This window comes from Arthrobacter sp. JDC6 (genome assembly GCF_056484025.1).
In genome coordinates, this window is record NZ_CM151278.1 from 3,018,319 (window position 1) to 3,479,691 (window position 461,373).

General features: G+C 65.8%; 404 protein-coding genes, 2 tRNA genes, 3 rRNA genes, 3 pseudogenes and 1 riboswitch (1 of these 413 only partly in view). Of the genes and pseudogenes, 174 read left to right on the forward strand and 238 right to left on the reverse strand.

Going from position 1 to position 461,373, the window contains the following annotated elements:
* The 15 genes and pseudogenes from ACV095_RS14065 to ACV095_RS14135 form a co-directional block, all read right to left on the reverse strand.
* Positions 1-555, reverse strand: the 5' portion of a protein-coding gene (locus tag ACV095_RS14065) for a hypothetical protein (RefSeq protein WP_018771884.1). It extends 150 nt beyond the left edge of the window; only the first 555 of its 705 coding nucleotides appear in the window; the start codon lies at positions 553-555; its stop codon lies off the left edge, out of view.
* Positions 556-633: 78 nt separating this feature from the next.
* Positions 634-2,415, reverse strand: coding sequence for a serine/threonine-protein kinase (locus tag ACV095_RS14070; RefSeq protein WP_478222106.1), 1,782 nt, complete (start codon positions 2,413-2,415; stop codon positions 634-636).
* On the reverse strand, positions 2,412-4,418 hold the full coding sequence (locus tag ACV095_RS14075) for an FHA domain-containing protein (protein WP_478222107.1): 2,007 nt from the start codon (positions 4,416-4,418) through the stop codon (positions 2,412-2,414). The genes ACV095_RS14070 and ACV095_RS14075 overlap by 4 nt, the downstream gene beginning before the upstream one ends.
* Complete coding sequence (locus ACV095_RS14080) at positions 4,405-5,337, reverse strand: PP2C family protein-serine/threonine phosphatase (protein WP_018771881.1); 933 nt, start codon at positions 5,335-5,337, stop codon at positions 4,405-4,407. Before ACV095_RS14080 ends, ACV095_RS14075 begins: the two co-directional genes overlap by 14 nt.
* The gene (locus ACV095_RS14085) at positions 5,334-6,623 is read right to left on the reverse strand and encodes an RDD family protein (RefSeq protein ID WP_478223457.1); all 1,290 of its coding nucleotides are present in this window, start codon (positions 6,621-6,623) and stop codon (positions 5,334-5,336) included. Before ACV095_RS14085 ends, ACV095_RS14080 begins: the two co-directional genes overlap by 4 nt.
* A 285-nt stretch (positions 6,624-6,908) precedes the next feature.
* Positions 6,909-6,965 (reverse strand): annotated as a pseudogene (locus ACV095_RS14090) (hypothetical protein); the annotation flags it as partial.
* Positions 6,962-9,580, reverse strand: coding sequence for a transglutaminaseTgpA domain-containing protein (locus ACV095_RS14095; RefSeq protein ID WP_478222108.1), 2,619 nt, complete (start codon positions 9,578-9,580; stop codon positions 6,962-6,964). The pseudogene ACV095_RS14090 and the gene ACV095_RS14095, both read right to left, overlap by 4 nt.
* On the reverse strand, positions 9,577-10,920 hold the full coding sequence (locus tag ACV095_RS14100) for a DUF58 domain-containing protein (protein ID WP_478222109.1): 1,344 nt from the start codon (positions 10,918-10,920) through the stop codon (positions 9,577-9,579). Before ACV095_RS14100 ends, ACV095_RS14095 begins: the two co-directional genes overlap by 4 nt.
* A gap of 73 nt (positions 10,921-10,993) precedes the next feature.
* Entirely contained in the window at positions 10,994-11,965 is a 972-nt protein-coding gene (locus tag ACV095_RS14105) for an AAA family ATPase (protein WP_223994548.1), read from the reverse strand.
* A gap of 66 nt (positions 11,966-12,031) precedes the next feature.
* A complete protein-coding gene (locus tag ACV095_RS14110) occupies positions 12,032-18,142 on the reverse strand; it encodes an Ig-like domain-containing protein (RefSeq protein ID WP_478222110.1) in 6,111 nt (2,036 codons plus the stop codon).
* 145 nt (positions 18,143-18,287) lie between these two features.
* Complete coding sequence (locus tag ACV095_RS14115; RefSeq protein ID WP_478222111.1) at positions 18,288-24,461, reverse strand: Ig-like domain-containing protein; 6,174 nt, start codon at positions 24,459-24,461, stop codon at positions 18,288-18,290.
* Positions 24,462-24,595: 134 nt separating this feature from the next.
* Positions 24,596-25,675: an adenylate/guanylate cyclase domain-containing protein gene (locus tag ACV095_RS14120; protein WP_478223458.1), complete on the reverse strand. Its 1,080-nt coding sequence runs from the start codon at positions 25,673-25,675 to the stop codon at positions 24,596-24,598.
* A 145-nt stretch (positions 25,676-25,820) separates the two neighbouring features.
* The gene (locus ACV095_RS14125; protein ID WP_018770088.1) at positions 25,821-26,417 is read right to left on the reverse strand and encodes a PH domain-containing protein; all 597 of its coding nucleotides are present in this window, start codon (positions 26,415-26,417) and stop codon (positions 25,821-25,823) included.
* Complete coding sequence (locus tag ACV095_RS14130) at positions 26,410-27,318, reverse strand: biotin--[acetyl-CoA-carboxylase] ligase (protein ID WP_142073951.1); 909 nt, start codon at positions 27,316-27,318, stop codon at positions 26,410-26,412. The genes ACV095_RS14125 and ACV095_RS14130 overlap by 8 nt, the downstream gene beginning before the upstream one ends.
* 85 nt (positions 27,319-27,403) lie before the next feature.
* Complete coding sequence (locus ACV095_RS14135; RefSeq protein WP_224084385.1) at positions 27,404-28,291, reverse strand: SDR family oxidoreductase; 888 nt, start codon at positions 28,289-28,291, stop codon at positions 27,404-27,406.
* Positions 28,292-28,507: 216 nt separating this feature from the next.
* On the opposite strand from ACV095_RS14135, the gene ACV095_RS14140 reads away from it, so the two are divergent.
* The 4 genes from ACV095_RS14140 (at position 28,508) to ACV095_RS14155 (ending at position 33,729) form a co-directional block, all read left to right on the forward strand.
* Positions 28,508-30,091, forward strand: a complete 1,584-nt coding sequence (locus ACV095_RS14140) for an acyl-CoA carboxylase subunit beta (protein WP_018770091.1) — start codon at positions 28,508-28,510, stop codon at positions 30,089-30,091.
* Complete coding sequence (locus ACV095_RS14145; protein ID WP_018770092.1) at positions 30,091-30,342, forward strand: acyl-CoA carboxylase subunit epsilon; 252 nt, start codon at positions 30,091-30,093, stop codon at positions 30,340-30,342. Before ACV095_RS14140 ends, ACV095_RS14145 begins: the two co-directional genes overlap by 1 nt.
* Positions 30,343-30,410: 68 nt before the next feature.
* Entirely contained in the window at positions 30,411-32,096 is a 1,686-nt protein-coding gene (locus tag ACV095_RS14150) for a DUF885 domain-containing protein (protein WP_478222112.1), read from the forward strand.
* Positions 32,097-32,280: 184 nt separating this feature from the next.
* Positions 32,281-33,729 carry a dicarboxylate/amino acid:cation symporter gene (locus tag ACV095_RS14155; RefSeq protein WP_478222113.1) on the forward strand — a complete coding sequence of 483 codons (1,449 nt, stop codon included), beginning with the start codon at positions 32,281-32,283 and terminating at the stop codon, positions 33,727-33,729.
* Between the two features lie 93 nt (positions 33,730-33,822).
* Here ACV095_RS14155 and ACV095_RS14160 read toward each other — a convergent pair whose 3' ends face one another.
* Positions 33,823-34,383: a hypothetical protein gene (locus ACV095_RS14160; RefSeq protein WP_223994523.1), complete on the reverse strand. Its 561-nt coding sequence runs from the start codon at positions 34,381-34,383 to the stop codon at positions 33,823-33,825.
* A gap of 163 nt (positions 34,384-34,546) precedes the next feature.
* Between ACV095_RS14160 and ACV095_RS14165 the strand changes: the two genes are divergently transcribed.
* From ACV095_RS14165 to ACV095_RS14190, 6 genes are all read left to right on the forward strand, one after another.
* Positions 34,547-35,221, forward strand: a complete 675-nt coding sequence (locus tag ACV095_RS14165; protein ID WP_056393552.1) for a TetR/AcrR family transcriptional regulator — start codon at positions 34,547-34,549, stop codon at positions 35,219-35,221.
* Between the two features lie 18 nt (positions 35,222-35,239).
* The gene (locus ACV095_RS14170; RefSeq protein ID WP_478222114.1) at positions 35,240-37,762 is read left to right on the forward strand and encodes an MMPL family transporter; all 2,523 of its coding nucleotides are present in this window, start codon (positions 35,240-35,242) and stop codon (positions 37,760-37,762) included.
* Between the two features lie 9 nt (positions 37,763-37,771).
* Positions 37,772-38,416, forward strand: a complete 645-nt coding sequence (locus ACV095_RS14175; RefSeq protein ID WP_018770098.1) for a Maf family protein — start codon at positions 37,772-37,774, stop codon at positions 38,414-38,416.
* 129 nt (positions 38,417-38,545) lie between these two features.
* On the forward strand, positions 38,546-40,357 hold the full coding sequence (locus ACV095_RS14180; RefSeq protein ID WP_478222115.1) for an acetyl/propionyl/methylcrotonyl-CoA carboxylase subunit alpha: 1,812 nt from the start codon (positions 38,546-38,548) through the stop codon (positions 40,355-40,357).
* 18 nt (positions 40,358-40,375) lie between these two features.
* On the forward strand, positions 40,376-40,813 hold the full coding sequence (locus tag ACV095_RS14185; protein ID WP_018770100.1) for a YybH family protein: 438 nt from the start codon (positions 40,376-40,378) through the stop codon (positions 40,811-40,813).
* A 43-nt stretch (positions 40,814-40,856) separates the two neighbouring features.
* Positions 40,857-41,588, forward strand: a complete 732-nt coding sequence (locus ACV095_RS14190; RefSeq protein WP_478222116.1) for a glutamine amidotransferase — start codon at positions 40,857-40,859, stop codon at positions 41,586-41,588.
* A gap of 58 nt (positions 41,589-41,646) precedes the next feature.
* Here ACV095_RS14190 and ACV095_RS14195 read toward each other — a convergent pair whose 3' ends face one another.
* Positions 41,647-43,056, reverse strand: a complete 1,410-nt coding sequence (locus ACV095_RS14195; protein WP_223994514.1) for an MFS transporter — start codon at positions 43,054-43,056, stop codon at positions 41,647-41,649.
* Positions 43,057-43,332: 276 nt separating this feature from the next.
* Between ACV095_RS14195 and ACV095_RS14200 the strand changes: the two genes are divergently transcribed.
* From ACV095_RS14200 to ACV095_RS14210, 3 genes are read left to right on the forward strand one after another with little or no spacing between them, the layout of a single operon-like run.
* The gene (locus ACV095_RS14200; RefSeq protein ID WP_018770103.1) at positions 43,333-44,745 is read left to right on the forward strand and encodes an MFS transporter; all 1,413 of its coding nucleotides are present in this window, start codon (positions 43,333-43,335) and stop codon (positions 44,743-44,745) included.
* Position 44,746: 1 nt separating this feature from the next.
* Complete coding sequence (locus ACV095_RS14205) at positions 44,747-46,954, forward strand: molybdopterin oxidoreductase family protein (RefSeq protein ID WP_018770104.1); 2,208 nt, start codon at positions 44,747-44,749, stop codon at positions 46,952-46,954.
* The gene (locus ACV095_RS14210; RefSeq protein WP_478222117.1) at positions 46,951-48,510 is read left to right on the forward strand and encodes an FAD-dependent oxidoreductase; all 1,560 of its coding nucleotides are present in this window, start codon (positions 46,951-46,953) and stop codon (positions 48,508-48,510) included. Before ACV095_RS14205 ends, ACV095_RS14210 begins: the two co-directional genes overlap by 4 nt.
* Positions 48,511-48,531: 21 nt before the next feature.
* Here the strand turns inward: ACV095_RS14210 and ACV095_RS14215 are convergent, their stop codons facing one another.
* From ACV095_RS14215 to ACV095_RS14240, 6 genes are read right to left on the reverse strand one after another with little or no spacing between them, the layout of a single operon-like run.
* The gene (locus ACV095_RS14215) at positions 48,532-48,918 is read right to left on the reverse strand and encodes a hypothetical protein (RefSeq protein WP_478222118.1); all 387 of its coding nucleotides are present in this window, start codon (positions 48,916-48,918) and stop codon (positions 48,532-48,534) included.
* A gap of 6 nt (positions 48,919-48,924) precedes the next feature.
* Positions 48,925-50,511, reverse strand: coding sequence for a radical SAM protein (locus tag ACV095_RS14220; protein WP_478222119.1), 1,587 nt, complete (start codon positions 50,509-50,511; stop codon positions 48,925-48,927).
* Between the two features lie 16 nt (positions 50,512-50,527).
* Entirely contained in the window at positions 50,528-50,887 is a 360-nt protein-coding gene (locus tag ACV095_RS14225) for a hypothetical protein (protein ID WP_043425075.1), read from the reverse strand.
* A 1-nt stretch (position 50,888) separates the two neighbouring features.
* Positions 50,889-51,236 (reverse strand): hypothetical protein, encoded by a 348-nt coding sequence (locus ACV095_RS14230; RefSeq protein WP_478222120.1) that lies wholly within the window; start codon positions 51,234-51,236, stop codon positions 50,889-50,891.
* On the reverse strand, positions 51,233-51,991 hold the full coding sequence (locus ACV095_RS14235) for a prolipoprotein diacylglyceryl transferase (RefSeq protein WP_478222121.1): 759 nt from the start codon (positions 51,989-51,991) through the stop codon (positions 51,233-51,235). Before ACV095_RS14235 ends, ACV095_RS14230 begins: the two co-directional genes overlap by 4 nt.
* Before the next feature lie 49 nt (positions 51,992-52,040).
* Positions 52,041-53,456: an NAD(P)H-quinone dehydrogenase gene (locus tag ACV095_RS14240; protein WP_134164529.1), complete on the reverse strand. Its 1,416-nt coding sequence runs from the start codon at positions 53,454-53,456 to the stop codon at positions 52,041-52,043.
* A gap of 103 nt (positions 53,457-53,559) precedes the next feature.
* Between ACV095_RS14240 and ACV095_RS14245 the strand changes: the two genes are divergently transcribed.
* Together ACV095_RS14245 and ACV095_RS14250 are read left to right on the forward strand one after the other, a co-directional pair.
* Complete coding sequence (locus ACV095_RS14245) at positions 53,560-54,378, forward strand: purine-nucleoside phosphorylase (protein ID WP_056393537.1); 819 nt, start codon at positions 53,560-53,562, stop codon at positions 54,376-54,378.
* A 57-nt stretch (positions 54,379-54,435) separates the two neighbouring features.
* A complete protein-coding gene (locus tag ACV095_RS14250; protein ID WP_134164530.1) occupies positions 54,436-56,184 on the forward strand; it encodes a phospho-sugar mutase in 1,749 nt (582 codons plus the stop codon).
* Between the two features lie 70 nt (positions 56,185-56,254).
* On the opposite strand, the gene nirD is transcribed toward ACV095_RS14250, so the two are convergent.
* The gene (nirD, locus tag ACV095_RS14255) at positions 56,255-56,635 is read right to left on the reverse strand and encodes a nitrite reductase small subunit NirD (RefSeq protein ID WP_018770113.1); all 381 of its coding nucleotides are present in this window, start codon (positions 56,633-56,635) and stop codon (positions 56,255-56,257) included.
* Positions 56,636-56,907: 272 nt separating this feature from the next.
* Between nirD and nirB the strand changes: the two genes are divergently transcribed.
* The 6 genes from nirB (at position 56,908) to ACV095_RS14285 (ending at position 63,988) form a co-directional block, all read left to right on the forward strand.
* The gene (gene nirB, locus ACV095_RS14260; protein WP_018770114.1) at positions 56,908-59,550 is read left to right on the forward strand and encodes a nitrite reductase large subunit NirB; all 2,643 of its coding nucleotides are present in this window, start codon (positions 56,908-56,910) and stop codon (positions 59,548-59,550) included.
* A gap of 2 nt (positions 59,551-59,552) precedes the next feature.
* Entirely contained in the window at positions 59,553-60,584 is a 1,032-nt protein-coding gene (cobA, locus tag ACV095_RS14265) for a uroporphyrinogen-III C-methyltransferase (RefSeq protein WP_018770115.1), read from the forward strand.
* Positions 60,585-60,598: 14 nt separating this feature from the next.
* On the forward strand, positions 60,599-61,765 hold the full coding sequence (locus ACV095_RS14270; protein WP_018770116.1) for a uroporphyrinogen-III synthase: 1,167 nt from the start codon (positions 60,599-60,601) through the stop codon (positions 61,763-61,765).
* A gap of 225 nt (positions 61,766-61,990) precedes the next feature.
* Positions 61,991-62,863: an FAD-dependent oxidoreductase gene (locus ACV095_RS14275; protein WP_026265906.1), complete on the forward strand. Its 873-nt coding sequence runs from the start codon at positions 61,991-61,993 to the stop codon at positions 62,861-62,863.
* 89 nt (positions 62,864-62,952) lie between these two features.
* A complete protein-coding gene (gene deoC, locus ACV095_RS14280) occupies positions 62,953-63,672 on the forward strand; it encodes a deoxyribose-phosphate aldolase (RefSeq protein WP_018770118.1) in 720 nt (239 codons plus the stop codon).
* Positions 63,673-63,724: 52 nt separating this feature from the next.
* Positions 63,725-63,988, forward strand: a complete 264-nt coding sequence (locus ACV095_RS14285; protein WP_018770119.1) for a hypothetical protein — start codon at positions 63,725-63,727, stop codon at positions 63,986-63,988.
* Positions 63,989-64,069: 81 nt separating this feature from the next.
* Here ACV095_RS14285 and ACV095_RS14290 read toward each other — a convergent pair whose 3' ends face one another.
* Complete coding sequence (locus ACV095_RS14290) at positions 64,070-64,882, reverse strand: metal-dependent hydrolase (protein ID WP_018770120.1); 813 nt, start codon at positions 64,880-64,882, stop codon at positions 64,070-64,072.
* Between the two features lie 6 nt (positions 64,883-64,888).
* Positions 64,889-68,653, reverse strand: a complete 3,765-nt coding sequence (gene mfd, locus ACV095_RS14295) for a transcription-repair coupling factor (protein WP_478222122.1) — start codon at positions 68,651-68,653, stop codon at positions 64,889-64,891.
* Between the two features lie 311 nt (positions 68,654-68,964).
* Between mfd and ACV095_RS14300 the strand changes: the two genes are divergently transcribed.
* From ACV095_RS14300 to ACV095_RS14310, 3 genes are read left to right on the forward strand one after another with little or no spacing between them, the layout of a single operon-like run.
* Positions 68,965-70,470 (forward strand): SDR family oxidoreductase, encoded by a 1,506-nt coding sequence (locus ACV095_RS14300; RefSeq protein WP_478222123.1) that lies wholly within the window; start codon positions 68,965-68,967, stop codon positions 70,468-70,470.
* A 44-nt stretch (positions 70,471-70,514) separates the two neighbouring features.
* Complete coding sequence (locus tag ACV095_RS14305; RefSeq protein WP_018770123.1) at positions 70,515-71,012, forward strand: DUF2505 domain-containing protein; 498 nt, start codon at positions 70,515-70,517, stop codon at positions 71,010-71,012.
* 3 nt (positions 71,013-71,015) lie between these two features.
* Entirely contained in the window at positions 71,016-71,237 is a 222-nt protein-coding gene (locus ACV095_RS14310; protein ID WP_056393524.1) for an SCO4848 family membrane protein, read from the forward strand.
* A 90-nt stretch (positions 71,238-71,327) separates the two neighbouring features.
* On the opposite strand, the gene sufU is transcribed toward ACV095_RS14310, so the two are convergent.
* The 9 genes from sufU to ACV095_RS14355 form a co-directional block, all read right to left on the reverse strand.
* Positions 71,328-71,777: a Fe-S cluster assembly sulfur transfer protein SufU gene (gene sufU, locus ACV095_RS14315; RefSeq protein ID WP_018770125.1), complete on the reverse strand. Its 450-nt coding sequence runs from the start codon at positions 71,775-71,777 to the stop codon at positions 71,328-71,330.
* A gap of 23 nt (positions 71,778-71,800) precedes the next feature.
* A complete protein-coding gene (locus tag ACV095_RS14320; RefSeq protein WP_026265910.1) occupies positions 71,801-73,126 on the reverse strand; it encodes a SufS family cysteine desulfurase in 1,326 nt (441 codons plus the stop codon).
* Between the two features lie 542 nt (positions 73,127-73,668).
* Positions 73,669-76,242, reverse strand: coding sequence for a LuxR C-terminal-related transcriptional regulator (locus ACV095_RS14325; RefSeq protein WP_478222124.1), 2,574 nt, complete (start codon positions 76,240-76,242; stop codon positions 73,669-73,671).
* 70 nt (positions 76,243-76,312) lie between these two features.
* Positions 76,313-78,949 (reverse strand): helix-turn-helix transcriptional regulator, encoded by a 2,637-nt coding sequence (locus ACV095_RS14330; RefSeq protein ID WP_082581843.1) that lies wholly within the window; start codon positions 78,947-78,949, stop codon positions 76,313-76,315.
* A 208-nt stretch (positions 78,950-79,157) separates the two neighbouring features.
* A complete protein-coding gene (gene pth, locus ACV095_RS14335) occupies positions 79,158-79,763 on the reverse strand; it encodes an aminoacyl-tRNA hydrolase (protein WP_018770129.1) in 606 nt (201 codons plus the stop codon).
* Between the two features lie 108 nt (positions 79,764-79,871).
* On the reverse strand, positions 79,872-80,486 hold the full coding sequence (locus tag ACV095_RS14340) for a 50S ribosomal protein L25/general stress protein Ctc (protein WP_018770130.1): 615 nt from the start codon (positions 80,484-80,486) through the stop codon (positions 79,872-79,874).
* A gap of 225 nt (positions 80,487-80,711) precedes the next feature.
* On the reverse strand, positions 80,712-81,692 hold the full coding sequence (locus ACV095_RS14345) for a ribose-phosphate diphosphokinase (RefSeq protein WP_018770131.1): 981 nt from the start codon (positions 81,690-81,692) through the stop codon (positions 80,712-80,714).
* A gap of 2 nt (positions 81,693-81,694) precedes the next feature.
* Positions 81,695-83,173: a bifunctional UDP-N-acetylglucosamine diphosphorylase/glucosamine-1-phosphate N-acetyltransferase GlmU gene (gene glmU / locus ACV095_RS14350; RefSeq protein ID WP_142067958.1), complete on the reverse strand. Its 1,479-nt coding sequence runs from the start codon at positions 83,171-83,173 to the stop codon at positions 81,695-81,697.
* A 104-nt stretch (positions 83,174-83,277) separates the two neighbouring features.
* Positions 83,278-83,349 (reverse strand) — tRNA-Gln (locus ACV095_RS14355).
* Positions 83,350-83,481: 132 nt separating this feature from the next.
* On the opposite strand from ACV095_RS14355, the gene ACV095_RS14360 reads away from it, so the two are divergent.
* On the forward strand, positions 83,482-84,108 hold the full coding sequence (locus tag ACV095_RS14360) for a TetR/AcrR family transcriptional regulator (RefSeq protein ID WP_018770133.1): 627 nt from the start codon (positions 83,482-83,484) through the stop codon (positions 84,106-84,108).
* Positions 84,109-84,216: 108 nt separating this feature from the next.
* Here ACV095_RS14360 and ACV095_RS14365 read toward each other — a convergent pair whose 3' ends face one another.
* The 5 genes from ACV095_RS14365 to ACV095_RS14385 form a co-directional block, all read right to left on the reverse strand.
* Complete coding sequence (locus ACV095_RS14365; protein WP_018770134.1) at positions 84,217-86,040, reverse strand: ABC-F family ATP-binding cassette domain-containing protein; 1,824 nt, start codon at positions 86,038-86,040, stop codon at positions 84,217-84,219.
* A 37-nt stretch (positions 86,041-86,077) separates the two neighbouring features.
* A complete protein-coding gene (locus ACV095_RS14370) occupies positions 86,078-87,055 on the reverse strand; it encodes a 4-(cytidine 5'-diphospho)-2-C-methyl-D-erythritol kinase (RefSeq protein ID WP_056393518.1) in 978 nt (325 codons plus the stop codon).
* A complete protein-coding gene (rsmA, locus tag ACV095_RS14375; RefSeq protein WP_144600456.1) occupies positions 87,052-87,924 on the reverse strand; it encodes a 16S rRNA (adenine(1518)-N(6)/adenine(1519)-N(6))-dimethyltransferase RsmA in 873 nt (290 codons plus the stop codon). The genes ACV095_RS14370 and rsmA overlap by 4 nt, the downstream gene beginning before the upstream one ends.
* A gap of 113 nt (positions 87,925-88,037) precedes the next feature.
* The gene (locus ACV095_RS14380) at positions 88,038-89,207 is read right to left on the reverse strand and encodes a resuscitation-promoting factor (protein ID WP_018770137.1); all 1,170 of its coding nucleotides are present in this window, start codon (positions 89,205-89,207) and stop codon (positions 88,038-88,040) included.
* 281 nt (positions 89,208-89,488) lie between these two features.
* A complete protein-coding gene (locus tag ACV095_RS14385; RefSeq protein WP_478222125.1) occupies positions 89,489-90,394 on the reverse strand; it encodes a TatD family hydrolase in 906 nt (301 codons plus the stop codon).
* Positions 90,395-90,558: 164 nt separating this feature from the next.
* Between ACV095_RS14385 and ACV095_RS14390 the strand changes: the two genes are divergently transcribed.
* From ACV095_RS14390 to ACV095_RS14400, 3 genes are read left to right on the forward strand one after another with little or no spacing between them, the layout of a single operon-like run.
* Positions 90,559-91,659: an AAA family ATPase gene (locus tag ACV095_RS14390; RefSeq protein ID WP_018770139.1), complete on the forward strand. Its 1,101-nt coding sequence runs from the start codon at positions 90,559-90,561 to the stop codon at positions 91,657-91,659.
* A gap of 9 nt (positions 91,660-91,668) precedes the next feature.
* Positions 91,669-93,180: a DUF58 domain-containing protein gene (locus tag ACV095_RS14395; RefSeq protein ID WP_478222126.1), complete on the forward strand. Its 1,512-nt coding sequence runs from the start codon at positions 91,669-91,671 to the stop codon at positions 93,178-93,180.
* Complete coding sequence (locus ACV095_RS14400; protein ID WP_478222127.1) at positions 93,177-95,705, forward strand: transglutaminase TgpA family protein; 2,529 nt, start codon at positions 93,177-93,179, stop codon at positions 95,703-95,705. The genes ACV095_RS14395 and ACV095_RS14400 overlap by 4 nt, the downstream gene beginning before the upstream one ends.
* Before the next feature lie 60 nt (positions 95,706-95,765).
* Here the strand turns inward: ACV095_RS14400 and ACV095_RS14405 are convergent, their stop codons facing one another.
* Positions 95,766-97,265 carry an NAD-dependent succinate-semialdehyde dehydrogenase gene (locus tag ACV095_RS14405; RefSeq protein WP_478222128.1) on the reverse strand — a complete coding sequence of 500 codons (1,500 nt, stop codon included), beginning with the start codon at positions 97,263-97,265 and terminating at the stop codon, positions 95,766-95,768.
* Between the two features lie 181 nt (positions 97,266-97,446).
* Entirely contained in the window at positions 97,447-98,322 is an 876-nt protein-coding gene (rsmI, locus tag ACV095_RS14410; protein WP_478222129.1) for a 16S rRNA (cytidine(1402)-2'-O)-methyltransferase, read from the reverse strand.
* Between the two features lie 46 nt (positions 98,323-98,368).
* On the opposite strand from rsmI, the gene ACV095_RS14415 reads away from it, so the two are divergent.
* Positions 98,369-100,096 carry a dolichyl-phosphate-mannose--protein mannosyltransferase gene (locus tag ACV095_RS14415; protein ID WP_478222130.1) on the forward strand — a complete coding sequence of 576 codons (1,728 nt, stop codon included), beginning with the start codon at positions 98,369-98,371 and terminating at the stop codon, positions 100,094-100,096.
* 67 nt (positions 100,097-100,163) lie between these two features.
* The gene (locus ACV095_RS14420; RefSeq protein WP_478222131.1) at positions 100,164-101,993 is read left to right on the forward strand and encodes an AMP-dependent synthetase/ligase; all 1,830 of its coding nucleotides are present in this window, start codon (positions 100,164-100,166) and stop codon (positions 101,991-101,993) included.
* Here ACV095_RS14420 and ACV095_RS14425 read toward each other — a convergent pair.
* Both ACV095_RS14425 and ACV095_RS14430 read right to left on the reverse strand, forming a co-directional pair.
* Entirely contained in the window at positions 101,984-103,273 is a 1,290-nt protein-coding gene (locus ACV095_RS14425; protein ID WP_478222132.1) for a TIGR01906 family membrane protein, read from the reverse strand. The two genes, ACV095_RS14420 and ACV095_RS14425, sit on opposite strands and share 10 nt — an antisense overlap.
* 124 nt (positions 103,274-103,397) lie before the next feature.
* Positions 103,398-104,390 carry a stage II sporulation protein M gene (locus tag ACV095_RS14430; protein ID WP_478222133.1) on the reverse strand — a complete coding sequence of 331 codons (993 nt, stop codon included), beginning with the start codon at positions 104,388-104,390 and terminating at the stop codon, positions 103,398-103,400.
* Positions 104,391-104,478: 88 nt separating this feature from the next.
* Here ACV095_RS14430 and ACV095_RS14435 point away from each other — a divergent pair, with 88 nt between their 5' ends.
* Positions 104,479-105,279, forward strand: coding sequence for an RDD family protein (locus ACV095_RS14435; protein ID WP_478222134.1), 801 nt, complete (start codon positions 104,479-104,481; stop codon positions 105,277-105,279).
* Between the two features lies 1 nt (position 105,280).
* On the opposite strand, the gene ACV095_RS14440 is transcribed toward ACV095_RS14435, so the two are convergent.
* The 4 genes from ACV095_RS14440 to ACV095_RS14455 all read right to left on the reverse strand — a co-directional run bounded on the left by ACV095_RS14440 (position 105,281) and on the right by ACV095_RS14455 (position 108,817).
* Positions 105,281-106,519 carry a L,D-transpeptidase gene (locus ACV095_RS14440; RefSeq protein ID WP_134164538.1) on the reverse strand — a complete coding sequence of 413 codons (1,239 nt, stop codon included), beginning with the start codon at positions 106,517-106,519 and terminating at the stop codon, positions 105,281-105,283.
* Between the two features lie 63 nt (positions 106,520-106,582).
* Entirely contained in the window at positions 106,583-108,049 is a 1,467-nt protein-coding gene (gene ahcY, locus ACV095_RS14445; protein WP_056393496.1) for an adenosylhomocysteinase, read from the reverse strand.
* A 75-nt stretch (positions 108,050-108,124) separates the two neighbouring features.
* Positions 108,125-108,352, reverse strand: coding sequence for a Trm112 family protein (locus ACV095_RS14450; RefSeq protein ID WP_018770151.1), 228 nt, complete (start codon positions 108,350-108,352; stop codon positions 108,125-108,127).
* A gap of 78 nt (positions 108,353-108,430) precedes the next feature.
* The gene (locus tag ACV095_RS14455) at positions 108,431-108,817 is read right to left on the reverse strand and encodes a DUF3499 domain-containing protein (RefSeq protein ID WP_478222135.1); all 387 of its coding nucleotides are present in this window, start codon (positions 108,815-108,817) and stop codon (positions 108,431-108,433) included.
* Between the two features lie 117 nt (positions 108,818-108,934).
* Between ACV095_RS14455 and ACV095_RS14460 the strand changes: the two genes are divergently transcribed.
* Positions 108,935-109,447 carry a metallopeptidase family protein gene (locus ACV095_RS14460; protein ID WP_478222136.1) on the forward strand — a complete coding sequence of 171 codons (513 nt, stop codon included), beginning with the start codon at positions 108,935-108,937 and terminating at the stop codon, positions 109,445-109,447.
* A gap of 19 nt (positions 109,448-109,466) precedes the next feature.
* On the opposite strand, the gene ACV095_RS14465 is transcribed toward ACV095_RS14460, so the two are convergent.
* From ACV095_RS14465 to ACV095_RS14475, 3 genes are read right to left on the reverse strand one after another with little or no spacing between them, the layout of a single operon-like run.
* Positions 109,467-111,191, reverse strand: a complete 1,725-nt coding sequence (locus ACV095_RS14465; RefSeq protein WP_478222137.1) for a DUF5719 family protein — start codon at positions 111,189-111,191, stop codon at positions 109,467-109,469.
* Entirely contained in the window at positions 111,184-114,552 is a 3,369-nt protein-coding gene (locus tag ACV095_RS14470; protein WP_478222138.1) for a glycosyltransferase family 2 protein, read from the reverse strand. Before ACV095_RS14470 ends, ACV095_RS14465 begins: the two co-directional genes overlap by 8 nt.
* Before the next feature lie 29 nt (positions 114,553-114,581).
* Positions 114,582-115,115, reverse strand: coding sequence for a WhiB family transcriptional regulator (locus ACV095_RS14475; protein ID WP_018770156.1), 534 nt, complete (start codon positions 115,113-115,115; stop codon positions 114,582-114,584).
* Between the two features lie 391 nt (positions 115,116-115,506).
* On the opposite strand from ACV095_RS14475, the gene ACV095_RS14480 reads away from it, so the two are divergent.
* Positions 115,507-116,208 (forward strand): TIGR03089 family protein, encoded by a 702-nt coding sequence (locus ACV095_RS14480; RefSeq protein WP_268002811.1) that lies wholly within the window; start codon positions 115,507-115,509, stop codon positions 116,206-116,208.
* Positions 116,209-116,222: 14 nt separating this feature from the next.
* On the opposite strand, the gene ACV095_RS14485 is transcribed toward ACV095_RS14480, so the two are convergent.
* A complete protein-coding gene (locus ACV095_RS14485; protein ID WP_134164543.1) occupies positions 116,223-116,783 on the reverse strand; it encodes a GtrA family protein in 561 nt (186 codons plus the stop codon).
* 222 nt (positions 116,784-117,005) lie between these two features.
* Between ACV095_RS14485 and ACV095_RS14490 the strand changes: the two genes are divergently transcribed.
* The 4 genes from ACV095_RS14490 to manA all read left to right on the forward strand — a co-directional run bounded on the left by ACV095_RS14490 (position 117,006) and on the right by manA (position 121,721).
* Positions 117,006-118,154, forward strand: a complete 1,149-nt coding sequence (locus tag ACV095_RS14490; protein ID WP_478223459.1) for a 5-(carboxyamino)imidazole ribonucleotide synthase — start codon at positions 117,006-117,008, stop codon at positions 118,152-118,154.
* Entirely contained in the window at positions 118,151-118,735 is a 585-nt protein-coding gene (gene purE / locus ACV095_RS14495) for a 5-(carboxyamino)imidazole ribonucleotide mutase (RefSeq protein ID WP_018770160.1), read from the forward strand. Before ACV095_RS14490 ends, purE begins: the two co-directional genes overlap by 4 nt.
* A gap of 10 nt (positions 118,736-118,745) precedes the next feature.
* The gene (locus ACV095_RS14500) at positions 118,746-120,395 is read left to right on the forward strand and encodes an LCP family protein (RefSeq protein ID WP_478222139.1); all 1,650 of its coding nucleotides are present in this window, start codon (positions 118,746-118,748) and stop codon (positions 120,393-120,395) included.
* Positions 120,396-120,476: 81 nt separating this feature from the next.
* Positions 120,477-121,721 carry a mannose-6-phosphate isomerase, class I gene (gene manA / locus ACV095_RS14505; RefSeq protein WP_268002810.1) on the forward strand — a complete coding sequence of 415 codons (1,245 nt, stop codon included), beginning with the start codon at positions 120,477-120,479 and terminating at the stop codon, positions 121,719-121,721.
* A gap of 77 nt (positions 121,722-121,798) precedes the next feature.
* Here the strand turns inward: manA and ACV095_RS14510 are convergent, their stop codons facing one another.
* Complete coding sequence (locus ACV095_RS14510; protein ID WP_018770163.1) at positions 121,799-122,854, reverse strand: lipid II:glycine glycyltransferase FemX; 1,056 nt, start codon at positions 122,852-122,854, stop codon at positions 121,799-121,801.
* 88 nt (positions 122,855-122,942) lie between these two features.
* Positions 122,943-123,965, reverse strand: a complete 1,023-nt coding sequence (glpX, locus tag ACV095_RS14515; RefSeq protein ID WP_018770164.1) for a class II fructose-bisphosphatase — start codon at positions 123,963-123,965, stop codon at positions 122,943-122,945.
* 197 nt (positions 123,966-124,162) lie between these two features.
* Here glpX and ACV095_RS14520 point away from each other — a divergent pair, with 197 nt between their 5' ends.
* The 5 genes from ACV095_RS14520 (at position 124,163) to ACV095_RS14540 (ending at position 129,525) form a co-directional block, all read left to right on the forward strand.
* Positions 124,163-124,870, forward strand: coding sequence for a DUF4245 domain-containing protein (locus ACV095_RS14520; RefSeq protein ID WP_043425094.1), 708 nt, complete (start codon positions 124,163-124,165; stop codon positions 124,868-124,870).
* Between the two features lie 9 nt (positions 124,871-124,879).
* The gene (locus ACV095_RS14525) at positions 124,880-125,494 is read left to right on the forward strand and encodes a carbonic anhydrase (RefSeq protein ID WP_018770166.1); all 615 of its coding nucleotides are present in this window, start codon (positions 124,880-124,882) and stop codon (positions 125,492-125,494) included.
* Positions 125,495-125,581: 87 nt separating this feature from the next.
* On the forward strand, positions 125,582-127,009 hold the full coding sequence (locus tag ACV095_RS14530; RefSeq protein WP_018770167.1) for a class II fumarate hydratase: 1,428 nt from the start codon (positions 125,582-125,584) through the stop codon (positions 127,007-127,009).
* Between the two features lie 129 nt (positions 127,010-127,138).
* The gene (locus ACV095_RS14535; RefSeq protein WP_056393489.1) at positions 127,139-127,807 is read left to right on the forward strand and encodes a TetR/AcrR family transcriptional regulator; all 669 of its coding nucleotides are present in this window, start codon (positions 127,139-127,141) and stop codon (positions 127,805-127,807) included.
* The gene (locus ACV095_RS14540) at positions 127,804-129,525 is read left to right on the forward strand and encodes an MDR family MFS transporter (RefSeq protein WP_478222140.1); all 1,722 of its coding nucleotides are present in this window, start codon (positions 127,804-127,806) and stop codon (positions 129,523-129,525) included. Before ACV095_RS14535 ends, ACV095_RS14540 begins: the two co-directional genes overlap by 4 nt.
* Before the next feature lie 22 nt (positions 129,526-129,547).
* Here ACV095_RS14540 and ACV095_RS14545 read toward each other — a convergent pair whose 3' ends face one another.
* A complete protein-coding gene (locus ACV095_RS14545; RefSeq protein WP_018770170.1) occupies positions 129,548-130,018 on the reverse strand; it encodes an NUDIX hydrolase in 471 nt (156 codons plus the stop codon).
* A 42-nt stretch (positions 130,019-130,060) separates the two neighbouring features.
* Positions 130,061-130,606 (reverse strand): prepilin peptidase, encoded by a 546-nt coding sequence (locus ACV095_RS14550; protein ID WP_478222141.1) that lies wholly within the window; start codon positions 130,604-130,606, stop codon positions 130,061-130,063.
* Positions 130,607-130,665: 59 nt separating this feature from the next.
* Here ACV095_RS14550 and ACV095_RS14555 point away from each other — a divergent pair, with 59 nt between their 5' ends.
* Positions 130,666-131,466 (forward strand): hypothetical protein, encoded by an 801-nt coding sequence (locus ACV095_RS14555; RefSeq protein WP_026265915.1) that lies wholly within the window; start codon positions 130,666-130,668, stop codon positions 131,464-131,466.
* A 36-nt stretch (positions 131,467-131,502) separates the two neighbouring features.
* Positions 131,503-132,150, forward strand: a complete 648-nt coding sequence (locus ACV095_RS14560; RefSeq protein ID WP_478222142.1) for a GNAT family N-acetyltransferase — start codon at positions 131,503-131,505, stop codon at positions 132,148-132,150.
* A 356-nt stretch (positions 132,151-132,506) separates the two neighbouring features.
* On the opposite strand, the gene ACV095_RS14565 is transcribed toward ACV095_RS14560, so the two are convergent.
* Positions 132,507-133,925, reverse strand: coding sequence for a PhoH family protein (locus tag ACV095_RS14565; RefSeq protein ID WP_018770175.1), 1,419 nt, complete (start codon positions 133,923-133,925; stop codon positions 132,507-132,509).
* 239 nt (positions 133,926-134,164) lie between these two features.
* Positions 134,165-134,926, reverse strand: coding sequence for an isoprenyl transferase (locus ACV095_RS14570; RefSeq protein ID WP_018770176.1), 762 nt, complete (start codon positions 134,924-134,926; stop codon positions 134,165-134,167).
* Between the two features lie 148 nt (positions 134,927-135,074).
* Here ACV095_RS14570 and trhA point away from each other — a divergent pair, with 148 nt between their 5' ends.
* On the forward strand, positions 135,075-135,818 hold the full coding sequence (gene trhA, locus ACV095_RS14575) for a PAQR family membrane homeostasis protein TrhA (RefSeq protein ID WP_018770177.1): 744 nt from the start codon (positions 135,075-135,077) through the stop codon (positions 135,816-135,818).
* 41 nt (positions 135,819-135,859) lie between these two features.
* Here trhA and ACV095_RS14580 read toward each other — a convergent pair whose 3' ends face one another.
* Together ACV095_RS14580 and mca are read right to left on the reverse strand one after the other, a co-directional pair.
* A complete protein-coding gene (locus tag ACV095_RS14580) occupies positions 135,860-136,201 on the reverse strand; it encodes a hypothetical protein (protein WP_056393479.1) in 342 nt (113 codons plus the stop codon).
* Between the two features lie 98 nt (positions 136,202-136,299).
* Positions 136,300-137,205, reverse strand: coding sequence for a mycothiol conjugate amidase Mca (gene mca / locus ACV095_RS14585; RefSeq protein ID WP_018770179.1), 906 nt, complete (start codon positions 137,203-137,205; stop codon positions 136,300-136,302).
* A 128-nt stretch (positions 137,206-137,333) separates the two neighbouring features.
* On the opposite strand from mca, the gene ACV095_RS14590 reads away from it, so the two are divergent.
* Together ACV095_RS14590 and greA are read left to right on the forward strand one after the other, a co-directional pair.
* On the forward strand, positions 137,334-137,792 hold the full coding sequence (locus tag ACV095_RS14590) for a DUF4307 domain-containing protein (protein ID WP_134164548.1): 459 nt from the start codon (positions 137,334-137,336) through the stop codon (positions 137,790-137,792).
* A gap of 152 nt (positions 137,793-137,944) precedes the next feature.
* Complete coding sequence (gene greA, locus ACV095_RS14595; RefSeq protein ID WP_018770181.1) at positions 137,945-138,439, forward strand: transcription elongation factor GreA; 495 nt, start codon at positions 137,945-137,947, stop codon at positions 138,437-138,439.
* Positions 138,440-138,572: 133 nt separating this feature from the next.
* Here the strand turns inward: greA and ACV095_RS14600 are convergent, their stop codons facing one another.
* Genes ACV095_RS14600 through ACV095_RS14615 form a run of 4 tightly spaced genes read right to left on the reverse strand, consistent with a single transcriptional unit; the run spans position 138,573 to position 142,772 of the window.
* The gene (locus tag ACV095_RS14600) at positions 138,573-139,190 is read right to left on the reverse strand and encodes a rhomboid family intramembrane serine protease (RefSeq protein WP_134164549.1); all 618 of its coding nucleotides are present in this window, start codon (positions 139,188-139,190) and stop codon (positions 138,573-138,575) included.
* Positions 139,191-139,199: 9 nt separating this feature from the next.
* Entirely contained in the window at positions 139,200-140,438 is a 1,239-nt protein-coding gene (ilvA, locus tag ACV095_RS14605; protein ID WP_018770183.1) for a threonine ammonia-lyase, read from the reverse strand.
* 3 nt (positions 140,439-140,441) lie between these two features.
* Positions 140,442-141,773, reverse strand: a complete 1,332-nt coding sequence (locus ACV095_RS14610) for an AI-2E family transporter (protein ID WP_208324252.1) — start codon at positions 141,771-141,773, stop codon at positions 140,442-140,444.
* Between the two features lie 36 nt (positions 141,774-141,809).
* Positions 141,810-142,772, reverse strand: a complete 963-nt coding sequence (locus ACV095_RS14615) for an aldose 1-epimerase family protein (protein ID WP_478222143.1) — start codon at positions 142,770-142,772, stop codon at positions 141,810-141,812.
* A 98-nt stretch (positions 142,773-142,870) separates the two neighbouring features.
* Between ACV095_RS14615 and galT the strand changes: the two genes are divergently transcribed.
* Both galT and galK read left to right on the forward strand, forming a co-directional pair.
* Positions 142,871-144,028 carry a galactose-1-phosphate uridylyltransferase gene (gene galT / locus ACV095_RS14620; protein WP_478222144.1) on the forward strand — a complete coding sequence of 386 codons (1,158 nt, stop codon included), beginning with the start codon at positions 142,871-142,873 and terminating at the stop codon, positions 144,026-144,028.
* Positions 144,025-145,215: a galactokinase gene (gene galK, locus ACV095_RS14625; protein WP_478222145.1), complete on the forward strand. Its 1,191-nt coding sequence runs from the start codon at positions 144,025-144,027 to the stop codon at positions 145,213-145,215. Before galT ends, galK begins: the two co-directional genes overlap by 4 nt.
* A gap of 106 nt (positions 145,216-145,321) precedes the next feature.
* Here the strand turns inward: galK and ACV095_RS14630 are convergent, their stop codons facing one another.
* The 28 genes from ACV095_RS14630 to ACV095_RS14765 form a co-directional block, all read right to left on the reverse strand.
* Entirely contained in the window at positions 145,322-146,239 is a 918-nt protein-coding gene (locus tag ACV095_RS14630; RefSeq protein ID WP_056393472.1) for a Bax inhibitor-1/YccA family protein, read from the reverse strand.
* A gap of 151 nt (positions 146,240-146,390) precedes the next feature.
* Complete coding sequence (locus ACV095_RS14635; RefSeq protein WP_018770189.1) at positions 146,391-147,104, reverse strand: ABC transporter ATP-binding protein; 714 nt, start codon at positions 147,102-147,104, stop codon at positions 146,391-146,393.
* Positions 147,091-148,038: an ATP-binding cassette domain-containing protein gene (locus ACV095_RS14640; protein WP_018770190.1), complete on the reverse strand. Its 948-nt coding sequence runs from the start codon at positions 148,036-148,038 to the stop codon at positions 147,091-147,093. Before ACV095_RS14640 ends, ACV095_RS14635 begins: the two co-directional genes overlap by 14 nt.
* Positions 148,035-149,282: a branched-chain amino acid ABC transporter permease gene (locus tag ACV095_RS14645; protein WP_018770191.1), complete on the reverse strand. Its 1,248-nt coding sequence runs from the start codon at positions 149,280-149,282 to the stop codon at positions 148,035-148,037. Before ACV095_RS14645 ends, ACV095_RS14640 begins: the two co-directional genes overlap by 4 nt.
* Positions 149,279-150,286: a branched-chain amino acid ABC transporter permease gene (locus tag ACV095_RS14650; protein ID WP_018770192.1), complete on the reverse strand. Its 1,008-nt coding sequence runs from the start codon at positions 150,284-150,286 to the stop codon at positions 149,279-149,281. Before ACV095_RS14650 ends, ACV095_RS14645 begins: the two co-directional genes overlap by 4 nt.
* A gap of 156 nt (positions 150,287-150,442) precedes the next feature.
* A complete protein-coding gene (locus ACV095_RS14655; protein ID WP_056393470.1) occupies positions 150,443-151,675 on the reverse strand; it encodes a branched-chain amino acid ABC transporter substrate-binding protein in 1,233 nt (410 codons plus the stop codon).
* 242 nt (positions 151,676-151,917) lie between these two features.
* Positions 151,918-151,991: transfer RNA gene (locus ACV095_RS14660), tRNA-Leu, on the reverse strand.
* A 110-nt stretch (positions 151,992-152,101) separates the two neighbouring features.
* Positions 152,102-153,568 carry an NAD(P)/FAD-dependent oxidoreductase gene (locus ACV095_RS14665; protein WP_134164553.1) on the reverse strand — a complete coding sequence of 489 codons (1,467 nt, stop codon included), beginning with the start codon at positions 153,566-153,568 and terminating at the stop codon, positions 152,102-152,104.
* A gap of 34 nt (positions 153,569-153,602) precedes the next feature.
* Positions 153,603-155,012 (reverse strand): S8 family serine peptidase, encoded by a 1,410-nt coding sequence (locus ACV095_RS14670; protein WP_018770195.1) that lies wholly within the window; start codon positions 155,010-155,012, stop codon positions 153,603-153,605.
* Positions 155,013-155,015: 3 nt separating this feature from the next.
* Positions 155,016-155,963 carry a Ppx/GppA phosphatase family protein gene (locus ACV095_RS14675; protein ID WP_134164555.1) on the reverse strand — a complete coding sequence of 316 codons (948 nt, stop codon included), beginning with the start codon at positions 155,961-155,963 and terminating at the stop codon, positions 155,016-155,018.
* Positions 155,960-156,631 (reverse strand): DUF501 domain-containing protein, encoded by a 672-nt coding sequence (locus ACV095_RS14680; RefSeq protein ID WP_478222146.1) that lies wholly within the window; start codon positions 156,629-156,631, stop codon positions 155,960-155,962. Before ACV095_RS14680 ends, ACV095_RS14675 begins: the two co-directional genes overlap by 4 nt.
* A gap of 27 nt (positions 156,632-156,658) precedes the next feature.
* A complete protein-coding gene (locus ACV095_RS14685) occupies positions 156,659-157,339 on the reverse strand; it encodes an FtsB family cell division protein (RefSeq protein WP_268002805.1) in 681 nt (226 codons plus the stop codon).
* A 137-nt stretch (positions 157,340-157,476) separates the two neighbouring features.
* On the reverse strand, positions 157,477-158,757 hold the full coding sequence (eno, locus tag ACV095_RS14690; protein WP_018770199.1) for a phosphopyruvate hydratase: 1,281 nt from the start codon (positions 158,755-158,757) through the stop codon (positions 157,477-157,479).
* A gap of 118 nt (positions 158,758-158,875) precedes the next feature.
* Positions 158,876-159,448 (reverse strand): MazG nucleotide pyrophosphohydrolase domain-containing protein, encoded by a 573-nt coding sequence (locus tag ACV095_RS14695; protein ID WP_018770200.1) that lies wholly within the window; start codon positions 159,446-159,448, stop codon positions 158,876-158,878.
* A 61-nt stretch (positions 159,449-159,509) separates the two neighbouring features.
* Positions 159,510-160,646 carry an adenosine deaminase gene (locus tag ACV095_RS14700; RefSeq protein WP_478222147.1) on the reverse strand — a complete coding sequence of 379 codons (1,137 nt, stop codon included), beginning with the start codon at positions 160,644-160,646 and terminating at the stop codon, positions 159,510-159,512.
* 53 nt (positions 160,647-160,699) lie between these two features.
* On the reverse strand, positions 160,700-161,425 hold the full coding sequence (locus ACV095_RS14705) for a DedA family protein (RefSeq protein ID WP_018770202.1): 726 nt from the start codon (positions 161,423-161,425) through the stop codon (positions 160,700-160,702).
* 134 nt (positions 161,426-161,559) lie between these two features.
* The gene (locus ACV095_RS14710; RefSeq protein ID WP_478222148.1) at positions 161,560-162,189 is read right to left on the reverse strand and encodes a DedA family protein; all 630 of its coding nucleotides are present in this window, start codon (positions 162,187-162,189) and stop codon (positions 161,560-161,562) included.
* A 6-nt stretch (positions 162,190-162,195) separates the two neighbouring features.
* Positions 162,196-163,512: a thymidine phosphorylase gene (locus ACV095_RS14715; protein ID WP_478222149.1), complete on the reverse strand. Its 1,317-nt coding sequence runs from the start codon at positions 163,510-163,512 to the stop codon at positions 162,196-162,198.
* Entirely contained in the window at positions 163,509-163,916 is a 408-nt protein-coding gene (locus ACV095_RS14720) for a cytidine deaminase (protein WP_018770205.1), read from the reverse strand. The genes ACV095_RS14715 and ACV095_RS14720 overlap by 4 nt, the downstream gene beginning before the upstream one ends.
* 5 nt (positions 163,917-163,921) lie before the next feature.
* On the reverse strand, positions 163,922-165,247 hold the full coding sequence (locus tag ACV095_RS14725; RefSeq protein ID WP_018770206.1) for an ABC transporter permease: 1,326 nt from the start codon (positions 165,245-165,247) through the stop codon (positions 163,922-163,924).
* On the reverse strand, positions 165,244-166,638 hold the full coding sequence (locus ACV095_RS14730; RefSeq protein ID WP_144600476.1) for an ABC transporter permease: 1,395 nt from the start codon (positions 166,636-166,638) through the stop codon (positions 165,244-165,246). Before ACV095_RS14730 ends, ACV095_RS14725 begins: the two co-directional genes overlap by 4 nt.
* Complete coding sequence (locus tag ACV095_RS14735) at positions 166,631-168,202, reverse strand: ABC transporter ATP-binding protein (RefSeq protein WP_144600478.1); 1,572 nt, start codon at positions 168,200-168,202, stop codon at positions 166,631-166,633. Before ACV095_RS14735 ends, ACV095_RS14730 begins: the two co-directional genes overlap by 8 nt.
* Before the next feature lie 179 nt (positions 168,203-168,381).
* Positions 168,382-169,491: a BMP family lipoprotein gene (locus ACV095_RS14740; protein ID WP_018770209.1), complete on the reverse strand. Its 1,110-nt coding sequence runs from the start codon at positions 169,489-169,491 to the stop codon at positions 168,382-168,384.
* Between the two features lie 254 nt (positions 169,492-169,745).
* Positions 169,746-170,762 carry an NADP-dependent oxidoreductase gene (locus ACV095_RS14745; protein ID WP_478222150.1) on the reverse strand — a complete coding sequence of 339 codons (1,017 nt, stop codon included), beginning with the start codon at positions 170,760-170,762 and terminating at the stop codon, positions 169,746-169,748.
* Positions 170,759-171,190, reverse strand: coding sequence for an organic hydroperoxide resistance protein (locus tag ACV095_RS14750; protein WP_134164562.1), 432 nt, complete (start codon positions 171,188-171,190; stop codon positions 170,759-170,761). Before ACV095_RS14750 ends, ACV095_RS14745 begins: the two co-directional genes overlap by 4 nt.
* Positions 171,191-171,232: 42 nt before the next feature.
* Entirely contained in the window at positions 171,233-171,667 is a 435-nt protein-coding gene (locus ACV095_RS14755; protein ID WP_018770212.1) for a MarR family winged helix-turn-helix transcriptional regulator, read from the reverse strand.
* A gap of 144 nt (positions 171,668-171,811) precedes the next feature.
* The gene (locus ACV095_RS14760) at positions 171,812-173,029 is read right to left on the reverse strand and encodes an amidohydrolase (RefSeq protein ID WP_018770213.1); all 1,218 of its coding nucleotides are present in this window, start codon (positions 173,027-173,029) and stop codon (positions 171,812-171,814) included.
* A gap of 99 nt (positions 173,030-173,128) precedes the next feature.
* On the reverse strand, positions 173,129-174,262 hold the full coding sequence (locus tag ACV095_RS14765) for a mannose-1-phosphate guanylyltransferase (protein ID WP_478222151.1): 1,134 nt from the start codon (positions 174,260-174,262) through the stop codon (positions 173,129-173,131).
* 321 nt (positions 174,263-174,583) lie between these two features.
* Between ACV095_RS14765 and sdhC the strand changes: the two genes are divergently transcribed.
* From sdhC to ACV095_RS14790, 5 genes are all read left to right on the forward strand, one after another.
* Entirely contained in the window at positions 174,584-174,919 is a 336-nt protein-coding gene (sdhC, locus tag ACV095_RS14770; protein WP_026265921.1) for a succinate dehydrogenase, cytochrome b556 subunit, read from the forward strand.
* A 3-nt stretch (positions 174,920-174,922) separates the two neighbouring features.
* Entirely contained in the window at positions 174,923-175,384 is a 462-nt protein-coding gene (locus ACV095_RS14775) for a succinate dehydrogenase hydrophobic membrane anchor subunit (protein ID WP_018770216.1), read from the forward strand.
* A 108-nt stretch (positions 175,385-175,492) separates the two neighbouring features.
* Entirely contained in the window at positions 175,493-177,292 is a 1,800-nt protein-coding gene (gene sdhA / locus ACV095_RS14780) for a succinate dehydrogenase flavoprotein subunit (protein ID WP_018770217.1), read from the forward strand.
* Between the two features lies 1 nt (position 177,293).
* Entirely contained in the window at positions 177,294-178,076 is a 783-nt protein-coding gene (locus ACV095_RS14785) for a succinate dehydrogenase iron-sulfur subunit (protein ID WP_134164564.1), read from the forward strand.
* Between the two features lie 90 nt (positions 178,077-178,166).
* Positions 178,167-178,940, forward strand: a complete 774-nt coding sequence (locus ACV095_RS14790) for an alpha/beta hydrolase family protein (RefSeq protein ID WP_018770219.1) — start codon at positions 178,167-178,169, stop codon at positions 178,938-178,940.
* Between the two features lie 25 nt (positions 178,941-178,965).
* On the opposite strand, the gene ACV095_RS14795 is transcribed toward ACV095_RS14790, so the two are convergent.
* Complete coding sequence (locus tag ACV095_RS14795) at positions 178,966-180,267, reverse strand: ABC transporter substrate-binding protein (protein WP_134164565.1); 1,302 nt, start codon at positions 180,265-180,267, stop codon at positions 178,966-178,968.
* Between the two features lie 100 nt (positions 180,268-180,367).
* Here ACV095_RS14795 and ACV095_RS14800 point away from each other — a divergent pair, with 100 nt between their 5' ends.
* On the forward strand, positions 180,368-180,556 hold the full coding sequence (locus ACV095_RS14800) for a hypothetical protein (RefSeq protein WP_056393454.1): 189 nt from the start codon (positions 180,368-180,370) through the stop codon (positions 180,554-180,556).
* Positions 180,557-180,570: 14 nt separating this feature from the next.
* Positions 180,571-182,859, forward strand: a complete 2,289-nt coding sequence (locus ACV095_RS14805; RefSeq protein ID WP_478222152.1) for a hypothetical protein — start codon at positions 180,571-180,573, stop codon at positions 182,857-182,859.
* 45 nt (positions 182,860-182,904) lie between these two features.
* Here ACV095_RS14805 and ACV095_RS14810 read toward each other — a convergent pair whose 3' ends face one another.
* From ACV095_RS14810 to glyA, 10 genes are all read right to left on the reverse strand, one after another.
* Positions 182,905-183,876 (reverse strand): YihY/virulence factor BrkB family protein, encoded by a 972-nt coding sequence (locus ACV095_RS14810; protein ID WP_186447786.1) that lies wholly within the window; start codon positions 183,874-183,876, stop codon positions 182,905-182,907.
* 58 nt (positions 183,877-183,934) lie between these two features.
* The gene (locus ACV095_RS14815) at positions 183,935-184,639 is read right to left on the reverse strand and encodes a 2'-5' RNA ligase family protein (protein WP_235509878.1); all 705 of its coding nucleotides are present in this window, start codon (positions 184,637-184,639) and stop codon (positions 183,935-183,937) included.
* Between the two features lie 4 nt (positions 184,640-184,643).
* Entirely contained in the window at positions 184,644-185,687 is a 1,044-nt protein-coding gene (gene trpS, locus ACV095_RS14820) for a tryptophan--tRNA ligase (protein WP_018770224.1), read from the reverse strand.
* Positions 185,688-185,702: 15 nt separating this feature from the next.
* A complete protein-coding gene (locus ACV095_RS14825) occupies positions 185,703-186,536 on the reverse strand; it encodes an exodeoxyribonuclease III (protein ID WP_134164566.1) in 834 nt (277 codons plus the stop codon).
* A 10-nt stretch (positions 186,537-186,546) separates the two neighbouring features.
* The gene (locus ACV095_RS14830; RefSeq protein ID WP_134164567.1) at positions 186,547-187,110 is read right to left on the reverse strand and encodes a hypothetical protein; all 564 of its coding nucleotides are present in this window, start codon (positions 187,108-187,110) and stop codon (positions 186,547-186,549) included.
* A gap of 77 nt (positions 187,111-187,187) precedes the next feature.
* A complete protein-coding gene (locus ACV095_RS14835; RefSeq protein WP_478222153.1) occupies positions 187,188-188,033 on the reverse strand; it encodes an ABC transporter permease in 846 nt (281 codons plus the stop codon).
* Positions 188,030-188,914, reverse strand: a complete 885-nt coding sequence (locus tag ACV095_RS14840) for an ABC transporter permease (protein WP_082581840.1) — start codon at positions 188,912-188,914, stop codon at positions 188,030-188,032. Before ACV095_RS14840 ends, ACV095_RS14835 begins: the two co-directional genes overlap by 4 nt.
* Positions 188,907-189,881 (reverse strand): ABC transporter ATP-binding protein, encoded by a 975-nt coding sequence (locus ACV095_RS14845; RefSeq protein WP_056393446.1) that lies wholly within the window; start codon positions 189,879-189,881, stop codon positions 188,907-188,909. The genes ACV095_RS14840 and ACV095_RS14845 overlap by 8 nt, the downstream gene beginning before the upstream one ends.
* Positions 189,882-190,009: 128 nt before the next feature.
* Entirely contained in the window at positions 190,010-190,912 is a 903-nt protein-coding gene (locus tag ACV095_RS14850) for a bifunctional methylenetetrahydrofolate dehydrogenase/methenyltetrahydrofolate cyclohydrolase (protein ID WP_018770230.1), read from the reverse strand.
* A 3-nt stretch (positions 190,913-190,915) separates the two neighbouring features.
* Positions 190,916-192,214, reverse strand: a complete 1,299-nt coding sequence (gene glyA, locus ACV095_RS14855) for a serine hydroxymethyltransferase (RefSeq protein ID WP_018770231.1) — start codon at positions 192,212-192,214, stop codon at positions 190,916-190,918.
* Positions 192,215-192,360: 146 nt separating this feature from the next.
* A riboswitch (ZMP/ZTP riboswitch) is annotated at positions 192,361-192,446 on the reverse strand.
* Positions 192,447-192,489: 43 nt separating this feature from the next.
* On the opposite strand from glyA, the gene purU reads away from it, so the two are divergent.
* Together purU and ACV095_RS14865 are read left to right on the forward strand one after the other, a co-directional pair.
* A complete protein-coding gene (gene purU / locus ACV095_RS14860; RefSeq protein WP_142068086.1) occupies positions 192,490-193,350 on the forward strand; it encodes a formyltetrahydrofolate deformylase in 861 nt (286 codons plus the stop codon).
* 98 nt (positions 193,351-193,448) lie between these two features.
* Entirely contained in the window at positions 193,449-193,967 is a 519-nt protein-coding gene (locus ACV095_RS14865) for a gamma carbonic anhydrase family protein (protein WP_018770233.1), read from the forward strand.
* 16 nt (positions 193,968-193,983) lie between these two features.
* Here ACV095_RS14865 and ACV095_RS14870 read toward each other — a convergent pair whose 3' ends face one another.
* Complete coding sequence (locus tag ACV095_RS14870) at positions 193,984-195,720, reverse strand: flavin monoamine oxidase family protein (protein ID WP_478222154.1); 1,737 nt, start codon at positions 195,718-195,720, stop codon at positions 193,984-193,986.
* Entirely contained in the window at positions 195,717-197,147 is a 1,431-nt protein-coding gene (locus ACV095_RS14875; protein WP_315898342.1) for an amino acid permease, read from the reverse strand. Before ACV095_RS14875 ends, ACV095_RS14870 begins: the two co-directional genes overlap by 4 nt.
* Positions 197,148-197,361: 214 nt before the next feature.
* On the opposite strand from ACV095_RS14875, the gene ACV095_RS14880 reads away from it, so the two are divergent.
* Positions 197,362-198,981, forward strand: a complete 1,620-nt coding sequence (locus ACV095_RS14880; RefSeq protein WP_134164626.1) for a PucR family transcriptional regulator — start codon at positions 197,362-197,364, stop codon at positions 198,979-198,981.
* 6 nt (positions 198,982-198,987) lie between these two features.
* Here ACV095_RS14880 and ACV095_RS14885 read toward each other — a convergent pair whose 3' ends face one another.
* Positions 198,988-199,845 carry a nitrilase-related carbon-nitrogen hydrolase gene (locus tag ACV095_RS14885; RefSeq protein ID WP_478222155.1) on the reverse strand — a complete coding sequence of 286 codons (858 nt, stop codon included), beginning with the start codon at positions 199,843-199,845 and terminating at the stop codon, positions 198,988-198,990.
* Positions 199,846-200,084: 239 nt separating this feature from the next.
* On the opposite strand from ACV095_RS14885, the gene ACV095_RS14890 reads away from it, so the two are divergent.
* The 4 genes from ACV095_RS14890 to ACV095_RS14905 all read left to right on the forward strand — a co-directional run bounded on the left by ACV095_RS14890 (position 200,085) and on the right by ACV095_RS14905 (position 205,445).
* Positions 200,085-201,275, forward strand: a complete 1,191-nt coding sequence (locus ACV095_RS14890; RefSeq protein WP_018770238.1) for an ROK family transcriptional regulator — start codon at positions 200,085-200,087, stop codon at positions 201,273-201,275.
* A gap of 131 nt (positions 201,276-201,406) precedes the next feature.
* A complete protein-coding gene (mmsA, locus tag ACV095_RS14895) occupies positions 201,407-202,966 on the forward strand; it encodes a multiple monosaccharide ABC transporter ATP-binding protein (RefSeq protein ID WP_056393438.1) in 1,560 nt (519 codons plus the stop codon).
* Between the two features lie 45 nt (positions 202,967-203,011).
* Positions 203,012-204,295, forward strand: coding sequence for a multiple monosaccharide ABC transporter permease (gene mmsB / locus ACV095_RS14900; protein WP_056393436.1), 1,284 nt, complete (start codon positions 203,012-203,014; stop codon positions 204,293-204,295).
* Positions 204,296-204,341: 46 nt separating this feature from the next.
* Positions 204,342-205,445, forward strand: a complete 1,104-nt coding sequence (locus ACV095_RS14905; RefSeq protein WP_056332472.1) for a substrate-binding domain-containing protein — start codon at positions 204,342-204,344, stop codon at positions 205,443-205,445.
* A 174-nt stretch (positions 205,446-205,619) separates the two neighbouring features.
* Here the strand turns inward: ACV095_RS14905 and ACV095_RS14910 are convergent, their stop codons facing one another.
* Positions 205,620-206,654, reverse strand: coding sequence for an AAA family ATPase (locus ACV095_RS14910; RefSeq protein ID WP_056393433.1), 1,035 nt, complete (start codon positions 206,652-206,654; stop codon positions 205,620-205,622).
* A gap of 145 nt (positions 206,655-206,799) precedes the next feature.
* On the opposite strand from ACV095_RS14910, the gene ACV095_RS14915 reads away from it, so the two are divergent.
* The 7 genes from ACV095_RS14915 (at position 206,800) to ACV095_RS14945 (ending at position 215,028) form a co-directional block, all read left to right on the forward strand.
* A complete protein-coding gene (locus tag ACV095_RS14915; RefSeq protein WP_134164572.1) occupies positions 206,800-208,260 on the forward strand; it encodes an ABC transporter permease in 1,461 nt (486 codons plus the stop codon).
* A 2-nt stretch (positions 208,261-208,262) separates the two neighbouring features.
* Positions 208,263-208,970 carry an ABC transporter ATP-binding protein gene (locus tag ACV095_RS14920; protein WP_018770244.1) on the forward strand — a complete coding sequence of 236 codons (708 nt, stop codon included), beginning with the start codon at positions 208,263-208,265 and terminating at the stop codon, positions 208,968-208,970.
* A 120-nt stretch (positions 208,971-209,090) separates the two neighbouring features.
* Entirely contained in the window at positions 209,091-210,161 is a 1,071-nt protein-coding gene (locus ACV095_RS14925; protein ID WP_478222156.1) for a Gfo/Idh/MocA family protein, read from the forward strand.
* Between the two features lie 208 nt (positions 210,162-210,369).
* The gene (locus tag ACV095_RS14930) at positions 210,370-211,338 is read left to right on the forward strand and encodes a hypothetical protein (protein WP_478222157.1); all 969 of its coding nucleotides are present in this window, start codon (positions 210,370-210,372) and stop codon (positions 211,336-211,338) included.
* An 88-nt stretch (positions 211,339-211,426) separates the two neighbouring features.
* Positions 211,427-212,953, forward strand: coding sequence for a hypothetical protein (locus ACV095_RS14935; RefSeq protein ID WP_478222158.1), 1,527 nt, complete (start codon positions 211,427-211,429; stop codon positions 212,951-212,953).
* Positions 212,954-213,235: 282 nt separating this feature from the next.
* Complete coding sequence (locus ACV095_RS14940) at positions 213,236-214,519, forward strand: serine/threonine-protein kinase (RefSeq protein ID WP_026266154.1); 1,284 nt, start codon at positions 213,236-213,238, stop codon at positions 214,517-214,519.
* On the forward strand, positions 214,516-215,028 hold the full coding sequence (locus ACV095_RS14945) for a hypothetical protein (RefSeq protein WP_478222159.1): 513 nt from the start codon (positions 214,516-214,518) through the stop codon (positions 215,026-215,028). Before ACV095_RS14940 ends, ACV095_RS14945 begins: the two co-directional genes overlap by 4 nt.
* Positions 215,029-215,121: 93 nt before the next feature.
* Here ACV095_RS14945 and ACV095_RS14950 read toward each other — a convergent pair whose 3' ends face one another.
* Complete coding sequence (locus tag ACV095_RS14950; RefSeq protein ID WP_144600502.1) at positions 215,122-217,341, reverse strand: NADP-dependent isocitrate dehydrogenase; 2,220 nt, start codon at positions 217,339-217,341, stop codon at positions 215,122-215,124.
* Positions 217,342-217,669: 328 nt separating this feature from the next.
* Here ACV095_RS14950 and ACV095_RS14955 point away from each other — a divergent pair, with 328 nt between their 5' ends.
* Together ACV095_RS14955 and ACV095_RS14960 are read left to right on the forward strand one after the other, a co-directional pair.
* Positions 217,670-218,635, forward strand: coding sequence for a trypsin-like serine peptidase (locus ACV095_RS14955; RefSeq protein WP_018771793.1), 966 nt, complete (start codon positions 217,670-217,672; stop codon positions 218,633-218,635).
* Positions 218,619-218,792 (forward strand): hypothetical protein, encoded by a 174-nt coding sequence (locus ACV095_RS14960; protein ID WP_478222160.1) that lies wholly within the window; start codon positions 218,619-218,621, stop codon positions 218,790-218,792. Before ACV095_RS14955 ends, ACV095_RS14960 begins: the two co-directional genes overlap by 17 nt.
* Positions 218,793-218,853: 61 nt before the next feature.
* On the opposite strand, the gene purH is transcribed toward ACV095_RS14960, so the two are convergent.
* Positions 218,854-220,539, reverse strand: coding sequence for a bifunctional phosphoribosylaminoimidazolecarboxamide formyltransferase/IMP cyclohydrolase (gene purH / locus ACV095_RS14965; RefSeq protein WP_478222161.1), 1,686 nt, complete (start codon positions 220,537-220,539; stop codon positions 218,854-218,856).
* Positions 220,540-220,682: 143 nt separating this feature from the next.
* On the opposite strand from purH, the gene ACV095_RS14970 reads away from it, so the two are divergent.
* A complete protein-coding gene (locus ACV095_RS14970; RefSeq protein WP_018771795.1) occupies positions 220,683-222,035 on the forward strand; it encodes an MFS transporter in 1,353 nt (450 codons plus the stop codon).
* 63 nt (positions 222,036-222,098) lie between these two features.
* Here ACV095_RS14970 and ACV095_RS14975 read toward each other — a convergent pair whose 3' ends face one another.
* Positions 222,099-223,049 (reverse strand): hypothetical protein, encoded by a 951-nt coding sequence (locus ACV095_RS14975; RefSeq protein ID WP_478222162.1) that lies wholly within the window; start codon positions 223,047-223,049, stop codon positions 222,099-222,101.
* A 120-nt stretch (positions 223,050-223,169) separates the two neighbouring features.
* Positions 223,170-223,763, reverse strand: a complete 594-nt coding sequence (purN, locus tag ACV095_RS14980) for a phosphoribosylglycinamide formyltransferase (protein ID WP_134164577.1) — start codon at positions 223,761-223,763, stop codon at positions 223,170-223,172.
* 39 nt (positions 223,764-223,802) lie between these two features.
* On the opposite strand from purN, the gene ACV095_RS14985 reads away from it, so the two are divergent.
* Entirely contained in the window at positions 223,803-224,234 is a 432-nt protein-coding gene (locus ACV095_RS14985) for a hypothetical protein (RefSeq protein ID WP_056393416.1), read from the forward strand.
* A 14-nt stretch (positions 224,235-224,248) separates the two neighbouring features.
* On the opposite strand, the gene ACV095_RS14990 is transcribed toward ACV095_RS14985, so the two are convergent.
* Positions 224,249-225,565 carry a cell division protein PerM gene (locus ACV095_RS14990; protein ID WP_478222163.1) on the reverse strand — a complete coding sequence of 439 codons (1,317 nt, stop codon included), beginning with the start codon at positions 225,563-225,565 and terminating at the stop codon, positions 224,249-224,251.
* A gap of 119 nt (positions 225,566-225,684) precedes the next feature.
* Between ACV095_RS14990 and ACV095_RS14995 the strand changes: the two genes are divergently transcribed.
* Positions 225,685-225,810 carry a hypothetical protein gene (locus ACV095_RS14995; protein ID WP_018771800.1) on the forward strand — a complete coding sequence of 42 codons (126 nt, stop codon included), beginning with the start codon at positions 225,685-225,687 and terminating at the stop codon, positions 225,808-225,810.
* 191 nt (positions 225,811-226,001) lie between these two features.
* Here the strand turns inward: ACV095_RS14995 and ACV095_RS15000 are convergent, their stop codons facing one another.
* Positions 226,002-226,856 carry a PRC and DUF2382 domain-containing protein gene (locus ACV095_RS15000; RefSeq protein ID WP_223994406.1) on the reverse strand — a complete coding sequence of 285 codons (855 nt, stop codon included), beginning with the start codon at positions 226,854-226,856 and terminating at the stop codon, positions 226,002-226,004.
* A gap of 258 nt (positions 226,857-227,114) precedes the next feature.
* On the opposite strand from ACV095_RS15000, the gene ACV095_RS15005 reads away from it, so the two are divergent.
* Both ACV095_RS15005 and ACV095_RS15010 read left to right on the forward strand, forming a co-directional pair.
* Positions 227,115-228,272: a glycosyltransferase family 4 protein gene (locus ACV095_RS15005; protein WP_478222164.1), complete on the forward strand. Its 1,158-nt coding sequence runs from the start codon at positions 227,115-227,117 to the stop codon at positions 228,270-228,272.
* Entirely contained in the window at positions 228,269-229,639 is a 1,371-nt protein-coding gene (locus tag ACV095_RS15010) for a UDP-glucose dehydrogenase family protein (protein WP_478222165.1), read from the forward strand. The genes ACV095_RS15005 and ACV095_RS15010 overlap by 4 nt, the downstream gene beginning before the upstream one ends.
* A gap of 18 nt (positions 229,640-229,657) precedes the next feature.
* Here the strand turns inward: ACV095_RS15010 and ACV095_RS15015 are convergent, their stop codons facing one another.
* Entirely contained in the window at positions 229,658-230,521 is an 864-nt protein-coding gene (locus ACV095_RS15015; RefSeq protein ID WP_478222166.1) for an HAD hydrolase family protein, read from the reverse strand.
* 275 nt (positions 230,522-230,796) lie between these two features.
* Between ACV095_RS15015 and ACV095_RS15020 the strand changes: the two genes are divergently transcribed.
* From ACV095_RS15020 to ACV095_RS15035, 4 genes are all read left to right on the forward strand, one after another.
* Positions 230,797-231,066 carry a GlsB/YeaQ/YmgE family stress response membrane protein gene (locus ACV095_RS15020; protein ID WP_018771805.1) on the forward strand — a complete coding sequence of 90 codons (270 nt, stop codon included), beginning with the start codon at positions 230,797-230,799 and terminating at the stop codon, positions 231,064-231,066.
* 204 nt (positions 231,067-231,270) lie between these two features.
* Positions 231,271-233,403: a putative bifunctional diguanylate cyclase/phosphodiesterase gene (locus tag ACV095_RS15025; protein ID WP_478223460.1), complete on the forward strand. Its 2,133-nt coding sequence runs from the start codon at positions 231,271-231,273 to the stop codon at positions 233,401-233,403.
* Positions 233,404-233,537: 134 nt separating this feature from the next.
* Positions 233,538-236,540 (forward strand): response regulator, encoded by a 3,003-nt coding sequence (locus tag ACV095_RS15030; protein WP_478222167.1) that lies wholly within the window; start codon positions 233,538-233,540, stop codon positions 236,538-236,540.
* Complete coding sequence (locus ACV095_RS15035; RefSeq protein ID WP_478222168.1) at positions 236,537-237,445, forward strand: GGDEF domain-containing response regulator; 909 nt, start codon at positions 236,537-236,539, stop codon at positions 237,443-237,445. The genes ACV095_RS15030 and ACV095_RS15035 overlap by 4 nt, the downstream gene beginning before the upstream one ends.
* Before the next feature lie 3 nt (positions 237,446-237,448).
* Here ACV095_RS15035 and ACV095_RS15040 read toward each other — a convergent pair whose 3' ends face one another.
* Entirely contained in the window at positions 237,449-237,853 is a 405-nt protein-coding gene (locus tag ACV095_RS15040; protein ID WP_144600522.1) for a hypothetical protein, read from the reverse strand.
* Between the two features lie 222 nt (positions 237,854-238,075).
* On the opposite strand from ACV095_RS15040, the gene ACV095_RS15045 reads away from it, so the two are divergent.
* Positions 238,076-238,627, forward strand: a complete 552-nt coding sequence (locus ACV095_RS15045) for a dihydrofolate reductase family protein (protein WP_018771810.1) — start codon at positions 238,076-238,078, stop codon at positions 238,625-238,627.
* Positions 238,628-238,629: 2 nt separating this feature from the next.
* Here the strand turns inward: ACV095_RS15045 and ACV095_RS15050 are convergent, their stop codons facing one another.
* Positions 238,630-238,980 (reverse strand): DUF3846 domain-containing protein, encoded by a 351-nt coding sequence (locus ACV095_RS15050; protein ID WP_018771811.1) that lies wholly within the window; start codon positions 238,978-238,980, stop codon positions 238,630-238,632.
* A 54-nt stretch (positions 238,981-239,034) separates the two neighbouring features.
* Positions 239,035-239,979 (reverse strand): homocysteine S-methyltransferase, encoded by a 945-nt coding sequence (gene mmuM / locus ACV095_RS15055; RefSeq protein WP_478222169.1) that lies wholly within the window; start codon positions 239,977-239,979, stop codon positions 239,035-239,037.
* A 117-nt stretch (positions 239,980-240,096) separates the two neighbouring features.
* On the opposite strand from mmuM, the gene ACV095_RS15060 reads away from it, so the two are divergent.
* From ACV095_RS15060 to ACV095_RS15070, 3 genes are read left to right on the forward strand one after another with little or no spacing between them, the layout of a single operon-like run.
* Positions 240,097-240,546: a hypothetical protein gene (locus ACV095_RS15060; RefSeq protein ID WP_018771813.1), complete on the forward strand. Its 450-nt coding sequence runs from the start codon at positions 240,097-240,099 to the stop codon at positions 240,544-240,546.
* Positions 240,543-241,292, forward strand: coding sequence for a cyclase family protein (locus ACV095_RS15065; RefSeq protein ID WP_056393397.1), 750 nt, complete (start codon positions 240,543-240,545; stop codon positions 241,290-241,292). The genes ACV095_RS15060 and ACV095_RS15065 overlap by 4 nt, the downstream gene beginning before the upstream one ends.
* A gap of 30 nt (positions 241,293-241,322) precedes the next feature.
* Positions 241,323-242,099, forward strand: coding sequence for an IclR family transcriptional regulator (locus ACV095_RS15070; RefSeq protein ID WP_478222170.1), 777 nt, complete (start codon positions 241,323-241,325; stop codon positions 242,097-242,099).
* Between the two features lie 7 nt (positions 242,100-242,106).
* Here the strand turns inward: ACV095_RS15070 and ACV095_RS15075 are convergent, their stop codons facing one another.
* Both ACV095_RS15075 and ACV095_RS15080 read right to left on the reverse strand, forming a co-directional pair.
* Positions 242,107-242,880, reverse strand: a complete 774-nt coding sequence (locus tag ACV095_RS15075) for an IclR family transcriptional regulator (RefSeq protein ID WP_018771816.1) — start codon at positions 242,878-242,880, stop codon at positions 242,107-242,109.
* A gap of 152 nt (positions 242,881-243,032) precedes the next feature.
* Complete coding sequence (locus ACV095_RS15080; protein WP_478222171.1) at positions 243,033-244,478, reverse strand: amino acid permease; 1,446 nt, start codon at positions 244,476-244,478, stop codon at positions 243,033-243,035.
* Positions 244,479-244,763: 285 nt separating this feature from the next.
* On the opposite strand from ACV095_RS15080, the gene ACV095_RS15085 reads away from it, so the two are divergent.
* Together ACV095_RS15085 and ACV095_RS15090 are read left to right on the forward strand one after the other, a co-directional pair.
* Positions 244,764-245,816, forward strand: coding sequence for a homoserine dehydrogenase (locus tag ACV095_RS15085; RefSeq protein ID WP_478222172.1), 1,053 nt, complete (start codon positions 244,764-244,766; stop codon positions 245,814-245,816).
* On the forward strand, positions 245,809-247,227 hold the full coding sequence (locus tag ACV095_RS15090) for an aldehyde dehydrogenase family protein (protein WP_478222173.1): 1,419 nt from the start codon (positions 245,809-245,811) through the stop codon (positions 247,225-247,227). Before ACV095_RS15085 ends, ACV095_RS15090 begins: the two co-directional genes overlap by 8 nt.
* Here the strand turns inward: ACV095_RS15090 and ACV095_RS15095 are convergent.
* Positions 247,211-247,726: an Lrp/AsnC family transcriptional regulator gene (locus ACV095_RS15095; RefSeq protein WP_478222174.1), complete on the reverse strand. Its 516-nt coding sequence runs from the start codon at positions 247,724-247,726 to the stop codon at positions 247,211-247,213. The genes ACV095_RS15090 and ACV095_RS15095 overlap by 17 nt on opposite strands.
* 125 nt (positions 247,727-247,851) lie before the next feature.
* Between ACV095_RS15095 and ACV095_RS15100 the strand changes: the two genes are divergently transcribed.
* Positions 247,852-248,487: an HAD hydrolase-like protein gene (locus ACV095_RS15100; RefSeq protein WP_478222175.1), complete on the forward strand. Its 636-nt coding sequence runs from the start codon at positions 247,852-247,854 to the stop codon at positions 248,485-248,487.
* A 100-nt stretch (positions 248,488-248,587) separates the two neighbouring features.
* Positions 248,588-249,715, forward strand: coding sequence for a 23S rRNA (uracil(747)-C(5))-methyltransferase RlmC (gene rlmC, locus ACV095_RS15105; RefSeq protein WP_478222176.1), 1,128 nt, complete (start codon positions 248,588-248,590; stop codon positions 249,713-249,715).
* 12 nt (positions 249,716-249,727) lie between these two features.
* Here the strand turns inward: rlmC and ACV095_RS15110 are convergent, their stop codons facing one another.
* Together ACV095_RS15110 and ACV095_RS15115 are read right to left on the reverse strand one after the other, a co-directional pair.
* Positions 249,728-250,351, reverse strand: a complete 624-nt coding sequence (locus tag ACV095_RS15110; RefSeq protein ID WP_478222177.1) for an FMN-binding negative transcriptional regulator — start codon at positions 250,349-250,351, stop codon at positions 249,728-249,730.
* A gap of 19 nt (positions 250,352-250,370) precedes the next feature.
* On the reverse strand, positions 250,371-251,297 hold the full coding sequence (locus tag ACV095_RS15115) for a DMT family transporter (protein WP_056393382.1): 927 nt from the start codon (positions 251,295-251,297) through the stop codon (positions 250,371-250,373).
* Here ACV095_RS15115 and ACV095_RS15120 point away from each other — a divergent pair.
* Positions 251,296-252,705 carry an aminotransferase-like domain-containing protein gene (locus ACV095_RS15120; RefSeq protein ID WP_478222178.1) on the forward strand — a complete coding sequence of 470 codons (1,410 nt, stop codon included), beginning with the start codon at positions 251,296-251,298 and terminating at the stop codon, positions 252,703-252,705. The genes ACV095_RS15115 and ACV095_RS15120 overlap by 2 nt on opposite strands.
* A 131-nt stretch (positions 252,706-252,836) precedes the next feature.
* The gene (locus ACV095_RS15125; RefSeq protein WP_478222179.1) at positions 252,837-253,601 is read left to right on the forward strand and encodes a hypothetical protein; all 765 of its coding nucleotides are present in this window, start codon (positions 252,837-252,839) and stop codon (positions 253,599-253,601) included.
* Here the strand turns inward: ACV095_RS15125 and ACV095_RS15130 are convergent.
* The 3 genes from ACV095_RS15130 to ACV095_RS15140 all read right to left on the reverse strand — a co-directional run bounded on the left by ACV095_RS15130 (position 253,598) and on the right by ACV095_RS15140 (position 256,527).
* Positions 253,598-254,428, reverse strand: coding sequence for an SDR family NAD(P)-dependent oxidoreductase (locus ACV095_RS15130; protein ID WP_478222180.1), 831 nt, complete (start codon positions 254,426-254,428; stop codon positions 253,598-253,600). The genes ACV095_RS15125 and ACV095_RS15130 overlap by 4 nt on opposite strands.
* 114 nt (positions 254,429-254,542) lie before the next feature.
* Entirely contained in the window at positions 254,543-255,946 is a 1,404-nt protein-coding gene (locus ACV095_RS15135) for a GntP family permease (RefSeq protein ID WP_018771829.1), read from the reverse strand.
* A gap of 35 nt (positions 255,947-255,981) precedes the next feature.
* The gene (locus ACV095_RS15140; protein ID WP_056393373.1) at positions 255,982-256,527 is read right to left on the reverse strand and encodes a gluconokinase; all 546 of its coding nucleotides are present in this window, start codon (positions 256,525-256,527) and stop codon (positions 255,982-255,984) included.
* Positions 256,528-256,719: 192 nt separating this feature from the next.
* Here ACV095_RS15140 and ACV095_RS15145 point away from each other — a divergent pair, with 192 nt between their 5' ends.
* Entirely contained in the window at positions 256,720-257,454 is a 735-nt protein-coding gene (locus ACV095_RS15145) for a FadR/GntR family transcriptional regulator (RefSeq protein ID WP_478222181.1), read from the forward strand.
* A gap of 57 nt (positions 257,455-257,511) precedes the next feature.
* Here ACV095_RS15145 and ACV095_RS15150 read toward each other — a convergent pair whose 3' ends face one another.
* From ACV095_RS15150 to ACV095_RS15175, 6 genes are all read right to left on the reverse strand, one after another.
* Entirely contained in the window at positions 257,512-258,468 is a 957-nt protein-coding gene (locus tag ACV095_RS15150) for a plastocyanin/azurin family copper-binding protein (protein WP_134164598.1), read from the reverse strand.
* Positions 258,469-258,907: 439 nt separating this feature from the next.
* A complete protein-coding gene (locus tag ACV095_RS15155) occupies positions 258,908-259,111 on the reverse strand; it encodes a cold-shock protein (RefSeq protein WP_009372930.1) in 204 nt (67 codons plus the stop codon).
* 201 nt (positions 259,112-259,312) lie between these two features.
* Positions 259,313-259,660, reverse strand: a complete 348-nt coding sequence (locus ACV095_RS15160) for a PRC-barrel domain-containing protein (RefSeq protein WP_018770411.1) — start codon at positions 259,658-259,660, stop codon at positions 259,313-259,315.
* Complete coding sequence (locus ACV095_RS15165; protein WP_134164599.1) at positions 259,647-260,057, reverse strand: hypothetical protein; 411 nt, start codon at positions 260,055-260,057, stop codon at positions 259,647-259,649. The genes ACV095_RS15160 and ACV095_RS15165 overlap by 14 nt, the downstream gene beginning before the upstream one ends.
* A complete protein-coding gene (locus ACV095_RS15170; RefSeq protein WP_478222182.1) occupies positions 260,054-261,280 on the reverse strand; it encodes an Nramp family divalent metal transporter in 1,227 nt (408 codons plus the stop codon). Before ACV095_RS15170 ends, ACV095_RS15165 begins: the two co-directional genes overlap by 4 nt.
* Before the next feature lie 10 nt (positions 261,281-261,290).
* Entirely contained in the window at positions 261,291-261,830 is a 540-nt protein-coding gene (locus ACV095_RS15175; RefSeq protein WP_478222183.1) for a hypothetical protein, read from the reverse strand.
* Positions 261,831-262,022: 192 nt separating this feature from the next.
* On the opposite strand from ACV095_RS15175, the gene ACV095_RS15180 reads away from it, so the two are divergent.
* The 3 genes from ACV095_RS15180 to ACV095_RS15190 are packed head-to-tail and all read left to right on the forward strand — an operon-like array spanning position 262,023 to position 264,481.
* Positions 262,023-262,424, forward strand: a complete 402-nt coding sequence (locus ACV095_RS15180) for a TfoX/Sxy family protein (protein ID WP_478222184.1) — start codon at positions 262,023-262,025, stop codon at positions 262,422-262,424.
* Positions 262,425-262,426: 2 nt separating this feature from the next.
* Positions 262,427-263,692, forward strand: coding sequence for a flavin-containing monooxygenase (locus tag ACV095_RS15185; RefSeq protein ID WP_478222185.1), 1,266 nt, complete (start codon positions 262,427-262,429; stop codon positions 263,690-263,692).
* A 24-nt stretch (positions 263,693-263,716) separates the two neighbouring features.
* On the forward strand, positions 263,717-264,481 hold the full coding sequence (locus ACV095_RS15190) for an alpha/beta fold hydrolase (RefSeq protein ID WP_478222186.1): 765 nt from the start codon (positions 263,717-263,719) through the stop codon (positions 264,479-264,481).
* 46 nt (positions 264,482-264,527) lie between these two features.
* On the opposite strand, the gene ACV095_RS15195 is transcribed toward ACV095_RS15190, so the two are convergent.
* Positions 264,528-265,235, reverse strand: coding sequence for a hypothetical protein (locus ACV095_RS15195; RefSeq protein ID WP_056393356.1), 708 nt, complete (start codon positions 265,233-265,235; stop codon positions 264,528-264,530).
* A 405-nt stretch (positions 265,236-265,640) separates the two neighbouring features.
* Here ACV095_RS15195 and ACV095_RS15200 point away from each other — a divergent pair, with 405 nt between their 5' ends.
* The 3 genes from ACV095_RS15200 to ACV095_RS15210 all read left to right on the forward strand — a co-directional run bounded on the left by ACV095_RS15200 (position 265,641) and on the right by ACV095_RS15210 (position 267,362).
* On the forward strand, positions 265,641-266,201 hold the full coding sequence (locus ACV095_RS15200) for a hypothetical protein (protein ID WP_478222187.1): 561 nt from the start codon (positions 265,641-265,643) through the stop codon (positions 266,199-266,201).
* Between the two features lie 13 nt (positions 266,202-266,214).
* Complete coding sequence (locus tag ACV095_RS15205; protein ID WP_134164607.1) at positions 266,215-266,541, forward strand: hypothetical protein; 327 nt, start codon at positions 266,215-266,217, stop codon at positions 266,539-266,541.
* Positions 266,542-266,675: 134 nt separating this feature from the next.
* A complete protein-coding gene (locus tag ACV095_RS15210) occupies positions 266,676-267,362 on the forward strand; it encodes a response regulator (protein ID WP_478222188.1) in 687 nt (228 codons plus the stop codon).
* A gap of 15 nt (positions 267,363-267,377) precedes the next feature.
* Here ACV095_RS15210 and ACV095_RS15215 read toward each other — a convergent pair whose 3' ends face one another.
* The 5 genes from ACV095_RS15215 to ACV095_RS15235 all read right to left on the reverse strand — a co-directional run bounded on the left by ACV095_RS15215 (position 267,378) and on the right by ACV095_RS15235 (position 274,443).
* Positions 267,378-269,057 (reverse strand): GAF domain-containing sensor histidine kinase, encoded by a 1,680-nt coding sequence (locus tag ACV095_RS15215; protein WP_478222189.1) that lies wholly within the window; start codon positions 269,055-269,057, stop codon positions 267,378-267,380.
* 123 nt (positions 269,058-269,180) lie between these two features.
* A complete protein-coding gene (gene mgtA / locus ACV095_RS15220; RefSeq protein WP_478222190.1) occupies positions 269,181-271,904 on the reverse strand; it encodes a magnesium-translocating P-type ATPase in 2,724 nt (907 codons plus the stop codon).
* 155 nt (positions 271,905-272,059) lie between these two features.
* The gene (locus tag ACV095_RS15225; protein WP_134164611.1) at positions 272,060-272,740 is read right to left on the reverse strand and encodes a class I SAM-dependent methyltransferase; all 681 of its coding nucleotides are present in this window, start codon (positions 272,738-272,740) and stop codon (positions 272,060-272,062) included.
* An 88-nt stretch (positions 272,741-272,828) separates the two neighbouring features.
* On the reverse strand, positions 272,829-273,677 hold the full coding sequence (locus ACV095_RS15230) for an esterase/lipase family protein (RefSeq protein ID WP_223994365.1): 849 nt from the start codon (positions 273,675-273,677) through the stop codon (positions 272,829-272,831).
* A 361-nt stretch (positions 273,678-274,038) separates the two neighbouring features.
* Complete coding sequence (locus ACV095_RS15235; RefSeq protein WP_478222191.1) at positions 274,039-274,443, reverse strand: hypothetical protein; 405 nt, start codon at positions 274,441-274,443, stop codon at positions 274,039-274,041.
* Between ACV095_RS15235 and ACV095_RS15240 the strand changes: the two genes are divergently transcribed.
* Positions 274,427-274,765 carry a hypothetical protein gene (locus tag ACV095_RS15240; RefSeq protein ID WP_223994356.1) on the forward strand — a complete coding sequence of 113 codons (339 nt, stop codon included), beginning with the start codon at positions 274,427-274,429 and terminating at the stop codon, positions 274,763-274,765. The genes ACV095_RS15235 and ACV095_RS15240 overlap by 17 nt on opposite strands.
* 88 nt (positions 274,766-274,853) lie before the next feature.
* Here ACV095_RS15240 and ACV095_RS15245 read toward each other — a convergent pair whose 3' ends face one another.
* On the reverse strand, positions 274,854-275,636 hold the full coding sequence (locus ACV095_RS15245; RefSeq protein ID WP_018770428.1) for an SDR family oxidoreductase: 783 nt from the start codon (positions 275,634-275,636) through the stop codon (positions 274,854-274,856).
* 202 nt (positions 275,637-275,838) lie between these two features.
* On the opposite strand from ACV095_RS15245, the gene ACV095_RS15250 reads away from it, so the two are divergent.
* Positions 275,839-277,428: an alkaline phosphatase D family protein gene (locus ACV095_RS15250; protein ID WP_478222192.1), complete on the forward strand. Its 1,590-nt coding sequence runs from the start codon at positions 275,839-275,841 to the stop codon at positions 277,426-277,428.
* Between the two features lie 97 nt (positions 277,429-277,525).
* Entirely contained in the window at positions 277,526-278,251 is a 726-nt protein-coding gene (locus ACV095_RS15255; RefSeq protein WP_478222193.1) for an SRPBCC family protein, read from the forward strand.
* On the opposite strand, the gene ACV095_RS15260 is transcribed toward ACV095_RS15255, so the two are convergent.
* On the reverse strand, positions 278,229-279,119 hold the full coding sequence (locus tag ACV095_RS15260) for an alpha/beta fold hydrolase (RefSeq protein ID WP_478222194.1): 891 nt from the start codon (positions 279,117-279,119) through the stop codon (positions 278,229-278,231). The two genes, ACV095_RS15255 and ACV095_RS15260, sit on opposite strands and share 23 nt — an antisense overlap.
* Positions 279,120-279,318: 199 nt before the next feature.
* On the opposite strand from ACV095_RS15260, the gene ACV095_RS15265 reads away from it, so the two are divergent.
* From ACV095_RS15265 to ACV095_RS15280, 4 genes are all read left to right on the forward strand, one after another.
* Entirely contained in the window at positions 279,319-280,044 is a 726-nt protein-coding gene (locus ACV095_RS15265) for a hemerythrin domain-containing protein (protein ID WP_134165589.1), read from the forward strand.
* Between the two features lie 8 nt (positions 280,045-280,052).
* Positions 280,053-280,406, forward strand: coding sequence for a hypothetical protein (locus tag ACV095_RS15270; protein ID WP_478222195.1), 354 nt, complete (start codon positions 280,053-280,055; stop codon positions 280,404-280,406).
* 96 nt (positions 280,407-280,502) lie between these two features.
* A complete protein-coding gene (locus tag ACV095_RS15275) occupies positions 280,503-280,769 on the forward strand; it encodes a PfkB family carbohydrate kinase (protein WP_018770434.1) in 267 nt (88 codons plus the stop codon).
* On the forward strand, positions 280,766-281,140 hold the full coding sequence (locus ACV095_RS15280; protein WP_478222196.1) for a GNAT family N-acetyltransferase: 375 nt from the start codon (positions 280,766-280,768) through the stop codon (positions 281,138-281,140). Before ACV095_RS15275 ends, ACV095_RS15280 begins: the two co-directional genes overlap by 4 nt.
* 9 nt (positions 281,141-281,149) lie before the next feature.
* On the opposite strand, the gene ACV095_RS15285 is transcribed toward ACV095_RS15280, so the two are convergent.
* Both ACV095_RS15285 and ACV095_RS15290 read right to left on the reverse strand, forming a co-directional pair.
* The gene (locus ACV095_RS15285; RefSeq protein ID WP_056393334.1) at positions 281,150-281,608 is read right to left on the reverse strand and encodes a nuclear transport factor 2 family protein; all 459 of its coding nucleotides are present in this window, start codon (positions 281,606-281,608) and stop codon (positions 281,150-281,152) included.
* A gap of 13 nt (positions 281,609-281,621) precedes the next feature.
* On the reverse strand, positions 281,622-282,062 hold the full coding sequence (locus ACV095_RS15290; protein WP_134165586.1) for a nuclear transport factor 2 family protein: 441 nt from the start codon (positions 282,060-282,062) through the stop codon (positions 281,622-281,624).
* Positions 282,063-282,113: 51 nt separating this feature from the next.
* Here ACV095_RS15290 and ACV095_RS15295 point away from each other — a divergent pair, with 51 nt between their 5' ends.
* Positions 282,114-282,755 carry a TetR/AcrR family transcriptional regulator gene (locus ACV095_RS15295; protein ID WP_478222197.1) on the forward strand — a complete coding sequence of 214 codons (642 nt, stop codon included), beginning with the start codon at positions 282,114-282,116 and terminating at the stop codon, positions 282,753-282,755.
* An 11-nt stretch (positions 282,756-282,766) separates the two neighbouring features.
* On the opposite strand, the gene ACV095_RS15300 is transcribed toward ACV095_RS15295, so the two are convergent.
* The 4 genes from ACV095_RS15300 to ACV095_RS15315 all read right to left on the reverse strand — a co-directional run bounded on the left by ACV095_RS15300 (position 282,767) and on the right by ACV095_RS15315 (position 285,021).
* On the reverse strand, positions 282,767-283,099 hold the full coding sequence (locus ACV095_RS15300) for a hypothetical protein (protein WP_018770439.1): 333 nt from the start codon (positions 283,097-283,099) through the stop codon (positions 282,767-282,769).
* A 107-nt stretch (positions 283,100-283,206) separates the two neighbouring features.
* On the reverse strand, positions 283,207-284,202 hold the full coding sequence (locus ACV095_RS15305; RefSeq protein ID WP_478222198.1) for a metallophosphoesterase family protein: 996 nt from the start codon (positions 284,200-284,202) through the stop codon (positions 283,207-283,209).
* A 162-nt stretch (positions 284,203-284,364) separates the two neighbouring features.
* Complete coding sequence (locus tag ACV095_RS15310; protein WP_478222199.1) at positions 284,365-284,769, reverse strand: hypothetical protein; 405 nt, start codon at positions 284,767-284,769, stop codon at positions 284,365-284,367.
* A gap of 45 nt (positions 284,770-284,814) precedes the next feature.
* Complete coding sequence (locus ACV095_RS15315; protein WP_018770442.1) at positions 284,815-285,021, reverse strand: DUF4177 domain-containing protein; 207 nt, start codon at positions 285,019-285,021, stop codon at positions 284,815-284,817.
* A 208-nt stretch (positions 285,022-285,229) separates the two neighbouring features.
* Between ACV095_RS15315 and ACV095_RS15320 the strand changes: the two genes are divergently transcribed.
* The 6 genes from ACV095_RS15320 to ACV095_RS15345 all read left to right on the forward strand — a co-directional run bounded on the left by ACV095_RS15320 (position 285,230) and on the right by ACV095_RS15345 (position 290,033).
* A complete protein-coding gene (locus tag ACV095_RS15320; RefSeq protein WP_018770443.1) occupies positions 285,230-286,219 on the forward strand; it encodes a 2-keto-3-deoxygluconate permease in 990 nt (329 codons plus the stop codon).
* A complete protein-coding gene (locus ACV095_RS15325) occupies positions 286,216-287,418 on the forward strand; it encodes a four-carbon acid sugar kinase family protein (protein WP_478222200.1) in 1,203 nt (400 codons plus the stop codon). Before ACV095_RS15320 ends, ACV095_RS15325 begins: the two co-directional genes overlap by 4 nt.
* The gene (gene pdxA / locus ACV095_RS15330; protein ID WP_018770445.1) at positions 287,418-288,422 is read left to right on the forward strand and encodes a 4-hydroxythreonine-4-phosphate dehydrogenase PdxA; all 1,005 of its coding nucleotides are present in this window, start codon (positions 287,418-287,420) and stop codon (positions 288,420-288,422) included. Before ACV095_RS15325 ends, pdxA begins: the two co-directional genes overlap by 1 nt.
* Before the next feature lie 135 nt (positions 288,423-288,557).
* Entirely contained in the window at positions 288,558-289,331 is a 774-nt protein-coding gene (locus ACV095_RS15335) for a DeoR/GlpR family DNA-binding transcription regulator (RefSeq protein ID WP_268002749.1), read from the forward strand.
* A 46-nt stretch (positions 289,332-289,377) separates the two neighbouring features.
* The gene (locus tag ACV095_RS15340) at positions 289,378-289,644 is read left to right on the forward strand and encodes a type II toxin-antitoxin system Phd/YefM family antitoxin (RefSeq protein ID WP_026265951.1); all 267 of its coding nucleotides are present in this window, start codon (positions 289,378-289,380) and stop codon (positions 289,642-289,644) included.
* Positions 289,641-290,033: a type II toxin-antitoxin system VapC family toxin gene (locus tag ACV095_RS15345; protein WP_478222201.1), complete on the forward strand. Its 393-nt coding sequence runs from the start codon at positions 289,641-289,643 to the stop codon at positions 290,031-290,033. The genes ACV095_RS15340 and ACV095_RS15345 overlap by 4 nt, the downstream gene beginning before the upstream one ends.
* Before the next feature lie 17 nt (positions 290,034-290,050).
* On the opposite strand, the gene ACV095_RS15350 is transcribed toward ACV095_RS15345, so the two are convergent.
* From ACV095_RS15350 to ACV095_RS15360, 3 genes are read right to left on the reverse strand one after another with little or no spacing between them, the layout of a single operon-like run.
* Positions 290,051-290,530: a nucleoside deaminase gene (locus ACV095_RS15350; protein WP_478222202.1), complete on the reverse strand. Its 480-nt coding sequence runs from the start codon at positions 290,528-290,530 to the stop codon at positions 290,051-290,053.
* 20 nt (positions 290,531-290,550) lie between these two features.
* Positions 290,551-291,441 (reverse strand): NAD(P)H-binding protein, encoded by an 891-nt coding sequence (locus ACV095_RS15355; protein WP_134165577.1) that lies wholly within the window; start codon positions 291,439-291,441, stop codon positions 290,551-290,553.
* Positions 291,438-291,887, reverse strand: coding sequence for a nuclear transport factor 2 family protein (locus tag ACV095_RS15360; protein WP_134165576.1), 450 nt, complete (start codon positions 291,885-291,887; stop codon positions 291,438-291,440). The genes ACV095_RS15355 and ACV095_RS15360 overlap by 4 nt, the downstream gene beginning before the upstream one ends.
* Positions 291,888-291,985: 98 nt before the next feature.
* On the opposite strand from ACV095_RS15360, the gene ACV095_RS15365 reads away from it, so the two are divergent.
* A complete protein-coding gene (locus ACV095_RS15365; protein ID WP_134165575.1) occupies positions 291,986-292,648 on the forward strand; it encodes a TetR/AcrR family transcriptional regulator in 663 nt (220 codons plus the stop codon).
* Between the two features lie 24 nt (positions 292,649-292,672).
* Here ACV095_RS15365 and ACV095_RS15370 read toward each other — a convergent pair whose 3' ends face one another.
* Both ACV095_RS15370 and ACV095_RS15375 read right to left on the reverse strand, forming a co-directional pair.
* The gene (locus ACV095_RS15370) at positions 292,673-293,767 is read right to left on the reverse strand and encodes a HoxN/HupN/NixA family nickel/cobalt transporter (protein WP_478222203.1); all 1,095 of its coding nucleotides are present in this window, start codon (positions 293,765-293,767) and stop codon (positions 292,673-292,675) included.
* A 10-nt stretch (positions 293,768-293,777) separates the two neighbouring features.
* Entirely contained in the window at positions 293,778-294,293 is a 516-nt protein-coding gene (locus ACV095_RS15375; RefSeq protein ID WP_026265952.1) for a cupin domain-containing protein, read from the reverse strand.
* A 77-nt stretch (positions 294,294-294,370) separates the two neighbouring features.
* On the opposite strand from ACV095_RS15375, the gene ACV095_RS15380 reads away from it, so the two are divergent.
* A complete protein-coding gene (locus ACV095_RS15380; protein WP_478222204.1) occupies positions 294,371-295,009 on the forward strand; it encodes a TetR/AcrR family transcriptional regulator in 639 nt (212 codons plus the stop codon).
* 78 nt (positions 295,010-295,087) lie between these two features.
* On the opposite strand, the gene ACV095_RS15385 is transcribed toward ACV095_RS15380, so the two are convergent.
* On the reverse strand, positions 295,088-296,341 hold the full coding sequence (locus ACV095_RS15385; protein WP_478222205.1) for a M20 family metallo-hydrolase: 1,254 nt from the start codon (positions 296,339-296,341) through the stop codon (positions 295,088-295,090).
* Entirely contained in the window at positions 296,338-298,032 is a 1,695-nt protein-coding gene (locus ACV095_RS15390; RefSeq protein ID WP_478222206.1) for an amidohydrolase, read from the reverse strand. Before ACV095_RS15390 ends, ACV095_RS15385 begins: the two co-directional genes overlap by 4 nt.
* 157 nt (positions 298,033-298,189) lie before the next feature.
* Here ACV095_RS15390 and ACV095_RS15395 point away from each other — a divergent pair, with 157 nt between their 5' ends.
* The 6 genes from ACV095_RS15395 (at position 298,190) to ACV095_RS15420 (ending at position 305,739) form a co-directional block, all read left to right on the forward strand.
* Positions 298,190-299,383: a helix-turn-helix domain-containing protein gene (locus ACV095_RS15395; RefSeq protein ID WP_478222207.1), complete on the forward strand. Its 1,194-nt coding sequence runs from the start codon at positions 298,190-298,192 to the stop codon at positions 299,381-299,383.
* A 171-nt stretch (positions 299,384-299,554) separates the two neighbouring features.
* Complete coding sequence (locus ACV095_RS15400) at positions 299,555-300,886, forward strand: MFS transporter (RefSeq protein ID WP_018770459.1); 1,332 nt, start codon at positions 299,555-299,557, stop codon at positions 300,884-300,886.
* Positions 300,887-300,991: 105 nt separating this feature from the next.
* A complete protein-coding gene (locus tag ACV095_RS15405; protein ID WP_144600607.1) occupies positions 300,992-302,284 on the forward strand; it encodes an ArgE/DapE family deacylase in 1,293 nt (430 codons plus the stop codon).
* A 68-nt stretch (positions 302,285-302,352) separates the two neighbouring features.
* On the forward strand, positions 302,353-302,655 hold the full coding sequence (locus ACV095_RS15410) for a YciI-like protein (protein ID WP_478222208.1): 303 nt from the start codon (positions 302,353-302,355) through the stop codon (positions 302,653-302,655).
* Positions 302,656-302,771: 116 nt separating this feature from the next.
* On the forward strand, positions 302,772-304,466 hold the full coding sequence (locus ACV095_RS15415) for an amidohydrolase (RefSeq protein ID WP_478222209.1): 1,695 nt from the start codon (positions 302,772-302,774) through the stop codon (positions 304,464-304,466).
* Between the two features lie 109 nt (positions 304,467-304,575).
* Entirely contained in the window at positions 304,576-305,739 is a 1,164-nt protein-coding gene (locus tag ACV095_RS15420; protein WP_144600611.1) for an MFS transporter, read from the forward strand.
* Between the two features lie 333 nt (positions 305,740-306,072).
* Here ACV095_RS15420 and ACV095_RS15425 read toward each other — a convergent pair whose 3' ends face one another.
* The 5 genes from ACV095_RS15425 to ACV095_RS15445 form a co-directional block, all read right to left on the reverse strand.
* Positions 306,073-306,921, reverse strand: coding sequence for a class I SAM-dependent methyltransferase (locus ACV095_RS15425; protein ID WP_478222210.1), 849 nt, complete (start codon positions 306,919-306,921; stop codon positions 306,073-306,075).
* Between the two features lie 38 nt (positions 306,922-306,959).
* Positions 306,960-308,213 carry a S8 family serine peptidase gene (locus tag ACV095_RS15430; protein ID WP_478222211.1) on the reverse strand — a complete coding sequence of 418 codons (1,254 nt, stop codon included), beginning with the start codon at positions 308,211-308,213 and terminating at the stop codon, positions 306,960-306,962.
* A gap of 196 nt (positions 308,214-308,409) precedes the next feature.
* Positions 308,410-309,651: a beta-propeller fold lactonase family protein gene (locus ACV095_RS15435; RefSeq protein WP_478223461.1), complete on the reverse strand. Its 1,242-nt coding sequence runs from the start codon at positions 309,649-309,651 to the stop codon at positions 308,410-308,412.
* Between the two features lie 371 nt (positions 309,652-310,022).
* The gene (locus tag ACV095_RS15440; protein WP_478222212.1) at positions 310,023-311,078 is read right to left on the reverse strand and encodes a 2,3-butanediol dehydrogenase; all 1,056 of its coding nucleotides are present in this window, start codon (positions 311,076-311,078) and stop codon (positions 310,023-310,025) included.
* A 14-nt stretch (positions 311,079-311,092) separates the two neighbouring features.
* Positions 311,093-312,892: an NAD(P)/FAD-dependent oxidoreductase gene (locus ACV095_RS15445; protein ID WP_478222213.1), complete on the reverse strand. Its 1,800-nt coding sequence runs from the start codon at positions 312,890-312,892 to the stop codon at positions 311,093-311,095.
* Between the two features lie 171 nt (positions 312,893-313,063).
* Between ACV095_RS15445 and ACV095_RS15450 the strand changes: the two genes are divergently transcribed.
* Positions 313,064-314,344, forward strand: coding sequence for a GAF domain-containing protein (locus tag ACV095_RS15450; protein ID WP_478223462.1), 1,281 nt, complete (start codon positions 313,064-313,066; stop codon positions 314,342-314,344).
* A 348-nt stretch (positions 314,345-314,692) separates the two neighbouring features.
* Here ACV095_RS15450 and ACV095_RS15455 read toward each other — a convergent pair.
* A pseudogene (locus ACV095_RS15455) lies at positions 314,693-315,370 on the reverse strand (MFS transporter); the annotation flags it as partial.
* 44 nt (positions 315,371-315,414) lie between these two features.
* Between ACV095_RS15455 and ACV095_RS15460 the strand changes: the two are divergent.
* Positions 315,415-316,284, forward strand: coding sequence for a PfkB family carbohydrate kinase (locus tag ACV095_RS15460; RefSeq protein WP_478222214.1), 870 nt, complete (start codon positions 315,415-315,417; stop codon positions 316,282-316,284).
* Positions 316,281-316,775 (forward strand): GNAT family N-acetyltransferase, encoded by a 495-nt coding sequence (locus ACV095_RS15465; RefSeq protein ID WP_478222215.1) that lies wholly within the window; start codon positions 316,281-316,283, stop codon positions 316,773-316,775. The genes ACV095_RS15460 and ACV095_RS15465 overlap by 4 nt, the downstream gene beginning before the upstream one ends.
* 533 nt (positions 316,776-317,308) lie before the next feature.
* Here ACV095_RS15465 and ACV095_RS15470 read toward each other — a convergent pair.
* A complete protein-coding gene (locus tag ACV095_RS15470; protein WP_478222216.1) occupies positions 317,309-318,007 on the reverse strand; it encodes a hypothetical protein in 699 nt (232 codons plus the stop codon).
* Positions 318,008-318,260: 253 nt separating this feature from the next.
* Here ACV095_RS15470 and ACV095_RS15475 point away from each other — a divergent pair, with 253 nt between their 5' ends.
* Complete coding sequence (locus ACV095_RS15475) at positions 318,261-320,456, forward strand: DEAD/DEAH box helicase (RefSeq protein ID WP_478222217.1); 2,196 nt, start codon at positions 318,261-318,263, stop codon at positions 320,454-320,456.
* Positions 320,434-321,135, forward strand: a complete 702-nt coding sequence (locus tag ACV095_RS15480; protein WP_478222218.1) for a DUF2290 domain-containing protein — start codon at positions 320,434-320,436, stop codon at positions 321,133-321,135. The genes ACV095_RS15475 and ACV095_RS15480 overlap by 23 nt, the downstream gene beginning before the upstream one ends.
* 210 nt (positions 321,136-321,345) lie before the next feature.
* On the opposite strand, the gene ACV095_RS15485 is transcribed toward ACV095_RS15480, so the two are convergent.
* From ACV095_RS15485 to ACV095_RS15505, 5 genes are all read right to left on the reverse strand, one after another.
* On the reverse strand, positions 321,346-321,714 hold the full coding sequence (locus ACV095_RS15485; RefSeq protein ID WP_478222219.1) for a very short patch repair endonuclease: 369 nt from the start codon (positions 321,712-321,714) through the stop codon (positions 321,346-321,348).
* Between the two features lie 130 nt (positions 321,715-321,844).
* A complete protein-coding gene (locus ACV095_RS15490; RefSeq protein ID WP_478222220.1) occupies positions 321,845-323,242 on the reverse strand; it encodes a DNA cytosine methyltransferase in 1,398 nt (465 codons plus the stop codon).
* A gap of 69 nt (positions 323,243-323,311) precedes the next feature.
* Entirely contained in the window at positions 323,312-328,720 is a 5,409-nt protein-coding gene (locus ACV095_RS15495) for an ATP-binding protein (RefSeq protein WP_478222221.1), read from the reverse strand.
* A gap of 170 nt (positions 328,721-328,890) precedes the next feature.
* Complete coding sequence (locus tag ACV095_RS15500; protein WP_478222222.1) at positions 328,891-330,105, reverse strand: hypothetical protein; 1,215 nt, start codon at positions 330,103-330,105, stop codon at positions 328,891-328,893.
* 200 nt (positions 330,106-330,305) lie between these two features.
* Positions 330,306-332,783 (reverse strand): hypothetical protein, encoded by a 2,478-nt coding sequence (locus tag ACV095_RS15505; RefSeq protein WP_478222223.1) that lies wholly within the window; start codon positions 332,781-332,783, stop codon positions 330,306-330,308.
* Between the two features lie 837 nt (positions 332,784-333,620).
* On the opposite strand from ACV095_RS15505, the gene ACV095_RS15510 reads away from it, so the two are divergent.
* On the forward strand, positions 333,621-333,875 hold the full coding sequence (locus ACV095_RS15510) for a helix-turn-helix domain-containing protein (RefSeq protein WP_478222224.1): 255 nt from the start codon (positions 333,621-333,623) through the stop codon (positions 333,873-333,875).
* 86 nt (positions 333,876-333,961) lie between these two features.
* Here the strand turns inward: ACV095_RS15510 and ACV095_RS15515 are convergent.
* Positions 333,962-334,987, reverse strand: a pseudogene (locus ACV095_RS15515) (amino acid permease); the annotation flags it as partial.
* A gap of 20 nt (positions 334,988-335,007) precedes the next feature.
* On the opposite strand from ACV095_RS15515, the gene ACV095_RS15520 reads away from it, so the two are divergent.
* Positions 335,008-335,556: an 8-oxoguanine DNA glycosylase OGG fold protein gene (locus tag ACV095_RS15520; protein WP_478222225.1), complete on the forward strand. Its 549-nt coding sequence runs from the start codon at positions 335,008-335,010 to the stop codon at positions 335,554-335,556.
* A gap of 208 nt (positions 335,557-335,764) precedes the next feature.
* Here ACV095_RS15520 and ACV095_RS15525 read toward each other — a convergent pair whose 3' ends face one another.
* From ACV095_RS15525 to ACV095_RS15535, 3 genes are all read right to left on the reverse strand, one after another.
* Positions 335,765-336,436: a hypothetical protein gene (locus ACV095_RS15525; protein WP_478222226.1), complete on the reverse strand. Its 672-nt coding sequence runs from the start codon at positions 336,434-336,436 to the stop codon at positions 335,765-335,767.
* Positions 336,437-336,588: 152 nt separating this feature from the next.
* Entirely contained in the window at positions 336,589-337,368 is a 780-nt protein-coding gene (locus ACV095_RS15530) for a carbon-nitrogen hydrolase family protein (RefSeq protein WP_478222227.1), read from the reverse strand.
* A 48-nt stretch (positions 337,369-337,416) separates the two neighbouring features.
* Entirely contained in the window at positions 337,417-338,172 is a 756-nt protein-coding gene (locus ACV095_RS15535) for an APC family permease (RefSeq protein WP_478222228.1), read from the reverse strand.
* A 122-nt stretch (positions 338,173-338,294) separates the two neighbouring features.
* Between ACV095_RS15535 and ACV095_RS15540 the strand changes: the two genes are divergently transcribed.
* Complete coding sequence (locus ACV095_RS15540; RefSeq protein WP_478222229.1) at positions 338,295-338,858, forward strand: hypothetical protein; 564 nt, start codon at positions 338,295-338,297, stop codon at positions 338,856-338,858.
* Positions 338,859-339,025: 167 nt separating this feature from the next.
* Here the strand turns inward: ACV095_RS15540 and ACV095_RS15545 are convergent, their stop codons facing one another.
* Entirely contained in the window at positions 339,026-340,438 is a 1,413-nt protein-coding gene (locus ACV095_RS15545) for an amino acid permease (protein ID WP_478222230.1), read from the reverse strand.
* A gap of 42 nt (positions 340,439-340,480) precedes the next feature.
* Positions 340,481-341,572, reverse strand: a complete 1,092-nt coding sequence (gene hisC, locus ACV095_RS15550; RefSeq protein WP_478222231.1) for a histidinol-phosphate transaminase — start codon at positions 341,570-341,572, stop codon at positions 340,481-340,483.
* A gap of 93 nt (positions 341,573-341,665) precedes the next feature.
* Here hisC and ACV095_RS15555 point away from each other — a divergent pair, with 93 nt between their 5' ends.
* Entirely contained in the window at positions 341,666-342,169 is a 504-nt protein-coding gene (locus tag ACV095_RS15555; RefSeq protein ID WP_478222232.1) for an Lrp/AsnC family transcriptional regulator, read from the forward strand.
* A gap of 234 nt (positions 342,170-342,403) precedes the next feature.
* Here ACV095_RS15555 and ACV095_RS15560 read toward each other — a convergent pair whose 3' ends face one another.
* On the reverse strand, positions 342,404-343,468 hold the full coding sequence (locus tag ACV095_RS15560; protein ID WP_478222233.1) for a hypothetical protein: 1,065 nt from the start codon (positions 343,466-343,468) through the stop codon (positions 342,404-342,406).
* A gap of 307 nt (positions 343,469-343,775) precedes the next feature.
* Here ACV095_RS15560 and ACV095_RS15565 point away from each other — a divergent pair, with 307 nt between their 5' ends.
* From ACV095_RS15565 to ACV095_RS15585, 5 genes are all read left to right on the forward strand, one after another.
* Positions 343,776-345,434, forward strand: a complete 1,659-nt coding sequence (locus ACV095_RS15565) for a thiamine pyrophosphate-binding protein (RefSeq protein ID WP_478222234.1) — start codon at positions 343,776-343,778, stop codon at positions 345,432-345,434.
* A gap of 733 nt (positions 345,435-346,167) precedes the next feature.
* Positions 346,168-346,917, forward strand: coding sequence for an SDR family oxidoreductase (locus ACV095_RS15570; RefSeq protein ID WP_478222235.1), 750 nt, complete (start codon positions 346,168-346,170; stop codon positions 346,915-346,917).
* Positions 346,918-347,187: 270 nt separating this feature from the next.
* A complete protein-coding gene (locus ACV095_RS15575; RefSeq protein ID WP_478222236.1) occupies positions 347,188-348,354 on the forward strand; it encodes a hypothetical protein in 1,167 nt (388 codons plus the stop codon).
* 80 nt (positions 348,355-348,434) lie between these two features.
* Positions 348,435-349,190, forward strand: a complete 756-nt coding sequence (locus ACV095_RS15580) for a hypothetical protein (protein WP_478222237.1) — start codon at positions 348,435-348,437, stop codon at positions 349,188-349,190.
* A gap of 58 nt (positions 349,191-349,248) precedes the next feature.
* The gene (locus ACV095_RS15585) at positions 349,249-350,808 is read left to right on the forward strand and encodes an HD domain-containing phosphohydrolase (RefSeq protein ID WP_478223463.1); all 1,560 of its coding nucleotides are present in this window, start codon (positions 349,249-349,251) and stop codon (positions 350,806-350,808) included.
* Between the two features lie 509 nt (positions 350,809-351,317).
* Here ACV095_RS15585 and ACV095_RS15590 read toward each other — a convergent pair.
* Both ACV095_RS15590 and ACV095_RS15595 read right to left on the reverse strand, forming a co-directional pair.
* Positions 351,318-352,049 (reverse strand): hypothetical protein, encoded by a 732-nt coding sequence (locus tag ACV095_RS15590; RefSeq protein WP_478222238.1) that lies wholly within the window; start codon positions 352,047-352,049, stop codon positions 351,318-351,320.
* 443 nt (positions 352,050-352,492) lie between these two features.
* Positions 352,493-353,566, reverse strand: a complete 1,074-nt coding sequence (locus ACV095_RS15595; RefSeq protein ID WP_478223464.1) for a methyltransferase — start codon at positions 353,564-353,566, stop codon at positions 352,493-352,495.
* Positions 353,567-353,918: 352 nt separating this feature from the next.
* On the opposite strand from ACV095_RS15595, the gene ACV095_RS15600 reads away from it, so the two are divergent.
* Both ACV095_RS15600 and ACV095_RS15605 read left to right on the forward strand, forming a co-directional pair.
* Positions 353,919-354,335, forward strand: coding sequence for an SRPBCC family protein (locus tag ACV095_RS15600; RefSeq protein WP_478222239.1), 417 nt, complete (start codon positions 353,919-353,921; stop codon positions 354,333-354,335).
* Positions 354,335-354,826, forward strand: a complete 492-nt coding sequence (locus tag ACV095_RS15605; RefSeq protein WP_478222240.1) for a MarR family winged helix-turn-helix transcriptional regulator — start codon at positions 354,335-354,337, stop codon at positions 354,824-354,826. Before ACV095_RS15600 ends, ACV095_RS15605 begins: the two co-directional genes overlap by 1 nt.
* Here ACV095_RS15605 and ACV095_RS15610 read toward each other — a convergent pair.
* The 9 genes from ACV095_RS15610 to ACV095_RS15650 all read right to left on the reverse strand — a co-directional run bounded on the left by ACV095_RS15610 (position 354,819) and on the right by ACV095_RS15650 (position 365,180).
* Positions 354,819-356,255 carry an MmgE/PrpD family protein gene (locus ACV095_RS15610; RefSeq protein WP_478222241.1) on the reverse strand — a complete coding sequence of 479 codons (1,437 nt, stop codon included), beginning with the start codon at positions 356,253-356,255 and terminating at the stop codon, positions 354,819-354,821. The genes ACV095_RS15605 and ACV095_RS15610 overlap by 8 nt on opposite strands.
* Positions 356,252-357,160: a polysaccharide deacetylase family protein gene (locus tag ACV095_RS15615; RefSeq protein WP_478222242.1), complete on the reverse strand. Its 909-nt coding sequence runs from the start codon at positions 357,158-357,160 to the stop codon at positions 356,252-356,254. Before ACV095_RS15615 ends, ACV095_RS15610 begins: the two co-directional genes overlap by 4 nt.
* On the reverse strand, positions 357,157-358,014 hold the full coding sequence (locus ACV095_RS15620) for a polysaccharide deacetylase family protein (protein ID WP_478222243.1): 858 nt from the start codon (positions 358,012-358,014) through the stop codon (positions 357,157-357,159). Before ACV095_RS15620 ends, ACV095_RS15615 begins: the two co-directional genes overlap by 4 nt.
* Positions 358,011-358,883, reverse strand: a complete 873-nt coding sequence (locus ACV095_RS15625) for an ABC transporter substrate-binding protein (protein ID WP_478222244.1) — start codon at positions 358,881-358,883, stop codon at positions 358,011-358,013. Before ACV095_RS15625 ends, ACV095_RS15620 begins: the two co-directional genes overlap by 4 nt.
* A gap of 30 nt (positions 358,884-358,913) precedes the next feature.
* Entirely contained in the window at positions 358,914-359,681 is a 768-nt protein-coding gene (locus ACV095_RS15630; protein WP_478222245.1) for an amino acid ABC transporter ATP-binding protein, read from the reverse strand.
* Complete coding sequence (locus ACV095_RS15635) at positions 359,678-360,595, reverse strand: amino acid ABC transporter permease (RefSeq protein WP_478222246.1); 918 nt, start codon at positions 360,593-360,595, stop codon at positions 359,678-359,680. Before ACV095_RS15635 ends, ACV095_RS15630 begins: the two co-directional genes overlap by 4 nt.
* A 66-nt stretch (positions 360,596-360,661) precedes the next feature.
* Entirely contained in the window at positions 360,662-362,104 is a 1,443-nt protein-coding gene (gene argH, locus ACV095_RS15640; RefSeq protein ID WP_478222247.1) for an argininosuccinate lyase, read from the reverse strand.
* 320 nt (positions 362,105-362,424) lie between these two features.
* Positions 362,425-363,486, reverse strand: coding sequence for a LacI family DNA-binding transcriptional regulator (locus ACV095_RS15645; RefSeq protein ID WP_478222248.1), 1,062 nt, complete (start codon positions 363,484-363,486; stop codon positions 362,425-362,427).
* A 428-nt stretch (positions 363,487-363,914) separates the two neighbouring features.
* The gene (locus ACV095_RS15650; RefSeq protein WP_478222249.1) at positions 363,915-365,180 is read right to left on the reverse strand and encodes a Vgb family protein; all 1,266 of its coding nucleotides are present in this window, start codon (positions 365,178-365,180) and stop codon (positions 363,915-363,917) included.
* 170 nt (positions 365,181-365,350) lie between these two features.
* Here ACV095_RS15650 and ACV095_RS15655 point away from each other — a divergent pair, with 170 nt between their 5' ends.
* On the forward strand, positions 365,351-365,818 hold the full coding sequence (locus tag ACV095_RS15655) for a hypothetical protein (RefSeq protein ID WP_478222250.1): 468 nt from the start codon (positions 365,351-365,353) through the stop codon (positions 365,816-365,818).
* 86 nt (positions 365,819-365,904) lie between these two features.
* On the opposite strand, the gene ACV095_RS15660 is transcribed toward ACV095_RS15655, so the two are convergent.
* A complete protein-coding gene (locus ACV095_RS15660; protein WP_018770522.1) occupies positions 365,905-366,225 on the reverse strand; it encodes a GYD domain-containing protein in 321 nt (106 codons plus the stop codon).
* A gap of 311 nt (positions 366,226-366,536) precedes the next feature.
* Between ACV095_RS15660 and ACV095_RS15665 the strand changes: the two genes are divergently transcribed.
* A complete protein-coding gene (locus ACV095_RS15665) occupies positions 366,537-369,182 on the forward strand; it encodes a PEP/pyruvate-binding domain-containing protein (protein ID WP_478222251.1) in 2,646 nt (881 codons plus the stop codon).
* A 209-nt stretch (positions 369,183-369,391) separates the two neighbouring features.
* A complete protein-coding gene (locus ACV095_RS15670) occupies positions 369,392-369,658 on the forward strand; it encodes a hypothetical protein (protein WP_018770524.1) in 267 nt (88 codons plus the stop codon).
* A 45-nt stretch (positions 369,659-369,703) separates the two neighbouring features.
* Here the strand turns inward: ACV095_RS15670 and ACV095_RS15675 are convergent, their stop codons facing one another.
* Positions 369,704-370,600, reverse strand: coding sequence for a diacylglycerol/lipid kinase family protein (locus ACV095_RS15675; RefSeq protein ID WP_478222252.1), 897 nt, complete (start codon positions 370,598-370,600; stop codon positions 369,704-369,706).
* A 9-nt stretch (positions 370,601-370,609) separates the two neighbouring features.
* Positions 370,610-370,876, reverse strand: a complete 267-nt coding sequence (locus tag ACV095_RS15680; protein ID WP_268002701.1) for a hypothetical protein — start codon at positions 370,874-370,876, stop codon at positions 370,610-370,612.
* A gap of 98 nt (positions 370,877-370,974) precedes the next feature.
* On the opposite strand from ACV095_RS15680, the gene ACV095_RS15685 reads away from it, so the two are divergent.
* Positions 370,975-371,445 (forward strand): hypothetical protein, encoded by a 471-nt coding sequence (locus ACV095_RS15685; RefSeq protein WP_224084306.1) that lies wholly within the window; start codon positions 370,975-370,977, stop codon positions 371,443-371,445.
* A gap of 9 nt (positions 371,446-371,454) precedes the next feature.
* Here ACV095_RS15685 and ACV095_RS15690 read toward each other — a convergent pair whose 3' ends face one another.
* Complete coding sequence (locus ACV095_RS15690; protein ID WP_478222253.1) at positions 371,455-372,309, reverse strand: GmrSD restriction endonuclease domain-containing protein; 855 nt, start codon at positions 372,307-372,309, stop codon at positions 371,455-371,457.
* 268 nt (positions 372,310-372,577) lie between these two features.
* Between ACV095_RS15690 and ACV095_RS15695 the strand changes: the two genes are divergently transcribed.
* Complete coding sequence (locus ACV095_RS15695) at positions 372,578-373,333, forward strand: YoaK family protein (RefSeq protein ID WP_056393567.1); 756 nt, start codon at positions 372,578-372,580, stop codon at positions 373,331-373,333.
* Positions 373,334-373,362: 29 nt separating this feature from the next.
* Here ACV095_RS15695 and ACV095_RS15700 read toward each other — a convergent pair whose 3' ends face one another.
* The 3 genes from ACV095_RS15700 to ACV095_RS15710 form a co-directional block, all read right to left on the reverse strand.
* Positions 373,363-375,237, reverse strand: coding sequence for a metallophosphoesterase family protein (locus ACV095_RS15700; protein ID WP_478222254.1), 1,875 nt, complete (start codon positions 375,235-375,237; stop codon positions 373,363-373,365).
* Positions 375,234-376,316: a hypothetical protein gene (locus ACV095_RS15705; RefSeq protein WP_478222255.1), complete on the reverse strand. Its 1,083-nt coding sequence runs from the start codon at positions 376,314-376,316 to the stop codon at positions 375,234-375,236. Before ACV095_RS15705 ends, ACV095_RS15700 begins: the two co-directional genes overlap by 4 nt.
* Positions 376,317-376,621: 305 nt before the next feature.
* Positions 376,622-377,491, reverse strand: a complete 870-nt coding sequence (locus ACV095_RS15710) for a DUF1295 domain-containing protein (protein WP_478222256.1) — start codon at positions 377,489-377,491, stop codon at positions 376,622-376,624.
* Positions 377,492-377,706: 215 nt separating this feature from the next.
* Between ACV095_RS15710 and ACV095_RS15715 the strand changes: the two genes are divergently transcribed.
* Positions 377,707-378,138: a DUF2177 family protein gene (locus ACV095_RS15715; protein ID WP_056393244.1), complete on the forward strand. Its 432-nt coding sequence runs from the start codon at positions 377,707-377,709 to the stop codon at positions 378,136-378,138.
* Between the two features lie 135 nt (positions 378,139-378,273).
* Here ACV095_RS15715 and ACV095_RS15720 read toward each other — a convergent pair whose 3' ends face one another.
* The gene (locus tag ACV095_RS15720) at positions 378,274-378,420 is read right to left on the reverse strand and encodes an MFS transporter small subunit (RefSeq protein ID WP_200830938.1); all 147 of its coding nucleotides are present in this window, start codon (positions 378,418-378,420) and stop codon (positions 378,274-378,276) included.
* Between the two features lies 1 nt (position 378,421).
* The gene (locus ACV095_RS15725; RefSeq protein WP_478222257.1) at positions 378,422-379,807 is read right to left on the reverse strand and encodes an OFA family MFS transporter; all 1,386 of its coding nucleotides are present in this window, start codon (positions 379,805-379,807) and stop codon (positions 378,422-378,424) included.
* A gap of 262 nt (positions 379,808-380,069) precedes the next feature.
* On the opposite strand from ACV095_RS15725, the gene ACV095_RS15730 reads away from it, so the two are divergent.
* Both ACV095_RS15730 and ACV095_RS15735 read left to right on the forward strand, forming a co-directional pair.
* Positions 380,070-380,558: an SRPBCC family protein gene (locus ACV095_RS15730; protein WP_134165534.1), complete on the forward strand. Its 489-nt coding sequence runs from the start codon at positions 380,070-380,072 to the stop codon at positions 380,556-380,558.
* 5 nt (positions 380,559-380,563) lie between these two features.
* Positions 380,564-382,240 (forward strand): FAD-binding dehydrogenase, encoded by a 1,677-nt coding sequence (locus tag ACV095_RS15735; RefSeq protein ID WP_478223465.1) that lies wholly within the window; start codon positions 380,564-380,566, stop codon positions 382,238-382,240.
* Between the two features lie 56 nt (positions 382,241-382,296).
* Here ACV095_RS15735 and ACV095_RS15740 read toward each other — a convergent pair whose 3' ends face one another.
* Positions 382,297-382,797, reverse strand: coding sequence for a GNAT family N-acetyltransferase (locus ACV095_RS15740; protein WP_144601507.1), 501 nt, complete (start codon positions 382,795-382,797; stop codon positions 382,297-382,299).
* 107 nt (positions 382,798-382,904) lie between these two features.
* Between ACV095_RS15740 and ACV095_RS15745 the strand changes: the two genes are divergently transcribed.
* Together ACV095_RS15745 and ACV095_RS15750 are read left to right on the forward strand one after the other, a co-directional pair.
* Positions 382,905-383,795: a potassium channel family protein gene (locus tag ACV095_RS15745; RefSeq protein ID WP_377204795.1), complete on the forward strand. Its 891-nt coding sequence runs from the start codon at positions 382,905-382,907 to the stop codon at positions 383,793-383,795.
* Positions 383,796-383,834: 39 nt separating this feature from the next.
* Positions 383,835-384,341: a DinB family protein gene (locus tag ACV095_RS15750; RefSeq protein WP_478222258.1), complete on the forward strand. Its 507-nt coding sequence runs from the start codon at positions 383,835-383,837 to the stop codon at positions 384,339-384,341.
* A gap of 24 nt (positions 384,342-384,365) precedes the next feature.
* On the opposite strand, the gene ACV095_RS15755 is transcribed toward ACV095_RS15750, so the two are convergent.
* Both ACV095_RS15755 and ACV095_RS15760 read right to left on the reverse strand, forming a co-directional pair.
* Positions 384,366-385,244 carry a CPBP family intramembrane glutamic endopeptidase gene (locus tag ACV095_RS15755; protein WP_134165531.1) on the reverse strand — a complete coding sequence of 293 codons (879 nt, stop codon included), beginning with the start codon at positions 385,242-385,244 and terminating at the stop codon, positions 384,366-384,368.
* Between the two features lie 90 nt (positions 385,245-385,334).
* Positions 385,335-386,384, reverse strand: coding sequence for a helix-turn-helix transcriptional regulator (locus tag ACV095_RS15760; protein WP_018770548.1), 1,050 nt, complete (start codon positions 386,382-386,384; stop codon positions 385,335-385,337).
* 183 nt (positions 386,385-386,567) lie between these two features.
* Between ACV095_RS15760 and ACV095_RS15765 the strand changes: the two genes are divergently transcribed.
* Positions 386,568-387,002, forward strand: a complete 435-nt coding sequence (locus tag ACV095_RS15765; protein ID WP_018770549.1) for a nuclear transport factor 2 family protein — start codon at positions 386,568-386,570, stop codon at positions 387,000-387,002.
* 82 nt (positions 387,003-387,084) lie between these two features.
* Here ACV095_RS15765 and ppsA read toward each other — a convergent pair whose 3' ends face one another.
* The 4 genes from ppsA to ACV095_RS15785 all read right to left on the reverse strand — a co-directional run bounded on the left by ppsA (position 387,085) and on the right by ACV095_RS15785 (position 392,160).
* On the reverse strand, positions 387,085-389,505 hold the full coding sequence (gene ppsA, locus ACV095_RS15770) for a phosphoenolpyruvate synthase (RefSeq protein ID WP_134165530.1): 2,421 nt from the start codon (positions 389,503-389,505) through the stop codon (positions 387,085-387,087).
* A 145-nt stretch (positions 389,506-389,650) separates the two neighbouring features.
* Positions 389,651-390,469 (reverse strand): pyruvate, water dikinase regulatory protein, encoded by an 819-nt coding sequence (locus ACV095_RS15775; RefSeq protein WP_018770551.1) that lies wholly within the window; start codon positions 390,467-390,469, stop codon positions 389,651-389,653.
* A 106-nt stretch (positions 390,470-390,575) separates the two neighbouring features.
* Positions 390,576-391,385, reverse strand: a complete 810-nt coding sequence (locus tag ACV095_RS15780) for a slipin family protein (RefSeq protein ID WP_478222259.1) — start codon at positions 391,383-391,385, stop codon at positions 390,576-390,578.
* Between the two features lie 16 nt (positions 391,386-391,401).
* A complete protein-coding gene (locus ACV095_RS15785) occupies positions 391,402-392,160 on the reverse strand; it encodes a DUF222 domain-containing protein (protein WP_478222260.1) in 759 nt (252 codons plus the stop codon).
* A 285-nt stretch (positions 392,161-392,445) separates the two neighbouring features.
* Between ACV095_RS15785 and ACV095_RS15790 the strand changes: the two genes are divergently transcribed.
* Both ACV095_RS15790 and ACV095_RS15795 read left to right on the forward strand, forming a co-directional pair.
* Positions 392,446-392,934, forward strand: coding sequence for a hypothetical protein (locus ACV095_RS15790; protein ID WP_478222261.1), 489 nt, complete (start codon positions 392,446-392,448; stop codon positions 392,932-392,934).
* Positions 392,927-393,067, forward strand: coding sequence for a hypothetical protein (locus tag ACV095_RS15795; protein ID WP_186447861.1), 141 nt, complete (start codon positions 392,927-392,929; stop codon positions 393,065-393,067). Before ACV095_RS15790 ends, ACV095_RS15795 begins: the two co-directional genes overlap by 8 nt.
* Here the strand turns inward: ACV095_RS15795 and ACV095_RS15800 are convergent.
* The 5 genes from ACV095_RS15800 to ACV095_RS15820 form a co-directional block, all read right to left on the reverse strand.
* Complete coding sequence (locus ACV095_RS15800) at positions 393,064-393,324, reverse strand: hypothetical protein (RefSeq protein ID WP_056393216.1); 261 nt, start codon at positions 393,322-393,324, stop codon at positions 393,064-393,066. The genes ACV095_RS15795 and ACV095_RS15800 overlap by 4 nt on opposite strands.
* Before the next feature lie 173 nt (positions 393,325-393,497).
* Entirely contained in the window at positions 393,498-394,598 is a 1,101-nt protein-coding gene (locus tag ACV095_RS15805; protein ID WP_056393214.1) for a DUF2891 family protein, read from the reverse strand.
* Positions 394,599-394,629: 31 nt separating this feature from the next.
* A complete protein-coding gene (locus ACV095_RS15810) occupies positions 394,630-395,601 on the reverse strand; it encodes a DUF979 domain-containing protein (RefSeq protein ID WP_018770558.1) in 972 nt (323 codons plus the stop codon).
* Positions 395,598-396,311, reverse strand: a complete 714-nt coding sequence (locus tag ACV095_RS15815) for a DUF969 domain-containing protein (protein WP_018770559.1) — start codon at positions 396,309-396,311, stop codon at positions 395,598-395,600. The genes ACV095_RS15810 and ACV095_RS15815 overlap by 4 nt, the downstream gene beginning before the upstream one ends.
* Positions 396,312-396,522: 211 nt before the next feature.
* Positions 396,523-397,200: a GntR family transcriptional regulator gene (locus ACV095_RS15820; protein ID WP_056393210.1), complete on the reverse strand. Its 678-nt coding sequence runs from the start codon at positions 397,198-397,200 to the stop codon at positions 396,523-396,525.
* Between the two features lie 69 nt (positions 397,201-397,269).
* Between ACV095_RS15820 and ACV095_RS15825 the strand changes: the two genes are divergently transcribed.
* Positions 397,270-398,247 (forward strand): prenyltransferase/squalene oxidase repeat-containing protein, encoded by a 978-nt coding sequence (locus ACV095_RS15825; protein ID WP_478222262.1) that lies wholly within the window; start codon positions 397,270-397,272, stop codon positions 398,245-398,247.
* A 7-nt stretch (positions 398,248-398,254) separates the two neighbouring features.
* Here the strand turns inward: ACV095_RS15825 and ACV095_RS15830 are convergent, their stop codons facing one another.
* The 8 genes from ACV095_RS15830 to ACV095_RS15865 form a co-directional block, all read right to left on the reverse strand.
* A complete protein-coding gene (locus ACV095_RS15830; protein ID WP_134165526.1) occupies positions 398,255-400,003 on the reverse strand; it encodes an ATP-binding protein in 1,749 nt (582 codons plus the stop codon).
* A complete protein-coding gene (locus ACV095_RS15835) occupies positions 399,996-401,666 on the reverse strand; it encodes a 5-oxoprolinase subunit B/C family protein (RefSeq protein WP_478222263.1) in 1,671 nt (556 codons plus the stop codon). Before ACV095_RS15835 ends, ACV095_RS15830 begins: the two co-directional genes overlap by 8 nt.
* 1 nt (position 401,667) lies before the next feature.
* Positions 401,668-402,426: a LamB/YcsF family protein gene (locus tag ACV095_RS15840; RefSeq protein ID WP_478222264.1), complete on the reverse strand. Its 759-nt coding sequence runs from the start codon at positions 402,424-402,426 to the stop codon at positions 401,668-401,670.
* Between the two features lie 453 nt (positions 402,427-402,879).
* Positions 402,880-402,996 (reverse strand): 5S ribosomal RNA (gene rrf, locus ACV095_RS15845).
* Positions 402,997-403,168: 172 nt separating this feature from the next.
* A 23S ribosomal RNA gene (locus tag ACV095_RS15850) occupies positions 403,169-406,298 on the reverse strand.
* A 539-nt stretch (positions 406,299-406,837) separates the two neighbouring features.
* A 16S ribosomal RNA gene (locus ACV095_RS15855) occupies positions 406,838-408,360 on the reverse strand.
* The 16S, 23S and 5S rRNA genes sit together here, the layout of an rRNA operon.
* 664 nt (positions 408,361-409,024) lie before the next feature.
* Positions 409,025-409,750 carry an excalibur calcium-binding domain-containing protein gene (locus tag ACV095_RS15860; RefSeq protein ID WP_478222265.1) on the reverse strand — a complete coding sequence of 242 codons (726 nt, stop codon included), beginning with the start codon at positions 409,748-409,750 and terminating at the stop codon, positions 409,025-409,027.
* A 66-nt stretch (positions 409,751-409,816) separates the two neighbouring features.
* Positions 409,817-411,205, reverse strand: a complete 1,389-nt coding sequence (locus tag ACV095_RS15865) for a GmrSD restriction endonuclease domain-containing protein (RefSeq protein WP_478222266.1) — start codon at positions 411,203-411,205, stop codon at positions 409,817-409,819.
* Between the two features lie 278 nt (positions 411,206-411,483).
* On the opposite strand from ACV095_RS15865, the gene ACV095_RS15870 reads away from it, so the two are divergent.
* On the forward strand, positions 411,484-411,876 hold the full coding sequence (locus tag ACV095_RS15870) for a VOC family protein (RefSeq protein WP_478222267.1): 393 nt from the start codon (positions 411,484-411,486) through the stop codon (positions 411,874-411,876).
* Positions 411,877-411,916: 40 nt separating this feature from the next.
* On the opposite strand, the gene ACV095_RS15875 is transcribed toward ACV095_RS15870, so the two are convergent.
* The 4 genes from ACV095_RS15875 to ACV095_RS15890 are packed head-to-tail and all read right to left on the reverse strand — an operon-like array spanning position 411,917 to position 415,852.
* Positions 411,917-412,942: a LacI family DNA-binding transcriptional regulator gene (locus ACV095_RS15875; protein ID WP_018771323.1), complete on the reverse strand. Its 1,026-nt coding sequence runs from the start codon at positions 412,940-412,942 to the stop codon at positions 411,917-411,919.
* 36 nt (positions 412,943-412,978) lie between these two features.
* On the reverse strand, positions 412,979-413,710 hold the full coding sequence (locus ACV095_RS15880) for a cupin domain-containing protein (RefSeq protein WP_018771324.1): 732 nt from the start codon (positions 413,708-413,710) through the stop codon (positions 412,979-412,981).
* Positions 413,711-413,713: 3 nt separating this feature from the next.
* The gene (locus tag ACV095_RS15885; protein WP_478222268.1) at positions 413,714-414,694 is read right to left on the reverse strand and encodes a DUF6807 domain-containing protein; all 981 of its coding nucleotides are present in this window, start codon (positions 414,692-414,694) and stop codon (positions 413,714-413,716) included.
* Positions 414,695-414,718: 24 nt separating this feature from the next.
* Positions 414,719-415,852 carry a Gfo/Idh/MocA family protein gene (locus ACV095_RS15890; protein ID WP_268002682.1) on the reverse strand — a complete coding sequence of 378 codons (1,134 nt, stop codon included), beginning with the start codon at positions 415,850-415,852 and terminating at the stop codon, positions 414,719-414,721.
* A 262-nt stretch (positions 415,853-416,114) separates the two neighbouring features.
* Between ACV095_RS15890 and ACV095_RS15895 the strand changes: the two genes are divergently transcribed.
* Positions 416,115-418,517, forward strand: a complete 2,403-nt coding sequence (locus tag ACV095_RS15895) for a glycoside hydrolase family 3 N-terminal domain-containing protein (RefSeq protein ID WP_478222269.1) — start codon at positions 416,115-416,117, stop codon at positions 418,515-418,517.
* 8 nt (positions 418,518-418,525) lie between these two features.
* Here ACV095_RS15895 and ACV095_RS15900 read toward each other — a convergent pair whose 3' ends face one another.
* Positions 418,526-419,221, reverse strand: a complete 696-nt coding sequence (locus ACV095_RS15900; RefSeq protein ID WP_478222270.1) for a helix-turn-helix transcriptional regulator — start codon at positions 419,219-419,221, stop codon at positions 418,526-418,528.
* 73 nt (positions 419,222-419,294) lie between these two features.
* Here ACV095_RS15900 and ACV095_RS15905 point away from each other — a divergent pair, with 73 nt between their 5' ends.
* A complete protein-coding gene (locus ACV095_RS15905; RefSeq protein ID WP_478222271.1) occupies positions 419,295-420,035 on the forward strand; it encodes an alpha/beta fold hydrolase in 741 nt (246 codons plus the stop codon).
* Between the two features lie 17 nt (positions 420,036-420,052).
* On the opposite strand, the gene ACV095_RS15910 is transcribed toward ACV095_RS15905, so the two are convergent.
* The 7 genes from ACV095_RS15910 to ACV095_RS15940 form a co-directional block, all read right to left on the reverse strand.
* Complete coding sequence (locus ACV095_RS15910) at positions 420,053-420,739, reverse strand: DUF624 domain-containing protein (RefSeq protein WP_134165941.1); 687 nt, start codon at positions 420,737-420,739, stop codon at positions 420,053-420,055.
* Positions 420,740-420,788: 49 nt separating this feature from the next.
* The gene (locus tag ACV095_RS15915) at positions 420,789-422,423 is read right to left on the reverse strand and encodes an ABC transporter substrate-binding protein (protein ID WP_056389425.1); all 1,635 of its coding nucleotides are present in this window, start codon (positions 422,421-422,423) and stop codon (positions 420,789-420,791) included.
* A 5-nt stretch (positions 422,424-422,428) separates the two neighbouring features.
* Positions 422,429-423,298, reverse strand: coding sequence for a carbohydrate ABC transporter permease (locus ACV095_RS15920; RefSeq protein ID WP_026266084.1), 870 nt, complete (start codon positions 423,296-423,298; stop codon positions 422,429-422,431).
* A gap of 83 nt (positions 423,299-423,381) precedes the next feature.
* Positions 423,382-424,362 (reverse strand): ABC transporter permease, encoded by a 981-nt coding sequence (locus ACV095_RS15925; RefSeq protein ID WP_018771333.1) that lies wholly within the window; start codon positions 424,360-424,362, stop codon positions 423,382-423,384.
* A 9-nt stretch (positions 424,363-424,371) separates the two neighbouring features.
* Positions 424,372-426,498 carry a beta-galactosidase gene (locus tag ACV095_RS15930; RefSeq protein ID WP_478223466.1) on the reverse strand — a complete coding sequence of 709 codons (2,127 nt, stop codon included), beginning with the start codon at positions 426,496-426,498 and terminating at the stop codon, positions 424,372-424,374.
* 229 nt (positions 426,499-426,727) lie between these two features.
* Positions 426,728-427,330, reverse strand: a complete 603-nt coding sequence (locus ACV095_RS15935) for an SOUL family heme-binding protein (protein ID WP_018771335.1) — start codon at positions 427,328-427,330, stop codon at positions 426,728-426,730.
* A 59-nt stretch (positions 427,331-427,389) separates the two neighbouring features.
* The gene (locus tag ACV095_RS15940; RefSeq protein WP_043425439.1) at positions 427,390-427,896 is read right to left on the reverse strand and encodes a DUF3592 domain-containing protein; all 507 of its coding nucleotides are present in this window, start codon (positions 427,894-427,896) and stop codon (positions 427,390-427,392) included.
* A gap of 135 nt (positions 427,897-428,031) precedes the next feature.
* Here ACV095_RS15940 and ACV095_RS15945 point away from each other — a divergent pair, with 135 nt between their 5' ends.
* A complete protein-coding gene (locus tag ACV095_RS15945) occupies positions 428,032-428,493 on the forward strand; it encodes a MarR family winged helix-turn-helix transcriptional regulator (protein WP_018771337.1) in 462 nt (153 codons plus the stop codon).
* On the forward strand, positions 428,490-429,746 hold the full coding sequence (locus ACV095_RS15950; RefSeq protein ID WP_026266085.1) for an MFS transporter: 1,257 nt from the start codon (positions 428,490-428,492) through the stop codon (positions 429,744-429,746). Before ACV095_RS15945 ends, ACV095_RS15950 begins: the two co-directional genes overlap by 4 nt.
* 85 nt (positions 429,747-429,831) lie before the next feature.
* Here the strand turns inward: ACV095_RS15950 and ACV095_RS15955 are convergent, their stop codons facing one another.
* The 9 genes from ACV095_RS15955 to ACV095_RS15995 form a co-directional block, all read right to left on the reverse strand.
* On the reverse strand, positions 429,832-430,074 hold the full coding sequence (locus tag ACV095_RS15955) for a hypothetical protein (RefSeq protein WP_018771339.1): 243 nt from the start codon (positions 430,072-430,074) through the stop codon (positions 429,832-429,834).
* 104 nt (positions 430,075-430,178) lie between these two features.
* Positions 430,179-430,529, reverse strand: coding sequence for a cupin domain-containing protein (locus ACV095_RS15960; protein WP_223993993.1), 351 nt, complete (start codon positions 430,527-430,529; stop codon positions 430,179-430,181).
* Between the two features lie 152 nt (positions 430,530-430,681).
* The gene (locus ACV095_RS15965; protein WP_018771341.1) at positions 430,682-431,071 is read right to left on the reverse strand and encodes a VOC family protein; all 390 of its coding nucleotides are present in this window, start codon (positions 431,069-431,071) and stop codon (positions 430,682-430,684) included.
* 239 nt (positions 431,072-431,310) lie between these two features.
* Positions 431,311-431,634 carry a hypothetical protein gene (locus ACV095_RS15970; protein WP_026266086.1) on the reverse strand — a complete coding sequence of 108 codons (324 nt, stop codon included), beginning with the start codon at positions 431,632-431,634 and terminating at the stop codon, positions 431,311-431,313.
* Positions 431,635-431,699: 65 nt separating this feature from the next.
* The gene (locus ACV095_RS15975) at positions 431,700-432,044 is read right to left on the reverse strand and encodes an iron chaperone (RefSeq protein ID WP_268002678.1); all 345 of its coding nucleotides are present in this window, start codon (positions 432,042-432,044) and stop codon (positions 431,700-431,702) included.
* 9 nt (positions 432,045-432,053) lie between these two features.
* The gene (locus tag ACV095_RS15980) at positions 432,054-432,521 is read right to left on the reverse strand and encodes an SRPBCC family protein (RefSeq protein ID WP_018771344.1); all 468 of its coding nucleotides are present in this window, start codon (positions 432,519-432,521) and stop codon (positions 432,054-432,056) included.
* Positions 432,522-432,552: 31 nt separating this feature from the next.
* Positions 432,553-433,470, reverse strand: coding sequence for a 2-hydroxyacid dehydrogenase (locus ACV095_RS15985; RefSeq protein WP_018771345.1), 918 nt, complete (start codon positions 433,468-433,470; stop codon positions 432,553-432,555).
* Positions 433,467-434,249 (reverse strand): DeoR/GlpR family DNA-binding transcription regulator, encoded by a 783-nt coding sequence (locus tag ACV095_RS15990; RefSeq protein WP_018771346.1) that lies wholly within the window; start codon positions 434,247-434,249, stop codon positions 433,467-433,469. Before ACV095_RS15990 ends, ACV095_RS15985 begins: the two co-directional genes overlap by 4 nt.
* A gap of 70 nt (positions 434,250-434,319) precedes the next feature.
* Complete coding sequence (locus ACV095_RS15995; RefSeq protein WP_478222272.1) at positions 434,320-435,462, reverse strand: Gfo/Idh/MocA family protein; 1,143 nt, start codon at positions 435,460-435,462, stop codon at positions 434,320-434,322.
* A gap of 139 nt (positions 435,463-435,601) precedes the next feature.
* On the opposite strand from ACV095_RS15995, the gene ACV095_RS16000 reads away from it, so the two are divergent.
* The 9 genes from ACV095_RS16000 (at position 435,602) to ACV095_RS16040 (ending at position 445,901) form a co-directional block, all read left to right on the forward strand.
* Entirely contained in the window at positions 435,602-436,504 is a 903-nt protein-coding gene (locus ACV095_RS16000) for a PfkB family carbohydrate kinase (protein ID WP_018771348.1), read from the forward strand.
* A 20-nt stretch (positions 436,505-436,524) separates the two neighbouring features.
* Positions 436,525-437,409 carry an aldolase gene (locus ACV095_RS16005; protein WP_018771349.1) on the forward strand — a complete coding sequence of 295 codons (885 nt, stop codon included), beginning with the start codon at positions 436,525-436,527 and terminating at the stop codon, positions 437,407-437,409.
* A gap of 92 nt (positions 437,410-437,501) precedes the next feature.
* Positions 437,502-438,791, forward strand: a complete 1,290-nt coding sequence (locus ACV095_RS16010) for an ABC transporter substrate-binding protein (protein WP_134165929.1) — start codon at positions 437,502-437,504, stop codon at positions 438,789-438,791.
* Positions 438,788-439,744 (forward strand): carbohydrate ABC transporter permease, encoded by a 957-nt coding sequence (locus ACV095_RS16015; protein ID WP_478222273.1) that lies wholly within the window; start codon positions 438,788-438,790, stop codon positions 439,742-439,744. The genes ACV095_RS16010 and ACV095_RS16015 overlap by 4 nt, the downstream gene beginning before the upstream one ends.
* 4 nt (positions 439,745-439,748) lie before the next feature.
* A complete protein-coding gene (locus ACV095_RS16020) occupies positions 439,749-440,564 on the forward strand; it encodes a carbohydrate ABC transporter permease (protein ID WP_018771352.1) in 816 nt (271 codons plus the stop codon).
* Between the two features lie 79 nt (positions 440,565-440,643).
* Complete coding sequence (locus tag ACV095_RS16025; protein ID WP_478222274.1) at positions 440,644-442,083, forward strand: NAD-dependent succinate-semialdehyde dehydrogenase; 1,440 nt, start codon at positions 440,644-440,646, stop codon at positions 442,081-442,083.
* A complete protein-coding gene (locus ACV095_RS16030; RefSeq protein WP_018771354.1) occupies positions 442,084-442,827 on the forward strand; it encodes a sulfite exporter TauE/SafE family protein in 744 nt (247 codons plus the stop codon). It begins immediately after the preceding gene.
* A 43-nt stretch (positions 442,828-442,870) separates the two neighbouring features.
* Positions 442,871-444,145 carry an AGE family epimerase/isomerase gene (locus ACV095_RS16035; protein ID WP_134165923.1) on the forward strand — a complete coding sequence of 425 codons (1,275 nt, stop codon included), beginning with the start codon at positions 442,871-442,873 and terminating at the stop codon, positions 444,143-444,145.
* Between the two features lie 514 nt (positions 444,146-444,659).
* Positions 444,660-445,901, forward strand: a complete 1,242-nt coding sequence (locus tag ACV095_RS16040; protein WP_478222275.1) for an MFS transporter — start codon at positions 444,660-444,662, stop codon at positions 445,899-445,901.
* Between the two features lie 7 nt (positions 445,902-445,908).
* Here ACV095_RS16040 and ACV095_RS16045 read toward each other — a convergent pair whose 3' ends face one another.
* Entirely contained in the window at positions 445,909-446,244 is a 336-nt protein-coding gene (locus ACV095_RS16045; protein WP_018771358.1) for a cupin domain-containing protein, read from the reverse strand.
* Between the two features lie 147 nt (positions 446,245-446,391).
* Here ACV095_RS16045 and ACV095_RS16050 point away from each other — a divergent pair, with 147 nt between their 5' ends.
* The 3 genes from ACV095_RS16050 to ACV095_RS16060 all read left to right on the forward strand — a co-directional run bounded on the left by ACV095_RS16050 (position 446,392) and on the right by ACV095_RS16060 (position 448,904).
* Positions 446,392-446,799, forward strand: a complete 408-nt coding sequence (locus tag ACV095_RS16050; RefSeq protein WP_134165915.1) for a DUF1304 family protein — start codon at positions 446,392-446,394, stop codon at positions 446,797-446,799.
* An 88-nt stretch (positions 446,800-446,887) separates the two neighbouring features.
* Complete coding sequence (locus tag ACV095_RS16055) at positions 446,888-448,099, forward strand: mechanosensitive ion channel family protein (protein ID WP_018771360.1); 1,212 nt, start codon at positions 446,888-446,890, stop codon at positions 448,097-448,099.
* 52 nt (positions 448,100-448,151) lie between these two features.
* Positions 448,152-448,904 (forward strand): ArsR/SmtB family transcription factor, encoded by a 753-nt coding sequence (locus ACV095_RS16060; RefSeq protein ID WP_056389385.1) that lies wholly within the window; start codon positions 448,152-448,154, stop codon positions 448,902-448,904.
* 68 nt (positions 448,905-448,972) lie between these two features.
* On the opposite strand, the gene ACV095_RS16065 is transcribed toward ACV095_RS16060, so the two are convergent.
* The 5 genes from ACV095_RS16065 to ACV095_RS16085 all read right to left on the reverse strand — a co-directional run bounded on the left by ACV095_RS16065 (position 448,973) and on the right by ACV095_RS16085 (position 454,452).
* The gene (locus ACV095_RS16065) at positions 448,973-450,319 is read right to left on the reverse strand and encodes an alpha-L-fucosidase (RefSeq protein ID WP_056389382.1); all 1,347 of its coding nucleotides are present in this window, start codon (positions 450,317-450,319) and stop codon (positions 448,973-448,975) included.
* Positions 450,320-450,376: 57 nt separating this feature from the next.
* Positions 450,377-451,276, reverse strand: a complete 900-nt coding sequence (locus tag ACV095_RS16070) for a carbohydrate ABC transporter permease (RefSeq protein WP_478222276.1) — start codon at positions 451,274-451,276, stop codon at positions 450,377-450,379.
* A complete protein-coding gene (locus tag ACV095_RS16075) occupies positions 451,266-452,090 on the reverse strand; it encodes a carbohydrate ABC transporter permease (protein ID WP_018771364.1) in 825 nt (274 codons plus the stop codon). Before ACV095_RS16075 ends, ACV095_RS16070 begins: the two co-directional genes overlap by 11 nt.
* 154 nt (positions 452,091-452,244) lie before the next feature.
* On the reverse strand, positions 452,245-453,501 hold the full coding sequence (locus ACV095_RS16080; protein ID WP_134165913.1) for an ABC transporter substrate-binding protein: 1,257 nt from the start codon (positions 453,499-453,501) through the stop codon (positions 452,245-452,247).
* Positions 453,502-453,714: 213 nt separating this feature from the next.
* The gene (locus ACV095_RS16085) at positions 453,715-454,452 is read right to left on the reverse strand and encodes an FCD domain-containing protein (protein ID WP_134165911.1); all 738 of its coding nucleotides are present in this window, start codon (positions 454,450-454,452) and stop codon (positions 453,715-453,717) included.
* A gap of 183 nt (positions 454,453-454,635) precedes the next feature.
* Here ACV095_RS16085 and ACV095_RS16090 point away from each other — a divergent pair, with 183 nt between their 5' ends.
* From ACV095_RS16090 to ACV095_RS16120, 7 genes are read left to right on the forward strand one after another with little or no spacing between them, the layout of a single operon-like run.
* Positions 454,636-456,033, forward strand: coding sequence for an L-fuconate dehydratase (locus ACV095_RS16090; protein WP_018771367.1), 1,398 nt, complete (start codon positions 454,636-454,638; stop codon positions 456,031-456,033).
* Positions 456,030-456,458, forward strand: a complete 429-nt coding sequence (locus ACV095_RS16095; protein WP_134165909.1) for an RbsD/FucU family protein — start codon at positions 456,030-456,032, stop codon at positions 456,456-456,458. Before ACV095_RS16090 ends, ACV095_RS16095 begins: the two co-directional genes overlap by 4 nt.
* A gap of 55 nt (positions 456,459-456,513) precedes the next feature.
* The gene (locus ACV095_RS16100) at positions 456,514-457,344 is read left to right on the forward strand and encodes an amidohydrolase family protein (RefSeq protein WP_478222277.1); all 831 of its coding nucleotides are present in this window, start codon (positions 456,514-456,516) and stop codon (positions 457,342-457,344) included.
* 2 nt (positions 457,345-457,346) lie between these two features.
* On the forward strand, positions 457,347-458,318 hold the full coding sequence (locus tag ACV095_RS16105) for an aldo/keto reductase (RefSeq protein ID WP_478222278.1): 972 nt from the start codon (positions 457,347-457,349) through the stop codon (positions 458,316-458,318).
* Between the two features lie 39 nt (positions 458,319-458,357).
* Entirely contained in the window at positions 458,358-459,203 is an 846-nt protein-coding gene (locus ACV095_RS16110; protein WP_056389373.1) for a fumarylacetoacetate hydrolase family protein, read from the forward strand.
* A 27-nt stretch (positions 459,204-459,230) separates the two neighbouring features.
* A complete protein-coding gene (locus ACV095_RS16115; RefSeq protein ID WP_478222279.1) occupies positions 459,231-459,989 on the forward strand; it encodes an SDR family NAD(P)-dependent oxidoreductase in 759 nt (252 codons plus the stop codon).
* Positions 459,990-460,041: 52 nt separating this feature from the next.
* A complete protein-coding gene (locus tag ACV095_RS16120) occupies positions 460,042-461,331 on the forward strand; it encodes a hemolysin family protein (RefSeq protein ID WP_134165901.1) in 1,290 nt (429 codons plus the stop codon).
* The last annotated feature ends 42 nt before the right edge of the window (positions 461,332-461,373 follow it).

The window sequence follows — 461,373 nt, forward strand, 5'->3', positions numbered from 1 at the left end:
GTCCAGCTTGTCGCAGACGTTGTCCAGCTTGCGGTTGAAGCGCGTCAGTGCCCATCCCAGGGTCTTGGCGGCCGCCGCGGAGGACGGGATGGTGCTGAAACCGGTGCCCTCACGCCGGAGCACAGGCTCGGCGAGCGCCACGATCAGCGCCTTCTGCGCGTCCGTGAAGACCACGGGGCCGATGGTGGTGTCCCCGTTGCCGGCTTCTTCGCGGGCTTCCTGCCGGAAGGACGGCGTCTTCACGTGCACGGCGAACTCGTAGGTGGTGGGCCCCGCCGTGAAGATGACATTGGTGTGGCTGAACACCAGCGGAATCCGCGCTCCGGGTGACAGCCAGGCCTGCATGCCGCCGGAGGCGTCAGCCACGGTGGCGGAGAGCATGCTGCCCACGTTGCTCAGCCACCAGATGCCGTCGTAGCGGGCGACCTGCAGGAACTGCCGGTGCAGGTACGGGTTGTCGTCCACCTCAAGGTCGCCTTCACGGCCGATGTTGAAGATGTCCTCATCCGATGGCTCGTACCATTCGCCACAGAAATCTATTGCTAGATCCCCCATGATCTGTGCCTCCTCAAGGCAGAACTGTTGCGGTAGTCGGAGTGGTGGTGTTGCCGTGAAACCGGCAGTGCGGGACGTTCATTGGCCGGTGCAGGCGATGGAACCGGACCCCAGCGGTGAGAACGCACCGTCCGAGCGGACGATCATGACCTGGATGCAGGTTTGCCCCGACGGGTTGGGCCTGAGCCGGACGGGCGCCTGCGCGATGGATTGGTAGTCGCCGCCCCCACCGATGGTATAGACCCTCCATTTGTAGGTATCGCCCGGCTTGGGGTCGGGGTTGTTCCAGTAGAAGGATGCCTCGCCGTTGGTGTCGACCGTTCCGGCCAGGCCTTCGACATCGGGCACGGTGCCACTGTCCAGGGCGTCCGCAGGGGGTTTGCTGGCCTGCTGGGTTTCCACCGCCTTGGGGGTGCCTATCGCCGTGTTGGCCACCACGATGCCCACCACAGCCGCCAATACCAGGAGGGTGCCGCCGGCGATTGCGAGCCAGAGGTTGCGTTTGCCGTGGTCGGCCTTCGGAGCCGCTTGCGGCTCGTCCGCCTTCACCGCCCGCTGGACTGTTGCGTCCACGGTGTAGCCCGTGTCCTGTGTTCCTCCTGTGCCCGTGACGGGTGCACCGTAGTTGGCCGTCCCTGTGCTGCCACGCAGGACGGTGGACTGCGCCCACTCCCCCTGGCCGGCGCCGTCGTCCGTGGCTGCCGCCGGAGCAGCCGCCCCGGTGGCCGCCGCCCACGTGGTGCGGGCCGGAATCTGCGGCACTGCCGGGGCAGGCTGCCATTGGCTGGGGCTGGCGGGAGCAAAGTGCGACGGCGGGAGGGCGCCGCCCCCGGGCCCCGTCGCGTCAGTCCCGGTGCCGGTCGGGTTGGGGCGGGTGCGGGCAGGGAACGTGGGTGCGCTGCCGGTCCGCTCCGGATCGATGGCAGCAATGCTGCGGACGCGCGTCTCCTCGGTGCCGTCGTCCGGGTGGCCCTCCTCCTGCTGCGGCTCCTCCAGGACCTCGAAGGGCGTGACGGAAAGGTTGAGCTCGGCCTGGATGCGCTGCAGGGCCAGGGCGAAGGCGTGGGCCGAGGAGTACCGGGACTGGGGCGATTTGGCCATGGCGGTTGCCAGGGCCAGTTCCAGTGATTCCGGCACATCGGCACGGCCCAGCCGCGGCAGCGCCATGTTGCTGATCCGGTTGATCAGTTCGCGCTGCGAGTTGTCCGCGCCCGGCATCACGAAGGGTGAACGTCCGGCCAGCAGGGTGTACAGCGTGGCGCCGAGGGCCCACACGTCCACCATGACGCCGTCAACGCCGCCGTCCCGGAACTGTTCGGGCGGGGACCAGGGAATGGACATGCCCGAATCGTCATCAGAATCCCCGGCCAGGGTGCCGGAGATGCCGAAGTCGGTGAGGGCCGGACGGTTGTAGTCCGTTACCAGGATGTTGGCGGGCTTGATGTCGCGGTGGGCGATGCCGGCGCGGTGGGCGGTTTCGACGGCGGAGGCCACCTGGATGCCGACCGCCAGGACCTCGTCAACGCTGAAGCGCTGCCGCCGGTAACGCACGTCCAGGCTGGGCCGGGAGCAGTACTCCATGGCCAGGTAGGAGTGCCCGTCATCGGTGACTTCCGCTTCGAAAATGGTGACGATGTATGGGTGCGAGGACAGCTGGGCCATGAGGTTGGCCTCGGACTCGAACCGCCGCCGCGCGCCCTCGGTCTTGAGGTCCGAGAGCAGCACCTTGACGGCGACTTTCCGGCGCGGCCTGTCCTGTTCGTACAGGTAGACGTCGGAGAACCCGCCGGAGCCGAGCAGGCTGATGTAGGTGAAGCCCTGGATGCGGGGCGGCGGCGCAACGGGCCGTTTGGAACTCAAGGAATCTCCTCAAAACGCAGTGAGATATTGTCGCCCAGCTCCGCGATGTCGCCGTCGAGCAGGATGGCCATCTCGTTCTGGGCCAGGCGGCGCGGCGGTTGGCCTTCGCGGACCAAGACAGTGCCGTTGGTGGCCTTGAGGTCGCAGAGCATCACGTGCCAGCCCTCAAGCCGCACCTCGACGTGGGACCGGGAAATGTCGCCGCCGGGGCTTGCCACCTGGACGAGCCGCGGCATCACGCCGCCCTGCACCCGGGACACTGACGGCTGCCTGCCGATGACCATCGACTGGTCGAGGTCCAGCAGTTCGCCGGTGGACAGGCGCATGCGGCCCAGCCTGGGACGGGCCACCTGCACGGCATCCGGCAGCAGGGCAGCCCCGCAGGCGCTGCAGAGGGCACGTGTGGGTGGGTTGGCGTGGCCCTGGGCGCAGACGCGGGCCAGCACCATTGGTCCATTGGCGGGGTCCTGCTGGACGGCCGGCGCGTTTGTTGCCGGACCGGACGCGGTTCCCGGCAGGCTGCTTTTCATCACCGTCTGGCCATCGTGGTCGGGGTCGAAACCGGTGCCGGTGCCGGTGCCGGATACAGCAGGCGCCGGTACGACGGGCGCAGGTGCCCCGGATGCCGGTGGAGCCAGTGGCGTGCCGTGGTTTGGCGGCGGGGTGAAGCCAGGGGCGTCGTGGGCCGGCGTAGCTCCCCCCGTGCGCCACGGGACGGAGTCGATGAGGACGCCGGCGGAGGCAGGACGGGGCCGGCCTGACGGCTCCCCAGTTGTACCGGCACTGGATCCCACTTCAAGTCCGGCGCCAGGTGTGGGCTGATGCCGGCCGTCAGTCTCTGTCGCAGTCCCGGAACCGGCTGCCGGCACATCCGGGGCCGGGGCCTCCGGGCTGCGGAGGGCGGGCAGGGGTTCGGCTGCCGGCAGGGCCGGGCGTTGCTGCGGGGACACCTGGCCGGAATCGTCGTCAGGGTCCTCACGCACGGCAGCGTCTTCGATGTGCCGCATGACGGTGCGGTCCCAGAGATGGTCATAGGACGTCGTCATCTCCGCTGCGGGACCGGCGCCGGCTCCGGTGGGGGCAACGCCGGCGAAGCCTGTCTCCGGCACCTCAATTGGGGCGGGCTCACCTGAAGCATTCCCCACAGCTTCTCCCTCAGCGCCGCGATCCCCGCCGGCACCAATCTCACCGTCGACACCACGCTCCCCGTCGACACCAATAATGAAATCCGGGGCAATAGTGGCATCGGGGTCATGGGCATCCCGGGCGTGGGCGTGTGCGGCTTCCGCTGGATCGACCACCCCGTCGGCCGGGCGTTCATCAACGTCCTCTTCGATGACCCCCAGCACCGTTTCGGCCGAGGCTGCATGCCCGGGCAGGAGCGTGGTTTCGGGCAGGTCTTCCGCCTCGTCCGGAACGTCCGGCTCCCGCAGGTCAGCCGGGGCGTGGCCGGCGGGAGCAGCAGAAGCCTCGTCGCTGCCGGAAGTTTCCGCCGGTGCAACAGCATCCGCTGCGGCCGGAGCATCGACCGCAGCCGGGCCGGAGCGTGCGCCCAGGGTCAGGGACTGCAGCAGCACCACGCCCTCACCGAGCGGCAGCTCGGGTTGTTCGGTGGCGAGCCCGGCGGTACCGGTGGTCCCAGCCGCAATCGCCACCCGGCACGTGCCGGGGACCACGAATTTGCGTTCGTTCCAGGTGGTCACGTCCCGGCCGTCGAGGTCCACGGCTCCCCCGGGCTGTTCGACGGTGAGGTCGATGTCGCCCCGCAGGAAAACCCGCAGGGATCCGTTGAAATCCAGGATGCCGAAGGATGGGATGCGGGTGAGGGATCCGCCGGAAGTGCTGGTCACGGCGGCGAGGATCTCGTGCGGCTCAGGCCGGCCGGCCAGGAGTTCCCACAATGCGCCTGCGAGTTCCGCGGGCGACCCGGGGCCCAGGAGGACTGCGGTGCGGGACCTGACAATGCCCAGCCAGGTGCCGGGGATGTAGCTAGCGGCGGTCATCGTCCGGCTCCCCGTTGTGGTCCGCGGTCTCCTCCACCGGTGCGGGCAGGGGCTGCGTCACGGCTTCGGATGCCTGCGGCCGCGGCAGGGTCACTTCGTCCCCGTCAGCGGAGGTGAGGCGGGGCGCGGTGGTGCCAGCGCCGTCGTCGTTCGAAACGTTCCTGGCGTCCACCACGATGGCCGTGACGTTGTCCCGGCCGCCGCTGCGCAGGGCGGCCTGGATCAGGGCGTCCACCGCCTCCTGCGGATCCGCCACGCTGCTGAGGATCCGCAGGATGTCATCGTCTGCCAGTTCCCCCGTCAGGCCGTCGGAGCAGACCAGGACGCGGTCGCCTTCCTCCACGGGAAGGAGCCAGTAGTCCGCTTCCGTCTCGTCGCCCGTGCCCAGGGCCCGGGTGACCACGTGCCGCCGCGGGTGGACGGTGGCCTCCTGGGCGGTGATTTCGCCCGCGTCCACGAGTTCCTGGACCTCCGAGTGGTCGACGCTGATCTGCTCGAACCGTCCCTGGCTGAGCCGGTACGTGCGGGAATCGCCGATGTTCACCACCAGCCAGTACGGCATGCCCATCTGTTCCACCACGACAGCACCGGTAAGGGTGGTGCCGGCACGGGCTCCGGTGGCCTCACGGATCGAGTTGTCCGCACGCACCAGGTACTGCTGGAGGACGGCAGCGGTGATGCTCCGCTCCCCCGTGGCCACCTGGGGAATCCCGGCCAGGGCCCGCACGCACAGGCCGCTGGCGATTTCGCCGGCTTCATGGCCGCCCATGCCGTCAGCGACGGCGAAGACGGGATCGGCGGCGATATACGAATCCTCGTTCAACTCCCGGCGGAGTCCCCTGTCCGTTCCGTAGCCGTAGCCGAGGCTGAGTCCCGGCCCCGGCTGGATGGTGGAAACACTGGCGGGGTGCTGGTTCATGCCTGTCCTAGGTAAAAGGTACGGTCTCCAAAGTGCACGCTGGATCCCGGGGTAACAAACGTGGGGACGCCCGGCACCAAGGGGGTGCGCAGGCCGTCCGGGGTGGTGACGGCGCTTCCATTGGTTGACTGGCGGTCCGTCACCCAGATGCCCGCGCCGTCGGTGAGCAGGTGCAGGTGCGTCTTGGAGATCGAACGGCCGGGGTCATCCACAGCCAACAGCTGGGCCTGCTGTTCCCCGGCCTGCCCCACCGGGTTCCGGCCCACCAGGACGCTGCGGTCCAGCTGGAAGTCGCGGCCGTCGTCCAGGCGGATACGGAGGACGGCCACAGGGGCGGGGCCGCCGGTTCCGGGCCGCACCTGGGTGCGTTCGACGTCGTCGTCCACATGCGGCGGGGGCATCCGGTGGCCGGCGGCGGGCGGCGGCGCGAAGGAGGCAGGTGGGCTGTAGGGCAAGGTCTGCGACGGCAGGGCGGCCGACGGCGAAGGTGCCTGGGGTGCCGGAGCCGGAGCTGCCGGAGGTTGCGCCGCAGGAGTTTGCAGAGGGGCATGGGGGGCTGCGTGTACGGGGGCTTGGTGTGCGGGGGCTGGGTGTCCGGGGGCTGCGTGTCCGGGAGTTTGGGCCACGTTGGCGCCGGCCACCGGCGACAGGACCTGCTGCACGGGCGGCAGGTCCAGGGGCGCGAAGCTGTAAGGCCCTTGGATGCCACCGGTGGTGATGGGATCGCGGCCCGCCTTGACATCGAACACCAGGGTCTTGGCGGCGGTGTCATTCCAGCCCCGCAGCCCGCCGTCCCTGTCCCACCGGCTGGAAACCACCACCAGCACGGCCCACGCGCCACCCACCAGGAGCAGCGGGCCAAGGATGGGCAGGGCGGCGTCAAACCACTTGAAGACCACCACCAGCACCGCGGCCAGCACGGCCAACAGGATGCCTGCTCCGGTGATGAGGCCACGCAGGAACACGGCGCCGGCGCCGGGAGCGTAACCGTCCTGGTCCGCGCTGCGGATGCCCATCAGAAGGTTCCCGGGCGTTTTGCCGGTGCGTGCTTCCAGCCCGAGCACCACGAAGAGGTAACCCAGGGTCAGGCCAAGGCCGATGCCGCCAAAGAGCACCAGAGAGGACGTGTCATAGACAATGAAGCCACCGCTTCTGGTGCGGGTAATCCCGGCGAATCCGATGGCAAACGTCACCACCAGCACCGCCACCCCAGGCAGCCAATCAATGACGGCAGCGCCAAGCCGCTTGCCTGCCGCAGCCGGAACAAGCTGAAGGTTCACTGCCATTCCCGTTCCTCCCCCTGGAGCGGCCCCCACCCTTGTGGAACCGCCGGTCCTGCCCGGCACGGTACCCGTATGCAAGGTGCCCGCTTGCGCGGTGCCCGTCAATGCGGTGCCCGCCGGCTGCGCCGGGGGCCTTTCTACTACCGGGATAGTACCGGGAATCCCGGACGAGTGCGCGGGGCACGCTTCCCCGGGATCGCTCCTTGCTTGGTCCGCCGGCAGGTCCGGGGTGCGGGGGCGGCGCGCCGCCCTGTTGGGCAGCGGCGCGCCGCAGGCAGTGCAGAACGTGGCACCCGCGGGGACGGGCTGCCGGCAGCGCGGGCAGCGTTCGGGATCGAAGGTCACTGCTGGCCGGGTCCTTGCTGGTTGGGTCCTTGCTGGTTGGGTCCTTGCTGGTTGGGTCCTTGCTGGTTGGGTCCTTGCTGAACAGGCCCTTGCTGAACAGGCGGTGCGCCGGCACTGCCGGAGGCACGACGGCGGCGGGCAGCGATGAACCCGGATACCGCCGGCAGCGACACCCGGCCGCCGCGCAGGCTGGCGCCCTTGCCTGCGTTCATCGCGGCCCGGGCGTCGCCAAGCAGCGAACGCGGCGAGAACCGTGCCTGCTGTCGCCGCCAGAACCCCATCCCGGAGGTCATCTCCTTGAGGGAACCATCAACGATGGTCCAGTACTCGCGGACATCCTCTTCGGTTGGTTCCCCGGCGCCGAAGATCGAGGCGTCGGCCCGGCGCGCCAGCATGGTGGTGGTCCCCTGGGTCGCCGGGAAGGCATCGGCCAGGACCGCAGCGCTTTCCCGCCGTGTCGAACGGGTGTCGACGGCGGCACCCAGGTCGGTTGCCAGGCTCACCACCTCGTTCCAGCCCCCGCCCACGCGCTGGGCGGGATGGCCGTCCCGGAAACGGGACTTCCGCCGTCGTGCCTTCAACAAGGCGATCAGCAACAGCGGCAGACCCAGGATCACCAGCGGGATGGCGGCGACGCCCAGCGCGCCCAGGAGGGCGCCCCAGAACAGCCAGGGATTGTTCTTTTTCTGGTCCGCGTCCAAGGCGTCGGGTGAGGAGTCCGGCGGCAGGTCCGCGGGCTCCTGCGGCGGGGGCGGCGGCTGCAGCACCTGCGGCTTGGGCTTGGACTTGTTCTCGGGGTCCGGCGGAATGGGGATGTTGTCCTTTGGCGGGGTGGGGTCGAAGCTGACCCAGCCCACGCGTTCAAACGCGACCTCCACCCAGGCGTGGACGTCCTTTCCGGTGATCTTCACCTCACCCGCACCGTTCTCCGGGCTGGTTGGCTCAGGGTAGAAACCCATCACCACGCGGGACGGGATGCCCAGGTGCCGGAGCATCAGGGACATGGCCACCGCGTACTGTTCATCGTCGCCGAGCATCTGCTTGGCGGTCAGCAGGTTGCGGATCCGGGCTGAACCGTGGCCGGAGACGCTGGGGAGCTGCCCCTCGCTGACCAAACCGTTGCTGAAGGCCCCCGTCTTCTGGAAGTGCGCCTCGATCTGGCGCACCCGGTCGATGGCCGTGGGCGCGTCGGCGGACAGGTCGTTGGCCTGGGAGCCCACCACCGGCGGAACTTCCAGGGGGTCGGGAAGGGAGACCTTCGCGAAGTCGTACTGTGTCAGCTGCCCGTGCTCGAGTTTGGCGGGGTCGGACACCTGGACGGTGTAGGAGTCGCCGCGGGACAATCCGCTGGTGGTGACGGCGGTGTCCGTTCCGGGGTTGAAGTAGAGGCCGGCAGCCGCAGCCGAGCCGGACTGGTCAAAGCTGATGCCCGTGGTCTTCCGCCCGCCGGGGACGAAGAAGCCCTGGTAGTCCTCCACGTTGATGCTGATCGAGTAGTCGTTGGTGGGCACTACCCCGGATGCGTCGGCCAGGGTGTTGATCGACTTGGCGTCGCCCACCTTGCTGAAGTTGCCCGAACCGTTGGGGTCCATGTTGTAGTTGGTGCCGTTGAAGGCATCCAGGGCGCCAAGGCGCACCCGGCCGTCCCGCGGGAGGCCTTTGACGACGAACAGGGTGTCGTCCTTCTTGTCCTTGACGTAGCTCCGGAAACTGGCCAGGGGGGTGATGTAGTCCTTGGGATCGAACGGCGGTACCACCACGTTGCGGAGGACCTTCCGGTCATCGCCGGCGCTGACCATTGGCGCGGCCACCGCGGTGATTCCCACGCTGGCGGCAATCACCCCCGCGGCCATGCCCAGCCGGCGGATCCTGGCGCGGCGTGCGGTGGCACTGTCCGCCTGGGGGCTGTTCACCGCTACCCGGCGGGTGCTGTTCCGGCGCAGGGCGTCCCGGCGGAAGGTTGCCCAGGCGATGCCGAGGACGGTCAGGCCGATGCCGCGTTCCAGGGTCAGGAACGCGGCGTTGGTGCTGAATGCGATGCCCGTGACGAACAGGACCAGTACCGGCAGGAGCGGTAGGTAGGGGCTCCTTGCCCGCCAGGTAAGGAGCGCTGCCACGAGTGCCAGGACCAGCGAACTTAGGAAGGGGACGATGAGCACGCCGCCGGCGGTTCCCACCGGCACCCCCACCGTCAGCATGTCCTTCCAGGCGAAGACGACGCCCAGGAGCAGGGTCCGCAGCGAATCCAGGGTGGGGACGAATCCGGCGACGGCGGCGTCCGGCACCGCCAGCAAGGTTCCGAACACCAGGTAGACGGCCAGGGCCAGGGCGGTGGTGATCAGCAGCCCCAGTCGCAGGTGGGCGTTCGCCGCGCCGATGCCCAGGCCAAGGATGATGCCGCCGAACCCGGACAGGAGGTAGTACGGGTCGCCGCCGAAGCTCAAACCGAATCCGAGCAGGCCCAGGCCCAGCAGGACCACCAAGGCTCCGGCATCGATCAGGAAATGCCAGGCCGGCTGGCCGTCCGCAAAGGCCGAATCCGGGGTGGCGGCCTTGCGGCGGGTACGGGTTTGCGGGGAACCGCTTTGTGGCGAATGGCCGGGTGCGGTGCTCATGCGGCAGCCTTTCTCAGCACGATGGCAAGGTCGGCCAGGTCGCCGAGCGTCAGGACAGTGAGGTCTGCGATGTTGGCCCTGGAGGGGGCGGCGCCGGTTTCCACCCGGACCGCCAGGCTTCGGACGCCGGGCGGGACGGAGGCTGCAGCGGAACGGAGCTGGCTTGCCGTCACATTGCTGCCCACCACGAAGAACACGACGGAGGCGTTGGGCACCGTGTCGGCCAGGGTCCTGGCAAGGTCGACGGCGGTGCGGCGCATCGGGGTGCCGACGATCCGGGTCATGTCATCAAGCATGTTGCGGCCGGTTTCGCAGCGCAGGGGTCCTTTTTGCGTGAGCACATCCAGTTCCCGCTGTTCGCGGATTGCCTGCCGGCCGATGGAGGCGGCCACCGAGATGGCCATCTCGAACTCGTTGTCGGAAGCGTATTCGTCCGTGTTAATGGACAGCGAGATGGCCAGGTGGGCGCGGCGGGTTTCCTCGAACTGGCGCACCATCAGCTTGTTGGTCCGGGCCGTGGTCTTCCAGTGGATGTGCCTGCGGTCATCCCCGGGCACGTAGTCGCGCAGGGCGTGGAAGGAGACGTCGGCGCTGGACAGGTCCGTGGTGGGCATGCCCTCGAGGTCGCGGATGAAGCCTGCGGCGGAACCGGCCAGGGCAACGGTGCGCGGGTGGACGAAGAGGTCCTCCGGCTCGGTCCAGAGGACCTGGCGGCGCAGCAGGTGCAGGGGGTCGGCCCGGACGGAGCGGACCGGTCCCACCACGATGACGGCGCGCCGGGCGGTGGGGATGGTGAACAGGTCCTCATGGACCTGTCCGGGCTTCATCCGGGGCAGGTGGAAGACCGCCGTGGTGCTGCCCACCGGCAGTTCCAGCGCGGCCGGCAGCAGCGGCCGGGCCGACGTGTTGGAGACGGCAATGCTGCCGACGGCGCTGTCCCCCACCGCCACCCTCGTGCGGGCAAGGTCCAGCACCACGCCGTAGGAGGACCTGCCGAGGATGAAGGCCACCGCGATCACGAACATGGCGAAGGCGGCAATGGACGCTGCCGTGGCTTCCTGCCAACCGAAGGCCTGGCCTGTGGCCCACAGCAGGATGGCAGCGGCCAGGACGGACCACCCCAGGATGCTGACCACGGACAGCACCGGCCAGGCGTACCTCAGCCAGGTGTCCCGGACAGCCCGCCCGGCGGGTGCCAGGGCGAGGAGGGCGGTGCTGCTGGCTTCGGACCATACGGCCGCGGGGTGCAGCCGGGTGGGGCGGCCGTTCCGGTGGAAGGGTTGCCGGAGACGCTCCGCGAGCCGGGTCAGCGGGGCGCCGCTGGACGTGCGGTCAGACATAGGGGTGTGCCTTCGTTGTTGCGCTGGAATGTCAGTGGTGGTGGCTGCGGCTTGAAGCCGCGGGCCCGGCGCCTCAGGCGTTGGTGCGCTGCTGCGGGGCGGCGACGTCGGCGAGGATCCTGGTCAGCACGGCCTCAGCGGTGGCGCCCGAGAATTCGGCTTCGGGGTCCATCACGAACCGGTGGGTCCACACCACGGGTGCCAGTTCCTTGATGTCATCCGGCAGCACAAAGTTCCGTCCCTGCGAGGCAGCCCAGACCTTGGCGGCCCGGACCATGGCCAGGGCGCCGCGGACGGAGACGCCGAGGCGCGTCTCCGGGGCACTGCGGGTTTCCTCGCAGAGCCGGGAGATGTACTCAAGCACGGCGGTGTCCACGTGCGCCGTGGCGGCGAGGTCGGCCATGTCCGCCACCGCCTGGGTGGTGATGACGGCAGACAGGTCCTTGGACCGGTCCTTCAGGTTGTTTCCGCCCAGCAGCCGGACGGTGGAGGCGTGGTCAGGGTAGCCGATGGAGGTCTTGATCAGGAAGCGGTCCAGCTGGGCCTCGGGCAGGCGGTAGGTGCCTGCCTGCTCGATGGGGTTCTGGGTGGCCATCACCATGAACGGCCGCCCGGCCGAGTACGTCACGCCGTCCACGGTGACCCGGGATTCCTCCATGACCTCAAGCAGCGCGGACTGGGTCTTGGGCGAGGCACGGTTGATTTCGTCGGCCAGGACGATGTTGTTAAAGATCGGGCCCTTGTGGAACTCGAACTTCTGCGTCTTCTGGTCGTAGATCGTCACGCCGGTGACGTCGGAGGGCAGCAGGTCGGGGGTGAACTGGATGCGGTTGTTGGACCCCTGTACGGTGGCGGCCAGCGCCCGTGCAAGAGAGGTCTTGCCCGTACCCGGGGCGTCCTCAAACAGGACGTGGCCCTCGGCCAGCATGGCTGTGAAGGTAAGCCGGATGACGTGTTCCTTGCCCAGCACCGCCTGCCCCACGTTGGCAACCAGCTTTTCGAATGTGCCTGCAAACCACTCGGCCTGCTCAATGGTCATGGTCATGAAAGTTGTTCTTCCTCTGGTTGTGGCTGGTTGAAGTGCTTGTTGGCAGAGCAGGTTGCGCCTGCCCTAGTAACTGGCCGGGCAGGATCCCATTCCGGCGGTTGACCCGGTGATGGTGTCAGCCCTGATGAACCGGTACTGGTTGGTCCACCGGGTACCGTTCCGTTCGTAGATGTAGTACCAGCGGCTGGAGCCCCAGCCATCGCGGTAGCACTCGAGCCCAAGGTTGGACCCCTGCGGCATCATGTAGGACGTGCAGTTTCCGGAGCCCCAGTGGTCGCCGGTGCCCTTGGCTTCTTCAAGGCAGCTGTTGACCCGGACGACGACGTTCCACAGCTTGGGTCCCGGCGGCGGCGGGGCGGCGCCGCTGCTGGATGTATCGCTGCCGATGCGGCCGGCCTGTCCGGCGCTGATGGCCCGGACACGGAGCGTGACTGTCTGGCTGTAACCAACGGTTTTCGAGAATGACCGTTGGTTGGTGTCCTGCCACGCTCCGCCGTCGACACTGTACTGGTAACCGGTCACTGCCCGGCCGTTGCCGTCCGGCTGGTTCCAGGTCCAGGAGACCGTATTGTCGCCCACGCCGCCGCTCTTGCTTCCCGTGACATTCGGGGCAAAGGCCAGACCATACGGGTTGACGGCGTTGGACGGGGCGCTGGCATCACCGGCGGAGGTACTCCGGGAGGAAACAGCCCACACCACCACTGAGGTCTGGGTGCCGTTGGCGGCGGCAACCACGCCTCCGCCGGCAGGGATAGTGCCGGAGCCCCCTCCGGAGGTCAGGCTGTAGCGGTAGGAAATTTCGCTGAGCGCCGAGCCGTTCCGCTGGGCGTCCGTCAGCGGCGTAAACCGGACATCGATCTTGCCGCCGTTGCCGTTGGTGTCCACCAAAGTAGCTGAGGGAGCCGCCACCGTTCCGGGTTTGCCTACGGCACGCGTGGCGGCCGACGGCGCACTGGTGTTGCTGGTGCCGGCTTTGTTCGTGGCCGAAACGGTGAAGGTGTAACTGGACTCCGAGTTGTCCACCGTGACGTTCTGCGACGTACCGGACACCTGCTGGCTGGCAATGGCGGCTCCGCCCCGAAGCGTAGTCAGCGTGTAGGCGGAAACGGCGTCACCGTTGTTATTGGGTGCCGACCAAACCACCCGCAACTGGCTCTGCGAGCCCACCGGCGTCGCCTGTGCCACGCTGGGCGCTGCAGGGGTTGCCGGGACACCGGCAGGGACTTCCGCCGCCGAATATGGGCTCCATTCGGAGGGGTCCTTGGCGTCGTTGCGGGCCAAGACCCGGACTTTGTAGGAGGCGCCGTTCTGCAGGCCCTTCCAGACGTAGTTGACGGATGTCAGTCCCTGGACCTGGGCATTCTGGCCGGCAGGAGCCGGGGATATCTCCAGGTCGTAGGACTTCACCGGCGAGCCCTTGCTGGCCGGAGCCGTCCAGGTGACCGTCAACTGCTTGTCGCCGAACTTCAGCGACGGCGCCAGCGGGGTGTCGGGCTTCACGTCAGGACGGACGTCGGCCGAGGCCGGGGACCGGTCGGATTCACCGAACTCGTTGGTGGCCGTCACCTGGAAGTGGTAGGTGGTGTTGTTGGTCAGTCCATTCAGGGTGCAGGTGTTGGCCGGGCAGTCCTGCCGGAAGCCGCCTTCCCCATACACCGTGTACTTCGTGATGGGCGAGCCGCGGTCCGCCGGCGCGGACCAGTTCAGCAATGCGGTCTGGTCCCCCACGCTCTGGGCCTGGGGCGTGGTGGGAGCTGCAGGCTTGTCCTTGACAGTCAGCCGGACCCGGGCCGTGGCATGCCGGGAGCTGTCCTGCGTTTTGTCCTCCACCGTGTAGGCAACCACAAGAGTCCCGGTGAAGCCCGGGGCAGGGGTAACGGTGATGGAGTCACCATTGACGCCCACGTTGCCGCTGCCGGTCTCGGTGTTGGCGGCGATTATCTTGAGCGGTGTTTCGGGGAACGGGTTGGCATCGTTTGCCAGGACGTTGATCGTCACCGGCTTGCCGGCGGCCGCGTTGTCCTGCACGTCGTCGTTGGCCACCGGCTTGGGCCGGTTGGAGGCGGTCACGGCAAGCTGGTACGTGGCCGTGGCTTCAAGCCCGCGGGGGTCGGTCGCCTTGACCTGGACGGCAGCCCTGGTACCGGTGGCCGTGGAATCCGCCGCCGAAACCTTCAGCGTCTGGCCTTCGATACGTGCACCGAAACCGCCGGGCGGGTCGCCCACCAGCTGGTACTTCATCTTTTCGACGTCGTCCCGGTCGGGATCGGAGGTCAGCTTTCCCAGGTCCGTGCTGGCCGTGTCACCCTTCGGGACATCAACGTCCGCGCCGAGCAGTTCCGGCGGGTTGTTCTTATCGGGGTCCGGGAGCACCTTTGTACGGATGCTGAGGGTGGACTTCAGGCCGGCAGGATCGTCTGGGCCCGAGCCGTCGGTTACTTCGAACGTGAGCGATCCGGGGCCAACGTAGTCAGCTCCTGCAGAGTATTTCAGGCCAGCACCGTCCCGGATGATGGGGTCGCCGCCGTCCGCGCCGATGAGTTTGATGCGGTCGGCCTGGGTCAGGCGGGGCGACCGTCCTTCCCGGACCTTGACCCATTCCTTGAGGTCCACGTCGACGGACTGTCCGGCGACCACCTCGATGACCTCATCCTTGGCCAGGGTGGGAACCTGCTGGCCCAGCCCGGGCACCCAAATGATTGCCGTGGACTGCTGCCCGTCCACGTCTTCCACGGTGTACGGGATGAGCTGGGGCTGCTCGGTGAGGTCCACCAGAACGTTGCCATTGCCGCCGGGGCGGGCAGTCGCGGCCTCGGTGCTGATCTTCAGGTTCTCGCCCACACCGTCCGGGTCCTCGTCATTCTTGAGGACGGGAACGTCCACGGCGGTCTTGCCCATGGCCTGCGCGGCAGTCACCCTGTCGTCCCTGGCGATCGGGGCCTTCAACGGCACGTCGTTGTCAACCACCAGCCGGATGGTTGCCTGAGCCGCAGCGTCCCTGTCATCAGCCACGGTGTACCGAACATTGACGGTCCCGGCTTCCTTCGGTGCAAGCAGGATGACGCGTCCGCTGTTCTTGCTCACTCTCGCCTGCAGCGCGGGATCCGCCTCGATGCCGTCGGTGAGGATGCGGATGCGGTCACCGTCGGGATCGGTATCGTTGGCTGTCGCGTCGACGGCGATCTGCCGGCCCGGGCGTACCCGGACCTCGTCATCCACCGGGGTGGGCTTCTGGTTGGACTCGCCGCGGGGTGCGATGCCCACCGTCACCGTGCCCGTGTTGATGGCGCCCTGGCGGTCCACCACTTTGTAGCGGAAGGTGTCTGTACCGGCGCCGTCACCTGCGGCGGTGAAGTCGATGAAGTTACTGCCCACCGTGGCGGTTCCCATGGCAGGGGTGCTGTCGATGCCGGTCAGCTGCACCGAGTCGCCGTCGGGGTCAATGCCGTCAAGGGGAACCGGAATCCGGACGGTGCCGGCCGCCACCACGCGGGCGGTCAGGTTGCGCGGCTGGGGGCGGGAGTTCTCCGCGCCCTCGAGCGGCAGGATGTGGATGGTGACGGCGGCTGCGCTCTTCTGGCTCTGCGGATCCACCGCGTTGTAGATGGCGCGCACGGTCTTGGGCTGGCTGCCGGCAATGAAGCGGAGCGTGTTCTCGGAGACGAAGCTCTTGCCGTCGGCGGGATCCACGGCCTGCGGCAGGACGGGGTCCACAGACAGTTCCTGGCCCTGCGGATGGGTGTCGTTGTCCAGGACCGGGATGGTGACGACGTCGTTGACGCGGACGTTCACCTCGTCCGGTTTGGGTTGCGGCGCCTCCAACACAGCGGGGGCCGGAACGGGCACCACGGACACGCTGCCCGTGGCGGACTTCCTGCCGTTGGACATGGTGTATTCGAAGAGGATGGGGTCCTTGGTGCCGAGGATGTCCGTGATCCTCAGGACGCTGTGGTTGATTACGCTGACGGAGACGGTGGCGTTGTCCGGAAGTTTGACGGACTGCAGCACCAGGACGCCGCCGGATGGGTCGGAGTCATTCGCCAGCGGGTCCAGGAGCACACTGCCGCCGGTAGGCATGAGGGCCACGTCGTGGACCGCCACGGGGTCGCCGCCGTCGTTGCCGGATTCCACGTCGACGCGGATGAGGCCCTGGCTGCTTTGCGGGCCGTTGCTGGCAATGTAGGTGAGGTAGACCGGACCGGGGGTGGTGCTGCGGAAGGTGAAGGTGCCGCCGTCGGTGACGGGGCCGAGTTCGGCAGGGCCGTTGGCTTCCACCTGGGCCAGCCGGAGGGCACCACCGTTGGGATCGACGTCGTTCTTCAACGGGGAGATGACCAGGTCCTGGCCCACGACGGCGGTGACGTGGTCGGCGTTGACCACGGGTGCCAGGGCGCCGGGCGGCTGGACATTGACCACCACCTTGCCGGTGACAGTGGCGCGGCCGTCCCAGATGGTGACCTGGACGTTCTTCTTGCCGGCCGTGGCCCCGGAATCCTGGAAGGTGAGCAGGCCGTCGCGCCGTACCTTGACCTGGTCCTGGTCGTTGTCGGCCTTGGCGTCCAGCAGGACCAGGTCATCGCCGTCGGGATCGATCCAGTCAGTGAGGATGTTCTGGCTGACGGTCTTGCCCTGTTCCACCAGCATGGTGGTGTCTTCGCCGCGCTTGAACTTCGGCTGCTTGTTCTCATCGGGTCCTACGACGCTGAGCGTGACCTGGCCCGTGGCGGACAGGCCGCGGCCGTCGGAGGCGCTGTAGTTGAAAGTCTCCGTGCCGGGTTTGGCGTCCGCGGGCACGGTGATCTGGAACGCCGTGCCGCCGTAGATGCTTTCCAGGGTGCCGGACTTGGGCCCGGCCTCCCCGACCGCTGCGGTGAGCACGTCGCCGTCGGGGTCGGAGTCGTTGTCCAGGACGCTGAGGATGGTGGTGCGGCCCGGGCGGACGCCGACGGCGTCGGGCTTGGTTTCCGGCGGCCGGTTGGGTTTGGTGCGGTCCGGCAGGATGTTGATGGTGTTGTTGTCCGCCGACTCCTGGTCCTGGTCGTCGGACTGGTTCTTTGGTGGGATGACGTCGTCCCAGTTGTTGACCAGCTGCATGTTCTGGTTCACCAGCCACACGTTCCCGGAGTTCACATCATTCAGGACCACCAGGTCCCGGTTCACCCGGAAAACATACGACGGCGACGCACTCGCCCTGGGCACGTCAACCTTCTTATCGTCACCATCATTGACGCAATCCCGGACATACTTGTTCGCACCCGACCACGCCGCATGCACACACCCGCCCAACTGCACCGGAGCAGCAGGGACACCCTCGCCGTCGAACGCCACCGTCTTGGCCGTCCCCCCGTCAAGAGGCTGCTTCAACAACGCCTTCCGCGTCGCCACCGCCACAACATCGCTGTCCGGCCCGGCCTGCTGCAACTTCGCATCCCGGGCATTCTCCAACGCCAACCGCTTACCACCAGGCAGGAACAGGTTCCCCGCCGCAGCATCCAACACCACGGGCTGGTCCCCCACCACGGTCATCTGCAGATCCCCGGCCCCCTTGAGCCCATCCCAGGTACTGGACTCCGACGACGTCACCGCACCATTGGCATCAACACCCGTCACCGTCACAACCCCGGTCTTCGGATCCGCCGAGTAGATCCGGTCATCAGAACCAACCGCCGACACAATCCCCTCAGAACCCACCATCACCGGCTCCGACGCCTCCTGGTCAAAACCATTCACCGTCGACGGCGACACCGCCCACACCTTGCCCGACGCAGCATCCGTCACTGAAATGGTCCGCGCCCCGAAACTCACATCAGCCGAGCCCGGCAACTGCTTATCCCCACCCAAGCGCATATTCGCCGGCGACACCTGGTTCAACGTCGACCCAGTCTCGTCATCAACGAACACCTCGCCCGCATGCTGAAGGACATCAAAGGTGGTAGACGCAGGCGTCACGGCACCATCAAGCACCCTGGAAGGATAATTCAACCGACCCACAGCGTTCTTGGTCTTGGACACCACCCACACACCGCCATCGTTCAACTCCACCTCAGTGGTCTTGAACCCCGGATACAACACCGCGCCCGTCACCACCACAGCCAGCACCACACCAAACGCAGTACCGGCTGCGGCCTTCTTATGTCGCTTCTTCAGCCCAAGCTTCCCCAGCAGAGTTGTCACAGCGTGTTTTTCCTCAGATTGTGCGGCCGAACGGCATCCTCGTCAGAGACCGGTACGAGGCTCTCTTTTCCCGGGCGTAAGACTACCGAATTGCCGAATTCGGCGCGATGGGGAGATCTGCCCCGGACGTCCCGGATTGACCCCCTCAGCAATGCGGGGCTCCCAGGGCTGCGGGATCCGCAAGCGTGGTGTGGCCGGCGATGACGTACCGGCCAACGTTGCGCGCGGAACCGGATTCAACCCGCCACCAGCGGACGATGCCGTTGCCGGACCAGTTGTCGCTCTGGTCGATGTAGCACGCCACCATGATGCGGTCCTGGTCCGCCTTGTAGAACCAGGGTGGGCTGTCCGCGTTGACGCCGTCACAGTCGAAGTATGGACTTGGCCGGTAGTTTGATCCGCCCAGGGTGAAGGTACAACTCCTGACGAAGTTGGGGTCCGAGGTCTTGATCCGGGTTTCCCAGAGTCCCTGCTTGCCGGCAGAGGCGCTGGCCGTGACCACCGCGCTGCCGGTGCCTACGGAGTTGAAGGTCTGGACCGCGATGGTCACGGTGTCACCGAAGTTTGCCGTGTTGACCGTCCTGCTGCCGGAGGGGGCAACGTTCTCCCATCCTCCGTTGTTGATGCTGATCCTGGTTTGCGCCACGTCATTGGTGCTGGTGGACGGTGAGGACCAGTTCAGGGTGGCCGACTTTTGGTTCACGCCGCCGTTTTGACCTGACGCCGAGGGGGTGCCCGGGGATCCGTATGGTGTGGTGGTGGCAGGGGTGCTGGCGTCAGAGCTCGGGGCCACTGTCGAGTTGGCGATGACGGTAATGCTGACGGCGGTGCCGTTGCTGAAGCCACTAATTGTCTGCCCGGGCGTGATGGGTCCGCGGGCGCCGTTGCTGGCGTTGTAGCTGTAGCTGACTTCATTCTCGGCAGAACCGTTGCGTTCGGCCGCGGTCAGCCTGCGGAAGTCCACGGTCACGGAGCGTCCTGCTCCGCCGGTGTTGGCCGGTGTGGCCGTCACGCCGGAGACCGGGGACAGCTTGCCGGTGGCGCGGCGGGGCGCGGAGGGCGGGCTGACCGCTCCCTTGCCGGCCTTGTTCTCAGCCTGCACCGTGAACGTGTAGGCGGCCTCGGAGTTGTTGGCAGTGAAGTTCGCCGTGCGGACGTTGCCGGGGACGGTCTGGGTCTGGGCGGGGGCGTTGCCACCGCTCATGGTGACGTAATAGGTGCTGATCGGATCGCCGTTGGTGTTGGGGTCGGCCCACGTGACCCGAAGCTGGTTCTGGGTCCCCACGGATGATGCGACGGCGGACGAAGGTGCTGCAGGCGCTGCCGGGACACCGGCGGGATTGTCCTCCGCAGAATACGTTCCCCAGTCGGAGGCGCCAAGCTCGTTGACGGCCTGCGCACGCACCTTGTACTTCACGCCGTTGGTGAGGCCGGTCCAGGTGTAGTTCAGCCCGGCGACCTCGTTCTTGACGGCCACCCCACTGGCTGGCGGCGGCGAAATTTCCAGGTTGTAGTGTTTCACCGGTGAGCCCTCGGTCTTCGCCGCGGGCCAGGTGACCGCCATCGTCTTGTCCCCGGCCTTCACCGTGGGGGCTTCCGGCGGTGACGGCTTTTCGTCAGGGCGGATTTCGTTGGACTGCGGCGAAGCCTGCGAGTCCCCCACCTCGTTGGTGGCGAGCACCGTGAAAACGTACTTCACGTTGTTCGTGAGCCCGCTCAGCGTGCAGGTGGTGGTGGGGCACTTCTGTTCGAAGCCGTTGTTCGAGCGGACGGTGTACCCCGTGATGGGAGCGCCGTTGTCCGACGGCGGCGCCCACTTGAGCACGGCGGTGCGGCTGCGGACGTCGGTGGCGCTGGGGGCAGAGGGTGCGTCGGGTTTGCCGCGGACGGTGAGCCGCAGCCGGCCGTCCACCTGGCGGGACAGGTCGCCCGTCTTGTCGGCCATGGTGTAGCGGACCACCATGACGCCCTTGTACCCGTCAGCCGGGGTAACGGTGACGCTGTCCCCCGACACGGACGGCTGGCCTGCTGCGGCGCCCGTCTCCACGGTGGCGCCAACGATCCGCAGGGGCGTATCCGGGAAGGGGTTGAAGTCGTTGGCCAGGACGTTGACCTGTTCCGTCTTTCCTGCGTTGGCCTTGTCCACCGCATCGTCGTTGGCCACCGGCAGGGGCCGGTTGGAGGCCACATGGCGTGCGCTGATGGTGGCGCCGACGGCGGGTGACCTGCCGTCGGTGACCTTCACCTGGATGTTTCCGGTGACGCCGATGCCAAGGGAACCATCGGCAGTGATGGCGAGGGTGGCGCCGTCGACCTTTGCGCTGAAGCCGGCGGGAAGCGTCCCGTCCAGTTCGAAGCGGAGGTTGTCCTTGTCCCGTTCGTCGACGTCCTTGGCCAGTCCGGCGAGGTCCACCGTTGCCGTTTCGGCCCTGGGGACGTCCACGGAGGTGCCGCTGAACGTGGGCGGGTGGTTGGCGTTGGGGTCCGGGATCACCTTGGTCATGATGACCAGGGTGGATTTCAGGCCGTCGGCGTCGTCGGGTCCGGAGCCGTCCGTTACTTCGAAGGTGATGGAGCCCGGGCCCACATAGTCCGGTTTGGCGGTGTAGCGCAGGGCTTTGCCGTCGGGCAGGATAATGCCCTCCGGGGAGCCGCCCTGGACCTGGACGGAGTCGGCCACAGTGATCCGGGCGCTGCGGCCACTGCGGACCCGGACGTATTCGGACAGGTCCAGGGTGGCGTCCTTGCCGGACATGACCTCAACGGTGTCGGTCTTGGCGAGGGTAGGGTACTGCGCGCCCTGGCCCGGGATCCACATCAGGGCAGTGGAGGTGAGGCCGTCGACGTCCGTGACCGTGTAGGGGATCAGCTGGTCTTCCGGGGTGAGGGTCACCACCACGTTGCCCGACCCGCCCGGGCGGGCGTTGGGATTTCCGTCGGGCAGGCTGACCTTCAGGTCTGTGGCCACGCCGTCGGCGTCGGTGTCGTTTTTCAGGACGGGCACATCGACGGCGGTCTTGCCAAGGGTTTCTGCCACCGTTACCCGGTCATCCTTGGCCACGGGACGCTTGAGCTCGGCGTCCGGGCTGATCCGGATCCGGATGACGGCGCCGGAGGAAGCTTTCTTATCATCCTGGATGCGGTAGCTGATGCTTTCGTTGCCGGCAGCCCCGGGCGCCGTGAAGAGGACTCTGGCACCGTCTGTGGCCTCCACCTGCAACCCGGAACCGGCTTCGAAGCCATCGGAGACCAGGCTGAGCGGGTCGCCGTCGGGGTCGGAGTCGTTCGCCAGGGCCTCCACCGCCACTTTGCGGCCCGGCCGGACATCCACGGGGTCGTCCACCGCAATGGGCTTCTGGTTGTTCGCCTCCGGCGGGGCGATGCCCACGATCACCGTGCCGGTGTTCTCTGCGCCGATCCGGTCCCGCACCCGGTAGGTGAAGCTATCGGTGCCGGCAGCGTCGCCCGCCGCCGTGAATTCCAGGTAGCCGTCCCGTACTACTGCGGTGCCCATGGCAGGTGCCTTGTCGATGCCGATGAGCTGGACGGAGTCGCCGTCGGCGTCGATGCCGTCCAGGGGCACGGGTACCTTGACGGTCATACCTGCCACCACGCGCGCGGTCAGGTTGCGCGGCTCGGGGCGGGAGTTCCGGTCATCGTCACGGGCGCGGATGCGGATGGTCACTTGCTGGGAATCCACTTGCCCGGATTCGTTCTGCACCTTGTAGATGGCGTATACGGTTTTCGCCTCGGGGCCGGCAACGAACCGCAGCTGGTCACCGGCCACGAACATGCGTCCATCGGCGGCATCCGGCTGCTGGGCGAGGTCGGGCAGGAGTGCGAGCCTGGAGCCGTTGGGGTCGGCGTCGTTGGCCAGGACGGGGATGGTGACGGCGTCGTTGACCCGGACGGTGGCTTCGTCCGGCTTTGCCTGTGGTGCCTGGAGCTTCGCCGGGGCGGGGACCATCAGTACGGCGATCTCGCCGGTCGCGGACGAGCGGCCGTTGGAGACGGTGTACCGGACGGTCAGCTGACCTTCGGCGCGGATGTCGGTAATCCGGACCACCGAGTGGTCAAGTACCGCAACGCTCACCGGCAGGCCGGCGTCGGCGGCGACGGACTGCACCACCAGTACGCCACCCGAGGGATCCGAGTCATTGCCCAGGACATCCACCAGTACGTCGCCGCCGGTGGGGAGCAGTGCGGTATCGCGGACGGCGACGGGAGCACCCTCGTCAGTGCCCGGCACCACATCCACGCGCACCAGCTGTTGGGCGCTGGCCGGGCCGTTGGTCACAAGGTAGCTGACGTAGTGGGCGCCGAGGGTGCGGGAGTTGAAGGTGAAAGTCTGCTGGTCCGGGTTGAGGGTGGCTGTGGACTCGGCATCGGGCGTGGCCTGCGCCAGGCGCAACGTGCCGCCTTGCGGGTCAGAATCGTTCTTCAACGGGGTGACGACGGTGTCGGTGCCGGCAACGGCCACCACGTGATCGGCGTTGGCGATCGGCGGCAGGGAGCCGGGGCTCCTGACATCCACGGTGACTTTGCCTTCGGCCGTGGCTTGTCCGTCCGACATTGTTACGGTCAGGTTTTTACGGCCGGGGGCGGCGCCGGAGTCCTGGAAGGTGAGCTGGCCGTCTGGGCGGATCCGGGCCTGGTCCAGCGGGTCGGTGCTGGACACGGAGACGGCGAACAAGTCGTCGCCGTCGGGGTCGATCCAGTCGGGAAGGATGTTCTGCGTGACGGCCTTGCCTGTTTGGACCACCAGGGTGGTGTTCCGGTTGGGCTTTTGTCGCGGCGGTGTGTTGCTGCCGGCCGGAATGACATTGAGGGTGATGTCGGCCGATGCAGAGAGTCCGCGGCCGTCATCCACTGTGTACTTGAAGGTTTCGCTGCCCGTCTTGTCCGCGGGCACCGCAATCTGCAGCCCGGTGGAGCCGTAGATGGGCGAAACGGAGCCCGTCTTGACGCCTTCCGGAGTGCGGACGGTCAGCACGTCGCCGTCGGGGTCAGAGTCATTGTCCAGGACAGGCAGGATGGTTGTTTTCCCTGCCCGGATGCCGAACTGGTCCGGTTTGGCCACGGGGGCGCTGTTGGGTTTGGTGCGGTCCGGCAAAACCGTCTGCTGCACCTCGTCCGCGGAGTCCTTGTCGGCGTCGTCGGACTGGTTCTTTGGTGGGATGACGTCGTCCCAGTTGTTGACCAGCTGCATGTTCTGGTTCACCAGCCACACGTTCCCGGAGTTCACATCATTCAGGACCACCAGGTCCCGGTTCACCCGGAAAACATACGACGGCGACGCACTCGCCCTGGGCACGTCAACCTTCTTATCGTCACCATCATTGACGCAATCCCGGACATACTTGTTCGCACCCGACCACGCCGCATGCACACACCCGCCCAACTGCACCGGAGCAGCAGGGACACCCTCGCCGTCGAACGCCACCACCTTCGCCGCTCCCCCGTCAAGCGGCTGCTTCAGCAACGCCTTCCGCGTGGCCAGCGCCACAACATCACTGCCCGGCCCCGCCTGCTGCAACTTCGCATCCCTGGCATTCTCCAGCGCCAGCCGCTTGCCACCAGGCAGGAACAGGTTCCCCGCCGCGGCATCCAGCACCACCGGCCGGTCCCCCACCACCGTCACTTGCAGATCCCCGGCACCCTTAAGCCCATCCCACGTGCTGGACTCCGACGACGTCACCTCACCGTTGGCGTCAACACCCGTCACCGTCACAACACCGGTCTTAGGGTCCGCCGAATACACCCGGTCATCAGAGCCCACCGCAGAGACGATGCCCGCCGAACCGACCATCACCGGCTCCGACGCTTCCTTATCAAAACCATTCACGGTGGACGGCGACACCGCCCACACCTTCCCCGACGCAGCATCCGTCACCGAAATCGTCCGCGTCCCAAAACTCACATCAGCAGCCCCCGGCAACTGCTTATCCCCACCCAGGCGCATATTCGCCGGCGACACCTGATTCAACGTCGAACCAGTCTCGTCATCGACGAACACCTCACCTGCATGCTGCAACACATCGAAAGTCGTCGACGCCGGCGTCACCGCACCGTCCAACACCCGCGACGGATAATTCAACCGCCCCACAGCATTCTTCGACTTCGACACCACCCACACGCCGCCGTCATTCAACTCCACCTCAGTGGTCTTAAACCCCGGATACAACACAGCACCCGTCACCACAACAGCAACCACAGCACCAAACGCAGTGCCGGTGAACCACCGCGATCGCGGCAGGCGGGGCCGTCGGGGCGCGCTGGCAGCAGGGCTCTGGGCGCGCGTTTGTCCGCGACGTGTCATGAGTGGAAATCCCCCGGTAAATCTAGGCTCTGTGCCTGCAGCCGGCGTCACAGGACCCCGGGCACCACAACGATACCGCTATACGCCAGCAAATGGACAAATTCTTCCGGGCGGCTTCGACGGCTGCCGGTTTCCTAGTCCAGGACCAGGCCCTTGCCCCGGCCGCGGGTGAGGCGGACGGGATTGATCTCACCGAAGCCGCGGACATTTTCCGGGGCCTGGGGAATCATGATGAACCGCTCGTCGTGCTCCAGGGCGGAGGCCGTCATGGAGTCGACCAGAACCGTTCCGGGATCGGCAAGGGTGGTCAGCCGGGCGGCCAGGTTGACCGTGGGACCGTAGATGTCGCCCAGGCGGGACAGGATCCTGCCCCACACCATGGCCACCCGGGCTTCGGGAAGGATCTCGTCCTCGGTGAAGGCCTCGGCCAGCGCCAGGGAGATCTCGGCACCGGCCGCCGGGGTTTCGGCGATGTACAGGACTTCGTCGCCCACGGTCTTGACCAGCCGGCCGCCGCCCACGGAGATGATTTCGGCGCACTTGTTTTCGAAGCGCTGGACCAGCCGGGCGAGGGTCTTTTCGTTCATCCGGCGGGACAGGCTGGTGTAGGAGACAAGGTCCGCGAAGCCAACCGCGCGGGCCAGGGGCAGCGGCGCGTCGTCCTCATCGCCTTCACGGCCTTCCTCGCTGGCCTGCAGCCCGGCCTCGGCACGGACGGCGAGGCGCTGGACGCCGGCGTTGAGTTGGCGCCGCCATGAGTACACCAGGACCTCTTCCAGCGCTTCCACCAGCGCGGGAAGTTCGTTGACCAGGCGCTTGCGGGCCACAGCATCGGTGACGCCCTGCTCGTGGACCATGTCCTCCACCAGGGCTTCGATCTGCCAGACCACCATGCGGTCCGTCATCTGCCCGATGGAGCGGGTCACCGAAATGGCTGCTTCTTCGGTGAGCTTGCCGGCGCGGACCAGGTCCACCACGGTGGACAGGGCGGCCTGGTCGCGTTCGGTGAAGGCAACGTCCTCGTCGCCGAAATTCGGAAACCCCAGTGCACGCCAGAGCTTGCGGGCAGAGAGCAGGGAGAGTCCGGCGCCGGCGGCAACTTCACGACGGCGGAGCTTCCGTTCCCCGCCCAGGAGGCGGGCTTCGAGGGCCTTCATGGCCAGGCGTTCGGCGGACATGGCGCCGGTGGGCGGGTGCCGGTCTGCATCCGGCATGGCCGCGGCCGGCGTGGAACCGGGTTCCGGCGCGGATCCGGGTTCCGGTGCGGCGTCGCCGGAAGGGGCCACCTGCACGGGCGCAGCGTCAGGATCAAGGGCGGCGGTGGCAGGGGCGGTGCTGTCGACGCGTTCCTGCTGGTCCTCATCGGTCATCCCGTCCACCTTCTCTCATGTCCTCCGGAAAAGCACCGGCAGGGTAATGCGTCGCGCCATCCGGCTGGGCGCTGTCGTCCGGCAGTTCCCCGATGGCGTCGAGGATAAAGTCGCGGAATTTGGCAACCTCAGGCACGTCGCGGAAAGTCACCACGCCCTGGTACCCGGTTTCCAAGGATATATTCCCCGAGCGCACCAATCGCTGAAGCAGCGATTCGTGGACCGTCAGGTTACGCACCGACGCCAGGTTCACCTGCTGGTCCCGCCGGTTAAGCAGCCCGTACCGCGCCACCATCCGTTGGCTGGTAAGCGTGTAGCGGGTGCCCTGCCAGCGGAGCAGGCGCGGCAGGCAGTAGCCCAGCCAGACAGCCGCAGCAGCGAGGACGCAGGCAGTGACAAGCCACGGCGTCCACTGGCGGCCAAGGGCAGGAGCCATGCGGGCTGCCCCGCCGCGGACGATCCAGGCACTGGCGTACGCCGCCAACGCCGGCGCCAGCACGAAGGCCACGGCTGCCCCGGCCAGCTTCCGGGGCTGCGGGCGGGTAGTGACGATGACCTGCTCCCCGGGAACCAGGATTCTACGCATAACCACCTTGGCCTGGCGCGTCCGGCGCCGTCCAGGGCCGCAGGTGCACCACGTCGCCGGCGGTCACCACGTGCTCCCGCGAGTCGCGGTCCACCACCAGCAGGGAGCCGTAATCGTCCAGGCGGGACGCGTGTCCAATGATCTCGTGGTCGCCGGGCAGCTGTGCGCGCACTTGCTTGCCCAGGGTGACCATCACGGCTTCCACCCTCTTGTGCAGCGACGGGCCACCGGCCATCCCGGCCGCAGGGTCGCCGTCGGCGTTGCAGAAACTGCGGTACAGGACCGCAAAGTGGGACAGGTAGCTTTTCAGCAGCGCGGTCCGGTCCGTGGTGCGGGCACCTTCCAGGGCCACGGAGGTGGCGGTGGGCACCGGAAGTTCGCTTTCGGTCAGGGTGACGTTCAGGCCGGTCCCCAGGATCACCGGGGGCACGTTGCCATCAACCATCGGCCCCAGCTGGGCGAGGATGCCGGCGATTTTCCTGCCCCGCACCAGGACGTCGTTGGGCCACTTGAGCTCGGCCGGAATCCCGGCCGTTTCCAGGAGCGTCTCACGCAGCGCCAGCGCTGCGATCAGGGACAACCAGGAGTAGCTCTGGGTGGGCAGGGGCCTGCCGTCCGCGTTGACCGGACGCAGCACCACGGACACGGACACGGAGCTCAGTGGCGGCGCTTCCCAGCGCCTGTCCAGGCGTCCCCTGGCGGCGGTCTGGTACTCGGCGGTCAGCACGGAGAGGTCAGGCCAGGCCGAAGGTTCCACCGTGACACCGCGCAGGAGGTCCGCGTTGGTGGAGCCCGTGGAGTCCACCACGTCGATCCGCGGTATTCCGGTGGCAGAGAGGAAACGCTGGTCGGCCAGGTCCCCTCGGTTCAGGGGGGTGCCCGGTGCGTGTGCGTCGTCCATACCCAAATCCTACCGAGCCTGGCCCGGTCCCACCGAGCCGTCTGCCGCCCCGGGAAGGACAACCCGGCCACGCCCGTACGGCCGCCTAGAGGAAGATGTCCGGAACCAGACGGTCTTCGGGTGCTCCCAGGCTGTAAGGACGGAAATCGGTCACCCCCGCTGCCGCCAGGACCTGCTCGTCCGTGTAGAAGTTGCCCGACGGCGGGCCGCCGGCGGCGAGGTTGCTGCCGGTCAGGATGGCGTGGGCGGCGTCCGCCATGATCTGCGGTCCACGCGCCGCCAGCACCATGGTTTCGCCGTGGGGCATGTTCCGGATGGCGGCGGTATCGATGAGGGTGCAGGGCCACAGGGAGTTGACCCTGATGCCGTCAGCCTTCAGTTCCTCCGCCAGCCCCAACGTGGTCAGGCTCATCCCGTATTTGGCCATGGTGTACGCAAGGTGCTTCCCCGCCCAGGAGGGGTGGAGGTTCAGCGGCGGCGAGAGCGTGAGGATGTGCCCCTGTTCCGACTTCCGGAGCGCCGGGAGCGCCAGCTTGGACAACAGGAAGGTGCCGCGGACGTTGATGTCCTGCATCAGGTCGTACTTTTTCATGTCCACTGCATCAGTGGTGGAAAGGTCGATGGCGGAGGCATTGTTGATGACGACGTCGATGCCGCCGAACCGCTCAACGGCTGCGGCCACGGCGCCGGCCACGTCTTCGTCCCTGCGCACATCGCCCACCAGCGGCAGCGCCTGGCCGCCGGCCTCCTCGAGCTGCGCAGCCGCCGTATACACGGTGCCCGCCAGCTTGGGGTGCGGCTCCCCCGTTTTGGCCAGCAGCACTATATTGGCGCCGTCCCGCGCCGCCCTTGTGGCAATGGCCAGTCCGATTCCCCGGCTGCCGCCGGAGATGAGGATGGTCCTGCCCGCCAGGGAACCGGTGGCCCGGTAGGGGCTTTCGGGAGCATGCAAAGCATCATCGCTTGAAGTCATGGCAACACTGTAACCCAACTAAGTTACCGGCGAGTAACATTGAGGGGACGTGGCAGGAACGGCAGAAAATTGTAGGTTCCCTACAGCTGCGGGCGTCCAAAGCGTCACTAGACTTGCCAGCAGGGTTCGTCTTTTGTGTGGATGCTACTTAAAGCTCCAGACAGTACGGGCCCGCCAGCCAACAGAATTGACCTGCTACAGAGCCGGAGACACTTGATGAGCCACGATCTGACAACGACTGCGGGAAAGATTGCCGATTTCCGCGACCGCCAGGCGCGCGCCGAACAGCCCTCCGGCCCCGAAGCCATCGAAAAGCAGCATGCGCGCGGCAAGAACACGGCCCGCGAGCGCATCGCCCTGCTGCTGGACGAAGACTCGTTTGTAGAATTCGACGCCCTGGCCGTGCACCGCTCCACCGCCTTCGGCATGGAGAAGAAGAAACCCCTGGGCGATGGCCTGGTCTCCGGCTACGGCACCGTCGACGGCCGGCTGGTGGCGGTGTACAGCCAGGACTTCACTGTCTACGGCGGATCGCTGAGCCAGGTCAACGGCGAAAAAATCGTCAAGGTGCAGGAGTTCGCGCTCCGCAACGGCTGCCCCGTCGTCGGCATCCTGGACGGCGGCGGCGCCCGCATCCAGGAAGGCGTGGCCTCGCTGGCCATGTTCGCGGACATCTTCCGCAACAACGTCCACGCCAGCGGCGTGGTGCCGCAGATCTCCCTGATCATGGGGCCTTCCGCCGGCGGCGCCGCCTACTCCCCGGCCCTCACCGACTACGTGGTGATGGTGGACAAGACCTCGCACATGTTCATTACCGGCCCCGACGTCATCAAGACCGTCACCGGCGAGGATGTGGACATGGAAACCCTGGGCGGCGCCCGGCAGCACAATGCCACCACCGGAACGTCCGCCTACCTGGCCTCGGATGAGACCGACGCCATCGAGTTCGTGCGCGAACTGCTGGACTTCCTGCCTTCCAACAACCTCTCCGAGGCACCGGTGCTGGGGCACCAGCAGGAGTTGGAGGTCGACGACGACGACCTCGCCCTGGACACGCTGGTTCCGGATTCCGCCAACCAGCCCTACGACATGCGCGCCGTCGTCGAACAGATCGTGGACGACGGGCACTTCCTGGAGATGCAGGCCCTGTACGCCCCCAACGTGATGATCGGCTACGGCCGGGTGGAGGGCCACACCGTGGGCATCGTGGCCAACCAGCCGCTGCAGTTCGCCGGCACCCTGGACATCGCGGCGTCAGAGAAGGCCGCCCGGTTCGTGCGGCACTGCGACGCCTTCAACATCCCCATCATCACCCTGGTGGACGTCCCCGGGTTCCTCCCCGGCAAGGACCAGGAATTCCAGGGCATCATCCGCCGCGGCGCCAAACTCCTCTACGCCTACGCCGAGGCCACTGTTCCCAAGCTCACCGTCATCACCCGCAAGGCCTACGGCGGCGCCTACATCGTGATGGGCTCCAAGAAGCTCGGCGCCGACCTGAACCTGGCATGGCCCACGGCCCAGATCGGTGTGATGGGCGCGCAGGGCGCGGTGAACATCCTCTACCGGCGCGACCTCGCCGCGGTCGCCCAGGACGGCGGCGACGTTGAGGCCCGCCGCGCCGAGGTGATCCGCCAGTACGAGGAAGAACTCCTCAACCCGTACCAGGCAGCCGAACTGGGTTACGTGGACGCCGTCATCGCCCCCTCCGATACCCGGATCCAAATCATCAAGGGACTGCGTGCCCTGCGCGACAAGCGCGCCAGCCTCCCCGCCAAGAAGCATGGGAACATCCCGCTGTGATGGCCACCGAAAATACCGGGACCGGGCCGGCCGCCGACGCCGCCGAAGCGCTTGCCGCCCCGCTGCTCTCTGTGGTCAAAGGACAGCCGAACGCCGAGGAATTGGCCGCACTGACCGCCGTCGTCCTCTCCCTTGGCGGCGCCGAACCTGCACGTGCGGACAAACCGACCGTTCGGCACTGGGTGCGCCGGCAGCAGCTCAAGCTCGAACCCACGCCCGGTCCCGGCGCCTGGAAACGAAGCCGCGGCTGAGTCCCGGGCGTGGATCCCCGGCGGCGTGGGCCCAGGCCCCGGCGCAGTCCGGGCGATAGTCTCGTCATGTGACTACAGACACTGCACCCGCCGCGCGCCCGCACACCCGGATCGACGCCGTCGCGGACAACTACACGGACACCCTCATCAGGCTCAACCCGACCTTCGCCACCACCCTTGGCCTGCCGGGCCATGAAACGGAGTACCAGGATTTCTCCCCCGCCGGCATTGCCGGATTCGCGGAGGCGGCGCGGGAGGCCCTGGTTGCCCTGGAGGGCCTGGAACCGGAAGACGACGTGGACGCCGTCACCCTGGACGCCATGCGGGAACGGCTCGGCCTGCAACTGCTGATCCACGCCTCCGGCTGGGAATACGCGGACCTGAACAACATCGCCTCCCCGGCCCAGGACATCAGGGCCATCTTCGACCTCATGCCCACCGGCACCGAACAGGACTGGGAGCACATCGCCGGGCGCGCCCACAACGTGCCGGCCGCCATCAGCGGCTACACCGAATCCCTGCGCATGGCCAGGGACTCCGGCCGGGTGGCCGCTGCCCGCCAGGTGCGGACCGTCATCGAACAGGTGACCAAGTACGCCGCCCCGGACGGCTTCTTCGCCAAACTGGCCGCAGAGGCCACCACGGCTGACGGGCCACTGCCCGCTGCGCTGCAAACTACGCTCGACGCCGGTGCTGACGCCGCCCGGGGTGCCTACGCCCGGCTGGCAGAATTCCTGCGCACCGAACTGCTCCCCGCCGCGCCTGAGAAGGACGCCGTGGGCAGGGCCCGCTACGCCCTGGCCTCCCGCTCCTTCCTGGGGGCGGAAGTGGACCTGGAAGAAACGTACGCCTGGGGCGTCGAGGAACTGGACCGCCTCATCGCGGAACAGGAGCGCGTTGCGGACACCATCAAGGCAGGCGCCACCATCGCCGAAGCCAAGGACATCCTCAACAACGACCCCTCCCGGCAACTGAAAGGCACCGAGGCGCTCCGGGAATGGATGCAGGGCCTCTCCGACAAAGCCGTTGCCGAACTCGCCGGAGTGCACTTCGACATCCCCGACGTCATGAAGAAACTCGAGTGCCGGATCGCTCCCACCGACGAGGGCGGCATCTACTACACCGGCCCGTCCGACGACTTCAGCCGCCCCGGCCGCATGTGGTGGTCCGTCCCCGCCGGCGAGGACACGTTCACCACCTGGGCTGAAACCACCACCGTCTACCACGAGGGCGTCCCGGGCCACCACCTCCAGGTGGCCACCGCAACCTACCGCCGCGAGCTGCTGAACAAATGGCGCCGGAACGTCTGCTGGACCTCCGGCCACGGCGAAGGCTGGGCACTCTACGCGGAAAAGCTCATGCAGGAACTGGGCTACCTCAACGATCCCGGCGACCACATGGGCATGCTGGACATGCAGCGCATGCGCGCCGCCCGCGTGGTCTTCGACATCGGCGTGCACCTCGAACTCGAGATGCCCCAACGCTGGGGATCCGGCACCTGGACCGCGGACAAGGGCTACGGCTTCCTCAAGGAAAACCTCCCCATCAGCGAAGGCCAACTCAACTTCGAGTTCACCCGCTACCTCGGCTGGCCAGGCCAGGCCCCCTCCTACAAAGTAGGCCAGCGCCTCTGGGAACAGATCCGCGCCGAACTTGAGGCCCGGCCCGGGTTCGACCTCAAGGAGTTCCACACCAAGGCCCTCAACATCGGCTCCGTTGGACTCGACACGCTCCGCCGGGCGCTGCTCTCGTAGTCTCCCCCCTTCGGGGAGGGAGGGCAACAGGAGACATTAAGCACACCCGGGGCGGGAATAAGTAACATAGGCCGCCGTCTGCCTTGTGTTTGCTCGGTTTGCCGGCTTCCTGCGTGAGCGTGGGCGCGTAATATTTCTCAATGTTCGTTCGTCGTGGTATGCGGGGTGGCTCTAGCGTAGTCGGGTGAGCACTCAGACAAGCACCCCGTCCCCCGCAGGGAAGACCGGATTCCAGCTGCCCAGGTGGGCGGGCTCGTTCGGCTTCCAGATCATCGCCGCCCTCATCGTGGGCCTTGGCCTCGGCCTGCTGGCCAAGTACACCGGCAGTACCAAGGCCAACCCCAACGCCCTCGGCGCCACCCTGCAGACCATCGGCTCAAGCTATGTGTCCCTGCTGCAGACCGCCGTGGTCCCGCTGATCTTTACCGCCGTCGTCAGCTCCATCTCCAACCTGCGCCAGGTGTCCAACGCCGCCAGGCTGGCCTGGAACACGCTCCTGTGGTTCGCCATTACGTCCCTGATCGCCGTGCTGATCGGCATCGGCCTGGGCGTGCTGCTGCAGCCCGGCGCCAACACCGGCATCAGCGGGGAAGCCAAGTACACCGGCAAGTCCGGTGACTGGTGGGCCTTCCTGGTGGGCCTCTTCCCCAAGAACTTCCTGGGCCTGGGTGCCAGCTCCACGGTCGGCGATTCCGGCGCCGTCACCACCTCGGTCAGCTTCAACGTCCTTCAGATCCTCGTGATCGCCATCGCCGTGGGCGTCGCCGCGCTCAAGGTGGGCACGGCTGCGGAGCCGTTCCTCAACCTCAACGCCTCAGCCCTTGCCGTGATCCAGAAGGTCCTGTGGTGGATCATCCGCATCGCGCCGCTGGGCACCGTTGGCCTCATCGGCAACGCCGTGGCCGTCTACGGCTGGGACACCATCGGCTCGCTTGGCAAGTTCACCGTGGCCATCTACGCCGGCCTGGTCCTGGTGCTGTTCGTCGTCTACCCCGTCCTGGTCCGCAGCCACGGACTGTCCATCAAGCAGTACTTCTCCGGCGTGTGGCCCGCCGTCCAGCTGGCCTTCGTGTCCCGCTCGTCCGTGGGAACCCTGCCGCTGACGCAGCGCGTCACCGAACGCAGCCTGGGCGTCCCCCGCGCCTACGCCTCCTTCGCCGTGCCGCTGGGCGCCACCACCAAGATGGACGGCTGCGCTGCCATCTACCCCGCGATCTCGGCAATCTTCGTGGCCCAGTTCTTCGGCATCCAGCTGGACTTCAGCCAGTACCTGCTGATCGCACTGGTTTCCGTCCTCGGTTCCGCCGCAACCGCCGGCACCACCGGCGCCGTGGTGATGCTCACCCTGACGCTCTCCACGCTGGGACTGCCGCTGGCCGGCGTCGGACTCCTCCTGGCCATTGATCCCATCCTGGACATGGGGCGCACCGCTGTGAACGTGGCCGGCCAGGCCCTGGTTCCCACCATCGTGGCCAAGCGCCAGGGCATCCTGGACGAATCGCTGTACAACGCACCCCGCAACGGGACCCCGTTCGTGGATGACAGCGACGCCGATGCTGCCGCCGGCGAAACCGCTACCGACGGCACCAGCGCCGACACCGCACCCCGCGAACTGCAGGATGCAAAGGCGTAAGGCACAGCAGCAAGGAAAGGCGTCCCCGGGAGATTCTCCCGGGGACGCCTTTCTGCAATCAGGGCTGCGCGTATCGCTCAACAACTGTGATGGTCAGTGCCAGCCACCTCCGATTACCCCGTTCTGGATGGCTTTCGTCACGGCGTCGGCTTCAGCCTGGGTCAGCTTTCCATCCGCTACAGCCTTGTCCAGGCGGGACTTGAGTCCGGCTGCATGTTCGGCCTCTTCCTCGCTGCGGATCTCCTGCAGCGCTGCGGTCACCTTCGCTTCATCGATGCCCAGCGATGCAGCAAGGGACTTGGCGAGTGCAGCCTCGCGGGCGGCAGGATCCGGCTTCTGGCCCTCGGCCGGCGGCGTGGTGGGCTTGTTGGCTTCGCGGAAGGCCTTCAAGGCGTCGGCCACCTTGGCTTCATCAACGCCCAGCTTCGCTGCCAGCGCCGAGGCCTGCTCCATCCCATGGCCGCCGCGGCCGCCGTGCCTGCCCATGCCATCGGGGGCGCTGCCGGTAGTTCCGTCAGCGGCAGCACTGGAACCCGCGCTGGGTGTGGGAGTGGGCGTCGTGGTGGCGGATGCCATGCCGGCCACGCCGATTCCGGCACCAAGCGCCAGCGCTGCGGCCGTCAGGCCCACGGTCATCTTCTTCGTGCGTCTCATGTCGTGTCTCCTGATTCGCCGTCAACTGACGGCTCCTGGTGATTCGCCTCGGGCGAGGCATACCAAGCATCCGGTGCAAGGATCAGGAAGGGCTGTCGGGAAGCTATGGCTCTCCTGTGAATTTAAGTTGCATTGAGTGCAAACTTGCACGTAGTGTAAGCGCGTGACATCACCCGTTGCCCCGCCGGACGAACCCGCCGCACCTTCCCGGCGCGAGCTGAACAAGGCCGCCACCCGCCAGGCGATCACCGACGCCGCACTGGAACTCCTGCGCTCCAAAGGCCCCGGAAACTTCACGGTGGAAGACATCGCCGACGCCGCGGGGATCTCGCGCCGCACCTTCTTCAACTACTTCAGCAGCACCGACGCCGCCCTGGCCTCCATCGTCCATGGCTTCCTGGACAACGCGATTCAGCAGTTGCGCCTCCGCCCGGCGGACGAGCCCATGCTGGAATCCGCCCAGGCCGCGCTGATGGCCCTTGCCGACCCCAAGGCCGTGGCGCCGCTGGCGGAACTGTTCACGCTGACCCAGCAGAGCCCGCTGATGTCGCACCCGGAACTCGAGGCGTGGGACCACTGCCGGGCGCAGGTCTTCACCGTCGCCCGCGAACGCCTCGCCGGCACCCCCGGCGCCCAGGACGAGCTTTATGTCCACGCCCTGGCCGGCTCGATCATCTCCTGCGGAAAGGCAGCCATGGAGGTGTGGTTCAGCCGCCGCGGTCCGGACCTGACACCCGCATCCCTGGCCGAGCTCCGGCAGTTGCTCATCGATGCCATGGCCCTGCTGGCCACCGGCTTCAACACCCCCGCTCCACCATCCGCCACCCGTTCCTCCTGATCAGATCGGTTCACCCGCATGGCATTGCTCCTCTACCGCCTCGGCAAGTTCTCCTACCGCCGGCGCTGGCTGGTCATCTCCCTGTGGCTCGCCGTGCTGGTGGCCGTGGGCGGCTCGGCCGCGGCATTCCACGGCACCCTGTCCAACAACTTCCAGATTCCCGGGACCGAAACCCAGCGGATTGCGGACAAGCTCAAGCAGGAGCTGCCCTCGGCCTCCGGCGGCAGCGCCACGATCGTTTTCGAAGCCCCGGACGGCGGCTTCACGGCCCAAAGCCGGACGGCCGTGACGGAGGCGCTGAAGAAGCTCCAGACCCTCCCCGAGGTGCGTGGCACGGTGGACCCGTTCGCCACCCAGGCACAGGTGGACCAGGCCGGCAAGGCCATCACCGACGGCGAACAGCAGCTGGCGGCCGGGCAGGCACAGCTGGACGCCTCCCGGGCCCAGCTTGAAGCCAGCAAGGCGCAGTTGGCGGCAGCCGAGCAGCAGCTCACCACCGCCGGGGCGCCGGCAGCACTGATTGAAGCCCAGCTTGGCCAGCAGAAGGCAGCGCTGGCCCAGGGCCAGGCCCAGCTGGACGCCGGCGCCCAGGAACTGGCGGCCAACAAGGCCAAGCTGGAACAGGGCAAACGGCAGGCCCAGGCAGCATCAGCCATCCGCTTCGTGTCCGGGGACAACAAGGCCGCCGTGGCACAGGTGCAGTTCAAGACCTCCATCAACGGGCTGGCCCCGGCCGTGCGCAAGCAGGTGCAGGAGATCGCCCACGAGACCTCCACGGCAGGCGTCACGGCGCTGGCCAGCAAGGAAATCACCGAGGACATTTCGGCACTGTTCGGCACTGCGGAAATCGTCGGCATCGCCGTTGCGGCGCTGGTCCTCATCCTCATGCTGGGTACGCTGATCGCCGCCGGGCTGCCACTGCTGATGGCCATCATCGGCGTCGGCGTGGGCGTCGGCATCACGTTCGCCCTTTCCGGCCTGTTCGACATGAGCTCCATCTCGCCCATGCTGGCCCTGATGCTTGGCCTCGCCGTCGGCATCGACTACTCGCTGTTCATCGTCAACCGGCACCGCACCCAGCTCCTTGCCGGCATGGATGCGGAGGAGTCTGTTGCCCGGGCCAACGGCACGTCCGGCAACGCCGTGGTCTTCGCCGGCCTGACCGTGATCATCGCCCTTGCCGCCCTGGTGGTCCCCGGGCTGCCCTTCCTCGCCGTCATGGGCCTTGCGGCAGCGGGAACCGTGGCCGTTGCGGTGCTCGTGGCCATCACCCTGACCCCTGCCATGCTGTCCCTGATTGGACGGCGCATCATCTCCCGGCGGGCCTGGGCCAAAGCCGAAGCCCACAACGCCGAACCGGACCACGAAACGGCCGACCTCGCCGCCGATAAGGAACGCAGCACCCGCGGGTGGGGCGGCCTGGTCACCCGGCACCCGTGGGTGGCACTGATCGCGGGCATCCTCCTGCTGGGCACCCTTGCGCTGCCCGCCACCCAGCTGCAGCTGGCCCTGCCGGACGGAGGCTCCGAACCCGTGGAGTCAGAGGCCTACCAGGCCTACGACCTCACGGCCCGCAGCTTCGGCGAAGGTGTCACCGGACCCATCGTGGCCGTCGGCGAGTTCCCCGCGGACCTGGACGAAGCCCAGGCCCGGAAGCTGCAGTACGACATCGCGGACAAGCTCCGTGCCGTGGACAATGTGGTGGCAGCCGTGCCCGTCGCCCTCAGCGAGGACCGCCGGACCGCCGTGTTCCAGGTCATCCCCAAGGAGGGCCCGGCCAGCGCCACCACCGTCAAGGTGGTCTCCGAGCTCCGCGGCCTCAACGGGGAGATCCAGTCCGACTACGGCGTGGCCATGGGACTGACCGGGCAGACCGCCGGCAACGTGGACGTCTCCACCAAGCTTGGTGACGCCCTGCCGCCCTACCTGGCCATCGTCGTCGGACTTTCCCTGATCCTGCTGCTGCTGGTGTTCCGGTCCATCGTGGTCCCGCTGCTGGCCACGGGCGGCTTCCTGCTGTCCCTGTCCGCCGCCTTCGGTGCCGTGGTGGCGGTATACCAGTGGGGCTGGCTGGGGAACATCTTCGACGTGGCCAACCCCGGCGCCGTGCTCAGCTTCCTGCCCATTATCCTGATCGGCGTGCTGTTCGGCCTGGCCATGGACTACCAGGTGTTCATCGCCTCCGGCATGCGCGAGGCATACATGCACGGATCGTCCGCCAAGGAAGCGGTCAGGGTGGGCTTCCGGCACGCGGCCGCCGTAGTCACCGCGGCCGCGATCATCATGGTCAGCGTGTTCTCCGGCTTCATCTTCAGCCACCTCACCATGGTCCGGCCGCTGGGCTTTGCCATGGCCTTCGGCGTACTGTTCGACGCCTTCGTGGTCCGCATGACCATCGTCCCGGCCGTGATGTACCTGCTGGGCGCCAGGTCCTGGTGGCTGCCGCGGTGGCTGGACAGGATCCTGCCGGACGTGGACGTGGAGGGCGCCAAGCTCAACAGGGGCCAGGCAGCACCCGCCTCCGGCGAGCTGGTCCACTAGGCTGAAGCCGTGCTCCATCTGATTCTCGCCTCCCAGTCCCCCGCCCGCACCAAGCTCCTGGCCGAGGCCGGCATCCGGCACACCGTGCTGGTCTCCGACGTCGACGAGGCCGCCGTGCAGGCGCGGTACGGCGTCACGGACCCGCACGACACCGCGCTGCTGCTGGCCCGCGCCAAGGCCGAGGCCGTGGCGGCGCTGCCGGAAGCGGACGGCGCCCTGGTGCTGGGCTGCGACTCGGTCTTTGAATTCGACGGCGAGGCGCACGGCAAGCCCTACACCGCCGACGTCGCCCGCGAGCGGATGCTCCGGATGAGCGGCAGCGCGGGAGTGCTGCACACGGGCCACTGGCTGGTGGACTGCAGGGACACGGACGACGACGGCGGCAGCGGCCGCGGCTCGGGCGCCACGGTGGGGGCGGTCGCCTCAGCCGAGGTTTCCTTCCTGGAGATGGATCCGGCAGAGATCGACGCCTACATCGCCACCGGAGAGCCGCTTCACTGCGCGGGCTCCTTCACCATCGACGGCCTGGGCGGCGCCTTCATCCGGAAGGTCGACGGCGACCCGCACGCCGTCGTCGGCCTTTCCGTCTCCACCCTGCGCGGGCTGCTCGCGTCCGCCAACGTGCGCATTACGGACCTCTGGCCCCGGCGGTAAATCGCCCGGTTTCCACACTCCTTGTAGCTTCCCTACAAAGGACGGCCGGTTTACACGCGGATTCCGCAAGTAATATCGGCGGAACCTCCAAAAGCGCGCTAGGCTCCCTGAAGGAAAGAAGGAGACGCCTTGTCAGCAAATTTGGAGCAGTCCGCAGGTACTACACAGCCGAGCCTCACAAAGGTGCTGATCGCCAACCGCGGCGAAATCGCCGTGCGCATCATCCGGGCGGCCCGGGACGAGGGCATTGCCTCCGTGGCCGTCTACGCAGATCCGGACCGGGACGCGCTGCACGTCCGGCTGGCTGACGAGGCGTACGCCCTGGGTGGCACCACCGCGGCGGAGTCCTACCTGGTGATGGACAAGATCATTGACGCCGCCCGCCAGTCCGGCGCCGACGCCATCCACCCCGGCTACGGCTTCCTGGCCGAAAATGCCCAGTTCGCTGCACGGGTGATCGAGGCCGGCATCACCTGGATCGGCCCCTCCCCGGAGGCAATCTCCGCCTTGGGCGACAAGGTCCAGGCCCGGCACATCGCCGAAAAGGTGGGCGCCCCGCTGGTTCCGGGCACCGCCGACCCCGTTGAGTCCGCGGACGAAGTCCTGGACTTCGTGGACCGCCACGGCCTGCCCGTGGCCATCAAGGCTGCCTTCGGCGGCGGCGGACGCGGCATCAAGGTGGCCCGCACCCGGGAAGAAATCCCGGAGCTGTACGAATCCGCCGTCCGTGAGGCCACCGCAGCCTTCGGCCGCGGCGAATGCTTCATCGAGCGCTTCCTGGACGCCCCACGGCACGTGGAAACCCAGTGCCTGGCCGACGCCTACGGCAACGTGGTGGTGGTGTCCACCCGCGACTGCTCCCTGCAGCGGCGCAACCAGAAGCTCGTGGAGGAAGCCCCGGCACCGTTCCTCACCGAGGACCAGAACCGGCGCCTCTACGAATCCTCCAAGGCCATCCTGAAGGAGGCCGGCTACCTCGGCGCCGGAACCTGCGAATTCCTGGTGGGCCAGGACGGCACCATCTCCTTCCTCGAAGTCAACACCCGCCTCCAGGTGGAGCACTGCGTCTCCGAGGAAGTCACCGGCATCGACCTGGTGCGCGAACAGTTCCGGCTGGCCAGGGGCGAGGAACTGGGCTACGGCGATCCCGAGGTCCGCGGACACTCCATCGAATTCCGCATCACCGGCGAGGATCCGGGCCGCAACTTCCTGCCGGCCCCCGGCACGGTCCGCGTCCTGAAGAACCCCACCGGTCCCGGCGTGCGCGTGGACTCGGGCGTGGAACAGGGCGACGTGATCAGCGGGAACTTCGACTCCATGCTGTCAAAGCTGATCATCACCGGCGCCACCCGGACGCAGGCCCTCCAGCGTGCCCGCCGCGCCCTGGAGGAGATGGTGGTGGAGGGCATCCCCACCGTCATCCCGTTCGACCTCGCAGTTGTGTCGGACCCCGCTTTCGCCCCGGCCGAGGGCCCGTTCAAGGTCCACACCCGGTGGATCGAAACCGAATTCAGCAACAACCTTCCCGCCTGGACGCCGGATGCCCCAACCGATGCAGACGGCTCCGCAGAAGACCGCCAGCGCGTCGTGGTCGAGGTGGGCGGCAAGCGGCTGGAGGTGGTCCTCCCCGCGTCCCTGGGCACGCCGGGCACTGCAGCAGGCGCCGCCGCCAAGCCGGGCAAGTCCAAGAAGCGGTCCCGCTCCGCCGGTCCCGCGGCTGCCACCGGCAACGCCCTGACCTCCCCCATGCAGGGCACCATCGTGAAGGTGGCCGTGGCGCACGGGGACGTTGTGTCCGAAGGTGACCTGGTGGTGGTCCTCGAGGCCATGAAGATGGAGCAGCCCCTCACCGCACACCGGTCCGGGACCATCACCGGCCTGACGGCAACGGCGGGCGAAACGGTGTCCGCGGGCGCCATCATCGCCACCATCGAAGACTAGAAAGCAGTCCCGGCAGCCATGCTCGCACCCAGCTTCCAGGAAGAAGTGGACCGCTACCACCAGGCGGTTCCCGAAATCACCCGGGGCAATCCGGCCCCCATCAAGGAGCTCTACTCCCGCCTCGACGACGTCACCCTGGCCAATCCCTTTGGCGGCATAGCGCGCGGCTGGGCCCAGGTGGAGGCCCGGCTTGACCAGGCGGCGCGGCAGTTCCGCGACGGCGAGATGCTGGGCTTCGACACCGTCACCTCCTACACCGCCCGCGACACCGCCTACCTGGTGGAGACCGAGCACTTCCGGGCACGGCTGGACGCGGCGGCCGCCACCGAGGAATTCGCGCTTCGCGTGACCAGTATCTTCCGGCGCGAGGAAGGCTACTGGAAGCTGGTGCACCGCCACGCCGACCCCGCAGCCCGGCCACAGTCCCGCCGGTCGCTGACCCAGCCCGCCGGCTGAGCCGGTGCTGGCAGGGGGCGCCGCCAGGATGCAGACTTAGCTCATGCTGCCTTTCCTGCTCCTCGCCTCCCGCCCGGAAGACGCTGCCGCGGAGGAGGAATATGCCGCCTATTTGAGGTACGGCGGGCTTGAGGAACGGGAACTGCGCCGGGTCAGGCTTGAGGCCGCTCCTTTGCCCGCGCTGGATCTTGCGGATTATTCCGGCGTCATCGTGGGCGGCAGCCCGTTCACGTCCAGCGATCCGCCGGAGCAGAAGAGCCCGGTCCAGCACCGGGTGGAGCGGGAGTTGTCCGGCCTCCTGGACCAGCTGGTAGCCCTCGACTTTCCCTTCCTGGGCGCCTGCTACGGGGTGGGGACGCTGGGCCGCCACCAGGGCGCGGTCATCGACAGGACCTACGGCGAGCCGCTGGGCGCCGTGGAAATCGAGCTGACGGATGCCGGGCTGCAGGATCCCCTGCTGCAGGGCATGGCCCGGACCTTCACGGCCCTGACCGGCCATAAGGAAGCGGTCAGTTCCCTGCCACCGCACGCGGTGCTGCTGGCGAGCTCAGCCACCTGCCCCGTGCACATGTTCCGGGTCAAGACCAACCTTTATGCCACCCAGTTCCATCCCGAACTGGACACCGACGGGCTGGTGACCCGGATCGATATCTACCGGCACGCCGGCTACTTTCCGCCCGAATCCGCCGAGGAGCTGATGGCCGCCGCACGCCAATTCACGGTCACCGAGCCCATGGCCGTGCTGAAGAACTTCGTGGCGCGCTACGCACGGTGAGCATGAAAATGCCCGGCGGGCCGGATGGCCGCGCCGGGCATTTTCGGCACCCGAAGCGTCAGGCCACGTTGTTCTCGTAGTCCAGGTCGCGGGTTTCGCGGGTAAGGAACAGCGCAATCAGGGTGAGCACGGCCATGGCCGTCAGGTAGACACCCACCAGGACAGGGCTGCCCTTGGCCACTTCCCACAGGGCCACGGCGATGAACGGTGCCACCGCAGCGCCCAGGATGCTGGAGAAGTTGTAGCTGATCGCCGAGCCGGTGTAGCGGACGTTCGTGGGGAACAGCTCCGGCAGCAGCGCTCCCATGGGCCCGAAGGTGAGGCCCATGAGGGAGAACCCGAGGATCAGCAGGCCCATGGTGCCCACAAAGCCACCGCTGAACAGCGGAACAAACAGCAGGCCGAACACGAAGATGCCCGCGGTGACGGCGAGGAGCATCTTGCGCCGGCCGTACTTTTCGGCCAGGGGTCCGGAGACCAGGGTGAAGATGCCGAAGAAGACGACGCCGGCAATCAGCATCCAGAGGAAGTCGTTGCGGGTGTAGCCGAGGCCTGGAACGAACGCGGCAGCAGCGGCGTCAGACATGGGCTTTCCGGCCTTTTCGGCCGCGGCCTTGGCACCTTCGAGGGTTGGCTTGGTGCCGTAGGTAAGGGTGAACGTGGTCATCAGGTAGAAGAGCACGTACGTGGCCAGCATGATGAAGGTGCCCAGGATCAGCTGGCGCCAGCTGGTCTTGAAGACGCGGCCAAGCGGCAGCTTGGCCACCTCCTTGGATTCCAGCACCTTGGTGAAGGCGGGGGTTTCGATCAGCTTGAGCCGTACGTACAGGCCCAGGATCACCATGACGGCGCTGAGCAGGAACGGGACGCGCCAGCCCCACGCCTGGAAAGCTTCCGGCGTCAGGGTGTAGCTCGCAACCAGGAAGATGACGTTGGCGATGATGAAGCCGATTGGGGCGCCCAGCTGCGGGAAGGTGCCGTAGATGGCCCGCTTGTTGGCAGGGGCGTTCTCGGTGGCCAGCAGCGCGGCCCCGCTCCACTCCCCGCCGAGCGCAAGGCCCTGGGCGAAGCGCATGACCACCAGCAGGGCCGGTGCCCAGAATTCCCAGCCCGGAACCAGCGCGGTGGGGAGGCAGCCGATGAGGAAGGTGGCAATACCCATGGTCAACAGCGACGCCACCAGCGTGCCCTTGCGGCCGAACTTGTCGCCGAAGTGCCCGAAGACGATGGAGCCGAGCGGCCGGGCGATGAATGCCACGCCAAAAACGGCGAAGGAGCTCAGCAGCTGGGTGGTTTCGTTCGCGCCCGGGAAGAAGAGCTTCGGGAAAACGAGCACGGCGGCAGTGGCATAGACGTAGAAGTCGTAGAACTCCACTGTGGTGCCGATCAGGCTGGCCACGATGACGCGGCCGCGGGAGTTCACCGGCTGGTGCGAACCAGGCACCGTGGTGGTATCGGTGGATGACATATAAACGCTTTCGTGAGACCGGCCGGGCACAGGCAGGGCTGCCTCCCGGCTCGAATAGTTAGAGTTCGATCTTACTTCGCCGCGTCCAGTCAATGGACGAAACGTCCACCATTCGGACGTGTGTTGCATGTCTCACCATGCGGTCCGGCAGGCCGCCTCACGCCGCCGGGCCGGACCGGATAGGCAAAAGTCACAGCGCGTTAACAAACATCGACCGTCCGTGAAACGCGCCGTCCCTACCTTTGAGGAACAACATCCCCCTGAAGGAGGTAACCCGTGACTGTTGACCGCACCGTCGATGCCGGCGTACAGCCCGGCTCTACCCGCACCACAGACACCCCTGCCCTTGAATTCCGCCCCGGCCGCTGGATCGCCAACTGGGATGCCGAGAACAAGGAGCAGTGGGAAACCGCCGGCCGCGCCATCGCCCGCCGCAACCTGAACTGGTCCATCTTCGCCGAGTTCCTCGGCTTCGTTGTCTGGCAGCTGTGGTCCATTGTGGTGGTCCAGCTGCCGGCCGCCGGCTTCACATTCTCCACCTCGGAGATCTTCTGGCTCATCTCCATGCCCAGCCTCGTGGGCGCCACCCTCCGCATCCCGTACACCTTCATGGTTCCCCGGTTCGGCGGACGCAACTGGACCATCGTGTCCGCCCTGCTGCTCCTGATCCCCTCCACCGGCCTGGCGCTGTGTGTCTCCAACCCGGAGACGCCCTTCGGCGTCATGCTGCTCGTGGCCGCCCTGGCCGGCTTCGGCGGCGGCAACTTCGCCAGCTCCATGGCGAACATCACTTTCTTCTACCCGGCCAGGGAAAAGGGCTGGGCGCTGGGCCTGAACGCCGCAGGCGGGAACCTGGGCGCCGCCGTCGCACAGCTTGCCGTTCCCATCGTGATCACCCTGCTGGCCGCCGGCACCGTCAACCTTCCCATGGCCGGCTGGATGTGGGTTCCCTTCATCCTTCTCGCAGCGTTCGGCGCCTTCAAGTACATGAACAACCTCACCAGCGCCAAGGGTGACGTGGCCGGCTCGGTCGCTGCGCTCAAGGAACCGCACCTGTGGATCATGGCGCTGCTGTACATCGGCACCTTCGGCTCATTCATCGGCTTCGCCGGTGTGTTCCCCAAGCTGATCAAGGACTACTTCCCCGCGTTCTCCTCCATCGGAGTAGGCACCGTGGCCCTGTCCCTTGCATTCCTGGGCCCCCTGGTGGGCTCGCTGGCCCGCCCGTACGGCGGACGCATGGCGGACCGCATGGGCGGGGCCCGGATGACGGTCACAGCCTTCGCTTCCATGGCCGTCATCACCCTCACCATGATCTGGACCCTGCCGCTGAAGAACTTCTGGCTCTTCCTGGTCCTCTTCCTGATGCTGTTCACCGCCAGCGGCTTTGGAAACGGTGCCACCTACCGGATGATCCCCGTCATCTTCGCCACCTCCAGCCGGGCCGCACGCAACGGCGCCAGCTCCGTGGCAACCCAGCGCCTGGCGTCCTCGGCACTCGGGCTGATCTCAGCGATCGGCGCCTACGGCGGCTTCGTCATCCCCCAGGTCCTGAACGCTTCCAGCACCGCCAGTGGCTCCTACACCCCGGCCTTCTACGGATTCGTTGCCGCCTACGTGGTGATGCTGCTGGTCTGCTGGACCTGCTACATCCGCAACGCCGGCCGGAACGCGATGGGACACGTCTAACATGACCAAAAGCGCCGACACGCACTGCCCCTACTGCGCCCTGCAGTGCGCCATGACGCTCACGTCCCCTGCGGACCTGGCCCCGGCTGCCCAGCCGGGGCCAGGCCCCGTGCCTGCACCGAATCCCGCGCCCGCACTGGAGGTTGCAGGCCGGGACTTCCCCACCAACCGCGGCGGCCTCTGCCGCAAAGGGTGGACCTCCCCCACGCTCCTGAACCACGCGGGCCGGATCACCGAGCCGCTGCTGAAGGGACCCGACGGCGTCCACCGGCCCATCGGCTGGGACCAGGCCCTGGACCTCGCCGCCCAGGCAGTGAAGGACGCCCGCGCACGCCACGGCGCGGACGCCGTCGGCGTCTTCGGCGGCGGCGGACTCACCAATGAGAAGGCCTACCAGCTGGGCAAGTTCGCCCGGCTGGCCCTGGGCACCTCACGCATCGACTACAACGGCAGGTTCTGCATGTCATCCGCCGCGGCCGCCGGAATGCGGGCGTTCGGCGTGGACCGCGGCCTGCCCTTCCCGCTCGAAGCCCTGGACACCGCCAGCACCATCCTGATGCTGGGGTCAAACGTTGCCGAGACCATGCCCCCGTTCGTACAGCACCTGCGCGGAGCCCGCGACGCCGGCGGGCTGGTGGTGGTTGACCCCCGCCGCTCCGCCACGGCAGCCTTTACGGCCGACGGCGGCGGCCTGCACCTCCAGCCGCTGCCGGGCACCGACCTTACCCTGCTGCTGGGCCTCTCCCACGTGGTCATCCACGAGAACCTGGTGGACACCGCCTACATCGAAGAGCGCACCTCGGGCTACAGCGCCGTAGTCCGCAGCGTCAACGCCTTCTGGCCCGAACGCGTCCAGTCGCTGACCGGCGTCCCCGCGGAACTGATCCGGCAAACCGCCCGCATGCTCGCTGCCGGGGCGCAGGAAGGCGGAAGCTACATCCTCACCGGACGCGGCGTGGAACAGCACGTGGACGGCACCGACACCGCAACCGCGGCCATCAACCTCAGCCTCCTCCTGGGCCTGCCGGGCTCCGCCCGCAGCGGGTACGGGACCCTTACCGGCCAGGGCAATGGCCAGGGCGGCCGCGAGCACGGCCAGAAGGCGGACCAGCTCCCGGGCTACCGCAAGATCACCGACCCGGCTGCCCGCGCACACGTCGCGGCCGTCTGGGGCGTTCCGGAGGAGACCATCCCCGGACCCGGCCTGCCCGCCGTGCAGCTGCTGAAGTCACTGGGAAAGCCCGACGGCGTCCGGTGCCTTTTTGTGCATGCCTCCAACATCGCGGTGGCAGCTCCCGACGCCAACGCCGTCATCGAAGGGCTGCGGAGCCTGGACTTCCTGGTGGTCTGCGACTTCTTCATGTCCGAAACCGCCGCGGAGGCGGACCTTATCCTTCCCGTGCTGCAGTGGGCGGAGGAGGAGGGGACATTGACCAACCTGGAGGGCCGCGTCCTGCGCCGCCGCCGTGCCATCTCACCTCCGGCTGGTGCCCGGAGCGAGCTGTGGATCATGGCCCGCCTCGCCGAGCGGCTGGACGCCCCGTCCACCTACAGCGAGGATCCGGAGACGGTCTTCGAGGAACTGCGGCGTGCCTCCGCCGGGGGCCTGGCAGACTACTCGGGCATTGACTACGCCATGCTGGACCGCGGGGAGGCCGCCTACTGGCCCTACCCGGCCGGCAGCAGCGGAACGCCGCGGCTGTTCGCCAGCCGCTTCGCCCACTCCGACGGCAAGGCCGTGATGGTCCCGGTGGTGCCGCGCCGCCGTCGTATTTCTGCCGGCGATGGCGGGACCTCCGGAGACCCCGCCGGCAAAGCCATGACCCTCATCACCGGCCGGCTCCTGGAGCATTACCAGTCAGGGGCCCAGACGCGGCGGGTGGCCGAACTCGTCGCCGCACAGCCCGAGGCGAGGGTGCAGATCCACCCCTCGGCGGCAGCCGCCATGGGCATCGCCGCCGGTTCGCTGGTCTCCGTGGCGAACGTGCGCGGCGAGGTGGTGTGCCATGCGGAGCTGAGCACAGCCATCCGCCCGGAGACAGTGTTCCTGCCCTTCCACTTCCCCGGCTCCGAAAGCGCCAACCGCCTCACCGAAGCCGCCACTGATCCCATCTCCGGGATGCCCGAATTCAAATTCAACACCGTATGGGTCCGGCCCGTGGCCGCACCCGATTCCGCCCGCATGCTGCAAACGACGGAGGCCTCATGAGCGAGCAGATTGTCATCGTGGGATTCGGCCCCGTGGCCGCCAGGCTGGTGGACGAGCTCCTACCCGCCGTGCGCGCAGGGCAGGTCCAGGTCACCGTGCTCGGTGAGGAACCCGAGGCAGCCTACAACCGCGTCCTGGTGGCCGACCTCGGCGTCGGCCGGACCACCGCTGACGCACTGGCCCTTGCCGATGCCGCCGAGCTGGCCGCGGACGGCGTGGACGTCCGCCTGGGCGTGCGGGTCAAGCGCGTGGACAGGCCACGGCAGCAGGTCCTGCTTGCTGAAGGACCACCCGTGCACTACGACCGGCTGGTGTTCGCCACCGGATCCCGGCCTGTCATTCCCAACCTCACCGGCATCAACCCGGATCCTTCCTCCCCCGTGCTTCCCGCCGGCGTCACCGCGCTGCGGGACCTTCGCGACGCCGCTGTCCTCCGGCAGGCGGTGGACGGCGGCAAGCGCGTAGTGGTCCTGGGCGGCGGCGTCCTGGGCCTGGAAACGGCGCTGGCCGCAGCGGAGGAAGGCGCCACCGTCACGGTGGTCCACAACGGCCCGCACCCCCTGGGGCGCAGCATCGACCGTGCCGGCGGGGCCGTCCTCGCTGCAGGGCTGCGGCGCTGCGGGGTCCGGGTGGCAGGCAACGCCCGTTCCACCGGCGTTGAGCACAACGCGCCCGACGGCGGTTTCTCGGCTTTGCTGCTGGACGACGGGCAGGCGATTGACGGGGACCTCCTGGTCATTTCATGCGGGGTGCGTCCCCGGACGGAGCTGGCCGACGGCTGCGGGCTGGCCACCGGCACCGGGATCCTGGTGGACCACACGCTGCGGGCGCACCACGAACCGCATATCTTTGCCATCGGCGACTGCGCGGAGGTCCACTGCCCCGACCCGGGCTGCGCCGCATGCCGGAACGCCACGGGGCCCTCCGGCCTGGTGGGCCCTGGCTGGCGGCAGGCCGAGTGGCTGGCGGGCTACCTCACCCTGCTGTCCTCCGGTGGGGTGGAGGAGGCGGAACTGCTGTCCGCGCTCCCGCCGGAACAGCCCGGCGTCGTGGTGCTGAAGGCCCGCGGCCTGAACATGGCTGTGGCCGGGAACAACGACGCGGATCCGTGGGACGAGGAAGCGCTCACGGCGGGCGCGGCCAACGGCAGGGCCCGCCTGCAGGTGGCCCAGTGGGCTGATCCTGAGCACGGCCGGTACGTCAAGATGACCACCCGAGGCGGAGTGCTCGAAGGCCTGGTGGCGGTGGGCATGCCCCGCACGGCGGCCGAGCTGGTGGGACTCTTCGAACGCGGCGCCGAACTGCCTGCGGACCGGTCGCTCCTCCTCCGCCTGGACGGGCCGGACCAGCTGCCGGGCGCAGCCGCGGACCCGGCCGGGACCGTGTGCCGGTGCGCCGGAGTCAGCGGGAACACCATCACGGGCGCCGTGGCCGACGGCTGCTCCACGGTGGCGGACGTTTCCAAGGCCACCCGGGCGGGCACAGGATGCGGTGGCTGCCATGAGGACATCAAGGGCCTCATTGAACGGCATTTCCGGGCGGTGCCGGCAGCCTGAGTGGCGTGTTGTGGTTGCTTTTCACACCCCGAACAATCGTCCCGTGACCAGGTAGATCCCGTAGATGCCCGCGGCCAGGAGGACACCCAGATAGGACAGCACGAGCCTCGTGTCGCGCAGGTAGCACTTGGATTTCATCAGGCCGCGCCGCCGCGCTTTCCAGTATCCGATGAACCCGATGGCTGCAAACACGGACAGCGCCACGGGCCCTGCCAGCCACCCCAGCAGGGCAACCGTGGCGAAGATGCACAGGCGCAACGGGTCAAAAGGTGGTGCTTCGGCGTTGTCAGGGCCGGAACCCGGAGGGGCAGAGGGCACTGCAGGCATGACGCCGTGCTTGGCGCCCAGAAGCTCTGAGGGCAACGGGCCGGCGGCGATCCGCCGGGCGTGTGACGCGGAGTCCATCATTCCTCCCTAGACGTGACGCATCGGAATCAGCCGTGCACCAGTGGCCGTGCTCATGCGTTGCCTCGCCAGCGAGGGCCAGGCCTGCACTGCGCAGAACGGCGCGCATTGATGCGCGCCGGCGTCGCTCTTGGTTCCCACGTGCACGCAGCATTGGGTGAGCCGTTCCTCGATCATCGTGGAGATGTCCATGAAAGGTTTGACCATGATGCGCGTTACCCGTTCCGCGAGGAGCCTGCGGAGGCGTTGCTGCTGCCCCGGGAGTTTGCCCGCCGCCAGGGTGGTAAGCGTGCCGATGCCAAGATCGCACTGGGTGCAGACGTTCTTCCAAAGGTCCATCGTGCGGGGGTGGGACAGGGACGCCTGTTCGCTCAACAGGTCAAGCAGCGAGGTTTTCATCAGGTTCCGCAGCTCCAGCGGGATGGCGCTGTCGGCGATCCGGTTCGCAAGGCTGTCCGGGTTAAGCTCGAGCCAAGTGAGCAGCTGATCATGCCCAATCAATGCTGCCAGGGACCTCCAGACGCCGGCGTCGTCCTTCAGCATGTAGCCCACTGAGGCGCAGTGCGGGTGGGAGCAGGGCAACGCTGTCAGGTCGTGCCAGGACACCACGCCGTTGGTCTGCCCGGCCAATCTTTCAAGGACGCCTGTGTGGGTGAGCCGGTCCATGGCATCGATGCCGTGTCCGCGTCCGGAACCGAAGACGGGCTGCAGCGCCACCCCTCCGATAAAGGGAGTCTCCAGGGCACGCATCACCACGGCACCGACTTCACCGTCGTTGACGCCCAGGGATGCTGTCATGGTCAGCGTGGTGAAAACGCCTGCATCCGACAAGCGCGAAATTGCCGCGTCCTTGAAGCGGGTAAGGTCTCCGCCGCGGTGGTGGATCGACGATTCCCTGGATGGACCGTCGTACTGGAGGTACACCTCCACCCTGTCCCGGTGCTGTTCCAGCAGGGCAAGCAGGTGGTCATCGGTGGCAATGAGCATGCCGTTGCTGTTCACCATGATCCTGACGATTGGCCGGGAAACGAGTTCATCCAGCAGTTCGGCAAGATATGGGTACAGCGTTGGTTCACCGCCGGAGAGCATCAGCACATCAAGGCGGTTGTTTTCCCGGGCCAGGCGGGTGTCAACATTGTCAAGCACCTCCCTCAATGGTGCGACTCCCTGCAGTTGTGGGCCGGATGCGGTGAAGCAGGTGGGGCAGCGCAGGTTGCAGTGCTCAATAATGTCCTGCAGCAGGATGCAGGTGTGTTGCGTTTGCATGGCTGGAAGCCCAAAGGCATATGCCTCAGGGACAGGGCGGAAATTGTCGGTCTGGTCAGGGATGTGCTGCTTGGTGGGCGCCTGCCACTTCTCCAGGTAGAGGAGGATTTCCGGAGACTCGTCGTACAGGGTGCGGACCAGCCCATGGTCCGGGCAGCCCCGTTCGAGCCACACGCGGCCGTCACGAATGAGCAGCGCCCCTGCCAGCCGGCGGACCTGGCTCAGTGGAGGGTTGGTTTCGTGGCATTTGGGGCAGAAAGCGGTCACATAGCGGTGGATCCTGTCACCGCGCAGCGGCTGTCCCTGACCGGGCAACTGTTGAGACTTCATGAATCGGCGCCCCTTCTCAAACTCCGGATTGCACCAGGGCACCCACGCAAAGTCCCCCGCCGAGTAACGTAAATATGCCGAGCCCGATCAGCAGCCCGGCCCCGGTGCGCGCGGTGCGGGGACTGACGGCAAGAACAACAGCCAGCCCCAGATAGACGGCGATCGGGACGAAGGCTGCCGGCCCGGCGAAGATGCTGGTTGCCCATGCATTCGGTGGTGCGATGTTCGGTGCTCCAATGCCTACTGTTGCCCAAAGGTAGAGGATGTACAGCGCCACAGCCCCGTAGACGACTCCAGACCCCAGGTAGCCGCCCCGCGGTTCCGGCTGCTGCCCACGCCGTTGCTCCTCCGGCGGAACCCCTTGACCGTCATTCATGTCAGGCCCGGACCTGGGCAAGGAACGCGACGCAAAGGCCGCCACCCAGCAGGGTGAAGACTCCCAAACCGATAAGCAGCCCTGCACCCAACCGGGCCGTCGAGCGCCTGATGGCCAGAGCGATGGATACCGCCAAATAAACGGCAATGGGGATAAACGGGGCTGGCACGGCCAGGAAGGTGGCTGACCAGGCATACGGTCCCCGAGCCATCGTCCCCAGTACATAGACGGCGTAAAGGGCCAGCGCCCCAAAGACGATGCCGGCCGCCAGGGAACCGCCGGCAGGTGATTGCGGCGGCAGGTTGCCCTGGTCCGGGGGCTGCGGCGGTATGTCCGGAGCGTCACTCATGCTGCGGTTCCTTCCATCTCGCGGCGGAGCGGCGAGCCGAAAACACGCCGGACCCGCCACACCAGGAGGGGCAAAACCGCCAGCAGGAACCATTGGGGCCGGCTCATCCCCAGCCACAGCACCTCGTTGCCCCGGACAAACTCGACCAGGAACCTGAACACGGCGTAGGCGCTGACGAAACAGATAAAGAGGTCGCCGGGGTGGGGCAGGCGGTCCCGGAAACGCCACATCACGGCGAAAGCGGCCGCGTGAAAGAAGATCTCGTAGACGAAAGACGGATGAAGCCCCACCCCGGCCGGCGCCCCGATCAGCGCGGCCTGGGCCGGGGTGAGAAGGATTCCCCACGCTCCCCCGGTTGGCGTGCCGGGGAGCTCTGTCAGAAGGCAGCCGATGCGCCCGATGATGAGGGCCAGGGCTACAGCAGGGGCCAGCAGATCCCCCGTCGGCTGCCGGTAACCGGTCAACCGTTTGGCCAGGAGCACGCCGCCCCAGGCCCCCACAAGCCCGGCCAGGATGCTGCGGTCGCCGTTGCCCCACCAGTCAGAAAGTGAAACCTGGCGTGAGATATCCCAGGTAAGCAACCTGGAACCGATGGCCCCGAAGGCAACGGCAAAACCGGCTATCGGCCACAACCGCGGATCCGTCAGCCCGCGGCGGCACTTCTCATATGCGTAGAAGAGCAGGGCTGCGAGAATTCCCAGCCCGACGAACCCGGCATGCACCAGCCCGTTTCCCGCGAAGGGAAGCCCAATCATGAGCAGAGTGTAACAACGGGTTGCCCAGCGAATGCGGGCCCTTCGGCCCTTACATGTGGACGTGCAGGCGGCGGGCGGCTTCGGAGATGGATCCGGTCAGCGACGGGTACACCGTGAAGGTGCTGGCGACGTCGTCAACGTGCAGCTTCTGCTTGACCGCGATGGAGATCGGGAAGATCAGCTCCGAGGCGTTCGGCCCCACCACCACGCCACCGATCACCGTGCCGGAACCCTTCCGCGCAAAGATCTTGACGAACCCGTCCTTGGCGTTGCGCATCTTGGCGCGGGCGTTGCTGCGCAGGGAGAGCTTGACGACGTCGGCCTGGTACTTGCCGGACTCGATCTCGGCTTCGGATACGCCAACGTTGGCGATTTCGGGCGAGGTGAAGATGTTGGATGCCACCTGGTGGAGCTTGAGCGGGGTCACGCCGTCGCCCATGAAGTGCGCCACCGCGATGCGGCCCTGCATGGCGGCCACGGAGGCCAGCGGCAGGACGCCCGTGCAGTCACCGGCGGCGTAGATGTTCGGGGCCGTCGTGCGGGAGACGCCGTCCACCTTGATGTGGCCGCTCTCGCTGACGGCGACGCCGGCCTCCTCGAGGCCCAGGCCTGCCGTATTGGGGATGGACCCCAGGCAGAGCAGGCAGTGGCTGCCGGTCACCGTGGAGCCGTCGGAAAGGGTCACCACCACGCCCTTGTCGGTGCGTTCCACAGTCTGGGCACGGGAACGGGACAAAACCCGGACCCCGCGGCGTTCGAAGACTTCCTCCAGGACCACGGCGGCGTCAACGTCGGAGCCGGGCAGCACGCGGTCGCGGCTGGACACCAGGGTGACCTTGGAACCAAGGCCGTTGTAGGCGGAGGCAAACTCCGCGCCGGTAACACCGGACCCCACCACGATGAGCTCCTCGGGCAGCTCGTCCAGGTTGTAGATCTGCGTCCAGTTCAGGATCCGCTCACCGTCGGGGCGGGCGGTCTCCAGCTCGCGCGGGTGTGCGCCCACGGCCAGCAGGATGGTGTCCGCCTCTACAGTCTCGGTGCCGTCCACCGTCATGACCTCGATGGTGTGGGTGTCGAGCAGCCGGCCGGAACCCGCAATAATCCGCACGCCCAGCTTTTCCAGGCCGTCCCGGATGTCCTGGGACTGGTTGCGGGCAAGGTTGAGGAGGCGGTCGTTGATGTGCTTGAGGTCTGCTCGCATCACCGGCACGAAGTCGCCGCCGTCGACGTCGAACTTCACTCCCAGCTCGCCGGCCTCTGCCACGCGGGTCATCAGGTCGGCCGTGGCAATGAGGGTCTTGGAGGGAACCACATCGGTCAGCACGGCGGATCCACCCAGGCCCGCGCGTTCGATGATGGTGACCGTCGCCCCGAGCGAGGCGGCCACCATGGCGGCTTCGTATCCGCCGGGACCACCTCCCAGGATTGCGATCCGGGGGGAGCTGAAATCTGGATGCGTAGTCACAGTCATCCATTCTCGCCCATTTGCCGCTGACCACCAAGAAAACAGGGCACTCTCCGGGCCGGCCGTGACGGGGGCAACACGGGCGGCACGATAACTTGTACTGGTGAGTACAACAGACTTCCTGAACACGGACCCGTTTGCCGCCGCACGCGCCGCAGCGGACTACATCGCCGAAGAGACAGGCGTGGACCGGCACGACACTGCCCTGGTCCTCGGCTCCGGGTGGGGCGAGGCCGCCGACCTCATCGGCGAAACCACCGCCACCCTGTCGGCCGAAGAAGTCCCCGGCTTCCATGCCCCCGCCGTGGAAGGCCACGTGGGCACCATCCGCTCCATACTGACGCCCTCGGGAAAGCGCGCCCTGGTCCTGGGCGCCCGCACGCACTACTACGAGGGCAAGGGCGTCAGGGCAGTGGTCCACGGAATCCGGACCGCGGCGGCCGCCGGGTGCAGCACCCTGGTCCTCACCAACGGCTGCGGCGGACTCAACGAGGACTGGGCCCCCGGCACCCCGGTGCTGATCAAGGACCACATCAACCTCACCGCGTCCTCACCGCTGGAAGGCGCCACCTTCGTGGACCTTACCGACCTGTACTCGCCGCGCATCCGCGGGCTGGCCCGCGAGGTGGACCCCACCCTGGACGAGGGCGTGTATGCACAGTTCCCCGGCCCGCACTACGAAACACCGGCCGAGGTGCAGTACGCCAAGCGGATCGGTGCCGACCTGATCGGCATGTCCACGGCGCTGGAAGCCATCGCCGGGCGGCACTCCGGGATGGAAGTGTTCGGAATTTCGCTGGTCACCAACCTCGCGGCCGGGATCAGCCCCCAGCCGCTCAGCCACCAGGAAGTCATCGAATCCGGCCGGGCAGCCGGCCCGCGCATCTCCAGGCTGCTGGCCGATATCATCGCCCGGCTCTAACGGATCAGGCGCCCCGGGTGCGTCACGGGCACGGGCAATGACGATAGCGTTAGGCCCATGACGTCTTCCGATGCCGAACTTCGCCTGCTCACCGAAGCCCGCGAATGGGCTGCCCAAGACCCGGATCCCGCAACGAAGGCGCTGCTCCTTGAGCTTGTCCGCCTTGTTGAGGACGGCGATCCCGCGGCCCGGCAGGAACTGGAAGACAGCTTCCGCGGCACGCTCCAGTTCGGCACGGCAGGGCTGCGCGCCGCCCTTGGCCCGGGGCCGAACCGGATGAACCGGGTGGTGGTGCGCCGCGCCGCAGCGGGACTCGCGGCCTTCCTGGGGGACGCCGCAGCCAAGGCCGCCCCGGGCACCCGCCCGCGCGCCGTCGTCGGGTATGACGCCCGGCATAACTCGGATGTCTTCGCGGCCGAAACCGCGGCAATCTTCACCGCGGCCGGCATCGAAGCCTTCCTGCTCCCGGCGCCCCTCCCCACTCCCCTGCTGGCGTACGCCGTCCGCGCCCTGGACTGCGACGGCGGCGTCATGGTCACCGCCAGCCACAACCCGCCCCAGGACAACGGGTACAAGGTGTACCTGGGACGGCATGCCGTGCCGGCAGACGGCGACGGCGCCCAGATCGTGGCGCCCTACGACGCGGAAATCGCTGGCCGGATCAGCGCCGTGGGGCCGCTGGAATCCATCACGCTGGCAGAGGGCGGCTGGACCGTCCTGGACGGTTCGCTGGCAGCCGGGTATGAGCGGGCGACGGCGGCACTGGCCATGGCGGACCGCTTCCCTGCCCGGGACCTGCGGATAGTCCTCACCCCGCTGCACGGCGTCGGCGGCGGGACTGCGCTGGACGTCCTGGAAGCGGCAGGTTTCAAAGATGTCACCGTGGTGGCTGAACAGGCCGAACCGGACCCGGATTTTCCCACCGTAAGTTTCCCCAACCCGGAGGAACCCGGCGCCCTGGACCTGGCCCTCGAGGCGGCCGCGCAGCTGGACGCCGACCTCGTGATCGCCAATGATCCCGACGCCGACAGGGCAGCCGTGGCGGCAAAGGATCCCGATACGGGCGCCTGGCGGATGCTCCGGGGCGACGAAGTGGGTTCCCTGCTGGGCGCCCACATGGTGGCCCGGCTCGCGGACGGCACCGCCGGCGCGGACGCTGACGGCCGGGGCGTCTTCGCCAATTCGATCGTTTCCTCACGGCTGCTGGCCCGCATCGCCGCCGCGGCCGGCTTCGCCCATGAGGAAACACTGACCGGGTTCAAGTGGATCTCCCGGGTTCCCGGGCTTGTCTACGGCTACGAGGAGGCGCTGGGGTACTGCGTTGCCCCGGAGCTGGTGAAGGACAAGGACGGCATTTCCGCCGCCGTCCTGATCGCCGAACTCGCGGCAGCGGCCAAGGCCGCAGGCAAGACGGTCTTCGACACCCTGGATGAGCTGTACCTCCAGCACGGCCTGCACGCCAGCGACCAGCTAAGCATCAGGGTTGCGGACCTGGGACTCCTGGACGCCATGATGAACCGCCTGCGGGTTTCGCCGCCGGAATCGTTCGGACAGTCCGCTGTGGAGGTCTTCACGGACCTGGCTGAAGGCAGCGCGCACCTGCCGCCCACCGAAGGGCTGCTCTACATCACCCGAAACCTGACCCGTGTCATCATCCGGCCCAGCGGCACCGAGCCCAAGCTCAAGTGCTACCTCGAGGTGATCCACCAGGTGGGGTCCGCCGCGGAACTGCCGGCAGCGCGCCAGGCCGCGCGTGCCTCGCTGGACGAGGTCCTGCACGACGTCAGCGAAGCGCTGGGCCTTTAGGAACTGCCGGTTAAACACCAAAGGGCGCCTGGGCCACTCAAGGCCCGGCGCCCCTTAAGGGGTGCGGGTGTTACAGCTGCACCTCGACGATGCCGTCGGTGACCCGGGTGCTGAATGCTGCCAGGCGCAGGCCCGGTGTGGTGAAGCATTCGCCGGTCTCAAGGTCGTAGACCTCCTTGTGCAGGGGGGAGGCGATGGTGGGCCGCGTCCCCTTTGAGCCCAGGATGCCGCGCGCCATGACGTGGGCTCCGGTGGCCGGGTCCTCGTGTGCCACGGCGAAGACTTCACTGGGGCCGGTGCGGAACAGCGCCACCTGCCGGCCTGCCACCAGTGCGGCCTCGCCCCAGGCTGGTTCGAGGTCCTCCACCGCGCAGACACGGTGCCAGCCGGTGTGGAATCCAGCGATGTCAGATTCGGCGGCGAGCGCCCCAAGTTCCAGTGTTGCCGTCATGTCCGGCTCCTTTCCCTGTGCCTGTTGTCCTTGCACGGCTGCTTTTGCGGCCGTTTCCAACGCTAGGGTCCGGGTGTTTCAACGGGGTGCGGTGAATGTGTCCGGCGCGTAAAAGAGACCTAACCCGCCCGGAAATGCGCTCGTGATGCAGAAGTTAAGTTGGCGAAACAAATGGGAAACTGAAGCGAAACTGCGTCTCCCTAGTCTGGATGGACAGCTCGTCAGAGAAGGCTGCAGGAAAACTGCCTGCGGCCCATGCGAAAGGCCCATCAGTGACCGAACAGACTTCAAGCACAGAGACTCCGCGCCGCATCGTCGTCGCCGGCGGCGGCCCCGCGGCCCACCGTTTTGCGGACGCAATGCATGCCCGCGGCCTCGATGGCTGGCATGTCACGGTCCTCACCGAGGAAGTCCACCTCCCCTATGACCGGGTGGCGCTGTCCAAAGCCCTCACCGACAACGACGTCGACCTGACGCTCGGCACGGCGTCCATGTGGGACCACGCCGGCCTGGACCTGAAGACCGGCGAGCGCGTCGTAAAGATCAACGCCGAAGCGAAGACGGTGGAAACCGCCGCCGGCAACAGCTACCCCTACGACGAACTCGTGGTCGCCACCGGCTCGAATGCGGCCCGCCTGCCCATCCCCGGCGCGGAGCACACGCACGTCTACCGCACGCTTGAAGACGTCTGGGCCATCAACAAGGCCATCGCGGAGCTCACGGAGAAGCTCGGCCGCAAGGTCAACGCCGTCACTATCGGCGGCGGGCTCCTGGGCCTCGAGTCAGCTGCCGGCACCGAGCAGCTCGGCGCCAACCCGATCGTCATCGACGGTTCCCAGTGGCTGATGGCCACCCAGCTCGACGAGGGCGCGGGCCAGGCCATGGGCAGGCTCATCAAATCCAAGGGTTTCGAAGTCCACGGCGGGGTCTTTCCCTCGGAGGTACTTTCCGACGACGACGGCCAGGTCACCGGGGTGCTGATGGCCGACGGCCGCGTCATCGACGCCGACATCGTGATCGTCGCCATCGGCGTCCGTCCCCGCGATGAACTCTTCCGCGCCGCCGAGGGCGAGGAACAGGTATTCAGCCTGGGTCCCCGCGGCGGCGTGGTCATCAACGACTACTGCGAAACCGAAGTGCCCGGCATCTGGGCCATCGGTGAAGTGGCCAACTACGGCGGCATGTGCCTGGGCCTGGTGGCGCCGGCCAACACCATGGCGGAGATCGTGGCCGACCGGCTGCACGGTGGGGATGCCACCTTCCCGGGCTTCGACACCGCCACCAAGCTCAAGCTGTCCGGTGTGGACGTGGCCAGCTTCGGTGACGCGTTCGCCAAGACCGAGCACGCCCTGGAAATCGTCTATGCCGACCCGGCCCGCGGCGTCTACCAGAAGATCGTGACCACGGATGACGCCAAGACCCTCCTGGGCGGCATCTTCGTCGGCGATGCCTCCCCTTACATGAGCCTGCGCCCGCTCCTGGGCCGCGAGCTCCCGGCCGAACCGGGCGCCTTCCTGAGCGCGGCCGGCGGTGGCGAGGCGCCGGAGACCGAACTGCCGGATGACGCCACGCTGTGCTCCTGCAACAACGTCACGGCCGGAACCATCCGTGACACCATCAACGCCTGCGGCGCCTGCGAGGGCAACGCCCCGGTCCAGGAACTGGGCGAGTTGAAGGGCTGCACCCGGGCCGGCACCCAGTGCGGCTCCTGCGTCCCCATGCTGAAGAAGCTGCTGGAAACCGAGCTGACCAAGTCCGGTGTGGAGGTCTCCAAGGCCCTCTGCGAGCATATCGAACTGTCCCGCCAGGAACTGTTCGACGCCATCCGCGTCCTGGGGCTGACCTCCTTCGAAGAGATCATGGCCAAGTACGGCACCGGCGCCGGCTGCGACATCTGCAAGCCGACGATCGCCAACATCCTGGCCAGCCAGAACAGCGCCTACGTCCTGGACGCCGGCCGCGGCACCCTGCAGGACACCAACGACCGCGCCCTGGCCAACATGCAGAAGGACGGCACCTACTCGGTGGTCCCCCGCATCGCCGGCGGTGAGATCACCCCCAAGAAGCTGGGCGTCATTGCGGCCGTGGCCGAGAAGTACGGCCTGTACACCAAGATCACCGGCGGCCAGCGCATCGACATGTTCGGCGCCCGGCTGGAGCAGCTGCCGGAGATCTGGAAGGAACTGGTGGACGCCGGCTTCGAGTCCGGCCAGGCCTACGGCAAGAGCCTGCGGACCGTGAAGTCCTGCGTCGGTTCCACCTGGTGCCGCTTCGGCGTCCAGGATTCGGTGGCCATGGCCATCAAGCTGGAACTGCGCTACCGCGGCCTGCGCAGCCCGCACAAGCTCAAGATGGGTGTTTCCGGCTGTGCCCGCGAATGCGCAGAGGCGCGCGGCAAGGACGTGGGCGTGATCGCCACGGCCGACGGCTGGAACCTGTACGTGGGCGGCAACGGCGGAGCCACCCCGGCCCACGCCCAGCTCCTGGCCAAGGACCTGGACGACGAAACCCTGATCAAGTACATCGACCGCTACTTCATGTACTACATCCGCACCGCGGACCGCCTGCAGCGCACGGCCCGCTGGCAGGAGGAGCTCGACGGCGGCATCAAGCACGTTGAGGACGTGGTGGTGAAGGACACCCTGGGCATCGCCGAGGACCTTGAGGCCGCCATGGCCAAGCACGTGGACACGTACGTGGATGAATGGGCAGACACCCTCAAGGACCCCGAACGCCTGCGCCGGTTCCGCTCCTTCGTCAATGCCCCCGACCAGAAGGACGACTCCATCACCTTCGTCCCGGACGAGCGCGGCCAGATGCGCCCCGCCACTCCGGAGGAAAAAGGCAAGGTCCTGATCGGGGCTTCCATCCCGGTCCGCTCCGCCACCACGGAAACCCCTGGAAACGAGGCATAGCCATGCAGCTCAGTATCGACCTCACCGGCCGGAACGTCCTGGTGGCCGGCGCCCCCGACGCCGCGCGGCAGGCGGTGCGGCGGTACCAAGCCGCGGGCGCCGTCGTGCACCGCCTTGGCAGCCCCGAAGAGGCGCGGCTCGTCCACCTGCCGGAGCGGCTGTTCCTGGTCGCCGCCGTCGAGGACGGACAGCCCGGCTGGGACGCCTTCCTGGACCGCTGCCGGAAGACCGGCATCCCGGTCGCGGCCGAGCCTGCTGCGGGACCCGCCGGACACGTCACCCTGGTGGGCGGCGGCCCCGGCACGAGCGACCTGCTCACCGTGGCGGCGGTCAAGGCACTCCGCGATGCCGACGTCGTGTTCTACGACCGACTGGCGCCGTACCAGGAACTGCCGCGGCTGACCTCCGCGGAACTCGTGGACGTCGGAAAGAAGCCTGGCCACCACAAGGTCAGCCAGTCTGACATCGAAAAGCTGATGGTGGAAAGTGCCCTTGCCGGCAACAACGTGGTCCGCCTCAAGGGCGGGGACCCCTACGTCTTTGGCCGCGGCGGCGAGGAAGTTGCCGCCTGCGTGGCAGCCGGCGTCAAAGTGCACGTCATCTCCGGCGTCACCAGCGCCATCTCGGTCCCGGCCGCAGCAGGCATCCCGGTGACCCACCGCGAAGTCAGCCACATGTTCACCGTGGTCTCCGGGCACGCCCCGCTGACAGAGAAGGAGCACCACCACCTGGCCGGTCTGGGCGGCACCATTGTGGTGCTCATGGGCATCGGCACCCTCCACCAGCTGGCGGCAGGCCTGCGCCGCGCCGGGATGCGCCCGGACATGCCCATGGCCGTGGTGGAGCGGGGCTACCGGCCCGGCCAGCGCACCACCATCGCTGACCTCGGCACCATCACCTCCGCCGCTGCCGGCTGCAGCAACCCGGCAGTGCTGGTCATCGGCGAGGTGGTGCGGGTGGCTGAAGCGAACCGTGACCACGCCGGTGCCGCCGCAGACCTGGACAGGCTGGCGGCCTCGCTGCTGGGATCATGAAAGGATTGACCCCCATGACTGCACTTGCACCGGCTGAACCAGCCCAGGCCGCACCGACGACGCAGGCCGAAGAAGCCACCGATGCCGCGGAGTCGCCCTTGGAAGGGTTCCGCATCGGCGTCACCTCGGACCGGCGGTCGCGCGACCTGATCGAGGCCCTGGAGCGCCGGGGTGCCGAAGTGCTGCATGCGCCGGCGCTGAAGATCGCCCCCGTCCAGGAGGACATGCGCCTCATCGAGGACACGCGGGCCATCATCGCCGCCAAGCCGGACCTGTGCATCGCCACCACCGCCTACGGCATGCGCCGGTGGTGCGAGGCCGCTGACTCCTTCGGGATCGGCGACGAACTGCTGGAAACGCTGGGAAACTGCCGCATGTTCGTCCGGGGGCCCAAAGCCCGCGGTGCCGTGCGCGCGGCCGGCCTTGCCGACGTCGGCATCAGCAGCGACGAAACCACCGCCACGCTGGTGGACATGCTGCTCACCGAAGGCGTCCGGGGCAAGACCGTCGCCATGCAGCTGCACGGCTACACCGACGTCCGCCAGATTGAACGCCTGCGGATGTCCGGCGCCACGGTCCTCACCGTCACGCCCTACCGGTGGGTCAAGCCCGACGGCGAGGACAGGCTGCCGCGCCTGATCGAGGCCGCCTGCAGCGGGAACCTGGACGTCCTGACCTTCACCAGCGCCCCAGCCGTGGACGCGATGTGGAGCACCGCCCACGAAATGGGCCTGTACAAGCAGCTGGTGGAAAGCCTGAAACTGAACGTCACCACCGCCGTGGTGGGTCCCGTGACGGCACAGCCACTCCTGGACGCGGGCGTGACGCCGCTCATCCCGGAACGTTTCCGCATGGGGGCCCTCATCCGGCTGGTGTGCGAGCACCTGGCCCTGAACCATGTCCGGCGGCTGGACACCCGCTCCGGGAACATCGAGCTTCGCGGCCGCAGCCTGCGGATCGACGGCCAGGCGGTGGAACTGGCACCCGCTCCCCTGCTGCTCCTGCGCGCCCTGCTGGGTGCCGGCGGCGCTGTCCTGTCCCGTGAATCCCTCTCCGACCTGCTGGAACTCCGGGGTTCCGTGCACGCACTGGACATGACGGTCAGCAGGCTGCGTTCGTCACTGCCGGACGGAAAGCTCATTGAAACGGTAGTCAAGCGCGGGTACCGGATCCGCGTCTAAGGAACGCCTGTGCCGGCCACTTGTGCGCCGGGAATGGCGGATTGTGTCCGCCGGCCGGTGAATGAGAGGTGGGTCACGGGTTCTGTTACCGGCCGGTAAATACTGGCGAACACGGGCCCGGTAAACAGCAATGGGTGGGTAACACAACCGAAAAAGCAGGCCCCTACGCTGGGTTCCATCATGAAGTTCCGGCCGGTTCCCGGCCGCCAGCGAAAGGGCCAGCACATGTCCGCTCCGGCACCCTCAACGTCCACCTCCGCCGCAACCCGCATCGTCATCGCCGGCGCCGGTCCCGCCGCCCAGGCCCTGGTGGCCCAACTGGACCGGGCACGGTTCGCCGGCACCATCACCGTGCTGAGCAACCGCGATGACACCCCGGCGGAACTGCTGGAGCTGGCCATGCTCCCCCAGGTCTCCGTCCGCTTTGGCCAGCCGGCCAGCCACATCGATGCTGCCAAGCGCACGGTGGCAACCGCCGACGGCATGGAATTCGCCTACGACCAGCTGGTCATCGCCACCGGTTCGGCTCCCGTGGCCAACCCGGTGGACGGCGCCGCGCAGTGCCTGAGCTACTCCACCATCGATGACGCCCCGCGCATTGCGGACGGAGTGCAGGAAGTCACCCGCGAGCTGGGCCGCCGCCCCGTGGGGATCCTGGTGGGCACCGGGGCAGCGGCAGGGCAGGCCGAAGCGGTACTCCGGGCCAAGGGGGTGCGGCCAATCCGCACCACCGCCCGGCCCGCGGCCATCATCCCCGCCGTCGTTTCCGGAGGGGCCGGTTCCCCCCTCGCCGCCTCCGCCGTGGTCTTTGAAGACGGCAGCAGCATGACCGGCGACCTGGTGGTCCTGGCCGAGGAGCGGGTATCCCGGGACGGCCTCGCCGCCAGCGCGGGCCTGCGGACGGCCGCCGGCGGCGGCATCGAGATCAGCAGGGACTTCCGGACGTCCGTGCCGGGGATCTGGGCGATCGGCGACGCAGCAGCGTTCGACGGCGTGCGCCTGGGGCTGCTGGTGGCCGCCGCGTCGGCGGCAGGTGCCTGTGCCACCCAGTTGCTGACTGCCGCGGCTGCAGCGCCGGTCCTTCAGGCTGCCGCCTGAGCGGCCGCCACCGGCGCCGTGCGCTGTGACAAGATGGTTCCCGAAACCGAGTCAACGCCGGGCCCACAAGGCCCTTCGAGAGGACCATCATGAGCAACGAAGCCACCGTTCACGCAGGAACCGCTGATCCGGCCGGGACCGCGAACATCGCCTCCTACATCGACCACACGCTGCTCAAGCCCGAAGCCTCGGAAGCTGACGTGCTGAAGGTCTGCGCGGAGGCAGCCGAGTACCGGTTCAAGTCGGTCTGCGTCAACCCCATCTGGGTCAAGACCGTCACCAAGGCGCTCAAGGGCTCCGGCGTCCTCACCTGTTCCGTGGTGGGCTTTCCGCTGGGGGCCACCCCTACAGACGTGAAGTCGTTCGAGGCCCGCGGCGCCGTGCTGGACGGCGCGGACGAGGTGGACATGGTGATCAACATTGCCGCCGCGAGGGCCGGTGACCAGGGCGCCTTGACCGAGGACATCGCCGCGGTGGCCGAGACGGTGCACGCCGGCGGCGCCATCCTGAAAGTCATCATCGAAACAGCCCTGCTCACGGATGAGCAGAAGGTGCTGGCATGCCGGGCGGCCGTTGAGGCCGGGGCGGACTTCGTGAAAACCTCCACGGGCTTCAACGGTGGCGGCGCCACCGTTGAAGACGTGGCCCTGATGCGCCGCGCGGTGGGCCCTGACCTGGGGGTCAAGGCCTCCGGCGGCGTACGGTCCCTGGCCGACGCGCAGGCTATGATTGCAGCAGGTGCAACACGAATTGGTGCCAGCTCCGGGATTGCCATCGTCAAGGGTGAACAGGGTTCAACCGCTTACTGACCGGACCCGGAAGCGGCCGCAGACCAAGCCCCGCGGGGCCGAGGAGGAACATATGTCCAGCCAGATCAACGCGTCCAGCCGGGACTCGGCGTCGAACCAGGACTCCGTCCGGACCCCGCAGAACGAGAACAACCTCGCCACCAGCGTCATCCTGTTCGCGGTCTGCTTCGTGCTGTTCCTGGGCGCCATCTACTCGCTGTCCTTCCTCAGCCTGGGCAACCCGTGGCCCATGGCCGCCTGCCTGGCCCTGTTTGCGCTGGCCTTCTGGATCCCGCAGACCATCCTGGGCCGGTCCGACTCTGCGGGCGAGCACTAACACCCACTCCATACAGCAAACAACGGACCGGCGGACTTTTCCGCCGGTCCGTTGCTGTTTCCCGCTGAAGGGTGTTGCCTGCTAGAACCAGAGCCTGATCCAGGCGCCCGCGGCAGCCGCCGCACGGCCCCAGTGCTGTTGGGCGATGGCCCAGCCGGCCATCGACATGCCCACCATGGCGTACGCGCTGACCGGGATCAGCACCAGCCACTCCCGCTTGGAACCGGCACGCCCCAGCAGGGGAAGGGACAGGGCGCCGTTGGCCCGCCAGACGTTCCGCAGCAGGGGCAGCCGGCGCAGTATTTTCGGCGGCCGGACCACCAGCGGCCACAGCAGCGGCACTCCTCCGGTGGTGATGAGGTCGCCCACGATGTGCACCACCACCCCGATCAGCATCGAGGTGGGCAGCCAGGTCCACTGCCCCGGCGCGTATACGGTGACCAGGCCCGCCATGACCAGCGCGAAGATCCAGTTGGAGATAAAGCCGCTTTTGGGAAAGAGCTTCAGCGCCTTCGCCGCAATGTTGATCAGGAACATGCACAGCAGCCCGGCCCCCACGGACAGGCGGCCCCAGCCGGTGTCCAGGTGCACCTGCGATGCCAGGCCGGCGAGGAAGACAAAAACCGCGGCACCAAGGATGGAGTGCGTTCCCTGCCGGTGGCCCCCGCTGGCGTTCTCGATGCCGCGCGCAATCACGTTGGACAGCGGCGGCAGCGAGTGGGCCACCGTGCTTGCCCGGTGGTCCCAGTCGCACACCAGTGCCGTGCCCGCGGTGGCCATGCCGCCGATGAGGATGCCCGTGGGATCCAGCGGGTACCAACCCAGGGTGTAGGGGCCGGTGGACGCAACAGCTACCCACGCCGCGGCTCCAGACGCGGCGTGGTGTCCTCCCATCACGTACTAGCCGCTGACTGCCGGGGCGGCGAGCGGGGCGTCGGAGAAGATATTCCGGATCACGCCGTTGGCCCATTCCAGGATCTCGGCGTCCTGCAGATCCCGTCCGCCGATCCGTGCCGTCTTGGGCTTGGGGATGAGGACGGCGTCGAGTGCGGGTTTGGACTGCGATCCGGGGTACATCCGGTTCAGGCGCATGATCTTGGATTCCGGGAGCGAGGCCGGGGAGAACTTGATGAAGTTGCCCTGCAGAGCGACGTCGGACAGGCCGGCTTCGCGCGCACCAACACGGAAGCGTGCCACCGCCACCAGGTTCTGGGCGGGCAGCGGAAGTTCACCGTAGCGGTCAACGAGCTCGGCCTGGACCTCGTCGATGGCCTCATTGGTGATGGCCGCCGCGAGCTTCCGGTAGGCCTCCAGGCGCAGCCGTTCGCCGGGGACATAGTCGTGCGGCAGGTGGGCGTTGACGGGCAGCTCGATCTTCATCTCCGCGGCCTTTTCTTCGGCCTCGCCCCGGTAGTCCGCCACGGCCTCGCCCACCAGCCGGATGTACAGGTCAAAGCCCACTCCCTGGATGTGGCCGGACTGTTCGCCGCCCAGCAGGTTGCCGGCACCGCGGATTTCCAGGTCCTTCATGGCCAACTGCATGCCGGCGCCCAGTTCGTTGTGCGCGGCCACGGCCTTGAGCCGTTCCAGCGCCACCTCGCCCAGCGGCTTCTCTGACGGATACAGGAAGTAGGCGTAGGCGCGTTCACGGCCACGGCCCACGCGGCCGCGGAGCTGGTGCAGCTGGGACAGGCCGTACTTGTCCGCGCCGTCCACGATCAACGTGTTGGCGTTGGAGATGTCCAGGCCGGTCTCGATGATGGTGGTGCACACCAGCACGTCGAAGCGCCGCTCCCAGAAGTCAACGATGATCTGCTCCAGGCGGCTCTCCGACATCTTGCCGTGCGCCACCTCGACCCGTGCCTCGGGCACCAGCTCGCGGATCCTGGCGGCCGTCCGCTCGATAGTGGACACCCGGTTGTGGACCAGGAACACCTGGCCTTCACGCATCAGCTCGCGGCGGATGGCGGCCGAGGTCTGCTTGTCCGTGTACGGGCCCACGTAGGTCAGCACGGGGTGCCGTTCCTCCGGCGGGGTGGCCAGGGTGGAGGTTTCCCGGATGCCGGTGAGGGACATCTCCAGGGTGCGGGGAATCGGGGTGGCACTCATGGCCAGGACGTCCACGTTGGTGCGCATCTTCTTCAGCGCTTCCTTGTGCTCCACGCCGAACCGCTGTTCCTCGTCCACGATCACCAGGCCCAGGTCCTTGAACTCAAAGTCCTTGGCCAACAGCCGGTGCGTGCCGATCACCACGTCCACGGCACCGCTCTTCACACCCTCCGCCGTCTCCTTCGCTTCCTTGGCGCTCTGGAACCGGGACAACGGCTTCACCCGCAGCGGGAAGCCGGAGAAGCGTTCGGTGAAGGTCTCGTAGTGCTGCTGGGCCAGCAGGGTGGTGGGCACCAGCACCGCCACCTGTTTGCCGTCCTGCACCGCCTTGAAGGCAGCGCGCACCGCGATCTCGGTCTTGCCGTAGCCCACGTCGCCGGACACCAGCCGGTCCATGGGAATCTCCCGCTCCATGTCCGCCTTAACCTCGTTGATGGTGGTCAGCTGGTCCGGCGTCTCCACATACGGGAACGCCTCCTCCAGTTCCCGCTGCCAGGGCGTGTCGGGTCCAAACGCGTGGCCACGGGAGGCCATGCGGGCAGAGTACAGCCGGATCAGTTCGCCGGCGATCTCCTTGACGGCTTTGCGGGCCTTGGACTTGGTACTGGCCCAGTCCGCGCCGCCCATCTTGCTCAGCACGGGGGTGTCGCCGCCCACGTAGCGGGTCACCTGGTCCAGCTGGTCCGTGGGGACGAACAGCCGGTCGCCGGGTGCGCCGCGCTTGGCCGGCGCGTACTCCAGCACCAGGTATTCCCGGACGCCGTCGCCGCCGCCGGCCACCTTGCGCTGGATGAGTTCCACGAACCGGCCAATGCCGTGCTGTTCATGGACCACGTGGTCCCCCGCCACCAGTTGCAGGGGATCGACGGCGTTGCGCCGTTTGGAGGGCATCCTCCGCATGTCCTTGGTGGACCCGGCGGAGGTCCGTCCCAGCAGGTCGGCTTCGGTGAGCAGGCCCAGTTTGAGGCCGTCCAGGACAAAACCACGGCCGACGGCGGCAGTGGTCACCTCGATGATGCCCGGCTGGGGTTCGTGGTCCAGGCTGTCCACCCGGGCACAGGGAATGTCGTTCTCATGGAACAACTCGGCCAGGCGCTGGGCCGGCCCGGGCCCTTCCGTGGCCACCACGATCCGCCACTGGTCGCGGACGTGCGAACCGATGAACTCCATCATTTCCGCCACGTCGCCCTGGTAGCCCCGCGGCTCCCGGGCATGCAGGTTCAGCACGTCGATCTCGGGCAGCAGCTCCGCGTCCTGCGCCAGTGACGTAATCGACCACCAGGACACGCCGTGCTCCAGCGAGGAGGTGCGCGTTTCCGCCAGGGACCGGAAGCTGGCAGAGTGCAGCGCCGCACTCGCCTGCGAGCTGAGGTCCAAAGGTGCCGCACCGCCGTCGGACGCGGTGGACCATGCCGCTTCGAGGAACTCCTCGTTGGTGGCGGCAAGGTCGTGGGCGCGGGTGCGCACCTTCTCCGGCTCGATCAGCACGGCGATGGAGTCGGCAGGCAGCTGGTCAACGAACGGAACCATCGCATCCACCAGCACCGGCGCCAGGGATTCCATGCCCTCCACGGCGATTCCGCCGGCGATCTTCTCCAGCATGTCCGCGGCGGCCGGAAGCTGGGACTTCAGCGTGGCGGCGCGGGACATGACGGACGGGGTGATGAGGATTTCCCGGCACGGCGGGGCATGCAGTTCGGCGGGGTGGTGGACGCCCGGGGCGGACAGCGAGCGCTGGTCGGCCACGGCAAACCAGCGCATCTGGTCCACTTCGTCCCCGAAGAACTCCACCCTGATGGGGTGGTCCTCGGTGGGCGGGAAAACGTCGATGATGCCGCCGCGGACGGCGAACTCACCGCGGTGCGTCACCATGTCCACACGGGCGTACGCGGCGTCGGCAAGGCTCTTCACGACGTCGGAGAACGGCACCTCCTGGCCCACCTTCAGCGTGACGGGAACCAGGTCGCCCAGGCCCGCTACCACCGGCTGGACCACGGCGCGGACCGGCGCGACGACGACGCGGAGCCGGCCCGCCGTCGAGCTTTCCGGATGGGCTGGATTTTCCGGATGGGCCAGGCGGCGCAGCACGGACAAGCGGCGGCCTACGGTGTCCGAGCGCGGCGACAGCCGCTCGTGCGGGAGGGTCTCCCAGCTGGGGAACTCGGCCACCGAATCCGCGGGCAGGTAGGCGCGCAGGGCCGCAGTGAGGTCCTCCGCCTCCCGGCCGGTGGCAGTGACGGCCAGCACCACGCCCGGCTCCATACCGCCCGCCTGTTCCGCCTTGGCCGCCAGCCCGTCAGCCATCTCCGCGAGCAGCACCGGCCGGAGTCCCGGAGGAGCGCTGATCTGGTAGTCCTGTCCGCGGACGGCGAATCCCCGGGCAGCCTCGGCGCGGACCCGGGCGAACGTCTGGTCCGGCGCCAGGGCACGGCGCAGCCCGTCCAGCGACGGGGCGGCACTGGTCTTGGCGGGCCGGTCCGTGCCTGTCCTGGACGTGCCCGTGCTGGATGTGCCTGTGCTGGATGTGCCGGCGGCGGACTGGCCGGGAAGACTCATGGCAGAAGCTCCTGTGGTGTTCATCGAGGGTCGCAGGCAACGCGAAAACCCGAAATTCGCTGCGAATCCCGGGTACTCCCAGCCTACAGCGCAGGAACGACATGGCAGCGCGGCGCCCACAGGCCTAGGCTGGCAGGGCCGGACAGTTGCCCGTTCGGAGCCCCTTAGTTCGGAGCCATTTTGTTGGGAGCCATTTTGTTGGGAGCCCTGTTGTTCGGAGCCGCGGCCCGTCCGGACGGGCCGCGGCTCCGAACTACAAAGGACGAAGCCAGGCCGGGACGAACAGGGGCCAGGACCATACAGGAGCCAGCATGACTGCAATGAGCGCCCAGCCAGCACCAAAGACTGTCCTTGTCACCGGGGCCACCGGTTACATCGGCGGCCGCCTGGTGCCCCGGCTTTTGGAAGCAGGCCACACCGTCAAGGTGCTGGTCCGCTCGCCGGACAAGATCGCCGGCGTGCCCTGGCGGGACAAAGTGGACGTGGTGGAAAGCGGCCTGGACGACGGCGACGCCCTCCGCGACGCCCTGGCCGGCGTCGAGGTCTTCTACTACCTGGTGCATTCGATGGCCGCCGGCGCGGGATTCGAAGCCAAGGAAAAGGCCATGGCCAGGACGGCCGCGGATGCTGCAGCGGCCGCGGGGGTCCGCCGGATCGTCTACCTTGGCGGCCTGCACCCCCAGGGGGTGGAGCTGTCCACCCACATGCGGTCACGGGAGGCGGTGGGCAAGGTCTTCCTGGAGAGCCCGGTGGACGCCGTAGTGTTCCAGGCAGGCGTGGTGATCGGCTCCGGCTCCGCCTCCTTCGAGATGATCCGGCACCTCTCCGAAACGCTGCCCCTGATGCCGGCGCCCAGCTGGGTGCGCAACAGGATCGAAGCCATCGCCGTGCGTGATGTCCTCTACTACCTGGTGTCCGCAGCGTCGCTGGAGGGCCCCATCAACCGCACCTTCGACATCGGCTGCCGGCAGGTGCTGACCTACGCGGGGATGATGCAGGAGTACGCCGCCGAAGCGGGCCTGCCCTACCGGGTGGTGCTGGCGCTGCCGGTACCGGCACCCAAGCTGGCAGGCATGTGGGTGGCCCTGACAACACCCATCCCGCTCTCCATGGCCGTGCCGCTGGTCCAGTCCCTGCAGCATGACGCGGTGGCCAACGAACACGACATCGACCAGTACATTCCCCAGCCCGACGGCGGCCTGACCCCCTACCGCACGGCGGTGGCCCTGGCGCTGGGAAAGGAGCGGGACGGCCAGGTGGAGACCACCTGGGCCAACGCCGGTGCCGACTCCGATCCGCTTCCCAGCGACCCCGATTGGTCGGGGCACAAGGTGTACATCGACGAGCGGACCTTCCACGGCGATGTGGACCCGGCCCACGTCTGGACGATCATCGAGGGCATCGGCGGGCGCAACGGCTGGTATTCCCTGCCCCTGGCCTGGCAGGTCCGCGGCTGGCTGGACAAACTGACCGGCGGCGCAGGCCTGCTGCGTGGCCGGCGGCACCCGCACACCCTGGCCATCGGCGAAGTGGTGGACTGGTGGCGGGTGGAGCAGATCGACCGGGGCAGGCTCCTGCGGCTGCGGGCCGAGATGCGGGCGCCGGGACGGGCCTGGCTGGAGCTTTCCGTGGAGCCCGACGGCGCGGGCAGCCGCTACCGGCAGCGCGCCATCTTCTTCCCCAAGGGATTGAGCGGACGGCTCTATTGGCTCGCCGTGCTTCCGTTCCACAGCCTGATCTTCCCGGCCATGGCCCGGAACATCACCGCTGCCGCCCAGAAACTTGCCGATGCGGAGCCCTCGCCGGTCACCCCGTAGGATGTTGGAGGCGTAAATCCTTTCCCCAAATCCCAGGAGGACCCATGGCGCTGAGCGCAACCACAACCCTTCCGCACTCCGTTGACAGCGTTGCTGCTGTGCTGGTGAACGAAGATTTCCAGCGCCACGTCAGCCAACTGGTAGGCGGCACCCTGGAGTCCTTCAGCGTGGACGGTGACATCGCAGGGGCCTTCAACGCCACCTCGGTGCGTACCCTCCCCACCACGCGCCTGCCCGAGATTGCCCGCAAGTTCGTGGGTGAGCACCTGAAGGTGACGCAGGTTGAAAACTGGGAGGCCCCGGCCGCCGACGGCTCCCGCCAGAGCAACATTTCGCTGAAGATCGCCGGCGCCCCGGTGGATGTCACGGCCGTCCAGCGCCTGGTGGCCGATGCCGGTGGAACCCGGGTGGAGCTCGAGGGCGCCGTTAAGTCCTCTGTTCCGTTCCTGGGCGGCAAGATCGCCGACGCCGCCGAACCCATGGTGGCCAAAGCCCTGAACCTGCAGGCCGCACAGGCTCAGGCCTGGCTGGAAAGCCACTAACCCATGCAGCTTCCCGTCCTCGCAGCGCTGGTCCTCATCGTCGCCGGCGTCTGGTCCCTGGTGGTCTGGCCGCAGTTCCTGCGCCGCGTGATGAAGGATCCCCGCGCCCGCGATGCGGCAGGAAAGGCCACCAAATTCCTGACCGTGCACGTGGTGCTGGTGAGCATCTCCATGGTGCTGGGACTCGCCACAGCGGTGATCGGTGTTCTCGGCCTGCTGGGCTGAACCAGCCGTTCCACGGCGCGAAAACAGCCCGGACCTTACTCCTGTTGGAGCAAGGTCCGGGCTGTTTCCGTCTGGCCTGGGTTGCCTGGCCTAGGCTGCCTGGTTAAGCGCGTCCTCCGCAGCAACCCAGGAGATCATGGCGCACTTGACCCGGGCTGCGTAGCGTGCCACTCCTTCGAACGCTGCCGCATCCCCAAGCAGCTCAGGATCAGCATGGACCTTCCCACGGGACCTCAGCACCTCCCGGAAGCTGTCGATAATTTCGTGCAGTTCAGCCACGGTCATGCCTTCGGCGAGGTCGCTGAGGACGGACGCCGAGGCCATGGAAATGGAGCAGCCGGCGCCGTCCCACGCCACCTGTGCCACTTTCCCGTCCTGGACGGCGAGCCGGAGTGTAACTTCGTCGCCGCACACGGGGTTGAGCTGGTGCGACTGCCCGGTGGAGGTGCCTTGGGGCGCTTCGGTCGCGGCGAGCCCGCTGCCGTGGCGGGCCTTCGAATGGTCCAGGATGATCTGCTGGTACAGCTGGTCAAGGCTCATGGTGTCACCTTTCGTCTTCTCCGCTATGCGCGGAAGTAGGCCCGGACGCCGGCAACGGCTTCAAGGAAGCGGTCCACGTCGTCCGTGGTGTTGTAGAGGTAGGCGCTGGCCCGGGTCGTGGCGGTCAGTCCAAGCCTGCGGTGCAGCGGCTGGGCGCAGTGGTGTCCCACGCGGACAGCGATTCCCCGGGAGTCCAGGAACTGTCCCACGTCATGGGCGTGGACGCCTTCGACGTCGAACGCGGCAAGGCCGATCCGTTCCTTTCCGGCTGCCGGGCCCAGGACCCGGACGCCGGGAATGGATTCCAGCCCCGCCACCATGCGCTGGCCCAGTGCGGCCTCCCACGCATGGATCCGGGCCAGCCCGGTTTCCGTCAGGTAGTTCGCTGCGGCCGCCATGGCTACCGCCTGGGAGATGCGCTGGGTGCCCGCTTCGAAGCGCTGGGGCGCCGGGAGGTACTCGGCCCGCTCCATGGTGACGGTAGTGATCATTGACCCGCCGGTCAGGAACGGCGGGAGGATGTCCAGCAGCTCCTGCCGCCCGTACAGCACGCCAATCCCCGTGGGGGCGAGCATCTTGTGGCCGGAGAAGACCGCGAAGTCCACGCCGAGTTCCTTGACGTTCAAGGGCAGGTGGGGAGCCGACTGGCAGGCGTCCAGGACAACCAAGGCGCCGGCCGCATGCCCGAGGGCCGTCAGTTCCGCTACCGGGTTGATGATTCCCAGGACGTTGGAAGCGTGGGTGAAGGCCAGGACTTTGGTACGCGGGCCGATAATCCCGGCGGCCTGGTCCATGCGAAGGCTGCCGTCATCTCCGATGGGGATGTACCGGAGGGTGGCTCCTGTGCGGAATGCCAGCTCCTGCCATGGAATCAGGTTGGCATGGTGTTCCATCTCGGTCACCACGATGTCGTCCCCGGGCCCCAGGGACAGCTCCCCGAGCCGCTGGTCGCCGCGGCCCTGGGCAGCCCACAGTCCGGCATTGGACAGCGCATAGGAGAGGAGGTTCAGTCCCTCCGTCGCGTTCGAGGTCCAGATGGTTTCCTCGTAGTCCGCACCGATGAAGTCGGCGATGGTTTGGCGGGCGTCCTCGAAGACTTCGGTGGCCTCAACCGCAAGATGGTGGGCGCCCCGGTGCACGGCAGCGTTGCGCTGCTCATAGAATTCCTGCTCGGCTTCGATGACGCTCACGGGGTTCTGGGATGTGGCCCCGGAGTCGAGGTAGACCAGCGGCTGTCCGTTCACCAGTTGGTTGAGGACCGGGAAGTCATTGCGGATGCGCAGCACCTCGGCGTTGTCCATGACAGGTACGGCACGTTCCAGTGTGGCTGGCGTTGATACTACGGCCAAAACGAACTCCTTGGGCTGCCCATGTCTGACAACCCAATTGTCCCACACACGGCTGTGGCGGCCGCCCGGAAGGGGCGGCCGCCACCGCTGCCCCGGGCTTCGGCCGAGGGAGTAAAGGGCCGGCGACGGCTGGGGGGAGAGTCTCGGTCTCAGAAGACTCTGACGTCGCCGGCCCCGTCTTGACCCGGTCCCTGGGGACCGGAAGTTGAGAGGGCCTCACTGTCCTGATTGGCTGCTCTGCGGCTTCCGGCCTGCCGCTTTGCTTTGCCTCCTTAAGTAAATCCCGTGGGGCCCTTACGTACACGAGTAGGGTGTACTCGAATCCAGGCGGGTGCACTACCGGGTTGGCGCTCCTGCGCACCCTCCGGGCGGGATGATTGGCGGGCTTGGGTACGACGGCGGCCCGGCGGTGCTTCCCGGGTGGAAACACCGTGGGCAGCGGGTGGCCGGGGGCAGGGATTTCGACGTCGGGCGGTCAGCAGGGATTCCGATGCCCGACTGGCAGCACGGAGGCACGGCAGGGCCGGATTGGGAGGCCAGGCCTACTTTGGCAGGGCCGCTTCCAGCTCATCGCGGCTGCGGACGCCGAGCTTGACGTAGGTGCGGTAGAGGTGGCCCTCCACGGTCCGGACGGAGACCATGAGCCGCTGTGCGATCTCGCGGTCGGTCAGGCCCTGCACGGCCAGCTCCACGATGTCCTGTTCGCGCCTGGTGAGGCGAACGGTGGGCGCCGCGGCGATGAAGCGTCCTTCACGGAACCGCTCGCCCAGTTCGTGGTCGCACTTTTCGCGCTGGGCCACGGCCTGGCGTGAGCGCCGGCGTTCACCGGCCTGCTCCAGCACCGTGCTGGCACGGGCATAGGCTTCGCGGGCCAGGTTGACAAAGCCTGCCTCCTCCAGCGAGGCAGCTGTTGCCATGAGGGTGTCGCCGTCGGCATTTTCCCAGGCGGTGGCCAGCGTCAGAAGAGCTTCTGCCCACCGGCCTTCCACGTCCCGGGCCGCCGCCTGCACCATGGGCACCACCGAGGGGTCGCCCAGGTCCCAGCACATGGCCAGGACCTGGAGCAGGTTTCCCTTCCGTGCGGAGGCCTGGGTGGTGGTCATCAACGTCTGCAGTGCGGCCAATCCCTTGCCGTCGCGGGCCAGGTATTCGGCGGCAGCGGCCATGTAGGCCTCTGCCAAAAGATCATGCGCCGGCCAGCCGGCGTCGGCGTCCTTGTGATCCTGTTCAAGGCGCTGTGCCTGTTCCGTGTCGCCCAGCCGGGCCGCGGCGTAGAAGCCGAGGGCCGTGCCGAACCGGTACAGCTGCAGCGGGTCGTTGAGCCTCAGCGCCTCAACAGCGGGCAGCAGGACCTGATAAGCGCGTTCCATCCTCCCCTGCCGCAGCAGCGAATACCCCCGCAGCAGCTGGAGGCTTCCGTTGAAGGTGGCCGCGCCAAGCGTGTGTCCGGCCGCGTAATGGTCGATCTCGCGCTCCGCCGGCTCCCATTCACCCATGGCCAGGTAGTCGGAGACGAGCCTTCCCAGCACGAACTCAGGGAAGAAGAACAGGCTGCCTTCGAGCGGGGGAAGTTCCGAGGCTGCCAGCAGTGCGGCCTCCAGCCCCTGCACGGGGCGTCCCGCCGAGCCGAGGGCGTGGGAGAGAAGGCCCTCAGCCAAGGCGCGGAGCGGTTCTCCGGCTTCTGCCGGGGGGCGCTTCCGCATCGTGTCCACTTCGTCGTTCAGCGCCGGGAAGTTCACCTCGGCACCGAGGTGGAGCAGGTGCAGGAGCCCTTCCTGCCAGCTCCTTTCGCCGTCGCTGGAGAGCGGGACGTTCTTTTCGACGTCGTCCGCGATCATCCCCAGGGGATGGCCGATGGCCAGGTGGGCCGAAACCCGGAGCAGCAGGACGGCCGGTCCCTGGGGATCATCGGCCAGCCGGAGCCAGCACTCGTCAAGGAGTGCCGCGGCCCCGGTATAGGCGCCCTCGTTATACAGGGCCCGCGCCTGGATGGCCTGGGCCAGCGGGACCATGGCGGGGTCCTGGATACGGGACGCAATGGACCGTGCACTGTCGTTGCGGAACCGCAGCAAGGCTTCCTTGGCCGCGGCCAGCATCTCGTCGTCGCTGACCCTGACGCCGCACTCCAGGGCCCACTCCACTGCCCGCAACCGGCCCTCGCCGCGCAACTGGGTGGGATCCTGGTGGGCCCTGACCTTCTCCAGCAGCTGGAGGCTGCGGGAGACCGACACGGTGTTCCGGATGGCGCCGGCGAAGAGTCCGTTCCAGATGGAAAGCTCCCCCGGGATGCCGGGGGCTTCGACGATGATCTGCTGGTCCAGCAGGGACCGGACCACGGCTGCCCCGCTGATGTCTTCGATGACCTTCCTGCCCACCGGCCCGGCAAGGGCAATGAGCTTCAGTGCTTCCTGCTCTTCGGTCCGGCGCCGGAGATGGTCTTTGGCCACCACGCCTGCGAGGCGGTCCCCATCCGCGGGCAGCGGGCCCAGCAGCATCCAAATTCCGTTGCGCTTGGCGAGGACGCCGGCCTCGGCGGAGTCGTGCAGCAGGGCGTCGAGGATCCGGGGATTGCCGCTTGATGCGTTCCAGATGGAGTCCACCGTTGCAGCCGGCACGGTCCCGTCGAGGACGTGGTCCAGGACTTCTTCAATCTGTTCACGGTTGAGGGGCCGGAGGTCCACGCGTTCGGCCAGGCCGTCGTACCAGAGCTGGTCGAGCGGCTGTGGGAGACCCGGCCGTGGCCGGGCGGCAGCGAGCACCGTTGCCCATCCGGCTGAAATCACCTCGGCCAGCACCCCCGCGGAAGCATCATCGAGGTGGTGGGCATCGTCCACCGCCAGCAGGACCGCTCCCCCGCTGCCGGCCTTGAGCTTCTCAAAGTAGGACCACATGGAACGCAGCACCGCGACCGGCGAGACGGACTCCTCGGCGGTGAGTTCCCCCGTATAGGGTGTCAGGACTCCGAATGGCACTCCGGCCAGGGCCGAACTGGCGTGGATGCGCAGGATTTTCATGTTTCCGGCCAGGCGCTCGGTCACGGCGTCAGTGACGGCCGACTTTCCGATGCCCGGGCCGGCCATGATGAAGACGGCCCGGTGGGTTCCGTTCCGGACCATGGTGCAGATGCGGTCCACCGGCTCGCGGCGGCCGGTCAGGAGCCGGTGTGCAGTCGCCGGCTTGTGGCCATTAGACGAGTCCAGTCAGATCACCCCTTGAAGTTACGCCAAGCTTGGTGAAGACCTGGTACAGGTGGCCTTCCACGGTGCGCACGGAAACACCCATTTCCATGGCGATGTCACGGTTCGAGACGCCGCGGCCGGCCATGCGGGCAATCTGCCGTTCCCGGCTGGTCAGCAGCGGGCTTCCGCTGCTGGGAACAATGGGAAGGTTGGCCACGGTGGCAGCCAGGATGTCCAGCCGGGCCTGCGCAGTCCTCGCCGAAAGGGCATCCCCGTCCTGCCGGGCAAAGTCCACTGCCAGCGCCATGCACCTGGCCTCGACCGCATCGAGTTCGAGCGTGGCTGCAATTTCACCGCCGGCAAGGAGGGTTTTGGCATCCTTTGTCCTGCTGCCGACTGCGATCAGCCGCGAGACATCGGCCAGCGGTCCCTGCCGGCGGCCTGCGATCTCCTCCAGGAGGCGGAAGTCGGCGTCGCTGCCGTTCACCGTTGCTGCCAGCAGGTAGATGCCGGCCACTGTGTGCCTGCCCGCCTCCAGGTTCCGGCGGGCCCCTTGTTTCAGCGCTGCCACTGCCTCGGAGTCGCCCAGCCAGCGCCCCGCCACGAGCGAACAAAAATCGATTATGCTCTCCGTGGCAAATCCTGCCTTGCCCGGCGCCCTTTGCAGTTTGGTGAGGTACTTGCGGGCGAACGCGGCGTTGCCGGTCTGGGCGTACGCCAAAGCCGTGGCTGCGTAGGCGGTACGCAGTGCGGCCTGGACAGGCTGCAACTCCAGCTGGGCGGCGGCCGAGATCAAAGGCTCCAGGGCGGTCTCGCCGCGCCCGGAAAAGACAAAGGCCACGCCGGCTGCGAGTTCGGTGGCGGCGCTGCGGTATGGAAGCCGGTGGGGCTGGCCCGTGCTGAATGGGCTGAGGAGGTCGATGCAGCGGCGCCACTGGCCAGCCATCAGTGCGACGAAGTAGGCCTCCCTGGCGTAGCGCTCGCGCAGGCCCACGACGTGCGAGGCGTCCGTGAGCTGGCCGCCGAGCTTTCGCATGAGGCCCAGCGCGTCCATCTCGCGCCCGGTCATGGCCAGCGCGCCCATCAGGATGATCGCGCACTGGAGCCGGAACCCGGTGTCCGGATTGCCTGCGGGATCGGCAGCCCGCTCGAGCGCCGGGATCATGGCGGCGTAATCGCCGGCATGGGCCTGGTATTCGAATTCACTCAACGAGATACGGTTTGCCGCCACCGCTGCCGCTGCCGGCCAGGAGGAGTTGTTGTCCGCTTTCCCGAGCCGTTCCCGCGCCGCGGCGAGCAGTTCCCGGACTTTGCCCGCACGCTCCGGAATGCAGAGCATGACCCGCGCTTTGGCGGCCACCACTTCGGCGTACTCCAGGGGATCCAAAGCCTCGAGTTCAGGCTGGGAGATGCCATCCAGGGCGGAAAGCGCCTGGACCGGCATGTCCAGCTGCAGGTACGCCGCAGCCTTTTGCCGCTGCGCCGATGCCCACCCGGCGTCGGTCCTCTGCACCATCTCCGCGTACGTCAGGGCAAAACGGGGGTCGAAGAGCTGGACTGCGGCCTGGGCGGCCGCGAGTGCCAACTGCGGGCTCAGCTCGGCCTCGCACTCATGGGTCCACGCGGCGAAAGACATCAATTCTTCCACCGTCATGGCTGCCGGGTCCGGCTCCTGGCCGCCCAGCAGGACGCTGCGCAGCTCCCGCCGGCGGGAAATGCTCAGCCAGGTCCGGACTACGTCACCGATGTACTTCTCCCGCAGCGACACCCAGCGGTGCTCGGAGTCGTCGATCTCCAGCAGGCCGCCGTCTTCCATGTCCGCAACCACGTCCGCGCCATAGATGGCGGTAAGGGCGGCCAGTTCCACCCGCCGGGCACAGGAAAGCATTTCGATGACGTCCCGGGTTTCGGGTGTCTCCCGCGACCAGCGGGACCGGACGATGTCGTCAAGGCTGGCGGCGCCGTCGAGCACCACTTTGTCCCGCAGCGTCCAGACCGAATCGGACAGGACCAGGTTTCCGGAGAGCTGCTGTTCGGTGACCAGCGCTTTGAGCAGCAAGGGATTTCCACCCACCATCTGGTGGTAGGTGGTCACCAGGGAAGAGGCGACGCGGTGGCCCAGCAGGGAAAGGAGCACCTGCCGGGTTTGGAGTTCGTTGAGGTTGTTGAGCCGCACTTCCGTGAGCTTCCGCTCCGTCAGCAGCCAGTGGAAGTCTGCCGGCAGGTCGCTGGCGTTGGGGGCCACAGCGATGATCTTTGCCGTGCCGGTCAGCAGGACATTCAACAGCACCCCCGCACTCATGTCGTCGATGCAGGCCGACGTGTCCAAAGTGATGACGCAGGGCCTGCCGGCGGCGTCGCTGCGGATCAGGGAGGTTATGCCACGGAGGATGGCGGTGGGCGAGCCCATGTAGGCCTGCGGGAGCCGGGCCAGCAGGAAGGAGAGGCAGCCGTACGGGGTGCTGGGACCGGAGGGGCCGCTCCGGAGTTGCAGCGACCAGACATCGGGACCCAGGTCCGCAACGGCAGCGCGCGCCAGGGAGGACTTGCCCACGCCTCTGGCTCCGGTGATGACAACGCCCAGGGAGTTTTCGCTGGTCAGTGCGGTGCGGACAGCATCCAGGTTGGCGCTTCGTGCAGGCATGGACCATTGCTGGCCCTCCGGCGCCGCGGAGGTTGGTGTGGGCAGCCTGTCACCCTGAGGTGTTGACCCACGTCCCCAGCTGAGTGGCTCGATTGACATGAACTTTTCCCCTACATCCTGCAATAGCGGGATGTAGCCCCATTGCTCCCCCGCATAGGAAGAAGAGTACCCCCTGCCGCAGACAAGGAAACAGGGTCAAAAGGAACTTTTACGATTCCAGCTGTTGTGATCCCGATTTGGCCGGGTGGAACCTCTGCTGGGCAGCCGTCAATCCATCGCGCAACAGGGACTCGACGGCGTCGGCGGCATCGTCCAGCAGGAAGGGCAGTTCCTTGTGTTCCGCGGTGCCGAAATCACGCAGCACGTAATCGGCTGTGTCCATCCTGCCAGGCGGCCTTCCCACCCCCACGCGGACCCTGAGGTAGTCCTTGGTACCCAGGGCCTTGGAGATGTCCCGCAACCCGTTATGGCCGCCCTCGCCGCCGCCGAGCTTGAGCTTGACGGTGTTGAACGGAATATCGATCTCGTCATGGACAGCCACCACGTGGTCTGCGGGGATCCCGTAGAAATTGGCCAGGGCGGAGACCGGGCCGCCTGAAACATTCATGTAGCTCATCGGTTTCGCAAGGACCACGCGCGGGCCGCCGATCCCCAACCGGCCTTCAAGGACCTGCGCGCGGGCTTTGTGGGTCTTGAATCCGGCGCCGATGCGGCCGGCCAGTTCATCGAGCACCATCTGGCCTACGTTGTGCCTGTTGCCTTGGTACTGGGCGCCTGGGTTGCCGAGGCCAACGATCAGCCAGGTATCTGTCATGGAGTCAATCCTATTGGGGGCGGTTACGCGGAAATGGAACGGCGGTGTGCGGACATGACAGTGGCCGGACCCATGGGGGTCCGGCCACTGTCGTGAATTGCGGAGAAATTACTCTGCTGCGGCTTCTTCTGCTGCGGGAGCTTCTGCTGCTTCGCCGGCAGCTTCGGTTTCTGCTTCCTCGGCGATTTCGATGGCTTCGGAGATGTTCACCACGAGGGCTTCGGGGTCGGTCAGCAGGGCGGAACCCTTGGGCAGGACCAGGTCGGAAGCGTGGATGTGCTCGCCGGCGGCGCGGCCTTCGATGCTGACGACGACGGACTCGGGCAGGTGGGTTGCCTCGGCCTCGAGGGACACAACCGTCAGTTCCAGGTTGTGGACGGTGCCGGGAGCGGTTTCGCCTTCGACGTGGACCGGAACGTCAACCGTGACCTTCTCGCCCTGGCGGACGGTCAGGAGGTCGATGTGCTCGATGATCTGCTTTACGGGATCGCGCTGGACGTCCTTGACCAGGGCCAGGTGGCCCTCGCCGTTGATGTCCAGGGACAGCAGGGCGTTGGCGGTGCGGACGGCCAGGGTGGTGGCCTTTGCCGGCAGGGTGACGTGGATGGGCTCTGCGCCGTGGCCGTAGATGACGGCGGGGATCAGGTTGTTCATCCGGGCGCGGCGGGCGTAGCCCTTGCCGAATTCGGTGCGCAGTTCTGCTGCGAGCTTCTGCTCAGACATGGATATCTCCTTGAAGACTAAACGGTGTTCAGCAAGGGCGGAGGTCTGGTGTGACCTTCAACGCCGGGCGCCGGAGGGCGGCCCTTCAAGAAGGCAGTCCTTCAACCGAAGGACTGATCAGACCCAGTCGATAACGGAGGCTATGCCCTCCCTCGCCAAGGTATCGCTGACCAGCTTACCAGCGCCGGGGCCGTTTCCTGAAAACGTCCCCGGCCTGGTGCGGGGCTATGCCTTGCCGTCGAAGAGGCTGGTGACCGAGCCGTCGTCGAACACTTCGCGGATGGCCCTGGCGATCAGCGGTGCGATGGAGAGCACTGTCAGCTGCGGGAAGCGCTGGGAGGACGTCAGCGGGAGGGTGTTGGTGACCACCACTTCGCGTGCGCCGGACTCGGAGAGACGGCGTGCGGCCGGATCCGAGAAGACGGCGTGCGTGGCGGCGATGATGACATCCTTGGCTCCGGCGTTCTTCAGGACCGTGACGGCGCCGGAGATGGTTCCGCCGGTGTCGATCATGTCGTCGATCAGGACGCAGGTGCGTCCCTCGATCTGGCCCACCACGGTCTTGGAGACAGCCTGGTTGGGGACGGTGAGGTCACGGCTCTTGTGGACAAAGGCCAGGGGCGCGCCACCCAGGCGCTCAGCCCACTGTTCCGCGACCCGGACCCGTCCGGTGTCCGGGGAGACAACGGTGATGTTGTCGGCAGCGACACGGGTGCGGATGTAGTCGGCCAGGAGCGGAATGGCCATCAGGTGGTCAACCGGCCCGTCGAAGAAGCCCTGGATCTGGGAAGTGTGCAGGTCCACACTCATGATGCGGTCCGCGCCGGCGGTCTTGTAGAGGTCGGCAACGAGGCGGGCGGAGATGGGCTCGCGGCCACGGCCCTTCTTGTCCTGCCGGGCATAGGGGTAGAACGGCGAAACCACGGTGATCCGCTTGGCGGAGGCCCGCTTCAGCGAATCGATCATGATCAGCTGTTCCATGAGGTGGTTGTTCAGCGGTGCGGGGTGCGCCTGGATCACGAACGCGTCGGTGCCGCGTACGCTCTCGCCGGCCCGGACATAGATCTCGCCGTTGGCGAAATCGTAGGCATCAACGGGAAGGAGGTCAGTGCCGAGTTCCTTGGCGATCTCCCGGGCAAGCTCCGGATGGGCCCGCCCAGTGGCGAGCACCAGCTTCTTCTCGCCGTGCGCCGTAATTTCACTCATGGTTACTTGCCCTCTTCTGTAGATGCCGGGGTACTTGAGGAGTCATTGATGGCCGCCTGGGCCAGTTCAGCGGAGCGGGTTCCCGGGCGGTGCGCGGGGACCCAGCCTTCGGCGTTGCGCTGGGCGGCAACGCTGAGCGCCAGCGCGCCCGCCGGCACGTCCTTGCGGATCACCGCGCCGGCGCCGCTGTAGGCGCCGTCCCCCACGGTGACCGGGGCAACAAAGACGGTGTTGGAGCCTGTACGGACGCCCGAGCCGATGACCGTGCGGTGCTTCTTCTCGCCGTCGTAATTGGCCGTGATGTTTCCACAGCCGATGTTGGTGTCCTCGCCGATTTCGGCGTCGCCTGCATAGCCCAGGTGGGACAGCTTGGAGCCGCGGCCGATGGTGACGTTCTTGGTTTCGTAGAAGGCACCGATCTTGCCCTTTTCACCAAGCACGGTGCCGGGGCGAAGGTACGTGAAGGGGCCGACGGCGGCGCGCGGGCCGATCACGGAGCCGGAACCGTGGGTGCGGATCACCGTGGCACCCTCGCCGACGGTGACGTCGGTCAGGGTGGTGTCAGGGCCGACGACGGCGTCCCGCGCCACGGAGGTGGCGCCGTGCAGCTGGGTGTTGGGCAGGAGGCGGACATCCTCGTCCAGGGTGACGGAGGAATCGATCCAGGTGGTGGCCGGGTCGACGACGGTGACGCCGGCCCGCATCCAGGCTTCCACCGTGCGCCGGTTCAGCTCGGCGCCGAGCGCGGCAAGCTGGACGCGGTCGTTGGCGCCCTCCACCTGCCACCGGTCCGCAGTCACGACGGCCGCGACCCGGCCGCCTGATTCGCGGGCCAGCCCCAGTACGTCGGTGAGGTATTTCTCCCCCTGCACGTTGTCAGTGGTGACCTTCCCCAGTGCCCCGCGGAGCACCGCGGCGTCAAAGGCGTAGATCCCGGAGTTGACCTCCCGGATCAGCCGCTCTGCCTCGGTGGCGTCCTTGTGTTCGCGGATGCCGGTAACGGAGCCGTCTTCGCCGCGGAGGATGCGGCCGTAGCCGGTGGCGTCGTCAAGGACTGCCGTGAGGACGGTGACGGCGTTGCCGTCGCGTTCGTGGGTGGCGACGAGTTCGGTGAGCAGTTCCCCGGACAGGAGGGGCACGTCACCGTAGGTGACCACGACGGTGCCTGACAGTTCCTGTTCGGCGTCCAGCGCCTGCAGCGCGGCCTCCACGGCGCGGCCGGTGCCGGGGATGTCGTCCTGGTCCACGATGACGGCCTGCGGATCCAGTGCTGCGACGTGTCCCTCCACCAGGTCCCGTTCGTGGCGCACCACAATGGCGAGCCGTTGCGGGTTGATGCTGCGGGCGGCGCGGAGGGCGTGGCCCACCATGGACAGGCCGCCGATCTCGTGGAGGATCTTCGGTGTACGCGACTTCATCCGGGTACCGGCGCCTGCTGCCAGGACGATTACAGCGGCCGGGCCGGTATTCTCGGGGATCACGTAACGGGTTCTCCTTGCTTGGTTGTGCTTGCGCTTTGCGGCAGCCGGCGGGCCAGCCCGCCGGGCACCGGGTGCCATCCTCATGATCGCTCCTTGCGCAGCAGTTCCGCCCATAGGATTCGAACCTATACTCCACGGCTCCAAAGGCCGGGGTGCTGCCGTTACACCAGAGCGGACCGTGCCGAAAGACTCGAGGCCCGGGCACAAGTCCCTATTTTGCCATGGGTTCAGGCCACCGCGCGACACGGGGCGTTGGGTCCTGCCGGTCCCGCGGAATCCCGTCCCCGGCGGTGAGGCATGATGGGAAGGTGAGCAACAACCTTCCGCGGACGCGGATGACTGGCCTGCAGCGCCGGAGCCAGCTGATCGACGTCGGGCGCGGCCTTTTCGCCGTCCGCGGCCTGGACGGGACCACCATCGAGGAAATCGCCGCCTGCGCAGGAGTGTCCAAGCCGGTCATCTACGAACACTTCGGGTCCAAGGAAGGCCTGTACACCGAGGTGGTGGACGGTGAATTCCACATTCTCCTGGACTCGATCAACGCGGCCCTCACCGAGGAAGCCAAACCCCGCGTCCTCGTCGAACGCGCCGCGCTGGCACTGCTCACCTACATCGAGGAGCGCACCGAAGGGTTCAGGATCCTCATGCGCGATGCTCCCCCGTCCCAGCCGGAGGGCGCCTTCTCCACCCTCCTCTCGCACGTGACCGCGCGCGTGGAACACATCCTCTCCGACGAATTCTCCCGCCGCGGCTTCAGCGGCGAGGACGGTGCCATGTACGCCCAGATGCTTGTGGGCATGGTGGCCATGACCGGCCAGTGGTGGCAGGACAGCCGCCAGCCGGACAAGCACACGGTCGCCGCGCACCTGGTCAACCTGGCCTGGAACGGCCTGACCGGACTCAAGAAGGAGCCGGAGCTGCAGTCTGAACTCTAGGCCTCGCCGTGGTTCCGTCCGCGGCGAAGGGGGTCATCCTCTGCATGCTGGCTCGTTCCTCGCCTCTGACGCATGCTGCCGGATAACCCCCTTCCCCGCTTGTGAGGGTCAGTCGCCCAGGAGTTCCGAGGCCTCGAGCCACTCCATTTCCAGGGCGTCTTTTTCGTCGGCCAGGTCCTTGAGCTGCTTGTTCTGTTCGGCCAGGGCGTCGAAATCGGACTTCTCCGTGCTTTTGACCATGTCGTCGTGAAGCTTCTTTTCCTGCTGGTCCAGCTTCTTGATCTGCCGCTCGATCCTGTTGAGGGCCTTGCGGGCGTCGCGCTTCTCTGCCTCGGACGGGCCGGTCCCGGTGGCCGGCGCCTGGCCCGCGCTGGTGACCGGGTTTCCACCGCCGGTGACGGTGGAACCGGCGAGGGCGGCTTCGCGCAACTCGAGGTACTGGTCCACGCCGCCGGGGAGGCCGCGGAGCTTGCCGTCGCCCAGCAGCGCCATCTGGTGGTCGGTGACGCGTTCGAGCAGGTAGCGGTCGTGGCTGACCACCACCAGCGTGCCGGGCCAGCCGTCCAGGACGTCCTCGACGGCGGCGAGGGTGTCGGTGTCAAGGTCGTTGGTGGGCTCATCGAGCATCAGCACGTTGGGTTCACCCACCAGCAGCCGGAGCAGCTGCAGGCGGCGCCGCTCACCGCCGGACAGGTCCCTGACCGGTGTCCACTGCTTCTCGTTGGTGAAGCCGAGCTGCTCCACGAGCTGCCCTGCGCTGAATTCCTTGCCGCCGACGTTGAAGGAACGCTTCTCCCGCTCGATGACCTCGATCACCCGCAGGTCCGAGACGTCGTCGAGCTCCTTGACCTCCTGGGTGAGAACGGCGGTGACCACCGTTTTGCCCCGCTTCAGCTTGCCCGCATCGGGTGTGATCTCGCCGTTGAGCAGCTTCAGGAGGGTGGTTTTCCCGGCACCGTTGACGCCCACCAGGCCCAGGCGCTCCCCCGGAGCCAGGCGAAGGGTGATGTTGTCGAAAAGCTTCCGGCCGTCGTCGGCGCCCTGGAAGTTGAGGGACACGTTCTCCAGGTCCAGCACGTCCTTGCCCTGGCGCGCCGTGGCCATCTTGCTCAACGCCATGGAGTCGCGCGGGGCGGGAACGTCCTCGATGAGCGCGTTGGCGGCCTCGATCCGGAACTTCGGCTTGGCCGTGCGGGCCGGGGCGCCCCGGCGCAGCCAGGCGAGCTCTTTCTTGACCAGCTGCTGGCGTTTGCCCTCCACCACGGACGCCATGCGGTCGCGCTCCGCGCGGGCCAGGACGTAGGCCGCGTAGCCGCCTTCGAAGGGGTCCACGATCCCGTCGTGCACCTCCCAGGTCTTGGTGCAGACTTCGTCCAGGAACCAGCGGTCGTGGGTCACCACCAGGAAGGCGCCCTGGTTGGGCCGCCAGCGCGTCTTCAGGTGCCGGGAAAGCCAGGCCACGCCCTCGACGTCGAGGTGGTTGGTGGGCTCATCCAGCATGATGACGTCGTGGTCCTCGATGAGCAGTTTGGCGAGGGCCACCCGCCGTTTCTGGCCGCCGGAGAGGGCGTGGACGTTGGCATGCCAGTCGACGTCGGACACGAGGCCGCCCATGATCTCGCGGATCTGCGGGTTGCGGGCCCATTCGTAGTCGGCCTGGTCACCCACGATGGCGGCACCCACCGTCAGGTCGCCGTCGAGCACGTCGCTCTGGTCCAGGTACCCCACATTGACGTCGCCGCGTTTGGTGACGCGGCCGGAGTCCGGGGTGGAGCGCAGCGCCAGCAGACGCATGAGCGTGGACTTGCCATCACCGTTGCGGCCCACCATGCCGATCCGGTCCCCCTCCTCCAGTCCCAGGGTGATGCCGTCCAGGACGGTGCGGGTTGCGTAGGAAACCGTGAGGTTCTCGCCGCCAAGAAGGTGTGCCAAAGGGAACTGCTTTCTGCTGCCGGACTGGAAGTCTTAATTAAAGGAGGATGTCGGAGATGATGCGCGCGCCGGGGACCGGGCCGTGGACGGGAAGGGCTGTCAGGCCGTAGCGCCGCAGGTCCTCCGCCAGCGCCTCCGCAGCAACGGAATCATCAGCCAGCAAAGCCACGGTGGGGCCGGAACCCGAAACGATTCCGGCAATGGCCCCATGGGATTCGCCGATTCCCAGCGTATCGCGCAGCGCCGGCGACAACTCAATGGAAGCCCGTTGCAGATCGTTGACCAGCACCCGGCTCAAGGATTCGGCATCCCCGCCCCGCAGCGCCGTCAGGATTTGTGGATCCACTCCGGTGGGCTCACTGGCCTCCACCCCTTCGGCCTCACGCAGCCGGTCCAGCGTCCGGTACACCTCGGGGGTGGACAGGCCGTAGTCGGCCACCACCAGCACCCAGTGGGTCTGCGCCTTGGCCAGCGCCGGAGAGAGTTCATCGCCCAGGCCAAGGCCGACGGCGGTCCCGCCCAGGAGCGAGAAGGGGACGTCGGCGCCGAGTTCGGACGCCAGGTGCGCCAGTTCCTCCCGTGACAGCCCGCTGTTCCAGAGTGCGTCACAGGCCAGGAGCGTGGCGGCGGCATCGGCGGATCCGCCGCCCATCCCGCCGGCCACCGGGACCCGCTTGGTGATCTCCAGGTGCACCCCCGTGGCGTGTTCGGAGACGTCAGCCATGATGGCAGCCGCCTTATGGGCAAGGTTGTTGCTGTCCAGGGGAATATCGACCGCGTCGAGGTCCAGGGTGCTTTCGGGGCTGAGGCTGATGGTAATCCCGGGCTCGGCGGTGCTGGTCGCCGCCACTTCCTCGTAGAGGGACACCGCGAGGTAGACGCTGGCCACGGAATGGTAGCCGTCCGGCCGGAGCGGACCGACGGCCAGGGAAACATTGACTTTACCGGGCGCCTTGACGCGGACCGTCCGGGCGGCGAACCGCCCCCTGCCTGCCTTGTCCAGTCCCGCGCTCACGGCCGTTTTTCCCGGGCTTCGGCGATCCTGGCGAACGCGGCGATGTCGATGACCTCGCCGCGTGCGGTGGGGTCGACGCCGGCTGCGAGCAGGCAGCGCTCGGCCTCCGGGGCTCCCCCGGCCCAGCCCGCCAGGGCGGCCCGGAGCGTCTTGCGGCGCTGCGCGAACGCGGCATCCACCACGGCAAACACCTGCTCGCGGGTGGCGGTGGTGGCGGGCGGTTCGCGGCGGGTAAAGGCCACCAGCCCGGAATGGATCTTCGGTGCCGGCCAGAAAACGTTCATGCCGATCACGCCGGCCTTGCGCATCTGGCTGTACCAGGCGGCCTTAACGGACGGCACCCCGTAGGTCTTGGATCCCGGGCCGGCTGCCAGCCGGTCAGCCACCTCGTCCTGCACCATCACCAGGCCGTGCCGCAGGCTGGGGAAATACTGCAGGAGGTGCAGCACCACCGGAACCGCCACGTTGTAGGGCAGGTTGGCCACCAGTGCTGTCGGCTCGACAGGCAGCTCGGTGACCTTCATCGCATCGGCATGCACCAGGTGGAAGGAGTTGGCGGCGGCCGGCCGCCATTCCTGCACGGTTTCGGGCAGCTTCGCGGCAAGGACAGGATCAATTTCGACGGCGACAACTGCCGCCGCGGCGTCGAGCAGGCCCAGCGTGAGGGACCCCAGCCCCGGGCCCACCTCAAGCACCGTTTCATCCGGTCCCACGCCCGCCGCGGCGACAATGCGCCGGATGGTGTTGCCATCGATGACAAAGTTCTGCCCCAGGGTCTTGGTGGGCCTGATCCCGATTTCCTCTGCCAGCCGGCGTATGTCGGAGGCACCGAACAACGGTGCGGGCACGGCGGGGATCGGTTCAGTCACCTAGGTATCCTATCCCGCGCGGCACGTCCGCCCTGCCGGGTTAACGGCCGTGGCCGGGCCCGGGTACCCCGGGCCCGGCCACGGCCATTGACTCTGCGCTTATGTCCGGTGGATCAGCTGGTTGCTGCCCAGCCGCAGCCCCAGGGCGACAGGCCGCGCTGCGCGTAGACGCGGTTGGCGATGTCGATCTGCTGCGCCTTGGTGGCGAGGCTGGCGTTAGGGGCGTAGGCGCCGCCGCCGGCTCCGATCCAGGTGCGGATGTCGAACTGGAGGCCGCCGTAGTAGCCGTTGCCGCTGTTGATGCTCCAGTTTCCACTGGATTCGCACTGCGCAATCTTGTCCCACATGGCCTCGTTCATCATGGCCGGTGCAGCTGCGCCGGTGTTGGCGCCGGCAGCGGCCGCAGGTGCGGCCTGGGGTGCAGGCTTGGCCTTGGTGCCAACGGTGACTTTCTCGGTGACCGGCTGCACGGCCACCTTCTCGGACACCAGCGTGCGGGACGCTTCCCGTCCGTCCACGAGTACCAGCTTGAAAGTGCGTTCCAGCTTTCCGGCGGCGCCCGCCTGGGTCACTTCCTTTTCGCCCTTGAGCATGTCTGCGCTTTCGGCGGTAACGGTCTCGAAGGGCACGTCTTCACTGGTGACCGTGGTCTGGCTGGTGTCCACCCGGGACACCTTGATGACCATGTTGTTCACTACGTTGGCGTTGGCCGGCTGCGAGGTGCGGTCGTTGGCGGCGAGGGTCACGCCGGAATCCTCCAGCACCTTGCCAACGGTGGGGGCCGTGGTGGTGGCGGTGTTCACTTTGCCGTCAGCCACAATGCTGACGGTCTTGGGCGTGGAGATCGAGACGTAGGAACCTGCCAGCGAAAGGGTGGCATCCTTGGGCGCTGAAACGGACGAGGCACTGGCGACGCCGAGTTCTGTCACCAGGTCTTCGACGTCCTGGGCGGTGGTGTTCACCGTCTTTTCAGCCCCGTCAAGGCTGACTTTGACTTCCTTGGCCTGGTTGATGTTGATGACGGTGCCGTTCTGGACCGTCGCGTCGAGGGAAGGCGACACGCGGTCGCCGGGCTTCAGTTCCAGGTTGGCACTCTTGACCACCTGTTCCACTGTTCCGCCAAAGGACTGCACGGACGACGCTTTGCCGTCCACGTTGAGCGTGACTGTTTTGTTATTGCCCACGAAGGCTACGAGGCCTGCGACCAGGCCGCAAAGCACCAGCAGCTGGGCGCCAACTTTGATATAGCTGAACTTGCCGTCCGATGTGAAGAACTTGATCACGATTGCCCGTAACTCTCGGTCCATCCGGGCACGGGGAAACGCGCAATAAAATGCCCGGAGCAACCTTGAAAAGGACAGTCCGGGCACCGGTGCGCCGCCACACTCCGCGCAGCGGCATGGCCGGATACTGGACAAGCCGGGCCGGCTGCGAATGAAGTGAAATTACCCGTTGGCCTTCCCCGACCCCGGCTAATAGTTTCCCACTGTAACCGTAGCGTTATAAAGTGGCCAACATTTTTGCATACCAGATATGCATTTAGCAGCCGGCAGGGGAAGGAGTGTCAGGCCCAGGATCCGTATGCCCGTACGGTATTTTCGCTGATTGCGCTGCACAGGCCGGCCAGGTCGGAGCCTGTCAATTCTGCCATGGCCCGCACGGTGTACGGGACCGTGTAGCTCGCGTTGGGACGCCCCCTGTGCGGGTGCGGGGTCAGGAATGGAGCGTCCGTTTCCACCATGATGAGCTGCCGGTCCGCGACGGCGAGCGCGGCGCGCAGATTCGTGGCGTTCCTGAACGTCAGCGTGCCGGCAAAGGACATCCACCAGCCCTGGTCGTTACAGGTTTTGGCCAGGTCCTCGCCACCGGAGAAGCAATGGAACACCACCCTGTCCGGCGCGCCCTCTTCCTGAAGGACGCGCACCACGTCGCTGTGCGCGTCCCGGTCATGGATCTGGAGGGTGAGGTCCAGGCGTTTGGCAATGTCGATATGCCGCCGGAACGAGTACTCCTGGTGCCGCAGCCCCTCTCCCTCGGTGCGGTAGAAGTCCAGTCCGGTTTCGCCGATGGCCCGGATCCGGGGATGCGCCGCCAGGCGTTCGATTTCGGCAAGGGCCGCTTCCAGTTCACCGCGGGCAGCATAATGCGGCGCGTCGTTGGGGTGCAGGGCCACGGCGCCCAGGAGCCGTTCGTCCCGGTCCACCGCCTCCACCGTGAACCGTGAGGATTCGAGGTCGCAGCCCACCTGCACGGCGCCCTGGACTCCCACGGCCGCCGCTGCATCCAGCGCAGCCTTGATCCCCACCGGCCCCTTTCCGTCCGGGAAGTCCAGGTGGGTGTGGTTGTCCATGACTGGTACCGGCAGGGGCTCCGGTGCGGGCGGAAAATCCTTCCGGCGGCCGGCGGCCTGGTCCGGAGTCTCCTCGTCTGCAGGTACCCGGTAAGCGGCGGGAATTGACGAATTGCACATCCACCCAGACTATCGGCCGAAAGGTACCCCCATATTTGCCGGAACTCTCTGTCAGGCACGGCAGTTGTGTTAGTAGTCTGGAACGAACACACGCGCACGCCCACCAAGGGGCGAAGGCAGGCTTGCTGTCCCGTCCAGGTGAAACCCGGGCTGAAAGGTTGCCGATGGAACCCCACCGACGCACTGCCAACAATGGAAGCGCACCGAACCTTAACCTGGCCGGCGTCGCTGATTCCGTCAGCCACCTGAACGGGCACCGGCCTGCGGCCATGGACCCGGTGTCCTTCCACGCCGCGGCGCAGCGCATCCTCACCACGGTCAATACCGTCATCGACGGCAAGTCCGATGCCGCCAAGCTGGCGCTCACCGTACTCCTCGCACAAGGCCACCTGCTGCTCGAGGACGTGCCCGGCGTCGGGAAAACCCTGCTCGCAAAGACCCTCGCCCGGACCATCGACTGCACGGTCAACCGCATCCAGTTCACCCCGGACCTGCTGCCCTCGGATGTCACCGGGGTGTCCATCTACAACCAGGCCTCAAGGCTGTTCGAGTTCCGGCCGGGTGCGGTCTTCGCCAACATCGTTATCGGTGATGAAATCAACCGCGCATCCGCCAAGACCCAGTCCGCCCTGCTGGAGTGCATGGAGGAGCATCAGGTCACCGTGGACGGCACGTCCTACAAGCTCGATGAGCCGTTCATGGTGGTCGCAACCCAGAACCCCATTGAAATGGAAGGCACCTATCCGCTGCCGGAGGCCCAGCGGGACCGGTTCATGGCCCGGATTTCCATGGGCTACCCGGACAAGGCCGCAGAGATCGAGATGCTCGAAACCCACCAGGCGGTCTCGCCGCTGGCCAATGTCTCCCCCGTGGTCACCGCGTCCGACGTCGCGGCCATGACCGCCACTGTCCAGCAGGTCTATGTCTCAGACGCCGTGAAGGAATATACGGTGGCAGTGGGCAGGGCCACCAGGGAAAGCCCGCTGCTGCGGCTCGGCGCCAGTCCCCGTTCCATGCTGCAGCTGCTGCGTGCCGCCAAGGCCACAGCCGCCCTGGAGGGCCGCGACTTCGTCCTGCCGGACGACGTGCGGGACGTGGCCGAGGCCGTCCTGGCGCACCGCATCATCCTGGACCGGAAGGCGGCGGGCGCAGGCGAGACACCCCACAGCGTCCTGCGGGGCATCCTGTCCAGGCTGCCCGTGCCACAGGCCCAGCCGGGGCAGCCCAACCGGGCCGCGGCCGCCGCCGGCAGCAGGAACCGCTAGGCACGGACCATGGCCCTGCTGGATAAGCTTCCGCGGCACCTGTTCACCAGGCGCGGCTGGGGCATGCTCGCAGCCGGGGCCTTCACGCTGGCCGCGGCCCAGGTCATGGGGCGCCGGGACCTCCTGACACTTGCCATCTTGCTGCTGGTCCTGCCGCTCGTCTCCCTTGCCGGCGTCAGGCTGGTCAAGCCGCGCTTCCGCGTCTACCGCGAATTCAATCCCTCCCCTGTGGAAACCTCCGCCCCGGCGACGGTCCACCTTGCCGTGGCCAGGACGGGCCCGGGCAGCGGACGGGTTGCCATGGAGGAGCGGCTGCCGGCGCACTTCGCCCACGCGCCGTCCTTCCGGTTCCCGTCCCGTTCGGCCACCGGCGGCACAAGCCGCTACGAATACCACCTCACGTCCAGGTACCGGGGGCAGTTCAGGATCGGCCCGGTCACGGCCGAGTTCACCGACCCTTTCGGCCTCTCCCTGCACCGGCAGGCGATTGACGACGGCGACATCCTCACCGTGACGCCGGCAGCCGTCGTCCTGCCTGCCGCCGGGCTGGCGGGAGCGCGGGGGAACGACGGCGTCACCGCCACCCGTGTCCGGGCAAACCCGAGCGACGACGACATCATGACCCGGGAATACCGCCACGGTGACCCGATGCGACGGGTCCATTGGCCTGCCACGGCACGGCATGGGTCCTTGATGGTCAGGCAGGAGGAGTCCGTGACCACGCCGGAAGCCACCATCATCCTGGACCATCGGGCCAGTGCGTTCGGCGGGGGCTCCGGCACGTCGATGCCGGGCCTGCCCGTGCCGGAGGGGCATGCGCCGGCCACCAGCGACACCTTCGAGTGGGCTGTTGTTGCCACCATGTCCGTCAGCGCACACCTTGCCGAGCGCAACTACAGCCTTCGGGCGCTGGACACGGGCGGGGAACCGGCGTTCCTCCACTCCCCCTCGTCCCCGGAACCGGCGGTGGAAGAATTCAGCGGATCATCCGGCCTGCAGTCCATTGCCGAAAGCCTTGCCGCCATCCACCTGTCCGGGGCGCCCCACCCCCGCCGGGAAAGCACTCACCGGGACAGCACTCGCGGGGACGATGTGCAGCGGGGTGTCATGCAGCGGGGTGTCATGGCCAGGAACGCGCCGCGCCCGGGCGCCCCGAAAGTGCGGACACAGGGAAGCCCGGAGCAGGGACTGCCGGCCTTTGACGACCACTTGATGGACAAGCTGTCCGCCCATCGGATGCGCGGGCCACTGATCGCTGTCCTGGGTCGCATCACCAGGGAGGAAGCCGCAGCATTGGCCCCTGCCGCTTCGTACGGCACCAACGCGTTCGCCATCCTGGCCGTGGAACGTCCCATGGAGTCCCAGGATGTCCTGGAAGTGCTGCGGCAGGGCGGCTGGCGGGCGGTGGCCGTGGCGCCCGCGACGCAGCTTGCCGCCGCGTGGCGCCAGTTCGACCAGGACCCGGCCCTGCCGGTGGTTACGGCGGCAGAGGTCCGGCGGGGAGCAGGGGTGGCCACATGACCATGGCGCCGGCCCGGCCAACGGGTGCTGGCCACGAGGCACAGGCACAGCATGAAGTGCCTGCGGGACGCCTGCGCGCCGGCGCCTACCCGTGGGCCATGGGGGGATCCATCACCGTGGCCGTCTGCGGCGCTGCCCTGTCCTTGAACGGTGTCCTGCGGGGGTGGAACTGGTACTGGCCGGTGATGACCACCGTGCTGGTGGTGGCATTCACGCTTGCCGCGCTGCGTTCCGTCCGGGCCCAGCCCCTGCTGGTCACCGCAGGCGGATTCGTGGCACTGGGCGCCGTCCTGACGTTGACGTTCTTCCGCGGCTCCAGTTTCCTGTGGGTTGTCCCTACAGGTGCCACGCTCCCGGACCTGGACCGGCTGATCCGGCGGGCCAGCGAGACTGTCCTGGCAGAGACTGCCCCAGTGGCGCCCAACGCCGGGATCGTCATGGTGGTCTGTGCCGTGCTTGGCCTGGCGGTCATCCTGGTCGATGCACTCGCGGTTCCGCTCGGGATGCCGGCCGCCTCCGGCACAGGCCTGCTTGCGCTGCTGGTGGTTCCGGCCATGATCAAACCGCAGAGCGTGGGGGTATGGAGTTTCGTTGCCACCGTGGCGGGCTACCTGCTGATCCTCGCCTGCAGCCAATGGTTTGCCCCGGACGGGAGGTTGCAGGGCGGCTCGGCCCGAAGCCCCGGCCTGGTGCGCAGGGCCGTGCTGACGGGCTCCGTGGCGCTGGCAGCCACCCTGGTGCTGCCCCTGGCGATTCCCGGCTTCGACACAGGCACGTTCCCGCAGGGTTCACGGCTGAATCCGTGGGGTGCCGCCACGGGCCTGAATCCGATGATCACCCTGGGCAACAGCCTTCGCACACCGGACGGAAGCGGCAGGATCACCTACGCCACCACGTCACCCAACCCCCTCTACCTGCGATCGGTCACCGTGGACAATTTCGACGGCGATTCGTGGGGACCGGACGACCGCACCGCCTCCAGGGTGCCCCTTGACGGCCGGATCGACCCCGGGTATCCGGTCCTGACCGATGAGCAGGTGCGGCTGGTGACAGCCATCGACACCGGGTCCTTCACCAGTCCCTACCTGCCGGCGCCCTATGCGCCCGAGACCGTCCGCGGACTGGGCGGACAGTGGACCTGGGATCCGGCCACGCTGAGCATCAAGGGCACTGACACCACCACCCGGCGGCAGGAGTACGTGGTGACCTCCGCGGTGCCCAAGCTTTCCGCGGCGCTCCTGGCCCAGTCCTCAGGGCCCGCACGGGGCATCCCCGACATTTTCACCCGCATCCCGGGCAACGTCCCGGACATCGTCAAAACCACGGCACAGACCGTTGCCGGGGGTGCGGGGACGCCGTACCAGAAGGCCCTGGCCATCCAGAAGTACCTGCGCTCGTCCGAGTTCACATATTCACTGCAGTCCCCGGTGCAGGGCGGCTATGACGGTAACGGCCTTTCCGTCCTTGCTGACTTCCTGCAGCAGAAGAGCGGTTACTGCATCCATTACGCATCGGCGATGGCGGTGATGGCCCGCCTGGACGGAATCCCCAGCAGGATCGCCGTGGGCTATGCCCCCGGCAGGCTGACCGGGGCGACGGTCTCTGTGTCCGGCCAAGGCGCCCTCCCGGAGTATGAGGCAGATGCGCGCGACGCCCACGCCTGGCCGGAATTGTACTTCCAGGGCCTGGGCTGGGTACCGTTCGAGCCGACGCCGTCGCGGGGGGTGGTCCCGGACTACGCAACCGAGGCCTCAGCGCCTTCGGTCGCGGATTCCCTGGGCAACAACGACGGCCTCATCCCCGACACGGCCCCGGTTCCCGCCCCATCCCCCAGCACCACTGCCCAGGCCGTCCCCGGCGCCGGCAGCAGCACAGGCGACTCCGCGCAATTGACCCCCTGGTTCCTTGGTGCAGCCGCATTGGTGGGCTTGCTTCTCCTGGTGGCCGCCCCCCACCTGGTTCGGAGGGGTATCAGGTCACGGCGGCTGCGTCCAAGGCGACCGGACCTGGCCGTACCGTCGGCATGGAATGAGATCAAGGATCTTGGCGCCGACTACGGCCTGCCCCCCGCGGACAGCGAGACGCCCAGGGCATATTCATCCCGGTTCCGGGCTGAACTGCTGGGTGAGCCCGGAGGCATGGACCAGGAGGCGCACGGGGCAGTGTCGCGCTTTACCTCGGCGTTCGAACATTACCGGTACGGCCGCCCGGGCGGCACTGGTTCCCCAGGCTCCGGCCCCGACCCGACCGAAGGCGACATTGCAGCCGGGGTTGCGGCCGTGGAAGCGTCCCTTCGGGCAAACGCCACCCTGCCCAGGCGTTTGACGGCGGCATGGCTTCCGCCGTCGGTCACCCGCCGGCTGGGCCAGCTGCTCAGGATGCCGTTCATTGCGGCCGGCAGGATCATCCGCACAGCACTTCACGCTGCAGCGCGCCTACGCCCCGGGGCGCCCGGGCATCCGTCGGCAGGACGGCGTTCCAAGGCGGGGGCGGCCGACGGCCGCCGCGGGGCCGGGCAGGGCTGAACGGCAGGTGCCGGCCGGGGAAACCCCGGCCGGCACTTGTACGCTGCGAAACTTCCGGAACTAGCCGGCGTAGGGGTCGGCGATGCCGATGTACTGGGTGTAAAGGTATTCCTCGATGCCTTCGAGGCCGCCTTCGCGTCCCAGGCCCGACTGCTTCACGCCGCCGAAGGGCGCCGCGGCGTTGGAGATGACGCCGGCGTTCAGGCCGAGCATGCCGGTTTCGAGTTTCTCGCCCATCCGGATGCCGCGGTTGAGGTCCTTGGTGAAGACGTAGGCCACCAGCCCATATTCGGTGTTGTTGGCCAGGCGGACGGCTTCGTCCTCGGTGGAGAAGGTGATGATCGGAGCGACGGGGCCAAAGATTTCCTCGGAGAGGATCCGGGTGCCTTCGGTGACGCCGGAGAGGATGGTGGGCTGGTAGAAGTAGCCCGGTCCCTCTACCGGTGCGCCGCCCAGGACGGCCTTCGCGCCGGAGGCGACGGCGTCGGAGACCAGTTCGTGGACTTTGTCCCGGCTCTTGGCGTCGATCAGCGGCCCCACCTTGGACTCGGGCTCGGTGCCGCGGGCGGTGGTCATGTCCTTCATCTTCGCGGCGAACTTCTCCGCGAACTCCCCGGCTACGGACTCGTGCACGATGAAGCGGTTGGCTGCGGTGCACGCCTCGCCCATGTTCCGCAGCTTGGCCAGCATGGCGCCGGTAACGGCCGCGTCCAGGTCAGCGTCCTCAAAGACCAGGAACGGGGCGTTGCCGCCCAGTTCCATGGAGGTCCGCAGCACGGTTTCGGACGCATCGGCCAGCAGCCGGCGTCCCACCTCGGTGGAACCGGTGAACGACAGCTTGCGCAGGCGCGAATCCTTGATCAGCGGCCCGGTGGTGGCACCGGCCGTTGAGGTGGGGATGACGTTCAGGACACCGGCAGGCAGCCCGGCCTCCTGCATCACGGCAGCGAACAGCTGGGAGGTCAGGGGCGTCAGGTTGGCCGACTTCAATACCATGGTGCAGCCGGCGGCGACGGCCGGGGCGATCTTGCGGGTGGCCATGGCCAGCGGGAAGTTCCACGGGGTGATCAGCAGGCAGGGGCCCACCGGCTTCTTGGTGACCAGGAGCCGGGACTTGCCGTCCGGCGAGACCGAGTACCGGCCGAAGGCCCGGACTGCTTCCTCGGAAAACCAGCGCAGGAACTCGGCGCCATAGGTTACTTCGCCGCGGGCCTCGGCCAGCGGCTTGCCCATTTCCAGGGTCATCAGGAGGGCGAAGTCTTCTGCACGTTCGGTGACCAGGTCGAAGGCCCGGCGCAGGATCTCCCCGCGTTCGCGCGGCGGCACCTTTGCCCAGGATTCCTGGGCAGCCGCGGCAGCATCGAGGGCTGCCGCACCATCCTCGGGGCCGGCGTCGGCAATGCTCAGCAGCACCTTCCCGGTGGCGGGATCCTCGACGTCGAACGTCTTGCCTGAGGCGGCGTCGCGCCACTCACCATTGATGAGCAGCCCGGTGGGAACGGAGGCCAAAAGCCGGGTTTCGCGCTCGGCGGAAACGGCCGGCTGTGCAGTGACAGTCACGATGACTCCCTCGTCAGTAGGGTTGTGGCAGCCCATCGCCGCGGCCGGAGTGACCGGGATCATGGGGCTGATTAACAGCCAGACTACTGCGGGGCATGGCTATGGTCTACGCCGATGCGCACTGCGGAATCGCGGCTTCGCTGTGCACCTGCACAGGCGCCGAAAGCGGACCGTGGCCCGGCTAGCGGGCCGCCAGGACGGCCGAGTAGAGCTCCCTCTTGCTGACCCGGGCGTCTTCGGCGACGGCGGCGACGGCCTCCTTGAGCCGGATGCCCTGGGACACCAGCTCATTGACGGCAGCCACATGGTCCTCCGGGGTGCCGGCCGCCTGCTCAGGAGCCCCGCCGAGCACCACGGCGATCTCGCCGCGGACCTCCGTGTCCTCGGCCCACTGGAGCAGTTCGCCAACAGTGCCGCGGATGACTTCCTCGTACGTTTTCGTCAGTTCCCTGCAGACTGCGATGGGCCGGTCCGGCCCGAACCTCTCGCGCAGCGCACGCAGCATGGCTTCGAGCCGGTGCGGCGCCTCGAAGAACACCATGGTGCGCCGCTCCCCGGCAAGGTCCGCCAGGCGGGAGGCCCGTTCGCCGGCCTTGCGGGGAAGGAATCCCTCAAAACAGAACCGGTCCGTGGGCAGGCCCGACAACGCAAGGGCCGTGAGGACCGCGGACGGTCCGGGAACCGCGGTGACGGGAAGTCCCGCCGCAATGGCGCCTTCCACCAGCCGGAAGCCGGGGTCGGATACCGACGGCATCCCGGCGTCAGTGACCATCAGGAGCGTGCTGCCGGAGCGCACGTGGTCAAGGAGCTCAGCGGTCCTGGTGGCCTCATTGTGCTCGTGGTAGCTGATGACGCGGCCCGCCACGTCAATGCCCAGGCTTTGGACCAGACGGTGGAGGCGCCGCGTGTCCTCAGCGGCCACAATGTCTGCAGTGCCCAGCAGTTCCACGAGGCGGGCCGAGGCGTCTCCGGTGTTCCCGATGGGAGTGGCGGCAAGGACGATTCGTCCCGCGGTCGCAGGGCCGGGTTCGGAAAGGGGGCTGGGGTTCGGGTCCACCCACCAAGCCTACTGCCGCCGGGTCTCCGCAGCCGCAAAAGGTAGCATGGGGCTCGTGACGCAGACCTCGACGCGGCCCACGGGGCCCGGGAAACCCAACGCCGCGGGATCCCCGGCCGAAGCCGGGGCAACCGGGACGGCACCCGGCGGCAAGGCCGCCCGCCCCTGGATCAGCCGGCCTGATGAGGCGTTCACGGTGGAGGCACTGCGGGCAAGGCTCATTGGTACCGGCATGTCCTGGCGGGATTATCCGCCGTCGCTCCGGCTGTGGTTCGTCCTGGTCCCGGTCCTGACGGCGGTGGCCGGCGGCCTCCTCCGGTTCATCCGCCTGGAAGTGCCGCACAAGCTGGTGTTCGACGAGACGTACTACGTCAAGGACGCCTACTCCTACCTCATGAGCGGCTATGAGCGCAGTTGGCCGGACAAGGCAAATGATTCCTTTAATGCCGGCAATCCGGACGTCCTGCTGAACACTCCCGAATACGTCGTCCATCCACCGGTGGGCAAGTGGATGATCGCGGCCGGGATGTGGCTGTTCGGGCCGGAGAATCCCTTTGGCTGGCGCTTCACCGCAGCCCTCACCGGCACCCTCACGGTGCTGCTGGTGTCCTTGATCGCCCTGAAACTGTTCCACTCGCTTCCGCTCGCGGGTGCCGCGGGGCTGCTCCTCGCCGTCGACGGCCACCACCTGGTGATGTCCAGGACGTCCTTGCTGGACATTTTCCTCACGTTCTGGATCCTTGCCGCGTTCGGCGCCCTGCTGATGGACCGCGACGACGGGCGCCGTCGCCTGGCGGCCCGGCTTGCCCATGCCGCCGCCACGAACGGCGGACAGCCCCCGGCCCGGGCGCTGCTGGCCGGACCGTGGCTGGGCGTGCGCTGGTGGCGGGTGGCCGCGGGGGTCTGCCTGGGCCTGGCCGTGGGCACCAAGTGGTCCGGCCTGTTCTTCCTGGCGGGCTTTGGCCTCCTGACCGTGCTGTGGGACCTCAACGCCCGGCGGGTGGCGGGCATCCGCGGCTGGATCAGCGGCGGCGTGATCCGGGACGGAATTCCCGCCTTCGCGGCCACCGTGCCCGTCGCAGCCATTGTCTACTCGGCCACCTGGACCGGCTGGTTCCTTTCGGCCAATGCCTACTACCGTCACTGGGCGGAGAGCAACCCGTCAGCGGAATGGGGCTGGCTGCCCGACTCCGTCCGGTCCCTTGTCCACTACCACCTGGAAGCGTACAAGTTCCACCAGGGCCTGAGCTCCGAGCACCCCTACCAGGCCAGCGCCTGGAGCTGGCTGGTGATGGGACGGCCGACGTCGTTCTTCTATGAATCCCCGCCCCAGGGCACCCCGGGCTGTGACGTGGAAAAGTGCACCTCCGCCATCCTGTCCGTCGGTAACCCGCTGATCTGGTGGGCAGCAGCCATCTCGCTGGTGGTCCTGCTGTTCTGGTGGGTGGGACGCCGGGACTGGCGCGCCGGGGCAGTGCTGGCCGGGGTGGGCGCGGGCTACCTGCCATGGTTCATGTATCCGGAGCGGACCATGTTCTACTTCTACGCGGTGTCCTTTGAGCCGTTCCTGGTCCTGGCCCTGGTGTACTGCCTGGGGCTGGTCCTGGGCCGGGCCACGGATCCGCCGTGGCGCCGTCGCTCCGGCATGTATCTGGTGGTCCTGTTCCTGGCGGCGGCGCTCCTGCTGTCGGCGTTTTTCTACCCGATCTGGACCGGCGAGGTCATCCCGTACGTCGACTGGAAGGTCCGGATGTGGATGCCATCCTGGATCTAGGGCAGGATGGCAACAGAGACCTGAAGGAGCCGCTGCCGCGGCATGGCAGCGGAAACGGAGACCTGCTGTGAGAGAAGCGAGCACGGAACTGCTGGTTGAGCTTGAGGCCAACAGCAACGTGACTGACCTGCTGCTGGAGCAGCACGCCGCCAACCCGGCCCACGCCCTGTACCGGCGGAAGGGCCCCAACGGCTGGGTGGATATCCCCGCGCAAAAATTCCTCCAGGACGTCAGCGCCCTGGCCAAGGGGCTCATCGCCGGGGGCCTGGAGCCCGGCGACACGGTGGCCGTGATGTCGCCCACCTCGTACGAATGGACCCTGGTGGACTTCGCCATCTGGTTCGCCGGCGGTGTGACGGTGCCCATCTACGAAACGTCCTCGGCCAGCCAGGTGGAGTGGATCATCCAGGACGCAGGGGTCCGCCGCGTCTTCGCCGGTGACCGGGCCACGGTGCAGCTGGTCAGCGGAGTGGTGGCCGGTTGCGCCGAGCTCAGCGACCGCCTGGTCAACGTGGTGCGGATGGATTACGACGGCGAGGCCCCGGACCTTGCCAGCCTCGCCGCTGCGGGCACCGGAGTCAGTGATGCTGAACTGGAGCGGCACCGCAGCCGCGCGGGGTTGGCCGACCTCGCCTCCCTGGTGTACACATCGGGCACCACGGGCAAGCCCAAAGGGTGCGAGATCACGCACGGGAATTTTGCCCTGGTGGCCAAGAACATCGTTGCGTTCCTGCCCGAGATCCTGCAGGAGGACCAGGCCCGCACCCTGATGTTCCTGCCGCTGGCCCACGTGCTGGCCCGCGCCGTCCAGGTGGTGTGCCTTGCCGCAGGGGCAACGCTGGGGCATACCCCCGGGGCCGCCCAGCTCCTCGAAGACCTCGGCACGTTCCGCCCCACCTTCCTGCTGGTGGTGCCGCGCATCTTCGAAAAGGTCAGGGCCACGGCCGCCCACAAGGCCGCTGTGGCAGGCAAGGGCAGGCTCTTCGACGCCGCAGCGGCTGCCGCCATCGAGTACTCACGCGAACAGGACCGGCACAGCCGCGGCGAGGGGCCTGGCCCGGGCCTGTTGAGCCGGATCAGGCACGGGATCTATGACCGGCTGTTCTACCCGCGGCTGCGCCAGGCGATGGGTGGCGAGGTGGGATACACCGTGTCCGGGGCCAGTCCCCTGGCTTCCGAGGACGCCCATTTCTTCCGTGGCGTAGGCATTCCCGTCCTGGAGGGGTATGGGCTGACCGAGACCACGGCGCCATGCACCGCGAATACGCCTTCCCGCACCAAAGTGGGAACGGTGGGCATTCCCATCCCGGGCACCACCATCCGGGTGGCCGAAGACGGCGAAATCCTGGTCAAGGGAATCGGTGTTTTCCGGGGCTACCATTCCAATCCGGAGGCTAACGCCGAGGCGTTCGTGGACGGATTCTTCCGTACCGGAGACCTCGGTGAACTCGACAAGGACGGTTTCCTTACCGTCACGGGACGCAAAAAGGACCTCCTGGTCACGGCCGGCGGCAAGAACGTGGCGCCCGGGCCGCTGGAGGAGAAGATCCGCAGCCACCAACTGGTGGCCCACGCCGTGGTGGTGGGCGACGGCAAACCGTTCGTGTCAGCCCTGCTGACCCTGGACCCGGAGGGCGTTGCCAACTGGCGGTCCGAACGGGGCCTTCCTCCCCTCCCCCTCAGCGAAGCCGCGAACGATCCGGCCGTCCTGGCTGCGGTGCAGGAGGCAGTGGACCTGGCCAACCGGATGGTGTCCAAAGCCGAATCGGTGCGCACGTTCAGGCTTCTGGACGCCGAGTTCAGCGTCGAGTCCGGGCACCTCACGCCGTCCCTGAAGCTGAAGCGTTCCGCAGTGGTCCAGGAGTTTCAGGCGGAGATTGCCGGAATCTACGGCTGATCCGCCGTGGCCGGCCCCGCCTTGTCCCGGTCCGCCTCGTCCTGATCCGCCCTGGCCGGCTTTGCCTGCTGCGCAATACCGCGGCGGCGTCGCGTGGGCCAGGTGAGGACCATCGTCACAATGGATGCCAGGAGCACCAGGCCCGCGATGGCGATGCCGGCGTCGATCCAGAACTGGCTGGGGAACAGCCGGATCAGGGTGTCATCCAGGCTGAAGGTCCAGGATCCGGCGGCGAAGAAGACCCGGTGGAATTCGGTGAAGAACTGCTGCCAGCCCAGGGCCGCCAGCGTGCCGAGGCCCAGGATCAGTGCCAGCGTGATGATGGAACCGGCGAAGAGGCCGCGCCGGGTCCCGCCGGTGCTGCGTTTGCGCAGGTACAGGATGGCGGTCAGCGCCAGGAGGAGCAGCAGTGCACCGGCACCAAAGGTGGACAGGATGACAACCTTGACGTCGGCCATGTGGCTGACTTCGCCGTCCTTGAAGAGCTTTTCGCCGCCGCGGTGCACCAGATCGCCCAGGTACCTGGGGCCCGCCCAGTTGCTCAGGTAGTCCACCGCATAGGAGCCGTACGTCATTCTGTCGTCGGTGTTGAAGCCGTATCCGTCACCGGGGAACCCGGGACGGTTGTACTCCACCCAGAGAAAAAGCGGGCTGGTCACGGCCCGGACGGCCAGGATCAGCAGGATTACCGGGTAGATGATGGCCAGCAAAACCTGCATGACACGCGGTGCCACGGGTTTGGCGTTCGCGGCGCTTTCGCGCTGGGCGTTGCGGCGCTCCACTTCCTCCTCGGGGGGACGGACGTGCAGTGCTGACGTGGGAAGGGGTTCCTTGAAGACCGGCGAACCGGTGCCGGGCCCGGCCGCGGCGGAGCCCGCAGTGGAAGTGTGCTCCGCGGGCATGCGGGAGGCGGCAGCTGGGGCTCCGGCGGTGGAGGAGCCGTTGGCGGAGGATCCGACGGCGGCTTCCGCGGCCTTGCGGTCGGCCCGGCTTCCTGGCTGGGCGGCCTTGCTTCCTGCCGCTGCCTGGTTCCGGCCGGCGTGAACGCCGGGCTCGTCGGGGCCGGCCCTATTGATGCCGGGCTTGTCGCCGGCAGGCTTTTCTCCGCCTGGCTTGCCAGCGGCAGGTTTGTCCCCGGCCGGTTCGTTCCCGGCCGGTTTGTCCCCGGCAGCGGGCGTCAGCCAGGAAAATGCGGGCTCGTCGGAGTCCCCGGACGTGTCCAGGAACGGCTCCGGCTGCGGCGTGGCGCTTTTGGCGCGGGCCGGTGTCTCGTCATTCACAGCAGCGTCACTTCCGTTGGGTTCCGCACCGGTCCCAGTCAGCCGGTGCGATTCATTCTGCAGTCGAGCCTACCGTCCGGAAGTTCCGCCGGGCGAGGAACCACCCCGGCAGGATTACAACGATTCAGGCAGCGATTTCCGTGTAGCCGGCATCCTCGCGGCGGAGGTCGCCGCGCTCCCCTGCAAGGCAGGCGCGCCTGCCCCACACCAGGACGTAGACCCAATACGCGCTGAGAACCGCCACCCCGATTCCGATCCTGGCCCAGGCCGGCAGCGGACTGGGGGTGACGAACCCTTCCACCAGGCCTGAGACGAACAGCACCACCACGAGCCCCAGGGCCACCGTAATCAGTGACCTGCCCTCTTCCGCGACGGCGCGGCCCCTGGTCCGTGGTCCGGGTGCGACCATTGCCCAGAAGACCCGAAGGCCCGCTGCGGAGGCAACGAAGACGGCGGTGAGCTCCATGAGCCCGTGCGGCAGGATGTAGCTGAAGAAGACGTCGGACTTGCCGGCAGACGCGAAGATGCCCGCTGCAATGCCCACTCCCTGGGCATTGCTGAACAGGATCATTGGCACCCACACACCGGTGATCCCCAGGGCCACGGCCTGTGCGCTGATCCAGGCATTGTTGGTCCAGACGGCACCGGCAAAGGACGCTGCCGGGTTCTCCGAGTAGTACTTGACGAAGTCCTCGTTCACGTACTGGGCGGCAGCGGCTTCCGAGGCCACGGCCCGGAGGGCTTCGGGGGACGTCCCGATCCAGATGGCGTACGCGGCAGCGATGAGCACGAAAGCGGTGCCGCAGGCCAGGGTCAGCCAGGTCAGCCGGTACAGGGCCGCCGGCAGGGCCACGACGAAGAACCGTGCAAGGTCAGCCAAGGCATTCGAGCGGGCGCCGGTGAAGCGGGTCCGTGCCTGGGCCAGCGTGGCCGAGAGGGACGCGGAGAGTCCGCTTTCCGGCGCCATGGAACGGACCAGCGACAGGTGGCCGGACGTGGACTGGTACAGCGCCAGCAATTCGTCGGCTTCGGCTCCGGTGAGCCTGCCCTTGCCGGCAAGCTTACGCAGGCGCGCCCACTTGTCCGCATTGACGGCGGCGAAGGCATCCATGTCCACGGCTACAGCCTAGCGCCCGGCATTAGAATTTGACCGTCTGCACCATGTGATCGTTCGAACCACCAGATGCGAAGGGCGGGGATGCAGTGTGAGCCCGATAATCACCGGCGAGGCAGTGATGCTGGAGCTCCGGCCGGCGAGCTTCGCCGCCCGGGCCCTGGGCCTGTTTATCGACGCAATCGTCCACGTAGTCCTGCTGGTGCTGGTCATGATTGGCCTGTCGGCCGCAGGCGCGGACCTCGACGGGGCAGCCGCGCGGGCCCTGGGCCTGGCCGCCGTCGTGTTCTGCCTGGTGGTGGTGCCCGTGGCCGTCGAGACCCTGAGCCGGGGCCGGTCGCTGGGGAAGCTGGCCACGGGCCTGCGGGTGGTCCGTGAGGACGGCGGCGCCATCCGGTTCCGGCATGCGGTGATCCGCGGCCTGACCGGGTTCCTTGAGATCTATCTGACGTTCGGCGGCCTTGCCCTCGCCGTGGCGCTCTTCAACGACAAGTCCAGGCGGCTCGGCGACCTGCTCGCAGGCACCTATGCTGTCCGCAGCCGGGTACCTGCGGACCAGGCCCTCCGGGTCTTTGTTCCACCCCATCTGCAGTCGTGGGCTGCAGCGGCGGATATTGGCCGTATTCCGGATGCCACAGCCCGCAGGGCCGCCCAGTTCATCCGCCAGGCAGGCCGGATGGCACCGCTGTCCCGGGCGGGCATGGCGCAGGCCATCGCCGCTGAACTGTCCGCACACGTCGCTCCGCCCCCGCCTCCGGGCACGGGCGCCGATGACTATCTGGCCGCCGTCGTGGCTGAACGGCGGCAGAGGGAGTTCACCAGGCTGTCGCTGTCACACCGGCGGAACACGGAGATCGGGGAACGGCTGCAGCGTCTGCCGTTCTCCACCTGACCTAGTTGTCGTATTCGCTCCACGGGATATTCCAGTCGCCGAACCCGTCGGTATTCGCCGCGTAGTCACCCTCGGTGTTGATGATCTGGACCACGTCGCCGGTTCCCATGTTGTCGAACACCCACGCCGCTCCGTCGGGCAGGAAGCCGATGCACCCGTGGGACACGTTGGCGTTCCCGATGTATGGAAAGGCCGATTCAAGGGCCTGGTGGATGTAGGCGCCGCTCAGGGTGAGGCGGATGGTGTATTCGACGTCGGCCTCACCGTAGTAGGCAGGATCGTCGGGCTTCAGCCCGATGCTTGCCGCCCTGAAGTGGTCAAAGCGGTTCTTCTCCATGAGCACTGCATATCCCTTTGCCGAGGGGAAGCGCTTATCCCCCATGCTGACGGGCAGGGTCTTGACGGGCTGGTCGTTGACGCTGAGCGTGAAGGTATGCGCGGTGGCATCGGCGACGGCCACCTTCTTGTCTCCGATCGAGACATTCACCTTTTTGTTGAAGTTCGCGATTTGGCCGTTGCCCAGGTCAACCCCGAAGAGCTGCATGTCCATGGTGACGGTGGAGTTCGCTGCCCAGAAGTTCTCCGGGCGGTACCGGACCATGGTGTCGCTGTACCAATGGAATGCTCCGGCCTGTCCCGCCGTCGTGGTGATCTTGATGGCCTTTTCCACGGCGGCGCGGTTGGTCACGGGTTCGCTGAAGATGATCTGCAGGGGCTGCCCCACGCCCACCTTCATGCCGTTCAGCGGGTAGACGGCGGCGTCGGCCTCGTGGGAGCTTGTCACCGTGTTGAAGGACTGCGTGGTGCTGGTCTCGCGTCCGGCGGCGTCCTTGACCACGTAGGTGTAGCTGTACTCGGTGTTGAATTCCAGGGGCCCGGTGGCGGACCACGCCGTCCCACTGGCATCGATGCTGCCATCAATGGTCTTCCCCGCCGTACTGGCGAGCGTGACGCGCTGGATGGTCCCGTTGCCCACTTTCAGGGACACCGGGGCCGCAGGGTTCACCTGCTTTGCACCGTTGGCCGGCGCCGCGTCGAAAGTCACGGGCGGAACAACGGGGGAAGCGATGCCCGGCGATGTCCGCAGTGCGGAGCCTGCTTCGGATTCAAGCGGGCCGCCGGCAAGGCCCGGGGCGACGGCGGCGAAAACCCCGCCCAGGGCAGCCAGGACACACACGGCTGCCACGGCAAGGATTTTCTTGGCAGTCCCCCGCCGGCGGGGCTTTACATCAGGCTCCATGTTTCGATCCTAGGTGCAGAAAATAACGGCCCGGGCGCTCGATGGCGCCCGGGCCCTTACGTCTCAGTAACGATAGTGCTCGGGCTTGTACGGACCGGCGACGTCGATGTCCAGGTATTCCGCCTGGTCCTTGGTCAGTTCCGTAAGTTCAACGCCCAGGGCGTCCAGGTGCAGCCGGGCCACCTTTTCGTCCAGGACCTTGGGCAGCACGTAGACCTTGTTCTCATACTCGTGCTGGTCCCGCTTGGTCCACAGCTCGATCTGCGCAATGGTTTGGTTTGCGAACGAGTTGCTCATCACGAAAGACGGATGGCCGGTTGCGTTGCCAAGGTTGAGCAGGCGGCCCTCGGACAGGACGATAATGGAGCGCTCCGCCGCCGTGCCTTCCTCAAAGACCCATTCGTGGACCTGGGGCTTGATTTCGACCTTTTTGACGCCGGGGATGCGGGCCAGACCGGCGATGTCGATTTCGTTGTCGAAGTGGCCGATGTTGCCCACAATGGCCTTGTTCTTCATGCCGGTCATGTGCTCGGCCATGATGACATCTTTGTTGCCCGTGGTGGTAATGAAGATGTCGCCCTGGGCCAGGACGGATTCCAGCTTGGCCACCTGGTAGCCGTCCATGGCCGCCTGCAGCGCGCAGATGGGGTCGATCTCGGTGACAATGACGCGTGAACCCTGGCCGCGCAGCGCCTCGGCCGCGCCCTTGCCCACGTCGCCGTAACCGCAGACGACAGCGACCTTTCCGCCCATGAGCACATCCGTGGCCCGGTTGATGCCGTCGGGCAGCGAGTGGCGGATGCCGTACTTGTTGTCGAACTTGCTCTTGGTGACGGAGTCGTTGACGTTGATGGCCGGGAAGAGCAGCTTGCCCTGGTCAGCCAGTTGGTAGAGGCGGTGGACACCGGTAGTGGTCTCCTCGCTGACGCCCCTGATCGTGGCTGCCGTTCGGGTCCACTTCTGCGGGTCCGCGGCAAGCGAGCGGCGCAGCACGTCCAGGAAGATGCCGTATTCCTCGGAATCCTCGGCATCGGCGGACGGCACGTTGCCGATGGCCTCGAACTCGACACCCTTGTGGACCAGCATGGTGGCGTCGCCGCCGTCGTCCAGGATCATGTTCGGACCCAGCTCGGGGTTGGAGTCGGCGCCGGGCCAGGTGAGGATCTGCTCGGCGGTCCACCAGTATTCCTCAAGGGTCTCGCCCTTCCAGGCGAACACGGGTACTCCCTTGGGGTCCTCAACGGTACCCTTGCCCACCACCACGGCCGCGGCGGCCTCGTCCTGGGTGGAGAAGATGTTGCAGGAGGCCCAGCGGACCTCGGCGCCCAGCGCGGTAAGGGTCTCGATCAGCACCGCGGTCTGCACCGTCATGTGCAGGGAACCGGCGATCCGGGCACCCTTGAGCGGCTGGGTGGGGCCGAACTCCTCGCGGAGGGACATCAGGCCGGGCATTTCGTGCTCCGCCAGGCGGATCTGGTGGCGGCCGGCTTCCGCCAGGGAGATGTCGGCAACTTTGTAGTCAAAAGTCATGGGTGGTCCTTTGCTTGGTCCGGGTCCTGGTCCAGTCCCCGTTCTGCTGTTTCTGTGCGGGCGGATACAGGTGAACTAGAGCCCTGCCGCGGCGTGATCGTGCTGGTCCGAACCTGCCGATGCTGCTGCAGCCAGCAGTTCCGGAGGCAACAGCAGCGGGATCCCGTCTTCGATGGCGTACCGGTTCCTGATCCCCGTATCCCCGGCGGCAGTGGCCACCAGTTCTTCGCCCTCCTGGACCAGCGGCGAGCCGGTCACGGGGCAACGCAGGACGGACAACAGCTCGGGACTGATCTTAGGCATTTGTTCATGCTCCCTGGCGGGCGCGCTCGCGCCGGTAGCGGAAAGATGTGCAGCTTCCAGCGTACCGCCAGATGGAGGTCAGGAAGGTTCCCGGAGGACGCGCAGGTGCCCCCGGCGTACCCCTTCGGCGCCCGCAGGAGCTTCAAGGGCGGAATGGTGGCCGCGCTGGGCGCTTGGCTGGGGTTCCGGGGGGAGGGCAGCGGCGTCCCGTACGGCGTTGGCGAGCGCCAAAAGGTCATCCGGCCCTGGCTGCTGGGGGGTCGACGGCATGGCCAGGCGCAGCACTTCCCAGCCGCGGGGAACGGTCAACGAGTCAGCGTGTTGCTCGCAGAGGTCGTAGCAGTGCGGCTCCGCATACGTGGCCAGCGGACCCAGGACTGCGGTGGAGTCTGCATACACGTACGTCAGGGTGGCTACCGCCGACTGGCGGCAGGCTGACCTTGAACACTGACGGATAGCTCCCACGACATCACAGACTACCCCTTGGCTGCGCAAAAACCGCGCATTGGCGCACGGGCCGACGCGTCTCCGCAACCACAGGGATGTATCGCGTAAATCCTCCCCCGGGTTTAGAGTCGATGTATGCAGTCATCGAACCATGAATCAGGCTTTTCGGTCCGGTTGGCTGACCCGGATGCCAGCACGGCAACGGGCGTGGAGACTGCCGGCAGGAGCTTCATCAGGCGGCGCCGGAACCGCCACGGGCGTGGCCTTCGCGGTGAGGTGATGCTGCCCACGCACCCCGGATACCGGACGCGTGCCGACCGCTTTGACGACATGGTGCTGGATTCAGCCCAGCGGCTGCACGATATTTGGGGCAAAACACTGGACGGCGTGCGCTTTGGTGTGGACGAGATCCCGCCGGACCTTGAGCAGCTGGCCGCCCATGCCGCCACGCCGCCGATGGGTTCCTACACACCCGCTTCCGGTGATGACGGGCCCATGATTACGGTGTACCGGCGGGTTGTGGAGCAGGCCTGCTCCAGCGTGGAAGAGCTCCAGGACCTGGTCCACGATGTGGTGGTGGAACACACGGCCGAGATGCTCGGCGTGGCTCCGGAGACCTTGGATCCCGTGTACCGCCGCCGCTATTGATAACGGCAGCCGGGAACCTTTAGTAGCCCAGCGTGACCGGGACTGTTTCCCGCCCGGCCGCAGCAGCCAGGAAAGCCAGGGAGGAAACATCGTTCCGGCCGTCCTGTCCCACGAGCACCGCTCCATAGGCTGCGCCGCCTGACGCGGACACGACATAGCCCACGACGTCGGCCCCGTCGGCCTGTGCCGGAATGCTGATGGAGGCGGTTGTCCCCCCGGCAATGTCCGCCGTGGCCGCCGGCCGCACCTTTCCATCAGCCGTGATGGGTGCGTAAGTGATGGTGGCCCGGGCGTCCAGGGCGCCGAAAACCAGCTGGCGAAGTCCTCCCTTGGGAACGGGAACCACGTGCTGGCTGCCGAGCCGCACGGCGGACGCCGCCCATGCCACGTCCAGGGGCTGCCCCGCCTGGAGGCCGCGGCCCATGCGTGCTGCCGCAACGAAGGACACGTCGGATGAGGCCGCGACGGTGTACTGGCCGGCAGGAACCCCGGCCAGGGATACTTCCGTGGTTGACCCGGCTTTCGCGGTGATAACACCGCCGGAGGGAAGCGCATGTTGGCCGTCCCGACCGTACAGCTTGATCTCCACCACGGCGTCGGAAGCGCCGGGAACGGTCAGCTCCAGGGCGGGGCCCGCGTCCCGGTACCCCGGCTGCCCGGTCAGTGCAGCGACACCGGCCGGATCCTGGATGTCCACCCCCGTCATTACCTGGCGGACTGCGGGCGCAGCCCCCGGGCTAATGAAATCCACGCCGCCCGGGGTAAGGCCGCGCAGGACACTTTGCTGGATTGACGCGGCAACCGGGCCACCGGCGCTGCGGACATGCACGCTGAGCTGGGACTCGTTGGGCGCCAGCCCTGCGAGGACTACGCTGCGCGTGGTGCCGGGGGCAACCAGCAGTCCGCGGCTGCCCGGAGCCTGGATCTGACCGCCCGCCCCGAACAGCTCCAGGCTCACAGTGGCAGGAGTGCTGGAGGCGTTGGTCAGCGCCAGCACGGAGGTGCGGCCAAGCGTGGTGGCGGCACCTGCAAGCCACTGGTCGTTGGAGGGTTGCGCGCACGTCGCCGCGGCACTGCCCTGGAGGTCGCCGTCGCTGGCGGTGTACTTCATGGCACCCGCAGCCGATGCGTTCTGGTTTGCCAGGGCGTTGGCACTGAGGACATTGACCTGGTCCACCGCGTGGTCGGCAACTACTCCGGCAAGGAGCTCCTGGGGGGTGCCGGCAGTGGGTGCCGCGCCGGGGTCCTTGGCGATTTCGACGGCGGCCGTTCCGTCCAGTCCTGACAGCCGGCTCCCCGGCAGCACGCCGCCCGTGCCAAGCACAGCGGCGCTGACCCTGGTTGCGGCCGTGGCTGACTCGGGCCGGAACTGGGCGTCAGTGCCCGCGTCGGTGCCTTCCAGCAGCCGCGCAGGCCCGGGGCAGACTCCGACGCTGGCTCCTGCGGGAACAGCGGCTTCCGCGGCCGGCACAGTCCGGCTGGTTTCCGGATGCGGCGTCAATGACCCCGCGGCCACCACGGCACCGGTGCCGGCAAGGATGAGGACGCCTGCCGCCACTCCGGCCGCGGATGCTGCGCGGCCCTTGGCGCCGGGTAGCCGGGTAGCGCCGCGGCCGGATGCCTTCCTGCCTGTCCCGGTCCCGGTCCGTTCCGGGGCCGGCTTTTCGCCTGCGGCCGGCTGCTTGGTTGCGGGCTGCGTTCCGGCATCGGACTGCGCCGTGGCCGGTGGGGTGTGGTCATGCATGTTGGTGTTCCTTACGCAAGGAGCCCTCGTCACGGGAGAGGCCGGTCCGCGGCCGTCGGGCCGGCATGGGGATGGCAAGGATGACTGTCAGTCCGATCACCGTGATCTGGGCGGCGGCAGTCCAGAAGGACCACGGGTTTTCGTACCGGACGGTAAGCCGGCCTCCCGATGCCGGAAGGGTAAACGCCTGGGACCAGCCTGAGGTGGTGGAGGTCAGCTTCCGCCCATCGAGCCAGGCAGTCCACCCGGGATCAGCGCGTTCGGCAAGCACCACCAAACGGCCTTCGGCACCTGCCGGGACTGCAGCGTCGACCTCATCAGTTCCGGATGCCACCAGCGCCGTGGCCGCGCCGCGGGGATCAACAATGCGGACACGGTGGGCAACATCGGCGGCCTGGATGACCGGCTGGTTCAGCGGGCTGATGCGCCACAGCCAGCCAACGTCGGTCTGTCCCACGGCCACGAGGCCGGGAACTGCATCCATCCGGCTGGCGGTCAGCTGGGCTGCGGTGTCCGCGGAGCGGAGCACCACGAATCCGACACCGAGTTGTTCCAGGTCCGTCCGCGGGTCCACGCCCTGCCCGGCAACCAGGGTGGCTGCAACGCGTCGAAGCGCAGCGGTGACGTCGTCGTCGCCACGTACCTCTTCCGCGCCGGGAGCGCCAACAATGTTCCGTGCTGAGGCGATGGCAGACAAGCTGTCCAGGGTGGTGCCGCTCCCGCGCATCAGGGATGCATTGAAGGTACCGTCGTCGCCGGTACGGAGCAGGAGGGTTCGTGTCTGCTCGGGTCCGATCCCCCTGTCAATGGCGGTGGCGGGAAGGGACCGTCCGGCAGTGGCTTCCACCAGCCGCGGCGCGCCCAGGGCTCCCCCGGCCCCGGAAGGGGCTGGGCTGGTGGCATCTCCCAGCGTGGCCACTGAAGGCGCGGCCGTTGCTCCGGCCGGGCGCAGCAGGTTTTGCGCGGACCAGGCGGCCATTCCGGCCAGCGGTCCTGCCAGCAGTACCACCAGGCCCAGCGCCAGGCCGGCGCGTGCCGCAGTCCGGGTCTTGGCCCCGGTACCGGAAGCCCGTGCCGCAGCGGACAGCAACTGCTCGGCTCCGAGGAGGGCTGCCGCGAGGAGGGCAAAGGACGCGGCAGACACTGCCGGCCCGGTGAAGGGCGTTACTAGGACGTCCTCGTTCAGGCCCGTGGCAACGTGGCTGGCCAGCCATCCACCGGCAAGGAAGATCACCGCGGCAACCCAGAACCATCTGGCAGTGCCGGCACGCCCCCACGGGCCCAGGAGACCCACCATGGCAAGGACCAGCACGGGCACGGCGACCAGCAGTGCCAGCAGCAGGGCCCACGGCATCGGTCCGCCCGTGAAGGCCGCCAGCCCCTGTATGCCGCCAGCAGGGTCGAATGACAGGGGCTGGCCCAGGATCTGCTGCCAGAGTGGGGCGGCGTCGAATCCCAGCGGGAGTCCGGGGTCGGCCAGGAGTGCCCTCGGCCGGTCAAGCGTCGACAACGCGAAGGGGACAAACAAGGCCGCACTGGGCAACAGCGCCCACCACACTGTCCGCCCGCGCCTTCCCAACAGGACCCCGCAGAGCACGATGACCGCGGCCGCAGGGACAAGCAAAGAGGGCGCCGACGCCGTTGTGACCGCCAGCGCAAGGCCGGCAGCTGCGGCTGCCGTCCATGATGGCACCCCGTTGATGCCCGCCTTGGCCGGCGGCAGTTCGGCCGGCCGGTCGTCAAGGGCTGACGCGGGGTTGAAACGGCCGTGGCCTACCGCCGAGCCCGTAGCGCGCAGCAGGCCCAGGACCACCAGCGGCAGCATGATGTGCGCGATCAACGCACCGGCGCGGCCCTGGTTCAGTGCCACCTGGAGTGCTGGAGCAGCAGCCCAAAAAATCGCCGCCACGAACCTGAGCCGGCGGCGCACTGTGACCCCGCCCGCGGCGAACCACGCGGTGAGTCCGGACAGCGGGGCCCCGAGCAGGAGCAGCCACGCCATGGCGGGGTTGGCGTCACCTCCGCCGAGGACGCCGATGATCCAGAGCACGTAGTCAAAGGGATCGCCGTGCCCCGGGAGTCCCGCCCCCAGGCTGATCCACCAGCTCGAGGCATGGTGCCAGATATCGCCCAATTGGGCGGAGACAGGAATCAGGGCGCCCCCGGTTACGGCCCCAGCGCGGAACAGCCCCGCCAGGGCCAGGAGCGAGGCGACCGCCGCAATAATGACGGCAGCCAGGGCGCCGTTACCCACCCATCCGCGTTTGCTGGTGGCCAGGGCGGCGAAATCGTCCGCGGCATCGCCGGTGGGCTGGTGCGCGAGCGGATCCTGCACGAGGTGGTCTGCGCCAGACCCGTCGGATCCCAGGGCCTCCATCAACGACCTGCGGTGGCTCCAGACCTCGCGTCGGGGCGTTTGGAGCTTGCGGATCACGGACCGGCGGATGCGCCGGGTGCGTTTGGCTGTCCGCCGGGCCCTCGCCACGGCCCCGGGCCGGCCAAGGGCAGCGCAAGTGGCAAGGAGTTGGGAAATGCCGTGGCCGGGATCCTTGACCACAACGCTCAGGACAAGTTTGAAGAGGCTGCCCAGCAGTGCACCGATGCCGTGGAGGGGCACCATCCAGAGCGGGCTGTGCTTCAGGCGCAGGTGGACCTGCGCTTTCCGGGCTGCGGACGGGTTTCCAAGGGCGTGCGGGCGGTGCGCCACATGGAACATACGGGCTGCGGGGACCACCACGACGCGGTGGCCTGCCAGCCGGTTACGCCAGCAGAAGTCGACGTCATCGCCGCTGCCGGGCAGGGCGGGGTCGAAACCGCCCAGGTGTTCCCAGATGTCCCGCCGGACAAGCATGCCTGCGGAGTTGACGGCGAAGGTATCAGTGCGGCCGTCGTACTGGCCCTGGTCCATTTCGTCAGCGTCGATCAGGGTAAGCCGCTCCGCCCACCGGCTGGTGGACAAACCCACATCCATCAACTTCCGCGGCGAATGCCAGTCCAGCTGTTTGCAGCCGGCAACAGTCACTGAAGGCGCACGCTCCACGGCGCCCAGGAGTTCAGCCAAGGCCTCAGGGGCGGGCGCGGCGTCGTCGTGCAACAGCCAGACCCACTCCGTACCCGGACCGTCGACAGTTGCCTCGAAGGGCGCCAGCGCGCCAAGCGCGGCGGAGACGGCGGCGCCCATACCGCCCTTGCCCCGGGGGTGGCTGACAGTGGCGGCCTCCCCCAAGGCTTCCTGAAGGAGGCTGTGCGAGTCGTCGCGGGATCCGGTGTCCACGCCAATGGCGCGGTCCACGGGCCTGGTTTGGGCCGCCAGGGCCGAAAGGGTTCTGGGCAGATAGGCACTGCCGTTGTGGGCGACCACAACGGCAGTGACATGGACATCCTGAAGAATTAGATTGCTCGCTTCCTTAGCCGCCGGCGCTCACGCTCGGAAAGGCCTCCCCAGATGCCGAACCGTTCGTCATTGGCCAGCGCATACTCCAGGCACTGGGACCTGACGTTGCAGGCACCACAGACCTTCTTGGCATCGCGGGTGGAGCCGCCCTTTTCCGGGAAGAACGCTTCCGGATCCGTCTGCGCGCACAATGCGTCCGTCTGCCAGCCAAGTTCGCCCTCGTCGTCGAAGTCCTGCTGGAGCGGAAGTCCAATCCATACCGGCTGGGCGGTACCGGGCGCTGCCAGCTCCATGGGCGGATCCAGGTCGTCTTCCGGCTCGGCGCCGCCGTCAAGGAGGGCCTCGTGTGCCGCAAGGAACGCGGTGGCCTGGTCCTCGAGGATGCTGCCGGAATTCCTGTTGTACCGCTCTGCGGCATCAGGATCGGCGGGGTCAACATACCAATCACTCGGCACCCCCCGCGCACGGTATTTTGCCGTTGCCTGACCGGCCACGACGGCATCTTCCTGGATACGCTCTGCTTGCCCCACGGCGACCCTCCTGATGTTTCAGCCACTGCCTGGATACGTGGACACTCGGTTGTGTGCCGGTATTTACGCAATTGCTTTAGTTACCTAATTACACGTGTGTAACTAGGGCGAGTCAAGCCGTTGCCGGGATAATAGACAGTCCAACCTGGGAAGTTTGCGCACGCCACGCCCGGGATTTTCATTCACCCGGGCGTGGCGGATGCCGCGGGGTACCGGTAAAGGCCAAACAGACCGCAAATTCTCCGGATCCGCGGGGAAATACCCGGTCCCCGCCGAAATAGCAAGCACGCTTAGCAGTGTGTGTGATTATTATCACCCTGGGAGCCGGCGGGAAACTGCCGCCAGGAAATGGGCACCGCCGGGAGACCCGGGAAGGTGGCAGGATGAAGCCATGACGACAATCCCCGCCATAGACCTGATGGGTACCCTTCGCTCCGGAAATTCCACGGCACCCCGCCTGACCTGGTACGGGCCCGACTCGGAACGGGTGGAACTGTCGGGACGGGTCCTGGATAACTGGGTGGCCAAGACCAGCAACCTGTTGCAGGACGAGCTGGATGCGGAGCCGGGCATGCGCCTGCGGCTCGCGCTGCCGGCCCATTGGAAGGCTTTGGTCTGGGCCCTGGCCGGGTGGCAGCTTGGACTGGAAACCGTGCTCGACGGCGGCCCGGCAGATTTCCTGGCCACGGACGATCCCGCCGGCGCCGGGGAACAGGACGACGCCGTTATTGCAGTTGCGCTGCCCGCCCTGGCCATGCGCTGGACCGGTGAGCTTCCCGCCGGCTGCCTTGACTACGCCGCGGAGGTGCGGTCCCACGGGGATGTGTTCATGCCGCACGCCGACCCGGATCCCTCAGCCTGCGCGCTGCGGACGCACGATGGGCGCACCATCCTGCACAGCGAACTGACCAGCAGTTTCGCCCTGCCGCACTCGGAAGGAGCCAGGGTGCATGTTGCTGCAGACCAGGGACTGGAATCCGCGTTGGCCAACGCGCTGGGGGCCTGGCAGCAGGGCGGCTCCGTGGTGCTGACCCATCCTGACGTGGCGCTTACCGACAAACTGCTCGCTGACGAACGGATCCACGGCAGTTAATCAGGTTGCACAGCCTAGGCCTGCGGACCGCCGTCGGCCGGGGTGGGAGCCGGGCGTTCAGCGGCATGTGCGTGCTCCCTGTGCGGGTGGGCTTCGATGATCTCGTGGTCGTGGGAGAACTCCGGCTCCTGGTCCAGTTCCTCGTTGAACACCAGGAAGCGGTACGCGAAGAAGCGGACCACCGTGGCGACCAGGATGCCGGCCACACCCGCCAGGAACAGCAGGTTCTTGTCGTCGATGCCCATCCAGTATTTGGCCAGTGCCGTGAATCCGGTGGAGATACCGATGCCAATGCCATTGATGATGGCGAACATGACAAATTCGCGGAGGATGTTGGCCTGGCGGCGGTGACGGAACGTCCAGAAACGGTTCGCCACCCATGAGAAGACGGTAGCGACAGTGGCACCCACAAAGCGGGCCTTCGCCTCGCTGTCCGACATGGGACCGTGCATCAGGTAATACGTCAGTCCGTTGTCGATGACGAACGCCACACCGCCCACCGCACCAAATTTGGCCACCTCGCGCCAGAAGAGTGAGGCGAGTCCCCGGATACGATCTGAAAGTGCGCTAAACATGACCCTCCATGGCCGTCCGAACTGTGGGCCACACGGCCAAATGCCCATTTTAGCCCCCAAAGCCTTGAGCATGTGTTGCCGGCCAGCAGACCGGGTAGCCCAGCGGCGTAAAATCTGCGTCCCCCGCCGGGCGGGAAAAGCGGGATCGGGCCCCTCTTCGGTAGGCTGGCAGATGTGACTTTCCCAGTGATAGGCGTGGTTGGCGGCGGCCAGCTCGCGCGAATGATGGCCCCTGCCGCTACCGCACTCGGCTTTGAACTCCGCGTCCTGGCCGAGGGCGACGACGTTTCCGCAGTGTCGGCCGTACCGGCCACGCCGGTGGGCGATTACAAGGACCTGCAGACGCTCCTGGAATTTTCCAAGGGCCTGGACGTGATGACGTTCGACCACGAGCACGTGCCGACGGACCACCTTCGAGCCCTCCTGGAGGCCGGAGTCAACGTCCAGCCCGGACCGGACGCCCTGGTCCATGCCCAGGACAAACTGGTCATGCGTGCCGCCATCGACCGGCTGGAACTGCCTAACCCGGCTTGGGCGTCGGTCGCGGACGTGGACGCGCTGGTCCGCTTCGGCGACCAAACCGGTTGGCCTGTCGTGTTGAAGACCCCACGGGGCGGCTACGACGGCAAGGGGGTCCGGATCGTGGGCTCAGCAGACGAGGCCGCTGAAGCCGCGGACTGGTTTGCCGCCATGAGTCCCCTGCTGGCAGAGGCGAAAGTCGAGTTCACCCGCGAGCTCTCCGCCCTCGTGGCACGCACGCCCGACGGCGAGGCACGGGCCTGGCCGGTGGTCCACACCATCCAGGTGGACGGTGTCTGCGACGAGGTGATTGCTCCCGCGCTGGACATTCCGCTGGAGGTTGCTGCCGCCGCGGAGGACGCCGCCCTGCGCATCGCCGCCGAGTTGGATGTGACCGGCGTCCTTGCCGTGGAACTCTTCGAAACACCGGGCAGCGGCGCCGGATTCCTTATCAACGAGCTGGCCATGCGTCCGCACAACACCGGCCACTGGACCCAGGACGGTTCAATTACCAGCCAGTTCGAACAACATCTTCGCGCCGTCCTGAACCTGCCCCTGGGCGCCACCGATGCGCTGGCGCCCATCGCGGTCATGAAGAACTTCCTGGGCGGGGACAACCAGGACCTGTACTCCGCCTACCCCATGGCTCTTGCCGCCGAGCCGGCCGCCAAAATCCACTGCTACGGCAAATCAGTGCGGCCCGGACGTAAGATCGGCCACGTCAACCTGCTGGGATCGTCAACCGCGGAAGTCGACGCGGTGCGCCGGCGGGCCACGGCCGTGGCAGGCATCATCCGTGATGGACGGGTTGGCACCGAAGAACCTTCCGCAATATTCGAGGAGAATGCATGAGCGCCGAAGCAACCACAGCCGCCGGTTCCGGCGCTGGTCCCCTGGTGGGGCTGGTCATGGGCTCCGACTCGGACTGGCCCGTCATGGAGGCTGCGGCCGACGCCCTGGCCGAGTTCGGCATCCCCTTTGAAGCGGACGTCGTATCGGCCCACCGGATGCCCACCGAGATGATCCGGTACGGCCAGACCGCCCACGAACGCGGCCTGCGGGTCATCATTGCCGGCGCAGGCGGCGCCGCCCACCTGCCGGGCATGCTCGCCAGCGTCACGCCGCTGCCCGTGATCGGCGTTCCCGTTCCCCTGAAGACCCTTGACGGAATGGACTCCCTGCTGTCCATCGTCCAGATGCCGGCCGGCGTGCCGGTTGCCACGGTATCCATCGCAGGGGCGCGGAACGCCGGGCTCCTGGCCGTACGGATGCTGGCCTCCGGCACAGATGAGCTTGCCTCTTCATTGCGGGCGGACCTCCTGGATTTCGCCGCCGACCTCAACGCCGTCGCCTCCCGCAAGGGGGCCAGCCTGCGGCAAAAAGTCAGCGAAGTCTTCCCCGGCGGCTCAAGCGCTCTCCGGGGCAGCCGTTAGGGCGGCGGGCATGGCCAGCAGCAGCAGCGTGCTCCACACCGGCTCCGGCGCCTCCATGACGGACCCGGTACGCTATCCGGTCAGTGCTTCCCCCGCGGTCCGTACCAAGCGTGCGTTCGTGCTGGTCCTGTTGACGCTCCTGGTACCGGGCAGCGCGCAACTCGTCGCCGGGGACCGGAAGCTGGGGCGGACTGCCCTGCGCGTAACGCTCTGCGTGTGGGCGCTCCTGGTACTGACAGTGGCCATGCTGCTGCTCAACCGGAGCCTGGTCATCAATATCCTCACCAACCCGATCACGTCGATGGCGCTGGTGGTCCTGCTGGCGGCGCTGGCGCTCGGCTGGGCCTTCCTCTTCCTGAACACCCTCCGGCTCATCCGGCCTGTCCTGCTGGCTCCGCGGGCGCGTCCCGCCGTCGGCATCGCCCTGGTGCTCGCGCTGGTGATGGGAAGCGGCTCTCTGGGCTACGCCGCCTACCTGCTGAACGTGGGCCGCAACGCCATCGGCAACATCTTTTCCTCCGGCCCGGCCATGGAGCCCGTGGACGGACGCTACAACTTCCTCATGATGGGCGGCGACGCCGGCGACGACCGCACCGGACGCCGGCCGGACAGCCTCTCCATCCTGAGCGTGGACGCCCAGACGGGGCAGACCGCCATCATTTCGGTCCCCCGGAATTTCCAGAATGCACAGTTCAGCGCCGGCTCCCCCATGCGCGCCCTCTACCCTGACGGGTACAACTGCGGCGACGAATGCCTGATCAACGCCATCAATACCGAGGTCACCAACGAACACGCCGACCTCTACCCCGGCGTGGCAGACCCCGGCGCCCAGGCCACCATGGAGGCCGTTTCCGGCACCCTGGGCATGCAGATCCAGGCCTACGTCTTGGTTGACATGGAGGGCTTCTCGACGCTCATCGACGCCATGGGGGGTATCCGGATCAAAGCCGGGGGCTGGGTTCCCATGAGCGGCTATTTCGACGAGGCCACCAAGACCCACGGCATGCCGCTGGGATGGATCCCCGCCGGAGACCAGACGCTCAACGGCGCCCAGGCACTCTGGTACGGGCGCTCCCGCGAGTACGTGGACGACTATTCCCGCATCCAGCGCCAGCAGTGCGTACAGCAGGCCATGTTGAAGCAGCTGGATCCGGCCACCCTGCTGTCCAAGTTCGAGGACATCGCCCGGGCCGGAACAAAGGTGGTGGAGTCCAACATCTCCTCCGCCCAGCTGGGCAGTTTCCTGGACCTCGCCATCAAGGCGAAGGGCAAGGACGTCAAGCGGCTCACCATCGGACCGCCCGACTTCGACCCCTCGTTCTCCACCAACCCTGACTTCGACCAGATCCATGAGCGCGTGGACCAGCTGCTGGCATCAGCATCCGCCAAGGGTGCCCAGTCGGCCGGAATTCCCGACGACGGGATCACGGTTCCCCAGGCCGGCGCCGGCCACGTCCAGGCGGGCGGGGCCGTCCCCGCCAGTCTGCCCGCCGCGGGCAATGCCGCCCAGCAGCCCTCGCCGTCGGACTTCACCCCCGTGACCACGACGCCCGACGGGGAGCCGATCACCGAGGAGATGCTGACCCAGCTCAAGCTCGCGGGCGACGAAGAGGCCATCCGCCAACTCGTGGCGACCAACGGACAGTGCGCCCCGCTGTAACCTTCAGCCCCATCGGGTCAAACACCCAGTGCCCAGCCATCAGGGCCACACATCTGCCCACCCATAAGGAACGGAACGGTTTTGTACGAGATTGAGAACGTCCTCCGGGACTACGCCTGGGGTTCGACGACGGCCATCGCCTCGCTGCTGGGCCGTCCCGAGTCAGGGCGCCCGGAGGCCGAGCTGTGGATCGGGGCACACCCTGACTCTCCCTCGGTGGCCCACCTGCCCGAGGACGGGTCCCGGAGCCCGCTCGATGCCCTCATCTCCTCTGACCCGGAGCATTTCCTGGGCGCGGAATCCGTCTCCGCGTTCGGCCCCCGGCTGCCGTTCCTGGCCAAGATCCTGGCGGCAGCCCAGCCGCTCTCGCTCCAGGTCCACCCGAGCCTGGAACAGGCGCGGGAGGGGTTTGCGCGCGAAAATGAGGCCGGGATCGATCCCCATGCCGCCCACCGGAACTACAGGGATGACAACCACAAGCCGGAGATGATCCTGGCACTCACGCCTTTCGAGGCGCTGTGCGGGTTCCGGCCGGCTGCGGAGACCCGGAAGATTTTGCAGCACGTTGCGGCTGCCTTCCATGGCGGCGGACAGGCGCCGGAGCTGCTCCGGGCCCTTCTTGACGACCTTGATGGTCCGGATGAGGGTGCGGCGCTCCGCCGGGCCTTCGAACGGCTGATCACGGGCGGCACGGACGTGGCAGAGGAAACGGCCCTGGTGGTGGCAGCCCTGGTGTCCGGGGCTCCGCTTGAGCCATACCAGGCAGAGCTGGGTACCGCCATCAGCCTCAACGAAAAGTACCCCGGCGATCCCGGCGTCCTGATTTCGCTGCTGCTGAACAGGATCTCACTGAAGCCGGGCCAGGCGGTCTACCTTCCTGCCGGGAACGTGCACGCGTACCTGCACGGGCTGGGCGTGGAGGTCATGGCTTCCTCGGACAACGTCCTGCGCGGCGGCCTGACGCCCAAGCACGTGGATGTGCCCGAACTCCTGCGCACCATCGACTTCCATCCCGTGGCCGTGCCGATGCTGGGCGCCGAAAAGACGGTGCTGGACCAGGACATCTTCCGCCCGCCGTTCCGGGAATTCCAGCTGCAGCGCATCGAACTGGGCCCTGACGCCGGTCCCGTTCCACTGGCCCAGGCCGGACCGGCCGTGATCATCGTGGTGGCAGGTGACGTGTACCTCGACTCCCCCAAGGGGGACCTGCAGCTGTCGCGCGGCGGCAGCGCATTCATCGCCGCTGCGGAAGCTCCGGTCAACGTCCACCGGGCGGCAGGCAGCGACGGCACGGCGCTGGCATTCGCGGTGACCACCGGTCTTTAGCAGGGCCGCGCCGGCAACAACAAAGGGCGACGGCGGCACCCACCCGGGTGCCGCCGTCGCCCTTTGTCATAGTGCGGTCAGCTGGCCGGCCGCAGCTTCCGGACCAGGGGCACGACGCGGCCTGCTGCGGTCTTCACCAGCCGGCGCCCCTGCTGGAGGCCCTTGCGGGCCAGCGGCATGGCTGTGGCGTATGCGGGGTAGAACGGCGACAGCGGCCTGTCCCAGGTGCCCAGCAGCATGTTTTCGTGTTTGGCGAACTGCTTCTTGAAGTCGGAAATGCCGTCGTTGAGCAGGCCGTTGAAGTCGTACCGGCTGCAGCCGTCCTCGCGCATGGACTGCAGGGCCGCCCACTTCACGCCGTAGTTCACGCGCTGCTTCTGCCCCTCGGCAGAGACCCCGCCGTAGAGCTCGAACGCGGTGGCACCGCTGCGGGACAACCACGTGAAGGCAAGCATCTGCTCGCCGTCGAACGCGGCGATGATCGGTGAGGCGTCGCCGAGGTTGCGGAAGATGTCGCGGTAGTACTGGTCTTCGTGGATCCCGAAGCCCGCCCGTGCCGCAGTGTCGTGGTAAATGGCCAGCACCTGTTCCAGCTCGGAGTCGTTCTTGACCTTGCGGAATTCCACGTCGCTTCGCATGGCCTTGCGGATGTTCGCCCGTGTGGACTTGGACATCTCCGCCATCAGTTCGTCGTCGGAACGGGTGAGGTCCAGGATGAGCGTGCGCGGGATGAGCACGGTGTTGGCGGACTCGCGGAAGCCGGCAGCCGCGACGGCGCCGGCAAAACCTGAGTCGCGGTCCCAGTCGGGTTCGATGCTGAGGGCCACGCCGCGGTGGCGGAGGGCAGCGTGCTCGGCCAGCCGGTTCAGGACCACCTGGGCGTTCTCCACGGAGCACATGGGGCCGCGCGGAATGTAGACCAGCGCCCGGAAGGGGACGGGAAGCCTGCGGACCAGCAACTGGGCGCAGCCAATGATTTCCTCGCCGGCCTTGACCAGGACCCTGTCCACGGACCAGCCGTGCGTTGCCTTGGTCTCGCCCCAGCCCCACAGCTGTTGCGGATGCCCCTGGAACCGGTCGACGTATTCGTCCCAAAGGGCGCGGTCAGTACAGGGCACAACAGCAGGAATCATGGCTTAAACCCTATACCAAGGCATTAACGGCAAAGCCCCGGTGCGCACGCGGCGCCCCGGGGCCCTGACATCCTGCAGTGGCTGCGGATCAGCTCTTGCGGGCGTAGCCTTCCCACTTGTCGGCGCGGTGCTCGCCATCGACGAAACGGATGGTGCCGGACTTGGACCGCATGACGATGGACTGGGTGAGGACCTTGTCCTTGGAGTAGCGGACGCCCTTCAGAAGGTCACCGTCGGTAATGCCGGTGGCGGCGAAGTAGCAGTTGTCGCTGGAGACCAGGTCGTTGGTGGAAAGCACGCGGTCGAGGTCGTGGCCGGCGTCGATTGCCTTCTGCTTTTCCTCGTCGCTGGTGGGCCACAGCCGGCCCTGGATGACGCCGCCCAGGGACTTGATGGCGCAGGCGGCCACGATGCCTTCCGGGGTGCCGCCGATGCCCATCAGCGCATCCACGCCGGTGCCGGAGCGGGCCGCGGCAATGGCGCCGGCGACGTCGCCGTCCATGATGAACTTGGTGCGTGCACCGGCCTCGCGGATTTCCTCCACCAACGGCTTGTGGCGGTCGCGGTCAAGGATCATCACGTTGAGCTGGTTAACCTTCACGCCCTTGGCCTTGGCGATCAGGTGCAGGTTCTGCTTGACCGGCAGGCGCAGGTCCACCATGTCCGCGGCCTCGGGACCGGTGACGAGCTTTTCCATGTAGAACACGGCAGAGGGATCGAACATGGAGCCACGCTCGGCAACGGCAAGGACGGCCAGGGCGTTGTTGATGCCCAGTGCAGTCAGCCGCGTTCCGTCGATGGGATCAACGGCCACGTCGCATTCGGGGCCGGTGCCGTCGCCGACGCGTTCACCGTTGAACAGCATGGGGGCTTCGTCTTTTTCGCCCTCGCCGATCACCACAACACCGTTGAAGTGGACGGTCTGCAGGAAGGAACGCATGGCGTCGACAGCTGCGCCGTCGGCGGTGTTCTTGTCGCCGAAACCCACCCAGTGGCCGCCGGCAATGGCCGCGGCCTCGGTGACGCGGACAAGCTCAAGGGCGAGGTTGCGGTCCGGCTCGTCGTGGCCCACCGCAAGGGACGATGAAATCGTGGAGTACTTCTGGGTCATGGACGCTGGTGACACGTGAACCTCTTCTTCGAGTGGCGATCATTGAACCCGCCCGCCGGTGCAGCAGGACGGTGATTCCTCTGCTATCGATCATAGTCGCGGCACCGCGCCGAGGGCGGCCCATGACGCAACCGCGCAATGTGCACCGCAGCCCCCCTCGCGCCCGGGGCATGGCCGAATGGAAGTCCGGCTCCGGGATGGGCGACTATAGAGGGGTGAATGACATGCAGGAAGCCACCAGTCCCAGCTCCGGCCAGGCACAGCCCGAGGGCCGTTCCGGCCCCGCCGGCAGCAGTGCGGACACCCCGGTCAAGCCCGTCATTCCGGCGGCGGCCGCCAAGCGCGCCAACGCCTCCGTGATCGGCATGATCATTGCCCTGGTGCTCAGCATCGCGGCGTTCCTGCCCGTTGTCCTCATGAATCCCCAGCCCAAGGGCGATGGCTACCGGCCGGACATCGATGTTGCCTCGGTGGCACGCAACGCGGCGGATGTGGCGGGATTCACACCCATTGCCCCTGATACCGGCAATGCCTTCCGCCCCAACTACGCCCGGTGGGAAGCCGGCACGGGCAGCGGCGTGCCCACCTGGGAGGTTGGCTATGTGACCCCCAAGACGTCCTTCATCAGTTTGGTGCAGACCAGGAGCGCCAACCCCACCTGGCTCCTCCAGCAGACCAAAAACGCCCCCGTCACCGGCTCACGGAACGCCGGCGGCAAGGAGTGGGAACTGCGCGACACCGGCAAGGGTGAAAAGTCGATGGTGCTCAACTACAGGGGCAGTACCATCGTCCTCTCCGGCGCCGCGCAACTGGACGAATTCGCAACGCTCGCCGCCGCCGTCGTCAACTCCCTTGAAGGCAGCCCCGCCGTCACAGTTTCACCGTCGGGTGCGCCTACGCCGTAAGGTGGGGCCGTGACGACTAACCTGACTCCTGCACTGGCCTGGCGCCGCCTGCGCGAAGGCAACGAACGTTTCGTACAAGGCCAGTCCTCCCATCCGAACCAGAATGCCTCCCACCGCTCATCGTTGGTGGAGACACAGAACCCCTTCGCGGTGATCTTCGGCTGCTCCGATTCACGGCTCGCCGCAGAGATCATTTTCGACGTCGGCCTCGGCGACGTTTTCGTGGTCCGCACCGCCGGCCAGGTGATCGACGACGCCGTCCTGGGCTCCCTGGAGTACAGCGTCGGCGTGCTGGGTGTACCGCTGATCGTGGTGCTTGGGCACGACAGCTGCGGTGCCGTGACGGCCACCAAGGATGCCGTTGAGACCGGCGACATGCCTGCGGGGTTCATCCGCGACCTCGTGGAGCGCATCACACCCTCGGTCCTGACGTCCCTGCGGAATGACCAGCCTGAGGTCAACGACATGGTGGTGGAGCACGTCAAGCAGACATCGCAGCGGCTGGCGGACAGCTCGCGTGTGATTTCCGACGCAATCGAGGGCGGCCGCACCGCGGTCATCGGGCTCTCCTACCGGTTGGCAGAGGGCCGCGCCGACCTTGTTTCCGGAATCGGCGAGCTCTAGGACCCACGTGCCGGCGGTCCACTGGACCGCCGGCAAAGCTCCCTTAACGGTTTTCGATGGGGCGCCGGATCGCCATAAGCTAGCCCCATGACTTCCACTGAAGAGTTCCGCATTGAACATGACACGATGGGCGAAGTCCGCGTCCCCGTGAACGCACTGTACCGCGCGCAGACGCAGCGGGCAGTGGAGAACTTCCCCATTTCCGGCAAGACCCTTGAGCGCACCCACATCGAGGCGCTGGCGCGGGTCAAGAAGGCTGCCGCCCAGGCCAACGCAGAACTGGGCGTGCTCGACGGCGAGCTGGCCAAGGCGATTGCAGACGCTGCCGATGAGGTGGCCGCCGGCAAGTACGACGGCGACTTCCCCATCGACGTTTTCCAGACCGGCTCCGGCACCTCCTCGAACATGAACACCAACGAGGTACTGGCCGAACTGGCTACCCGCGCCCTGAAGGCCGCCGGCAGCGACAAGGTGGTCCACCCGAACGACCACGTCAACGCCTCGCAGTCCTCAAACGACGTGTTCCCCACCTCGGTCCACGTAGCTGCCACCTCGGCCCTGATCAACGACCTCATTCCCGCCCTGGGCTACCTTGCCGAGTCGCTGGAGCGCAAGGCTGTTGAGTTCAAGGACGTCGTCAAGTCCGGCCGCACCCACCTCATGGACGCCACCCCGGTGACCCTGGGCCAGGAGTTCGGCGGCTACGCCGCGCAGGTCCGCTACGGCATCGAGCGCATCAACGCTTCGCTCCCCCGTGTTGCCGAGGTTCCGCTGGGCGGGACCGCCGTGGGCACCGGCATCAACACCCCTGCCGGTTTCCCTGAGCGCGTCATCGAGCTGCTGGCAACGGACACCGGCCTGCCGCTGACCGAAGCCCGCGACCACTTTGAGGCGCAGGCCAACCGCGACGGCCTGATCGAGGCGTCCAGCCAGCTGCGCAACATCGCCATCTCGTTCATGAAGATCAACAACGATCTCCGCTGGATGGGTTCCGGCCCCAACACCGGCCTTGGCGAAATTGCCATCCCCGACCTCCAGCCGGGCTCGTCCATCATGCCCGGCAAGGTCAACCCGGTCATCTGCGAAGCGTCCATCATGGTCGCTGCCCAGGTCATCGGCAACGACACCGCCATCGCCTGGTCCGGCACCAACGGCGCCTTCGAGCTCAACGTGGGCATCCCGGTCATGGCCGCGAACCTGCTGGAGTCCATCCGCCTGCTGGCCAACACCAGCCGGGTCATGGCCGACAAGATGATCGACGGCATCACGGCCAATGTGGAGCGCGCCCGCTTCCTGGCCGAGGCCTCCCCGTCCATCGTCACCCCGCTGAACAAGTACATCGGGTACGAGAACGCCGCCAAGATCGCCAAGACCGCCGTCAAGGAGGGCCTGACCATCCGCCAGGCCACCGAGAAGCTCGGCTTCGTCGGCGACGGCGACGGCAAGGTTTCCGAGGCCGACCTCGAGAAGGCACTGGACGTCACCACCATGACGTCCCCCGCCCACAAGGCCTGACGAACCACCGCCCAAAAGTACGACGACGGCCGGTACCTTTCCTGCGAAAGGTGCCGGCCGTCGTCGTACTGCTTTTAAGGCCTCTTTCATAAGTTGCACGAATAACTGAATAGTGCAAAACTTTACTCCATGAGTTTGAGTGCAAGTTCGGAGACGGGCCTCAGGGAGCGGAAGCGCGCAGCCACCCGCAGCGCCATCACGTCAACCGCCCGCGCCATGACCGCCGAGCGGGGCCTCAACGGCTACACCGTGGAGGAAGTATGCGACGCCGCCGGAATATCGCGCCGCACCTTCTTCAACTACTTCCCCACAAAGGAAGACGCCATCATCGGGCACGCCGAAGACGACATCCCGGCCGAAGCAATCGACGAGTTCGTTGCCGGCGGAGCAGACTCTCCCGCCGGCGAAATCTCCCCCACACTCTTTCGCGACCTCATCCGGCTCTCGCTCCGCCTGGCCGAGGGCATGTCAGCCTCCGAAGAGGAAACCCGGCAGCTGATTGGCGTCGTCCACAAGGAGCCCCAGCTCATCCTCCGCATCATTGGCGTCACGGAGCAGCGCGAAGCCCAGTTCGCCAGGGACGTGGCCCGCCGCGAAGGAGTGGCCCCCGACCACCCCGTGGTGCAGATGGCCGTAGTGCTGCTCAGTACCATCGCCCGCAAGAGCAGCATGGCCTACTTCTCCGACGGCAACACCCGCAGTTACCCGGACCTGCTGCTGGAGAACATCTCCGCAGCCAGCGTCCTGTTTTCCCAACCCTTCGATATCCCGGACACTGCCGCAAAAGGACAACCATGAGCACCGCCACCACCAAGGCACCGGCAGGACCCCTGCTGCTGACGCAAAAACGCATCTGGATTATCTTCTCCGCACTGATCGCGGGCATGCTCCTCTCCAGCCTGGACCAGACCATCGTTTCCACCGCCATGCCCACCATCGTGGGCAAGCTGGGCGGCGTGGAGCACCAGGCGTGGATCACCACCGCCTACCTGCTGGCCACCACCATCGTGATGCCCATCTACGGCAAGTTCGGCGACATCCTGGGCCGGCGCAACCTCTTCCTGGTGGCCATCGCGCTCTTCACCCTGGCATCTGTTGGATGCGCTCTGGCCACCGACTTCTGGGGCTTCGTCATCTTCCGCGCCATCCAGGGCCTGGGCGGCGGCGGCCTCATGATCCTGTCCCAGGCGATCATCGCCGACATCGTTCCCGCCAAGGAGCGCGGCAAATACATGGGCCCGCTCGGCGCCATCTTCGGGCTCTCCGCCGTAGCCGGACCGCTGCTGGGCGGCTTCTTCGTGGACCACCTCACCTGGGAATGGGCCTTCTATATCAACATCCCGGTGGGCCTTGCGGCCTTCGCCATTGCCTGGTTCGCCCTGACCCTTCCCAACAAGAAGGCAGAAAAGCGGATTGACGTGCTGGGCGTTGTGCTGCTGTCCGCGGCCACCACCTGCCTGATCTTCTTCACCGACTTTGGCGGCAAGAAGGACGAGGGCTGGGATTCACCCCTCACCTGGGCCTTTGGTGCCGGCCTGCTGGTTTCCGCCGCCGCTTTCGTGATGGTGGAGCGGCGGGCTGAGGACCCCATCATTCCGCTGAGCCTGTTCCGGAACCGGATCTTCATCAATGCCACGGCCATTGGCTTCACCCTTGGCCTGGGCATGTTCTCCGCCATCGCGTTCGTCCCCACCTTCCTGCAGATGTCGTCCGGCACGTCGGCAGCCGAATCCGGTTTGCTGATGCTGCCGATGATGGCAGGCCTGATGGGCACGTCCATCTACTCCGGTATCCGGATCTCCAGGACCGGAAAGTACAGGATGTTCCCCATCCTCGGTGCCGTGCTCACCATGGCCGCCATGCTGTGGATGACCACGCTTGCCGCCAGCACCCCCATCTGGGTGATCTGCGTCCAGCTGTTCCTGTTCGGGGCCGGCCTCGGCCTGATCATGCAGGTGGTGGTCCTGGTGGTCCAGAACTCCGTTCCGGCCGACCAGATCGGCACCGCCACCAGCACCAACAACTACTTCCGCGAGGTGGGCGCAGCCATGGGCGTGGCGGTGTTCGGCTCGATCTTCACCACCCGCCTTTCGGAGGCCTTGACCAACGCTTTCACGGGGGCAGGTGCTTCAGCTGAGCAGGCCGGGCAGTCCACCCGGACCTTGGACCCGCAGGCACTGAACCAGCTCCCGGAGCAGCTGCGTGACGCTATCGTAAATGCCTACGCCGACTCGCTGGCACCGGTGTTCTGGTACCTGCTCCCGTTCATCGCCGCGGCACTGCTCCTGGCCCTCACGCTGAAGCAAATTCCGCTCTCGGACACGGCCGGAATGGTGGCCCGCGGCGAGGCAGTGGGCGGCGAAGAAGCCGAGCGGCTCGCCGCCGGCCTCGCCGGAGCTCCCGCAGGCGCCGCCGGCACTAAGGCGGACACTGGACGGGACACTGATTATGACGCAGGTGGGCGCGGGGACCACGTGAAGGACGACGACGGCGAGCTGGTTTCGCCGGGCCGCTGACCGCCGTCGGATACCCGGTTTTTCAGGGCTCGAAGTGGACGGCTCCGGAGGGCGCCAGTGCCTGGCGGATGCTGGTGAGGTGGCCGGGCATGAGTTCGGGAAGGTCGTCCATGCTGAACCAGCCAACAGCCAGGGATTCGTCGTCATTGACCTTGGCTTCGCCGGAGACGTAACGGCACAGGAACACCACGTCCAGGAACTCGCAGATGTCACCGTTGGGATAGGTAACCGGCCCCACCGCGCCCACGGACACCACACGTTCCGCTTCGGCCACCACAGCTGTTTCCTCGAAGATCTCCCGGATGAGCCCCCGTGCAGGCTGCTCCCCCGGGTCCAGCATGCCGCTCACCAGCGCCCACTGCCCGTTGTCTGCCCGCTGGGCCAGCAGGATACGGCCCGCATCATCCACCACGACACCCCGCACCCCGGGGACCCAGATGGGGTCGTTGCCGATCTTCTCGCGCAGCTTCAGGACGTATTCAGGTGCAGGCATACCGCCAGCCTATCGAACAGCCCGGGCAACATCGCAGGCAGCTCACGCGGGCAGCAGCATCGCGGCGGCGGCGCCGGCGAGCATGAACGGGCCGAACGGGATGGCGGACTTCAGGGTGCCCCGCCGGGCCGCCAGCAGGGCCAGTGACCACAACCCGCCCAGCAGGAACGCCAGGAACGTGCCCGCGAACAGATGGCCCCAGCTGAGGTAGCCAAGGTACATTCCCAGCACTCCCGCCAGCTTGACGTCGCCAAACCCCATCCCCGGCGGATAGATGAACCGGAGGACAAAATAGAACAGCCACAGGATCGCGGCGCCGGCCACAACGCGGAGGGCAGGGATGGCCAGGATCCCGCCGGTGTTCCCTGCAGTCGGCACGGGACCGGCCCAGGCAACCGCGGCCGCCGCCAGGAGGAGCGCACCGGCCACCGCATAGGACGGGAAGACGATCCTGTTGGGCAGGAGGTGGTGCCGGACGTCGATAATGGTGAGCCGGACCGCCATCACCGCAAAGTAAAGGCAGGCCGCCAGTACCAGCCAGAAGGCCAGCGGGGTGTGCTGCCAGAGTTCGCCGAGTCGTCCGATCACCCCTCGGATGCTACTGGATCCACCATTCCGCCCGTAGCACCCCCGCGTAAAATGTGGATATGTCGACCTGGGACTCCCGGCGCCGGGCGGTTCCGGGCCCTCCTTCCGTCCCCGCGGATCTGGCCGCGATGTTCCGGAACCTTTGCCGGTCTTCCCCCTGGAAGTGGCAGGCGCTGCGTTTTGAGTACTGGGACCAGGCCTTTGCGTCAGCTCCCACGCCCGGTGCACCCTTCGTCCGTGCGTGGCTCCGCCGGCCGGGGGCGCTCCGCCTTGAAAGCCCTGAGGGCCTGGTCCTTCACAGCACCACAGGCATCAATGACTCCCGCGACGGCATCTACGTCAGCGCCACCCGTAAGTCCTGGCTGCTCCCTCCGCACCTGGTCACACCCGTGTACGACGACGCCGGACTGGTCCGCCGCCGGCCGGAAGCCGCCTACGGCGAGCCCGGGTTCGGAAATGGACGCTTTTCAGCCGCCCTGGACCCCGTGGAATTGGCCGGGAACGCCCCCGTGCCCATCGAGTTCCCGGGCAGCAACGCCCTGGACATCCGGGACACCCGCTTCGCCGAGCACGAAGGCCGGCCGGTTTTGGAGGCGGTGGTGGCCCCCAGCGCCGCCTACCGCCCGGGCGATCCTGCCGCCCCCCTCTGCCTTCCCGGAAGTTCGCTCCTGCGGGTGGACATGGGTACCGGCGTCTGCGTATCCAGCCAGTCACTGGAGCAGGAAACCGGGGAGTATGGCCACTGGATCCGGATCCTCGCCGTGGATGAGTACATGCTCGATGACCTCTTCCTGGCACAGTCCATGAATCTCACCGACGTCCGCCGGCACATCAGCTGGGACATCGCCGCCAAGGCATGACAACCCCGCATGCCACCGATCGGCTAGGCTTCGCGGATGACTACCCTGGGCTCCATCTGGCCGCTGTTCGACCTCACGCTGTCCACGCCGCGGCTGGAGCTGCGCCCCATCACCGACCAGGACATCCCCGCGGCCGTGGCGGCGGCCCGGGGCGGAATCCATGACGCCGGCAGGAACCCCTTCAGCACTCCCTGGACCGAGCTGCCCGACGAGGAGCTGGGCCCCGACATGGCCCGCTGGTACTGGCGCTGCCGGGCCGAATGCACGCCCGAAAGCTGGACGCTGCTCCTCGGCATCTGGCACGAAGGCCAGTTCGCCGGCTGCCAGGACGTTGGAGCCAAGGACTTCGCGGCCCTCAGGACAGTCACCACCGGATCCTGGCTCAAGCAGTCCGTTCAAGGCCGCGGCCTGGGCAAGGAGATGCGTGCCGCCGTCGTCCTTTGGGCCTTTGACTGGCTGGGGGCAGAAGTCGCCGAATCCGAGGCAGCCATCTGGAACAGCGCCTCCCTTGGCGTGTCCCGCTCCCTCGGCTACGAACTCAACGGCACCACCCGCAAAGCCTGGGGCCCCAAAATCGAAACACTCCAGCACATCCGCGTCACCCCGGAGACCTTCAAGCGCCCCGACTGGGAGCTGAAGGTAGAGGGCCACGAGGCTGTGGCCAAGTTCCTCAAGGTCACCTGATTGCCTTACCGTGGCAGGGTTCGTCCGCCCCGAGTCCTTCGCCGTCGCTTAGACACCTCCCGACGCATTGCTCCGTTCGGCGATGCGCTCCTCCACGAAGGACTCGAACCGGACGTGTGCCAGGGCGCGCCTTCTGAACACTTCCGGTAGGGATCCCGCTCGAGCGGGGCTGCGGTCCTTCTCGTAGGAGCGCATCGCGACGCATCGGCCGCCGGAGGTCGCCCAGCGACCGGAGACGGCCCTATGCGTTGTGTCTAAGCGACGGAGAAGGGCCGTGGCCCGGCGAACCGGCCACGGCCACGCACGAAAAGGGCCGTGGCGGGACGAACCCGGCCACGGCCCTCAGCGAGGTGTCGCTAACCTTCCAGAAGTTCGGTGACCAGGGCGGCGATGGGCGAGCGTTCGGAGCGGGTCAGGGTGACGTGGCCGAAGAGGGGGTGTCCTTTCAGGGTTTCGACGACGGCGGCGATTCCGTCGTGGCGGCCGACCCGCAGGTTGTCCCGCTGGGCGACGTCGTGGGTCAGGACGATCTTGGAGTTCTGGCCGATGCGGCTCATGACCGTCAGGAGCACGTTCTTTTCGAGGGACTGTGCTTCGTCGACGATCACGAAGGCGTCATGCAGGGAACGTCCGCGGATGTGGGTGAGGGGCATGACCTCGAGCATGCCGCGGTCCATGACCTCCTCCACTACTTCCTGGCTGACCAAGGCCCCGAGGGTGTCGAACACGGCCTGCGCCCAGGGGTTCATTTTCTCGGACTCCGAACCTGGCAGGTAGCCCAGTTCCTGTCCGCCAACCGCGTAAAGGGGCCGGAAGACGATCACTTTGCGGTGTTCGCGGCGTTCCAGCACCGCCTCGAGGCCGGCGCATAGGGCAAGGGCAGACTTGCCGGTGCCGGCGCGGCCACCAATGGAAACGATGCCGACGGCGGGATCCATCAGCATGTCGATGGCCAGCCTCTGCTCGGCGGACCGGCCGTGGAGGCCGAACACGTCGCGGTCGCCCTTGACCAGGCGCACCTGCTTGTCGGCGCCCACCCGGCCGAGCGCGGAGCCGCGGTTGGACAGCAGGACCAGCCCGGTGTTGACGGGCAGCTCGGCGGCCGCGGGGATGAAGACGGGCTCGTGGCCGTACAGGGTGGAAATCTCCTGTTCGTCCGCTTCGATTTCGGCAACACCCGTCCAACCGGAGTCCTTGACCAGTTCGTTGCGGTACTCGTCGGCGGTGAGTCCCATGGCGGACGCCTTGACCCGCATGGGCAGGTCTTTGGACACGACGGTAACGTTGCGTCCTTCGTTGGCAAGGTTTTTGGCGACGGCGAGGATGCGGCTGTCGTTGTCCCCGCTGCGGAAGCCCAACGGCAGCACCTCGGACGAGATGTGGTTGAGTTCCACCATCAGGGTCCCGCCCTCGTCGCCGATGGGAAGGGGCTGGTTCAGGCCGCCGTGCTTGACCCGGAGGTCGTCCAGGAGCCGCAGGGCTTTCCGTGCGAAGTAGCCGAGTTCGGGGTCATGCCGTTTGGCCTCGAGTTCGGTGATGACCACGACGGGAACCACTACCTCATGCTCGGCAAACCGCAGGAGTGCGCGCGGATCCGAGAGGAGGACGGAGGTGTCGATGACGAAGGTGTGGATGTCGGCTTCCCTTCCGGAGACAGCAAAACCGGCCGCAGCATCAGTTGCTGCGCCGGTTTCAGAGGTAGCTCGCTCGGCGCGAGAGGTAGCTTTTCCACCCAGTCCGAAAAGGACCTCGGGCAGTTGTTCAGAAGTAGCCACATCGACTCCAGCCCCGGGCGCCAGCCCGGAATTGTTATTGGTGAGGCGGCTCGGCCAAGAGGCCGGGTCCGGCCTCCCATACAACCGGTGCGATGTTTCGCTCCATGTACTGGCCTCCCCGATCAGCCGGCGGTTTTGCCTGCTGATGGATATAACGTAAATCCACCCGGGGTAATTTCCGCAACCATTACGCGGCGATTTCTCTTGCAGGTGTGTGAACTTGTTATGAACCGGGGGTTTCAGGTGCCAAAGCGCCGCTGGCGGCCGGCGTAGTCGCGCAGGGCGCGCAGGAAATCCACCTTGCGGAAAGCAGGCCAGAGGGCCTCGCAAAAGTAGAACTCGCTGTAGGCGCTCTGCCACATGAGGAAGCCGGATAGCCGCTGCTCCCCCGACGTCCTGATCACCAGGTCCGGATCCGGCTGTCCGCGCGTGTACAGGAAGCGTGAGATGTCATCAACGCACAGGTCATCGGCAAGCTTGGAGATGTCCATGCCCTTGGCGACGGCGTCGTGCAGGAGTTCCCTGACGGCGTCGACGATTTCACGCCGGCCCCCGTAGCCCACCGCCACGTTGACATGGATTTTTTCCCGGACGGGTGTCCTGGCGGTGAGCTTGTTAAGGCGCTCGGCCAGGTAGTCCGGGAGCAGCTCAGGTGCGCCCATGGCGTGTACCGAGATGTTGGCGTCCTCGTCCAGCCGGTCCAGGGTGTTGGCGATAATGCCCATCAGGAGGTCCAGTTCCTCGCTGGAGCGGTTCATGTTGTCCGTGGACAGCATGTAGAGCGTCACCACTTTTACGCCGAGTTCCTGGCACCAGCCGAGGAATTCGTGGATTTTGTCCGCCCCGGCCTGGTGGCCCTGGCTGGTGGGTGCGTTGAACTGCTTGGCCCAGCGGCGGTTGCCGTCCACCATGACGCCGATATGGCGGGGGATCCGGTCGCGGGGAAGGTCCCTAAGCAGCCGGCGTTCGTAATAGCCATAGAGGAACCCGGGCAACTCCACGCGTCCACTCACCTGACTTTCCTGCCGTACGTACATCCACATCCTAGGCTACCGCCCGTGGCCGGCTGGCACGGCCAGTACCCCGGGAACATCAAAGCAGGGATGTTACCCGCGGGTAACTTACCGGCCCGTAAGTTATTCTGTTGGCATGAACAGCGACTCTCCGCACGCCTCCCGGGACCCCCAGCCGGAGGAGCGGAACACCGCCGCGGAACCAGGGCCCAGCGCCATGGATGACGCCGCCGTCCGCCTCGCGGAACTACTGATGATCAAGCCCAAGTGGCGGGGGTGGATCCACACGGTCACGGCCCCGCTCGCCCTTGCCGCCGGGATTATCCTGGTTGTCATTGCCCCCACCACGGACCGCCGGATCACGTCCGCCATCTACGCCGCCACAGGTGTTTTGCTCTTCGGCGTCAGCGCCGTCTACCACCGCGGCAACTGGTCCCCGCGCGTCAAGCTCGTTTTGAAGCGGCTGGACCACACCAACATCATGCTGGTGATCGCCGGCACCTATACGCCGCTGGCATGGACTCTCCTGGAACGCCAGCAGGCGGTGATCCTCCTGTGGGTCATCTGGTCCGGAGCCATCCTCGGCGTGCTGTTCCGGTTGCTGTGGACTGAAGCCCCCCGCTGGCTCTACGTGCCCATCTACATCGCACTGGGCTGCGGCGCGCTGTTCTACCTGCCGCAGTTCTTCCAGGCAAGCATCCCGGCGGCCGTGCTGATCTGCGTGGGCGGCGTCCTCTATATCGCGGGCGCAATTTTCTACGCGCTGAAGAAGCCCAATTTCAGCTACCACCACTTCGGCTTCCACGAACTATTCCATGCGTTCACCGTGCTCGCCTTCGCGGCACACTTCGCGGCGATCGCCATGGCAGTCCTCGACTAGAACCCCTTCACTCCGGAGCCGGCCCGGCCGAAGGGGCAGCCCTATTCGCGCGGCTGCGGATGTCCCCCGGCACTGCCGTTTCCGTTGGCATCGGTAGCTTCCGGAGGCGTCCCGCCGTCGCGCCCGTCCTGGACGTCCGCGGCGTCAACATCTGCGGCAGCTGCAGCGGCCAGGCGCTCTTCCTCCACCTGGGCCCGGTAGCGCACCCTGCGGATCCGACGCACCATATCCACAATGAGCAGGGCAGTCGCGACGACGAAGAACGCCGTCATGATGAACCCCAGCAGGCCCGGCGTCACCTGGTCCTCGGAAATCCCCTCCCGCAGTGTCGGAGTAGGCAGCGGGGTCGGCGTAGTGGCGAGGCTGAGGAGCAGAGATTGCACGGTTAATACCTTCTGGTGGAGCGGATGCAGCAGGAAGCGGACGGGACCGGCCGTCGCCGCGCCTGTCTTCTACGCAAGATAGAAATAGCCTGCCGTGTCTATCTTAGCCCGGCGAACAGGTCCTTCTCGGGGAGCTCGGAGGGCACCCTGGAATGGATCAGCGAATAGTCCTCCCACGGCCAAACCCGGCGCTGCATGTCGGGCGAAACGGCGAAGAAGAACCCCAGCGGGTCCACCTGCGTCCGGTGCGCGCGCAGCGCATCGTCGCGGACTTCGAAAAAGTCCCCGCAGTCAATCTGGGTGGTGGTGGGGTGCGCGGCCGGCGGCGGGGTGTGCCCCTCGGCGTCGGACTCCAGCCAGGCGGCCAGGCGCTCGGCGTACGGTGACTGCAGCCCTGCCTCCTCCAGCGCAAAGTGCAGTGCCCGGAACCGCTCAGGGCTGAAGGCGCGGTCGTAATAGAGCTTGCCTGGCTCCCATGGCTCCCCCGCCTCCGGATAGCGTTCGGGATCGCCTGCGGCCTCGAAGGCTTCCACGGCCACCCTGTGCGCCATGATGTGGTCCGGGTGCGGGTAGCCGCCGTTCTCGTCATAGCTGAGGATGACGTGCGGCTTGAAGGAACGCACCAGCCGCACCAGGGGCGCCGCGGCCTGGTGCAGGGGCAGGGTGGCGAACGATCCGGTGGGGAGCGGCGGCAGCGGGTCGCCTTCGGGAAGGCCCGAGTCCACAAATCCAAGCCACCGCTGGCGGATCCCGAGGATGGCGGCAGCCTGCTGCATCTCCAGCCTCCGGGCACCGGCCATATCCCGCTTGGGGTGGGGTTCGTCTTCCACCGCAGGATTTTGGATGTCGCCGCGGGAACCGTCGGTGCAGGTTGCCACCAGCACGTCCACACCGGCAGCCGCATACATGGCCATGGTCGCAGCACCCTTGCTTGATTCGTCATCCGGGTGGGCGTGGACCGCGAGCAGCCGCAGCGGCACCTGGGAGTTGCTGGACGCTGTCATGGAGGGGACGGCTCCTAATTCTTCTTTTGCGGCTCGTGGCAGCTTTCGGATGGTGTCGCGGGTGCGCTGCCTCGCCGGCAGCTGCAGCCACCGCAAAGCGCCGGCGGAAAGGGAACTAAACTGGTCTGGTGACTTCCCCGGACCAGCCGGCCCGCCCCGCGCCCGCAGACACTAGCCTAGCCAATCGGTATGGTGCTAAAAAGCGCCGGCTCTCCCCTAAGGCCACCCGGGCCGCGATCGGCCTGGCGCTTGCCGCGGGAATCGGGTTCCTGGCGTGGGTGACCACATCGAATTCGCTCTCCGGAGTGACGTTCAAGGACGTGGGTTACAGCACCACCGATGCCACGCTCGCCGAGGTGGACTTCCAGGTGACGCGGGAACCGGGCAAGCCCGTGAAATGTGCCGTGAAGGCGCTGGATTCCAAGTTCGCTGTGGTGGGCTGGAAAGTGGTGGACATCCCGCCTTCGGTGGCGGATGGAACGGCCGACGGCGGCAGGACGGTGGCCCAGCGCGTCACGTTGCGCACGGAGTCGGAGTCGGTATCGGGCGTGGTGGACAGCTGCTGGATTCCAGCCGGGGCGTCCTGAGCAGTGTGACGTGGAACGCTTCCCTGTTGGGTTATCTCCAGAGGATTGACTACAATGGGGAGATACCTTTACCCCGCTGAGCTGGTTGCTGTTCCACAAGTGGCCACCGTGGCGGGGTCTTTTGCATTGTAGGACCACTAGAGGAGAAGTCCGTGTCTACCACCAACAGCGCATCTGCAGCCTGGCTCACCCAGGAAGCTTTTGACCGCCTGAAGGCAGAGCTGGACCACCTTTCCGGCGCTGGCCGGGCGGAGATCGTCCAGAAGATTGAAGCAGCGCGGCAAGAGGGGGACCTCAAAGAAAACGGGGGCTACCACGCGGCCAAGGAGGAGCAGGGCAAGATTGAGGCCCGCATCCGCCAGCTGACGGCACTGCTCCGGGATGCCCATGTGGGTGAATCGCCTGCCGATGACGGCATCGTGGAGCCCGGCATGATCGTGGTGGCCAGGATCGCGGGCGACGAGGAGACCTTCCTGCTGGGTTCACGTGAGATCGCGGGCGACTCAGACCTGGATGTCTTCAGTGAAAAGTCGCCGCTTGGCGCTGCCATCCTGGGCCACAAGGAGGGCGAGACCCTCAGCTACGTGGCGCCCAACGGCAAGGACATCAAGGTGGAGATCCTCTCCGCCAAGCCCTACGCCGGCTAGCTCCGCGCATAGCTTTGTACGCGCAGTGCTCCGTAACAGGACAGCGCGAAACCGGGAAGCGGTGGCCCTCCCCCCAGGGGACGGCCACCGCTTCCCGTTAAGGCCTTGTGCCGGGCCTACTTCAGGCCGGCTGCTATAACTTCGCCGGCATCCCAGACGCGCGCGGACGAAGCAGCAGCGCCGCCACCACGCCGCCGGCGGCCCCGCCAAGGTGCGCCTGCCAGCTCACGTATCCGGACACGAACGGCAGGGCGCCCAGGAGAATGCTGCCGTAGCCCATGAAAAGGACCACTGCGAGCAGGACCTGGCGCCAACTGCGGTTGAAGAAGCCCCTGACCAGCAGGAACGCAAAGAGCCCGAACACCAGGCCTGAAGCGCCCACGGTGATGCCGTTCCCGATCAGCCACACCGTCAGCCCGCTGCCGAGCCAGCTGAAGGCAAGGGCGGTGAGGAACACGCGCAACCCGGAGAGGAACACCAGGAAGCCGAAGACGACCAGGGGCAGGCTGTTGGAAAGCAGGTGGTTCAGGTTGGCATGCAGGAGCGGGAAGGTGAAGATGTCCAGCAGCCCGTCGGCACTCCTGGGCCGCAGGCCGAAGGTCCGGGTGAGGGCCCCCATCATCAGTGTGTTGACCACTTCGATGGCGAACAGCACAGCCACAAAGCCGCCCAGCACCACCAACCCGCCCTTCGCGCGGGACGCGATGGCCTGCCGCCCGGGGAGGCGTCCGTTGCCCGTCAGTCCTGCCAAGGCCCGTTCCTAGTGCACGACGATCGGCTGGAAACCCTCGGCACGGAGTGCGCTGAGGACCTGCTCACCGTGCTGGTGGCCCTTGGTTTCCAGGTTCACGGTGATGGAGACGTCGCCCATGCTGATGGAGCCTCCCACCCGCGTGTGGTCCAGGCCGGTGACGTTGGCATCGTTTTCGGCAATGATGCGGGCAATGGTTGCCAGTGAGCCGGGGCGGTCATCAAGCATCATCCGCACCGTCATGTAGCGGCCTGCGGCGGAGAGGCCGCGCTGGATCACCTTGAGCATCAGCATGGGGTCGATGTTTCCGCCGGAGAGCACGGCCACGGTGGTTCCCGGGTTCTCGATCTTGCCGTCCATGAGGGCTGCAACGCCCACCGCCCCTGCAGGTTCAACCACCATCTTGGCCCGTTCCAGCAGGAAGATCAGGGCGCGGGCCAGGGAGTCTTCACTGACGGTGACCACATCATCCACCAGCTCGCGGATGATGCTGAAGGGCAGCTGCCCCGGACGCCCCACGGCGATGCCGTCCGCCATGGTGGAAACCTTCTTCAGCGGCACCAGCGCGTCGGCGGCCAGCGAGGGCGGGTAGGCGGCGGCGTTTTCCGCCTGGACGCCAATGATGCGGATCTCCCGGCCCAGTTCCCTGGCGCGGGCCTTGATGGCAACGGCGACCCCTGCCAGGAGCCCACCGCCGCCCACACCCATGAGGATTGTGTCAACGTTGGGGACCTGCTCGAGGATTTCCAGGCCCACGGTGCCCTGGCCGGCCACCACGTCCACATTGTCGAACGGGTGGACGAAGACCATGCCCGTTTCGTTGCTGTAGCGCTGGGCTTCAGCGAGCGCCTCGTCCACGTTGTGCCCGTGCAGGACCACTTCGGCGCCATGGCTGCGGGTGGCGGCGAGCTTGGGCAGTGCCACGCCCAGCGGCATGTAGATCCGGGCCTTGATGCCCAGGCTCTTGGCGGCGACGGCAACGCCCTGGGCGTGGTTGCCGGCGGAGGCTGCCACCACTCCCCGCTTTTTCTCGTCCGGGGAGAGCCGCGCCATCCGGACGTAGGCCCCGCGGACCTTGAACGAGCCGGCGCGCTGCAGGTTTTCGCATTTGAAATAGACGTCGCCGCCTACCATGGTCCCCAGCGCCCGCGACGATTCCACGGGAGTGCGCGCGATAATCCCGTCAAGCAGCTTCTGCGCCTCAAGGACATCGTCCAGTGTGACGGGAAGGGTTTCAAGGATCTTCACGGACTACTCTCCTCTGGGTTCTGCCCCGGTGCCTTCCGGGGAGGAATCACGGGCATCGCGGTGTTCGGCTGGAGTGCCGGACGCCGCGTCCTTCCCCGCGCCAGGTACAGACGGCGGTTCAACGTCCTTGATGGTGTTGTCCCCGCCTGCTCCGGCCGTGATGGGCTTCCCGGCAATTACCGGCACCTGTTCATGTTCCCACGTTCTTGCGGCGATGTAGCGAACAGCCGAATTTGCTACGGCCAGGATGGGTACCGAGAACAGCGCTCCGGGGATGCCGGCAAGGTAGGAACCGGCCGCAACGCTGAGGATCACAGCCACCGGGTGCAGCGAGACTGCCTTGCCCATGACCAGGGGCTGCAGGATGTGGCCTTCAAGCTGCTGGACCAGCAGGACGATGGCCAGCATGATCAGGGCGTTGATGGGGCCGTTGGCCACCAGCGCCAGCAGGATGGCCACGATACCGGTCAACAGGGCGCCCACCACCGGGATGAAGGAGCCGAGGAAGACCAGCACGCCCAGTGGAAGCGCAAGCGGGACTCCGATAATGGCGGCGCCCACGCCAATGCCGAGCGCGTCCACTGCCGCGACGAACATCTGGATGCGCGCGTAGCTGACCATGGACGCCCAGCCCCTGCGGCCGGCGCCGAAGGTGGCGGCCCGGGCTTTGCGCGGAAGCATCTTCACCAGGAACGCCCAGATCCGGTCACCTTCCAGGAGGAAGAAGATCAGGATGAACAGCGACAGCAGCATGCCGGCAGCGAAGTGCCCCGCGGTGCTGCCGAAGGACAGGGCGCCGCTGAGGATGCTGCTGCTGTTGTTCTGCAGCGCGTCGGTGGCTTCCCTGATGTACTGGTCGATCTGGGCGGCCGTGAGGTGCAGGGGGCCGGCAGAGAGCCAGTCCTGGACCTGCCGGACGCCTTCAAGGGCCTGGGAATAGAGCTCGCCGAATCCCACCGCCAATTGCCTGCCCACCAGGGCCAGGGCACCGACAATGACACCGATGAACCCGAGGACCGTCACGGCGACGGCTAGCCCAGCAGGCAGCCCGTGCCGCTTCAGCCACACCGTGACCGGGCTCAGGAGACCGGCGAGGAGGGCGGCCACCATAATCGGGATGATCAGGAGGGTGATGTGGCTGAGCAGCCAGACCAGCGTCCCCACCATCAGGAGAATCAGGCCCAGCCGCCACGACCAGGACGCCGCTATGCGGATGCCGTAGGGTATGTCCTTGTCCAGCTCACGGTCCGTCAGGACCCGCAGCGGCGCAGCGGAGGCGGGCGCCGGCGCTGAAACCGGGCGGGCCAGGGTAACGTCGTCCTCGTTAGGCGTCATATGCCAATACTTCCCCAGCTGCGGCCCGATGGGAAACTACTCCCCCGCCGCGCCGGGCTTGTGGTCGATGCCCCATTGCATGCTGAAGGACTCCCCCGGAGGCAGCCACCGGAGACCGTCGCCGGAGTTGAACGCGTTGGCCGGTCCCGTCATCGGCTCCACCGCCACTGCACGGCTACGGCCCGGGTACACCGTGCTCACGAAGATGTGGACGTAGCGGCAGGCCTCGTCCTGCCACAGCGACACCTCCCCGCCGTCGGACGCCGCGAGGGTGTGCCGCGCCCTGCCCCCTTCGAAGCTGAGGTCCGTCAGGGCCACGTCCACCGCCAGGTCCGCGATGTGCCGCCCGGACCGAAAATCCACATCCCCGGCTACAGGGGCCGAACTGCGGGGAATCAATCGCTCATCGGTCACCAGTTGGGTGCCGGCGGCAACGGTCAGCTGCAGTTCCTCAACCGGGGTGTCACCAAGCCGCAGGTAGGGGTGGGCGCCCAGAACGAATGGGGCGGCCGCCCCCGAGTCGTTCGTGAGGGTCTGCCTGACCTGCAGCCCCAGGTCTTCCGAAAGCCGGTACTCCACCCTGTGGCGCACCAGGAACGGATAGCCGTGCTGCGGGAACACTGTGGCCTCCAGTGCCACGGCGTCCTGCGACTCCGCAACCGCCGCGTAGCCGGTATTCCGAAGCAGGCCATGGCTGGCGTTGTTGCGGGACACTTCGGTGATGTCCAGCTGCTGCTTCCGGCCGTCGAGGAACCAGACCCCGTCCTCCACCCTGTTGGCCCAGGGCGCCAGGGTGATGCCTGCCCCACCGGGGGCGATCTGGTCATCGCCGTAGGTTTCGGTCAGCAGGACCCCGCCCCGGCTGAAGGAGCGGAGCCCGGCAGCGAGCTCCGTGACCACGGCGACGGCGTCGCCCCGGCGAAGCTCGTATTGCCGGCCGGTGGCGCAGGACAGGGGGGATGAGCGGGTGGAGGTTCCGTGTTCGGAAGAGGCTGTCATGGGCATTACCGTACATGGCACGAATGGCCCTTCCACCCCCCCTTGTTACTTTTTGTTCTTAACTATTCATTCTTGATCGTTTGTGCAAGACTTTTTGTATGACAGGGATTACCAGTACCAGACTCTCCGATGGGCGGGAGCTGATCTACTTCGACGATGACAGCACCAGCACGTCACGCGCCGGGCACCTCACCACCGACCACCGCGGCCTGCCCCCTCGCGGGGAGCCGGGCGAGGTGCGCTTCGATGCCCTGACGGACGAATGGGTGGCCGTCGCCGCGCACCGCCAGGCCCGCACCCACCTGCCGCCGGCAGACCAGTGCCCCATCTGCCCCACCACGCCCGCCAACGCTTCCGAGATCCCTTCCCCGGATTACGACGTTGTGGTCTTCGAAAACCGGTTCCCCTCGCTGGGACCGGCCCTGGGGCCCGTGCCTGACAACGCCGCATGGGGAACGAAAGGCCCGGCGTACGGCCGCTGCGAAGTAGTGTCGTTCACCCCCGACCACACCGGGTCCTTCAGCGGCCTCAGCGGGGAGCGGTCCCGCACGGTGATCGAGGCCTGGGCGCAGCGAACCGCTGCCTTGAGCGCCATGGCCGGCGTCAAGCAGGTGTTCCCGTTCGAAAACCGCGGCGCGGACATCGGCGTGACACTGCATCACCCACACGGTCAGATCTACGCCTACCCCTACATCACCCCGCGGGCCGGCACCCTGGGGGCGGCCGCCCGGAAGTACTACGACGCGCAGGACGGCAGGGACACCCTGACCGGTTCCCTGCTGCGGGCCGAACGGGAAGACGGCAGCAGAATGGTCCTCGAAGGCACGCATTTCAGCGCCTATGTGCCCTTCGCGGCCCGTTGGCCGCTGGAGATCCACCTCGTCCCCCACCGCCGGGTGCCGGACCTGGCTGCACTGGGCGGAGAGGAAAAGGACGAGCTGGCACACGTCTACCTCGACCTGCTCAAGCGGGTGGATGCCCTGTACCCCACGCCCACCCCCTACATCTCCGCCTGGCACCAGGCGCCGCTGGATGACTTCCTCCAGCCGGCGGGCTACCTCCATCTTCAGCTCACCTCCCCGCGCAGGGCGGCCGATAAGCTGAAGTACCTGGCCGGCTCCGAAGCGGCCATGGGCGCTTTCATCAACGACACCACCCCCGAAATTGTGGCGGAACGGCTGCGCAGTGTTGCGGTCCCGCCGTCGTCCGTGCCTGCCGCCGCCAGGGCGGCCACCCCGGAAGGAGCTTCTGCGTGAGCACCCAGGATCCGGCCAAGGCCGCGCCCGCATCCGCACCCGCCGCCCAAAGTCTCGGCGCCCGCTTTGAACTCGAGTTCGGAGGCGCTCCCGACGGCATCTGGCAGGCACCGGGCCGGGTTAACCTCATCGGCGAACATACCGACTACAACGAGGGCTTCGTCCTCCCCTTCGCCATCGACCGCACCGCCCGGGTGGCCATCGCGGCCCGCCCGGATTCAACCGTGCGGCTCCTGTCCACGTACGGCGACCAGGGCGTGGTCACCACCACCCTCGGCACCCTGCGGCCGGGAACAGCGAAGGGCTGGACCAAATACCCCCTCGGCGTCATGTGGGCCCTCCGGGAGCGGGGCATCACCGTTCCCGGGCTGGACCTGCTCCTGGACTCGAACGTCCCGCTCGGTGCCGGCCTGTCGTCGTCGCACGCCATCGAATGCGCCGTCGTCACGGCGCTCAACGACCTCACGGGTGCCGGGCTGTCGGCCCAGGACATGGTGCTGGCAACCCAGCGTGCGGAGAACGACTTCGTGGGTGCGCCCACGGGGATCATGGACCAGTCAGCTTCCCTTCGCGGCTCGAAGGGCCACGCCGTCTTCCTGGACTGCCGGGACCAGAAGGCAAGCCTGGTTCCTTTCGAGACCGAACCCGCAGGCCTGGTGCTCCTGGTGATTGACACCAAGGTGTCGCACTCCCACGCCGACGGGGGCTATGCGTCACGCCGGGAATCCTGCGAGCTTGGGGCGGAAGTGCTGGGGGTTAAGGCACTGCGGGACGTCGAGGTGGCTGACCTTGAGGAGGCAAGCGGCCTGCTGGATGAGGTGACGTTCCGCCGGGTGCGGCACGTTGTCACCGAAAATGACCGCGTGCTCCAGGCCGTGGAGCTTCTGGGCGGCCCCGGTCCCAGCGCCATCGGTCCCCTGCTGGACGCCAGCCATGCCTCCATGCGCGATGATTTTGAAATTTCCTGCCCGGAATTGGACTTGGCCGTGGACACCTCGCGGGCCCATGGGGCCATTGGTGCCCGCATGACCGGGGGCGGCTTTGGCGGAGCTGCGATTGCGCTGACCCCGGTGGACGCCGAGCAGAAGGTGCGCGCCGCCGTCACCCAGGCTTTTGCCGACGCCGGCTTCAAGGCGCCGGACATCTTTACCGTTTCCCCTGCCGCCGGCGCCCTGCGCCTTGCCTAGGGACGCCGCGGCAGCCTGATGCCGTCAGCCCTTAACGGCCGTGGGCCCCACCAGTCTGGTGGAGCCCACGGTTTTTGGTTTACGACGGCGGAAGCTGGCCGGGTGCCTAGTCGTCGCCGCGCAGGATGGCCAGCAGGCGGATGATCTCCACATACAGCCAGACGAGGGTGACGGTCAGCCCGAATGCAGCCGTCCAGGAGAAGCGCTGCGGGGCTCCGCTGCGGACCCCTTCCTCGATGCTGGTGAAGTCCATGATCAGCGAGAAGGCGGCGAGGCCGATGGCGAGCAGGCCGATGAAGACGCCCAGCGGGATCCCGAAGATCTCGACGCTGCGCAGGCCGAAGGGCTGCTGCAGGGCGCCGGTCCACATCAGCACCATGTTGACCAGGGCAAACACGGCGTAGCCGATGATGGCGATCATGAAGAACCGCATGGCCTTGGGGGTGGCCCGGACCTTGCCGCTCTTGAAGAGCACCAGGGTCACGGCAAATACGGACAGGGTACCGATGACCGCCTGCAGCCCCACACCGGGGAATTGGGTGTCGAGGATCCTGGTGAGTCCGCCGAGGAAGAGGCCCTCCAGCGCCGCGTACGCAAGGATCAGTGCCGGCGAAGGCTGCTTCTTGAAGGTGTTGACCAGGGCCAGCACGAACCCGCCCAGGGCGCCGACAATCATCAGCATTGACGCCAGCGGCAGGCCCACCGTGAGGGTGATGGCTGCGCCCACCAGCACGGCGCCGAGGCAGGCCGCGGTCTTCATGATGACGTCGTCGAACGTCATCCTGCCGGTGTCTGCGGGGCCGGCCGAGGGCTGGCTGTACATCTGCCGCAACTGCTCGTCGGTCATGCTCTGGGGTTGCGTGCCCCAGCCCTGCTGGCCGTAGGGCTGGCGGCCGTACGGTGCCTGGCCGCCATAGGGCTGCTGGCCGTAGGGAGCGCCGTAGGGAGCCTGCGGGACAGGCGGTGCCTGGGTGGCTCCACGGAAATTCTTTCCGTTGAAGATCGGGTTGCCGCCAAGTGCCATTGCGGGATTCCTCCATGTGGATGTGGGTGATGAGCTTTTTGTTACGCTACCAATTCCCACGCGGAGGCAGCCGGGAAAGTTCCCTTGGGGCCCGGTTGCAACCGAACCGTGACCGTTGCACCTTTCCAGGCACCGGGCCCCGTGCGGCGAACTACCCCACCCCCAGGTAGGCCTCCTTGATGGACGGGTCGTCCAGCAACTGCTTTCCTGTTCCGCTGTGGGTGATCTCCCCGGTCTCCAGCACGAAGGCGCGGTGTGCCCCGGCCAGGGCCTGGTTGGCGTTCTGTTCCACCATCAGGACGGTGGTGCCCTGGTTGTTGATTTCCTTGATGATCTTGAAAATCTGGCGGATGAACTGTGGTGCCAGGCCCATGGAGGGCTCGTCCAGGAGCAGCAGCTTCGGGTTGGACATCAGGGCCCGCCCAATGGCCAGCATCTGCTGCTCGCCGCCGGACATGGTGCCCCCGTACTGCTTTTCCCGCTCCTTCAGGCGGGGAAACAGGTCGAACACGCGGTCCAGGTCCTTCCCCACCCCGCTTCTGTCCTTGCGTCCGAAAGTGCCCATATCGAGGTTTTCCATGACGGTCATGCCCGGGAAGATACCGCGGCCTTCGGGGGCCTGGGAGATTCCGTGGACCACCCGGATATGGGCCTTCATCTTGGTGATGTCCTGGCCGGCGAACATGATCCGGCCTTCCGAGCAGTTCAGCAACCCGGAAATTGTCCGCATCGTGGTGGTTTTGCCGGCACCGTTGGCGCCGATCAACGCCACGACTTCACCTTCATCCACGGTGAAGGAGATGTTCCGCAGGGCCTGGATGCGGCCGTAGTGCACGGAAACGTCCTTAAGTTCAAGCAACGTCATCTTCGGGCTCTCCTAGGTAGGCGGCAATAACGCGCGGGTCCTCGCGGATCTCGCGCGGCAGTCCATCCGCAATCTTCTTCCCGAATTCCAGCACGACGATCCGGTCCGTGACGCCCATCACGAGCTTCATGTCGTGCTCGATCAGCAGCACGGTGTAGCCCTCATCCCTGATGGTGCGGATGAGCGCCATCAGTTCTTCCTTTTCGGCAGGATTGAATCCGGCCGCAGGCTCGTCGAGGCACAGGACCTTGGGATCGGTTGCCAGGGCCCGGGCAATCTCCAGGCGGCGCTGGTAGCCGTACGGCAGTTGCCGGGACAGGACATGCGCGTGGCTGCCGATGCCAACGAAGTCCAGCAGGGCCATGCCCCGTTCGATGGCGGACTTCTCCTCCCTGATGTGGGTGGGCAGGCGCAGCAGCGCCCCGCCGACGCTGGTCCGGTGCCGGGCGTCCAGGCCCACCACCACGTTTTCGAGGGCGGTCATCTCACCGAACAGGCGGATGTTCTGGAAGGTGCGGGACAGGCCCAGGCGGGTGATCTTGTGCTGCTTGATGCCGTTCAGGACCTGGCCTTCCAGCACCACCTTCCCGCTGGTGGGCTTGTAAACGCCCGTCATCGCGTTGAAGCAGGTGGTCTTGCCGGCGCCGTTGGGCCCGATGAGGCCCAGGATCTCGCCCCGCTTGATGTTGAAGCTGATGTTGTCCAGCGCCACGAGGCCGCCGAACTTGATGGTCAGGTTCTGGACTTCCACGATGTTGTCGCCCACCTTGACCGCGATGTCGCGGTCCGGGGCCACCTTCTCGGCAAGTTCCGGGTCCACGCCGGCCTCTGCCAGGGCTTCGATGTCGATCTCGGGCGCAACAGCCGCGGAGCCATCACTTGCCGGCTGTTCCTCCACGCTGCTGGAGCCGCCGTGCCTTTCCTCGGAGCTCATGCCTCCGCTCCTCTCTGTCCGGCCGCCCGGGTGTCGGGACCGGCTGGTGGATTGTCCGTGTCCTTGGGCTGGGTGACCTCGCGGGTGACCACCTTGTTCAGAGCAGTCCGTCCGTAGGCGAGCAACCGCTGCCGTGCCGGGAGCAGTCCCTGGGAACGGAAGATCATGATCAGCACCAGGGCAATGCCGAAGATCAGGTACTTGTATTCGGCAATGGCCGTGAACCTCAGCGGGATGTAGCTGACCAGGGCGCCGCCAAGGATGGCACCAACCTTGTTGCCCGCTCCGCCAAGCACGACGGCGGCGAGGAACAGGATGGACGTGGTGACGTCGAATTTCTGATTGTTGACGAACCCCACCTGCCCGGCGAAGAGGGCGCCGGATAGTCCGCCGATCGCTGCGCCGATGGCGAAGGCCCACACCTTGTATTTGAAGGTGGGAACGCCCATGATTTCGGCGGCGTCCTCGTCTTCACGGATGGCGATCCAGGCGCGGCCAACCCGGCTGCGTTCCAGGTTGCCTACCAGGAGGGTGACGATGATGATGATGGTCAACGTCAGCCAGTACCAGGGCACGCCGTTCGAGTTGGAGAAGATGGGCGTTCCGTCAGCCTCGGTACCCGGCGGGTGGCCAACGTTCTGGAAGCCCACCTGGCCCTTCATTGCCGGGATGATCGTGGCCAGGATGCGGACGATTTCGCCGAATCCGAGCGTCACGATGGCCAGGTAGTCGCCTCGAAGGCGCAGGGTGGGCACGCCCAGCACTACGCCGAAGAACATGGTGACGGCCATAGCGATCGGAATGGTCCACAGGTATGGGATATGCAGGAAGGGCGAGTCCGGACTGGTCAGCATTGCTGCGCAGTAGGAGCCCACGGCAAAGAAGGCGACATATCCCAGGTCCAGGAGGCCGGCGTATCCCACCACCACGTTGAGGCCGACGGCGATCAGTGCGAACCGGGCCATGTCGAAGCAGGCCAGGGCGAAGTTGTTGCCGGGCTCGGTGGTGATGATGGGCGGGTTCATCAGCGGGAGCAGGTAGGCCAGGACGACGACGATAATCAGGAACGCCCACTGCTGTTGCCGGGACAGTGCGTGCCACCGGTCGGAGAAGTACCCGGACTTGCGTCTGCCCCGCTGGCGGAGGTCGCTCTTTCCTGCGGCCTTCGAGGAAGCTTCGCGGTCCTCTGCTGCCTGTTGGGCCGCCGCTGTCTGCAGCGGTGTGGGGCCGTCCGTCATGCTCATGCTTTGCTCCTTCCAAGGGAGGTTCCCAGGATGCCTTCGGGCCGCAGCAGCAGCACGAGCACCAGCACCACGAAGGCCACGACGTCGGTCCACTGCGAGTTGCCCAGCAGGATCTGGCCGTAGTTGCCGATCAGGCCGAGCAGCAGGCCGCCCAGCAGGGCGCCGCGGACGTTGCCGATGCCGCCGAGCACAGCGGCCGCGAAGGCCTTGATGCCCAGGACGAATCCGCCGCTGTACTGGACACCGGACGGGATTTTCATGACATAGAACAAGGCGGCGGCTCCTGCGAGCAGGCCTCCGATGACGAAGGTGGTAATAATGATGCGCTCTTTGTTGACGCCCATCAATGTTGCGGTATCAGGATCCTGGGCAACGGCCCGGATGCCGCGGCCGGTGCGGGACTTGCTGATGAACCTGTCGATGCCCACCATCATGATCACCGCGGCGATGATGATCACCAGCTGCTGGGAATCGATGATGGTGCCGAAGACGTCGAAGATGGGGGTGGGCCGGAACATGGTCAGGGCAAGCTCGGGGCTGGGACCACGCCACAGGTAGATCAGGTACTGGATGGTGAAGGAAGCACCAATGGCCGTGATCAGGAAGACCAGGCGGGGGGCGTTGCGTCGCCGAAGGGGTTTGTATGCGATGCGTTCCAGCAGGAAGGCTGTGACGGCCGAGGCAACCATGGCCAAAACCAGCGCCAGCAACAGGTTCAGGATGATCGCCCAGATGTCGAGCCGGGGAACCGAGGGGCCGAAGCCCAGGCTGCTGAGGGTGAAGAAGACTGCGTAGCAGCCGACGATGAACACTTCCGAGTGGGCGAAGTTGATCAGGTTCAGCACGCCGTAGACCAGGGTGTAGCCCAGCGCTACGAGCGCGTAGATGGCCCCGAAGGTGAGGCCGTCAAAGGTGGCACTCCAGAAGTTCTGGGCCAGGGACGGTATGTCGAAGGTGATCCAGTCGTTTTCAGTCGGGAGTAGTGGGACAAGAGAGGGAAGCATGGGAACATCCTGATCCAGTTGCACGCGGCCTTGTGGGCCCGGCCGTGGGACTTGTGTCTATTGACGTAGTTTGGTCCTGGGCTGCTGCCAAGCGAAGAAAAGGCTGTGGGGGCCTGCTGATGCTGGCCCCCACAGCCATTGTCTTGCGCCGGGCTGCTACTCCCCGATGGGGCCGATGGGAACGATCTTCCCGTTTTCCACCTTGTAGCCGTACACGGTCGGGGCCTGGAGCTCGCCCTTCGCATCCCACTTGTAGTGCTTGCTCAGGCCGTCCTTGTCGTAGGCCTTGACCCAGGCAAGCAGGTCGGCGCGGTTCTGCTTGCCGGCGTCGATCCCGGACAGGAGCACGGTTGCGGCGTCGTAGCCCTCGATGGAGTACGTACCGGGTTCTGCACCCTTGGCGATGTCCTTGTAAGCCGATGCAAAATCAGGAATCAGCTCACCGGGGATGCAGGGGCAGGTGAAGTAGGCGTTGTTGGAAGCGTCGCCTGCCTGCTTGATGAACTGGTCATCCTTGACGCCATCCGGTGCCACGAACGTCCCCGTGAACCCCTTGCCGACCAGCTGCTGGTCGAACGGGGCGCCCTCTGCGTAGTAGCCGGCGTAGAAGACGGCGTCCGCCTTGGCGTTCATGATCTTGGAAATGACTGCCGAGAAGTCCTTCTGCCCGGTGGTCACCTTTTCCGTCCCGGCCAGTGCGCTGCCCAGGCCGGCAGAGGTGGAGGTTCCCAGGCCGATGCCGTAGTCGGAATCATCCTGGACCAGGTAGACCTTCTTGGCGCCAAGCTTCCCGGTGAGGAACTTGGCGGCCGCCGGACCCTGGACGGCGTCATTGCCGAGGCCCCGGAAGAAGGTGGTCCAGCCGTTGTTGGTCAGGCCCGGGTTGGTGGCCGACGGCGTGATGTGCACCAGGCCCTTCTGCTCGAAGATGTTGCCCGTGGCTTTGGACTCACCCGAGAACGGGAGGCCGACCACACCCAGGATGTCCGGCTCGCTCACCAGCTGGGTGACGGGGCCGGTGGCCTTGTTGGGGTCGCCTTCGGTATCGAACTTCTTGAACTGCACCTGGCAGCCCGGGTTGGCCTTGTTGTGCTGGTCGATGGCCAGCTGGATGCCGTTGAAAATGTTGACGCCGAGCTGCGCGTTGGGGCCGGTCTGGGCGCCGGCGTAGGCCAGCGTGGTGGTGGACGGGCAGGTCGCCTTGCCGTCGCCGGCGGGCTTGACCGCGCCGGAGGGAACGTCCACTTTCGAAATGGCGGGGATGTTCACTTTGTTGGACGAGCCGGAGCTCTCGGTGTTGCTGGGGCCTGCTTGGTTGGCGCAGGCCGACAGCAGCATGCTGAACGTGGCTGCCGCTGCCAACGAAGTGAGGACTTTCTTTCGGTACATTAATCTGCCTTCCGAAACAGGACCGTGCGATGCGGGTGCGGAACGGGCGCTGTGGCGCCCGGAGCGGGACCAGGTATTCCTGATTTAGCTTCAAGCTAGTGCATAGACGCCAGCGAACCTAAGTGACTGAGGTCACAGCCTTATAACAGTAGTTTCCTGTGGGGCATTAAACGCCGAAAGCCGCCTGCTGGGCAGGCGGCTTTCGGAACGCCGGGACGGCAGCGCCGTGCCGGGACAGTCTGTACCCCAGGTGGGACTCGAACCCACAACACGCGGATTTTAAGTCCGCTGCCTCTGCCAATTGGGCTACTGGGGCGCCGGGGTCAATGGTACCTGTGAATGGCACGTTGGCTGGAAACGCCGACGGCGGCCGGCCCCGCAAAGGGGACGGCCGCCGTCGGACGCTGTAAAGCGGGAGCAGACGCACTACTTGGCGTTGGCCGCCACCGTTTCCTTGGCAGCGGTGGTGGCGGTTGAACCAGAGCCGCCGGCCGGAACTGCCGCTGGTGCGGCTGCCGGCTTCGGGGCGGGGGTAGCTGCCGCGACGAAGGCGCCGCGGGGGTTGTCCAGGTCCATGAGCTGGGTGGTGTCCCGGCCGGCGAAGAAGCCGATGATCCAGTTGAAGATCACGCGGAACTTGCGCTCGAACGTGGGCATGGCCATGCCGTGGTAGCCGCGGTGGGCCAGCCACGCCAGCGGGCCCTTGAGGCCGATCCGGCCCAGGAGGTTGATGTTGGCAACGCCCTTCCATTCGCCGAAGCCGGCCACCGCACCAAGGTTCTTGTGCTTGTAGTCAGCCAGCGGCTTGTCCCAGCGCGAAGCCCACAGGTTCTTGGCAAGGCGCTTGGCCTGGCGCAGGGCGTGCTGGGCGTTGGGGACGCAGGTGCCGTCAGGCAGGCCCTTGCCGGTGAGGTCCGGAACGGCGGCGATGTCGCCTGCGGCCCACGCGTTCTCCACGATGCCTTCGTCCCCGGCAATGCGCAGGTCCGGCAGGACGCGGACGCGGCCGCGGGGCTCGAGCGGGAAGTCGGTGGAGCGGACCATCGGGTTGGCCTGCACGCCGGCCGTCCACACCAGGGTGTCGGCTTCGAATTCCTGGGCGGGGGTTTTGTCCGGAAGGTTGATGAGCTTCAGGGTGCCTTCGGCGCTGTCCAGCGAGGTGTTCAGGAGGACCTCGATGCCGCGGCTGCGCAGGTGGTCCACAACCCACTCGGCCTGCTTGGCGGTGACCTCGGGCATGATGCGGCCCATGGCTTCGACCAGGACGAAGCGGACTTCCTCCTGCTTGATGCGGGGGTTGTTGCGCACGGCTGCGCGGGCGAGGTCTTCCATCTCGGTGATGCACTCGATGCCGGCAAAGCCGCCGCCGACCACCACGAAGGTGAGGGCGCGGGCGCGTGCGGCGGGGTCCGTCATGGTGGAGGCAACCTCGATGCGCTCCAGCAGCTTGTTGCGCAGCGCAACGGCTTCCTCGATGGTCTTCAGGCCAATGCCCTTGTCCGCGAGGCCCTTGATGGGGAACGTGCGGGTGATGGCGCCGGCTGCGAGCACGACGTCGAAGTACGGAATTTCAAAGTTTTCGCCGCCGTCGGCGGGAGCCACCACAGCTGTGCGGTTTTCGTGGTCGATCGAGGTAACGCGGCCCTGGATCAGTTCCGTCTGCTTGAGGTGCTGGCGGTGGGACACCACCGCGTGGCGGGCCTCGATGTTGCCGCCGGCCACCTCGGGGAGGAACGGCTGGTAGGTCATGTAGGGCAGCGGATCGACGACGGTGACGATGCCACCGGCATTCGCGATCTTCTTCTGCAGTTTCAGTGCTACGTACAGGCCGACGTACCCGCCGCCGACGACGAGTACCCTGGGACGGTCCTGGAGCTGTGGGGTGGTTGCCATAGTTTAAGGATAGCGCAGTTTGTGAAAATCTTCACTAACTTGCCCCCCGGTCCGTAACGTGCGGATTACTGCGCGATTGCACCTGTTCCACTACCCCTGTCTCCGGCTCCTCCCGGGCAAGGGCCGGGTTCCGGGCAGCCCTCCGGAGAGAGATGCCGGCAGCAGCGATGATCGCCACGAACAGGACGGCAAAACCGATCACGACGGCGGCACCGATGGCAGTGTCGCGCTGAGAGGGTGCCTTGGCGGCCGGGACGGTGGCGTCCGGCAGCGTGGGTGCCGCGATGGGCGCTGAGGTGGCGGTGGGCTGGGGAGTTGCAGGCGCGGCGTTGCCGCGCCGGTGCACGCGGATCCATTCGGCTACGGTGCCCAACGGGTTCACCGACACCTGGGGGACGTCGGCCTTGAGCGCGGCCTCGGCGTTCAGGATGCCATAGCCGTACAGCGGGTCCTTGCCCGGAGGGCCGGCATCCTTTGCCGTGGAGACGATCCTGTTGATCACCTGTTCGGCGCTCATGTCCGGCCACTTGGACCGGATCAGGGCGGCGACGCCGGAAACGATGGGCGTGGACCCGGAGGTCCCGGCCCACTCCGCGTAGCTCCCGCCGGGGAGGCCGCCCAGGAGGTTCTCTGCGGGGGCAGCCACCCCGATGCTGATCCCCTGCGATGAGGCGTCCACGCTGGCCACGTTCTTCCGGTCCAGGCCCGCCACGGTGAGTACGCCGGGGATGGTGGCGGGGGCGCCCACCTGGGTGTTGCCGCCCACGCGGTTGCCCGCGGCGGCAACGATGACCACGTCCTTTTGTTCTGCGTACAGGAACGCGGCGTCCCAGCTTTGCGGCCACTGCGGGGTGGTGCTGCCCAGCGAAATGTTGATCACCTTGGCGCCGTTGTCCACGGCCCAGCGGACGGCCTCGGGAATCTGGTCCTGGTCGCTTTTGCCCGAGGGGTTGGCCGAGCCCAGCCAGGTGGAAACGGACAAAAGCTGGGCCTCCGGCGCCACGCCCATGATCCCGTCCGGCGGAGTGCCGGGCTGCCCGGGACCCGGGCTGGGGCTTGCACTGGCCGGCTGGTGTCCGCGGCCGGCCAGCATGGTGGCCACCAAGGTGCCGTGTTCGGGTTTGGAGCCGACGCTTTTCTGGCCGTCGGGCTGGCCGGAGCCCGAGGCGTCGTAACCGCCGACGACCGCGCCTTTGAGGTCCGGGTGCTGGGCGTCGATGCCGCTGTCAATGACGGCCACCTTGACGCCGGCACCTTTTGACACCTCCCAGGCCTTGGTAATACCGGAGTCTGCCAGCCAGTATTCCTTGTCGCGCCATTCGTCGGCGTTTGCGGCGGGTGCAGTGAAGAGGCCGGCGCACAGGCAGGACGCTGCCAGGAGGACGGCTACGGCGGCGGCCGCCGCACGGGGCAGGAGCGGGATGGAAGCTGGGGTGGAGTGCATGGCCTAACCGATGCTCAGCGCGATGCCGTCGAGGATGTCGTGCTCGCTTGCGGTGGCCGCGGTGATGCGCCCCCCGGTCAGCTCCCCCATCCGTTCCAGGATGCGGCGCCATACCAGTCCCCCGGCGCCGATGACGTCCACGCGTCCCGGGTGCATGTACGGCAGTGCCGCGCGGCGCGCCCGGGTCATGCCCAGCAGGTCGGTGGCGGCGGCGCGGACTTCCCCGATGGGGAGTTCGGCGCCGTGGATTGCGGCGGGGGAATACCCGGGCAGGCGGAGCGCGTGCGCGGTAATGGTGGTGACGGACCCGGCAACACCGACGACGGCGGTGGCGCGTTCCAGCGGTACGTCGCGCCCGGCGCGGGCCATGGCAGCGTCCACGTCGGCTTCCGCGGCAGCGATCTGTTCGGCGGTGGGAGGATCGTTGCGCAGGTGCCGTTCGGTGAGCCGGACACAGCCGATGTCCACGGACTTTGCCGCGGTTACCCCGGCTGCGGTGCCGAGGACGAATTCGGTGCTTCCACCGCCGAGGTCCACCACCAGCACCTGGTGGCCGTCGAGGATGGGCAGGACGCTGCTGGCGCCGGCGAATGACAGTGCCGCTTCCTCGTCCCCCGAGATCACCTCAGGTTCCACTCCCAGCAGGTCCCTGATGCCGTCCACGAAGACGTCCCGGTTGCGCGCATCGCGGCTTGCGGAGGTGGCCACAAAGCGGATCCGCTCCGCGCCGTGCTCCTTAATCAGCCGGGCGTAGTCAGCCGCCGCGGCAAAGGTCCGGTCCAGCGCCTCCGGGGCCAGTTCGCCGGTAGCATCCACGCCCTGGCCCAGCCGGACCACGCGCATCTCCCGGACGACGTCGGTGAGGTTCGCGGCGCCGCTGCTGCGGTCGATGTCCGCAATCAGCAGCCGGATGGAGTTGGTGCCGCAGTCGATGGCGGCCACGCGGGTCATTCGGCGGCCTCTGCGGCGCCGGCGGACTTCCGCACGGGGGCAGGGCGCCCCACGATGTCCGGCAGGCCCTGCGGTCCGTGGCGGCTGAGGTCCCTGGACGGTGCCTCGCCTGTGGTGTCCCAGGCACCGTCGCAGTAGCACCTGTCCGCCGCCCACCATTCGCTGATCATGTCAAGCGCCTGGTCGCCCAGGGGATTGACGCCGCTGCCTGCCGCCAGGGAGTGGCCCACCAGGACGTGCAGGCATTTGACTCGCGTGGGCATCCCGCCGGCGGAGACGCCGTCGATTTCAGGCACAGCGCCGATGCCCGAACGCTCCCCGATGGCCGCACGGGCAGCGAGGTACTCCTCGTGTGCTGAGCGGTAGGCAGCCGCGAGCCCGGCATCGCCTGCCAGTTGTTCATTCATGCTGTTCATGACGCCGGCCGCTTCAAGCCTGGAAACCGCGGACGTGATCACCGGGTGCGTCAGGTAGAAGGTGGTGGGAAAGGGGGTGCCGTTGCTGAGACGCGGGGCGGTGGCAGCCACCAGGGGGTTTCCACAGACGCAGCGCGCCGGAATCTCCACGACGTCGCGGACGGGGCGTCCCAGCTGCCTGCTCAGTACTTCAAGGTCGTGTGCTGTCGGTTGGCGGGATTCGTCCCGGGCGGCTGCCGTGTTGTGTTCCATGTTCGCGGGCCGTCCTTCCTGTGCGGTTCAGTCTGTGGCCGCGCGCCTGATGGACTCCCACAGGGAATCCACCCACGGCAGATCGGCGGGGTCTTGTGCTGCTGCGCCGGCGGGGCTACTGCTTTCTCCGGCCGGCTCATCGCTGCCAAAAACCCAGTAGCCGGTTTCGCCCGGCATAACCATGTTAATGCGGTCGCGGGCCTGCTGTTTGACGTAGTTGGGGTCCTGCCACCGCGAAACCTGCTGCCGGAGGGCATCGCCTTCCGCCTGGCGTGCGGCGATATCGGCATTCAGCGCGTCGATTTCGGCCTTTTTGTCGAAGAAGATCTTCACCGTGGGCGCCAGCATGATGGTGATGGCAATCATCACCACGGCCAGCGCCAGCATGCGGCCGGAGAACGCCTTGGCGGGGACAGGGTGCTGATCCTCATCGCCGTCCCGGACGCTCTTGCCGTCAACGGAACTGCTGCCCTTGCGTGCGGCGGAAGGCCCGGACTTGGCTGCCTGCGATGCCTTCGCCGCGGCCTTGCCCGCAGTTCCACGCCCCGGGTTATCGCCCGCCGGTGCTTTGCCCGTCGTAGCGGCGCCCTTGCCCGGCCGGAAATCCGCCCGGATGACCTCGGCACCGCCGGCGGATCCGTCGTCGGCCGTTTCCTTGGCTGGACGGGCGGGGGCGACCTTGGGAACTTTGGGGCGGCGGGTAGCCATGACACTCCTGAAACGCAGCCTGCCTGGGCAGCCACTATCTGTGCTGGACAAACACTGCTGAAACAAATGCTGCTGGAAACAACAGCGGTGGCTATGGTCTTTCAACCATAGCCACCGCGGATGGGTTTAGGCGGTTACTAGCCCTTGAAACGCGGGAACGCGCTGCGTCCGGCGTAGCGTGCGGCGTCGTCGAGTTCCTCTTCGATGCGCAGCAGCTGGTTGTACTTGGCGACGCGCTCGGAGCGGGCCGGGGCGCCGGTCTTGATCTGGCCGGCGTTGGTGGCCACCGAGATGTCGGCGATGGTGGTGTCCTCGGTTTCGCCGGAGCGGTGCGAGGTGATGGTGGTGTAGCCGGCGCGCTGGGCCAGGCTGACGGCGTCCAGGGTCTCGGTCAGGGAACCGATCTGGTTGACCTTGACCAGCAGGGAGTTGGCGGTCTTGGTGTCGATGCCGCGCTGCAGGATGGAGGGGTTGGTGACGAACAGGTCGTCGCCCACCAGCTGGACCTTGTCGCCGATGGTGTCGGTGAGGGTCTTCCAGCCTTCCCAGTCGTTCTCGTCCAGCGGGTCTTCGATGGAGACCAGTGGGTAGTCGGCCACGAGTTCGGCGTAGTACGCGCTCATCTCGGTGGCGGAGAGCGCTTTGCCTTCGAACTGGTAGGCGCCGTCCTTGAAGAACTCGGAGGAGGCAACGTCCAGGGCCAGGGCGATGTCCTTGCCCGGGGTGTAACCGGCGTTCTTGATGGCTTCCTGGATCAGGTCCAGTGCTGCACGGTTGGACGGCAGGTTCGGGGCGAAGCCGCCTTCGTCGCCGAGGCCGGTGGACAGGCCCTTTTCCTTGAGCACGGACTTGAGGTTGTGGTACACCTCGACGCCCCAGCGCAGGCCCTCGGAGAAGGTCTCGGCGCCGATCGGGGCGATCATGAATTCCTGGATGTCGACGTCGGAATCGGCGTGGGATCCACCGTTGAGGATGTTCATCAGCGGCACGGGCAGGACATGCGCGTTGGGGCCGCCCAGGTACTTGTAGAGCGGCAGGTCGGCAGAGGCCGCGGCTGCGTTGGCGACCGCCAGGGAGACGCCCAGGATGGCGTTGGCGCCCAGCTTGCCCTTGTTGGGGGTGCCGTCCAGGTCCAGCATGGCCTGGTCGATGCTGCGCTGGTCGGTGGCGTCGAAGCCGGTCAGGGCGGGGGCAATCTGGTCGATCACGGCGTCGACGGCCTTCTGCACGCCCTTGCCGAGGTAGCGGCCCTTGTCGCCGTCGCGCAGTTCGACGGCCTCGTGCTCGCCGGTGGAAGCGCCGGAGGGAACGGCCGCGCGGCCGATCTGCCCGTCGGAAAGCAGGACTTCAACTTCTACGGTGGGGTTGCCACGGGAATCGAGGATCTCGCGGGCGTGGATGGCATCGATAAGCGCCATGAATTTGCTCCTTATGGGCGATTAACGGGGGGAATCAGGCAAAAAACTCGACGTACTCGTCAGGGACTAGCGTAGTCGAGAGTGGTCCGGGTTACTCAAACCGGCCGGGGCCGTGACGTCATGATGGCGCGTGGCCGCCTTGGTAACGGCGGACCGCGGCACGGAGGGCACGCTCAGCGTCCATGCCGTTGTCACGGGCGGAACGCACGACGGCGAGCAGCAGGTTTCCGAGTTCCTCCTCGCTTTGAGGGACGGCAGCGCCGTCGGGAAGCCCGAGGCCCGCGCGGGCGGCACGGTCCAGCGACTTTTGGGCCTTGGCCAGCGCCGGGAGGGCCTCCGGGATGCCCTCAAAGGCGCTGGGCCGCTCCGGGCGTTCGGCCCGCTTGACCTCGTCCCACTTCTGCTCGATCTCCTCAACGGTGGCCGGGAAGCTCTCCTGCAGGGAACCGTCAGGTTGGAACACGTGCGGGTTCCGGCGGATCATTTTGGCAGCCAGGCCGCGCGCCACGTCGTCGAACTTGAACGCACCGCGTTCCTCGGCCAGCCGGGCGTGCAGCACCACCTGGAGCAGGACGTCGCCCAGCTCGCCCTGGAGTTCGGCGTCGGGGTGGCCCTCCTCGATGGTTTCGGCCACCTCGTACGCCTCCTCCAGGAGGTACTCCACCAGCGAGGCGTGTGTCAGGGCGCCCATCCAGGGACAGTGCTCACGCAGCTGCCCTATGACAGTGACGAGCCTCCCGACGGGCGCCTGGTCAACCAAGGTTGGCGTAGGCGTCGTTGATGTATTCCACCAGCGCTTCCTTTTCCTCCAGGGGCAGGAAGGACGCTTCGGCGGCGTTGAGGGTCAGCTCCAGCAGGTCGTCGAGGTCGTAGTCGAAGGTTTCCACCAGCAGGTTGAACTCGTCGGTCAGGGTGACGCCGCTCATCAGGCGGTTGTCCGTGTTGATGGTGACGTTGAAGCCCAGCTGGTAGAGCATGTCCAGCGGGTGGCTCTCGATGCCCTCACCGAATTCTGCAATCGCGCCGGTCTGGAGGTTTGAGGACGGGCAGATTTCCAGGGCGATGCCGCGGTCGCGGATCCAGCTGGAGAGGTCCCCGAGGGTGACCAGGCCAACAGTGTCCCCGGCTTCCCCGTCGTCGTCGAATTCCACCATGATGTCCTCGGCGATCCGGACGCCGTGGCCCAGGCGGAGGGCGCGGCCGTCCACCAGCGCGGACTGGATGCTCTCCAGCCCGGCCGCCTCGCCGGCGTGAACCGTGGCAGGGAAATTGTGCTGGGCCAGGTAGGTGAAGGCGTCCCTGAAGCGGCTGGGCAGGAAGCCGTCCTCGGCCCCGGCGATGTCAAAACCCACTGCGCCCTTGTTGCGGTGGCGGACGGCCAGTTCGGCGATCTCCTGGCCACGGTCGGCGTGCCGCATGGCGGTGATCAGCTGGCCCACCTGGATTTCGCGGCCACTTTCGGACACGGCTTCGACGCCGGCCTCCAGGCCATCCTGAACCGCTTCCACGGCTTCATCAAGGCTCAGGCCCTTCTGGAGGTGCTGCTCGGGGGCCCAACGCACTTCGCCGTACACCACGCCGTCGTCGGCGAGGTCCTCAACGAACTCCTTCGCGACGCGGAACAGACCGTCGTAGGTCTGCATCACGGCAACGGTGTGGTCGAACGTCTCCAGGTAGCGGACCAGGGATCCGGAATCCGCTGACTCCCGGAACCACTGCCCCAGGGCCACCGGGTCGGTCGAGGGGAGTGTGTGGCCTACGGCCTCCGCCAGTTCGATGATGGTGGTCGGACGGAGTCCTCCGTCCAGGTGGTCGTGAAGGGAAACCTTGGGCAGGCTCTTCAGGTCAAAATCGATGGCAGGGGCAGCGTCAACAATAGGCTCAGTCACGTTCCCACCTTAGGGTGGGCCAGAGTTCAAAGCCAGCCGTTCAAAGCCCGGCGCTACTTGGCCGCGGGACCGGCCTCTGCCGACGGCATTACAAGGGCCTGGGTGCCGGGTCGTCCCTCGTGGCCGGAGCCGGAGGTTTCATCGCTCCACCCGTCCGCGTCAGGTGCGTCGTTCCGGCCCAGCCGTTTGTGCCACCAGCGCAGCAGGTGGTCAATGACGATGCCCAGGACAATCGCGAACACGACGGCGATACCTGCGCTCAGCAGGGGGTTGTGGTGCAGCCAGGGGAACGAGCTGGCCAGCACGCCGATACCAAGGGAGTAGCCCACCCAGGTGACGCAGGCGAAGGCGTCGAAGACGAAGAACCTGCGGTGCGAGAAGCCGGTGCTGCCGGCGACGTAGTTGACCGCCACCCGGCCCCAGGGGATGTAGCGGGCGGTGAAGATCAGTACGGCACCCCGCTTTTCAAGCTCATACCGCGCCCAGGCGAAGACCTTCCGGACTTTGGGCCGGCGCATCCACCCCCACCGGTCCAGGCCAATCTTCCGGCCGAGCATATAGGCCATGTTGTCGCCGCAGATGGCGCCGACCAGGGCCGTCAGGCCCAGGATCCAAAGATTGGGCTCGCCGCTGTGACGGGAAAAAGCCGCCAGCGCAACGATCAGCGTCTCACTGGGGACCACCATGGCGAAGCCGTCCACGAAGAAGAACACCAACAGGACGGGGTAAATCCACCATTGGCCCGCTGCATGGAGCACGGCCTCATTAATAAACTCCACGCGGTGTTGCTCCTGTATAAAAAATGACACAGCCAAAGTGCCGCAGCCAAAGCGGAAATCGTTCCTAAGTGTCCCATGCGGGAGCCGCAATGCGCTACGCCCCGAAGCCCGGAATTACAGGTTAAACGCGCTGGTCAGGCACCGGGTTCCCGGATCCGCTCCACGACGTTGGGTTTGCCCCGGAATTTGTTGATTACCAGGTCCACCACAATGCCCAGGGCTACGGCGCACACGATGGCGATTGCCGCGCCCAGGAGGTGGTTGTCCTCGAACCACTGGCCGAAGAAAAGCCCGATCGCCACCGAGTAGCCGGCCCAGAGGCTGGCCGACAGGATGGTCAGGCCCACGAACCGAAGATGCGGGTAGTGGGTGACGCCGGCGGTCAGGTTGACCGCCACCCGCCCGATAGGGACAAAGCGGGCCACCAGGATCAGCGAGGCGGGACGCTTCCGCAGTTCGCGGCCCGCCCAGCGGAACGCGCTTTGCATCCGCGGGCCGCGCATCCAGGCCCAGCGCCCGGTGCCCACCCGCCGGCCCAGGAGGTAGGCGATGTTGTCACCGGAGAAGGCACCGGCGGCCGCCACCAGGGCCAGGAGCAGCGGGTTGGGCACATCGGCGGTGGCGGCGACGGCTGCAAGGCCCACCACCACGGTTTCGCTGGGGACGGGCGGGAAGAAGCCGTCAATGATGCAGCAGGCCAGCACCAGTACCAGCACCCAGGGCTGCCCGGCTGCGGCGAGGATGAAGTCATTGATGGCCTGCATTGGTGCCTATGCTATGCGGTCGATGATGAGCTGCTGGGCAGGCCGCGAACCTTCCGGAGCGATGACCACGGCATGTTCAAGGGCTTCCCTGGCCCGCGCGAACCGCTCAGGGGTGTCCGTGAGCAGGGTCATCAGGGGTTCCCCGGCGCGCACTGTGGCGCCGGGCTTTGCGTGCATGCGCACTCCCGCCCCCGCCTGGACCGCGTCCTCCTTGCGGGCACGTCCGGCGCCCAACCGCCAGGCGGCCACCCCTACGGCGAGTGCATCCAGTTCCACCAGCACACCGTCCGCCGGAGCGTAAACGACGTCGGATTCCCTGGCCACCGGCAGGCCGGCCCGGGGGTCGCCTCCCTGGGCGGCGATCATCCGGTTCCAGATGTCCATGGCCCGGCCGTCCTTGAGGGCAGCAGCGGGGTCGGCGTCATGCACTCCTGCGCAGGCGAGCATTTCCTCGGCGAGCCGGACGGTCAGTTCCACAACGTCATCGGGACCGCCGCCCGCCAGCACCTCCACTGATTCCTCCACCTCGATGGCGTTGCCGGCGGTGAGCCCCAGCGGGGTGTTCATGTTGGTCAGCAGCGCCACCGTGTTGACCCCCGCATCCTTGCCCAGCGCCACCATGGTCCCGGCGAGTTCGCGGGCTTTGGCCTCGTCTTTCATGAACGCGCCGCTGCCCACCTTAACATCCAGGACCAGCGAGCCGGTGCCCTCGGCGATCTTCTTGCTCATGATGGACGACGCGATCAGCGGGATGGCCTCCACGGTGCCGGTCACGTCGCGCAGGGCGTAAAGCTTCTTGTCCGCCGGCGCCAGGCCCGCTCCGGCGGCGCAGATCACAGCCCCCACGTCCTGGAGCTGGGCCAGGATCTCGTCATTGGAGAGGTTGGCCCGCCACCCGGGAATGGATTCCAGCTTGTCCAGGGTTCCGCCGGTGTGCCCCAGCCCACGGCCTGACAGCTGCGGAACGGCCACGCCGAACACTGCGACGAGCGGGGCCAGCGGCAGGGTGATCTTGTCCCCCACACCGCCCGTTGAATGCTTGTCCGTGGTGTACTTCAGGCCGCCATCGGGGCGCCGGAGGCTGGAGAAATCCATCCGTTCGCCGGAGGCAATCATTGCGGCGGTCCACCGGGCAATTTCGGCGCGGTCCATGCCGTTGAGCAGGATGGCCATGTTCAGGGCTGCCATCTGTTCATCCGCGATCGCTCCGCGGGTGTAGGCATCGATGGTCCAGTCGATCTGTTCGGGGCTCAGCGTTCCCTTGTCCCGCTTGGTGCGGATGATGTCAACGGCGTCGAACGCCTCAGTCCTGCTCTCGTTCACCGGGTCTCCTCCAGGTGTTCGGGACCAAAGGCGTCGGGCAGCACCTGGTCCATGGTTTTGATGCCCTGGGCAGTCATGAGCTGCATATCCGGGGCGCGGAATTCGTACAACAGCTGCCGGCACCGGCCGCAGGGCATGAGGATGTTCCCCGCCCCGTCAACGCAGTAGAACGCTCGGAGCAGGCCTCCGCCGGTCATGTGCAGGTTTCCCACCAGGGCGCATTCCGCGCAGAGCGTCAGCCCGTAGCTGGCGTTCTCCACGTTGCAGCCGCTGACAATCCGGCCATCCCCGGTCAGGGCCGCGGCTCCCACCGGGAACTTCGAGTACGGGGCGTAGGCGTTCTTCATGGCGGCGACTGCGGCCGCCTCCAGGGCGGCCCAGTCCACCGGCTGCGTGCCGGCCATGGCCGTCATCCCTTGACGTAGGGGATGCCGCTGGCGGCCGGGCCCCTGGATTTGCCTACCAGGCCGGCGACGGCGAGGACGGTCACCAGGTAGGGCAGCATGGCCATGAACTGGCTGGGCACCGGGGTGCCGATGATGGTCACGATGCTCTGCAGGTTGTCGGCGAAACCGAACAGGAGTGCCGCGAAGAAGGCGCCCACCGGGTTCCAGCGGCCAAAGATGAGGGCGGCCAGCGCGATGAAGCCGCGGCCGCCGGAAATCTCCTTGGTGAAGCTGTCGATCGCTACCAGGGTGAAGAAGGAGCCGCCAATTCCGGCGACGGCACCGCCCAGGGTCACGTTCCAGAACCGCGTGGCGTTGACGTTGATGCCAAGGGTGTCTGCGGCCTGGGGGTGCTCCCCCACTGCCCGGACGCGCAGGCCCCACCTGGTCTTGAACAGGCCTACCCAAACCACCGCGACGGCCACATACATGAGGTAGCCCACCAGCGACTGCCGGAACAGGATGGGGCCGATGATGGGGATGCTGGAGAGGATGGGGATGTCGATGACGTCCAGCCCCGGCGGTGAGTTGAACTGGGCTTTGTTGGCCTGCATCACGGTGCTGAAGAGGAAGCCCGTCACCCCTGAGACCAGGACGTTGAGGACGACGCCAACGATGATCTGGTTCACCAGGTACTTGATGCTGAACAGCGCCAGCACCATGGACACGACCGCCCCGGCAATGGCCGCGGCCAGCAGCCCGATGAAGGCGTTCTTTGTCATGCTGGCAACGATGGCTGCGGTGAATGCACCGCCCAGGAGCTGTCCTTCAATGGCGATGTTGACCACGCCCACCCGCTCGCACAGGACACCGGACAATGAACCGAACACGAGCGGAACCGCAAGCGTGACGGACCCGGCGATGAGCCCCGCCAGCGAGATGGCGGGGGTGCGGGCCCCGCCCACCACCCAAATAAGGAAGGCCGCCACGAAGATCACGATGAAGGTGACCGCCAACCAGCCCGGAGCCGGCTGGTTCTTGGTCTTCAGGTAGACGGCGTACCCTGCCAGCGCCATGAGCACTACTGACAGTACGATGCCGCCGGCAAACGCATTGATCTCCAATGCAGGCAGCTGGAAGAAGTCGCCGCCGGTGGAGATGCCAAAGCTGGCCGTCTGGCTGGGCGCCAGGAATCCGAAGAACACCAGGGAGACCAGGGCGAAGACAGCGAGCAGGACGGGAGTCTTCCAGCTGACGGGTTTGCCCGCCGGCGCTGCGGAAGGGGCGTCCGCCTTGGGCCCTCCGGGCTGGGGTTTGCCCGGCCTGGACGATGAAACTGTTGTGCTCATGCGGCACCTCCGGTAGTGGCTGCCTGCCCGGACTTGGCTGCGCGCGCGGGCTTCCTGCGCCGCGGGTTCAGTCCAAAGACGGCCCGCACCAGCGGCGGCGCGGCAATGAAAAGGACAATCAGGGACTGGACCACCAGGACGATGTCGATGGGGGTGCCGGTCTGGATCTGCATCTGGACCGCCCCGGCGCGGAAGGCGCCGAACAGCAGGCCGGCAGCGAAGGTGCCCCACGGCGTCGAACGTCCCAGCAAGGCGACCGTGATGGCGTCAAAGCCGTACGTGGCGGCGACTCCGTCCGTGAGCACCTTCTCCGTGCCCGCGACCTGGGCCACGCCTGACATGCCTGCGAGCCCGCCGGCGATGGCCATGACCAGGACGGTGGAGCGGGAGACGTTGATGCCGGCGGTCTGGGCTGCCTTGGGGTTGGCGCCCACGGCACGGAACTCGAAGCCCACCGTGGACCGGTTGAGGAGCCACCACACCAGGACTGTGGCCGCGATGGCCAGAATGAAGCCCAGGTGCAGCCGGTACTGGCTGCCCAGGATCTGGGGGTAGACAGCGCTGGGATCCAGGATGGGCGAAATGGGGTTCGACTCCCCCGGCCGCTGGAACGCCGGGGTATTCAGCAGGTAGCGCAGGAAGTACAGCGCGATGTAGTTGAACATAATGGTCAGGATGACTTCGTGGGCTCCGGTGCGGGCCTTCAGCAGGCCGGCGAGGCCGCCCCAGAGGGCGCCGCCAATGATGCCGGCCACCAGCACCAGCAGCAGGTGCAGGCCGAACGGCAGGTGCAGGGCGAAGCCCACCCAGGCCGCCAGGATGCCGGCCACGATGATCTGCCCCTGGGCGCCGATGTTGAAGAGCCCGGCCCGGAACGCCAGCGCCACGCCCAGGCCGGCCGTGATGAGCGGCGTGGCGATGGTGAGGGTCTCCATGAAGGGTGCGAACTGTGCGGCCAGCCCATTGCCGCGGGGGTTGAACACCGAGCCTTGGAACAGCGCTATGTAGGAGCGCGTGGCAGCATTCCATACGGCCGTCAGCATGTCGGTGGGCCGGGCGAAGAAGTAGCCGGCGGTGGTGGCCACCTGCTTGTCGGTGCTCGCGATGAGCAGGCCGCCAATGATCAGCGCCAGCAGCACTGCCAGCACGGACACCATGCCGCTTCCGGTGAAGATCCTGCGCAGGACGGTGTCGGAGCCGCCGGGAAGCAGTCCGCTTTGGGCCGTGGCTGGAACAGCCGAGGGCTGCATCGCCCCGCCGGCGGTGTCGACGGCCACTACTGCGGCCGTTTCCTCCGCAGCATTTTGGCCGGCGGCAGACCCGGCGCCGGGCTGTTCGTTGTCGACGTGCCGGCTTTCGTCTGCGTGTTTGGGGGAAGGCTGGTCAGGCATGGTCGGCTCCCTCGGCGTTGGAGGTGGCGGCCGGGGTGCCGGCCGGCGGGGTGTGTGCGTGTTCTTCCGGCGGGATGCCAGCCATCATGAGGCCAAGGACGTCCCGGCTGGTTCCGGCGGGGACAGTGCCCACCAGCTTGCCTTTGTAGAGCACCGCAATGCGGTCCGCCAGTTCCATGACTTCGTCCAGTTCGGTGGAAATGATCATCACCGGGGTCCCTTGGTCACGCTCCGCGACAATCCGCCGGTGCAGGAACTCGATGGAACCCACGTCCACGCCGCGGGTGGGCTGGGAGGCGATGAACAGGCGCAGTGGACGGGAAAGTTCGCGGGCCATCACAAGTTTTTGCTGGTTGCCGCCGGACAGGGTCCCGGCGGCGGCTGCGGCGGAGGGTGTGCGGACATCGAATTCGCCGATGCGCGCCTTGGCATTCTCCATGATTTTCGCAGGGCTCATGCTGATCCCCTTGGCGAAGGGCGGCTTGTCATAAAGATCAAGGATCAGGTTCTCCGCCACGGAGAAGGTGCCCACCAGCCCGTCCACCTTGCGGTCTTCGGGAACGAACCCGACGCCGGCCTGCAGGACTTCCTTGACGGACCGGCCCACGAGCTCCTTGCCGTCCAGGACAATGGAACCGGTGACCCGCTCCTGCAGGCCCAGGATCGCTTCGGTGAGTTCGGTTTGCCCGTTGCCCTGGACGCCGGCAACGGCCAGGATCTCGCCGCGCTTGATGTGGAAGCTGAGATGGTCCACGACGTGCTGGCCGTTGGGCGCGATGACGGTGAGGTCGCGGACTTCGAAGGTGGTGTCCTTGGGCTGGGCCGGAGCCTTGTCCAGGGTCAGGCTTACGGCACGGCCCACCATCATCGAGGCAAGTTCGGTGGTGGAGGCGGCGGGATCGGCCGTGCCCACTACCTTGCCCCGCCGGATCACGGTGATGGTGTCCGAGACTTCCTTGACCTCGCGCAGCTTGTGCGAAATGAAGACGATGGAGGTTCCGCGCGACTTCAGCTGGCGCATGATATCCAGGAGCTCGTCGGTCTCCTGCGGAGTCAGCACGGCGGTGGGCTCATCCAGGATCAGCACCTTGGCGTTGCGGACCAGTGCCTTGATGATCTCCACCCGTTGTTGCACGCCCACCGGCAGGTCCTCCACCAGGGCGTCCGGGTCCACATCGAAGCCGTATTGGTCCGAGATTTCCTTGATGCGCTGCCGGGTCTGGTCCAGGTTGAGGAACCCGGCCGCCTTGGTGGGTTCGGCGCCCAGCGCTACGTTCTCTGCCACGGTGAAGACCGGCACCAGCATGAAGTGCTGGTGCACCATGCCGATCCCTGCCGCCATTGCATCGCCCGGGCCCCGGAACGTGACGGGCTTGTCATCGATGAGGATTTCGCCTTCGGAAGGCTCATACAGCCCGTAGAGCACATTCATCAGGGTGGATTTCCCCGCCCCGTTTTCACCAAGGAGGCAGTGGATCTGTCCCGGCTCAACCACCACGTCTATGTGGTCGTTGGCCAGGAGCGTGCCAAAACGTTTGGTGATCCCTCTGAGTTCAAGTTTCAAAACTCTGACCAATCTCGAAGCGTCCGGTGATCGACCGGACGGGATATATGGCTGCAGCACCAGCCTAGTGGCTGCAGTCCCGGGAGGAGCCGGCCGGGCGCTGTAAACGTTCGGCCAGCAAAAAGCGCCACCGGCCGGCCAGTGGGTGACGGACCGGCGGTGGCGCTTCCTGTGGTGGATCAGGCCTTGGGGCTGGCTGCGGACTCGACCTTCAGCTTGCCGTCGACGATGTCCTTCTTGATCTTCTCGAGGTCGGACTTCACGTCGGCGGGGACCTGGGAGTCGAGGTCGTGGAAGGGTGCCAGCTGCACGCCGTCGTTGGCAAGGGTGCCAACGTACGGGGTGTTGTTGAACTTGCCGTCCTTGTCCTCGGTGACAACGGTCTCCACGGCCTCGCCCATCTGCTTCATGACAGAGGAGAGCATGATGCCCTTGTAGTCCGGGGCGGTGAGGTAGCCGTCCGAGTCAACCCAGATCAGCTTGACGTCCTTGCCGGCAGCCTTGGCCTCGTTAAGCGCGGCTCCGGCGCCCTTGCCCACGGGACCGGCCACGGGCATGACGATGTCCGCACCCTGGTCCAGGAAGTTCTTGGTCAGCTGCTTGCCCACGTCCTGCTTTTCGAAGTCGCCGGTGAAGCTGCCGTCCTGGGCATCCTTGTTCCAGCCGAGCAGCTTGACGTTCTTGCCCTTCTGCTGGTTGTAGTACTTCACGCCGTCGGCGTAGCCGTCCATGAAGATGGTCACGGTGGGGATCTTGATGCCGCCGAAGGTGGCCACGGTGCCGGTCTTGGTGGTTCCTGCAGCCAGGTAGCCGGCGAGGAAGGCCGCCTGCGCGGTGTCGTAGATGATCGGCTTGACGTTGCTGATGGGCTTGTCGTAGCCAAAGTCGATGATGGCGAAGTGCTTGTCCGGGTTGGCGGTGGCCTGGGCCTTGGTGGCGTCGCCGAGCAGGAAGCCCACCGTGATGGTCAGGTTGCAGCCGGCCGTGACCATGGCCCGCAGGTTGGGTTCGAAGTCGTTATTGGTCTTCGACTCGATCTGGTTGACCTTGATGCCAAGGTCCTTCTCGGTCTTCTTCAGGCCCTCGTAGGAGGACTGGTTGAAGGACTGGTCGTCGAATCCACCGGAGTCCGACACGATGCAGCCCGTGTAGTCGCTGGCACCTGCGGATGAGGTGCTTCCGGCTTCGGGGGCTGCACCGCAGGCGGTGAGCACAAGCGCGGACGCACCGAGGGTGGCCACTCCGGCCATTGAACCGCGCTTGAAGCTGGCACGCAGTGATTTCTTCAATTTTCCTCCAGGGATGATGCGAGTGGCGCTACGGGCTGGAATTCAATGAGTGTCCGTTTCGGCGCTGAAATTCTGTTTTCACTGAAGGCACGCAGCACTGCGCCGGAGCGCACTGATGGCACTTACTTTAGTGGCCTGCGCCACGTCCCCATAGCACGCCAGGAGCCCATCCGGGAGATTGTTTACAAGTTGTTACCAAGCAGTAGGGACACCGCGGATGCGGTGTCCCTACTGCTTGTGCGTGATGGTGGCGGCTACAGCCGGACGAGCATTTTCCCGGTGTTTGCGCCGTCCAGGAGGTCGATGAAGGCCTGCGGCGCGTTCTCCAGTCCGTCAACGATGGTCTCGTCGTAGCGCACGGTCCCGTCCGCCAGCCAGCCGGCCATCTTCTCCGCAAACTCCGCCGCGTGCTGGCGCTGCCCGCCCACCAGGAAGCCCCGGAGGGTGAGCTGCTTCCCGATAGCCTGCATCAGGTTGTGGGGTGCAGGAGTGGGTTCGGTTGAGTTGTACTGCGCGATGGCGCCGCACATTGCCACCCGGCCGCCCACGTTGAGGACCGACAGGGCTGCCTCGAGGTGCTCGCCGCCCACGTTGTCGAAGTAGACGTCAATGCCGGCCGGGCCGGCCGCCTTTTCCAGTTGCCCGACAACGGGACCGTCATGGTAGTCGAACGCGGCGTCGAAACCGAGCTCCAGGAGCCGGGCCACCTTGGCGGGCGAGCCGGCCGAGCCGATGACCCGGGAGGCGCCCATGGCTTTGGCGATCTGTCCCACCAGCGAGCCCACGGCACCCGCCGCGCCCGAAACGAACACGGCGTCGCCCGGCTTGAATTCGGCAACCTTCAACAGACCGGTGTAGGCCGTCAGCCCGGTCATGCCCAGGGCACCCAGGAAAGCGGACGCCGGGGCCAGGTCAGTGCGGGCGGGGGTGGCAGAAGCGCCGTCGACCACCGAATACTCGCGCCAGCCAAGCGGATGCACGACGACGTCGCCCTCCTGGTGTGCGGACGACCGGGACGCCATCACCTCGCCCACCGCCCCGCCGTCGAGCGCCTTGCCCACGGCGAAGGGCGCGGAGTAGGACTTGACGTCATTCATCCTGCCCCGCATGTACGGGTCTACGGACATGAAGAGGTTCCGCACCAGGATCTGGCCGTCTTCGAGTGCGGGCAGCGGAGACTCGGCAAGTTCGAAGTTCTCATTGGACGGGCGTCCCTCGGGACGCGAAGCCAACCGGATTTCGCGGGTGGTGGTCGTAAGGGCTGTGCTCATGCTGCGTACTCCAGGATCTTGAGGTCGACGTTGATGTTGCCGCGGGTGGCGTTGGAATAGGGGCAGACCTGGTGCGCCTTGGCCACAAGGTCTTCCGCCGTGGCGAGGTCCAGGGCGGGCAGGGCGATTTCCAGTTCGGCGGCCAGCCCGAAGCCGGCTCCGCCGTCCAGCTGCCCCAGGTGGATTTTCGCTGCCACTGCCGAGTCCGTCAGGTCAGCGCCTGCCTTGCGGCCGACCAGGCGCAGTGCGGAATGGAAGCAGGCGGCATACCCGGCGGCGAAAAGCTGTTCGGGGTTGGTGCCGTGGCCGCTGCCGCCGAGTTCGACCGGGCTGGCGAGATCCACTGCGAGCCTGCCGTCGTTGCTGCGTGCAGCGCCGTCGCGCCCTTCGCCCGAGGCCAGCGCCTCGGCGGTGTAGAGAGTCTTCACGAAAAAAATCCGTCCTGTAGATGGGAGGTGCAGTATTCGGGTTCACAGCGATTCATGCAGGGCAGCCGTGAGCTTGCCCAGGGTGGTCCGCAGCTGTTCGAGTTCGTCCAGCGAAAGTCCTGCGGCATCGGCCAGCCGCTGCGGAATGGCGCTGGCCGCGCCGCTGAGGTTCCGCCCGGCATCCGTCAGGTGGATGGCGACGCGGCGTTCGTCCTCGCCGGACCGCCGCCGTTCCACCAGCCCCAGGGCTTCCAGGCGCTTAAGGAGCGGCGAGAGGGTGCCGGAGTCGAGGCCAAGTTCCCCGCCGAGTTCCTTCACGCCCCGGGGTTCGCTTTCCCACAGGACCAGCATCACCAGGTACTGCGGGTAGGTGAGCCCCAGTTGGTCCAGCACGGGCCGGTAGACGGCGGTGGCGGCACGGGAAGCTGAGTACAGGGCAAAACAGACTTGCCGGTCCAGGCGGGGTGCTTCGGTCATACAGAAACGATAGCCAACAATTAAGTTGTGCACAACTTACTGAAGGTGGGGCAGCCCCTGTTGCGCCGCCGTCGCCATGCGAACGACGGCGGCAGGGCACCTTTCCGGCCGGGCTCTGCCAGGCGCACCCCCAGGCCAAAGAGGTTACGGAAGCGGTGCCTGCTCGAGGTCCCGGATGGTCCGCAGCGCCGCTGCGGTGAGGACCCGGATGCCCAGGCCAAGGGCGCGCTCGTCCAGGATGTAATCGCCGCGGTGGAGGTCGTAGTCCTCACCGCCCGGCGTCTTGGTGCCCAGGCGCATCATGGCTCCCGGAAGTTCCGCCAGGAACCAGGCAAAATCCTCGCCGCCCATGGACTGCGGCGTCAGCACCACGGCGCTCTCGCCGATTTCGGCCCGGGCGGCAGCTTCGATGATGGCTGTCTCGTGTTCCGAGTTCACCACCGGCGGCACTCCCCTGGTGTGCTCCAGGTGGACGTCCACGCCGTAGGGCGCGGCCACCTGGTGGACCACTTCGTCAAGGAGTTCGCCGGCAGCGTGCCAGGCGTCGCGGTCCAGGCAGCGCATGGTCCCGGCCATGTAGCCGCTGCCGGGAATCGCATTGGGTGCCGAGCCTGCGGTGATCTGGCCCCACACCACGGAGACCCCGCTGCGGACGTCCACCCGGCGGGACAGCACGGCCGGTACGTTCACGGCGATCTGGGCCAGCGCGAACACCAGGTCCTCGGTGAGGTGCGGGCGCGACGTGTGGCCGCCACGGCCGGAGAGTTCGATCCGGATGGTGTCCGATGCCGAGGTAATGGCACCAATCCGCGTTCCCACCTTGCCCACCTCAATCCGGGGGTCGCAATGCAGGGCCAGGATCCGGGGGACGCCCTCCAGGACGCCCTGTTCGATGCAGGCGTGCGCGCCGCCGGGCATCGTTTCCTCGGCAGGCTGGAAGATGATCCGGACGGTGGCCCCAAGGGGTGCCTCCTGGTGCATCCGGTTCAATACCAGGGCGATGCCCAGCATGGTGGTGGTGTGCACGTCATGGCCACAGGCGTGCGTGACGCCGTGATTCTTCGACGCGAACGGCAGGCCCGTCTCCTCGATGATGGGCAGGGCGTCAATGTCGCCGCGCAGCGCCGTGGCGATGGGACCTTCGCCCACGTCCACGGTCAGCCCGGTGCCTTCCAGGCGGCGGGGACTTAGGCCGGCGGCTTCGAGCCGCTCGGCAAGCTTGTCCGTGGTGCGGAACTCCTTGAAGGACAGCTCCGGGTGCGCATGCAGGTCCCGCCGGAATTCGATCAGTTCCGGCAAAAGCGGTTCGAGCCAGGGAGCCACCAGGGCGGTGGGCTCGGCTTCAGTAGTGTAGTTGCGCACTGTTTCACTCTAGCGAGGGTGCCGGCTTTAGTGCCCATTCACTGACGCCTCATTACATTCCGGAACCTGCCGGCACCGGTGGCGCCGGCAGGTTCCGGTTCAGAGGACGTCCGTGTCGCCGCTTGCCTTAAGTGCGTCGACGGCAGCCTTGACGCGCTGGGAATTGGCCATGGTGGTCACCAGCAAAGCGTCCGGGGTATCCACGATGACCACGTCCTGGATGCCGATCAGGGCGATCACGCGCTTGGTGTCGGTAACCACAACGCCGCTTGAGTTCTCGGTGAACACGCGGGCACCTTCGCCGAGGACGGTGACGTCGTCCACTTCCTTGGCACTGTTGAGGCGGCCAACGGAGGCGAAGTCGCCAACATCGTCCCAGCGGAAAGTTCCGGGAACGACGGCGACGTCCCCGGCTTCGGCGGCGGGCTCGGCCACTGCGTAGTCGATGGCGATCTTCGGCAGGGTGGGCCAGATGCGTGCCGTGACCTCGTCGCGCTGGGGGGTGTCCCACGCCCGGGCGATTTCCTGCAGCCCCTGGAACAGTTCGGGCTGGTTCGCCTCAAGGTGCTTGAGCATCAACGCCACCGGCGCCACGAACATGCCGGCGTTCCACACGTAGTCGCCACTGTCCACGTACTGCTGGGCCACCACTTCGTCCGGCTTTTCGACGAACTCCACCACGTCGTGGGCGCTGGGCGCGCCTTCAATGTGCAGGGCCTTGCCGGAGCGGATGTAGCCGAAGCCGGTGGACGGGTGCGTGGGCTTGATGCCGATGGTGACGATCTTGCCGGTGGCAGCGGTGTGGATGGCTTCGCGGACGGCCTGCTGGAACAGATCATCCGGGCTGATCACCTGGTCGGCTGCGAAGGAACCCATGATGGTGTCGGGATCGCGCTCGTGCAGGATCGCCGCCGCAAGGCCGATGGCGGCAGCGGAGTCCTTTGGCTCCGACTCGAGGACAAGGTCGGCGTCCGGCACCTCGGGCAGCTGGCGGCATACGGCGTCGCGGTGCGCCCGGCCGGTCACCACCAGCATTCGGTTGCCCGCCAAAGGGTGCAGCCGGTCATAGGTGGCGCGCAGCAACGTGCTGCCCGATCCCGTGAGATCGTGAAGGAACTTGGGAGCTGCTGCACGTGACAGGGGCCAGAGGCGGGTCCCCACTCCGCCTGCCGGAATCACCGCGATGAAGCGGTCAAGGGGTGAAGCCGGGCTTGTCACTTTGTCTGTACTCATCACGGCTACTTTAGCGGAACGGCCCCAACCGGCTCCTTTGGCGACACATCAGACCTGCGTTTTGCGGCGCCGTCGTACCCAAAAGCCTGCAGGGATGTGGCGTTCGTCTCATTTCCCCGGAAAATCCGCTCCAGTACTGGGCACCAAGAATCTCCGAAATTGAATAAGCTGTTAGCGGAGCCTAGATTTAGGCCTGAGCTACGAGTGCTCTCGCAGCAGGCGTTCCCCCCGCATGGATCTCATGCCAGCGCCGCTGTGTTGCAGGGAGGTTTATCAGTGCCGACAAAACCAGCTGGCACCTTGTACCGCGGCCGTGAAGGCATGTGGTCCTGGGTAGGACACCGCATTACCGGTGTAGTGATCTTTTTCTTCTTGTTGGTCCACGTCCTGGACACCTCCTTGGTGCGTGTGTCACCGGAGGCCTACACCGCTGTGATCGGCGCCTACAAGAACCCCCTGATGGCGCTGGGCGAGACCGGCCTTGTTGCCGCGATCGTGTTCCACGCCTTCAACGGCCTGCGGATCATTGCGGTCGACTTCTGGAAGAAGGGCGCAAAGTACCAGCGGCAGATGCTGTGGGCAGTCCTGGCCCTTTGGGTCGTGACCATGGTCGCCTTCTCCATCCGCCACCTGTCCCTCGCCCTCGGAGGTCACTAAGCCATGACTGCAACGATCGAGAGCCCCCGCAGCGGGCGGATCGCCCCCCAGTACCGCCGCAGCAGCGGCTCACGGGGCAACTTCGAGATGATCGCCTGGCTGTTCATGCGTCTCTCCGGCGTAGTACTGGTGGTCCTCATCTTCGGCCACCTGTTCGTGAACCTCATGGTGGGCGAAGGCATCCACGCCATTGACTTCGGCTTCGTGGCCGGCAAGTGGGCAGACCCGTTCTGGCAGTTCTGGGACCTGGCCATGCTCTGGCTGGCAATGCTGCACGGCACCAACGGCGTCCGGACCATCATCAACGACTACGCAGAGAAGACGTCCACCCGCCGCTGGCTGAAGACCGTCCTCTACGCGGCCGCCGTCGTCATCATCCTCCTCGGCACGCTGGTCATCTTCACCTTCAACCCGTGCCCCGTGGTGAACGGCGTTGCCCTTCCGGGTGGATTCTGCCCTGCCTAGAACTGGCACAACCCCGGGCCCGCGGGCTTTTCCGCGGGCCCTGTTTTGCGGAGCAGGCAAAGCCGCCCCGTTGTTTTATAGCGAATTTTGAGAGAAAGAGCGTCTGGTATGCAGGTCCATAAGTACGACGTCGTCATCGTCGGTGCCGGTGGCGCTGGCATGCGCGCCGCGATCGAGTCCGGTCAGCGCGCGCGCACAGCAGTACTGACCAAGCTCTACCCCACCCGCTCGCACACAGGTGCGGCCCAGGGTGGCATGTGCGCAGCCCTTGCCAATGTCGAGGAAGACAACTGGGAATGGCACACGTTCGACACCGTCAAGGGCGGCGACTACCTGGTTGACCAGGACGCCGCGGAGGTCATGGCCAAGGAAGCCATCGACGCCGTGCTGGACCTGGAAAAGATGGGCCTGCCCTTCAACCGCACCCCCGAGGGCCGCATCGACCAGCGGCGCTTCGGTGGCCACACCCGCGACCACGGCAAGGCTCCGGTCCGTCGTGCATGCTACGCCGCGGACCGCACCGGCCACATGATCCTGCAGACCCTGTACCAAAACTGCGTCAAGCACAACGTTGAGTTCTACAACGAGTACTACGTCCTGGACCTGCTGACGGTCGAAGAGGATGCTGTCCGCGAAGACGGGACGCCCTACAAGCAGAAGCGCGTGGCCGGCGTCGTCTCCTACGACCTCGCCTCCGGTGAACTGCACGTTTTCCAGGCCAAGTCCGTGGTGTTCGCCTCCGGTGGCGCCGGCAAGGTCTTCAAGACCACGTCCAACGCCCACACCCTGACCGGTGACGGCATGGGCATCGCCTTCCGCCGGGGCATCCCCCTGGAGGACATGGAGTTCTTCCAGTTCCACCCCACCGGCCTTGCCGGGCTGGGCATCCTGCTGTCCGAGGCCGCCCGCGGTGAAGGTGCCATCCTCCGCAACTCGGAGGGTGAGCGCTTCATGGAGCGCTACGCCCCCACCATCAAGGACCTGGCACCGCGCGACATCGTGGCCCGCTCCATGGCCAACGAAGTCCGCGAAGGCCGCGGCTGCGGCCCGAACAAGGACTACGTCCTCCTGGACCTGACCCACCTGGAGCCGGCGCACATCGATGCGAAGCTGCCGGACATCACCGAGTTCGCCCGCACCTACCTGGGCGTGGAACCGTACACCGAGCCGGTGCCCGTGTTCCCCACCGCGCACTACGCGATGGGCGGCATCCCCACGAACATCGAAACCGAAGTGCTCCAGGACAACGACACCGTGGTCCCCGGGCTCTACGCCGCCGGCGAGGTGGCCTGCGTGTCCGTCCACGGTTCCAACCGCCTGGGCACCAACTCGCTCCTGGACATCAACGTGTTCGGCAAGCGTGCCGGCATCGCTGCCGCGGAATACGCCAAGACCGCCCAGTTCGTGGAACTGCCGGAGAACCCGCTGGCCTACACCACCGAACTGCTGGACATTGCCCGCAACGGCACCGGCGACGAAAAGGTGGCGCAGATCCGCAAGGAACTGCAGGACACGATGGACGCCAACATGCAGGTATTCCGTACGGCGGACACCCTGAACCAGGTGCTGCGCGACATCGCATCCTTCGAGGAGCGGTACAAGCGCATCAACGTCCAGGACAAGGGTAAGCGCTTCAACCTGGACCTGCTCGAGGCCGTTGAGCTCGGCTTCCTGCTGGAACTGGCCAAGGTCATGACCGTGGCCGCCCTGCACCGTGAGGAATCCCGCGGCGGACACTTCCGCGAGGACTTCCCCGAGCGTGACGACGAGAAATTCATGAAGCACTCCATGGCGTACAAGGATGACCATGCGCCGGCTGACGGATCGGCGGAGTCAATCGCCGGTATCCGCCTCGCCACCAAGCCGGTTGTCTTTACCCGCTACGAGCCGATGGTGAGGAAGTACTAAGATGACCGCTGAAATCGCTGAGCCAGCCTCAAAGGTTGAACTTCCTGCCGGCGTTGGCGGGGGCGGGGAAATCCCCACGTTCGACGTCCACATGCGGGTCCGCAGGTACAACCCGGAGGTTTCCGAGGAAGCCACCTGGGATGATTTCCACCTGACCATGTACGGCACGGACCGTGTCCTGGATGCCCTGCACAAGGTGAAGTGGGAGATGGACGGCACCCTGTCCTTCCGCCGCTCCTGCGCCCACGGTGTGTGCGGCTCTGACGCCATGCGCATCAACGGCCGCAACCGCCTTGCCTGCAAAACGCTGCTGAAGGACCTGGACACGTCCAAGCCCATCACCGTGGAGCCCATCAAGGGTCTGCCGGTGGAGAAGGACCTGATCGTGGACATGGAGCCCTTCTTCCAGTCGTACCGCGAAGTCATGCCCTTCCTGATCAACAAGGGCCACGAGCCCACCCGGGAACGCCTCCAGTCCGCGGAGGACCGGGAGCGCTTTGACGACACCACCAAGTGCATCCTCTGCGCCGCGTGCACGTCCTCCTGCCCCGTGTTCTGGACGGATGGGCAGTACTTCGGCCCCGCCGCGATCGTCAACGCACACCGCTTCATCTTCGATTCCCGTGATGATGCCGGCGACATGCGCCTGGAGATCCTCAACGACAAGGAAGGCGTGTGGCGCTGCCGCACCACCTTCAACTGCTCCGAGGCATGCCCCCGCGGCATCCAGGTCACGCAGGCCATTGCGGAAGTCAAGCAGGCCATCCTGGCCCGCAAGATCTAGGCTCGTTCACCAACAGATATAACGGCCGACGGCGTCGCTCACCACACGTGGTGGGGGCGCCGTCGTCGTTTCAGCAGAAAGGGGTCCTCCTTGTCCCGCTCCGAAAAAGTGTCCTTTGCCGGTTCCACCGGCGAGATGCTGTCCGGCATCATTGACGTCCCGGAGGGCCCCGTCAAGGGCTGGGGTGTCTTCTCGCACGGTTTCACGCTGGGCAAGGACAGCCCCTCCGCAGCGCGGATGTGCAAGGCGCTGGCGGACAGCGGCATCGGCATGCTTCGTTTCGACAACCTGGGCCTGGGCGGCTCCGCCGGGGAATGGTCCGCGGGCTCCTTCAGTCACAAGGTGGCAGACACGGTGAAGGCCGCGGAGTTCATGCGCAGTCAGGGCAAGGAGATCTCCCTGCTGGTGGGCCACTCGTTCGGCGGCGCCGCGGTTCTTGCCGCAGCGCGGGAGATTCCGGAGCTCGACGCCGTTGCCACCGTGGGAGCGCCCTTTTCCCCCAAGCATGTGGCCCACGTTTTCGATGCCGCGCTGGACAGGATCCTGAGCGAGGGCAGCGCCGAAGTTGACCTCGGAGGCAAGCGGGTGGAGATCCGCCGGCACTTCGTGGAGGACCTGGAGAACGCGGACCTGACGGACTGCATCAAGCAGCTGCACAAGCCCCTGATGGTGCTGCACTCCCCCACCGACAACACCGTGGGAATCGAGAATGCCAGCACCATCTTCCAGACGGCCAGGCATCCGAGGAACTTCGTGTCCCTTGAGGGCAGCGACCACCTGCTCACCGGCAAGGGCCAGGCCGCACGGGCGGCCAGGATCATCGCCGCCTGGGCGGACCAGTACCTCGACGCCGCACCTGCCTGACCCTCCCCGGCCAGTTTGGCCGGCCCTACTTGCCGATAGCCGCCTTGCTCTCGCTGATCCACTGTTCGGCTGCCTTGTCCGGCGTGACCCGCTTGAAAAGGACGTCCGTGTTGATCCGGGCGGTGATCTCCGAGACGGCGGTTGACCCGGTGGGGCCGATGTACGTTGGGGCGAAATCCATCTTGCCGATCTGGTTGATGTACTCCGCCTCCACCTTGCCCTGAGGGGTGAGCATGTCCTGGATGGCGGCGCGCATGTCGGAGTTGCCAGGGATGCCCCGGTCGCTCTGGATGATCCTGGCCGCGGCCGGGTTGTTGACCAGGAAGTTCACGAGCTTGGCGGCAGCGTCCGTGTGCTTGCTGCGTGCGGAGATGGTGTAGAACTGCGAGGACTGCAGCCAAATCCCCGGGGTGGGCTTCTCCCCCGGTAGCTTGAGCAGTTTCAGGTCTGCGCCGGAGGCTTTGCTGAGGGCGGTCAGCGAATTGCTCCACGTGAGCATCATTGCGGCCTTGCCCATGCCCATGAGGGTCTGCTCAGTGCTGACATTGAGCTTCTCCACCGTCTCCGAAGCACTCGGAGCGGCACCGGATTCACTAAGCTTCAGCGAGTAGTGGAAGTAGTCCTGCACCGTTTGCTTGCCCAGTCCCAGCTGTCCGTCCTGGGTGTACAGGGATTCGCCGCGCTGGCGGGCGAAGGCGTCCAGGGAGTCATGGGTGAGCACGGTTGCAGTTCCGTAGGTGCCCTGGGGGCTCTTGGCGGTGATGTCACCGGCAATCCTGGCGAAGTCGTCCCAGCTCCAGCTGCTGTCATCTGGCAGCGGAACCCCTGCCGCCGCGAAGACGGCGGGATTGGCCACAATGGCCAGTGCGTTGGCGCCGGTGGAAACGCCGTACTGTTTGCCCTTGACCTGTCCGTTTTCCAGGGCGCCCTGGTCGATCCTTGACAGGTCCAGTGAGCCCTGCACCGTGGTCAGGTCCAGCAACGCGCCGCGGTTTGCGTATTCGGCGGGGTAGGCGCCCCCCATGGTGATGACATCCGGCGCGTCGTTGGCGGCCATCTGGGTTGCGAGCTTGTCGAAGTAGCCGCTGATGTCGCCATATTCCGGCTTGACCTTGATGTTGGGGTTGGCGGCCTCAAACTCGGCAATGGCCTTGTTGGTCAGCTCGGCCCGGCCGGCATTGCCCCACCAGGAAAAGCGGATCTCCACGGGCCCGTCCCCGGCCTTGTTGGACGACGGGCTGGAACAGCCGGCCGTCACGGCCAGGAGGGCTGCGGCTGAGAGGACGGCAAGGGATTTACGGATTGTTCCGGTAGCAGGGCGCGTCATTGGGCAAGCTTCTTCCTTGGTGAGAAGGGTGGGTGAGCGAGAGAAAGCGGTTTCGTGAAACGTATCAACGGCGGGTAAAGCCCGTCAATAGGATCCCGTCATGGTTTCCGTACCGGTTATCGACCTGGAGTTCTCGGCGCACGATTTCACATGGCGGCCCCTTGACAGCGCTGTGGAACCCGCCAAGGATGGAATCGCCAGAAACCGCTTTCTCCCCGGTGCCGCGTTCCGGGGAGGCGCGCTGGCCATGCCCGGACATTTCGCGGCATCAGTCACCACACACCTGTAAGGAGGGCGTGCACCGTGCACAGCCACGCCAGCACCGTACGGCCGGAGGCCACGACCACGTCCCACCGGCGGCACAAGCAGATTGACAGGAAGGCGCTGGTCCGGCGGCACAACGTTCGTCAGCAAAGTCTTGATCCGCGAAGCCCTGTCTCAGTGGGCAACGGGGAGTTTGCCTTCACCATGGACCTCACGGGCCTTCAAAGCCTGCCAGCCGAGTACCCCGTGGGGCCCCGTGAGGACTCGCTTCCCCCGGGAACGCTGCTGGGCACCCAATCCACCTGGGGCTGGCACTCCATGCCTGGCGGCGATCGTTACAGCCTGGCAGGTTCCACGGTCCTCTACGACTCCCCACGTGGTCCGGTGCCGTACGTGGACATGGTGGGGGACATCGTCAATGACCGTGAGACAGGCACCTCAACGGCCGAAGCATGGCTGCGGGCAAACCCGCACCGCCTGGATCTGGGACGCATCGGTTTCCAGCTGCTCCAGGACGGAACCAGCCGGCCCATCAGCAGCAGCGAGCTTTCCCACGCCAGCCAGATTCTTGATCTTTGGACGGGCATCGTCACCAGCACCTTCGCCATCGCCGGCCACCAGGCCACGGTCACCACAGCCTGCCATCCGGACCGCGACGAACTAGGCATTCGGGTGGAGTCACCCGCGCTGGGTGACGGCCTGGTGATCGGCATCGACTTCCCGTACGGCTCCGAGGCGTGGCACAACGGCGCCGGGTGGGATCTGCCGGGCGCCCACACCACCATCCTCAACGGACCGCAACCTGCAGTATCCCATGCAGGGGCCAGCAGCTGGACGGTGGACCGCGAACTGGACAACGCGCGCTACCGCGTGGTGATCACCGGCCAAGGCCTGGTCGTGGAGCAGACCGGGGCGCACCACCTGCGCATACGGCCGGATGTCCACTCGAGCACCGAGGCGCTGGACCTGTCCATTGAGTTCATATCCGCCGCGGACGGGGACTGTATCCCCCGGGGCGGTGCGGGCCTTTCCAGAGTGGCAGGCAAGGCGGGCGTTGGCCGCCATGCGGGTCCCGCCGTCGGGCCTTCCCCTTCGGCGCCGTCGGTTCCCAGCGCAAACCAGCCCGGCAGCAACGTTGCAGCCGCCTCCATGGACCGTTGGCCCAGGTTCTGGTCGTCCGGAGGTGCCATCGAGCTGGCTGCCACGCCGGACTCACGGGCCAGGGAGCTCGAACGCCGGATTGTCCTCTCCCAGTACCTGACGGCCGTCAACTGCTCCGGATCGCTGCCGCCGCAGGAAACAGGCCTGGTGTGCAGCTCGTGGCGCGGCCGCTTCCACTTGGAGATGCATTGGTGGCACGCCGCCCATTTTGCGCACTGGAACCGGACGGAGCTCCTCCTCCCCTCCCTGCGCTGGTACTCAACGGTGCTGGAAACGTCGCGGGAAACCGCCCGGGCGCAGGGCTTCGACGGCGCCCGCTGGCCCAAGCAGGTAGGCCCGGACGGCAGGGAGAGCCCCAGCCCGATCGGGACGTTCCTGATTTGGCAGCAGCCGCATCCCATCCATTTGGCCGAGCTGCTGTACCGGGCCAATCCGGGCCCTGACGTGCTGGAGGAGTTCGCTGACATCGTGTTCGAAACCGCCGCGTTCATGGCGGGCTTCGCTCATCGCACCCCGAGGGGTTTCGAACTTGGGCCGCCGCTCATACCCGCACAGGAGAGCTATGGGTCCATGCGGGCGAAGATCAAAAACCCGACGTTCGAACTCGCTTACTGGCAGTGGGGCCTCAGGACTGCCGCCGCTTGGCGGGAACGGTTGGGCCTCGAGCCCGTTGCATGCTGGCAGGAGGTTGCTGACGGGATGGTGCGCCCGCGCGTAGTCGACGGCGTCTATGCGGCAATGGACGTGGAGCCCTTCACCATCAGGACGGACCATCCCTCGATGCTCTGCGCACTGGGCGTCCTGCCGCTGACAGACCTGATCGATGAGGCAGTCATGCGGGCCACCCTTGAGGATGTCCTGGCCGACTGGGACTGGACCACCACATGGGGGTGGGACTACCCGGTGATGGCGATGACCGCTGCCCGGCTCGGGGACCCGGAGTACGCCGTCGACGCGCTCCTGCAGGAGGCCGGTAAGAACACAGTCCTGACGAACGGTCACAACCGGCAGACGGACTCCTTGCCGTTGTACCTTCCAGGCAACGGGGGGCTCCTTGCCGCGGCCGCGCTGATGGCTGCCGGCTGGGACCACGGCCCGGACCGCCACGCTCCGGGCTTTCCGCCCGGCTGGACCGTTGCGTGGGAAGGTCTGGTGCCGGCCCCCTGACGTCGCTGTGCTGGAGGGCCGGACAATTCTACGGCCGGGCGCGCGTCAGGTTTGGGGCGTGGTTCGGCGTGCGCCGAGGATCGTCTTGCGCGGAGGAGCGTCCGACTCCAGGTCCGCTTCACGGACGGCTGCCCATCCTGCCGAGACAAGGTAGACCTGGCTGACGAGGTTGAACCAGATGAGCAGGCCGATGATGATGGCAAACGGCGCCAGGATGGGATTGCGGCTGGCCCCGCCAAGAAGTTCAGTGCTGAAGATCTGCAGTATGGTGGTGCCCACGGCGGCCAGGACGGTGCCTTCGACCAGTGCCTGGCGGGACAGCTTGAGCCCCGCGGCCAACCGGAACATGATCAGCGCCGTGACCCAGTTCAGGACCAGCGGGACGACGATTTTGACGGAGGTGGTCAGCGGGCCGGCCAAGGCGTCGCTGAGGTGCAGGAAGTCCGCTACCCAACCCGCCAGTGTGCCGAACACCAGCGATGCACCGCCGCTGATCACCAGGGCCACGCCCAGCAGCAGCAGGGTTCCGGCGTCGCGCAGCTTCATCACGATGGGATTGACGATCAGCGGCGGCAGCTGCAGGACGCCGCGCAGGCCGTCCCGGAGGCCGTTGATCCAACCGAGTGATGTGACCACCGTTACCAGCGCACCGATGACCGCGGTCCAGCCGAGGCCGTTGGGATCCAGCATGTCCTTGGGGTCCACCAGCCCCGGTCCGCCGTTGACTTTCAGTAGGCCCGGTGCGCTGGCGGCCACGCTGCCGATAACGGTGTCCAGCAGCGCCGGCTGGCCACTGAGGACCAGCCCGGCGATGGAGAAGCCGGTGGCCAGCAGGCCTGTGACGGAGAAAAACATGTTGAAGCCGATGCCGGCGCTCATCAGCGGCCCGTAGTGGAGGGTGTAGTGCCGGAAGGCGCGCATGGGGCGCAGGACGTTCAGGCGGGCGGTGAGCCACTGAACCAAGGCCATCAGGGCACCGAATTTTTTGCCGGACCTGCGCGCCCGGTTCCATTCCATCCGCTTTTGGATGACCTCCAGCTTCAGCCTGGCCTGCTCGGTGGGCAGCGGCTGCTGGTTACCCTGCGTCGGTTGGGGTGTCCGCGGCAGCGTCCGTGAACCGGGTGCCGGCGTTGTTGTCAGTTTCGGTCCCAAAGTCCAGCTCTTCCCGTAGCTGCCAGATGCCGTCGGCATCGTGCTCGTAGAGTCCCATGCTAACCACAGGGAAGGTGGCCTTGTAGTTCTTCAGCACCGTTTCGGCCTCGTCAAGGCTTTCCGGGGCGACGTCGTGGGCGATGGTGACGTGCGGATGGTAGGCAAAGGGCAGTTCACGGTGGAGTGGGCCCTGCTGGAGCCTGCGGTGCAGGTCCACGCAGTGCTCGAACCCGTCCTCCACATTGATGAAGACTACGGGGGAAACGGGCCGGAAAGTTCCGGTCCCGGCGATGGTCACCATGAACGGGCTCTGGCAGCGGGCCACTTCGCGGACATGCCGGAGGGTCGCTTCCCAGTCCTGGGTGGGGGTGGTGGTGACCAGCGTAATGTGGGCCGGTACCACGTCCGCCAGCGGGTCACCGAACGACGCCCGCCAGCGCTGCAGCTCTTCGGCGATGTCTGCTGGAAAGCCCAGGATGACGCCCACGCTGACCTCTTCGCTGCGGGCCACCTCATGGTTCGCCGCCGCATTCCGGCCTGGCTGGTCTCCCAAGCGGTCAGCCAGGGTCTGCTCCACCTGGCCGGCAGAGCAGGCACCTCCCCTGGCGGTGACTTTTCCCGAAGACATGGCGCTAGCGGACTCCCGCGAGGCTGAGGGACGGCAGGAAGCCCATGCGCTCGTAGACCTGGGCAAGGGTGACGGAGGCGATCTCGCGGGCCCGCTCAGCGCCAAGGGCCAGCAGCCGGTCAAGCTCGGCGGGATCTGCCATCAGCTCATTGGTCCGGTTGCGCAGCGGGGTGATGAAGTCCACCACAACTTCGGCGAGGTCAACCTTGAGGTGGCCGTACATCTTGCCCTGGTACTCGGCTTCAAGCTCCGCCACGGACTTGCCCGTCAGCGAGGAGTAGATGGTCAGCAGGTTGGACACGCCGGGCTTTTCCTCAGGGTCGAAGCGGATGTCCGTGCCGGCGTCGGTCACTGCCGACTTGATGCGCTTGGCTGCGATCTTGGGATCCTCCAGCAGCTGGATGGCACCGTTGGGCGACTCCCCCGTCTTGGACATCTTGGCGCTGGGATTCTGGAGGTCGTAGATCTTGGCGCTTTCCTTGACGATCGTGGCCTCCGGAACCGTGAAGGTGTGGCCGAACCGGGTATTGAAACGCTGCGCCAGGTTCCGCGTCAGTTCCAGGTGCTGCCGCTGGTCCTCGCCGACGGGCACGAGGTCGCTCTGGTACAGGAGAATGTCCGCGGCCATCAGGGTGGGGTAGGCGAACAGGCCCAGTGTTGCGGAGTCCGCGCCGGACTTCTGGGTTTTGTCCTTGAACTGGGTCATCCGGGAAGCCTCGCCAAACCCGGTAATGCAGTTCAGCGCCCACGCAAGCTGCGCATGCTCGGGAACATGGGACTGGACGAAGAAGATGCTCTTGTCCGGGTCGATGCCGGCCGCGATGTACTGGGCAGCCACAATGCGGGTCCGCTTGGCCAGCTCGGCGGGGTCGAAGTCCACTGTGATGGCGTGCAGGTCCGGGATGAAAAAGACGGCGTCGTACTCCGCCTGCATGTCCACCCAGTTGCGCACGGCACCGATGTAGTTGCCCAGGTGCAGGGAGTCGGCGGTGGGCTTGGCGCCGGAAAGGATGCGCTTCTTGGCAGTGGAGGAAGTCTGGCTGGTCATGGAAAACTTTCGGGCTTAGAGCTGGTAATCCACTACCAGCGGGGCGTGATCGGAGAAGCGGGTGTCCCAGGAGGCTGCACGGTCCACGACAGCCGAAATGGCGGAGGCCGCCAGTTCGGGGGTGGCCATGTGGTAGTCGATGCGCCAGCCGGTGTCGTTATCGAATGCCTTGCCGCGCCAGGACCACCATGTGTAGGGCCCGTCGACATCCCCGGCCAGGGTCCGGTGGACGTCATGCCAGCCGATCTCCTCACCGAAGAACCGGTCGAAGTAGGCACGTTCCTCCGGCAGGTGCCCGGCCTTCTTGAGGTTGCCCTTGGAGTTCCTGATGTCACGGGGGGTGTGCGCCACGTTGAGGTCGCCCACCACCAGGGCGTGGTCGCTGTGCTTGGTCAGTTCCGGCAGGCGGGTGCTCATGACGTCCAGGAAGCGGAACTTGTCATCCTGCTTGGGCGTCCCCACTTCACCGGAATGCACATAGGCGCTGGCAACCGTGAGCTGCACGGGGTTCCCTGCGGCGTCGGGGACGCGGAAGTCGGCTTCAACCCAGCGCCCGGCGGTGGCGAAGTAGTCGTCCCCGATGCCGTTCCTGGTGGCCAGGGGCTCCTGGCGGGAGGCAATGGCGACGCCGGCACGGCCTTTTGCTTCCGCTTCCGCGTGCAGGATATGCCAGTCCTCCCCCAACAGTTGCCGGACGACGGCGTCAGGGGCTCGGACCTCCTGCAGGCAGAGGATGTCCACTTCCCGCGGCTCAAGCCAGGCCGCCATACCGTTCTTGTAGGCAGCCCGGAGGCCGTTTACGTTGACGGATGCGATGCGAAGGTGGTCCTTGTTCAATGCCGAGCTCACCCGCTCCACTCTAGTCGATGATGGTTCCGGTCACCGGCTCCCCGCTGCCGCCGGAGGACTTGATCATGTCCCGGGCGTTGGTGGCTGTGATCTCGATGGTTTCAAGGGCGCGGTTGATCGTGTCCTGGTTGGCGGCGGCGCCCTTGGCCCGCTCCTCCTCCACCACGCGGACCTGCACCTGGACGATCTTGAAGGAATGGTCCAGCTTCAGGTCGCGCACCTCGTCTGCCTCGGAACGTTCGTAGACCACCCGGGTGCCGCCGTGGTCGGCGGAGGTGCGGGCCGGTACGCGGCCGGTGGCGGTGTTGAAGGCGCTCTGGGCTTCGGACAGCTTTGCGCCCGCTTTCCTGGCGGCCCGCTGGATGCTGAAGACCACGAACGCAGCCAGTGCCAGCCAGAAGGCGGCGATGATGGCGACAACCCAGCCCACCACGTCGTTCTGGTTTGCGGCGAAGATCACGGCCACAATGAACGCCGTCACCAGGACCATCAGGCCCGGCCCGCTGATCCGGAACATGGAAAAACCGCCCCGGGCGGGTTTGGAAGATGACGAGGAGCTGCCCAAAGTTCGCATGCAGCCATTGTCTCAAACGGCGGACTGTGCTCCCGCCGCCTTCCACCCCCGGCGAACAGGGCAGCTCGCCGGGCAGGCTATTTCAGGAACAAACTCCGCAGGCGCAATGTGGTCAGCAGCATCCCCACGGCGGTCATCACCAGGTAGTAGCCAACATGCAGTGGCGTGGCAGCCGTAAAAGTGCCCACACTGATCTGCCGCAGCAGTTCCACCCCGTGCCAGAGCGGCATGGCCTGGATGAACCACTGGATGGGCTGTGGGTAGACGCTGAGCGGGTAGAACGTGGCGCTGAACAGGAACATGGGCAGCAGGATGAAGTTGATCCAGTCCATCTGCTGGAAGGTCTTGAGGAAGCTGGTGATGCCCATGCCCAGGCTGGCGAACCCAAAGGCGATCAGCACCGAGGCTGGGATCATCAGCAGTGCCCAGGGCGTGGTGATCAGTCCCATGATGCCCATGACCGCAGTGAAGCCGGTGGCGTAGAGCATCCCCCGCAGCAGGGCCAGGAAGATCTCGCCAAGCGCCACGTCCAGCGGGCCCAGGGACGTATACAGCATGCCCTGGTAGAGCTTGGCGAAGTTCATCTTGAAGAAGACGTTCCAGGTGGAGTCATAGACGGCGCCGTTCATCGCGGAGACGGCCAGCAGTGCCGGTGCGATGTAGGCCGCATAGCTGATGGTGGTTCCGTTGGGTCCCTGGACGCCGCCAACGATGGCGCCCAGTCCCACCCCAATGGAAAGGAGGAACAGCACCGGCTCAAAGAACCCGGACAGCATCACCAGCCAGTTGGTGCTCCGTGTGGCCATCAGCCCACGGGCAATGACTGCCCTGGCATTGCCTGAATACAGGGGCCCGAAAGTGCGGCTGCGGGCTTGCTCCGCGGCGCTCCGGGAGGCGCCGGCGGGACCGGAAAATGCGCTCACTGGCCCATCCTCAGGGCAAACCGGCGCCGCGTCAGGACCCAGCCGGTGACTGCCAACCCCGCCAGGACGGCCGCATGGAGCACGCTGAGGACCGCCGGTTCGCGGTATCCGAAGCTGAGCACCCGGCCCAGTTCGGTGCCATGCCAGATGGGCGAAATCCAGCCCACCCAGCGGACCGCCAACGGCAGGTTGTCCAGCGGGAAGAACGTCCCGGAGAACAGGAAGAGCGGCATCACGATGAACCGCATCACCAGTGCGAACTGCCCCTTGTCTTCGGTGATCGATGCGGAATATGCCATCAGCGGCAGCCCGAAGGCCAGCCCTGTCAGGGTGGCCACCAGTATCCCGGCCCAGCCCCAGCCCGACGGCGAGGCACCGAACAGCGCCACGGCCGCGAAGTAGATGGCCGACTGCAGCACCAGGCGCAGCGTCACGGCCATGACCTGCCCGGCGGCGATCTGCTGCGGCGTCAGCGGCGACGCGTGCGGGCCATAGTAGACCCGGCGCCATTTGAACCCTGCCATAACGGGAAAAGTGAACTCGTTGGCTGCCGTCATCACGGCGGCGGCCACCAGCAGCGCCGGGGCGATAAAGGCGAGGTAGGACACGCCGCCAAAGGCCGCGTTGCCGGTATCCACCAGGGTGGCCAGTCCCACCCCCATGGCGAAGAGGTACGCCACCGGTTGGCCCACGCTGTACATCAGGATGGACCAGCTGTAACCCTTCATCACCCGGAGCACCTGCTCGGCATAGTAGAAGGAGCCCCAGCGCCGCGCCCTTGCCGCCGAAACCGCCGGCGCATGCGCGCGCAGGCCGCCCGGCTGCGCGGCCCCTGCCTGCCCTCCGGTCGGCTGCCGCCCGGACGCCTGCCTATCAGTCAATGAGGCTCCTGCCGGTGAGCCGAAGGAACACATCCTCCAGCGACGACCGCCGGACCAGCGATGTCAGCGGCCTCAGGCCGCGGGCCGACACCTGCTCAAGGGCTGACTCGCCGTCGTGCGCGTACATCAGCACCCGGTCCGGCAGCACCTCAAGCCGTTCCCCGATGCCTTCCAGCCGGGACGCGATTGCGGCGTTCCGCTCGGAACCAAACCGCAGTTCCACCACCTCCCGGGTGGAATGCCCGCGGATCAGCTGCGCGGGCGAGCCCTCGGCCATGATCCGGCCCTTGTCCACCACGATCAGCCGGTCGCAGAGCTGCTCGGCCTCATCCATGTAATGGGTGGTGAGGATCAGCGTGACGCCCTGCTCCTTGAGCCGGAACAGGCGGTCCCACAGGATGTGCCGGGCCTGCGGATCCAGGCCCGTGGTGGGCTCGTCCAGCAGCAGGATCTGCGGCTCGTTGATCAGTGAACGGGCGATGGTCAGGCGGCGTTTCATGCCGCCGGAGAGCGCGTCCACCTTGGACCTCGCTTTGTCCGTCAGCTGTGCGAACTCCAGCAGTTCATCGGCCTTGGGCCTGAGGTAGCTCATGGGCAGGCCGAAGTAGCGGCCGTAGACCAGGAGGTTGTCGCGGACGCGGAGTTCCTCGTCCAGGTTGTCCTGCTGCGGAACCACGCCCAGGTGGGCGCGTACCTCGGGTCCGTGCGTGTCCGGGTCCAGGCCCATGATGGTGAGCCGGCCGGCGGACCGGCGGGTCACGCCGCCGATCATCTTCATGGTGGTGGATTTGCCCGCCCCATTGGGCCCCAGGAGGCCGAAGGACTCCCCCGCTTGCACGGTGAACGAGATGCCGTCCACGGCGGCCACGTCGCCGTAGGTCTTGGTCAGGTTTTCGGCGGAGATGACGGTGCCGGACGGCGGGCCCCCGGTTATCGTGCCGGAGGGGGTAAGGGCGTGGTTGTGCACCTGTGCAGACTAGTGGAGGCGCGGCGCAGGTGGAAGTGTGCTTGCAGTTACGTTGAAACGGACGACGGCGGCACGGCGCCTTCCCTGCGGAAGGTACCGTGCCGCCGTCGTGCACTTAGTGCCGGGGACTAGTGCGCGTTGGCTGCCGCGCGTTCGGCGGCCTCCACCACGTTGGTCATCAGCAGCGCCACGGTCATGGGACCGACGCCCCCGGGGTTCGGCGAAATCCAGCCGGCCACATCGGCGGCGGCGGGATCGATGTCGCCGTAGACGCGGCTCTTGCCGGTGTCCGGATCGGTCTCGCGGGTAACGCCGACATCCAGCACCGCTGCGCCCGGCTTTACGTCCGCGGCCTTGACGATGTGCTTCACACCGGCCGCGCCCACGATGACGTCCGCCTGCCGGAGCAGTTCTGACAGGTTCCTGGTCCCGGTATGGGTCAGGGTCACGGTGGCGTTCACCTCGCGCCGCGTGAGCAGCAGGCCGATGGAGCGGCCGATCGTGACGCCGCGCCCCACCACCACAACGTGCTTGCCTGCCAGGCTGTATCCGTTGCGCTCCAGGAGCTCGATGACCCCGCGGGGGGTGCACGGCAGCGGCGTGGTGATCTTGTTGTTGACGTTCAGCACCAGCCGGCCAAGGTTGGTGGGGTGCAGGCCGTCGGCATCCTTGGCGGGATCGATGCGCTCCAGGATGGCGTCCGTGTCCAGGTGCTTGGGCAGCGGCAACTGCACAATGTAGCCATGGCAGGCCGGGTCCGCATTGAGTTCGTCAATGAGGGCCTCCACCTGTTCCTGCGTGGCATCGGCCGGAAGCTCACGCTGGATGGAGTTCATCCCGATCTGCTCGGACTGCTTGTGCTTCATGGACACGTACAGCTGCGAGGCGGGGTCCGCTCCCACCAGCACAGTGGCGATGCCGGGCGTGACGCCCTTGGCCTTGAGTGCGGCCACGCGTTCGGTCAGCTCGGCCTTGATGGCGGCGGCGGTAGCCTTGCCGTCAAGGATCTGTGCGGTTGTGGTTTCAGCCATCGGTTACCACTGCTCGTGCTGCGGGTAGAGCGGGAAGTCGGCTGCCAGTTTGTCCACGCGGGCCTGCAGGGCCTCGACGTCGGTGCTGGTGCCTGCCTTGAGGGCGGTGGCAATGATCTCGGCCACCTCGGTGAATTCGGCGGCACCGAAGCCGCGGGTGGCCAGGGCCGGGGTGCCGATGCGCAGGCCGGAGGTGACCATCGGCGGGCGGGGGTCGAACGGCACGGCGTTGCGGTTGACGGTGATGCCCACCGAGTGCAGCAGGTCTTCTGCCTGCTGGCCGTCCAGCTGCGAGTTGCGAAGGTCCACGAGCACCAGGTGGACGTCCGTGCCGCCGGTGAGGACGGAGACGCCGGCCTCTGACACGTCGGCCTGGTTCAGGCGGTCGGCGATGATCCGGGCGCCTTCCAGGACGCGCTCCTGGCGCTCCTTGAATTCCTGCGTGCCGGCAATCTTGAAGGCCACGGCCTTGGCGGCGATGACGTGCATCAGCGGGCCGCCCTGCTGGCCCGGGAAGACGCTGGAGTTCAGCTTCTTGGCCCACTGCTCCTTGGCGAGGATCACGCCCGAGCGCGGACCGGCCAGGGTCTTGTGCACGGTGGAGGTGACGACGTCGGAGTGCGGCACCGGGCTCGGGTGCAGTCCGGCGGCAACCAGTCCGGCGAAGTGCGCCATGTCGGTCCAGAGCAGCGCGCCAACCTCATCGGCGATGGAGCGGAAGGCAGCGAAGTCCAAGTGGCGCGGGTAGGCGGACCAGCCGGCGATGATGACCTGCGGCTTTTCGGCGATGGCCTGCTCGCGGAGCTTGTCCATGTCGATGCGGAAGGTGTCTTCCTCAACCTGGTAGGCGGCCACCTGGTACAGCTTGCCGGAGAAGTTCAGCTTCATGCCGTGGGTCAGGTGCCCGCCGTGGGCCAGGGAAAGGCCCAGGATCTTGTCGCCCGGGGTGATCATGGCGGAGAGGGCGGCGGCGTTGGCCTGCGCGCCGGAGTGCGGCTGGACGTTGGCGTATTCGGCGCCGAACAGTGCCTTGACCCTGTCGATGGCCAGCTGCTCTGCGATGTCGACGTATTCACAGCCGCCGTAGTAGCGGCGGCCCGGGTAGCCCTCGGCGTACTTGTTGGTGAGGACGGAGCCCTGGGCTTCCATCACGGCGCGGGGCGCAAAGTTTTCGGAGGCAATCATTTCCAGGGTGCCGCGCTGGCGGCCGAGCTCCTGGTCCAGCACTGCTGCAATTTCGGGATCGAGCTCAGCCAACGGCTGGTTGCTCACGGCTGTGGTTGAGGTGGCTGTAGTAGTCACGGAGAACTCCTGGCTAGGGATATGGGCACTGCTTAGGTCAGGCTACCGGGTGGCGCACTTTCGCACCGCGTTGATGACAGGGCGTGAAAGCTCGGCATGGCGCTGCTGCGCTGACGCGGGTGCAGCCCCATTTCCGGCAAAACATGACCCTCGGCCCAGGCGTACGATCCGTGGTCTTCGTGATTGCCGCTCCCTGGTGGTTAGCCACCCAACGCCAGTTGCGACCATCCCAGCCTACCAAAACCGGCGCCCCCGGCGCGGGTAGGCTATTACGCGTGAATGAAGAGCAGCTGAACCAAGCGTACGTTGTAACCCTGTCCTGCCCGGACCGTCCCGGAATCGTCCACGCGGTGGCCGGAGCGCTGCTGGTGGCGGGGTGCAACATCACGGATTCGCAGCAGTACGGCAGCCCTTCAACCGGGAACTTCTTCATGCGCGTTGAGGTGACCACTGCAGCCCCCAAGTCGGAGCTCCGTGCCGCGCTGGAGCCAGTGGCGGAGGCCTTCTCCATGCAGTGGAACCTCAATACTGTTGGCGACAAGGTGCGCACCCTGGTTATGGCCAGCACTTCTGCCCACTGCCTCAACGACCTGCTGTTCCAGCAGCGCTCGGGCACCCTGCCCATTGAGATTCCCGCCATTGTGTCCAACCACCAGGATCTCGCCGGGCTGGCCGAATTCTACGGCATCCCCTTCCACTACATCCCGGTGACCAAGGACACCAAGGTGCAGGCGGAGGACAAACTGCGCGCCATCATCGCGGAGCACGATATCGAGTTGACCGTGCTGGCCCGCTACATGCAAATCCTCTCCGATGAACTCTGCACCGAGCTGACCGGCAAGGCCATCAACATCCACCACTCGTTCCTGCCCTCCTTCAAGGGCGCCAAGCCGTACCACCAGGCACATGCCCGCGGCGTGAAGCTGATCGGCGCCACGGCTCACTATGTGACGGCCGCCCTGGATGAGGGGCCCATCATCGAACAGGAAGTCATCCGGGTGGACCACGCCCGCACCCCTGAACAGTTCGTGCAGATGGGCCGCGACGTGGAGGGGCGCACGCTGGTCCAGGCCGTGCAGTGGCACGCCGAGCACCGCGTGCTCCTGGACGGCAACCGAACAGTAGTCTTCAACTGACGCGCTCTTCAACTAGGTAGCAGTAGATGCCGTTTTGGGGCCTCAAAACGGCATCTACTGCGAGTCAGTTGGGTGCAGGGGTGGCTTATGGTGAAGCCATGGCTCCTCTGTACCCTTTCGCCGGAAATTCCCCGGCTGTCCATGACTCAGCGTTCGTAGCCCCGTCGGCCTCGATCATCGGCAACGCCAGCCTGGGACCGGATTCCAGTGCCTTCTACGGCGTCTCCGTCCGCGCCGACACCGCGGCCATCACCGTGGGTGCCGGCAGCAACCTGCAGGACAACGTGGTGCTGCACGCCGACCCCGGCTTCCCCTGCACGGTGGGCGAACGGGTCAGCGTGGGGCACGCCGCCGTCGTCCATGGCTGCACGGTGGAGGACGACTGCCTGATCGGCATGGGCGCCACCGTCCTCAACGGCGCCGTGATCGGCGCCGGCTCGCTGGTGGCGGCCGGCGCCGTCGTGCTTGAAGGAACGGTGGTTCCGCCCCGGTCGCTGGTGGCGGGCGTGCCCGCCAAGGTGCGCCGCGAACTCACGGATGAAGAGTTCGACGGCGTCCGCGCCAATGCGGCGCGCTACGTGGAACTCGCGGCGAAACACCGCGAGCTCCACGCCTGACCCAGTCCGGCCTGCTTCAGTCCAGGCTGATGGGCCCGAACTCGTCCAGCAGGTCGCCCGGGCCGGGGTTGCCCGGCGCGGAGGACCCGCCCAGGCGCTTCACCACGCCCCACACCGCGTTCAGCCCCGTGGTGACGGCGCCTTCCGCCCAGCCGGCGGTGAAGGAGACGTCGTCGCCGGCCAGGAAGATGCCGCGCTGGGACTCCGGCAGTTTGTCCTGCTTGAAGTGGGTGAACAGCCTCTGCTGGTAGCGGTAGTGGCCGGGGAGGTTGGCTTTGAAGGCACCCATGAAGTTGGGGTCCGCCTCCCATGACACGGTGATGGGCTGGCCCACGATGTGCCCTGCGATGTCCACTCCGGGGTAGATCTGTTCGAGCGAGTGCAGCATCAGTTCCACGCGTTCGTCGGCGTCCAGGGCCAGCCACTTCAGCGCGTCGTCGTTCCAGGTGTAGGAGAGCAGGATGACGGCGGGCTGGTCAGGGCCGTTGTCCAGCAGGTAGGTGGCGCGGTTCAGCCTGTCGGTCAGCGTCATGGACAGGACCTCGTTGCCGGTGTCCGGGTCGATGTCCTTCCAGAACGGCCGGTCCACCATGACGAACGTCTTGGAGGACTGCATGTAGTGCGAGCGCTCCATCGCGGTCCACAGCTCGGCCGGGAACAAGGCCTCCTCCGTGTGGATCCGGGTGGACAGCAGCCAGGACTGGCAGGTGGTCACCACCGCCGGGTAGCTGGCCTCGCGGCCCCAGCGTTCACGGATCCGCAGGTTCCCGTCCGGGTCGCGGCTGATCCTTCCCACGGCACCGCGGGGCGATCCGGAGTGCAGCGAGGAAAGGGAGGTGCCGGCGGGCCAGTGCACCATGTCCGACGGCGCGTGCTGCCAGAGTGCCTCGGGCAGGCGCTGTGCTCCCCCGCGGATCAGCCGGTGCTGGTCGTCCGCGTCGGTGTAGACCACGCGAAGGATTTCAAGGATGGAGTTGGGGAAGTCGGTGTCCCAGCCGCCGGTGCCGAACCCCACCTGGCCAAAGGCCTCCCGGTGGGCGAAGCCTGCCTTCTTGAAGGACTCGCTGGCTGCGATGAAGCCGTAGAAGGTCTGCTCGTCCATGAGCGGCAGCAGTTCGTTCCAGAGGTCCTTGATGCGGGCCATGTCCCGGGCACGGATGGCGTCCTGCATTTCGACGAACTTGGCGCCGTCATTGACCGCGGCCTTCCAGGCGTCGGCCACCTCGCGGAAGAACGGCGGAAGGTCGCCCGGCTTCTCCGCATAGTGCTTCTTGCCGGCCAGCTCGATCACGGTGCTGGACGTGGCCTCGGCGAGGGGGTTTGGGAACTCCTGGGTCTCCAGGCCCAGCAGGTCCACGTAATGGTAGAAGGCCTTGCCCGACACCGGGAAGCGCATCCCGCCCAGGTCCGCCACCACTCCGGGCGCTGCGGGGAAGGCGGCGGTGCGGAGCCGCCCGCCGATCTGGTCCGCTTCATAGACCACGGGCCGCAGTCCCAGTTTCATCAGTTCATAGGCGGTCACCAGGCCGGAGAGGCCGGCGCCGATGACGGCGACTTCCGTGCCGTAAAGCTCCGGCGGGACGGAACCCAGGCCATCGGGGTGGGCCAGGTAGTGGTCGTAGCTGAACGGAAAGTCGGGGTTCAGCATGGTGATGGGGGCCGCGTTTCCGGCGATGCCCCGTCCGGCGGCGCCTGCGGGAGCCGCGGAGGTGCTGGAGGGGTCGAAGGCCGGCAGTTCGGTGGCGGTTGTCATGATAGTTCTGCTTTCACAGGTTCCTGGCGTGGGGCCTTGGCGGTCAGTTCACGGTAGTCGAGCTCACTGAGAGCCGCTACCTTCGAGTTCCGGCGTCCATAGCCGAAGTAGATGGCGATCCCCACCAGCATCCAGGCACCAAAGACAACCCAGGTATCGGCTCCAAGGTTGGCCATCAGGTAGGCGCACATCAGCGTGCCCAGCACGGGAGTCAAGGGATACAGCGGCACCCGGAAGCTTCGCTTGAGGTCCGGCCGGTTGCGCCGCAGGTAGATGACGGCGACATTGACCAGCGCGAAGGCGAACAGGGTTCCGATGCTGGTGGCATCGGCGAGGGCGCCGAGCGGGACCAGGCCCGCGGTGAGTGCGACGGCGGTGCCGACAATCAGGGTTCCTGCGGCCGGGGTGCCGGTCCGGGCGGAGACGCGTCCAAAGACCTCGGGCACCAGGCCGTCCCGGGACATCGAGAGCAGGATGCGGGTCTGGCCATACAGGACCGTGAGCACGATGCTGGCGATCGCAAGGACAGCGCCGACCGAAAAGACCAAGGCGATCCACGGCTGGTTGGTGGTCTCCTCCAGGATCTGGACCAGGGCGGCTTCGGTGCCGTCGAACCAGCCCCAGGGCCGGGCACCGATGGCGGCGACGGCCACGAGGACGTAGATGCTGGTGACGATCACCATGGACAGCAGGATGGCGCGGGGAAGATCGCGTTTGGGGTTCCTGGCCTCTTCGCCCGCAGTGGATGCCGCGTCGAAACCGATGTAGGAAAAGAACACCCGGGAAGCGGCCGCGGACACACCTGCGGCACCCATGGGAAGGAGCGGTTCGAAGTTGCCGGCGTTGAAGGCGGTAAAGGCAACAGCGCAGAAGAACAGCAGGATGCCGATCTTGATGATGACGACGGCGGTGTTGATCCAGGCGCTTTCACGGGCGCCGCGGACCAGCAGGACCATGGCCAGCACCACGATGGCCACCGCTGGGATGTTCACCAGTCCGCCGTCCCCGGGCGGCTGCGACATGGCATCGGGCAGCACCTGGCCGAACGCTGCCAGCGCCTCGTTGACGTACTGTCCTGCCCCCACAGCTACGGCAGCGACGGAGACGGCGTATTCAAGGACAAGGCACCACCCGCAGATCCAGGCCATCCCCTCGCCCATGGTGGCGTAGGAGTAGGAGTAGCTGGAGCCCGCGACGGGGACCAGGCCAGCCATTTCGGCGTAGGACACCGCTGAGAGCAGCGCGGCCAGGCCGGCGATGACGAACGAGATCCAGATGGCCGGGCCAGCCAACGGAACCGACTCGCCAAGGATCACCAGTATGCCGGTCCCCAGGGTGGCGCCCACGCTGATCATGGTCAGGTGGAGGACGCCGAAACTGCGAACCAGTCCAGTGCCGTCCTGGCCTGTTCCGGCCTCACTGACCATCTGGCCGATCGGTTTACGGCGCAGCAGCTGTGTCCGGAGGCTGGGCCGCACGCCGCTTGGCACAAGAGTTTTTTCGGTGGTCACAGGCACAGTCACCGTTGACGTCCCTTCAGAGTAGTTGTCGGTTTCCCCTTCCCAAGGTTGGCATGTGAGCCAACTCTCAGCGCGGTGCAAAATGACTTATAGTGATCCACCATGAGACTTAATGCACATGATGTCCGCTGAGCCGGCCACGTCAGGACGGCTGAGCTTCGTCACCCTCCAGCAGTTCCTCGACCAGCTGCCGCCGCTGTTGACAATGCTTCACGACGGCGGCAGCGGCGGCCGGCTGCTGCGGTGGGTTGAGCCCAGTGAGCTGGAGGACCCCACGCCCTACCTTCCGGAGGGGGAATTCCTGCTCACTGCCGGCCTCCCCTTCCTTGGTGACGGGGGATCACCCGCCAGCGTGGACGCCTATGTCCGCCGGCTGGTGGAGGCCAAGGTGGCGGCCCTGGGCTTCGGGATCAGGCCGTACTTCGACGCCGTCCCGGAGGTGGTCCTCGACGCGTGCCGGCGGCACAACCTCACTTTGTTCGAGGTGCCGGAGTCGCTTCCCTTCGCGGCGATCGGCCTGCAGTTTTCCCAGCTCCTGGAAACCGACAACGCCAGGGTCTTCCGGCAGCTGGCAGAGACCAACCGGCAGCTCATGCGCGCCGTCCTCTCCCCCAAACCGGAGCACGAACTGCTGGCTGCGCTGGTCCAGCGCGTGCCCGTGTGGGCCGTGATGGTGGGAGCGGACGGCCGGGTCCGGGCCCGGGGCACCAGCGCCGGCGGCAGCACCGCCGTCGAACTTTCCCTGCTGGAACCCATGCTGGAACGGCTGCTGTCCGGCCGTGGCCCCCGGGTGGAAATGGACGGCTTTGACCAGCCCGGCTCGGCGCTGGTGGTGGGCCATCCGCTGCGGAGCACCAGGGACGCCAACCTCGGTGCCCTGATCCTGGGCTCGGACGATCCGCTGACCCCCGCCCAGAACAACGTGGTCCAGTCCGCCGTCGGACTGCTGGAGCTGCTGGTCCGGCAGCGAACCAGTGGCTCGCTCGCCCCCAGCCAGCTGGCCACCGCCGTCCTGCTGCACCCCGAGAGCCTCACCACCGGCGGGAGCAAGCACGTCAACGGGCTCAAGGACCTGCTGGCGCAGAGCCTGTCTTCCACCCGGTCCGCGCCCATCCGCGTGCTTCAAGGCGTCAAGGTGGATGCCCCGGAGTGGCCGGCGGGAGACAGCCCCGTCAGGGAACTGCTGCAGTGGCGGCGCATGTTCGACACCAAGCTGGTGGAGATCACCGACTACGGGTTCGCCGCGCTGACCCGGCTCAAGGTGGACGACGCGCTGCTTGCCGACGTCGAGAGGCTCGGCTGGCGCCTGGTGATCGGCGAACCCACCGAGCTGACCAGCCTTCCCGCCGCGTACCAACGGGCCACGTCCCTGCGCAGCCGGGTCCAGCGAAGTGGACAGAGCCTGCGGGCCGACGAGGTGTCCTGGTCGGTCACGGGCCTGCTGGGCCGTGAGGCCGGAACCTTGCTGGCCGAGCGGCTCCTGCATCCTGTCCTGGCGCTCGAACCGGACCGGCGCGATCCGCTGCTGGCCGTCCTGCGTGGCTGGCTTGGCGAAAACGGCAGCTGGGATGGTTCCGCCAAGCTGCTGGGGCTGCACCGCAACAGCGTGCGGCGGCAGATCGGCGTCATTGCCGACCTGCTGGGGATGGACCTGAACCAGGCGCAGGTGCGGGCTGAGCTCTGGATTGCGCTGCAGTACACCGAAGGGCTGACCGGCGGGGCGGCGGGAAACGGCGCCTGAAGGCAGTTATCCGCCCTGCTGGCCTGCTTCCCACGCCAGGCCGGCCTCCCACTCCCGGTAAAGCTCCGGCCGGCGTTCCCGCAGGTACGGCACCTCGTCCCTGGCTGCGCGCACCGCATCAGGGCCTATCTCCGCGAAAAGCACTGCAGGGGTGTCCGCTGCTTCGGCGAGGAGCCTGCCGTCAGGTCCCGCCACCACGCTTCCGCCGCCGAAAGTGTAGGCGTCCTCGACCCCACAGTGGTTGGCATAGGCAACATGAAGTTGGCTTTCCAGCGCCCGCGCCCGGATGAGTACCTGGGGCACGGCGTCGTAACCGGCCGACAGGGCAGTGGGGACCAGGAGCAGTTCCGCGCCGCGGGCCGCCGCTGCCCGGGCGGCCTCGGGGAACTCGATGTCGTAGCAGATCAGCAGGGAGGTGCGGACACCCTCGAAATCCACGACGGCGGGAGGTTGCGCGGCTGCCACGAACGCCTTGCGTTCCTCATTGCCGAACAGATGCACCTTGGCATACCTGAGGAGTTCGGTGCCCGTGGCATCAACCAGGGTCGCTGTAATGTGCCACGCGGGGCTGCCGGCGACCCCAGCGCCGGCACCGTCCCCAGCCGCTTCGGCGGGCAGGCTGTAGACAAGGGCAATCCTGTTACGGCGGGCGATATCAGCCAGCCGTTCGCGGACAGCGGGAAAGGTTGCCGGGTCCAGGTCGCCGCGCACCCGCAGCGGGGCGTAGCCCACGGGGAAAAGCTCCGGCGTCAGGAGCAGGTGGGCACCGGCACGGGCAGCCCGGGTGGCGGCGTCGTCGATGGTCCGAAGGTTGGCCTCGACGTCCAGGACCACGGCGTTCGCCTGCAGGACGGACAGCAGCATCGTTACCACCTTCTGTATCCCCGTCCATCTGAAATGGCTGGGCCCGACTGATCTCTCGTTCCAGCCTAACCAGCCGCCAGCGGAGGATTGTGGGTCGTTTGGACCCGGGCGCCCGCGCGCCGGGACGGAATGCACAGATGCCGCGGAGGGTACTCATGACGGCCGATTTCCTGCATGCCCGTACAGGCCATGCGTTAACTTCTTGACTACAAGAGCAGCGATAGGGCAATCTTCTTAGCATGTCCGCAACCACGCGCTCAACGAGGAGCAAGCCCAAGAATCCGGGGTCCCAGTCCGCCCTGCGGCAACTGAACCAGCAGCGGATTATTGAGGCACTCATGGGCGGCCCGTCCACGCAGGCGGAGCTCGCCCGGCAGACGGGGCTCTCCACCGCCACCGTCTCGAACATCGTCAAAATCATGCTTGACTCCGGCCTGGCATCCACAGAGCCGATAACCAGTTCAGGGCGCCGGGCGCTGAATGTGCGACTGAACAGCAACGGCGCCGTGGCGGTCGGCATCGACTTCGGCCGGCGGCACCTGCGGGTGGTCCTGGCCTCGCTCAGCTACCACGTCATCGCTGAAGAATCAGTGCTGCTCCCGCTGGGCCACCAGGCGGATGAGGGCATCCATGCAGCGGTGGAACTACTGGAGAAACTACTCCGGGAAAGCGGGGTGGAACGCACCTCCGTGGTGGGCGCCGGCGTCGGTATTCCGGGCCCCATTGACCGGCGGACCGGGACCGTGGCCCAAGGGGCCATCCTTCCCGAATGGGTGGGCATCAACATCCTTCAGCACCTGGAGGAAACGTTGAGAATCCCCGTGTTCGTTGACAACGACGCCAATCTGGGCGCATGGTCCGAGGTGACCTGGGGGCAGCACTCCGGCGTCAGCAACCTGATGTTCCTGAAGATCGGTTCCGGCATCGGCGCCGGCTTGATCCTCAACGGTTCGCCGTACTACGGCAACGTTGGAATCACCGGCGAAATAGGCCATGCCACCATCCACGAACAGGGCCTGGTGTGCCGCTGCGGCAACCGTGGATGCCTCGAAACCATAGCATCCACCACCACCATGATTGAGCTCCTCAGCCGGGGCGAGGACCGGCCATTGACGCCGGCGGATATTGTCCGCAAGGCCCTGAACAGGGACTCCGCCACCCTGCGCGTGGTGGACGACGCAGGACTGGCGGTGGGCCGGGCGCTGGGCAATGTTGCGAACCTGATCAACCCCGAGGTGATCGTGGTGGGCGGGCCGCTGGCAGGCCTGGGGGACATCCTTCTGGACCCAATCCGGAGGGGGCTGATCCGGCATGCGGTGCCGGTCATCGGGGAGACCACCACCCTCACCATGTCCTCCCTGGGCGACCGGGCAGAGGCCCTCGGCGCGGCCGCCCTGGTCTTCCAGCACGCCGGAATCCGCAAGCCGTAGACCACATCGTTACCCAGCAATTGCGTTAAAGACTTGACGACAACAGCTGTGATCCAGTTTACTTTTGGTTCAGACGGCCCTGCGCTTTGCCGGCCGGACAAAGAAGTCATTGCATTGGAGGGTTAGGGTTCATGACGTCCCAGACCACGCATACGGATCCGATCATTCTCGAGATGCGGTCCATCACCAAGGAATTCCCCGGCGTTAAAGCGTTGGATAACGTAAGCCTTCGGGTCAAAGCCGGTGAGATCCACGCCATTTGCGGCGAGAACGGCGCCGGCAAATCCACCCTGATGAAAGTCCTCTCCGGCGTTTACCCTTACGGCAGCTACGACGGCGACATCGTCTACCAGGGGCAGGTCCAGCAGTTCAGGGATATCCGGGCCAGCGAACACGCCGGCATCGTGATCATCCACCAGGAACTGGCGTTGATCCCGGAGCTGTCCATCATGGAGAACATCTTCCTTGGCAACGAACCCACAAAGCGGGGCGTGATCGACTGGGCCGAAGCCAGGCTGCGGTCACTGGACCTGCTGGCGAGGGTGGGCCTGCGGGATGATCCGGACACGCCCATCAAGGAGATCGGCGTAGGCAAGCAGCAGCTGGTGGAGATCGCCAAAGCGCTGAACAAGTCCGTGAAGATCCTGATCCTGGACGAGCCCACTGCCGCCCTCAACGAGTCCGACTCCCAGCACCTGCTGGACCTGATGCTCGGGCTGAAGGCCAAGGGCATCACGTCCATCATCATTTCCCACAAACTAAACGAAATTGAGCAGATCGCCGACTCCATCACCATCATCCGTGACGGCAAATCCATCGAAACCCTTGACGTGAAGGCCGACGGCGTGGACGAGGACCGTATTATCAAGGGCATGGTGGGGCGGACCCTCGAGTCCCGCTTCCCGGACCACACCCCCAAGATCGGCGAAGTGTTCTTCGAGGTGAAGAACTGGACCGTCGCCCATCCTCAGATCCAGGACCGGCTGGTATGTAAGAATTCCAGCTTCTTTGTACGCCGCGGCGAGATCGTCGGCTTCGCCGGGCTGATGGGCGCGGGCCGCACCGAACTGGCCCGTTCCGTCTTCGGCCGGTCGTACGGCCATTTCGTCTCCGGCCAGATCTATATCAACGGCAAGGAAGTCACACTCAAAAGCGTCCACCAAGCTATCGACGCCGGACTGGGCTACGTTACCGAAGACCGGAAATCCCTCGGACTGAATTTGCTTGACGACATCAAGACCACAACGGTCTCCGCCAACCTCGAAAAGATCAGCAAACGCAGTGTGGTGGACACCAACCAGGAATTCGCTGTGGCGGAGCAGTATCGTCGGTCGCTGCGGACCAAGGCCCCTTCAGTACAGGAAGGGGTGGCCAAGCTGTCCGGCGGCAACCAGCAAAAGGTGGTCCTGGCCAAATGGATGTTTACGGACCCCGACCTGCTGATCCTGGACGAACCCACCCGCGGCATCGACGTCGGGGCCAAGTACGAGATCTACGGCATCATCCAGGAGCTTGCCAACCAGGGCAAGGGCGTCATCGTGATTTCCTCTGAGCTGCCGGAACTTCTGGGTCTCTCGGACCGCATCTACACGATCTTCGAGGGTGCCATCACCGGGGTGCTCAACAAAGAGGAAGCCAGCCAGGAAAGCCTGATGAAGCTCATGACCTCCACCACTCGAAAAGCTGCCTAACCCTCTGGAGCTTTCCAGAACCTTCCAGAAACAAGGACCAAAACAATGAACGCGCTCAAGAAACTCTTCGGTGGTGACACCCGCCAGTTCGGGATGATCTTTGCCTTGGTGGCTCTGATAGTTCTCTTCCAGTGGCTCACCGGCGGCATCACGCTTACCCCGGGTAACGTCATCAACCTCTTCAATGGCAACTCCTATATCCTCATCCTCGCCATCGGCATGGTGCTGGTGATCATCGCCGGCCACATCGACTTGTCGGTAGGCTCGGTGGCGGCGTTCGTCGGGATGATGGTGGCCATCACGATGCGGGACTGGAACCTCCCTTGGTACCTGGCTATCCTCCTGGGCCTCGGCCTGGGGGCCGCTATCGGAGCCTGGCAAGGGTGGTGGACGGCCTATGTCGGCATCCCCGCATTCATCGTCACCTTGGCGGGCATGCTGATCTTCCGCGGGGCGCAGCAGTTTGTTGGCCAGTCCAACTCCATTCCTGTCCCAAGGGAGTTCCAGTACATCGGAGCAGGCTACCTGCCTGAAGTCGGGCCAGACACTGGGTTCAACAACCTCACGCTCCTCCTTGGACTTGCAGCAGTCGCGTTCGTGGTCTTTAGTGAAATACGGCGCCGGCGCATGGCCAAAGCCCTCGGCGCTGAGGTTTCGGAGACCTGGGTGAGCGTCCTCAGGCTGGTCCTGATTTGCGGCGCAATTCTGTACGCGACCTACCTGTTCGCCACTGGCCGTCCGGGCACCTCCTTCCCAATCCCCGGCCTCATTCTCGCTGTGCTGGTCTTGATTTATGGCTTCATTTCCTCGAAAACGGTCGTTGGACGGCACGTATATGCGGTGGGTGGCAACCGCCACGCGGCAGAACTCTCCGGCGTGAAGTCAAAGAAGATCAACTTCCTGGTCATGATGAACATGTCCATCATCGCCGGACTGGCCGGAATGATCTTCGTTGCCCGTTCCACCTCGGCGGGACCTTCTGACGGCACAGGCTGGGAACTTGATGCCATCGCCGCAGTGTTCATCGGCGGTGCGGCGGTGACTGGCGGCGTCGGTACGGTCATCGGCTCCATCGTCGGTGGTCTGGTGATGGCCGTGTTGAACAACGGTCTGCAGTTGCTCAGCGTCGGCGCTGACTGGCAGTCCATGATCAAAGGCCTGGTGCTGCTGGTGGCAGTTGCCATCGATGTGTACAACAAGTCACAGGGACGGGCGTCAATTATCGGATTGATGATGAAGAACTTCAACCGTCCATCCAGCGGACCCGGCACCCCTCTTCAGCCGGACGAGGTCACCTCTACACGAGAAACCATCTCCAGGGAAGCCTGAGCAGGACTTCCTGACCCCAACACCCCCAAAAGAAAGTGGACAAGAAATGCGAATGTTTGGCAAAGCAGGGAAGGCAGCAGCGGTAGCTGCCATCGCAGCATTGGCGCTGACGGGCTGCGGACGTTCCGAACCCAGTAACTCTGGCGGTGGCGCCAGTGGGGGAGCCGGAGGCTTCCCGCAGGACTCGGCGATCGGTGTGGCACTTCCGAAGAAGACCAGCGAGAACTGGGTCCTGGCGGAGAAGCTGTTCAACGACGGTCTTTCCAGTGCCGGTTTCAAACCCACGGTCCAGTTCGCCAACAATGGTGTGGCCGAACAGCAGAACCAGATCAGTGCCATGATCGCCAAGGGCGCCAAGGTGGTTATCGTGGGTGCATTGGACGGGTCCCAGCTGGGTACCCAGCTCAAGCAGGCCAAGGACGCCGGAGCCACGGTCATCGCTTACGACCGCCTGCTGCTGAACACCGAGAATGTGGACTACTACGTGGCTTACGACAACTTCAAGGTCGGCCAGCTGCAAGGACAGGCGCTGTTGGACGGGATGAAGGCCAAGAAGCCCTCCGGCCCGTACAACGTTGAGCTTCTCGCTGGCTCGCCGGACGATGCCAATGCAAAGGTGTTTTTCGACGGTGCCATGAGCGTCCTGAAAGCTAAGATCGACGACGGCACGCTGAAGGTTCTCTCCGGCCAAACCACGTTTGAGAAGGCTGTGACCCAGGACTGGAAAGCTGAGAACGCCCAGCGCCGCATGGATACCATCCTGACCGGATCGTACGGAACCGAGTCGTTGGACGGCGTCCTCTCCCCCAACGACACTCTGGCCCGTGCCGTCCTGACTTCAGTCAAGGCCGCCGGCAAGCCGCTTCCCGTCGTCACCGGGCAGGACTCCGAGGTTGAGTCCGTCAAGTCGATCCTTGCGGGCGAGCAGTACTCCACCATCAATAAGGACACCCGCAAGCTCGTTGAGCACGCCATCACCATGGTCAAGGACCTCCAGGCGGGCAAGAAGCCTGAGGTCAACGACGACAAGTCCTACAACAATGGCAACAAGGTGGTTCCCGCCTACCTGCTGGAGCCGGTCATCGTGACGGCCGCCAATGTGAAGACTGCTTACAAAGGTGACCCGGTCCTCGAACCGATCATCAAGTAACAGCTTCTAGAACCAGCCGGTACACCCGGAGGCCGGGAAGCCCGGCCCCACCCTGAACTGCTCCCCGTAAGTTGGACTGAAGATTCAGTTCCGACTTACGGGGAGCAGTTTCGTTTTTTAAGGGCAGTCCGCTGTCCGGGGAGCAGCCCGAAGCCGCGGCGCCGGCAGATCCGGTCAGACCAGCCAGCGCCACCAGCGTGGCTGCTCCTGTTCCGGCGTCGGTTCCGGCTCCGGCTCCTCGCCCAAGGCCAGTGCGGCCCCGACGATGTCGTCCGCGGTGAGCGTCATGACGGCCTCACGATCGAGCGCGTCAAGACTTTGTTCCTCGTCGAGCGACAGCCGCAGCGCCTGACGGTTGAGCGCCTGCTCGAACAATGTGCGGGCGAACCGCGCGTTGCCGGAGTCCTCGCCCGCGTGCAGCCCGGTGAAAATGCGGCGCAGCATCTGGTCCGCACCCGGCTCCAGCCTGTACTCGTGCTGGGCCAGCATCCGGTGGAAGATCGTCTGGAGTGCGTCGACGGAGTAGTCGGGGAACGTGATTTCACGGGCGAACCGGGAGCGCAGTCCGGGGTTCGAGAGCAGGAAGGACTCCATCAGCCGCGGGTACCCGGCCACAATCACCACCAGGCGGTGGCGGTGGTCCTCCATCCGCTTGAGCAGGACCTCGATCGCCTCGGGGCCGAAATCCATCCGGCCGTCCTCCGGGGCCAGCGCGTAGGCCTCGTCAATGAACAGGACGCCGTCCAGCGCGCGCCGGATCACCCGGTCTGTCTTGATGGCGGTGGTGCCGACGTACTGCCCTACCAGGCCCGAACGGTCGACCTCGACCAGATGGCCTTTCTGCAGCAGGCCGACCGCGCGGTACATCTCGGCCAGGAGCCGCGCCACGGTGGTCTTGCCCGTGCCCGGGTTTCCGAGGAATACCAGATGCTGTGATGTGGCCACCTCCGGCAGGCCGTGCGCCTTACGGCGGGCCTGGACCTGGAGCAGTGCGACGAGCGCCCGCACCTGTTCCTTCACTGTCTCCAGTCCGACCAGGGCGTCGAGCTCGGCCTGCAGCTCGGACAGCGGCCGCGCCGGCCCGGGCCTCGCAGCCATGAGATCGCCCACCAGGTCGTCGACGCGCTCCGAACCGGGCAGCTTGAGCTGATCGGCCAGACGGCCGATGGTTTCGCGCAGGTCGTCAAGCGGATTGCGGCTGGCAGCCATGCATCCACTGTAGTACCAGCACTCGATTCCCGGCCCTGCCCTTCACAGCCCAGACACAGGTGGGGCCGGATTGCTGCACAGGATGCCCAGCGAGGGTTGATGCGAAGCCGGCCCTCCGCGCCGGCACCTGAGTCATAGGAGTAACGTGAGCGTCCTTGCCCGAAGCGTAGGCAATGCCTTCAGAAACAAGGTCCGCACCGCAGCTGTTGTCGCGGTGCTGGCCGTCGCCATTGGCCTTGCCCTGGCCATGCTGGTAGCCAACCAGGCGGTCGGGGCGAAAGTGCAGGAGCTCAATGCGTCCGTCGGCACCGTCCTGACCGTCAACCCCGCCGGCGGGCAAGGTTTCGAAGGCGGCGGTGAGCCGCTCACCACCAGCCAGGCAGCCACGGCCGCCGGCGTGCCCAACGTCAGTGCCGTCGTCGGGACATCCTCCCTGCGGCTTCGCAATGCCACCGAAGCGGCCGCACAGGCCGCGGCCGGGCAAACGGGACAGACCGGGCAGGCAGGGCCCGGAGGCCAGAACGGGCAGGGAGGCCCCGGCGGCCAGGCGGCAGCCACACTGACCACCAGCCTCACGGCGGCGGTGGACGCAGGCACCCTTGGCAACCGCAACCAGCAGGCCAACGGAAGCACGGGCTCCACCGGAACCACGCAGCAGCCCGTCCGGTCCCTGCCGATCACCGCCACCGGCATTGGCGCCGAAGTCGACACCACCGGCAAGGCACTGAACATCACGCAGGGCTCCGGGCTCGGCGACTACTCGGCAGCATCCACCAGTGCCCTGCTGGGCACCACCCTGGCAGGGAAGAACAACCTCACGGTTGGCTCCACCTTCACCATCAACGACCAGACCTACACGGTCTCGGGATTGTTCGACGCCGGCACCACCTTTGGCAACAACGCTGTGTATGTCACCCTCCCCACCGCCCAGACCCTGGCAGGCACACCGGGTGAACTGTCCAGCATGATCGTCACGGTCAACTCCATGGACAACGTGGCCAGCACCAAGACGGCCCTGCAGACGGCTCTCGGCACGGACAAGGCCGATGTCACCCAGGGCCAGAACCTGCAGACCGCGGTCAGTTCGCTGGACAGCGTCAAGAACATTTCCTTCATCGCCTTCATCGCCGCCCTGGGCACCGCAGGGCTCATCATTCTGCTCATCATGGTGATGCTGGTCCGCGAGCGCCGCCGGGAAATCGGCGTGCTGAAGGCGATCGGCGCGCCCAACCGCACCATCGGCCTGCAGTTCGTCCTCGAGGCACTGGTCCTGGCAGCCCTGGGCAGCGCCGTCGGTGCCGCCATTGCATCGTTCGCCAGCGGCGGCATCGCCTCGGCACTGATCAGCAGCAACACCACCAGAACCACCGCCGCCACGGGCCGCGGTGTCCCGGGCGGGGCCGGTGGTGGCGCGGGCTTCCCGGGCGGCCAGGGCGGACCCTTCGGCGGCGCTTCCCAGCTGTTGAACTCCGTGACCGCCAGCGCCTCACCGGGGGTGATCGCCGGTGGCATCGCTGCTGTGTTCGGTGTCGCCATCATCGGCGCCCTGGTTCCCGCGCTGCTCACCGCGCGCATCCGTCCCATCGAAGTCCTGCGAGGAGAATAGCCATGATAGAAGTCAAGAACCTGGTCCGCACCTTCAACTCCGGTGACCGCACCATCAAACCGGTCAACGACGTCAGCTTCGCCCTGGACCAGGGCACCCTGGCCTCGATCGTGGGCAAGAGCGGCAGCGGCAAGAGCACCCTGTTGTCCCTCCTTGGGGCACTGGACAAGCCCACCAGCGGAGACGTCGTCGTGGACGGCGTCAGCCTGGCGAGCCTGCCGGACAGCAAGCTGACGGAATACCGCCGCCGGGACATCGGATTCGTGTTCCAGCAGTTCAACCTGATCCCCAACCTGTCCGCCGTGGACAACGTCATGCTCCCCATGGAATTTGCCGGGGTGCGCAAGGCCGCCCGGCTGGAGCGCGCCAGGGAATTGCTGGAGCAGGTCCAGCTGGATCCGTCCAAGCACGAACGGCGCATCAACCGGCTTTCCGGCGGCGAACAGCAAAGGGTGGCCATTGCGCGGGCCCTGGCCAACGAACCGAAGCTCATCCTCGCCGATGAGCCCACCGGCAACCTTGACGAACAGACCGGCGACCACATCATCGAACTCCTCAGCTCGCTGAGCCGCGACCACGACACCACCATCCTGGTGGTCACCCACGACCGGGCCCTGGCGAACAAGACGGACCGCCGTTTCCGCCTCCAGCAGGGCAAGCTGACGGAGGAACCGGTCCGCGGCCGGACTGCCGTCGCCGCTTCCGCCTGACCTCAGCCAAGGGGCCAACGGTGGGGGACATCCCGTCCCCCACCGTTGGCCCCTTTATTACTTGTCCCCGTCGCCGGCACGTCCCCGGTCCTCACCCGCCGCTGTGACAGGATTGCAGCTATGACTGCTCCCATCGCCACGCCATGGCTTTCCAGCCAGCCTGACCAGGATCCCCGCTCCGCCACCGGGGCTCCCCTGCGCTGGGGAATTATTGCAACGGGCAGCATCGCCCGCGCCGTGTCCCAGGATCTCGCGCTGCTTGAAGACGCCGAGCTGTACGCGGTCAGCTCCCGGGCACAGGACAGCGCGGACGCTTTTGCCGTGGCCTATGACTTCGCAAAAGCCTATGGTGACGACGGCGGTGTCCCCGGCTACCAGCGGCTCCTCGCCGATGACGCCGTGGACGTTGTCTACGTCGCCACGCCGCACGCGCAGCACCACGAGATGGTTCTCGCCGCCCTCAACGCCGGCAAGCACGTGCTCTGCGAGAAGGCGTTCACCATCAACGCCCGGGAAGCATCCGAGCTCATCGATGTTGCCCGCAGCCGAGGTCTCTTCCTCATGGAAGCCATGTGGAGCCGGTTCCTGCCCTCGATGCAGCGCGCGTTCCAGATCGCAGCTTCGGGTGAACTTGGCGACATCCACTGGATTACCGCGGACCTGGGCTTCCCCGCCCCCTACTCCCCCACGGCCAGGTTGTGGGCGCGGAAGGACGGCGGAGGGGCGTTGCTGGACTTGTCCGTCTACCCGCTCCTGTGGGCGCTGGGCACCCTTGGCTTTCCCCACACCGTGAGCGCCACGGGCTTCGTCAACGACGACGGCGTGGATTCGCAGAACGCCATGACCCTCGGCTACGGCCACGCGGCCCAGGTCCAGCTCACCTCCTCACTCCTGGCACACGGTCCGCGCACGGCGACCGTCGCAGGGAACCTGGGCTTCCTGCAGAGCGTGGGCTCCATCAACAACCCCCGCGAACTCCTCATCACCAAGGGGTGGGAAGACCGCCGGACGGAAACCTTCGACGTTGTGGGCAAGGGGTACACCTACGAGCTGCGCGAAGTAATGCGGTGTGTCCAGCAGGGAGTGACGGAGAGTCCGGTGATGCCGCTCGAAGACACACTGAACACCATGCGGCTTTTCGATGGCGTTCGTGCCCAGCTCGGTGTGACCTACCCCAACGACGGCCATTAGCAGGAGGCGCCGCGAAAGATGCTCGACGCCGGCAAGGCGGCTTTCGCGGTGAGGTTGGGGCATGTGACTTCCTGCTTTCGCCCTTGACACCTTCAGTGCTTGTTCCCGCCCTTTGTAAAATCCCTTTAGCAAAGTCTGGACTTGCGGCAACAAGGAGTCATAGGCTTTAGCCAGCATTGATTGCACAGCTCACTGGGGGGTGGTACGCATGGCTAGCATGAGTTCGCCATGGCGTGCCCTGCGACCAGCGCTCCTTGCCGGGGCAGCCGCAGTTACTTGGCTGGCGCTTTCGTCAACTTCAGCATCCGCCGACGCCGGGCCTGACTCCCCTTCCCTGCTCGGCAGCGTCACCGGCTCGGCCTCATCCTTGGCCTACGAACTTGCGGACACTGTTTCACCGGCTCCTGCTGCCTCCCCGGCCGGACCTGCTGCAGGCCCTGGACTGGTGCAGCCTGTCGTAGCCCAGGTCGCCGGCGTTGCCGACAACCTCATTACCTCCGTTCCCGTGCTGGACCAGGTGATTCCGGCGGGAACCCTTTCCACTGTCTCCGCTCCCGTTGGGGAGATCGCCGACACCGTGACGGCCGGGGTGGTGCAGGTTGTTGTAGCCCCTGCAGCCGAGGCCGTCCCGGTACTTGAACCGGCGCTGCAGCCCGTTGCCGATCTTCTGACCGGCACCGCTCCACTTCCGCTTCCCGCCCCGGCCGTTGACGCCGTGCCGGCAGATCTTCCTTCCGGGGTTGTCCCTGGCCCCGCGGCAGCTCAGCCCGTGGCCTTGGAAATCCTTCCGGATGGGGCCGGAACGGGGCTGGAACCGGGGCAGGAATCGGATGCGTCGCCCACGGCGCCGGTTGCCGGCGGCAGCGCGGCCTTGGCAACGGTACGCAGTGCAGCCCTGGCCAACACGTTCTCCCCGTGGGCTGGCATGTCTGTCCCGGCTGACCCCGCGTCGGGGCAGTCCCTTCCCGTCGAGCCGGCACCGCTGCCTGCCCAGGTTCCTGCCGCACCGGGATCCGGCACCGGCAGCGTTGGATCATCCGGCGGTTCATCCGGTGCCGCAGCATGGCTTAGCCCTGCCTATTTTGGTTTTGAGCGCCCTGGCGCTGTTCCCGCCGGCGAGGCCTCCGAGCACGCCCCTGCGCCGGTGTCGTTCGACCCCGGTTCTTCCCCTGACTAGTTGAGGCCGTCTGCCCCCAACGGGCAGCACGTGGCTTTACGGGCAGCTGATAAGCGCCCGAACTACCTCAACTTCAGGAGTAACCATCATGAACTGCACCCTTCGCAGGGGGCTGCTTAGCACCCTCTTTGCCGGCGGCCTTCTGGCCTTCGGCTGCGCTGCCGCAAACGCAGCGGACACCACCAGCGGGACGGATCTTTCCGCTTCCGCCCTCATCTCGGCGGCGGCGCCCGCTGACTCGACGTCGTTGGGCCTGCTGGGTGACCCAACGCCGGCCGGCTCAACAGGCGTCGCCGCCGCAGTGGACGTAAACCTCGGCCTCGGAAGCACCGGCACCGGGACCACGGACGGCACCACGGCAAACCTCGCCGTGGACGCAGCCGCAGACCTGGGACTCGCCGGCACCACCGACCCCACAACAACCGGCACCACCGACCTGGCCGCCGCAGTGGACGTAAACCTCGGCCTCGGAAGCACCGGCACCGGCACCACGGACGGCACCACGGCAAACCTCGCCGTGGACGCAGCCGCAGACCTGGGACTCGGCGGCACCACCGACCCCACAACAACCGGCACCACCGACCTGGCCGCCGCAGTGGACGTAAACCTCGGCCTCGGAAGCACCGGCACCGGCACCGGCACCACGGACGGCACCACGGCAAACCTCGCCGTCGATGCAGCCGCAGACCTGGGACTCGCCGGCACCACCGACCTGGCCGCCGCAGTGGACGTAAACCTCGGCCTCGGAAGCACCGGCACCGGCACCGGCACCACGGACGGCACCACGGCAAACCTCGCCGTGGACGCAGCCGCAGACCTGGGACTCGCCGGCACCACCGACCCCACAACAACCGGCACCACCGACCTGGCCGCCGCAGTGGACGTAAACCTCGGCCTCGGAAGCACCGGCACCGGCACCGGCACCACGGACGGCACCACGGCAAACCTCGCCGTGGACGCAGCCGCAGACCTGGGACTCGGCGGCGTGAGTGCCGGCGATACCAGTGGGCTCGGCACTACCGTTGAGGCAGTTCTCGACCTCACCATCGGTGGCGTCACCAGCAGTGATACATCGGGTGGAGTCGACGCAGGCATCGACCTCGGAGCCGGTGTGGACACCGGAACTGCGGACGCTGGCGGCTTGGATGCCGTTGTCGACCTTGGCATTGACCTGGGTATCGGACTCGGTAATGACAGCGGAACCAGCACTCCGGGCACCAACACACCCGGCACCACTGACCCGGGAACCACCACCCCGGGAGACGGCACCACCGGAGACACCGGCACCCTTGATCCCGGAACCAGCACTCCGGGGTCAGGCGACCCTGCCGGCAACGGCGGCTCGACTTCCGGCAATGACTCCACAAGCGGTACTGGTACTGCAGGAAGCGGCAACTTCACCGCTGCACCGGCAGGCTCCACCGCAGTGAGCGGGGCCATCGCCCCGGTCACCACACCGCGGAGCACTCCGACTGGCGGCAATCCTGCCCTTGCCAACACCGGCTCAGCCCACACCCGCCTGGCCAACACCGGCTGGGACGGAGCGCTGGTTCCCCTGGCACTGGTTCTTCTGGCAGGCGGACTCCTGATGCTCCGCAAGCGCAAGGTGTCCTGAGGCCTGAGTCCTGTAAGGAAACCGCCCGCGCACGCGCCTGAAGCGGCAGCACCCGGCGGGCTGACGAGAGGAGGACACCCACCGAACAACCAAGTCACAGTACAAAACATGTCATCAGCACACATGTCCTTGTAGCCAATGGTCCGGCGGCGAACGTGTTTGAAATCGCCGCCGGGCCGTCGGCGTGTCGCAACGCGAAACCCTAGGTCAATCGCTGGTTCCGCCGTCCCGCCCGTATAATTTGAGGTACGACAGTGCCGCAGCGCACCGGGAGGAACGGTCATGGTGGCGGAATCGCCTAGCTCCATCAAGAATGAAGTTGTCGGCGGTCGCTATCGTTTAGGTGAGGTCATAGGCCGCGGCGGGATGTCGTCGGTGTACTGCGCACGGGACGAAAAGCTGGGCCGTGACGTGGCGTTGAAACTCTTCGCCCCGCAGGCTCCGGATGCGGACGAGCTTAAGCGGCAGGAAGCCGAAATCCAACTTCTGGCCACCCTGAACCACCCCGGCCTGGTGACGCTCTTCGACGCCGGAATCGATGACCGCATTCCGGACGAGCCCCGGCCCTTCCTGACCATGGAACTCGTCGAGGGCCAGGACCTGCGCAGCCGCATCAGGCACAGCCGGGTACCCCTGGAAGAGCTGTCCGTGATCGGAGCCGGCATCGCCGACGCTCTGGCGTACGTTCATGGCCTGGGCATCATCCACCGCGATATCAAACCGGGGAACATCCTCCTGGTCCAGATCCGCCCGGGTGAGCCGCTGCGGCCCAAGCTCACGGATTTCGGCATCGCCAGGATCGCGGATTCCACCCGGCTCACGGCCACGGGCACCATGGTGGGCACGGCTGCCTACCTCAGCCCCGAGCAGGCCCTTGGCAAACCCCTTTCGTCAGCCACGGATATCTACTCCCTTGGACTGGTGCTGCTTGAGTGCATCAAGGGCACCGTGGAGTACCCCGGCAGCGCAGTGGAATCCGCCGTTGCCCGGCTCCACCGCGCCCCGGAGATCCCCGACGACGTTCCCCCGGAATGGGCGGACCTCATCCGTTCCATGACTGGCATCGAGCCGCTGGAACGCCCTGCGGCCGCCGACATCGAAACGGCACTCCGCCAGGCACTGGTCTCGCCGGCTTCAACGCCGGGAGAACTGGCACCGGAAACCACGCGGGTGCTTCCCGCCATGCCCTTCCACCCGCCCTCGATCACCGCTGAAGAATCGGTGGATGATGTGCGCGAGGCAGCGGCCTCTACAGAGGCTGCCGATCCCGCATCAGCCGCCCAACCTGCTGCATCGCCGGCTGGTTCCGGAGTGGCAACGAGCGGAGTGGCAACGGCCGGAGTGGTTGCCGGTGCATCCGCAGGCAAGGCTCCCCGCACACCCCGCCTCTCCCGGAACCAACGGATATGGCTGGTCGTCGTGCTTGGTGTCCTTGTCATTGCTGCAGCCGTGGCTGCGGTGATGATGAGCATCTCGGCCCGGCCCGCCGACGTCGTCCCTTATCCCACCGTGACCGGCGTCCTGGGCGACCATCTGCAGGAGCTGCAGAAAAGCGTGGAGCCGTGACGCCGCGGCAGACAATCCCGGGCCGGCTGGTCCTGGCTTTCTCGGCGGCCTTTCTGGCGGCAGGGTTCCTCAGCGCCTGCGCGGCGCCGGGAAACGGCCTTCAGCGCGAAGCTGCGGCACAGCTCCAGGCACGCGTGCTGGAAGTGACGCAGGCGTCGTCCCAAAACGATCCTGCGTCGGCACTGAAGGCACTGGAAGGTCTTGAAGCCGACCTCACTTCACTGCAGGCAAAGGGCAAGGTCTCGGAGGAACGGCGCCGCAGCATCACCACCGTGGCCTCCGCTGTCCGGGCAGACCTGAACGAGGTTGTCGCCGCACAGCAGGCTGCGGCCAGAGCCGCCGAGGATGCCCGGAACGCCGCGCAGGCAGCTCAAAGCCCATCCCCCACCGCCGAGGCACCCGCGCCCCAGCCGGCTCCCGCCCCGGCACCGGCCCAGGGCAACGCGGGCGGCTCCGGCGCGGACACCGGCAAGAACAGCAACGCCGACAAAGGCAAAGGCAAGAACTAACCCGCCCATACTATAAAGAGCACAAAGAGAGGCGGTGCCCGGAACGATCCGGGCACCGCCTCTCTTTGTCAGCTGCCGCAGCAGCGGCCGGTGCTAGGCCAGGCCGGCGATGACCTGATTAAGGGTGGCGGAAGGACGCATCACCGCGGAGGCCTTGGCATCCTCGGGGCGGTAGTAGCCGCCAATGTCCACGGGTGAGCCCTGGACCTCGGCCAGCTCGCCCACAATCGTCTCCTCCTTGGAGGACAGCTCCTTGGCGACGGAACCGAAAGCGGCGGCCAGGTCGGCGTCGTCCGTCTGCTTGGCCAGCTCCTCCGCCCAGTAGCGGGCAAGGAAGTAGTGGCTCCCGCGGTTGTCCAGCTCGCCCACGCGGCGGCTCGGGGACTTGTTCTCCAGCAGGAACGTGCCGGTGGCGCGGTCCAGGGTGTCGGCCAGGACCTGCGCGCGGGCGTTGCCCGTGGTGGTGGCCAGGTGCTCGAAGCTGACGGCCAGCGCCAGGAACTCGCCCAGGCTGTCCCAGCGGAGGTGGTTTTCCTTGAGCAGCTGCTGGACGTGCTTCGGCGCGGAACCGCCGGCACCGGTTTCAAAGAGTCCGCCGCCGTTCATCAGCGGAACAACCGAGAGCATCTTGGCGCTGGTTCCCAGCTCCAGGATGGGGAACAGGTCCGTGAGGTAGTCGCGGAGCACGTTGCCCGTGACGGAGATGGTGTCCTCGCCCTTGCGGATGCGTTCCAGGGTGAAGGCGATCGCCTTGACCGGGGACATGATCTGGATGTCCAGGCCGTTGGTGTCGTGGTCCTTCAGGTACTCGTTGACCTTGGCGATGAGGTTGGCGTCGTGGGCGCGTTCCTCGTCCAGCCAGAACACGGCCGGGGTCTGCGAGGCTCGGGCGCGGGTGACGGCCAGCTTGACCCAGTCCCGGATGGCGGCATCCTTGGTCTGGCAGGCGCGCCAGATGTCGCCCTCGGAAACCTCGTGTTCGATCAGCACGTTGCCCGAGCCGTCCACGATCTGGATCCGGCCGGCTTCCTGGATCTCGAAGGTCTTGTCGTGGCTGCCGTATTCCTCGGCTGCCTGTGCCATGAGGCCAACGTTCGGCACAGTGCCCATGGTGGTGGGGTCGTAGGCACCGTTGGCGCGGCAGTCATCGATGACCACCTGGTAGATGCCGGCGTAGGAGCTGTCCGGCAGGACGGCCAGGGTGTCTGCTTCCTTGCCGTCCGGTCCCCACATGTGGCCGGAGCTGCGGATCATGGCAGGCATGGAGGCGTCCACGATGACGTCGCTGGGGACGTTCAAGGTGGTGATGCCCTTGTCCGAGTCCACCATGGCCAGGGCGGGACCGTCTTCCAGGCCCTTCTTGATCAGGTTCTGCACGCCGTCGCGCACATCCGCGGGAAGGTCCTCAAGGCTGCTCAGGATGGCGGCAAGGCCGTTGTTGGGGCTGATGCCGGCTGCCGAGAGCTGCTTGCCGTAGGTTTCGAAGAGTTCGGAGAAGTAGGCCTTGACCACGTGGCCGAAGATGATGGGGTCCGAGACCTTCATCATGGTGGCCTTCAGGTGTGCGGAGAACAGCACGCCTTCTTCCTTGGCGCGGGCCACCTGGGCCTTCAGGAATTCATCCAGGGCGGCGGCGCGCATCACAGTGCCGTCGATGACCTCGCCGGCCAGGACCGGGAAGGCCTTCTTCAGGACCTTCACCGAGCCGTCCTCGCGGACCAGCTGGATGGCGATGGTGCCCTCGGACTCGATGACCACGGACTTCTCGTTGGACCGGAAGTCATCCTGGCCCATGGTGGCCACGTTGGTCTTGGAGTCAGGGGTCCAGGCGCCCATGGAGTGCGGGTTCTGGCGGGCGTAGTTCTTGACTGACAGCGGGGCCCGGCGGTCCGAGTTGCCTTCGCGCAGGACCGGGTTCACGGCCGAGCCCTTGATCTTGTCGTAGCGCGAGCGGACGGCGGTTTCCTCGTCGGAGGAGGGGTTGTCCGGATAGTCCGGCAGCGCGTAGCCCTGGCCCTGCAGTTCGGCGATGGCGGCCTTCAGCTGCGGGATGGAGGCACTGATGTTGGGCAGCTTGATGATGTTGGCTTCCGGCGTCTTCGCCAGCTCACCGAGCTCAGCAAGGGCGTCACCGATCTGCTGCTCGGGGGTCAGGTAGTCACCGAACTGGGCGATGATGCGGCCGGCGAGCGAAATGTCGCGGGTCTCCACCTCCACACCTGCTGTCGAAGCGAACGCCTCGATGATGGGCAGGAACGAATAGGTAGCCAGCATCGGCGCTTCGTCGGTGTGGGTGTAGATAATCTTGGACATGCGCGGGCGTCTCCCTGTGGGTCGGCTTGGTTGTGAAAATTCGGTCTATTTCACCATGTACAACTTACCCGAGGACACCAGTTTGAAGCGTACCGGAGGCCCAGCGTTACCCCTGCCGTGGGCAGGATTACAGCGATGGAGAACGGCCGACGGCGGCAGGAAACCGGGTGCCCGCGGCGCCCGGGCACCCGGCCGCCAGGGCTCCATCCCGGGACAATGCAGGCCATACATGATACGTCACTACTATTTACAAATCTGTCATGGAGGGATAAATTCGCAGGGTCACACTTGGCATTCCCACGCCTTTCCCCGTTCAGACAGGACAACAATGACAAGCACCAGGTCTCTGGCTTCCGCCCTCCTGAGCCTCTCCGCGGCCGCCGTTCTGGCTTTCACCAGTGCAGGTGCCGCCACCGCAACACCAGCAGCGGCGGACGACCACACGAATCCGTCCGTTACCAGTGCTGTCCTTGACGCGGCGGGTGCTGCCGACTACTGGACACCGGAGCGGATGCAGAGCGCCATCCCCGGCGATACCCTTGCCGGCAAGGCGCTGGAACGCGGCAACCGCTCCAGCGCAGCCGTCGTGGAGAAGGGCAAACCGTCTTCCACCAAGGGCACCAAGAGCACCGGCAGCACTGCCAAGAGCGAAACGCCGGTCAGCCACATCGGCAAGGTCTTCTTCACCCTGGGGGGCGCCAACTATGTGTGCTCCGGCAACGCTGTCTCATCGACCAACGGCAGCACGGTTGCCACAGCGGGACACTGCGTTAACGAGGGGCCTGGAGCGTACGCCACCAACTTCGTCTTTGTTCCTGCCTATGAGAATGGCGCAGCACCGTATGGCAAGTGGTCTGCACGGGCCCTGTACGCGCCGAGCCAGTGGGTCTCAAACGGTGACATGACGTACGACACCGGCTTCGCCGTCATGAACCCCCTGAACGGCAAGAACCTCACCGCTGTGGTCGGAGGCTCGGGCGTGGCCTTCAACCAGGCCCGGGGCCTGACTTACAAGTCCTACGGCTACCCCGCCGCTGCCCCGTACAACGGTGAGACCCTCAAGAGCTGCACCGGCACGGCAACCAATGATCCGAACAACCCGCAGTTCAACAGCCAGGGCATCCCCTGCGACATGACCGGGGGTTCCTCAGGCGGCCCGTGGTTCATCGGGACCAGCTCCGATGGCGTGCAGAACTCCATCAACAGCTACGGCTACAACCGTTCTGCCGTGATGTACGGCCCATACTGGGGCTCAGTCATCCAGGCAACCTACGCCAGTGCAGCAAAATCCTAAGGAACCCGGGCCCGACGAGGATCCTGTCAGCCACGTTGACCTGACCCGGTCACACGAGGAAGTCCTCGAGTACTGGACAAAGCAACGAATGGCAGAGGCCAAGCCCCGGGAGATCCAACTTCCGGAGCCCGGCCCCGGTTCAGCTGACCAGGACTAAGCCGGCACAACGACGACGGCGCCCGCCCCCTTTGCTCAGGGGGCGGGCGCCGTCGTTTGTCCTAGTGGAAGAAGTGGCGGGCCCCGGTGAAGTACATGGTGATGCCGGCCGCATTGGCTGCCGCGATCACCTCTTCATCGCGCACGGATCCGCCCGGCTGCACGACAGCGCGGACGCCGGCGTCGATCAGGATCTGGAGGCCGTCGGCGAACGGGAAGAACGCGTCGGAGGCAGCCACGGCGCCGCGGGCCCGCTGCGGTGCGCCGGCAGCGCTGGCGTTGGAGGCACCGCCGGCACCTTCGACGTCGGACTCCACCGTGACGCCCAGCGTGTTGGCCCGCTCCACGGCCAGGCGGCAGGAGTCGAGCCGGTTGACCTGGCCCATGCCGATGCCCACAGCTGCGCCGTTCTCGGCGAGGAGGATGGCGTTGGACTTGGCGGCCCGGCAGGCTGTCCAGGCGAAGGCAAGGTCCGCGAGGGTCTTCTCATCCGCTGCTTCGCCGGCGGCCAGGGTCCAGTTGGCGGGGTTGTCGCCCTCTGCGTCCACCTTGTCGCTTACCTGGACCAGCATGCCCCCGGAGACCTGGCGGAACTCCGTGGGGTAACGGCCGTAGCCCTCGGGCAGGGCGAGCAGGCGGATGTTCTTCTTCTTGGACAGGATCTCCACGGCTTCCGGCTCGAAGCCGGGGGCGATGACCACTTCGGTGAAGATGTCCTTGACGGTGTTGGCCATGCCTGCGGTGACGGGGCGGTTTGCGGCGATGACGCCGCCGAACGCGGAGACGGGGTCGCAGGCGTGGGCCTTGGCGTGCGCGTCGGCGATGGGGTCTGCGGCGTCCTTGGAGCCGACGGCCACACCGCAGGGGTTGGCGTGCTTGATGATGGCGACGGCGGGCTCGCTGAAGTCGTAGGCAGCGCGCAGGGCGGCGTCGGCGTCCACGAAGTTGTTGTAGCTCATGGCCTTGCCGTGCAGCTGGTCCGCCTGGGCGATGCCCACCGGGGCGGCTTTGTCCACGTACAGTGCAGCCTGCTGGTGCGGGTTTTCGCCGTAGCGGAGGACCTCGGAGCGTTCCAGGGACAGGCCGGCGTAGGCAGGCCAGTCGATGACGCCGTCGCCGTCCTCGTCCAGGAACTGGCTGGCGGTCCAGGTGGCAACCGCGTTGTCATAAGACGCGGTGTGGGCGAAGGCCTTGGCGGCGAGGCGGCGGCGGGTCTTGAGGTCGAAACCGCCGGCGGCGGCGGCCTCCACCACCTGGCCGTAGAAGGACGGGTCCACCACAATGGCGACGGCGGCGTGGTTCTTGGCGGCCGAACGCACCATGGCGGGGCCTCCGATGTCGATCTGTTCGACGACGTCATCCTGGGCGGCGCCGGACTTGACGGTCTCCACGAACGGGTAGAGGTTCACCACCACCAGGTCGAAGGCTTCGATGTCCATGCTGGCAAGGGTTTCCATGTGGGCCGGAACGCGCCGGTCCGCCAGGATGCCGCCGTGCACACGCGGGTGCAGCGTCTTGACGCGGCCGTCCAGCATTTCGGGGGAACCGGTGACTTCCTCCACCTCCTGCACGGGGATGCCCGCGGCGGCGATCTTCTTTGCCGTGGAGCCGGTGGAGACGAGCTTCACGCCCGCTGCGTGCAGGCCCGTGGCGAGCTCCTCCAGACCGGTTTTGTCGTAAACCGAGATCAGGGCCCGGCGGATGGGTACACGGTCAATGGATACGCGCTCATGCTGCGTGAAGCTCACAAATGTCTCCGTCTTATCTCGCGGTACAGGGCCGCGGTTGGTGGGGATAGGGCCAGTTTATCGCGAAGGGCGCGGTTGCCCGGCGTGGACGCCGGAGTGTGAACGGGCTGGGGCCGGGCTAAAGTTTTGGACAGGAGGCGGCGATGAATACATACACCACTGTGCCCAGCGGCGAACAGGTGGTCCAGGAACTGCCCTGGCGATGGAAAGTCCAGGGCAGGATCTTCCTGATCGGAGGCCTCGGCTTCATGTTCGATGCCTGGGATGTAACCCTGAACGGCATCCTGATTCCGCTGCTGTCCAAGCACTGGTCCCTTTCCGCGGGGGAAGCGGCCTGGGTGGGCACGGCGAACCTGGTCGGCATGGCGCTGGGCGCCTTCATCTGGGGAACCATCGCGGACACCGTTGGGCGCAAGAAGGCCTTCACGGCAACCCTCCTGCTCTTCTCCGTGTTCACCGTGTGCGGCGCCTTCGCCCCCGACTTCATCTGGTTCTGCGCCTTCCGGTTCCTGGCGGGATTCGGCCTGGGCGGCTGCATTCCCGTGGACTACGCACTGGTGGGTGAGTTCACGCCGCGGAAGCAGCGCGGCAAAGTGCTTACGGCCATGGATGGCTGGTGGCCAATCGGCGCTGCCCTGGCGGGATTCGTCTCGGCCGGGCTGGTGGCCCTTTACGGCGACTGGCGGCTAACCATGCTGGTGATGGTCCTGCCGGCGCTGCTGGTTTTCTGGGTCCGGCGCAGCGTGCCCGAGTCCCCGCTGTTCCTGATCCGGAAAGGCCGGCGGGAGGAAGCGGCCCGGATCATCGACGGACTGGTGGAAGCAACCGGGGCAGAACCGCGTGCCTACAGCCTTCCGGACGCCAGGGATGTCCCGCGGCTCTCCGCCGGCAGCGCCTGGACGCAGCTGCGCTCAGTGTGGCAGTTCAGCTGGAAGATCACCGCCGCCGCATGGTCCCTGTTCTTCAGCATCCTGCTGGTTTACTACTTGTCCCTGACCTGGATGCCGCGCATCCTCATCGGCGCAGGGTTCGCCGAGTACAAGGCTTTCGTCACCACAGCCTCCATGGCCGCCGTCGGCTTCCTTGGCGTGGTGGTGGCAGCGCTCCTGGTGGAGCGTGTGGGCCGCAAATGGATCCTGGCCATCACCGGCCCGCTGTCCGCTCTTACGCTGGTGATTGTGGCTTTCGTGGTGGACATCCCCACGGCCGCGGTGTTCTGGCTGCTGGTGTTCGGCTTCGTGGTGCAGGTGGCCATCCCCGTGCTGTATGCCTACGTGTCCGAGCTCTATCCCACAGAACTGCGCGGCACCGGCTTCGGCTGGGCATCCACGTTCTCGCGCCTCGGCGCAGGTTTTGGGCCGCTGATCTTCGCGAACTACTTCTGGCCGGAACTCGGGCTTGCAACGTCGTTTGCACTGGCGGGAGCCCTGGTACTGGTCTCCGTTTTGTGGATGGCGTTTTTCTCCCCCGAAACCCGCCAGCGCCGGCTGCAGTAGACGGCTCCCAACTGACTCGCAGTTGCTGTCGTTCTCGCACGTCAAAACGGCATCAACTGCGAGCTACTTTGGTACCCAGCCTCTACTGAGAAGCGCCCCGCGCACTTTCGAGAGGGCGGACAACGCCTGGTTTTGCATGTGGCGCTTTGAGATCCTCACGAGCAGCCATCCTCCTCGGCTGAAATCCTCCTCGCGGTCGATATCCCTAACGATCTGTTGTGGCTCGGAATGGCCGTCGCCGTCGTATTCCACCGCAATCCTGTACTCCGGATAGCTCAGGTCAGGCTGACGAATGACGCCGGGGCTAAGTTCGATGGGCATGTTCAGCATCGGCTCAGGCAGGCACGCGGCGTTCAGGGCAAGCCGAAGCCGCGTCTCCGGCGCCGAGTCCGAACCAACCCGCGCCAACTCCAGGGCAAGTCTTGCCTTCCGGATGCCGGGTGTACCTTTGTGTCGATCCAACATGTCGGACAACTGCCCAAGGGTACAAAACGGCTCCGTCCTGATTTCGAACGCAGCCCTCGGCACCCGCAGAAGATGGTCCGCCACTACTGTCAGCTCCTCAACGCTCATCCTTCGGGCATTGTCCAGCCATGTCCGGGGCCTGCTGGTTACCAGCACCCCTTCCACATGCACGATCTCGTCGTCGAAGAACTGTCCTACGTGGCCGACAACGCCCTTGCGGCGGGGAATAGCCATGGTGTCCGGACGGGAAATATGGATCAGCGGGTCCTCTTGACCGGGCAAAAAACCAGGAAAACTCCAGAACGTGAAGGCCGTGGCGTGGGACACCGCCGAAAACGAAGTGATCCTCGTAAACGGCCTCAAGGCTTCAGACAGGGCCGTGCCCTCTCGACCCTGGCCCGAGCCGTCCTGCGGGACCCTGATGCCGCGGCTGGGTGCGTCCAACTCTCCGTGGCGCAGCCGCCTAAGAGTTACGCCGGCGTCGACCGCTTCCTGGCACGTAAACGGCACCCGGGCGATCTCGGCGGGAAGTGGACGAGGCGTCTTCACGCGACCATAGTCGCAAACGCTTCTGCCATCTGCCGGAGTTATCCACAGCCAGCGGCGGCGATGATTAAGTGACTCGCAGTTGTTGTCGTTTTGACGGGTCAAAACGACAACAACTGCGAGCTAGTTGGGGGGCTGGGGGGACGTGAACGAGGGGTCTGCGGCGAGGGCCGCCAAGGTGGAGACCAGGAGCCGCCGCTCCACCACCTTGATGCGTTCGTGCAGCGTTTCCTCGGTGTCTGAGTCCTCGATGGTCACGGCCTCCTGGGCAATGATGGGGCCGGTGTCCACGCCCGCGTCCGCCCAGTGGACGGTGCAGCCCGTGACCTTCACCCCGTATGCCATCGCATCCCGCACGCCATGGGCCCCTGGGAACGCCGGCAGCAGCGCCGGGTGCGTGTTGAGGTACCTGCCGTTGAACGCGTCGATGAAACCGGGGCTGACAATCCGCATGAACCCTGAAGACACCACCACGTCCGGCTTGTAGGCGGCCACGGCTTCGGTCAGGGCGGCATTCCAGTCGGCACGGTCCGGGTAGGCCTTGAAGTCCACCACGAACGTGGGGATGCCTGCGGCAGCGGAGCGTTCGACGCCGTACGTTCCTTCGCGGTCCGCGCCCACCGCCGCGATTTCCACAGCGAGCCCACCCGCCTTGACGGCGTCGATGACTGCCTGGAGATTGGACCCGGTGCCGGAAACGAGGACGACGATACGCATTGGTCCAGCTTAGGTGCAGGCTCGCGTACGCTGGAAAACATGAACAGCGAACCGGGCCGGAGCGGGCAGCAGCAGGTCAGGCCCCCGCTCAGCGAGGCGGCGAAAGCGTCCCTCGCCAAGACCCAGACCCTGTTCCGGATGTTCGTGGTCTCGGTGCTCGGCGCGTTCTTCGTCTACCAGCTGGATGTGGGCTACCTCTGGCTGACCACGGTGCTCACCGCCTCGGGCCTGGTCCTGGGAATTGTCCTGCTGGTCCGCGCAGTCCGGTTGAAGGAATCCAAGCTGATTCTCTTCGGCACCATTTCCGGCCTGGTGGTCGCTGCCGTCATGGTGCTGCTGATTGTCACCACCATGGTCCTCTTCGACCAGGTCCGCGAGTACCAGGCCTGCCTTGGCCGTGCGCTGACGGACCGGGCCACCCACGCCTGCATGGTGCAGTTCCAGGACGTCCTGCCCACCAAGGTGCGCTAGGCCCCGCGCAGGTCCTAGTGGACCAGTTCCGCGCCCCGTTCAACAGCCGTGCTTTTCTCGCGTTCCAGCCATGGTCCGGCCGCGTAGCCAATCACGACGCCGGCAGCCACCTCGGCGGCCACCCACAGTCCCGTCCACAGCGGGTCAGGCCCAATGGCGGTCAGGCGGCCCACCCCGGCTGAACCCCTGGCAACCCAGGCCAGGCACAGGGTCAGCAGCCCCGCGGCCACGCCGGCCAGCGCGCCAAGGGCGAGGGTGGAAACTGTCGCCGTGAACCAGCGGGCGTGGACCTTGATGGCAAGCCACTCATCAAAGTGGTTCTCTCCCTCCCGGAGGAACCACCACCCCGCCATGACACCGGCCAGCACCGGAACGATCATGGCCACGAAGGCGTAATCCAGGGGGCCCGAGGGGATGGCGGCCAGGACGGGGATGGACGGAAGCGGACCCACGGCGGTGCCCAGCGGACCCACCTGGGAGCCCACGCCCATGGCGAAGCCGGCACCGGATGTCCAGGCGAGGGCGAAGACCACAAGGTTGGGCAGGAAGCCGAGCTGCGCGATGGTGAGGGCGGCACCTCCCACCGGGCCGGCGTCGAGCGCCTCATAGACAGACACCACAAGGTTCCAGTGGATGAACAGGTCAACTGCTAGCAGCGCTGCTGCCAACGCAAGCGCGGACACCACCGCCACGAATCCTGCCTTGGCCACCGACGCGAAGTAGGAACCGGCCCAGCGCGAATGCTGGCTGGTGCGCGAAATCCAGTCCACCGCGTCAACGCCGATGAGCCGGCTCCAGGATCCTGCTTCCCTGCGCGCGCCGATCACCATGCCCAGTCCGTACGGAGCCAGGGGAACCAGCATGGCGTACCAAAGATTGATGACGACGTCGGCATTGCGGCAGACGAACCCGGTGGCGGCGCCGAAAGCCCCGTAGACCAGCCAGGATCCAAGCAGCGCCTGCCACAGCTGGTCCGTGTAGGAAGCACGGGCGAGCCGGCGGCCAGCCCGCCAGGCAAGGAGGAACGGGATCAGGGTCAGGCCCAGGGGAATCAGGCTGAGGACGCCGGTTCCGCCGTGCGTGGCCGCCTGCGGTCCCGCGCCCGCCAGTTCCAGCGGCACGCCGTGTACCAGGAGCCAGGACTGGCCTACCAGCCGGGCCAGGACCTCGAACTGCCCGTTCTGGAAACCGGCGGTGGCCCAGACAGCCACGATGGGCGCCACCACCACCAGCGCGGAAATGATGGCCGCCTGCGCCGTTTCAAGGGCTCCCTGCAGCCACAACGGCATGGGAAGGCCACGGTCTCCGGTCTGGTCAGCGCGCAGTTTCATCGTGCTCCATGGTGTCACGCCGGGTGGGCTCTGCCCGCGAACGACAGGCTCCACGGGGGCGCCGATGATCAATCAAATGACCGGGACGCCGGCGCTTTTTCCTGGAGGCCGCCGTAAAATTGGTAGAAACCAACACCCGCTGCCCCGCCGAGGGCGTGCTGCGATTTCTGCTGGCCGCCGCCGTCACCCGGCGCCAGTTCGATGACCCGGATTCCGTAAACCGGGAAAACAGGAGCCGCGAATGAGAGATGAACCGTAAGTTCTGAAGATATTCGTCCTACTGGCTGGTGCAGCCACGTTTATGCGCGGCTGCACCAGCGTTTAAAGAGTGCGGCGCCGGGAGCCCCCAAGTAGGCTCCCGGCGCCGTTCACCGTGTCAGGGCCGCTGTTTCAGCCAGCCTGCCCGCGGAACGTAGGGACGAGTCCCCCGCACCTGTCAGCGGCGGCTGCCGCCGTCTGTTTCGATGTTTTCCTTGCGGACTTCCTCGTTGACCGTGACGTCGTCGCGGACAACATCCTTGTCCAGCCGGACCCGCTCCACGGGGACGGCTTCCTTCTCCACCACCGGGCGCTCCTCATGGAGGACCACTTCGTGCTCTTCCTCGCTGATGGCCGGTCCGCCCATGGCGGCACCGCGGTTGGCGTCCGTGATGGGCTCGCGCTCAATGCGGACTTCTTCGCGCTCCACCGGGATGGTCTTGGTGACGTTCTCGGTTGTGACATACTTGCGCAGCCGCGCGCGGCCGGTGGCCTCACGCTCCGTGCCCACGTGAAGCTGTTCCTCCGACCGCGTCATGGCGTCATCGGTGGTGGGGCCGGAGGTGTCGTGGCCGACGGTTCCGCGAGTGGTGTCGCGGTCGGAGGTACCGTTGCCTGCCGCCAGGCCTGCCGTGGGGGTGCCGGCGTTCAGGTCGGCGTCGCCCTGCAGGTCAACGTCCCGGTCAGTGCCGGTGGTCGCCTGCGTGTAGGTCCGGGCACCGCGTTCGTAGTAGGTGTACAGCCGGTCCTCTTCCTCGGGGGTGAGGTGGCCGTCCGCGTCCACGCGGGGCGCGTCCTTGACGTGCTCCTTGGTGTAGGGGACTACCAGGTCGTCGTCCTGGTGGCGTGCGCCTTCGACCGGGATGAACGATTCGGAAGTGCCGAAAAGGCCGGTCTTGACCGTGACCCAAGTGGGCTCACCCGTGTCGTCATCTGCGTACAACTGGCCAATCGAACCGATCTTCGTACCATCGGAACCGACGACGTTGCCGCCCTTGGTGAGCAGGTTTTCAAGATTTTCCCTGTTGAGCATGACTCTCCTTGGATGTGTCGTTGCACTGGGTCTGCCAGCAATGGATGTCCTTGCGCGGGATGTCCCCGACGCCCGGTTTCCGCCCCGGCTGCTTGAGGCTCTGCGCTGACTACCCCCCTACCGTAAGCATGCTTAGCATCGAATGCCAAGCCTACTTAGTAATTTTTTTCGGGACTGGGTCCAGTTGTTCACCGGGCCTTTGCCTCCGGGTAACGCCTACTCCCCCACCATTTCAGGGAAGCCGCGCACGGTTGAGGGGTGAGGATCGCAATCGTCGCCGAATCATTTCTGCCGTTGATGAACGGCGTTACCCACTCAATCCTGCGGGTCCTGGACCATCTGCAGGAGCGGGGCGACGACGTCATGGTCATTGCCCCGTCCGCGCACGACGGGGATGCCGCAGTCCACGTCAACGGCGCCGAGGTCCACCGGCTTCCAGCGGTTCCGCTGGCAGGCTATACGAACGTGCGGGTGGCCGTGGGAGGTGTGTACCGGGTCAAGCGAATCCTTGCCGAGTACGCGCCCGATGTGGTGCATCTTGCCTCGCCGTTCGTGCTGGGCTGGCGCGCCGCCCAGGCTGCCGCGCAGCTGGGCATTCCCACCGTGGCGGTCTATCAGACCGAGGTCCCCAGCTATGCCGCCCGGTACGGTGTGCCCTTTTTGGAGAACTGGGCATGGAACCGGGTGGAGAACATTCATTTACTGGCCACCCGAACCCTGGTGCCCTCCACGTTCGCGCTGAACCAGTTGCGCGGCCGGGGCATTCCGCGGGTGCGGATGTGGCGCCGCGGCGTGGACACCGCGCGGTTTTCACCGGAAAAGCGCGACGGCGGGTGGCGGGCTTCGGTGGCCCCGAACGGTGAACGGATCATCGGCTACGTGGGCAGGCTCGCCGTGGAAAAACAGGTGGAGGACCTGGCCGCCCTCTCCGGCCTCCCCAACACCCGGCTGGTGATTGTGGGCGACGGGCCCCAGCGCACGGCGTTGGAGACGGTACTCCCCGGCGCGGTGTTCACCGGGTTCCTGGGCGGCGAAGAACTGGCCCGGGCGGTGGCGTCCTTCGACCTGTTCGTCCACCCCGGCGAGTTCGAAACCTTCTGCCAGACCATCCAGGAGGCCATGGCATCGGCTGTTCCTGTGGTGGCCACGGGGCGGGGCGGTCCGCTGGACCTGGTGGAGAATTCGCGGACCGGGTGGCTTTACGAACCGGGCGACCTGGCGGCCATGCGCGCCAGGGTGCAGGACCTGGTGGGCGACGACGCCAAGCGCCGGGCGTTCGCGGCGGCAGCCCACGCGTCGGTGCAGGACAGGACCTGGCCGGCGCTGTGCGCCGAACTGGTGCAGCACTACCGGGACGTCACCGCGGCGGTTCCCGGTCCCCCGCGGAAGGCGTCAAAGGCAGGAGCACCGTCATGAGGATTTCCGTAATAGGCTGCGGCTACCTGGGCGCTGTCCACGCGGCGGCCCTTGCATCCATGGGCCACTCGGTGGTGGGCATCGACGTCGATCCCGGCAAGGTGCAGCAACTGGCGCAGGGGGTGGCGCCATTCCACGAGCCCGGGCTTGACGAACTGCTCCAGGACGGCCGCGCTACCGGAAGGCTGCGGTTCGCCACCGACCCGGCAGAGGCAAGGGGCGCGCAGGTTCATTTCCTATGCGTGGGGACGCCGCAGGACAAGGCGTCCGACGCCGCCGACCTCACCTTCCTGGTCTCAGCCCTGGAAAGCCTGCTGCCGCACCTGGCCGCGGGCGCCGTCGTCGTGGGCAAATCCACCGTGCCGGTTGGCACCGTGGACATGCTGCGCCGCATCCTGGCGCGACGGCCCGACGTGCTGCTCGGCTGGAACCCCGAGTTCCTGCGGCAGGGCACCGCCGTCAAGGACTCGCTGGTGCCGGACCGGCTGGTCTATGGCGTGGAAGGCGGCCAGCCCGCTGCCTTCAACCCGGCAACAGGTGCGCCCCTGGGGGTGGCGGCAGCACTGGATGCCGTCTATGAACCGCTGCTGGCCGCCGGGATCCCCCGCCTGGTCTGCAGCTTCGCCACGGCAGAGCTCATCAAATCCGCCGCGAACGCCTACCTGGCCACCAAGGTCAGCTTCATCAACGCCGTGGCAGGGCTGTGTGATGCTGCCGGCGCGGACGTGACGGAGCTCAGCGCGGCGATGGGGCTGGATCCGAGGATCGGCAGCAGGTACCTGCACGCGGGGCTGGGATTCGGCGGCGGCTGCCTGCCCAAGGACATCCGCAGTTTCCGCGCACAGGCCGCCACACTCGGCGTGCCCGCCGTGGAGGACTGGATGCGCCTGGTTGATGCGGTGAACCTTGGCCAGCGTGAACGCACGGTCGGCCTCGCCAGGGAGCTGTGCGGCGGAGCGCTGGCCGGACGCTCGGTCACTGTTTTGGGCGCCTCCTTTAAGCCTGATACGGACGACATCCGGGATTCGCCGGCGCTGGATGTGGCGGACCGGCTGGCCGCTGCCGGGGCGCACGTCACCGTCACCGACCCCAAAGCGGTCAATCTTGCCTGGCGCCGCTACCCGCGCCTGCGCTTCGAGGCGTCCACCGGGCGGGCACTCCAGGATGCCGAACTGGTGCTGCTCCTCACCGAATGGGACGAGTACCGGCGGCTGTGCCCCGCCGTCACCGGACAGCTGGTACGACGGCGGGTGGTCCTGGACGCGCGGAACGTGCTGGACGCGGCAGCGTGGCGGGAGGAAGGCTGGCTGGTGCGCGGCCTTGGCACCTCCGCCGGCACCTTGGCCACGGCAGGCGCGGTGGGCTGACGCCCGACAGGGGACGGCCTAGCCGAGGAGCCCCAGCTCAGCGAAGGCCAGGGCCACGCCGTTGCCGGCGGGTGCGGCAGTGGTCCTGTCCGCCACGGCAAGGACGGCGGGGTGGCCACCTTCCACGGCGATGCCGACGGCTGCGTACTCAAGCATTTCGATGTCGTTGGCGCTGTCGCCGATGGCAATGATGTCGGCCCGGTCCAGGCCGAGCCGGGCTTCCACCACCTGGATGCCCACCGCCTTGTGCGTGCCGGCCATGAAGATTTCCCCTGCACGGTCGCCGAGCGCTGACAGGGAGCTCGGGATCAGCCCAACCTCCGGCCCGAAGGCCTCCAACAGCCGGGTCAGCGGCACCGGTGAATCGAAGCAAGAGATTTTGGCGTACGAGGTGGCGCGGAGGTCATCGCCGTACTGCATGGGCCCCAGGATGTCCTCGAGCGGATCCACGTCCGTGCTGAGCACTCCGTCGTGGCGTGGACGCCCGGCGAAGATGGGGCCCAGCACCTCCCTCAGCCGCCGGTCCACACCGGTGCGGCCATGCAGGGCTTCCGGGGCCTCCAGGATGTAGGCGGCGTTGTGGGCATCCAGGGCCTCAACGATGCGTGCGGCCAGGCCGGGTTCAAAACGGGCATCCTTGAGGATCTCCCCGTTGACCTCCACCCTGGCGCCGGCGCCTGTGATGGTGCCGTCAAACCCAGCGTCCAGGATGTGGCCGGGGACCATGGACAGCGGGCGTCCGGTACAGACAAAGACGAGGTGGCCCCGTGCCCGGGCGGTCCGCACCGCGTCCACGTGGGCAGCCGGAGCCAGGCCGTGGTCGGCGTAGGTTCCGTCGATGTCGAGGAAGATGGCACGGGGCCTGGCGGTCTGGCTGGGCATGCCTGCGCTCCTTGGTCTGTTCGGGGACTTGCCATCCTATCGGCGGACGCCAGGCAGGCCGCACCCGAGAATGAACGTTCACGGGATGCCAAAGCCAGGCCACACGGCGGAAAACCAAGGACCGTCAGGACACTGATGGATAAAAGCACGGCATTACGCCTGAAACTGACAGTCATCCTGTGATATTCAAGGCCTTGCACAGTAGTAAGCCTGCTGATTGAATTATGGAACCGGAAATGGGGGCCCGGCACAACTTACTGACAAGGAGTGGCAACATGGGCATTATCGGATTTCTCATTTTGGGCCTGATTGCTGGAGCCATTGCAAAGGCAATCCTGCCGGGTCGCCAGGGCGGCGGCTGGGTAGTGACCCTGGTCCTCGGCGTCGTCGGAGCCATTCTGGGCGGCTGGATTGGATCGCTCATCTTTGGCGGCGGACTGGCCGAATTCTTCGACCTCAGGACCTGGCTGCTGGCCATCCTCGGCTCCATCATCGTGCTGCTGATCTACGGGGCAGTCGCCAACCGCAGCGGCCGCAGGGTGTAGCCGCAGCACAAAGTCAACTGAACAAGAAGCGCCGGACTCCCCAATAGGAGGACGGCGCTTTCTCTGTTCCGCGCCGCCCCAATTTGCCTTCCCTGGTGCGCACCCAATTCCTGCCAATGGCCTTTATGATGGCGAAGGGGTGGTGTAATGACCAGTTTTATGGGCCGTGGCGATGATGTGGCATTACAAACTTTTGGCGTGGTCATGGATGCCAGCCCGGACGCACTGCTGGCTTTGACCGCGGACGGTATTATCCTTGCGGCCAATTCTGCAGCGTCAAGGCTCTTCGGCTTACCAAAGGAAGCTTTTGCCGGCCTGGACCACCGCCCACTGATTGCCGAGGATTTCCGCGACGAGGTACGCCAGTTGTTCCTCCAGCTCCTTGCAGAGCCGGAAGGGCATCCGCTGCCCCGCGAGATCAGGGGACTCCGTCACGACGGCAGCGAGATCCCCATCGAAGTGGCGGCCGCACTCCTCCCCCAGCCAACCGCGGACCACGCCCGCGCAGAGCGCGGACCCGAAGGGCAATCCGAAGAACGGGCAGGGCAATCCGGAGCGCGGCTGCTGCTCTCCGCCCGTGGCACGGCACACCGCAAGGCGGCGGACGAGGATCTGCGCGAGGCCATGTCCTTGTTGACGGCCACCCTTGAATCCACTGCCGACGGCATCCTGGTCATGGGCAATGACGGCAGGGTGGCTGGGTTCAACGAACAATTCCTTGCCATGTGGCGCATCCCGCCCGAGTTGATGGAAGCGGACAGCGGAGAACCGGCCATGCAGCTCATCGTGGAGCAGGTGGCAGACCCAGCGGCCTTCACCGCCCGGCTGGGCGAACTTCAGGAAGACCCGGCCGCCGAGAGCCACGACGTGGTCGAGTTCAGGGACGGCCGCACCTATGAAAGATATTCCCGCCCCCAACGGGTAGAGGAAAAGATCGTTGGACGGGTGTGGAGCTTCCGCGATGTCACGCCCCGGCGAAAAGCGCAGGAGCAGGCGCACAGGGCCATGATGGACCTGGCCGTCCAGGCCGAAAAGCTGCGGGCCATGGCGTTCCAGGACCCCCTGACCGGGCTCGCGAACAGGGCCGTGTTCAACGACGCCCTGGCCGAAGCACTTCAGGAAGCCCGGCTGAAGACGGTGGATGTCCTGCTCCTTGACCTGGACGACTTCAAGGAGGTCAACGACATCCTTGGCCACCAGGCGGGTGATGACATGCTCATCGAAGTGGCACGCCGGCTTCGCGGCTGCGTCCCTACAGCTGACGTTGTTGCACGATTGGGCGGGGACGAGTTCGTGGTGCTGTTGACGGCGTGCCCGGATGCCGACGCCATCGCGGCGTGCATCGTGCGCTGCCTGCACGTCCCCGTGACCATCGACGGCACTGTCCTCCGGCCGAGCCTCAGCCTGGGCCTCGCCTCGTTGGGGCAGGACAGCGTTGGGCCCTCGGAACTCCTGCGGCATGCCGACATTGCCATGTATGCGGCCAAGGCGGCAGGCAAGAACCGGTTCCTCCGCTTCCACCCGGACATGATGCAGGCACTGGTGCAGCGCACCCACATGGAGGGCGGGCTGCGGCTGGCTGTTCCGCGCGGCGAAATCACCGTGGATTTCCAGCCGATCGTGTCGCACCGCATGGGGCAGGTGGTCCAACTCGAGGCGCTGGCCAGGTGGGACCGCGGCGGCGAGCGGGTGCCGCCGTCGATCTTCATCCCCCTTGCCGAGCGCACCGGGCTGATCGGCGAGATCGGGGCCGAGGTAATGGCCTCCGGCATGGTGCAGCTGGCGCGATGGCTCAGCGAGGATCCGGCGCGGTCCCTGGCGGTGAACGTCTCCGGGGTCCAGCTCCAGGAACCGGACTTCGCCGAGACCGTCCTAAGGCTGGCGGCAGCCAGCGTCGTGGCCCCCTACCAGCTGGTCATGGAAGTTACCGAGAGTGTGTTTTTCGACGCCGACTGCAGCCTGATCCGGCAACTCAGCACGCTGCGGGACGCCGGGGCCAGGGTGGCACTGGATGATTTCGGCACCGGCTACTCCTCACTGGGCCGGCTGCAGGACCTGCCCGTGGACACGGTCAAGATCGACAAGTCTTTTGTGTCCATGGTGCGGACCGGCAACGAGCGCCTGCCGATCCTCAGCTCCATGATCAACATGGCCCACAGCCTGGGGCTGACCGTCACGGCTGAAGGGATTGAGACGGCGGCGCAGGCGGATTACCTGGCCGCGCTGGAGTGCGATTCGCTGCAGGGTTACCTGTTTTCCTTGCCGGAGCCAGGCGAGCGGCTTGGCCACGCATTGCAGAACGCGGAAGAAGCCCTCAATGCCTTGAAGGGGCGGTAATTTCCGGCCCATTCCAAGGGTGCGCGGGATATTATGAGGGGGCGTCTCCGCCGTGGTCTCCGGCGGCTCCGCCCCTGTTTTGGGGCATTGGGCGCAATTAGGGGGAAGGGGTCTCCGTGTCCCAGTCTGGTCTCTTGGAACACCGTGTCAACAGCGGTGGGTCGCGGCTGTGGCCGCGGATCGTGGCGGCAGCGTTGTTCCTCACTGGACTCGGGGTGTTTTTGGCAGTGAACAGGGGCACTCCGGCCGCCCTTGTTACCGGCGACTTCCTCATTTTGGCCGCGTCCCTGGTGGCCGGGGTGAGCTGTGCGCGCGCCGGTGCCCGAGGGGGTGCGAACGCGAAGGCCTGGACCTATATGGCTGCGGCGTCCTTCGTCTGGGCAGCCGGAATGGCGCTCTACGCGTTTTACGGCCTTCTGAACGACCATGTTTACCCCTTTCCCTCCCTGGCAGACGCCCTGTTCCTTGGCTACTCGGTGCCCGCTGTCGTGGCGCTGTTCTCGTTCAAGCGGCGCGCCGGCACTCCCGTCGCGCTGTTTCGGGCGGTCATGGACGCCGCCGTCATTGCCGGCTCCGTGCTTGTGGTCAGCTGGTACACGGCCCTTGGCCCCGCCTTCAACGCTGTTGGGGACCCACTGACACGCCTTACCGGGATGGCCTACCCCGTGGTGGATCTGGTGATCACGTCCCTGGTACTGGTCCTGGCCATGCGGCGTCAGCCGGGCGAGCGCCTGCCCTGGCTCTGTTTCGGTGGCGGCCTGGTGGTGCTGGCCGTTACGGACAGCATTTACGTGCGCATGACGTTCGACGGCGTGACGGGAACCACCGGATCACCGCTTGCCTTGGGCTGGATAGGCGCCTTCCTCATCATCGCCGTGGCTCCTGCTGCACCGTACGTGGAGAACACAGGCCCGGACCGGAAGGGATACACGCTTGCACTGGAACTGCTCCCATACGTTCCCCTCCTCCTGGCTGTACTCCAATTCGCCGGCCCGCACCTGCAGGAGCTCGATCCGTTCCTTCTCGTAGTGGGAGCCACAGTCCTTGCCTCCGTGCTGGTCCGTCAGGTGCTGATCGTCTTCGAGAACATCAGCCTGACCGGCGGACTCGAGGATGAAGTGGCTGCCCGCACCGTGGAACTTGAGGCGGCCCGGGAGGCGGCGTTGGAATCCAGCCGCCTCAAATCCGAATTCCTGGCTACCATGAGCCACGAAATCCGCACTCCGATGAACGGGGTAGTCGGCCTAACCGGGCTCCTTCTGGAAACCGGGCTGGACGAGACACAACGTCAGTACGCCCAAGGGGTTAGGGGTGCGGGGGAATCGTTGCTGGCCCTTATCAATGACATCCTCGATTTCTCGAAGCTGGAGGCCGGAAAGGTGGACCTGGAGGTCCGTCCCTTCGACCCCAGGGTCCTCGTCGAAGAGGTGGCCGCCCTGCTGGCCGAACCTGCACTGGCCAAGAACCTGGAGCTGATCGCCTACTGTGAGCCTGACGTTCCTGCCCGTTTGCAGGGCGACTCCGGCAGGATCCGGCAAATATTGCTCAACCTTGCCTCCAACGCCGTGAAGTTCACGGCATCCGGGGAGGTCTCCATCCGGGTCACGGCCAAGGACCCGGGCTACGGCCCGGGAAGCACCGCGGCAATTGAGTTCGAGGTCCGCGACACCGGCATTGGCATCAGCCCGGAACATCACGGCAAATTGTTTGAATCCTTCTCGCAGGCGGATGCTTCCACCACCCGCCGCTACGGCGGTACGGGTCTTGGCCTGGCCATCTGCAGGCGCCTGACCGCTGTGATGGACGGTGCCATCGGGATGGACAGTGCGCCGGGCCAGGGCAGCACATTCTGGTTCCGGCTGCCGCTGCCCATAGCACCCCCGTCCACGGATCCTGTGCCGGCCGCCGGATTCCTCACCGGTCTCCGCGTCCTGGTGGTGGATGACAATGCCACAAACCGGCTGGTCCTCGAATCCCAGCTCCGTGGCTGGCGCCTTGAACCGCAATCCGTTCCGGACGCGACGGCCGCTTTGGAAGTGGCCCGCGCCGCGCGGCAGGCCGGGACACCCTTCCATTTCGCCGTTTTGGACTACTGCATGCCCGACACGGATGGCCTGGAGCTGGCCCGGCGCATCAAGGCCGACGCAGCACTTGCGGGCATGGAACTGATCATGCTGACCTCGACCATGCAGGTAGACCCGGCAGAGATTGCCGCCGCGGGTGTGCGTGAGTGGCTGATGAAACCCGTCCGCAGTTCCGAGTTTTACAACCGGCTGGTCCGCCTGATCTCGACCCGCGAGCCCACACCGGAATCCTGGAGCCGCCCAAGGCCCGCCCGAACCGCGCAGGCTGGGCGCGGCACGCCGCGCCGCGGGCAGATCCTGGTCGTTGAGGACAATGAGGTGAACCAGTTGGTGGCACGCGCAACAGTCGAAAAGTTCGGCTACGCGGTGGATGTGGTGTGTAACGGTGCCGAAGCGGTGGCGGCCGCGGCCGCGACAAGATACTCCGCCATCCTGATGGATTGCCACATGCCGGTGATGGACGGCTTCGAGGCAACCCGCGAGATCCGCCGCCTGCCCTCTGCAATCCGGGTGCCCATCATTGCCATGACCGCAGGCGCCCTCGATGGAGACCGGGAACGCTGCCTCGCCGCGGGCATGGACGATTACCTGTCAAAACCCGTGGACGCGGCTGCCCTGGAAGCTGCGTTGTCCCGCTGGGTTCCCGTGCAGCTCCCGCAGCCTCTTGCTGTCACCGGAGGTCCTTCCGCCGGAAGCCCCGGGCCCGCACTGGACCCGAACCGCCTCGCCGTCCTTAGGGACCTGGGCCAGGATGACGGAGGGGCATTGTTGCGGGCAACGCTGGAGGCGTTCCGACGGGAGAGCCAGGTGCGCGTGGCGGCGCTTCGCGCAGCGGTTCCTGGCGACAGCCAGGTCCTGGTGCAGGCTGCCCACGCCCTGAAGGGGTCCGCGGCAAACATCGGAGCCTCCGGCGTGGTTTCGGTCTGTGCCGAGCTCGAAGAGCTGGGCCGCAACGGGCAACTGGGCAACGCCGAGGGACTCGTCAGCCGGCTCGAGGCTGAACTGCAGCGGTTGGACGCCGAACTGGAGGCCGCAGTGAAGGGGGACCATTGAGAGTTCTCGTAGCGGACGATGATCCGGGGTCGCTCCTGGTGGCCAGGGCCGCCGTCGAACGTTCGGGGCATGACTGCATGACGGCTGCGGACGGTGGCGAGGCATGGGCTCTGTTCCAGGCACACCGGCCGGATGTGGTGGTCACCGACCGGATGATGCCCGTGATGGACGGATTGGAACTCTGCCGGGCCATCCGTGCAGAGGAGCCTGAGCTGTACACCTACATCGTGCTGCTGACCTCGCAAGGATCGCGCGACGACGTTCTGTCCGGGCTCGAGGCCGGCGCCGACGACTACGTCACCAAGCCGTTGGACCCCTTTGTCCTGCACACCAGGCTCCTAGTGGCGTTGCGGATCACCACGCTTCACGCGGACCTCGCACACTACCGGAAAGTCCTCTCGGAGCAAGCGCGCACCGATCCCCTGACCGGACTTCACAACCGGTTGAAACTTTCAGAGGACCTGGAGCAACTGCACGCCCGGAGCGCCCGCCATGGCGAGGAATACAGTGTGGCGCTGTGCGACGTGGACAATTTCAAGAGCTACAACGACCTCTACGGTCACCAGGCCGGCGATCTGGCCCTTCGGGCGGTGGCATCCACCCTCGCGGCAACGGCACGACGGACTGACGGTGTCTACCGGTTCGGGGGCGAGGAGTTCCTGCTGGTGCTTCCCCGACAGGGCGTGATCGGGGCCAGGGCCCTTGTGGAACGGGCGTTATGCGCCGTACGTGACCTGGCCATACCGCATGCCGGCGACCCATCGGGCCAGTTGGGGTTCAGCGCTGGAGTCTCCGGGTTCTCCGCGGGGCATGTGGTGAGTGCCGAAATGCTGCTAAATGAAGCCGACGCAGCCCTTTACGCGGCAAAGGCCGCAGGGCGGAACCAGGTGATGCTTGCACCGTAGGCGCTATGCTGCCTTTTTCCCGCCAGACTTCTTCTGCGGGGCCTTCTGACCGGACGGCCGCTGCTCAGCAACGGCTGCCGCATGGGCGGGTGTTTCTGCCGGCCGGCCAGCGTACGGCGCCCTGGCCGTTGCGGAAGCAGCAGGTTCAGCGTGCACACCGGGTGCGGCGGCGCGGTTGCGGCGCCAGCGGCGGACCAGGTCGACGGCGGCCAGCAGGCCCGCGAGGGGGGTCAGCACAGCTGCCGCGTAGACGAACAGCATCCAGGTCAGGGTGGTGAGCGGTGGCTGGTTGTTGTTGAGCAGGGACAGTCCGCCCAGCATGCCAACAACCCAGAACAGCACTACGGCCGTCAGGACAGCGCCGGCAGGAAAATACTGGTTGGTCACGACTTTTTTCAGGGTTTCCATGCACTTCCTCCTGCCTGGCCGGGGGGACGGCGAAAGCCGCTCAAAAACAAGTATGGGGCCCGGCCGGCGCGAAACCGTGCAAGACGACACGGCGAGTGATCAAGCTAACGTAACCATCCGCCGTCGTCCGAATTCCCGGGCCAAAATAAGGTCCGGCGCCCTTCCCGGAAAGGCCCTGGGCGCATACCGTAATGCCTGTCCGCTCGAAAACTGGAGGTTCCCATGCGCAAAGTCACTGCCGGCCTGTTCCACTCCGTGGACGGGGTGGTGTCCGAACCCTTCAAGTTCCAGTTCGACAGCTTCGACGACGAACTCGGCGCGGGCCTGACCAAGATGATGAACACCGTGGATACCGTGGTCCTGGGCCGCGTCAGCTACCAGGAGTGGGCTGGTTACTGGCCCACCGCCTCGGCAGACCAGGACTTTGCCGCGTTCATCAACCCGGTGGAAAAGTTCGTTGCGTCACGCACCCTGACCGGGCAGCTGGAATGGCAGAACTCTCAGTTGATGGACGCTCCGCTTGAGGAGTTCGTTGCCGCCTTGAAGGACCGCGACGGCGGCGAGATCGCCGTGTGCGGGAGCATCTCGGTGGTGCGGCAGCTGCTGTTCGCCGGACTGCTGGACTCGCTGCAGCTGATGACGCACCCGGTCATTGCCGGCAGCGGCCGCAGGCTGTTCCAGGACGGTGACCCGCTGACCCGGCTGGTGTTGCTTGACCAGTCCACCACCAGCAAGGGCAACGTGCTGAGCACCTACGGGGTCCGCGGGGACTAAGCCTACGCGGCCAGCGGGGCCCCGAAAAGCTCCTCCGCAAGCCGGGACAAGTGGTCCGGGATGTCCGCTTCGGCCCCGTGCTCGCCGCGGCCGAGGAAGACCGCGGTGCCACGGATCCCGTCAAGGTCCAGGCCGCATTCGTGCATCAGCTGCCCGGCGCGGAAGTTGACCGGCAGGAGCATGGTGACGCTTTCGGCGTTGAGGTAGACATGCCAGTCGCCGCGGATCACCGACTCCAGCGGCCCGCCCACCAGGGCTTCCAAGGCCTGCAGGTCTGCCGGCACCTGCTCGATGCGCATCGGCTCGGAATTGCCCGCCGGTACGACAAGTGCTGTGTAAGTTCTGTTGTTCATCGTTCATTTCTCCTTAGGTTTTAACACCCGTGGAGACGGCAGTGTTCCCGGTAACTACGCCTTCCCGGCCAACGCTGCGATGTCGGCGGGCGTGGTCCGGCAGCAGCCGCCCACGATGCGGGCACCAAGCTGCCGCCACCCAGGGGCACCTGTGCCGAGGCTGGAGGGAGCACCGCTGCCGGAAGCCGCCCGGTCCTGGCTCCACGTCTTTGTCACGGGATGGTAGGTCTCCCCCGAATTGGGATAGGCCAGCAGCGGCTTGTCCGTGTGCAGGCCCAGTGCTGCGAGCGCGGGAGCGACCAGGTTGAGCGGGACGCAGTTCACACCCACGGCGGCGACGTGGGGTTGTCCGTCAAGGAGCCGGGCCACGTCGGCGAGCGGGGTTCCGTCGCTGATGTGCCCGCCGTCGCGCAGGGAAAAGGAGAACCAGGTGTCGACGCCGTGTTCCCGGCTGAGTGCCAGGAGGGCTTCGGCCTCAGCGAAGGAAGGCAGCGTTTCCAAGGCCAGGAGGTCCACGCCGGCGTCCACCAGCGCGGCGATGCGGGGGGCGTGGAAGTCCTGGAACTCTTCTGCGGTGAGGGCGTAGTCCCCCCGGTACTCCGAGCCGTCCGCAAGGTAGGCACCGTAGGGACCCACGGAACCGGCGACCAGCAGCGGCCCGGCGTCCGGGTGGTCCTCCAGATGCTGCCGCCGCGCTTCATCCGCCAACCGGGCGGACAGCGCAACGAGCTCCAGGGCTTCCCGTTCGCCCATCCCCCGCGCCGCAAACCCCCGGGGCGTGGCCTGGTAGCTGGCGGTGGTGGCGATGTTCGCGCCGGCGGCGAAGTAGTCCCGGTGCACGTCCCTGATCAGCTCGGGCTGCTCCAGGAGGACCTTGGCGGACCACAGTGCGTCGTTCAAATCGCAGCCGCGGGCCTCCAGTTCAGTGGCCAGGGCGCCGTCAGCTACGAGGCCTGCGCCGGCGTCAAGCAGGGTGGACAGGGAACGGCGGCTAGGCATCGCACCTCCGGTCGATTGTTGGCTGTCTTGTTCATTATAGGCAAGTTTCCATGCTTGTAATGCATATCACTGTGTGCCACGATGACTGCAGCAACGACCATTACAGGAGGAATATTCGTGAGTGTGCACCTGAACAGTGTCCGCAAGCTACGGGTCCACTGGCCCATCAGTGCGGAAACCTTCGGCCGGATAGCCGCCGGAGACGCCAACGCCGTCCAGCAGGATCCGGGGCTGGCAGAACTCCTGCACACCGTTGGGCATTACCCGGACCTCGGTGATTTCGGGAACTACAAGCACGTCTTCGAATCCGGCATCGGATTCGAAGGATTCTCGTGCGGCGAAGGGGCGTCGCCCACGCTTGGCAGGGTGGGCGAGCAGACCCTCTCCCCCACGTTCGTCTTCACCACCTATTTTGATGCCACCCTGGACGAGGCCGTCCTGGAACGGGTTATGCAGGAACTGGTGGCCATCCACCCGTGGGAACTGCCTGTCATCGAGGTGACCGGTCCCGTGAGCGTGGCCGGTGGGCTGCACCGTAAAACCCCCTCGGCGGCGGCAGCATCATGACACTCACCACCACTGCCGCCTGGCCCGCGCTTCAGTCCGCCCTGGCAGGCAGGACGTTCACGGACCTCACCCATGCCTTCCATCCAGGCCAGCCCCGTTTCGCCGCCTTTCCGGACGAAACCCGGGAGGCTCTTTTCGACCTTGAAAGGGGCGACGGGTTTACGGCCCACCGGTATTCGATCGTTGGCCAGTGGGGCACGCATGTGGATCCGCCTTCCCACTTCATCCGGGGTGGACGCACCCTTGACCGGATTCCAGTCCAGGACATGATTCTTCCCCTTGTGGTCCTGGACATCACCCGGCGGGTGGAACGGGATCCGGATGCAACCCCCACCCTGCAGGATGTGCACGGATGGGAAGACCGGAACGGAAGAATCCCGGCTGGATGCTTCGTTGCCCTGAGGACCGGCTGGAGCTCACGGTGGCCGGACGGAGATGCCATGGCCAACAAGGATGCGGACGGAGTCAGCCACACTCCCGGGTGGTCCCGTGAGGTGCTGTCCTTCCTGGTGGAGGAACGCTGGGTTTCGGCCATCGGGCACGAGCAAACGGACACCGATCCGGGGCTGGCAACCTCGCAGGGGGACTTTAGCCTGGAAACCTACATCCTGGCGAAGGACCGCTGGCAGATAGAACTGATGGCTGATTTGTCCGGCCTCCCTGAATCGGGTGCCGCAATCGTGGCCAGCTGGGCCAAACCCTCCGAAGGGAGCGGCTTCCCCGCCCGCGTCTTCGCCATCTCCTGACCCGGGCCGACGGTCCTCTAGACTCGGACCATGTCGAGGACTTCAAGCATGGGACGTGGCGTCATGGCCGTCCTGGCGGCCGGGGAACGCCACCTGCGTGGCCTCCCCGGCGGCACGGTTGCAGAGATCGCTGCGGACCTGGGCAGGGACCGAAGCCAGGTTTCCAGAAGCCTGCGGACAGCTGAACAGGAAGGTTTCCTGTGGAGAACCCCCGAACGCACCTTCGCCCTGGACTGGAGCGTCCTGACCGACGCCCTCCTGCTGACCCGGCGCCGGCTGGCAACCGACGGGACCGCCGCCCTGGAACGCCTTTCGAGGGAGACTGATGAGGGGTGCTTCCTGGGGGTCCTCAGCGGCAGGAGCACCGTAACGGTGGGCGAAAGCGTCCCGGCGAGCAGCCGGCTGGTGGGCTCGTGGCTGGGCCGGCCCTACCCTGCCTACTGCAGCGACGCCGGGCAGGCACTTTTGTGGGAGACTCCGGACGATGAGGTCCGCAAAATCTTCGCGGGCGTCCAGTTCCAGCAGCACGGCCCGAACACCCCCGCGGACGTCGAGGATTTCCTGGCACGGCTCAGGGACGCACGGGTCCGCGGCTACTCCATCGTCGACGAGGAAGCGGAGCCCGGGCTCTACTCACTGGCCGTACCCATCAGGGATTTCAGGGGCGACGTGGTGGCGGCCCTGCAGGTGGTGGGCCTGAAGGGCCGCCTTGAACCCAGCCGGTCCCGGCACGCCGAAGCGCTCGTCCGCCAGGGCCGCTGGCTGGAAGGCATGCTGGGATGGCGGTCTCCGGACAGCAACCCCTAAGGGCCGCCTACCCCTCCGGCCCGGGATGGACCGAACCGAGCCTTGCCGCGGCCTCCGCGAGCACATCCGCCAATTCCCCTGCGCGGGGTCCAACGTCCGGCTGCCCGCCCAGCACACTCAGCGAAGCGACGATCCCACCGCCCGGATCCCGGACAGGCACGGCCACCTCCACGATGCCGTGTTCGAATTCCTCGGTGGCGACAACGAAACCATGGGGCTTGTCTTTGGCCATGAGTTCCCAGGCCTCCGCGCTGGAATGCGGGGCGCCGGGACCACCGACGCCGACAAAGTTCACGTCGGAAAGCAAAGCTTCAAACCCGCGCCGCTTATGGTCCCACAACAGCGCCCTGCCCGATCCGGTACACCACACAGGCGTCACCATGCCGGGCTGGACGAAGCTGCCCGCCTGCGAATCGTTGCTGGACGCCAGGAGCAGGATGACCCTGTAGCCGTCGCGGACCGAGACCCGGGCGCGCAGCCCGGTAGTGGCCACCAGCGCCTCCAGTTCCGCCGCCGCATGCCGGATCCACCCCGTATTGAGGGTGGCGGCAAGGCCGAAGAAGCCCGTCCCTACGCGGAACGGGCCGCGTTCGCGGCGCTCCAGCAGGCCAAGCTCACAAAGCTCCTGGGTCAAACGGGAGACGCGGCTTTGGTCCATGTCCAGCTCGGCGGCCAACTGGGAGACACCCATAAGCTGCTTCCCCGTCTTTTCCCGGTCAATGACCAGGCGCACTATCCGCAATCCCTGCGCCAGCGACGCCGCCTCCGGGGAGTTATCCACCTGCTGCTCCTTCCGACCGGCAACCAGCCTATCCTCACACGTTGCGGCACCGCCCAACGGGAAACACCAATCAGCCGGAAGCAACGCAGTCCCGGGCACGGCGATGGCCTGGCGCGGACGTTCGGCCGTCCGCGCCAGGCCATGGAAACGGTTCAGCCCTGCGCCGTCTTTTCGGCTGCGGCCCGGCGCCCGTACCTGATGTGGAAGTAACCGTAGCAGGCGGCGACGAAAGGAATCCCAAAGTACAGCGCCGCCACTTGGGCCGGATCGAAAGCGATGCCGACCAGGGAGACTGTGCAGAGAGTGAATGCCAGGACCGGCACCAGTGGGAAGAGCGGCGCGCGGTAGGACAAGGTGGACACGTCCCCGCCGTTCCGGACAAAAGACCGCCGGTGGAAGAAATGCGAGGCGGTGATGGACATCCAGACTCCCACCACTGCGAAGCCCGCTACCGATACCAGCACCAGGTACACGGTTTCCGGAGCAACCACGCTGCTGATGAGTGAGGCCAGCCCTCCGAGCATGCTCACCGAGAGCGCGGTCATGGGAATGCCGCGCTTAGTCAGCTTCTTAAGCGCCCGGGGTGCGTGGCCTTCGTCGGCCAGGGAGTACAGCATCCTGGCGCACGAGAACAGGCCACTGTTGCCTGCAGACAGCAGCGCCGTGATGATGACGAAGTTCATCAGATCGGCGGCAAAGGGAACACCCGTCGCCGTGAACACCGTCACGAACGGGCTTTCGTCGAGCCCAACTTCCTGGTACGGGATCGTGGCGGCGATGACGGCGATGGCTCCGACGAAGAACACCAGGAGGCGGATGACCGTACTGCGCATCGCTTTGGGAATGCTGGTGGCGGGATCCTTCGTCTCCCCTGCGGCGACGCCGATCAGTTCAGAGCCTGAGAAGGCATAGAAGACTGCGAGCGCCGTCACCAGAACGCCGGTGAAACCGTTGGGAAACAGCCCTCCCTCGGGGTTGAAGTTTTCGAACAGGAAGGGATGGTTGCCCGATGCGCTAAGCGGGTGGAAGCCCAGGAGGGCTGCCCCGCCCAGGACGATGAGCCCGATGATGGCGCCCACTTTGATGATGGCGAACCAGAATTCCGACTCACCGAAGAACTTGGATGACACGGCGTTGAGGCCGAACAACGTTGCGGCGAAGATCAGGCACCAGACCCAGACATCAACGCCCGGGAACCAGCGCTGCATCAGCAGGCCCGAGGCTGTGAACTCCGATCCGATGGCGACCGCCCAGCACAGCCAGTAGAGCCAGGCGGTGGCGAATCCCGTGGCGGGACCAATGGACCGGGAAGCATAGATATGGAACGCACCGGAGACGGGGTAGGCGATGGCGAGCTCCCCCAAGCAGGCCATGACCAGGTAAACCACGAAGGCACCGACGAGGTAGGCGAGAACGGCACCAAGCGGGCCGGCCTGGGAAATGGTGTAACCCGAGCTGAGGAACAGTCCGGAACCAATCACGCCGCCCATGGCGATCATGACAAGGTGCCGGGGCCCCATGGAGCGGCGGAGCCCTGATTCCGTTGACGGCGGTGCGTCCGGCTCCGGCTTGAGGGTGAGGGGGGTCGAAGATTCCAAGTGGTGCCTCCAGTGGGGGATGGTCGGAAGGACGGCCGCGGTTCGGGTGCCGGTCCATGAAAGCTTTAAGCGCGTCGACAGTGACGAAAGTAACACAAACTGGCATTTTTAGTCATCAAAATCATATTCAAATGCGAATGTTGCACGTTTATTGCTGTTACTCCGTATGTCGATTTGCCCTTCAGATGGTCGTTTCGCCTCCCCGGCGGAGCGTTTGGACATGCCTCAACGGACACCGGGTGGGCACAGGATGGGAGCAACAACAACCACCTCAAGGGAGTAGCAATGACCACCTACGACATCGCGCTGATCGGGTTCGGCGGCGTCAACCGGACCCTGGCCGAACTGATTGCCACCAGAGGGGATGCGCTTGGCCGCACCCTCGGCTTTGACCTGCGGGTGGTTGCCATTACGGACCTTGGGCTGGGTTCCCTGGTCCAGGACGGGGGGATCGATCTTGACATGGCCTTGGGCCTGGATCCCGCCGTCGCGACATTTGCAGCGTACGGCGGGTCAGCGGACCCGGACAACGAGCGCGTGATCCGGACCTGCTCCGCAGGGATCATTTGCGAAGCAACGTTCACCAACCGTGCAGACGGCGAGCCTGCGGCTTCACACGTTCGCTGGGCGCTGGAGTCGGGAAAGAGTGTCTGCACCACCAACAAGGGTCCGGTCGCCCTGCATGGCCAGGAGTTGAGCCGGCTCGCGAAGCTTAAAGGGCTGCATTTCGAATTCGAGGGCGCGGTGATGAGCGGGACACCCGTCATCCGTTTGGCCAAACAACTGTTCCCCGGACTGGCGCTCAATGGCTTCGAGGGCATCCTCAATGGCACCAGCAACTATGTCCTGGGCAGGATGGAAGAGGGCCTCAGCTTTGAGGAATCGGTCCTCGAAGCCCAGAGCCGGGGGTACGCAGAGGCAGATCCCACGGCCGACATCGAGGGCCACGACGTCCAACTGAAAGTCCTGATCCTGGCCAATGAGCTGCTGGGGGCGGACATCACGCTGGCGGACGTGCAGCGCCAAGGGATGTCAACGCTGTCGCCCGAGGACATCAGGCGCGCCAGGAACGAGGGGCGGCGGTGGAAACTGGTGGGCTCCGCGCGGCGGAACCTGGATGGAAGCATCAGTGCCGGAGTTGCCCCCGTGGCGCTCCCCCTGGCCCACGGCCTCGCCGGGGTTTCGGGTGCCAACAATGCAGTGTCGTTCAACACCGATCTCCTCGGCCCGGTGACGGTGTCCGGACCCGGGGCCGGGCGGGTGGAGACAGCGTACGCCCTGCTGTCCGACATCATCGCCATGCACGCCGCACGGAACCAGGTGGCTGCAGATGCGTGAATCAACCCTTGCACCGCTGGATCACGCAACGGCCGCGATCCGGGAGGTGCTCAGCCCCTACGACGGCCGGGTGGTGGGAGCCGTGGCCCTGACCACGGCGGAGTCCGTGGACGCGATTATCCGGGCTGCCAGGTCCGGGGCGGCGCAGGCACGCGCATTGTCCCGCCATGCCCGGGGGAAGCTGCTGGACGCGGCTGCCGCACTAATCGACGCGCGCCACGCGGAATTCGCCCAGACCATCACAGCCGAGAGCGGCAAAACCATCCGCCAGGCACGAAAGGAGGTGCTGCGGGCAGTCAACACCCTGCGCCTGTCCGCCGCGGAGGCGCGCCGGAACGCCGGCGAGATCATTCCCTTTGACTCCTATGAAGGCTCCGAGGACCGCATGGGGTGGTACGCACGGGAACCGCTGGGCATCATTGCGGCCATCACCCCGTACAACGACCCCCTTAATCTGGTGGCACACAAGGTGGGCCCGGCAATCGCCGGAGGCAACGCCGTCATCCTCAAGCCGTCCGCGCTGACGCCCCTGTCCGCGCAACTGCTTGCCGAAGTCTTCGCCCAAGCTGGCCTGCCTGCCGGCGTCCTCACAGTGGTCCACGGGGACACGGACGTGGCGGAGGCGATCGTGCGGAGCCGGGAGGTCCGCATGGTGTCCTTCACCGGCGGATTCACGGCCGGCGAGGCCATTGCCAGGACCGCAGGCCTGAAGAAGCTGTCCATGGACCTTGGCGGGAACGCCCCGGTCATCGTCATGGATGACGCCGACGTGGATGCTGCCGTTTCAGCCTGCGTCTCCGGAGCCTTCTGGGCAGCCGGACAGAACTGTGTGGGGGTTCAGCGCATCCTCGTGGCCGCCTCCCGCTACCACGAGTTCCGTCGGCGCTTCCTGCAGGAGACGTCACGGCTGGTGGCGGGCGACCCCGCCGAGGAAGCCACCGACGTCGGTCCCATGATCAGTCCCGCCGCCGTGGATCAGCTCCAGGCCAAGATTGAGGCGGCGGTTGCCTCCGGCGCCGTGGTCCTCGCCGGCAACACCAGGGTAAACAACGTGCTGCATCCGACGGTCCTGGAGAGAGTGCCCACCGGCAGCAGGCTGTGGACGGAGGAGGTGTTCGGGCCGGTCGTAATGCTGCAACCCTTCACAACCTTCGACGAAGCCGTGGGGACCGCCAACGCCATCGACTTCAGCCTTCACGCCGGGATCTTCACCGGCTCGCTGGACACGGCCCTGGACGCCGCGGGCCGCATCGACGCAGGCGGCGTCATGGTCAACGACTCATCGGACTACCGCTTCGACGGCATGCCGTTCGGGGGATCCAAGTATGGCGGCCTGGGCCGCGAAGGGGTCCGGTTCGCCTATGAGGAGATGACCCAGCCGAAAGTGGTGTGCGTCAAGCGCCAGGGCTGATCACCGGAAGCGGAGCCTGGCCGAGAGCGTTTCCCGGCTGGGCCGGCTTCGCTGCCGCATCCCGCCGGATGTAGTTGGAAAGGGTCATCGCCGTCACGGTGTCCGTCACGCCGGGCGTGGCCGCTATCTGCTCCCAGATCTCCTGGATGCGTTCAAGCGACCGTGCTTCCACCCGCACCAGCAGGTCGAAGTCGCCGCTGACCACATCGCACAGGACCACCTCCGGGATCGATTGCAGCACGGCGATGACGTCCGATCCGCGCACCCTGTCCTTCCGGTAGACCATCAGGAAAGCAGAGACTGTGCCGTGCCCCGGGGCGCCGGTCACCACGGTGTAGCCCTGGATGTAACCCTGCCGTTCCATCCTGTCGATGCGTTGCCGGACCGCATTGCGGGACAGCATCACCTTTGCAGCCAGCTCCGCGTGGCTGACCCGGGCATTGCGGGTCAGCTCCGCCAGGATGCCCTGGTCGATCCGGTCAAGACTCGCCCGATCCATGTTTCACCCTTCACCGCATGACTTCACAACAGCAGACACGAGTCGGCCCGGCTCCAGAACGAAAGCACACAGAGATGATACTTCGGCAGCAGCCGCTGCAGAGTCAGCGGAGAGCCTTCAGCTGCGTGCTGTTGGACATGGACGGGACGCTGCTGGATTCGGCGGCAGGCGTGACGGCGAGCGCCGCCCGGGCGCTTGCCGCCGTGGGGGCCGCTGTGCCACCGGCCGGGGACCTGGTCCGGCTGGTGGGGCCGCCCATGCTTGAGTCCTTCCGCGAGCACCTGGGACACGATGAGGTCCTTGCCCGGCTGGCGCTGCGGCATTACCGGAAGGCTTACGCGGATCACGGTGCACACCAGTCCGTTCCGTACACCGGGATCAGGGAACTGCTGGAACAGCTCCATCGTGCGGGCGTACCCATGGCGGTTGCCACCTCGAAGGCCGAAGACCAGGCGCTCCGGATGGCCCGCCTGTTTGGGATTGACCATTACTTCTCCGCCGTCTGCGGCGCATCGGACCAGGAAGCCAGGTGGAGCAAGGCAGATGTCATTGCCGAAGTGCTGGACAGGCTGAGGGCAGCCAAGGTGGATGTCTCTGCCCCGCTCATGGTGGGTGACCGCAGCTACGACGTGGCCGGGGCAGCCGTCCACGGTATTCCCACCGTCTTCGCCGGTTGGGGCTACGGCTCTGCAGGGGAAGAAGCAGGAGCCGCCTTCGTTGCGCCCTTCCCGGATGAGGTGCTGCCGGTTGCGCTGCCCTGACGGTACAGCCCTGAAAGGTACGACGCCGGCACTTCCCCAAGTGCCGGCGTCGGACCTGCACGTCGTGGCGGGGAAGGCAACCGGGTAAACTTGTCCGGTCATGCGCTGTTCCTACTTTGATGCCGGTACCTGCCGCTCCTGCACCCACATGGGCGTGCCCTACGGTGAGCAGCTGGCCGGCAAACAGCTGCACTGCCAGACCCTCCTGTCCGGTCACACCGAACTCGAATGGCTGCCGCCGGTGGCCAGCCAGGAGTCCGGCTTCCGCAACAAGGCCAAGATGGTGATCGGCGGGACCGCGCAGAATCCCACCATCGGGATCCTGGACGCCGATGGGCATGGCGTGGACCTGCGCAAGTGCGGCGTCTGCTCACCCGGCCTGCTCGCCTGTTTCCCCGTGCTGGCGAATTTCATCCGCCGGGTCCGTCTGACGCCCTATGACGTTCCCCGCCGGACCGGTGAACTCAAGCACGTCATCCTCACCGAATCCCCGGACGGCGAGGTCATGCTCCGGCTGGTCCTGCGCTCGGACCAGGTGGTGCCGCGCATCCGGAAGCACCTCCCGGACCTCCTGGCCGCCCTGCCGCAGGTGAAGGTGGTCTCGGTCAACGTGCACCCGGAACACAAGGCCGTGCTGGAAGGCGACCGGGAGATCCTGCTGACCAGCCAGTCCACCCTGAACATGCGGGTCAACGACATCAACCTGCACCTCCGCCCGCAAAGCTTCTTCCAGACCAACAGTGAGATGGCCGCGGCCCTGTACCGCCAGGGACGCGAGTGGGTCAACGAACTGGCGCCGGCCTCGGTGTGGGACCTGTACTGCGGCGTGGGCGGGTTCGCCCTGCACAGCGCCGCACCGGCCCGCACCGTCACGGGCATTGAAACCAGCAGCGAAGCGATCGTGTCCGCCCGCCTCAGCAGTGACGAGGCAGGCCTGAAGGGGATGGAGTTCCAGGCCGGGGACGCCACCGCGTTTGCCCTGGCCAGCAAGCAGTCGCCGGACCTGGTGATCGTGAACCCGCCCCGGCGCGGCATCGGCAAGGAGCTCTGCGGCTGGCTGGAAGCCTCGGACGTGCAGCACGTCGTGTACTCCAGCTGCAACGCGCAGTCGCTGGCCCGGGACCTGGCCGCGCTCCCGTCGTTCACCGCCCGGCGTGCCCGCGTCCTGGACATGTTCCCGCAGACCACGCACTACGAGGTGATGGTGCTGCTGGAACGGGCGGCTTAGGGCCCATAGGCGTCAGATCCGGCGCGCGCGTTCGACGGCGGCCGCGCCGGCTTCACGCCCCCCGGCCCGGAGACCCGCTGCCACTCCTTCAGCATCGGTGTCGGAGCGGTTCTGGCTCAGTTTTTCCTTCGCCTCGATCCGGCTGATCACCAGCTCTACGCCCACGATCGCCCGCAGTTGCCCGGCAATGAACTTCTCCGGCGCGTCGTCCACGGCCCAGGGGTCTGCCCGGCCGTCCTCGTGCAGTCCGGTCAGGTGCCGGACATGCCATGCCAGCCAGCCGGCGTCGTCATGGAAAACCAGCTCGCCGTACACGTGCGCGGTGCTGTAGTTCCAAGTGGGGACCACGCGCCCGTGCTCGGCCTTGGCGGCGTACCACGACGGCGAGATGTAGTCGTCGGGGCCCTGGATGATGGCCAGCGCCTCTCCGGCCGGCGCGGTGGACCACTGCGGGTTGGTGCGCGCCATGTGGGCCTGCAGCGCGCCGCGCTCCCCCACCGCCGGGTTGAAGGCGAAGGGCAGCAGTGTTGCCAGCAGGCCGTGGTCCGTCATGGTCACCAGGTTGGCGGCGCCGGGAGTCGTGAGGAGGTGCCGGACGGCATCGGGGCCGGCAGCAAAGTGGGCGGGAATGTACATGGGAAGTCCTTTCAGCAGTTCAGGGGGCCGGTTTGAGCCGGACGCGGACGGCCGCAGCGGCACAGAGGATCACGGCGAGGGCGCCGATCAGGGTGGTCCAGGTGAGCGCCTCCCCCAGCAGCAGCGCGGCCCAGCCGATGCTGAGGACGGGCTGGAGCAGCTGGATCTGGCTCACCTGCGCCATGGGGCCAATGGCCAGCCCCCGGTACCAGGCGAAGAAGCCAAGGAACATGCTGACCACGGCGAGGTAGGCGAAGGCAGCCCACTGGACGGGTGTGGCCGACGGCGGCTGGTCCAGGACTGAAACTACGGCGAGGACCAGCATGGCCGGCGCGGCAAGGACCAGCGCCCAGGCGATGGTCTGCCACGAGCCCAGCGTGCGCGCCAGCAGGCCGCCCTCCGCGTACCCCACCGCGGCGCAGGCCACGGCGCCGAGCAGCAGGAGGTCCGCCCAGTGCAGGTGCCCCACGCCGCCTGACTGGAGGAAGGCGAAGGAGATGGCTGCCAGCGAGCCGAGCGCCATCACCACCCAGAAGGCGGCCGGGGGCCGCTCAGCGGCGCGCAGGACCGCCACCGTTGCGGTGGCGGCCGGCAGGAGGGCGATGACCACGGCTCCATGTCCCGCCGGTACGGCAGTGAGGGCATAGGACGTCAGCAGCGGAAAGCCGACGACGACGCCGCCCGCCACGAGCGACAGGCGCAGCCAGGTGCGGGGCGGGGGCAGCCGCTGGCGGGTGATGGCAAGTGCTGCGATGGCGAGGGCAGCGGCCACGACGGCCCGGCCGGAACCGATGAGCAGCGGCGGGATGCCTGCCACGGCCACGCGGGTGAACGGAACGGTGAAGGAGAAGGCCGCCACGCCGAGCAGGCCCCACCAGATTCCGGTGGCCTTTCGCGGCGATATCACTGGGCGATTCAGGACAGTAGCGCTACTATGTTCTTTCATGAATAACGATAGCAGTTCGCGGATCGTTGCGGCACTCCGGCAATGGGTCGGCGGCGCGGGTCCGGGGGCCCGGCTGCCGTCCACCCGGCAGCTCGTTGCCGAGTACCAGGCCAGCCCGGTGACAGTGCAGAAGGCGCTGCAGGCGCTGACCGCCCAGGGGCTGATTGAAAGCCGGCCCGGCGTTGGAACGTTCGTGCGTGCCGTGCGCACCGCCCGTCCGTCCGACTATGGCTGGCAGACGGCTGCGCTGCGGTCGCCGTCGTCCCCGCTGCCGTCGTCGTCGGGCACCATGCGCAACGTTCCCGGCGATGCCATCTGGTTCCATTCCGGCTACCCGGACCGCGAACTGCTGCCGGAACGGCTGGTCCGCGCCGCGCTGGCCCGGGCTGCCCGGGGCGACGCCGCACTGTCGCGGCCGCCGGCGGCGGGCATGCCGGAGCTGCAGCAATGGTTCGCGCAGGAACTGGGGTCGGCCACCCCGGTGGGAATCACGCCCCCCACCCCGAATGATGTGGTTGTGCTGCCCGGAAGCCAGAGCGGGCTCAGCTCCATCTTCCGTGCGCTGGTGGGCGCGGGACAGCCGCTGCTGATGGAGTCGCCGTCGTACTGGGGCGCCATCCTTGCCGCCGCGCAGACCGGGGTGCGGGTGGTTCCGGTGCCCACCGGCCCGGACGGGCCGGATCCCGCGGACGTGGACCGCGCCTTTGCCGAGACCGGGGCGCGGGCGTTCTACGTGCAGCCCAACTATTCGAATCCCACGGGCGGGCAGTGGGCGGCAGGGCGCGGCGACGAGATCCTGGACGTGGCCCGCCGGCACGGCGCGTTCCTGGTGGAGGACGACTGGGCACACGATTTCGGCATCACCTCCGACCCCGTTCCGCTGGCAACCCGCGATGATTCCGGGCACGTGGTGTACATCAGGTCCCTGACCAAGAGCGTGTCCACCGCCATCCGGATTGCTGCCGTGATCGTCCGGGGACCGGCGCGCGAACGCATCCTGGGCCAGCGCGCCGCCGAGTCGATGTACGTCAGCGGGCTCCTGCAGGCCGCCGCGCTGGACGTGGTGACGCAACCCGGGTGGCAGACCCACCTGCGGAGCCTCCGGCAGCAGCTCCAGTCACGCCGCGACCTGCTGGCCACCAGCATCCGGGAGCACCTCCCCCAGGCGCACCTCGATGTCCTGCCGAAGGGCGGCCTGAACCTGTGGCTGCGCCTGCCCGACGCCACGGATCTGCCGCGCCTGGTGCGGGACTGCGAGGATGCCGGCGTGATCATAGCCGCCGGAACGGAGTGGTTCCCGGCCGAACCCGCCGGAGCCTTCATCCGGCTCAACTACTCGGGTCCGAATCCGGGCGCCTACCCGGAGGGTGCGCGGCTGATCGGTGGGGCGCTGGCCAGGCAGGGCTGACCTCCGCACAACCGGGAGCTTCAAGGTTGGTGCAGGAATACATCAAGATTTGCGCTTAAACCGTTCCGGCCATCCCGGCGTAGCTACGCTGGCCGTGCACATCGCATCCAGCACACGCACTTGGGGGAACCATGCCTGCCGTCCAACGCTTTTCCGCGCCCCGCACCCGCCGTCGGGAACCCGCGCTGACCCCAGGAGCCGCCGGGCGGAAGGGCCCGCACAAGGTACTGGGCGCCGGGGCCGCCGCCGTCGTGCTTCTGCTGACCGGGTGCGGTGCACCCCAGGCCTCCCTGAGCGCCGCTGCCGGACCCGCCAGCGAATCCGCCACCGCAACGCCCATTGCCGGTACGCCGTGCACCGCCGCAAACGGGCAGCAGGTTTCGGCCGGCACCACCTACGTCTGTACCAAGGACGGGTCGGGCAGGCTGGTGTGGCTGGAAGCCGCGGAGTCCAAGCGCGTCACGGAGAAGCTGGCAGCCGCTGCCGCAGCGAAGGCGGCCGCCGACCAGGCCGCGGCGGAAAAGGCAGCCGCCGAGAAGGCGGCAGCTGACAAAGCCGCTGCCGACAAGGCCGCCGCAGAAGCTGCCGCCCGGCAGGCCGCCGAGGCGAAGGCGGCGCAGGATGCTGCGGCAGCAAAGGCCGCCGCCGAAGCAGCCGCGAAGGCGGCAGCGCCGCCCGCTCCCGTTGCGCCTCCGGCCCCTGTTGCCCCGGCCGTTCCGGGCACCAATCCCGGCTGCGACCCGAACTACTCAGGGTGCGTCCCCATTGCCTCGGACGTGGACTGCGCCGGCGGAAGCGGCAACGGACCGGCCTACGTCAGTGGCCCCCTCCAGGTTATTGGCAGGGACATCTACGGGCTGGACGCCGACCACGACGGCGTTGCCTGTGAGCGTTAGGGCTGGACGAAGGCCTTGACCAGCTCATCACTCTTGTCCCACAGCCCGCGCGCCAGTTCGGCGTCGTAGGCCTGCGGGTTGGCCTTGGCCAGGGCGCGCTTGGCGTAGTAGGCCCCGGAGATCCAGTCCGTGCCGGGGGTGCCGTTGATGAGCCACAGCATGGTGTCGGCACCCTGGTCCGGGCTGAGCATGAAGCGGTTCAGCAGGGTCTTGTAGGCATGCCGGAAGGGGCTGGTGGAATCTGCCGCGAAGTTGGTGCGGACAACGCCGGGGTGGAACGCCGCCGTCGTGATTCCCCGGTCATGGAAGCGGCGGTGCAGCTCGGACGTGAAGAGGATGTTGGCGAGCTTGCCCGTCCCGTAGGCGCGGTAGGTGCGGTACCCCTGCTCGGCCTTGAGGTCGAAGAGGTCCATCTTTCCCGAGTAGTTTGCGGCGCTGGCGGTGTTGATGATCTTCGCGTTGCTGGCCGCCAGCGTGTCCATCAGCAGGGTGGTGAGCAGGAACGGCGCCAGGTGGTTGACCTGGAACGTCAGTTCGTTCCCGTCCACCGTGAGCGTTCGCTTGCCCATCATGCCGCCGGCGTTGTTCGCCAGGACGTCAATGCGGGGGTACTTTTCCTCAAGTTCCGTGGCCAGGGTCCGGACCTGCGAAAGGTCGGCGAAGTCGGCGAGGTAAAATTCTGCACCAATCTCCTCCGCCAGGGCGCGGGTCTTTTCAGCGGAACGGCCGACGACGACCACCTGCTCCCCCGCCTTTGCCAGTGTCCGGGCGGCCGCAGCGCCGATGCCGTCGCTGGCGCCGGTGATCACGATGGTGCGAGGAGTCAAGGGGTGTCCTTCGGTTGGCGGGTGGCGCGCATGGAATGCACGCCATGGGGAACAACGACGGCGGGGCGGCCGGTGTTCCCACCGGCCGCCCCGCCGCCAAACCCTGCGTGGCCTTTAGCCCCCTATACCGGCCACCATGAAGATGACCGCGGCGACGGCGAAGCCCATCACGCCGATCAGCGTTTCCATCACGGTCCAGGTCTTCAGGGTGGTCTTGACGTCCATGCCGAAGAAGCGGCCAACCAGCCAGAAGCCGGAGTCGTTGACGTGTGAGACCACCACTGAGCCCGCAGCCACGGCGATGACCAGCGCCGCCACCTGCATGCCCGTCAGCCCCGCGGTGGCCACTGCCGGGGCGATGAGGCCCGCGGTGGTGGTCAATGCGACGGTGGCCGAACCCTGGGCGATGCGCAGGATGGCGGAGATGAGGAAGCCGGCCAGGATCAGCGGGATGCCCAGGTTGCCCAGGACAGAAGCCAGCGCCGCGCCGATGCCCGAGGTGCGCAGGACGCCGCCGAACATGCCGCCGGCGCCGGTAATAAGGATGACAGAGCAGACCGGGCCCAGCGAGGACTCAAGCAGCTTCTCCAGGGCACCGGCGTGGGTTCCGCGGCGGGCTCCGAGGACATACATGGCCACCAGCACGGCGATCAGCAGCGCCACCGGCGTTTCACCCACGGTGCGAAGGAGCTGGAACCACTGTTCCTTCTTCACGGCGTCGGACAGCACACCGGAGGAGGCCAGGGTGTTCAGGCCGGTGTTGAGGAAGATCAGGACCAGTGGCAGGAGCAGCAGGCCAATGATGGTGCGGAACCGGGGCGGGTGGGACTCGGCCTCCGCGCTGGCGTGGCCCAGGATTTCCGGCACGGGCAGGACCAGCTTCTTGCCGGTCCAGAGGCCATACAGGTAGGCCGTGACGTACCAGGTGGGAATGGCGGTGATGAGGCCGGCGATCAGCACCAGGCCGATGTTGGCGTCAAAGAATGCAGCGGCCGAGACCGGCCCCGGGTGCGGCGGCAGGAAGATGTGCATGACCGAGAACGCGCCGGCGGCCGGAAGTCCATACCGCAGCACGCCGCCGCCAAGTCGGTGGGCTACGGCGAAGACGACGGGCAGCATGACCACCAGGCCGGCGTCGAAGAAGATGGGGAAGCCGAAGATCAGGGAGGCCAGGCCCAGGGCGAACGGTGCCCGTTTCTCGCCAAAGACGCCGATCAGGTAATCGGCCAGGACTTTGGCGCCGCCGCTGGTTTCCACGATGCGGCCGAGCATGGCGCCGAGGCCGACGAGCAGTGCCACGGTACCCAGGGTGGTGCCGAAGCCGTTGATCAGGACCGGAACCACCTGGTTGGCGGGGATTCCGGTGGCGAAGGCGGTGGCGAGGCTGATGAGGATCAGTGCCACCAGCGCGTGCATCTTCAGCCGGATGATGAGGAACAGCAGCACAAGAATTGCCGCCGCGGCGATGAGCAGCAGGGGGCCTGCACCCATCGTCTGGGTCCATCCTTCGATGGTCATGGTTCTCCTTTGAAACAGGGTTGGGGACTACGGGGTCAGGACGCTTTGGGCGCCTGGCCGGCGGGGAGGTTCAGGGCCCGGACGACGGCGGCGACCAGCTCTTCGGGTGAGTGCGAGATATCGAGGCGGAGGCTGCCGGCGTCGAGCTCTTCCTGGCTGAGCGGTTCAAGGGTGGCCAGCTGGCTGGGCAGCAGGGCGGGCGGCATGAAGTGGCCCACCCGGCCCTGCATCCGCTGGCTGATCAGGTCCGCGCCGCCGTCGAGGTGGAGGAAGATGACACGGCCTTCGGCGCCGGCGAGCAGCTCCCGGTAGCCGCGCTTGAGCGCGGAGCAGGTGAGGACGGTGCTCTTGCCGGCGGCGGCCTGCGCGGTCATCCAGCTGCGGATCTCATCGAGCCAGGGCCAGCGGTCCTCGTCCTGGAGCGGAATCCCCTGGCTCATCTTGGTGATGTTCGCTTCTGGATGGAACTCATCTGCTTCGGCGCAGGCCCATCCCAGCTGCTGGGACAGGGCGGCCGCAAGGGTGGATTTGCCGGAACCGGCAACGCCCATGACCACCAGGTGCGTGGCTGGATACTGCATGTCATACCTCCGGAGAAGACGTCTTTGGCTTTCGAAGAAGCTCGCTGCGGGTCCGGTGTTCATCGGACCAAGCGATAAGGTAGCACCTTTTTGAGCAATAGATACTATCTATTCGTGTCACAAGTCATACCTTTGGCGGTTAGGGGGCTATTCTTGAGGGGCGCACCGGCGCGTAAGGGAACGGGGAAAAGAATGTCGACGGCGACAGTCCAGGACGGCGATGAAGTGCACGACGGCGGGCCTGCCCCAGCCACGCACGGCCGGGTTATTGAGGCAGTGGGGGTAGCCATAGCCTCCGGGAAGCTGGCCCCGGGCACCCGCCTCACCCTTGAAGGGCTGCAGCACGACTACGGCATCTCCCGGACCGTTGCCCGGGACACCATGAAGGTCCTGGAATCGATGAACCTGGTCTATTCGCGGCGTCGCGTGGGCATCGTGGTGCAGGAACCGTCCCTGTGGAATGTGTTTGACCCCAACCTGGTGCGCTGGCGGCTGGCCTCGGACCGGCGGGACCTGCAGTACAGCAGCCTGACCGAGCTGCGCATCGCCGTCGAACCCATCGCGGCCGCTGGGGCGGCACGCCGGGCCAGCGCAGCCGAACGTGCCCAGCTCGTGGCCCTGGCCGCTGACCTCCGCAAGCTGGGCGAGGCTGGTGATCTTCAGGCCTTCCTGGCCGCCGACATCGCCTTCCACCAGCTGCTGCTGCGAAGCTGCGGCAATGAAATGTTCCGTGCGCTGGAAGGAATGATCGCAGAGGTCCTGACCAGCCGGACCCGGCAGGGGCTCATGCCGTTCAAGCCGAGGAACGAGGCGCTGAAGGCGCACGAGGACGTGGCCTCAGCCGTGGCCGGCGGTGACACGGCGGAGGCTGAACGGGCCATGCACCACATCCTCGATGAGGTGCGGGAGGCCATGGGGCTGCACTGACCCGGAAAACGCAGGTCCGGCCGGGGCAACCGCCCCGGCCGGACCGTGTAGCCGGCGTTAGTCGACCACTCTCACCTTGCCCACCATGCCCATGTAGTCATGGAGTGCGCAGATGTACTCGAACGTTCCTTTGGACTTGAACGTTACTTCGAATGTGCCGCCACCGGGCGGGATGATGCCCGAACTAAGGTCGCCGCCGGTGAAATGCTCCGGGTCGCCGGACGGGGCGAAAATGTTCGCCGGTTCAGTGCCGAAGGTGACCGTGTGGGGTGCGCCCATGCCATCATTGACGAACTCCACCGTCTCGCCCACGTGCACCGTCACGGTGGGCCGCACGAACCGCATGACCATGGCCACGCCGTCGTCACCGCCTGCCATCACCTTGTGGTTGGATGCCTCCTGTGCCAGGGATGCGTCCAGTTGGTGCCCGTCCCGGAGGATGGCCCGCTCCTGCGCCCGTGATGCCTTGTCGTAGTCAGCCTGGCTGTACGGGTAGTCGGTGCCCCGGTCGCGCACGTGCACGGTCCCCTTCATCATCGTGCCGTGGACCAGGCAGTAGTAGGTGAAGTTTCCTTCCCGGGGGAAGGACAGGGTGTAACTCCTCGCATCCGGGAAGCCAGGGACGTCCACGTTGGCCAGGATGCCGGAGTTGTAGTACGACTTTCCGTCGTAATAATCCTTTCCGCGCTTCTGCAGCTCATCGTCGCTGAACGGATTGAACGGCTGCAGCGACTGGCCTGCCGCCAGGAACGTCACGGTATGTATTTCTGCGGAGTTTGCCTGCCAGGTGATGGTGTCCCGCTCATTGATGTAGATCTCTGAGGGAAGGAAGGCCATCCCCTGGATCTCCTGGTCGCTGGACTCAGAGCCCACCTGTACCTGCCAGGTCCGGTGGCCCCCTCCGTCGGCTGACGCGGGGCCGGCTGCAGCCAGGGAGGCGAGCAATGCGACAGCGAATGCCACAATCAATGCCAGCTTGTTGGATCTCGGTTTGATTCCCCGATAGTGCTTCATGGCGATGCTTTCTTGAACGGCGATCTGTTAAATGCCGATTTGCAGCTGCGGCCGATTCAAACCCATTGCATGACTGGCCCAACCGGCCACTGTTTTTTCGGAGTGAAGGTGCCGGCTGCCGATGCCGGGGAGCGCGGGCAGCCAGTGCCGGCCGGTGATCGGGGCCGGATATGCACCACCCCAACTGGTGCCGCGCAGGTTCAATTCTCTTCCCAGCCAAGGCGCTGGTTCCGCACGTCAGAGGCGTGCGCAGTACAAGAGTGCTCCTGCAATTCACATTTGTCGAGACCGTTCTTCCAAGGAAGATGCCCGCCCAACGCTCAGCCCTGGGGCAGGCCCAACCCGGGGAACTGGCACACACGGGTTAAACAAAAAGCAGGGCCTGCCGATAAACGGCAGGCCCTGCTTGGAAACCTAACGGTCCCGGAACTCTAAGGAATTAGAGAGCCTGGATGTTGGTGGCCTGGGGACCCTTGGGGCCCTGCTCGGTGTCGAAGGAAACCTTCTGGTTCTCTTCGAGGGAGCGGAAGCCGTTGGAGTTGATCGCGGAGTAGTGCGCGAAAACGTCCTGCGAGGAGTCGTCCGGGGAAATGAAGCCGAAGCCCTTTTCAGCGTTAAACCATTTGACGGTACCAGTAGCCATTATTTTTGTCCTTCGTGAAGGTGGAGGGAAAATCCCGACTTTCGGGCCCTCCGGCGTGGGGTGTTCAAAAACCGCTACTTCAGAAGAACACGGACTTTCGACCGCGCGTACTGCCTGAACTACCAACTGCATAAACACAACAACAGTCTCAACACTACAGGAGTTTCCGCCCACACCTAATCCCGCACCTGTTGGGCGCCGCTAAACCTGGCCGCCGCCTTCCAACGCCGTGCTGTAGCGGGTGTATCCCGGCCGGAGCCGGACTGAGTGAGGCCCCACCATCGATATGTCCTCCCACAGCACCAAAAACGAGCCGCGGTGCCGCCACCGGAGGATCCGGGCCAGCAGCCAGGGCCGGGTGAGGCCGTTCCGCTCGTAGCCCAGGAACGATGCGACACTGTGCGGGCTGACCACCAGCCCCAGCAGCCGCGGCTCCGCCATCAGCTGGTGCGGGGCTCCGTCCAGCACGAAACGGGCGTCGGCAACGCGGCCCAGCCGTCCGCCGTCGGCATCGTGGACCGGTGTGCCCAGCAGGTCACCGAGGATCATGGCGGCCTCCCGGTATCCGCGCAATGATCTTGTCCCGCACCCACCGTTCCACCCAGCTGGCGTCCAGCGCCTCCCCGCTCACGCCAAGGCGCACCACCACACCCACTTCCGCCACGTCCTTCCACGGGATGCGGATCAGCCGGGACGACGGCGGCCTGCCGCCAAAGATCCGCGTGCCCAGGACCGCGCCGGTCAGCAGGGCGGTGATGGCCGGCGGTGCTGTCCCCGCCGGAATCTCCACGTCCAAATCAGGCCCGCCCACCTCAAGGTCGTCCACGGTGGTGACCGGGACGCCGTCGTGGTCCAGGACCTGCCGGTCCATGAGGTGCAGTTGCGCGTCCAGGATGCGGCCGCTTACGCGCGGAACCGGCGGCAAAGGACCGGATGGCGATGTCATGAGCCGGCTCCTGTCACAATCATGAGCGGGATGGCGGCAAGCGAGGCCACCAGGATGATCACCAGGTAAACCATTCCCAGCACGTTCACGGCCCGCCCGTTCACATGCTCGCCCATGTACTGGGGATCATTGGCCACGATGAGGACCGGCAGGTACGTAAGCGGCAGGGCGATGGCGGAGAACACCACCGAGTATTCGGTCACCAGCACCGGGTCCACGCCGGTGGCCAGGACGGCCATGCCCACCAGGAGGCACACCATCATCGACAGGTGGAACCGCGCGGCCTCCGCCGGCCGGTGGAACTTCCCCCAGGACCAGCCAAAAAACTGGGCCAGGGTGTATCCGGACGAGAGGGTGGTCTCCAGGGCGGCGCCGAACGTGGCGGCCACAATGCCCACCAGCACAAACGCCAGCCCGACCTTCCCGGCACCCTCCGCCACGGGCAGGACCACCTGGGACAGCGACGTCACCGAAATACCGGCGGGCAGGAGGACGACGGCGGCGCACCCGGCGATCGCCACGGACAGCAGGCCGCCCAGCGGGAAGCCGACCAGGACGTTGGTGCGCTCCTGCAGCAGGTCCTTCACGGTCCAGCCTTCCTCGACGGCCCCGGAGGAGAAGAAGAAGACCTCATAGGGGGTCATGGCAGCGCCGAACAGCGCGATCGCGTAGTAGCTGTAGGTCCATACCGTTTCCTGCTCCGGCACGGCCGGCGCCAGCTGCCCGGCGAGCGCACCCCAGTCCGGCTTGAGCAGGAACAGCGCCACCGCAAAGACAATCAGCGTCAGCCCCAGCAGGCCCGTGACGTTCTCCATGATGGAGAACCGCACCCGCCAGATCACCAGCCACACTGCCACCGCGGCCACGGGAATCCACAACAGGTAATACACACTGCTGGCCAATTGCAGGGCCAGGGCCACGCCGCCGATCTCCGCCGTGACCGTCATGAGGTTGATTAGGAACGACGCCGAGAGGTTGGCCAGCCCGGCCCGGGGCCCCAGGCGTTCGCGGATCACTTCGAACGTGGCGCGGCCGGATGCGGCCGCCACCCGGCCGGACATGTTGGCGAAGAGGCAGATGCCCAGTACGCCGACGGCCACCACCCACACCAGCGACAGGCCGAAGCGGGAACCGACAACGGCGTTGGTCACCAGGTCCCCGATGTCCACGAACCCGCCGATGGCGGTGAGGATCCCGAGCGCGACGCCGAGGAGCCGCTTCACGGTTCCGCCCTCATTGTGACCCCACCTTGCCTTCGAGCTGCTTCAGGGCGTCCTGCGCGTCCGCGAGCGCCTTGTCACCGTCCGCGAGGGAGGGGGCGCCGCCGTCGTTCCCTGCCAGGGCGGCGCGCGCCACGGCGAACCCCGCGGCGCAGTGGTCCAGCACGTCCAGTGCCTGCTTCTGGGTGTCGCGGTCCTCCTGCGTTGCCGGCGAGAGGTTGAGGACGGTGTTCCGGCTCCCCTGGACTTCTTTTAGCTCATCGTCGAGGGCGGTGGAGGTGGCGGCGCGGGTCAGCTTGCCGTCCATATCCTGCCGGAGGGCGATCCGGGCTGTGGCCACCGCGGAGGAGCTGTCCTTCACGGCGGTGGACACCGACTGGCTGGTGCCGCCGCTGCAGCCGGTGAGGAGGGCGAGCGCGGCGAGGGCAACGAACGCGAGCCGGGGTGCGGTGGCGGGACGGTTGGCCGGGCGGCACCGGATTCCTGCAGCCGGGGCGGAGGCCGGCGTGTTCAGCACCGTTGCCTCCAGCCCCCGGGACAATTCCGGATCCATGCGACCTGGCGGGGCAGCCACAAAATAGTTGCCTTGAGCTATATATAGCACTCCGCCGGGAAGTTTGACCTGCTCAGGACGGGATTTATTGCCGGCTGGGCGCATGCATCCCGGACCCTCGACCCCGCCTCCGAATAGGCATATCCTGCATCCAGATCCTGCGGATACACCCTGCCACCGGGAGATGAAGCCATGGAGATGCCCAAAGCCACCGAGGAAGACAAAGAGCGGTTCCGGCGCGTGGTTCCCGACCATCCGGGGGTGGTGGTGAAGCCGATGTTCGGCAACCTTGGCGCGTTCGTCAACGGCAACATGTTCGCCGGGCTGTTCGGTTCCACCATCGGCGTGAAGCTCTCCCCGAAGGACAAGGAGGTGCTGGAGTCGTCCGAGCGGACCGTGCCGTTCGGGCCGGCCGAGCGGCCCATGGGCGGATACACCGGGCTGCCGGAAATGTGGAATGAAGAGGGCGACGGCGATGACACCCGGGCGCGGGCCTGGGCCGGGAAGGCGCTGGACTACGTCGCGTCCCTGCCGCCCAAAGAGCCCAAGGAACCTAAAGCCCGTGCGTCCAGGACCTCAAAGGCGGCGCAGTAGCCATGTCCGCCCCCGCGGTTTCCCGTCATGAGACCAACACGGTGGTAGTGGGCGCCGGACAGGCAGGCCTGGCTACGAGCTACTGGCTGTCGCAGCGTGGCGTGGAACACCGGATCCTGGAGCAGCGGCCCGCCCTGGGCGGCGCCTGGCAGGACCGGTGGGATTCCTTTTACCTGAACACCCCCAACTTTTCAGTCTCCCTGCCGGGGAAGGCCTACGACGGACCCGAACCGGACGGGTTCATTTCCCGCGACGCCACCATCGACTTCTTCCGCCGCTACGCCCGGGACATCCATGCCCCGGTGGAGCTGGACACGACGGTGACCCGGATCGCCCCGGCGGATGCCGGGTTCACCCTCGAAACGGACCGGGGCACGTGGGCCGCCCGGAACGTGGTGCTGGCCAGCGGCGCCTTCCAGCGCCCACGGACCCCGCCTGCCGCCGTCGGCCTCTCCCCCGAAGTCCTGCAGCTGCACAGCCACGACTACCGCAACCCCGCCCAGCTCCCGCAGGGTGCGGTGCTGGTGGTGGGCACCGGGCAATCGGGCGGCCAGATCACCGAGGACCTGCTGGACGCCGGCCGCACCGTGCACCTGTCCGTGTCCAGCTGCCCGGAGGCGCCCCGGCGGTACCGGGGGCAGGACATCTTCCACTGGATCGTGGAGGTGAACGTCCACGGCCCGGAGTACGGCATCAACGCGCTCCAGGTGGACGGGCTGCCCTCCCCCGCCGGGCGCTTCATGTGCAATCCGCTGCTGTCCGGCAACGACGGCGGCCACAGCGTGCACCTGCGCGAACTGGGACGCCGCGGCGTCCGGCTGCACGGCCGGTTCGAGGGAATCGACGACGGCGTCCTCGTCTTCACCGACGACCTCGCCGAGCGCCTGGCACTGGTTGAGGCAGGGTTCGGGCAGCGGCTGGGGCGGCTGTCCGATGCGTACATCAAGGCTGCCGGGATCGACGCTCCGGCGGCGGACGTGCCGGAGGAAGACCACTGGCTGCCGGCAGAGCCAGGCGCCCGGCTGGACCTTAAGGCGGAAGGAATCACCTCCATCATCTGGTGCACGGGCTACGCGCTGGACTTCAGCATGCTGGACCTTCCCCTCCTGGACGAGTGGAACTACCCGCGCCACACGAAAGGCGTGACGGAGCACCCGGGCCTGTACGCCGTCGGGCTCCCCTGGCTCACGCGCCATATCTCCGCCACCCTCGTGGGGGCGGGCCCGGACGCCGAGTACGTGACCGGACATCTGGCAGCGCGCCGCTGACCGGCGCCGGCGAAAGACAATGCCATGGAACCGCTCCGCGTGATCCTGCTTCCCGGCAGCGTCCTTCCCGCCGGCCCCGCCTACGGCGCGCTGCTGCAGGTCCTGGGACCCGGAGTGGACGCCATCGCCAAGGACCTGGAGCTCTACGCCGGGGATGCCCCGCCGCCGGGATGGAGCCTGGATACAGAGGGGGACGGCGTGCTCCGCGAGGCCGACGCCCATGGCTGGGACACCTTCCACCTGGTGGGGTATTCCGGCGGCGGAGCTGCCGCGTTGGCCCTCGCCGCCTCACATCCCGGACGGCTCCGCAGCCTGGCGCTGCTTGAGCCGGCCTGGGCGGGAAACTGGGACTGGAGCCCTGCCCACACCGAACTGTGGCAGCGTTACGGCCAGTTGTCCGCCCTGCCGCAGGACGAGTTCATGCCGGCCTTCATGAGGCTGCAGGTAAAGCCCGACGCCGTCCTGCCGCCACCGCCGCCCGGCCCGCCGCCGCCGTGGATGGCCAAGCGGCCGGCAGGCATCAGCGCCTTCCTCCAGGCGTTCAACACCTATGACCTGGACCGCGGCCGCCTTGCCTCCTTCACGAAACCTGTGCTGTTTGTGCTGGGCGGCATGAGCAGTCCGGACGAGCAGGGCGACAATGCCGCCCGGCTGTCCCGCGTCTTTTCCGATTACCGGCTGGAAGTCTTCCCGGGCCGCCACCATTTCGACCCCCCGCACCGGGCTGAGCCGCAGAGGGTCGCCGCACTGCTGCGTGGGCACTGGACCCGGGCGGAGGCGGTCCTCTGATGGCCCGCATGGGCTCACCGGCCGGCCCACCGGCCCGCTGGGCCCCTTAGCCTGCCCGGGGCCCGGGGCCGTGCGTCTTCTGCCGTCCGTCGCGGTGGGCGACGTAGGCGTAGACCATCAGCGTGATTCCCGCCAGGATCATGATGGCCGGGAAGGCGAAGTCCAGGGAAATGAACACCACCGTGGCCTGGAGCGCAAAGATCAAACCCATGACCGTCAGGACCGCCGCGGGGATCAGCGGCCAACTCATCCTTTCGCTGGGGTGGTCGGCAGCGTGCCCGGAGCTACGGACCGGGACCAGGGAGAGCGCGCCGAAGGTGGCTGCCAGGCCCAGGAACAGGACGGCCGCGGTCGGCATGCCCTGCAGTTCCTGCGGGAGTGCCACGATGACAGCAAGCGTCAACATGACGCCCGCCGGGATCAGGGCCCACCAGTTGGTGCGCTCGCGGAGGAACACGGCGGCGAACCCGCCACCCATGAAGAGGAAGAGGAAAGATGCACCCCATGCGCCGTTGGTGAGCTGCGTGGTGGTGATGACCGCTGCCAGGCCCAGGAACACGGAACCGGGGATGGCCGCCCACCAGTTCTCCCGGCGCTGGACGAACAGGGACAGGAACAAAACCCCTATGGCCGCGAAGATCAGCGGTGCGACAAAAGCTGCCGTGTCCATGACGCCGAGCCGGTCCAGCAGTAAGAGCCCACCCAGCCCAATAAGGACAAGGCCTGCAATAATGCTTGCGTTCGCCGATTTCACCGTGTGCCTCCCGGATCCGGCAGGCGGCCTTACGCCGCCCTGCTGATTTCAGGCTAGGGCCGGCCCCGCAACCGGAAACAGGGCACAAAGCCCCCGCCTTCCAAGGGAACCAAACCTCCAAACCTTCCACGCGGGAATCTGTACCCGTCCTCCCCTATGACGGGACTTTCAGCCCTACAGCGGGACCCCAGACCCTTGGCATCCTTGTAGGGGCGCCGTCCGGGTCCTCAGGTTTGCGAGGCCGGAGTGGCTTTCCCCCTGACGCCCCTCCCCTGAGACCCAGTTCCCTTGCACACAGTTCACTTGCACACACTTCCCTTGCCGCTGAGGCATTCCCGCATGTCACCGCAGATGATGCCCCCGCAGGCACATGCTGCAAGCTCGCTGCACTTTGAAAGGACCAGCATGCCTGAAATCCGCACGCTCCGTCCCGCCCTGAAAGCGCCACTGGAGCCCGCGCGGCTGTCGCGGGAGGACGCCTCCCGCCGTCGGGCGATGCTCCTGCATCCTGCCAATTTCAAACCCTCAACATCCCCGGGCAGCGAAGCCGGCGGGAGGGCCGGGGAGCTCAGCAGCAGGTTCGAATGCCTTCATGCGGACCTGGTGGGACGCGGTTTGGCGGAGAAGGATGCACGGACGGAAGTGGCCCGGATTGCGGCCCGGGAGGTTTGGGACGGGTTTGCCGCCCAGCTGCGCCGTCACCGGGCCGCGGGCCGGCAGCTGGACGCAAACGTGCTTGCTGTCGCACTGGCATCAATGCAGGGCATGACGCTCGCGCTGCTCCGGCACCAGGGCGACCTGGGATACGCCATCCGTGCCGTGTCCACCGCCCTCCGACGCCTCCGATACAACGGTGGCCTGCTGGAGCGCCTGCACCCGCATGGCAGCCCGGCCTTCACTGACGCAACCATCACCCTCCAGTCATTGGAGGCGTTTCTCGCCCGCCCGCAAACCAAAGCTGCCTGATCAGGGAGGCACCGTGGCAACTTCTGAAGAGTACAGGGCCGTGTACGGTCAGGAAGCGCCTGGCGGCCAGGCCCCAGCGGAAATTGGCGATGGCGGGTGCAACGTCATTTTCAAGGACAACGGTGCCGTCGTGGGACGCTGGAGTTCCTGGGAGAAAGCCAGCGTGGCACTCAACCGGCTGCAAAAGCTTTCGGGCTGGCTTGAGTACCGGCTGGAGGAATCGCACCGGTGGGTCAGGGCAAAGGGGGCCGGAGACACCATGAGGTGCTCTGGCTGCAGCGCCCTTCGCCAACTTCAGGAGGCAGCCGGGCCATTGGCTCCCCGTGGCTTCGGCTGGTGACGAATCAGGAACGGACTTTTGGCCCTGCTGGCACAGCAGAGGGACGCGAAATGATTGAACGAGGATCCTTCCGACCGGGGCGGCTGCATCAGACGGGCAGCCGGGGAGGGCGTCGAATCAATGAGAGCGTCGTCATGGAAACACCCGCAGAACCCCGGGATGTCTTTCAGTCCCCAGCCGGGACCGCCCGGATCTTCATCCTCAATGACCATGAACTGGTGCGGCGGGGCCTGAAGGACCTGCTCGAAAATGATCGGTTCACGATTGCCGGCGAGAGCGGGTCGGCCGCAGAGGCCCGGCGCCTGATCCCCAGCCTGAAACCCGATATCGCTCTGTTGGACGACAGGCTGCCGGACGGAACGGGGATCGAGGTCTGCCGCGACCTCCGCGCCACGGCCCCCGGGGTCCGATGCCTGATCCTGACCGGCTGGGACGAACAGCATGCCGTGCGGGCGGCGGTGCTGGCGGGCGCGTCCGGGTACGTCCTCAAGCAGGTGAGCAACAACAAAGATCTGGTGGACAGCATCCGCTGTGCCGCCGCCGGCGCATCACTATTCCGGCCGGAGGTCCGGGAAAGGGTTGCCGAAAGCCTGTACGCAGCCGCCTCTGCCTCTTGGCTGCAAGGCCTCACAGGGAGGGAGCGGAACGTGCTTGCCTTCATGGCCCGCGGCCTGACAAACCGGCAGATCGGGCAGGAGCTGGTGCTCCCCGAAGATGCGGTGGTTGGCACTGTGTCCTCGGTACTGCAAAAGTTGGGATTCCGGCGCCGCAGCCCGTTGATCCCGGCTCCCATCCCGCGCGCGTGGGAAATGCTGTCCTGAGAGGGCACGCCGCCGTCAGGCCGGAAGGGGCACCCGCCAGGTCACGCTGGTGCCTTGGCCGGGGGCGCTCTCAATGGTGCAGGTCCCGCCCAGCCGGCTGGCCCGGCTCTTCATGTTGTTCAGTCCGCTGATCCGGCCGGGATCGGCAAATCCGCAGCCATGGTCCTGGACGGTGAGGACCACGTCGCCGTCCTGAACGGCGAGGAGGACGTAAATTTCTTCAGAGCCCGAGTGCCGCACGGCGTTGCTGACGCTTTCAGACAGCACCGGCAACAATTGTTCGGCCACCTCCTCGTCCACGATGTCATCCACCGGGCCCGAGAGCTGGATCCTTGGCAGGAAGCCACCGGCGTTGGCTGCTTCCTGCACGGCGCGCAGGACGCGGCCGCTGAGGAGTTCCCGGTCGGGTTTCCTGGCCTGCAGTGAGTAAATCGTGTCGCGGAGCTGGTGGATGCAGTCATCCAGTTCAGTGGTGATATCGGCGATGCGGCGCTCATGGGCAACGGGGTCCGAGGTGTAGCGGCGCAGGCCCTGGATGCTCAACCCGGCTGCGAACAGCCGCTGGATGACCAGGTCGTGCAGGTCCGCCGCAATCCGCTCGCGGTCGATGAACAACGCGTGCTCTTCCCGCAGCTGGTTTGCCTTGAGCAGGTCCAGCGTCAGGCCGATCCGCGAGGCAAACACGGCGCTCTGCTCAACATCCACGTCCGTGTAGCGGCTTCCACCGGTCCCCCGGGCCAGGATCAGCACACTGTCCCGGTGTCCGTCACTGTTGCTTCCCAGGGCGGCAACCAGGACCGGCCCGAGTTTCTCTGCCAGCTCATGGTCAAATACCAGGGACGGGTCTGCCAGCGCCCTGGACTCCCCGCTTTCAAGAACTTCGGATAACACGTCAGAGGCTGGCAATTCCTGGCCGCCAGGCATCGATTGCACGCCCACCGATGTACGGCACCTGACGGTTCCGTCCCCGCCCGCGGATGCGATTACCCCCAGGACCGAAGCGGAGGCCTTAACGGCCCGTTCCGCGATCATGTCCAGGTTTTCGGTATCCGAGCGTGGCCGGTCCTTCAGGCAGTCACTGACCTCCATGCCCGCCTCAAGCCATTTTTGGCGCCGCTTGCTGTCATCGAACAACTTGGCGTTTTGGATGGCCACGCCGGCAGCAGAAGCCAGGGCTACAGCCAGGTCTTCGTCTTCACCCGAAAAATCCTGCCCGCCGATTTTTTCCGTCAGGTACAGGTTCCCGAAGACCTCGTCCCGGACACGGACCGGAACACCCAGGAACGTGCTCATCGGCGGGTGGTTGGCCGGGAAACCGACGGCAATGGGAAGTTCGCCGAGATCGTGGAGCCGCAGTGGTTTGGGTTCGCGGATCAGTTCGCCAAGCACTCCGTGGCCGGTTGGAAGGTCACCGATGAGGCGGGCTCCCTCATCATCGATGCCTACGGTGATGAAGTGGCTGAGCTGCTGGTCATCACCGATGACGCCCAGAGCCCCGTAGCGCGCTCCCACCAGTTCGCAAGCAGACTGCACCACCCGGTCAAGCACTGCTTCCAGGCTGAGGTCTTCGGTCAGGGACACCACTGCACCGAGCAGGCCTTCAACGTGTTCCTGTGCCCGGACAAGGTCATCAGCCCGTTCTACGAACTCCCGCAGAAGTTCCCGGGTCCGCCGCCTGATCGGTTCACGCCACATGAGAGTACACCCCAAAGTTCGAACAGCATGATCCAAGGCGGCCTTCATCACCCTGCTTTGAACATCTCAGCGAAAGCCCCAGCTTCTCTCTCCTCCATGCTAACCCCGGCGTCGCCACAAGGGTTATGGGTTACGGACAGATCTCCCCTGCCGCGCCTTGCGCCGCCCAAGCCTTGGCACGCCTGAGGGGACCGCGGGCTTAGGGACCTTGACCGGGATGCTGTACCTGGAGGCCCTGCGGGCGATGTGGTGCGTGGCGTGCCGGCGCTTGACGGGAGGTGGCGGGGCGGGCAGCTGCTGGGCGCTGCGGGCAAAGAACCATCGTTTGGCCAGTTCCACCAGGACCAGATACACCACCACCATGCCCAGCAGGGCCAGGAAGAACGGGACAGGCAGCGGGTCGAAGCCGAGCAGGCCGGCCAACGGCGAGAGCGGCAGGAAGATTCCCAGCGCCACCACGCCGAGCGACGCGGCAATCAGGCCGGCTGACGGCCGGCTGCGCAGGAAGGGAACACGCCGTGTGCGGATGGCGAAGATGATCAGCGTCTGGGTGGCGATGGATTCGATGAACCAGCCGGCCCGGAACTCCCCCGGCACAGCAGTGAACACGAACAGCATCAGAGCGAAGGTGGCGAAGTCGAACAGCGAACTGATGGGCCCGAAGAGAAGCATGAACCGCCGGATGAAGGCGATGTCCCAGTGGGACGGCGCCCGCAGCTGCTCCTTGTCCACCCGGTCCCCCGGAATAGCCAGCTGCCCGGAGTCATACAGCAGGTTGTTCAGCAGGATCTGGCCCGGCAGCATGGGCAGGAAGCTCAGTACCACGGAGGCTGCTGCCGCGCTGAACATGTTGCCGAAGTTGCTGGACGTGCCCATCAGCACGTACTTGATGGTGTTGGCGAAGATCCGCCGCCCCTCCATCACGCCGTCCGCCAGCACTCCCAGGTCCTTGTCCAGGAGGACGACGTCGGCCGCGTCCTTGGCAACGTCCGTTGCCGTGTCGACGGAGATGCCGATGTCCGCCTTGTGCAGTGCCAGGGCATCGTTCACGCCATCGCCCATGAAGCCCACGGAGCCGCCGCTGAGGCGCAGCAGGCCGATGATGCGCGCTTTCTGTTCGGGCGAGACGCGCGCAAAGATGGTGGCTGTCCGCACGGCGGCGGCAAGGTCGGCGTCGGACATCTGCTCAACCTGGGCACCGGTGAGGGTGCCGCCGGAGATCACGTCCAGGTCGGCACAGACTTTCTCCGCCACCTTGGCGTTGTCCCCGGTGGCAATCTTTACCGAAATACCCAGGGCCTCCAGCAGGTCCAGGGACTGCCTGGCGTTGGTTTTGGGCCGGTCCAGGAAAACGAGGAACCCGGCCAGCGTCAGCCCATGCTCATCAGCCGGGGCCAGCTCCACCAGGTCTGCAGCCGGACGGGTTGCCACGGCGACCACCCGGGAGCCGGCGTCGAACTGATCGTCCAACAGCGCCTGCACCGCGGGTGGGGTTGGTCCGCACAAGGCGAGGACGTCCTCGGGGGCGCCCTTGGTCACCAGGCGGGCGGGGCCGCCGTCTTCACGGACCAGCACGGTGGTGCGGCGGCGCTGGTGATCGAAGCCGATCATGTCCAGGCGCTGATGACGCTTCGGTTCAAAGGCGGCGGCGCCGGGGCTGTCCCAGAGGGCGGCGTCCAGCGGGTTCTGCCCTGCCGGGGACGCATTTCCTTCCGAGTAGTCGGCCTCCGTGGCGAGCAGGCCCAAAGTGAGCAGGTCGTCTTCGGAAACGTCCTGCGTCACCGGAAGCGCGCTGGTGAAACTGATCCGCCCCTCCGTCAGGGTGCCGGTCTTGTCCGTGACCAGGATGTCCATGTCCCCCAGGTCCTCGATGCACACCAGCCGCTTGACCAGCACTTTCCGCTTGGCCAGCTGCCGGGTACCGGTGGCCAGGGACGTGCTCACCACGGCGGGAAGCAGCTGCGGGGTGATGCCTACGGCGATTGCCAGCGAGAACAGCAGGGATTCAATGAGCGGGCGTTGCAGCAACAGGTTGGCCACGAAAATCAGCGTGGTGAGCACCATCGCCACCTGCAGCAGCAGGAACGAAAAGCGCCTGAGTCCCAGCTGGAACTCGGTTTGCGGCTGCCTCTCCCCCAGGCCCAGCGCGATGCGGCCGAACTCAGCCCGGCCACCGGTGGCCACCACAACCCCGGTGCAGCTGCCGGACTGGATCACCGTGCCCATGAACACGCAGGAGGCGAGGTCGCCCAGTGCCGCGCCTGCGGCCACGGGAGCGGGGTCCTTGGCGGCGGGCTGGGACTCGCCCGTGAGGATGCTTTCATCGCAGAGCAGGTTGTTGGTGGCGAGGAGCCGGATGTCGGCGGGGATGATGGCACCCAGGGAGAGATGGACGACGTCGCCCGGCACCAGGGCGGTAACGTCCACTTCCCTGGTGGTTCCGCCCCGAAGGACCACGGCGCGGTGGGTGACACGGTCGTGCAGCGCCTCGGACGCCCGCTCCGCGCGGAATTCGTTGGTGAAGCCAAGGCCCACGCTGACCAGCAGGATCACGCCGATGACGATCGAGTTGGTTGCGTCACCCAGGAACAGGGACAGCCCGGCGGTGACCAGCAGAAGGATGAGGATGGGGCTGGCGAACTGCCGGCCCAGCACGGCCCAGGCGTTGGCGCGGTGCGTGCGGACGGCATTGGGGCCAAGGCTGCCAAAGCGGGCGGCGGCTTCCTCCTCCGGCAGGCCGTCCGGGCCGGAGGCCAGGTGCGCCAGCGTCTGCCCGGATGTCAGGCTCGCGGCGTCAGTGATCGGCAGCTGGAGGGAGCTCCGCTCCCGGACATTGAGCTCTGTCATGCCGCATCCGTTCGGACGTTTGCTTTCGTGGCGTTAGCTTAGGGCAAGGGTACGACGGCGTGGCCTCGCCAAGGGCCCAGGGTCGAGGTTGGCCAGGCGGACCGGGGCGTTCAGGCGCTCAATGACATATCAGTGCGGCGTGCCAGGGGGGCACGTCAGCCCGGTGGTCCGGGGCTGGTGGCCGTGCCCAGGATGTGGGCAAGCGGAGGGTTCAGCCGCTGCACGGCGAAGCCGAAGCGCTGGTTGTCCTGGACCGTGAAGCCTGCTGCGGTGATGGCGGCGAGGGTGTCCCGGTTGAGGTGGCATCCGCCCATGAACCGGCCCCAAAGCGGGGTCAGGAGGTCTTCTGCCCTGGCCAGGACCGGGTGCCGGGACCGGACATGCTCGTAGTAGGCCAGTGTTCCGCCGGGTCGCAGGACGCGGCGGATCTCCGCAAGCACGGCGGCCTGGTCCTTGACGCTGCAGAGAACCAGGCTGGCCACCACGGCGTCGGCGCTGCCGGTCTCCGCGGGGATGTTCTCTGCGGCGGCGGCAACCACCGTTACGGGGACGCTGGCCGTGGCGGCCTGTTTCTGCGCCAGGGCCCGGAGGTAGTCATCGGGTTCCAGGGCCAGGACGCGGGTGACGGCGGGAGGGTACAGCGGGAAGGAGGAGCCGGCCCCGGCCCCGATTTCGATGACTGATCCACGCAGGCCGGCCAGGGCGCGGCGGCGGTGGTCGGCTGCCCCGCGGCGGTCCATGCCACCCACGGCCCGGGCAAATGCCCGGGCAAAGAATGGATGCTGCAGCGGGCCCGGCCCCACCCCGCCCTCCGTGCCGCCAGGTGTGCGGTCCATCCGGATACCTCCTGGGGACTGTCTGGCTCTCATCATGGCACGGCGCGTGGGTGCCGGGGCCGGGCGCGGCTGGTAAAGGCGGTCCGGGCTACAGGCAGCTGGGCTGGTACGCGGGGTCCGCAGGGCCGGAGGCCTGGCCCAGCGCGTTTGCCACAAACTGGTGCACCACGGGATCGTTGGGTGTCTGGTCGTGTTCGAAGACATCGGCAGGACATTTGTCCTGGATGGTGATGTTGGTGACCTGCCTGGCCGGTCCCGCCAGGAACTGGCTGTTGTAGGGAATCACCACTTCGTCATAAACGGTGGAGATCACGGTGTACGACGGGCCGGCGACGGTATCGCCCTTGGCGTTGAGTTCCTGCATGAACGCCGACCCGGCCTGCTGGTCCGCGCATGCTGCGCAGCCCAGGGTGGTGTAGGCGGGATCCGGGACGGCATCCGGCGGCGGCACGATCAGGCCCTGGGTGCCGTGGTTGGAAGGCGCAATTCCCACCAGGTGGTGGACGTACTTGGCGCCGCCCAGCAGGTGCATGTAGTAGCGCGGCATCATGCCGCCCTGGCTGTGGCCCACCAGGTCCACTTTCAGCGCACCCGTGGCGGCGCGGACGGCATCAACGAACGGGGCGAGTTCCTTCGCGGAGTCGGCCACCGGCGCGGTTGCGTAGACGCCGTTGGTCTCGCCGTAATTGAGGGCGAAGACGCAGTATCCGGCGCTCTTGAGGTAGGGCGAAAGCGTGGACCAGTTTTTCGCCATGCTTTCGAAGGTTCCGGGCACCAGGACCACGGGGTACGGGTGTTCGGCGGAGGGCTTGCAGGACCAGTCGTTGGCGCCCGGCGGCGCGATGTCCAGGGTGTCGGCCTGGGCGGGAGTCGCGGAGAGCGAGCCTGCCAGGACGGCGGCTGCGGCGACGGACAGGGCGCGTTTCAGCAGTGACATATAAACCTCTTTGTTCGCGTGTCAGCAGGGGTTCCGCGGCCCCAGGTGCCAGCGGCGGTGTGCCTGCCGGTGCCCGGGGTGCGGTCCTAGAAATGCTAGGCAGCCTGGACCCGCAGGTGGACCGGCCTGCACGAACGTGCGGGGAATTGGTCCGCGTCCGGCCCACCGCAACCCGGCCGGCCCCAGCACGCCGGGATATTCATTGTTACTGGTGAGTAGCTATTAAGCGCGGCCGAAACCCCCATGGCCTTTGGAGCCGGAACCGTTCCGACAGCACCGCCCCAACTGCACGAATGTGCAGATGGCGTGAGACTCTCGGCCGGGCGTACAGGTCTGCCGTCGTACGTTCTGCCCAGGATCGCTACTTGAGGCTCAGAACCTCGTCGATGGGACGGCCGTTGACGAACACCTGCGCGCTGGTGGCACCGGATGCCGTCATGGCCGTGTATTCCAGTTGGGCCTTGGCGCGTGGGATGTCGCACACGCCGCCGAGCATGAACTGCCCGGAAAGCCAGATGGTGATGGTGCTGCCGTTCAACTCGCCACCAAGATAGGTCAGGCTCGACTGGTACAGGACGTTGATGAGGCCGGACAGGCCGACGTCGCGGCTCTTGTTGGCCAGCAGGGTGTTGATGCTGGGGCCCACCTGGTCGGTGAAGCGGACGGGAGCCGTGGTGGTGGCCACCAGGCTGTCACCGCAGCCGATCGCGGGCCCGGAGACGCCGTTGTCACCCACGGCCACGTAGTAGATGGTCAGCGGGGCCACCTGCTCGGGCAGCCCGGTGGGCGTCGGTTCCGCCGTGGGCGGCGGGCTGGCAGGAGCGGACGACGGCGGAGCGGCGGCTGACGTGGTGGGCGCGGCTGAGGTGCTGGCAGGGGCGGTGGGGGTGGCCGATGCGGTGGGGCTCGCCGTCGTGCTTGGGGACGCGCCGCTGGGGCTGGCGCTGCTGGCGGTGGGGCTGGGGGCCGGGGAACTGCTGGAAGGGGCCGGGGCGGGAGGGCCGAAGCACCCCGTAAGGAGCAGCAGGCTGCTGAACCCGAGAATGCTGAGTGCCGAATGCCTGGGCCTGGTCATGACGCCCCCTTGACTGCTCGCCCCGCGGTTGCGGGAACCACTTTCAAGCTACGCCTGAGGGTTAGTCCAGAACAGGGACTAAAGTCCGAGTCCCCGGAGACTCACCACACCGAGTCGCCGCGCAGGACAACATCGCTGCCGCCGTCGACATAGACGATCTGCCCGCAGAGGTGCGTGTTCTCCTCGCTGTTGAGCCAGGCCAGCAGGCGGGCCACCACAATGGGCTCGGCGATGCCGTTCAGCGGCATCGGGACCACTTCCAGCAGCGACCTTCGTTCCTCTTCGGTATCAATCAGGTCCGCCGTCATTGGGGTGGCGATGACGCCCGGCGCCACCGCGTTCAGGGGGATCCCGGTGCCGGCCCACTCTGCCGTGGCGGCCTGGCGGCGGACCCAGCGGGAGAGCGCCAGCTTGGTGGAGGCGTAGATGAGCTGGCCCGTGGTCGCTGGTTCCTTGGCCATGACCTCGGCGCGGGCCATGGCCGCCGGTTCATCCCCGGCGGCCAGGAGTGCAACAAGCTCGCTGTCGCTGGCCAGGAGGGCGGCCATCGATGAGACCGCGACGGCGCGTGGCGCGTCCGACCCCGCCAGGAGGGGCCGGAGCCTTTCCAGCGTTGCCACGGTCCCGAAAAAATTGACGGCCACGGTGGCGGGGGCCGGAACGGCGAGGCCGGCATTGGCGTAGATGGCATCGATCCTGCCGCCGCTGACCTTCCTCACCGCATCCGGCAACGCGTCGCGTCCCTCGGCGGTGGACAGGTCGGCCACCACCTCGGCATCGTGGAGATCCACCCCGATGACGCGTTCGCCGCGCTGCTCAAGCAGTTCCCTGGTGGCTTTGCCAATGCCGGAGGCTGCGCCGGTGACGACGGAGGTGCGGGGCATGATGTCCTCTTTCCCTGGCTTCTTAGGGTTGTGAGCCACTCTGCCTGCGACCCCGCGTCGGGGCCAGAGTCCAAAGGCCCTGCGCCGCATCCCGCTCTGGCTCCAGGGTCGGCGGATCCATCAACAGGTTTTGTCACGCCGTTAACCGGCCATTCATATCCTCCTCGAAACCTGTCCAACAGCTGGAAATAGCGTGGAAGCCATGGACAACATCTCCCGCAGAACGCTCATCTCCGCCGGCATCGGAGCCGGCATCGTCGCCGCACTGCCAAGTGCCGCCGTCGCCGTTTCCACCGCGGACGACGCCGGTCTTCGCACCGATCCCTTCATGCTCGGCATCGCGTCGGGCGAGCCGTGGCCGGACGGCTTCGTCCTGTGGACCCGCCTGGCCGTGAACCCGGTGGCGGAGGACGGGCTGGGCGGCATGCCGTCGCGCCCGGTGGCCGTGCAGTGGGAAGTGGCCGTGGACCAGGGCATGCGGAAGGTGGTGGCCCGCGGCGTGGAGCAGGCACGCACCGAGACCGCGCACTCGGTGCACGTGGAGCTGCGCGGCCTGCAGCCGGGCCGCGAGTACTTCTACCGGTTCCGCACCGGCAAGTACGTCAGCCCCGTGGGCCGCACCCTCACCAGCCCTGCCCTGCACGAGACGCCCGCCGCGCTGGCCATGGCGTTCGCCAGCTGCGCGCAGTATGAGCACGGCTACTTCTCCGCGTACCGCCGCCTGGCGGAGGACCACCCGGACCTGGTACTGCACCTGGGCGACTACCTTTATGAATACAAGAAGGGCAGCTACGTGATCGGCGGAGGGAACCCCCGTGACCACGAAGGCCCGGAGACCATCACGCTGGAGACGTACCGGCAGCGCCACGCCCAGTACAAGGCCGACGCCGACCTGCAGGCAGCGCACGCAGTCGCACCCTGGGCGGTGGTGTGGGATGACCACGAGGTGGACAACAACTGGGCGGACGACGTTCCGGAGAACCAGGACGCCGCCCAGTTGAACGACAGCGTGGAGCACTTCCGGCAGCGCCGCGCCGCAGCCTTCCAGGCCTACTACGAGAACATGCCGCTGCGCCCGTCCTCGCTCCCCGCCGGGCCGGACATGAAGATCTACCGCCGCATCCAGTGGGGCCAGCTGGCCAACTTCCACATGATGGATACACGGCAGTACCGGGACGACCAGCTTGCCGGCGACGGCTGGAAGAAGAACGTCACAGAGCGGCTCGCCGAAAACCGGACCATCACCGGCGCCGAGCAGGAGAAGTGGCTGCTGGACGGATTCAGGAACTCCACGCAGCGGTGGGACATCCTGGGCCAGCAGGTCTTCTTCGCCGAGCGCGACCGGAACAAGGCACCGGAGATCGACGACGTTTCCATGGACGGCTGGGACGGGTACGCGGCCTCCCGCCGCCGCATCACCCAGGGCTGGACCGACGCGAAGGTGCGCAACGCCGTCGTCCTCACCGGCGATGTGCACCGCCACTGGGCCAACGACGTGAAGGTGGACTACAAGGACCCCGCCTCCCCCGTAGTGGGCTCGGAACTGGTGTGCACGTCCATCACCTCCACGGGTGACGGCACGGGCTCCACCACGGACGCCACCATGGCCTGGAACCCGCACCTGAAGTTCTACAACGACAACCGCGGCTATGTGAACACGCGCATCACCAGGGACTCCATCACGGCGGACTTCCGCGTGCTGGACCACGTGACGACGCCGGGCGCACCCGTTGCCACGAAGGCCTCCTTTGAGATCCGCGACGGCGTGCCGGGGCTGCAGGCGCGGGCCTGACGCCTCGCGGCGGGCGTTTGCGTGACTTTCCTGCGTGGCCCGGGCGGCGGGACCTTCGGCACTTTGCGTGCCGGGGGTCCCGTGGCATGTTGCGGCTATGGCCGGACTGCGATATTTGCGACGGACGGACGGCGGAGCTAATCGGCGCAGGCGCCTGCAGCTCCTGGCGGCGTCGCTCGGCGTACAGATCACGGCGTATCTGCTGTGGCGTCCGGCCATGCTGCGCTGGGGAACCGAGGGCACGGAAGCCGTGGAGCGGCTGCCCGGCGACGACCTTGAGCCCCAACCGGTGATCCAGAGCACCAGGGCCATCAGCATCGACGCCCCGCCCGAGCGCGTGTGGCCGTGGATCGTGCAGATGGGAATCTACCGCGCCGGGTTCTACACGCATGACCGGGTCGAGCGTGCCCTGTTCCATGCCCGGTACGTCGAGGGCAAACAGTCTGCAACCCGAATCCACCCGGAACTGCAGGGCCTCAAGGTGGGCGACAAGGTACCGTATGGCGGGGGCGTGTACGCGACCGTCACCGCGCTTGAGCCCAACCGGCACCTGGTGGCGGGAGAACAGTTCATCCTGCGGCCCCTGCCGGGGAACCGCACCCGGTTGATCATCCGGTACCGCGGCAAGGGGTACCTGAGCGCCGCGGCGCGCGGTGCCGGGCCCGACGCTCCCATGACCACCCGGGCTTTGGCCTTCACCCTCCAAAACGTTCCGGGCGCGATGCTGCTGGCACGCGCCGTCGACCTTTTCATTGGCGACCCGCTGCACCACTACATGGAAGTTGGCGTGCTCCGCGGGGTCAAGCAGCGCGCGGAGTCCTGAAGAACTCCATAGCTCTGCCGGAGACCAGTTCCGGCCGGTGGTCGGCGATGAAGTGCCCCTCACCCGGGACGATCTCGGTGGTGACGTTTCCGCCCCGGCCGCGGCGGTGGCCCATCCGTTGCAGGGTGGCCGATGGTTCCATGGACCCGATAAGGACGAGGGTGGGGACCGTGAAGTCGCGCCGGCCGTACACCCCGAAAATGATCTTCAGGAAGGCTGGCAGGATGGTGCCGCGGTAGAGTGCCGAGCCCGCTCTTGCCCTGGCAGGCTTTGCGGCTGCTGCGTTGTAGAGGTTCATGTCCGCCTCGGATACGCCCCCTGCGGGTTCAAATGCTGTGAAGAGGTGCTGCATCACCCTCCGGCTCCGCTGGATCCGCGGGCCGATAAATGGAACGGCAAGGGCGAAGGCGTGCCACAGCTTGGGAAAGACCAAAACCAGCCGGGCATTGGGCCTGATGTGGACGTCGGGGGCACCTGTAACGATGAGTGCCTCAACAAGATCAGGCCGCTGCATGGCGAGTAGCTGCCCCACGATGGCACCCCAGTCGTGGGTGAGGAAGCGGGCTCGGCTGATGCCAAGCTTTGCCATGAGTCCGATGACGTCCTCCACCAGCAACCCGGCTGAGTATCGGCCCTGTGGTGCATCACTCCAGCCGAAACCCCGCTGGTCCGGCGCGATCACCCGGTAATGTCTGGCCATCAAGGGCATCACGCCGTGCCATTCCCACCAGTTCTGCGGGAAGCCGTGCAGGAGAACCAGGGGATCCCCGCTACCTGCCTCAGCGATATGCAATCGGATGCCGCGGATGTTCATCCATCTGTGGGTGACGCCATCAAGCTCCGGCATCGCAGCGACCTTGCCTTCCATGAACCTAATTTACTACTTAAGTAGTACCGGTGTCAGGACCTGCCGCGCAGCCCCTCCGGGTGCACCCGGCCCTGCGCGCATTAAGGCCTGGTCCGTCGCCGTCGTACTTCCGCAAAGCCGTTGTGCGCCGTGGAGCCCGGGGCTACGATGCTCCCGGGGAGAGGTCCTTTGTCTCGCGAGACTGGAAAGGGCCACGCACATGACCGACTTCTTCACAATGCAGCCCGGCGAGACGGCGCCTCCCCTGCCGGCGGGACCCGTCCTGTGCGCGGGGACGGCAGCGATGCGGCGCATCCACCGGTTCTTCCTCTGGGCCTACGGCGAGGCGCCGGGACTGGTGCGCTCCGCCGCCGCCGGCGACACTGCCCGGGCAGCCTACGCGGGCGAAGTGCTGGGCAACTTCGACAAGGTGCTGCATATCCACCACGAAGGCGAAGACCTCCTGATGTACCCGCAGCTGAAGGAGCGGGCACCGGCATGCGCGCTGCATGTGGGGCAGATGCTTGAGCAGCACAGGCAGGTCACGCAGAGGCTGGAGGCCATCGAGCCGGTCCGGCTGCGCTGGATGCAGACGGCGGATGAGGAGTCCGGCGCGGAACTCGCCGCCCGCTATGAAGACCTGTCCGGCGTCCTCAACGTACATCTGCGCCGCGAGGTCACGGAGATGATGCCGGTTGCTGACAGGGTGATGACGGAGAAGGAAGCTGCCGCGGTGGGGCAGCACGGGATCCAGGAACTCGACAAGAAATTCCTGGTGGGCTACCTCGGCATGGTGCTGGCTACCAACCCGCCTGCGGACCGGAAAGAACTGTTCAAGGAAATCCCTCCCCCTGTGCGGCTCGCCTACCGCCTGGTGGGACGGCGGATGTACCGGAAACAGTACTCAACGCTGTTCCCCGGACGCCCGGTTCCCGAGACGCTGTAGGCGTTCTGTTGCGGCGCCAAGCTGCGGTGGCGGCGGTCAGGGCCGTCCACACACTGGCGTGGTTCTCCATCGAGTCCTGCGTCATCTACGTGCTCTACAGCGGCCTGGCCGGCCGCACGGACAGGCGGGTGGGGTGGGCGGCCGCCGTGGTTGCCGCCGAATCACTGGTGTTCGCCGGAAACGGGTTCCGCTGTCCGCTCACCGGACTCGCGGAGCGCTACGGCGCCGAGCGCGGCTCCGTCACCGACATCTACCTGCCGCGATGGTTCGCGCACAACCTGCCCGCCATCCACGTTCCGCTCCTGGTGCTGATGGTGTACCTCCATGCCCGGAACCTCCGGCACGGGCGCCCGCCGGGCTGAAGTAAGCCGCACTGCCTCCACGACGTCGCTGGCCCGCAGCAGATGCGTCGTTGCCTGGACCGCATCCCAGCGTCCGAAATTTGCCGGGCCCAGGAAGTGCTCCCGACTCCGCTCGAGATCCCTCCGTACGTCTGCCGGCCACTCCCTGAATCCCTTGCCCAGAACACCTGCACCATCGGCGCCGGGGACGCGTTCTGCGCCGCCCTGGTCCTGGCGCTGCAGCGGGGCCTGGACTACACCTCGGCACTTTCTGCTGCCAACCTGGTGGGTGCCGACGCTGTCGGCGACCCTTCCTCCCAGCCCGATTTGGCACGGCTGGGCTACTATCTGGAGCGGATTGCCCCGGCCGTGGACACACGGTGAGCGTGACACTGCGGCGGGCGGCGCCGTCGGACCTTCCCGAGGTCATGCGCATCACCCGGGACGCGTACCTCCGGGCCGGGCACTTCGCGGCAGACCATCCCTACATGGGCGTGCTGGAAGACGTGGAGCACCGCGCCGCCCATGCCGAGGTGTGGGTGGCGGAGTCCGCCGGGAAGGTGGTGGCAGCGGTGACGCTGACATTCGCCGGCCAGCCGTACATCGGGGCCATCAGCATCACCAGCGCCACGTTCATGGAGCGCGCGCACGCCGTGTACGGGTCGCTGGGCTTCCGCCGTGCGCCGGAACGGGATTGGCATGTGCCCGGCGAGGACGTGCTGCTGTGGGTGTTTACGCTGGAACTCGGTGGCTGAGCCTGCCCGCTAAACCCTCGTGGCCAGCTGGGAGTCTTGATCGGCCAGGAGATCAGAATGCCGGTGGACGATCCGCCAGGCACCCTCTTCGCGGCGGTAGATGTGCGTTGTGCGCATCGTGTAGACGGCGGGGATGCCATCCACCACGGCGCTGCTGTGCTCAAGGCCGACCGTGTAGGCGAGGCTTCCGCTGGCACCTGCGGCGACGAGCTCGAACTCAGATCCGGCAGATCCCGTGAACCGGCGGGCCTCCTGGCGGAACTTGGGTTCGAGGTCCGCCCAGCCTGCTCCGGAGATGTGTGCACCGAACAACGTCACGGGGGTCCGGTGTGACCACAGGGCCAGGCGGGGTGCCACGTCTCCCCTGTGCAGCGCCAGAGTCATGTCCCGCTGCTTTGGCAGGATCTCCGCCAGGAACGCGTCCGTTTCCTTGTGCATGGCTTCTTTGTGCATGACTTCCTTGTGCATGGGCCGCCCGCCTTTAGGTGCCGGTCCGGGCGCCAGGCAAAGGAACGGTGGCCTCCCCCGGCGGGAAGTCCGCATGCCGGTGCACGATCCGCCAGTTCCCGTCCTCCCGGCGGTAGACGTGCGTTACCCGCAAGGTGTACTGGCGCGGCGTTCCGTCGACGGTGGCGGAGGTGTGCTCGTAGCCCACGGTGTAGGCGAGGTCGCCGCTTGCTCCGGCAGCGATGATCTCCAGGTCGAAGGAGTCTGCGTGCGTGAACCACGAGGCCACACTGTGGAACATCGGCTCCACCTCGGCCCAGCCGGTGCCGCTGAGCCGCGCCCCGAAGAGCGTCACAGGATCGTCCTGCGACCAAAGCGCGATGCGCGGGGCGACGTCACCGTTGTGGATGGCGGCGTCCGCGGCCCGCTGGCGGGGAATCATTTCGGCCAGGAATGCATCCGTTTCGGTGGACATGACCAACTCCATTACAGTCATACTGTTTTGAATACAGCTATAATGCATCCAATGGAACGGAAGATCAAGAGGCAGTACGATTCCCGTCGCCGCCAGGAGCAGGCTGCAGAAACCCGGCGGACCACCATCGCGGCGGCGAACGAACTCTTCATTGCCCAGGGATACGGCCAGACCACCATCAAGCAGGTGGCCGCGCGCGCCGGCGTCTCCGTCGAGACCGTATACGCCACGTTCGGCACCAAGGCATCGCTGCTCAGGCACGTTTGGTATGTCGATTTCCGGGGGGATGAAGCGGACGTGGCGCTCTATGACCGGCAGGAGATGCAGTCCATCCTGGCCGAGCCGGACCTGTCGGAGAGGATCCGCCGCCACGCCGTCTTCGTGACGGCGAGCAACCGCCGCATCTTTCCGCTCCTGGACGCGCTTACCGGAGCTGCTGCGAGCGAGCCCGACGCCGCCGCCATGCTCGCCGAGTGGGCGGACCGGCGCCTGGACGTGGCCACCCGCTACGCGCACGCCGCGGCTGCGACCGGCCAGCTGGGCGTCAGCGAGGAGGAATGCAGGGACGTGCTGTTCGCCACCATGGACGGCACCCTGTGGGCCCAGCTGGTGGGGCAGCGCGGCTGGAGCGACGAGAGGTTCTCAACCTGGCTCGCCGCGACGTGGATCGGTGCGCTCGTCCGGGCAAAGTAGCGGTCAGGGCTTCAGCCGGCTGGCTTCCCTGCGGATCCTCCGGCGCGGCCTTTCCTCCGGAGCATGAACCTCGCAGTGAGCGCCGCGATGAGGCCGGCGAGAGTCACCAGCTGCACTTCGTCGAAGGACAGCCCGTCAATGTTCGGCTGCAGCTCCTCCTCGGTAGCCCAGCCGAACCAGGCTTCGCTGACCAGGATTCCGGCAACGAAATAGGCCAGGGCCGCGTAGAGCCAGAGCCAGCGGGTCACGTGCCTGCCGACAATCAGGTGGGCCAGCAGGCCGAAGGCGAGCGACATGGCCGCCAGCAATAACAGGCCGGCAATTCCCAGATCCCACTGCGGCACGGCGAGCCACCTCCCTGCTCCGCACTTCTTGCGCTCCAGTCTGCTTGCCAGGCGTCGGTGGATGTAGAGGCGAAGGTCACCGGGGTTCTATCTCCATGGGTGCAGCCCTAGGGTGCGGAGCGGGTTCCCGAGTCCTTGCTGGAGCCGGCGGTGGGGACGAAGTTCCAGTCGAAGGACCCGTCGCCGTGCAGAGTCAGCCGAAGGAAGCCGCGGGTGTCACTGAAGCGCTTGGCGATGTATTTTGGCTTGCTGATGAACGGGCGCGTATCGATACCTCCGGTGGACACCTGGAATGCCGTCATCCCGTCATTGACGCACTTGTCCGCGTTGTTCACCGGGCAGGACCGTTCGTAGTTGTGCTGCGACCCCGACAAAGTCAGCCGGACCCTGTACTTCCACATCAGGTCGATCCACGGCTTCTGGTCACCGGCCCGCCCGTGCTCCTCCGTATCCGAGGTGAAGTAGGGCTCGTGGTACACGACAGCCAGGTACTTCCCCGCCTTTTGGGCGGCGGCGAGGTCCTTGTCCAGCCACGTGGTTGCAGCCGAAGCTTCCGCTTTGTCGTACCGCCACAGCGCGGACGACAGGAAGGCGAAGTGCCAGTTGCCGAAGTCCTTCGAGTACGGCTCGCCGTTCGGGATGAATCCACGCTCCTGGTTGATCGCCGCCTTCTCGGGAGATCCCGGGCATTGGCCGTTCATGAACTTCGCCAGGTCTTCGTTGCGGCCGGGTTCCCAGTCGTGATTGGGCGCGGACACCCAATACAGCTTGGGTTTGGTGCCGCCCCACAGCGGTGTCCAGGTCTTCACGTAGTTGTCGCAGTATCCGGTCTCGTACTGGAAGTCCCCCAGCCCCAGGAACGCGTCAATCTCATTGTTCTCCACAAGCTTGGTTATCGCCGCGCCGTTCCGCCCGGACGGGCTGTCAGGGTCAACGTTGTCGGCGGGGTTCATGTCGCCCACCGCGGCGATATGGACATCGGGCCCGGGAGGCGCGGGCTCCGGCGGCTTCGGCGTGCAGGCCGTGGCAGAGAGCGCCAGCAGGACTGCGGAAACTGCGGCTACATGCCGGAAGGGTTTGTGGCGAGGGAGTGCTTGCCGCATCCCGTATCCCCTTTCGAGCAGCGAAACCGCAGGTCGGCGTGCATTAGGCAGCCACGCGCACCGGCACCTTGATCCTCCTTACGCGTTGGACCGGCTGTCAAGGGTGGAGTGCTGTGAATCCTGCGGGGGGCGGTGCCCAAGAATGCCGAAGGCCTTTCCCAGCTATCCCCGTTGTCGGCGGCCCCGCGCCCAGATAACCTCAGCAACGCCACCCAGGGCCAGTGGGAACGCAACGACGGCGGCCAGGAAGCGCATCAGGTTGTAGGGCCCCACCAGTGCCGCCCAGCCCACGAGCACACCCGGCAGCCCCACGCAGACAGTCACCCAGACGGGGTTGCCACGACGGTGCGACCAGATGGCGGCCGCGATCGACATCACGCATCCGCCGTAGGTGAAGCGGTTACCGACCCAGGACTCCTCCATCTCCGCCGGAGTGGGCAGCCAGAAATAGAAATCGGCGCGCACAATCCCATAGCCGATCAGGACCATCGAGGCGAGGACGAACAAAATCCACCCAATGGTTCCGGTCCATCGTCGGCGGGCCTCCCGGACAGCAGCCTGACTCATCGCGGCGGGCTATTCAGGGGTCGCGGCTCGATTGGCGGTGTGGACCTAGACCAGGCTCTCGAAGACCATCGTTGCCTGGATGCGGTCACCGCCGCCAAGTCCCTTGCTCCCGCTGCTGGACGTGGTGATGGTGTGGAGCCGGTAGCCCTTTGCGGCCTGGTCGTTGATGGCTTTTTCCAGCGAGGTCAGGTTGCCCGAACCGGTTCCCCACAGTTTCTCCTTGAGGATCACCTGCATGACGACGTACTGCATGGCGCTGCTTCCTTCCGACGCTGGTCAAGTGGCAGCAATGCTACTCGCGGGAAGCGTGAGACATCGCAACACCGCGATGCCGGCCTCCAACGTGCTGCGCGGTTCACGCAAGGTAGCTTGCGCTAAACGCGCAATGCGGCATATGATCTACATCATGCTTCGAGCTGATTGCTCGGCCCCTCTCCCCCAACAACAATGAGGTTGATTCATGTCTGTCCCAATCAAGGCCACCATGGAAAAAGTTCCCGGCGGCATGATGCTGATTCCCCTGCTGATCGGTGCCCTTCTCGGCACCTTCGCCCCGGATTCCGCCAAGTTCTTCGGCTCCTTCACCGGCGCACTCTTCACCGGTGGCACCACCATCCTTGCGGTCTTCTACGTCTGCATGGGCGCGAGCATCGATATCAAGGCCACCCCGTACATCCTGAAAAAGGGCGGCGTCCTCTTCGGCAGCAAGGTCCTGTTCGCGATCATCATCGGCGTCATCGCCGGCAGGTTCCTGGGCGAACTTCCCATTGACGGTGGGATCCTGTCGGGCCTTTCTGTCCTGGCCATCCTGGCGGCCCTCAATGACACCAACGGCGGAATGTACATGGCCCTGATGGGCCAGTACGGCAAGCCCAAGGATGTGGCGGCCTACTCCGTCATGACCCTGGAATCCGGCCCCTTCCTGACCATGGTGACCCTCGGCGTCGCCGGACTGTCCGCCTTCCCGTGGCAGGCCTTGGTGGGTGCCATCATCCCCCTGCTCCTCGGAGCCATCCTGGGCGCCCTGGATCCGGCCATGCGCAAATTCCTGTCCTCCGCGGCCCCCGTCCTCATTCCGTTCTTCGCCCTCGCGCTGGGCTTCGGCCTGAACCTGGGACAGGTTGTCAACGCGGGACTGCTGGGAGTGGCGCTCGGTCTGTTCGTCCTCATCGCCGGCGGCGCCGTGCTCTTCCTTGCGGACAAGCTGACCGGCGGCTCGGGCATTGCCGGCCTGGCGGCAGCCACCACGGCCGGCAACGCAGCCACCGTTCCCATGCTGGTGGCGGCAGCCAATCCGGCCTACGCTCCCGCAGCCGGCCCCGCCACCGTGCTGGTTGCCGCCTCCGTGGTGGTCACCGCCATCGGCTGCCCCCTCATGGTCGCTTGGTACGCTAAGCGCCTGAAAGCCAAGCAGACCGTGGAGACTCTCGAGGTGTCCCCAGCAGTATGAACACCAACGCAGCCATGCGCTGGGCAATCATTGCCGACGACCTGACGGGAGCGGCGGATGCGGCCGCAGCCTACGGGCCCACGCACAGCAGTTCCGTCATCCTCGACATCGACAGCGCTTGGCCCGACGCCGGGATTCTTTCGATCAATACCGAGAGCCGCTACCTGCCTCCCGCGGACGCAGCCAAGGCCGTCACCACGGCGGCCGGCCGGGCCCTGGGCCAGCACCGGCGGGTCTTCAAGAAGATTGATTCACTGCTGCGCGGCAACGTGGGCGTGGAAGTGGCGGCAACACTGGAGCGGCTCGCCCAGGGCCGCGGCAAAGGCCTGGCCGTTGTTGCCCCCGCGTTCCCGGGCACGGGACGGACCACCCTCGGCGGCATCGTGCACGTCAACGGTGTTCCCAACACCGCAGGGAACTTTGACGGGGACACCGCCGCGGCACTCGCCGCCGGCGGCCTCACCGCCGAAGTCGCCGGAACAACCGGACGCACGCCGGAGGAAATCGCGCGGCACCTGCGGGACGTGCAGGAACGCGGAATTGACGCCGTCGTACTGGACGCCGTCTCCGACGATGACCTCAAGGCCATCGCGGCTGCCGCGGACCTGCTGGACTTTCCCGCCCTCCTGGTGGGCTCCGGCGGCCTGGCAGGGCACATCGCGGAACGAGCAGAACGTGCCGGTGCGCAAAACGCGCAGCTTCGGCGCGTCAGCCGGACACTGACCGTGATCGGCAGCTACTCCGCCCTTGCCCGGCAGCAGATTGGGGAGCTGGTCGCGGCCGGGGCTGACCACATCACCCTGGACCACGCCACCCTGGACGACACTGCGGTTCCGCGCCTGGTTGCCCAGGCGATGGCGCGGACAAACGTGGTGCTGACCCCGGACCCCATGGGCGCCGTGGACAAGTCGCAGGCACTTGTTGTGGCGGCGGCCCTGGCCCGTGCCACCGCGGCGGGCATCGGGCACTGCGACGCCCTGGTCCTCACCGGCGGGGAGACGGCCACGGCGGTCCTGAAAGCCCTCGGCGCCGGCAGCTTCACCATCCTCGGAGAGATTGAGCCCGGCGTCGTGATGAGCCTGCTTCCCGGGTCACTTCCCCTGCTGGTCACCAAGGCCGGCGCGTTCGGCGACGCCGGGACCCTGGCCCGGACCACCAACTTCCTTACTGCCACCACGACTGAAATGAGTATCAAATAATGGGACGCCCGATTGTTGCCATCACCATGGGCGATGCGGCCGGCATTGGCCCGGAAATCATCGTCAAAGCGCTTGCTGACGCGGAGCTTCGGTCAAAGGCGCGGATGCTGGTCATCGGCGACCTCCGCCGGATGCGGCTGGCAGCGGACATCGTCGCCAGCCCGCTGACCCTGCGCCCGGTCCTGGAGCCGTCCGAGGCTTTGTTCGAGGAAGGCACCATCGACGTGCTGGACATCGACTGCATCCCGGAGGACCTTGCCTGGGGCGAGCTCTCCGCCGCCGCCGGACACGGGTCCTACCTCTTTATCGAGAAGGCCGTCCAGCTGGCCATGGACCGGCAGGTGGACGCCATCTGCACCGGGCCGCTGAACAAGGCGGCGCTGCACGCGGCCGGGCACAAGTTCCCCGGCCACACCGAACTCCTTGCCGAACTGACCGGCACCGAGGAAGTGTCCATGATGCTGACGGCGCCCAAGATGCGCGTCATCCACGTGACCACCCACATCGGCCTGATCGATGCGATCGCCAAGATCAACGGCGACCTGGTGTACCGGACCATTAAGCGGGGCTATGAACTGCTGCGCGCGTCCGGCATCGAGAATCCGCGGATCGCCGTGTGCGCCATCAACCCGCACGCGGGCGAGAACGGGCTGTTCGGCTACGGCGAGGAGGCGGAGAAGATCCAGCCGGGCATCGAGAAGGCCCAGGCGGACGGGATCGACGCCTTTGGCCCGCTCCCGGCGGACACCCTGTTCTTCCTGGCCGGCCGCGGCGACTTCGACCTGGTGGTGGCCCAGTACCACGACCAGGGCCACGGCCCCGTCAAGGTTTTGGGCCTGGAGAACGGCGTGAACATCACGGTGGGCCTGCCCGTGGTGCGCACGTCCGTGGACCACGGCACGGCGTTCGACATCGCGGGCAAAAACATCGCGGACCATGAGTCGCTGCTGGAGGCACTGCGGCAGGCAGTGGACCTGGCGCCGTCGCGCGACGAGGCCGTCTAGCCGCACGGAAGAATCGGCCGGTCAGCGTAATATTGCTGACCGGCCGTTTTGCCGGCTCCTGGCTGCGGAACTTGCCGGAGCCGGAACTAGCATGGTTAGCACTGCCACCGCCATGCCCACGGGAGGAGACCGGGAATGCTCAGCGCAAACGCGCGGCGTGAGGAGATCTACCACCTTGCCGTGACCACCGGCCTGGCCTCCGTGGAGGAGCTCTCCGCCCGGTTCCAGGTGACGGCCTCCACCATCCGCCGCGACCTGGCTTTGCTGAACGGGCAGGGCCGGCTGGCCCGCACCTACGGCGGTGCCATGGCACTGGGCGCCCACCCCGAGGCGTCGCTGCGGCAGCGCACCGGCGAGGCGTTCGAGCAGAAGCACGCCATCGCCCGGTGGGCGGCGGCCGTGATCCGGCCCGGGGAGAACATCCTGCTCGACGCCGGCTCCACCGTGGGTGCCCTGGCCCACGAACTGCGCGGGTTCGGGAAGCTCGCGGTCACCACGCCGGGCATCAACACCATGCAGGAACTGGCCGAGTCCGAGGGCATCGAGGTGGACTGCCTGGGCGGCCGGCTGCGCAGCCTTTCGCAGAGTTTTGTGGGTCCGCTGGCGGAGGCGGCGCTGGAGCGGATGAGCTTTGACCGCGTGTTCCTGGGCGCCGACGCCGTCACGGCCGAGGACGGCATCTGCGAAGCCGACCATGCCCAGACCCGGCTCAAGGAGCTCATGGCCCGGCGCGGCCGGGAAGTCTATGTTTTGGCCGACTCCTCCAAGCTGGGGCTGCGGCCGTTCCACGCCTGGGTGCGGCTGGCGCTGCCGTGGACTTTGGTGACGGACGACGGCGCCGACCCCGCCCAGGTGCAGAAGTTCCGGGACGCAGGGGTACAGGTTGAGGTGGCTGCGGTCAGTCGTTGAGTCCTAGGCTTCGAAGCGAATGCTACGATTGCTACGGAGGTGTGCCATGACAACGATCCCCCACCGCGAGCTAAGGAATCAAAGCAGCAAAATCCTGGAGCGGGTGAAGAACGGCGAAACCATAGATGTCACGAATAACGGCGAAGTTGCCGCCACCCTTATCCCGCCTGCAGCCTCACCCTTCGAGCGTCTGCTCCTGTCCGGCAGCGTGCGGCAGGCCGCGGAAAGCCCGGTCGACTTCCAGTTGCTCCAACGCGTGACGTCTGATGTGGGCACGGCCGACATAATCGCCGACCTCCGCGGCGACCGGTGATTCTGTACGTCGACACGTCGGCGGCCCTGAAACTGGTGGTCGAGGAACCTGAGTCCGGTCCCACTGCGGAGTTTCTTTCAACGGCGGCGCAGCGGGGTGACCGACTTGTTGCCTCGATGCTCCTTCACACGGAGTTGCACTGCGCCGCCAACCGCCGCGGCCTGCCGCCGGAACTGGTCAACGCGGTGTTGAACGGAATCAACCTCGTGGACCTGACGCGTTCAGACCTCCTGTACGCGGCCGCACTGCCAGGTAAATTGCGCAGCGCGGACGTGATCCACCTCGCGGCTGCGATCAGGCTTGAAGCTGACCGGTTGATCGCCTTCGGCAAGGAACTGCTGGGGGCAGCAACCCGAGCAGGACTTCACACGACCTCCCCGGGCAGCTAACCAGCTGCCTCGCACCCCTACTCCGCGATGTCCTCGGCCCACAGTTCCGGGTGGTCGGACTGGAAGGTGCGCATCATGTCCACGCAGCGCTGATCGTCCAGGACCACCACCTCAACCCCGCGTGACCGCAAAAACTCCAGTTCGCCGTCGAACGTTTGTGCCTCCCCCACCACCACGCGGGGGATCTTGAACTGGATGATGGTTCCCGCGCACATGGCACAGGGTGCCAGCGTGGTGTAGAGCGTGGTGTCCCGGTAGCTCTTTTGCCGGCCGGCGGCGCGCAGTGCGGACATCTCCCCGTGCGCGATCGGATCGGCGTTCTGGACCCGCTCGTTATGCCCGCTGGCAACCACCACGCCGTCCCGGGCGAGCGCCGCCCCGATGGGGATGCCGCCCTCGGCCAGGCTCTTTTGGGCGGCCTGGTAGGCGGCTTCGAATGCGGGGTGGGCGGCGGTGTCCAGCACCGGCGCGGCGGATTCGTGCTGTTCGTGGGTCATGGCGCCATTGTTGCACGCGGCTACGCCAGAGATCCCGGAGCGCCTGATGCCTCGAGGACCTGCTGCAGCCCGGTAACAGGGATGTCGGGAAACTCGGCCCGCGCGGGACCAAACTCGAACGCCGCCGCCCCTGATTCCTCCCAGGCCGCGGCACCCGCCACCCGGGCAAGGAACGGTGAAAACGGCCTGGCCGCCACGGACAGCAGCCGTACGGCGGCGGCCGGAACCCGCTGGATTGATCCATGGCCGGCCCGGGCAAGCAGAGCCTCCGCCACCTCATGTGCGGTGAGCGTCTGCGAGCCCCATTCGATGACGCGGTTCCGCAGCGCCGGGTCGCGGAGGGCACGGACCACGACGGCGGCCGCGTCCCGGACCGAGGTATAGGTCACCGGGGCGGACCCCGAGCCGAACACGGGCACCTTGCCCTTCGACTCAAGCGGCGCCGTCATGATCTCAAGCCGCTGTTCCAGGAGGGCGCCGATCCGGACGATCGTCCAGTCCATGCCGGAGGAGCGCACGGCGTCCTCGGCCGCGGCTTTGCAGCGCAGGAAATCGATGGGCCCGTCAGCGGCAGCGCCGGGCATGGACATCATCACCACGTGCCGCACTCCGGCCGCGGCCGCCGCGCGGACCAGCCGGATGGCGCCGTCGCGGTCGACCGCACGCGGGCTGGAGTCCTTGATCCCGAACCCCGACGCCGCGAACACCACCCCAGTGCAGCCAGCCACGGCTTGCCGGCAGTCCGCGTCGGAGCCGAGGTCCCCGTGAAGGATTTCGACGCCGTCGCCCATCTTTTGCGGGAAGGGCTGGGACTTGCCCCGGGCCATGATGCGGACCTGTTGCCCTGCGGCAACGAGCAGGGGAACCACGGCGCGGCCAAGGCGGCCTGTACCGCCGACCACCAGGATCATGACCGGTCACCTCCGGCCGCACCATGGACTGCCTCCCGGACGGCCTGGTTCACGTCGCCGGAGTCCTGGTCCACGGGTTCGAGGTAGAACTCGGCCGCGGCAATTTTGTCGCCGCGGAGGGTGAAGATGGCCACCCCTGCGGCTTGCTGCACGGATCCGTCCGGCCGGGTGCCGCGGTTGCTCCATTCCATCCAGACCTTGCCGTCCGGTCCGGTTGCCGCGTCATGGACCGTCAGGGTGAGGTCCGGCAGGCCGGCAAAGAGCGCCGTCCAGTTCTTCCGGACCTGCGCGGAGCCCGTGAAGCTGCGGGCCGGGTGGACGGGGGTGGTGTTCCGGTAGTCCTCCGCGAACTGGGACACCATGGCCTCGAGGTCATGGCGGTTGGCCGCGGCCAGCATGCGCCGGACCGGGCCTTCGGGGACGCGCTCGATTCCTGAAGCGTCCATGATCTGCTCCTTAGGTTCCGTCGCGGGAGGCGGAGAGGCTGGTACGCTGAATTTGATACAGTTAGCTGTATCTAACTGATACAAGGAGCTTAAGCCCGATGGGACCCGCGGTCAATGGTGCGCCACCCCGCTCCCGCAGCTACGACGCCCGGCGCCGGCAGGAGGCTGCCGGGGAAGCCAGGAAACGGGTGCTGGCCCAGTCCCGCGCGCTGTTCCTGGCCCACGGCTACGGCCGGACCACCATCGCCGCCATCGCCCACGCGGCCGGCGTCTCCAAGGAGTCCGTGTACAAGGGGTTCGGCGGAAAGCCTGGGCTGGTGCGGGCCATCTACGAACAGAGCCTGCTGGGCGCCGGCGGCCCGCCGGCGGAAGAGCGGTCGGACCGCGCCCAGGCCACGGTCACCGATCCCCGCCAACTCATGGAGCAGTTCGGCCGCTTCATTTCCGAGGTGAGCCCGCTGGGCTCCCCCGTCTACCTCCTCATCCGGGACGCCGCGGCGAGCGGGGACCAGGACATGGCCGCGCTCCTGCGCGACGTTGATGACGGGCGGTACCAACGGATGCTGCACAACGCGCGCCAGGTGCTCGGGAGGGGATTCCTGCGGCCGGGCCTGACGGCGGAGGAAGTGGCCGACGTCTTCTTCATGAGCACCTCGGCCGAGCTCTACGAAACCCTGGTCCTCAAGCGCGGCTGGAGTGCCGAGCATTTCGGACGATTCATGGCCCGTACCTTGGCGGCCAACCTCCTGCCGGAAGGCTGAGGCAAACTGGAACCAAAATGCGGCTCACTCCTCCAGGCTGGCAGCAGTGGGCGAGCCGCCCCGGAACCTCCAGATGAAGACCCCGGCCAGCCAGGCGAGAACAAACAAGCCCACCACGGCGTAGCCAAGCCCCGTCAGATCGATGCCGCCGATGGCCGCAAAGACCCCGGAAACCACTCCCGTATGCGCCGTAACCACGGACAGCAGTTCCACGGTCCCCACACCCAGCGCCACGGTGGCCGAGAGCCCGGTCAACAGCAGGTTGTACAGCAGCCTCCGGCGCGGGTGCGCGAACGCCCAACCGTAGGCCGCGTTCATGAACCATCCATCCAGGCTGTCAAGCAGGCTCATGCCCGCCGCGAAGAGGACGGGCAGGGTGAGGACGGCGTACCAGGGAAGTTCCACCGCCGCCGCTCCCCCGGCCACAACCAGCAGCGCCACCTCGGTGGCCGTATCGAATCCCAGGCCGAACAGCAGCCCCACCCAATACATCTGGGCGGGCCGGGTGATGCTGCGCAGGACCGGGCGCAGCAGGCGGACCAGAAGGCCCGGGACCTCGACAGTCGTCCCCAATCCCGGCTGCCCCGCCCGCAGCCAGCGGAAGTCCGTGGCGACGCGGACCAGCAGGGCAAGGTTGAGGAAGGCCAGGAGGTAAAGGAACAGTCCTGAGATGGTGGCGCCTACTGGTCCCAGGACCTCCCGCCACCACGAGGCGCCATCTCCGAGCTGGTTTCCCAGGCTGCGGGCTCCCGCAGCCAGCAGCAGGCAGAGGCCAAGGACGATGCTGGAGTGGCCAAGGGAGAACCAGAAACCGACAGTGACGGGGCGAAGGCCTTCACCCATGAGCTTTCGGGTGGTGCCGTCGATGGCTGCGATGTGGTCCACGTCGAAGGCGTGGCGCATGCCCAGCAGGTAGGCACCTAGCCCGATCCCCAGTCCGAAGACCTGGCTGGAGCCGAGGAGGAGGTTCTGCGGGACGACGCCCAGCACCAGCACTCCCCAGCCCACCGCGTGCAGCAGAAGTACGACGGCGGCCATTCCGGCCAGCGGCGCGCCCGGCTTCTGCGCGGCGGGGCCACGTCGCCGTCCCGTTCGGTAAAGGGGAACCTGGAGGCCCATGGCCTTCCCGTCAGCCCATCGGTGGATTTAGCCCGTACCGGGCGATGATGTCCGGCAGCCATGGCGCCTCGCCGAACTGGAGGCCGTATTCTGCGGCCAGTTTGCCGATGGCTTCAGGGTCCGGCGGTCCACCGGCTTCAAGCTGGTCGGCCAGTCCCCAGAAGAAATGCTCGAACCCGGCCGGGCTGATGACTTCGATCATCCGCGCCGGAACTTTCCCCGCATTCCACATGGTGTGCAGTTCGCCGCGCGGCTTGGTGATGTAGCCCCCGGCGCCCAGCACTGCCTCGCGCTCACCGGACCGGAATCCGATCTCGCCTTCCAGGACGATTGAGTATTCGTCCTCACGGCTGTGCATATGCACTGGAACCAAGGCCCCCACCGGAAACGGGTGTTCCACGATGGAGATCTGCTCGTTGGTGTGTTCACCGAACAGTTTGAAGACAACCCCGATACTTCCGAGACTGCCCTGGCGTCCCTCCCCAGGCTGCACGACTGTCAGCCGCGGAGCCTCCTCAGCGCCCATGGCATCCATCCCTTTCAATTTCGATATACAGTGGTGTATATCGAATTGTCAGCCCACGCAGGACCGGTGTCAATACTTTGAGTGAACAGCAGCGTTCAGCCAAAGCGCGCAAGTACCAGATGAACAAGCGTGCCGAGCAGGTGGACACCACCCGGCAGCGCATCGTGGACGCGGCGGTGGCGCTCCACGGGTCAGTCGGCCCTGCCCGGACCACCATTGCGGGCATCGCCGAGCAGGCCCAGGTCACCCGGCTGACGGTCTACCGTCATTTCGCCGACGAGGAAGCGCTGTTCTCCGCCTGCTCCTCGCACTGGCTTTCACAACAGCAGCTGCCAGATCCTTCGGCGTGGTGTGAGCACCCGGACCCCCTCCAACGCCTCCATGCCGGACTCACAGACCTGTACCGGTTCTACCGCGACGGCGAGCCAATGCTCAGGAACATCTACGGCGATTGGGCCGCCCTTCCGGAAAAGCACCGCACAGGCCTCCGGGAGCGCGACACGTTATTCCGTGACCGCCTCCTGGAGGCATTTCCGGAGCCAGGCAGCGCCAGGCTGCGCGCCGTCGTCGCCCACGCGGTGTCCTTCTGGACCTGGCGTTCCCTCTGCCACGAGAACGGGCTCGCAAATGAGGACGCCGTCCACGCCATGACGGACTTGGCTGGGGTGACGGCCGGCCTGCGGCGGGGCGCCGGCGCCCCCGTGCCAGGACAGTAGGGCCACCCAAGCGGGCAAGGCCCTACCGCTCATGCCTCTTAACCTTCCCCGAAACGCCTGGTTCGAAAGGCTACCGGCTCAGTCCTCTTCCAATTCGCCGCAGACAAGCCGCCGCGTGACGTCCGTCAACAGTTCGACGCCGCGCAACGCGTCGTCGTCGCGGGTGTACTCCGCTTCGTTGTGCGAGATGCCTTCGACGCTGGGAACGAAGAGCATGACGGTCGGAACCACATCCTTCATGTTGGTGGAATCGTGCCCGGCGACGGTCATCACGTCCCTGTGGCTGTAGCCCAGACTCTCTGCGCTTACCCTGCCCAAGGCCGCGCCCTTGGACTGGTAGGACACCACACCCCAGTTGTGCGTCAGGTCCAGGCGGATCTCCGTCCGGGAATCTGCCTCGGCGTCGACAATCCTCTTGCCCAGCCGTTCCATGGCCACGCCCAGGACGGACTCGTCGGGGGAACGCAGGTCCAGGTTCATCAGGACCTGGCGGGCGATGGTGACCGGTGAGTTCGGCAGTACATACAGCTCGGATACCGATGTGTGCAGCAGCCCGGGCTCGAATTCCGCAGTCAGTTCACGAGCGGCGGCGATGACCAGCGCGGCCCCAAAGAGGGCGTCACGGCGGTCCTCCATGCGGGTGGCGCCAGTGTGTGACTGGGCTCCGTCCACGGTAACCCGGTACTTGCTGGCGGCCCAGGTGCGGTCCACGATCCCCACTTGGGTGTCGGTTTCTTCCAGGTTCCTGCCCTGCTCGATGTGGATCTCGGCATAGCGTGCAACCTCGGCGAGGACCGGGGCGTTTCCTTGCGAAGTGCTGTGTCCGGCGGCTAGGGCTTCCGCCACTGTGATTCCGGCAGGGTCTGCGGTGGCAAGCGCGTCCTCAAGCGGCAGCTTCCCGGTGAAGACAGAGCTTCCCATCATGCTGGGCGCGAAGCGGCTGCCTTCCTCGTTGAACCAGTTCACAACGGCCAGGTTGTAGGTCGGGCGGAGCTTTCCGGCCTGGACTTCAGCAGCGACGCGGGCGCCTGCATGGGCCGCTGCGAGCACGCCATAGGCCCCGTCGTACCGGCCGGCCAGCGGCTGGGAGTCCAGGTGTGAGCCGACCAGCACATAGGGGGCGCCGGCGACCAGGTCCAGGGTGCCGAACTGGTTGCCTGCCCCGTCCACTGATTCGGTATAGCCGTGCTGGGCCAGCCATTGGCTGAACCATGCCCGCGTGGCATGGTCTGCGGCCGTGCCGGCCTGCCGGTCCACGCCTCCCCCGGGCGTGGCGCCGAAGCCAGACATCGTGGCGAAGTCTGCGAGGAACTCGTCGTGTGCGGTGCTCATGGGGTTTCCTTCCCTGTCAATGCTGCCTCAAGGTCTGTGGCGCGGACCGGCGCCGGCAGATTTTCCTCGCCGAAACGGATTTGCCCGCCCACCATGGTGGCGAGCACGCGGGTGGCTGAGATGTTTGAGGGGTCCACGGCGGTGGGGTCCTGGTCCAGGAACACGAGGTCCGCCAGGTACCCCGGTGCCAAGCGGCCCTTGATGTGCCCGGCTCCCGTGGCGGCGGCCGATCCCGTGGTATAGGCTGCCAGCGCTTCGGCCGCGGTGATCCTTTCGGCCGGGCCGTACACGTCCCCTGAAGGAGTCAGCCGCTCCACGAACGACTGCATGACATCCAGGGGCCGGCCGTTGGAGACGGGTCGGTCTGAACTTCCCGGCAGTGTAACTCCTCGCTTCAGCAGGCTTTTGGCGGGATAGGACCACGAGGTGCGTTTGGGGCCCAGCAGGCGGGCCATACCGTCTCCAAACTCGGTGATGAAGTGCGGCTGCGGGACCAGCACGATGCCGGCCCGGGCTATCCGGTCAAGCTGATCGGGGCGGACCACGCCGCCGTGCTCGATCCGGTTGGGCTGTGCGTTGGAACCGAACTTTTCCTGCGCCTCAGTGATGACGTCAATGGCGTGGTCGATCGCGTGGTCACCGATGGCATGCATCGCAATCGCCCAGCCAGCACGGTAGGCGCTGAGCGCCGACTCGCGCAGCTGGTCCGCGTCCATTTGCAGGTAGCCGTGGTTGTGGGTGCAGCCGACATAGTCCTCGGTCATGTAGGCGGTACTGCCCAGGAGCGAACCGTCGCTGAAGATCTTCACCGGTCCCAGGCGCAGCCAATCGTCGCCCAAGCCGGTGCGGATTCCGGCGTCGAGGCCAATGGAGGCCGGGTCATCGGCGTGGCCGGGCACATCGTGGAGGGCATCCATAACCAGCATTGGCTGCATCCTGACGCTCAGCATCCCCTTGTCGCGGGCATTCTGGTACGCGGCGAACTCCCGCGGCGAATAGCCGATCCAGCCACCGGCGATGCCCGCATCCGTGACGCTGGTAATTCCTTCGGACAGATAGTGTGACGTGGCCAGATCCAGTGCGCGTTCAATGGTCTCCAGCGGATACGGCAGCAGTATGTCCTGCACCAATCGCATGGCGTTTTCCTCCAGCAGCCCCGTCGGCAGGCCATCTTCGCCCATGACGACGGCTCCGCCTTCGATCGGTGCACTGAGATCGGCCTGGGCGGCTACGAGCTCCAGTGCTACGCCGTTGAGCGTGCAGGCGTGGCCGGAGGAGTGTTTGATCCACACTGGACGTCCCCCTGCCGCCGCATCCAACCGGTCCCTGTCCGGTTGCTGGCCGTCGAGCAGCAGCGGGCTGTAACCGGATGCCACAACCCACTCCCCCGGGGCCATTTCGGCGGCGGCCTCGGCGATGATCTGGTACAGCCCGTCCAGATTTGCCGCTGCCCCTGCGTTGGCCTCCATGAGCCCCAGACCGAACCAGACACTGTGCGCGTGGACGTCATTGAACCCAGGGACAATCGTGGTTCCGGCGGCATCAATGGTCCAGAGGGCGTGGCCGCAAAGGCTGGCGTCGGGATCCACATCGAGGATTCTGCCGTCGTGAATGAGCAGGCTTGTCGCGGTGGGGCGGGAGGCATCCTGGGTCAGTATGCGTGCATTGCGAATCAGGAGATCGAAGGGCATGGATCCTCTTTGCTAGGGTCCCCGGGCCTTTCCGAGGAGTTAAGGCCGCGGCCTGAAAGTGCGGCTCCGTCCATTCAACTCTGTGATATCGCTGCCTTCAATGGATATAGAACGCTGTTTCATGGTCAAACTTTAGGCTTTTGCATAAAATGCCTGCATGACAGCAAATGATGGTGACGATGCCCGATCCTACGGTACGACCGCCAGGGAGTTCCGTCCCGGCCGTCCCACCGAGCCGGAATGGACCGAGTTGCTGGAGAGTCTTTGGAAGGATCGATCCCTGCTGGTGGACGACTTCCTGGAGCGTTTTTCCTCCATTTCCTATGGTGAAGCAGTGGTTCCCAAGGAGGACATCTACCGGACCGCAGCGGACACCATGGACATGTTCCTCTATCAGATGGCCGGGTTGGAGCTCCCCCCGGACCTGCAGACGCTTCCCCGCGAGGTGGCCGCCCGGCGCGCCCGCCAGGGCGTTCCCCTCGACGCATTCCTGGTAGCCATCCGCAATGACTTCCGTGTTCTCTGGAAGGGGCTGGAACGGGTCGCGCGGGACAAGGGGATCGGTGTCCTGGTGGCCAACATGGACCGGGTCCTGGACGCCGTCGAAGGCTACGTGACCAGCATCCAACAGGCCTATGCCGAGGAAGAGGCGCGCCTGGCCCGCAACAAGCAGTTGTACCGCCAGCGCCTGCTTTCCCGGCTGTTCAATGCCGGACCTGGCACCCCACGTGAAGTCCAGGACCTTGCAGCGGCCCTCGAAGTGCAGGCCACCGGGACCTTCGAAGTGCTCGCAGTGACCTTGGACGCCGTATCCCAGGCCCAGCAGCAGTTCGAGTCCAACCACAGCATCTATATGTACGAGAACAGCGGAGTCCTGTATGTCTTCCGGCAGCAGCGGAAGGGGCTGACCTGGCGTCACGAACCGCCCGCCTTTCCTGCCGGGTACGTACCGGGAGTGGAGGGACTGGATGCCGTTCCCTCCGCTGCGGCTTCGGCACTTGTGCTGGCACAGCAGAAGCGCCGCGGCACCCGGCTGGCCACGATGGAGGACGCATGGATGGGAATCGCCAGCGGCCTCCTGGAGCAGAAGTTTCCAGGCTTTTCCACCTCCATAAAGAACGCTCTGGACAAGTGCACGCCCGTCGAACGCCAACGCCTGCTGGAGGTGGCACGCAGCTATGGGCGGACCGGATCCATCAAAGAAACGTCGGAGGAGCTGTTCTGCCACCGCAACACCGTAGTGAACCGCCTCCACAGCCTTCACGAGGCGATCGGCCTTGACCTCACAGTGCCGGGCGAGGCCGCGCGGGCACTCATCGCCCTCAGCCGCTACAGCGAGTTCACCGACTAGTTTGTGAAAATGCCTAAGAACGGGGCCGAAAGTGGGTGGAAATTATCATTGTTTAGGGCGTTATCACTCACCTACTCTCGAATAATCACCGCAGCAGTGCAGGCCATCGCCCTTCGCCCGCCGCGGGACCCGAGATGCAAGAACTCAACCCCGCTCGAAAGGGCCCACGCAGTGACCACCTCAAATTCACTTTCCCCCGCCGCAGGTGCTCCTCCGGTGATCTCCGGCAAGGACGCAGGAAAGATTGCCCGTGCCGCCTTCGTCGGGACCGCGCTGGAGTGGTACGACTACTACCTCTTCGGCACGGCTGCGGCGCTGGTCTTCAACCGGCTGTTCTTCACCAATATGGACCCCACCGCGGCGCTGCTGGCCTCCTTTGCCACGTTCGGCGTCGGCTTCGCAGCCCGTCCGATCGGGGCCATGATCTTTGGCTACATCGGCGACCGTTACGGACGCCGGCCCGCGCTGCTGATGACCATCGTCATGATCGGCGCGGCCACGGCCTTCATCGGCCTGTTGCCCGATTTCGGCAGCATCGGCCTGGCGGCGCCCATCCTGCTCGCCGTCTTGCGGCTTGTCCAGGGCCTGGCTGTCGGCGGTGAATGGGGCGGTGCGGTAACCATGGCCGTCGAGCATGCCCCCGTTGAAAAGCGGGGCCGGTACGCCGCCTTGGTACAGGTCGGTTCGCCGGTGGCTACGCTGCTGGCCTCGGGCGCCTTCTCGCTCGTCCTCCTATTCCCGTCGGAAGCTTTTGACGCCTGGGGCTGGCGGATTCCATTCCTGCTGGCTTTCCCCATGCTCGGCATCGCGCTCTGGATCCGCCTCAAGGTGGAAGAATCCCCCATCTTCAAGGATCTGCTCGCCCAGGGTGAAACGTCCAAGGTTCCGGCGTTCGAGGTCTTCCGCCACGCCTCCGGCCGCTTGCTCGTGGCCGTACTCGCGGCCCTCCTCGGCGTGGGTGGCTTCTACATGATCACCACCTTCGCGGTGAGCTACGGGTCCAACACCCTGAAGGTGGACCGGAACGTCATGGTCAACGCAACACTGGTTGCCGCCGTGGCCCAGATCGGAGTCACGTTCCTCATGGGCCGGCTCGCAGAGAAGATCGGGCCGGGCAAGGTCACCATGTGGGGCGGTATCGTCAGCGCCGTCGCCGCTTTCCCCCTCTTCGCCATGATTGACACGAAATCCCCACTGCTGATTACGCTGGCAATCACCGTCGGGATCATGCTTATAGCGGTGGCGTACGCCGTCAACGGTGCCCTGCTGACCGAGCTGTTCCCGCCGAAGCTGCGCTACTCCGGTGTGGCCCTGGGCTATAACATCGCAGGTGCCACCAGTGGATTCATGCCCTTGCTGGCCACGGCCATGCTGGGCGTCTCCGGTAACCAGTCGTGGGGTGCGGCCCTGATCCTGGCGATCATCTCCCTGCTCACCGCCGTCGGCGGGTTCTTCGGCGAGCGCCTGCGGGTCCAGGACAAGAAGCTTGTCGCCGGCAGCTAGGACCGGCCGCAGACAGTAGCCCAAGCTTTACTCTCTTTCGAATGCTCAACCACCAGAACGGGGAGCCGTCCACCGGACGGCTCCCCGTTTCGTTAGGAGACAAAATTGCTCAGTGACGACCAAACGCTCCGCATCCTGGAGGCCGTCGACGCCGCCTTCGATGCGCAGCTGACCTTCACCCAGGACCTGGTCAAGCACCCGTCGCTGCGCACCCGGGAGGGCAGCGCCCAGGACCTGATGCATGCGGCCATGGCAGGCCGTGGCCTGGAGATGGACCGGTGGGAGCTGGACGCCGATGACCTGTCCGCCCATGAGGGCTACGGGCCTACAACGGTTTCCTATGCGGGCATGACTAACGTGGTGGGCACGTACCGTCCAGCCTCCGAGCAGGGCCGATCCCTTATCCTTAACGGCCACATCGACGTCGTCCCCGAGGGTCCGTCCGAGTCCTGGTCCCGCTACCCTTGGGACGCCCCCATCATCGACGGATGGATGTATGGCCGCGGCGCCGGAGACATGAAAGCAGGTCTCGCAGCCAACCTCTTCGCCTTCGACGCCGTCCGCGCGGCGGGGTTCGAGCCCGCCGGCCGCATCCACTTCCAGTCCGTCGTCGAGGAGGAATGCACAGGCAACGGCTCCCTGTCCGCACTGATGCGCGGCTATCGTGCCGACGCCGTCATCATCCCCGAACCAGAAGAAGACATGCTGGTGCGCGCCAACGTCGGCGTGCTCTGGTTCAGGGTCAGGGTCACCGGGAATCCGACCCATCCCCGTGAGATGGGCACCGGCTTCAACGCCATCGACGCAGCGTATACGGCAATCTCTGCGCTGCGGGAGGTCGAAGAGAAGTGGAATGCGGACCGCGGACAGCACCGCTACTTCGAAGACCTGGACCACCCCATCAACTTCAACTTCGGCGGCATCCAGGGCGGGGACTGGCCCTCCAGCGTCCCAGCCTGGTGCGAGTTCGACGTGCGCGCGGCAATATATCCCGGCATCCCCGCGGAGCAGGCATGGGCTGAACTTCAGGACTGCCTTGCCTCCCTGGGCCGGGGACCCGACCCGATCAACGCGGTCGGTGTGAAGACAGGCTTCTTCTCCGAGGGCTATGTGCTGGAGCCCGGAAGCGAAGCAGAGGCCATGCTGGAGCGCACCCATGAGCAGGTGTTCGGCAGTGAACTGAAAAGCTTCACCACGCCGGGCTACCTCGACGGCCGGGTCTTCACGCTCTATGCCGATACGCCGGCGCTGGTCTACGGCCCCGTTTCAGAGTCGATCCACGGGTTCGACGAGCGGGTCTCGGTCGAATCCATCCGCCGGATCACCAAGAGCATCGCCCTGTTCATCGCCGGCTGGTGCGGCATCCACGAACAGCCCGGGGTCCATTCGGAGCCCTGAGCAGCGCCAGCCATGGGTACGCTACTTCTACAACGAGCGAAACCACTCAACGAAATGGACGGAACCACATGCACGCCGTGCTCGAATACACCTACGAGGACAACTACCTTCAGACCCGCGAACAATACCGTTCAGACCACCTCAAGGCGGGCTGGGAAGCAGTGGAACGCGGCGAGCTTCTGCTGGGCGGGGCCGTTGGTGACGGCCCCTTCACCGGGTTGCTGATCTTCACCGGCGAGAACGCACTCGAGGCGGCAAAGGCCTTTGCAGCCGCCGATCCCTACGTCAAAGCTGGCGTCGTGACGTCCTGGACCGCCCGCCCGTGGACAACGGTGCTGGGAAAAGAGGCGGCCACCCCCGTCCGGCCCTAAGACCAGGCTGGGACGGCGGCCTGCCGGGATTTGCAAATGCCGTGCACGGAGAGTCAAGCAACCAGTAGCGCGGCAACTTAGTGTTGTGATCCAAAGCACCTTCAGGGACTGGGATTATGGACAACACAGCTGACCTTCTTCTGATCAACGGCGTCATTGACACCCTGCACGATGAACTCCCCCGCGTCACATCACTTGCGGTCAAGGCCGGGAAGGTCCACGCCGTCGGATTGTTGGCCGAGGCCGCGGCGGGGCCGGGCACTGAGATCATCAACCTCGGCGGCGCCTACGTCATGCCCGGACTGCTTGACGTCCACAATCACCACATGCTGGCAGGGCAGATGGACTTGTTCGAATGCAACGAGGCGCCCACCAAGTCGCTCGATGACCTCCTCACCGCCGTCGCAGAGTATGCAGGGAGCCTGGGCCACGACGAGTGGGTGGTCGGTGGAAGCTGGGGTTCCGGACTCCTGGCCGAACTCAACTCCGTGGAAACGCTCCTCCGTTTTGATGCCGCAACCGGCGGACGGCCTGCCATCTTGAAAGACGACAGCAAGCACAACAGGTGGGTGAATTCCCGGGGCCTGGAACTGGCCGGCATCGGCCCGCACACTCCGGATCCCGAGGGTGGCCAGATAATGCGGGATGCTTCGGGGCGTGCCACCGGTGTCCTCATCGAGGCCGGTGGCGTCCTGGCGGAACAGACGCTGGCGCGGTTGCAGCCGCGGTCCACCCAGGACCTCTCCCGGGCCGCAGCGCGCGGCATCGAGATCCTCCATTCCTACGGCGTGACGGGATTCCAGGATGCGGCATCCTCACTCCAGATGTTGCAGGCGCTGAAAGAGCTCGACGAATCCGGTGAACTCGCTGCCTGGGTGGTGACGTCCATGCAGGCCAATGATTTTATTTTCGGCACCACGCCGCTCGGCGAGGGCATCATCGCCCATCGCGAAGAGACACGGTCCCGGCACCACCGGCCGGACTTCATCAAGATCTTCCTTGACGGGGTGCCCCCGGCGGGGACTGCGGCGTTCATCGAACCCTATTTGCCGGATGTCGGCTTCCCGGAGTGCCACTGCGGGGGCACCACCATGCCTGCAGCAGAGCTGGAGCGCTGGCTGATGGGCACGGCGGAGCGTGGTATTTCCGCCAAGATCCACTGCACGGGCGACGCGTCGGTCCGGCTGGTGCTCGACACCGTGGCGAAGGTCCGCTCAGCCGGACACATCATGCCGAAGTACCACATCGCCCACGGCCAGTTTGTCCAGGAACAGGACATCCCCCGGTTTGCCGAACTCGATGTCACCGCCGACATCTCCCCGTCGTTGTGGTTCCCCGGTGTCATCTCCGAGGCCATTGCCACGGTGCTCCCGGCGGAGAGGGCGTCGAAAATGCAGCCCAACCGCTCCCTGCTGGACGCCGGGGCCCGCATCGCCGGCGGCTCGGACTGGCCAGTCAGCGTGTCTCCGAATGCGTGGGAAGGAATCTACGGCTTGGTAACCCGGCAGGACCCAACAGGGCAATTCCCTGGCACGCTCTGGCCCGAACAGGCCATTTCACTCCCGGAAGCCATCCGTGTGTACACCACCAACTCGGCACAGGCGATGGGCCTGGACGATGTCACCGGCTCCCTGGTCCCGGGAAAGTCGGCGGATTTCATCGTCCTGAGTGCCAATCCGTACGAGATCGACACCGAACAAATCGCGCACATCAAAACCCGCCAGACCTGGTTCGCAGGCCGCAAGGTCTTCGATGCAGAAACAGCGGGCCCCGCAGCCCCGGCCGAAGGACGCGCAGCGCAGCGCGCCTGACGGCTTCCGCATAACCCCTGCTCCGTGTGTGCCCTGCAGGGGCTCACCAACACCCAATTCCCGCCGACGGCGGCCTTCGCCGCTTCGTCCTGCCCGAAAGACAAACATCATGGCCACCACCGCACAAGCTGCCCGGGCAGCCGTCTCCCCAGATAAGGGGACGTACACCTATATCGCCGTTTTCAGCGCAGTCCTGTACACCGTCCTGCTGATTGCCCCGGTGATCGCAGGCAAACTGATCGAGCAGTTCGGCCTTACACCAGTCCAGGTGGGGACGCTCTTCTCCCTGGAGCTCGGCGCCTTCAGCCTGGCCACCGTGCCGGCCTATCTCTGGCTCCGGCGGCTGAACCTGAGGACGGCGAGCTATATCTTCACCGCGGTGGTCATTGCCGGCAACGTGGTCTCCGGCTTTGTGGACGATTTCGGCCTGTTGATGATCGCCCGGGTGGTGACCAGCCTCGCGGCCGGCTCCATCACCGTGATCATCCTGACCCTTAGCGGCAAAACCGCCAACCCCAGCCGCGCCTTTGGAATATTCGTCGTTTTCCAGCTGGCCATGGGAGCACTGATTCTGGCCGTTTTCCCCTCCCTGTTCGCGGGGGCGGCAGTTTCAGCGATCTACTGGACACTCGCCGGACTTGCCGTGCTGTGCCTCCTGGTTGTCAACCGCATCGACGGCGAGGTGCTGCGGACCGCCGCCGCACCCGCCCCAGGGCAGGCAGCGAACCGCGTCCCGGTGCTCAAAGCGGCCGCGGGAATGGCCGCTGTCCTCCTCTTCTACATCGCGCTCAGCGGTGTCTGGTCTTTCATTGCCCAGATCTCGGCCGCCTCCGGCATCGACCTTTCCGCCAGCAGCCTTGTCCTTTCCCTTGCTACCGTCGGCGGCATCCTGTCAGCCCTTGTTGCCACCGCACTTGGTGAGACGCCGCGCCGGAAACTTTACCTGGCGGCAGGTTACGCAGGCATGGCCCTTAGCATCGTGCTTCTTTTCGGTTCACCGGCCCTGATCCAATTCGCCGTCGCCGCCGTGATCTTCAAGTTCGCCTGGACCTTCATCCTGCCGTACCTGCTGTCCACGTTGTCCTCGCTTTCCAGCGGCGCACATCTGATGAACACCACCAACCTCATGATCGGCACCGGCTTCTCCATCGGTCCGATTGTCAGCGGGGCATTGATCCAATCGGCCGGTGGTTCGTTCACGGGCATGCTCGTCTTCGCCCTCGCCGGCGTGCTGGCGTCCGGCGCTCTGGTCCTGATCGCCCAGCGCCGCTAGTCCCTGAAGCGGCGGCTGCCCCTGATCCGGGAAGTTCAGCAAAAACTCGGTAAAACCTGGGACATCCGCTCCCACCCGGCCTATACGATTTCCTGGACGACCGGGATCGGGGGCTTCCGGCGAACAAAACAGGGGGGATCTATGCCGGAACTCAGCCGCATCTATTGGACCCGGCAGGGGCTTCGCCTGGCGTATTCAGCGGTGATGGTTTGGCTCGCTGTCGCGGTGATGTCGGCGGCGGATGGAACGACGACGGCGTGAGTACCTGCCGCCGTCGTCCTCCGTCAGCGTGGGCGAACGGCAGCCGCTGCCCTGAGGCAGTTGGCGTGCGGGCTACGGCCCGCTCTCCGCAGCCTTGGCGAGCGTGAATATGCCGTAGCGCATCGCACCGGTGCGGTAGGCCAGGATCAGGCGGGGAATGCCCAGGAACGAGTTGCGGTTGCGTGCGCTCAGGGCGAGGCGGCGCGTTTCGCGGTCGGTGAAGAGCGCCTTTACGAGTCGGCCGGCGCAGATCGGCCAGGTGCGGGCGACGCGGCGGGTGACGTCCTCATAGCCGGTGACCGCAAAGCCCGCCGCCGTTGCCATCGCCTCGTACTCCTCGCGCGTGCCCATCGAGGGCAGGCGCCCTTCGCGGCAGATCGGCTCCAGCAGGTGGCGGACTTTCCACCCGCTGGCATCGGTCTCGGCGAGCCACGAGCAGATGACGAAGCGGCCGCCGGGTGACAGCACGCGGTGCGCCTCGGCGAAGAACCTGGGCTTGTCCACCATGTGCTCGCTCGACTCGATGGCCCAGGCCGCACCGGCCGAGGCGTCGTCAAGGCCGTTGGCGAGCCAGTCGCGGACCTGGATGTCCACGTCCGGTATGGGATGCGCAGCGGCGTAGCGGGCCTGCTCAGCGGACAGCGTGAAGCCGGTGACCCGGACACCTCGTGTCACTGCGAGCCGCCTCGCTGTGGAGCCGTAACCGCAGCCGATGTCGATGCACGCCTGGCCCGGCATCAGCCTCAGCCGGTCGCCAACTGTTTCGACCAGCGCCTCGACGGCCTCGCCGGGTGTCTCGTGGCCGGTCACCCAGAGGCCGTGATGGACATGCTCGCCCCAGACCCGGCGATAGATGGGGTCGAGCTCGTCGTAGTGATCCGCCACCGCCACGGCGTTCTGGGAGATATCGGGGACGATCACGCCACGACCCTACAACGGGCTCCACGCCGCCGGAAGGGTCAACAACCTAGCGCCCCGACCGCTCTGCAGGCGTTAACCCGGCCATGGGCCCAGTCCTTCCCGATGTCGCCAACCGCGTCGGTGGTGGATTCGACCTTGGCGCGGATGTCCGAGGTGGTGCCGCCGGGGTTGGCACTGCGGGCGAGCGCGGCCACCGCGGCGACAACGGGCGAGGACATCGAGGTGCCGCTGCCGATGTCATACCCCTGGGAACGGTTGTACTCCCTGGCAAGGGTAAACCGGTGGTTGGGGAAGGTGGAGTAAACGCTGACCCCCGGCGCCGCCACGTCCACCCAGGTGCCATAGGTGGAGAATGTCGCCTTCGTGTCGTTGTTGTCGGTTGCGCCCACGGCGATGACGTTGGCGTACGCGGCCGGGTAATTCATGGAGGTGTTCCCACCGTTGCCGGCCGCAGCAACCAGCACCACACCCGCGTTCCAGGCATTATTGACCGCAGTTTCCAGGGTGGTTGACGCGCCGACCGCCAGGCTCATGTTGATGACCTTCGCGCCGTTCTTGACGGCCCAGTTGATGCCGTTCGCCAGGCCTGAGCTTGATCCCATCCCCGTGTCGCTGAGGATTTTCCCGGCCAGGATGCTGCATCCCGGGCACACGCCGGCCACACCCATGCCGTTGTTGGCGGTGGCGGCAACGATTCCGGCGACGTGGGTTCCATGGCCGTAGTTGTCGTCGTTGCTTCTGGAGGTGGTGAAGTTGGTCCGCGCCACGACCTTCGGGTTGATGTCGGGGTTGTCCATCGCGACGCCGGAGTCGAGGACAGCCACCCGGATCCCGGTACCTGTGGTGACGGTCCAGGCCTCGACGGCGTCCACATCGGCGTCAGCTGTGCCCTTGCCTACACTCACCGTACCGGCGGTGTTCGTGAATGACTGGCCTGTGTTTTGCAGCGCGTACTGGCTGGGGAAGTAGGTGTCGTCCGAGGCCGGAGTGACCACATAGTCCGGTTCAGCGTACTCCACGGCGGGGTTCCGGCCCAGCGCTTCGACCAGCTGCAGCTCCTTCCCTGCCGGCACGGTGATCAGGTGCGCGCCGGTGCTGCCGACGTCGGGCCCGTCGGTCAGCCCGTGCGATCTGAGGGCGCCCGCGGCGGCGGCATTGTCGCGGAACTTGACCAGGATCTGCCCTGCAGTGATGGCAGGGTCGGCCGCGGCATTGCCGGGGACCACCCCGCCCAGAAAGGAGCCAATAACCAGGAGAAGGGCGGCGAAGCTCGCCAGCACAAGCTTTTTCATGGGCTTATCTTCCGCGCGCGTGGCCCGGCTGGATAGGGGGAAAGCCCCTTGATATTTTCCCGGCCACCCGGGCTGTGGCCAGCAGGCAGGGCAGGAAGGACGACGGCGGCACTTGCGTATCGCCGTCGTCCTTCCTTCCAGGCCGGGCGTCCGCCCGCCAGCCTTACGGGCTGTTCGACGACCGTCGCGTGTTGGCTCAGCGGGCCTTCGCCTTGGTCACGGTGATTGTGATGCGGTCCGTGACCGCATGGGGGCTCACCCCGTTGGCGGCGGTCACCCTGAACGTGAACTTGCCGGCCTTGGCCGGGGTTCCGGACAGGACACCCGTGGCGGCGAACGTGTAGCTGTAGGCGGCCCGCGTGTTGGCCTTGTTGGGCGGTGTGGCCGCTGTGAAGACAAGCGGTGCTGCGTCCACGGTGATGACCGATACCGTGTTGGAAACGGTGTTGACGACGTAGGCGGCCGACCCGTCCGGGGAGACCGCAACACCGGTCGGATGCGTCCCGGCCGGGATGCTGGAGGTCACCGCGCCGGACGCGACGTCGATGACCGACACCGTGTCGGCCGCGGAGTTGGTGACGTAGGCCGCCGACCCGTCCGGGGCAATGGCAACGCTGTCCGGGGCAAACCCGACCGGGATGGTGGAGGTCACCGTGCCCTTGGAGACATCGATCACGGACACTGAGTCGCCCTCGTTGTTGGTGACGTAGGCTTGTGACCCGTCCGGGGTGAACGCAACGCCCGTGGGAGATGACCCGACCGGGATCGTGGAGGTCCAGGTCCCCGAGGCGACATCGATGACCGACACCATGTCGGAATCCTGCCCGTTGGTGACATACGCCGTCGACCCGTCCGGCGCAAACGCAACGGCATTCGGAAGCGGCCCCACCGGGATTGTGGAGGCCACGGTGCCCGAGGCCACATCAATGACCGACACCGTGCCTGAACCGCTGCCGCCGCTGGTGACATAGGCCGTCGCCCCGTCGGGGGCAAACGCAACGGCGAACGGAGCCGCCCCGACCGGGATCGCGGAAGCCACCGTGCCCGACGCGACATCGATGACCGTCACCATGTCGGAATCCCCGCTGGTGACGTAGGCAATCGACCCGTCCGGGGACCCCGCAACACCGTGCGGACCCGCCCCGACTTGAATCGTGGACGTCACCACACCCGAGGCAACGTCGATGACCGACACCGTGTTGGACTCCCAGTTGGTGACGTAGGCTTTGGACCCGTCCGGGGTGAACGCCACGTTCCTGGGGCTTGAACCGACCGGGATGGTGGAGGTCACTGCGGCTGCAGCGGTTGCCGGGATAGTGCCCGCCAGCATGAGGGCCGCCAGGATTGTACCGAGGATGCCCGCCCGCCGGCCGCGAAGGCGTGCAGCGAACGAACGTGGTCCTTGGTAGCGCCCGGACCCTGTATTGAGTAGCTGCATCACGTTTCCCCCTGCTTGAAGAGCGAATTCTGTTGTGGAGCGTGCGGACATCGGAAGCCACCCTCTGACGGCTGGCCGAAAATACGGCGTGAGCGGAGTCTATAAACCAGGCAAAACCATGGTCACCGTTGGCCCGTACCTGTCTTTTGGACCGGTACTACCTGTTGTGGAGTGCGGCGAGACTGGCGAGCAGGAGTTTTTTCATGGGGGTAATCTTCCGCAGACGAGGCCCCAGCTAGGTAGGGGGAAATGTCCCTTGTTATGTTTCCGGCTACCCGGGCATTGGACAGCAGGCAGGGTAGGCGGCACGACGGCGGCACCGGCGTCCCGCCGTCGTCCTTCCTTCCGTGCCGGGCGTCCGCCCGCCAGCCTTACGGGTGCACCAGCACCTTCACCGCCGTGTCCTTGTGGTTGATCAGGGTATCGAAGCCCTGCTCCACCAGGTCCTCCAGCGCGATCCGGCCGGTGATGAACGGCTTGAGGTCCACCTTGCCCTCCTGGACCATCTTGATCACGACGGGGTGGTCGCGGACGTAGGCGATGGTGCCGCGCAGGTCGATCTCCTTGAGCACGATCTTCTGCATGTCCACGGTGGCGGGCGCGCCCCAGATGGACACGTTGACCACTACGGCGCCGGGCCGGACGGAGTCGAGCATGGTGTCCAGCACCGCGTTCACGCCGGCGCATTCGAAGGCGACGTCGGCGCCTGTCCCGCCGGTGAGCTCCCGCACCCGCGCCGGGACGTCCTCCTTGCTGGGGTCCAGGACGTGGTCCGCCACACCGCTGGAGGTGGCCTTCTCCTTGCGGGCCTGGGTGAGCTCGCTGATGATCGTGGTCACCCCCATGCCCTTCAGGACGGCGGCGGTGAGCAGGCCAATGGGCCCCGAGCCGCCGACCAATGCCGTGTCGCCCGCCTTCACGCCGCTGCGCGCCACTGCGTGGTGCGCCACGGACAGCGGCTCGATCAGCGCCGCTTCGTCCAGCGGGATGTCCCCGATGGGGTGCACCCACCGCTGGTCCACCACGATCTTCTCGCTCAGCCCTCCCCCGCCGCCGGACAACCCGATGAAGCCCATCTGCCGGCAGAGGTGGTAGCTGCCCGCCTGGCACATGTCGCAGGTTCCGTCCACAAAATAGGGTTCGACGACGACGTTGTCCCCCTTCGCCAGGCCCGTCACCCCTTCGCCCACCTCGGAGACAGTCCCGGAGAATTCGTGCCCCAGGGTCACCGGGGATTCCTCGTGCGAGAGCGGGTGCGGATGCCCCGGCGCCGGGCAGAAGATGGGCCCTTCAAGGTATTCGTGCAGGTCTGTGCCACAGATGCCGCACCACGCGACGTCGATCTTCACCGCCCCCGCCCGGAGTTCCGGTTCCGGGATGTCCTCGATGCGGATGTCCTTTTGTGCGTGGAAACGTGCTGCCTTCATGATGGGTTCTTCCTTTAGCGGGTGTGGTGGCTGGGCTGCAGTTCGTAGACGGGCGTCTCCAGCCCCTCCATCCGGGCCTTGAGCTGCAGCGCCAGGTAGGAGGAGTAGTGCCGGCTCTGGTGCAGGTTGCCGCCGTGGATCCAGAGGTTGGGGACGTTGGTTGGTTTCCACATATTGCGCAGCTCCCCCTCCCAGGGGCCAGGGTCTTTTGGCGTGTCTGAGCCGTAGCCCCAGCATTTGCCCACGCGGTCCGCGATTTCGGGCGAGACCAGGTCCGCCAGCCAGCCGTTCATGGAGCCGTAGCCGGTGGCGTAGACGATCAGGTTGGCCTCCAGTTCGGTGCCGTCCGCCATCACCACGGCGTTGCCGGTGATCTTGGAAACCTGCCCGTTCTTCAGCTTCACCCGGCCGTCGATGATCAGCTGGGAGGCGCCGACGTCGATGTAGTAGCCGGAGCCGCGCCGCAGGTACTTCAGGAACAGGCCGGACCCGTCCACGCCGAAGTCAAGGTCGAACCCGGCGGCCTCCAGCTGGGAGTAGAACTCGGCGTCCCGCCGGGCCATCTCCTGGTACACGGGCACCTGCGCCTCGGGCAGGATGCGCATGGGCAGGGATGCGAACAGCAGGTCGGCCTTCTCGGTGGTCACCCCGGCAGCCAGCGCCTTCTCCGAGTACAGGTCCCCCAGGGCCAGGTCCATCAGCGATTCGCTGCGGGCGATGTGGGTGGAGGAGCGCTGCACCATGGTGACGTCGGCGCCGTGTTCCCACAGGTCCGCGCAGATGTCGTGTGCGGAGTTGTTGGAGCCGATCACCACGGCCTTCTTTCCGGTCCAATCGCCGCCGCCGGGGTGCTGGGAAGAGTGCCGCTGCTCCCCCAGGAAGCTCTCGGCGCCGTCGAACGCGGGGATGTTCGGGTAGCCGGAGACGCCCAGGGCGAAGACCAGTTGCTTGGGCCGCAACGTCACTGGTGACCCGTTGCGGAGGACGCTGACCGCCCATTCCTGTGTGCCGTCGTCGTACTCCGCGCCCACGCACTCGGTGCCGGACCAGTAGTTCAGCTCCATGATGCGGGTGTAGTGCTCCAGCCAGTCGCCGATCTTGTCCTTGGCGGCGAAGACGGGCCAGTCGTCCGGGAACTTCAGGTAGGGCAGGTGGTCGTACCAGACGGGGTCGTGCAGGTGCAGGGACTTGTAGCGGTTGCGCCAGGAGTCGCCCGGGTTCTGGTTCTTCTCGATCACGATGGTGGGCACTCCCAGCCGCCGCAGCCGCGCCGCGAGGCCGATGCCGCCCTGCCCGCCGCCGATGATCACGCAGTAGGGCTGCTCCTCGTGGCCGAGCCGCGCCTCCTGTTCCTCCTTGAGTTCCTTCCAGGAACGGCGGCCGCGGATGATTTCGTGTGCCACGCCCTGCTCGCGGCGCGGGCCCCTCTTCTCCTCGAAGCCCTTCAGTTCCTGCATGGTGGTGAGCAGCGTCCAGCATTTGCCGTTGCGCAGCCGGAGGTGGCCGTAGCCGCGGGCGGCGCCGGTCTCGAATGTGATCCAGGCTTCCACGGTCCCGTCGGCAGCGGCGCTGCCGGTGGCGTCCTCGGCGAGCGCCCAGTTGGCCGGCCGGACGTGGTCCAGCGTCGCCTGGAGCATGCGGCGGATGTCAACCTTGCCTTCCAGGGTCTTCAGGTTCCAGGTGAACGCCACGAAGTCGCGCCAGTAGCTGTCCTCCTCGAAGAGGTCCAGCGCGGCGTCCACGTCGCGGCGCTGGAGCGCCCCGTCCAGGCTGCTCAGCCAGGCCTGCGCGGCGGCGGTGGGTGTTTCGGTCATCTCCACTCCTTTGTGTGCGGTCCCTCAGGTGGTCCGGGCGGCCCCGTCCCGCCGGTGTCCCTGCGGTATGCTGGGGCGGGCGTGAGCTGCATCACTATTGGAACGCGGCGGGGGTAACAAGTGCGTTACGCGGGCACTGCCGGCAAGGACGCCGGCGGTGAGGAGGAGACGGTGGACTACGGCCTGAGGTTCTCGGACCCGGCGAAGTATGCGCGTGCCCTGCGCCGCGCGCACGAGCTGGTCATTTCGGGTGTCCCGCGCCCTGAGATCCCCGTGCCGCTGGCGGAGTCGTGGCGGCGGTCGATGGCGCTGGGCATCAGCCCGGACCAGCACAGCCCAAGGCACCTCCATGATCCGTCCGAGGTGGTTCAGCTGCGGCGGGAGCACCGGCTGCAGCGGGTGATGCCGGCGCTGCAGGACCTGCTGGCCGACGATTCCAGTTCCGGCCGGCACCTGCTGGTGCTCACCGACGCAGGCGGCGAGATCCTGTGGCGGGTGGGCAGCCGGGAGGCGCTGCGCCGGGCCGACCGGCTGGAGTTCTCCGAGGGGGCAGACTGGTCAGAGGCGGGGATCGGCACCAACGCCATCAGTGAGGCGCTGGTCACCGGCGGGCCGGTCCAGCTGTTCTCCGCCGAGCACCTGGTCCGCACCCACCACGACTGGGCCTGCACGGCGGCGCCCGTCACGGACCCTTTGACGGGTGCGTTGCTGGGAGTGCTGGACGTGTCCGGGCCGCTGGACACCATCAGCGCCGACACTCTGCGGATGATGCGGTGCGCGGTCCGGGTGGCGGAATCGCTGCTGGGAACGTCCGACGACGGCGCCTCCCTGGGCGCCTCTTCTTCCGTGGGTGCGTCCCGGCAGGGTGTGCGCCGGCCTGGTGTTGCGGTTTCAGCGTTGGAGCTGCTTGGGGACCGGCCCGCGGCGGTGTTCGCCGATGGGAGCCGGGTGCCGCTGACGCTGCGCCGGGCGGAGATCCTGGCACTGCTGGATTCCCGGTCGCAGGGGTGGTCCGCGGAGGAGCTCGCATATGAACTGCACGGCGACTCGGGCACTCCGCAGGCCATCCGGACCGAGATGTTCCGGGTACGGTCGACGCTGGGCGACGCGGTGGAGTCGAACCCCTACCGGCTTGCTGCCGGGCTGGCAGGATGCTCGGATTCGGGGCGGGTGCTGCGGCTGCTGCGCGAGGGCCGGGTGGCCGAGGCGCTGGAGGCGTACAGCGCTCCCTTGCTCAGCCGGTCAGGGGTCCTGGCAGTTCAGCTGCTGCGGGACCAGCTGGACCTGGCTGTTGGAGCGGCGGTGCGGGCCAGTGGGGACGCTGGGATGTTGGTGCGGTGGCTGTCCACGGATATGGGAGCCAGGGATTCTGAAGCGGTGGAAACCTTCGGCCAACTTGTGGGACGCGCCAATGCCCGGTACCAAACGTTTCGCGCATCCTCCGCCAGTTGAAGTGGCGGACCCTGAGGTCAGTAAAAGACTGCTGATAGAAGGAGCCGGTGGCCGCCCAGCCCGGCCCACCGCTGCGCGTGCCCCTGTACTCGCGGGATTGCCGAGGACGTCCGCGACGGCCCCCTGACTCCCGACTCCATGATCCCCCTGAGACCGAATTCGGCGCCGACATAAAGGTCAGCACCATGGTCCCCGCGGAGCCCTCATGCTTCTCGAAAAGGACGGTCTCAAGGGGGCGCACCGCGGCGTCGGACGCTTCATCTCGGACACACTCCCCCGCATCGGCATCCAACGCATCCGCCCCTTCGATAAGGTTCTCGCCGGCGCCCGCCAGACGCTCGAGGTGAAGCCCCACCAGTCCATCGCGCCGCGGATGCCGGCGGGCGGGCCGGCGGGCACCAAGCGGAGGATGCAGAGAGCGGCGATGGCGGTGAGGACGAGGACCACGACGAAGATGGACCGGAAGCCGAGGGTCTCGGCCATGAGTCCGCCCACGTAGCCGTCCACGCCGCCCACTCCCCCGTTGATGGCGGCGATGATGCCCACGGAGGTGCCGAAGACCTTGGCCTGCAGGTTTTCGCTGAGCACGATGTAGGCGAGGGCGAACACGGCCCTGGAGACGCCCTGCAGGAACCGGCCGGCGACCAGCAGCGGCAGGGTGGGCGCGGCGATGCAGAGGACGGTGCCGGCGCCCATGATGCCCAGGACCAGCAGCAGCGCGGCGCGGCGGCCGATGAAGTCGCTCCACCGTCCGATCACGGGCCCGGCGATGGCGCCGGCCAGGAAAAACATGGACTGGACGGGGGCGGCGCTGTCCGCGCTTTCGCCGAAGCTCGCGGCGATCTGCGGCAGCGCGGGGGTGACCATGCTGGCGTTCAGCTGGAAGGACAGCACGCCCAGCAGCAGGGTGGAGATCAGCAGGGCGGCGCGGCGGCCGGAGAGCCTGGTTGCGTCGTCATCGGGAAGTACGACGGCGGCGCCTCCTTCCGCGGGAGGCGCGGCTGCGGCGGGGGTCGGGGTGTTCACATCAAACTCCTTTGTTCGAGCAGAAGGGGTCGTCTTTGGCTCCCATGAACACAACACGTCCTGCCGCCACCGTGGTCGGCAGCATCAATCTGGACCTGATCGCCACCGCAGAATGGCTTCCGACGGCGGGCGAAACCATCGGCGGCGCCGTCCTGTCCGAGCAGCCCGGCGGCAAGGGTGCCAACCAGGCTGCGGCCGCCGCGCGCTTGGGCGGCAGTGCCCGGATGGTCGGCGCCGTGGGCAAGGACGCGTCCGGGCAGCGGATGCTCGATGCCCTGGCTGCCGCGGGCGTGGATACCTCCGGCGTGGCTCGCCTGTCCGAGCTGACCGGGACGGCGCTGATCGTGGCGGACCGCGACGGCGAGAACCAGATCGTGGTGTGCCCAGGCGCCAACTCGCACCTGTGGCTGGACGGGGTGGAGTTCGGCCCGGAGGAGACGGTGCTGTGCCAGCTGGAGGTCGGCTTGGATATGGTGCTGGAGGCCTCCCGGAAAGCGCTGGGCTTCTTTGTCCTGAACGCGGCGCCGGCCATGGACCTGCCGGCGGAGCTGCTGGAGCGGTGCGACCTGGTGATCGTCAACGAGAGCGAGTACGCCCTGATCCCTGCTCTGGCGCAGGCGAAGCTGGTGGCGGTGACGTACGGCAAGGACGGGTCGGCGATGTTCGAGCACGGGAGGAAAGTGGCCGAGGCGCCGTCCATTTCTGTTTCCGTGGCGAACACCGTGGGCGCCGGCGACGCGTTCTGCGCCGCCCTGGTCCTGGCGCTGTGCAGCGGGCTCGACTGTTCGCGGGCGCTGGCCGTGGCGAATGCTGCAGGTGCTGACGCCGTGGGTGAGCCGTCCTCGCAGCCGGATTTGGCACACCTGGGCCACTACGTGGAGCAGGGAACCGCCGCTTCGGGCGCTTCCTCATGACCGATGTGTTCGGACGGGCGGCGCCGACGGACTTTCCGGAGGTCGGGCACATCACCCGCGACGCCTACCTCCGGGCCGGGCACTTTCCCGCCGGCCATGCCTACATGGGCGTGCTCGAGGACGTGGAGCACAGCGCCGAACATGCCGAGGTGTGGGTGGCCGAGGCCGCTGGAAAAGTCGTGGCGGCGGTGACGCTGACGTTCGCCGGCCAGCCGTACAGCGAGGTCGCGCGGGGCGGTGAACTGGAGTTCCGGATGCTGGCCGTGGACCCGTCGCACCAGGGCGGCGGGGTGGGTCGGGCCGTGGTTCGGGAGATCGTGGAGCACGCCCGGCAGCTTCCCGACATCGAGGCGATCAGCATCACGAGCGCCACGTTTATGGAGCCCGCCCATATTCTGTATGAGTCGCTGGGCTTCCGCCACGCGCCGGAACGGGACTGGTACGTGCCGGGCGAGGACGTGCTGCTGTGGGTGTTCCGGCTGGAGCTCTAGTTGGCGAGCGTTAGGATCCGCTCGCTAGTGGCTCCTAGGGGCATAAGTGTTCATGATGCTCGGTCCGTCAGGCAGGCCCAATGCCTACGGGGCAGAACATGAAAAGTGGACGGAATGTCAGAGCAACCGTAAACCGTAAATTCAGGGTCGTTGTACGGGCAAGCATTGCAGCTATCGACATGACACTCACCTCGTCGGCGAAGGTATAAATGAGACTCTTCCAGGCGCCAGAGATGGTCATGAAGTCCTAAGCTGTCCCCGCGCTGGGTCGTAGTCAAAGTCGCCTGAAGGCAATGCGTTGCGAGCCTAGCAGCGTCGTCGATCATGTCTGTCAGGGGTCGATCACCATTGGCCCGTCTTGATTGCGATGATTGTGCTGGGAGGCTGGCGTTTGGCATCCACGACGGCATTTTCCCAGCTGGTAACAGACCGCCGGTTCCCGGATGAGTCAAACGGCCGCCAGAGCCATCAGCACGGCACCGAAGATCGCCCACATTGCCGTCGGCGTCCCATTCACTCCTGCGAAGGGAAATCTAACGCCTCCCTGGCTCTTCTGCCTTAAGCTCGTACCTCCCACGTACGGAAACAAGTATTGCCGCAAGTTCATCTCGCACTTCCAGTGATGCTGAAGGCCAAGATAATGCGACGCGCAGCAGTTCAGCCGTTGCATCCTCGAGAGCATCGAAAGCAGCAAGAAAGCCATCCTGGTCGACGGGGGCGTCTGGTTCCAGCATGTCGCTCAATCGCAAAGCAAGAGTCCCCAGAAGGTGCGGCCAAGACCAGATTTCTTCAGCCAAGCATTGGTGGTTCAGTTCCATTCGCCAGCGCACCACTGCGGAATCAGCTTGCAGTATGAGCTCTTCTATGGCCTCGCGACCGTGTTCGAAGCGCTTAACAAATGCATTCCCGGTAGCCACAAGTGCCGTAATGGCCTCCCGTTCCCGCTGCTGTGAAGCCTGCGCGGCTTGAAACTCAAGCTGCAAAGTCACGTCCTCCCGCTGAGCCCTTAGCTGATTCTCCAGCTCCACCTTTCGCCGATGATCGGCGAGCTGAGTTGCGGTGTAGCTCCGCGATAGCTGAATCTGAAACAGCTCCCGCTGCGTTCGTACGGTCTTGAAGATCGCGAAAGCCGCGACTGCGGCGCCCACCAAAGCGCCAAATGAACCATTCCATACGGCAACCCACGTGCCACACGAAATCCAGAGCGCGTCGCCGCAAACAATCAAATCCACCCCGGGATCATATCCTCGAGCCCATCAGGTTGCCCATCCGAAAAACCGCGCCTTGAACTGTTGCAACCTCAAGAACAGCGAAACCGCTCACGATGTTCTCAACGCCGTGTGCAAGGAGTGCTCGCTCCTGCCATATCTGGCCTTCGCCGCGAAAGGCGTCTCGCATATAGAATCCGCGAATCTCGACCCCCGGGTCGTCTCAGATCCCCATTCACCAAGCCTTCGCCGATTCCTGCCGGTCAACCGAAGGATCGTGTATATTCTTCAGACTGGTTGTCCATCGGAGGAAAAATTGTCGCCAAATCTCATGCTCAATGTTGTGTTCGGGGATGCGAGAGATCGAGGCAGTTCGAACCAACTGGCCCAGGTTCTGGAGGCGGAGTTGACCGAAGGAACGCTCTTCCTCGGCTTTCCAGTTATATCCAACGCCGATGAAACTGTCGAATTTGACGCTTTGCTCGTCGCCGAGAGCGTTGGCATCGTTGCCTTACTTTTGTACCCCGACCAACCGCAACAGGACGGCCTCTGGGATAAACTAGCCGAGCAGCAAAATGCGGCACACTTGATGCTGAAAACACATCTCAGTAGAAGTGCAAATTTGAGAAAGGGCCGGGATCTAGCTGTCACGGTAAATACTCTTACCGTCTTTCCCGATGACTCCCGACTACGCAATGTGGATGGCGCACTTTTCGTGGGTCTAACACGGATAAGCGAGGCTCTCTCCGAGTTCACGCCGGTGACTCCCGAACTAGAAAATGCCATCCACTCCGCGTTGCAGCGTGTGCCAGGGGCACGGAACAACAAGGACAGGCAAAAAGCACAAAAACCAGAATCTAAGGGCTCTAAGCTCAAGGAGATAGGTCGTGAGATCACCTACATGGACCGCTGGCAGAAAGCAGCAGCGATAGAAACGCCTGCCGGCCCCCAACGAATTCGCGGACTAGCGGGATCTGGCAAGACCGTGGTCATTGCCCATAAAGCAGCCTATCTTCACACCAGAAACCCCGAAAGTCGCATAGCTGTCACTTTTCACACCAGATCCCTCTACCAGCAAATTGAAGGCCTGATCGACAACTTTGTATTCGACAACTGGATGGAAGCGCGAGACCCGGACAAACTCGACGTTCTTCACGCATGGGGTTCCTACCGCGAGGAGGGAATGTACAGCCGTATGGCTCAGTCCATAGGCTTTCCACTTCGGTCCTATGCCTCTGCCCTGCAAAGCTTTGGCCGCGATAATGCATTCCGTGGTGCATGTAAGGAATTGTTGGACGAGGTCCGGACTAGAAAAACGCCTCCTGTGCCCATTTTTGATGTAGTCCTGATTGATGAGGCCCAGGACCTACCTCCCGAGTTCTTCCGCCTCGTTTACATATTCACTACCGAGCCAAAACGCGTGATTTGGGGATACGACGAGTTCCAGAAGCTTTCGGATGAAGGAATGCTTGACACGAAAGAACTTTTCGGAACAAATGAACGCGGGCAAGCCGTAGTAAATATTGATAATCCGGAACGCGGCCCTAGACGCGATATCGTTCTTCCGATCTGTTATCGAAATACTCCATGGGCACTAGCAACAGCACATGCACTAGGAATGGGCATCTATAGCCAGGACGGAGAAGATAGCCTAATCAACTATCCCGACCGCCACAAAACATGGGAGGACATCGGGTATGGTGCGGTTAGAGGAGAACTGGCACCTGGAGAAATCGTAACTCTCGAACGGCGCGAGGACAGCACGCCCGCGTATTTTGCAAAGCTCCTACAACCCGCGGATGCGGTTATTTTCAAGTCTTTCAGTACTGAGTCGGAACAGGATGCATGGATAGCAAGCGAAGTACGAGCGTATCTGGATCAAGATGAAGTTCGGCCCGATGACATTTTAGTTGTTCTACCTTCGCCGCTTGTATGGAAGAGTCGCGCCGCCTCCATCCGAAAGGCCCTCGATTCTCTAGGCATCCGTTCCCACTTGGTAGGTGTGGACAATGATGTCAATGAAATACATGTCAGGGGCTCCGTCGCTTTGGCTCATATTCACCGTGCCAAGGGTAACGAAGCCCCCATCGTATTCGCCGTTGACTCTCATTTGGCAGCCGGAAAGCGCAACCAGAAAGCCCGAAGAAATGCACTGTTTACGGCCATAACACGGAGCCGCGGATGGGTCCGCATTTGTGGATACGGCCCAAATGCCGAACTTTTGAAAGAAGAGTTTAACAGCATTGTAAAAAATAAGTATCGCCTAGAATTTACCGTTCCGGACGACGCGAGAATTGCTACCATCCGAGCAGCCGTTGGAGAGTTGAATGAGTCACAGGAATACGCTATTGCGCAGGTTGTAGCTGGCGCGCGCAAGCTCGCTGAGATGATGCAGAAGCACGGCTTGACCTTCGACCAACTTGACGACATCGGCGCACAGGAATTTGTTCGTGGTATCCAAGAAGAAGATTAGGGCTACGGATGCGCTGCGGAGGGAAATAAATACTCTTCTGGAAGATCTCTTCGACCTCAGTGCTCTGGCGAACTATAATTTGACCTACCTCGACGAGGCATCGGGGCGCATCTCCTGGGTTCGGCAGTCCACCGAATCACTAATTGCAGACTTTTCTCACCTCACGATAGGCAACTACCTTCAGTGGGCTCGGGGTGAGGACTATTCGGCGCTCTTACCAGATGGATCGCTTATTCAGATGACCTACACGCTTTCTGGATCAGAAATCGTAGGGCATCGCCTTTGCTATGTTCCCAGTCCCGTGACAACGGTCGTGGACTGGAAAGATGTAATAGAGGAGGAGGGTTGGCTGGGTGGCGATTATGCGGAATTGATTTCGGCACTGCTTTTAGAATCCCACGAGTATTCCGCCTTGAAGTCGATCATAAGGTTTGACTACGACCCAGCAAGCGCCGGCATCGGCCACCCGCCATCGCATTTGACCATCAACTCCGTCGAATGCAGGATTCCATGCATAGCTCCACTAGCTCCCGCCGATTTTGTGTCATTTATTTTTGAACATTTCTATCCGATGGAATGGCGGCGGCTTAACCGGTTTTTTGATGCTCTTCCCAAGATCTCTCGTAGCGCTGACCTTATCCCTGACACGCACAGGAACGCTCCACACCTGGCGTGGTGATGGCGGCCCACGCCCCTGAAGGCTAGCGGTCGTTCCACCATGAACAGGAAAATGGTGCGGTGTCCTCAGACTAGAAGAGGCCTCTAACCGTACGTTTTCTTAACAGCTATTCAAAAGCCCTTTGTGGGCGACTCATATTCATCATGTGCGGTTTGTAGGCTGAATCCAGTCGACAATCAACCGTAGGGGCTCCTAAGCTGCGCCAATAAATTAGTCCAGATACTCCTTGACGCGCTGGAGTAACCGGGGATCGTCACGGACTTCGCATTCCCACACCACCATCAGGTCCCATCCTGCAGCCACAAGTTCCTGTCGCTGCCGTTGGTCGCGGTTTTGATTGCGCTGACGTTTTTCGGCCCAGAATACCGTATTGGATTTAGGTAAGCGAGTTCCCTCCGGGCAGGTGTGCCCATGCCAAAAACAGCCATTCACAAAAATAACCTTACGGCGTCTCGGAAAAACGAGATCGGGCTTGCCTGGAAGGCTTTTATCGTGAAGTCGGTATCGATAGCCCTCGGCATGCAGCTTCCGTCGCAGCCAGAGTTCCGGCTTTGTATCTTTCGATCGAATCTTGGACATGTGCGCACTTCGCTGCGCAGGGTTCATAAAGTCGGCCACACCGCGTGCCTACAATTTCTAAGCCCATTCATTCTGGTCTTCACCACATGCTCCAGACTTCAAATGACCATATCAACCCGGCTCTAGGGGGTTATTGATCTCGGAGACGTGCTACGAGCTCTCCGATTCTCCTGCCCACGGCCCATGAGAGCCATGGAGAGACCGCGTTGCCCACCTGCGAGTATTGGGGTACTTCCATCCGCCGCCGGTTTGACCCTGTAGTTTCTCGTCCCACGAACTCAAAATGGTCGGGAAAGCCCTGAAATCGTGCAAGTTCTCGAACGGTGAAGACGCGAGGTTCACTGGGGTGGACGTAGTCATCGGGCAGCGTCACAACCGTTCTAGCCGCCTTCCCCCAAGGCAGGACCTTCTGGGAGTGTTTCCTTGTCGCAAGTCCCATCACAAGACTGGAAAGCTCATCCACGCTATTGGCCAAGAGGGACCCATCAGGTGCATACGCCGGCATCTCGACGCCGTGGAATTCGCGCTTCAGAATCAACCGCGACTCCAGGTCCGATAGTCTGGCTACCCTGCTCATAAGCCGCTGGTCGAGTCCGTTTGCCTCCAAGAACTGGTACAGCCGAAAGCGAGTTTGTGTTCGCTCGCGGTGGCTACGGTAAACATGGTTGGTTAGATCACCTACCTGATCGCTTCGGCGGGTAGGCCAGTTGGACACCGACAAGGCGTCGCGATATTCAAGATTGGACTCTACGTCCTGAACGTCGGGCACCAACGTGAGGTCGTGGATTGCGCTCCTCACGGTTCTGCTTGAGTCGCTGCTAAGAATTGGCACTGGAGCCAACGCGGGCAAGGGGGCCGAAATGAGATCCGTGAAGGACGAGTTCCAAGTCTCGTACCCAGGATCGATGCCTAACTGGGAAGCCACATCCTGACGGGCAGCAATGATCATCAATCGCGGCCGGTGTTGGGGAGCACCGTAGTGAAGGGCGTTGACGTGCAGGGGCTGGACAACGTATCCAGGGCTTGTTTCCCGTAGTGCCTGCTGTAGCTGGTTAAACGAGGACTCCTCGTCAGCACTGAACTTCCGGCTCATTCCAACTACGTTCTCGATAACAACAAATTTAGGCTGGGTGAGCTCGACAAATTCCAGGTACTCCCAAGGCAGCTTGTTGCGCACATCATGCCGATTCCGGCGACCCGCCAGGGAGAAGCCCTGACACGGGGGGCCCCCAACGACCAAGTCAAGGTGCAGCGCTTGAAGGTCGGCAATGATATTGGTTTCCCCGAGTAGATCGCTTAGCGGTCTCACCAAGAGCCGACTCGAGACCTGAGAAGCAAGAGACCGGCGGACATAACTATCCCAAGACCTGGGGTCGGAAGCGTCACGGATCAAGTTGTGCGCGAACGTTCGGGCCGCCATGTCAGATTTTTCAACGGCTAGGACAAGCTGACCACCAGCGCGCTCGATTCCCAATGACAGGCCGCCGCATCCAGCGAACAGATCCACATATTTCATCACGACTGCCATACTTCCTTATACCTACGACATTTCAGGGCCGACTCTTCCGTCCCCAGTGCTCGGAGTAGCTTCCGGAGCCTACATGGAGGTGGGGCTTTCATTCTCCAACGCCATCAGCTCATGGAATGGGAGGCCACGGATGAATCGCCCTGAGACGTCCAATGACACGTAGAAGGCCTCATGAATCGCCTGCGATGCAATCCTACCCGGTGTGGATGCGGGAAGATCGTGGAGGCCAAGAACCTGGAGCTCCTTCAGCGACACCTGTGGGACCTTATGGATGAACCAAGTTAAAAGCGGTTCCCCATAATTGGTTTCGGCTGCAGTGAAGTGCTTGAGAAATTGCGAAGAAAGAATTGTGCCAAACCCAAACTCCCGCCCTTGAAGCAATATTTGTTCCAGCACCGGAAAATCATAGGCCATGATATTCGTTGCTTCATCCACAAGCAAAAACGAATTCAGTTGACGGATTTGCTTAGTAGTAACCCCGGGAAGAAAGCCTGGCTTCAGCGACCGAAGCATGTAGTCAAAGTACATATTGAGGAATAAGATAACCAGGGCATTCTTTGTTCGCTGGTTTGTGCCTAGATCTTTCAAGGCCAGAACCAGGACGGAGTCACTTATTAGTTCTTCAAACGTCTTCAGTTCCTCACGGTCTTCGCTGAAAACTCCGCCATAAACGAAGTCCGATAATATAGCGGTCATCGAGTCTGGCTTTTCCACTAAATCTTTGTATCCCACTAGAACTTCACTGAGAGTCGGGGCGGTACCTGCGTTTTTATCGAAAAGACCGACAATAACATCCACCAGTCGATAACGTTGTATGGGGCCGATCCCGGAATAGATCTTGGATACAACATCAAAAAATTCAGTTGCTCGCTTGTAGGCCGCCTCGGGCGAATATGCGCCCGGCAAAGCAAAAATATTTAGGGGAATCTTGAGTGGCTTTAATACACGGCCCCCTACGCTTGAAAGAAACTCTTCTTTTTGAAAGTCTTCCTTATAATCAATTATCAGGAATGAAAGAGGATTTTTCTGATAGTTAGCAGCGGCCCTCCTCAATTGAAATACGAGGGACTGCAACAATTGGGTCTTGCCAGTTCCCAGATCTCCGACAACTCCAATATTCATCTGGTTGAGCATGGTGTTACTGGGCCAAAAAATAGCTGGGACCACGCCAAGAGTATCCCTATAGTGGCCTACGCAAATTTTTACGCCATCAGAAGATGAGGCAGAATCACCGGTATCATGCTGCATGACATCTTCTGCATCAGTTGCAGGATGCAGCTTCCTTTGAAAAGTAGTCTCATCGGACTCATGGAGCTGAGATAAATCTGCCGACGTAGGAGGCGGCACCTCGCTCATCTCTCTCTCTACCGAGGTTTGTGTCGGCTCCGCCTCGTCCCCTGACTTCGGATCTGGGGCAGGCTCTTGCGAAGGCGCCGCCGGAGCGCCCGGGTTGTCCACAGCCCAGGAGACTAAACGCCGCCACGTGGCAGCGATATCGGAGCCTGCGTAGTCTAAGGACGTGTACGCATACCCAGTGTTCGCAACTACTACGCCTACTTCCGGTTGCCCCAAGGCGTCTGCTTTCAAAACGAAATCGTCAAACATTTGCCCCTGTTGTGTTTGAGCATCATGCTGAAAATAGGTCAAGAGGGGCTTGCCAGTCCTAATAGTCAGCGTTCCGTCCAGTAGCTTTCCTAACCGCCGGTGCAGGTTATCTTCGTCAGTAACGGGGAAGGGGTGCAACCGCATCGCTGCCTCAATCACAGCTGCCAAACCATTCAACCAGAGTGAGATGTCAGCGGCCTCCGCTGCCTTGTTCAGCGACTGCCACTTATGGGAGATCGCAGTAAGGAGTTCCATTGATGACTTCAGTTGTTGAATTGGAGCATCTAACGATTTTCCTCCTGGCTTAGGTAGCCCAGTGGCCGCTTGCTCTGACAAGAGCTTGTAACATTTCACTTCAACAGGAACCAAGACCAACTCATCGTCGTTAATCGCGATCACGAGGAGGTCTGCACGTTGGGTTCCATTTGCCTTCCAACTGCCCCCAGCAAGTGCTCTAAGAAACCCATCACTAGCGTCCATAGGCAAGACGAAGAAGTTCCAACCCATGCTATGTAGATTTTCTGACAGTTTGAAGGCCAAATAAAATCCCAGCGCACCGGATGCCTGATTGTCCCCCATGGAGAACAGCGTTGATAGGCCTACGCCCCTCGAACCCAACTTACTCAGTACCTTTGTGGCCTCGGAATCCTCGGGTTCTTGGCCGACTGCCTTGCCGATGAGCTGCGCCACGCCTTCTCTAAACCCACCTGGCACCTTGGTTATGGACACAAAAGGCCTACGCTGAAGTGAAGGGGCTTGAGACAACGCATCGAGAAATGGGGGGCGCCATTCCCAGAGCATTTGCGTTCCGCCGGTGGCCTGATCGACGAGCTGGGCCATCACGGAAGGATTAAGGAATGCTTCACCAGAAATAGTCCATTCGGACCCGTTTGAACTCTGAAGATTAGTCGACAAGTGAGATTGAATCTCAGGAGTCTCCTGCGAATTCTCTACAAGAGAGAGTGCACGAGAAAAAGGCAACCATCCAGCATTGGTCCTGAGGGCCGGGCGAGAGTCCGATGAATGAGATCCTTCGGGAAGTTGGGTTTGCACCTCAAACCTTCGTAATGGGATTTGACCGGTGATGCCCTGATTTGGACCTTCACCATGACCGAAGCTCACGGTAGTTCCTGAATCTTGAAGCACACGGATGCTGCACTGGATCGGCGCTGCCAGGTCCGGGAGGTATCGCTTCCACACCAGCGGAGCGCCGTTTGCCTTCCGTTGGTATCGGAGAATGTCCGATTCAGATGGTTCGCCTCTCCTATGAAACGAGTCAAACACCCGGACTCCCCCGGGAAGGCTCGCCTCATTTTTCGAAACCCATTCGATGGCACCGCTCACTACCGCACTGTCAATTTCACTGAGTCGTGATGCATTCGCGGAGGCAGCTAAATCAACGGTCAACGTCGTCACGTGAGGATTCAAGCGCATATAGCTTCGAATTGCCGCCGTCGCGGCCGTCCCATTCAAACCACTGATAGCGCTGCCTGGCCCCCTCATATTCCCTATGCTCGACGGCGCCCCCAACGTCTCCGGGGTATCAAGAGAAGCCGGAACTAACATACTCCATCCTAGGAACAGCGAACCGATCCCAGCGTCGATCGGGACCGCAACCATTCGTCCAAACATGCTGGTACGCGGGCCACATATAGGGAAGTTCCAACCTTCTACTGTCCCCGCCAACGCGGTGGCCAGTTTTGAATCCCAAAGAGTTGCCTCCGCGCTGGCCAGCCAGGCAAGCCGTAACGGATGAAGGGGACTCAGCAGCACGGCGGTACAGTCAAAAGATCCTCTAGTTGTCCACACCGCTACGGAAAAGGGGTAGGTGGCCCAGAACAATGCATATGGGCTTCGGCTGGAACGCGCTTTGGCGACGAGGGCATAGTAGGCGGAAAGATATTCGTCAAGGACCTCGCGTTCGTCGTGCGAGAAGAGATGGCGCCACGAAACCTTGGAAGGCCAGACGCCTTCTTGCCCCTGACCCAGCGGACTTAACTTGCCCTTTATATCTAGAGCCGCCGTTGCTGCTATGAATCGCACCAATTCTTCAGAATCTACCAGTGCTTGCGGCAATTGAAATTTCGGGGTCAGCACGGCATCGATGTCTTGACTGGAATACATGCCGAAGGAGGAGTTATAGCGCAGGTCTGACAGCGATGCATCTCTGTCTGACGGCATTGCGAAGTGTCCCAGAGACTTCTCCCAGTCGCCGGAAAGGAACATCTTAGTGAAGGCGCTCTCAAGTGCGCCGAGTGTAGTCGCTCGTAATTCGGGGCCCGCATATATACTTGAAACCCGCTCACAGTGGATGGCTGCCTCGAGCGGCGATTCGTAGCTAGCAGTTGCCTCGCTTACCGAAATTTCAAACTCGTCATCATCGACCGCAAAAAAGTCGGTCCCACTGGGCTTGAGCGAACCCATGTAAAGACCAGCTCTACGCTCGATCGATTGCATCCGCCTACCGTTTTGCAATGCGGCGGTTCCAGCATTGACAGCAAGCACGGCGTACATAGAAGAAGCATCGCGCAAGTCCAACCTATACAGGGAATCGGCCTTCAGAGAGCCTGAAGAAATGTCAAGATCTCTCGGTCCAGAATAGGTAAAGTCCCTGAGGCCGCTCTTTATTTTCCTTGCGACGATCAAGGCAGGTCGGTCCGCGGGAAGCACACACACTTGAACAGACTTGTTGGGGTCAGCGTATACCTGCAAAGCATCTTTGGGTGGCATGTGTAGCGTTACTCGCCGGATTGCCAAGTTGTAGCGCGGGTTCGACTTTGCGAATTGAAATCTAAATCGACCAACCATATACGCGGTCTCAGAACCGTCGTTGATCATGCTCCCGACCCAGCTTACGTCAGATCCGGAAATCTTGAGGTCCGCTTTTGATGCGCTCGTGATAGATCCGTCGACTACTGCAGTCAAAGGCAGCGTGACCTTAACTTCTTCCGATTCGAGAAACCATCGCCCATCCTCATTCTTGAGCTCACTTTGCAAAAAGCAAACCGCGTCGGGATTGGTTTCAATGCCGAGCGGCCGCTCATCAAGACCACAAATCGCCATTCTTGCCGTTGAATTCTTTCCCGAATACGGATCGAGGAAGTCTGAAGGCGCTAAAGCAGCAACCGCCTCTAAAAAATCTCGGCTTTCGCTGCAAAGTTCAACAAGCGCGGCAAGATGGTTGTCGAGGATAGCCACCCTCATGTCGAAGGTCGCCCATGAGGCAGTTTCGATCCGGTGTTTGGTCTTCCCGCTCGGATCGTGTCTGTAACTAAGATGCTCAGTGGTAGCATCTATCATTTCCTCTGACGCCCAATATGTTATCCAGGCATCATGGAAGTCTTTGGCAGCATACTGTCGCCGGGGCTCATCGCCGAGCGCCGGAAGGCCAAAGCAGGCATAGATGACCGCCTCCATCACTTCTTCGACATTCTGTGATGACTGAGATGCGACTACCGTAGCCAAGTATGCGGACAGCGTCTGGAGGGACCTGTCCACCGTGTTAAACCAGTTGGCATTCCAAGTTTTTAGCGTCTGACCAAACTCACGATGAATGGCGAGCGTCAGCAACATGCTGTTCTCAAGTGCCGACACCAAACGCACCTTGTCCAGCTGAATATCAGTTTGAGCACCGCAGTCCTCGAGAATACAATCGAGGGCGATTCTGGCGAGTTCCGAGAGCGTCAATTGCGGCTTTTCTTCAACAGGAAATGTGGCTGGAAGAACTGTATCCACGGCCCCGGAAAAGGAAGCTGTCTCGGGCGGCTGACCATCAACGACAACCAATCGATCATCATGACGCCAGCCAATAACGGACGATGCAGTAAGACGTGGACAACGATCATCTGACTCGTCGTCATCGCCGTCAGTCACGAGAACTGCCATAGCAGGGGCAGAAGGGATGATGCGGTTGGCGGTGCGCACTATGCCAACCGCTATGTGTTCGTACACCCCAGCGGGCAAATACGCGACGCGGAGGCCCTCCCCCTTGCTTAGGCAAGTACCAATCGCCGTTCCAAGCAGGCTTTTCATGTCCCTCATTTCTAAAATGCGCTTTGAACTACGACACCCTGATCGGCGTCCGCGCTGCCCCGCGCTAGTCCCGCTCGTTCTAGAAGAGCGGTCAAGTCCGGTTGATAGGGCCGCGCACCTAGCGCTGTCAACTCAGATATCAGCTTGCCTAGGTCGCATTGTCCACCCGGCTTTTCACAAGAAAGGCTAGCGACGACCGCTATCCACTCCACGCCTGGCTCGGGGACGTAAAAGTTTCCACGCTTTCGCAACAGACCGTAGTAATCGGCGAACGGGCCGCTATCCTCTCGAGTCATTAGAGAATATTGAACAGCCTCGATGGCGTTCTCCCCTGGGTTCGTCTTTTGACTAAAGGCCTGAACGAGATCCTCACAGAATTTTGCATCTCTTCGCATCACCAGGAGCGCATCGTTACAGCTGCGCCCTGCATTCTCTTTTCGCTCGATCCATTCGACGATCACTGCGCGTAGTGCATAGCCTTTGACAAGGCGTCTCTTCATCGGTCCAAAGACGTCACGCATGGAGGGTTGTAGGCGAGCGGGGTTCCATACCAAGGCCGGAGCCATGGATTCTCTTATCACCATCCAAGTGGGCTCTCCCTTGCCAAGCACCACCCGGGCTATCGACTCGTACCAGGCGGCTTCCCACAGGTAACACATTCCTAAAGCGAGACGGAGCACGGTCGCGGACCAATCCACCCACACTCGAGAGGGCAAAGCCTCGACCCAGTCCTTTCTTGTCAGCTTGTTCCATTTATCGTTCAGCCATTGGAATGGAGTGTCATCAAGAAGCCCGGACCAGGGGTTTTTAAATCCCGACTCCGCCCCGTTCGTGTAAGTAATCCCATCGGCGAATACAATCGAGCGGAATGTCGAATCGATAACACCAAGAAGTGCATCTTCTGCTAGTCGCTGGTCCAGTGCCTCAACAAGGCGGTCCGCGGCCGTCCGATCATATCGTTCGGGCGCGCCTAGCCGATACAAGCTTTCTAGTATCACTCCAAGATCTGGTGGATTGTCAGTATTTAGAAGGCCACTCAGATTCTGCATTAAAGCTAGCGAGCCGGACATCGGGCTTGCTGACTGGCTTTTTCCTTTACCCGATTTTGTACCAAGAACACTTTCTGATACTGCCTCGCCCAACAATACGGGCGACCCACCAAGCACACTTATTCCACGAGCCATCAGTTCGTTGCCAAACAACTGGAGCTCATCATCCTTCGGCATCGTCTCCAGAAGTTTGCTACTTCTAGGTCCTTCTTCAAGCTTTTTGTAAACCAATCGGGGCCTACCCGTCATCGGACTGCCTACGGGGTTGGCCTTGGTTACAGTCCACAGCAAGGATGAGATATACGCTTCGGCCGCTACGGAGTACTGTGGTCGGGGCAAAGGAAGCTTGAGATCAATAGCTCGTATGTCTCGATCCTTCAGGCTCGGGTGACGGTTAGCGGCCACTCTTCATCACCTTTCACAAGCATGTAGTTTTTAACATTCAACTTTTTAGGCGTCAGCCTTGCTGCCCGCAATCTTTCCAGACGCGGGGCTGTTTCTCTCGTTTGTTCTGTTATTCCTGGAACCCCCACAGATGTTGCCATTGCTTCTCTAACCATCGAGAAATCTAGGCTAACTCTCGCTATCCTCTTCGTATCTTCCATTAAAACTAAGAAGATAGAGTCTCCGTGGGTTTGAGACTCGAGGTCAACGGAAGTAGCGGTTAGGGCCAATCGGGCTCTATCTATTGTTCCTCGCATTGGATCAACTCTGCTATCGAATACTGGAATTAAGTGAGAGGAGTCTGGCTTGCTTACATCTCGTGCTGGCTGCAGTAGTGTCAAGAGCTGAGTTTTTAGGGGATTTGGAACAGTTGCCGACATGTGCCATGCGTTTGTCCACATGCAAATTTCAGCACGGAAGGCGGGTATGCCGTTCGCAACGGCATATAGCCGGGTGAGGTACCGGCCATACCATGAATAGTATTTGGCCCGATCTTGCGCCGAGAGCTGGGGAATTGCCTTCATAAACGCTTCGTCCAACGACTCATCGAATTCATTGACGGCATCCTTCAGGGGATCGTCAACAGCAAGCGAACGCAGTAGGTTCTTCAGTGGCGACCTGCCGCTGATGGGGCCCCCAAAGGCTTCAACAATGCGGCTGCTCCACCCCGAAGCGTCAGTCCTATCGAAGTCTCCCGGCACGGCGTCCCGGCTCGGGTCCACTAGCCCGAGAATCTCGGAAACGGGGTTCTGGTCTAAAAACGTCCCGTCCGCTCGACGCCTGGTAGAGGAAAACATGGCCTGGCTGTAACGAAACTCCGCCAACTTACACATGGACTCCAGAATTTCCACGTTGTCCACGGTCTTGGGGCGTAAAGTCTCGAGATGAGACTTTACGTCCTCTCGGACAATTACCGCAGGCAAATCTGCAACAATGCACTTTACAATCGATCCCCACAGTTCTCTGTACGTCATGCGTTTTCCGGCGGCGATCTCTCCTCCTCGGATCACATCAAGAACACCGGATCTAACTCTCGGATGAGTTAGAGATCGCAAATTTGCAATGATGGGGTTCCACTTTTCTTCGCCTTCGGTGACATCAACAGGAAGGAGTTTCATTACGCGGTCCAATAGAACCGAGGCCGGGATTACTTGAGAATCTAGTTCCGGCCGACGGGAGAACTGCGAAACGCGGTACTTCTGGCAGGAAAGCGTAACGCCTTCGGCGGTAGATTCGATGACAACCGCGGGTCTTGCTTCGAAAAGCGAGCAAACATCTGCGAAGACTGCGCAGACTTCCGCGTGCACCTTCGAATCCTTCGCCAGCTCGCCAACCCCTACATACCCATGGTGTTGTTGTTCTCTGATCTCCCAGTATGCTCCGGATTCTCTGCCGGGTTCAGTATCCGCGTCAGCCCCGTCAGGACTGTGAAGCCAGTCAATGAGCGTGTGGCTGGCTCGGTGATTGCCTTCACGACCGGTTTTTGCAGCGTACGAAGTCTCCTCCACCAGAACGCCTCGATTGACGCAAACGATCAAGTCAGAGCCTGTACGTAACGCCTCATCGATGTCACGAGCCAAGGCACCGTCCTTCTCAGCCTTGGAAGAAATTGTCGCGTCGTTAACCAGTAGGATCCTCCGGTCGGCGCTTCTGAAAGCATAAGTCCTATAAGCTAGCCCGGCAGCTCGGCCAGGGATGTCAATCGGCTCTAGATCCGCTACTGCCCATGCTGCAGCGCTTGACTTACCCGCGCCAGGGCCGCCGACTAAGAATAAAAAACGAGGATTCCCGCCGTTAGAGATGCCCTCTTTAAACCAAGAGATCGCTTCCGACACTGCTGGCGGGCGTAGCGCATCGGGCCAGAATGCAGCCGTGCTGCCTGCGGAACTATCTGGTTTGACCGCGACCCCGCGACCCCCCGTTGCCCTGTCCCAAAGGTTCTGTATCGGACCCCAGCCCCTGTCTGAAATCTCCATTGAATCGGAGTTGCGAGGGGGAAGGTTGCCTGGGGACCCTGAGCTCAAGTCAGCCTCGATAGACGGACTACGTTCAGACCCGGTTAACGAAGTATTGAAGTCGGTCGCCGCCGACTTTATAGAGAGCAGAGTATGCGGCGCCACGTTTTGCACGAGTGACTTTAGGTCCGTTTGGACGTGACTTCGCGGTTTGTAGCCAGAAATGTACGGGAAGCCCATCTCTGCCAGAACGGCGCTAATATTGCAGTGCTTGAACTCAACTGCACCCTTCGATCGGCCTGTCAGTTGCTGAACAAGCCTATTCTCATCGGACTTGTTATAATCTTCGCCGGCGATCTCCCGAAGCAGCATCCGCATATAGCTGTCCAGAAGCACCTTCAACTCTTCGCCGTTCCACGACGCCATTCCTACCCCCACGATCTTGTGTCTCTTCACCCTAAGGCCAAGTCCCTGCTCGGGCGGTAAATAAGGATGGCGTTGCCATGGATTAGATGAAAACCAATTGCTACATCGATCGGATCTGAGAGCCGTCGAATCCATCAATCAAAGGAGCATTCACGCCCAAGGATGCCCCGGTCCAAAATGTGCCCCAAGTTGCAGAGGAACTAAACGTTGGGGTGCCTCCTGGTCACGGTCTGCTGAAAGCAGGCCCGCTGTGAGGAGTTCAATCGGTGGCCGTTATTATCTTGCCCGTCTTTGCGTGAGATGAGGATAGTGCCTGATGTCTTCTGGGGTAAGTGCTCGTGTATCCGGTCGCGCGCAGAGGACGGATGAGGCAACTGAAGCCATCATGATGATGATGACGATCAACAACGGGCCAAGGATCCTCACCGCGCTTTCATGAGGCCGGACCTATTACGGTTGTCAGGATCGTCACACACATAGGATTCGGGGGGCGACCGATGAACCCACCAATCGACGCTTCCAGACGACCGAGCAGGCTGACGAAGATCTCAATGTGAAGGAGAGCCTAACCCAATCTTAATAAGACTGGGGAGCTTTGCCCCCTTCAAGTCGGGGCTGGGGTCTCTTGCCCGTCTCTCGCAGTTGATGTCGAAGGGTCCTGAGATTCGAGGCGAGGAACATCCTATGCAGCGCAGGGGTTTTGCGAGTGTGTAAGCATCGCGGCCTCTGTCACCAGCAGGAGCAAACGAAAACAATAGAAGCCAGCGTGATGACGATCAACAACGCGGTGCCAAGGATCCCCGACCAGCTCTCATGCGGCCGAGCCTATGACGGCTCGCGGGATCACCGTTCAAATAGGATGGCCCGGTGACTGACGAACTGAACCAGCCCCGTTTCTTGACCTTGGCCCAGGTCGCCGACGAGTTGAACGTGAAGCAAAGCCTCGTTCAGGGCCTCATCAGGACGGGGGAACTGCGTGCCTTTCAGGTCGGTGGAAGGGGCATGTGGCGCATTGGCCGCCAGGACGTCGAGGACTACATCGACCAGGCCTACCGGCGCACCGCTGAGCGCATCGCTGCGGGCGATCTCGAAGATGGGGCTGAGGCCGAGGCTCAGGAGTAGCAATTCCTGCAACGGAAAGCGCGGCCAGACAAAGCCGAACGCGCCCTTCATGTGCCTGACCCGCGTCGTGGTTCCGAACGGCTCAGTTAATGGATGAGCAACGGTTCTTTGTCACGGCCGTCCGGTGCTTCATCAGACGCAACCTTCGGGTTCCGATGGTTCACCCAACACCCCATCGCAAGAACCGCTACAAGCCCGAACGTGCTCAGCAGCTGGGGACGGGAATCCTCGCCGATGAAGCCCACCGTGAAGATCGCCGCGAGAATGACCAGGCCAACCACCGTGAGCCACGGGAAGCCGGGCATCCGCAGGGGAAGCTCCGTCCCGTCGCGGTCAGCGCGGAGGCGCAGCGCCAGCTGGGCAAGGAGCGCGGACGTCCACACCAGCAGGCAGGTCGAGCCCACAATGTTCAGCAGAACGCCAAGGACCATCCCGGGGAACATCAGCTCCAGCACCACCGTGACAATGCCGAAGGTAACGCTGGCCAGCACCGCAACAACAGGCACCCTCGCTGAAGACACAAAAGCAAGCCAGCGCGGTGCTTCCCCCCGCTCTGCAAGCGAGAACGCCATCCGGGAGGCCCCGTAAAGGTTGGCATTCAGCGCCGACAGCAGCGCCGCGACGGCTACCAGGGTGATAGCGGTGGCGGCTCCGGGCATACCGGCGGCGTCCAGCACGGCCGCGAACGGGCTCTTAAGCCCGGCCGAACCCACGGGCACCACGGCCGCGATCACGAAGATGGCGCCGATGTAAAACACCAGGATGCGCCATAGCACCGTGCGGACTGCTTTCTTCACGCTGCGGGCCGGCTCGGCCGTCTCGGCTGCCGCCACGGACACGATCTCGGTGCCGCCGAACGCGAACGCCACCACGAACAGGGCCGTGGCAATCCCGGCGAAGCCGCTCGGCGCGAAGCCTGCTCCGGTGAAGTTGGCCAAGCTCGGCGACTGCACTCCCGGCACCAGGCCGAAGAGCAGCGCGAAGCCCACCAGCAGGAACCCGACGATCGCCGCCACCTTAAGCAGGGCGAACCAGAACTCGAACTCGCCGAAGTTTTTCACGCTGGTCAGGTTCACGGCGGTGAGCACCACGATGAACACGAGGGCCATCAGCCGGAGGATCAGAAACTGGATTGATCAGCAGAGGCGGTCTCTTCCAGCTCGCTCGCCAGGCGCGAGAGGACGAAACCGGGCATGGAGCATGTCATCTCTTCTGGCAATCTCTTGCCTGGGGAACTGGAAACAGTCACCGCAATACGCCCGGGCGAATCAAATCGGTTTCATCCAACGAAGAGCAGACAGCTGCCCTACTACGCGTCTCAGCGCGCTTGGCGGTGTCAAGCCCGGAACAAGCCTTTCTCAAACTTCAACCAAACCGACCAGCACTCAAGTCTTGGGGGCCCAACTTCTTTACTAAGTACTTGTACTTCGCTGGAGGCGGAGCCATTGATCACCCCAGTTTCATCGTCGATGCCCGAGTACTCGCTACTCTTGCCGAGATAACTGGGAAACCTGGTTTGCGTCCCCGGTACACGAATTACTCCGTGAACACGTATTCGGCCGCGTGCTCCGTTATGCGCACTTGGGCCGAAGAGCTTTCTTCGCCGGAACGCACAGTGGGCGCAGACGAGGTTGATCGCTGGGCTTTCGAGGCTGGCAAGGAGTGGAGGAAGCATCGGTAGTTTCACGTTGGGTGTAGGGAGGGTCGGCGCGAGATCCGCACAGGCACCTTACGGTTTCACCTTTCGATGGACCCAGTGGGTTTCCGTCGGCTTTCGGCTCTCGAATCGTGCATTCGGCATCAGAGCATGCAACTGAAGCCGCTGTAGTTCATCCCTGTAGCGCGGAAGCCCGAGCCTCCCCTAATGCATCATTTGGCGCACATTCGGTTCAGGAAGGACTGTGTAGTGCGGCCTCGTCTTCGTCACCTCGTGCCTGGGAAGCAGAGATACCTTCAACGGTTTTAAGGGGTCCACGTGCATTCTCGAGTACATGTGCGTTCGTGTACTCACCGCGCGCCCGATTGATATTTAGGTCAGTTACTAATGCCGATACCAGCGAATCGTATGCTGTTCTAAGTGCTTCAAGCGCGGCAGCTTCAATAGCTTCGTCCTCCTGCAACTCAAACAGGCTTCCCCAATCCGGGTCCCACTGCTTCGCTGCTTTCCAACTCACGCGGCGTCGGTATGGGCTGCTTCTAATCAGAGCATCGGCTCCCCACTGGCCGAAGGGAACAAAGCACTGTTTCATGAACAGCTCATAAGCCGAGGTAACTGGAGGGCTGAATAGGGGTGCAGCGACGTAAAAGGAAGCATCCAGGCGCCTCTTGAGGGAGATTACCTCCAACGGTGTCATATCCCGCCAGGCACCGATGAACATCATGTATGTCATCAGCCGATTGAGGTCGGGCATTATCTCGCGGTAATAGTCCATTCGCGCCTTAAGCAGAAGTTCGCTGCGTGACTGTCGGCGAGTAAGCGTCCACCCGAAAATCGCGACTATGATAGGCGTAGCCGCTGCACTAATCGCGCTGACGACGTCCGTCCAGTTCACTTCTGACATTGCTACATGATGGGGTGCCTTGGTCACGGAAGCAACCCGGCTGCTGCCTTGGGGCTGCCCTTGGGACACCTTGAGCAGTTATCGGCTACTACACGACCGCAGGTTTCGTCCCGAGCAAGAGGTCACGCACCACAATCTGTTGGCGCCGCCCGTTACAGCCGCCGCTGCCGGAACATCGGGAACGACTCCCGGACCCGCTCCACAGTCTCCAGCGAAACCTCAACAGTCCGCACCCCAGCAGCTAACCCAAGGTCCGCTTCAACAACTCCCATCGGGTCCAGCAACACGCTCCGCCCCACCGACACCGGCGGCGCCTGGCACACCCCCGCCACATACACGCTGTTCTCGATCGCCCGGGCCGCGTTCAAAGCCAGCCACTGCTCAGTCTTGTGCTCGCCCGGCACCCACGACGAGCAGACCAGCAAAACCTGCGCGCCGGCGTCGGCCAGTGACCTGGCCAGCTCCGGGAACCGCAGGTCGTAGCAGGTCATCAGCCCGAACCGCACTCCCCCGTGCTCGAACACCACCGGCTCCAGGAACTCACCCGGCTTGATGAACTCGGACTCCCCGAACCCCTGCGCGTCAAAAAGGTGGATCTTCCGGTAGCAAGCCAGCTGGCCGCCGTCGGGCCCGAAAGCCACCAGCGTGTTGTACGCCCGGCCCGGCTCCTCCGAGGTTTCAACCACGCCCGCCACCAGCGCGATGCGGTGGCGGCGGGCAATGCCGGCAAGCTCCCCGCAGACGGGCCCGTCCAGCGGCTCGGCCACCTCCGGGAACGTCGCGTCCACTTTCTTCTTCTCATAGGTGGCGTACTCCGGGAAGGCGACCAGCGCGGCACCGTTGCGCGCGGCCTGAGCGGCGAACCGGTCGATCGCGGCGAGGTTGGCCCGGATGTCGGCGCCCGACTCCACCTGCCCCAGCGCTATCTTCACGAGTGTTCCTTCCCTCGGCCCAACAGCAGGACCCAAACCAACCAAAACTCAGGCGGCCGCCTCAACCGTCGCTTTCTCCGTCGCCGTCATCTCCGGCGGCGATGCCTTGAACCCGCGGGTGATCAGGGCCAGGACCAGCACGCCCAGCACCAACCAGGACAGACCCAGCGTAATGGCGTTGCTGTCCAGCTGGGAGAGCAGGTAGGCGCAGATGATCGCGCCGATCACCGGGACCACCACGTAGGACACCGGGTTCAGCCGATGCCCGGCCCGGCGCTGGCGCACATAGTGGAACACCACCGACGCGTTCACCAGCGTGAAGGCGGTGAAGGCACCAAAGTTGATGAATGACGTCGATGTGGCCACGTCCAGGAAGATCGCGATCAGGCCCACGACGCCGGTGATTACCAGGTTCGCCACCGGGGTGTGGAACTTCTCGCTGAGCTTGCCGAAGACGGCCTTGGGCAGGACCGAGTCGCGGCCCATCGCGTACAGCAGGCGCGAGGCGCTGGCCTGCGCGGCGAGGCCGGAGGCGAACTGCGCCACCACCAGGCCGGCCAGGAACACGGCACCGAACAGCTGCCCTCCAATCCGCAGGGCGATGGAGCTGGCCGCGGACGCCGAGTCCTCGAACACACCGCCCGGGTGGACCAGCTGGGTCACGTAGGACACGGCCACGAAGATGCCGCCGCCGATGAGCGCCACGAGCATGATGGCGCGCGGCACGGTGCGGCGCCGGTTGATGGTCTCCTCGGTGAGGGTGGTGACGGCGTCGCCGGAGCCCCTATTCCCCCAGGCGCTCAATCCCCTACTGCCCCCGGTTTTGCATCACCTTTCGTAGGATTACTGGTGCCTTAGGGGAGGCAGGGCAACAATTAAGTCATTGGGATGCTGTGAAGAGGTTTACCGCAGGTAAGGGGAACCCAATGAAAAAGAAGACTGGAGCGGTGGCAGCTATTGCGGCCCTAACCTTCTTAGCGGGCTGCAGCGGCGGCCCTGGTAGCGTCCCGCCCAACAGCAACGCGGCGCAAGCGCCTGCACCCACTATCGACGCGGGACAGACGCCGACCGCAACGCCGACGCCCACACCTACGCGCGCCATGTCTGCCGCACTGGGGGGCACCATCAAGTTCCCCAGTGGTGTCAAGGTCTCGGTTTCACCGCCGGAAGTCGTCCCCGGTGGGCAATACGCCTACAACGCGGTGGAGGGCAACATAACCTTGTTCACCGTCACCGTGACCAACGAGGGCACCCAGCCCGTGAACGGCTTCTCGATGGCCTACCCGAGGGTGACATATGGGGCAACCGGCACGGAGGCGCAGCGGGCCAACAACGACAAGATCGGTGGCGGCAGCCTGAGCACCATACTGCCAGGCGAGACGCAGTCGGTGAAGGTTGGCTTCGGCATCCCGCAGGCGGAGCTGCCTACGGTTCGTGTCGAAGTGAATGGCCCGGAGTACAGCGACTTTCCGGCCATCTTCAAAGGTTAGCGAGCAACCTACAAATCATTTTGGAAAGCTTTCTTCAGTTCAGCAGCGGCAGGTAGGCCAGCCACAAACTGGATCCGTCCACAATTTATTGTGCAAGGGCGCGCCCGACAAGAGCCGGACGCGCCCTACATATGTCAAGAATCCGTGAGGTGGTTAGCAGCCCAATTTCAGTCGATCAGCACCGACGTCTTGGCCTGCTCCGAGGAGCTCACACCGGCCGGGACCTTCCGCGACCGGTGATTCAGCCAGCACCCCACCGCAAGAACCGCCACAAGCCCGAAAGTGCTGAGCAACTGCGGGCGGGAATCCTCGCCGATGAAGCCCACCGTGAAGATCGCAGCAAGGATGACCAAGCCAAGCCCAGTCAGCCACGGGAAGCCCGGCATCCGCAGCGGAAGCGCGGTCCCCTCACGGTCGGCACGGAGGCGCAACGCGAGCTGGGCCAGGAGCGCCGACGTCCAGACCAGCAGGCAGGTCGAACCCACAATGTTGAGCAGGACAGGAAGGACCTTCTCGGGGAAGGCCAGCTCCAAGACCACCGTGACAATGCCGAAGGCAACGCTGGCCAGCACGGCGGCCACCGGCACCCGCGCCGAAGACACCGAAGCAAGCCAACGCGGGGCCTCGCCCCGCTCGGCCAAGGAGTAGGCCATCCGGGAAGCGCCGTAGAGGTTGGCGTTCAGCGCAGACAGCAGCGCAGCGACAGCAACCAGGGTGATGGCGGTGGCCGCGCCGGGCATGCCTGCAGCGTCGAGAACCGCCGCGAACGGGCTCTTCAGCCCCGCCGAACCCACGGGGACTACCGCAGCGATGACGAAGATAGCGCCGATGTAGAACACCAGGATGCGCCATAGGACCGTCCGGACGGCCTTCTTCACAGAACGGGCCGGCTCAGCTGTTTCAGCTGCCGCCACGGACACAATCTCGGTGCCGCCGAACGCGAACGCCACCACGAACAGGGCCGTGGCAATCCCGGCGAAGCCGCTCGGCGCGAAGCCTGCTCCGGTGAAGTTGGCCAGGCCCGGCGACTGCACTCCCGGCACCAGGCCGAAGAGCAGCGCGAAGCCCACCAGCAGGAACCCGACGATCGCCGCCACCTTAAGCAGGGCGAACCAGAACTCGAACTCGCCGAAGTTCTTCACGCTGGTCAGGTTCACGGCGGTGAGCACCACGATGAACACGAAGGCCATCAGCCACACGGGCAGGGCCGGGAAGATGGTGGCAAGCAACCCTGCCGCCCCGAGCGCCTCGGCCGCGATGACCACCACCAGCTGCAGCCACCACAGCCAGCCGACGGTTGCACCCGCCACCGGGCCGTAGGCCTTGGCGGTGTAGACGGAGAAGGCTCCGCTGTCCGGGTTGGCGGCGGCCATCTCGCCGAGCGCCCACATCACCAGGATGATGAGCGTGCCGGCCACGAGGTAGGAGATCAGCACCGCCGGACCGGCAGCCTGGATGCCCGCGCCGGAGCCGATGAACAGGCCCGCGCCGATGGCACTTCCCAGGCCCATCATGGTGAGCTGCCGGGGTTTGAGGGCTGCGCCGAGTGGGCGGCCAGACGTCTTTGTCTGTTGTTCCATGGGGATTCCTCTTAGTTGTTGGTAACTGTTGGGCATAAAAGTTCAGGCCGCGTGGGTTTCGAGGAGCCGGAGCACGCGGTTGTTGGAGGCGGGGTCGGCAACGGTGATCCGCACGCCGTCGCCCTGGTACGCCCGCACCATGATGCCCGCGAGGTCAAACGCATCCACCAGACTCGCCAGCAGCTGCTCGTCGGCGCGGATCCACAGGAAGTTGCCCTGGCTCGGCTGCAGCTTCCAGCCCTGGGCCGCCAGCTCCACGGCCATCCGTGCGCGCTCCTGCTTCACCGCCGAAACCCGCGCTTCCATCTCCTCCCCCGCGTCCAGCGACGCGATGGCCGCCTTCTGGGCCAGCGCGCTCACGCCGAACGGAAGGGCGGTCCGGCGCAGCCCCCCGGCGATGGCCGGCGACGCAACGGCGTAGCCCACGCGAAGTCCGGCGAGCCCGTAGGCCTTGGAGAAGGTGCGTAGGATGCAGACGTTCGGGTACCGGCGGTAGAGCGCCAGGGAGTCGGGTCCCGCGTCGGCGTACTCCACGTAGGCCTCGTCGATCACCACCAAGACGCTGGAAGGCACTGACTGCAGGAAGGCCTCGAGGCGGTCATGGCCGATCGGCACGCCGGTGGGGTTGTTGGGTGTGCAGAGCAGGATGACTTTGGTGCGGTCGGTGACGGCGGCGGCCATGGCGTCCAGGTCGTGGCCCTCGGCATCGTCCAACGGGACGCGGACTGCCCGGGCACCGGCCAGCTCCACGAGGATGGGGTATGCCTCGAAGGAGCGCCACGCGAACACCACTTCATCCCCGGCGTCGCACAGTCCGGTGATGATCTGCTGCAGGACGCCCACGCTTCCGGGCCCCACCGCCACTTCCTCCGCCGTAACACCCAGGTGCCGGGCCAGCCGATCACGCAGTTCGACGGCGGCCATGTCCGGGTAGCGGTTCATCCTGCCGGCAGCTTCGGCCACCGCAGCGATGGCGGCGGGCAGTGGGTCGTAATGGCTTTCGTTGCTGGCGAGGGCGGCGATGTCCGCGCCGGTGCCGCGCCGGCCCGGGACGTAGGACGGAAGGCCCGCCACCGCGCCACGCAGGGTGGGCAACGCAGTTTCGGGAGCGGCAACAAGCTGATCACTGGTCATGAAGTCCGATCATGGAAGTGACCCGGACCACAATGCAAGGTAGGCTCCGGTGCTTGGGACTTCTGCTCAACTTCTAGTACCTCTGGTGAAAATATGACCATCGCAAACTCTCGCACCCTCGATTCCCTCGACGGCCGGATCATCCTTGCCCTGGACAAGGACCCCGAAGCCAGCGCCCTGGCACTCTCCCGGACACTCGGCGTCGCGCGCAACACCGTCCACGCCCGGCTGGCGCGGCTGGAGCGCAGCGGCGCGCTCCGCTCCTTCAGCCGCAGGCTGGACCCCGCCGCGCTCGGCTACGAACTCATGGCCTTCCTCTCCCTCTCCATCAGCCAGACCCGCACGGGCTCGGTGGAGAACGGGCTCGCCGCCATCCCGGAGGTCATTGAGGTGCACGCCACCACCGGCGACGCGGACCTCATGGCCAAGGTGGTGGCCCGCGGCACGGCCGACCTCTACCGCATCACCAACCAGATCCTGGAGATCGACGGGATCCAGCGGACCAGCACGGCCATCTCCATCCTGGAACTCATGCCGCCCCGGTACGACGGGCTGATCAGCCGGCTGTCCAAGGAGGAGTCCCGCACGGCGGACTAGGCGGCCCGAAGCGGTATACCGCTGGACGCTTATCACTTCTTGCTGGCGTGCCTCCAAAAAGTCACAACTGCAGCGTTTGCCCTGAATCCATGACAGGCCTGCTCCAGGAGAGCGTCTCGCGCACAAGCAGGAACAGTTGAGACGCGCACAGGTCTGTTGCCCGTTCGGGGAGGCAACAGACCTGCTGGGCTTGAGTTAGAGCCACTCCTGGTCGCCGGCGCCCTTCAACTTTTCCTAAAAGCTCGGGGGCACAAAAGCGTTCAAGCGGCGCGCCCTCCGCGTCGCATAAGCCACGTCCTCTGGTATTAGATTTGGAGTTTCGACGGACACGATGCGTTGCCACCCATCGATGGTGTACGAAATGCAAAAATCGTCTCGCGGTTCCACCTGCATAACCGGAACGGTCCACACATCTAGTGAGTCTCGGCTAATGAACACCGATCCCTGAATTGGCCGGGTAAAGGTATGGGTGATATCTTCCAAATTTCCTGCAGGGTTCCCCTCGAGATACCTGAACCCGGATGCAATGTCGCGCTCAACTTGGTCGAGGGTTTCCACAAATGGTGAAAAACAATGACGTCCGACAAAGGTGCTGCCCACCACGTACTTGACATCATTCACGGTGACCTGACCAAAAACCACTCTGGCGTCACCGTTTGGCACACGGTCATTCAACCATCTCTGAGCATCGACAATTGTCGGGGGCTCGTCCGGATGTAGCCGAGGCTCTAGCATGCCTGGCTGGTTCGTAAGGGGAAAGTAAGTCCATTCCGCTCTCTCGTCGCGGTGGACGATCTCGGGCGCGACTGCTGCGAAAAAGCGCAAAACCTCCAACATGGTCTCGGTGACCTCTTTGTCGAACAGCACACTGTCATAGAGCGGCTTGAGTAACTTAGTTCCTTTGTGGAGCTTGTCGTGTGCTTCCTGAGGAATTTCGTCCCAAAACGCATACGTCCGCATCCCGTGCAAGCCTCCAATCAGGCTCTTCGCTCTGGGGCTGACGATGTGCATCACATGCTGGTGCACGTTTCGCGCATATTTCGCTGCCTTGATGTAATCAGGTCCCACGAGAGCAGAGGACTTTAGCAGATTGATGTAAGTGTTCTTGTCATTGACGTTCTGTGAAAAATGCTCATTGAGCGTCTGCGTACTCACTAGAAAAGCCCGGACTGCCTGCCCATAATCCTCGCCGCGCGCCGTTCCCGCATAATAGGCGGCTACGTTCGCCTGGAGATCCTTCATCGCCTCTTTTAGAACCGGCAATTCATCAGGTGTAACGCCAACTCGGGTTTGCTGCAAGATATAGCCCTTTCGATCGAACTCTTAGCATTATCGTAAGTCGGATAGTCGCGGTTAACGCTGCTCGCCCCGAGGATCGACGGAATCCCGCGGACCAGCACCAACATCTCAGTCACGGAACTCATGCCGCCCCGGGACGACGGGCTGATCAGTCGGCAGTCCGAGCAGGAGTCCCGCGGGGCGGAGTAACTACGGTGATGCGCGCCACAGGTGGGCTTTTTGTCACCTCTTCTTGTTTCAACTGCCAAAAATCCCAGATGGGACTGCGGCTCTTGCCGATCTGAGGTCTGCATCACAGGATTCGTGCATGACTTCACTTACCGTCTCCGGCCGTGTGGCGCAGGTTCTCAGCAGCTATGTCAGCGACGTCTTCGGCGTCATGGGCAACGGCAACGTCTACTTCCTGGACGCCGCCGAGCAGCAAGGCCTCCGCTTCTCCCCCGTCCGGCACGAGGGCGCCGCCATCGCCGCGGCTGACGCCTACTACCGGACCTCGGGACGGCTCGCCGCCGGCACCACCACCTACGGCCCCGGCTACACCAACGCGCTCACCGCCCTCGCCGAGGCCGTCCAGGCGCAGATCCCGGTGGTGCTGGTCACCGGCGACGCGCCCACCAGCGGCGCCCGGCCCTGGGACGTGGACCAATCGGCCATCGCCGCCGGCCTCGGCGCGGCCACCTTCACCGTCACCCGCGACGCCGCGGGCGCCATTACCCGGCAGGCGGTGGAGTACGCACTCACCCGGCGCACCGCCGTCGTTATTGCCATTCCGCACGACCTCGCCGCGCTCGAGGCTGCGGACGAGGACCTTCCGGAACCGGCGGCACCACAGGTGACGGACGACGTCGACGGCGGACTTGGGCAGGTCGCCCGCCTGCTGGCCGGTGCCAGGCGGCCGCTGATCCTGGCCGGCCGGGGCGCGCACCTGGCCGGAGCAGGCCCGGAGCTCCGCGAACTCGCCGACCGGCTCGGCGCACTGACCGCCGGAACCGCCCTGGCGCTCAACCTCCTCAATGGCGAGGGGTACCTGGGCGTGGCCGGCGGTTTCGGCACCGACACCGCGGCCGGGCTCATGGGCGAGGCCGACGTGGTCCTGGTGGCCGGGGCCAGCCTGAGCCCGTTCACCATGCGGTTCGGGCACCTGCTGGGCCCGGACAGCACCGTCATCCAGATCGACACCGCCCTGCAGCCGACGCACCCGCGGGTGGACCTGTTCGTCAGCGCGGACGCGAAGGCTGCTGCTACGCGTCTCCTGTCATTGCTTGATGGTGAGGCTGCGGCGGACGCGTGGCGGGCCGAAGCCTCGAAGCGTCTGGCTGAACGGCCGGGGCATGAGGCCGGATCCGAGGTGACCGAGGACGGCCGGCTGGACCCGCGCGCCCTCGCCACTGCGTTGGATGCCGTCCTGCCGCAGCGCCGCACGGTGGTCCAGGACGGCGGGCACTTCATCGGCTGGGCGCCGATGTACTGGAACATCCCGCGGCCGCAGGACCTGGTGATGGTGGGTACCGCCTTCCAGCCCATCGGGTTGGGCCTGGCCAGCGCCGTCGGGGCGGCCCGTGCGTTGGAGGACGGCCGCGCCCTGGTGCTGGCCTCCGGCGACGGCGGGTTCCTGATGGGCCTGTCCGACCTCGAATCGCTCATCGGTACTGCCCGCAGCGCCATTGTGGTGATCTACAACGACGCCGCCTACGGAGCTGAGATTCACCAGTACGGCTCGCAGGGCCTCACGGAGAAGCCGATGTTGATCCCGGAAGTGGACTTCAGCGGTGTTGCCAGGGCTCTTGGGGCTGAGTCTGCGGTTATCCGTTCGCTTGGTGACCTGTCCGCGCTGCAAGAGTGGATCGATGCCGGCGCTCGTGGGACTTTTGTTGCGGACTGCCGGATCACGTCCACCGTCCGCGCGCCGTGGCTGACCGAATGGATGAACGCCACCCGGGCAGCCAAGGCGGCGTTGGCGGGGTGACATAGCGTCTATGGACGGCCAGCTTTACTGCCAGGTAGGCAAACATTCGGCGACACCGTTAGTCCGCGTCCAACGTCCGTAAATTTTGCACCAGACTGATTCTATGTGGACGACATTCATACCTGACCTGTTAGTCGCCGTCTTTGGTGCGGGACTGACTGTTCTTATCGCATACTTGACCATACGACACCAGCAAACGGTAACTGAGCGTACCGAGTTAAATCGGCTGATCAATGATCTGCACCACAGACGGGCTCTTCATCCCATCCAGGATCCGCGCCTCGTTCACGGGGCGCGCGACCTAGACGATTTCAAACACGCGAACTTAAGCGTGCTCGACATAAGAGACCAGACAAAGCGCGCAGGGCACTCCATCCGCCCCAATTCCGCTGCTCAGTCCCAAGTGTCCGGACTGATTAAAGCCTGTAACAGGTACCTCGAAGCGGGAATGTATCAGCCTGAAAAGTACGAATTTCTGCTCCAAGAACTGCGGAATTCAGTTCAAGAGAGCATCACCCAGATTGCCGCTGGTGACCGAAAGGTAAACGCTCTCGAGCCAGGTAGGTCGGCATACTGAAGGCTCAAAGCGTTACCGCAGGGTTCCGGGCCGGTTGTTACTGAGAGTATGAACGCGTCCTGGTTGGGAAGCTTATGGCGGCGGGTGAATCCACTAGACATTCAAAGCCCCGCGGGTCAGGAGTTTTTGCCAGTCAACCGGCATAGGATTCCTTGCATGAGGATTGCCGTTGCAGGGGGAACCGGGACAGTGGGCCGCCACGTTGTGGCTATCGCCAGCGAGCGCGGGCACCACGCGGTCAGCCTCAGCCGCTCGGAAGGGGTGGACCTGGTCACCGGGCGCGGCCTCGACCAGGCACTCCAGGGCGTCGACACCGTCATCGACGTCTCCGGCATCCAGGTCCTGTCCACCAAGAAGGCCGTAGACTTCTTCACCAACGCCACCCAGAACCTGCTGGCAGCCGGGAAGAAGGCCGGCGTAAAGCACCATGTGGTGCTGTCCATTGTGGGCATCGATAAGGCCAACTCGGGACTGTACGCCGGGAAGCTGGTGCAGGAGGACGAAGTCAGGCACGGCGGCATTCCGTGGACCCTCCTCCGGTCCACTCAGTTCCACGAATTCGTACCGATGTCCATCAAGGCCGCCTCAGTGGGCCCGCTGGTCTTCGTGCCCACGATGGTCACCCAGCCGGTGGCGGCAAAGGAGGTGGCCGCAGCCTTGGTGGATGCGGCCGAGTCCGGGCCGAAGGGACGCATTCCGGACCTCGGCGGCCCGCGGACCGAACACCTGAAGGGCCTGGTGGCGGCCTATCTGGCCAAGACGCGGCAGAAAAAACTGATCGTTCCGCTCCGGGTGCCCGGCCCCATGGGCAAGGCCATGCGCACAGGCGGGCTGATCCCGGCGCCGGGTTCCGCCGTCGGACGCCAGACGTTCCAGGAGTGGCTCGACACCATCGATGGCTCCTAAAACCATCGCCCCTACCTAACGCCTCCCCTTTCCACTCCCCAATTTGGCACCGCACCCGCTTAGGGCGTGGCGCGCAGACGTATGGTGATCCCGCCGGGAGGTGATGAAATCACCCCACGGCGTCACCGCCGTAACTCTGAGGGGACTGTTATGCGTCAGCTACGCCTTTTCATCGCTCTGCTACTCGCGGCGGCCGGCGCTGTCGCACTCCCCGTCCCGGCCCAGGCGGCCGACGTCGGAATTCCCGGGCCATCATTTGTAGGCGAGGGCGTGAGAACCCCCACCGCGGACAAGGCCCAAAGCAAGCTCTGGTTCCAGGACGGGAACTGGTGGGGGCTGTTGTGGAGCGCGTCCGCGCATGCGACGACGATCCACCGGCTGGACACGACAACTCAGTCGTGGCAGGAGACGGGAGCGGTTGTTGACGCGCGAACGAGTGCGCGCGGTGACGCGCTCTGGGACGCAACGGCCGGCAAGCTCTACGTCGTGTCCGGCACCACCGTGCGCTCGGAGTGGAACTCGCCACCAACCCAGCAGTCAGTAACCTCCGGGTCCGCAGCGCTGCACCGCTACAGCTACAACGCAACCACCAGGACCTACTCAGAAGACGCCGGATTCCCCGTCACCCTCCACAACGGGAGCACGGAATCGATCACGGTGGCCAAGGACTCCCTGGGCAAGCTCTGGGTCACGTACACCGCCGTCTCGGCCGACAACAGCAACCGTGTCTACGTCAACCACTCGACCACGAGCGACACGGCATGGGGCACCCCCTTCGTCCTGCCCACAACCAACGCCCAGGTGCACTACGACGATATCTCCGCCGTCACATCGTTCCAGGGCGACAAGATCGGCATCATGTGGAGCAACCAGAAGCCGGGGCAAAAGAAGTTCTACTTTGCCATCCACCAGGATGGCCAGCCGGACAAGTCGTGGCAGACAGAGGTGGCCTACGGCGGAGGAAAGAACTGCAACGGCGGATGCGCCAACGACCACCTGAACCTCAAGCAATTGACAAGCGACGGCAGCGGCCGCCTCTTCGCAGCGATCAAGACAGCCAATCGGAACGCCGGCCAAACGTTGGTGGCGCTGCTGGTGCGCGACGGTAAGGGCGACTGGACCAGCGCAGAGTTCGGCGAGGTGCAGGACCTCCATACCCGGCCCATGGTCATGATCGACTCGGAGCACCACCAGATCTGGATGTTCGCGGTGGCGCCCGAAGAGGGCGGCACCATCTACTACAAGAAGTCGCCGGTCGACAACGTGTCCTTCGCCCCCGGCGCCGGCACGCCGATCATCCGAAGCAATACCGACACGGACATCAATGACCCCACCTCGACAAAACAAAACGTCAACAGCCAGACCGGCCTGGTGGTACTCGCGTCCTCAAGAGCCAACGCCCGGTACTGGCACGCCTACGTGAATCTTGGCGGTTAGCCCAACAAAATGGGGCAACTGCCCCATGCCCCTGCTGCGGCCCGGTCATAGTCTCGCCTCATAGAGAAAAGGAGGCGGCCATGACCATCTACCAGCCGCAGTCATCAGCAGAGGCAACACCCAAACTTGCCGAACTTCCCGAGGACGCTGCCGAGCACTTCGCCGGCTACGCCGTCCTGGGGCTGCCTTTCGCCAGCGGCCACTACCTGGCGTTCCGGGATTTCCCGGTGAGCTCCGTTGGCCCCGGCTACCGCTCCGTCTGGCACCGCACGCCCGGCGGCGAGTGGACCATCTACGCCAACACCGCGCCAGAGTTCAGCTGCGCCCGCTACTTCGGGAAAGCCGTCCACAATACGGTGGAGACCGACGTCGACATCCAGTGGGACGGGCCGTTCACCGCCCTGATCACGGTTCCCGGCGTCATGGACTGGCGCCTGCAGCTGGGCTCATCTGCGGCCACAAAGATGCTGACCGCCATGGCCGTGCGGATGCCGGAAAGCCTGTGGCGGAACGAACTGGTGCTCCGGGCCATGGGGGCATTCGCCGGTCCACTGCTCGGTGCGGGCAGGATGAAAGTCTCGGGTGTGGTGCCTAACGGCCAGACGTTCCAGGCCCAGCCGCGGCAGCTGTGGCTCGTGACGGATTCCCAGGCCACCATCCGGGGTGAGGACGCGGGAGCTCCGGGCCCACTGCCGGCCCAGGACCACCTGGCGGACTTCTGGCTTCCACAGCGTGGACTGTTCGGAGCGCAGGTGGGCGTCCGGTTCCCGTCCACCGCACAATCCGCCGGACCAGGCCCCGTCCAGGCACGGACCGGGAAGAACCAGACGGCATAACAGCCGCACGCGTGGTCCCTACTGCCGTGGCCGGCGGCTTCCTAGAATGGCAGGTGTGATGCAGTCACCGGCTGCGCCCCGGCGCAGCGAAGTCCTGGCCGCGCTGTCGCTCGCCATCGACCTGGGGCTGGGGCAGCCGATGGAGCACATGCTGCGTGCGTCCCTGCTGGCGTTGCGGATCGCCGGGGCAGCAGGCGTTGACGCCGCCGGCCAGGGCAGGATCTACTACGCCAACCAGCTGGCCTGGATCGGCTGCCACGCGGATTCCTTTGAACTCGCCGCGCTGTTCACGGACGATATCGCCTTCCGCGCCGACTATTACCGCCGCGACCAGCACGGCCTGCCCATGTACGCCGGCATGTTCAGCCACGCCGGCGCCGGCCTCCCGCCGCTGGCCCGCATTGCCCGCTGGACGCGTTTCGCGGCGACCGGCAGCGGCGCGGTACGGACCATGATTGCCTCGCACTGCGTCTCCGCCGGGGTGCTGGCCAGCAGTGTAGGGCTCGACGACGGCGTGGCAGGACTACTCACCCACACCTTTGAGCGGTGGGACGGCAAGGGCCTGCCGGAGGGGGTGGCGGGGCCGGACATTCCATTGGAAATGCGGATCATGCACCTGGCGGATACGGCCGAGGTCTTCCTGCGGAGGGAAGGAGTGGCCAGCGCGGTGGCCATGGTGCGGGCACGCCGCGGCAGCCAGTTCGATCCGGCACTGGCCGGGCTGTTCATCGACCAGGCTGAGGCACTCACCGAAGGACTCCTCGACGTCGACTGCTGGCAGGCGGCCCTTGAGCTGGCACCCACCGATGCTCCCCTGTCGGGCAGCCAACTGGATGTGGTGCTGCGCGCCATCGGCGACTTCGCGGACCTCAAGTCCCCCTACACGGCCGGACACTCCCGCGCGGTGGCGGCTCTGGCGGCCGCCGCGGGCGAGGAGCATGGGCTGCCGGCGGACGACGTCACGGAGCTCCGCCGCGCAGGCTGGGTGCACGACCTGGGCCGCCTGGGGGTGTCCAACCAGGTGTGGGACAAGAAGGAGCCCCTCTCAGCGCTGGACCTGGAACGTATCCGCATGCACCCGTTCCTGGGCGAACGGATCCTCAGCCGCGTTCCCGGGCTGAAGGGCGAGGCGGCCCTCACCGGCTCACACCACGAGCGGCTGGACGGGTCCGGCTATCCACGCGGGATCGGCGGAAACGAGCTGGGGGTAAAGCAGCGGATCCTGGCGGCTGCGGACTCCTACCATGCCTCCGTGGAGCCACGCCCGCACCGGCCCGCGCTCACCCCGGCTGATGCGGCCGCCCGGCTGCGGCAGGAAGTTTCGGCCGGGAGGCTCGCCGCCGGAGCAGTGGAGGCCGTGCTGGTGGCGGCCGGCCAGCAGCCCCGCCGTTCGCATGCCGCCGCGGCTGGGCTCACCCCGCGGGAAGTGGAAATCCTCGGCATGCTCTGCCGCGGCATGACTCCGGCCGAGATCGCGGACAGCCTCTTCCTCGCCCGGAAGACCGTCCGCAACCACGTGGAGCACATCTACACCAAGATCGGTGCAACCAACCGGGTGGGGGCCACCCTGTTTGCGATCAGGAACGGCCTGACCGAGTACGGGGCCGCACCCAATTAACGCAGGGCGGCTTCTCACGAACGTCGTAACACCAATCTGAAAGAGGTATTGGATCATGCGCAGTTCGACGCGCCGATCGCGAAGAAGGGGCCCATAGGGCTTGGTTGAGAAGCGTGCGCTCTACCAATTCAGCATCCACCCGTTCCAGCAGGATCTGCCCGCCTGCTGCGTTCGGTTAAGTTCATCAGGCGCCAAGGTCCAGGACCAAGGTGAAGCCACGCAAGTACGTTACGGATGCGCTGAAGATCGGGGACCGCCCAGCCCACACCGCCACCAGGGAGGAAGCTGGCCGTTTGGTAGGTGCCCTCATCATGGGGAAGGAGGCAATTCAGCGATAGTGACGCTGGTTGAACGCACTTCGCGACTCCTCGTCGCTTATGTGCTCCGCCCGGGCCCCTGGCAGCGCGCGTCAAACGCGAACGCCAATGGCCTATTTAGTCAGTACTTCCGGAAAAGAGAAAGGCCTAAGTGCCTGGTCCGTCCGTCCCGCAAGGAGATCGCCTACCGCATTAGCTGGTCACTTGTCGGAGCTTGAACACGATCGAGTCGAAGACGGCGCGTGCCTCTCGTGTCAGCTCCGGATTGATCGATTCGTGGAATTGGACCACCCAGAACATTGCGCGTTGGCCGTGCAGGTTGACCACCCGGTAAGTTTCGCGCTCAGCGGCGCTCGAGTACCAGCGGGTGCATAGGTTCGAATATTCTGAGTGAACGCAAAACTGACCGTTGTCGCAGGCTTTGATGTCCCTGTCACCCTCGACGGAGAGATCGAACTCGACGCCGGAATAATCGCCAACCACAACCTCGACCGGAGGGGTGCTCGCCGTTGACGTCTGCGCCATCATCGCGTCGACGAATGCATTGGCCGACGGATTGACCTCGACGAGCGCGCCCTGCCACGCGCATGCGTCCGTCGGCACATGGTCGGAGTGCCACCAACCCACGAAGACCGCCATCGCATCCGGGTGATCCGGGTCGTCCTTTCGCAAGCCATCACCGTCGGCCGACCAGCCGTCCGGGACGGTGATCTCGAAATTCTCTGCGAAGCTGGTGACGAGATATGTACCTGGGTCGATGTGGCCGCTGTCCGGCAGCGGTGGGACCGTGGATAACGGTGGGACCGTGCGGGCCTCCGTAGTCGGTGCCGGGGATGGCGTCTCGGCGACGGTGCACGCCGAAAGGCCGAGGCAGACAGACAAGACTGATGTCATGGAGATGAAACGGCGCAGCAGCACACGCATGGAGGCCTCCAAAGGCAACCCTTATGCTGCGGACGTTACGCCCAGCCAACACTGACGGCAAGAGGCGCCAGAAGCCAACGCTCCCCCCTTTTTTCGATAACGGGAACGGATGGCGAGTCCCGCAGCCGCCTCCGCTACGGGAGCCCGAGGTCCGTGATCGGTGTGAAAACCCTCTCTTCGGTAGGATCGCGAGCAGGCAGCACCACGTCTCCCGGATTTCGGATCCCGGATCCCGGACAATGCGAGGCGATGGGGCTCTGTGCGGGTCCCGTCCGAGCCCGAGCGTCGCAGTCTGGAAGACGTTCCGGCGGGCCAACGCCGTTTCCTCCGGGAGTGGTACTAGTCTTCGATCCCGGCCTCAGCAGGTATGTTCAAGGCAGACCCCTGTTGCGACAATCTGAGAAACCGCGCAGTGCCCGCCTCGTGGGGCACATCCCTTGGTGCTAGCGGCTGACAAGCCGCCACAAGGACGTGACCTCGGCCGAGCGCGCCTCGAACAGGGGATCTTCGCGGTCGGAAGCTTTCGGATGCGTTGGCTTGGTGTCGAGCCGCTCCGTCACCTTCAGCCCGGCCGCTTCGACGGCGGCCAGCAGGTCCTTCCGCGACCGCAGGCCCAGGTGCTCGGCCAGGTCGGACAGGACCAGCCAGCCCTCACCGCCCGGCTCCAGATGGCCGGGGAGTTCGTTCAGGAAGCGGAACAGCATCCTGCTCCCAGGGTCGTAGACGGCGCTGTCCAGGCTGGAATGCGGCGTGGCCGGAATCCAGGGCGGGTTGCACACGATCAGCGGTGCCCGTCCGGGCGGGAACATGTCGGTCAGGACCGCCTCCGCGCGGTCCTGGACACCGAGGTTCCGGAAATTCTCAGTGGCGCAGGCGATGGCACGCGGCTCGTTGTCGGTGGCGATCACGCGGCGGACGCCGCGGCGGGCGAGGACGGCGGCGAGCACTCCGGTGCCGGTTCCGACGTCGAACGCCAGCGTATCGGAGGGCAGTGCGGCCGCCGCCACGAGATCCACGTACTCGCTGCGGGTGGGAAAGAAAGTGCCGTAATGCGGGTGGATGCGGTCCTGCAGAGCATCGACGTAGACACCATTCCGCCGCCACTCGTGGGCGCCGACGGCCCCGACGAGCTCGTGCAGGGACACCACGGAAGATTCTCCAATGCCTCCGTACGCTTCCGCCGCGGCTTCCCGGATATCCGGCGCGCGGCGCAGCGGCACCACCGGGCCCGGATCGAGGGGAATCAGCAGCAGGCCCAGAATGCGTGCCCGGTGCGAGGCGGACTGCCGGTGCCGGTAGAACTGCTCGGCAGGGGTTCCGCCGGCCTTCTTTCCGGTGCCTATCCGGCGGTCCAGGGCGTTGAGGATCTGCCGCGCGTTGTGGAAGTCGCCGTGCCAGAGCATCGCGATCCCCTGTGACGCCATGCGGTACGCATCGTCGGCCGTGAGGGAGTCGTCCACCACTTCCACGCGCCCGGGTGCCGGCCTGCCGTTCGCCGAGCGCCACCGCGTGGTCATGCCGGCGCCGGCCTCAACCCAGGCCACGTATCCATCCACCGCAGCAGCGCGCGAAGGTTTGGGGTCAGCGGGTGGGATTCCCGCGGGAGCTGGGGTGTGAGTAGGGATGAAGATCCATTCCAAGATATTGGGGGCAATCGGATCCTGACGATTGCAGTGGCGGTTCGATGACGTCCAAGGCGGCGGGCCAGGATTCCAGACCGACATCCGGCAGTAAACCGGGCTTGGTCGATGGGGCGCTGAAGCCCTTGAACCTACATGTCAGGATACAGGAGCGGCACGGGTTGCCTCTGGACAGAAATAGTCTGTGCATAGATAATCTTTGTATAGACCATCTGCCAAGGAGGCCACCATGTGGGAATACGAGAACAGCATCGAAACCAGTGCCACGCCTGAGTCCATCTGGCGGTTGTGGTCCGACGTCGAGAACTGGGGCGCCTGGAACGGGGAGATCGAGAAGATCGAGATCAACGGCCCGTTCGCCGCGGGCTCGCAGATCCTGATGACGCCCCCGGGTGACGATCCGATCCCGCTGGTCATCGCCAAAGCTATTGAAAACGAACGGTTCGTGGACGAGGCCCGCTTCGGCGACCTTCTCCTAAGGACCACCCACCGCATCGACCCCATCGAACCCGACCGGAACCGGGTGGTGCACAGGATGGAGATCACCGGAAGCGGCGCAGACGAAGCCGGCCCGCAGATCGGGCCCGGCATCACCGCCGACTGGCCCGAAACCATGGCCGCGCTGGTCAGGATGGCGGGCGGCTGATGCCCCTCAACCCCGGCGAAAGTCCCGGATTCCTGCTCTGGCACACCACGCTGCGCTGGCAGCGGGACATCGCGGCAGCACTCGCGCCGCTCGACCTCACCCACGTCCAATTCGTGCTGCTCGCCTGCGCCTGGTGGCTCAACAACCAGGGTGAGCACCCGAACCAGCTGGCCCTGGCACGGCAGGCCGGTACCGACGTCAAGATGGCCTCCCAGGTCCTGCGCGCACTGGAAGCCAAGGGACTCATCGAACGGGAAGTCGATCCGGCGGACACCCGTGCCAAACGGCTGCGCGTCACCGACGCCGGAGCCCAGCTGGCGCCACGCGCAATCGCCGCCGTCGAACTCGCCGACGCGCAGTTCTTCCAGCCTGTGCCCGTCGACGATGCCATATCCCTGCTCCGCCGCCTGGCCCGTCCCGAGTTTGGCACTCCGCCAACGGCTGGCCGTGAAGGGACGGATCCTGGCGGCGCACCCCTAAAGACTACGTAAAGACGACGGGCTCCGAATCTGCCGCGAGCAGCCTCAGGAGCGGGCCGGCGTCGTCCACGGATTCCAGGCCCAGCACCATCCGACGGATGGCGCTGACGCGGTCGTTCGGCAGCCTGGTGCCGGCCAGTCCTTCGAACTTGCCGATGGTCTCACGGTCACTGAGCCGATTGGTGGCGGCACCCTTTGCCTTAACGGCCTGCACCCCGAACGAGCCCGAATCCGTCTGCACGCTGAGGAACGGTTCGGCTGACCCACCGTGCTGCTCCGGATCGACCTCCACATGGATGCGGCCCATCAGCTCCCTCAGCCGGGGATCGTTCCGGCCCGGTTCCGCCACCTGGTCCAGTCCCACTTTGCCGTGCATCAGCGCGGCTGCGAGGGCGAACTGCATGCTCAGCTGGGTCGAGACGAGGGAACGGACATCGGCGGTGCCGCACATGTCCGCGATGAGGGCGCTGGTCCTCACAGTGATCTTCTGCGTTGCCTCCGCGGTGATCCCCCGGTCACGGAGCTCCAGGATCGAGTCAATGGCCGAGTGGGTGCTCCGGCAGGTGGCGTACGGTTTGATCGACGCGCGCTGGACCTGCCAGTCCTCCCCCAGCGTGTCAAAAAGCCGTGACTCCTGGACGTCGCCCGGCTGGCCGTAGAGCTTGAGGAAGCTGCCCCACGGAGCGGAGAACACATCCCGCGGCCCCGTGAAACCCGCCTTGGCCAGCAGCGCACTGTTCAGCCCGGCTTCGGCCGCGCGCCCCACATGCATGCGCTTGGACATGGCCCCGTCCCCGATGAACGCCCAGGTTCCGCCGGTGAAGGAGCCGGCCAGGCCGATGGCGGACACCAGTTGCGGCGCATCAAGCCCCAGGACCACGCCCGCCGCCACCGCGGCCGCGAACGTGCCGGTCACCCCCGTGGAGTGCCAGCCCTGGTTGTTCACCGGGTCGTAGCCGCCCAGAGCGTCCTGCACCCGGCGCCCCACCTCGTACCCGCTGACGACGGCGTGAAGGAGCCTTCCGCCGTCAACTCCCGTGCCGTCGTCGTCCGCTCCGCCCGCGGAACCGCCGGCCCGGACGGCCAGGGCGGCGAGTGCGGCCGGAACCACCACGGCGCCGGAGTGGTCGCACCCGCCGGAATCGTCCAGCTCAAAGGCGTGGCACGCGACGCCGTTGACGAAGGCGGCCGCCAGCGGCGGCAGACCGGCGGGCGTGCCCCATCCCGACGAGATCGTTCCGGGCCGCGGGGTTCCGTGTGCTGCGGCGAGCGCTGACCTGCTGAGGTGGACTTCCCGCGACGCCGCCCCGGCAATGCCTGCGCCCAGGGTGTCCAGCAGGTGGAGTTTCGCCCGGTGCAGGACCTCGGGAGGAATGTCCTCCGGCCGCAGTGCCGTGAGAAAGTCCGCTATGCGTTCTGATGCTGTCCGCTCTGGGCTCATGCCGGGGTGCCTTCAGGTGTGAGGGAATGGAAGATTTCTGCCGGGTGGGAAGGGCTGTTGGGCGCGGCGGTTTCCCGCCACCACCGGGCCACGTCCCCGCCGGTGGCCTGCCAGACGTCGCCGTACGCGTGGACGTGGTCCAGGAACTCCCGGAGCATCCCGATCCGCCCGGGAGTGGCGATGATCTCCGGATGCAGGGTCAGGACGAAGCAAAGCCCTTCGGCGCGGTAGGCCTCGAATTCCAGGATCCAGTTACGCAGCACCTCCCGGCTGGACGCGATCCGCGGGCTGCCCTTGGGGATGGGCGGGTCCAGGTTGAAGGCGAAATAGGGAAAGTCGTCCAGTTCGTGGTGCCGTGGCACTTCCACCAGTCCTGCGGCCTGACCGGCATGGAAATGGGGCAGGTCGTCACCGTGCCACGATGAGGACCAGGTGAACCCCAGGTCCAGCAACTCACCGGGCAGGCCGTGCGCCATTGATCCGCGGGCCGCCCGGAAGCCCTGCGGCCGCACGCCAAGGAGCGCCTCGAAAGCGTCCTGGCCCCGGCCGATGCTGTCCAGTTGTTCCGGCAGCGGCTGCAGGCCCATGTCCTCCAGCGCCCAGCCCATGTTGGCAACTTCGTGCCCGGCGGCCATCACAGCTTCAACCTGGTGCGGGTAGGTGCCGAGGTTGGCCCCGGGAATGAACCAGCTCGCCGTGGTGCCAGCGCGCCCAAGTTCCGCCAGGAGCCGGTCCACGCCGCGGGTGGCTCCGTACTGGCCAACGGACAGGCTTTTGGCACGGTCGACGGCGTCCGGCGCCGCGGCGAGCACCGACAGTTCCGCTTCAAATCCCACGGTGACCACGAAGGCGCACCGGTTCGCCCCGGGCCAGCGGGCAGGCGGCCGTTCCTGCGTGAACGTCATGCTGCCTGCTCCGTTCCGTGCTGCTGCCACCGGGTGGCGATCTCCGCGCACGTGCCGAACCACACGCCGTCGGCCTCCTTCATGTGCTGGATCCAGCGGTCCAGGAGCGCTGCCCGGCCGGGCTTCCCCACCACCTTCGGATGGAAGATGGTGGAAAGGCACAGCCCCTCGGCGTGGTACCCGTCAAACTCCCTGGTCCAGTTGTCCAGGGTGGGCTCGTAGCCGGCAATCCGGTCTCCGCCGGAGGGCCAGTCCGGGTTGGTGGTGTACGCCAGGGAGGCGTAATCGTCCATGTCGGACCTGGCCGGGATCTCGATGAGCTTCCCGCCGGCATGGAGGTAGGGCCGGTCATCGCCCCGCATGGAGCTGGAGTAAAGGAAGCCCATCTCCGCGAGCAGGGCGGGGGTCTCGGGACGCCAGTCACCGGACGGGGTGCGGAAACCGACGGCCGTAGTGCCCAGGACGTCCTGGAAGATCCGCTGGCTGGTCTCGATCACCTGCCGCTGTTCGTCAGTGCTGAGGTCCCAGTACTTTTCGTGTTTATAACCGTGGTGTGCTACTTCGTGGCCGTGCTCCACGATCCTCCGGCACTGTTCGGGCCAGGTTTCCACCACCCAGGCGGGGGTAAAGAAAGTTGCCGGGACCTGGTGGGCGTCCAGGAGCCGGAGGATCCGGTCCAGGGCCCGCCACGGTCCGTAGGCACCTTGACTGAAGTACTCCGGCCGGGTCCAGATGGTGCCTTTCAGCATGGCATCGCCGGTTGGCCCGTCAAGATCGAAGGCCAGGGCGACGGCACTACGGTTGCCTTCCGGCCACCACACCGCCGCCCCCGCCTCCATGGACTGCTGGCTCACTTAACCCCGTTGATCTCGGGCTTCATGGCACCGTAGCCGATGCCCCACTTGTCCAGGATCTTCTGGTAGTCACCGCTGTCCGTGACCTTGGTCAGGGCGTCTTTGACCGCGTTGGCCAGCTGGGTGTTGTCCTTCTGCATCAGGATGCCGAAGGGCTTGGCCGGCAGCGGATCCAGCACGGCCGCGTACTTTCCGGGATCGGTCTTATCGAAGTAGGCGAGGTTCTCGGCACCCTGGGCGGCCAGGTCCACGCGGCCCTGGTCGATCTGCAGGCGCGCGGCCGCACCGGAGTCCGTGGGCAGAATGCTCAGTTCCGGAAGGCCCTTGTCCGTGCAGATGGTCTTGCTCAGGGTCTTCACCTGTTCGAAGTAATCGGTCTTGCCGCTTACCGCGAGGGTCTTGCCGCAGAGATCGCCCTCCTGCTTGAACTCACCGGCCCGGGTGCCCGAAGTGTAGAGGCGGCCTTGGGACTTGAAGTAGTCCACGAAGTCGGCCGTCTTCTGCCGTTCCACGGTGTCCGAGATGCCGGACATGACCAGGTCCACGCGGCCGGTCTGGACGGAGTTGATCAGCTGGTCAAAGGGCGATTCCACCACTTCGACCTGCACGCCGAGCGCCTCGCCCAGCTTTTGCTGCAGCTCGATGTCCACACCTGCCAGCTTCTTGTCGGAGTCGCGGAATTCCATGGGCGGGAAGTCCGGGGAGAGGCCGATCCTGATCTTCCCGGCGTCCTTGATGGCTTGGGGCAGGCCGGTGGTGCCGGCGCTGGTGTCCGCGGTGGTTTCGGCGCCGCCGACGCAGCCGGTGAGGCCGAACGCTGCAACTGCGGTGATGGCCGCAATACGGGCGGCCGTGGTGAACTTCTTCATGGATGGCTCCAAAGGGGTTGGGGGTGATGTTTAGAAGACGCGGGAAAGGAAGGCTTTGGTCCGCTCGTGCTGCGGGTTGCCAAGGACATCGGCCGGGGGGCCGAGTTCAATAATTTCGCCGCCGTGCATGAACGCCACACGGTCGGCCACTTCCTTGGCGAAGCCAATCTCGTGGGTCACCACGATCATGGTGAGGCCGGATTTCGCGAGGTCCTTCATGACGTCCAGCACTTCGCCCACCAGTTCGGGGTCCAGTGCCGACGTCGGTTCGTCAAAGAGGATCAGCTCCGGTTTCATGGCCAGAGCCCTGGCGATCGCCACGCGCTGCTGCTGGCCGCCGGAGAGCTGCCGCGGGTAGGACCCTTCGCGTCCTTCCAGGCCCACCCGGGCCAGCAGTTCGGAGGCGTGCCGTTTGGCCTCGGCCGGTTTGACCTTGTTGACGAGGACCGGGCCTTCGATGATGTTTTCCAGCACGGTCATGTGGGGGAAGAGGTTGAACCGCTGGAACACCATGCCGATGGATCGGCGCTGGCGGGCGGCTTCCTTGTCGGAGAGCTCAAAGAGGCGGTTCCCGTCCTGGCGGTAACCCACCACCTTGTCCCCCACCCAGATCCGCCCGTTGGACAGCGTTTCCAGATGGTTGATGCAGCGCAGGAAGGTGCTCTTTCCGGACCCTGAGGCACCGAGCAGGCAGACCACCTCGCCGCTGTTAACCTCGAGGTTGATGCCCTTGAGGACCTCGTTGAGGCCAAAACTCTTGTGGACGTTTTCGGCGCGGACCAGAACGTTGGTGGTCATGACTGTGCCTTCCTGTTGGTACCGAAAATGCTCGACAGCCGCTGGAGGGGCGTCATGGGCAGCTGCCGGCTTGACGATCCCTTGGCGAAGAACCGCTCCAGGTAGAACTGCCCGATGCTCAGGATGGACACGGCGCCCAGGTACCAGACGGCGCAGACGATCAGGAGCTCCATAATCCGGTTGTTGACGTAGTAGATGTGCTGGGCCTCGGAAAGGATCTCGCTCACGCCGATCGCGGAGGCCAGCGATGTGGTCTTCAGCATCCCGATGACCTCGTTGCCCACCGGCGGAATGATGACCCGCATGGCCTGGGGCAGGACGATCCGCCGCATGGCCTGCAGCCGGGTCATGCCAACTGCCTGCGCGGCCTCCGTCTGCCCCTCGTCGACGGAAAGGATGCCGCCCCGGACCACCTCGGAGGTGTAGGCGCCCTGGTTCAGCCCCAGGCCGATGGAGGCGGCGACGAAGGGGGTCAGGATGTCGATCATGCGGCCCGAATAAAGCCCCGGGATGCCGATCACCGGGAAAATGAGGGCCAGGTTGAACCACATCAGCAGCTGCAGGTACACGGGGGTGCCGCGGAAGACCCAGATGTAGAGCCACGCAACGCCCGAGACCACCGGGTTCTTCGACAGGCGCATTACGGCGGTGACCACCCCAAGGACCAGGCCGATCGCCATGGCGACGGCCGTGAGGACCAGGGCCACTCCAATCCCCTGGATTAGCACGGGAACGGCCAGGTATTCCTGCACGGTGGGCCAGCTGATCTTGGCCCGCGAGAAGGAGACGGCCAGCCAGACCAGGAGCAGCACCACGGCCGCGGCACCGATCCACCTCCCGATGTGCCGGCGCGGGACGATTTTCAGATCTGCCGCTGCAGTGCCTGTGATGCTGGGCGCTGGTTGAGTCTTCATGGCGTTTTCCTGATCGTGGAGGGTTTCAAGGTCGCCGCGGGGACCGGCGTTGGTGGGCGCCACGGGTCAGCCCGCTGCGCCGGACGGGACGCGAAGCCCCTGGTAGTCGGCCGCCCAGCTTCGTGCCTGGTCCAACTTCGCCCGGAGCCGCGTCAGTTGTTCGGCGACTCGTTCCGGGGCGGTACCGCCAAACCCGGAGTGGGACGCAAGGGCAGCTTCAAGGGTGAGGACCTCCCTGATATCCGGCGTCAGCCGCGAATCCACGGCGGCGAGATGTTCATCAGTGAGGTCGTCGTAGTCCAGGCCGTGTGACTCGCAGAACCGCACCAGCGCACCGGAAATCTCGTGCGCCTCGCTGAACGGAATTCCCTGCCGCGCCAGCCAGTCGGCAACCTCGGTGGCCAAGGTGTAGCCGGCGGTTGCCTGCCGGCGGACTTCCTCGACGTTGACCGAGAACGTCCGCACCAGGCCGGACAGGGCGGGCAGGGCGACCTCGATGGTCTCGACCGCGTCGATGACCGCGTTCTTGTCCTCGGCGAGGTCCCGGTTGTAGGCGAGCGGAAGCGACTTGACGGAAGCCATCAGCCCCATGAGGTCCCCCAGCACCCGGCCGGCCTTGCCCCTGGCGAGTTCGGCGATGTCCGGGTTCTTCTTCTGCGGCATGATCGAGCTGCCGGTGCAGTAGGCATCGTCCATGGTGATCCACCGGAACTGCTGGGATGCCCAGGAGATGATCTCCTCACAGAGCCGGGAGATATCGATAAGCGTCAGGGAGCAGACGAACAGGAACTCGATGGCGGCATCGCGGCTTCCCACGGCATCGATCGAGTTTTCCGCGCTCGAATCGTAGCCCTGGTCCCGGGCTGCGAGTTCCGGAGACAGTGCGAAGGTGGATCCGGCCAGCGCTGCCGCGCCCAGGGGCGAGACGGCTGCCCTGCGGTCCCAGTCCCGGAACCGGTCCAGGTCCCGGACCAGGGGTTGGGCGTGGGCTAGCAGCTGGTGCGCGAACACAACGGGCTGCGCCGACTGCAGGTGGGTGAATCCCGGGACCGGAGTGTGGAGGTGCCGGTCTGCCTGGGAGCCCAGCGCCTCGCCCAGTTCCACCAGGAGGTCGGCGATCAGCCGGACCTTGTCCCGCATGTAGAGCCGGAGGTCGTTGGCGGCCTGGTCATTGCGGGAGCGGCCGGCGCGGATCTTTCCGCCCACCGGTCCCATGCGTTCGATCAGCAGCCGCTCCAGGAAGGTGTGGACATCCTCGTCCGCTTCCTGCGGTTGGACCCGGTTGGATTCGATGTCCTTGGCCAGGAGATCGATCGTGTCGAGGAACAGCGCAAGTTCGGCGTCATCGATAAGGCCTGACCGATTGAGTTCACGTACATGGGCCCGGGAACCGTGAAGGTCGTAGGGGGCCATCCGGAAGTACCGGGGATCCGACCGCGAAAAGCGGGAGAGTTCGGGACTGGACGTGCCAGCGAACCGGCCGCCCCACAGCTTTGTTTGTTCTTGCATATGCGTGTGGCTCCTTGGGAAGTCTGCCGGGAAGTGATCCGTATCACTTGGTGCAACGAAAGTATTTCTGAGGTAAACCCTAGCTGTCAATGATTTCCGCTTTGTTTCATAACTATTAATTAGATGACACTGAACTTTTGACACCGGTTTCATTCAATAAATCATTGTTGCTGAGACACCGGTATCTTGACTAGCCGTCGGGTACTGGCGCCCCGCAAACCCAGTGCCGGTCACGGGTCGGCGGGGCACGGCGGCGCACTCGACGCACACTGGAGGAACAGGACTCCAAGCGCTGCGGACAGGCCGCCGCGGCCCTGTCGTTACACGCCCGCGGGTATCGTCGCCACGGAGCCACGCTCCGCGAACGTGGCTGGCAGCAGGTGATCCCTCAGGGCTGGTCCCGAGTGCTCGATCCGGCGAACCAGGACCTCGGCCGCTTTCAGTCCCAACTCATAAGCGGGCAAGGAGACGGCAGTTACCTCGGGGCTGCTGACGGTCATCCACTCCGCGTCGTCCAGGCAGACCAGGGAAATGTCCCGGGGAACTTCCACGCCTGCCTCACGGATCGCCTGGAACGCCGGCAGCGCAAGGCGGCTATAGGAGGCAATGATGGCGCTGGGCCGGTCAGGGCGGCGGAGCAGGGAGGCAACGATCTCATGTGCCCGCTCCGGGGACATTGCGTCGGAGATGAACTCATATCGGATCCCCGCAGCCCTGGCCACCGTGCGAACGGCACGCACCCTGTCCGCAATGGTCGAGATGGGCAGCGGATGCCCGGATTCCAGCTCCTCGGGCGTCTTTGTCGTGGCCGAAAGGAAGACGATGTTCCGATGACCCCTGTCGATAAGGTACTCCATGATCATCACGGCATCTGCGTAGCAATCAGTCCCTACCCAATCGGCCTCCACGCTGTCCGGACGCCGGTCAAAAAGGACCAGCGGCCGGCCCATCCGCACCACGTCCAGCAAATGCGCAGAGTCGCTTCGACTCGTGGAGGCAACGATCAGACCATCCACGCGCTTGTCCAGGAAGACCTGGACGGCCGCCCGTTCAGCTTCCAGGTTCTCGTCAGTATTGGCGAGGATGACGTCGAACCCGGCAGCCTTGGCTGCATCGGTCATTCCACGGACGGCTTTGGCGAAGTGGGGATTCTCGATGTCGCTGATGACTACCCCAATGGTGTGCGAGCGTCCGGAGCTAACGCTCCGGGCCAGGGCGTTCCCCCGGTAGCCCAACGTTTCGGCGGCCGCCGCCACCATCGACCGAAGCTCATGGCTCACCGAGCCATAGCCGCCAAGCGCCCTGGCCGCGGTGGACCGGGAGACACCCGCCAAGCGCGCCACATCCATCAAAGTAGCGCTGCCATAACGTCGAGATTCCATTGAAGAAATTTACCCCAAAATGTGCGGCCTGCTGTAGCAGCGCCTATTGACACCGGTTTCATGGATTTGTTTCTAAGCAACTGGGTGGGTGTTCTGCCAGCCTTCCAGAGCCTGAAACCGGAAGCACGAAGTAAGCCGCGTTATCCACGGTCTCGCCCTCATCGCATCAAGGCAGCGCCCGCAGTTATTCACCCCGATATACAAGCAGGCTCTATGAGAGGCTTGGAGAAACTCACATTGGGGGACACTGTGGATATTGCCTGGATGCTGTTGAATTCGGCGGTAATGGTTGTGCCTGTGGCACTTGGCGCAACTCTTTTGTATTGGATCATCCGGCTGGGCGTGAAGCATGGCCTGAGGTCGTACTACGCGCAGAGCAACCAGAAGCCGGACGCTGTCAGCCCGGCGCATCAGCCGGAGGGCTTGGGCTAGTCCAGCGCCCACACCTCGGCGCCGTCAGCCCCGCTGACCTTCCGGCGGCGGCGCAGCACCACAACAAGCAAGACGGCGCCGCCCAGGAACAAAGCGCCCGCTCCGGCGGCGACGGCCGGAACTGCCACATCGAAGGATCCCTGGGCGATGTCGGCACCTTCTGACCCGGCACCTTCCGACCCGGCACCATCTGACCCGGCACCATCTGACACGCCGCCGTCGGCTGCTGCTGCCGGCTCTCCCCCACCCGTGGTGGGCGCCGCTCCGGTTCCGGCCGGTCCGCCGTCGAGCACTGTCAGTGACCTGCCTTTCCTGTTGACCACCACCACGGACCCGTCGCTCCGCTGCACCATCCGGGCAGGATCGTCCCCGGTGGCGATGGTATGCGCGGCAGCCGCCGCCCCGGCGGGAATGACGGACACGGTATCGTCCAGGCTGTTGGTCACGTACACGGTCCCGTCGGCAGCGGCCAGCACCTCCTGCGGCGCAGTGCCCACGGGAATCCGCCGCTCCACCGTTGTGCCGCCGGGCTCGATCACCGCAACATCGTTGGTGAGGATGTTGGCCACATAGACGGTCCCGTCCGGCGCTGCGGCGATCCCGTGCGGCTCGGCCCTGGCACCCACATCAATCGTGTGCGACGGCCACGGCGCACCGGCCGGAACCACGGTGACGGTGCCGGCCAGCTGGTTGGTGGCATAGGCCGTCCCGTCCTTGGCCAGTGCGACCTTCACTGGATACGGCCCGGCCTGGATGATCCGCTGCACCCACGCATCGCCCGGCTTCACCACCGACACCGAGTTCTGGTCCGAATTGACCACGTAGAGCGATCCCTCCGGCCCCACGGCCAGCCACCGCGTGCCGGCAGGAACCTTCATCACCAGCGAGACTTCGTCCGTGCCCGGTGCCACCACGCCGATTTCTGGCTGCGCACCATTGCTCTGCGCCACGTACAGCGTCCCGTCCGGCGTTACGGCCAGCGAGGTGGGGAAGTGCCCGGTGGTGATGGTGCGGGACGGCACCGTCTCCCCCGGCTTGTAGACGTTGACGCTGCCCGCCCAGTTGTAGTCGCTGACGTACAGCGTGCCGTCCGGGCCGGACGCAATACCCAGCGGCTGGCCGACGGCGCCAATCACCTTCGGATCGGCCGCGGACGCGGGGGCGGCTACGACGGCGGATCCCAGCATGAGCGCGGCGCTGGCCAGCAGTGCCGTCCCGGCAGAAAGGGCCGCGCCTGCGGCACGGCGGAGCGGCAGATGCATCACGGTGTTCCCCCAAACGTATTGCCGACCCCCGCGGCAATCCTCCGATCCTACCTTCGGTCCACACCGTGGGCGCTCCGCCGGTCGCAGAAGTCTTTGGCACCGCGGAATAGCCCCGCCTGCCGTGGTGCGCGTACGCGCACGCCGGCAAAAGGGCGCATAGTTAGAAGATGACAGGTCCTTACACCCGGGGTGACTCCTACAGCAGCGAGGTTTCCCGGAAACACATCAGGCAGGCGCTCGAGAACTACGGGGCAACGGACATCATCTTCAGCCAGCGGGGAAGCCTGGGCGCCGTCGCCTTCAAGGGCGATGGCAGGCAGTTCCGGATCGTCATGCAGTTGCTGCAGTCTGAAGGCGCCATGGCCATCCGCGGGGACATCGCGGACAGCCGGCTCCACGAAGCGAACGCCAAGGTCCTGGAACGCGTCAACCGCAAATCCTGGCATGCCCTGGCACTGGCCATCGACGCCAAACTCGGGGCGGCGGCAGCCGGCATTGCCACGCTTGAATCGGAATTCCTGGCCCATGTGGTTCTCCCCGGAAACCACACCGTGCTCGACGAACTCGAGCCCATCATCGACTCCGCCTACCGCTCCGGCCAGCGTCCCTCCTTCCGCCATCCGGCCCTGCCCTAGGGCCCACCGCCGGGTGGAACGCCCCAGCCGGCGGGCCGCCGTCGTAAATTCCCCGACGCCGGCCCACTGCAAAGCTGCAAACCCGCCTATTGTCCCGGGGCCCGGTACGACGGCGTCTTCTTGGCGGCCTCGTCCAGGTCTTCCACGGTGAGGAGCGGCTTCAGGCGGACGTTGACGTTCCCGGTCGAATTGATCAGCAGCGACAGTGCCGCGGCACTTGCATCGTCCGGCGCCTCGAACACGCCAAGGACGTCATAGTAGCCAAACGCGTAGTAGAAGCTCTCCAGCGAGCCGCCCACGGACTTCAAGGCCTCCGCCAGGGCATCACGCCGCTTGGTACCGCCTTCCTGCATCAGCCCCTTGATCCCCTGGCCCACGTACGTTGCTTCAAACAAATACTTCGGCATGGTCTTTCCTCCCTGGCATGTGCATGCGACGGCGCCACATTCCGCGGATTACGGATGTCCGGCCCCGACAAGGCCGAAAGTATGCCTCCGGCTACAGGCAGTCAATATGCCGGGATACCTAATGGCGGGCGCCGTGGCAGCACCGCGATTAGGGGTATGCGGACGCTTCCGGAAGGCCGTTAGGCCCTAGCTGGCTCCCGGCGCCGCGGCACAGGCTGGAACATGTCAATTGCAGGAGGACGGCTCCCGGGACGCAGGCGGGTGTGCCGTCTGAAACGGCCGACGGCGATGCGCGGCAGGGGGACACAGTCATGACCTACGTCAAAGACTTGGGCGACGTGGGCCTGGACGACCTCGGCACAGCCGGCGGCAAGGCAGTGGGCCTCGGCGGCCTCATCCAGACCGGCCTGCCGGTCCCGCCCGGGTTCGTCCTCACCACCGCCGCCTACTCGGAATTCGTCACCGGGAACAACCTCGATGCGGCCATCCGGGAACTGGCCTCCCTTCCACCCGACGCCTCGCCGGAGGACTACGAACACGCCTCCGGGCAGCTACGGGCCCTGTTCGGCAAAGGCACCATGCCACCGGCCATCAGAACCGAACTCGCCACCGCCTACCAACGCCTGGGCAGCGGGACGTCCGTGTCGGTGCGCTCCTCCGCCACCGCCGAGGACCTACCGTCGGCCAGTTTCGCCGGGCAGCAGGAAACCTACCTGAACATCCGCGGCCAGGACGCCCTGGCTAAGGCCGTGACCCACTGCTGGGCCTCCCTCTGGACGGCCCGCGCCATGGCTTACCGGGCCCGCGAAGGTGTGCAGCCCGGGCAGGTGCGGCTCGCCGTCGTCGTCCAGCAGATGGTGGAAGCCGGCGCCGCCGGCGTCATGTTCACCGCCAACCCCGCCAACGGCCGGCGCGACCAGACGGCGATCAGCGCCGCATGGGGCCTGGGCGAGGCCGTGGTCAGCGGAACGGTGAACACCGATGACCTGCTGGTTGAGTCCGCCACCGGCAGGATCATCTCGCGGCAGACAGCCGACAAGGAGGTCATGACGGTTCCCGTGGAGAACGGAACCCGGGAGCAGCCGGTGGCGGAAGCCCGCCGTCGTGCGCCTGTCCTGGATGACGCGGCAGCTGCGGAGCTGGCCCGCTACGGCCAGCGGATCGCGGACCACTTCGGGTCTCCGCAGGACGTCGAATGGGCGCGGGCCGGCGGCCGGTTCTTCCTGCTGCAGTCCCGGCCCATCACCGCCCTTCCCGAACCCGCGGCCGACGTCCCCGAGACCTGGCCCGTGCCCTATCCCAACGGGCTCTACTTCCGGGCGAGCATCGTGGAGCAGATGCCGGACCCGCTCTCCCCGCTCTTCGCCGACCTCATTGACGGCTCGGTGTCCCGCTCGCTGTCCGCCCTGATGAACCAGGCGCTGGGCATCAACTCCCTGCGCGAGGGCGAGGTGCGGTTCCCCACCATCAACGGCTACGCCTATTACTACTACCGCAACCGGGCCATGCTGCGGATGACGGGCCGGACGGTGCCGGCGATGGCCTCGCTGTTGCGCGGCAAGGCGCACATGGGCATCGCCGGGTGGCGCGACTATTCGCACCCGCGCTACCAGCAGCTGGTCAGGGACTGGTCCGTGAAACCGCCAACGGAGCTCTCCGGCGGGCAGCTGCTGGAGGGCGTTCAGGCCCTCCTGGACGCCGGTACCGTGTACTACACCGCCGTGCAGTCCATCATTCCGCTCGCCGCCATGAGCGAGATCTCGTTCCGGACGTTCTATGGCAGGGCCGTCCGGCGCCACGGCGATCCCCCGGCCCAGGCGTTCCTGCTGGGCTTCGACAGCGAACCCATCCGGGCGGAAAAGTCCCTCTACGATCTGGCGGGCTGGGCGCGCAGCGATCCGGCGCTGGCAGCGGCTTTGCTGGAGCGGCCGACGGCGGAGCTCGCCGGGTGCCAGCGCACCGGTGCCGCGCCGGAAGGGGTGGACGACGTCCTGTGGCAGGAATGGCGGCTTGCCTTCAAGGAACACCTGGACCTGTACGGGCATGCCGTCTACAACCTGGACTTCGCCACCCCGGTGCCGGCCGACGACCCGTCCGCCCAGCTGGAGACGGTGAAGTTCTACCTGCGCGGGCAGGGCACGGACCCGCACGAGCGGCAGCGGCAGCTCACCGAACGCCGGGAGGAACTGACCCGGGAGATGGCCGCCCGGCTGGGGCCGCGGCGCCGGGCCCTGTTCCACCGGCTGCTGAAGTGGGCCCAGGAAACGGCACCCGCACGCGAAGACGCGCTGGCCGACGTCGGGCTGGCCTGGCCGCTGATGCGGCGCATGCTGCTGGAACTCGGCCGGCGCCTGGTGGACTCCCACGTGGTCGCGGCGCCGGATGACGTGTTCTGGCTCCGGCACCAGGAGCTGCGGAGCGCCGTCGAATTCGGTCTCGCCGAGCCCGGGGCTCCGGCCACCGTGGTGATTGCCGGAGCTGCCCGTCCCGTCCGGGCCGCCGCCGTCGAGGATCGCCGGATGCTGTGGCGGGGCCAGGCGAAGGCGAATGCACCGCAGATGCTTCCCGAGAGCAAGTGGATGGAACGGTCTTTCGGGTCGTGGATGCCGGCAGGCTCCCAGCACCAGGCCGGCGACGTGATCAAGGGCGCCGGCGCCAGTTCCGGCAAGGTCACCGCACCGGCGCGCGTCCTGCGCGGACCCGGGGATTTCGGCCAGATGCGGCCCGGCGAGGTGCTGGTGGCCCGCATTACTACTCCCGCGTGGACTCCGCTGTTCGCCATGGCGTCCGCCGTGGTGACCGACGTGGGCGGCCCGCTGAGCCACAGCTCCATCGTGGCCCGCGAGTATGGCATCCCGGCGGTCCTGGGCACCGGGGTGGCGACGCAGCGGCTCAGCAGCGGGCAGCGGATCGCCGTGGATGGCGACGCCGGTACGGTCACCATGGAACGCCCCTGACCAGGCATCGGATGGCAGCCCCGCTGGCAGCCAGAAAATGCCAGGGCTTCCCGCACGTTGGAGCCCGCTATTGGGCGTACACTCAACGTACCCGGGACACCCGTGACTGGACATCCTGTCTCCGACAGTACGTCCCTTGGGTCCCTCCGCCGGGCAGCAGCCGACACTCTCTTCGACTCGCATCCGGCAACTGCCACGAAAGGCACACCATGACAGATCTGCGCATCCGCGACCACTGGAACCAGCTTCCCTCCGCTGTAACGCAGTGGCTGCTGGAAAACCCGGGGTGCATGATCCTCCCGCGGACGCTCTCCGCGGAAATCAGTGCGGCCAATGGCGAAGCGGCCAACGACGACGTCCACGGCGAGACCACGCTGTCCCAGCAGGACATGGACTTCATCCGGATGAAATCACATGAGGCAGCGAACGGACAGCCGGACACCGGTTACACCTTCTTCGACTCCGTCCAGCCGTAACCACTTCCGGCCTGTACGGCACGGACGCAGTCCTGCGGCGAACGGTCACAGAGTGGCCAGGGCACCCTTGGCGCTTTCCACCAGGACATGCGTTCCTGCCTGGATATGGACCACCTCGCCGTCGATCTGGCACGGCACAGCATTCCGCGTGGAAAAGGCATAGCTGGTGACGCTGGGCTGCTCCCCCAGTCCCAGCGTCACGGCGCGGAGCGTCATCAGCGCCATCTTCATCAGCCCGGCGTGGGGCAGGGTCACTACCTCGAACCGGCCGTCGTCCGGATAGTGCGACTCACTGACCGTTCCGTACTTCGCCATCCGCGAGATGTTGGCCAGGATCAGGCTGTCGAACCTGGCGGTGGCGCCGTCATCCCGCACGAGCTCGAACGGCCTCAGGTTCCGGAGCGTGCGGGCAACGGAAACCAGTTCCAGGACTTTTCCCTTGCCGCCCTTTTCGATGCCGATGGCCATCAAGGGCGTCAGCCCGAAACCCACGTAGGAATGCGCGTACAGGACCTCCTCCCGGCCGCCGCTGCGGAACGTGACGCGCAGCAGGTCGATGGGCCGGACCGCTTTCTCCCGGATTGCCTGGCTGAGGGTCCGGGCGGGCAGGCTCCGGTAATGGTCGTTGGCGTTGCCTGCAGGAATCACGGTGCACACGGCTTTGCTGCCGGGAACGTCCATCACGCCGTTGACCACCTCGTTGTACCCGCCGTCGCCGCTGACGGACACGATGAGTGGCGCACCCCGCCCAGCCTCGGTCCGCGCAAGCACGCGGGCGTGCCCCGCATACTCCGTGGGCAGCAGCTCAACCCGCAGGCCCGGCAGGTCGGCGGCCAGGTCCTGATGCAACGCCTCGATCCGCGCGTCCATCCCGGCCCTGCCCGGATTGAAGATCACAACGGCGCGGTCAAAGAGGGCCGCGGGGGCTCCGTCATCGGCCATGGCGTCCCGCTACTCCCCCATCCCGGGGTGGACGGGAACGTAGTCAACGCTGTTGCCGGAGTTGGTCCGGCCCGCGGTGGTCCGGGAGTAGCCGCGCGCATCCAGCCCGTTTTTGGCGCGGAATTCCGCGAGCGCGGCGTCGTAAGCGTTGTTCAGGGTCCGGCCGGAGAACTCACCGGTACTGCCGTCGGTGAAAGCGATCCGGATCCGGACGCTGGCCGGGTAGTGCCGGTTCATCCGGATGAAGCCGTCTGCATCCTGCTGGAGGGTAATCAATTGGGTCTGCTTTCGTTCGTGGGAGCAGTCTCAAGTTTGCCGCAGATTCCTTGAAAATCCCTTTACGGCCGATGCCATACTGGTCCATGGCGATGGGAATGACCAGGCGCGGGGCGTGGCTGCGGTACGGACTGGTCTCGGTCCTGCTGATTTTGATCCACGTGGGCGCCCTGTGGTTCTTCTCCGACGGCGTCTACCACGGCAACGCAAACGTTCCTCTCTTCAAATTTCCGGAAGAAGTGGATGTCCTGTACATCCTGACGTTCACTCCCCTTTTCATCGGACTCAAGTACCGGGTCTACGACGCCGCGGTGCGGGCCGCCACCAGGAACTACAGGCCTCGCGCGGCGGTGGTCTGTTTCGTCGCCGGCTATGTGGTGGCCCTGGCGATGGACGTGGCATGCCTCGTCGCGGCGTCCAGGCCCATCGCGGATTCAGGGCTGTCCATCCTGGGCTCTGTCTTCCAGACGCCGCTGGTCCTCCTGGTTGCCGGCGCGCTCATTGCGGGGGCCGGTATGCAAAACGGCAGGCCACCGGAAACGGGGCCCGCTCCCTTCCCCGGGCGCTAAGTCCCGCGGCTACCCTTCGCAGGCCACCCCGTCGCCGTCGCCGTCCAGCCCGGCCCGGTAGCCGGCAGTGCCGGCATACAGCGGCGCGGCTCCGGCAGCCACCGCCTCGGCGCAGTTCGCGTAGTACACAACAGCCGTAGCGGCGGCGGGCGCCACAGTCGCCGGTGCCAGCTGCCCGGGGCAGCTTGCCAGGATGCCGGCGATCGCGTCGTGCTCCGCCTGCGTCACCCACAGGCTGTACCGCGCCTTCACCGACACCTGCCGGGCCACATACTCACATCGGAAGGCCTTGGCCGGCGGCAACCAGGTGGCCGCGTCGCCGTCGCCCTTTTGCTGGTTGGTGGGTCCGTCCGTTGCCTGCAGGTTCATCGGATCATTCGCTAACGCCGTCCGCTGCTCGGTGGTCAGCTGCTGCGCGCCCTTCTGCCAGGCATCGCTGAGCGCCACCACGTGGTCGATCTGCACGGCGCTGCTGGTGGTGGTGCCGCGGACGAAGTTGATGACCGTTCCGGTGTAGGGGTCCACCAGCACCCCGGTCTTGACCGTGCAGGGGACGCTGCCGGCGTAGGTGACCTCGGTGAGGTCGCGCCGCAGGATGTCGTTGCGGGTGTCGCAGCCGTTCTGGTCCACGTCCGCCCACGTCGAGCCGAACAGCGACCGCTCGTACCCCGTCTTCGGCGCCCGGCCCTTGACCGGGAGGGTCTCCAGCACATCGGCTGCATTGACGGCGACCGTGCTGCCGTCGGCAGCAACCGCCGGCAGGCTTGGAGTGAAGAGCGCCAACAACGCGGAAAGGACGACGGCGGCCGTCCAGCGCGTGCCTGGCGCGGGCGTTGTTTCGGGCAAGGACGTGAAGCTGGACATGCAGTTCCCCAGGTTGTGCGCAGCAAGAGTTGACGGCGCCAGCTCCCCCAAGACCGCTGGCGCCACGGACGAGCCTAGCGGCCGGCACCTGCCATAACGGCCGGTTGGGGACCAACTGGGCCAATCCTTCCCGACTCCTGCGCCAACCCTGCGGCTGCTCCCTCTTCCCGCGTTTCCCCGGCCGGCAAGGCTCCGGCGCATACTGGAACAGTCGCCCCTGCTGGGCACAATCCGCGTCCCGCCACCAGGACTGCCGAAAGGTATGCGCATGCCCGCCCGCTTCCTCCCCACCCATCCGGCCAGGCTGCACCTGGTGCTCATGCTGGTCCTCACGTTTTCCACCGGGGTGCTCGACGCCGTCGGTTATCTGGGCCTGGACCGGGTGTTCACGGCGAACATGACCGGCAACGTGGTGATCCTGGGCATGGCGCTGCTGGGCGGGGACAACCTCCCGATCCTTGGCCCCATCGTGGCGCTCACGGGATTCATGACCGGCGCCGTCATCTCCGGCCGGGCGCTGCGGCCCACCACGTCAGGGTGGAACCGCCGCACCACCGGGCTGCTGGTGGGCGTCAGCGCTGTGATGGCTGTTGTGGCCACCCTCCTCCTCAGCGGCGTGCACCCCAGGCACAATGAAGCCCTGACCGTTGCCATCACCGGCACCCTGGCGGTGACCATGGGTGTGCAGGCCGCCACCGCGCGGCACCTCAACGTCAAGGATGTCCCCACCGTGGTGGTCACTTCCACCATCACGGGCCTGGCGGCCGACTCCCGCTTTGGCGCCGGCACGCACCCGTTCTGGGGACGGCGGCTCGCGGCGATCGGGCTCATCATGGCCGGCGCAGCGGTGGGCGCCGGGTTCGTGCAGCTCCACCTGGGGCTCGGGGTCCTGCTGACCGCACTCCTCACCCTCGGCGTCGCCCTGCTGGGCCGGACAGGCGTGCACAAGTACGGCGCAGACACGGCGACGGCGGCACCCGGGCCGGGTGCCGCCGTCGAAAGCCCTCCGGAGACGGCTACGTAGGCTTCCGCTGCATCATCATTGGCTCCCGCTCACGGACCCGCCGGCCGCACCACGATGGCCGAGCCGCACTGGTTGATGAGCGTGCCCAGGCTTGAGGATGCCGTGGCGGCCTTCGTGCCGGTGGCGGACGTATCGGTCAGCGGAAGGGCGTTGACCTCAATGGCCGCGTTCGACTTGGCCGCGATATTGGAGGTGGCATCACCCAGCTCGGTGGTCCCTGCCGGTGGCGTAAAGGACGTGGTGGCCGAGTTGGTGCCGTTCCTGACGCCGTGGGCGGTCAACAACAGCGACCCCGGTGTTACCGGCGTGATGGACGGCGCCCGGACATCCGGGTAGGCCACCCCGCTGTTGGTGTCCGTGGTGGGTGTGACGTCCAGCGGCGTTGTGGTGTTTGCGCCCTGGACGGCAACAGTGGACCAGGCATACCGGGAGGCGGGCTCAGGTACGCTCGGCGCGGTGTCACCAGACTGCATCACCCGGTACCAGACTGCCTGGTGCGCCGAGGCGGAGCTGGCGCTGGTGAAATCGCCCACTGCCCGCGTCCACCCCGCCGGAGCGGTGGTGTTCGCGGACCCGGACACGGTTACCTGCGAGTACAGGAATACCGTGTCGCCAGGCTGCCAGCCTGCCGGCAGGGACGGCGTATAGGACCCGGCCGCCGTCAGTTCACCCGATCCCGTGGCCGTCGACCGGACCGAGACGGCTGTCGCCGGGGGCGTCGTCGTCGTGGGCGTCGGCGTGGGAGTCGGTGTTGGCGTTGGAGTTGGAGTCGGGGTAGGCGTTGGCGTGGCAGTTGCAGTCGCTGTCGCCGTAGCGGTCGGCGTCGCAGTCGCTGTCGGCGTCGGGCTTGGTGAAGGGGCAGGCCGGGTGACCGAGAAATTGTCGGTGAACGTCCCGCCCGAGGCGCCGACGAATGACCCGCTCAGGGTGGTGCTGGTCACCGACACCTTCAGGAAGCCATACGTTGGATTGTTGTTGCTGCCCATGAACCGCTGGAAGTACGGAGCCGTCGTCGTGTTGCTCTCACTGTTGAGCGACCTGCCGCCCGAACCAACTGTGGCCAGGATGGTCCCGGTACCGGCGGCGAACTGCCCCGTCGGATCGGTGTCGGCCACACAGTCGGGATTGAAGCTGGTGACGGGGATCGACGTGCAGCTGCCCTTGAGCGCCAGCGGGTAGCTGCGAGCGTAGGCATGGTCGTGGGCCTGCAGGTACAGATCCACCTTCTTGGACACCAGCATGTTCATCAGGTCAGGACTGGCGGCACAGGGGTAGTTCACCATCGACAGGCAGTACATGTGCATGCCAACGATGATGAAGGGGATCCCGGCAGCACGGGCCGAGTCGATGGCCGACGTCACGAATTTGTAGCCCTGCGTCCCGGACTTGTAGGACCAGTCGAGGCCGCTTCCGCTGTACGTCAGCTTCGGGGACACCATGATCAGCCGGACCAGGGGGCTGGTTGCCGGATAGTCCGTGTAGAACTGCTGGGCGTAATTCCCCACCGCGCCGAGCTTGTCCGGCAGGCACGAGGCGAAGTTGGACCAGACGCCGTCGGGCCCGTTGTCCTCGTGGTTCCCGGTGATGAACTCATAGGGCATGGTCCCGGCATGCTGCTTGACGAATGAACACCAGGCAGACTCCGGGGTGATCTGGGAGTAGGACAGGTCGCCGAGGTTGAACATGGCGGAGGTCCCGGCGTTGCGTGCCGCATCGATCACCTTGCCGGTGTTCGTGTTGCCGCCGGTGTCACCGGCGAACCCCAGGCTCACGGTGGTGGCCGCGGTGGCCTGCGGGTTCCAAGATGTGGCAAGGAAGGAGACATTCGCAAGGACGAGGGCAGTGCCGAGAAGGACTGCCAGCGCCAAGCGCAGTGGGTGGCGCATGCGCCTGCGGGCGTTCACTTGCAGCTCCAAACAGTAGCGCGGCGCAGTCCGTTGGCTGCGGCGGAGTACCCGGTGATAACGGTGGGGCCGGCCTGCCGTGAGGCCGACGTGGCCGCCCCGGACACTCCGGTGAACTGGCCGTCAGAGCCTGGCGGCAGGATCCGTGCGCTCTTGCCGATCCACATCACCGCTTGGGGGCGGTCCCCGCGGAAGGACGACGAACTGCCGGTTCCCACCGCGATGCCCGGAACGCCCGATGCCGCACTCGAGGAGGGGCCGGCTGCCGCGCCTGCATCGCTGACGGAGCCGGACTTGTCCCAGGTGGCAGCGTGGGTTCCCTCATTGACGGCGCTCTGGCCGATCGCCTGCCCCGTCGAGTCGATGGCAAGGACCACGCCGCCGCGCCCGCTAAGGGTCGGAAGGGACGTCGGGGTACCGGCCGGCGACCACAGGACCGGCGTGCCGCCGCTGTCGAGGGCCACCCCGCCGATCGTGCCGTCCGGACCGATCGCGAAAGCATGCCCACCTTGTGCACCGGCGGGCAGGGTGAGCGCCCGGGGTGCCGTGGTCAGCGTGGACCAGACAGCGGGACGCTCGTCGTCATCCGCGCCCGGGCCGTCCGAGTGCTCCTCGTCGTTGATCAGCGCACCGACCACGACGCCGCTGTCCGAGACCATCGACGGGAGCGCGATGTCACCCGGGTTGACGGGAAGGGTGTGATAGACACCGTTCTGCCACCACCAGCCGACCAGGACCTCATTGGCCGTGTCATATCCCGTGCCGACGACTACTCCGTCCTTGTTTACGGAGGTGGGGACTGCGGCATCGAGTGGAATCGCCAACTGGGTGGGCTGGCCATCGCGCCAGAGCACCGGCGCGGATCCTCCGGAGGCAGTATCGGCGAGGCCTACCACCAGGCCGTTGCTGCTCGACGCCACTGCGTTGCTGCCCTGGCCGCCGATGCCCGGGAGCAGGGTGGCCGAACAGTTTGTGGCAGCGGGCAATTGCGCGCCAGCGGCTGTCGCGGCAACCGGCACCATGACCATGCCGCCCTCGGCCGCAAGCAGGAGCGCCGTCAGCACCGCCCCGGGTTTCATGTCCTTCGGCCTGTTGAGCCAGGGAGGCCTGCCTCCGCTGCCCGGTAGACCCCTGTTGAAATTCCTATGCTTTGACAATGTCGCTCCCCGGAGTAGAACCCCACGTCCCCAGCAACGTGCAGCGCAAGAGGCCTCTGCATAACCGCACTGTCTTTCGAGACTACGTTGCCACCCCCCGCCGGGCACGGGTAAGGGGGTACTCGGATCGGAGGTTAGGGGCTACTTGCTTGGAGCGAACCGCCCTTCCAAGCCGCGACGGCGGCACCCAACCCGGGTGCCGCCGTCATACGTCCTGCCCAAAGCCCCTATTTGAGCTTGGGGACCAGCACGGGCGTGTTCTTCTTGTACTCCTCATAGTCCGCCTGGCCGCCCCACTTCTGGTCCGCCTTCTTCTCCAGGGGCGGCACGCCGCTGCCCTTGATCAGCAGCAGGGCCACGAAAACCGGGGAGATTAGGGCCGCCCACTGCCAGCCCTGCAGGACGGGCAGGGCGATGATGGCCACGCCCACCCAGAGCGTGATCTCGCCGAAGTAGTTGGGGTGGCGGGACCTGGACCACAGTCCGGTGCTGATGAAGCGGCCCTTGTTGGCGGGGTCGTCCTTGAAGCGGGTCTTCTGGAGGTCAGCCACGGTCTCGATGGCGATCCCTGCGGCCCATACCAGCAGGCCCACCCAAAAGAACCCGTCCAGGCCCATCTTCTGGTCGGACGTGATGGCCACCCAGGCCAGCGCCGCGGTGAGTACCACCCACAGGCCCTGGATGGTCCAGGTGTTCAGGAAACGGAAGAAGTCCGGCTTGAGCTCATCGAAGCGGTCGTCCTTGCCGTGCTTGCTGATCCGCATAAACAGGAAACTGCCCAGCCGCGCGGCCCACAGCACCACCATGGCCGCCAGCACCATGCCCCGCGCGTCCACGCCCGGGGAGGCCAGGACCAGGAACACCGTGATGGAGATGTAGGTCAGGGCGCCGGTAAGGTCGTAGAACTTTTCTGTCTGCGCCCTGTAGGACGGGATGAACACCAGCCACTGGATCACGAACGCGATGGCAACCCCCAGCGCGAACACCGGGAACCCGCCAATCCGGGAGCCGCCCTGGCTGCCGGCCAGGGCAATGAGCACCGCCACCACCACGGCAATTACGGTGCTGATGAGTGCCTTGCGGCTCTTTTCATTCACGGACACGTTCCTTTCCCCTGGCCCGCCGCGCTCTGCTGCACGGCCGGTCCCAACGATCATGCGGCCACCTTCATTCTCCACAACGCACGGCGCCTGCCACTTGGTCTTCGGAGCGGCGGGGGGCTTCTATGGGTGGCCCGCACGTTTGACCAGTCCATCCCTTGCCACGGCGCCGAACAGCTTCTGCAACCGTCACCGACACAAGGAGTCAAAGCATGGGCCCCCGCACCAGGAACTGGCTGATCACGTACGTTGTCAGCGCACTGATATTCGCGGTGCTGGATGTGGTGTGGATCCTCCTGGTGGCCAACCCGCTGTACCAGAGCCAGATCGGCCACCTGCTGGCGCCCAGGGCCAATCTGCCCGGCGCTGTCCTCTTCTATGTCATCTTCGTGGCGGGGATGGTGCACTACGGCGTCCGGCCCAACACCCCCGGCATCAGCCTGCGGCAGCGGGTGGGCGGCGCTGCCCTCTTTGGGTTCTTCACCTACGCCACATGGGCGCTGACCGGGTTCGCTGTGCTGAAGGATTTCACTGCCCTGGTGGCCGTGACGGACATCCTGTGGGGAGCCGCGGCCTGCAGCGTGGTCACGTGGCTGACCGCAACGGTGCTGCGCAGCCGGCTCACCAACCCTGCCACGGCCTGACGCCTGCCGTGATGCGCGCCCAGAGTGGCCCAGTTTTCATGGTGAAACCCTGAGTATCGCGGGCGGCTGCCGTCGCTTGCCGACCAAAACTGGGCCACTGTGATGCACGGCCCAACGCTGGCCCAGCCCGGGCGGCTACCCGAACAGCGCCGCCACCTGGGTCAGCGTTTGGAAGACCCCAAAGGCCAGCGGGATTCCCACCAAAACCCAAGCCAGTACCAGCCTGCCGGTGGACCGGTGGACCGGCTGATGCGCGCCGTGGTTGTGTGCTGTGCTGCTCATTTCATGCCTCCAGGGAAGATTCGTGCCGCTCGGTGCGGCGTTCGTGGAACCGTGCGTCGACGGGCTTGACCAGCAGGTTGGCCACGAACCCGATGACCAGCAGGGCCACCATGGTCAGCAGCGCGGGCTGGTAGGACGCGGCATTCAGCTGCCCGGGCTTGCCCTGCGCGTCCAGGATGCTGTTGACGATCAGCGGCCCGGCCACCCCGGCCGCGGACCAGGCGGTGAGCAGCCGGCCGTGGATGGCGCCTACCTGGTACGTCCCGAAGAGGTCCCGCAGGTACGCCGGGACGGTGGCAAACCCGCCGCCGTAGAAGGAGATGATGACGAAGGCAAGCACCACGTAAAGGGCGGTGGCGGTGGATCCGGCCAACGCCAGCACCGTATACAGCACGGCACCTACGCCCAGGTACACCATGTAGATGCGCTTGCGCCCCGTGACGTCGGAGGTGGCGGACCAGGCGAAGCGGCCCGACATGTTGCCGATGGACAGCAGCCCCACAAAGCCCGCAGCAACGCTCGCACTGACCAGGGACTTTCCGTCGGACTGCCGGAAGAAGTCCTGGATCATGGGCGCCGCCTGCTCCAGGATGCCGATGCCGGCCGTGACGTTGCAGAACAGCGCCACCCATACCAGCCAGAACTGCCGGGTCTTGATGGCGTTTTTCGCCGACACGTTCTCCGTGGTGACGAGCTTGGCCGCCTTGACCTTGGCGGGGTCGAACCCTGCGGGGCGCCACCCGTCGGCGGGCACCCGGACGGTGAAGGCGCCGAACAGCATGTAGGCGAGATAGACGACGGCGAGGGTCAGGAAGAGCTTGCCCACGGCATCGCCGCTGGCCACCCAGCCCTGGGCGCCGGAGTTCGGATCGTACGCCTTCAGCAGGGCCTGGGACACGGGGCTGGCGATCAGCGCGCCGCCGCCGAAGCCCATGATCGCCATGCCGGTGGCCAGGCCGGGGCGGTCCGGGAACCACTTGATCAATGTGGACACCGGAGAGATGTAGCCGATGCCCAGCCCGATGCCGCCCACGAACCCGTACCCAAGGTAGACGAGCCACAGCTGGTGCGTGAAGATACCCACCGAGCCGATCAGGAAGCCGCCGGCCCAGAATATCGCGGAGGTGAACATCGCCTTGCGCGGGCCGTTGGTGTCAACCCAGGTGCCCATGACAGCGGCGGAAAGGCCCAGCATCACGATGGCGATGGAGAAGATGACGCCGATCTCGGTCAGGCTGGCCCCGAAGTGCTTGACCAGCGCCGTCTTGTAGACGCTGGTGGCGTACGCCTGGCCGATGCACAGATGGACGGCGAGCGCCGCGGGCGGGACCAGCCAGCGGTTGAAGCCCGGCGGGGCGATGGAGTGGTCACGGTCCAGGAAGCCCATGGTTGATTCCCTTTGCTTGTCGATGACGTCGATGTCTGATCGATCCAGAGGCGAAAGGCCTTGTTGAACCCGGGCCCTTTGCCTTGGGCTATCATCATGCAAATCATCAGCAAACGTACTATTGGCGCGCCGAGCGGCAGGAATTGCGCGGCGAGCGGCTTGGTTGGCTGAGGCACTCCCCTGTCAGCCCTGCACAGCCCATCGGGCACGCACACGCAGCGCCTTGCTTTCCGCCCGCCGCGGCGGATGGCAGAGTGGGACGATGAGTGAGCAACCAGCCGCGCTGGTCCTGAACCTGGAGTGCACGGTCCCGTCCCCGCCGGAGACAACGTTCCTGCTGCTGACGGAACCTGCCCGGCTTGCCGAGTGGTGGGGCCCGCACGGCTTCAGTATCCCCGAAGTGGACATCAACCTGGTGGCGGGCGGGCGCTACCGGTTCCGCATGGCCCCGCCGGAGGGCGAACCGTTCCACCTCTCAGGAAAGTTCCTGGAGATCGATCCGCCCTGGCGCCTGGTCTACACCTTCGCCTGGGAGGAACCGGCGCCGGACGACACCGAGACCGTCGTGGACCTCTCCCTCGCCGGCACCGGAACCGGAACCCGGGTGGTGCTCTCGCAGGGACCGTTCCTCACGGAGGAGCGGCTGGAACTGCACCGGAACGGGTGGAGCGATTCGTTCGAAAAGCTGGCTCGTGCCGCCGGGAGCGTCGGCCGCTCCGGTGCCGCCGGCAGCCGGGACAACACCCGGTGACAGGCCTGGACGCGGACGTCATCATTATCGGCGGTGGCCTGGCCGGGCTGGTGGCCAGCAATGAGCTGGTCCGTGTGGGCAGGCGGGTGGCCATCGTGGACCAGGAAAACGCGGCCAACCTGGGCGGGCAGGCCTTCTGGTCCCTGGGCGGGCTCTTCCTGGTGGACACCCCCATGCAGCGGCGCCTGGGCGTGAAGGATTCCTTCGACCTGGCGTGGCAGGACTGGCAGGGTTCCGCCCAGTGGGACCGGCTTTCCGGGCCCAACCCTGAGGACGAGTGGGCACAGCAGTGGGGCCGTGCCTATGTGGAGTTCGCCGCCGGTGAGAAGCGCGCGTGGCTGCAGGAACAGGGCATCCGGTTCACCCCGCTGGTGGGCTGGGCCGAGCGCGGCGACGGCAGGGCCGGCGGCCACGGCAATTCGGTCCCCCGCTTCCACGTCCCGTGGGGAACCGGCACCGGGGTTTCGGAGCCGTTCGCGGACAAGGCGCGGGCGGCCTCCGGGGCGGGCAGCGCCAGGTTCTTCTTCCGGCACCGGGTGGACGGTTTAACGTTCGACGGCGGCACGGTCACCGGGGTGCGGGGCGCGGTGCTGGCGCCTGATGATTCCCCGCGCGGGGTGTCCTCAAACCGGGATGTTGTTGCCGATTTCGAACTCCGGGCCCAGGCTGTGGTGATCGCGTCCGGCGGAATCGGCGGCAACCACGGGCAGGTTCGGCGCTGGTGGCCTGCGCGGCTGGGGACGCCGCCGCGGAAAATGGTCACAGGCGTGCCGCAGCACGTCGACGGACGGATGCTGGACATCGCAGACGGGGCCGGGGTGCGGCTGGTGAACCGTGACCGGATGTGGCACTACACCGAAGGGATCCAGAACTGGAACCTCATCTGGCCGGACCATGCCATCCGGATCCTGCCCGGCCCGTCGTCCCTCTGGTTCGATGCCCTGGGCAGGCGCCTTCCCTCCCCCGGCCTGCCCGGCTACGACACCCTGGGCACCCTCCGCCTGCTCCGGACAACGCCGGAGCTCCAGCAGCACGACCATTCCTGGTTCATCCTCAACCAGCGCATCATCGAAAAGGAGTTTGCCCTCTCCGGCTCCGAGCAGAACCCGGACATCACCAACCGGGACCTCAAGCTGCTGCTGAAGACCCGGCTGGGCCGCGGCGCGTCCGGTCCCATCGAGGCGTTCAAGGAGCATGGCGCGGACTTTGTGGTGGCGGACAACCTGGCGGACCTGGTCCGCGGAATGAACGGGCTGACTGGCCAGCCGCTGCTGGACCATGCGCTGATAAGGCGGCAGATCGAGGAGCGGGACGCCGAGATCAGGAACCCCTTCTCCAAAGATGTCCAGGTGGCGGGTATCCGCAACAGCCGCCGGTACCTGGGCGACCGCCTCTTCCGTACCGTCAAGCCGCACCGGATCCTGGACCCCGCCGCGGGCCCTCTGATCGCCGTCCGGCTGCACGTTGTCACGCGGAAGACGCTGGGCGGGATCCAGACCAACCTTGACGGCCAGGCCCTCGGACAGGACGGCGCCCCCATTCCCGGGCTGTACGCCGCCGGCGAGGCAGCGGGGTTCGGCGGCGGCGGCGCCCACGGCTACAACGCGCTGGAAGGCACCTTCCTGGGCGGCTGTCTCTTCACCGGCCTGACCGCCGGCCGGGCGCTCGCCCGGGCGCTATGAACTGACTCCGCACTAAAGCCCCGCGCTGCACTCAGGCCACGGGCCGCCGTCGAACACTATTGGCTGCTGCGCCGGACCAACCGGAACTCCGGCAGCCCCTCCCACTCGGGTGGAAGCGTGTTGCGCCTGCCGTCCGGCCGGAACCCCTGCTTCAGGTAGAAGGCCAGGGCGCGGGGATTGTTCTCCACCACCCAGAGGTAGGCCGGGCCGGAGCCGACGGCGGCGCTCACCAGGGCTGCCCCAAGGCCCGTTCCGTAGGTCCGCCGGAGGGTGTAGATCGAGTAGAGCTCCACGGCTTCGGGGCCGTCGTCGTCGCGCCCCGGGCCGGCGTCCGCGAAGCCCACCAGGTCATTGTCGGCGTCCAGCGCGAGGATCCGTGGCTCGTCAGTGGCCAGGAATGGCCGCCGGCGTTCCACCCGCTCGGGGATGCTGGCCCTGCGGCGGCGGAAGAATTCCGCAGAGAGCAGATGCGGGTAGCACTCCTCATGGGCCAGAGTCTGCATGAGCACCACCGCCTCGGCGTCCTCCGGTGTCGCTTGGCGAAGTCGAAAGTCCATGGCGCCAGCCTAACCAGTGGCCCCTCGCTCCCACGCCGTGTTCCGCCGTCGAACCTCTATGCCTTGTCCGGTCCCCGGTTGGGCAGCCCGCGCACTTAAGATGAGGGATGAACTTCGAGGACGCGCTCCTGACGGTGATTGGTGCCGCGCTGATTCTGCTGATGGTCGCCGACGTCTTCCATACCCTGCTGTATCCGCACGGCTCGGGCCCGGTGGGCCGGACCATCATGCGCGGGTTCTGGCTGCTGTCCAGGAAACTCAGGGGCGGGGCCTCGTCCATCGCAGCTCCGCTGGCCATGGCGGCTGTCATCGCTGCCTGGGCGGCGCTGGCCGCCGTGGGCTGGGCGCTGCTGTACCTCCCGCATTTGTCGAACGGGTTCACCTACTCGGCCGACGTGCCCCGGCAGGCCGACTTTGCGGAGGCCCTGTACATCTCGCTGGTGGCCCTCTCCACCGCTGGATTCGGTGAGATCGTGGCCACGCACCCGCTGCTGCGGCTGGTGATGGCGTTCCAGGCCGTGGCCGGTTTCGGCCTGCTGACCGCCACGGTCTCGTGGATCCTGCAGACCTACCCGGCGCTGAGCCGCCGGCGCGCACTCGCCCACCAGTTGAACCTGTTCCGGGAAGCGGCGGGTCCGTCCGGCATCGCCTCACTTGATGCACGGCATGCAGCAGGACTGCTGGAATCCATGGCGGAGAACGTGGCGTCCGTGAGCATCGATCTCCTGTCCTTCCACGAGACCTATTACTTCCATGAGGTGGAGCAACGGGGTTCCCTTCCCGCCACCATCGCCTACGCCCACCACCTGGCCTCGGATGCGCAGGGCAGCGACAACCCCGAACTCCGGTTTGCCGGGCGGATGCTCTACGCGGCGCTGGACGACCTGGCCGAAGTGCTGCGCGGGAAGTTCGGCCACGTGGGAAGCACGTCCTCCGATGTGTTCGACCACTACGAGCTCCACCACAGGCACCGGCGGCCCCCGGAACCGCGGCCATAGCCGCAGGCGCTGCCAACCGCGGCTTGCTAGGGTCTGCTTATGGCTTCCCACTCCCACTCGATGGACGACGTCATCAACGAACCTGCGCGTGTCCAGTTCGAGTTCTTCCTGGATGAGCACCGGGCCGCGCTCAACGGGTGCCTGGACGGGCTGACCGAGGAGCAGGTCCGGCGTCGGCTGGTTCCCTCCCGCACCACACTGCTGGGGCTGGTGAAGCATGCCACCTTCGTGGAGAAGGTCTGGTTCGACGAAGCCTTCACCGGCTGTCCCCGCAGGGAGATCGGCATCCCCGCCACTCCTGACGAGTCGTTCATCCTGGACGACGGTGACACCATCGACTCCGTCCGGAAAGCCCACCGGGACGCGTGCGCCGCGTCCCGGGCTGCTGCCGCCCCTCTGGGCCTCGACGACGTCGTGACCGGCAACCGGCGGGGACCGCTCCCGCTGCGCTGGTTGTACCTGCACATGCTGCGGGAACTCGCCCAGCACTGCGGCCACGCGGACATCCTGCGCGAACAGATCCTGGCCGGCAAGGGCGCGGACTGAGATGCCGCCTCGGCCTCGCAGCGCTCAGGCCGGCGCCGTCGTCGTTCTTTGTTTTGTGAGGTCCCCGCGGCGGGCAAGGGCCACGGCAGCAACCAGCAGCCACATGGTGGCCGCCTGGCCCCAGGGATAGACTTGCTGCGGAATGCCAGGTGTCAGCGGGTTGAGGATGTACTGGAACGCCGCGAGGCTGACGTGCATCAGCGCTGCCAGAAGCATGCTGCCTGTATGGTCGTAAACCCACACCATGAGCACCCGGTACGCCGTAAGCTGGCCGACGAGGACGGCCACCAGCCACAGCGACAGGAAGATTCCCAGGGGCACCCCGCCATTGGTCCCGCCCCCACCCCAATAATTCACGAAGAAGTGCCACGCACCCCACAGCACCCCCACCAGGATTCCCGTCCACAGAACACTGAAGCGCTGCCTCGCCTTGGGGATGGCGAAGCCGGTCCAACCGATTTCCTCGAGAAATCCCGCCGCCAGCCCGATGGCCAGTCCAGTGATGATGGTGCCGCCCTTATCTGTAGCCGTGGCGATCCGAGGCGCGTAATCCGGGGACGCCAGCCAGAGCACCAGCACGAACGCGGCCAAACAGACCGGCGCCACCAGCAGGGCCAAATACCAGCGCCCGCCCACACGCCATCTCAGCAGCCTCGCCCGAAGGTCCCGGTAGCCAGCCCGTCCCGACACAACTCCGGTAAGCACCAGGCTGGCCAACGCTGGTCCGAGCAGCATCGCCGGCACGGTTACGGGGATGGTGAGCTGGAACTGCTCCGGCGTAGGCGACAGGCCGCCCGTGACAGCCCACACCGCCAGCACAATGGCGCCCCACGACAAGAGGAAGGTAACAACGTAGTACCACCACAGCGGGTGCGTGCGCACCGATTCCGCCAAGGCATGCATGGGATCCTCCGGTTGCCGGCTGTACCTCCAGCTTCCAGGGCGGGCGCCCCCTGACACAGAGTCCTCGGACCCGTTAAAACAGACTGCCGGTCAGGCCACGAGCCTGGCCACCAGCTCGCCGCGGCTGCCGACGCCCACCTTTTCAAAGAGCGATTTCAAGTGGTCGTGCACCGTGTGCGGCGAGATAAACAGGTGCCGGGCGATCTCCGCCGTCGAACTTCCGGCCAGCACCTCCAGGCAGACATCCCGTTCCCGGGCGGTCACGCCGTACGCCATCAGCAGCAGGGCCACGAGGTCGTGGGTGGTTGCCGGTTCCACGGTGACCACCATCTGTTCGGGATCATCGCCGGTGATGAGGCGGCTGGCCTGCAGCACCACCCAGTTGTTCCCGGCGTCGCGCATCCTGGCCCGCGCCGTCCCGGATGCCGCCGCATGCGCCTGCGCCACCACCGAATAAAGCGTCTGGCTGAAGCGCCCGGGCGCAGCGTCCTCCACCTGGGCAAGCCAGGAGGCGGCGGCCGGCGTGGCCGCGCGGAGGTCACCGTGCAGCCCGGCCAGGACAATGACAGGCCCCACGGCGGCCGGTCCCGCCGGGTGCGCCACGCGGACGGCGGCCCTGGTGGCCGACGCGAGCGTGGCAGTCACCGCGCCCAGGAATTCCACCTCCCGGTCGGTGAAGTCGCTGCCGCCTTCCCGGAAGATGCTCCCCACGCCCCAGCACAAGTCGTCCACGCGGAACGCGGCCCGCAACTCATGCTCGAAGCCCAGCGGCTTGATCAGGTCGTTGATCCGGACGCTGCGGACCACCTCACGGTGCGGCGCATCCGAAATCCTCGCGATGGGGCGGGGCCGGCGCAGCAGCTCGGCGAAGGTGTTGGGTTCCCGGCCTGTGTATTCGGACTGGGCAAAGCGGAGGAAATACTCCTCAAACTGGCGCCCACCCACCGGCCACGGCAGCCAGTTGGTAACGGAGGTCATCACCATGGAGGCGGGGTCGACGGCGGCCCAGCACCCTTGCTCGAACGGCACCTCCCGCTGCACCACGGCCAGCGCCGAGGTATAGAGGTCAGGCAGGTCCATCCCGCCGGCGGCCATGGCGGCGATGTCCCGCCGGGCACGCTCCGCGCGCTCCTCCCACATACCTCCAGTATCCGCCCGGCAGGCAGGCCGGCAATCCCCCAAATGGGTGGTTTTCCAGGCGCCCCGAAACCCCTGGTGCGGGGATCGCGGGGGTGTGTTCCGCCGTCGTACTTTTCCTTTTACGGACGCCGCACGAAGCGGGCCGTCCGTAGAGGAAAACCGGGAACCACAATGGAGGCTGCAATGGGACAGGCACGTGACGTCATGGGCCGGCTGATGACGGCCATGGACGCAAAGGACAGGGATGCGCTGGCAGGCTGCTACGCCGAAGGCGCCGTAATCAGCACTCCGGACCAGGGAGAGATCTCCGGCCGCGAGGCGATCACCAACTATTTCCTCCACTTCTGGGAGGCCATGCCGGACGTCACGTACCAGCAGGTGGCCACTCATGAGGCCGGGGACGTTGCCATCCTGGAGGGCTTCGTGGTGGGCACGAACACCGGGCAGCTGAACCTGCCCACCGGCGGGACGCTGCCGCCGACAGGAAAGCAGGTCCGGGTGCGAAGCTGCGACATCACCAAAGTGGAGGCAGGCCTGATCACCGCGCACCACGCCTACTTCGACCAGATGGAACTTCTTGGCCAGCTGGGGCTGCTCCCCGAACCGTCCAACCAGTGAAACCGTCCAACCAGTGAAGGCGGTTCCGTCACCACCTGTAGGCAGTGGCGGAACCGCCCCTTTAATCCTCAAGCGTTTCTGGTCAGGCTGCTCCGACGGCGGCCACGGCTGCACCTTCCGAAGCGTCAGCTGAGGCCCCCGCGAGCCGAAGCCAGGTGTCCACCACGGTGTCCGGGTTCAGGGAGACGGAGTTGACGCCTTCCTGTACCAGCCACTCGGCGAAGTCGGGGTGGTCGCTGGGGCCCTGGCCGCAGATGCCGACGTACTTTTCGCGGGCCCTGCAGGCCTTGATGGCCATGCTCAGCAGCTTCTTCACGGCCGGGTCCCGCTCATCGAAGCTGTTGGCCACAATCGCCGAGTCCCGGTCCAGGCCAAGGGTCAGCTGGGTCATGTCGTTGGAGCCGATGGAGAAGCCGTCGAAGTACTCGAGGAACTCGTCGGCGAGCAGTGCGTTGGAGGGAAGTTCGCACATCATGATCACCTCGAGGCCGTTCTCGCCGCGGCGCAGCCCGTTCTCGGCGAGCAGTTCGATGACGCCCCGCGCCTCGTCCAGGGTGCGCACGAACGGGATCATGAGCTTGACGTTGGTCAGCCCCATCTCGTTTCGCACGAAAGAGAGGGCCTCGCACTCAAGGTCGAAGCAGTCCCGAAAGGACGGCTCCAGGTACCGGGACGCGCCGCGGAAGCCGATCATCGGGTTCTCTTCATGCGGCTCGTACGCCGGGCCGCCGATGAGGTTGGCGTACTCGTTGGACTTGAAGTCGGACATCCGGACGATCACCGGTTCCGGCGCAAAGGCGGCGGCGATGGTGGCCACGCCCTCGGCCAGGCGCTTAATGTAGTACTCGCGGGGGCTGTCGTAGGCGCTGATCCGTTCCCGGATCTCGGCGGCCACATCCGCAGGCTGGCTGTCCAGGTTCAGCAGGGCCTTGGGGTGGATGCCGATCTGCCGGTTGATGATGAACTCCAGCCGGGCCAGGCCCACGCCGTGGTTGGGCAGCTGCGCGAAGGTGAACGCCTGTTCGGGGGTGCCCACGTTCATCATGACCTTCACCGGCGCCTCGGGCAGGTTGGTGATGCCGGTTTCCTCAACGCTGAAGTCCAGCAGGCCCTCGTAGATGGCCCCCGTCTCGCCGTCGGCGCAGGACACGGTGACTTCCTGGCCGTCGGACAGCGTGTCCGTGGCGTTGCCGGTGCCCACGACGGCGGGAATCCCCAGTTCGCGGGCGATGATGGCGGCGTGGCAGGTCCGCCCGCCGCGGTTGGTGACGATGGCGGAGGCGCGCTTCATGATCGGTTCCCAGTCGGGGTCGGTCATGTCCGCCACCAGCACGTCGCCGGTCTGGAACGACGCCATCTGGTCGATGGCGGTAAGGATCCGGACCTTGCCGGCCCCGATCCGCTGCCCGATGGCCCGGCCTTCCACCAGCACCGGGCCGGTTGCGTTCAGGCGGAAACGGCTCATGCTGCCCGGGGCCCGGCGGGACTGTACGGTTTCCGGGCGTGCCTGCAGGATGTACAGGCCGCCGTCGGTCCCGTCCTTGCCCCACTCAATGTCCATCGGACGGCCGTAATGCTTCTCAATGGCCACGGCGTGGCGGGCAAGCTGCTCCACGTCGTCGTCCGTCAGGCTGAAGCGCGAGCGCAGCGAAGCCTCCACCGGCACGAAGTCGATGGTGCGGCCGATCTCGCTGTTGTTGGTGTACGTCATCTGCAGGGCCTTCTCCCCCAGGCCGCGCTTGAGGATCGCCGGGCGGCCGGCCGCCAGGGCGGGCTTGTACACGTAGAACTCGTCCGGGTTCACCGCACCCTGCACCACGGCTTCACCCAGCCCGTAGGAGGAGGTGACGAACACGGCGTCCTGGAAGCCGGACTCCGTGTCCATGGTGAACATGACGCCGGAAGCGCCGACGTCGGAGCGCACCATGCGCTGGATGCCGGCCGAGAGTGCCACCTCGGCGTGTTCGAACTTGTGGTGCACGCGGTACGCGATGGCGCGGTCATTGTAGAGCGACGCGAAGACGTCCTTGATGGCCTGCAGGATGTTCTCGATCCCGCGGACGTTCAGGAAAGTCTCCTGCTGCCCGGCGAACGAGGCATCGGGCAGGTCCTCCGCCGTGGCGCTGGACCGGACCGCCCAGGACAGGTCCGCGGAGCCGGCATGCTTGTCCACCAGCTGCTGGTACGCCTCGCGGACCTGCGCTTCGAAGTCGGGCAGGAAGGGCGTATCCCGGACCAGGGAGCGGATTTCCTGGCCGGCGGAGGCCAGGGCCGTCACGTCATCCGTGTCCAGCCCCACCAGGCGATCGGCGATCTTCTGGTCCAGTCCGGAGTCGGACAGGAACCGGCGGTAGGCGTCTGCCGTGGTGGCGAAGCCGTCCGGAACCTGGACGCCGGCCGAGGTCAGGTTCTGCACCATCTCGCCCAGTGAGGCGTTCTTGCCGCCCACCTTGTCCAGGTCCTTGAGTCCAAGTTCAGAGAACCACAGAACGTCTGTCGTCATGATTGCTGCTCCTTTGCAGTGGGTGGCGTAAGCAATGCTGGCCGTCACGGTAGTGCCGGCCGGAAGAAAAAACCCTGTCAACAGTGGCAGGTCTGCAGCGCACTTTCCACATGATGTGCGCTACGCCACGTTTGTGAAATGGCGGCTAGTGCTTGAGGTTCATCCGCTGCAGGATGGTGGCCGCCATTTCCTCCACGGAGACGGTGGCGGAGTTCAGGTACGGGATCCGGTGGGAAACGTACAGCTGCTCGGCGCTGCGCAGCTCAAAACCGCACTGCCGCAGGGATGCGTAGGGCGAGCTGGGGCGCCGTTCGGTACGGATCTGGCTCAAGCGCAGCGGGTTGGAGGACAGGCCGAAACACTTCGACACGAAAGGCCGCAACGGCTTGGGCAGCCCGTCCCGCTGGAAGTCTTCATCCACCAGCGGGAAGTTCGCCGCGAAGATCCCGTGCTGCAGCGCCAGATACATGGTGGTGGGCGTCTTTCCGCACCGGGACGGGGCCACCAGGATCACCTGGGCCTTCTCCAGCGCACGCAGGCTCTGCCCGTCGTCATGCTCCATGGCGTACTCGACGGCGGCCATCCGGGACTGGTAGCGCGCGGCGTTCCCCAACCCATGCGCCCGGCCCGGCTCACCGCTGGCAGGGGTGCCCAGCGCCTGCTCCAGGACCCCCACATGGGTGCCGATCAGATCCACGATCACACCGTTGCAACCGCCAAGGATCTGCCGAATTTCGCTGTTGACGGCGGTGGAAAACACGAGGGGCCGGGGCCCGGCGGCAGCCAGGCCGTCGATGGTGCGGACCACGGACCTCGCCTGGTCGGGGGTGGTGATGAAGGGAATGGTGACGCGGTCGAAATTGTCCACCGGGAACTGCGTCAGCAGTGTATTGCCCAGTGTTTCCGCGGTGATGCCGGTACTGTCCGACAGGAAGTAGACAGGCCGTAGAGCAGCAGTGGTCATGGCACGACTTTAGCGGCCGCCGCGGTTCCGCACCGAAAGTCCGGGCGTGCTGGGTCCGGCCCGCTCCTTGGCTGCGCGCGAGTCAGACAGCGGGTCAGGCCGCCGGTCAGGCCGCCTTTACAGGTGACGGACCGGCCGCGGACGCCGCCTGGTTCTCGCGCGCCAGGAACGCGGAAAGTTCGCCGATGGTGCTCATCAGCGGGGCGGAGAACACCACCGTGGAGTTCTTGTCCACCGCGATTTCCACCAGGGACTGCAGGTTGCGAAGCTGCAGTGCCAGCGGGTGGGCCATCATGGTGTCGGAGGCATCGCCGAGCGCTGCCGCAGCGATGGCCTCGCCTTCGGCCGCAATGATCTTCGCTCTCTTCTCACGCTCCGCCTCGGCCTGGCGGGCCATGGCGCGCTTCATGCTTTCCGGCAGTTGGATGTCCTTGAGTTCCACCAGGGTGACTTCCACACCCCATTCGACGGTGAGCACGTCAAGGATTTCGCGGATGTCGCCGTTGATCCGTTCGGTCTCGGACAAGGTCTGGTCCAGGGTGTGGCGGCCCACCACCTTCCGCAACGTAGTCTGGGCGATCTGGTCGATGGCGGAGGCCACGTTCTCAATGGCGATGACGGACTTCACGGCGTCCACCACCCGGTAATAGGCCACGGCGGAGACGTCCACGCTGACGTTGTCCTGGGTGATGATGCCCTGCGACTGGATGGGCATGGTCACGATCCGTAGGCTGACCAGCGGCAGCCGGTCGATGATCGGGACAATCAGCCGCAGGCCCGGATCCCTGACGCCAATGACCCTGCCAAGCCGGAACAGTACGCCCTTCTCGTATTGCCGCACGATCCGGATGGACATTCTTGCAGCGATGAGAAGCAGGACAACGAGGACGATGACAACGATAGTGGTGGCGTCCACCAGGATCCCCTCCTGGTTACTCGAGTGGGACGTGCCGACGCCTGGGTGGCGCCGTGACAGGTGCCCTGCCTTTATTGTCCCACCAAAGGCGTGAGGGAGCCCAGGGAGGAGCTACCGGTTCCGCACATGGGGGCCACAGCGGTGGCTTGTCGCCTCCTTGGAGGTCCTGGTTGCCGCCACCGGTGAGCAGGGCGGCGGGGAGCACGTCAGCGCGGAGTTGCGAAAGGGCCCTGTGCTCGTCCTGGCCTTGGAGTCCCCTGGCAATGGCGGTGGTGCGGTTCCAGACCGCCGAGGCTGGGGTGGCGGGCAGATAGGCGGAGATCCAAGCCATCCCGTCACAGTCCGGCGTGTACTCCACGCGCCGGTCCGCTGCACTGCTGGCGTGGCGTCCTTCCAGGGTCTCCGGGTGGTGGCGTTCGCGCCAGATGCGGGCTTCGGCCTTGAACCGGTGGGCCGGCATCTCTCCGACCGGGCAACCCGGGGCCGGGTTGCCCGTGTCAGGATCCAGGAAGTGCGCTTCCAGGGCGGCTGCGCCTGCAGAGTCCAGGCTGGCGGTTTGGTCCACCATGGTCCGGGCATGCTGCCAAGAGATATGCCCGGAGCGCAGGGCAGCAAGAGTTAAGGGCAGCGAACTGGCCAGCGCATATGTTTCGGCCAGCAAAGCAGCATCCGCGCGATGACTAATTGACAGTACGCACGCTACCTCCGCCGCCACCGCCATCACATCCAGGCAGCCATCGGCCAGCATTTTGGCGGGCGGGATTGACCGGGTCAACGGGGGTCCCGCGCGTCCCGCGGGTCGGCAAACCGGAGGCTAGACTGGCCGGGTAAGGACGGATTGGGGGATCCATGGCGGCGCTGCCGCTGTTCCGCTGGTCGGTCGCAGCCAGCGGACCCAAGGATCACCGTGACCTTCTTCCAGGACTTTCCAGTACCTCCGCTCCCACCGAGGCCGAGGTCTCAACGGTACGTCCCGCCGCCATGGGCGGGCGCCCCAGTCTACGAGCTGCCGTCCGTGGTCCACATCGGCAGGTTTGTGTCCAGGACTCCGTGGAGGGTGGTGGCGGTCAAAAGTGCGGACGTGTTCTCCACCGGCTGCGTGTTCAACCTGTCCTGGCTGTTCCGCCGTGACCAGCAATCCGACGAAGACTGGGCCGACCTGCAGCACCTCTTCTTCCAGCCGGGAAGGGGCATCCGCAGTGGCCGCGGACAACAGACCGGCCTGATGTTCGGCGTCCAGTTCCCCGATGGTTCCAAAGCCAGCACCGGCACCCTGGGTCCCCACGGCTTCGTGGAGCGTGGCCAGGAACCCGAACCTCCGGCGCTGGTCCTGAACAATGGCGGCGGCGGTGGCGGAGAGGATGAGTTCCAGGGCACCGGCTCGCTCTGGCTCTGGCCGCTTCCCCCTGCCGGCAGCCTCCGCCTGGTTTCCCAGTGGACCGATTTCGGCCTTGAGGAAACGTCCATCATGCTCGACGGCGGGAAGTTGCGGGATGCCGCAAAGGCAGCCCAGCAGTACTGGCCGGAGGAGGGCAGCAAACATGGGTGACTTCACAGGCTTGGTCCTGTTTGTCCTCTTCGGAGCGGTCTTCTTCTACATCCTCTACGGCGTCATCCGCGCCGCAGTCCGGGACGGAATCGTCCAGGCGGATGAGCGCCGCGCGGACCGGCGTCGTACCTAAATCGAGGACACGATGCTTCCGTAGCCCTGCAGGAACATCCGGCGGCCCTGGCCGTCGTCGGTCCACACCCAAATGACCGAGTAGTCGGACGTGACGGCGTCCACCACACCCGTGCCGGCCAGGGTTCCCTCGGCGAAGCGGACCCGGTCCCCCACCGCCAGCCGCGGGTGCCTGGTCCGCTTCCTCCTGGGCCGAAGCGTGGTGGACTCCACTGCTGTTGCGGGGTCTGGCGGGCAGGTCGTGAGCTGCTGGCGCATGGGATTCCTTGGGCTCGCGGGCGGATGGTCAGCTCATTACAACCCTGCCCGCTGCTCCCAGGTCACGCACTCGCGCGTGGTGATGCAAGACTAGCTGTCCACCGGCGTGGCATGCACCCACCAGACGCTCCGAACGGAGTGTGACTGGTGCGTGCGCCACGCCAGCCCGGGAATCAGTCGAGTTCAGCCACCGATCCCAGCGCATCCCACGCGAAGCTGGCCAGCCAGTGCGTGGACATGAAGTCGCCGCTTTCCAGTCCGGACAGCCCGGCCTTCAGGAGCGGGTCCAGCGCGTCGGACAGCACGGCCGCGGCGGCCGAGGCTTCCGGGCCGCTGGATTGACGAAGCGTGGCGATGATCCGTGCCACCTGTCCCGCGCGGGTCAGGTTCAGTCCGTGCAGGTGCACCAGGTAGCCGTCGGTCTCATCCGTCACGCTCACCGGCTGCAGGATGCGCGATGCGGTGGACAGCTCCGGCAGGAACCCCGCGAACCACCCGGCGAACTCGTCCGCGGAAAGCACGCGGCGCATCAGGTCCGCCTCGCTCAGGCCCGCGGAGAGGAAGTCCTGGCCGCTGAGCTCCCAGTCGCCCGGCCAGCCGCGGTCATTGGCAAACCAGGTGCGCGCCGCGTCCTCGCACGCTTTGGCGGCATCAACCCTGCCCAGGGAGCGGAAGGCATCCAGCATGTACCCCACACCGAACGCGGCGTTGGTGTGCAGCCCGTGCCGGACGGGATACTGCGCCTTGGCCATCCAGGCGGCGCTGAGCTCCGCCACGGCATCCACCAGGGGTTCCAAAGCGGTGCCCCATTGGCGGATCTCCGCATCCGGGGAGGCGGAGCAGGTGGCGGCCAGCCGCATCAGCCAGGCCCAGCCGTAGGGCCGCTCCCAGGACGGGTTGGCCAGCAGGTAGTCCCGTTCCACTGCCAGCTTGGCCGGGGTCAGGTTGGCGCCCAGGGCTGCCCGGAGCGACGCCTCGGTGGCGGCATCCACCCAAGCCGCCGTGCCGCCGTCGGACGCTCCTGCCGCGGTAGTCCCAGCAAAGGGTGACCCTGGAGTGCCGCCCACCAGGCTCGCCCCCAGCCAGTGCATGTGCACGCAGGAGTGCCAGTCGAAGGAGGTGTAGAAGGCGGGGTGGATCTGCTCGGGGGTTGGCCTGTCGTCGGCTGACACCTGGGTGTGGTGGGCCGAGTGCGGGAAGGGCTCGGAAAGGTTGCCCAGCACCACGGCCGCGTAGTCCGGTGCCGCCTGTGCGCGAAGATCGTTGTCCATCATGCTCCTTTGAATGGCAGGGTCTGCGGAAGGGTTAGTGGAAGGCCAGGAAGTACATCAGCGCGATGTTCACCGCCAGCAGCGGGATGGCCGTGCCCACCTGTGCGGCGATGACGCCGTATTTGTTGTCCATTTCCAGCAGCGCGGACGGCACCAGGTTGAAGTTGGCTGCCATGGGCGTGCAGAGCGTTCCGCAGAAGCCGGCCAGCATGCCGATCGCGAAGACGATCGCGGGGTCACCGTGGAACGTCTCCACCAGCACGGGCCAGCCGATGGCAGCGGTCATGATGGGGAACGCAGCGAAGCCGTTGCCCATCAGCACGGTGAACAGGAACATGCCGATGCAGTAGACCAGCACGCCGGCGATCAGTGAGCCCTTGGGCAGCAGGCCGGAGGCGAGCGTGCCCACGGCGGTGCCCACGCCGGCTTTGGTGAAGAGGATGCCCAGCGTGGTGAGCATCTGGGGCAGCAGCGCGGCCCAGCCGATGGATTCGAGGATCCGGCGGCTTTCGAAGATGGGCGTGGCCGGGTTCTTGGGCTTGAGGATCACCAGGGCCACGACGACGGCAGCCACGGCGCCGATGGCCAGGGCTACCAGCGTGGTGTTCTTGGGGTCCAGCAGCGGGGTGCCGCCGATGGACAGCAGCGGGGCTGCGAGCACCAGGATGACGGTGACCAGGGGCAGCGTCAGGGCCGGGATGAAGAGCTTGTTGCCGAAGCGCTTGGCGAAGGCCTCGCGCTCGTGGCCGGTGGAGGTGCGGTGCTTGCCGTGGCCCAGCAGGCCGGTGGAGGCCAGCACCACCAGGACCAGGACGGCGATGCCCAGGATCCAGCCGGGCGCCGTGCCGGCCTGGACCCAGGTGCTGTAGAAGAAGCACAGGCCCAGCAGGCCCCAGAAGGAGGAGCTGCCCCAGCGGCGGGGGTGGTTGGTGTCGGCGGCAATGAGTGATGCCCAGGCGACGAACAGAAGGCCGATCAGCCAGTAGACGGCTTCAACGTTGATCATTTCGCTTCTCCTGCGGTTTCCTTCTGGGCGGTGAGCTCGTATTCGCGGTATTCCTTGTCCAGCTGCTTGTCCAGGCGCAGGAGCCGGAAGCCGTGGATGAGGAAGGCCGCGATGGCGGTGGGGATGGCCCAGAGGGCCAGCTGGAGCGGTTCCAGGTGCAGGTGGTACGTGGTGTCCACGAACGTGGTGATCAGCAGGATGGAGCCGACGGCGACGAACACGTCCTCGCCGAAGAACACGCCCACGTTGTCCGCCCCGGCGGAGTGGCCCTTGATCTTCTCGCTGATTTTGTCGGGGACGTGCCCGTAGCGGCGCAGCGCTGCGCCTTCGGCCATGGGGAACACTAGCGGGCGGACGGTCTGGGCGTGGCCGCCGATGCTGTTCAGGCCGACGGCGGCGGTGATCTGGCGGACGGCCAGGTAGCCGATCAGGACCCGGCCTGCCGTCAGCTTGGCGAGCCGGCCGATGAGGACCTTGGCCTGTTCCTGCAGCCCGAAGAACTCGATGATTCCCACCACGGGCAGCACGGCCACGAAGATGGTGACCGAGCGGCTGCTGGCAAAACCGGTTCCGAACGAGTCGAGGATCTGCGCGGGGTTCATGCCGCCCAGAAGTGCGGTGACGATACCCGCAACGGTGACGACAATCAGGGGGTTCAGGCGGATGGCGAAGCCAACGATCACCAGTAGCACCCCGATGAGTACAAGCATGATTATCCCTTCCCAGGGGACCCGTGACGGGTCTGCGAAAGTGGGGGCCGGCGCGTCCGTGAGTGTGGTGGTGGGGGTGACGGCGCCGAGGGGCGGGAGCCCCGGACACGTTAGGGCTGCAGGGTTAAGTGAGCTGCAGAACAACGGTGTGATCTAAAGCATAGCTTTTTGTTCAACAATCCTGCAACCCCCTTTTTTGGGGAAGGGTTGGCTAGCGGCCGACGGCGGCGAGCAGCTGCGCTTCCGCGCGGTCCAGGTAGGCGGCCAGGAAGTCCGCTGCCGCGGCCAGTTCGCCGGCTTCCAGGAGGTCCACGATCCGGGCGTTGTCCTCCACGTAGGGCTCGTGGAAGGCAGGGTTGGCCGCCATCGAGTGGAACACCAGGCGCATCTCGGCCAGCACCTGGTCCATGAGGCTGTTGAGCCGCTCGCTGCCGGAGCGGTCAACGATGGCGCGGTGGAAGTCCTGGTTGGCGCTGGCCATGCCGGGGATGTCGCCGTCGGCGGCAGCCGCCCTGGCGGCCTTGATGATTGCCGCCAGGGGCTCCAGCGGGGCATCGCCGGACCACAGGACCGCCGCGGGCTCCAGGAACCGGCGCACCCGGTAGATTTCGCGGATGTCGTCTGCCGTGGGGTGGGCCACGAACACACCACGGTTGGGGATGCGGGTCACGATGTGTTCGGCATGGAGCGCCGTGAATGCTTCCCGCAGGGTGTTGCGGGACACGCCGAGGGCCTCGCGGAGGGCTTCCTCGGCGAGCTTTGATCCGGGAGCCAGCTGCCCGGCGGCGATGCGGCTGCGCAGCTGGGCGGCCACCCATAGGCCCGTTTCGGCGTGCTTTGTGGTCCTGGCCTGGGCTTGGAGATCAGCCAGTACCTCGTCAAACGTCATGGCACCACGATATCGGGCAGGACAGCGGTGCCCTGTCCGCACCGGACGTATTCCGCCATCATGGTGACCATGACGTGGCTTGACGGCCTCCGGTTCGACCCGATCGCCCCGCTGCTGTCCAGCGGTCACCCCGCCGTGCGCTCCTGGGCCGTCCGCGAGCTGGTCCCCGGACCGGGAGGGCTGCCGGCCGCCCCGGCGGCCGATGAGGCACTCTGGGACCTTCCGGTCCCGCGCCGGATCCTGCGGCACCAGGCGGCGGATGGGTCGTGGGCCTATCCGGGAAGACGGCCCCGGGACCGCATGGATTACGACCTGCTGGAGACCTACCGGCAACTCGGGTTCCTCGTGGAGATGTTCGGGCTCACCCGCCGGCATCCGGCCATCGCCGCGGCCGGCGGTTATGTGCTTTCACACCAGTCCGAGCCAGGTGACCTTCGGGGGATTTACGGCAACCAGGTGTCTCCCAACTACACGGCGGCCCTCATCGGGCTCCTGTGCAAAGCGGGGTACGGCGACCACCCGCGCGTGGAACGCGCGTTCAGCTGGCTTGAGGCGTCGCGGCAGGACGACGGCGGCTGGGCCCTTCCCCTCCGCACCCGGGGGAGGAAGCTGGACGCGCTGGACGAGCCGCAGACCATCACCGGCGATCCGTCGCAGCCGTTCTCGCACCTGATCACCGGGGTGGTGCTCAGGGCCTACGCGGCCCATCCCGCGCACCGCGCAAGCACCTCCGCACAGAAGGCCGCGGAAATGCTGGCGGGCCGCTTCTTCGAGCCGGACGCCTATCCTGATAAGGGCCGCGTCTCCGACTGGACCGAGTTCTGCTTTCCCTTCTGGATGACGGACCTCGTTTCCGCCCTCGACGCGATCAGCATCATCCACCCCGGCCTTCGAACGGAAAAAACCGGCCAGGCGCGCGACTGGCTGGCCGCGCACCAGGAGCCGTCAGGGCTCTTCACCGGCCACCTGCTCCGGGACAGGTTCCACGACCTCCAGCTCTGGTTCAGCCTGGCGGTGTGCCGCGTGTTCGCGCGGATGCCCTCGTGAGGTGCGTTCAGGAAATGGTGGTGAGCACCTGCCCGGGCCCGACGGCGTCTCCGGCCGCCGCGTACAGCTCACCGACGGTGCCGGCGCGGTGGGCGGCCACGGCCGTCTCCATCTTCATGGCTTCGAGCACCAGCACCGCTTCGCCTTCCTCGACGCTGGCCCCGGGCTCAGCCAGCCACTTGACCACGGTGCCGGCCATGGTGGCCAGCAGGTCGCCGTCGTTCTTCTCCGCCGCAGCCTCCCCGCCGTCCTGCGGAGCCGCTGCGCGTCCCCTGCCGCCGCCGTCGAGCAGGGAATCGAGCAGCGCCTTGGGGAGTCCCAGCTCCATCCGCTTGCCGTCCACCTCGATGCCGATGGTCCGGCGGGGCTCTTCCGGCGCGGCGGGACTGAAGGCCGGATCCGCCTCAAGGGCGGTGGTGAATTCGTTTTCGATCCAGGTGGTGTAGACGCCCAGCGTGTCGGTCCGGGTGAAGTCCGGCGCGTCCACCACCGCGCGGTGGAACGGCAGCACGGTGGCCAGGCCGCCGATGCGGAACTCCCGCAGGGCGCGGCGGGCACGGCGGAGCGCCTGCTGGCGGTCCGCCCCGGTCACCACGAGTTTGGCCAGCAGGGAATCGAACTGCCCGGGGACCACCGAGCCCGAACGGACGCCGGTGTCCACCCGGATCCCGGGACCGGTGGGGGCTTCGAAGGTTTCCACGGTGCCGGGGGACGGCAGGAAGCCGCGGCCCGGGTCCTCGGCGTTGATCCGGAACTCAAAGGCGTGCCCGCGCGGCTCCGGGTCCTCGAGGATGGGAAGCTTCTCCCCCGCCGCGATGGACAGCTGGGCGGCCACCAGGTCCACCCCGGAGGTCTCCTCGGTGATGGGATGCTCCACCTGCAGGCGGGTGTTGACTTCCAGGAAGCTCAGGAAGCCCGTGCCGTCCAGCAGGTACTCCACGGTGCCGGCACCGACGTAGCCCGCTTCGCGGCAAATGGCCTTGGCCGAGGCGTGGATGGCGGCCCGCTGCTCAGCGGTGAGGAAGGGGGCGGGGGCTTCCTCCACGAGTTTCTGGTGGCGGCGCTGCAGCGAACAGTCGCGGGTGCCCACCACCACCACGTTGCCGTGCGTGTCCGCGATGACCTGGGCCTCCACGTGGCGCGGCCGGTCCAAAAACTTCTCCACGTAGCATTCGCTCCGGCCGAAGGCGGCCAGGGATTCGCGGACCGCGGAGTCGAAGCTTTCCTCGATGTCGGCCTGGTCCCGGACCACCTTGAGGCCACGCCCGCCGCCGCCGAACGCCGCCTTGATGGCCACGGGAAGGCCCACCTGTTCGGCGAAGGCGCGGACCTCCGCGGCGCTGGCCACCGGTCCGTCGCTGCCGGGTGCCAGCGGGGCGCCGGCCCGGACCGCCACCTCGCGGGCGCTGACCTTGTCGCCCAGCAGCCGGATGGTCTCCGGGGAGGGGCCGATCCAGGTCAGGCCGGCGTCGATTACGGCCTGGGCGAAGCCGGCGTTCTCGGACAGGAAGCCGTAGCCGGGGTGGACGGCGTCGGCGCCGCTTTTCGCCGCAACGGCGAGGAGCTTGTCGATGTCCAGGTAGGTTTCCTGGGGCCGGGAGCCTGACAGCGCGTAGGCCTCGGTGGCGGCGGAGACGTGCAGCGCGTCGGCGTCCGGGTCGGCGTAGACGGCCACGCTTTCCAGGCCTGCATCGTCGCAGGCCCGGGCGATCCGGACGGCAATTTCGCCGCGGTTGGCAATGAGGACTTTACGCATGGGGGCTTTCCTTAGGTGTTTCGGGCAGTTCTGCCGGAGGAGCTGCGGCGGTGAACCGGACGGTTGTGCCCGGGGGAAGCTGGGCGGCCTTGTCCAGGTCGGCATGGACGACGACGGCAATCACCGGGTACCCGCCGGTCACCGGGTGGTCGGAGAGGAACAGGACGGGCTGGCCTTCCGGCGGCACCTGCACGGCGCCGCGGACGGTTCCTTCGCTGGCGAGTTCGCCGTCCCGGCTGCGGCTGAGCGGCTGGCCGTTGAGGCGCAGTCCGATCCGGTTGGACTGCGGCGTGACGGTCCATTCCTGGGCCAGGAAGTCCTGCAGCGTGTCGGTGCTGAACCAGTCCTGCCGGGGTCCGGGGACCACCCGCAGCACGGTTGCCCCGTCCTGAATCGGAAGGGGGGACACTTCCGGGTGGCCCACCACGCTGCCCGGTTTGGCGGCGTGCACCGGCAGGATGGTTCCCGCTCCGAGCAGCTCGGGGCCGATCCCTGACATGGTGTCCGTGGAGCGGCTGCCGAGAGCATCGGGGCCACCGAGTCCACCGCGGACGCCGATGTAGGAGCGGAGCCCTGCCGTGGGGGTGCCCACGGTCAGCCTCTCCCCCGCCAACAGCGCGAAGGGGGCGTCGCACGCGGGGTGCCGCGCCGCCGTCGTCCGCTGGCTGTCCTCTTTTGAGTCTGCCCCCGGTGTGATCTGCAGCGGGACGGCCGCTCCGGCGACGGCCAGGACCTGGTCGGTGAGGGCCTCGAGTTCGAGGCCGCCGAAGAGGAGTTCGATGCCGGCTGCGCCTTCGGCGTTGCCCACCAGGCGGTTGGCGCGGCGGAGGGCTCCGCGGTCCATGGCGCCGGCGCTGCTGACACCCAGCGAGGCGAAGCCCGGCCGGCCCAGGTCCTGGATGGTGGCCTGCAGCCCCGGTTTGCGGACGGCAAGGCCTGCGTTCCCCTGGTGCTCTGCCGTCCGGTTGGCGGGGACTTTGGGCCGTTCCGTCATGACGGCGTGGCTGCGGACGGCCTTGAAGCGGACGGTATCGCCGGGGCGGATGAGGGCGGGATTTTCCCGGTCCAGGTCCCACATGGCGGCTTCGGTCCGGCCGATCAACTGCCAGCCGCCCGGCGACTGCCGCGGGTAGACGGCCGAGTACGCGCCGCCCAAGGCCACAGCGCCGGCGGGCACGGCCGTGCGCGGGGATCGGCGCCGTGGGACTTCGAGGCTGGGGTTTTCGCCGCTGAGGTAGGCGAAGCCCGGTGCGAATCCGGCAAAGGCTGCGGTCCAGAGCTGGCCGGCATGCGCGGCCACCACTCCCTCACGGCCCAGTCCGGTGAGCGACGCCACCTCGTCCAGGTCCTCGCCGTCGTACACCACGTCGATGGTGACCAGCGCGCTCTCGGTGTCCGCTGGCGCCTCAAGGTCCAGCCCGCGGACGTGCGCGGCCAGCGCCTGGACTGCTTGGGGCGAATCCGCGGTGACAAGGACGGTTGATGCGGCTGCGATGACGTCGATCTGGCCCGGCTGCGGGTGTGCGGTCAGCTGCGCCTGGAGGCTGAGGACGGCATCGAGGGAGGACAGCTCCACCAGGATGGCCCGGTCACCCGCGCGCCGGATCCCGGTCAGCTCCGGGCGAGGGGCAGTGGCGGTGCGCTGCTGCTGCGTGGCGGCCATGCTAGGCGAAGCTTTCGATCCGGATGCCGGCGTCCACCAGTGCGGCACGGACGGCGGCAGCCATTGCCACGGCGCCGGGGGTGTCACCGTGCAGGCAGATGCTTTCGGCGCGGACGGGGACCAGCGATCCGTCGATGGCGCGGACTACGCCGTCCCCGGCCAGGCGCAGGACGTGCTCGACGACGTCCTCCACCTTGTGCAGCACGGCGCCGGGTTCGCGCCGGGAGACCAGGGTGCCGTCCGGGTTGTAGGCACGGTCAGCGAAGGCCTCGGCCACGGTCCGCAGGCCCGCGGCTTCGGCCTGGCGCTGGATCTCGGAGTTGGGGAGCACCATAAGGGGCAGGGTGGGGTCCACTGCGAGGATGGCTGCCACAACGGCCCCAGCCTGCTTCGGGTGGGTGACGATGGTGTTGTAGAGCGCGCCGTGGGGCTTGACGTAGCGGACGGCAGTGCCGGCGGCGAGGGCCACGGCCTGGACTGCGCCGATCTGGTAGACCACATCGGCGGTCAGCTCGGCCGGGGTCATGTCCACGAAGCGCCGGCCGAAGCCGGCCAGGTCCCGGTATCCGGGGTGTGCGCCCACGGTGACGCCGGCCTTCACGGCGGCCTGGCAGGTGGCCATGATGCCTACGGGGTCGCCGGCGTGGAAGCCGCAGGCCACGTTGGCGCTGGACACGCTTTCAAAGATGGCCGCGTCGTCACCGAAGGACCAGTTCCCAAAGGACTCGCCGACGTCGCTGTTCAGGTCGATGCTGGGCATTGTGATCTCCGTCTCGGATTGCTGTTCATCCAAGAATGCCCTAAAAACTCGGATTGTTCAACAATCCGAAGCCCCTATTACCCTTCCTACCCGTGACGCGCCATCACATCCTGCGGGTTTTCCATGATGCGCCATCACATCCTGTGGGTTTTCGAGGGATGCGCCATCACATCCTGCCCGTTCGCCGGCCACGTCTCATCACTTCGTGAGAGTCTTCTGTCGTGGCACGGGGCCTGGTGTCGCGTTACCGGTGAGGGAGGAAAGCTGATGTCGCGTCACCCATAACCGCACAGGACGTGGTGTCGCGTCTGCGGTGAGGGGACGAAAGCTGATGGCGCGTCACGGGGCCTAGGTGCGGGATCGCGTTGTGGTGTTGGTGGGTTAAATACTTTGGTGTTGGTGGGTTAAATGTGGGAGGCCCCAACCTGGTGGTTGGGGCCTCGACCAATGTGTGTCCGGCGGTGACCTACTCTCCCACACCCTCCCGGGTGCAGTACCATCGGCGCTGTGGGTCTTAGCTTCCGGGTTCGGAATGGGACCGGGCGTTTCCCCCACGCTATGACCGCCGTAACCCTTGTACCCGCCCGCCCGGTGTTTGTTCGGGGGTGGGAAGTCTGGTGGTTACAACATTGTGGTGTTGTTCTTCAGTTGTGTTGGTTCCGTGCCGTGACAACCCCGCGTGTTGGGGGGTTGTTGGTTGGGAACCACATAGTGGACGCAAGCAGAGTTTGTATGTATCTGTGTGGTGTAAGTTGTTGGCCTATTAGTACCGGTCAGCTTCACGAGTCGTTAGTCCTCGCTTCCACATCCGGCCTATCAACCCAGTGGTCTGGCTGGGGGCCTCTCACACCCGAGGGTGTATGGAAATCTCATCTCGAAGCGAGCTTCCCGCTTAGATGCTTTCAGCGGTTATCCCATCCGAACGTAGCTAATCAGCGGTGCACTTGGCAGTACAACTGACACACCAGAGGTTCGTCCGTCCCGGTCCTCTCGTACTAAGGACAGCCCTTCTCAAATTTCCTGCGCGCGCAGCGGATAGGGACCGAACTGTCTCACGACGTTCTAAACCCAGCTCGCGTACCGCTTTAATGGGCGAACAGCCCAACCCTTGGGACCTACTCCAGCCCCAGGATGCGACGAGCCGACATCGAGGTGCCAAACCATGCCGTCGATATGGACTCTTGGGCAAGATCAGCCTGTTATCCCCGAGGTACCTTTTATCCGTTGAGCGACGGCCATTCCACAATGTACCGCCGGATCACTAGTCCCGACTTTCGTCCCTGCTCGAGATGTCTCTCTCACAGTCAAGCTCCCTTGTGCACTTACACTCGACACCTGATTGCCAACCAGGCTGAGGGAACCTTTGGGCGCCTCCGTTACTTTTTAGGAGGCAACCGCCCCAGTTAAACTACCCATCAGGCACTGTCCCTGACCCGGATTACGGGCCGAAGTTAGATGTCCAAAGTGACCAGAGTGGTATTTCAACGATGACTCCACCCGAACTGGCGTCCGGGCTTCAACGTCTCCCACCTATCCTACACAAGCCACTCCGAACACCAATACCAAACTATAGTAAAGGTCTCGGGGTCTTTCCGTCCTGCTGCGCGTAACGAGCATCTTTACTCGTACTGCAATTTCGCCGAGTTTATGGTTGAGACAGCGGGGAAGTCGTTACTCCATTCGTGCAGGTCGGAACTTACCCGACAAGGAATTTCGCTACCTTAGGATGGTTATAGTTACCACCGCCGTTTACTGGGGCTTAAATTCTCAGCTTCGCCTTGCGGCTAACCGGTCCTCTTAACCTTCCAGCACCGGGCAGGAGTCAGTCCGTATACATCGTCTTGCGACTTCGCACGGACCTGTGTTTTTAGTAAACAGTCGCTTCCCCCTGGTCTCTGCGGCCCCGATCCCCTCCACACCGCAAAGGGTGTATCAAGGTTGGGGCCCCCCTTCTCCCGAAGTTACGGGGGCATTTTGCCGAGTTCCTTAACCATAATTCTCTCGATCGCCTTGGTATTCTCTACCTGATCACCTGTGTCGGTTTGGGGTACGGGCGGCTAAAACCTCGCGTCGATGCTTTTCTCGGCAGCATAGGATCACCAAATCCCCCCAAACGGGGGTCCCATCAGATCTCAGGCACCATGAGTGGCGGATTTGCCTACCACTCGCCCTACATCCTTAGACCGGGACAACCATCGCCCGGCTCGGCTACCTTCCTGCGTCACACCTGTTAATACGCTTGCCTCCCGGGATCAGGTCCTGCGCTCCACCAAAACCCTCACACCACAAGGGCGCTCGGGCAGGCTTCGGGCAGTTAGTATCCCCCGCTCAGCATGGGCGGTTTTTCGCCGGTACGGGAATATCAACCCGTTGTCCATCGACTACGCCTGTCGGCCTCGCCTTAGGTCCCGACTTACCCAGGGCAGATTAGCTTGACCCTGGAACCCTTGATCATTCGGCGGACGGGTTTCTCACCCGTCTTTCGCTACTCATGCCTGCATTCTCACTCGTGTAGGCTCCACCGCTGGTTTACACCGCGACTTCACCGCCCACACGACGCTCCCCTACCCATCCACACGCCTGAACCACAAGGGCTTAGCTAAAATGTGAATGCCACAACTTCGGCGGTGTACTTGAGCCCCGCTACATTGTCGGCGCGGAATCACTTGACCAGTGAGCTATTACGCACTCTTTTAAGGGTGGCTGCTTCTAAGCCAACCTCCTGGTTGTCTGGGCAACTCCACATCCTTTCCCACTTAGCACACGCTTAGGGGCCTTAGTTGGTGGTCTGGGCTGTTTCCCTCTCGACTATGAAGCTTATCCCCCACAGTCTCACTGCTGCGCTCTCACTTACCGGCATTCGGAGTTTGGCTGACGTCAGTAACCTTGTAGGGCCCATTAGCCATCCAGTAGCTCTACCTCCAGCAAGAAACACGCAACGCTGCACCTAAATGCATTTCGGGGAGAACCAGCTATCACGAAGTTTGATTGGCCTTTCACCCCTACCCACAGCTCATCCCCTCCATTTTCAACTGAAGTGGGTTCGGTCCTCCACGACGTCTTACCGTCGCTTCAACCTGGCCATGGGTAGATCACTTCGCTTCGGGTCTAGATCACGCCACTCACACGCCCTATTCAGACTCGCTTTCGCTACGGCTGCCCCACACGGGTTAACCTCGCGACGTAACACTAACTCGCAGGCTCATTCTTCAAAAGGCACGCCGTCACCAGAATCAGACTGGCTCCGACGGATTGTAAGCACACGGTTTCAGGTACTGTTTCACTCCCCTCCCGGGGTACTTTTCACCTTTCCCTCACGGTACTGGTCCGCTATCGGTCATTAGGGAGTATTTAGGCTTATCAGGTGGTCCTGACAGATTCGCACGGGATTTCTCGGGCCCCGTACTACTTGGGATACTCTCACAGGCGGTACAAACACATTACGGTTACGGGACTAACACCCTCTCTGGCCGGCCTTTCAAAACCGTTCACCTATGCGCGCACATCACACCCCACCAGCCCGGCAGAACTGGTATGGAAAGTCCCACAACCCCGACCATGCAACGCCCGCCGGCTATCACACATGGAACGGTTTAGCCTGATCCGCGTTCGCTCGCCACTACTAACGGAATCACTATTGTTTTCTCTTCCTGCGGGTACTGAGATGTTTCACTTCCCCGCGTTCCCCCCACGCACCCTATGTGTTCAGGTACGGGTCACCGAGTCACTCGCGCGCTCGGCGGGGTTTCCCCATTCGGACACCCTGGGATCACAGTCCGGTTATCGACTCCCCCAGGCTTATCGCAGATTCCTACGTCCTTCTTCGGCTCCTAATGCCAAGGCATCCACCGTGTGCTCTTAAAAACTTGACCACAAAGATCAAAAACATTTCTCGAGAGAACCACAGAAACCAACCACACCCCAACACCCAAAGGGCATCAACAGCGCAGCCAGATCCAGGTTCATTAATCTTGGAAATTGCTTCTTATACAAGATGCTCGCGTCCACTATGTAGTTCTCAAACAACAACCCCACACCACACACCCCACACACCCAAACAGGCGCACGGAACGTCACGGCAGGGAAACCAGAAACAAACAAACCCGACAAGGAACCACCACGACCAAAGCCGCAGCAACCCCTCCCCGGCCCTGTTGCCTCAGGACCCAACAGTGTGCCAAACACTACCCAGCAACCCAAACCAGCCGCGTTCCAGAACACCCGCCCTCCCCCGAAGAGAAGAACAAAACATTCGTACTAACCACACCGGTCCGTGCCACCAGGCACCTATTTGTTGATATTCCACCCATGAGCACCCGCCACGGAACAATCGTCCATGCTGCGGGCTTGCTTCCTGACAACCCCCCACACCGGCATTCACCAGCACAGAAGAGTTGGAGGTGCTCCTTAGAAAGGAGGTGATCCAGCCGCACCTTCCGGTACGGCTACCTTGTTACGACTTAGTCCCAATCGCCAGTCCCACCTTCGACAGCTCCCTCCCACAAGGGGTTAGGCCACCGGCTTCGGGTGTTACCAACTTTCGTGACTTGACGGGCGGTGTGTACAAGGCCCGGGAACGTATTCACCGCAGCGTTGCTGATCTGCGATTACTAGCGACTCCGACTTCATGGGGTCGAGTTGCAGACCCCAATCCGAACTGAGACCGGCTTTTTGGGATTAGCTCCACCTCACAGTATCGCAACCCTTTGTACCGGCCATTGTAGCATGCGTGAAGCCCAAGACATAAGGGGCATGATGATTTGACGTCGTCCCCACCTTCCTCCGAGTTGACCCCGGCAGTCTCCTATGAGTCCCCACCATCACGTGCTGGCAACATAGAACGAGGGTTGCGCTCGTTGCGGGACTTAACCCAACATCTCACGACACGAGCTGACGACAACCATGCACCACCTGTAAACCAGCCCCAAAGGGGAAACCACATTTCTGCAGCGGTCCGGTTCATGTCAAGCCTTGGTAAGGTTCTTCGCGTTGCATCGAATTAATCCGCATGCTCCGCCGCTTGTGCGGGCCCCCGTCAATTCCTTTGAGTTTTAGCCTTGCGGCCGTACTCCCCAGGCGGGGCACTTAATGCGTTAGCTACGGCGCGGAAAACGTGGAATGTCCCCCACACCTAGTGCCCAACGTTTACGGCATGGACTACCAGGGTATCTAATCCTGTTCGCTCCCCATGCTTTCGCTCCTCAGCGTCAGTTAATGCCCAGAGACCTGCCTTCGCCATCGGTGTTCCTCCTGATATCTGCGCATTTCACCGCTACACCAGGAATTCCAGTCTCCCCTACATCACTCTAGTCTGCCCGTACCCACCGCAGATCCGGAGTTGAGCCCCGGACTTTCACGGCAGACGCGACAAACCGCCTACGAGCTCTTTACGCCCAATAATTCCGGATAACGCTTGCGCCCTACGTATTACCGCGGCTGCTGGCACGTAGTTAGCCGGCGCTTCTTCTGCAGGTACCGTCACTTACGCTTCTTCCCTACTGAAAGAGGTTTACAACCCGAAGGCCGTCATCCCTCACGCGGCGTCGCTGCATCAGGCTTTCGCCCATTGTGCAATATTCCCCACTGCTGCCTCCCGTAGGAGTCTGGGCCGTGTCTCAGTCCCAGTGTGGCCGGTCACCCTCTCAGGCCGGCTACCCGTCGTCGCCTTGGTAGGCCATTACCCCACCAACAAGCTGATAGGCCGCGAGTCCATCCAAAACCACAAAAGCTTTCCACCAACCACCATGCGATGGAAGGTCATATCCGGTATTAGACCCAGTTTCCCAGGCTTATCCCAGAGTCAAGGGCAGGTTACTCACGTGTTACTCACCCGTTCGCCACTAATCCACCAGCAAGCTGGCATCATCGTTCGACTTGCATGTGTTAAGCACGCCGCCAGCGTTCATCCTGAGCCAGGATCAAACTCTCCGTTGAAGTAAAACAAAAACAGACACAACCACAACCACCGGAAATAACGGCAGAAACAGCTGCACAAAATTTGAAACCAGCCAAAAACACCATGCACACCACGGGGTGGCGGCACAGCACAATCAACCAATTACATACATAATCGGTATCAACAAACTTGGCACACTATTGAGTTCTCAAACAACAGACACACCCGGCACCACCCAAACCAACGTCCAGGCTCGCTCCGGAGCAACTTTCCAAACTTACCCGGTTCCAACAAGCTTCGCAAATCAGCGTTACCGCGATCCACTCCACTCGAAAACCAGCCCCACCCGCGTCCGGCACGCCAAGAGGCGAACCATTTCCAGGCCGTTCAGTAAGGGGTTTGGCCGCTATCTTTCCGCTTCAGCGGCGGCGACTCAGAAAACAATACCCGCCCCCACACCCAACCGCAAATCGACCCCCTAGCGGGTGAAGATCCGCGGAATCCCGGGGCAGGAACGGCCGTCGGGGCACCCAAGCGGCCTCCCGCCGTCGTAATTCCCTGGTGTGTGCTGCCGCACATGCTGTCTGGCCTCCCCCATCTCCGGCCCCGACCTCAATTCCCTCGGTTGGCCCTTAAAGCCACGAGCCGCGGATACCTCCGGAAAGGAGGATCCGCGGCTCGCCTTAGCACTGCCCCGCCTGGCTAACGCTCGCAGGCGACGCCGTCGCCGTCGCGGTCAAGGGAAGAGCTGTACCCCGCCTGTCCCCTGTACAAAGGCGCCGCACCCGCGGCCTTGGCTGCAGTGCAATTGGCGTAGTAGGCAGCTGCCGGAGCCTGCACGGGGGCTGGTGCGGCAGGAACTGCCACAGGAGCAGGTGCGGGAGCCTGCGCGGCCTGCTTAGCCGCGGCAGCCTGGTCGGCGGCAGCCTTCGCAGCGGCTGCCTGATCGGCGGCGGCCTTGTCGGCAGCGGCTTTCTCAGCGGCCGCCTTCGCAGCAGCAGCCGCCTTCTCGGCCGCGGCCTTGTCAGCTGCCGCCTTGTCGGCCGCAGCCTTCTCCGCCGCAATATCGTCAAGGCTCTTGACGCCGAGATGCACCGTGGACCCCTTGTCAGCCTTTGCACCGTTGGCTGGGTCCTGGGTGGTCACCTGCCAGTTGCTCTTGACCATGATCGACTTGCCGTGGGCCGTGTCCTTGGCATCAACTTCAAACCCAAGGTCTTTCAGCTGGTCCGTGGCCTTGTCCAGGGCCAAACCCGTCACGGACGGAACGGTGACGGTCTCGATCGTTTGCGCAACAGAGGTTGCGGCTGCTGCAGGCTGCGTCGCCGCCTGCTTGCCGCCGCAGCCCGTCAGCATGAGGCCGGCAAGCACAGCCAGAGCCAGCGTCTTCTTCAACCTGCCGGCGGCAGGCATGGGACTTGTTTTCATGATTCCCCCTAGGAATGCGTGTGATGGTGTTGAAATCGCGTCCGGAGAGTCCGGACAAGAACGGGCCTACTCGCAGGCGATGCCGTCGGAGTCGCGGTCCAGTGCGGACCGGTAGCCGGCCTGGCCGGCGTAGAGCGGCGCAGCTCCCGCAGCCCTCGCCGCAGTGCAGTTGGCGTAGTAGACGGCGGCAGGTGCCGGTGCGGCGGGAGCAGGTGCGGGTGCAGCCGGCGCAGGTGCCGCCGGGACAACGGGCGCGGGCGCCGGAGCGACCGGTGCCGGTGCGGGGGCAACCGCCGCCGGAGCAGGAGCAGCCGCGGCAGGCGCCGGTTCAGCCACCGCCGGTGCGGGAGCCGGGGACTGTTGGCTGGTCGGAGCCAACTGTCCGGAGCAGTCACCGAGGATGCGGGCCATCGCGTCGTGCTCCGCCTGTGTCACCCACAGCCCATATGTCGCCTTCACCGAGATCTGCCGGGCCACATACTCACACCGGAAGGGCTTGTTCGGGGGCAGCCAGGTGGCCGCGTCGCCGTCGCCCTTTTGCTGGTTGGTGGGGCCGTCCGTTGCCTGGAGATTCAGCGGATCATTCGCGAACGCCGTCCGCTGCTCGGTGGTCAACTGCTGCGCGCCCTTCTGCCACGCGTCGCTCAGCGCCACCACATGGTCGATCTGCACGGCAGTGCTGGTCCCCGAGCCACGGACAAAACTGATGGTCTTGCCCGTGTAGGGATCCGCCAGGGTCCCTGTCTGGACTTTGCAGGGAACACTGTTCGTGTAAGTGATGCCGGTGAGGTCCCGCCGGAGGATGTCGTTGCGGGTATCGCAGCCATTGCGGTCCACGTCCAGCCACGCCTGGCCGAACTGCGCCCGGTCATACCCCGTTTTCGGCGCCCGGCCCTTGATGGAAAGGGTGGCCAACAGATCGACCGCCTTTGTGGCGTAGGCCGGCTGCGCGTTGGGGGCGGTGGCGGTAACGCCGGCGGCAAGGACGGCCGGGTTCTCCGGGTCCAGCGGCTCACCAGTGCTGTCAGCGGTGGGAGTGGGCGTGGACGACGGCGAAGCCGTGGCTGTGGCGGTTGGGCTCGCTTTGGCGGACGCCACCTTGGCGGTGCTCTCCGAGGAGGCTGCCTCCAGGTCTGCGCTGGCAACGTGCGGCAAGGCGACGGCCCCGCCGATGAAGAGGGCGAGGGACGCGGCGATCGCGATGGCGCCGGCCTTGCGTTGCGCCGGGAGCCAGGCCCAGGAGCGCCGCCCTGTAAGCAGGACATAAAGGCCGGTGAGTGCGGTTGAAATGCCCAGGAAAATCAGGGCTCCGCCCACTCCGCCGCTCAGCGCGCCCAAAAGCATGAACAGTGCGGTGATGCCGGCAACAATAAACGTTGAAATGCGTGGTTTCCGCGGCGGCGTCGGTGCCGCCGCAGGTGGAACAAACCCGAAAAGGGTGTCGTGGTCGGGCATTCTTTCCCCATTTTCACGGGGTCCCCATATGGGTCCCCCACATTTGGCGGGCCTGCTGCTAAGCCCGACAAACTCATCGGCATGAGCCTATGGTCCAACCGAAACCGAAAACGGGCGTCCTGCGCGTCCTCGGCCAACATTCAGCAAGTCTTGATCGGACCTTGAGGAAAGCCCGACGCAATACCGTGTGAGTGCTTCATAATTCGCGGTTTCGCGTGGCTAAACCCGTCTGTTCGGCTCCCATTCCCTTGCGTGAGCCGCAAAGATAGAGTGGCCGGATGCAGATGCGTCTTGAGGTTGTCCAGGTCCCGGTTTCCGACGTCGACAGGTCGAAAGCGTTCTATACCGAAAAACTTGGCTTCGTCCTGGACCACGACGTGGAACACATTCCGGGCATGAGGGTGGTCCAGCTGACTCCCCCGGGTTCGCCCACATCAGTAGTCATCGGCACCGGGATGACCGCCATGAGGCCGGGCAGCCTGGAGGGACTGCAACTGGTGGTTCCGGACATCACCGAGGTCCGGGCCGAACTGGTCAGGCGGGGCGCGGACATCAGCGAAATCCAGGACCTGGGCGGCGTCCTGTTCGCCTACTTCAGCGATCCCGACGGCAACCGCTGGGTGATGCAGGGCCAGACCCCTGCGGACATCCGGGACGCGCACAAACCCTAAAAGAAGCTGCTAAAAGGGAGCGGGCGTCGGAGGGTGCGGACTACTTTTTAGCCGGCGGGGCAGTGGAACCCCGGACCACCAGCTCGGTGCCGAGCTCGATCCGCTGCGGCAGTTCCTCGTCACCATCCAGATGCCGGAGCAGGGCGCGCATGGCAGTTTCGGCCATCTGCACTACCGGCTGCCGGATCGTGGTCAGCCCCGGCTCGATCCACTCGGCCGCCGGAATGTCGTCAAACCCAATGACGGACAAGTCTTCGGGAATGCGGAGCCCGGCGGAACGCGCAGCCCGGTACGCACCCAAGGCCTGGTCGTCGTTGCCGGTGAAGATCGCCGTCGGACGGTCCGACAACTCCAGCAGCTTGCGGGTTGCAGCCTCGCCCGCTTCGATGGAAAAGTCGCCGGGAACCATCAACGCCGTGTCCAGGGCTATGCCCGCGCGGCGCAGTGCCGAGATGTAGCCATCCTCGCGGGCGCTGCTGCACTGCAGGTCCTCGCGGCCGCCGATCATGGCGATCCGCTTATGCCCCAACTGCAAAAGGTGTTCCGTGGCCGAATAGCCACCCTCCCAGTTCGCCGCCCCCACTGTCATCAGGTCCGGGCCAGGCTGGCCCACAGGATCGATCAGCACCACAGGTATCCCTAAGGACTTGATCCGCTGGATTTGCTTGGCATCCAACTGGTAGACGGCCATGAGCAGCCCATCCGATTTCCGCTCCGCGAGGTTGGCCAGCCACGGCCGGATGCGCGAGCCGTCCAGGCTCAGGCTGCTGACCACAGTCCCGTAGCCGGCGTCCTGTGCCACACGTTCTACGCCCTCGATGATCTCCAGGGCCCATTCCGAGCCCAGCCCCGGAAACACCAGGTCCACCAGGCCGGCCTTTTGCCTGCGTTTGGCAGGGCGGCGCGCATAATCGCGCCGGGCAATGATCTCCTCCACCCGGGCACGCGTCTCTGCCGCCACGTGCGCGTGCCCGTTCAGCACCTTGGACACGGTGGGAACCGAGACCCCGGCTTCACGGGCAATCTCACTGATCGTCGCGCGCCTGGTGTCCTGCTTGCTCACCACGGAAACCGCCCTCTCACCCGGGTCACGCGCCCGGTGCTATGTATCGGAAAGTTCCCACGTCTGGATCCGGCCACACATGCCGTAAATTCTGCGGTTTTCCCGTTTTCCCATCGTAGTTCGCGCACCGGACAGATAGATACTTTCTGCCGTGTCCAGAGAGGCCAGCTGCTGCCGGGTGACTTCCGCCTGGCGGGCAGCTCCCTCCGCCAGAACGTCTGCCCAGGCGCTGGTCCTGTCCGAGACCAGACGGGCAGCGGCAGCATGGAAGTCGGCCAGTGCTGCCGGACCGGAAACCAGCACGGCTTGCTTAAGCGCAAAGTAACCTTCCAGGGCCAAATCACGACGGCGGCGCGCGGCGTGCTCGCCCGCGTCCGGCCCAGCGTCGGCGTCCTTGTGTTCCAGCGCCGCTGCGCTCCGGTACTTTTCCGCGTGCGCAAGGTACTCGGGCGGAAATGTCATCACGGCGTCGCCGTGTTCGGGCAGCCCGGCATTCTGCATGACTACAAGGACCTTCAGGTCACCCGAATCATTGATGGCGCGATGCACGGTGCCGGGGGTAAACCAAAGCACCACCCCAGGCGCCAACGGTGTCGAGGTGAAGCCGCGCGAGTCAAGTGTCTCCAGCCTGCCGATTCCCTGGAGCACCACGTACGCCTCCGTGGAAGCGGTGTGCACGTGCGGCGACCCGCCGGCTGCACCGTCGGCGCCCGGCCAGTCGTAGATGCTGATTTCGGAGAGCCCAGTGGCGCCTGGAAACGTTGAGGCCATCCGTTACGCCCAATCGCGAAGCGCTGCTTGCGCAGCATCCGCCAGCGCCTGGGCGCGTTCGGCGTCCACACCGCCATCGGCAATCACCACGGCGTAGCGGTAGGTAAGCGGCGCACCTTCAGGGAGGGGCACCTCCTCGCTGAAGAAGGGGGCTGAGCCCAAGCACGCGAACATGGACGACCTGGCAAACCACTGGTTGGGTGCACCGGGGTTATTTCCGTCCTCCACGAACGCGATGGTGGAGGCCCGGCAGGTGACGTCATGCGTACCGGTGAAGGCGATCCACGGCGAGCGGGTGCCCATGAATTCGTCCGTACCCGCATCCTCCTGGTTGCGGAACACGCCGCCTGTAAAGGACCTGGGGCCGCGCCAAAAGAGGCCACCATATCCGGCGTTGTGCCGGCCTTCCGTAGTGGGGCTGCCGATGCGGATCTCTTCGCCGGAGATATTGCTCATCCTGGTCTCAAAGAGGATGGCGTATGCCCCCTCGGTTTCGCTGTTCTCCGTAGCAGCGTCTTCCACCAACCGGAGGCTGAACCGGCGGCTCTCCGCAATGACCGGTTCCCCTTCCTGCGAGGTCCAGGTCAGGGATTCCGACGCCGTGATGCCGGGGCCGGATTGGTCGATGCCCGTGAAGGATCCGTGGGTCATGGCACCATTGTTGTCCAGGTTGGCGTACTCCGTGGCGCGTGTGTAGGTGGCTCCGCCCCAGAAATTGTGCTTGCCCACGTTGGGCAGCGCCCAGGAAAGTCCCTTATGCCAGACGTGGTCCCACGGGCGGGAAATTGTCACCTCGTCCCCGCCCAGGGTGGTCAGCGGATGGAAGAACGGCCGCGGACTCTCGTACTGGTCGTCCGTGGGCTTGTAGGTATAGGTGGCGATAGGCCTGCCTTTGGCTGTGAAGGTGAGGGCCGCTCCATCGTCGTGGAAACTGAGTGATGCCGCGGACACAGCGGAAAGGGACGCTGCTGTGGGGGTGGTCATGGTGGTGCCTCCTTGGGTATGGGCTCAGACGCTGGTGGCTTTGAGGGCGGTCAGGTTGAAGGCTGTCTCCTCGAGGACTTTCGCGCCCAGCCCTTCGCCGTCCATGCCCCCGTAGAAGGGGTGGCCGGTGACGATCTCGCCGCGGTGCACGGATTTTCCGGTAAAGGCGGAGGCGTAGAGGGCGGCAGCGAACTCCAGAGTTTGCCGTGCGGAGTCTGCCCCGGCCGGAAGAGGGCGGCCGGCGTCGAGCGCGCCATACATGGCCAGGAACTGGGCCGCGTGTCCGCTTCCCTGATCCAAGGGCTCGCCGTTCCACGCTGTTCCTACCTGGTCCTCGTGGCCGGGCGCTGCCGTAATGGTCCAGTTGTCCGTGCTGTAGCCGTAGAGGTGGCTCAGCTCCACAGTGGCAAATTCACAGTCGATTCGGATGTCCGAGGTTTCCCGCGGCGAGAGCAGCGAGTTGATAATGGTGGCCACGGCTCCGTTACTGAACCGGACCAGGGCGGCGGACAAGTCTTCAGTGGAAGTAGGCCGTGCCTGCCGGCTGGCGATGGCGGTGATTTCCTCCCACGGACCCAGCAGGTGCAACAGCAAATCGAACTGGTGAATGCCGTGACCCATGGTGGGCCCGCCGCCCTCGGCTTCCCAGGTTCCGCGCCAGGGAAGTTCCCAGTAGCTGTCCGGCCGGTACCAGAGGGTGTCGCACCGGGCCACCAGGGGACGGCCGAAGTCACCGCCGTCAATCAGCCGGCGGGCCGCGGCTGCCGCATCCCCGAACCGGTGCTGGAAGACGCAAGAGAACTGGGCGCCGCCCTTTGCCTGGGCGGTCTCCAGCCGGTCGAAGTCAGCGAGGCTTAGCGCCGGGGGTTTTTCGGAGAGGACATGGACGCCTGCTTCGAGGCATTCGATGGCCTGGCCGATGTGGAACATGGGCGGCGTGCAGAGGTGGACAATGTCCGGTTTGGCCTCTGCCAGAAGATCGGCCAGGCTCAGGTACGTACCAGGGATGCTGTGCTTCTCCGCGAAGGCATCCAGCCGGCCCTGGTCCACGTCGCATGCCGCCACCAGCTCCGCCCTGCCGTTTGTCCGGGCCAGGTTGTCAGCATGGACCGCCGCGATCCCGCCGGTTCCCACGATGGCCACTCTGTACGTCCGCATGTTTTCTCCGTCGTTGCAGTGATGTAGGTAGCGCCCCAGGGCTTCGAAGTGGTCCGAAGTGCCTCCGGGCGCCTGGTCCCAAAGTCAATGGAAAGTTTCTATTCCATTCACGAAGTTTCGTGGGTTCCGTCGCAGACTTATCCCACGCCCATTGTCAACCGTAGGAGGATGATCTTTGAAGAGTCAATGCTTTAGGACCTAGAAAGTAAACAATAGTTTCTGATAGTTTCTTAGAAACTTCCTACGATCCCAGGAGACGCCCGTGACCAGCGGTGCCGCCGAAAAGCAAGCCATCACCTCCCCGGCCGCCGGCAACGGCTCCCGTGACGCCGTCGAACGCCTCTCCATTGATGAGCTGGTGCGGCACATGACCCTGGAAGAGAAGCTGGCCCAACTGGCAGGTGTGTGGGTTAATGCGTCCACGGACGGAGACTCCGTAGCGCCGCTGCAGAATGAGATGGCCGGCGACGCGCGCTCCTGGGAGGAGATGATTGCCTCCGGACTGGGGCAGATCACCCGCATGTACGGCACGGTGCCCTTGGAGCCTCTCGAGGGCGCCCGGCGGCTGGCCGCGGCGCAGGAACAGATCATGGCGGCCTCACGCTTCCGCATTCCGGCGCAGGTCCATGAGGAATGCCTCGCCGGCTTGGCTGCGTGGAAGGCCACGGCTTTCCCCGTCCCCCTGGCGTGGGGCGCGACCTTTAACCCTCCGCTGATCCGGCGGATGGCGGGTCTCATTGGTGGGCAGATGCGGGCACTCGGCGTCCACCAGGGGCTGGCTCCCGTGCTGGACGTTGTGCGGGACCTGCGCTGGGGCAGGGTGGAGGAGACCATCGGCGAGGACCCCTACCTGGTGGGCACGGTAGCCAGCGCCTACGTCTCCGGGCTGGAAGGGTCCGGAATCGTGGCCACGCTCAAGCACTTCGTTGGCTACTCTGCGTCCCGCGCCGGACGCAACCATGCACCGGTGTCCATGGGCCCGCGCGAGTTGGCGGACGTGATGCTGCCCCCGTTCGAAATGGCGCTTAAACACGGCGGAGCCCGCTCCGTGATGCATGCGTACACGGACACCGACGGCATTCCTGCAGCCGCCAACCGCGCACTGCTGACCTCGCTGCTGCGCGACGAGTGGGGCTTCGCCGGCACCGTGGTTGCCGACTACTTCGGCATCGCCTTCCTGCATGTCACCCACGGCGTTGCCGCCGATTCCGGCGATGCAGCCGCCTTGGCACTCAGAGCGGGCGTTGACGTGGAGTTGCCTACAGTGAACTGCTATGGCACGCCCCTGCTTGAGCGCGTGCGCTCCGGCGAGGTCCCCGAATCCCTGGTGGACACTGCCCTTCGCCGGGTGCTGCGGCAGAAGCAGGAGGCCGGGCTGCTCGCGCCGGATTTTGACCCCGCACCCCCGGTCCTCAGCGCCGGAGCCGTCGACCTGGATCCAGCCGGGAACCGGGCTTTGGCCCGCGAGATCGCCGCCCAGTCATTGGTGCTGCTGACCAACGGGATGCACGACGGCGGCGCCAGCCTCCCGCTGCCCGTTACGGCGTTGGCCTCGCTTGGCGTGGTGGGGCCCCTGGCAGAGGATCCATTCGCAATGCTGGGCTGCTACTCATTTGACGCGCATGTGGGCGCATCACACCCGGACGTTCCCATGGGTGTTTACGTTCCCACCGTGGCCTCGGCAGGCAGAAACCGTTTCGGATCGCTGCGCAGCGCTGCGACCGGCACCTGCGAGGCCATCACGGACGAACAGATCGCGGAGGCCTGCCGGACTGCCGCGTCGGTGGACACCTGCGTAATCGTGGTGGGCGACAACGCCGGCCTCTTCGGCCGCGGCACCTCCGGGGAAGGCAACGACGCAGCTGACCTTCAGTTGCCCGGGGACCAGCACCGCATGCTCGACCAGGTGCTCACCGCGGCCGAGGCCGCCGGAACGCGCACCGTCGTCGTGGTCCTCAGCGGCCGGCCTTACGCCCTGGGCGACTTCGCGGACCGGGCCGGGGCGATCGTCCAGGGCTTCTTTCCCGGCGAAGAGGGCGCGGAGGCGCTCTGGGACATCCTGACAGGGGCCGTCAACCCGTCCGGCAAACTGCCCGTTTCCGTACCCCGAACTTCCGGCGGACAACCCGGCACCTACCTGCACAGCCGCCTGGCCGGGCCGTCCGGCGTCAGCGCGCTGGACCCCTCGCCACTGTTCAGCTTTGGGCACGGCCTGTCTTACACGACCTTCGACTTTTCCTGCCACTCGGCCAGTGCGGACGCCATGTCCACCGCGGATGCCGTCACCGTGGGATGCACCGTGACCAATACCGGCCCCGTTGACGGCGCCGAAGTGGTGCAGCTGTACCTCGAGGACCCGGTGGGCGAGGTGGTGCGGCCCCTCCGCGAACTGATTGGCTACGCCCGGGTGGACCTTGCCGCCGGCGCATCGGCGAGGGTCGAGTTCACGGTGCACGCCGACCGGACGTCCTTCACAGGGGTGGATCTGAAGCGGGTGGTGACGCCGGGCCTGGTGAAGCTGCACGTGTCGACCTCCAGCAGCCGGGACACCCACAGCCACGAACTCATCCTGCAGGGCGGCCGCCGCGTCGTGGGTTTTGACCGGGACATGCTGACACCGGCAACGGTGGCGCCGCTCTGGGCGTGTACTGACCCGAGAGGTTGATTGAGGACTCACCCCCGGCCGTGCACCGGCCTGGCGTTTGCCGGGGGTTCCCCAACCTCATGGATGCCATGGCCACTGCAGGCCGTCTTGGTGACGCTGGCCCGCTCGATTCGCGAAACGGTAAACCACCGCATGGCGTTGCGCAGCCGGCACCACCCAACCAGGTACCACTGGCCGTTGGTGGCTGCGAACAGCACCGGCTCGACGTCGCGGGTGGTGGTGGTCCCGTCCCCGGATGTGTAGCGAAGGCGAATCACGCGCTGCTCGGCCATCGCCTCCTCCAGTACCGACTTGATGGCCCGCGACGAGGAGGGAAGGGCGTTGACCCAGACACGGTGGGCCAATGCGTCGGCTCGTGCCCGTGTTTTGGGATCGAGGACATCCATGATCTTCCGGACACCTGCTGCTGCCAGATCGGCGTAGGGGGCATCCGACGCAGCGGACACCGCTGCCATGAGCGCCACGGCCTGCGCCGGGGACAGGCTGACTGGCGGCAGGGACCCGCCTGCAGCCAACCCATAGCCACCGCCCGGACCTGGGCGGGACCATACCGGCGCACCGCTGTTCTCCAACGCATCGAGGTCCCTCTTGATGGTGCGAACAGATACCTCAAGTTCTGCAGCCAGCCGTTCGGCAGAAACCCCCTGCCTGCCGCTGCGGCGCAATATCTCGGAGAGGGCATGGAGCCGTTCGACCCGCTTCACCGTTCAAGCCCGGGCAGATTCATGACATAAATAGTGACACACCCTTGTCCAAGGCGGCTGCGAGGCTATTGGCATGACAACTACTGCAAGCCGTCCCGTCATCATTCTCATCGCCGGCCACTGGCTGGGCGCCTGGGCGTGGGATGAAGTGCTGGAACACCTGGCAACCGACCAATCCCGCGCCGTCGCGATGACGCTGCCCGGTCTCGACGGGGACGATCCCGGGCGTGCGGCAAAGACCCTCGACGACCAGGCCGCGGCGGTCCTGGACGTCATCAGCCAACTCGGGGCCTCTGGGGACCACCCCGCCACTCTCGTCGCCCACAGCGGGGCAAACGCCCCCGTCAGCCTCGTCCTGGACCGACACCCTGAGCTTGTCCATCGAGTGGTGTGGGTCGACTCCGGCCCTGTGGCACCGGGAAGCGCCTTCGGCCCGGGCATCCCGGAGGAGTTGGCGGAGCTTCCGCTGCCGCCCTTCGATGTCCTGGCCCAGCAGGCGAGCCTCGACGGCCTGAGCCCAAAAGTCCTCGAGCGTTTTCGGGCCCGGGCTGTCCCTGAACCCGGCCCTGTGCTTCGTCAGGCCGTCGAGCTCACGAACGATGCCCGCCACAAGGTCCGGACCACCCTGGTGTGCTGCTCGATCCCGGGCGCGCAGGTGCTGGAGCTCGCCCGCTCCGGGCATGCCATGTTTGCCGAAGTGGCGAACATTGAACACCTCGACGTCATCGACCTCCCAACGGGGCATTGGCCCATGTGGAGCCGTCCCCGCGACCTCGCCGGGGCCATCCAGTCAGCGGCTTCCCGAACCAGCTGAACTGCACCCATGACCGGTCAGGCGGCGGTGAATTTCTCCTCAACCAGCGCCAGCAGCGGCCGGGAGTTCAGGCACACCAGAAACACTACGGTGCCGGCGAGAACCGGCAGCAGGTACGCAGTGGTCACCAGCAGCAGGGTTCCCGCGACGAACAGGATCCCGGCGTTGCCCAGTGAAACCCGCTTCCGGGCACTGAAGCTGTACAGGGAGAGCCGGTAGAGGTCCCGGGTCCGGAACGAAAACCTGGACAGCAGCAGCAAAGCATTCAGGCCGGCGGTGGCCACGAGCACTGCGAGGAGCAGCATCGCCGGCCTGAGCGCGGGCGTGGCCGGGTTGCCCGGATGCAGCGAGGACAGCCCGGCCAGGTTGACCGCGATGACGGCCAGAACCAAAAGGTACGGCACCCAAACCTGCAGGGCCTGCCCCAGATTCATCCGGTACCCGCGGACGAAGTCCTGGTAAACCCCGCCCTCATGGCCGGCGGCCATTCGGTTGAATGCGTACATGCACGCCACCAGGGCCGGCCCCGCCGGAACGAGTGCCACCACAAGGGGCCAGGCCCCCGCGATGGGTGCCGCCACCAGGGCCGGCAGCAGCAGGATATTGGCCAGCCCCAGGAGGACCGAGCCCATCATCACGCCCGCAACGGTACCGGCCGCCCTGAACAGGGGGCCGGCTCCGTACTCCGCCTTCTTCTGAACCACTGCCTGCCTTTCGGTCACCGCGGAAGGCCCGCGGCCGCCGTCGTACGCCCTACTTCTTTTCGGCGTATGCCTTGTAGGCCTTGTTGGCCAACTCTACGTATTTGCCCATGCCCTTGCTGTCCAGCTCTTTGACGTAGGCGTCGAACTCCGAGAGGCTGCGCTGGCCGGTGATGAACTTCAAGGTGTTCTGCTTGACGTGGTCCTTCAGTGGCGTGAGAGTCAGGGTGGCTTGCTCCCGGTCGGTGTCGCTGAACGGGACGGGCGGGGCAACGGGCCTGGGCTTCTTGCTCTTCATGGCCTTTTGGAAGGCCAGCTCTTCCTCATTGAAGGTGGACTGGAGCAGGTCCGTGGTGCCCCCGTAGGCGAAGTTACCGCCGGAGAAGCCGTAATCCACGCGCAGGTCTTTGGTGCCGCCCGGATTCAGGCCCTGGAAGTTGATGTCCTTGGCCAGGATGCGTTTGCCGCCTTCCTTGTTGTAGGTGGTGCCCTGCACCCCCCACTTGGCGAACTCCTGGCCTTCGTCGCTGTAGAACAGCCAGTCGATGTACTGCATCAGCGCCACGAAGCTGTCCTTGTCCTTCACGGACGCGTTCAGCATGATGCCGTTTTCCAGCCGGGAACCGCCAATGACATCGCCTGCGGGGCCGCCGGGAACCGTGATCTTTCGGACGGCGAAGTTGCCCTTCCCCAGAGACTGCTCCATTGACGTGCGGTACGTGATGATGTTTTGGGAGTTGGCGCTGATCACAAACGACTTGCCCGAGGTGAACTTCTGGATGGCCGAATCATCGGTCTGCGTGAAGCTTTCCGGATCCATCAGCCCCTCCGAAACCAAGGAGTTGAAGTAGGTCACAAGATCCTTGAACTGGCCGCTGCCGGCACCGAAGGCGAACTCCTTCTTGCCTTCATCGAACGTCAGTCCGTCCACCAGGCCCCAGCCTGCCACGGTGCCAAAGGCGGTGCCGGCAATGTTCAGCACGCTGTTGCCGTTGAACCGGTCGGAAAAGGGCACCACATCGGGATGGTTCTTCTTGAGTTTGCGCAGCACCTCCCGGAACTCGTCCCAGGTCTTGGGCTCCGCGATCCCGTCCTTCTCCAGCACGTCGGTCCGGAACGCCAGCGTGTAGTCCGGCCAGAGCTCCTCGTGCAGACCGGGCAGGACGTAGTACTTGCCGTCCTCCTGGGTGAGGCCTGCAATCTCAGGCTCCAGCTTCCACTTCTTGATCTTGTCCTGGTAGTGCGGCATGAGGTCCACGTAGTCGCTGACGGGAAGGACGGCGCCGGAGGATACATACGCGCTCTCCTGCCCCGGGTAGGTCTTGGCAATTATCTCCGGGGCCTTGCCGGAACTGATCAACAGGCTGCGCTTCTGCTCGTAGTCGCTGCTGGGAACGATGGTCGGTTCCAGGGTGACGTTGTTGTCGCTGGCCATCTTGGAGAACAGGAGCCAGTCCTTCTTGTATGGATAGGTGGGCTGATCGCTGAACAGGAAGGTGAAGCTCAGCGGCGCCGTCGCCTTAAACGTGTCCCCAACCCCAAAGCTGTCCATCGCACCATTGCGGGCCTTTGAGGTATCGGCCTTGCTGCCGGAGTCAGAGTCACATCCCGCCATCACCAGGCCGAAGGCTGCGAGCGCGGACAGGCCGAGGAAATCTCGTCTGCGGATCATGGGTTTTCCTTTCATAAGGGTTATTCCTTGACGGAGCCGAGCATGACGCCCGAAAAGAAGTACTTCTGGACAAAGGGGTAGACGCAGAGGATGGGGATCACGGTCAGGACGATGGTGACGGACTGGATGTTCGCGGCAATCTGGCCCACGTTCTCCGCGGTACCGCCGGCGGAGCCTGCCGTGGTGACGCCGGCAATCATGTTGCGAAGGTAGATGGTCACCGGGAACAGATCGGGGTTGTCCAGGTACAGGAACGCCTGGAACCAGGAGTTCCAGTTGGCTACTGCGTAAAACAGGACCATGGTGGCAACGATTGCCTTGCTCAGCGGCAGGACCACCTTGAAAAGCACCCCGTACTGGGTAAGTCCGTCAATGGCGGCCGCTTCCTCCAGTTCACGCGGCATGTTCTCGAAGAACGACTTCATGATGAGCAGGTTGAAGACGCTGATGGCGTTGGGCAGCACTACGGCCCATAAGGTGTCCCGCATTCCAAGCGAGGTGATGAGCACATAGTTGGGGATCAGGCCGCCATTGAAGAACATGGTGAACACCGCGATGCCGATGAACAGGCTGCGCCCTTTCAGGTCCTTCCTCGCGATGGCATACGCGAAGCTGGTGGTCAGCACCATGGAGATAGCCGTGGCCACCACGGTGTACAGAATCGTGTTGCCGTAGTTCCGCCAAAAGACCGAGTCGGCCAGGATCAGCTGGTAAGTCTCGGTGTTGAAGCCCATGGGGAACAGGTTGACCTTGCCGGCGTTAATGAATCCTTCGCTTGAGAAGCTCTGCGCCAGGATGTTCAGGAACGGATACAAGGTCAGGAACACCACCACCAGCAGGAAGGCCAGGTTCACCACCCGGAACAGCCGCATGCTGCGTGAAACCTTCATGTCCTTGACCAGGACACCTGTGTCCTTTGGTGCTGCTTTCGCGCCGGGTTCTTTCACGGCTGTCCCTTTCACAGTTGTCCCCTTCACCACAGGCTCGTTCCGGCGAGCCGCTTGGATATGGCGTTGGCGGAGAGAATCAGCGTGAGGCCGATGACGGATTCGAACATGCCGATCGCCGCCGCGTAGCTGAAGTTCGACGATTCAAGGCCCACCCGGTACAGGTAGGTGGAGATGACATCCGAGGTCTGGTAGTTCAGCGGGTTGTAGATCAGTAGGATCTTTTCGAAGCCCACGGCCATGAACGTGCCGATGTTGAGGATCAGCAGTGTGATGATGGTGGGCCGGATGGCCGGCAGGGTCACATGCCAGGTCTGCTGCCAGCGGTTGGCGCCATCGATCCGGGCTGCCTCGTACAGCGATTCGTCCACCCGGGTCAGGGCGGCCAGGTAGAGGATGGCTCCCCACCCCATGGTCTGCCACACCTCGGAGCTGATGTACATGGGCCGGAACCACGCGGCGTCCTGGGTGAAGTTAACCGTGGTGCCGAACAGCGAGTTGGCAATTTGGTTTACGGTGCCTGTCATGGAGAAGTTCTGCAGGATCATGCCGGCGATGATCACCACGGACATGAAGTGCGGCAGGTAGGCCACGGTCTGGACGAACTTCTTGAACTTCTGCGAACGCAGTTCGTTCAGCATCAGCGCGAAGATGATGGGCATCGGGAAGCAGAACAGCAGTGTCAGCACGCCCAGGATGATGGTGTTCTGGAACGCTTGCCAAAAGCTGGGATCGTTGATGAAGAGGGTGACGTATTTCAGGCCCACCCATTTCTCGCCGAAGATGCTGCCGCCGGGCTGGAACTGCCGGAACGCGATCACGTTGCCTGCCATGGGCAGGTACCGGAAGATGGCGAAGTAGGCCAGCGGCAACAGCACCAGGGTGTAGAGCCGCCAGTCCCGCCTGAAGGCCAGCTTCCAGCCTCCGGGTTTGTTCCGCGGTTTTTCAGTTCGCGCATCGGCGTCCGTGGGGACCGCCTCGGGAGGTACTTCCAATCGCATGGCCATGACTGCCTCCTACCGGCCCGTTTCTGCGGTTGAGTCTTTAGTGGGTATTTCCTCCAGCACCAGCACGCCGTTGGCGGCGAGCTCCACCGTGCCGGTGACATTGGCTCCGGTGAGCTGGTCTGTGCCGCCCTGCCCCACGTCCACCCTGGCGGGTGCATCGTTGTGGTTCAGGACCAGCAGGTAGCTGCGTCCGTTGCCGGCACGACGGCGGACCTGCACTCCCAGCGGCGCGTCCAGTTCCGCGCGGATTCCCGCAGCGGCACGTTCAGTTGAGAGCAGTTCCGCAAGGAAGGAGCTGTCCACCCTGGCCGACAGGTACACGGCAGTGCCGGCGCCGAAGCTGTTGCGGGTGACGGCGGGCGAGCCTTCCAGCCGGCCGGAGGCATAGCTCGCAACAACGTCAGCCGTGGTGGTGTGCAGGTGCTCGGTCCAGTAATCGGCTGAGGCCGTACCGCCGTCGGCCGTTGAAAGCTTGACTGCCTCGCCCTCCCCGGCCAGCGGATGCATCTCCTCGCTCCACACTCCCAGGACGTTGCGCAGCGCGCCCGGGTAGCCGCCCAGGAGGATGGTGTTGTCCTGGTCCACGATGCCGGAGAGGTAGCTGGCCACCAGATGCCCGCCGCGGGCCACATAGTCCTCGATGTTCCCGGCGGCCTGGTCGGTGAGCAGGTACGACGCCGGCAGGACCACCATGCCGTACTGGCTGAGGTCGCTGGTGGTGTTCACGAAGTCCACGGATATGTTGGCGTCGAAGAAGGGGCGGTAGAGGCGGAGGACTTCCTGGGCGTAGTTCAGGTCCGAGCGCGGGGAGTTCCCCAGTTCCAGGGCCCACCAGCAGTCCCAGTCGAAGACCAGCGCGACCTTGGCGCTGGAGCGTGTGCCGGTGAGGCCGGCCAGGCCCTTGAGTTCCTGGCCCAGTTCACAAACTTCCCGGAAAATGCGCGTATTGGGCCCGGCGTGGTTGACCATGCCGGAGTGGAAGCGTTCGGTGCCGCCCCTGGCCTGGCGCCACTGGAAGAAGAGGATGGAATCGGCGCCCTGCGCGATGGCCTGGTAGGAGCCAAGCCTCATTTTGCCGGGCAGCTTGGAGACGTTGACGGACCACTGGCTGACGGCGCCGGTAGCCTGTTCCATCACCAGCCATGGCTGGCCGCGGCGGAGCGAGCGCATCAGGTCGAAGTTGAGCGCCGCGGCCACGTGGGCGTCTTCCTCGCGCGGGTCCGGGTAGATGTCCAGGGCCGCGGCGTCCTCCTCAGCAGCCCAGGCCCAGTAATCGTTGTTCTTGTAGAAGCGCATGAAGTTGGTGACAATCGGCAGATCTGGCGTGTACCGGCGCAGGATGTCCCGCTCGGCCTTGTAGTGCTCCAGCATGCTGTCCGAAGTGAACCGGTGGTAATCAAGGCGGCGGGACGGGTTGGACCACGTGCGCGGCCGGGCGGGTGCGTTCACCTGTGACCAGTCGGAGTAGCGCTGTCCCCATACGTCGGTGCTCCATGCCTGGTTCAGGTTCTCCAGGTCGCCGTATTTTTCCTGCAGCCATGCCCGGAAGGCGCGGCCGGCGTACGGGCCGTACGAGACCGGTCCGTACTCGTTGTTTACATGCCACATGCGCAGGGCCGGGTGGGCAGCGTAGCGCTCCCCCATCTTCTCTGCCATGGCCAGCGATTTTTCCCGGTAAGCAGGATGGGAGACGTCGAAGTGCTGTCGGGAGCCGAAGCCGAACGTAGAGCCGTCGGCCAGGACGGGCAGGATGTCCGGGTGCTGGGCGATCAACCAGGCCGGCGGGACGGCGTCCGGAGTGGCCAGGTCCACGCCGATGCCGTTCCGGTGCAGCAGGTCCATCACCTCGTCCAGCCAGCCAAAGTCGTAAAGACCGTCGGCTGTCTCGAACCGGCTCCAGGAAAAGACGGCCAGGGTGACCAGGTTGACGCCCGCTTGCTTCATGAGCCGGACATCCTGGTCCCACACCTCGCGTGGCCACTGTTCGGGGTTGTAGTCACCCCCGTAGGCGATGCCGCCCAGACGTTCGTGCAGGCGTTTGAAGCGGTGTTCGGAGGTGCTGGTGCTGTGCTCGCGGGTCATCATCGTCCTTTTGTTGGCATCATGGCCGCGGGCTCCCACCAGTGCGACCTGCATCACAGTGAGAAACTATCGTAAAGTTTCAGCAATAACAACAGAAAAGGGAAAGTGGGAGGAGACTCCGCGTCCCCTGCAACCATCCATAAGGGCGGCAATACCCAGAGAATGGGGCAGCGGAGTGCGGACTGGCCATCCGTTATGCATGGTTGCCCGAATAGGGATCTTCCCGGGCAGGCAGGAAAGTATCGGGTGGGGAGGGGAAAGAAACCTACAGCACTGCTTCCAGCTAAGCGCCCGGTGCCGTTCCACCCGCCTGGGGTTCCAGGACATCCTGGACAACCTCATTGTGGCGCAGGAACCACGGCTTGAACGGCGGGTCGAAGCGGGCGAATCTCGGCGTCCCCACGGGAGTCAGCCCGGCCAGGGTGAGCGCAGCCTGCAGGCCGTCGTTGCGCTTCTGGAAAGCCGATGCCGAACCGCTGCCGGAGAATCCCAGCACTGCGGCAAGGGAACCTGGCACCGCGCGGATCCTGACCATGGGATCGGCAGGGACCGGAGCGCCGTCAGCTGTCACGCCGGCCGGAAGGACGAACGCCACCGAATATTCGGCAGGCTCCCCCGACCCCGGCACCGGACCGGACTGGAGTACGGGGGTGGTCATTGCCAGTTTCCGGGGCCCTGGTTCCTGGAGCACCGGAGCGGTCATGGCCAGTTTCTGCCGGGCATTATTGCTGCCGCTGATGTAGTTGAAGAGATGCCGGAAGGCGGCATTGCCGGCGCGGTCAAAATCCGCGGTGACCGTCACTTCGGCCACCACGTAGTCCGGATACCGGCGCAGCTCGAAATGCGGATAGCGCCGGATCAATTCAAAGGGCTGCTGCTCGGTCATGGTGGACCGAGCCTACGCCCGCCGAGCCGCAGCGGCCAGACCTAAGAGCCGCGACAGTCTCAGACCACATGGTTTGTGGCGGGTTTCCGGAATTTGGCACGGAGGGCCGCGGTGCCAACCCCAAGGCAGAGCAGCAGTCCCAGCCCGCCGAAGATGACGGTCAGCACAATGCCCACGCCACGGAACCACACACCGTCGCTCTCATAGCCCAGCACAACGGCCCTGGCCGGGTCATTTTCGGCATAGACCACCGTGGCTTCGCTGCCGACGACGGGATGCTGGTCGTGGTCAACGGCCGCGAACGTCCTGTGGGGCAGCCCGTCCGCCGCCGTGAATTCAACCTGCATCCTGCGCGAGGAGGCTTTGGTGACGTCCTTGAAGTGGACGATCGTTCCGGTGGCCTGTGTCCCGGTCCGCGCAAGCTCCTCGTCGGCGTTGATCATGAAACTGCCCACGCCAATCAGGATCGGGCCCAGGCAGATGACCAGGACGGCCACCGCAAGGTTCGCTTTTCCTTTCCACGACAACGCGGATTTGCGCTTTACATCAGCTCTGCCCCCAGTCACGCATCCCATTCTGCCGGAGCATGTCACCAAACCCACACCGCAGGCTGTTGCCCATTGATAAGCAAGCAGACCATAATAGTTAGCAGAACTAATTAGCACTGCTAAGGAACGTCAGCAGGAGGCGCACCCGCATACATGTCACCCACCCAAACGAAGAACACAGCAACCGCAGACCCCACCACGCCCGATACCCTCGCCATCGAGCTCCGCACCGCCGTGATGCGTACTTCACGCCGGCTCCGCGTTGAGGCAACGGGCGACATCATCACCCCCGGGCAATACACGGTCCTGGCCCTGCTGAACGGCAGCGGCCCCAGCACGCTCCGGGCACTTGCCGAGAGTGAGCACGTCCAGGCCCCGTCCATGACCAGGATCGTCAACGCGCTCGCCGACCAGGGCTTCGTCACCAGGAGCGCAGACCCCGACGACGGGCGGCAGGTCCGCGTGGACATCACAGATGCGGGAAGGACGGTCCTCGCCGAGGCACGGAGCCAGCGGACGGCCTGGCTGGCCCAGCGCGTGGCCGGGCTCAGCGAGGACGACAGGCTTACCCTCAGCCGGGCGGCCCGCATCATGCAGGAAATGAGCGGCAAATGAGCGCGATGTTCCGGGCCCTCGAAAACCCCAACTACCGCATCTGGGCCAGCGGTGCGATCGTTTCCAACATCGGCACCTGGATGCAGCGCGTGGCCCAGGACTGGCTGGTCCTGACCGTTCTCACCGACCACTCAGGCGCCGCCGTCGGCCTCACCACGGGCCTGCAGTTCCTGCCCATGCTGCTGTTCGGCCCTTACGGCGGAGTCCTGGCTGACCGGTACCGGAAACGCATTATCCTCATGTGGACGCAGTTGGCCATGGCATCCACCGGCCTCGCCATCGGCCTCCTGGTGGTGACCGGCACCGCCCAACTGTGGCATGCGTACGTGGCGGCCTTCTGCCTGGGCGTTGCCAGTGCCGTTGACGCACCGGCGCGCCAGGCCTTCGTCTCGGAACTGGTGGGGCAGGAGAACATCTCCAATGCGGTGGCCCTGAATTCCGCCTCCTTCAACACCGCCCGGCTCACAGGCCCCGCGATCGCGGGGGTGCTCATCGCCTGGGTGGGAACGGGCCCGGTGTTCCTGCTCAACGCGGCGAGCTTCGCGGCCGTCCTGGTCTCGCTGTTCAGGATCCGCATTACCCAGCCCGCCCCGGTGGCAAAGGGCGAGCGGAACAAGCACCAGGTGGTTGAGGGCATCCGCTACGTGCGCCGAAGGCCGGACTTGATGCTGATCATGGTCCTGGTGGGCGTCCTGGGCGCGTTCGGCATGAACTTTCCCGTCATCAACTCGCTGATGGCCACCACCGAATTCCGCATGGGCCCGGGTGAATTCGGGCTTCTCGGTTCCATCATGGCGGTGGGCACCCTGGCCGGCGCCCTCCTGGCGGCCCGCAGGTCCCGTCCTCGGCTGAGGTTCCTGCTGGGCGGGGCGCTGGGCCTGGGTGTCTTCACCATCCTGGGCAGCGTCGCGCCGTCTTTCTGGGCCTACGCTGCCCTCCTCATTCCCGTGGGGCTGGCGTCCATCACGTTCCTGAACAGCTGCAATACCAGCATCCAGCTGTCCGTGGAGCCACAGTTCCGCGGTCGCGTGCTGGCCCTGTACCTGGCCATCCTGCAGGGCGGCACCGCCCTGGGTTCACCGCTGGTCGGTTGGATCGGGAGCCAGTTCGGCGCCCGCTGGTCCGTGGCCGCAGGCGGGATCGTGGTGCTGCTGGCGGGTGTCGCAGCCGTCATCGCGGTCACCAGGCGGAACCGGCTCACCCTCCGCGCCGCCCTGCGGCTGGCGCTGGGGCGGCGCCAGCCCGCCGTTTGAATTGGCTGGCGGGGGAAGGAACAGACGGCTTATTTGGGCCGTGGGCCGGTCCCCCAATGTCACACGTTACCGACCCACGGCAGTCTTAGTCCCCCGAAGCGGGCGGGAGGGCCAGCCGGCGCGTGAGTTCGTCGTCGACGAGGCATCGGAGAGCGGACGCGTGGTCCGGTTCGGTGGAGGAATCTTGGCCGACGAGCGCGTGGCGCAGCAGGAGCAGGTCGGCGGCCGGGACGAGCGGCCAGCGCCGGAAGGCATGGAACACCCTGCCCTGTGAGCTGGTGCCGGGACGGATCCTCCCGGAAGGTGGCTGGTCAGCAGCGGCGTCCATCAGTGGCCCCCATGAGTAACTTGCCAGCTGACTGCTCAACCACGGGTATGCACAAGATACCCAGAACACGGCGGATAAGCCACCGGTTTTTACAACACGTGGACTTATGACGGAAGCTTGGTGACGATATCCACGGAGATTTCCACCGCCGGGACCGTCCCCCTGTTCTCCAGCCAGTGGGTGGTGTTCCGGTCCTCCGGCCAGCCCACTCCGGGCCCATAGTCCGTGGCGGCGCCGTCGCGGTGGTCGGTGATGGTTCCCTGCAGGATAAAGACGGTTCCGGGTCGCCCCACATGGTCATGGAGGGGCCCGAAGACCCCGCCGGGGTCGATCGTCACCATCCGCATCCGCAGCTGCCGGCCTTCCATCCCGTCAATCTCGCCGTCAAGGTCTACGGCCGCCAGCAACTCCACCGAGACGCCTTTTGTCTCCGGAACCATGTCTTCCGCGCCCATTCCCGTGCCTTCCTTTCAGGCCGCTTACGACGGCGGCGCCGGCCTGCCGCTGCCACGCACCCGGGTGCGGGTGCTTCGGGCGGCACGTGCCGGCGTCGTACTTATGGCTTTGCTGCCAGGTGATTGAGTATGCGCCTGTGCAAGGCGGATGGCTACGTGACGGGGATCGAGGAAATGTTCAGGATGTTGCCCTCGCTGTCGAGGAACCACGCACCCTTGCCCATGCCTTCCATCGTTGCGATGCCGTTCTCGGTCTTGAGTCCCGGCATGTCGTACTCCTCAAAGACGACGCCGCGGCCCCGCAGTTCCTCCACTTCCTTTTCGACGTCATCGACGCCCCAGGACATCTGGGTGTTCTTGGCGGAACCGGCGTTGTCCGTCTGGTAGAGCAGGAAGCCCGTTCCCTTGCCGCAGCGGTAGATAAGGTTGTCGTTTTCGACCGTCTGGACCGGCTCCAGTCCCAACTTGTCCCGGTAAAACTCCCGTGCCCGGTCAATATCCTTGGCCGGCAGCACAGCCATGATTTCCCTATCCTTGAGCATGACAATTCTCCTTGTGCATTTAGTGGCGTTGCTCTCCCCCTGAAACAGTCCGGCCGTCCCGGCCGGGCCTCGTGGCCGTCCTTCCCGCCGATTGCCGGGGCGGCCACCTGGAACCCCTGGTTCCGCCGTGGCACAGGACAGCGGCGGGAGGTTCCCGAAGTCTACGAGGCCATTATGGAACCGAATTACCGGGGACGAAATAGGGGAATTTTATGGAATGCCGGGCCGCCGGCCGGCGCTTATTTCCGGGCCGAGCGCGCCGCTTTTCGGAACGCCGCGCCGGCCACAGAAACCAATGGGACAAGGCACACCAGCATGGCGATGGTGTTGGGGCGGAAGACCGCGCGCCCATTCACGGTCCGGTACACGCCCAACGGGACAACGAAACCGCCGCCCCCGCCGCCCGATGCCCCCTGGTCCGATTCCGTGCCGCCGCCAAAACCGAAGGACACCAGCGCCACCGGCACAATGTCCTCCCCGCCCACATTCACGGGAGAGCCGTACGCGCGGGCAACGCCCATGTTCTTGAAGGAGTCTGCGAGGGAGGAGAGAGTATCAGCCATGGCACCACGCTATGCACTGGCGCGGCCGGCTGGAAGGACCATAGGTCCCGCCGTCGTCTTGCGCCCTATTTCCGTATTTCCGCCATCCGCAGCCGGACGATGTCAGCGAGCACGTCGTCCGGCACTGGATGGTCCGCCGTGAAGCGGATGGTCCCCTTGGACAGGGAGTACCCCTCCAGCCGGGCGGCCACTGCCTCCACCACCGCGGAGGAGAACGGGAAAACCGAGAGGTGCTTTGCTGCGGCCACGGCCGCCACCAGCGGTTTGCCGTCCAGTTTGAGGGCGGGCATGCCGTAGCTCATGCCCTCCGTGGCGTCGGGAGCCAGGGACCGCGCAATCTCCACCACGTGCTGGAGGCAACTGCGGTCCGGTCCGTCAATCCTGTCCAGGGCTTCGTCGACGACACCCATGTGGCGGCCTCAGCTCTTTCGTGCCGCCACTGTGGCAGCCAACGCGGCCAGGCCGCGTTCGAAATCGGCGCCCACCATCTTGTCCATGTTCATGAACAGTGCGAACACCCTCCCCAGGCCCTTGTTCTCGCCGGTCATCCGCCAGGTCACTTCGGTGCCGCCCGGGGCAGGGGTGAACGTGAAGGTGGTGGGGTTCAGGGCCTTGAAGGGCTTGGTGAACTGCAGCCGGATCCGGACCAGATTCGACGGCACCGACTCCTCGATCTCCATGGTGCCGCTGCCCGCCTTGCGGTTGCCGCTCCACTCATACCCGGCCCCCGTGCCTGCTTCAGTGCCGAAGTAGCGGCGGCTCATGCGGGGGTCGATGGTCTCCCAGGGGGACCAGGCAGTCCATTCGTGGAAGTTGTTGACGAGCGGAAAGATGTCTTCGGCGGCGGCAGGGATGACGGAACTGCGGCGGACTTCAAAAGTGGACATGGGCCAAGCATAGGGGCGGGAACCGCCGCGGTTAAGGGAGGACCACGTTCACCGGGTCCTTGCCCTCCAACAGCAGCCCGATCTGCTTCCTGAGCAACCGGACCATCCGGGGGAACATGGCCGAACTGGCGCCGCCCACGTGCGGTGTGATGAGCACGCCGGGAGTGGTCCAGAGCGGATGGTCGGCGGGCAGCGGCTCCGGATCGGTGACGTCCAGCGCGGCCCGGAGCCGTCCGCTTGCGGTCTCTGCCAGCAAGGCCCCGGTATCCGCCACCGGGCCGCGGGCCACGTTGACCAGCAGGGCCCCGTCCGGCATGGCCGCCAGGAACTTCGCATCCACCAACTGCTTGGTGTCTTCGCCCAGGGGGACGCTGACCACCACAATCTCGTGCAGCGGCAGCTGCTGGTACAGCGAATCGATCCCGAGGATGGTCCCGCGCTCATCGTCGCGGGCGCGGCTGGCCATCCGGGTGACGTCAGTTTCGAACGGCAGGAGCCGGGCCTCGATGGCCTTGCCCACTCCCCCGTAACCCACCAGCAGCACGCGCCGGTCCGCCAGGCTGGGCCGCTGGCTGTTGTCCCACGTACCGGTTTCCTGGTTCCGGACAAAGTCCGGAATGCCGCGCTGGGAAGCAACCATCATCCCCACGGCGAGCTCCGCCGTCGAGGTTTCATGGACTCCCGCCGCGTTGGCGAAGGTGACGCCGGCGGGCAGCACCGAGGCGACGCCGTCGTACCCGATGGACTGGCTCTGCACCAGGCCGACGTCCACGCCCTCCAGTGCGGCGAGCGCCGCCGGTTTGCCCATGTAGCCGGGCACCAGCAGGTCCAGCCGGCCGTCCGGCGCCGGCCCGGTGAGGTCCCACAGGACAAAGTCGACGCCGTCAATCGGCGCCAGTGCGTCCAGCAGGTCCCGGGACGGCAGGCACACGCGCAGGCGGGCCGTCATGCGGCAACCATCAGCTTGACGTTGGCGGCGCGCAGGGCTGTCTCGATCTCCCGCGGCGGCGGCGCGTCCGTGACCAGGATGTCCACCGCGTCGAACGCCGCCAGCCGCGCCAGCGCGTACCGCAGCATCTTCTGGTGGGTTGCCACCACCACTACCTGTTCCGCTGAATTCATAAGGGCGATCTTAGTGGCGCGCTCCACGTCGCGCTCAATATAGAACGCCTCGTCATGGATGCCGCTGACGCCAATAAAGGCTGTCTTGGCACGGAGCCCGGAGGCGGCGCTGACGGTCATCGGTCCGTTGAACGCCTGGCTGTCCAGCAGCAGCTCCCCGCCCAGGCAGATGGTGCGCGCCGCCGTCAGCTGCAGGCAGCGCTGGATGGCGGGCGCGGAGTGCGTGATGATGGTGCCGGTGAACGACGTGGGCAGTTCCTGCGCGATCTGGTACGTCGTGGTGCCGGCATCAAGGATGATGGCATCCCGTTCGCCAATCATCGAGAGGCACACCCTGGCCACCCGAAGCTTCGCGTCCGCGTCCTCCCGGACGCGCGCGGCGAAGTTCGCGTTCTGGCCATGACCGTCCACGGCGCTGACGCCGCCGTGGACCACCCGGGCCAGTCCGCGCTTGGACAGCACCCGGGTGTCCCTCCGCACCGTCATGTCGGAGACGGCAAAGGTCTCCGCCAGGTCATTTGTTGAAATGAACCCCCGGCGGCCCAGCTCATCGAGGATGGTGCGCTGGCGGGGTGTCAGCGGCGCCTCTTTATCTGCGGTGCCCATTGGCTGTTCTCCCTCCCCCGTGCGCCGGGCAGGAGCCTGGCGGGATGTTGCAATTCCAACATGTATCTTCTTATGAACGTACCCCGAGGGCGGCATTGCCAAGCCCAACGGGGCGTCCTTCCGTAATAGAGCGTTCGGCGGCCAGGCCCATGCGTACGGACTGCAGTCCGTCCGCAACGGTGACTTCCACCGGTCCCTCGCCCAGGATGGCCTTCCGGAAGCCCTGGTGCTCATAGTAGGTGGAGCCGTGGTGCGCGCCGGCCGCCAGGACAGCCTCATCCACCGGAACCTCGTGCTTTTCGGGACCCAGCGGGGACCGTGGGCTGAATTCAACCGTCGCTTCAGCGTGGTCACCGGGAATCCAGTGGTTGGCGGCCACCGGGATGAGGGTTTCAATCTTGGCAGCATCCCCAACAATGGAGATGCGTTCCTGGAACTTGGATCCCTCGGCGAACATGGACAGCTCCAGCATGGCGCGGCGGCCGCCCTTGAAATCGACGATCACATAGGCGTTGTCCAGCATGTCCGACACCCGGCCGTCGTAGACCTCATCCATGTGGTTCACGTCGTGGCCGCCGCTGGCGAAGACGCGTACGGGCTCGTCCTGCAGGATCAGGCGCATCAGGTCGAAGAAGTGGCAGCACTTTTCCACCAGCGTCCCGCCGGTCCGTTCCGCAAAGCGGTTCCACGCATCCACCTTGTGCAGGAACGGAAAGCGGTGCTCCACGATGGAGAGCATGTGGATGTTGCCCAGCTTGCCGCCATGCGCCGCCTGGATGATCTCCTGGACCGGCGGCATGTACCGGTATTCCATGGCCACCCACACCGGGGCCGGGTAGCTGCCGGCCAGCGCCTCCAGTTCGTCCGCCTGCTCCGCCGTGGTGCACACGGGCTTCTCCACGAGGACCGGAAGGTTGGTGCCGCTGGCGAAGATGTCCTTGAGGATGCCCAGGTGGGTGTCGTTGGGGCTGGCGATCACCAGCGCGTCCACCAGGCCCGAGGCCAGCAACTCCTGGTGGGAAGGGAAAGTCCGCACCTCATGGCCGATCTCCTTCACCGTCTCTTCCAGTGAAGAGGGTGTGGGATCCGAGACTGCGGTGATGCGGCTTCCCGGGATCAGGGCAAGGTTCCGGACGTGTTCGCGTGCCATATGGCCCGCTCCAATGAGGCCATACCGGATGGTCCGGACCGATTCCGCAGTAGGCAATGACATGAGCTGCTCCGTTTCTCTACGTTGAGTGGGCGGGACCGCGGCGTTGCATCCCAAACACAACTATACAGAAAGTGTTGTTTTTCCAACATGCTATGTGTATATTTCTTCAGTATCAGCCGGAACTACAACGAGGTGGAACGTGCCCCAACCGTCAACCGGAACCCTGCTCTTCGTAGGCTGCGCCACTCTTGACGCCATCGCCCTGGTGCAGGATTACCCTGCCGCGGACAGCCGCACCGTCGCCACGGACTTTGCCACGGCGGGCGGCGGACCCGCCGCCACGGCAGCCGTAGCGGCCGCCCGCGCCGGAGCCAGGACGGCCTTTGCCGGCGTCCTGGGAACCGACGAAGAAGGGGACCGCATCGTCAGCGGCCTTCAGGCAGAAGGCGTGGACACCTCCGCCGTGATCCGCGACGCCGGCGTCAAGACCGGTGCCAGCGTGATCGTGGTCAGCAGGGCCACCGAAAGCCGGGCCATCGTCACCCGTCCGGTCCCGCCGGTCAGCTTCCCCGGGGACAGCCGCTTCTCCGAACTGCTCCAGTCAGCGGCCTGGGTCCACACGGACCACCTGGGCTGGAACGCGGTGGCCAATGCCCCCGCGCGGCCGGCCGGCCTGGCCATCAGCGTGGACGCCGGCAACCCCATCCCCGCCTTCAGCCCCCGCGGCGTGGCCCTGTACGTCCCCACCATCGAAAGGCTCCGCGCAGAATACGGCGAGGACCTCTCCCCTGAGTCGCTGCTCCGGAAGGCAATTGACGACGGCGCCTCCGCCGTCGTCGCCACCGCCGGCTCCGAAGGTGCCTGGGTTTTGGAACGCGGCGCCGAACCCGTCCACGTCCCGGCCACGCCCGCCACCATCGTGTCCACCCTCGGTGCCGGCGACGTCTACCACGGCGCCCTGCTCGCCGCCGTCGCTGCCGGACTTCCACTGGTGGAAGCCGCCGTATTCGCCGGGCGCACCGCCTCCGCCTCCTGCGGCGGACTGGACGGCCGGTCCGCCATCCCGCACCAAACCGTCAATCTTGTCCCAGCGTCCAACTGACCACCGAAAGAAGCCACCCCATGAGCCATACCGACCTCTCCCCGCTCCAGCGCCCCTCAGGCGCCTTCGCCATGCTGGCCGTGGACCAGCGCGAAGCCATGCGGAACATGTTCGCCGAACACACCGACCAGCCCGTCACGGACCAGGACCTGCGCGACTTCAAGCTTGAAGCGGCCCGGATCCTGACCCCGTACGCCTCCGGCATCCTGATCGACCGTCAGTTCGCCCTGGACCAGGCCATCGAAGCCGGCGTCGTGGACCCCAACTGCGGGCTCATCGCCTCCGCCGACCACTTCGAATCCGCCCACGGCGAGCTCGTTGGCGAGGTCACCATCGACCGGCTGGTGGATCCGCAGAAGTACGCGGCCCTGGGGGTGAAGGCCCTCAAGCTGCTGGTCCTCTACCGCCCGGACGAGCCCGCCGAAGGCCGTGTGGCCATGGTCCGTGAATTCGTGGAAAGCTGCCGGTCCGCCGGACTAATCAGCATCATCGAGCCCGTCTCCCGCAAGCCCCTGGCCGGCGGCGACTTTGACTGGGATGCCGGCATCCTGGCCGCAGCCAAGGAACTCGGAAGCCTGGGCGCCGACCTCTACAAAGCGGAGGTCCCCTTCCACGGCCAAGCCCCCGAAGACCAGGTCCGCGCCGCCTGCGCCGAACTGACCAAGGCCATCGACGGCCCGTGGGTGGTCCTGTCCTCCGGCGTCCCCGAGGACGTCTTCCCGGATGCCGTTCGGTGGGCCTGCCTGGAAGGCGCCAGCGGCTTCCTCTCCGGACGCGCCGTCTGGGCATCCTGCATCGGTGCCCCCGACGTCGTCGAATCCCTCTCCACCGACGCCGTCCGCCGGCTGCAGCGCCTCTGTGCCGTCGTTGACGACGTCGTCTCCGCGCAGAGGACGCACGCGTAGCCATAAGTGGCGCGCACCAACGTCCTGACCGGGGCACACCCTTTCCGCAGTAAGCAAACAAGGCACACCAAACACTCAACGAGGAGATTATTGTGAGTCAGATTTCACGCAGGCAGGCAGTCGCCCTTCTGGGAGCCATGGGCTTCGGCGCCGCTGCGGCAGCGTGCGCCGGGCCCGGCGGTTCCACCAAACCCGGCGGTGCCACCGGACCGGCGGCACCCTCCACCGGCGCCGTGACCGGCAGGGTGTCGTTCGCCCACTGGCGCGGCGAGGACAAGGCCGTGTTCGACGAACTCATCAAGCGCTTCGCCGCCCAGCACAACGGCGTGGAGGTTGCCCAGGACATCTCCACCTCCAACGACTACAACGCCCAGGCCCTCCAGAAGCTGCGCGGCGGCTCGATCGGCGACGCTTTTGCCACCTTCCGCGGCGCCCAGTTCAAGAACTTCACCGAAGCCGGCATCTACACCGAGCTCAAGGACAGCAAGGCGGTGGGCAACTACCAGAAGGGGCTGCTGTCCGCGGGCCGGAACGGCGACAGCCAACTGGGCCTGCCCTACCAGGTGGTGTTTCCCATGCCCATGGCCAACGTGGATCTCTTTGACAAGGCCGGTGCGGAGATCGCCCCCAAGAACTGGGATGCGTTCCTGGGCATGTGCGAGAAGCTGGCCTCCGCCGGTGTCATCCCCATCTCCTGGCCGGGCGGCGATGTCGGAAACGGCGGACAGCTGTTCAACTGCATGATTGCCAACAACGCCCCCGTTGACGACATGTGCGCCCAAATCGAACAGGGCAAGCTCAAGTGCACCGACGACTGGTTCATCAAGATGCTCAACCAGTACAAGGACCTGAAGCCCTTCGTTCAGCCCAACGCCACCGGCACCGCCGTGGAACCGGCCCAGAACCTGTTCTCCCAGGGCAAGGCCGCCATGCTGGCCACCGGCTCCTACCACATCGCCGCCGTGCGGGGACTCGGCGCCAAGTTCCCCATCGACCTGGTGTTCCCCAACACCACTTCCGACGGCAACGGCAAATACGAGGGCGCCTACAACGCCACGTTCATCCTCGGCGTCAACTCGGCCAGCAAGAACCAGGCCGCCGCGGCAGCCTGGATCGATTTCCTCTCCGAGCCCGAAAACGCCGGCTACTACGCCAACCAGACCGCCCAGCACGTGTCCGTGGACAAGGTGGAGTACACCAACCCGGACCTGAAGCGGCTGAGCCCCTGGCTGCAGAAGAAGACGGCGCTCGCAGCCCGCTTCCAGTTCCAGAACCTCGACGTCCGCAATGCGGTGGAGGCCAGTGCCACGGCCGTCATCTCCGGCACCAGCCCGGAACAGGCAGCCGCCGCCGCCCAGAAGATTGTTGATGAACGGCTATGAGCATCCATCCCGGAACCGCAGCCAAGGGCAAGGCGCCGGAGAGCCAAACCTCCGCCAACGCCCCCAAGGTGCGCCGCCGCTCCCCCACCCGGGTGAATCCGGCACTGTACCTCTTCCCACTGCCCGCCGTCGCCGTCGTCGCCTTCTTCCTGGTGATGCCCACGCTGCAGGCCTTCCAGTACGCCATCACGGACTGGAACGGCTTCTCGGCGGCCTTCAACTACGTGGGCCTGGACAACTTCATCCGTGCGTTCACCAAGGACTCGCTGTTCACCAATGCCCTGACCAACAACCTGAAGTTCGTGCTGCTGGTGGTCATCGCCCAAACGGCGTTCTCGCTGGTCCTGGCACTGCTCCTCACCCGGAACTCACGCGGCCGCATCCTGCTCCGCGCCCTGTTCTTCTTCCCCACCATCCTGTCTTCGGTGTCCGTGGCCTTCATCTGGAAGTTCATCTACGACCCCAATTTCGGCCTGGCCAACTCGGTCCTCAGAACCGTGGGGGTGGACGGCGGGGCCTACCTCGGCAATGACGCCCAGGCCCTCTACTGGGTTGCTGTCACCCAGGTGTGGTTCCATTCCGGCCAGATGATGGTGGTCTATATCGCGGGGCTGCAGGCCATCCCCAGGGAACTCTACGAAGCAGCCGAAATGGACGGCGCCAACAAGTGGCAGCAGTTCAAGTCCATCACCTGGCCATTCGTGGCCCCGGCCACGTCCATTGTGGTGGCCTACACCACCGTCCAGTCGTTCAAGGCATTCGACCTGATCCTCGGTATCGCGGGCAACCCGCCCAAGGCTGCCCTGGACATCCTGTCCACCCGCATTTACAGCACCTTTGCCAACTCGGAGTTCGGCTACGCCGCCGCCCAGTCGATCATCTTCATGGCGATGATCGCCCTGGTCACCTGGCTTCAGCGCCGACTGCTCCGGCTGACCCCGAAGGGGGAATAGCAGCATGCTCGCCTCACTAAGCCGCCGCGCCATCCTGGCCATCTATGCGGTCATCATCATCGTTCCACTGACCGTGGTGGCGTTCGGCAGTTTCAAGTCCACGCAGGAACTGTTCGCCGGGCCATTCAGCCTGCCGCACTCCCTCTCCGCCGACAACTTCGCGGAAGTGGTGGGCGGCCAGAACCTGGGCTCATCCTTCATGAACAGCGCGATCGTCACGGGTATCTCCGTGCCGCTCACCCTGTTCCTTGCCAGCCTGGCCGGCTACGCCGTGTCCCGGCTGAAGGGATTTATGGCCTGGGCCATCTTCGGGTTCCTGGTCCTGGGCATGGCCATCCCGGCGCAGGCCAACATGGTGCCGCTCTATGTGCTCTTCGGCCGGCTTGGCCTGCTGGACAACCTGGCCGGCCTGGTCGTGGCCAACGTGGTCTCCACGCTGCCCATCGCCGTGTTCATCCTGGGCGGGTTCATGCGGACCCTGCCCAAGGAACTCTACGAGGCCAGCTCCATCGACGGCAGCGGACCGTGGAAGACCTACTTCTCCATCGCCCTGCCGCTCTCGGCGCCCTCCATCGCCGCAGCCGCCATCTTCCTGTTCGTCATCCACTGGAACGAGTTGCTGTACCCGCTGCTGTTCATCCAGTCCCCCGGCAACCGCACCCTGCCGCTGGCTCTGCTGAGCTTCCAGGGCGAGTTCCAAACCAACTACCCGCTGCTGTTCGCCGGCGTGATCCTGGCATCCCTGCCCGTCGTCATCGCCTACGTCTTCCTGCAGCGCTACTTTGTCGCCGGCATCACCGCCGGTGCGAGCAAGGGATAAGGAACCAGGCCCCGGGCCCGGCTTTGGCGGCCGCCCGGAACTGCCGAATCTTTTCCCAGCCCTACGAAAGGCACAATCCATGAACCTCAAATCCGCCCGGCACCTCATTAACGGCACCTGGCACACCTCCGGAACCGCCAAGGACGTGATTGACCCGGGCAACGGCACCACCGTGGGAGAGGTGGCCTGGGGCACGGCCGACGATGCCACCAAGGCCGCCGGCGCCGCCGCGGAGGCCTTCAATTCCTGGTCCGGCTCCACCGTCCGCCACCGGGCAGACCTGCTCCGCAACGCCGCCGACCTCCTGGCAGAACGCCGCGACGAACTGGCCCACACCCTGGCACTCGAAGCCGGCAAACGGCTTCCCGAAGCGCAGGGGGAGGTGGACTTCTCCGTGGAGTACTTCCGCTGGTTCGCGGAGGAGGCGCGCCGGGCCACCGGCACCGTCAGCCCGCCTGAACTGCGTGGCCGCCGCCATCTGAGCCTGCGCAAACCCATCGGAGTAGCGCTCAGCCTCACCCCCTGGAACTTCCCGGTCTCCATCCAGGCGCGGAAGCTCGCCGCGATGCTGGCCGCAGGCTGCACGGTGGTGGGCCGGGTGTCTGAGAAGGCGCCGCTGGCTGCCACGGGACTGTTCGAAGTCCTGCACGACGCCGGCTTCCCCGCCGGCGTGGTCAACGTGGTCCACGGCCCCTCCCGTGACATCACCGCCGCCCTGATGTCCCACCCCGCGGTCAGGGCCGTCAGTTTCACCGGATCCACCGGCGTGGGCCGGCAGATCATGGCCTCAGCCTCGGAACGGGTGGTCCGGCCACTGCTGGAGCTGGGCGGCAACGCACCCTTCATCGTGTTCGAGGACGCCGATTTGGACGCCGCCGTCGACGGTGCCGTCCTGGGCCGGCTCCGCAACACGGGCCAGTCCTGCGTTGCCGCCAACCGGTTCCTGGTCCAGGAGGGCATCGCGGAAGAGTTTGCACAGAGGCTGGGCGCCCGCTTTGATGCGATGAGCATCGGCCACGGCGTTCCCGACGGCGGCGCACCGGTTCCGGAGCTCGGTCCCGTTATCGACGCCGAAAGGGTGGCCGCGGTTCAGTCCCTGGTGGACGACGCACTCAGCCGGGGCGCCCGGCAGGTCACCCAGCGCACCGACGTCCCGGCCAAGGGGTCCTTCCTGGCACCCACCCTGCTGGCGGACGTCCCGGACGACGCACGCCTGGTGACCGAGGAAGTCTTTGGCCCGGCGGCCGGCGTCGTCACCTTCTCCTCCGACGAGGACGCCATCAGGAAGGCGAACGCCACCGAGATGGGCCTGGCTGCCTACGTGTGGACCAGCAGCGCCAAGCGCGGCTGGGACATTCCCGAACGCCTCGAAGCCGGCATCGTGGGCGTCAACGATCCCCTGCCCTCCGTTGCTTTCGCTCCCATGGGCGGCGCCAAGCAGTCGGGCCTGGGCCGGGAAGGATCAAGCCTGGGCCTCGAAGAGTTCGAGGAGGTCCAGTACGTGGCCTGGCGGCCGTAAGTGCTGACCACCGGACTGGTGCTGGGCGCCGTCGTCATGGGCGCCGGGATGCAGCGGATCACCGGGATGGGCTTCGCCCTGGTGGCCGCGCCCTTCCTGGTCCTGCTCCTGGGCCCGGTGGAAGGAGTAGTGCTGGTGAATGTGTGCGGCGCCGTGACGGCGGGCGCCATCATCTTCCGGGTGGTGCGGGACATCGACTGGAAGCGGTACCTGATGCTCGCGGCCTCGGCGCTGCTCGGCATTGTCCCGGCCGCATTCCTGATCCGGCTGGTCCCGGCGGCGGTCCTGGAAATTTCCATCGGGGTGATCCTCGCCGCCGGACTGACCATCCTGCTGGCCCTGAAGTCCGCCACGCTGCCGGCGCGCCGGCGGTACCTGCTCACCGCCGGCAGCCTGAGCGGGTTCATGAACACAGCGGCAGGAGTGGGCGGTCCAGCCGTCAGCATGTATTCCATCGCCACCCGGTGGCAGCACAAGTCCTTCGCGGCCACGATGCAACCGTACTTCTTCACCATCGGCGTCTTCTCGCTCATCTCCAAGGCGATCACCGCGCCCCAGACGTTCCCCGTGATGCCCCTGGCGATGTGGCTCGCCGTCGCCGTCGCCTGCCTGGCCGGCCTGGTTCTCGGCGACCTCGCCGCCAAGCACGTCCCCACCCGCGCCGCGCAGATACTGCTGATCGTCCTGGCCTACCTGGGCGCGGCCGCCACCATCATCCGCGGCATATCCGATGCCGTCGCCTGATCCGACATTTTCACCTGCACCAGCACCAGAGAGAGGAATTAACATGACGTGGCTCGACAGTGCCGCCCACGCACGATGGCTTGAGGTGGAGACGGACCGGCTGGTCCGCTTTGCCGAGGCCTCCAAGGTCCCCACCGGATTCGGCTGGCTGGACAACTACGGCAAGGTGTTCGCCGACAAGCCCACCCATCTGTGGATCACCGCCCGGATGACGCACAGTTTCGCCGTCGCCGCGCTGATGGGCAGGCCGGGTGCCGCGCTCCTTGTGGACCACGGCATCGCTGCGCTCAACGGCCCCCTCCACGACGATGAGTTCGGCGGCTGGTACGCCGAGGTGGACGCGAACGGCCCCGTGAACGATACGAAGTCCGGCTACCAGCATTCCTTCGTGCTCCTCGCCGCTGCCAGTGCCGTCGCCGCAGGGCGGCCAGGGGCCCGCGAATTGCTGGACGAGGCGCTCCGGGTGGCTGACACCAAATTCTGGGACCACCAGGCCAACATGTGTTTCGACTCGTGGAACCGGGAATTCACGGAAACCGAGGCATACCGTGGCGGAAACGCGAGCATGCATTCCGTGGAGGCATACCTCATTGTGGCCGATGTGACCGGGGAGAACCGCTGGCTCGAACGGGCCCTGCACATCGCCGAAGTGCTCATCCACAACTTTGCCCGCAACAACAACTACCGGGTGTTCGAGCACTTCGACCCGGAGTGGAACCCCATGCCCGAGTACAACACCGATGACCGGGCCAGCCAGTTCCGGGCGTACGGCGGCACCCCAGGCCACTGGGTTGAGTGGGCGCGCCTGCTCCTCCACCTCCGTGCCGGGCTCGAAGCCCGCGGCCTGGACGTCCCGGCCTGGCTGCTCGACGATGCGCGCGGCCTGTTTGACGCCGCCATCCGCGACGCCTGGGAACCGGACGGCCACCCCGGCTTTGTGTACACCGTTGACTGGGAGGGCAAGCCGGTGGTCACCACCCGCATCCGCTGGGTGCCCGCCGAGGCAATCGGGGGTGCGGCAGCCCTCTATATCGCCACGGGGGACCAGAAGTACGCGGACTGGTATGAGCGGATCTGGGACCATGCCCGTGACTGGTTCATCGACTACGAGCATGGGTCCTGGAAGCAGGAACTCGACGAGAACGGCAATGTCTCCTCCACCGTATGGTCAGGCAAGGCGGACATCTACCACCTGTGGCACTGCCTGGTGGTCCCCCGCCTTCCGCTGGCCCCCGGGCTGGCACCGGCGGTCGCGGCAGGATTGCTGGACACACGCCTTAACCAAACCCTGCAGGCCAGCGAATCAGCCGGCCGCTGATTCGGCACTTCGTCCCGGGCGGCACGACCCCGGCTTACCCCCCCCCGAAACAATCCTCCTGAACAATCCCCCTAAAACGACCCCCTTCCGAAAGGACAGCGATGTCTGCCATCTCCCCCGAAGAATCACTCCTGCGCGTCGCCGCTGCGGACCATGAGCCCGTGACCCTGCACCTGGACGCCGCGCGGCCGACGGCGGTGCGCATCGAAGTGCAGGGCACCTGTACCTGCCAAGGCAGTGCGTCCGGCCGGCCGGGTCGTACACGGACACCGATTTCGGCCGCAGGTAGGACTTCCCGACCGGAATCACGGTTCGGGGATCACGGCCGGGGACCACGGCCGGGGACCCGGTTCGGGGAGCCTGGCAGCGGGTCCCGCACGGCAGGAGCGGGAGCACGATCCGGACAACGTGTCATGTCTGTGACAGACCCTTCGATCCGGTAAATTTAAGGGAGGAATTGTCAGGCGAGCAGCGCCGCATTCCACACCCTCCCCCTTGAATGGACGCTTCCCCCATGTCTTCCGCGATCCCTGCGCCGGAACCTGCCCGTTTTCCGTATGCCGCGATGGTGGTCCTCGCCACCATCGCTTTTACGGCCATCACCACTGAACTCCTGCCGTCCGGCCTGCTGCCCCAGATCAGCACCGGCCTGGGAGTGTCCGAGCCGGTGGCCGGCTACCTTGCCGCCGCCTACGCCGCCGTCATTGTTGTCACGGTGGTTCCGGCCGCCCGGTTGCTGGGGAAGATTCCCCGCCACGCCCTGCTGGTTGGGCTGGTCCTGACCTTCGCGCTCAGCAACGCGATGGTGGGACTCGCACCGGATTTCACCGCCGCGATGATCGCGCGTTTGGTGGGCGGGCTGGCGCATGGGCTGCTGTGGACCACCATGGCGCCGTTCGTATCCCGCGTGGTCCCGGCGGACAAGGTGGGCAAGGCCTTGGCCATCGTGTTCAGCGGCAACAGCCTGGGCCTGGCCATCGGCGCTCCGGTGGGTACGGCCCTGGGCGTATTCCTGGGCTGGCGCGCAGCGTTCCTGGTGCTCGCCGGGTTCGGCGTGGTCCTGACCGTGCTGGCGTTCTGGCTGCTTCCCCGCGTCCGGCGCATTACCGATTCGGTCCGGCCGTCACTGCGCAGGGCCATCGGCCAGCCCGGCGTGAAGTCGGTGGCCACCGCCTGGCCGCTGCTGGTCCTGGCCCACTTCGCGCTGTTCACCTATATCGCGCCGTTCATCCGCGAGGCGGCCCTGCCGGACTACGCCATCAGCCTCTCGCTCACGGTGCTGGGCGGGTCCGGACTGCTGGGTATTTGGATCGCTGGACTCACCGTGGACTCGCGTCCCCGCCGCTCGCTGCTCATCACGCCGGCGGCCATCGCAGCATCGATGTTCCTCCTGCCCCTCGCCGTGGGGAACCTGCCCGCGGCCCTGGTGCTGATGACCATTTGGGGAGCCGGCCTGGGCGCGATCGGCATTTACAACCAGTCGGCGATCCTCCGGGCCGGCGGCGAATACAGTGAGGCCGCGAACGGGCTCACCGTCCTGACCATCCAGCTGGGCATCACCGTCGGGGCACTTTACGGCTCCGCGGCCCTGGTGGTTGGCGGCCCGCTGCTGGTCCCGGCGGCGGCGGCGATTCCTGTGGTTGCCGCCCTGGTGATCACCCTTGCCGGTAAGCGCTACGCCTACCCACCGGGCCCCCGTGAACGCATCTGGCTGGAGCCCCGGCCGGTGAAGGACACCGTCAAGGACCCGGCCTGACCCGGGGTCAGTCCCGGTGCTTGGCCACCGTGAACAGGAAGGTGGAGTCCTCCTCTGCGTGAAGGCTGTGCAGACCGGGCGGGACGATCAGCAGGTCGCCGGACTTGCCCTGCCAGGATTCCCCGCCGGCGCGGAGGCTGACGCAGCCCCGGATCACGAACACCGTGGCGTCGCCCGGATTCTGGTGCTCACTCAGCTGCGTTCCCGCGGTCATCGCCATGACCGTCTGCCGGAGGATCTTTTCGTGGCCCCCGTACACCGTGTCCGCAGCCCTTCCGTTCGGGGAGCCGATGGCTGCTTCGAGCTGCTGCCGGGCCAGCGCGTCAATCGATATCTTCTGCATGGGCCCAAGGCTACCCACGTGGTGGGGAGATGAACACGTGCCAAACGGCCTTCCGGTACGAGCGCGGGCGCCAGCGTCGGCGTGGGCGTCCAAGATCCCCCAATCCGGGGATGGAGCAGCCCGCAGGCGCAGCCCTACGCTGCAAGCATGAACGCCGCAGCGCAGGTCTTCGCGGTACTCGCCGCAGCCATCTACATCGTCGTGTTTCCAGTGGAGAGCTTCCTCCTCCGCCGTCACCGGTGGGCTCAGAAGTTCCTGAGTACGCCGCCGGAAAATGTGCGTGCAGTGATGATGTGGGCCATCCCCACCGGTTACAGGAACCTGGTGATTGCGCTGGGGGTGATCGCCGGAGTGGTTGCCGCCAACTCCGGGCAGCTCGTGGTGGGCTACACACTGGTGGTCTACTGCTGCGCCAACATGGTCCTCACCGCCCCCGCCATGCTGCTCGCCGACATCCAGGGCCACTACCCAAGTAAATGGGAGAGTGTGCCGGGAACCCTCGCGGCCACCGTCCCGGCACTCGTTGCCTTGCTCCTGCTGCCGCTGGGGCCATAAGCGGGGCACGCCAAGGCGCCGGCGCGATTTCGGTCCTGCCGCCGAAGTTGGTAGTGGTTAACGGATGCCAGACCTACTTAACCGCGCCATGCCCTTCCTTGCCGTCGCCGTGGCGGTGGCCGCCGGACTGGTCCTGTCCTGGCTGCTCCGCAAGGTGGTCCTCCATCTGAACCGGAACCGGCCCGAGCTGCAGGCAACCTCCCGGGTGGCCCGCCAGCCCTTGCGGCTGGCACTGTGCCTGGTGGGCGTCCGTGCTGCCCTCAGGCTCACGGCCAACAACGAAAGCTGGCACGCCGGCGTCGACCATCTCCTGCTGATCGCCCTCATCGGCGCGGTCGCCTGGCTCGCCGTCGCGGTGCTGCTCATCGTGGAAGCCGTGGTGCTGAACCGGCACAGCGTGGACGTGGCGGACAACCGGCGGGCACGGCGCCTGCGCACGCAGATGATCCTGGCACGGCGCATTGCCGTGGCACTGGTGGTGGTGCTCGCCGTCGGCACCGCGATGCTGACCTTCCCCGCCATCCAGGCGCTGGGCGCGGGGCTGCTGGCGTCCGCCGGGGTGATTTCCATCGTTGCGGGCCTCGCCGCGCAGACGTCGCTGGTGAACGTCTTTGCCGGCATGCAGCTGGCGTTCACCGATGCCATCCGCGTGGACGACGTGGTGGTGGTGCAGAAGGAATGGGGCCGGATCGAGGAGATCACCCTCACCTACGTGGTGGTGCACCTCTGGGACGACCGGCGGCTCATCCTGCCGTCCACCTACTTCACCACCACGCCCTTCGAGAACTGGACCCGCCGCCAGTCCGAGGTCATGGGCACCGTGGAGTTCGACCTGGACTGGCGCGCCCCCGTGGAGGACATGCGCACCGAACTGCGCCGCGTCCTGGCGGATTCCGAGCTCTGGGACGAGCGCGTGGGCGTCCTGCAGATCACCGACGCCACCGGCGGCTTTGTCCGCGTCCGGATCCTGGTCAGCGCGGCGGACAGTGCCGCGCTCTTCGACCTGCGCTGCCTGGTCCGGGAAACCATGGTCATGTTCCTGCAGCAGAACCATCCGGAGGCCCTGCCGCACCAGCGTTGGGAGCAGGCAGCGGACGACGGCGGCACGGCCGCACGGCGCAGGGCACCACTGCGCGGGCTGGGGTCGCCCCCGGCCGCCGGTGCCCGTCCCCCGGCGGACCCGCACGAATCGCAGCTGTTCACCGGCTCCATCGAGGCAGTGGAGAGGTCGCGCGCGTTCACCGGGCCCGGTGAGGAAGTGTTCGAGGAGCGGGACCGGAACCTTGCCTCCCGCAACTGAGGCAGGCAAGACCCCTTGATAGGTGACCATTAGGTCACATATCATTGCTGTCATGGACGACGTGTTCAAGGCACTCTCCGACCCCACCCGCCGGGACCTGCTCGATGAGCTCTACCGCGAGGACGGCCAAACCCTGAGCGCCCTTGAAGCCCGGTTCAGCATGAGCCGGTTCGGGATCGCCAAGCACCTCCGCATCCTGGAGGACGCAGGCCTGGTGGTGACCCGCCGTCGGGGGCGGGAAAAGCTGCACTTCCTCAATCCTGTCCCCATCCGCCTGGTCCACGACCGCTGGGTCAGCAAATACGCAGAACCATGGGCCGCTGCCCTCAGCGACCTCAAATCCAGATTGGAAAGTCCCATGGAAAAAATCTTCGAGATCTACATCAAGACCACGCCCGAACGGCTCTGGGAAGCCATCACGGACAGCGACATCCGCAGCAAGTACCAGTTCGGCAACACCATCGATTCCGACTGGTCACCGGGCGGACGCTTCGTGATGGGCAACCCGAAGGCCGGGGAGGCCCTCGGCGAAGGCGAAAACCTGGAGGTGGACCCGCCGCGCCGCCTGGTCCAGACCATGCGCGCCCTGTGGGGCGAGGACGTCAAGGCCGAGGGCACGTCCACCATCACCTGGGAGATCGAACCGGTGGGCGATTCCTGCCACCTCACCGTCACCCACAGCGACCTGCGCGAAGGCGCCAACGAACAGCTTTACGGCGGCTGGCCGATGATCCTCTCCGGTCTCAAGACATGGCTGGAAACCGGCGAAAAACTCACTACGCCCGGCTCGCTGATGTACACCTAAGCCATTGATTTTGAGGTAACGCACGACGGCGGCGGGTGCTGCCCGCCGCCGTCGATGCACTTCCGGGACTATGCCTTGGGGACGCGGACGATGGCCGGCCCGGTTCGGTCAGGCGACAGGGTGACTTTGAGTCCATCCACGGTGGCCTCGACCGTTCCGCCGTCACCCGCCGCTGACGCTTGTGACAATGAGAACCTGCCCGCGTCCAGCTTCAAGGCGGCTTCCGTTCCCCCGCCTAGCAAGTCAACGAAGGCCACGGCTTCCGTTCCGCGGTCAACCCAGCGGATCCAGGGGTCGTCGCTGCTTGCCACGGTTCCATCCTGAAGCGGACGGGCACCCACGAGGTACTGCTTGGCGGAAGCCATCCAGTGGCCAAGATCGGTCAAGGCCTGGCGCTGGATCTCAGGAATGGTGCCGTCCGCCCGCGGTCCCACGTTCAGCAGGAAGTGGCCACCGCGGGAGACCACGTCCGTGAGCTGGCGGGCCAACTGCTGGCCGGTCAGCGACTGCTCCGGTCCTTCCACCTGGTTGTAGCCGAAGGAGAATCCGATGCCCCTGCAGTTCTCCCACTCGGATTCGGACTCGTTCTCCCTGGCCGCTTCGTACTCGCTGGTGGCATAGTCCTTGTGGGTGGCGCCCCACCGGTCGTTCACCACGCCTTGCGGACTGATCGAGTAGAAGTGCTCGAACAGCCGGCCGAGCCCGTACTCGCCAAAGTGCTTGCCGGCGTCGGGCCATTCGATGTCGTTCCACAGGACGTCTGGACGATACTTGTCCACCAGGTCCACCACGTGGTTGTAGGCGTATTCGGCGTAGCCGGCGTCCTTGGGGCGGGAAGTGTCGTGGACGCTTTCGCTGGTGACGTGCGGCGGGAAGGGGCGTACATGCCAATCCAGTCCGCCGGAATAGTACAGGCCCAGCTTCAGGCCCTTGTCACCCACGGCCCGGGCGATTTCGCCGATCAGGTCCCTGCGCGGTCCGCGGTGGACCGTGTTCCGTTCGCCTGTTCCCGGAGCGTCCCAGAGCGCGATGCCGTCATGGTGCTTCGTGGTGGGCACCACGTAATCGGCACCGGCGAATTTGAACAGCTCCACCCAGTCCCCCGGATCGAACTGTTCTGCTTTCCACTGGTCCAGGAAGGCGTCGTAGTCCTCGCCTCCGAACACGTCCCGGTGGTGCTGTTGGGCAGGACTGCCGTCAATGCGGATGGTGTTGTAGTACCACTCCGCATAAGGGTTGTGGGTAAACCACTCGCGGTCCTCGATGGTGCCCAGGGCGCCGATGGGTTCGGCCCAGGCGGGAACGGAGTAGGCGCCCCAGTGGATGAAGATGCCGAACGGCGCGTTCTGGAACCACTCCGGCACGGGCCTGGCCAATTTGTTCCAGTCTTCAGGCATAGCTGTGCTGTCAGTCATAATGCACTCCAATTTCCAGATGGTTGATTTTGGGAATTCCAGGGGTCAGGGCGGTGCTCAGCGGCCGCCGAAGCCGCCCATGCTGACGCCTTTCACGAGCTGGCGCTGCAGGAGGATGACGACGAGCAGGCTGGGAATCACCGCCAAAGTAGCGGCCGCCATGAGCGGTCCCCAGTCCGTTCCGCGTTCACCGGAGAACATGGAGAGCCCCAGTGGAATGGTTGCCTGCGAGACGTCGTTGATGACGATCAGCGGCCACAGGAAACTGCTCCAGTAATCGATGAAACTGAAGACAGCCACCACGGCCAGCGGCGCACGGACAAGCGGAAGGATCACGCTCCACAGGATCCTGATCGAACCTGCTCCGTCGATACGGGCTGCCTCTTCAAACTCAACGGGCAGGGACAGCAGGAACTGTCGGATCAGGAAGGCACCGAAGGCACCGAAAGCAAAAGGGACGATGAGCGCCGGCAGGGAGTTAATCATGTCCAGCTTTGCCATCATGATGTAGAGCGGAATTACCAGGACTTCCTGGGGCAGCACCAGCGTGCCAAGGAAAACGAGGAACAACTTCTCCCGGTGCCTGAACTGCAGCCGGGCAAAAGCGTAGGCGGACAGCAATGACACGACCGTTGTCAGCACCGCTCCGGAGACGGCCACCAAGAAGCTGTTGATGATGACCCGTCCGAAGGGAATAGCGGTCCACACTGTTTGGTAGTTCGACCACTCCACGCGGGAGGCAAGGAAGCTGGCACCGGTGGAGAATATTTCGGAGGTGGGCTTCAGCGATGTGGCGAACATCCAGAGGAACGGGAAGAAGAACGCAGCGCCGACCAGGACAACGCCGATGCGGCTGACGAGGCGGCCGGCCCGCCTCTTCTTCCGCGACGCTGTTGCGTGCCGACGGTGCGCGAGGCCCTTGTCGTTTTCCGGTTGGGCGAGAGTTTCAGTTGTCATAGTTGACCAGCCTCTTTTGCTGCGAGAACTGCAGTGCGGTGATGAGCATGACGATGACGAACAACGCCCAAGCGAGTGCCGACGCGTAGCCGAGCTTGTCAAAGGAGAAACCGTTGCGGTAGAGGTACAGAACGATCGTGTTGGTGGAATCGCCCGGCCCGCCGAGTGTCAGCAGGTAAGGCTGGGTAAATACCTTGAAAGAGCCGATGATGGTCATGACCGTGCAGAAGAAGAGCGACGGCGACAGCATCGGCAGCACCACCCGGAAGAACCGCTGCCAGGCTCCTGCCCCATCGATGCGGGCGGCCTCAAGCAAATTCGGCGAGATGCCGCTGAGCCCTGCGCCGAGAACGATGATGTTGTAGCCGATCCCCTGCCAGACAGACATTGCGATCAACGACCCCATGGCGAGCTGGCTGTCACTGAGCCAGGAAGGCCCGTGAATGCCAAAGTTGGCCAGAAAACTGTTGATGACGCCGTCATCGGTCAGCATCAGGCGCCAAACCAACGCGTTGGCGACCATGGGGGTCACCACCGGAATGAAGAAAAGCACCCGGAAGAACGGGCCCCAACTGCCCAGGTTGTGAAGCCAGGTGGCAACAGCCAGGGCGGCGATCAGGTTGACCACGGTGTAGGAGACGGCAAAAAAGAGGGTGTTGCCCAGAACCGTCCAGAACACCGGGTCACCAGTGAGCAGCCGAACGTAGTTGTCCAGCCCCACGAATTTTGGTGCCCCGAACAAGGGCCAGTCGAACAGGCTGATGACCAGCGAAGCCACCAGCGGAAGCACGATAAAAATCAGGAACCCGAGCATCCCGGGAGCGAGGTAAGCCGCTGCGAGCCGGCCCTGCCCGCCCCTGGCGGGGGTCCTTTTCACGTCTTTGACAGCAAGTGTGGGTAAAGCAGTCATCGTTGACCTGTTCCATGAAGGGGACAGGCTCCGGTGCGGGAGCCTGCCCCCGGGGAGTTTACTTGGCTGAATTCATGATGGTGGAGAGGAGTTCCTGCGCGGTCTTGCTGCCGCGGAAGCCTTCTCCGGAGTACTGCGTGAAGTTGGTCTCCACCTGGTTCCAGCTAGGGGTGGTAACCAGCGGACGCCCGCTCTTCAGAAGGGCCTGGACAACTGCCACGTCAGCCGCCGGCTTGGTCCCGGCCCAGTCCTTCACCGCGGACTCAACAGATGGAACGGTTCCACGGGCGGCCCCAACAGCGCCGATGACCTCAGGGGTGGTGATCTTCATGATGTTCTTGAAGGCAGCTTCTTTGTCCTTACAGGACGCTGCGATGGCAAACGCGGACCCCTGGATCATGCCGATGCTCTCTCCCGAGGTGGAAGGGACGACGGCGATGCCCACCTTGCCCTGCGTTTTGGTGGTCAGGGTGTCGTACATCCAGGGACCGTCGATGATCATCGCCGCCTTGCCGCTCATGAACTGCTGCTCCGGCACATCGGTCCCGTCCGACGCCTGCGGCGGGTTCGCGACTTGCGCCTTTGCCACAAGGTCGAAGGCAAACTGCTGGTCGTTGACGAGGCCCTGGTTGGTGAGGTCAAGCTTTCCATCCTTGACCGGTTCATTGCCGTTGGCGAATGCCATGGGAAGCCCCGGGCCCGAGCCGAATCCCGGCGGCACTGCGAGGCCCATCACGCCGCCTTTTGTCAGCGCCTTAAGGTCGGCCGCGAACTGGCTGGTGGTGTATTTGGTGGTAGGCGGCGCCACGCCGGCCGCGGCCAGGAGATCCTTGTTGTAGTAAAGAACCACCGGTTCGGCGTCATAAGGTATCCCCCGCAGCGAGCCATCAACGGTCAGGCCGTCGATCATTGCCTTGTTGTACATGGACACGTCAATGTTGTTGCTCTTAACCATGTCGTCCAGCGGCACCGTAAGGTCCTTAAGCTCCTGGGCACGAGCCGCCTGCGTTGTGATGATGCACGGCGCTCCGGAACTGGAGAGGCGGGTCTTGACCTTGGTCCAGTAATCGTTGAAGCTCGGACCCTCCAAAGTGAGGTTGAATGCAGGGTCCTTTTTCTTGGCTGCGTCCACAAAGGCCTGCCACTGGGCCCTGTCGTTTTCATTGGTGATCCAGGTGTACATGGCGGAGGCTTCCTTGCTCTCCCCCGATGATGAACTCCCGCTTGCGGAACCACAGGCGGTAAGGCTTCCGACGGCCAGGGCTGCAACCGCTGCAGCTGTCAGCAGCTTGCCGGTAACACGGTTAGTCGACACAACGAACGTCCTTTCAATAGCTGGGGACAAAGGCTGCCCGGCGACGTCCTCGTGGCCTGCCCGCTGTAATTCCCGCAACCCTTGTCCCCAACAGCATGACCCGCCCCAGTTTGGAAAGTCAAGGAATCATCTGATCTTTTTGACTCCAAAATTCCTGGATCGACCCTAAACCGGCTATTTGTCGGAAATAGTCAATACAAGGTCTGACGAATCCTACGTCTGTTCCTCAAGCTCGGGAGCGGGAATGGTTGTCACGTAGTCCTCCACCGCGTACAGGTGGTTCGCCATGCGGGTTCTGGCCCTGTCCACGTCATTCCGCCTGAGCGCCTCCAGGATTCCCAAGTGCTCCCGATGCGTGGCCAGCAGGCCTTCATTGTCATGAATGGACCGCCACATCCGGCCGCGGATGGTGTTGGTGGAGACGGTTTCGATCAGCGCTGACAGCACGTGATTCCTTGAGGCATGGGCGATGAGCCGATGGAATTCGATGTCACACTGCATGGCGCCGGCATGGTCTATGGGCGATGCTTGAATGGCCGCGTTCGCCCGCTCCAATATGCTTTCGGCCTCGTCGAGTTGCGAGCTTTCGATACAAACCGCCGCCGCGGCAGCAGCCTCTGTCTCAAGGGCCCGCCGCACAGTGTGCACCTGGTTTGCCCGCTCTCCATCCTGCAGGCCCACCCAGAATTCCATCGCGGAGAGCAAAGCCGACGGCTCCAGCCTGGTCACGAAGGTGCCGGCGCCCTGCCTCGTCTCCAGAATGCCCATAGTGGACAATGCCCGCACGCCCTCCCGAAGGGAACCCCGGGAAACCTGCAGCTCTGCTGCCAGGTCCTTCTCAATGGGCAGCCGGTCGCCGGGCCGAAGCCTGCGGGACGACAGCATCTGCTTCACGCCCGAAATAACGACGTCGGTTTGGGACATCGACCCAGTGGAGTTGCTCTTGGTCATCGCAGCCACCTTTCCCAGTGCTTCGTCTAGTGACGCTGAACGCACAATTCACTTTCATCAGATGTATCCCTTGGAAAGGGATGCTTCTTCCGATATTCTCATCAAATACTTCCACATACATCAGATGACGCTCGCGATGTTGCTGGAGCGCCGTCTTCACGGCCTGAACCTGGAGGGCTCACCTTGCCACAAATCACCGGTTTCGATATTTTCGACGTGCGGTTTCCCACGTCGCTTTCCGCAGACGGTTCAGATGCCATGAATCATGACGCAGACTACTCCGCTGCGTACATCGTGCTGAAAACGGACGACCCGGACCTTTATGGCTGCGGCTTCACCTTTACCATCGGCAGGGGCAATGAGGTGTGCTCCGCCGCGATGGAACTGCGCGCCAGGCCCCTCATAGGCCAAGACTTGGATGTCCTTTGCGGCAACCTTGGCGAGGCGTACCGAAGCCTGAAACGTGATTCCCAGCTTCGCTGGCTGGGGCCCGATAAAGGCGTGGAGCACCTTGCCCTCGGAGCCGTGATGAACGCCGTCTGGGATCTTGCCGCCCGCCGCTCGGGAAAGCCCCTGTGGCGTTACCTGGTGGACATGACCGCCGAACAGATCGTGGACGCGGCCGACCTCAGCTACCTTTCAGACGCCCTCACCCGGGAGGAAGCCCTGGCGCTTCTGGAACGACTCGACCCCACCCGGGATCAGCGCATCCACCAGCTGGCCCGGGACGGCTACCCGTGCTACACCACCTCGGCCGGTTGGCTGGGCTACTCGGACGAGAAGCTACGGCGGCTCTGCCAGGAGGCCGTGGACCAGGGCTACCGCCACATCAAACTCAAGGTTGGCGCATCCCTCGAGGACGACATTCGCCGCCTCAGGATCGCCCGCGAAGTCATCGGGCCAGAGGGCAACCTCATGATCGACGCAAACCAGGTATGGGATGTTCCGCAGGCCATCGACTGGATCAAGCAGCTGGCTGAATTCAATCCGCTGTGGATCGAGGAACCCACCAGCCCGGATGACGTCCTGGGCCACGCCGAGATCCGAAGGGCCGTCCAACCGATCGGGGTGGCCACCGGCGAGCACGGCATGAACCGCGTCCTTTTCAAACAGCTCTTCCAGGCCGGGGCGATCGACTATTGCCAGTTGGATGCCTGCCGGCTCGCCAGCGTCAACGAAGTGCTGGCCGTCCAGTTGATGGCCGCCAAGTTCGGTGTCCCGGTGTGCCCACATGCCGGCGGGGTAGGTCTGTGCGAACTCGTCCAGCACCTGTCCATCTTCGACTTCATTGCCGTCTCCGGAGACCTGGCCGGCAGGGTCACCGAATTCGTGGATCACTTGCACGAACACTTTGTGGATCCGTGCATCATCCGGGACGGCGCCTACATCATGCCGGCGAACCCTGGGTACTCGTCGGAACTGAAGGAGCAGACGTTGCAGGCGTATTCCTTTCCCCGGGGCAGTTATTGGGCCGGCACCGACGCCGGCCAAGCCGAACAGGCATGGGAATCGGCCCGCGCTGAGCGCGGTGTCGCCTTCGCTCGGGCAGGGACCGGGGAAAGGGTAGGGGAACAGGCATGATCAACTACACACTTACCCACCCGGGCCTGCTCGCAGCCCTCGCTGAATCCGGCCACGGCTCGCAGATCCTCCTGGCGGACGCAAACTACCCGCACAACACCGGCGCCCCTGCAGCCGCGAGGCGGATAGCCCTGAATCTGCGGCCCGGCCTGCTGACCATTGACCAGGTACTGGAGGTGCTGATCGACGCCGTTCCGCTCGAAGCCGCCGCCGTAATGACGCCTCCGGACGGAAACTGGACGGAGGCAGTCAAAGGCTACGAACGAGCGCTGGGCACCGCAATTCCCATCACTTCGCACCAGCGCTTCGACTTCTACGATGCCGCGCGGTCGCCGAACGTCGCCGTCGTCATCGCCAGTGGGGACACCCGGCACTACGCGAACCTGCTCCTGACCATCGGCGTTCGGCCCGACGGACAGGCATGAGGGCTGACAGTTGCTTCAGGTAATAGACTCACACGTCCACGTCTGGGACCCTTCCGTGCTCAGTTATGACTGGTTGAACCGTGCCCCTTCCCTGAACCGGCCCTTCCTTCCACGGGAACTTCCTCACGCGCCCGGGACGCAGGCTGTCTTTGTGCAGGCCGATTGCCGTGATGACCAGGCGCTGAAGGAAGTTGACTGGGTGGCGAGCCTCCGGGCCACCTGGCCGGAGCTGGCGGCGATTGTGGCCTATGCCCCCATCAACCGCGGGGACGGCGTGTCCGAAGACCTTGCGGAGCTGTGTCAGCGGCCCCTGGTCCGCGGGGTGCGCCAGCTGTTCCAGGACAGGGAGGCCGGTTTCATGCTGACGGCGGAAACACTGGCCGGAGGCCGCCATGTAGGGAGGGCCGGGTTTGCCTTCGACGCCTGCGTCCGCTCGTGGCAGCTTTCGGAACTTGCAGCTTTTGCTGCCCGGATACCGGAACTGCGCATAGTGCTGGACCACATGGGCAAACCACCCATTGCAGCCGGCAGCCTCAGCGAATGGAGCACAGCGATGCGTCGATTGGCCAGGCTGCCCAACGTCGTCGTGAAGATTTCAGGGGCGGGCGCGGAAGCTGACCCCACGCGTCCACTTGGGCCGCAGGCGCTGCCCTTCATCCTGGAAGCCCTAAACGTTTTTGGGGCCGATCGGTGCATGATCGGCAGTGACTGGCCGGTCTCTCTAACGGAGCCGGCCGCGTACCAGGACTGGATTCTCACTGTGGAGCAGGCGATGTCCGACGCCTCCTCTTACGAACGCGAAAACGTCGCCCATGGAACCGCAGTTCGCGCTTACGGACTCAAGGCAGTCCGGGGTCCGGCACACCCGGAAGAGGAGAAGGACTAACCATGCAAACAGAAACCCGCACCATCCCCGGCACCGCAGTCCAACTGCCCGTCCTCGGGTTCGGGGGCGCCCCCATCGGCAACCTGTACCGGCAGGTGCAGGAGCAGGAGGCGATCGACGCCGTTGAAGCAGCCTGGGAGGGTGGCGTCCGGTACTTCGACACAGCCCCACACTACGGGCTGGGACTTTCGGAGCGCCGCCTTGGAAAAGCACTCGCCGGCCAGGACCGCAACAGCTACGTGCTCAGCACCAAAGTGGGGCGCCGACTGCGACCCAACCCATCCCCGAACGGTAAGGACACCGAGGGGTTCGACGTGCCCGATGATCTGGTCCGGGTCCGCGACTACTCACGCGAGGGGGTGTTGCGCTCCATCGAGGAAAGCCTCCAGCGGCTCGGGACTGACCGGATCGACATCGTCTTCATCCACGACCCGGACGACTACTGGAGCGAGGCTGTCGACGGTGCCGCACCCACCCTGTCCGCCTTGAGGGATGAGGGCGTCATCGGTGCCTGGGGCGCAGGCATGAACCAGTCCGAAATGCTCGCCCGCTTCGTCACCGAAACGGACATCGATGTGATCATGCTGGCGGGCCGGTACACGCTGCTGGAGCAGGGAGCAGCAGCGGATCTGCTGCCGGCGTGCCTTGAGCGGAAAGTGGGAGTAGTGAACGTCGGAGTCTTCAACTCCGGCCTGCTCTCCAAAGACCGTCCGGCGCGCGACGCCACCTACAACTACCAACCCGCGCCCCCGCAGCTTTTAGACCGGGCAAACCTGCTGGCCGACATCTGCGAGTCGCATGGAACCACCCTCCCTGCCGCCGCCTTGAGGTACCCGTACCAGCACCCCGCCGTGACAAGCGTGGTCCTGGGCATGCGGACGCCCGAACAGGTGAAGCAAAACCTCGATCTGGCATCGCAGGCAGTCCCGGACCAGCTATGGGCCGAGCTGCGCAACCGCGGCCTCATCACGTAGTTCCCCAACCCAACAGCATCAATTAGCGAAAGAAGGACCATGCAATTCGCACGAATTGGCGAGCCAGGCAAGGAAGTACCAGCCGTCCTGCACCACCAGAAGTACTACTCCCTCGAACAGGTGGCGGCGGACATCGATGCCGGCTTCTGGGAATCCGACGGACCGGTGCGCACAGCGGCAGCGCTAGCCGCCGGGGAACTGGCAGAGATCGCAGTTGATGGTGCCCGGATCGGCGCCCCGATCGCCCGGCCGTCATCGGTCATATGCGTGGGCATGAACTATGCGGCCCATGCGGCCGAGTCAGGGGCCGCTCCTCCGTCGGTGCCCATCATTTTCCATAAGGCCCCAAACACGGTGGCAGGCCCGTTCGATGCTGTGGCGATTCCCCGCGGGTCCACCAAGACCGACTGGGAGGTCGAGCTGGGAGTGGTCATCGGGCGGCAGGCTTCCTATCTGCAGTCCCCCGAACAGGCTCGCGACCACATCGCCGGCTACGTCACCGTCAATGACCTGTCCGAGCGCACATTCCAGCTGGAGGTGTCCGGCGGCCAGTGGTCCAAGGGAAAGAGCTGCGCCGGATTCTGCCCCACCGGCCCGTACCTGGTTACCCCGGATGAAGTGGACGCCAGCGACCTGCAGTTACGGAGCTGGGTCAACGGTGAAATCCGCCAGGACTCCTCCACCCGTGACCTGATCTTTGGGGTGGAGCAGGTGATCTACGATCTCAGCCAGTTCCTGGTCCTTGAGCCAGGGGACCTGATCTGCACCGGCACTCCGGAGGGGGTCGCCCTGTCCGGGCGCTTTCCTTACCTGAAGGCCGGGGACGTCGTCGAAATTGAAGTAGCGGGACTCGGCCGCCAGCGCCAGGAATTCTTCCAGGGCTAGGTAGCCCGACCACGAAAGGACCAGACAATGGAGTTTGCGGGACTTAAGGCAATCGTCACCGGCGGAGCCTCCGGAATAGGGGCCGCAACGGCCCAATTGCTGCAGGAGCGCGGCGCAGCAGTGGCGGTTTTGGACCTCCGCCCCGAGCAGGCGCCGAAAGGGGTCACAGCAATTCAGTGCGACGTCTCGGATGACAGCTCTGTCCGGCGGGCCGTACGGCAGGCAGCAGAGCAGCTGGGCGGGATCGACATCCTGGCCAACAACGCCGGAGTGGGCGCACAGGGCACCATTGAATCCAACAACGACGACGAGTGGCACCGTGTGTTTGATATCAATGTGATGGGTATAGTCCGCGTTTCAAGGGCCGCCCTTCCGTACTTGCGCCGGTCCTCCCACGCGGCGATCGTCAATACTTGCTCCGTCGCGGCTACCGCAGGCCTGCCCCAACGCGCCCTCTACAGCGCAACGAAGGGTGCTGTGCTGTCACTCACCCTGGCCATGGCTGCCGACCACCTTCAGGAAGGGATCAGGGTCAACTGCGTAAACCCGGGTACCGCTGACACTCCGTGGATCGCTCGCCTGCTGTCCACAGCGGCAGACCCCGAGGCCGAGCGGGCCGCCCTTGAGGCCCGTCAGCCGCACGGCCGGCTCGTCTGCCCGGAAGAGGTCGCTGCAGCCGTCACATACCTGGCCAGCCCCCTCGCCGGGTCCACCACGGGAGTGGACCTGGCTGTTGACGGCGGTATGCAGGCACTCCGGCTTCGGCCCCGCCCCGCGGCTTCCTGACTTCGACACGAAGGCAGGCGCCGGCGGGTCCGCGGCTGGGTAAGGTCGTGTCATGGACAGCGGCACCCTGGTTAATATCGCTTTGGTTCTCGGTTTCGTGCTGCTGGGCGGGGTGTTCGCGGCGGCGGAAATCGCACTGGTCTCCCTGCGCGAAAGCCAGGTGCGCCGCATCGAGAAATCCGGTGACACCGGCGCCCGGACTGCCGCCCTTGCCCGGAACCCCAACCGTTTCCTCTCCACGGTCCAGATCGGCGTGACCCTGTCCGGATTCTTCTCGGCGGCGTATGGGGCCTCGGCGATCGCTCCCGCCGTCGTACCCCTCCTTGAAGCCCTCGGACTTGGTGCGGCTGCCGGGCCCGTGTCCTTCATCGGCATGACCCTGCTGGTGGCTTTTCTTTCCCTGGTCCTGGGCGAACTCGCCCCCAAGAGGCTGGCGCTGCAAAGCCCTGTTGCCTTCACCCGCATCCTGGCCCCGCCGCTGATTGCCCTGTCGCATGCCATGCGGCCGGTCATCTGGCTCTTGTCGGTCTCGACGGACGCCGTGGTCAGGCTCTTTGGCGGTGACCCGCGCGTCAAGCGGGAAAGCATCAGTTCCGAAGAGCTCTGGGACATGGTGGCCGAGAACGAACTCCTCGAAGAGAGCAGCCGCCACATCCTGGCCGACGTGTTCGGCGCCGGGGACCGGACGCTGCAGGAGGTGATGCGCCCGCGCACGGAGGTGACCTTCATCGACGGTGCCATGACGGTGGCGGACGCCCGCCGGATGGTCAGGGACGGCCCGTACTCACGGTTTCCGGTGATCGGGCGCAGCCCGGATGACGTCCTGGGCTTCGTCCACATCCGCGACCTGATGCCCCGCGACGAGGTGCAGGACCATTCGCCCGTGCGGGACATCGCCCGGGAGATCCTGCCCCTGCCCGGCACCAACCGCGTGCTCCCCTCCCTCTCACGGATGCGCAAGACCAACCAGCACATCGCTTTGGTGGTGGATGAGTACGGGGGCACCGACGGCGTGGTCACGCTCGAAGACCTGGTGGAGGAACTGGTGGGCGAGATCTACGACGAATACGACACCGGCGCCGAGCACGAGGACCGGGTCAACGTGGCCAACGGAACCATCGACGTGGACGGCGGCCTGATCCTGCAGGAGTTCAAGGCCGCCGCCGGAATCGAACTCCCGGAGGGGCACTACGAAACGGTGGCCGGGTTCGTGATGGACCGCCTGGGCCGCCTCCCAAAGGCAGGCGACCGGGTGCAGATACCGGGGTACGTGTTGACGGTCCTCAGCATGGACCGGTTACGGATTGCCCGGATCCGGGTCACGCCGGTGGCACCCACTTAGCCCCTGACTGCTCACCCCAGCCTGATCCTGCGCCAAGGGCCG

Excerpts from the sequence above, each read along its gene's own strand:
- ACV095_RS15595 (WP_478223464.1), bottom strand. The coding sequence starts at position 353,566 with ATGACCACGCGGTGGCGCTCGGCGAACGGCAGGCCGGCACCCGGGCGC.
- ACV095_RS16015 (WP_478222273.1), top strand. The coding sequence starts at position 438,788 with ATGAGCATCCATCCCGGAACCGCAGCCAAGGGCAAGGCGCCGGAGAGC.
- ACV095_RS14130 (WP_142073951.1), bottom strand. The coding sequence starts at position 27,318 with ATGGACGACGCACACGCACCGGGCACCCCCCTGAACCGAGGGGACCTG.
- ACV095_RS16120 (WP_134165901.1), top strand. The coding sequence starts at position 460,042 with ATGGACAGCGGCACCCTGGTTAATATCGCTTTGGTTCTCGGTTTCGTG.
- ACV095_RS14885 (WP_478222155.1), bottom strand. The coding sequence starts at position 199,845 with ATGCTGCTGTCCGTCCTGCAGGCGAACGCCGTGGTCCTGGACGTCGAG.
- ACV095_RS15095 (WP_478222174.1), bottom strand. The coding sequence starts at position 247,726 with ATGGATCGGGCGAGTCTTGACCGGATCGACCAGGGCATCCTGGCGGAG.
- ACV095_RS15740 (WP_144601507.1), bottom strand. The coding sequence starts at position 382,797 with ATGGACTTTCGACTTCGCCAAGCGACACCGGAGGACGCCGAGGCGGTG.
- ACV095_RS15695 (WP_056393567.1), top strand. The coding sequence starts at position 372,578 with ATGCCCGCCCGCTTCCTCCCCACCCATCCGGCCAGGCTGCACCTGGTG.
- ACV095_RS15760 (WP_018770548.1), bottom strand. The coding sequence starts at position 386,384 with ATGTGGGAGGAGCGCGCGGAGCGTGCCCGGCGGGACATCGCCGCCATG.
- ACV095_RS15500 (WP_478222222.1), bottom strand. The coding sequence starts at position 330,105 with ATGCCGAAGGATGATGAGCTCCAGTTGTTTGGCAACGAACTGATGGCT.
- ACV095_RS14955 (WP_018771793.1), top strand. The coding sequence starts at position 217,670 with ATGACAAGCACCAGGTCTCTGGCTTCCGCCCTCCTGAGCCTCTCCGCG.
- ACV095_RS14615 (WP_478222143.1), bottom strand. The coding sequence starts at position 142,772 with ATGACAGCCTCTTCCGAACACGGAACCTCCACCCGCTCATCCCCCCTG.
- ACV095_RS15190 (WP_478222186.1), top strand. The coding sequence starts at position 263,717 with ATGGAACCGCTCCGCGTGATCCTGCTTCCCGGCAGCGTCCTTCCCGCC.
- ACV095_RS14950 (WP_144600502.1), bottom strand. The coding sequence starts at position 217,341 with ATGTCCAAGATTATCTACACCCACACCGACGAAGCGCCGATGCTGGCT.
- ACV095_RS15885 (WP_478222268.1), bottom strand. The coding sequence starts at position 414,694 with ATGACCACCCCCACAGCAGCGTCCCTTTCCGCTGTGTCCGCGGCATCA.
- ACV095_RS14920 (WP_018770244.1), top strand. The coding sequence starts at position 208,263 with ATGATAGAAGTCAAGAACCTGGTCCGCACCTTCAACTCCGGTGACCGC.
- ACV095_RS14085 (WP_478223457.1), bottom strand. The coding sequence starts at position 6,623 with ATGGCAGTGAACCTTCAGCTTGTTCCGGCTGCGGCAGGCAAGCGGCTT.
- ACV095_RS14440 (WP_134164538.1), bottom strand. The coding sequence starts at position 106,519 with ATGGAGCCTGATGTAAAGCCCCGCCGGCGGGGGACTGCCAAGAAAATC.
- ACV095_RS14390 (WP_018770139.1), top strand. The coding sequence starts at position 90,559 with ATGGAACCCCACCGACGCACTGCCAACAATGGAAGCGCACCGAACCTT.
- ACV095_RS14630 (WP_056393472.1), bottom strand. The coding sequence starts at position 146,239 with ATGGCACTTGGCGGCAACCCGATCTTCAACGGAAAGAATTTCCGTGGA.
- ACV095_RS14080 (WP_018771881.1), bottom strand. The coding sequence starts at position 5,337 with ATGAACCAGCACCCCGCCAGTGTTTCCACCATCCAGCCGGGGCCGGGA.
- ACV095_RS14640 (WP_018770190.1), bottom strand. The coding sequence starts at position 148,038 with ATGAGCTCCGAGGAAAGGCACGGCGGCTCCAGCAGCGTGGAGGAACAG.
- ACV095_RS14290 (WP_018770120.1), bottom strand. The coding sequence starts at position 64,882 with ATGGGAGGACACCACGCCGCGTCTGGAGCCGCGGCGTGGGTAGCTGTT.
- ACV095_RS15210 (WP_478222188.1), top strand. The coding sequence starts at position 266,676 with ATGGAAACACCCGCAGAACCCCGGGATGTCTTTCAGTCCCCAGCCGGG.
- ACV095_RS16070 (WP_478222276.1), bottom strand. The coding sequence starts at position 451,276 with ATGACAACTGAAACTCTCGCCCAACCGGAAAACGACAAGGGCCTCGCG.
- ACV095_RS14325 (WP_478222124.1), bottom strand. The coding sequence starts at position 76,242 with ATGGTCCGGAACGGAACCCACCGGGCCGTCTTCATCATGGCCGGCCCG.
- galT (WP_478222144.1), top strand. The coding sequence starts at position 142,871 with ATGACAGGGATTACCAGTACCAGACTCTCCGATGGGCGGGAGCTGATC.
- ACV095_RS14215 (WP_478222118.1), bottom strand. The coding sequence starts at position 48,918 with ATGATGGACTCCGCGTCACACGCCCGGCGGATCGCCGCCGGCCCGTTG.
- ACV095_RS15465 (WP_478222215.1), top strand. The coding sequence starts at position 316,281 with ATGACCGATGTGTTCGGACGGGCGGCGCCGACGGACTTTCCGGAGGTC.
- ACV095_RS15865 (WP_478222266.1), bottom strand. The coding sequence starts at position 411,205 with ATGCCCGACCACGACACCCTTTTCGGGTTTGTTCCACCTGCGGCGGCA.
- ACV095_RS14135 (WP_224084385.1), bottom strand. The coding sequence starts at position 28,291 with ATGACTTCAAGCGATGATGCTTTGCATGCTCCCGAAAGCCCCTACCGG.
- ACV095_RS14235 (WP_478222121.1), bottom strand. The coding sequence starts at position 51,991 with ATGATTGGGCTTCCCTTCGCGGGAAACGGGCTGGTGCATGCCGGGTTC.
- ACV095_RS14100 (WP_478222109.1), bottom strand. The coding sequence starts at position 10,920 with ATGTCTGACCGCACGTCCAGCGGCGCCCCGCTGACCCGGCTCGCGGAG.
- purN (WP_134164577.1), bottom strand. The coding sequence starts at position 223,763 with ATGCGTATCGTCGTCCTCGTTTCCGGCACCGGGTCCAATCTCCAGGCA.
- ACV095_RS14125 (WP_018770088.1), bottom strand. The coding sequence starts at position 26,417 with ATGCGTAGAATCCTGGTTCCCGGGGAGCAGGTCATCGTCACTACCCGC.
- ACV095_RS14635 (WP_018770189.1), bottom strand. The coding sequence starts at position 147,104 with ATGACGTTGCTTGAACTTAAGGACGTTTCCGTGCACTACGGCCGCATC.
- ACV095_RS15825 (WP_478222262.1), top strand. The coding sequence starts at position 397,270 with ATGACGTGGCTTGACGGCCTCCGGTTCGACCCGATCGCCCCGCTGCTG.
- ACV095_RS15325 (WP_478222200.1), top strand. The coding sequence starts at position 286,216 with ATGAACACCAACGCAGCCATGCGCTGGGCAATCATTGCCGACGACCTG.
- ACV095_RS14650 (WP_018770192.1), bottom strand. The coding sequence starts at position 150,286 with ATGCTTCCCTCTCTTGTCCCACTACTCCCGACTGAAAACGACTGGATC.
- ACV095_RS14205 (WP_018770104.1), top strand. The coding sequence starts at position 44,747 with ATGACCAAAAGCGCCGACACGCACTGCCCCTACTGCGCCCTGCAGTGC.
- ACV095_RS15990 (WP_018771346.1), bottom strand. The coding sequence starts at position 434,249 with ATGGGCACCGCAGATAAAGAGGCGCCGCTGACACCCCGCCAGCGCACC.
- ACV095_RS14345 (WP_018770131.1), bottom strand. The coding sequence starts at position 81,692 with ATGAGTGAAATTACGGCGCACGGCGAGAAGAAGCTGGTGCTCGCCACT.
- ACV095_RS14940 (WP_026266154.1), top strand. The coding sequence starts at position 213,236 with ATGGTGGCGGAATCGCCTAGCTCCATCAAGAATGAAGTTGTCGGCGGT.
- ACV095_RS14695 (WP_018770200.1), bottom strand. The coding sequence starts at position 159,448 with ATGGGCGCCCTGACACACGCCTCGCTGGTGGAGTACCTCCTGGAGGAG.
- ACV095_RS15355 (WP_134165577.1), bottom strand. The coding sequence starts at position 291,441 with ATGATCCTGGTGGTCGGCGGTACAGGCCGCCTTGGCCGCGCCGTGGTT.
- ACV095_RS15150 (WP_134164598.1), bottom strand. The coding sequence starts at position 258,468 with ATGAAGCACTATCGGGGAATCAAACCGAGATCCAACAAGCTGGCATTG.
- ACV095_RS15440 (WP_478222212.1), bottom strand. The coding sequence starts at position 311,078 with ATGAAGGCAGCACGTTTCCACGCACAAAAGGACATCCGCATCGAGGAC.
- ACV095_RS15460 (WP_478222214.1), top strand. The coding sequence starts at position 315,415 with ATGAACACAACACGTCCTGCCGCCACCGTGGTCGGCAGCATCAATCTG.
- ACV095_RS14490 (WP_478223459.1), top strand. The coding sequence starts at position 117,006 with ATGATGGCCCCTGCCGCTACCGCACTCGGCTTTGAACTCCGCGTCCTG.
- ACV095_RS14970 (WP_018771795.1), top strand. The coding sequence starts at position 220,683 with ATGAATACATACACCACTGTGCCCAGCGGCGAACAGGTGGTCCAGGAA.
- ACV095_RS14400 (WP_478222127.1), top strand. The coding sequence starts at position 93,177 with ATGACCATGGCGCCGGCCCGGCCAACGGGTGCTGGCCACGAGGCACAG.
- ACV095_RS15445 (WP_478222213.1), bottom strand. The coding sequence starts at position 312,892 with ATGACCGAAACACCCACCGCCGCCGCGCAGGCCTGGCTGAGCAGCCTG.
- ACV095_RS14925 (WP_478222156.1), top strand. The coding sequence starts at position 209,091 with ATGACTGCTCCCATCGCCACGCCATGGCTTTCCAGCCAGCCTGACCAG.
- ACV095_RS15705 (WP_478222255.1), bottom strand. The coding sequence starts at position 376,316 with ATGAAACCCGGGGCGGTGCTGACGGCGCTCCTGCTTGCGGCCGAGGGC.
- ACV095_RS15720 (WP_200830938.1), bottom strand. The coding sequence starts at position 378,420 with ATGAGCAGCACAGCACACAACCACGGCGCGCATCAGCCGGTCCACCGG.
- ACV095_RS15670 (WP_018770524.1), top strand. The coding sequence starts at position 369,392 with ATGACAGATCTGCGCATCCGCGACCACTGGAACCAGCTTCCCTCCGCT.
- ACV095_RS15090 (WP_478222173.1), top strand. The coding sequence starts at position 245,809 with ATGCGTGAATCAACCCTTGCACCGCTGGATCACGCAACGGCCGCGATC.
- sdhC (WP_026265921.1), top strand. The coding sequence starts at position 174,584 with ATGTGGTCCTGGGTAGGACACCGCATTACCGGTGTAGTGATCTTTTTC.
- ACV095_RS15285 (WP_056393334.1), bottom strand. The coding sequence starts at position 281,608 with ATGCACAAGGAAGTCATGCACAAAGAAGCCATGCACAAGGAAACGGAC.
- ACV095_RS14220 (WP_478222119.1), bottom strand. The coding sequence starts at position 50,511 with ATGAAGTCTCAACAGTTGCCCGGTCAGGGACAGCCGCTGCGCGGTGAC.
- ACV095_RS15485 (WP_478222219.1), bottom strand. The coding sequence starts at position 321,714 with ATGTCCAAGATTCGATCGAAAGATACAAAGCCGGAACTCTGGCTGCGA.
- ACV095_RS15320 (WP_018770443.1), top strand. The coding sequence starts at position 285,230 with ATGTCTGTCCCAATCAAGGCCACCATGGAAAAAGTTCCCGGCGGCATG.
- ACV095_RS14500 (WP_478222139.1), top strand. The coding sequence starts at position 118,746 with ATGGCCAGCAGCAGCAGCGTGCTCCACACCGGCTCCGGCGCCTCCATG.
- ACV095_RS15110 (WP_478222177.1), bottom strand. The coding sequence starts at position 250,351 with ATGTACATTCCCGCCCACTTTGCTGCCGGCCCCGATGCCGTCCGGCAC.
- ACV095_RS16020 (WP_018771352.1), top strand. The coding sequence starts at position 439,749 with ATGCTCGCCTCACTAAGCCGCCGCGCCATCCTGGCCATCTATGCGGTC.
- ACV095_RS14120 (WP_478223458.1), bottom strand. The coding sequence starts at position 25,675 with ATGCCGGATGCAGACCGGCACCCGCCCACCGGCGCCATGTCCGCCGAA.
- ACV095_RS15555 (WP_478222232.1), top strand. The coding sequence starts at position 341,666 with ATGACCATCGCAAACTCTCGCACCCTCGATTCCCTCGACGGCCGGATC.
- cobA (WP_018770115.1), top strand. The coding sequence starts at position 59,553 with ATGCAGCTCAGTATCGACCTCACCGGCCGGAACGTCCTGGTGGCCGGC.
- ACV095_RS15995 (WP_478222272.1), bottom strand. The coding sequence starts at position 435,462 with ATGTCATTGCCTACTGCGGAATCGGTCCGGACCATCCGGTATGGCCTC.
- ACV095_RS16035 (WP_134165923.1), top strand. The coding sequence starts at position 442,871 with ATGACGTGGCTCGACAGTGCCGCCCACGCACGATGGCTTGAGGTGGAG.
- ACV095_RS15715 (WP_056393244.1), top strand. The coding sequence starts at position 377,707 with ATGGGCCCCCGCACCAGGAACTGGCTGATCACGTACGTTGTCAGCGCA.
- ACV095_RS15905 (WP_478222271.1), top strand. The coding sequence starts at position 419,295 with ATGACAACTACTGCAAGCCGTCCCGTCATCATTCTCATCGCCGGCCAC.
- ACV095_RS14680 (WP_478222146.1), bottom strand. The coding sequence starts at position 156,631 with ATGGAACACAACACGGCAGCCGCCCGGGACGAATCCCGCCAACCGACA.
- ACV095_RS14250 (WP_134164530.1), top strand. The coding sequence starts at position 54,436 with ATGACGTCTTCCGATGCCGAACTTCGCCTGCTCACCGAAGCCCGCGAA.
- ACV095_RS15045 (WP_018771810.1), top strand. The coding sequence starts at position 238,076 with ATGCGCAAAGTCACTGCCGGCCTGTTCCACTCCGTGGACGGGGTGGTG.
- ACV095_RS14560 (WP_478222142.1), top strand. The coding sequence starts at position 131,503 with ATGACTACCCTGGGCTCCATCTGGCCGCTGTTCGACCTCACGCTGTCC.
- ACV095_RS14465 (WP_478222137.1), bottom strand. The coding sequence starts at position 111,191 with ATGCATGACCACACCCCACCGGCCACGGCGCAGTCCGATGCCGGAACG.
- ACV095_RS16040 (WP_478222275.1), top strand. The coding sequence starts at position 444,660 with ATGTCTTCCGCGATCCCTGCGCCGGAACCTGCCCGTTTTCCGTATGCC.
- ACV095_RS14850 (WP_018770230.1), bottom strand. The coding sequence starts at position 190,912 with ATGGCTGAAACCACAACCGCACAGATCCTTGACGGCAAGGCTACCGCC.
- ACV095_RS15370 (WP_478222203.1), bottom strand. The coding sequence starts at position 293,767 with ATGGGCCTCCAGGTTCCCCTTTACCGAACGGGACGGCGACGTGGCCCC.
- ACV095_RS14990 (WP_478222163.1), bottom strand. The coding sequence starts at position 225,565 with ATGAAACTGCGCGCTGACCAGACCGGAGACCGTGGCCTTCCCATGCCG.
- ACV095_RS16105 (WP_478222278.1), top strand. The coding sequence starts at position 457,347 with ATGCAAACAGAAACCCGCACCATCCCCGGCACCGCAGTCCAACTGCCC.
- ACV095_RS14745 (WP_478222150.1), bottom strand. The coding sequence starts at position 170,762 with ATGAGCACAGCCCTTACGACCACCACCCGCGAAATCCGGTTGGCTTCG.
- mfd (WP_478222122.1), bottom strand. The coding sequence starts at position 68,653 with ATGAGTCTTCCCGGCCAGTCCGCCGCCGGCACATCCAGCACAGGCACA.
- ACV095_RS15655 (WP_478222250.1), top strand. The coding sequence starts at position 365,351 with ATGACAGGTCCTTACACCCGGGGTGACTCCTACAGCAGCGAGGTTTCC.
- ACV095_RS15835 (WP_478222263.1), bottom strand. The coding sequence starts at position 401,666 with ATGGCCGCCACGCAGCAGCAGCGCACCGCCACTGCCCCTCGCCCGGAG.
- ACV095_RS15230 (WP_223994365.1), bottom strand. The coding sequence starts at position 273,677 with ATGTCACTGCTGAAACGCGCCCTGTCCGTCGCCGCAGCCGCCGTCCTG.
- ACV095_RS15340 (WP_026265951.1), top strand. The coding sequence starts at position 289,378 with ATGACAACGATCCCCCACCGCGAGCTAAGGAATCAAAGCAGCAAAATC.
- ACV095_RS14665 (WP_134164553.1), bottom strand. The coding sequence starts at position 153,568 with ATGGCAACCACCCCACAGCTCCAGGACCGTCCCAGGGTACTCGTCGTC.
- ACV095_RS14655 (WP_056393470.1), bottom strand. The coding sequence starts at position 151,675 with ATGTACCGAAAGAAAGTCCTCACTTCGTTGGCAGCGGCAGCCACGTTC.
- ACV095_RS15180 (WP_478222184.1), top strand. The coding sequence starts at position 262,023 with ATGGAGATGCCCAAAGCCACCGAGGAAGACAAAGAGCGGTTCCGGCGC.
- ACV095_RS14105 (WP_223994548.1), bottom strand. The coding sequence starts at position 11,965 with ATGACCATGACCATTGAGCAGGCCGAGTGGTTTGCAGGCACATTCGAA.
- ACV095_RS15800 (WP_056393216.1), bottom strand. The coding sequence starts at position 393,324 with ATGCGCCAGCAGCTCACGACCTGCCCGCCAGACCCCGCAACAGCAGTG.
- rlmC (WP_478222176.1), top strand. The coding sequence starts at position 248,588 with ATGCGCTGTTCCTACTTTGATGCCGGTACCTGCCGCTCCTGCACCCAC.
- ACV095_RS15565 (WP_478222234.1), top strand. The coding sequence starts at position 343,776 with ATGACTTCACTTACCGTCTCCGGCCGTGTGGCGCAGGTTCTCAGCAGC.
- ACV095_RS15385 (WP_478222205.1), bottom strand. The coding sequence starts at position 296,341 with ATGAGCACCGCACACGACGAGTTCCTCGCAGACTTCGCCACGATGTCT.
- ACV095_RS15915 (WP_056389425.1), bottom strand. The coding sequence starts at position 422,423 with ATGAAAGGAAAACCCATGATCCGCAGACGAGATTTCCTCGGCCTGTCC.
- ACV095_RS15635 (WP_478222246.1), bottom strand. The coding sequence starts at position 360,595 with ATGAAGACTCAACCAGCGCCCAGCATCACAGGCACTGCAGCGGCAGAT.
- ACV095_RS15775 (WP_018770551.1), bottom strand. The coding sequence starts at position 390,469 with ATGACCACTGCTGCTCTACGGCCTGTCTACTTCCTGTCGGACAGTACC.
- ACV095_RS15970 (WP_026266086.1), bottom strand. The coding sequence starts at position 431,634 with ATGGCTGATACTCTCTCCTCCCTCGCAGACTCCTTCAAGAACATGGGC.
- ACV095_RS15605 (WP_478222240.1), top strand. The coding sequence starts at position 354,335 with ATGCCCCTCAACCCCGGCGAAAGTCCCGGATTCCTGCTCTGGCACACC.
- ACV095_RS15350 (WP_478222202.1), bottom strand. The coding sequence starts at position 290,530 with ATGACCCACGAACAGCACGAATCCGCCGCGCCGGTGCTGGACACCGCC.
- sdhA (WP_018770217.1), top strand. The coding sequence starts at position 175,493 with ATGCAGGTCCATAAGTACGACGTCGTCATCGTCGGTGCCGGTGGCGCT.
- ACV095_RS15255 (WP_478222193.1), top strand. The coding sequence starts at position 277,526 with ATGGCCGGACTGCGATATTTGCGACGGACGGACGGCGGAGCTAATCGG.
- ACV095_RS14460 (WP_478222136.1), top strand. The coding sequence starts at position 108,935 with ATGCAGTCATCGAACCATGAATCAGGCTTTTCGGTCCGGTTGGCTGAC.
- ACV095_RS15430 (WP_478222211.1), bottom strand. The coding sequence starts at position 308,213 with ATGAAAAAGCTTGTGCTGGCGAGCTTCGCCGCCCTTCTCCTGGTTATT.
- mgtA (WP_478222190.1), bottom strand. The coding sequence starts at position 271,904 with ATGACAGAGCTCAATGTCCGGGAGCGGAGCTCCCTCCAGCTGCCGATC.
- ACV095_RS15115 (WP_056393382.1), bottom strand. The coding sequence starts at position 251,297 with ATGAAAGAACATAGTAGCGCTACTGTCCTGAATCGCCCAGTGATATCG.
- ACV095_RS14310 (WP_056393524.1), top strand. The coding sequence starts at position 71,016 with ATGCAGCTTCCCGTCCTCGCAGCGCTGGTCCTCATCGTCGCCGGCGTC.
- ACV095_RS14480 (WP_268002811.1), top strand. The coding sequence starts at position 115,507 with ATGACGACAATCCCCGCCATAGACCTGATGGGTACCCTTCGCTCCGGA.
- ACV095_RS16025 (WP_478222274.1), top strand. The coding sequence starts at position 440,644 with ATGAACCTCAAATCCGCCCGGCACCTCATTAACGGCACCTGGCACACC.
- ppsA (WP_134165530.1), bottom strand. The coding sequence starts at position 389,505 with ATGACGACAGACGTTCTGTGGTTCTCTGAACTTGGACTCAAGGACCTG.
- ACV095_RS15025 (WP_478223460.1), top strand. The coding sequence starts at position 231,271 with ATGGATGCCAGCCCGGACGCACTGCTGGCTTTGACCGCGGACGGTATT.
- ACV095_RS15860 (WP_478222265.1), bottom strand. The coding sequence starts at position 409,750 with ATGAAAACAAGTCCCATGCCTGCCGCCGGCAGGTTGAAGAAGACGCTG.
- mmsA (WP_056393438.1), top strand. The coding sequence starts at position 201,407 with ATGACGTCCCAGACCACGCATACGGATCCGATCATTCTCGAGATGCGG.
- ACV095_RS14485 (WP_134164543.1), bottom strand. The coding sequence starts at position 116,783 with ATGTTTAGCGCACTTTCAGATCGTATCCGGGGACTCGCCTCACTCTTC.
- purE (WP_018770160.1), top strand. The coding sequence starts at position 118,151 with ATGAGCGCCGAAGCAACCACAGCCGCCGGTTCCGGCGCTGGTCCCCTG.
- ACV095_RS15305 (WP_478222198.1), bottom strand. The coding sequence starts at position 284,202 with ATGCGGCAAGCACTCCCTCGCCACAAACCCTTCCGGCATGTAGCCGCA.
- ACV095_RS15625 (WP_478222244.1), bottom strand. The coding sequence starts at position 358,883 with ATGAAGAAGTTCACCACGGCCGCCCGTATTGCGGCCATCACCGCAGTT.
- ACV095_RS16095 (WP_134165909.1), top strand. The coding sequence starts at position 456,030 with ATGATCAACTACACACTTACCCACCCGGGCCTGCTCGCAGCCCTCGCT.
- ACV095_RS15935 (WP_018771335.1), bottom strand. The coding sequence starts at position 427,330 with ATGACCGAGCAGCAGCCCTTTGAATTGATCCGGCGCTATCCGCATTTC.
- ACV095_RS15985 (WP_018771345.1), bottom strand. The coding sequence starts at position 433,470 with ATGACGGCCCGCCTGCGCGTGTGCCTGCCGTCCCGGGACCTGCTGGAC.
- ACV095_RS15435 (WP_478223461.1), bottom strand. The coding sequence starts at position 309,651 with ATGCAGCTACTCAATACAGGGTCCGGGCGCTACCAAGGACCACGTTCG.
- ACV095_RS14115 (WP_478222111.1), bottom strand. The coding sequence starts at position 24,461 with ATGACACGTCGCGGACAAACGCGCGCCCAGAGCCCTGCTGCCAGCGCG.
- ACV095_RS15540 (WP_478222229.1), top strand. The coding sequence starts at position 338,295 with ATGAAAAAGAAGACTGGAGCGGTGGCAGCTATTGCGGCCCTAACCTTC.
- ACV095_RS15490 (WP_478222220.1), bottom strand. The coding sequence starts at position 323,242 with ATGGCAGTCGTGATGAAATATGTGGATCTGTTCGCTGGATGCGGCGGC.
- glpX (WP_018770164.1), bottom strand. The coding sequence starts at position 123,965 with ATGACCCAGAAGTACTCCACGATTTCATCGTCCCTTGCGGTGGGCCAC.
- ACV095_RS15000 (WP_223994406.1), bottom strand. The coding sequence starts at position 226,856 with ATGCTCAACAGGGAAAATCTTGAAAACCTGCTCACCAAGGGCGGCAAC.
- ACV095_RS16085 (WP_134165911.1), bottom strand. The coding sequence starts at position 454,452 with ATGACCAAGAGCAACTCCACTGGGTCGATGTCCCAAACCGACGTCGTT.
- ACV095_RS14610 (WP_208324252.1), bottom strand. The coding sequence starts at position 141,773 with ATGACGCCTAACGAGGACGACGTTACCCTGGCCCGCCCGGTTTCAGCG.
- ACV095_RS15570 (WP_478222235.1), top strand. The coding sequence starts at position 346,168 with ATGAGGATTGCCGTTGCAGGGGGAACCGGGACAGTGGGCCGCCACGTT.
- ACV095_RS14075 (WP_478222107.1), bottom strand. The coding sequence starts at position 4,418 with ATGACCGCCGCTAGCTACATCCCCGGCACCTGGCTGGGCATTGTCAGG.
- ACV095_RS14185 (WP_018770100.1), top strand. The coding sequence starts at position 40,376 with ATGCTCGCACCCAGCTTCCAGGAAGAAGTGGACCGCTACCACCAGGCG.
- ACV095_RS15120 (WP_478222178.1), top strand. The coding sequence starts at position 251,296 with ATGAATAACGATAGCAGTTCGCGGATCGTTGCGGCACTCCGGCAATGG.
- ACV095_RS14520 (WP_043425094.1), top strand. The coding sequence starts at position 124,163 with ATGGGCGACTATAGAGGGGTGAATGACATGCAGGAAGCCACCAGTCCC.
- ACV095_RS15420 (WP_144600611.1), top strand. The coding sequence starts at position 304,576 with ATGGCCACCACCGCACAAGCTGCCCGGGCAGCCGTCTCCCCAGATAAG.
- ACV095_RS14910 (WP_056393433.1), bottom strand. The coding sequence starts at position 206,654 with ATGGCTGCCAGCCGCAATCCGCTTGACGACCTGCGCGAAACCATCGGC.
- ACV095_RS15920 (WP_026266084.1), bottom strand. The coding sequence starts at position 423,298 with ATGAAGGTTTCACGCAGCATGCGGCTGTTCCGGGTGGTGAACCTGGCC.
- ACV095_RS15415 (WP_478222209.1), top strand. The coding sequence starts at position 302,772 with ATGGACAACACAGCTGACCTTCTTCTGATCAACGGCGTCATTGACACC.
- ACV095_RS15765 (WP_018770549.1), top strand. The coding sequence starts at position 386,568 with ATGGGACAGGCACGTGACGTCATGGGCCGGCTGATGACGGCCATGGAC.
- ACV095_RS15955 (WP_018771339.1), bottom strand. The coding sequence starts at position 430,074 with ATGGACGCCGCTGCTGACCAGCCACCTTCCGGGAGGATCCGTCCCGGC.
- ACV095_RS15050 (WP_018771811.1), bottom strand. The coding sequence starts at position 238,980 with ATGAACAACAGAACTTACACAGCACTTGTCGTACCGGCGGGCAATTCC.
- mmuM (WP_478222169.1), bottom strand. The coding sequence starts at position 239,979 with ATGCCTAGCCGCCGTTCCCTGTCCACCCTGCTTGACGCCGGCGCAGGC.
- ACV095_RS15315 (WP_018770442.1), bottom strand. The coding sequence starts at position 285,021 with ATGCAGTACGTCGTCATGCAGGTGATCCTCAAGGAGAAACTGTGGGGA.
- mca (WP_018770179.1), bottom strand. The coding sequence starts at position 137,205 with ATGACAGCGTCCAGCAACTCCCAGGTGCCGCTGCGGCTGCTCGCGGTC.
- ACV095_RS14870 (WP_478222154.1), bottom strand. The coding sequence starts at position 195,720 with ATGACAACCGCCACCGAACTGCCGGCCTTCGACCCCTCCAGCACCTCC.
- ACV095_RS14340 (WP_018770130.1), bottom strand. The coding sequence starts at position 80,486 with ATGTCTGAGCAGAAGCTCGCAGCAGAACTGCGCACCGAATTCGGCAAG.
- ACV095_RS15950 (WP_026266085.1), top strand. The coding sequence starts at position 428,490 with ATGAGCGCGATGTTCCGGGCCCTCGAAAACCCCAACTACCGCATCTGG.
- ACV095_RS14530 (WP_018770167.1), top strand. The coding sequence starts at position 125,582 with ATGACTTCCACTGAAGAGTTCCGCATTGAACATGACACGATGGGCGAA.
- ACV095_RS15410 (WP_478222208.1), top strand. The coding sequence starts at position 302,353 with ATGCACGCCGTGCTCGAATACACCTACGAGGACAACTACCTTCAGACC.
- ACV095_RS15020 (WP_018771805.1), top strand. The coding sequence starts at position 230,797 with ATGGGCATTATCGGATTTCTCATTTTGGGCCTGATTGCTGGAGCCATT.
- ACV095_RS16055 (WP_018771360.1), top strand. The coding sequence starts at position 446,888 with ATGCCCTTCCTTGCCGTCGCCGTGGCGGTGGCCGCCGGACTGGTCCTG.
- mmsB (WP_056393436.1), top strand. The coding sequence starts at position 203,012 with ATGAACGCGCTCAAGAAACTCTTCGGTGGTGACACCCGCCAGTTCGGG.
- ACV095_RS15820 (WP_056393210.1), bottom strand. The coding sequence starts at position 397,200 with ATGACGTTTGACGAGGTACTGGCTGATCTCCAAGCCCAGGCCAGGACC.
- pth (WP_018770129.1), bottom strand. The coding sequence starts at position 79,763 with ATGACAGATACCTGGCTGATCGTTGGCCTCGGCAACCCAGGCGCCCAG.
- ACV095_RS15960 (WP_223993993.1), bottom strand. The coding sequence starts at position 430,529 with ATGGGCGCGGAAGACATGGTTCCGGAGACAAAAGGCGTCTCGGTGGAG.
- ACV095_RS15545 (WP_478222230.1), bottom strand. The coding sequence starts at position 340,438 with ATGGAACAACAGACAAAGACGTCTGGCCGCCCACTCGGCGCAGCCCTC.
- ACV095_RS15665 (WP_478222251.1), top strand. The coding sequence starts at position 366,537 with ATGACCTACGTCAAAGACTTGGGCGACGTGGGCCTGGACGACCTCGGC.
- ACV095_RS15040 (WP_144600522.1), bottom strand. The coding sequence starts at position 237,853 with ATGGAAACCCTGAAAAAAGTCGTGACCAACCAGTATTTTCCTGCCGGC.
- ACV095_RS15200 (WP_478222187.1), top strand. The coding sequence starts at position 265,641 with ATGCCTGAAATCCGCACGCTCCGTCCCGCCCTGAAAGCGCCACTGGAG.
- ACV095_RS16050 (WP_134165915.1), top strand. The coding sequence starts at position 446,392 with ATGAACGCCGCAGCGCAGGTCTTCGCGGTACTCGCCGCAGCCATCTAC.
- ACV095_RS15015 (WP_478222166.1), bottom strand. The coding sequence starts at position 230,521 with ATGCCCAGCCAGACCGCCAGGCCCCGTGCCATCTTCCTCGACATCGAC.
- ACV095_RS15630 (WP_478222245.1), bottom strand. The coding sequence starts at position 359,681 with ATGACCACCAACGTTCTGGTCCGCGCCGAAAACGTCCACAAGAGTTTT.
- ACV095_RS15980 (WP_018771344.1), bottom strand. The coding sequence starts at position 432,521 with ATGTCCACTTTTGAAGTCCGCCGCAGTTCCGTCATCCCTGCCGCCGCC.
- ACV095_RS15360 (WP_134165576.1), bottom strand. The coding sequence starts at position 291,887 with ATGGACGCTTCAGGAATCGAGCGCGTCCCCGAAGGCCCGGTCCGGCGC.
- ACV095_RS15135 (WP_018771829.1), bottom strand. The coding sequence starts at position 255,946 with ATGACCATCGAAGGATGGACCCAGACGATGGGTGCAGGCCCCCTGCTG.
- ACV095_RS15810 (WP_018770558.1), bottom strand. The coding sequence starts at position 395,601 with ATGATCAACGTTGAAGCCGTCTACTGGCTGATCGGCCTTCTGTTCGTC.
- ACV095_RS14140 (WP_018770091.1), top strand. The coding sequence starts at position 28,508 with ATGAGCCACGATCTGACAACGACTGCGGGAAAGATTGCCGATTTCCGC.
- ACV095_RS15260 (WP_478222194.1), bottom strand. The coding sequence starts at position 279,119 with ATGGAAGGCAAGGTCGCTGCGATGCCGGAGCTTGATGGCGTCACCCAC.
- ACV095_RS15805 (WP_056393214.1), bottom strand. The coding sequence starts at position 394,598 with ATGATGGACAACGATCTTCGCGCACAGGCGGCACCGGACTACGCGGCC.
- ACV095_RS15925 (WP_018771333.1), bottom strand. The coding sequence starts at position 424,362 with ATGGCCATGCGATTGGAAGTACCTCCCGAGGCGGTCCCCACGGACGCC.
- ACV095_RS14385 (WP_478222125.1), bottom strand. The coding sequence starts at position 90,394 with ATGTGCAATTCGTCAATTCCCGCCGCTTACCGGGTACCTGCAGACGAG.
- ACV095_RS14300 (WP_478222123.1), top strand. The coding sequence starts at position 68,965 with ATGACTGCAATGAGCGCCCAGCCAGCACCAAAGACTGTCCTTGTCACC.
- ACV095_RS15815 (WP_018770559.1), bottom strand. The coding sequence starts at position 396,311 with ATGCTTGTACTCATCGGGGTGCTACTGGTGATCGTTGGCTTCGCCATC.
- ACV095_RS15155 (WP_009372930.1), bottom strand. The coding sequence starts at position 259,111 with ATGGCTACTGGTACCGTCAAATGGTTTAACGCTGAAAAGGGCTTCGGC.
- ACV095_RS15165 (WP_134164599.1), bottom strand. The coding sequence starts at position 260,057 with ATGACATCGCCATCCGGTCCTTTGCCGCCGGTTCCGCGCGTAAGCGGC.
- ACV095_RS15755 (WP_134165531.1), bottom strand. The coding sequence starts at position 385,244 with ATGCATGCCTTGGCGGAATCGGTGCGCACGCACCCGCTGTGGTGGTAC.
- pdxA (WP_018770445.1), top strand. The coding sequence starts at position 287,418 with ATGGGACGCCCGATTGTTGCCATCACCATGGGCGATGCGGCCGGCATT.
- ACV095_RS14765 (WP_478222151.1), bottom strand. The coding sequence starts at position 174,262 with ATGAGTACAGACAAAGTGACAAGCCCGGCTTCACCCCTTGACCGCTTC.
- ACV095_RS14540 (WP_478222140.1), top strand. The coding sequence starts at position 127,804 with ATGAGCACCGCCACCACCAAGGCACCGGCAGGACCCCTGCTGCTGACG.
- ACV095_RS14225 (WP_043425075.1), bottom strand. The coding sequence starts at position 50,887 with ATGAATGACGGTCAAGGGGTTCCGCCGGAGGAGCAACGGCGTGGGCAG.
- ACV095_RS15745 (WP_377204795.1), top strand. The coding sequence starts at position 382,905 with ATGAACTTCGAGGACGCGCTCCTGACGGTGATTGGTGCCGCGCTGATT.
- ACV095_RS15690 (WP_478222253.1), bottom strand. The coding sequence starts at position 372,309 with ATGTCCAGCTTCACGTCCTTGCCCGAAACAACGCCCGCGCCAGGCACG.
- ACV095_RS15225 (WP_134164611.1), bottom strand. The coding sequence starts at position 272,740 with ATGGACCGCACACCTGGCGGCACGGAGGGCGGGGTGGGGCCGGGCCCG.
- ACV095_RS15160 (WP_018770411.1), bottom strand. The coding sequence starts at position 259,660 with ATGATCCTCGGTGACCTGCTGGGCACACCGGTCCACGATGCCGACGGC.
- ACV095_RS14145 (WP_018770092.1), top strand. The coding sequence starts at position 30,091 with ATGGCCACCGAAAATACCGGGACCGGGCCGGCCGCCGACGCCGCCGAA.
- ACV095_RS15265 (WP_134165589.1), top strand. The coding sequence starts at position 279,319 with ATGACCGACTTCTTCACAATGCAGCCCGGCGAGACGGCGCCTCCCCTG.
- ACV095_RS14775 (WP_018770216.1), top strand. The coding sequence starts at position 174,923 with ATGACTGCAACGATCGAGAGCCCCCGCAGCGGGCGGATCGCCCCCCAG.
- ACV095_RS14685 (WP_268002805.1), bottom strand. The coding sequence starts at position 157,339 with ATGGCTACCCGCCGCCCCAAAGTTCCCAAGGTCGCCCCCGCCCGTCCA.
- ACV095_RS15685 (WP_224084306.1), top strand. The coding sequence starts at position 370,975 with ATGACCAGGCGCGGGGCGTGGCTGCGGTACGGACTGGTCTCGGTCCTG.
- ACV095_RS15615 (WP_478222242.1), bottom strand. The coding sequence starts at position 357,160 with ATGACGTTCACGCAGGAACGGCCGCCTGCCCGCTGGCCCGGGGCGAAC.
- ACV095_RS15965 (WP_018771341.1), bottom strand. The coding sequence starts at position 431,071 with ATGCTCAAGGATAGGGAAATCATGGCTGTGCTGCCGGCCAAGGATATT.
- ACV095_RS14830 (WP_134164567.1), bottom strand. The coding sequence starts at position 187,110 with ATGCGAACTTTGGGCAGCTCCTCGTCATCTTCCAAACCCGCCCGGGGC.
- ACV095_RS15600 (WP_478222239.1), top strand. The coding sequence starts at position 353,919 with ATGTGGGAATACGAGAACAGCATCGAAACCAGTGCCACGCCTGAGTCC.
- ACV095_RS15085 (WP_478222172.1), top strand. The coding sequence starts at position 244,764 with ATGACCACCTACGACATCGCGCTGATCGGGTTCGGCGGCGTCAACCGG.
- ACV095_RS14415 (WP_478222130.1), top strand. The coding sequence starts at position 98,369 with ATGGGGCTCGTGACGCAGACCTCGACGCGGCCCACGGGGCCCGGGAAA.
- ACV095_RS15660 (WP_018770522.1), bottom strand. The coding sequence starts at position 366,225 with ATGCCGAAGTATTTGTTTGAAGCAACGTACGTGGGCCAGGGGATCAAG.
- ahcY (WP_056393496.1), bottom strand. The coding sequence starts at position 108,049 with ATGACTTTTGACTACAAAGTTGCCGACATCTCCCTGGCGGAAGCCGGC.
- ACV095_RS15675 (WP_478222252.1), bottom strand. The coding sequence starts at position 370,600 with ATGGCCGATGACGGAGCCCCCGCGGCCCTCTTTGACCGCGCCGTTGTG.
- ACV095_RS14720 (WP_018770205.1), bottom strand. The coding sequence starts at position 163,916 with ATGGCCGGCACGCAGCCGGTGGACTGGGCCGCCCTGGAGGCGGCCGCA.
- trpS (WP_018770224.1), bottom strand. The coding sequence starts at position 185,687 with ATGACCAGCCAGACTTCCTCCACTGCCAAGAAGCGCATCCTTTCCGGC.
- ACV095_RS15240 (WP_223994356.1), top strand. The coding sequence starts at position 274,427 with ATGGTCAGCGGGGCCACCTGCTCGGGCAGCCCGGTGGGCGTCGGTTCC.
- trhA (WP_018770177.1), top strand. The coding sequence starts at position 135,075 with ATGAACAGCGACTCTCCGCACGCCTCCCGGGACCCCCAGCCGGAGGAG.
- deoC (WP_018770118.1), top strand. The coding sequence starts at position 62,953 with ATGAGCAACGAAGCCACCGTTCACGCAGGAACCGCTGATCCGGCCGGG.
- ACV095_RS14210 (WP_478222117.1), top strand. The coding sequence starts at position 46,951 with ATGAGCGAGCAGATTGTCATCGTGGGATTCGGCCCCGTGGCCGCCAGG.
- ACV095_RS14905 (WP_056332472.1), top strand. The coding sequence starts at position 204,342 with ATGCGAATGTTTGGCAAAGCAGGGAAGGCAGCAGCGGTAGCTGCCATC.
- eno (WP_018770199.1), bottom strand. The coding sequence starts at position 158,757 with ATGGCGCTTATCGATGCCATCCACGCCCGCGAGATCCTCGATTCCCGT.
- ACV095_RS15725 (WP_478222257.1), bottom strand. The coding sequence starts at position 379,807 with ATGGGCTTCCTGGACCGTGACCACTCCATCGCCCCGCCGGGCTTCAAC.
- ACV095_RS15215 (WP_478222189.1), bottom strand. The coding sequence starts at position 269,057 with ATGTGGCGTGAACCGATCAGGCGGCGGACCCGGGAACTTCTGCGGGAG.
- ACV095_RS14880 (WP_134164626.1), top strand. The coding sequence starts at position 197,362 with ATGTCCGCTGAGCCGGCCACGTCAGGACGGCTGAGCTTCGTCACCCTC.
- ACV095_RS14785 (WP_134164564.1), top strand. The coding sequence starts at position 177,294 with ATGACCGCTGAAATCGCTGAGCCAGCCTCAAAGGTTGAACTTCCTGCC.
- ACV095_RS14095 (WP_478222108.1), bottom strand. The coding sequence starts at position 9,580 with ATGAGCACCGCACCCGGCCATTCGCCACAAAGCGGTTCCCCGCAAACC.
- ACV095_RS15585 (WP_478223463.1), top strand. The coding sequence starts at position 349,249 with ATGCAGTCACCGGCTGCGCCCCGGCGCAGCGAAGTCCTGGCCGCGCTG.
- ACV095_RS15880 (WP_018771324.1), bottom strand. The coding sequence starts at position 413,710 with ATGGCCTCAACGTTTCCAGGCGCCACTGGGCTCTCCGAAATCAGCATC.
- ACV095_RS16115 (WP_478222279.1), top strand. The coding sequence starts at position 459,231 with ATGGAGTTTGCGGGACTTAAGGCAATCGTCACCGGCGGAGCCTCCGGA.
- ACV095_RS15295 (WP_478222197.1), top strand. The coding sequence starts at position 282,114 with ATGGAACGGAAGATCAAGAGGCAGTACGATTCCCGTCGCCGCCAGGAG.
- ACV095_RS15975 (WP_268002678.1), bottom strand. The coding sequence starts at position 432,044 with ATGGGTGTCGTCGACGAAGCCCTGGACAGGATTGACGGACCGGACCGC.
- ACV095_RS14730 (WP_144600476.1), bottom strand. The coding sequence starts at position 166,638 with ATGCCTGACCAGCCTTCCCCCAAACACGCAGACGAAAGCCGGCACGTC.
- ACV095_RS14710 (WP_478222148.1), bottom strand. The coding sequence starts at position 162,189 with ATGCAGGCCATCAATGACTTCATCCTCGCCGCAGCCGGGCAGCCCTGG.
- ACV095_RS15730 (WP_134165534.1), top strand. The coding sequence starts at position 380,070 with ATGAGTGAGCAACCAGCCGCGCTGGTCCTGAACCTGGAGTGCACGGTC.
- ACV095_RS14395 (WP_478222126.1), top strand. The coding sequence starts at position 91,669 with ATGGCCCTGCTGGATAAGCTTCCGCGGCACCTGTTCACCAGGCGCGGC.
- ACV095_RS15250 (WP_478222192.1), top strand. The coding sequence starts at position 275,839 with ATGGACAACATCTCCCGCAGAACGCTCATCTCCGCCGGCATCGGAGCC.
- ACV095_RS14670 (WP_018770195.1), bottom strand. The coding sequence starts at position 155,012 with ATGCACTCCACCCCAGCTTCCATCCCGCTCCTGCCCCGTGCGGCGGCC.
- ACV095_RS14890 (WP_018770238.1), top strand. The coding sequence starts at position 200,085 with ATGTCCGCAACCACGCGCTCAACGAGGAGCAAGCCCAAGAATCCGGGG.
- ACV095_RS14555 (WP_026265915.1), top strand. The coding sequence starts at position 130,666 with ATGTCGACCTGGGACTCCCGGCGCCGGGCGGTTCCGGGCCCTCCTTCC.
- hisC (WP_478222231.1), bottom strand. The coding sequence starts at position 341,572 with ATGACCAGTGATCAGCTTGTTGCCGCTCCCGAAACTGCGTTGCCCACC.
- ACV095_RS15390 (WP_478222206.1), bottom strand. The coding sequence starts at position 298,032 with ATGCCCTTCGATCTCCTGATTCGCAATGCACGCATACTGACCCAGGAT.
- ACV095_RS16005 (WP_018771349.1), top strand. The coding sequence starts at position 436,525 with ATGAGCCATACCGACCTCTCCCCGCTCCAGCGCCCCTCAGGCGCCTTC.
- ACV095_RS14535 (WP_056393489.1), top strand. The coding sequence starts at position 127,139 with ATGAGTTTGAGTGCAAGTTCGGAGACGGGCCTCAGGGAGCGGAAGCGC.
- ACV095_RS15830 (WP_134165526.1), bottom strand. The coding sequence starts at position 400,003 with ATGCGTAAAGTCCTCATTGCCAACCGCGGCGAAATTGCCGTCCGGATC.
- ACV095_RS15945 (WP_018771337.1), top strand. The coding sequence starts at position 428,032 with ATGTCACCCACCCAAACGAAGAACACAGCAACCGCAGACCCCACCACG.
- ACV095_RS14815 (WP_235509878.1), bottom strand. The coding sequence starts at position 184,639 with ATGTCTTCGGGAAAAGTCACCGCCAGGGGAGGTGCCTGCTCTGCCGGC.
- ACV095_RS14195 (WP_223994514.1), bottom strand. The coding sequence starts at position 43,056 with ATGTCATCCACCGATACCACCACGGTGCCTGGTTCGCACCAGCCGGTG.
- ACV095_RS15290 (WP_134165586.1), bottom strand. The coding sequence starts at position 282,062 with ATGTCCACCGAAACGGATGCATTCCTGGCCGAAATGATTCCCCGCCAG.
- ACV095_RS14725 (WP_018770206.1), bottom strand. The coding sequence starts at position 165,247 with ATGAGCACAACAGTTTCATCGTCCAGGCCGGGCAAACCCCAGCCCGGA.
- ACV095_RS14930 (WP_478222157.1), top strand. The coding sequence starts at position 210,370 with ATGGCTAGCATGAGTTCGCCATGGCGTGCCCTGCGACCAGCGCTCCTT.
- ACV095_RS15645 (WP_478222248.1), bottom strand. The coding sequence starts at position 363,486 with ATGGAATCTCGACGTTATGGCAGCGCTACTTTGATGGATGTGGCGCGC.
- ACV095_RS14285 (WP_018770119.1), top strand. The coding sequence starts at position 63,725 with ATGTCCAGCCAGATCAACGCGTCCAGCCGGGACTCGGCGTCGAACCAG.
- ACV095_RS15750 (WP_478222258.1), top strand. The coding sequence starts at position 383,835 with ATGGCTTCCCACTCCCACTCGATGGACGACGTCATCAACGAACCTGCG.
- nirD (WP_018770113.1), bottom strand. The coding sequence starts at position 56,635 with ATGACGGCAACACTGGAACTTGGGGCGCTCGCCGCCGAATCTGACATC.
- ACV095_RS14795 (WP_134164565.1), bottom strand. The coding sequence starts at position 180,267 with ATGACGCGCCCTGCTACCGGAACAATCCGTAAATCCCTTGCCGTCCTC.
- ACV095_RS15580 (WP_478222237.1), top strand. The coding sequence starts at position 348,435 with ATGACCATCTACCAGCCGCAGTCATCAGCAGAGGCAACACCCAAACTT.
- ACV095_RS15185 (WP_478222185.1), top strand. The coding sequence starts at position 262,427 with ATGTCCGCCCCCGCGGTTTCCCGTCATGAGACCAACACGGTGGTAGTG.
- ACV095_RS14645 (WP_018770191.1), bottom strand. The coding sequence starts at position 149,282 with ATGAGCATGACGGACGGCCCCACACCGCTGCAGACAGCGGCGGCCCAA.
- argH (WP_478222247.1), bottom strand. The coding sequence starts at position 362,104 with ATGCAAGAACAAACAAAGCTGTGGGGCGGCCGGTTCGCTGGCACGTCC.
- ACV095_RS15140 (WP_056393373.1), bottom strand. The coding sequence starts at position 256,527 with ATGCAGTATCCAGCCACGCACCTGGTGGTCATGGGCGTTGCCGGTTCC.
- ACV095_RS16060 (WP_056389385.1), top strand. The coding sequence starts at position 448,152 with ATGGACGACGTGTTCAAGGCACTCTCCGACCCCACCCGCCGGGACCTG.
- ACV095_RS15590 (WP_478222238.1), bottom strand. The coding sequence starts at position 352,049 with ATGCGTGTGCTGCTGCGCCGTTTCATCTCCATGACATCAGTCTTGTCT.
- ACV095_RS14675 (WP_134164555.1), bottom strand. The coding sequence starts at position 155,963 with ATGACCCGCGTGGCCGCCATCGACTGCGGCACCAACTCCATCCGGCTG.
- ACV095_RS14190 (WP_478222116.1), top strand. The coding sequence starts at position 40,857 with ATGCTGCCTTTCCTGCTCCTCGCCTCCCGCCCGGAAGACGCTGCCGCG.
- ACV095_RS14230 (WP_478222120.1), bottom strand. The coding sequence starts at position 51,236 with ATGAGTGACGCTCCGGACATACCGCCGCAGCCCCCGGACCAGGGCAAC.
- ACV095_RS15890 (WP_268002682.1), bottom strand. The coding sequence starts at position 415,852 with ATGCGGACGTACAGAGTGGCCATCGTGGGAACCGGCGGGATCGCGGCG.
- ACV095_RS16065 (WP_056389382.1), bottom strand. The coding sequence starts at position 450,319 with ATGACTGACAGCACAGCTATGCCTGAAGACTGGAACAAATTGGCCAGG.
- ACV095_RS15795 (WP_186447861.1), top strand. The coding sequence starts at position 392,927 with ATGGGTGACTTCACAGGCTTGGTCCTGTTTGTCCTCTTCGGAGCGGTC.
- ACV095_RS14865 (WP_018770233.1), top strand. The coding sequence starts at position 193,449 with ATGGCTCCTCTGTACCCTTTCGCCGGAAATTCCCCGGCTGTCCATGAC.
- ACV095_RS14160 (WP_223994523.1), bottom strand. The coding sequence starts at position 34,383 with ATGAGACGCACGAAGAAGATGACCGTGGGCCTGACGGCCGCAGCGCTG.
- ACV095_RS14545 (WP_018770170.1), bottom strand. The coding sequence starts at position 130,018 with ATGCCTGCACCTGAATACGTCCTGAAGCTGCGCGAGAAGATCGGCAAC.
- ACV095_RS14800 (WP_056393454.1), top strand. The coding sequence starts at position 180,368 with ATGGTTTCCGTACCGGTTATCGACCTGGAGTTCTCGGCGCACGATTTC.
- ACV095_RS15365 (WP_134165575.1), top strand. The coding sequence starts at position 291,986 with ATGGGACCCGCGGTCAATGGTGCGCCACCCCGCTCCCGCAGCTACGAC.
- ACV095_RS14810 (WP_186447786.1), bottom strand. The coding sequence starts at position 183,876 with ATGGAATGGAACCGGGCGCGCAGGTCCGGCAAAAAATTCGGTGCCCTG.
- ACV095_RS15525 (WP_478222226.1), bottom strand. The coding sequence starts at position 336,436 with ATGTCAGAAGTGAACTGGACGGACGTCGTCAGCGCGATTAGTGCAGCG.
- ACV095_RS14875 (WP_315898342.1), bottom strand. The coding sequence starts at position 197,147 with ATGGTCAGTGAGGCCGGAACAGGCCAGGACGGCACTGGACTGGTTCGC.
- ACV095_RS14270 (WP_018770116.1), top strand. The coding sequence starts at position 60,599 with ATGACTGCACTTGCACCGGCTGAACCAGCCCAGGCCGCACCGACGACG.
- ACV095_RS16045 (WP_018771358.1), bottom strand. The coding sequence starts at position 446,244 with ATGCAGAAGATATCGATTGACGCGCTGGCCCGGCAGCAGCTCGAAGCA.
- ACV095_RS15870 (WP_478222267.1), top strand. The coding sequence starts at position 411,484 with ATGCAGATGCGTCTTGAGGTTGTCCAGGTCCCGGTTTCCGACGTCGAC.
- ACV095_RS15650 (WP_478222249.1), bottom strand. The coding sequence starts at position 365,180 with ATGCATCTGCCGCTCCGCCGTGCCGCAGGCGCGGCCCTTTCTGCCGGG.
- ACV095_RS15175 (WP_478222183.1), bottom strand. The coding sequence starts at position 261,830 with ATGGATCCGGAATTGTCCCGGGGGCTGGAGGCAACGGTGCTGAACACG.
- ACV095_RS15125 (WP_478222179.1), top strand. The coding sequence starts at position 252,837 with ATGCCTGCCGTCCAACGCTTTTCCGCGCCCCGCACCCGCCGTCGGGAA.
- ACV095_RS16075 (WP_018771364.1), bottom strand. The coding sequence starts at position 452,090 with ATGCTCGGGTTCCTGATTTTTATCGTGCTTCCGCTGGTGGCTTCGCTG.
- ACV095_RS14985 (WP_056393416.1), top strand. The coding sequence starts at position 223,803 with ATGAACAGCGAACCGGGCCGGAGCGGGCAGCAGCAGGTCAGGCCCCCG.
- ACV095_RS15065 (WP_056393397.1), top strand. The coding sequence starts at position 240,543 with ATGACACTCACCACCACTGCCGCCTGGCCCGCGCTTCAGTCCGCCCTG.
- ACV095_RS15010 (WP_478222165.1), top strand. The coding sequence starts at position 228,269 with ATGAGGATTTCCGTAATAGGCTGCGGCTACCTGGGCGCTGTCCACGCG.
- ACV095_RS15310 (WP_478222199.1), bottom strand. The coding sequence starts at position 284,769 with ATGAGTCAGGCTGCTGTCCGGGAGGCCCGCCGACGATGGACCGGAACC.
- sufU (WP_018770125.1), bottom strand. The coding sequence starts at position 71,777 with ATGAGCCTTGACCAGCTGTACCAGCAGATCATCCTGGACCATTCGAAG.
- ACV095_RS16110 (WP_056389373.1), top strand. The coding sequence starts at position 458,358 with ATGCAATTCGCACGAATTGGCGAGCCAGGCAAGGAAGTACCAGCCGTC.
- ACV095_RS14935 (WP_478222158.1), top strand. The coding sequence starts at position 211,427 with ATGAACTGCACCCTTCGCAGGGGGCTGCTTAGCACCCTCTTTGCCGGC.
- ACV095_RS14170 (WP_478222114.1), top strand. The coding sequence starts at position 35,240 with ATGGCATTGCTCCTCTACCGCCTCGGCAAGTTCTCCTACCGCCGGCGC.
- ACV095_RS15840 (WP_478222264.1), bottom strand. The coding sequence starts at position 402,426 with ATGCCCAGCATCGACCTGAACAGCGACGTCGGCGAGTCCTTTGGGAAC.
- ACV095_RS15930 (WP_478223466.1), bottom strand. The coding sequence starts at position 426,498 with ATGCAGGTCGCACTGGTGGGAGCCCGCGGCCATGATGCCAACAAAAGG.
- ACV095_RS15335 (WP_268002749.1), top strand. The coding sequence starts at position 288,558 with ATGCTCAGCGCAAACGCGCGGCGTGAGGAGATCTACCACCTTGCCGTG.
- ACV095_RS15375 (WP_026265952.1), bottom strand. The coding sequence starts at position 294,293 with ATGGGCGCTGAGGAGGCTCCGCGGCTGACAGTCGTGCAGCCTGGGGAG.
- ACV095_RS15245 (WP_018770428.1), bottom strand. The coding sequence starts at position 275,636 with ATGCCCCGCACCTCCGTCGTCACCGGCGCAGCCTCCGGCATTGGCAAA.
- ACV095_RS14450 (WP_018770151.1), bottom strand. The coding sequence starts at position 108,352 with ATGCCTAAGATCAGTCCCGAGCTGTTGTCCGTCCTGCGTTGCCCCGTG.
- ACV095_RS14755 (WP_018770212.1), bottom strand. The coding sequence starts at position 171,667 with ATGACCGAAGCACCCCGCCTGGACCGGCAAGTCTGTTTTGCCCTGTAC.
- ACV095_RS14305 (WP_018770123.1), top strand. The coding sequence starts at position 70,515 with ATGGCGCTGAGCGCAACCACAACCCTTCCGCACTCCGTTGACAGCGTT.
- ACV095_RS15610 (WP_478222241.1), bottom strand. The coding sequence starts at position 356,255 with ATGAGCCCAGAGCGGACAGCATCAGAACGCATAGCGGACTTTCTCACG.
- ACV095_RS14510 (WP_018770163.1), bottom strand. The coding sequence starts at position 122,854 with ATGATTCCTGCTGTTGTGCCCTGTACTGACCGCGCCCTTTGGGACGAA.
- ACV095_RS15395 (WP_478222207.1), top strand. The coding sequence starts at position 298,190 with ATGACAGCAAATGATGGTGACGATGCCCGATCCTACGGTACGACCGCC.
- ACV095_RS14275 (WP_026265906.1), top strand. The coding sequence starts at position 61,991 with ATGTCCGCTCCGGCACCCTCAACGTCCACCTCCGCCGCAACCCGCATC.
- ACV095_RS15145 (WP_478222181.1), top strand. The coding sequence starts at position 256,720 with ATGTCGACGGCGACAGTCCAGGACGGCGATGAAGTGCACGACGGCGGG.
- ACV095_RS14330 (WP_082581843.1), bottom strand. The coding sequence starts at position 78,949 with ATGCCTGCACGAAGCGCCAACCTGGATGCTGTCCGCACCGCACTGACC.
- ACV095_RS15070 (WP_478222170.1), top strand. The coding sequence starts at position 241,323 with ATGTCGAGGACTTCAAGCATGGGACGTGGCGTCATGGCCGTCCTGGCG.